Annotated in this window: 429 protein-coding genes, 8 tRNA genes, 2 other RNA genes, 1 pseudogene, 4 CRISPR repeat arrays and 1 riboswitch (2 of these 445 running past the window's edge); of the genes and pseudogenes, 136 read left to right on the forward strand and 304 right to left on the reverse strand. The window is 27.1% G+C overall.

From position 1 onward, the window contains the following. The 8 genes from JRV97_RS00305 to JRV97_RS00340 all read right to left on the reverse strand — a co-directional run. A protein-coding gene (locus JRV97_RS00305) for a cyclic nucleotide-binding domain-containing protein (RefSeq protein ID WP_280999114.1) crosses the window boundary here: on the reverse strand, nt 1-344 show its 5' portion. The gene continues 934 nt to the left of window position 1, outside the view; only the first 344 of its 1,278 coding nucleotides appear in the window; its start codon is at nt 342-344; its stop codon lies beyond the left edge, outside the window. Between the two features lie 25 nt (nt 345-369). Beyond that, nucleotides 370-1,632, reverse strand: coding sequence for a cyclic nucleotide-binding domain-containing protein (locus JRV97_RS00310; RefSeq protein ID WP_280999116.1), 1,263 nt, complete (start codon nt 1,630-1,632; stop codon nt 370-372). 75 nt (nt 1,633-1,707) lie between these two features. Continuing rightward, nucleotides 1,708-2,106: a secondary thiamine-phosphate synthase enzyme YjbQ gene (locus JRV97_RS00315; RefSeq protein WP_280999118.1), complete on the reverse strand. Its 399-nt coding sequence runs from the start codon at nt 2,104-2,106 to the stop codon at nt 1,708-1,710. A gap of 9 nt (nt 2,107-2,115) precedes the next feature. Continuing rightward, nucleotides 2,116-2,406 (reverse strand): hypothetical protein, encoded by a 291-nt coding sequence (locus tag JRV97_RS00320; protein ID WP_280999120.1) that lies wholly within the window; start codon nt 2,404-2,406, stop codon nt 2,116-2,118. A gap of 5 nt (nt 2,407-2,411) precedes the next feature. Next, nucleotides 2,412-3,236 (reverse strand): septum site-determining protein MinD, encoded by an 825-nt coding sequence (gene minD / locus JRV97_RS00325; RefSeq protein WP_280999122.1) that lies wholly within the window; start codon nt 3,234-3,236, stop codon nt 2,412-2,414. Nucleotides 3,237-3,444: 208 nt separating this feature from the next. Continuing rightward, nucleotides 3,445-3,627 carry a ferredoxin gene (locus JRV97_RS00330; RefSeq protein ID WP_280999125.1) on the reverse strand — a complete coding sequence of 61 codons (183 nt, stop codon included), beginning with the start codon at nt 3,625-3,627 and terminating at the stop codon, nt 3,445-3,447. 81 nt (nt 3,628-3,708) lie between these two features. Next, on the reverse strand, nt 3,709-4,638 hold the full coding sequence (locus JRV97_RS00335; protein ID WP_280999127.1) for a D-2-hydroxyacid dehydrogenase: 930 nt from the start codon (nt 4,636-4,638) through the stop codon (nt 3,709-3,711). Between the two features lies 1 nt (nt 4,639). After that, nucleotides 4,640-5,788 (reverse strand): pyridoxal-phosphate-dependent aminotransferase family protein, encoded by a 1,149-nt coding sequence (locus tag JRV97_RS00340; RefSeq protein WP_280999129.1) that lies wholly within the window; start codon nt 5,786-5,788, stop codon nt 4,640-4,642. A gap of 209 nt (nt 5,789-5,997) precedes the next feature. Between JRV97_RS00340 and JRV97_RS00345 the strand changes: the two genes are divergently transcribed. The 4 genes from JRV97_RS00345 to JRV97_RS00360 all read left to right on the forward strand — a co-directional run bounded on the left by JRV97_RS00345 (nt 5,998) and on the right by JRV97_RS00360 (nt 10,594). Next, nucleotides 5,998-6,588, forward strand: coding sequence for an isochorismatase family protein (locus JRV97_RS00345; RefSeq protein ID WP_280999132.1), 591 nt, complete (start codon nt 5,998-6,000; stop codon nt 6,586-6,588). Nucleotides 6,589-6,714: 126 nt separating this feature from the next. After that, nucleotides 6,715-7,086, forward strand: coding sequence for a DUF2089 domain-containing protein (locus JRV97_RS00350; protein ID WP_280999134.1), 372 nt, complete (start codon nt 6,715-6,717; stop codon nt 7,084-7,086). Next, nucleotides 7,086-7,991: a DUF4097 family beta strand repeat-containing protein gene (locus tag JRV97_RS00355; RefSeq protein ID WP_280999135.1), complete on the forward strand. Its 906-nt coding sequence runs from the start codon at nt 7,086-7,088 to the stop codon at nt 7,989-7,991. The genes JRV97_RS00350 and JRV97_RS00355 overlap by 1 nt, the downstream gene beginning before the upstream one ends. Next, nucleotides 7,988-10,594, forward strand: a complete 2,607-nt coding sequence (locus tag JRV97_RS00360; RefSeq protein ID WP_280999137.1) for a M1 family aminopeptidase — start codon at nt 7,988-7,990, stop codon at nt 10,592-10,594. The genes JRV97_RS00355 and JRV97_RS00360 overlap by 4 nt, the downstream gene beginning before the upstream one ends. A gap of 27 nt (nt 10,595-10,621) precedes the next feature. Here the strand turns inward: JRV97_RS00360 and wecB are convergent, their stop codons facing one another. The 7 genes from wecB to JRV97_RS00395 are packed head-to-tail and all read right to left on the reverse strand — an operon-like array spanning nt 10,622 to nt 18,470. Further along, nucleotides 10,622-11,743: a non-hydrolyzing UDP-N-acetylglucosamine 2-epimerase gene (wecB, locus tag JRV97_RS00365; protein ID WP_280999139.1), complete on the reverse strand. Its 1,122-nt coding sequence runs from the start codon at nt 11,741-11,743 to the stop codon at nt 10,622-10,624. Between the two features lies 1 nt (nt 11,744). Then, complete coding sequence (locus JRV97_RS00370; RefSeq protein WP_280999141.1) at nt 11,745-12,821, reverse strand: ERCC4 domain-containing protein; 1,077 nt, start codon at nt 12,819-12,821, stop codon at nt 11,745-11,747. 40 nt (nt 12,822-12,861) lie between these two features. Continuing rightward, a complete protein-coding gene (locus tag JRV97_RS00375; RefSeq protein WP_280999143.1) occupies nt 12,862-14,187 on the reverse strand; it encodes a hypothetical protein in 1,326 nt (441 codons plus the stop codon). Nucleotides 14,188-14,206: 19 nt separating this feature from the next. Continuing rightward, nucleotides 14,207-15,565, reverse strand: a complete 1,359-nt coding sequence (locus JRV97_RS00380; protein ID WP_280999145.1) for a hypothetical protein — start codon at nt 15,563-15,565, stop codon at nt 14,207-14,209. Between the two features lie 2 nt (nt 15,566-15,567). Further along, complete coding sequence (locus JRV97_RS00385; protein ID WP_280999147.1) at nt 15,568-16,131, reverse strand: DUF4416 family protein; 564 nt, start codon at nt 16,129-16,131, stop codon at nt 15,568-15,570. Further along, nucleotides 16,118-16,450, reverse strand: coding sequence for a hypothetical protein (locus tag JRV97_RS00390; protein WP_280999149.1), 333 nt, complete (start codon nt 16,448-16,450; stop codon nt 16,118-16,120). Before JRV97_RS00390 ends, JRV97_RS00385 begins: the two co-directional genes overlap by 14 nt. Next, nucleotides 16,437-18,470 (reverse strand): CBS domain-containing protein, encoded by a 2,034-nt coding sequence (locus tag JRV97_RS00395; RefSeq protein WP_280999151.1) that lies wholly within the window; start codon nt 18,468-18,470, stop codon nt 16,437-16,439. The genes JRV97_RS00390 and JRV97_RS00395 overlap by 14 nt, the downstream gene beginning before the upstream one ends. A gap of 104 nt (nt 18,471-18,574) precedes the next feature. On the opposite strand from JRV97_RS00395, the gene JRV97_RS00400 reads away from it, so the two are divergent. Then, on the forward strand, nt 18,575-19,129 hold the full coding sequence (locus tag JRV97_RS00400) for a hypothetical protein (protein ID WP_280999153.1): 555 nt from the start codon (nt 18,575-18,577) through the stop codon (nt 19,127-19,129). Here the strand turns inward: JRV97_RS00400 and JRV97_RS00405 are convergent. Genes JRV97_RS00405 through JRV97_RS00430 form a run of 6 tightly spaced genes read right to left on the reverse strand, consistent with a single transcriptional unit; the run spans nt 19,120 to nt 26,156 of the window. After that, a complete protein-coding gene (locus JRV97_RS00405) occupies nt 19,120-19,494 on the reverse strand; it encodes a late competence development ComFB family protein (RefSeq protein ID WP_280999155.1) in 375 nt (124 codons plus the stop codon). The two genes, JRV97_RS00400 and JRV97_RS00405, sit on opposite strands and share 10 nt — an antisense overlap. Nucleotide 19,495: 1 nt before the next feature. Further along, nucleotides 19,496-20,044, reverse strand: coding sequence for a 16S rRNA (guanine(966)-N(2))-methyltransferase RsmD (gene rsmD / locus JRV97_RS00410; RefSeq protein WP_280999157.1), 549 nt, complete (start codon nt 20,042-20,044; stop codon nt 19,496-19,498). A 10-nt stretch (nt 20,045-20,054) separates the two neighbouring features. Beyond that, complete coding sequence (recG, locus tag JRV97_RS00415) at nt 20,055-22,397, reverse strand: ATP-dependent DNA helicase RecG (RefSeq protein ID WP_280999159.1); 2,343 nt, start codon at nt 22,395-22,397, stop codon at nt 20,055-20,057. Further along, nucleotides 22,397-23,275: a DegV family protein gene (locus JRV97_RS00420; protein WP_280999161.1), complete on the reverse strand. Its 879-nt coding sequence runs from the start codon at nt 23,273-23,275 to the stop codon at nt 22,397-22,399. Before JRV97_RS00420 ends, recG begins: the two co-directional genes overlap by 1 nt. Next, nucleotides 23,272-23,526: a hypothetical protein gene (locus JRV97_RS00425; protein WP_280999163.1), complete on the reverse strand. Its 255-nt coding sequence runs from the start codon at nt 23,524-23,526 to the stop codon at nt 23,272-23,274. Before JRV97_RS00425 ends, JRV97_RS00420 begins: the two co-directional genes overlap by 4 nt. Beyond that, nucleotides 23,523-26,156, reverse strand: coding sequence for an O-antigen ligase family protein (locus tag JRV97_RS00430; protein WP_280999165.1), 2,634 nt, complete (start codon nt 26,154-26,156; stop codon nt 23,523-23,525). The genes JRV97_RS00425 and JRV97_RS00430 overlap by 4 nt, the downstream gene beginning before the upstream one ends. Nucleotides 26,157-26,286: 130 nt before the next feature. Between JRV97_RS00430 and JRV97_RS00435 the strand changes: the two genes are divergently transcribed. The 5 genes from JRV97_RS00435 (at nt 26,287) to JRV97_RS00455 (ending at nt 29,783) form a co-directional block, all read left to right on the forward strand. Further along, nucleotides 26,287-26,580, forward strand: coding sequence for a metal-sensing transcriptional repressor (locus JRV97_RS00435; protein WP_280999167.1), 294 nt, complete (start codon nt 26,287-26,289; stop codon nt 26,578-26,580). Between the two features lie 188 nt (nt 26,581-26,768). After that, nucleotides 26,769-27,224 carry a FeoA family protein gene (locus JRV97_RS00440; protein ID WP_280999169.1) on the forward strand — a complete coding sequence of 152 codons (456 nt, stop codon included), beginning with the start codon at nt 26,769-26,771 and terminating at the stop codon, nt 27,222-27,224. A 19-nt stretch (nt 27,225-27,243) separates the two neighbouring features. Further along, complete coding sequence (locus JRV97_RS00445; RefSeq protein WP_280999171.1) at nt 27,244-27,462, forward strand: hypothetical protein; 219 nt, start codon at nt 27,244-27,246, stop codon at nt 27,460-27,462. A gap of 3 nt (nt 27,463-27,465) precedes the next feature. Then, entirely contained in the window at nt 27,466-29,415 is a 1,950-nt protein-coding gene (gene feoB, locus JRV97_RS00450; RefSeq protein WP_280999173.1) for a ferrous iron transport protein B, read from the forward strand. Further along, complete coding sequence (locus JRV97_RS00455; RefSeq protein ID WP_280999175.1) at nt 29,412-29,783, forward strand: hypothetical protein; 372 nt, start codon at nt 29,412-29,414, stop codon at nt 29,781-29,783. Before feoB ends, JRV97_RS00455 begins: the two co-directional genes overlap by 4 nt. Nucleotides 29,784-29,818: 35 nt before the next feature. On the opposite strand, the gene JRV97_RS00460 is transcribed toward JRV97_RS00455, so the two are convergent. Genes JRV97_RS00460 through JRV97_RS00505 form a run of 10 tightly spaced genes read right to left on the reverse strand, consistent with a single transcriptional unit; the run spans nt 29,819 to nt 37,630 of the window. Beyond that, nucleotides 29,819-31,678 (reverse strand): WD40 domain-containing protein, encoded by a 1,860-nt coding sequence (locus JRV97_RS00460; RefSeq protein ID WP_280999177.1) that lies wholly within the window; start codon nt 31,676-31,678, stop codon nt 29,819-29,821. Between the two features lie 26 nt (nt 31,679-31,704). Beyond that, a complete protein-coding gene (locus JRV97_RS00465) occupies nt 31,705-33,132 on the reverse strand; it encodes a complex I subunit 5 family protein (RefSeq protein WP_280999179.1) in 1,428 nt (475 codons plus the stop codon). Next, nucleotides 33,132-33,467 carry a cation:proton antiporter subunit C gene (locus JRV97_RS00470; protein WP_280999181.1) on the reverse strand — a complete coding sequence of 112 codons (336 nt, stop codon included), beginning with the start codon at nt 33,465-33,467 and terminating at the stop codon, nt 33,132-33,134. Before JRV97_RS00470 ends, JRV97_RS00465 begins: the two co-directional genes overlap by 1 nt. After that, nucleotides 33,467-34,150, reverse strand: coding sequence for an MnhB domain-containing protein (locus tag JRV97_RS00475; RefSeq protein WP_280999183.1), 684 nt, complete (start codon nt 34,148-34,150; stop codon nt 33,467-33,469). Before JRV97_RS00475 ends, JRV97_RS00470 begins: the two co-directional genes overlap by 1 nt. Next, a complete protein-coding gene (locus JRV97_RS00480) occupies nt 34,147-34,887 on the reverse strand; it encodes a transporter substrate-binding domain-containing protein (RefSeq protein ID WP_280999185.1) in 741 nt (246 codons plus the stop codon). Before JRV97_RS00480 ends, JRV97_RS00475 begins: the two co-directional genes overlap by 4 nt. Then, entirely contained in the window at nt 34,880-35,161 is a 282-nt protein-coding gene (locus tag JRV97_RS00485; RefSeq protein WP_280999187.1) for a cation:proton antiporter, read from the reverse strand. Before JRV97_RS00485 ends, JRV97_RS00480 begins: the two co-directional genes overlap by 8 nt. After that, nucleotides 35,161-35,415 carry a monovalent cation/H+ antiporter complex subunit F gene (locus tag JRV97_RS00490; RefSeq protein WP_280999189.1) on the reverse strand — a complete coding sequence of 85 codons (255 nt, stop codon included), beginning with the start codon at nt 35,413-35,415 and terminating at the stop codon, nt 35,161-35,163. The genes JRV97_RS00485 and JRV97_RS00490 overlap by 1 nt, the downstream gene beginning before the upstream one ends. Beyond that, entirely contained in the window at nt 35,412-35,834 is a 423-nt protein-coding gene (locus JRV97_RS00495; RefSeq protein WP_280999191.1) for a Na+/H+ antiporter subunit E, read from the reverse strand. The genes JRV97_RS00490 and JRV97_RS00495 overlap by 4 nt, the downstream gene beginning before the upstream one ends. After that, nucleotides 35,831-36,808 carry a DHH family phosphoesterase gene (locus tag JRV97_RS00500; protein WP_280999193.1) on the reverse strand — a complete coding sequence of 326 codons (978 nt, stop codon included), beginning with the start codon at nt 36,806-36,808 and terminating at the stop codon, nt 35,831-35,833. Before JRV97_RS00500 ends, JRV97_RS00495 begins: the two co-directional genes overlap by 4 nt. Before the next feature lie 9 nt (nt 36,809-36,817). Beyond that, nucleotides 36,818-37,630, reverse strand: a complete 813-nt coding sequence (locus JRV97_RS00505) for a purine-nucleoside phosphorylase (protein ID WP_280999195.1) — start codon at nt 37,628-37,630, stop codon at nt 36,818-36,820. 128 nt (nt 37,631-37,758) lie between these two features. Here JRV97_RS00505 and JRV97_RS00510 point away from each other — a divergent pair, with 128 nt between their 5' ends. Both JRV97_RS00510 and tgt read left to right on the forward strand, forming a co-directional pair. Continuing rightward, nucleotides 37,759-38,382 carry a cyclodeaminase/cyclohydrolase family protein gene (locus JRV97_RS00510; protein WP_280999197.1) on the forward strand — a complete coding sequence of 208 codons (624 nt, stop codon included), beginning with the start codon at nt 37,759-37,761 and terminating at the stop codon, nt 38,380-38,382. Then, complete coding sequence (gene tgt, locus JRV97_RS00515; RefSeq protein WP_280999199.1) at nt 38,342-39,499, forward strand: tRNA guanosine(34) transglycosylase Tgt; 1,158 nt, start codon at nt 38,342-38,344, stop codon at nt 39,497-39,499. The genes JRV97_RS00510 and tgt overlap by 41 nt, the downstream gene beginning before the upstream one ends. Nucleotides 39,500-39,540: 41 nt before the next feature. On the opposite strand, the gene JRV97_RS00520 is transcribed toward tgt, so the two are convergent. Continuing rightward, nucleotides 39,541-40,197 (reverse strand): hypothetical protein, encoded by a 657-nt coding sequence (locus tag JRV97_RS00520; protein WP_280999201.1) that lies wholly within the window; start codon nt 40,195-40,197, stop codon nt 39,541-39,543. 54 nt (nt 40,198-40,251) lie between these two features. Continuing rightward, complete coding sequence (locus JRV97_RS00525; RefSeq protein WP_280999203.1) at nt 40,252-41,394, reverse strand: MFS transporter; 1,143 nt, start codon at nt 41,392-41,394, stop codon at nt 40,252-40,254. A 150-nt stretch (nt 41,395-41,544) separates the two neighbouring features. On the opposite strand from JRV97_RS00525, the gene JRV97_RS00530 reads away from it, so the two are divergent. The 11 genes from JRV97_RS00530 to JRV97_RS00580 all read left to right on the forward strand — a co-directional run bounded on the left by JRV97_RS00530 (nt 41,545) and on the right by JRV97_RS00580 (nt 53,158). Then, nucleotides 41,545-42,210, forward strand: a complete 666-nt coding sequence (locus tag JRV97_RS00530; RefSeq protein ID WP_280999205.1) for a hypothetical protein — start codon at nt 41,545-41,547, stop codon at nt 42,208-42,210. 184 nt (nt 42,211-42,394) lie between these two features. Next, the gene (locus JRV97_RS00535) at nt 42,395-43,363 is read left to right on the forward strand and encodes a LacI family DNA-binding transcriptional regulator (protein WP_280999207.1); all 969 of its coding nucleotides are present in this window, start codon (nt 42,395-42,397) and stop codon (nt 43,361-43,363) included. Nucleotides 43,364-43,416: 53 nt separating this feature from the next. Continuing rightward, nucleotides 43,417-44,631, forward strand: a complete 1,215-nt coding sequence (locus JRV97_RS00540) for an ABC transporter substrate-binding protein (protein WP_280999209.1) — start codon at nt 43,417-43,419, stop codon at nt 44,629-44,631. Between the two features lie 49 nt (nt 44,632-44,680). Then, a complete protein-coding gene (locus JRV97_RS00545; RefSeq protein WP_280999211.1) occupies nt 44,681-45,838 on the forward strand; it encodes a carbohydrate ABC transporter permease in 1,158 nt (385 codons plus the stop codon). 10 nt (nt 45,839-45,848) lie between these two features. Beyond that, nucleotides 45,849-46,742 carry a carbohydrate ABC transporter permease gene (locus tag JRV97_RS00550; protein WP_280999213.1) on the forward strand — a complete coding sequence of 298 codons (894 nt, stop codon included), beginning with the start codon at nt 45,849-45,851 and terminating at the stop codon, nt 46,740-46,742. 11 nt (nt 46,743-46,753) lie between these two features. After that, nucleotides 46,754-47,413, forward strand: coding sequence for an HAD family hydrolase (locus tag JRV97_RS00555; protein ID WP_280999215.1), 660 nt, complete (start codon nt 46,754-46,756; stop codon nt 47,411-47,413). Next, on the forward strand, nt 47,410-49,626 hold the full coding sequence (locus JRV97_RS00560) for a glycoside hydrolase family 65 protein (RefSeq protein WP_280999217.1): 2,217 nt from the start codon (nt 47,410-47,412) through the stop codon (nt 49,624-49,626). The genes JRV97_RS00555 and JRV97_RS00560 overlap by 4 nt, the downstream gene beginning before the upstream one ends. A gap of 68 nt (nt 49,627-49,694) precedes the next feature. Beyond that, a riboswitch (FMN riboswitch) is annotated at nt 49,695-49,819 on the forward strand. Between the two features lie 88 nt (nt 49,820-49,907). After that, a complete protein-coding gene (locus JRV97_RS00565; RefSeq protein WP_280999219.1) occupies nt 49,908-51,074 on the forward strand; it encodes a bifunctional 3,4-dihydroxy-2-butanone-4-phosphate synthase/GTP cyclohydrolase II in 1,167 nt (388 codons plus the stop codon). An 11-nt stretch (nt 51,075-51,085) separates the two neighbouring features. Beyond that, nucleotides 51,086-51,550 (forward strand): 6,7-dimethyl-8-ribityllumazine synthase, encoded by a 465-nt coding sequence (gene ribH, locus JRV97_RS00570; RefSeq protein ID WP_280999221.1) that lies wholly within the window; start codon nt 51,086-51,088, stop codon nt 51,548-51,550. A gap of 4 nt (nt 51,551-51,554) precedes the next feature. Beyond that, entirely contained in the window at nt 51,555-52,616 is a 1,062-nt protein-coding gene (gene ribD / locus JRV97_RS00575) for a bifunctional diaminohydroxyphosphoribosylaminopyrimidine deaminase/5-amino-6-(5-phosphoribosylamino)uracil reductase RibD (RefSeq protein ID WP_280999223.1), read from the forward strand. Then, the gene (locus JRV97_RS00580) at nt 52,601-53,158 is read left to right on the forward strand and encodes a riboflavin synthase (protein WP_280999225.1); all 558 of its coding nucleotides are present in this window, start codon (nt 52,601-52,603) and stop codon (nt 53,156-53,158) included. The genes ribD and JRV97_RS00580 overlap by 16 nt, the downstream gene beginning before the upstream one ends. An 11-nt stretch (nt 53,159-53,169) precedes the next feature. Here the strand turns inward: JRV97_RS00580 and JRV97_RS00585 are convergent, their stop codons facing one another. From JRV97_RS00585 to JRV97_RS00605, 5 genes are read right to left on the reverse strand one after another with little or no spacing between them, the layout of a single operon-like run. Continuing rightward, nucleotides 53,170-54,054, reverse strand: a complete 885-nt coding sequence (locus JRV97_RS00585; RefSeq protein WP_280999227.1) for a glycoside hydrolase family 130 protein — start codon at nt 54,052-54,054, stop codon at nt 53,170-53,172. Nucleotides 54,055-54,064: 10 nt separating this feature from the next. Then, complete coding sequence (locus JRV97_RS00590) at nt 54,065-54,883, reverse strand: carbohydrate ABC transporter permease (RefSeq protein WP_280999229.1); 819 nt, start codon at nt 54,881-54,883, stop codon at nt 54,065-54,067. Continuing rightward, nucleotides 54,880-55,758 (reverse strand): carbohydrate ABC transporter permease, encoded by an 879-nt coding sequence (locus tag JRV97_RS00595; protein ID WP_407081551.1) that lies wholly within the window; start codon nt 55,756-55,758, stop codon nt 54,880-54,882. Before JRV97_RS00595 ends, JRV97_RS00590 begins: the two co-directional genes overlap by 4 nt. A 4-nt stretch (nt 55,759-55,762) precedes the next feature. Then, the gene (locus tag JRV97_RS00600) at nt 55,763-57,013 is read right to left on the reverse strand and encodes an ABC transporter substrate-binding protein (protein ID WP_280999233.1); all 1,251 of its coding nucleotides are present in this window, start codon (nt 57,011-57,013) and stop codon (nt 55,763-55,765) included. Between the two features lie 2 nt (nt 57,014-57,015). After that, the gene (locus JRV97_RS00605) at nt 57,016-58,005 is read right to left on the reverse strand and encodes a LacI family DNA-binding transcriptional regulator (protein WP_280999235.1); all 990 of its coding nucleotides are present in this window, start codon (nt 58,003-58,005) and stop codon (nt 57,016-57,018) included. 342 nt (nt 58,006-58,347) lie between these two features. On the opposite strand from JRV97_RS00605, the gene JRV97_RS00610 reads away from it, so the two are divergent. Both JRV97_RS00610 and JRV97_RS00615 read left to right on the forward strand, forming a co-directional pair. Continuing rightward, nucleotides 58,348-59,697, forward strand: coding sequence for a hypothetical protein (locus JRV97_RS00610; RefSeq protein WP_280999237.1), 1,350 nt, complete (start codon nt 58,348-58,350; stop codon nt 59,695-59,697). A gap of 57 nt (nt 59,698-59,754) precedes the next feature. Then, nucleotides 59,755-61,941, forward strand: coding sequence for a hypothetical protein (locus tag JRV97_RS00615; protein WP_280999239.1), 2,187 nt, complete (start codon nt 59,755-59,757; stop codon nt 61,939-61,941). 14 nt (nt 61,942-61,955) lie between these two features. On the opposite strand, the gene JRV97_RS00620 is transcribed toward JRV97_RS00615, so the two are convergent. Then, entirely contained in the window at nt 61,956-62,954 is a 999-nt protein-coding gene (locus JRV97_RS00620) for a Gfo/Idh/MocA family protein (RefSeq protein WP_280999241.1), read from the reverse strand. Between the two features lie 192 nt (nt 62,955-63,146). Between JRV97_RS00620 and JRV97_RS00625 the strand changes: the two genes are divergently transcribed. The 15 genes from JRV97_RS00625 to JRV97_RS00695 all read left to right on the forward strand — a co-directional run bounded on the left by JRV97_RS00625 (nt 63,147) and on the right by JRV97_RS00695 (nt 80,015). After that, a complete protein-coding gene (locus JRV97_RS00625) occupies nt 63,147-64,397 on the forward strand; it encodes an ABC transporter substrate-binding protein (RefSeq protein WP_280999243.1) in 1,251 nt (416 codons plus the stop codon). A 48-nt stretch (nt 64,398-64,445) separates the two neighbouring features. Next, the gene (locus JRV97_RS00630; RefSeq protein ID WP_280999246.1) at nt 64,446-65,375 is read left to right on the forward strand and encodes a carbohydrate ABC transporter permease; all 930 of its coding nucleotides are present in this window, start codon (nt 64,446-64,448) and stop codon (nt 65,373-65,375) included. Then, nucleotides 65,372-66,190 (forward strand): carbohydrate ABC transporter permease, encoded by an 819-nt coding sequence (locus tag JRV97_RS00635; RefSeq protein WP_280999248.1) that lies wholly within the window; start codon nt 65,372-65,374, stop codon nt 66,188-66,190. Before JRV97_RS00630 ends, JRV97_RS00635 begins: the two co-directional genes overlap by 4 nt. A 203-nt stretch (nt 66,191-66,393) precedes the next feature. Further along, entirely contained in the window at nt 66,394-67,614 is a 1,221-nt protein-coding gene (locus tag JRV97_RS00640) for an ABC transporter substrate-binding protein (RefSeq protein WP_280999250.1), read from the forward strand. A 57-nt stretch (nt 67,615-67,671) separates the two neighbouring features. Then, nucleotides 67,672-68,547 carry a carbohydrate ABC transporter permease gene (locus JRV97_RS00645; protein WP_280999252.1) on the forward strand — a complete coding sequence of 292 codons (876 nt, stop codon included), beginning with the start codon at nt 67,672-67,674 and terminating at the stop codon, nt 68,545-68,547. Then, on the forward strand, nt 68,544-69,380 hold the full coding sequence (locus JRV97_RS00650) for a carbohydrate ABC transporter permease (RefSeq protein ID WP_280999254.1): 837 nt from the start codon (nt 68,544-68,546) through the stop codon (nt 69,378-69,380). The genes JRV97_RS00645 and JRV97_RS00650 overlap by 4 nt, the downstream gene beginning before the upstream one ends. Nucleotides 69,381-69,392: 12 nt before the next feature. Continuing rightward, nucleotides 69,393-71,234: a beta-galactosidase gene (locus JRV97_RS00655; RefSeq protein WP_280999256.1), complete on the forward strand. Its 1,842-nt coding sequence runs from the start codon at nt 69,393-69,395 to the stop codon at nt 71,232-71,234. A gap of 4 nt (nt 71,235-71,238) precedes the next feature. Continuing rightward, nucleotides 71,239-72,222, forward strand: coding sequence for a LacI family DNA-binding transcriptional regulator (locus tag JRV97_RS00660; protein ID WP_280999258.1), 984 nt, complete (start codon nt 71,239-71,241; stop codon nt 72,220-72,222). 10 nt (nt 72,223-72,232) lie between these two features. Further along, nucleotides 72,233-73,900: a glycoside hydrolase family 36 protein gene (locus JRV97_RS00665; RefSeq protein WP_280999260.1), complete on the forward strand. Its 1,668-nt coding sequence runs from the start codon at nt 72,233-72,235 to the stop codon at nt 73,898-73,900. Further along, a complete protein-coding gene (gene galT / locus JRV97_RS00670; protein ID WP_280999262.1) occupies nt 73,893-74,858 on the forward strand; it encodes a galactose-1-phosphate uridylyltransferase in 966 nt (321 codons plus the stop codon). Before JRV97_RS00665 ends, galT begins: the two co-directional genes overlap by 8 nt. Further along, nucleotides 74,848-75,897 carry a galactokinase gene (locus JRV97_RS00675; protein WP_280999264.1) on the forward strand — a complete coding sequence of 350 codons (1,050 nt, stop codon included), beginning with the start codon at nt 74,848-74,850 and terminating at the stop codon, nt 75,895-75,897. The genes galT and JRV97_RS00675 overlap by 11 nt, the downstream gene beginning before the upstream one ends. A gap of 281 nt (nt 75,898-76,178) precedes the next feature. Further along, nucleotides 76,179-77,693, forward strand: coding sequence for a sodium-dependent transporter (locus JRV97_RS00680; protein ID WP_280999267.1), 1,515 nt, complete (start codon nt 76,179-76,181; stop codon nt 77,691-77,693). 12 nt (nt 77,694-77,705) lie between these two features. Further along, on the forward strand, nt 77,706-77,807 hold the full coding sequence (locus tag JRV97_RS00685; RefSeq protein WP_280999269.1) for a MetS family NSS transporter small subunit: 102 nt from the start codon (nt 77,706-77,708) through the stop codon (nt 77,805-77,807). 83 nt (nt 77,808-77,890) lie between these two features. Continuing rightward, nucleotides 77,891-78,799, forward strand: a complete 909-nt coding sequence (locus tag JRV97_RS00690; protein ID WP_280999270.1) for an aldose epimerase family protein — start codon at nt 77,891-77,893, stop codon at nt 78,797-78,799. A gap of 43 nt (nt 78,800-78,842) precedes the next feature. After that, complete coding sequence (locus JRV97_RS00695; RefSeq protein ID WP_280999272.1) at nt 78,843-80,015, forward strand: iron-containing alcohol dehydrogenase; 1,173 nt, start codon at nt 78,843-78,845, stop codon at nt 80,013-80,015. A 14-nt stretch (nt 80,016-80,029) separates the two neighbouring features. On the opposite strand, the gene JRV97_RS00700 is transcribed toward JRV97_RS00695, so the two are convergent. The 10 genes from JRV97_RS00700 to JRV97_RS00745 all read right to left on the reverse strand — a co-directional run bounded on the left by JRV97_RS00700 (nt 80,030) and on the right by JRV97_RS00745 (nt 91,070). Then, entirely contained in the window at nt 80,030-81,142 is a 1,113-nt protein-coding gene (locus JRV97_RS00700) for a TetR/AcrR family transcriptional regulator (RefSeq protein ID WP_280999274.1), read from the reverse strand. A 17-nt stretch (nt 81,143-81,159) separates the two neighbouring features. Then, nucleotides 81,160-82,860 (reverse strand): alpha/beta fold hydrolase, encoded by a 1,701-nt coding sequence (locus JRV97_RS00705; protein ID WP_280999276.1) that lies wholly within the window; start codon nt 82,858-82,860, stop codon nt 81,160-81,162. A gap of 1 nt (nt 82,861) precedes the next feature. After that, on the reverse strand, nt 82,862-83,740 hold the full coding sequence (locus JRV97_RS00710) for a branched-chain amino acid ABC transporter permease (RefSeq protein ID WP_280999278.1): 879 nt from the start codon (nt 83,738-83,740) through the stop codon (nt 82,862-82,864). A gap of 5 nt (nt 83,741-83,745) precedes the next feature. Then, on the reverse strand, nt 83,746-84,438 hold the full coding sequence (locus JRV97_RS00715) for an ABC transporter ATP-binding protein (RefSeq protein ID WP_280999280.1): 693 nt from the start codon (nt 84,436-84,438) through the stop codon (nt 83,746-83,748). Next, a complete protein-coding gene (locus JRV97_RS00720; RefSeq protein WP_280999282.1) occupies nt 84,431-85,189 on the reverse strand; it encodes an ABC transporter ATP-binding protein in 759 nt (252 codons plus the stop codon). Before JRV97_RS00720 ends, JRV97_RS00715 begins: the two co-directional genes overlap by 8 nt. Before the next feature lie 51 nt (nt 85,190-85,240). Next, nucleotides 85,241-86,413: an ABC transporter substrate-binding protein gene (locus tag JRV97_RS00725; protein ID WP_280999284.1), complete on the reverse strand. Its 1,173-nt coding sequence runs from the start codon at nt 86,411-86,413 to the stop codon at nt 85,241-85,243. Between the two features lie 13 nt (nt 86,414-86,426). Beyond that, nucleotides 86,427-87,740, reverse strand: coding sequence for an acetyl-CoA hydrolase/transferase family protein (locus JRV97_RS00730; protein WP_280999285.1), 1,314 nt, complete (start codon nt 87,738-87,740; stop codon nt 86,427-86,429). A 4-nt stretch (nt 87,741-87,744) separates the two neighbouring features. After that, nucleotides 87,745-88,758 (reverse strand): 3-oxoacyl-ACP synthase, encoded by a 1,014-nt coding sequence (locus JRV97_RS00735; protein WP_280999287.1) that lies wholly within the window; start codon nt 88,756-88,758, stop codon nt 87,745-87,747. Between the two features lie 21 nt (nt 88,759-88,779). Further along, the gene (locus tag JRV97_RS00740; RefSeq protein WP_280999289.1) at nt 88,780-89,985 is read right to left on the reverse strand and encodes an acetyl-CoA C-acetyltransferase; all 1,206 of its coding nucleotides are present in this window, start codon (nt 89,983-89,985) and stop codon (nt 88,780-88,782) included. Between the two features lie 347 nt (nt 89,986-90,332). Further along, nucleotides 90,333-91,070 carry a beta-ketoacyl-ACP reductase gene (locus JRV97_RS00745; RefSeq protein ID WP_280999291.1) on the reverse strand — a complete coding sequence of 246 codons (738 nt, stop codon included), beginning with the start codon at nt 91,068-91,070 and terminating at the stop codon, nt 90,333-90,335. Between the two features lie 231 nt (nt 91,071-91,301). Between JRV97_RS00745 and JRV97_RS00750 the strand changes: the two genes are divergently transcribed. Further along, a complete protein-coding gene (locus JRV97_RS00750; RefSeq protein ID WP_280999293.1) occupies nt 91,302-92,084 on the forward strand; it encodes an alpha/beta fold hydrolase in 783 nt (260 codons plus the stop codon). A gap of 16 nt (nt 92,085-92,100) precedes the next feature. Here the strand turns inward: JRV97_RS00750 and JRV97_RS00755 are convergent, their stop codons facing one another. The 4 genes from JRV97_RS00755 to JRV97_RS00770 form a co-directional block, all read right to left on the reverse strand. After that, nucleotides 92,101-92,673: a lysine exporter LysO family protein gene (locus JRV97_RS00755; RefSeq protein ID WP_280999295.1), complete on the reverse strand. Its 573-nt coding sequence runs from the start codon at nt 92,671-92,673 to the stop codon at nt 92,101-92,103. After that, nucleotides 92,670-92,945: a LysO family transporter gene (locus JRV97_RS00760; RefSeq protein WP_280999297.1), complete on the reverse strand. Its 276-nt coding sequence runs from the start codon at nt 92,943-92,945 to the stop codon at nt 92,670-92,672. The genes JRV97_RS00755 and JRV97_RS00760 overlap by 4 nt, the downstream gene beginning before the upstream one ends. 83 nt (nt 92,946-93,028) lie before the next feature. Next, nucleotides 93,029-93,652, reverse strand: coding sequence for a DUF6115 domain-containing protein (locus JRV97_RS00765; RefSeq protein WP_280999299.1), 624 nt, complete (start codon nt 93,650-93,652; stop codon nt 93,029-93,031). Between the two features lie 2 nt (nt 93,653-93,654). Further along, entirely contained in the window at nt 93,655-94,260 is a 606-nt protein-coding gene (locus tag JRV97_RS00770) for a DUF4897 domain-containing protein (protein WP_280999301.1), read from the reverse strand. Nucleotides 94,261-94,355: 95 nt separating this feature from the next. Between JRV97_RS00770 and trpS the strand changes: the two genes are divergently transcribed. The 5 genes from trpS to glgB all read left to right on the forward strand — a co-directional run bounded on the left by trpS (nt 94,356) and on the right by glgB (nt 99,809). After that, nucleotides 94,356-95,333, forward strand: coding sequence for a tryptophan--tRNA ligase (trpS, locus tag JRV97_RS00775; RefSeq protein ID WP_280999305.1), 978 nt, complete (start codon nt 94,356-94,358; stop codon nt 95,331-95,333). 6 nt (nt 95,334-95,339) lie between these two features. Then, entirely contained in the window at nt 95,340-96,017 is a 678-nt protein-coding gene (locus tag JRV97_RS00780) for a segregation and condensation protein A (RefSeq protein ID WP_280999307.1), read from the forward strand. Next, on the forward strand, nt 96,007-96,537 hold the full coding sequence (scpB, locus tag JRV97_RS00785; RefSeq protein ID WP_280999309.1) for an SMC-Scp complex subunit ScpB: 531 nt from the start codon (nt 96,007-96,009) through the stop codon (nt 96,535-96,537). Before JRV97_RS00780 ends, scpB begins: the two co-directional genes overlap by 11 nt. Continuing rightward, entirely contained in the window at nt 96,500-97,246 is a 747-nt protein-coding gene (locus JRV97_RS00790) for a pseudouridine synthase (RefSeq protein ID WP_280999311.1), read from the forward strand. The genes scpB and JRV97_RS00790 overlap by 38 nt, the downstream gene beginning before the upstream one ends. A gap of 364 nt (nt 97,247-97,610) precedes the next feature. Then, complete coding sequence (gene glgB / locus JRV97_RS00795) at nt 97,611-99,809, forward strand: 1,4-alpha-glucan branching protein GlgB (protein WP_280999313.1); 2,199 nt, start codon at nt 97,611-97,613, stop codon at nt 99,807-99,809. A gap of 104 nt (nt 99,810-99,913) precedes the next feature. On the opposite strand, the gene JRV97_RS00800 is transcribed toward glgB, so the two are convergent. The 3 genes from JRV97_RS00800 to JRV97_RS00810 all read right to left on the reverse strand — a co-directional run bounded on the left by JRV97_RS00800 (nt 99,914) and on the right by JRV97_RS00810 (nt 103,535). Continuing rightward, nucleotides 99,914-101,176, reverse strand: coding sequence for a glycerate kinase type-2 family protein (locus JRV97_RS00800; RefSeq protein ID WP_280999315.1), 1,263 nt, complete (start codon nt 101,174-101,176; stop codon nt 99,914-99,916). Between the two features lie 318 nt (nt 101,177-101,494). Beyond that, complete coding sequence (locus JRV97_RS00805; protein ID WP_280999317.1) at nt 101,495-102,082, reverse strand: transglycosylase SLT domain-containing protein; 588 nt, start codon at nt 102,080-102,082, stop codon at nt 101,495-101,497. 10 nt (nt 102,083-102,092) lie between these two features. Beyond that, on the reverse strand, nt 102,093-103,535 hold the full coding sequence (locus JRV97_RS00810; RefSeq protein WP_280999319.1) for an alpha-amylase family glycosyl hydrolase: 1,443 nt from the start codon (nt 103,533-103,535) through the stop codon (nt 102,093-102,095). A 55-nt stretch (nt 103,536-103,590) separates the two neighbouring features. Here JRV97_RS00810 and JRV97_RS00815 point away from each other — a divergent pair, with 55 nt between their 5' ends. Beyond that, nucleotides 103,591-105,321: an HD-GYP domain-containing protein gene (locus tag JRV97_RS00815; protein WP_280999321.1), complete on the forward strand. Its 1,731-nt coding sequence runs from the start codon at nt 103,591-103,593 to the stop codon at nt 105,319-105,321. Nucleotides 105,322-105,332: 11 nt separating this feature from the next. On the opposite strand, the gene mnmG is transcribed toward JRV97_RS00815, so the two are convergent. From mnmG to JRV97_RS00850, 7 genes are all read right to left on the reverse strand, one after another. Further along, nucleotides 105,333-107,204: a tRNA uridine-5-carboxymethylaminomethyl(34) synthesis enzyme MnmG gene (gene mnmG / locus JRV97_RS00820; protein ID WP_407081559.1), complete on the reverse strand. Its 1,872-nt coding sequence runs from the start codon at nt 107,202-107,204 to the stop codon at nt 105,333-105,335. Between the two features lie 119 nt (nt 107,205-107,323). Continuing rightward, on the reverse strand, nt 107,324-108,382 hold the full coding sequence (locus JRV97_RS00825; RefSeq protein ID WP_280999325.1) for an ABC transporter permease: 1,059 nt from the start codon (nt 108,380-108,382) through the stop codon (nt 107,324-107,326). Beyond that, nucleotides 108,375-109,493: an ABC transporter permease gene (locus JRV97_RS00830; protein WP_280999327.1), complete on the reverse strand. Its 1,119-nt coding sequence runs from the start codon at nt 109,491-109,493 to the stop codon at nt 108,375-108,377. The genes JRV97_RS00825 and JRV97_RS00830 overlap by 8 nt, the downstream gene beginning before the upstream one ends. A gap of 4 nt (nt 109,494-109,497) precedes the next feature. Beyond that, nucleotides 109,498-110,397, reverse strand: a complete 900-nt coding sequence (locus JRV97_RS00835; protein ID WP_280999329.1) for an ABC transporter ATP-binding protein — start codon at nt 110,395-110,397, stop codon at nt 109,498-109,500. Next, a complete protein-coding gene (locus JRV97_RS00840) occupies nt 110,390-110,872 on the reverse strand; it encodes a LiaF transmembrane domain-containing protein (protein WP_280999330.1) in 483 nt (160 codons plus the stop codon). Before JRV97_RS00840 ends, JRV97_RS00835 begins: the two co-directional genes overlap by 8 nt. 4 nt (nt 110,873-110,876) lie before the next feature. Further along, nucleotides 110,877-111,707: a hypothetical protein gene (locus JRV97_RS00845; protein ID WP_280999331.1), complete on the reverse strand. Its 831-nt coding sequence runs from the start codon at nt 111,705-111,707 to the stop codon at nt 110,877-110,879. A gap of 1 nt (nt 111,708) precedes the next feature. Further along, the gene (locus JRV97_RS00850; protein ID WP_280999333.1) at nt 111,709-112,107 is read right to left on the reverse strand and encodes a PspC domain-containing protein; all 399 of its coding nucleotides are present in this window, start codon (nt 112,105-112,107) and stop codon (nt 111,709-111,711) included. Between the two features lie 145 nt (nt 112,108-112,252). Here JRV97_RS00850 and JRV97_RS00855 point away from each other — a divergent pair, with 145 nt between their 5' ends. The 10 genes from JRV97_RS00855 to uvrB all read left to right on the forward strand — a co-directional run bounded on the left by JRV97_RS00855 (nt 112,253) and on the right by uvrB (nt 121,419). Beyond that, nucleotides 112,253-112,789, forward strand: coding sequence for a hypothetical protein (locus JRV97_RS00855; RefSeq protein ID WP_280999335.1), 537 nt, complete (start codon nt 112,253-112,255; stop codon nt 112,787-112,789). Then, on the forward strand, nt 112,744-113,577 hold the full coding sequence (locus tag JRV97_RS00860) for a hypothetical protein (protein WP_280999337.1): 834 nt from the start codon (nt 112,744-112,746) through the stop codon (nt 113,575-113,577). Before JRV97_RS00855 ends, JRV97_RS00860 begins: the two co-directional genes overlap by 46 nt. Next, nucleotides 113,574-114,533: a calcium/sodium antiporter gene (locus JRV97_RS00865; RefSeq protein WP_280999338.1), complete on the forward strand. Its 960-nt coding sequence runs from the start codon at nt 113,574-113,576 to the stop codon at nt 114,531-114,533. Before JRV97_RS00860 ends, JRV97_RS00865 begins: the two co-directional genes overlap by 4 nt. 11 nt (nt 114,534-114,544) lie before the next feature. Then, nucleotides 114,545-115,228: a metal-dependent hydrolase gene (locus JRV97_RS00870; RefSeq protein ID WP_280999340.1), complete on the forward strand. Its 684-nt coding sequence runs from the start codon at nt 114,545-114,547 to the stop codon at nt 115,226-115,228. A gap of 92 nt (nt 115,229-115,320) precedes the next feature. Next, complete coding sequence (locus JRV97_RS00875; RefSeq protein WP_280999342.1) at nt 115,321-115,593, forward strand: thioredoxin family protein; 273 nt, start codon at nt 115,321-115,323, stop codon at nt 115,591-115,593. A 103-nt stretch (nt 115,594-115,696) separates the two neighbouring features. After that, entirely contained in the window at nt 115,697-116,137 is a 441-nt protein-coding gene (locus tag JRV97_RS00880; RefSeq protein WP_280999344.1) for a J domain-containing protein, read from the forward strand. A 35-nt stretch (nt 116,138-116,172) separates the two neighbouring features. Beyond that, complete coding sequence (locus JRV97_RS00885; protein ID WP_280999346.1) at nt 116,173-116,823, forward strand: DUF47 domain-containing protein; 651 nt, start codon at nt 116,173-116,175, stop codon at nt 116,821-116,823. Between the two features lie 54 nt (nt 116,824-116,877). After that, a complete protein-coding gene (locus tag JRV97_RS00890; protein ID WP_407081560.1) occupies nt 116,878-118,050 on the forward strand; it encodes an inorganic phosphate transporter in 1,173 nt (390 codons plus the stop codon). Between the two features lie 90 nt (nt 118,051-118,140). Then, nucleotides 118,141-119,361: a 6-phosphofructokinase gene (locus JRV97_RS00895; protein ID WP_280999350.1), complete on the forward strand. Its 1,221-nt coding sequence runs from the start codon at nt 118,141-118,143 to the stop codon at nt 119,359-119,361. 84 nt (nt 119,362-119,445) lie between these two features. Continuing rightward, nucleotides 119,446-121,419: an excinuclease ABC subunit UvrB gene (gene uvrB, locus JRV97_RS00900; RefSeq protein ID WP_280999352.1), complete on the forward strand. Its 1,974-nt coding sequence runs from the start codon at nt 119,446-119,448 to the stop codon at nt 121,417-121,419. 149 nt (nt 121,420-121,568) lie between these two features. Here uvrB and JRV97_RS00905 read toward each other — a convergent pair whose 3' ends face one another. After that, entirely contained in the window at nt 121,569-122,201 is a 633-nt protein-coding gene (locus JRV97_RS00905; protein ID WP_280999354.1) for a LexA family protein, read from the reverse strand. A 176-nt stretch (nt 122,202-122,377) separates the two neighbouring features. On the opposite strand from JRV97_RS00905, the gene JRV97_RS00910 reads away from it, so the two are divergent. Beyond that, on the forward strand, nt 122,378-122,617 hold the full coding sequence (locus tag JRV97_RS00910) for a hypothetical protein (protein WP_280999356.1): 240 nt from the start codon (nt 122,378-122,380) through the stop codon (nt 122,615-122,617). A 36-nt stretch (nt 122,618-122,653) separates the two neighbouring features. Here JRV97_RS00910 and JRV97_RS00915 read toward each other — a convergent pair whose 3' ends face one another. The 6 genes from JRV97_RS00915 to JRV97_RS00940 all read right to left on the reverse strand — a co-directional run bounded on the left by JRV97_RS00915 (nt 122,654) and on the right by JRV97_RS00940 (nt 130,598). Further along, complete coding sequence (locus JRV97_RS00915; RefSeq protein ID WP_280999358.1) at nt 122,654-123,232, reverse strand: 2-oxoacid:acceptor oxidoreductase family protein; 579 nt, start codon at nt 123,230-123,232, stop codon at nt 122,654-122,656. Next, nucleotides 123,232-125,118 carry a thiamine pyrophosphate-dependent enzyme gene (locus tag JRV97_RS00920; protein WP_280999360.1) on the reverse strand — a complete coding sequence of 629 codons (1,887 nt, stop codon included), beginning with the start codon at nt 125,116-125,118 and terminating at the stop codon, nt 123,232-123,234. Before JRV97_RS00920 ends, JRV97_RS00915 begins: the two co-directional genes overlap by 1 nt. Before the next feature lie 48 nt (nt 125,119-125,166). Further along, nucleotides 125,167-125,667, reverse strand: a complete 501-nt coding sequence (locus JRV97_RS00925) for a ferritin family protein (RefSeq protein ID WP_280999363.1) — start codon at nt 125,665-125,667, stop codon at nt 125,167-125,169. Nucleotides 125,668-126,039: 372 nt separating this feature from the next. Beyond that, a complete protein-coding gene (glgP, locus tag JRV97_RS00930) occupies nt 126,040-128,607 on the reverse strand; it encodes an alpha-glucan family phosphorylase (RefSeq protein WP_280999365.1) in 2,568 nt (855 codons plus the stop codon). A gap of 98 nt (nt 128,608-128,705) precedes the next feature. Continuing rightward, the gene (rlmD, locus tag JRV97_RS00935; protein WP_280999367.1) at nt 128,706-130,043 is read right to left on the reverse strand and encodes a 23S rRNA (uracil(1939)-C(5))-methyltransferase RlmD; all 1,338 of its coding nucleotides are present in this window, start codon (nt 130,041-130,043) and stop codon (nt 128,706-128,708) included. A gap of 87 nt (nt 130,044-130,130) precedes the next feature. Further along, entirely contained in the window at nt 130,131-130,598 is a 468-nt protein-coding gene (locus JRV97_RS00940) for a YybS family protein (RefSeq protein ID WP_280999369.1), read from the reverse strand. 50 nt (nt 130,599-130,648) lie between these two features. Here JRV97_RS00940 and JRV97_RS00945 point away from each other — a divergent pair, with 50 nt between their 5' ends. From JRV97_RS00945 to JRV97_RS00985, 9 genes are read left to right on the forward strand one after another with little or no spacing between them, the layout of a single operon-like run. Beyond that, nucleotides 130,649-131,092 (forward strand): MarR family winged helix-turn-helix transcriptional regulator, encoded by a 444-nt coding sequence (locus JRV97_RS00945; RefSeq protein ID WP_280999371.1) that lies wholly within the window; start codon nt 130,649-130,651, stop codon nt 131,090-131,092. After that, entirely contained in the window at nt 131,079-132,767 is a 1,689-nt protein-coding gene (locus tag JRV97_RS00950; RefSeq protein WP_280999373.1) for a PEGA domain-containing protein, read from the forward strand. Before JRV97_RS00945 ends, JRV97_RS00950 begins: the two co-directional genes overlap by 14 nt. A gap of 12 nt (nt 132,768-132,779) precedes the next feature. Further along, entirely contained in the window at nt 132,780-135,110 is a 2,331-nt protein-coding gene (locus JRV97_RS00955) for a hypothetical protein (RefSeq protein WP_280999375.1), read from the forward strand. Next, a complete protein-coding gene (locus tag JRV97_RS00960; RefSeq protein ID WP_280999377.1) occupies nt 135,110-135,901 on the forward strand; it encodes a patatin-like phospholipase family protein in 792 nt (263 codons plus the stop codon). The genes JRV97_RS00955 and JRV97_RS00960 overlap by 1 nt, the downstream gene beginning before the upstream one ends. Beyond that, the gene (locus JRV97_RS00965) at nt 135,888-136,679 is read left to right on the forward strand and encodes a patatin-like phospholipase domain-containing protein (RefSeq protein ID WP_280999380.1); all 792 of its coding nucleotides are present in this window, start codon (nt 135,888-135,890) and stop codon (nt 136,677-136,679) included. The genes JRV97_RS00960 and JRV97_RS00965 overlap by 14 nt, the downstream gene beginning before the upstream one ends. Continuing rightward, nucleotides 136,679-137,323: an LptA/OstA family protein gene (locus JRV97_RS00970; protein ID WP_280999382.1), complete on the forward strand. Its 645-nt coding sequence runs from the start codon at nt 136,679-136,681 to the stop codon at nt 137,321-137,323. Before JRV97_RS00965 ends, JRV97_RS00970 begins: the two co-directional genes overlap by 1 nt. Beyond that, nucleotides 137,320-138,594 carry a serine--tRNA ligase gene (serS, locus tag JRV97_RS00975; protein WP_280999384.1) on the forward strand — a complete coding sequence of 425 codons (1,275 nt, stop codon included), beginning with the start codon at nt 137,320-137,322 and terminating at the stop codon, nt 138,592-138,594. Before JRV97_RS00970 ends, serS begins: the two co-directional genes overlap by 4 nt. Further along, complete coding sequence (locus tag JRV97_RS00980) at nt 138,594-139,286, forward strand: 16S rRNA (uracil(1498)-N(3))-methyltransferase (RefSeq protein ID WP_280999386.1); 693 nt, start codon at nt 138,594-138,596, stop codon at nt 139,284-139,286. Before serS ends, JRV97_RS00980 begins: the two co-directional genes overlap by 1 nt. Nucleotides 139,287-139,342: 56 nt before the next feature. Continuing rightward, complete coding sequence (locus JRV97_RS00985; RefSeq protein WP_280999388.1) at nt 139,343-139,714, forward strand: hypothetical protein; 372 nt, start codon at nt 139,343-139,345, stop codon at nt 139,712-139,714. Between the two features lie 38 nt (nt 139,715-139,752). Here the strand turns inward: JRV97_RS00985 and JRV97_RS00990 are convergent, their stop codons facing one another. The 5 genes from JRV97_RS00990 to JRV97_RS01010 all read right to left on the reverse strand — a co-directional run bounded on the left by JRV97_RS00990 (nt 139,753) and on the right by JRV97_RS01010 (nt 149,107). Beyond that, nucleotides 139,753-141,207 carry a DUF2828 family protein gene (locus tag JRV97_RS00990; RefSeq protein ID WP_280999390.1) on the reverse strand — a complete coding sequence of 485 codons (1,455 nt, stop codon included), beginning with the start codon at nt 141,205-141,207 and terminating at the stop codon, nt 139,753-139,755. A gap of 532 nt (nt 141,208-141,739) precedes the next feature. Then, nucleotides 141,740-143,131: a sigma 54-interacting transcriptional regulator gene (locus JRV97_RS00995; RefSeq protein ID WP_280999392.1), complete on the reverse strand. Its 1,392-nt coding sequence runs from the start codon at nt 143,129-143,131 to the stop codon at nt 141,740-141,742. Nucleotide 143,132: 1 nt separating this feature from the next. After that, nucleotides 143,133-143,918 carry a hypothetical protein gene (locus JRV97_RS01000; protein WP_280999394.1) on the reverse strand — a complete coding sequence of 262 codons (786 nt, stop codon included), beginning with the start codon at nt 143,916-143,918 and terminating at the stop codon, nt 143,133-143,135. Next, complete coding sequence (locus JRV97_RS01005) at nt 143,911-147,981, reverse strand: hypothetical protein (protein WP_280999396.1); 4,071 nt, start codon at nt 147,979-147,981, stop codon at nt 143,911-143,913. The genes JRV97_RS01000 and JRV97_RS01005 overlap by 8 nt, the downstream gene beginning before the upstream one ends. 13 nt (nt 147,982-147,994) lie before the next feature. Then, nucleotides 147,995-149,107: a putative CRISPR-associated protein gene (locus JRV97_RS01010; RefSeq protein WP_280999398.1), complete on the reverse strand. Its 1,113-nt coding sequence runs from the start codon at nt 149,105-149,107 to the stop codon at nt 147,995-147,997. A gap of 187 nt (nt 149,108-149,294) precedes the next feature. Here JRV97_RS01010 and JRV97_RS01015 point away from each other — a divergent pair, with 187 nt between their 5' ends. Both JRV97_RS01015 and JRV97_RS01020 read left to right on the forward strand, forming a co-directional pair. Then, a complete protein-coding gene (locus tag JRV97_RS01015; protein WP_280999400.1) occupies nt 149,295-151,835 on the forward strand; it encodes a UvrD-helicase domain-containing protein in 2,541 nt (846 codons plus the stop codon). Beyond that, a complete protein-coding gene (locus JRV97_RS01020) occupies nt 151,832-152,644 on the forward strand; it encodes a coiled-coil domain-containing protein (RefSeq protein WP_280999402.1) in 813 nt (270 codons plus the stop codon). The genes JRV97_RS01015 and JRV97_RS01020 overlap by 4 nt, the downstream gene beginning before the upstream one ends. 54 nt (nt 152,645-152,698) lie before the next feature. Then, nucleotides 152,699-154,988: a CRISPR direct-repeat array (repeat unit 30 nt; unit sequence GTTTCCATACCTCATAGGTAGATTAAAAAC). 318 nt (nt 154,989-155,306) lie between these two features. On the opposite strand, the gene JRV97_RS01025 is transcribed toward JRV97_RS01020, so the two are convergent. The 60 genes and pseudogenes from JRV97_RS01025 to JRV97_RS01320 form a co-directional block, all read right to left on the reverse strand. Continuing rightward, on the reverse strand, nt 155,307-163,868 hold the full coding sequence (locus tag JRV97_RS01025; protein WP_280999404.1) for a coiled-coil domain-containing protein: 8,562 nt from the start codon (nt 163,866-163,868) through the stop codon (nt 155,307-155,309). Then, on the reverse strand, nt 163,865-165,004 hold the full coding sequence (locus JRV97_RS01030) for a hypothetical protein (protein WP_280999406.1): 1,140 nt from the start codon (nt 165,002-165,004) through the stop codon (nt 163,865-163,867). Before JRV97_RS01030 ends, JRV97_RS01025 begins: the two co-directional genes overlap by 4 nt. Then, nucleotides 164,970-167,363 (reverse strand): hypothetical protein, encoded by a 2,394-nt coding sequence (locus JRV97_RS01035; RefSeq protein ID WP_280999408.1) that lies wholly within the window; start codon nt 167,361-167,363, stop codon nt 164,970-164,972. The genes JRV97_RS01030 and JRV97_RS01035 overlap by 35 nt, the downstream gene beginning before the upstream one ends. Next, complete coding sequence (locus JRV97_RS01040; protein WP_280999410.1) at nt 167,350-169,194, reverse strand: hypothetical protein; 1,845 nt, start codon at nt 169,192-169,194, stop codon at nt 167,350-167,352. Before JRV97_RS01040 ends, JRV97_RS01035 begins: the two co-directional genes overlap by 14 nt. 4 nt (nt 169,195-169,198) lie before the next feature. Next, complete coding sequence (locus tag JRV97_RS01045) at nt 169,199-170,482, reverse strand: hypothetical protein (protein WP_280999413.1); 1,284 nt, start codon at nt 170,480-170,482, stop codon at nt 169,199-169,201. Further along, nucleotides 170,457-171,434 carry an AAA family ATPase gene (locus JRV97_RS01050; protein ID WP_280999415.1) on the reverse strand — a complete coding sequence of 326 codons (978 nt, stop codon included), beginning with the start codon at nt 171,432-171,434 and terminating at the stop codon, nt 170,457-170,459. Before JRV97_RS01050 ends, JRV97_RS01045 begins: the two co-directional genes overlap by 26 nt. Next, nucleotides 171,415-172,305, reverse strand: coding sequence for a hypothetical protein (locus tag JRV97_RS01055; RefSeq protein ID WP_280999417.1), 891 nt, complete (start codon nt 172,303-172,305; stop codon nt 171,415-171,417). Before JRV97_RS01055 ends, JRV97_RS01050 begins: the two co-directional genes overlap by 20 nt. A 52-nt stretch (nt 172,306-172,357) precedes the next feature. After that, nucleotides 172,358-172,921, reverse strand: coding sequence for a bifunctional DNA primase/polymerase (locus tag JRV97_RS01060; protein WP_280999434.1), 564 nt, complete (start codon nt 172,919-172,921; stop codon nt 172,358-172,360). Continuing rightward, nucleotides 172,918-173,094 (reverse strand): hypothetical protein, encoded by a 177-nt coding sequence (locus JRV97_RS01065; RefSeq protein WP_280999435.1) that lies wholly within the window; start codon nt 173,092-173,094, stop codon nt 172,918-172,920. Before JRV97_RS01065 ends, JRV97_RS01060 begins: the two co-directional genes overlap by 4 nt. Before the next feature lie 231 nt (nt 173,095-173,325). Then, a CRISPR array of direct repeats spans nt 173,326-176,777; the repeat unit is 30 nt; unit sequence GTTTCCATACCTTATAGGTAGATTAAAAAC. Between the two features lie 324 nt (nt 176,778-177,101). Further along, complete coding sequence (gene cmr6 / locus JRV97_RS01070; RefSeq protein ID WP_407081552.1) at nt 177,102-178,007, reverse strand: type III-B CRISPR module RAMP protein Cmr6; 906 nt, start codon at nt 178,005-178,007, stop codon at nt 177,102-177,104. Then, complete coding sequence (gene cmr5, locus JRV97_RS01075) at nt 178,000-178,356, reverse strand: type III-B CRISPR module-associated protein Cmr5 (RefSeq protein WP_280999437.1); 357 nt, start codon at nt 178,354-178,356, stop codon at nt 178,000-178,002. Before cmr5 ends, cmr6 begins: the two co-directional genes overlap by 8 nt. A 9-nt stretch (nt 178,357-178,365) precedes the next feature. Then, the gene (gene cmr4 / locus JRV97_RS01080) at nt 178,366-179,193 is read right to left on the reverse strand and encodes a type III-B CRISPR module RAMP protein Cmr4 (RefSeq protein WP_280999438.1); all 828 of its coding nucleotides are present in this window, start codon (nt 179,191-179,193) and stop codon (nt 178,366-178,368) included. Between the two features lie 13 nt (nt 179,194-179,206). Next, on the reverse strand, nt 179,207-180,178 hold the full coding sequence (gene cmr3, locus JRV97_RS01085; RefSeq protein ID WP_280999441.1) for a type III-B CRISPR module-associated protein Cmr3: 972 nt from the start codon (nt 180,176-180,178) through the stop codon (nt 179,207-179,209). Next, nucleotides 180,168-182,486 (reverse strand): type III-B CRISPR-associated protein Cas10/Cmr2, encoded by a 2,319-nt coding sequence (cas10, locus tag JRV97_RS01090; protein WP_280999442.1) that lies wholly within the window; start codon nt 182,484-182,486, stop codon nt 180,168-180,170. The genes cmr3 and cas10 (JRV97_RS01090) overlap by 11 nt, the downstream gene beginning before the upstream one ends. A gap of 4 nt (nt 182,487-182,490) precedes the next feature. Further along, a complete protein-coding gene (gene cmr1, locus JRV97_RS01095; RefSeq protein ID WP_280999444.1) occupies nt 182,491-183,621 on the reverse strand; it encodes a type III-B CRISPR module RAMP protein Cmr1 in 1,131 nt (376 codons plus the stop codon). A gap of 61 nt (nt 183,622-183,682) precedes the next feature. Beyond that, nucleotides 183,683-184,597, reverse strand: coding sequence for a protein kinase family protein (locus JRV97_RS01100; RefSeq protein WP_280999446.1), 915 nt, complete (start codon nt 184,595-184,597; stop codon nt 183,683-183,685). Next, on the reverse strand, nt 184,587-185,378 hold the full coding sequence (locus JRV97_RS01105; protein WP_280999448.1) for a PIN domain-containing protein: 792 nt from the start codon (nt 185,376-185,378) through the stop codon (nt 184,587-184,589). The genes JRV97_RS01100 and JRV97_RS01105 overlap by 11 nt, the downstream gene beginning before the upstream one ends. Before the next feature lie 42 nt (nt 185,379-185,420). Further along, complete coding sequence (locus JRV97_RS01110) at nt 185,421-186,752, reverse strand: vWA domain-containing protein (protein ID WP_280999450.1); 1,332 nt, start codon at nt 186,750-186,752, stop codon at nt 185,421-185,423. 77 nt (nt 186,753-186,829) lie between these two features. Beyond that, nucleotides 186,830-187,648, reverse strand: a complete 819-nt coding sequence (locus tag JRV97_RS01115; protein ID WP_280999452.1) for a coiled-coil domain-containing protein — start codon at nt 187,646-187,648, stop codon at nt 186,830-186,832. Nucleotides 187,649-187,737: 89 nt separating this feature from the next. Continuing rightward, a complete protein-coding gene (locus tag JRV97_RS01120) occupies nt 187,738-187,881 on the reverse strand; it encodes a hypothetical protein (protein WP_280999453.1) in 144 nt (47 codons plus the stop codon). 182 nt (nt 187,882-188,063) lie between these two features. Further along, nucleotides 188,064-188,639, reverse strand: a complete 576-nt coding sequence (locus JRV97_RS01125) for an FHA domain-containing protein (RefSeq protein ID WP_280999455.1) — start codon at nt 188,637-188,639, stop codon at nt 188,064-188,066. Next, the gene (locus JRV97_RS01130; RefSeq protein ID WP_280999457.1) at nt 188,639-190,150 is read right to left on the reverse strand and encodes a protein phosphatase 2C domain-containing protein; all 1,512 of its coding nucleotides are present in this window, start codon (nt 190,148-190,150) and stop codon (nt 188,639-188,641) included. The genes JRV97_RS01125 and JRV97_RS01130 overlap by 1 nt, the downstream gene beginning before the upstream one ends. Nucleotides 190,151-190,161: 11 nt before the next feature. Further along, on the reverse strand, nt 190,162-191,349 hold the full coding sequence (locus tag JRV97_RS01135) for a protein kinase domain-containing protein (RefSeq protein ID WP_280999459.1): 1,188 nt from the start codon (nt 191,347-191,349) through the stop codon (nt 190,162-190,164). A gap of 11 nt (nt 191,350-191,360) precedes the next feature. Continuing rightward, a complete protein-coding gene (locus JRV97_RS01140; protein ID WP_280999460.1) occupies nt 191,361-191,783 on the reverse strand; it encodes a hypothetical protein in 423 nt (140 codons plus the stop codon). Nucleotides 191,784-191,825: 42 nt separating this feature from the next. Continuing rightward, a complete protein-coding gene (gene cas2 / locus JRV97_RS01145) occupies nt 191,826-192,095 on the reverse strand; it encodes a CRISPR-associated endonuclease Cas2 (protein WP_280999462.1) in 270 nt (89 codons plus the stop codon). Between the two features lie 2 nt (nt 192,096-192,097). Beyond that, nucleotides 192,098-193,090: a type I-B CRISPR-associated endonuclease Cas1b gene (gene cas1b / locus JRV97_RS01150; protein WP_280999464.1), complete on the reverse strand. Its 993-nt coding sequence runs from the start codon at nt 193,088-193,090 to the stop codon at nt 192,098-192,100. Nucleotides 193,091-193,102: 12 nt separating this feature from the next. Further along, entirely contained in the window at nt 193,103-193,369 is a 267-nt protein-coding gene (gene cas2, locus JRV97_RS01155) for a CRISPR-associated endonuclease Cas2 (RefSeq protein ID WP_280999466.1), read from the reverse strand. Between the two features lie 9 nt (nt 193,370-193,378). Beyond that, nucleotides 193,379-193,630 (reverse strand): hypothetical protein, encoded by a 252-nt coding sequence (locus tag JRV97_RS01160; RefSeq protein WP_280999468.1) that lies wholly within the window; start codon nt 193,628-193,630, stop codon nt 193,379-193,381. 32 nt (nt 193,631-193,662) lie between these two features. Next, nucleotides 193,663-194,469: a hypothetical protein gene (locus JRV97_RS01165; protein WP_280999470.1), complete on the reverse strand. Its 807-nt coding sequence runs from the start codon at nt 194,467-194,469 to the stop codon at nt 193,663-193,665. Between the two features lie 87 nt (nt 194,470-194,556). Continuing rightward, complete coding sequence (locus tag JRV97_RS01170; protein WP_280999472.1) at nt 194,557-196,971, reverse strand: hypothetical protein; 2,415 nt, start codon at nt 196,969-196,971, stop codon at nt 194,557-194,559. Nucleotides 196,972-196,991: 20 nt separating this feature from the next. Next, the gene (locus JRV97_RS01175) at nt 196,992-197,132 is read right to left on the reverse strand and encodes a hypothetical protein (RefSeq protein WP_280999474.1); all 141 of its coding nucleotides are present in this window, start codon (nt 197,130-197,132) and stop codon (nt 196,992-196,994) included. 29 nt (nt 197,133-197,161) lie between these two features. Beyond that, nucleotides 197,162-197,782 (reverse strand): macro domain-containing protein, encoded by a 621-nt coding sequence (locus tag JRV97_RS01180; RefSeq protein WP_280999476.1) that lies wholly within the window; start codon nt 197,780-197,782, stop codon nt 197,162-197,164. A gap of 16 nt (nt 197,783-197,798) precedes the next feature. After that, a complete protein-coding gene (locus JRV97_RS01185; protein WP_280999478.1) occupies nt 197,799-198,392 on the reverse strand; it encodes a DarT ssDNA thymidine ADP-ribosyltransferase family protein in 594 nt (197 codons plus the stop codon). Nucleotides 198,393-198,421: 29 nt separating this feature from the next. Beyond that, nucleotides 198,422-198,808, reverse strand: a complete 387-nt coding sequence (locus JRV97_RS01190; RefSeq protein WP_280999481.1) for a reverse transcriptase-like protein — start codon at nt 198,806-198,808, stop codon at nt 198,422-198,424. An 86-nt stretch (nt 198,809-198,894) separates the two neighbouring features. Beyond that, the gene (locus tag JRV97_RS01195; protein WP_280999483.1) at nt 198,895-199,623 is read right to left on the reverse strand and encodes a JAB domain-containing protein; all 729 of its coding nucleotides are present in this window, start codon (nt 199,621-199,623) and stop codon (nt 198,895-198,897) included. Beyond that, nucleotides 199,620-200,462 (reverse strand): hypothetical protein, encoded by an 843-nt coding sequence (locus JRV97_RS01200; protein WP_280999485.1) that lies wholly within the window; start codon nt 200,460-200,462, stop codon nt 199,620-199,622. Before JRV97_RS01200 ends, JRV97_RS01195 begins: the two co-directional genes overlap by 4 nt. 99 nt (nt 200,463-200,561) lie before the next feature. Next, entirely contained in the window at nt 200,562-201,404 is an 843-nt protein-coding gene (locus tag JRV97_RS01205) for a radical SAM protein (RefSeq protein ID WP_280999487.1), read from the reverse strand. Between the two features lie 156 nt (nt 201,405-201,560). Continuing rightward, nucleotides 201,561-201,797, reverse strand: a complete 237-nt coding sequence (locus JRV97_RS01210) for a hypothetical protein (protein WP_280999489.1) — start codon at nt 201,795-201,797, stop codon at nt 201,561-201,563. A gap of 331 nt (nt 201,798-202,128) precedes the next feature. Then, nucleotides 202,129-206,583: a CRISPR direct-repeat array (repeat unit 30 nt; unit sequence GTTTCCATACCTCATAGGTAGATTAAAAAC). Between the two features lie 335 nt (nt 206,584-206,918). Continuing rightward, the gene (locus JRV97_RS01215; protein ID WP_280999491.1) at nt 206,919-207,539 is read right to left on the reverse strand and encodes a hypothetical protein; all 621 of its coding nucleotides are present in this window, start codon (nt 207,537-207,539) and stop codon (nt 206,919-206,921) included. After that, the gene (gene csm5, locus JRV97_RS01220) at nt 207,540-208,724 is read right to left on the reverse strand and encodes a type III-A CRISPR-associated RAMP protein Csm5 (RefSeq protein WP_280999493.1); all 1,185 of its coding nucleotides are present in this window, start codon (nt 208,722-208,724) and stop codon (nt 207,540-207,542) included. Continuing rightward, nucleotides 208,717-209,598, reverse strand: coding sequence for a type III-A CRISPR-associated RAMP protein Csm4 (gene csm4, locus JRV97_RS01225; protein WP_280999495.1), 882 nt, complete (start codon nt 209,596-209,598; stop codon nt 208,717-208,719). Before csm4 ends, csm5 begins: the two co-directional genes overlap by 8 nt. 4 nt (nt 209,599-209,602) lie before the next feature. After that, nucleotides 209,603-210,358 carry a type III-A CRISPR-associated RAMP protein Csm3 gene (csm3, locus tag JRV97_RS01230; protein WP_280999497.1) on the reverse strand — a complete coding sequence of 252 codons (756 nt, stop codon included), beginning with the start codon at nt 210,356-210,358 and terminating at the stop codon, nt 209,603-209,605. Next, a complete protein-coding gene (csm2, locus tag JRV97_RS01235; RefSeq protein WP_280999499.1) occupies nt 210,358-210,792 on the reverse strand; it encodes a type III-A CRISPR-associated protein Csm2 in 435 nt (144 codons plus the stop codon). Before csm2 ends, csm3 begins: the two co-directional genes overlap by 1 nt. 13 nt (nt 210,793-210,805) lie before the next feature. After that, complete coding sequence (cas10, locus tag JRV97_RS01240) at nt 210,806-212,959, reverse strand: type III-A CRISPR-associated protein Cas10/Csm1 (protein ID WP_280999501.1); 2,154 nt, start codon at nt 212,957-212,959, stop codon at nt 210,806-210,808. Between the two features lie 12 nt (nt 212,960-212,971). Beyond that, nucleotides 212,972-213,691, reverse strand: a complete 720-nt coding sequence (cas6, locus tag JRV97_RS01245; protein WP_280999503.1) for a CRISPR-associated endoribonuclease Cas6 — start codon at nt 213,689-213,691, stop codon at nt 212,972-212,974. A 226-nt stretch (nt 213,692-213,917) separates the two neighbouring features. Then, nucleotides 213,918-215,099 carry an ABC transporter ATP-binding protein gene (locus JRV97_RS01250; protein WP_280999505.1) on the reverse strand — a complete coding sequence of 394 codons (1,182 nt, stop codon included), beginning with the start codon at nt 215,097-215,099 and terminating at the stop codon, nt 213,918-213,920. Beyond that, nucleotides 215,099-216,106: an ABC transporter ATP-binding protein gene (locus JRV97_RS01255; protein ID WP_280999507.1), complete on the reverse strand. Its 1,008-nt coding sequence runs from the start codon at nt 216,104-216,106 to the stop codon at nt 215,099-215,101. The genes JRV97_RS01250 and JRV97_RS01255 overlap by 1 nt, the downstream gene beginning before the upstream one ends. A 17-nt stretch (nt 216,107-216,123) precedes the next feature. Then, nucleotides 216,124-216,870: pseudogene (locus tag JRV97_RS11625) on the reverse strand (ABC transporter permease); the annotation flags it as partial. A gap of 635 nt (nt 216,871-217,505) precedes the next feature. Continuing rightward, nucleotides 217,506-218,543: an ABC transporter permease gene (locus tag JRV97_RS01265; RefSeq protein ID WP_280999511.1), complete on the reverse strand. Its 1,038-nt coding sequence runs from the start codon at nt 218,541-218,543 to the stop codon at nt 217,506-217,508. A 141-nt stretch (nt 218,544-218,684) separates the two neighbouring features. After that, nucleotides 218,685-220,520 carry an ABC transporter substrate-binding protein gene (locus tag JRV97_RS01270; protein WP_280999513.1) on the reverse strand — a complete coding sequence of 612 codons (1,836 nt, stop codon included), beginning with the start codon at nt 220,518-220,520 and terminating at the stop codon, nt 218,685-218,687. Between the two features lie 233 nt (nt 220,521-220,753). Next, nucleotides 220,754-221,935: an ABC transporter permease gene (locus JRV97_RS01275; protein ID WP_280999515.1), complete on the reverse strand. Its 1,182-nt coding sequence runs from the start codon at nt 221,933-221,935 to the stop codon at nt 220,754-220,756. After that, complete coding sequence (locus JRV97_RS01280; protein WP_280999517.1) at nt 221,932-222,618, reverse strand: ABC transporter ATP-binding protein; 687 nt, start codon at nt 222,616-222,618, stop codon at nt 221,932-221,934. Before JRV97_RS01280 ends, JRV97_RS01275 begins: the two co-directional genes overlap by 4 nt. Before the next feature lie 9 nt (nt 222,619-222,627). Continuing rightward, nucleotides 222,628-223,848, reverse strand: coding sequence for an efflux RND transporter periplasmic adaptor subunit (locus tag JRV97_RS01285; RefSeq protein WP_280999519.1), 1,221 nt, complete (start codon nt 223,846-223,848; stop codon nt 222,628-222,630). Beyond that, nucleotides 223,845-225,128: a TolC family protein gene (locus JRV97_RS01290; RefSeq protein WP_280999521.1), complete on the reverse strand. Its 1,284-nt coding sequence runs from the start codon at nt 225,126-225,128 to the stop codon at nt 223,845-223,847. Before JRV97_RS01290 ends, JRV97_RS01285 begins: the two co-directional genes overlap by 4 nt. A gap of 10 nt (nt 225,129-225,138) precedes the next feature. After that, on the reverse strand, nt 225,139-226,173 hold the full coding sequence (locus JRV97_RS01295; protein WP_280999523.1) for a TolC family protein: 1,035 nt from the start codon (nt 226,171-226,173) through the stop codon (nt 225,139-225,141). 180 nt (nt 226,174-226,353) lie between these two features. Continuing rightward, nucleotides 226,354-227,217 carry a 3-deoxy-7-phosphoheptulonate synthase gene (aroF, locus tag JRV97_RS01300; RefSeq protein WP_407081561.1) on the reverse strand — a complete coding sequence of 288 codons (864 nt, stop codon included), beginning with the start codon at nt 227,215-227,217 and terminating at the stop codon, nt 226,354-226,356. Nucleotides 227,218-227,437: 220 nt separating this feature from the next. Continuing rightward, the gene (locus JRV97_RS01305) at nt 227,438-229,087 is read right to left on the reverse strand and encodes an alpha-amylase family glycosyl hydrolase (RefSeq protein ID WP_280999525.1); all 1,650 of its coding nucleotides are present in this window, start codon (nt 229,085-229,087) and stop codon (nt 227,438-227,440) included. A 12-nt stretch (nt 229,088-229,099) separates the two neighbouring features. After that, nucleotides 229,100-230,173, reverse strand: a complete 1,074-nt coding sequence (locus JRV97_RS01310; RefSeq protein ID WP_280999527.1) for a glucose-1-phosphate thymidylyltransferase — start codon at nt 230,171-230,173, stop codon at nt 229,100-229,102. A 22-nt stretch (nt 230,174-230,195) separates the two neighbouring features. Then, nucleotides 230,196-230,960 (reverse strand): inositol monophosphatase family protein, encoded by a 765-nt coding sequence (locus tag JRV97_RS01315; protein ID WP_280999529.1) that lies wholly within the window; start codon nt 230,958-230,960, stop codon nt 230,196-230,198. Beyond that, nucleotides 230,957-232,756 carry a TIGR03960 family B12-binding radical SAM protein gene (locus tag JRV97_RS01320; RefSeq protein WP_280999531.1) on the reverse strand — a complete coding sequence of 600 codons (1,800 nt, stop codon included), beginning with the start codon at nt 232,754-232,756 and terminating at the stop codon, nt 230,957-230,959. Before JRV97_RS01320 ends, JRV97_RS01315 begins: the two co-directional genes overlap by 4 nt. A gap of 175 nt (nt 232,757-232,931) precedes the next feature. On the opposite strand from JRV97_RS01320, the gene JRV97_RS01325 reads away from it, so the two are divergent. From JRV97_RS01325 to JRV97_RS01335, 3 genes are read left to right on the forward strand one after another with little or no spacing between them, the layout of a single operon-like run. Beyond that, a complete protein-coding gene (locus tag JRV97_RS01325) occupies nt 232,932-234,194 on the forward strand; it encodes an ABC transporter substrate-binding protein (RefSeq protein WP_280999533.1) in 1,263 nt (420 codons plus the stop codon). Nucleotides 234,195-234,202: 8 nt separating this feature from the next. Continuing rightward, nucleotides 234,203-235,078, forward strand: a complete 876-nt coding sequence (locus JRV97_RS01330; protein WP_280999535.1) for a carbohydrate ABC transporter permease — start codon at nt 234,203-234,205, stop codon at nt 235,076-235,078. Beyond that, nucleotides 235,075-235,908, forward strand: coding sequence for a carbohydrate ABC transporter permease (locus JRV97_RS01335; protein ID WP_280999537.1), 834 nt, complete (start codon nt 235,075-235,077; stop codon nt 235,906-235,908). Before JRV97_RS01330 ends, JRV97_RS01335 begins: the two co-directional genes overlap by 4 nt. An 18-nt stretch (nt 235,909-235,926) precedes the next feature. Here the strand turns inward: JRV97_RS01335 and JRV97_RS01340 are convergent, their stop codons facing one another. Together JRV97_RS01340 and JRV97_RS01345 are read right to left on the reverse strand one after the other, a co-directional pair. Then, nucleotides 235,927-237,849 (reverse strand): ABC transporter ATP-binding protein, encoded by a 1,923-nt coding sequence (locus JRV97_RS01340; protein WP_280999539.1) that lies wholly within the window; start codon nt 237,847-237,849, stop codon nt 235,927-235,929. A gap of 1 nt (nt 237,850) precedes the next feature. Further along, a complete protein-coding gene (locus tag JRV97_RS01345; RefSeq protein ID WP_280999541.1) occupies nt 237,851-239,587 on the reverse strand; it encodes an ABC transporter ATP-binding protein in 1,737 nt (578 codons plus the stop codon). A gap of 103 nt (nt 239,588-239,690) precedes the next feature. Here JRV97_RS01345 and JRV97_RS01350 point away from each other — a divergent pair, with 103 nt between their 5' ends. Next, nucleotides 239,691-240,428 carry an MBL fold metallo-hydrolase gene (locus tag JRV97_RS01350; RefSeq protein ID WP_280999543.1) on the forward strand — a complete coding sequence of 246 codons (738 nt, stop codon included), beginning with the start codon at nt 239,691-239,693 and terminating at the stop codon, nt 240,426-240,428. Here JRV97_RS01350 and JRV97_RS01355 read toward each other — a convergent pair. The 31 genes from JRV97_RS01355 to metG all read right to left on the reverse strand — a co-directional run bounded on the left by JRV97_RS01355 (nt 240,411) and on the right by metG (nt 271,929). Then, complete coding sequence (locus JRV97_RS01355; protein ID WP_280999545.1) at nt 240,411-241,043, reverse strand: hypothetical protein; 633 nt, start codon at nt 241,041-241,043, stop codon at nt 240,411-240,413. The genes JRV97_RS01350 and JRV97_RS01355 overlap by 18 nt on opposite strands. Next, entirely contained in the window at nt 241,040-242,380 is a 1,341-nt protein-coding gene (gene fliY, locus JRV97_RS01360; RefSeq protein WP_280999547.1) for a flagellar motor switch phosphatase FliY, read from the reverse strand. The genes JRV97_RS01355 and fliY overlap by 4 nt, the downstream gene beginning before the upstream one ends. Nucleotides 242,381-242,432: 52 nt before the next feature. Then, nucleotides 242,433-243,461, reverse strand: coding sequence for a flagellar motor switch protein FliM (gene fliM / locus JRV97_RS01365; RefSeq protein WP_280999549.1), 1,029 nt, complete (start codon nt 243,459-243,461; stop codon nt 242,433-242,435). Nucleotides 243,462-243,475: 14 nt separating this feature from the next. Further along, on the reverse strand, nt 243,476-244,015 hold the full coding sequence (locus JRV97_RS01370; RefSeq protein WP_280999551.1) for a flagellar basal body-associated FliL family protein: 540 nt from the start codon (nt 244,013-244,015) through the stop codon (nt 243,476-243,478). A gap of 15 nt (nt 244,016-244,030) precedes the next feature. After that, nucleotides 244,031-244,912 carry an OmpA/MotB family protein gene (locus tag JRV97_RS01375; protein WP_280999553.1) on the reverse strand — a complete coding sequence of 294 codons (882 nt, stop codon included), beginning with the start codon at nt 244,910-244,912 and terminating at the stop codon, nt 244,031-244,033. Nucleotides 244,913-244,917: 5 nt separating this feature from the next. Further along, nucleotides 244,918-245,688, reverse strand: a complete 771-nt coding sequence (locus tag JRV97_RS01380) for a motility protein A (protein ID WP_280999555.1) — start codon at nt 245,686-245,688, stop codon at nt 244,918-244,920. Further along, complete coding sequence (locus JRV97_RS01385; RefSeq protein WP_280999556.1) at nt 245,689-245,892, reverse strand: flagellar FlbD family protein; 204 nt, start codon at nt 245,890-245,892, stop codon at nt 245,689-245,691. An 11-nt stretch (nt 245,893-245,903) separates the two neighbouring features. Then, a complete protein-coding gene (locus JRV97_RS01390) occupies nt 245,904-248,549 on the reverse strand; it encodes a flagellar hook-basal body complex protein (protein ID WP_280999557.1) in 2,646 nt (881 codons plus the stop codon). A 26-nt stretch (nt 248,550-248,575) separates the two neighbouring features. Beyond that, nucleotides 248,576-249,238: a flagellar hook assembly protein FlgD gene (locus JRV97_RS01395; RefSeq protein ID WP_280999559.1), complete on the reverse strand. Its 663-nt coding sequence runs from the start codon at nt 249,236-249,238 to the stop codon at nt 248,576-248,578. After that, the gene (locus JRV97_RS01400) at nt 249,231-252,572 is read right to left on the reverse strand and encodes a hypothetical protein (RefSeq protein ID WP_280999561.1); all 3,342 of its coding nucleotides are present in this window, start codon (nt 252,570-252,572) and stop codon (nt 249,231-249,233) included. Before JRV97_RS01400 ends, JRV97_RS01395 begins: the two co-directional genes overlap by 8 nt. A 10-nt stretch (nt 252,573-252,582) precedes the next feature. Then, complete coding sequence (locus tag JRV97_RS01405; RefSeq protein ID WP_280999563.1) at nt 252,583-253,251, reverse strand: hypothetical protein; 669 nt, start codon at nt 253,249-253,251, stop codon at nt 252,583-252,585. Nucleotides 253,252-253,365: 114 nt separating this feature from the next. Continuing rightward, a complete protein-coding gene (locus JRV97_RS01410; RefSeq protein WP_280999565.1) occupies nt 253,366-255,633 on the reverse strand; it encodes a BamA/OMP85 family outer membrane protein in 2,268 nt (755 codons plus the stop codon). Continuing rightward, nucleotides 255,633-256,181 carry an ATP-binding protein gene (locus tag JRV97_RS01415; protein WP_280999567.1) on the reverse strand — a complete coding sequence of 183 codons (549 nt, stop codon included), beginning with the start codon at nt 256,179-256,181 and terminating at the stop codon, nt 255,633-255,635. Before JRV97_RS01415 ends, JRV97_RS01410 begins: the two co-directional genes overlap by 1 nt. Further along, a complete protein-coding gene (locus JRV97_RS01420) occupies nt 256,169-256,888 on the reverse strand; it encodes a PHP domain-containing protein (protein WP_280999569.1) in 720 nt (239 codons plus the stop codon). The genes JRV97_RS01415 and JRV97_RS01420 overlap by 13 nt, the downstream gene beginning before the upstream one ends. Before the next feature lies 1 nt (nt 256,889). Continuing rightward, nucleotides 256,890-257,225, reverse strand: a complete 336-nt coding sequence (locus JRV97_RS01425) for an iron-sulfur binding hydrogenase (RefSeq protein ID WP_280999571.1) — start codon at nt 257,223-257,225, stop codon at nt 256,890-256,892. A gap of 23 nt (nt 257,226-257,248) precedes the next feature. Further along, a complete protein-coding gene (locus tag JRV97_RS01430) occupies nt 257,249-258,184 on the reverse strand; it encodes a CBS domain-containing protein (protein WP_280999573.1) in 936 nt (311 codons plus the stop codon). Then, complete coding sequence (locus JRV97_RS01435; RefSeq protein ID WP_280999574.1) at nt 258,174-258,551, reverse strand: DRTGG domain-containing protein; 378 nt, start codon at nt 258,549-258,551, stop codon at nt 258,174-258,176. Before JRV97_RS01435 ends, JRV97_RS01430 begins: the two co-directional genes overlap by 11 nt. Further along, entirely contained in the window at nt 258,551-259,252 is a 702-nt protein-coding gene (gene thyX / locus JRV97_RS01440; RefSeq protein WP_407081553.1) for an FAD-dependent thymidylate synthase, read from the reverse strand. Before thyX ends, JRV97_RS01435 begins: the two co-directional genes overlap by 1 nt. Beyond that, a complete protein-coding gene (locus tag JRV97_RS01445; RefSeq protein WP_280999578.1) occupies nt 259,224-260,417 on the reverse strand; it encodes a tetratricopeptide repeat protein in 1,194 nt (397 codons plus the stop codon). The genes thyX and JRV97_RS01445 overlap by 29 nt, the downstream gene beginning before the upstream one ends. A gap of 8 nt (nt 260,418-260,425) precedes the next feature. After that, nucleotides 260,426-261,805 carry a DUF342 domain-containing protein gene (locus JRV97_RS01450; protein ID WP_280999580.1) on the reverse strand — a complete coding sequence of 460 codons (1,380 nt, stop codon included), beginning with the start codon at nt 261,803-261,805 and terminating at the stop codon, nt 260,426-260,428. Nucleotides 261,806-261,807: 2 nt separating this feature from the next. Beyond that, nucleotides 261,808-262,218 carry an ATP-binding protein gene (locus JRV97_RS01455; protein WP_280999582.1) on the reverse strand — a complete coding sequence of 137 codons (411 nt, stop codon included), beginning with the start codon at nt 262,216-262,218 and terminating at the stop codon, nt 261,808-261,810. Between the two features lie 9 nt (nt 262,219-262,227). Next, nucleotides 262,228-263,025: an epoxyqueuosine reductase QueH gene (locus JRV97_RS01460; protein ID WP_280999585.1), complete on the reverse strand. Its 798-nt coding sequence runs from the start codon at nt 263,023-263,025 to the stop codon at nt 262,228-262,230. Beyond that, entirely contained in the window at nt 263,022-263,528 is a 507-nt protein-coding gene (locus tag JRV97_RS01465; RefSeq protein WP_280999587.1) for a ComEA family DNA-binding protein, read from the reverse strand. Before JRV97_RS01465 ends, JRV97_RS01460 begins: the two co-directional genes overlap by 4 nt. After that, nucleotides 263,515-264,273 carry a hypothetical protein gene (locus JRV97_RS01470; protein WP_280999589.1) on the reverse strand — a complete coding sequence of 253 codons (759 nt, stop codon included), beginning with the start codon at nt 264,271-264,273 and terminating at the stop codon, nt 263,515-263,517. Before JRV97_RS01470 ends, JRV97_RS01465 begins: the two co-directional genes overlap by 14 nt. Then, a complete protein-coding gene (locus tag JRV97_RS01475) occupies nt 264,270-265,265 on the reverse strand; it encodes a dehydroquinate synthase/iron-containing alcohol dehydrogenase family protein (RefSeq protein WP_280999591.1) in 996 nt (331 codons plus the stop codon). The genes JRV97_RS01470 and JRV97_RS01475 overlap by 4 nt, the downstream gene beginning before the upstream one ends. Nucleotides 265,266-265,275: 10 nt before the next feature. Further along, nucleotides 265,276-266,244: a histone deacetylase family protein gene (locus tag JRV97_RS01480; RefSeq protein WP_280999593.1), complete on the reverse strand. Its 969-nt coding sequence runs from the start codon at nt 266,242-266,244 to the stop codon at nt 265,276-265,278. Then, nucleotides 266,241-266,684, reverse strand: a complete 444-nt coding sequence (rpiB, locus tag JRV97_RS01485) for a ribose 5-phosphate isomerase B (RefSeq protein ID WP_280999595.1) — start codon at nt 266,682-266,684, stop codon at nt 266,241-266,243. The genes JRV97_RS01480 and rpiB overlap by 4 nt, the downstream gene beginning before the upstream one ends. Next, a complete protein-coding gene (locus tag JRV97_RS01490) occupies nt 266,662-267,126 on the reverse strand; it encodes a LexA family protein (RefSeq protein ID WP_280999597.1) in 465 nt (154 codons plus the stop codon). Before JRV97_RS01490 ends, rpiB begins: the two co-directional genes overlap by 23 nt. 28 nt (nt 267,127-267,154) lie before the next feature. Beyond that, the gene (locus JRV97_RS01495; RefSeq protein WP_280999599.1) at nt 267,155-267,532 is read right to left on the reverse strand and encodes an archease; all 378 of its coding nucleotides are present in this window, start codon (nt 267,530-267,532) and stop codon (nt 267,155-267,157) included. Next, a complete protein-coding gene (gene gyrA / locus JRV97_RS01500; protein ID WP_280999600.1) occupies nt 267,525-269,954 on the reverse strand; it encodes a DNA gyrase subunit A in 2,430 nt (809 codons plus the stop codon). Before gyrA ends, JRV97_RS01495 begins: the two co-directional genes overlap by 8 nt. Nucleotides 269,955-269,973: 19 nt before the next feature. Then, nucleotides 269,974-271,929, reverse strand: a complete 1,956-nt coding sequence (gene metG, locus JRV97_RS01505; RefSeq protein ID WP_280999602.1) for a methionine--tRNA ligase — start codon at nt 271,927-271,929, stop codon at nt 269,974-269,976. Nucleotides 271,930-272,125: 196 nt separating this feature from the next. Between metG and JRV97_RS01510 the strand changes: the two genes are divergently transcribed. The 3 genes from JRV97_RS01510 (at nt 272,126) to JRV97_RS01520 (ending at nt 274,084) form a co-directional block, all read left to right on the forward strand. Then, nucleotides 272,126-273,871 carry a proline--tRNA ligase gene (locus tag JRV97_RS01510; protein ID WP_280999604.1) on the forward strand — a complete coding sequence of 582 codons (1,746 nt, stop codon included), beginning with the start codon at nt 272,126-272,128 and terminating at the stop codon, nt 273,869-273,871. A gap of 26 nt (nt 273,872-273,897) precedes the next feature. Further along, nucleotides 273,898-273,987 (forward strand) — tRNA-Ser (locus JRV97_RS01515). A 20-nt stretch (nt 273,988-274,007) separates the two neighbouring features. Beyond that, nucleotides 274,008-274,084, forward strand: a tRNA-Arg gene (locus tag JRV97_RS01520). Nucleotides 274,085-274,128: 44 nt separating this feature from the next. Here the strand turns inward: JRV97_RS01520 and rbr are convergent. After that, nucleotides 274,129-274,695 (reverse strand): rubrerythrin, encoded by a 567-nt coding sequence (gene rbr, locus JRV97_RS01525; RefSeq protein WP_280999606.1) that lies wholly within the window; start codon nt 274,693-274,695, stop codon nt 274,129-274,131. A gap of 21 nt (nt 274,696-274,716) precedes the next feature. Next, nucleotides 274,717-276,237 (reverse strand): hypothetical protein, encoded by a 1,521-nt coding sequence (locus tag JRV97_RS01530; RefSeq protein ID WP_280999608.1) that lies wholly within the window; start codon nt 276,235-276,237, stop codon nt 274,717-274,719. A 260-nt stretch (nt 276,238-276,497) separates the two neighbouring features. On the opposite strand from JRV97_RS01530, the gene JRV97_RS01535 reads away from it, so the two are divergent. The 14 genes from JRV97_RS01535 to JRV97_RS01600 all read left to right on the forward strand — a co-directional run bounded on the left by JRV97_RS01535 (nt 276,498) and on the right by JRV97_RS01600 (nt 286,337). Then, nucleotides 276,498-278,816, forward strand: coding sequence for a methyl-accepting chemotaxis protein (locus JRV97_RS01535; RefSeq protein WP_280999610.1), 2,319 nt, complete (start codon nt 276,498-276,500; stop codon nt 278,814-278,816). A gap of 92 nt (nt 278,817-278,908) precedes the next feature. Then, entirely contained in the window at nt 278,909-280,234 is a 1,326-nt protein-coding gene (glnA, locus tag JRV97_RS01540; RefSeq protein ID WP_280999612.1) for a type I glutamate--ammonia ligase, read from the forward strand. A 43-nt stretch (nt 280,235-280,277) separates the two neighbouring features. Next, nucleotides 280,278-280,377, forward strand: an RNA gene (ffs, locus tag JRV97_RS01545) — signal recognition particle sRNA small type. A gap of 22 nt (nt 280,378-280,399) precedes the next feature. Beyond that, nucleotides 280,400-281,062 (forward strand): hypothetical protein, encoded by a 663-nt coding sequence (locus JRV97_RS01550; RefSeq protein ID WP_280999614.1) that lies wholly within the window; start codon nt 280,400-280,402, stop codon nt 281,060-281,062. Nucleotide 281,063: 1 nt separating this feature from the next. Continuing rightward, nucleotides 281,064-281,786 (forward strand): class I SAM-dependent methyltransferase, encoded by a 723-nt coding sequence (locus JRV97_RS01555; RefSeq protein ID WP_280999616.1) that lies wholly within the window; start codon nt 281,064-281,066, stop codon nt 281,784-281,786. Then, a complete protein-coding gene (locus tag JRV97_RS01560) occupies nt 281,786-282,565 on the forward strand; it encodes an energy-coupling factor ABC transporter ATP-binding protein (RefSeq protein ID WP_280999618.1) in 780 nt (259 codons plus the stop codon). The genes JRV97_RS01555 and JRV97_RS01560 overlap by 1 nt, the downstream gene beginning before the upstream one ends. Then, complete coding sequence (locus tag JRV97_RS01565; RefSeq protein ID WP_280999620.1) at nt 282,556-283,356, forward strand: ATP-binding cassette domain-containing protein; 801 nt, start codon at nt 282,556-282,558, stop codon at nt 283,354-283,356. Before JRV97_RS01560 ends, JRV97_RS01565 begins: the two co-directional genes overlap by 10 nt. Before the next feature lie 52 nt (nt 283,357-283,408). Next, a tRNA-Gln gene (locus JRV97_RS01570) sits at nt 283,409-283,482 on the forward strand. Between the two features lie 8 nt (nt 283,483-283,490). Further along, a tRNA-Trp gene (locus JRV97_RS01575) sits at nt 283,491-283,566 on the forward strand. Between the two features lie 10 nt (nt 283,567-283,576). After that, nucleotides 283,577-283,652 (forward strand) — tRNA-Lys (locus JRV97_RS01580). 185 nt (nt 283,653-283,837) lie between these two features. Then, the gene (gene infC / locus JRV97_RS01585) at nt 283,838-284,362 is read left to right on the forward strand and encodes a translation initiation factor IF-3 (RefSeq protein WP_407081562.1); all 525 of its coding nucleotides are present in this window, start codon (nt 283,838-283,840) and stop codon (nt 284,360-284,362) included. A gap of 18 nt (nt 284,363-284,380) precedes the next feature. Next, nucleotides 284,381-284,575 (forward strand): large ribosomal subunit protein bL35, encoded by a 195-nt coding sequence (locus tag JRV97_RS01590; RefSeq protein ID WP_047266916.1) that lies wholly within the window; start codon nt 284,381-284,383, stop codon nt 284,573-284,575. Nucleotides 284,576-284,608: 33 nt separating this feature from the next. Continuing rightward, the gene (gene rplT / locus JRV97_RS01595; protein WP_280999626.1) at nt 284,609-284,965 is read left to right on the forward strand and encodes a 50S ribosomal protein L20; all 357 of its coding nucleotides are present in this window, start codon (nt 284,609-284,611) and stop codon (nt 284,963-284,965) included. A gap of 124 nt (nt 284,966-285,089) precedes the next feature. Next, the gene (locus JRV97_RS01600) at nt 285,090-286,337 is read left to right on the forward strand and encodes an IS256 family transposase (RefSeq protein ID WP_280997532.1); all 1,248 of its coding nucleotides are present in this window, start codon (nt 285,090-285,092) and stop codon (nt 286,335-286,337) included. Nucleotides 286,338-286,618: 281 nt separating this feature from the next. Here the strand turns inward: JRV97_RS01600 and JRV97_RS01605 are convergent, their stop codons facing one another. Further along, a complete protein-coding gene (locus JRV97_RS01605; protein WP_280999628.1) occupies nt 286,619-287,446 on the reverse strand; it encodes a DUF4895 domain-containing protein in 828 nt (275 codons plus the stop codon). A 549-nt stretch (nt 287,447-287,995) separates the two neighbouring features. On the opposite strand from JRV97_RS01605, the gene JRV97_RS01610 reads away from it, so the two are divergent. From JRV97_RS01610 to JRV97_RS01645, 8 genes are all read left to right on the forward strand, one after another. Further along, complete coding sequence (locus JRV97_RS01610) at nt 287,996-290,614, forward strand: valine--tRNA ligase (protein ID WP_280999630.1); 2,619 nt, start codon at nt 287,996-287,998, stop codon at nt 290,612-290,614. Between the two features lies 1 nt (nt 290,615). Beyond that, nucleotides 290,616-291,932, forward strand: coding sequence for a bifunctional folylpolyglutamate synthase/dihydrofolate synthase (locus JRV97_RS01615; RefSeq protein ID WP_280999632.1), 1,317 nt, complete (start codon nt 290,616-290,618; stop codon nt 291,930-291,932). After that, complete coding sequence (gene ruvA / locus JRV97_RS01620) at nt 291,932-292,489, forward strand: Holliday junction branch migration protein RuvA (protein ID WP_280999633.1); 558 nt, start codon at nt 291,932-291,934, stop codon at nt 292,487-292,489. Before JRV97_RS01615 ends, ruvA begins: the two co-directional genes overlap by 1 nt. 72 nt (nt 292,490-292,561) lie before the next feature. Continuing rightward, nucleotides 292,562-293,911 (forward strand): bifunctional UDP-N-acetylglucosamine diphosphorylase/glucosamine-1-phosphate N-acetyltransferase GlmU, encoded by a 1,350-nt coding sequence (glmU, locus tag JRV97_RS01625; protein ID WP_280999635.1) that lies wholly within the window; start codon nt 292,562-292,564, stop codon nt 293,909-293,911. A 4-nt stretch (nt 293,912-293,915) separates the two neighbouring features. After that, a complete protein-coding gene (locus tag JRV97_RS01630; RefSeq protein ID WP_280999637.1) occupies nt 293,916-294,872 on the forward strand; it encodes a ribose-phosphate pyrophosphokinase in 957 nt (318 codons plus the stop codon). A gap of 38 nt (nt 294,873-294,910) precedes the next feature. Then, nucleotides 294,911-295,534: a 50S ribosomal protein L25 gene (locus JRV97_RS01635; RefSeq protein ID WP_280999639.1), complete on the forward strand. Its 624-nt coding sequence runs from the start codon at nt 294,911-294,913 to the stop codon at nt 295,532-295,534. A gap of 3 nt (nt 295,535-295,537) precedes the next feature. Next, on the forward strand, nt 295,538-296,110 hold the full coding sequence (pth, locus tag JRV97_RS01640; RefSeq protein WP_280999641.1) for an aminoacyl-tRNA hydrolase: 573 nt from the start codon (nt 295,538-295,540) through the stop codon (nt 296,108-296,110). Continuing rightward, nucleotides 296,110-296,541, forward strand: a complete 432-nt coding sequence (locus JRV97_RS01645) for a hypothetical protein (protein WP_280999643.1) — start codon at nt 296,110-296,112, stop codon at nt 296,539-296,541. Before pth ends, JRV97_RS01645 begins: the two co-directional genes overlap by 1 nt. Before the next feature lie 22 nt (nt 296,542-296,563). On the opposite strand, the gene JRV97_RS01650 is transcribed toward JRV97_RS01645, so the two are convergent. Beyond that, nucleotides 296,564-296,911 (reverse strand): STAS domain-containing protein, encoded by a 348-nt coding sequence (locus JRV97_RS01650; protein ID WP_280999645.1) that lies wholly within the window; start codon nt 296,909-296,911, stop codon nt 296,564-296,566. Between the two features lie 136 nt (nt 296,912-297,047). Here JRV97_RS01650 and JRV97_RS01655 point away from each other — a divergent pair, with 136 nt between their 5' ends. The 7 genes from JRV97_RS01655 (at nt 297,048) to JRV97_RS01685 (ending at nt 305,253) form a co-directional block, all read left to right on the forward strand. Further along, on the forward strand, nt 297,048-299,027 hold the full coding sequence (locus tag JRV97_RS01655) for a sodium-translocating pyrophosphatase (protein WP_280999647.1): 1,980 nt from the start codon (nt 297,048-297,050) through the stop codon (nt 299,025-299,027). Nucleotides 299,028-299,039: 12 nt separating this feature from the next. Beyond that, complete coding sequence (locus JRV97_RS01660; RefSeq protein ID WP_280999649.1) at nt 299,040-300,047, forward strand: 6-phosphofructokinase; 1,008 nt, start codon at nt 299,040-299,042, stop codon at nt 300,045-300,047. A gap of 484 nt (nt 300,048-300,531) precedes the next feature. Next, entirely contained in the window at nt 300,532-301,638 is a 1,107-nt protein-coding gene (locus JRV97_RS01665) for an ABC transporter substrate-binding protein (RefSeq protein ID WP_280999651.1), read from the forward strand. Nucleotides 301,639-301,685: 47 nt separating this feature from the next. Beyond that, nucleotides 301,686-302,609, forward strand: coding sequence for a branched-chain amino acid ABC transporter permease (locus tag JRV97_RS01670; RefSeq protein ID WP_407081554.1), 924 nt, complete (start codon nt 301,686-301,688; stop codon nt 302,607-302,609). A 4-nt stretch (nt 302,610-302,613) separates the two neighbouring features. Next, nucleotides 302,614-303,702 (forward strand): branched-chain amino acid ABC transporter permease, encoded by a 1,089-nt coding sequence (locus tag JRV97_RS01675; protein WP_280999653.1) that lies wholly within the window; start codon nt 302,614-302,616, stop codon nt 303,700-303,702. Then, the gene (locus JRV97_RS01680; RefSeq protein ID WP_280999655.1) at nt 303,699-304,541 is read left to right on the forward strand and encodes an ABC transporter ATP-binding protein; all 843 of its coding nucleotides are present in this window, start codon (nt 303,699-303,701) and stop codon (nt 304,539-304,541) included. Before JRV97_RS01675 ends, JRV97_RS01680 begins: the two co-directional genes overlap by 4 nt. Beyond that, nucleotides 304,525-305,253 carry an ABC transporter ATP-binding protein gene (locus JRV97_RS01685; RefSeq protein ID WP_280999657.1) on the forward strand — a complete coding sequence of 243 codons (729 nt, stop codon included), beginning with the start codon at nt 304,525-304,527 and terminating at the stop codon, nt 305,251-305,253. Before JRV97_RS01680 ends, JRV97_RS01685 begins: the two co-directional genes overlap by 17 nt. Nucleotides 305,254-305,308: 55 nt before the next feature. Here the strand turns inward: JRV97_RS01685 and JRV97_RS01690 are convergent, their stop codons facing one another. After that, nucleotides 305,309-305,776, reverse strand: a complete 468-nt coding sequence (locus tag JRV97_RS01690) for a QueT transporter family protein (protein WP_280999659.1) — start codon at nt 305,774-305,776, stop codon at nt 305,309-305,311. Nucleotides 305,777-305,867: 91 nt separating this feature from the next. Beyond that, complete coding sequence (locus tag JRV97_RS01695; RefSeq protein WP_280999661.1) at nt 305,868-306,059, reverse strand: hypothetical protein; 192 nt, start codon at nt 306,057-306,059, stop codon at nt 305,868-305,870. A gap of 83 nt (nt 306,060-306,142) precedes the next feature. On the opposite strand from JRV97_RS01695, the gene dnaB reads away from it, so the two are divergent. Beyond that, nucleotides 306,143-307,537 carry a replicative DNA helicase gene (gene dnaB / locus JRV97_RS01700; protein WP_280999663.1) on the forward strand — a complete coding sequence of 465 codons (1,395 nt, stop codon included), beginning with the start codon at nt 306,143-306,145 and terminating at the stop codon, nt 307,535-307,537. Between the two features lie 11 nt (nt 307,538-307,548). Beyond that, nucleotides 307,549-309,768 (forward strand): ribonuclease R, encoded by a 2,220-nt coding sequence (gene rnr / locus JRV97_RS01705; RefSeq protein WP_280999665.1) that lies wholly within the window; start codon nt 307,549-307,551, stop codon nt 309,766-309,768. A gap of 171 nt (nt 309,769-309,939) precedes the next feature. Here the strand turns inward: rnr and JRV97_RS01710 are convergent, their stop codons facing one another. After that, nucleotides 309,940-310,371, reverse strand: a complete 432-nt coding sequence (locus JRV97_RS01710) for a Fur family transcriptional regulator (RefSeq protein ID WP_280999667.1) — start codon at nt 310,369-310,371, stop codon at nt 309,940-309,942. Nucleotides 310,372-310,514: 143 nt separating this feature from the next. Here JRV97_RS01710 and JRV97_RS01715 point away from each other — a divergent pair, with 143 nt between their 5' ends. Further along, nucleotides 310,515-311,228 (forward strand): tetratricopeptide repeat protein, encoded by a 714-nt coding sequence (locus JRV97_RS01715; RefSeq protein WP_280999669.1) that lies wholly within the window; start codon nt 310,515-310,517, stop codon nt 311,226-311,228. Nucleotides 311,229-311,257: 29 nt separating this feature from the next. On the opposite strand, the gene murB is transcribed toward JRV97_RS01715, so the two are convergent. Genes murB through JRV97_RS01730 form a run of 3 tightly spaced genes read right to left on the reverse strand, consistent with a single transcriptional unit; the run spans nt 311,258 to nt 314,369 of the window. Then, nucleotides 311,258-312,154, reverse strand: coding sequence for a UDP-N-acetylmuramate dehydrogenase (gene murB, locus JRV97_RS01720; RefSeq protein WP_280999671.1), 897 nt, complete (start codon nt 312,152-312,154; stop codon nt 311,258-311,260). After that, complete coding sequence (locus JRV97_RS01725; protein ID WP_280999673.1) at nt 312,151-312,765, reverse strand: HEAT repeat domain-containing protein; 615 nt, start codon at nt 312,763-312,765, stop codon at nt 312,151-312,153. The genes murB and JRV97_RS01725 overlap by 4 nt, the downstream gene beginning before the upstream one ends. A gap of 2 nt (nt 312,766-312,767) precedes the next feature. Beyond that, nucleotides 312,768-314,369 (reverse strand): DNA repair protein RecN, encoded by a 1,602-nt coding sequence (locus tag JRV97_RS01730; RefSeq protein ID WP_280999674.1) that lies wholly within the window; start codon nt 314,367-314,369, stop codon nt 312,768-312,770. Between the two features lie 138 nt (nt 314,370-314,507). Between JRV97_RS01730 and JRV97_RS01735 the strand changes: the two genes are divergently transcribed. From JRV97_RS01735 to JRV97_RS01745, 3 genes are all read left to right on the forward strand, one after another. After that, entirely contained in the window at nt 314,508-315,032 is a 525-nt protein-coding gene (locus tag JRV97_RS01735; protein ID WP_280999676.1) for a DUF402 domain-containing protein, read from the forward strand. A 65-nt stretch (nt 315,033-315,097) separates the two neighbouring features. Next, a complete protein-coding gene (locus JRV97_RS01740) occupies nt 315,098-315,958 on the forward strand; it encodes a sugar transferase (protein WP_280999678.1) in 861 nt (286 codons plus the stop codon). Nucleotides 315,959-316,001: 43 nt separating this feature from the next. Next, nucleotides 316,002-316,076: transfer RNA gene (locus JRV97_RS01745), tRNA-Glu, on the forward strand. Nucleotides 316,077-316,268: 192 nt separating this feature from the next. Here JRV97_RS01745 and JRV97_RS01750 read toward each other — a convergent pair. The 4 genes from JRV97_RS01750 to pcp form a co-directional block, all read right to left on the reverse strand. Beyond that, nucleotides 316,269-316,625: a hypothetical protein gene (locus tag JRV97_RS01750; RefSeq protein ID WP_280999679.1), complete on the reverse strand. Its 357-nt coding sequence runs from the start codon at nt 316,623-316,625 to the stop codon at nt 316,269-316,271. Then, the gene (locus tag JRV97_RS01755; protein WP_280999681.1) at nt 316,607-317,122 is read right to left on the reverse strand and encodes a hypothetical protein; all 516 of its coding nucleotides are present in this window, start codon (nt 317,120-317,122) and stop codon (nt 316,607-316,609) included. The genes JRV97_RS01750 and JRV97_RS01755 overlap by 19 nt, the downstream gene beginning before the upstream one ends. Before the next feature lie 149 nt (nt 317,123-317,271). Further along, nucleotides 317,272-318,171 (reverse strand): histone deacetylase family protein, encoded by a 900-nt coding sequence (locus tag JRV97_RS01760; protein WP_280999682.1) that lies wholly within the window; start codon nt 318,169-318,171, stop codon nt 317,272-317,274. Nucleotides 318,172-318,187: 16 nt separating this feature from the next. Continuing rightward, nucleotides 318,188-318,802: a pyroglutamyl-peptidase I gene (pcp, locus tag JRV97_RS01765; RefSeq protein WP_280999683.1), complete on the reverse strand. Its 615-nt coding sequence runs from the start codon at nt 318,800-318,802 to the stop codon at nt 318,188-318,190. A 181-nt stretch (nt 318,803-318,983) separates the two neighbouring features. Here pcp and JRV97_RS01770 point away from each other — a divergent pair, with 181 nt between their 5' ends. Further along, nucleotides 318,984-319,424, forward strand: a complete 441-nt coding sequence (locus JRV97_RS01770) for an OsmC family protein (protein ID WP_280999684.1) — start codon at nt 318,984-318,986, stop codon at nt 319,422-319,424. 24 nt (nt 319,425-319,448) lie between these two features. On the opposite strand, the gene JRV97_RS01775 is transcribed toward JRV97_RS01770, so the two are convergent. Then, the gene (locus tag JRV97_RS01775; protein ID WP_280999685.1) at nt 319,449-320,417 is read right to left on the reverse strand and encodes a dipeptidase; all 969 of its coding nucleotides are present in this window, start codon (nt 320,415-320,417) and stop codon (nt 319,449-319,451) included. 160 nt (nt 320,418-320,577) lie between these two features. On the opposite strand from JRV97_RS01775, the gene JRV97_RS01780 reads away from it, so the two are divergent. Next, nucleotides 320,578-321,558 carry a 2-hydroxyacid dehydrogenase gene (locus JRV97_RS01780; protein WP_280999686.1) on the forward strand — a complete coding sequence of 327 codons (981 nt, stop codon included), beginning with the start codon at nt 320,578-320,580 and terminating at the stop codon, nt 321,556-321,558. Nucleotides 321,559-321,570: 12 nt separating this feature from the next. Further along, nucleotides 321,571-322,359: a nitroreductase family protein gene (locus JRV97_RS01785; protein ID WP_280999687.1), complete on the forward strand. Its 789-nt coding sequence runs from the start codon at nt 321,571-321,573 to the stop codon at nt 322,357-322,359. Nucleotides 322,360-322,368: 9 nt separating this feature from the next. On the opposite strand, the gene JRV97_RS01790 is transcribed toward JRV97_RS01785, so the two are convergent. From JRV97_RS01790 to JRV97_RS02135, 70 genes are all read right to left on the reverse strand, one after another. Further along, nucleotides 322,369-325,332 (reverse strand): alpha-mannosidase, encoded by a 2,964-nt coding sequence (locus JRV97_RS01790; protein ID WP_280999688.1) that lies wholly within the window; start codon nt 325,330-325,332, stop codon nt 322,369-322,371. Between the two features lie 11 nt (nt 325,333-325,343). Next, nucleotides 325,344-326,264: a carbohydrate kinase family protein gene (locus JRV97_RS01795; RefSeq protein ID WP_280999689.1), complete on the reverse strand. Its 921-nt coding sequence runs from the start codon at nt 326,262-326,264 to the stop codon at nt 325,344-325,346. A gap of 247 nt (nt 326,265-326,511) precedes the next feature. Continuing rightward, nucleotides 326,512-334,787: direct repeats of the CRISPR family, unit length 30 nt; unit sequence ATTTACATTCCAATATGGATGATTAAAAAC. 175 nt (nt 334,788-334,962) lie between these two features. Then, nucleotides 334,963-335,247, reverse strand: a complete 285-nt coding sequence (cas2, locus tag JRV97_RS01800) for a CRISPR-associated endonuclease Cas2 (protein WP_280999690.1) — start codon at nt 335,245-335,247, stop codon at nt 334,963-334,965. Between the two features lie 6 nt (nt 335,248-335,253). Continuing rightward, the gene (gene cas1b, locus JRV97_RS01805; protein ID WP_280999691.1) at nt 335,254-336,237 is read right to left on the reverse strand and encodes a type I-B CRISPR-associated endonuclease Cas1b; all 984 of its coding nucleotides are present in this window, start codon (nt 336,235-336,237) and stop codon (nt 335,254-335,256) included. Between the two features lie 3 nt (nt 336,238-336,240). Beyond that, a complete protein-coding gene (cas4, locus tag JRV97_RS01810; RefSeq protein ID WP_280999692.1) occupies nt 336,241-336,729 on the reverse strand; it encodes a CRISPR-associated protein Cas4 in 489 nt (162 codons plus the stop codon). Between the two features lie 8 nt (nt 336,730-336,737). Beyond that, complete coding sequence (gene cas3, locus JRV97_RS01815) at nt 336,738-338,891, reverse strand: CRISPR-associated helicase Cas3' (protein WP_280999693.1); 2,154 nt, start codon at nt 338,889-338,891, stop codon at nt 336,738-336,740. 9 nt (nt 338,892-338,900) lie between these two features. After that, a complete protein-coding gene (cas5b, locus tag JRV97_RS01820; protein ID WP_280999694.1) occupies nt 338,901-339,644 on the reverse strand; it encodes a type I-B CRISPR-associated protein Cas5b in 744 nt (247 codons plus the stop codon). Next, nucleotides 339,631-340,503, reverse strand: a complete 873-nt coding sequence (gene cas7i / locus JRV97_RS01825; RefSeq protein ID WP_280999695.1) for a type I-B CRISPR-associated protein Cas7/Cst2/DevR — start codon at nt 340,501-340,503, stop codon at nt 339,631-339,633. The genes cas5b and cas7i overlap by 14 nt, the downstream gene beginning before the upstream one ends. Beyond that, a complete protein-coding gene (gene cas8a1 / locus JRV97_RS01830) occupies nt 340,496-342,205 on the reverse strand; it encodes a type I-B CRISPR-associated protein Cas8b1/Cst1 (protein ID WP_280999696.1) in 1,710 nt (569 codons plus the stop codon). Before cas8a1 ends, cas7i begins: the two co-directional genes overlap by 8 nt. A gap of 10 nt (nt 342,206-342,215) precedes the next feature. Then, nucleotides 342,216-342,920 carry a CRISPR-associated endoribonuclease Cas6 gene (cas6, locus tag JRV97_RS01835; protein WP_280999697.1) on the reverse strand — a complete coding sequence of 235 codons (705 nt, stop codon included), beginning with the start codon at nt 342,918-342,920 and terminating at the stop codon, nt 342,216-342,218. 348 nt (nt 342,921-343,268) lie between these two features. Continuing rightward, nucleotides 343,269-343,832: a DUF996 domain-containing protein gene (locus JRV97_RS01840; protein WP_280999698.1), complete on the reverse strand. Its 564-nt coding sequence runs from the start codon at nt 343,830-343,832 to the stop codon at nt 343,269-343,271. Between the two features lie 238 nt (nt 343,833-344,070). Then, entirely contained in the window at nt 344,071-345,276 is a 1,206-nt protein-coding gene (locus JRV97_RS01845; protein WP_280999699.1) for an acetyl-CoA C-acetyltransferase, read from the reverse strand. Between the two features lie 347 nt (nt 345,277-345,623). After that, a complete protein-coding gene (locus JRV97_RS01850; protein ID WP_280999291.1) occupies nt 345,624-346,361 on the reverse strand; it encodes a beta-ketoacyl-ACP reductase in 738 nt (245 codons plus the stop codon). Continuing rightward, a complete protein-coding gene (gene kamE / locus JRV97_RS01855; RefSeq protein ID WP_280999700.1) occupies nt 346,358-347,173 on the reverse strand; it encodes a lysine 5,6-aminomutase subunit beta in 816 nt (271 codons plus the stop codon). The genes JRV97_RS01850 and kamE overlap by 4 nt, the downstream gene beginning before the upstream one ends. Beyond that, nucleotides 347,170-348,726, reverse strand: coding sequence for a lysine 5,6-aminomutase subunit alpha (gene kamD / locus JRV97_RS01860; RefSeq protein WP_280999701.1), 1,557 nt, complete (start codon nt 348,724-348,726; stop codon nt 347,170-347,172). The genes kamE and kamD overlap by 4 nt, the downstream gene beginning before the upstream one ends. Continuing rightward, on the reverse strand, nt 348,719-350,068 hold the full coding sequence (gene kamC, locus JRV97_RS01865; RefSeq protein WP_280999702.1) for a lysine 5,6-aminomutase reactivase ATPase KamC: 1,350 nt from the start codon (nt 350,066-350,068) through the stop codon (nt 348,719-348,721). The genes kamD and kamC overlap by 8 nt, the downstream gene beginning before the upstream one ends. Then, nucleotides 350,056-351,039 (reverse strand): lysine 5,6-aminomutase reactivase subunit KamB, encoded by a 984-nt coding sequence (gene kamB, locus JRV97_RS01870; RefSeq protein ID WP_280999703.1) that lies wholly within the window; start codon nt 351,037-351,039, stop codon nt 350,056-350,058. Before kamB ends, kamC begins: the two co-directional genes overlap by 13 nt. 3 nt (nt 351,040-351,042) lie before the next feature. Beyond that, nucleotides 351,043-351,453, reverse strand: a complete 411-nt coding sequence (locus tag JRV97_RS01875) for a MaoC family dehydratase (protein ID WP_280999704.1) — start codon at nt 351,451-351,453, stop codon at nt 351,043-351,045. Beyond that, a complete protein-coding gene (gene kamA / locus JRV97_RS01880; protein ID WP_280999705.1) occupies nt 351,450-352,742 on the reverse strand; it encodes a lysine 2,3-aminomutase in 1,293 nt (430 codons plus the stop codon). The genes JRV97_RS01875 and kamA overlap by 4 nt, the downstream gene beginning before the upstream one ends. A gap of 18 nt (nt 352,743-352,760) precedes the next feature. Then, entirely contained in the window at nt 352,761-353,795 is a 1,035-nt protein-coding gene (kdd, locus tag JRV97_RS01885) for an L-erythro-3,5-diaminohexanoate dehydrogenase (RefSeq protein WP_280999706.1), read from the reverse strand. A gap of 13 nt (nt 353,796-353,808) precedes the next feature. Next, nucleotides 353,809-354,627, reverse strand: coding sequence for a 3-keto-5-aminohexanoate cleavage enzyme (gene kce, locus JRV97_RS01890; RefSeq protein WP_280999707.1), 819 nt, complete (start codon nt 354,625-354,627; stop codon nt 353,809-353,811). Next, the gene (gene kal / locus JRV97_RS01895; protein ID WP_280999708.1) at nt 354,627-355,022 is read right to left on the reverse strand and encodes a 3-aminobutyryl-CoA ammonia lyase; all 396 of its coding nucleotides are present in this window, start codon (nt 355,020-355,022) and stop codon (nt 354,627-354,629) included. The genes kce and kal overlap by 1 nt, the downstream gene beginning before the upstream one ends. 12 nt (nt 355,023-355,034) lie before the next feature. Beyond that, nucleotides 355,035-355,685 carry a 3-oxoacid CoA-transferase subunit B gene (locus JRV97_RS01900; RefSeq protein ID WP_280999710.1) on the reverse strand — a complete coding sequence of 217 codons (651 nt, stop codon included), beginning with the start codon at nt 355,683-355,685 and terminating at the stop codon, nt 355,035-355,037. Then, nucleotides 355,685-356,338: a CoA transferase subunit A gene (locus JRV97_RS01905; protein ID WP_280999712.1), complete on the reverse strand. Its 654-nt coding sequence runs from the start codon at nt 356,336-356,338 to the stop codon at nt 355,685-355,687. Before JRV97_RS01905 ends, JRV97_RS01900 begins: the two co-directional genes overlap by 1 nt. A gap of 178 nt (nt 356,339-356,516) precedes the next feature. Continuing rightward, the gene (locus JRV97_RS01910; protein WP_280999714.1) at nt 356,517-357,698 is read right to left on the reverse strand and encodes a class I SAM-dependent rRNA methyltransferase; all 1,182 of its coding nucleotides are present in this window, start codon (nt 357,696-357,698) and stop codon (nt 356,517-356,519) included. Between the two features lie 81 nt (nt 357,699-357,779). Continuing rightward, complete coding sequence (locus tag JRV97_RS01915) at nt 357,780-358,943, reverse strand: hypothetical protein (RefSeq protein WP_280999716.1); 1,164 nt, start codon at nt 358,941-358,943, stop codon at nt 357,780-357,782. 125 nt (nt 358,944-359,068) lie between these two features. Beyond that, nucleotides 359,069-359,393, reverse strand: an RNA gene (rnpB, locus tag JRV97_RS01920) — RNase P RNA component class A. A gap of 26 nt (nt 359,394-359,419) precedes the next feature. Further along, on the reverse strand, nt 359,420-360,331 hold the full coding sequence (locus JRV97_RS01925; protein ID WP_407081563.1) for a TIGR01212 family radical SAM protein: 912 nt from the start codon (nt 360,329-360,331) through the stop codon (nt 359,420-359,422). Nucleotides 360,332-360,333: 2 nt separating this feature from the next. Continuing rightward, nucleotides 360,334-361,605: an amidohydrolase gene (locus JRV97_RS01930; RefSeq protein WP_280999719.1), complete on the reverse strand. Its 1,272-nt coding sequence runs from the start codon at nt 361,603-361,605 to the stop codon at nt 360,334-360,336. Nucleotides 361,606-361,706: 101 nt separating this feature from the next. After that, nucleotides 361,707-363,911: a methyl-accepting chemotaxis protein gene (locus JRV97_RS01935; RefSeq protein ID WP_280999721.1), complete on the reverse strand. Its 2,205-nt coding sequence runs from the start codon at nt 363,909-363,911 to the stop codon at nt 361,707-361,709. A gap of 31 nt (nt 363,912-363,942) precedes the next feature. Next, the gene (locus JRV97_RS01940) at nt 363,943-364,689 is read right to left on the reverse strand and encodes an alpha/beta fold hydrolase (RefSeq protein ID WP_280999723.1); all 747 of its coding nucleotides are present in this window, start codon (nt 364,687-364,689) and stop codon (nt 363,943-363,945) included. An 18-nt stretch (nt 364,690-364,707) separates the two neighbouring features. Then, on the reverse strand, nt 364,708-365,964 hold the full coding sequence (rho, locus tag JRV97_RS01945; RefSeq protein ID WP_407081564.1) for a transcription termination factor Rho: 1,257 nt from the start codon (nt 365,962-365,964) through the stop codon (nt 364,708-364,710). A 259-nt stretch (nt 365,965-366,223) separates the two neighbouring features. Beyond that, nucleotides 366,224-366,640, reverse strand: a complete 417-nt coding sequence (gene rplQ, locus JRV97_RS01950; RefSeq protein WP_280999727.1) for a 50S ribosomal protein L17 — start codon at nt 366,638-366,640, stop codon at nt 366,224-366,226. 5 nt (nt 366,641-366,645) lie between these two features. Next, complete coding sequence (locus JRV97_RS01955; protein WP_280999729.1) at nt 366,646-367,701, reverse strand: DNA-directed RNA polymerase subunit alpha; 1,056 nt, start codon at nt 367,699-367,701, stop codon at nt 366,646-366,648. Nucleotides 367,702-367,793: 92 nt separating this feature from the next. Continuing rightward, nucleotides 367,794-368,423 (reverse strand): 30S ribosomal protein S4, encoded by a 630-nt coding sequence (gene rpsD, locus JRV97_RS01960; RefSeq protein WP_280999731.1) that lies wholly within the window; start codon nt 368,421-368,423, stop codon nt 367,794-367,796. A 21-nt stretch (nt 368,424-368,444) separates the two neighbouring features. Next, nucleotides 368,445-368,828 (reverse strand): 30S ribosomal protein S11, encoded by a 384-nt coding sequence (gene rpsK / locus JRV97_RS01965; RefSeq protein ID WP_129409953.1) that lies wholly within the window; start codon nt 368,826-368,828, stop codon nt 368,445-368,447. A 15-nt stretch (nt 368,829-368,843) separates the two neighbouring features. After that, the gene (gene rpsM, locus JRV97_RS01970; RefSeq protein WP_280999735.1) at nt 368,844-369,212 is read right to left on the reverse strand and encodes a 30S ribosomal protein S13; all 369 of its coding nucleotides are present in this window, start codon (nt 369,210-369,212) and stop codon (nt 368,844-368,846) included. 22 nt (nt 369,213-369,234) lie between these two features. After that, nucleotides 369,235-369,351 carry a 50S ribosomal protein L36 gene (rpmJ, locus tag JRV97_RS01975; protein WP_047265664.1) on the reverse strand — a complete coding sequence of 39 codons (117 nt, stop codon included), beginning with the start codon at nt 369,349-369,351 and terminating at the stop codon, nt 369,235-369,237. Between the two features lie 4 nt (nt 369,352-369,355). Further along, nucleotides 369,356-369,607, reverse strand: a complete 252-nt coding sequence (gene infA, locus JRV97_RS01980) for a translation initiation factor IF-1 (RefSeq protein ID WP_206076377.1) — start codon at nt 369,605-369,607, stop codon at nt 369,356-369,358. A gap of 17 nt (nt 369,608-369,624) precedes the next feature. Beyond that, nucleotides 369,625-370,377 carry a type I methionyl aminopeptidase gene (gene map / locus JRV97_RS01985; protein WP_280999740.1) on the reverse strand — a complete coding sequence of 251 codons (753 nt, stop codon included), beginning with the start codon at nt 370,375-370,377 and terminating at the stop codon, nt 369,625-369,627. Then, nucleotides 370,374-371,033, reverse strand: a complete 660-nt coding sequence (locus JRV97_RS01990; RefSeq protein ID WP_280999742.1) for an adenylate kinase — start codon at nt 371,031-371,033, stop codon at nt 370,374-370,376. The genes map and JRV97_RS01990 overlap by 4 nt, the downstream gene beginning before the upstream one ends. A gap of 2 nt (nt 371,034-371,035) precedes the next feature. After that, nucleotides 371,036-372,313, reverse strand: coding sequence for a preprotein translocase subunit SecY (secY, locus tag JRV97_RS01995; RefSeq protein WP_280999744.1), 1,278 nt, complete (start codon nt 372,311-372,313; stop codon nt 371,036-371,038). Further along, nucleotides 372,313-372,768: a 50S ribosomal protein L15 gene (rplO, locus tag JRV97_RS02000; RefSeq protein ID WP_280999745.1), complete on the reverse strand. Its 456-nt coding sequence runs from the start codon at nt 372,766-372,768 to the stop codon at nt 372,313-372,315. The genes secY and rplO overlap by 1 nt, the downstream gene beginning before the upstream one ends. A 13-nt stretch (nt 372,769-372,781) precedes the next feature. Then, nucleotides 372,782-372,967, reverse strand: coding sequence for a 50S ribosomal protein L30 (rpmD, locus tag JRV97_RS02005; protein WP_280999747.1), 186 nt, complete (start codon nt 372,965-372,967; stop codon nt 372,782-372,784). Nucleotides 372,968-372,972: 5 nt separating this feature from the next. Next, on the reverse strand, nt 372,973-373,506 hold the full coding sequence (gene rpsE, locus JRV97_RS02010; protein ID WP_129409948.1) for a 30S ribosomal protein S5: 534 nt from the start codon (nt 373,504-373,506) through the stop codon (nt 372,973-372,975). A gap of 17 nt (nt 373,507-373,523) precedes the next feature. Continuing rightward, nucleotides 373,524-373,886, reverse strand: a complete 363-nt coding sequence (gene rplR / locus JRV97_RS02015) for a 50S ribosomal protein L18 (protein ID WP_280999749.1) — start codon at nt 373,884-373,886, stop codon at nt 373,524-373,526. A gap of 14 nt (nt 373,887-373,900) precedes the next feature. Beyond that, on the reverse strand, nt 373,901-374,455 hold the full coding sequence (gene rplF / locus JRV97_RS02020; protein ID WP_280999751.1) for a 50S ribosomal protein L6: 555 nt from the start codon (nt 374,453-374,455) through the stop codon (nt 373,901-373,903). Nucleotides 374,456-374,469: 14 nt separating this feature from the next. After that, nucleotides 374,470-374,874 (reverse strand): 30S ribosomal protein S8, encoded by a 405-nt coding sequence (rpsH, locus tag JRV97_RS02025; RefSeq protein ID WP_280999753.1) that lies wholly within the window; start codon nt 374,872-374,874, stop codon nt 374,470-374,472. A gap of 13 nt (nt 374,875-374,887) precedes the next feature. Beyond that, complete coding sequence (locus JRV97_RS02030) at nt 374,888-375,073, reverse strand: type Z 30S ribosomal protein S14 (RefSeq protein WP_014296355.1); 186 nt, start codon at nt 375,071-375,073, stop codon at nt 374,888-374,890. Between the two features lie 14 nt (nt 375,074-375,087). Next, entirely contained in the window at nt 375,088-375,642 is a 555-nt protein-coding gene (gene rplE / locus JRV97_RS02035) for a 50S ribosomal protein L5 (protein WP_129409943.1), read from the reverse strand. Nucleotides 375,643-375,659: 17 nt separating this feature from the next. Continuing rightward, a complete protein-coding gene (rplX, locus tag JRV97_RS02040) occupies nt 375,660-375,977 on the reverse strand; it encodes a 50S ribosomal protein L24 (protein ID WP_280999761.1) in 318 nt (105 codons plus the stop codon). 9 nt (nt 375,978-375,986) lie between these two features. Next, complete coding sequence (rplN, locus tag JRV97_RS02045) at nt 375,987-376,355, reverse strand: 50S ribosomal protein L14 (RefSeq protein ID WP_047265676.1); 369 nt, start codon at nt 376,353-376,355, stop codon at nt 375,987-375,989. Continuing rightward, the gene (gene rpsQ, locus JRV97_RS02050; protein WP_280999764.1) at nt 376,355-376,657 is read right to left on the reverse strand and encodes a 30S ribosomal protein S17; all 303 of its coding nucleotides are present in this window, start codon (nt 376,655-376,657) and stop codon (nt 376,355-376,357) included. The genes rplN and rpsQ overlap by 1 nt, the downstream gene beginning before the upstream one ends. A gap of 6 nt (nt 376,658-376,663) precedes the next feature. Further along, entirely contained in the window at nt 376,664-376,870 is a 207-nt protein-coding gene (rpmC, locus tag JRV97_RS02055; protein WP_072864136.1) for a 50S ribosomal protein L29, read from the reverse strand. After that, nucleotides 376,867-377,295 (reverse strand): 50S ribosomal protein L16, encoded by a 429-nt coding sequence (rplP, locus tag JRV97_RS02060; RefSeq protein ID WP_047267805.1) that lies wholly within the window; start codon nt 377,293-377,295, stop codon nt 376,867-376,869. Before rplP ends, rpmC begins: the two co-directional genes overlap by 4 nt. A 22-nt stretch (nt 377,296-377,317) precedes the next feature. Beyond that, nucleotides 377,318-377,950, reverse strand: coding sequence for a 30S ribosomal protein S3 (gene rpsC, locus JRV97_RS02065; protein WP_129409939.1), 633 nt, complete (start codon nt 377,948-377,950; stop codon nt 377,318-377,320). 12 nt (nt 377,951-377,962) lie between these two features. Next, nucleotides 377,963-378,415 carry a 50S ribosomal protein L22 gene (gene rplV / locus JRV97_RS02070; RefSeq protein WP_407081555.1) on the reverse strand — a complete coding sequence of 151 codons (453 nt, stop codon included), beginning with the start codon at nt 378,413-378,415 and terminating at the stop codon, nt 377,963-377,965. Between the two features lie 14 nt (nt 378,416-378,429). Continuing rightward, nucleotides 378,430-378,714 carry a 30S ribosomal protein S19 gene (rpsS, locus tag JRV97_RS02075; protein WP_129409937.1) on the reverse strand — a complete coding sequence of 95 codons (285 nt, stop codon included), beginning with the start codon at nt 378,712-378,714 and terminating at the stop codon, nt 378,430-378,432. Nucleotides 378,715-378,731: 17 nt separating this feature from the next. Then, a complete protein-coding gene (rplB, locus tag JRV97_RS02080) occupies nt 378,732-379,556 on the reverse strand; it encodes a 50S ribosomal protein L2 (RefSeq protein ID WP_280999770.1) in 825 nt (274 codons plus the stop codon). A 16-nt stretch (nt 379,557-379,572) separates the two neighbouring features. Beyond that, nucleotides 379,573-379,872: a 50S ribosomal protein L23 gene (rplW, locus tag JRV97_RS02085; RefSeq protein WP_280999771.1), complete on the reverse strand. Its 300-nt coding sequence runs from the start codon at nt 379,870-379,872 to the stop codon at nt 379,573-379,575. Further along, the gene (rplD, locus tag JRV97_RS02090; protein ID WP_280999772.1) at nt 379,872-380,549 is read right to left on the reverse strand and encodes a 50S ribosomal protein L4; all 678 of its coding nucleotides are present in this window, start codon (nt 380,547-380,549) and stop codon (nt 379,872-379,874) included. The genes rplW and rplD overlap by 1 nt, the downstream gene beginning before the upstream one ends. Before the next feature lie 34 nt (nt 380,550-380,583). Then, nucleotides 380,584-381,207 (reverse strand): 50S ribosomal protein L3, encoded by a 624-nt coding sequence (gene rplC, locus JRV97_RS02095; RefSeq protein WP_280999773.1) that lies wholly within the window; start codon nt 381,205-381,207, stop codon nt 380,584-380,586. A gap of 30 nt (nt 381,208-381,237) precedes the next feature. Then, nucleotides 381,238-381,546, reverse strand: coding sequence for a 30S ribosomal protein S10 (rpsJ, locus tag JRV97_RS02100; RefSeq protein ID WP_047265687.1), 309 nt, complete (start codon nt 381,544-381,546; stop codon nt 381,238-381,240). Nucleotides 381,547-381,634: 88 nt separating this feature from the next. Further along, nucleotides 381,635-382,834, reverse strand: a complete 1,200-nt coding sequence (gene tuf, locus JRV97_RS02105) for an elongation factor Tu (RefSeq protein ID WP_129409932.1) — start codon at nt 382,832-382,834, stop codon at nt 381,635-381,637. 33 nt (nt 382,835-382,867) lie between these two features. After that, complete coding sequence (gene fusA, locus JRV97_RS02110; protein ID WP_280999774.1) at nt 382,868-384,946, reverse strand: elongation factor G; 2,079 nt, start codon at nt 384,944-384,946, stop codon at nt 382,868-382,870. Nucleotides 384,947-384,966: 20 nt separating this feature from the next. Beyond that, nucleotides 384,967-385,434 (reverse strand): 30S ribosomal protein S7, encoded by a 468-nt coding sequence (gene rpsG, locus JRV97_RS02115; RefSeq protein ID WP_280999775.1) that lies wholly within the window; start codon nt 385,432-385,434, stop codon nt 384,967-384,969. A 12-nt stretch (nt 385,435-385,446) separates the two neighbouring features. After that, nucleotides 385,447-385,821 carry a 30S ribosomal protein S12 gene (gene rpsL / locus JRV97_RS02120; RefSeq protein WP_047265792.1) on the reverse strand — a complete coding sequence of 125 codons (375 nt, stop codon included), beginning with the start codon at nt 385,819-385,821 and terminating at the stop codon, nt 385,447-385,449. Between the two features lie 316 nt (nt 385,822-386,137). Next, a complete protein-coding gene (locus tag JRV97_RS02125; RefSeq protein ID WP_280999776.1) occupies nt 386,138-387,316 on the reverse strand; it encodes a vWA domain-containing protein in 1,179 nt (392 codons plus the stop codon). After that, on the reverse strand, nt 387,304-387,876 hold the full coding sequence (locus JRV97_RS02130) for a hypothetical protein (RefSeq protein ID WP_280999777.1): 573 nt from the start codon (nt 387,874-387,876) through the stop codon (nt 387,304-387,306). Before JRV97_RS02130 ends, JRV97_RS02125 begins: the two co-directional genes overlap by 13 nt. Continuing rightward, on the reverse strand, nt 387,860-389,212 hold the full coding sequence (locus JRV97_RS02135) for an MFS transporter (protein WP_280999778.1): 1,353 nt from the start codon (nt 389,210-389,212) through the stop codon (nt 387,860-387,862). Before JRV97_RS02135 ends, JRV97_RS02130 begins: the two co-directional genes overlap by 17 nt. 271 nt (nt 389,213-389,483) lie before the next feature. Between JRV97_RS02135 and pulA the strand changes: the two genes are divergently transcribed. Continuing rightward, complete coding sequence (gene pulA, locus JRV97_RS02140; RefSeq protein WP_280999779.1) at nt 389,484-392,081, forward strand: type I pullulanase; 2,598 nt, start codon at nt 389,484-389,486, stop codon at nt 392,079-392,081. A gap of 280 nt (nt 392,082-392,361) precedes the next feature. Here the strand turns inward: pulA and JRV97_RS02145 are convergent. Continuing rightward, nucleotides 392,362-392,436: transfer RNA gene (locus JRV97_RS02145), tRNA-Gln, on the reverse strand. A 108-nt stretch (nt 392,437-392,544) separates the two neighbouring features. Here JRV97_RS02145 and JRV97_RS02150 point away from each other — a divergent pair. The 6 genes from JRV97_RS02150 (at nt 392,545) to JRV97_RS02175 (ending at nt 400,927) form a co-directional block, all read left to right on the forward strand. Beyond that, on the forward strand, nt 392,545-394,200 hold the full coding sequence (locus JRV97_RS02150) for a nucleoside kinase (protein WP_280999780.1): 1,656 nt from the start codon (nt 392,545-392,547) through the stop codon (nt 394,198-394,200). 52 nt (nt 394,201-394,252) lie between these two features. Further along, nucleotides 394,253-395,500, forward strand: coding sequence for a S41 family peptidase (locus tag JRV97_RS02155; protein ID WP_280999781.1), 1,248 nt, complete (start codon nt 394,253-394,255; stop codon nt 395,498-395,500). Between the two features lies 1 nt (nt 395,501). After that, nucleotides 395,502-396,197 carry a hypothetical protein gene (locus JRV97_RS02160; protein ID WP_280999782.1) on the forward strand — a complete coding sequence of 232 codons (696 nt, stop codon included), beginning with the start codon at nt 395,502-395,504 and terminating at the stop codon, nt 396,195-396,197. Continuing rightward, nucleotides 396,197-396,622, forward strand: a complete 426-nt coding sequence (locus tag JRV97_RS02165; protein ID WP_280999783.1) for a hypothetical protein — start codon at nt 396,197-396,199, stop codon at nt 396,620-396,622. Before JRV97_RS02160 ends, JRV97_RS02165 begins: the two co-directional genes overlap by 1 nt. Nucleotides 396,623-396,626: 4 nt before the next feature. After that, complete coding sequence (locus tag JRV97_RS02170; protein ID WP_280999784.1) at nt 396,627-398,984, forward strand: efflux RND transporter permease subunit; 2,358 nt, start codon at nt 396,627-396,629, stop codon at nt 398,982-398,984. A 221-nt stretch (nt 398,985-399,205) separates the two neighbouring features. Then, complete coding sequence (locus tag JRV97_RS02175; RefSeq protein WP_280999785.1) at nt 399,206-400,927, forward strand: hypothetical protein; 1,722 nt, start codon at nt 399,206-399,208, stop codon at nt 400,925-400,927. 13 nt (nt 400,928-400,940) lie between these two features. Here JRV97_RS02175 and JRV97_RS02180 read toward each other — a convergent pair whose 3' ends face one another. The 30 genes from JRV97_RS02180 to JRV97_RS02325 all read right to left on the reverse strand — a co-directional run bounded on the left by JRV97_RS02180 (nt 400,941) and on the right by JRV97_RS02325 (nt 428,391). Continuing rightward, the gene (locus JRV97_RS02180) at nt 400,941-401,288 is read right to left on the reverse strand and encodes a (Fe-S)-binding protein (RefSeq protein ID WP_280999786.1); all 348 of its coding nucleotides are present in this window, start codon (nt 401,286-401,288) and stop codon (nt 400,941-400,943) included. A gap of 13 nt (nt 401,289-401,301) precedes the next feature. Then, the gene (gene rsxA, locus JRV97_RS02185) at nt 401,302-401,877 is read right to left on the reverse strand and encodes an electron transport complex subunit RsxA (RefSeq protein WP_280999787.1); all 576 of its coding nucleotides are present in this window, start codon (nt 401,875-401,877) and stop codon (nt 401,302-401,304) included. Continuing rightward, on the reverse strand, nt 401,874-402,491 hold the full coding sequence (gene rsxE / locus JRV97_RS02190) for an electron transport complex subunit RsxE (RefSeq protein ID WP_280999788.1): 618 nt from the start codon (nt 402,489-402,491) through the stop codon (nt 401,874-401,876). The genes rsxA and rsxE overlap by 4 nt, the downstream gene beginning before the upstream one ends. Beyond that, the gene (locus JRV97_RS02195) at nt 402,491-403,195 is read right to left on the reverse strand and encodes an RnfABCDGE type electron transport complex subunit G (protein ID WP_280999789.1); all 705 of its coding nucleotides are present in this window, start codon (nt 403,193-403,195) and stop codon (nt 402,491-402,493) included. The genes rsxE and JRV97_RS02195 overlap by 1 nt, the downstream gene beginning before the upstream one ends. Then, nucleotides 403,192-404,175 (reverse strand): RnfABCDGE type electron transport complex subunit D, encoded by a 984-nt coding sequence (locus JRV97_RS02200; protein ID WP_280999790.1) that lies wholly within the window; start codon nt 404,173-404,175, stop codon nt 403,192-403,194. Before JRV97_RS02200 ends, JRV97_RS02195 begins: the two co-directional genes overlap by 4 nt. Then, nucleotides 404,172-405,500 (reverse strand): electron transport complex subunit RsxC, encoded by a 1,329-nt coding sequence (rsxC, locus tag JRV97_RS02205; RefSeq protein ID WP_280999791.1) that lies wholly within the window; start codon nt 405,498-405,500, stop codon nt 404,172-404,174. Before rsxC ends, JRV97_RS02200 begins: the two co-directional genes overlap by 4 nt. 13 nt (nt 405,501-405,513) lie before the next feature. Beyond that, nucleotides 405,514-406,398: a radical SAM protein gene (locus JRV97_RS02210; protein WP_280999792.1), complete on the reverse strand. Its 885-nt coding sequence runs from the start codon at nt 406,396-406,398 to the stop codon at nt 405,514-405,516. 1 nt (nt 406,399) lies between these two features. Then, on the reverse strand, nt 406,400-406,663 hold the full coding sequence (locus JRV97_RS02215) for a hypothetical protein (protein WP_280999793.1): 264 nt from the start codon (nt 406,661-406,663) through the stop codon (nt 406,400-406,402). Beyond that, nucleotides 406,663-407,691, reverse strand: coding sequence for a DUF4899 domain-containing protein (locus JRV97_RS02220; RefSeq protein WP_280999794.1), 1,029 nt, complete (start codon nt 407,689-407,691; stop codon nt 406,663-406,665). The genes JRV97_RS02215 and JRV97_RS02220 overlap by 1 nt, the downstream gene beginning before the upstream one ends. Nucleotides 407,692-407,703: 12 nt before the next feature. Continuing rightward, the gene (locus tag JRV97_RS02225) at nt 407,704-408,948 is read right to left on the reverse strand and encodes a glucose-1-phosphate adenylyltransferase (RefSeq protein WP_280999795.1); all 1,245 of its coding nucleotides are present in this window, start codon (nt 408,946-408,948) and stop codon (nt 407,704-407,706) included. Between the two features lie 11 nt (nt 408,949-408,959). Continuing rightward, nucleotides 408,960-410,072, reverse strand: a complete 1,113-nt coding sequence (gene glgD, locus JRV97_RS02230) for a glucose-1-phosphate adenylyltransferase subunit GlgD (RefSeq protein ID WP_280999796.1) — start codon at nt 410,070-410,072, stop codon at nt 408,960-408,962. Nucleotides 410,073-410,076: 4 nt separating this feature from the next. Next, a complete protein-coding gene (locus tag JRV97_RS02235; RefSeq protein WP_280999797.1) occupies nt 410,077-410,727 on the reverse strand; it encodes a hypothetical protein in 651 nt (216 codons plus the stop codon). Nucleotides 410,728-410,731: 4 nt separating this feature from the next. Continuing rightward, nucleotides 410,732-411,898: a class I SAM-dependent rRNA methyltransferase gene (locus JRV97_RS02240; RefSeq protein WP_280999798.1), complete on the reverse strand. Its 1,167-nt coding sequence runs from the start codon at nt 411,896-411,898 to the stop codon at nt 410,732-410,734. After that, on the reverse strand, nt 411,895-412,338 hold the full coding sequence (gene ndk / locus JRV97_RS02245; protein ID WP_280999799.1) for a nucleoside-diphosphate kinase: 444 nt from the start codon (nt 412,336-412,338) through the stop codon (nt 411,895-411,897). Before ndk ends, JRV97_RS02240 begins: the two co-directional genes overlap by 4 nt. Further along, nucleotides 412,338-412,967, reverse strand: a complete 630-nt coding sequence (locus JRV97_RS02250) for an ABC transporter ATP-binding protein (RefSeq protein WP_280999800.1) — start codon at nt 412,965-412,967, stop codon at nt 412,338-412,340. The genes ndk and JRV97_RS02250 overlap by 1 nt, the downstream gene beginning before the upstream one ends. Beyond that, complete coding sequence (locus JRV97_RS02255; RefSeq protein WP_280999801.1) at nt 412,960-414,033, reverse strand: ABC transporter permease; 1,074 nt, start codon at nt 414,031-414,033, stop codon at nt 412,960-412,962. Before JRV97_RS02255 ends, JRV97_RS02250 begins: the two co-directional genes overlap by 8 nt. Next, nucleotides 414,030-415,214 carry an LCP family protein gene (locus tag JRV97_RS02260; RefSeq protein WP_280999802.1) on the reverse strand — a complete coding sequence of 395 codons (1,185 nt, stop codon included), beginning with the start codon at nt 415,212-415,214 and terminating at the stop codon, nt 414,030-414,032. The genes JRV97_RS02255 and JRV97_RS02260 overlap by 4 nt, the downstream gene beginning before the upstream one ends. A gap of 4 nt (nt 415,215-415,218) precedes the next feature. Beyond that, nucleotides 415,219-415,941 (reverse strand): hypothetical protein, encoded by a 723-nt coding sequence (locus JRV97_RS02265; RefSeq protein ID WP_280999803.1) that lies wholly within the window; start codon nt 415,939-415,941, stop codon nt 415,219-415,221. Nucleotides 415,942-415,980: 39 nt separating this feature from the next. Continuing rightward, complete coding sequence (gene yqeK, locus JRV97_RS02270) at nt 415,981-416,538, reverse strand: bis(5'-nucleosyl)-tetraphosphatase (symmetrical) YqeK (RefSeq protein ID WP_280999804.1); 558 nt, start codon at nt 416,536-416,538, stop codon at nt 415,981-415,983. 11 nt (nt 416,539-416,549) lie between these two features. After that, complete coding sequence (locus JRV97_RS02275) at nt 416,550-416,831, reverse strand: DUF503 domain-containing protein (RefSeq protein ID WP_280999805.1); 282 nt, start codon at nt 416,829-416,831, stop codon at nt 416,550-416,552. 4 nt (nt 416,832-416,835) lie between these two features. Beyond that, a complete protein-coding gene (locus JRV97_RS02280; protein WP_280999806.1) occupies nt 416,836-417,363 on the reverse strand; it encodes a cob(I)yrinic acid a,c-diamide adenosyltransferase in 528 nt (175 codons plus the stop codon). A gap of 113 nt (nt 417,364-417,476) precedes the next feature. Continuing rightward, nucleotides 417,477-419,561, reverse strand: a complete 2,085-nt coding sequence (gene fusA, locus JRV97_RS02285; RefSeq protein ID WP_280999807.1) for an elongation factor G — start codon at nt 419,559-419,561, stop codon at nt 417,477-417,479. 26 nt (nt 419,562-419,587) lie between these two features. After that, nucleotides 419,588-421,429 carry a phosphodiester glycosidase family protein gene (locus JRV97_RS02290; protein ID WP_280999809.1) on the reverse strand — a complete coding sequence of 614 codons (1,842 nt, stop codon included), beginning with the start codon at nt 421,427-421,429 and terminating at the stop codon, nt 419,588-419,590. Beyond that, complete coding sequence (locus tag JRV97_RS02295; protein ID WP_280999812.1) at nt 421,429-422,748, reverse strand: thymidine phosphorylase; 1,320 nt, start codon at nt 422,746-422,748, stop codon at nt 421,429-421,431. Before JRV97_RS02295 ends, JRV97_RS02290 begins: the two co-directional genes overlap by 1 nt. After that, on the reverse strand, nt 422,723-424,015 hold the full coding sequence (locus JRV97_RS02300) for an ATP-binding protein (protein ID WP_280999814.1): 1,293 nt from the start codon (nt 424,013-424,015) through the stop codon (nt 422,723-422,725). The genes JRV97_RS02295 and JRV97_RS02300 overlap by 26 nt, the downstream gene beginning before the upstream one ends. Nucleotides 424,016-424,065: 50 nt before the next feature. Then, nucleotides 424,066-424,797 carry a response regulator transcription factor gene (locus JRV97_RS02305; RefSeq protein ID WP_129409892.1) on the reverse strand — a complete coding sequence of 244 codons (732 nt, stop codon included), beginning with the start codon at nt 424,795-424,797 and terminating at the stop codon, nt 424,066-424,068. A 27-nt stretch (nt 424,798-424,824) separates the two neighbouring features. Further along, a complete protein-coding gene (locus JRV97_RS02310) occupies nt 424,825-425,250 on the reverse strand; it encodes a thioesterase family protein (protein WP_280999817.1) in 426 nt (141 codons plus the stop codon). Then, complete coding sequence (gene ftsH, locus JRV97_RS02315; protein WP_280999819.1) at nt 425,222-427,111, reverse strand: ATP-dependent zinc metalloprotease FtsH; 1,890 nt, start codon at nt 427,109-427,111, stop codon at nt 425,222-425,224. The genes JRV97_RS02310 and ftsH overlap by 29 nt, the downstream gene beginning before the upstream one ends. Continuing rightward, nucleotides 427,098-428,048, reverse strand: a complete 951-nt coding sequence (gene tilS, locus JRV97_RS02320; RefSeq protein WP_280999820.1) for a tRNA lysidine(34) synthetase TilS — start codon at nt 428,046-428,048, stop codon at nt 427,098-427,100. The genes ftsH and tilS overlap by 14 nt, the downstream gene beginning before the upstream one ends. Nucleotides 428,049-428,316: 268 nt before the next feature. Then, nucleotides 428,317-428,391: transfer RNA gene (locus tag JRV97_RS02325), tRNA-Thr, on the reverse strand. A gap of 94 nt (nt 428,392-428,485) precedes the next feature. Here JRV97_RS02325 and JRV97_RS02330 point away from each other — a divergent pair. Further along, nucleotides 428,486-429,376 carry an HD-GYP domain-containing protein gene (locus JRV97_RS02330; RefSeq protein ID WP_280999821.1) on the forward strand — a complete coding sequence of 297 codons (891 nt, stop codon included), beginning with the start codon at nt 428,486-428,488 and terminating at the stop codon, nt 429,374-429,376. Nucleotides 429,377-429,478: 102 nt separating this feature from the next. Here JRV97_RS02330 and miaB read toward each other — a convergent pair whose 3' ends face one another. The 15 genes from miaB to JRV97_RS02405 form a co-directional block, all read right to left on the reverse strand. Then, entirely contained in the window at nt 429,479-430,828 is a 1,350-nt protein-coding gene (gene miaB / locus JRV97_RS02335) for a tRNA (N6-isopentenyl adenosine(37)-C2)-methylthiotransferase MiaB (protein WP_280999823.1), read from the reverse strand. Nucleotides 430,829-430,888: 60 nt separating this feature from the next. Continuing rightward, nucleotides 430,889-431,695: a 30S ribosomal protein S2 gene (gene rpsB, locus JRV97_RS02340; protein ID WP_280999824.1), complete on the reverse strand. Its 807-nt coding sequence runs from the start codon at nt 431,693-431,695 to the stop codon at nt 430,889-430,891. Nucleotides 431,696-431,797: 102 nt separating this feature from the next. Continuing rightward, nucleotides 431,798-432,154, reverse strand: coding sequence for a ribosome silencing factor (gene rsfS, locus JRV97_RS02345; protein ID WP_280999826.1), 357 nt, complete (start codon nt 432,152-432,154; stop codon nt 431,798-431,800). Nucleotides 432,155-432,169: 15 nt separating this feature from the next. Continuing rightward, complete coding sequence (gene glmS, locus JRV97_RS02350; RefSeq protein WP_280999828.1) at nt 432,170-433,996, reverse strand: glutamine--fructose-6-phosphate transaminase (isomerizing); 1,827 nt, start codon at nt 433,994-433,996, stop codon at nt 432,170-432,172. A gap of 12 nt (nt 433,997-434,008) precedes the next feature. Continuing rightward, the gene (gene plsX, locus JRV97_RS02355) at nt 434,009-435,001 is read right to left on the reverse strand and encodes a phosphate acyltransferase PlsX (RefSeq protein ID WP_280999830.1); all 993 of its coding nucleotides are present in this window, start codon (nt 434,999-435,001) and stop codon (nt 434,009-434,011) included. 2 nt (nt 435,002-435,003) lie between these two features. Further along, entirely contained in the window at nt 435,004-435,189 is a 186-nt protein-coding gene (rpmF, locus tag JRV97_RS02360) for a 50S ribosomal protein L32 (RefSeq protein WP_280999832.1), read from the reverse strand. A gap of 22 nt (nt 435,190-435,211) precedes the next feature. Further along, on the reverse strand, nt 435,212-435,766 hold the full coding sequence (locus JRV97_RS02365; RefSeq protein ID WP_280999835.1) for a YceD family protein: 555 nt from the start codon (nt 435,764-435,766) through the stop codon (nt 435,212-435,214). An 80-nt stretch (nt 435,767-435,846) separates the two neighbouring features. Then, complete coding sequence (locus JRV97_RS02370) at nt 435,847-436,770, reverse strand: RluA family pseudouridine synthase (RefSeq protein ID WP_280999837.1); 924 nt, start codon at nt 436,768-436,770, stop codon at nt 435,847-435,849. After that, nucleotides 436,752-437,204, reverse strand: a complete 453-nt coding sequence (gene lspA / locus JRV97_RS02375; RefSeq protein WP_280999839.1) for a signal peptidase II — start codon at nt 437,202-437,204, stop codon at nt 436,752-436,754. The genes JRV97_RS02370 and lspA overlap by 19 nt, the downstream gene beginning before the upstream one ends. Before the next feature lies 1 nt (nt 437,205). Then, on the reverse strand, nt 437,206-438,024 hold the full coding sequence (locus JRV97_RS02380) for a CheR family methyltransferase (RefSeq protein ID WP_280999840.1): 819 nt from the start codon (nt 438,022-438,024) through the stop codon (nt 437,206-437,208). A gap of 11 nt (nt 438,025-438,035) precedes the next feature. Next, the gene (locus JRV97_RS02385; RefSeq protein WP_280999842.1) at nt 438,036-438,818 is read right to left on the reverse strand and encodes a hypothetical protein; all 783 of its coding nucleotides are present in this window, start codon (nt 438,816-438,818) and stop codon (nt 438,036-438,038) included. Between the two features lie 39 nt (nt 438,819-438,857). Next, a complete protein-coding gene (locus JRV97_RS02390; protein WP_280999844.1) occupies nt 438,858-439,610 on the reverse strand; it encodes a YebC/PmpR family DNA-binding transcriptional regulator in 753 nt (250 codons plus the stop codon). Nucleotides 439,611-439,631: 21 nt separating this feature from the next. Continuing rightward, nucleotides 439,632-441,032, reverse strand: a complete 1,401-nt coding sequence (locus tag JRV97_RS02395; RefSeq protein WP_280999846.1) for a GAF domain-containing SpoIIE family protein phosphatase — start codon at nt 441,030-441,032, stop codon at nt 439,632-439,634. Further along, the gene (locus JRV97_RS02400; RefSeq protein ID WP_280999848.1) at nt 441,025-441,393 is read right to left on the reverse strand and encodes a response regulator transcription factor; all 369 of its coding nucleotides are present in this window, start codon (nt 441,391-441,393) and stop codon (nt 441,025-441,027) included. Before JRV97_RS02400 ends, JRV97_RS02395 begins: the two co-directional genes overlap by 8 nt. Nucleotide 441,394: 1 nt before the next feature. Then, on the reverse strand, nt 441,395-441,946 hold the full coding sequence (locus tag JRV97_RS02405) for a TIGR03936 family radical SAM-associated protein (protein WP_280999850.1): 552 nt from the start codon (nt 441,944-441,946) through the stop codon (nt 441,395-441,397). Nucleotides 441,947-442,037: 91 nt separating this feature from the next. On the opposite strand from JRV97_RS02405, the gene JRV97_RS02410 reads away from it, so the two are divergent. The 5 genes from JRV97_RS02410 to JRV97_RS02430 all read left to right on the forward strand — a co-directional run bounded on the left by JRV97_RS02410 (nt 442,038) and on the right by JRV97_RS02430 (nt 447,775). Then, a complete protein-coding gene (locus tag JRV97_RS02410) occupies nt 442,038-444,053 on the forward strand; it encodes a transglycosylase domain-containing protein (protein ID WP_280999852.1) in 2,016 nt (671 codons plus the stop codon). Nucleotides 444,054-444,067: 14 nt separating this feature from the next. After that, nucleotides 444,068-444,916 (forward strand): cyclic nucleotide-binding domain-containing protein, encoded by an 849-nt coding sequence (locus JRV97_RS02415; protein ID WP_280999854.1) that lies wholly within the window; start codon nt 444,068-444,070, stop codon nt 444,914-444,916. Further along, nucleotides 444,906-445,400, forward strand: a complete 495-nt coding sequence (locus JRV97_RS02420) for a hypothetical protein (RefSeq protein WP_280999856.1) — start codon at nt 444,906-444,908, stop codon at nt 445,398-445,400. Before JRV97_RS02415 ends, JRV97_RS02420 begins: the two co-directional genes overlap by 11 nt. Before the next feature lie 141 nt (nt 445,401-445,541). After that, entirely contained in the window at nt 445,542-446,579 is a 1,038-nt protein-coding gene (gene tdh / locus JRV97_RS02425; RefSeq protein WP_281001022.1) for an L-threonine 3-dehydrogenase, read from the forward strand. 11 nt (nt 446,580-446,590) lie between these two features. Then, on the forward strand, nt 446,591-447,775 hold the full coding sequence (locus JRV97_RS02430) for a glycine C-acetyltransferase (RefSeq protein ID WP_280999858.1): 1,185 nt from the start codon (nt 446,591-446,593) through the stop codon (nt 447,773-447,775). Nucleotides 447,776-447,803: 28 nt separating this feature from the next. On the opposite strand, the gene JRV97_RS02435 is transcribed toward JRV97_RS02430, so the two are convergent. Further along, the gene (locus tag JRV97_RS02435) at nt 447,804-448,979 is read right to left on the reverse strand and encodes an ABC transporter permease (protein WP_280999860.1); all 1,176 of its coding nucleotides are present in this window, start codon (nt 448,977-448,979) and stop codon (nt 447,804-447,806) included. Nucleotides 448,980-449,089: 110 nt separating this feature from the next. Between JRV97_RS02435 and upp the strand changes: the two genes are divergently transcribed. Continuing rightward, entirely contained in the window at nt 449,090-449,725 is a 636-nt protein-coding gene (gene upp / locus JRV97_RS02440; protein WP_280999862.1) for a uracil phosphoribosyltransferase, read from the forward strand. A 34-nt stretch (nt 449,726-449,759) separates the two neighbouring features. On the opposite strand, the gene ftsY is transcribed toward upp, so the two are convergent. Next, the gene (ftsY, locus tag JRV97_RS02445) at nt 449,760-450,665 is read right to left on the reverse strand and encodes a signal recognition particle-docking protein FtsY (protein WP_280999864.1); all 906 of its coding nucleotides are present in this window, start codon (nt 450,663-450,665) and stop codon (nt 449,760-449,762) included. 180 nt (nt 450,666-450,845) lie between these two features. On the opposite strand from ftsY, the gene JRV97_RS02450 reads away from it, so the two are divergent. The 8 genes from JRV97_RS02450 to eno all read left to right on the forward strand — a co-directional run bounded on the left by JRV97_RS02450 (nt 450,846) and on the right by eno (nt 458,451). Continuing rightward, a complete protein-coding gene (locus JRV97_RS02450; protein WP_280999866.1) occupies nt 450,846-451,502 on the forward strand; it encodes a DUF2225 domain-containing protein in 657 nt (218 codons plus the stop codon). Further along, complete coding sequence (locus JRV97_RS02455; protein ID WP_280999867.1) at nt 451,502-453,703, forward strand: peptidoglycan DD-metalloendopeptidase family protein; 2,202 nt, start codon at nt 451,502-451,504, stop codon at nt 453,701-453,703. Before JRV97_RS02450 ends, JRV97_RS02455 begins: the two co-directional genes overlap by 1 nt. A gap of 4 nt (nt 453,704-453,707) precedes the next feature. Then, a complete protein-coding gene (locus JRV97_RS02460) occupies nt 453,708-454,187 on the forward strand; it encodes an RrF2 family transcriptional regulator (RefSeq protein WP_280999869.1) in 480 nt (159 codons plus the stop codon). Continuing rightward, a complete protein-coding gene (gene mnmA, locus JRV97_RS02465; protein WP_280999871.1) occupies nt 454,147-455,238 on the forward strand; it encodes a tRNA 2-thiouridine(34) synthase MnmA in 1,092 nt (363 codons plus the stop codon). Before JRV97_RS02460 ends, mnmA begins: the two co-directional genes overlap by 41 nt. A 1-nt stretch (nt 455,239) precedes the next feature. Further along, nucleotides 455,240-455,728 (forward strand): pantetheine-phosphate adenylyltransferase, encoded by a 489-nt coding sequence (gene coaD, locus JRV97_RS02470; RefSeq protein WP_280999873.1) that lies wholly within the window; start codon nt 455,240-455,242, stop codon nt 455,726-455,728. A 64-nt stretch (nt 455,729-455,792) separates the two neighbouring features. Beyond that, nucleotides 455,793-456,392: a translation elongation factor Ts gene (gene tsf / locus JRV97_RS02475; protein WP_280999874.1), complete on the forward strand. Its 600-nt coding sequence runs from the start codon at nt 455,793-455,795 to the stop codon at nt 456,390-456,392. 53 nt (nt 456,393-456,445) lie between these two features. Then, the gene (gene pyrH, locus JRV97_RS02480) at nt 456,446-457,144 is read left to right on the forward strand and encodes a UMP kinase (protein WP_280999876.1); all 699 of its coding nucleotides are present in this window, start codon (nt 456,446-456,448) and stop codon (nt 457,142-457,144) included. Between the two features lie 14 nt (nt 457,145-457,158). Continuing rightward, complete coding sequence (gene eno / locus JRV97_RS02485; protein WP_280999878.1) at nt 457,159-458,451, forward strand: phosphopyruvate hydratase; 1,293 nt, start codon at nt 457,159-457,161, stop codon at nt 458,449-458,451. Nucleotides 458,452-458,529: 78 nt separating this feature from the next. Here the strand turns inward: eno and JRV97_RS02490 are convergent, their stop codons facing one another. The 3 genes in view from JRV97_RS02490 to JRV97_RS02500 are tightly spaced (at most 10 nt apart) and all read right to left on the reverse strand, a layout consistent with a single transcriptional unit that may run on beyond the window. Beyond that, nucleotides 458,530-460,221 carry a cache domain-containing protein gene (locus tag JRV97_RS02490; protein WP_280999879.1) on the reverse strand — a complete coding sequence of 564 codons (1,692 nt, stop codon included), beginning with the start codon at nt 460,219-460,221 and terminating at the stop codon, nt 458,530-458,532. A 10-nt stretch (nt 460,222-460,231) separates the two neighbouring features. Continuing rightward, complete coding sequence (locus JRV97_RS02495; protein WP_280999880.1) at nt 460,232-461,230, reverse strand: M42 family metallopeptidase; 999 nt, start codon at nt 461,228-461,230, stop codon at nt 460,232-460,234. Continuing rightward, a protein-coding gene (locus JRV97_RS02500; RefSeq protein WP_280999882.1) for a M42 family metallopeptidase crosses the window boundary here: on the reverse strand, nt 461,230-461,373 show its 3' end. Its footprint extends 894 nt past the window's final position; the window shows 144 of its 1,038 coding nt (coding positions 895-1,038); the start codon falls outside the window, past its right edge — the gene reads right to left on this strand; the stop codon is at nt 461,230-461,232. Before JRV97_RS02500 ends, JRV97_RS02495 begins: the two co-directional genes overlap by 1 nt.

Below are 461,373 nucleotides of genomic sequence, written 5' to 3' on the forward strand. Positions count from 1 at the left end.
TTCTTTTTTACTGAGCCATAAATCTTATTATTTAAAGATATTATTTTAAGTATATATTTTTTTATCAAGTGAATAATCAAACTGGAATTTGAAAGCAAGAATTTTTCTGCTAATTCTTTTTCAATTAGAACAATTCTGCTATTCTCTACAATCCTTATTGATTCAAAAGATTTGGTATTAGGAACTATCATTTCTGCACCAAATATTCCTTTACTTTCAACTGATGAATAGCCACAAAAATTCGAAAAAATTTCTACTTTTCCTTCTTTTAGTAATATTAATTCTTTAATATATTCTCCTTCATTTACAAGTATTCTATCAGGTGCATATAAAAATTCTCTCACAAAAATCACTTCCATTTATTTATAATCATTTAAAATAAAGTGTTCCATCAGGCCTCAAGGTTGCTATTTTATTTTTAACAAGCTCTGCAAAAAATTCATTTATATCTTCTTTAATACAAAATAAATTTAAAAATTGATTAGGTGTCAATCGTAATTGATTTAATCTTTCAATAGAATATTTTTTTATTAACAAAGAAGCTTTTGAAATTAAATCATGTTGACTTAATAAATTCTTCTGAAAATCAACTCTATATATAAGCGCCTTCAATATATTTTTACCCAACAAATAACTTTCTTCAATTAAATTTTCAAAATTCTCCGAATTAATTAAAATCATCTGTAATGGTGTTTTAGTAAAAACAGTTGCAGTTCTTTTTATGCTCTGTAAGACCGCAATTTCACCTACAATTTCTCCTTCAGTTAAAATATTTAATAATATTTCCGTATTATTTTCAATAAACCGTGAAACATAAATATTACCACTTAAGACTAAAAAAGACCAATCTCCTTCTTCACCTTCATAAAACAAAACAGTATTACCTGGAATTAAATATCCTTTTTTAAAATATGTTTTATATATATTTTCTAATTCATTTCCTTTTAATATGCTTTTTAATATTTTAAAAGAAAATAAAGAATCTAAAAAATCATATTTGTATTTAATTTTTTCAAATAATTCATTAGCCTTTTTTTTGTTTAAAAAATTCGTACAATATATTTTCCATATATCTATTTCTGCTTTAAAAAAAGGATCTTTTATTTCATTTAAATTTATTTTATTAAGAATATCTAACGCATCTTCTACTTCTTCTTCTAATATTTTTTCTCTTGCATAGATATAACTTTGAATAAATTTATCATTAAAATAGTTCCAATTATATCTATATATTTTTTTAAAAATTTTCTTTGTTTCCTGATCTGTATATATTTTTTCTTCATTTGATCGCGAGAATTTTGATGAAATTTTTTTATTCATGTTAATGAGCATATTTATTCTTTTTTCTATAGCCAATTTTAATAATTCTTTATTTTGAGATAAATATTCATTCGCTTCATTTAAATCATCTATAATTAAAATCTCACTGTTTCTTACATTTTTTAAAAATTCGTTTGTTTTTACTCCAAACAAAAATTCCTCTGAAAATACTCCTTTATTAATATATATTTTCCTATAATCACAAAAACGCGATTGGCATAATAAATCGCCTTTCTTTAATACTATAAGACCTATTGAATATTCATTTTCATCTTGAATGTCTTTTTCCTCATAAAATTTTAATTTCTCCATAAAAATTCACTCCCTATTAAATTATACTCTATTAATTTAACAAAATCAATATAAAAAAAGCGGGATGCCTCCCGCTTAATCACTCATTAACTTAATAAAAAATTTTCTTCTCCTTGGACCATCAAATTCACAAAAGTATATTCCTTGCCATGTCCCTAATAATATATCATTATCTTTTATTATTATAGTTAAAGAGGGGCCAACCAATGTTGATTTAATGTGCGAATCAGAATTACCTTCAAGATGCGTAAAATAAGATTCTGAAGGTATTAATTTATTCAAAAATTCTTTCATATCTCTTTTTACAGATGGATCTGCATTCTCATTCATTGTAATTCCTGCTGTAGTATGTGGTACAAAAATTATGGCAATTCCATCTTTTATTTTACTTTCTTTTACAAAATCTCTTATATTATGAGTAATATCTATATATTCATTTCTATGTGATGTCGAAATAAAAAATTCTTTCAACATATTTCCACCTCATCTGAAAAAAATATTAGTTACTATAGTATAACCATTTTCATCTTTACTAATATGAACTTTCACGTTTTTCCCATCTATTTTGGCCTTTTTTCTTACATAGTCTCTGATCACTTTCGACACTTCGTTTACATTAATATTAAAATTGTATCTTTCTACAACTGCAACATTGCTCTCTTCTTTCATAGAAAGATTTGATATATTTTCTCTTCTATTACCAACAAGATTTTGCATTCTTTTTAGTGCAACATCTCTACTAGCCTTCTTCTTGCCAAAATTAAACCAACCCATTCATATCACCTGCCACCAAACATCTTTTGCAGGAATCCCATAAACCCTTTTCTAGAATCATCCTTTAAAAGCGCAAAATCATTTTCTATTGGATTCTCCTTCCCAGCAATCCTTTGTGCAATATTCATAAATATATTTGAAACTCTTGAATTATCCTCTAATGTAACAGGAACACCTTTATTAGTCGCAATAATTATTTCTTCACTATCAGGAACAACACCTAATAATTCAATAGCTAATCCTGTTTTAATATCTTCAGGAGAAAGCATTTCGTTTTTATTTATCATATGAAGTTTTACTCTATTAACTACCAAAGAAATACTATCTTCATCAAATTTTTCATTTTCTAATAATCCTATAACTCTATCAGCATCGCTTATAGCTGTTAACTCAGGAGTTGTAACAACTATTGCATGTTGTGCTGCTACAACTGCATTTTTAAACCCTCTTTCAATTCCTGCAGGAGAATCAACAATTACATAATCAAAATGTTTAGATAATTCATTTACTATCATTTTCATATCTTCAGGTGATATCATATCTTTATTTGCAATCTGAGAAGACGCCAATAAATTTAGCTTTTTTATTTGTTTGTGCTTAACAACTGCTTCTATTGGTGATTTGCCACCTTTTACAACATCTAAAATAGTATAGACAATTCTATTTTCAAGTCCTAAAACTAAATCTAAATTTTTTAATCCAATGTCTGCATCAATTAAACATACATCATATCCCATTAAAGCCAGGGAAGCACCTATGTTTGCGGAAACAGTTGTTTTCCCTACTCCCCCCTTCCCAGAAGTAACAACAATAACTTTACTTTTTTTCATAATGCCCCCTCCAAAACTTATATTTAAATTTCATTACATATTATACAACATTTTTTTAAAATATCAAAATCCATAATTCACTTATTATGAGAATTATGGATTTTGATTATTCAATAAAATATTATATGTTTTTAATTGTAAAATTTTTAGTTTTCAATATTTAAAAATTTAAAATAAAAAAGCCAACCTTCAAGGTTGGCCTTTAGAGTTATTCTTCAACTGAAATAGCTTGTGTTGGACATGAATCTGCTGCATCTTGTGCGCAAGGTAAATCTGTTTCAGAAACTAATGCTTCTGCTTTACCTTCGTCACTAATTTTGAATACATCTGGACATAAGTTTTCACAAACTCCACATCCGATACATGCGTCTTGGTCAACGAATACTTTCACCCTAAACACCTCCATTTATAAGAATAACTATATGTATTATAACTCAAAAAATATCAAAGAATATTAAATTAACTTAACAAATTACATATTTTTTATTATTTCCACCATTTTATCTACTAATTCTAATCCTACTCTTCTTTGTGCTTCTTTTGTTGTTGCCCCAATATGTGGAGTTGCTACAACCATAGGATGGTTCAATAACTTCATTTGTAATTCTGAAGTTGGTGGTTCTGTTTCAAATACATCTAATCCTACTCCAAGAATTTTACCTGATTCTAAAGATTTTAACAATGCTTCTTCATCAACTACTCCACCACGAGCTGCATTAATTATAACTACATTATCCTTCATCATTTCAAATTCTTTTTCAGATATTAAATGTTTTGTCTTTTCATTTAATGGAACATGTAACGTAATAATGTCAGAGTTTTTAATCAATTCTTCAAAAGATACTTGTTTTACATTATGTTCTTTTTGAACTTCTTCGGGAATCTCAAAAACGTCAAATACTAATACTTTCATATCAAACCCTGTAACTAACTTTCTAACTAATTTACCAATATGTCCAAATCCAACAATACCTAACGTTTTTCCAGTTAATTCATAACCTTTTAATTTTTTCTTTTCCCATTTTCCTTCTCTTAATGAAGTAGTTCCAGTTACAAGATGTCTGTATATTGATAACATATATCCTACTACCAATTCTGCAACTGATAAGGAATTAGCGCCAGGAGTATTAATTACTTTTATATTCTTTTCCTTAGCAGCTTCTAAATCAACATTATCCAATCCCATTCCTGCTCTGGCTATTAATTTTAAATTTTTACCATTTTCTATTATTTCACTTGTTACTTTTGTAGCACTTCTTACAACTAAAACATCGAAATCTTTAACTTTTTCTTTTAATTCTTCTTTTTCAAAGTGTTCAATTGTTATTTTTGCTTCTGGTAATGCATCTTTTAATCTTTGTGTAGCTTCCTCAGCTAAAGGATCGTTAATATGTATCCACATATTAAACACCTTCTTTCATAAATACTTCTTGTGCAGCTTTGACACCTGAACCCAATTCAACATCAAAACCAAATTTCTTTAATGCCATTTCTAAAGCACTAATTCCGACAATAACATCATATTTTGACATGTATCCTAAATGAGCAATTCTTATAATTTTTCCTTTTAAGTGTGCTTGACCACCAGCAAAGGTTACCCCTTCTTCATCTCTTAGATATTTTAGTATTTTTCCACCATCAACGCCTTCAGGAACTTTTACTGAAGTTAAAACATTTCCAGGATTTTTTGCAAATAATTCAAGTCCCATAGCTTTAACAGCTGCCCTTGTTGCATCAGCCATTATTCTATGTCTTTCCCAAACATTTTCAATTCCTTCTTCTTCTATCATTTGGACAGATTTTGCTAATTGATAAACTAAATTTACCGGTGGTGTATATGGTGAATCTGGATATTTTTTCTTATAAGCTTTCAAATCAAAGTAATAGTGATGATTTTTATTTTCTTCGATCACTTTCCATGCCTTTTCACTTACACTAATTAAAGCAATACCGGGAGGCATCATGAAACCTTTTTGGACACCTGTTACAACTATATCTAAATTCCATTCATCCATTTTCAAAGGTTGAGCTAGCATACCACTGATAGCATCTACGGCAATAATTGCATCTGTATCTTTTACTATTTCAGCTATTTCTTTTATAGGATGTATTGTACCTGTTGATGTTTCACTTAATGTTGTAAATACAGCTTTAGTATCAGGATTTTTTTCTAATAATTCTTTAATTGTTTCTGGTTTTACGTAATCTCCCCATTCTAAATCCACAACAATAGGATCTATTCCATAAGCTTTACAAATTTCCATCCATCTTTCACCAAATTTACCAGCAACGACTACGATAGCTTTATCTCCTGGATTTAAAGTATTAGCAACAGCTGTTTCCATTGCTCCTGTTCCTGATGAAGATAATATAAATACAGGATTTTTTGTCTGAAAAATATATTGTGCCCCTTCTAAAGCTATTTTTTGAATTTCTAAATATTGAGGAGTTCTGTGATGAATTGTATCTTTTGCACCTTCCAACAATAAATCAATAGGCACAGGAGTTGGGCCTGGTGCCAACAAATAATTTTTTCTTATCATTTTTGCCATATATAACCCTCCTTTAAAATTTAGTATTTACCAATTTTGATTATACCATACTTATTATTTTTTAAAAACCCTCCATATAATTAAAAAAAAGCGGATTTTATAAGATAATGAAATTTTTTTCATTATATTCGTGTTTTTCTAATTTTTGCAATTTATAATATAAATAGTATAATTATATATAAATATAGAAACAAAAAGAGGTGAACTATGTGGAAATTATAAAAAAACTAAAAAATATGGAGTTCAATTCAGAAAATACTGCTATATTATGTGTTGATTGTCAAAATGGTTTTACTTTACGTTGCCCAAATGAATTACCTGTCGAAGGGACTGATGAAAAATGGATAAAATCTGTGAATGAATTTTTAAACGAAGCGAAAAAAAATAATTATTTAATAGTTGCAAGTAAAGATGATCATCCGAAAAATCATAAATCTTTTGAAATATGGCCACCACATTGTATAAAAAACACATTTGGAAATGAATTATTTATTAATACATATGATTTTGTAGTAAAAAAGGGGACTACTGAGAATACAGATAGTTACTCCGCCTTTTATGAGGATTTTAAAACCAAAAAAGAAAATAGTTTAGAAAATATATTAAATGAATATAAAATAAAAAAATTAATTGTATTAGGATTAGCCGGAGATGTATGCGTATTGGAAACTATAAAAACAGCCTTAGAAAGAGGTTTTGACATTGTAGTATTGAACGATTATATAAAAAGTGTAAACAAAAAAAATATAAATAAAATTTTAGAATCAGAAAATTTAAGCAACGAAGTAAAAATTATTTAATTTATTCTTATTTTTATTAAAAATATAATTTGAAATTTTAAAAAGATGAAAAATACCACTTGACTTTTTTAAAGTTGAGTGGTATTATTTTAATGTATCGATAATATATAAAAGGTGGTGTTTTTTATGAAAAAAAATAGATTAACACGTTGCCCTGTATGCGGTGGTGAATTGATTATTTCAGAATTTAAATGTCCTGAATGTGACGTTACTATTAGAGGTAATTTCCATCTGGATGATTTTGCAAAGCTTTCTGATGAACAATTATATTTTTTAAAGATTTTTATAAAAAATAGAGGTAATCTTTCTGATGTTCAAAAAGAAATAGGTATTTCTTATCCTACAGCAAAGGCAAGATTGGAGGGGGTAGTCAGGGCTATGGGATTTATTGAGGAAAAAACTAGAATTGATACATTAAAAATTCTTGAAAAAATAGAAAAAGGGGAACTAACTCCAGAAGAAGCCAAGGAAATTTTAAGAGGAAAGAAGGGGGAATAATGAACGGGATTTTGAAACCTGAAAAAAGTGTCAAAGAGATAATTTTAAACTTCGTAGATGTGGATATAGATATTGAGTATGGTAATGAAAATATTTTTGAATATGAAGATTTTCCTGAAAATATTGAAATAGAAAACTATGTAGAAAACGAAAAATGGTATTTAAATGTTAAACCAAAATCTGATTCGTTTATATCAAAAATGTTTGGTTTTTCATTTAACTTCAGTTCTGGTGGATATGTAAAATTAAAAATTAACTCAGATATTTTAAATATTTCAATTAACAATGTAAATGGCGATGTATCTTTAAATAAAGTTTCACTTAATAATTTTTATGTCAAAAGCATTTCAGGAGATACTGGTATATATAATTCAAAAATAAAATTCCTTGAATTTTACACCACAAGTGGTGATTTAGAAACAACCAATTCTCCAATTTATTCTTTAAATATTAAAACAATTTCTGGAGATTGTGAATTAGATTATCTAACAGAAAACTTTAAAGAAGCTAAAATAAAAACCGTTTCGGGAGATATTGATTTATATATCGCTGGAAAAGAGGAAGTATTTATAAATAAAAACACCGCGCCCTCTGGTGATGTACATACAAATCTTTCTTTAAAATTCGAGCATTCAACAGATAGATTTATTAATTTCAAAAGTGTGAGTGGTGATTTAACTATTAAAGAAAAAAAGAAAACACAAAATAATGATGTTGTGTTTGAAGAAAATAAAAAAACAAAAATCAACAACTTATTAACTCCAGAAGAACAAAAAATATTAGAATTATATAACGCTGGAAAAATAAATAGAGAATTTGCGATTGAATTATTGGAAAATGTTGGATATACTCAAAGCGATGCTGAATCTTTTTTAAATGACTATATTGGCGGGGATAATAAATGAAAAAACTGCTTATATCAATTATTGTAATAATAAATTTAATTTCATTTGCTGCTAATTATGATTTAAACATTAGACTAATTGAAAAAGAAAAAGCTATTTTAGGTTATTTAACTGTTACTTTAGAAAATAATGAAGAACCATATTTTGCTTTATTTCCTAATTTAGATAGTCATGATAATCCTTATTTAAACTCTTTATTCGAATCAAAAGAAAAAAGTAGAATCGATATTATTAAAGTAACTGATGAAAATAACAATCTTTTAGATTTTTCTTATGAAAATTATCCTTCAAAAAAGTTTAGAAATTATCAAAGAAAAAATGGAATACTAAAAGTAAACACTAATAAAAAAATATTAAAAATTACATTTAAAACATATTTTTCAAAAAAAGCCAACGCTGATAATGTTACTTTTGATGATATCTATATTTGGCGATTTGGATGGTACCCTATAGTAATAAATAAAAATAGTGATTATTTACTTCCACATCATACCGTATCTGTAAAGATTGAAAACAACGATAATTTTATACCTATATTGTCAGGCAAAAAAATAAATGGAAAATACTATTCTGAAGGAAAATATGTTTCTATGCCTATAGTTTTTATAAAAAAGGAGTCATTCAATAAGTTATCGCTAAATTCAAAGGATTATATTATAAATATATGGTATAGAAAAGGTCAGGAACAAAGAGCAGCAGTTATGGCAACACATGTTATTAAAGCTTTAGAACTACATACAAAAGATTTTGGGAAATTGAAATATTCAACTATTAATGTTGTGCAAGATCCATATCCGGGAATGTATGGTATGGCAGCTGATGGAATGTTTTTATTAGGAGATGGATTCTTTACAACTGCGGATTTAGTTTTACCTGGATTATTAGAACCATTAACTTTTTATGTGGTTTCACACGAATTAGCTCATATGTGGTTTGGAATTGGAGTGGGTGTCGATTTTGCAGATAATAATTTTATGAGCGAATCTTTAGCAGATTATTCTGCACATATATCAATGTATGAAAAGTATGGTGATGATAGATTATACAATATTTATTTACCAGATATTTTAACCGATAGTTTTTCAGAAACTCTCGTTAAAAATTTTTCAGTTCTTGATCAAAAAGGCATATTCAATTTAGGTTATTACAAGATAGAAAATGCTGTTACTGATGATATTGATAAAATTCCAGTTAACTTTGCATCCTATATTTATTATAATAAAGGTAAAAGAGCTTTATTTTCATTGGGGGACTATTTAGGAAGAAGAAAACTAACTAATATACTTGCAGAATATTATGAAAAATATAATGAGAAAAGCCCTACAGAGAATGATTTTTTAACTTTTTTATCAAAATATGTAGATAAAGATATTTTATATGATTTATTTATTAATAAGAAAAATTTTGATGCATCTATTAAACATAAAGATAACAAAATTATAATTGATCTTGATGATATGAAAATTCCTACAAAAATAAGGGTTTTAACCAAAGAGGGGACAAAAGAATATGTGACAGTCAAAAATATAGAATATAACGTTAAAGATATATTAGCTATTGATATAGATCCAGATATGCATACATTTGATGTTGAAAGACATAATAATCATTATCCACCTTTAATAAAGTCAAATTTATTATTAAATGATGATATTTCAAAATTTGATGCTTATGAGATAAATTTCAAAACAAGCTTTAATACTGTAAATAATTTTTATCAAAACTCTTCTTTTGTGTCATTTGAAAAATTCCCTTATTATAATTTTGACTTAGGATATTATTCTTTATATTCTGATACATTTTCAGTGTTGGATTTAGGAATAAATTCAAATATAAATCTCAAACCAAATCCATGGTTTAGTCTAAATTTAAATTATTTAAAAAGTTTATATAATTCATATCAAAATTTATCCGGTCAATTATCTATATCAATACCAACTCAATTAGATATTGGAAGTTCATCAAAAGCTATTGCTTATTCAACAACTTTTCTCTTAAATGGCGAATTTATTGATTTAAAAAATTATCTGATAAATCCAACCTTAATCTATGAAAATCTTTATAACCTGGGCATATATCTTTCTGGTAGTTATTATCTTATCAATAATAACGAAAATTATGTCAATGCTTATACTTTAAATACAGCTTATTTTTTTGATAATTATTTACCATTTTTAAATTCATTTAGTTTAGAATTAAAATATGCAGATAGTTCAGTATTTAATCCGTTATATGATAAAATTTCTTTACTTGAAGAACCAGACGCACTACTTTCACAATTTAATCTTGTTAAAGAAGTGTATGGTATTAACCTTGATTTATTTAATTTTTCAGATGAATCAGATAAAAGAATTAATGTATTTAATCTATTCTCTATTGGAGACATTGATTATACTCTAAATGGCATTTACAAATTAATAGATTATGATAATTTATTTGGACTAACTTTTGATATATCACCAGAAATCTATTTTATAACTGATGAGAATATACCTATTGATTTGGAATTCGGAACATATTATTTACCATCAAAAAATTTGTATTCAATTACATTTTCATTCTCAACAACACTTGATACAACTATTAGAAATATTATTAAATAACAAATGCCAGCTTTTTGCTGGCATTTGTTATATTTTAAATTCTTCAACTTTTTGTTTAAGAAGAATTTTTGCTATTCTCATTGATGCTTTTCCATCACCAAAAGGGTTTTTAGCTTTTGACATTTTTGAATAAAATTCATTATCGAAGGTCAATTTATTCATATATTCTAAAACCACTTCTTTATTCGTCCCTATTAATTTTGCTGTACCTGCTTCGATAGCTTCAGGTCTTTCTGTAGTTTTTCTTAATACCAATGTAGGTTTTCCCAAAGCAGGAGCTTCTTCTTGAATTCCACCTGAATCTGTCATTATAAAATATGAACCTGACATTAATGCTGTAAATTCAAGATATTCCACTGGATCTATTAATATTGCATTCTCTAATTTTTCTAATTCTGGAAACACAATTTCTCTTACAGCTGGATTTAAATGTACCGGAAATACAAGATAAATATCTTTATTTTCTAATAAAAATTCTTTCACTGCATGCATTACACTCTTCATTGGTTCTCCCCAATTTTCTCTCCTATGCATTGTCATTAATATATATTTTTTATCTTTTAATCCATATTTTTCCAATATTTTTTCTATTTTATCTTTATTTTTTTCTATAACCCATAACAATGCATCTATCACAGTATTTCCAGTAATATAAATTCTATCTTCAGAAATACCTTCTTTTAGTAGATTATTTTTGGATATTTGTGTTGGAGGGAAGTGTATAGAACTTATAACAGTTGTTAATCTTCTATTCATTTCTTCAGGAAATGGATTATATATGTTATCTGTTCTCAAACCCGCTTCAACATGTCCAACAGGAATTTTATAATAAAATGATATTAAGGCCCCTACAAATGTGGATGTTGTATCGCCTTGCACTAATATATAATCAAAGTTCTCTTCTCTCATTATTTTATCCAATTTATCAATTAAATTTTTTGTTAATTCTGGTAATGTTTGCCTATGTGTCATGACATTTAAATCAAAATCTGGTTTTATATCGAAAAGTTCTAATACCTGATCTAACATTTCTCTGTGCTGTGCTGTTGCTATTACTTTTGCTTCTATTCCATATTCTTTTAATGTGTGATAAACTGGTGCCATCTTTATTGCTTCTGGCCTTGTACCAAATATTAATCCAACTTTCATACTATTCCTCCTTTATTCTTTTCCAAAAACTTTTATTACCTTTTTTTATTAGGGTTATTATTTTTTCATCCCTCAAATAATTTAATATTTTTCTCATTTTAGATTCTGATATATGTGGAAATTTTTCTTTTAATTGAGCAAATTTAAATCCATCAGGAAAATCATTATCTATAGCTTTTTTTATTTGAAGATATATATCATTCCCTTTTTTTGAAGTTTTATATTCCTCTATAATTTCCGCAATTTTAAAATGTGGTGTATCTTCTTTATGCGATTTTATAGCTTCAAAATATCTATAAGTCCATTGATTAGCAAGTTTTCTGTTCCCAGCAAACACTATTGTAAGTTCAGAATGATAGGCGAACAATTCTGCTATAGCTTTTTCAAAAAATGAAGGAGTATAATATTTTCCTATTTTATCTATATTTAGGAAATCTGAATAATTTGCTTCAATTACAAGCGCAGGATTTTTAAATCCTTTTAGATTTACTAAATGTTGATGAAAGAATGCCATTTGAGAAAATTCTTTCAATAAATTTTCAAATGTTTTTCTTTCAACAATAGAAATTATCTCATCATTATCTATTAAAGCATAATCTCCAACTGGTAATTTTCTTTTTGAAATAATTGATTCTGGAAATCTCCATGGATATTTTTCATTTGAATCAATAACTATACTTAATGTTTTATGATAATATGTAGTTAATTTTACTCTTGGTTTGTTTTGTTTTAGCCCCTGTTCGGTTCTCCAAAATATTTGTTCATATTCACCAGGTTTGGTTTTATACTTCTTTTTTAAAAATAAAAAATCACATCTTTTCCTTATTTCTCTATCGAGAATTATTACTAACCTTTTCCCCAATCTTTCCATATACAAAATAGGAACTTTTTCTATTATTTTTGTAGGCTCTGGTATGATATTCTCTTTTTCTCTAATACAAAAAATGTGACCTTTTTGGCCAGGCCATTTTTCTTGTACTCTCAAAGACAACAGTACTTTTTCTCCTTGAATAATTGTTAATTTATAGGGGAATTTTTTATTTTCTAATTTTTCAAGTATAAAAAATGTATTTCTCATTTTATCACCTAATATTTGTTTTCAAGAATAAAATCCTATATTAAAATTTAATAATGTAATTCAAGTTATACTCAACAATATTTGTTTTCTCAAGTTTTACATTAAACAAAAAGTTATTAATATTTAAGTTTATTGTTGTATAATAATATTCTTTTGTTTTACCATATGGCCCTTCCCATGTTTCTGTATTACCTTTTAAATCTGTATCAAAATATGATGTATTTAAATTAATTTCTCCTTGAATAACTTGTTCAAACATTAATTTTACATCAATCATATTTTTTATATATTCTAAAGATATTAATTGACTCTCGATTCCGCTTCCGTAATCATAACCCATAGGAATGTCATAAATTTTATCATCTATATATCTCCCAGTAAATTTTAATAATTCCTGCCATCTATTATACATCCATGAGTATATTTTATAATTTTCATACTTGGCAATATAATAACTATTATTTCTTTTAAATGCTAATTTAATGCCATATCCCCATGCAAATGCTGTAGGTTTATAACTTTCTGCTCCTGCTTCTGTTAATGGTACAACAAAATCATCCATCGCAAATTCACCATACAATTTTAATCCTTTTAATGGAACCAATTCACCGTCAATTGCAAATAAAGCATTTGAATAACCTTCTCCATATGTATTGTGAAGTATATTCATAAAATTCAAATCTACTAAATCAGGAAATTTACCCCCTATTAGATTTAATTCATTTATTGAAACTCTAAAAAATTTTATAGGTTTTAAATCTAATCTATGTATTAATAATGTTTTATATGGATCATAATAACCTTCATTTATACTTCTTCTATCTGAATTTCCATCAATATGCATTTTTTGAATCTTTAATTCTTCTTCAGTTAAATATGGATTAAAGGAATAAGCCCCAAAGTATATGCCCATATCGCCTAAAAGAAAATTTGTTGTAAATCCCCCTGTTATACCATTTACATATGGTAATGAATCAGAAAAAAATACTCCATGTTCTAATAATGACCAATCAGTTTTATATCTTCCTAAAACAAACCAAAACGTATTTATTTTTTCTCCATAATACATTTCTAATTTAAAATTACATCCTTTTGTTATATCTAATTTTAAACCTGATTTATTATTTTTTATTTCAAAAATTGGAATTAGCTCATAATTATTAGTATAAAAATATGGAATTTGAAAAACAACATTTGTATTTAATTTTTTATCTGAAGGATAAGGAGATATTGCTGTTTCTAATACTTCACCATTAAGCATTCTTTCTACAATATATATTTTATAATCTATATTATTTTCAAAATAAAACGAAAATACAGTTAATGAAAAAATGAATAATAAGATAATTAAGAAAATTTTTTTCATTGTTTACACTCCATTTTTATTATTGAATTTTTATTGGCATTATCCAAAATAATGAATAACTTTTAAATTTTTCTTCATTATATTTTGTATTAATATATTTAATTTGAATTTCGCCTAAATATGGTATTTTAAAATATACTTTAGCTCTATTATTATAAAACTCATTTCCAAATGTTGTACCAAATTCTTTTTCATAAAATATTAAGAATTTATTAGAAGATATATATGCCTGAACAGATTTTACATCTGAATTTTCATCATATTTAAATCCCAGAGGATAATCATAAAAATACCTTGCACCAGGTTCATTAATTATTTCTAATGATCTATTATACAATCTATTATATGGAATATCGTCTTCATAAATTCCACTTTCAACTTTATAATTTTCATACATTAAAGAAAAATAAATATCTTTATATAACTCTAAATTCAATTCTCCACCGTATCCAAAGCTATTTTTCCCTTTTATTGGATTATATGCATCTTGAAAATATAATCTTATATTCTTTGTTTGTAATTGTGAATCAAATGAAACTAAAGAATTATTTACATCAAAAAGACTTTTTGGCACTTTCCCACCATATAAATTTAATGACGTAATTCCAAAATTAAAAATATTTTTTTTAATATCTATTCTATTCACTAAAACTTCTTTCATAGCCATAGTTGCTTCGGTAGAAAATTGCTTTTCATATTCTGATTTTGTCATCATAGGTTGCATTGAGATAATTATTGTATTAAATGCTACATCATCTAAATAATATTTAAAGTTTATATTTTCATAATATTTTGAAGCATCTGATAATATTAAAGAATTCTTCAAAGGCCCTAAAGAAATTTTTGTTCTACCTAATATAAAACTCCAATTATGATTTTTTAAACTCAAATAACTTAAAGATGGCATGTCTAAAGTGGTTCTTTTTGATAAAGAAAAATCATTGTATATATCTAATATACTTAATGATTTATATTTGAAATAGGGGCTATTTCCTTCTTTGAAATCTGCTATAAATCGAGCATATAACTCCTTATTATGATAAAATTCAAATCCAAAATTCATCCATGAATAATATTCATTGTACAAATCACTAAAAAATATTTTATCTTTTTCTAATGTATAATATCCTCCGCCGTTAAATATTACATTATTTTCTAATCTTTTTTCAAACCCTAGCGGAAATTCAAAAGTTATATTAGACTTATAATCCTTATCATCTATAAAAAACAAAGGAATTCCGGTATATTGAATACCGGAATTAATATTTTTTGATCTTTGGTAATAAAAATCTATACTTCCTGGAAATAATAATTTTGCACTTCCATAAATATTAACTATTATAATTAAAATCAAGAAAAACAAAATATTTTTTTTCATATTCATCTCTTTCCAGATAGCCATTTTTTTCTTTTATCTAAATATAAATTTCTTATTTCTGTTAATATATCCTGATATTCTTTATCCTTAAAATTTTGATAGGAATGATCAAATGCCTTCCATTGCTCATACACATACATAAGAGTTATTTCAGCATATATGCCTTTAGATAAATATATTCTATTCCCCCAAGGTTTAGTACTTGCTAAAACAAATTGCATATGATGTATATACCCCACATCTAAATTTACTTTCCTTTTACCATCTACAGCGTATTTAGATTCAATGTTATTTGTTATGGTTTTTGCTTCAGCCAAAAAACCTGGAGAATAAAGATTTTTAAAGCTAATCATTCGAGCTTTTATTTTTACATTTTGACCCATTTCCATATTGTAATAATATGTATATTTTTGAAAATCTAATTCTTCTGAAATATAATCTATTTCTCCAAAATGTTTTTTTAATTCGTCCAAAACATTTTCATGATACAACCAATAATCAGTATCTCCAGCTGAAAAAAAATGAATAACATAATTTACTCTATCAATATCTTTAATTTTTCCCATTTTTAACCACCACCTCAAAAGACTTTAATTTCACTTTATATATTCTTTCAAATGTTTTTATCAAAACAGTTCCTGTATTGTTAGTTACAACAATTTTTTCATTTTGACCTAAATTAATATTTTTCTTTTCCAAAGGATTTAATTTCTCATTATTAACATATATAACATCATTGCTCTTATTTTCTATTTCAACTGGCAATTTTTGCATTGAAGCAATAGTTATCAAATCAGATGAGTCATTAATTATTTTAACTGTAAAAAAAACTGATATTATTATTAAAATTGTAGCAATTAATATATATATCTTATATTGACTCATTAAATCCCCTCACAAAATTCATCAGATATTCTCTTTCATTTTGAATTTTACCATCAAGTTTTTTCATTTTTATTTCATTCAATATAACCCCCACTAGTTTCCCCTTAATACCTAAACTCATTATATCCTTTCCATCTATTTCTAAAGTAAAATCATTAATCTTTAATAAATAAGATTTATATTTATCTTTTATTTCTTCCTTTATAAATCCAGAGATAACAATCAACAGTTCATTATCAAAATTCTCAACTATTTTATAAAAATCAGAGTATGATGAATATGTATTTAACTTGTTCAATTGCAAAATAGCCTCTTTTAATTTTTCAAGATTATTTAAAAATTTTTTAGGTAATCCATATCTTTCAAAACTATACAATGCTGCTTGTTCTTCTTCATAAACTAAATATGAATATAAAAACAGATGAAATAGTTTTACTTTATAAGAATATTTTGGAACATTTTTCTTTATCCACTGATAAAATTTTAAAACCTTTTCGAATGTTTCTAACTTACTCTTTTTATATTGAGAATATAAAAACAGATGATCTAAAATGCCAAATTTCCCCATCTCATCTATAGATTCTGTTATATTTCTCTCGTTTAATATTTTTTCAAACTCTTCTCTTAATCTCATACCTGTAACTTTTTCAATGTAACCATTATTTACAGCATCTTTTAATAATTCTAAAGTTCTATTCTCAATCTTAAAGTTAAAACGTTTTTCAAATCTTATCGCTCTTAAAATCCTTGTAGGATCTTCTATGAAACTTAAATTATATAGTATCTTTATAATCCCTCTATCCAGATCATGTTTACATCCGAAAAAATCAATCAAAACGCCAAATTCTTCACTATTAAGTTTTATTGCCATTGCATTAATTGAAAAATCTCGTCTGTATAAATCTTTTTTTATTGTACTCAATTCAACCTTAGGCAAATCTGCGGGTTTTTCATAATATTCTGTTCTTGCAGTAGCAATATCTATTCTAAAACCATCTTTAAAAAACAATGACCCAGTATGAAATTCGCTATGTTCAACAAATGTGGTTCTTAAATTTCTTGCTGCATATTTCGCATATTTTAGTCCATCACCCTCAACCACTATATCTATGTCAAAATTTTTTCTACTTAACAATAAATCCCTGACAAAACCACCAACCACGTATACCGGCATATTTAACTCACTACCATATATCCCAAGCAATCTCAATAAATTCATGTATTTTGGAGGTATGAATTCAACCATCTTTTTTAAAATATTGTATTTATGTAAATCTTCTTCATAATCAATAATAATCTTTGGCTTAGATTTATGAAAAACTTTACCCTTTATAAGGTCTGATCTTGTTATAATACCAATTAATGTATTATTTTCATCAATTACTAACAATCTACCAATACCATTTTCAAGCATTTTATATCTTACTTCTTCTATTGGAGTATCAGGCAAAACAGAAATAATATTTTTTGTTATTATTTTTTTTACTGGTAATTTGGATAAATTATGATTTATCGCTTTTTCTATATCTTTTCTGGTTATTATTCCTATTAATTCATTTTTTTCAATAACAGGAAAACCATTATGTCCTGTTTGTATCATTATTCTATATACTTTCTCAATAGGTTCATTAGATAACACAGTTCTTACTGGAGAAGACATTATATCCATAGCTTTAAGTATTGGTATATATTTTTCTCTTAATTGATTTATAATATCATTCATTAATTTCTCAATATTTTTTTCAGAAGTAGCAAATACAGCTCTTTGACTGTTTCCCTTACTATTAAACTTCTCAAATATTTCATTCATATTTATTTCATCGCTATATGAAAAACCTGAAACCCTTGTTTGATATGTTAATTCAAATATGATTATAATATCAGAAAGTTTTTCCATATAAATTTGTTGAACATACTTCTCTAAATCATCTATTTTTTTTTCAATGTATGTAAAATTTATTTTTAAATGATCTATTGTTATTGTTTTCATATTTTTTTTTAATTTATTTAAGATATCCATTTTATCACTCACTTTTTATTATTTTAGAACTTTTTTATTCAATTTCACATCTAAAATATAAATGGTGTTCTAATTTCTATATTTTTCTTAACTGGAGTGATTATATGATTAATATGAAAATTAATCCTGATAGCGTTAATCCTCTTCTTGGCTATAGATTGGACCCAGGAGAACCAGGATTAGCTAATTCTGCTCCAGCATCATTAAGTATTATACGTGTTTTAAGTCAGGAAACTGGAAATTTAATGGCTTTTAAAAAAGAAGCCGCTCGAAATGGCGGATATGTGGTGTATAGTAAAATTTCATTGGATATACAAAAAAGAGGTGCTTTTTTAGCTGCTGTAGCTGGGAAAACTCAAGCTATGATTATTTATAAAAATAAAAACAGTGATAATGAAGAGAATAAAAATACTTCTAATATTGATAACAACAAAATTGATAACAATAAAAATAAAAAAGAGCAAAAAATTAAAAAACTGGAAATACTTATTGATCAATTAAAAAACTATTTAAATTCTGAAAGCGATCCTGAAATTAAATCTGAAATAGAAAATAAAATTAAAATACTTGAAAATCAACTGATAATGTTAAAATTAGGAAATTATATTTCTAATCAAAACGAGGAAATACTTGGAATGATTTTTACCGCTTATTTTTGATCTTTCTTTTTTTGAATATTATCAAAATGCTTCTCAAGATCATCTAAATCTATCTTTACTTTTTTGTAAACAGATTCTTCTTTTGGATGCGACGGCCTTACTTTTACCTTTTCCATAGCTTTTAAAACTTCTGTTAATACCTCTGCTCTCATCTGAAACGTATATGTTTCAAGTTCAGAAAAAATTCTTCCTTTTTCAGTTACTACATATTTTGGATGCAAATGATTTAAAGCCAATGCTATTACATCTGCACGACATCTATCACATACACACATATCCACATTTGGCATACTAAACATTTCATTCGTTATATCTTCAACTAAATGCTCCATCACATTAAAAATATGATATTTTTCTATAATCATCTTATTCACCTTCCTTTAAATAGATGGATAGTTTTATATCACCATAATTATACTCCTTATAAATTGTTAAATCACCATATTTTTTTTCTAATTTCTCTCTTTTTGAATGTTCTACAATTATTATAGTATTTTCATCATAAATATTTTTATTTTCACTTATTTTCTTTAACGCTTCTCCTGCCAATCCCATTTGAAATGGTGGATCCATAAATATTATATCGTATTTTTCAGTTAACTTTACAACAATTTTTCTAAAATCAGAACATATTAATTTAATTTTATTATCAATTTTCATCTTTTTCGCATTTTTTATTATTGTAGAACAGGCTTTTCTTGAAGTTTCAATAATTGTTGCTTTTTCTGCACCAGAACTTATAAATTCGAAAGATACAACTCCTGATCCTCCAAATATCTCTAAAGAATTCATACCCGTTACATCTATTATATTTAACAATGCCCTTCTAACATTAGCTGGCGTATATCTTGTTCTCTTATCTGAAACAATATTTATTTTTCTTCCTTTTAAATCTCCATTCTCTATTGTTAACATTATCTATCACCTACGCTTCTAACATTTTTAAACTTTTACCATAACGCCTATATATTTCCTTTTTTAAATTTTTATGATCTTTTAATTCTGGATCCTTTTTTAAGATTTCAAAAACATCCTTTCTAGCTTTTTCTATTAATTCCGGATCATTCAATATATCTATAAATTTGAAATCAGGTAATCCATGTTGTTCTGTTCCAAAAAATTTCCCTGGCCCTCTCCATTGTAAGTCAATTTCGGAAACTTCAAAACCATTTGTAGTATCGGCAAATTTCCTCAATTTTTCACGTGTTTCACCTGAAACACTTTGGCTTACTATCAAAAAACAGTATGCCTGTTTTTTGCTTCTTCCAACTCTCCCTCTTAACTGATGTAATTGAGATAAACCAAATCTTTCTGCATGTTCTATAACCATTATAGTTGCATCTGGTATATCAACTCCAACTTCAATAACAGTTGTTGAAATCAAAACACTAAATTCTTTATTAACAAATTTTTCCATAATATTATTTTTTTCTTCTGATGACATTTTACCATGTAATAATCCTACTCCATATTTTTTAAATCTTTCTTTTAATATTTCATACATTTCAGTTGCAGCTTTTAAATCCAGAACCTCTGATTCTTCTATCAATGGATAAACAAAAAAGGCCTGATTTTTTGACTCTAATTCTTTTTCAATAAATTTATATATTTCATTTATTTTATTTTCTTTTACTAAAACAGTTTTTACTTTTTTTCTTCCAGATGGCATCTCTGTTATTAATGAAACGTCCAAATCACCATATAATGTCATAGCTAATGTCCGCGGAATAGGCGTTGCTGTCATAAATAAAATATCTGGCATTTTACCTTTGTTTATTAATGCTAATCGTTGCTTTACACCAAATCTATGTTGTTCATCTATTACAACTAATCCCAAATTTTTAAATATAACATCATCCTGAATCAATGCATGTGTTCCTATTAAAACATCAATTTGATTATTTAATAAATTCTCCTTTATCTTCTTTTTTTCAGATTTTTTTGTTTCTCCTAACAAAATTTCTACTTTTATACCCAGTTTTTCCAGATCTTCTTTTAATTTTTTATATTGCTGTTTTGCCAAAACTGATGTTGGAACCATTACTGCACCCTGATATCCACTTTCATAATTATCTATAAGAGCAAGTTCCGAAACTACCGTTTTACCTGATCCAACATCCCCTTGAAGTAACCTATTCATTGGTATTGCCTTTTTCATATCTTCCCTAATTTCTTCAAAAACTTTTATTTGTGATTTAGTTAATTTGAATGGAAGACTAAAAATAAATTCTTTGGCTAATATCCCTTTAATATTTTTTGAAATACCTTCTTTTAATTGTATTTTTTGTTTTTGTATTAGTACAGAAAATTCAAATAAAAAAATTTCTTCATATTTTAAAGTTTCTTTCGCTTTTTCTAAATGATAATAACTTTTTGGAAAATGAATACCTTTTATTCTTTGAGGAAATGTTATAAATTGATATTTATTTATAATTTCTTCTGGTAAAAATTCTTTTACATTATGAGAATATTGAATGGTTTCAGAAAAGATAGTTCTCATACTATTTTGATACAATCCTTTTTTTAATGGATAAATTGGCAAAATCCCAGTTTTCACTTCTTTTATAGAAGTTATAACTTGAAAATCAGGATTTTTTATTTGTTTCCTACCAAATTCAACTTCTACTGTCCCATAAACTGCAACTTTCATTCCTATTTGTAGAAATCTCTTTATATAATCTTGATTAAACCATGTTAAAACTATAACAGAATCATGCTTATCTTCAAGAACGTAAGAAAGAATTTTTAATGTACCTACTTTCTTTTCTTCAAAATTAATAATTCTACCTACAATTAAACAATTTTGGCCATGATAACAATCTATAATTGCTTTTATTTCACGTCTGTCTTCATAGTCTCTTGGAAAAAAATAAAATGTGTCTTCTATATTATTTATTCCAAGTTCTCTCATCATAGTTGCTCGTTTATTTCCAACACCTCTTATAAATTTTATATCTGTCTTTAATGGCAAATCTTTATGTGGAACCTCTGGTTCATCTATTAAATACTGTCTTCTTAGTTTTTCAACTAATTCTAATCCTTGCTTAACTCTTTTAATTTTCCTCTCATCAGGCAATACAGCTATTGGCTTATAATATGCTAAAAAGGAGCCTATTTTTTCTTTTAGGCCCTTTTCTTTTTTTATTATGTTTATACTTTTTTTGCATAAATTATATAATTGAGGAAAAAAATTCTTCCATGATATCTTTCCATCTAATCCAATTTTTAGATAAGATTCAAGTTCATTAAAATAATCTTCAAGATTCATTATAACGGATTTTCCTCCCCATACACTGCAAGTCCAAAAACTTCGGGGCCACTATGACATGCAACAGTTGGCCATATTCTACCTTCTATTAATTCATAATTATAATTTAATTTTTCAAATTTTTCCATAAAAAGATTAAAGACTTTATCCTCATGTTCTTTATTTGAATCAAACCCATGAACTTTATATATTTTTATATTATGGGGTCTATCTTTTATGAATTCAAATGCATTGTCTGCCATTACTTTAAATGCTTTATTTATCCCTCTAACTTTAACTAAGGGAGTTATTTCTCCATCTTCTACTGTTAAAACAGGAACTATTTTCAATAATGTACCAGCCATTCCTGCTGCCTTTCCTATTCTCCCATTTTTCACAAGATATTTTAACGTAGGCACGGAAAATTCCATAAATGTATTATCAATAATTGTTTGTACTAATTCTTCTACTTCTTCAAATGTTTTATTTTCATCTGATAATAATTCAACAATTCTTCTTGCAACAAGAGAAGCTCCTATAGATACCATCTTTGTATCTATAATTTTAACATTAATATTATTTAACATGTTTCTGGCCATCTGTGCAGTATTATATAATCCTGACATCTTTGATGAAAAATGAATATCAATGATTTCATCAAATCCTTCTTCTTTTAAACTTTCATACATATTCATTAATTCTTTTAATGATGGTTGTGCTGTATGTATCTCCTCCGAATTCCTCACTATTTCATAAAATTCCTTATGGTTTAAATCTACACCATCTGTATATTCTTTACCATCAACATACACTTTCATACCCATGAAATTCAAATGATATTTTTCTATCCAATCGTTTGTTGGAGAACAACCAGAATCTATTATAATTGCTCTTTTCATTTTGTTTCCTCCTCAACTATAATATTATTACCTTCTCTTTTAAAAATTAATCCATTTAATTTTATTTCTTGTATATTTGAGTGGTTGCTCATAAAGATAATAAGTTTATCATAAAACCTTGTTTTCATATATGCATCAAATATAGAATACTTAGATTCTACAGACTCCATATTTTTCATTTTTAAATAAAAATAGAAAGTTATAGAATTCAAAACTATTACCACTATCAATAGATAAACAGCTATTCTCATTTCTTTAAAAATTCATATGTTTTTATGAAATTCTCTACTCTATTTTTATATCTATAATCAGGATATTTTTTTAAATATTCTACATAGAATTTATATACTTCTTTATAGTTTTCAACAACAGAATTTGATAATTCAATAGCTAATTCATTTTTATTTATTGATTTTAAATGAAAATATAAGCTCTCAAAGAAATCAAATGATTTATCAGGAATACCTCTGAATTTTTTTGCCATATAATAATCTGCTTTACTTTCTTTTTCTGATATTTCAATAATGTTTTTAACTGTTTTTTCATATCCAAGATATTGATTAAAGTTAAACATTATTTTCATATATTCTGTATAAACATCTTCCCATTCTGGAAATCTGTTCCAACCTCCAGGTAAAATTTCTATAGTCTTATTATACCAATGAACAAAATCATTATAATATTTTTTCTTCAATTTATCTATTTCTTTAACAACTTTTTCATCTGATTCAAAATATTTTTCAAGATTCATTAAATTTTGGAAAATTAGAACATTTAATTTGGCTATTAATCTATAAGCATTTTTTTCATTAAATGATGTGTAATTACTTTCTAACTGATCTATTTCATCCTGTATAGTTTGAACATAAGCCAGTGCCTGCAATAATTGTGTATTATTTTGAGTTTTTAATAACTCATATAGATTCTTTATTGTATCTCTAATTTGATACCTATTAAAAGGCATTAAATCTATTGCACCGTTGAATTTATTTAACATAAATTCATATTCCGGTGTCTTCATATCCATATATTTTTCTAAATTATTATAATCTACTTCCATTAATCTATATGGAGTTTTTGCTAACAATTGTGCCAAGTAAAAACCTGATTTTCCAAATGCTGAATTAGCCTTCAATGATTTCAAAAAATATTCCTTTGCTTTTTTATAAGAATTAAATGCTTTATTTTCATATTCAGATTTTGCTGTTAAATATTTTTTCTTTTGATCTTCTAAATTTTTTATTTCAGCAGATATTTTTTGCAATTCAAGAGGGCTTGTTACTTTATAATTTTTTAATTCCCTTATTTTATCATCAATTTGATTTATAATCTTTGGAATTTGATTTTTTACAACATTTTCATATGCATCTATTTTCATATATTCAGTATTTCCAATTTTGAAATATACTTCTGCAGCGGTTGATTGAATTTTTAAATATGAAACAATAATTCCAATTATAATAAATACTAAAAAAATTGTTTTTAATCTCTTTTTATCAATATTAAACTTTCTTGTTTCGCCAAATTGTTCTGATACTGCTATAGAAATTATAAATAGTGCTGACATTATATTAGGGTGTAAATGCATAGGAAATTCAGTAAATGAATGTATTGCAACAATTGTCAGACTCCAGGCAAATAAATTAAACATTAAAATTTTGTCAAAATCATATATTTTAAATACTCTTTTAAGAAATGTAGTAACTAATCCTAATAATAACAATACTACAGGAATAAAACCCAAAATCCCAGTTTCCCCTAATACCTGTAAATAATCATTATGTGCTCTTTTAAAATTGTTCCATGCATAATAAAACTTAGCAGGATTTTCTGCCTGAATATCTGCCATATATCTAACAGCATAAACAGGATAAGTAGCTATTCCTCCACCTATAAATCTATTTTCTAAATGATTTTTATCTTTCCATTGCTCTACAGCCGCTAACCAAGATAGCGTTCTTTCATCCCATGATGAAACAGAAGAGATGGCTTCAAATCTTTTTGCAGCAACAACTTCTCCTTCTTTATTAAAAGGAGATGGTATATTAAACATTACTAACAAGAAAGATAATATTAAAATTATCAAAACTAAAGGAATAATAAAATTTTTTGATTTTATATATTTAAATTTTTCACCATCTTTATTTTTCAATATACTTAATGTAAAAAATATTGAAAATATTCCCATTCCTAAAAAGAACGAAAGATAAATGGAACGTGTTTGAGCAAATAATAAAACCCAAAACATAACAAAAACACTTATTATTGCAAATATTCTTTTTAAGATACCTGATTTTTTAGATAAAGCAAAATAGATACCTATAGGTATCATTTGCCCCATATAATCTGAAACAAAATTCGGATTACCAATAGTAGTCCTTAATGTAATTCGTTGCGAAGGATCCCCATATTTTCCGAAAAAGAAATCATAACCAAAAAACTTATTTAAAAGGCCATCGAGTCCTATAATAAACCCGGTTATTAAAAATATAAACAATGCTGCTTCAATATATTCAAATTTTTTACCAAATCGGTTAGTCAGTATATATGAGACTAAAACAATCATCAATGTATAAAAAGAAACTTCAAAGGAGTATCTAAAATAATATCTGTTTTGTATAATAACGCTAATTAATGAGATTACAGTGGCTAAGCCAAATAAAGAAAAATAAATATGGTTCAAAGAATATTTTATTTCATATTTTTCTTTTTGTATTTTATAAAAATAATAAAAAAACATAATAGTATAAAATATTGAAAACACGAGATGTTTTTGAGTAGAATATTCATACACCCAACTAGGAACCATTAAAAAAGGCAACAACAAAAAAAAGATACCCGATATTAGTATGTCTTTTGGGTATTTCAATAATTCTTTCATAATAGACCTCCCTCTTTTTTTCTTTCTACTATATCATACCACAAAATTTTTATTTGACAACACATAAAATAAATAAAAATAGTATATAATATTATTATGTATATTCAAAATAAAATATGGAGGGGTAAAAATGGAAAAAAACACACACCACATGAAACATAAAAAATCATTAAATGTATTAAAAACTGCACGTGGCCAGGTAGAAGCCGTTATAAAAATGGTTGAAGATAACAGATATTGCATAGATATCTCAAAGCAAATCTTGGCTTCAATTTCATTACTCAAAAAAGCAAATTCTCAAATACTTAAAGAGCATCTCGAAACTTGTGTTAGATCAGCTGCTTATTCTAACAATCCAGATGAAATCGAAACCAAAATCAAAGAACTTGAAGAAGTAATTGAATATATAAATAAAACATTATAATTATTATTATTTAAAATAATATGATATATTATTGTTTTCTTTATGTAAATATTTCTATATAATATCTTAATTTTTTATTTTAAAGAAAATAAAAGTAATCTTAATTTTTATTATAACCCGACCTTTTTTAACAGAATTCATATATAATATAAACGAAAAATATCACTTGCTTCAGGAGGAGAATTGTTGTGATAATACCATTAAGTAGTTTAAAAATAGGAATGGACGGAACTATTATCAGATTAGAATTTGAGGAGTCTATTAAAGAAAGATTTATTGCAATGGGAATAATACCTGGAAAAAAAATTACTTATGTACACGAATCTCCATTTGGAGATCCAATGGTTTTTAAAATTGATGATAATAAAATCATGATAAGAAGAAATGAAGCTGAAAAAATATTTATAGATGTAACTGAGGAAATATTTTCTTTAGATGAAACTACTTCTGGAACATATGAAATTTTTTTAATTAAAGGTGGAGTTTTTTTCAGAAAAGAATTAGAAAACCTGAATATAAAATGTGGATCAAAAATAAATGTACTAAATAATCATTTTGGTAAAGTAATAGTAAATATAAATGGAAAACAATTAATTTTTGGGAAGGGAAGATCAAAAAAGATCCTCGTAAAAAAAATTGGATAAATAACAGTGTGGTGATATTATGATAGACCAGATTTTAAACTACCTTGAAAATAGAAAAGAACCTCTCTCCACAAATGATATAAAAAGAAAATTTAACATAACAGAACAAGAGTGGAATATAGTTTTTCCATTTCTAATTTCTAATGGTATAAAAATAAATACTTTTGATTCATTAAATTTAAAATGCAGTGATTGTCCCATAAAAAATTATTGTAATAAAAAAAGATGTGGAGGGTGATTTATGACTTTTGAAATTGCTATAATTGGAAATCCTAATGTTGGTAAAACCTCTATATTTAATATAATAACAGGAAGCAGGCAATACATCGCCAATTGGCCAGGTGTTACTGTGGAAAAAAAGGTTGGGTCTTTTAAATATAAAGGTCATCATTTTAAGTTAGTAGATTTACCAGGTATATATACATTATCTGCTCAAAGCGATGATGAGAAAGTTGCAAGAGATTACCTAACAAATGAATCACCTGATGCGGTTGTGGTAGTTGCCGATTCCTTAAATTTAGAAAGATCAATGTATCTTTTAATGCAAATTTTGGAAATGAATTTACCCGTTGTTTTAGCAATTAACTCTATTGATGAAGCGCAATCAAAAGGAAAAATAATAAATCCATCATTTATATCAAAAACACTGAATATTCCAGTTGTTTTAACTTCTGCTAAAAAATTTATAGGTATTGATACTCTATTAGAATCCATACATAAAATAGCAGAAAGAAAAAGTATACCTGTAAGAAACTTCATGTACACTGAATCAATTAATTCTTTTATAGAATATTTTTCTAACAAATTAGAAAAATACGATTTTTTAAAATCCTATGATAAAAGATGGTTAGCCCTTTATTATTTGGAATTTGGAAGTAAAAATTTTCACTATCCAAAAGAATTAATTAAAGATATTAATTCTCAATTTGATATTAATAAATTAAAATCGGAATTTATGAATTGGAAATTCTCTTTCATTTCTTCAATCATTAAAAGTTCTGTAATAGAAAAAGGTAGAAGTTGGGCTATGCGAGATATTTTAGATCATGTTATGACACATAAAATATTGGGATTATTAATTTATGTAGTAGCTTTATACTTTGTTTTTTCACTAACATTTAATATAGCAAGCCCTTTATCTGATCTTATAGATATAGGGTTTAATTATTTAGGAAATTTTCTCAATGGTAAAATTCCTATTCCATGGTTAAATTCATTAGTTGTGGATGGAATTATAGGTGGAGTAGGTGGAGTTTTAATTTTTATACCTCAATTATTTGTTTTATTCTTTTTTATGGGATTTTTAGAAGAATCTGGATATTTACCTCGTGCCGCTTTTCTGGTCGATAAACTGGTGAGAAAGTTTGGTTTAAGTGGAAGATCTTTTATGTCTATAATCTTGGGATTTGGATGCAGCGTCCCAGCAATTATGTCAACAAAGACTATTGCAAATAAAAAAGAAAGAATGGCTTTAATATTAAGTATTCCCTTTGCATCATGTTCAGCACGATTACCTGTTTATATTCTTTTAATTAGCGCCTTTTTTGACAAAAATGCTGCAACAATTTTATTGTTTGTCTATATTTCAAGTATATTGTTGGTATTATTGTCAGCAAAAATTTTACAGTCATTTTTCATAAAAGGAGAAGAAGTTCCATTTACTATTGAATTACCACGTTTTAGAATGCCAACATTCAGAAATTTAACTCTGTATTCCTGGAATAGAGGAAAACATTTTCTTGAAAAAGCAGGAGGAATTATCTTAATAGCAACTATATTTATATGGCTATTATCATATTTCCCAAATAATAATAATATTTCACATTCCTATGCTGCATATATTGGTAAATTTTTTGAGCCTATAACTCTCCATTTGGGATGGAATTGGCAAACAAACATTTCTTTGATATTCGGAGCTGTTGCAAAAGAAGTTGTTGCATCTTCTTACATGACAATTTTAAATGTTGGTCAGGAAGGTATAACATATGCGTTACAAACTATATTAACCCCAAGATCTGCTCTGGCTCTAATATTTTTTGTTTTAGCGTATATCCCTTGTTTTGCAACTCTCAGCGTTATAAAACAAGAAACGAATAGTTGGAAATGGCTATTTTTTGAATTATTTTATACATTAGTTGTTGCTTATTTAATTGCTAATTTCGTTTACTTGATAGGAGGAATTTTCCTATGAAAAATAAAAAAACAATATTAATACTAATAGGTTTTTTATCATTGTTAATGGCATTTTTAAATATGAAATATGATAGTTTTATTTTTATTTCTTATATAACGGTTTCTCTTATAGCGTTTATTGGTTTATGGGAAGACATTAAAAATATATGGTATCATAAATCAGCACATATTGTGGTAAGTGGTATTGTATCAGTATTAATTGGAATATATGAATTATTAAAATATGCTTTTGGCTGGTTGGCAGTTTATACTAGTGAAGGAAATACACCTGAATTTAAAATATTTATATATCTTTTCTCATTGCTAATGCTAATAATTCTTACTCAGGAAATAAATTATCTTAAAAAAACTGGAGAGAATAAATAAATACATAAATAAAAAACGGCTCTTTGAGCCGTTTTTTATTTATATTCAAATAGTTTCATAGATACAATAGAATTATTATTTAATAAGAAAATCACATCTCCAGTATTATCTACTAATGCATAAGAGATATTCTTTTCTAAATTAAACTCTGAAACTTTATTTAAATTAACGCTATTCCATATCTCAATTTTTCCATTTTTCCCTGCTACTATAAAATATTTTTTCAACAATGATGGTAAAATACTATAAACTCCTTCAAATGATTGAAACGAAGTCAAAACGCTTCCATTCTCAATATTTAAAATTGAAATTTTTCCATTGAGCTGAGAGGCTATCAAGTATTTATCATTCTTTAATAATAAAATATCTGTAATAGAACCATCGAATTTCACATTCCAGATGTTTTTCCCGTTAAATTTATCAATTTTAGATACTGTACCATCCTTCATAGAAACATAGATTGCTCTATCATTTACACTAACTTTTGTTATTTCCTGTTTTAAATCAGCTAATTCTTTACTTTCAACACCTGTTATTGTATATAGTTTTCCATTTTCAAGTGCTACATATAAAACTTTATTCTTTGAAACTAAATAAGTTATTTTGCTTTTAAAATCAAACATATAATCCACTTTTTTAGTAATTAAATTATAAACATTTAAAATACCTTTTTCATCTCCAGAATACAACAATTGACTTTCATCATCAAATGCCAGAGAAGTAACTTTAGCATCATGATTATAACTACCAAATCCGTCATTAGACCCAACAGAAACTATTATAACCATTTTATCATTTCCATATGCCATTAAATTATAATTGCTCAGAGCTAATGATTTATTAACAACATTTGTTTCTAATTCCCAATTTTTCAAAGGAGTTGAAACTACACTTTCATTTTCTTTATTAGAATTAATTAATATCATATCAATTTTTCCATTATTATATGGATTAAAAGAAATTTTTCTATTTTCTTTCTTATAATCTCCATATATAACTTCATCTTTCGATACAACAAGCATTATTTTATCAGTTGGTATTTTCGCAAAGGTTAAAATGGAATCCTTCGAAATTTTATGTTCTCCGAATATGCTGGTTACATCTAAATTGTTTTCATCACTACCTGTTATATCTCCAAAAAACTTCATACCATTTTTTAAAATGAAATATGTATATTTCTCCTGAGGATTTTCCATACCTCCTGAAAAACCAAAAATAGAAGAATTTAATAAACTTAAGGTCCCATATCCTAGATCAAAGAAATAATAATCATTTACTTTTTTTAAGAAATTTACATATTTAAATTCATATCCATTATATAATTTTAGTACATATGGTTCTTTAAATTCATATCTTGGATAAGATATACTTTTTATAACATTTAGATTTAAAACTCCTTGACCCAATACTGGAATATTTAGAAATAACTGATTTTCTTTAGCTTCAAATATATTTCCTTTAATTTCAGTATAATTATCTCCTAACGTTATATCAAAATTTTGCGGTTGTTCTTCTCTAAACCATTTTATGTCTGGAACCTCAGGATGTAAAAAATTTACAAATTTCAATTTTGAAACATCATTCAAAATAAATTCACCAATATTCATCTGAATATTTGCAGTTGTTGAAGAATACGATGTCAGTTTTCCGGAAAAAATTTTATCATCTACTATAACTCCATAATCTGCTGTGGTTTTCTCATCGAAAGAAATATACATTATATTTTCCTTTTGAACTGTTAATATCTGATTAAATACTTTTACCTTAACATTATCATCCTTAATTTCAATAACTTCTACTTTAACAGTATTACCATCTATAGATTTCATTAAAGCAGCAAATGTTGAGGAAAATAAGAATAATATTAATAAAAGAAAAAGAAAAATTTTTTTCATAACCTTCCTCCTTTCAAACACCTTCATTATAATAATTTAATTATATAATATCCAAAAACTATGGAAAATATCTGCATAATAAGGGCATTCTCAAGATAATTTAATTTTACTGAAAAAGCTATTGTTTTAAATTTAGAAGCAAAAAATGCTAAAATCAAAGCTAAAATTGAAATACCTAAATCAAACAAGGTAAAATGCAATGGCATATAATTTAAAAGTGGAATCGCTGGTATTAACAAAATTAGATAATAATATTTTTTTGATATTTTCAAAGCAGAAATTAATTTTATCGAATAAAATGCCGTTGTAAAAGCAGAAATATATAATAATATTTTTAATTCACCGTGTATGCCAATTCCTTCTTTTATAAAAAATGTTTGAGTAGGAAATATACCAGATAATCCAAAAACACTAAATATCGCTAAAATTTTGTTCACATCATAACCTTCCACTGTTTTCAATAAATTCAAATCTCTATAATGCGTCTTTTCATATATTCGACCAACATTATAAAAAGCTAAAGATTTGTATAACATGTGTAATGTAAAAAATAAAATAAACAACTCCTTTTTTTCTGCAATAATAATCATCGCTAATCCCATTTGAGAAATCGTAGAGTAGGCCAATATTCTTTTTGAATCATTTTCAAAAAAAGCTAAAATACCACCTATAATTAATGAAAAAAATCCATACAATAAAAGTAATTCTTTTGCTTCATTATAAAAACCGTCATATAAACAAAATGAATATAAAACATATGTCCCTATAGGAGCTATGTAGCCAGATAATACTGCTGAAATTTCAGAAGAAGCTTCAGAATGAGCTGTTGGAAGCCAGGCCGCTAAAAAAATCATACCACTTTTAACTAACAATCCTGTTACAATAAAAGAAACAGCTAACGGATTAGGCTCCTTTGAAAAAGCTATATGTAAATTCAAACTTCCAGTTTCAGCATAAATAAGTCCAACTCCTAATAAATAAAAATTTAACCCTATATAACTTAAAAACATGTATTTTAAACTTGCCCAAATTCTTCTTTCTTTTCTTCCCATTCCTATAAGCAAAAATGAAGATATAGATATTAATTCTAAATGAACATATGTATTGAAAAAATCTTCTGAAGTCAAAATACCTATTAAAGTACCATTTATTATTAACCATAATGATGTAAAAATATTATTATGTCGTCGTGCAGCCCTCCAATAAATTATAAACATCATTATATTAAAGAAAAAAGCTAATACATACATCTCTTTGGGAAAATAAATTTCTATACCTTTTAATCTATCCCAACCGCCAGGAAATATTCTTTCCTCATGTCCCAAAAATGTCAAATATGTATTTAGAGTCATTAAAAATACGTAAGTTAGGTATCCTATATACCTATGATAATTTCTAAATATATAAGCTAAAATTCCCATGGAAACCGGAAATAATATTAATAATATAGCCATTATTTTTCTAGCTCCTCTTCAATTACATCTACATTATGAGTTTTGAATTTTTCTGCTAATATCATAATATACACCAATGATAAAGAAATTGTAGCAAATCCTATTACAATAACTGTTAATAAAAAAGAATGTATTAAAGGATCTGCATTATTAACTAAAGTATTAGATATAATTATTGGTATATTTTTTCCATATCCTAATATAACAAAAAATAATAATATACCGGATTGAAATATACTCAGGAAAAATAATTTTATTATCAAATCTTTCTTTACTATTAAACCAAATAACCCTAAAAAAATAATAACGTAAGAATATATAAAATATAAATTCATTAAAGTAACCCCCTATGTTTGATGAATTGATAAAGGATTGTCCATGAACCACCAAAAACCTCAAATGCAATAAAAGAATTCAGCATCACAGCACTTCCACCACTGAAAATTGTTCCTGGTTGAAATTTTGGGAAAAAATTGATAAAATATTCTCCAAAAAATACTTTTCCTAATATTGCATATATTATAATAAACAATGGAATCAATACTTTTATTTCTTCGATTCTTGATTTTTCAAAAATTTCTTCAATTTCTTCATATCTTTTTATTAAGGCTAATGACAATACACCAGTCCCTAAGATAATTCCAGAATTAAAGCCACCACCAGGATACAAATGTCCTGTGAGTGTGTTATAAAAACCTAATAATAAAGTTATTGGGAACATAACTGGTGCAAAAACCCTTAAAACAATAGAAGGTTTTGAAAATTCATATTTAGATGGTTGAAAAAATTTCATAAAGTAAGAAATACCTATTATAGTAACTGTAAAAACCAGTATTTCAAAAAAAGTATCATAAAATCTATAGTCTAAAACAATAGCCGATACAAGATTCAAAGAACCATTATCCTGTAAAACAGTTATATTGTAATTTGGATTTTTTATAATTTTTTGTGGCATTTCTGTATACAACAGAAAAAAAAGAGTTGATAGAGATATTAATGATAAAATTATTTTTTTCATCCAATATTCCTCCGGACTATAGATTCATATTCTTTTGAATTAATAAATGTTTTTAAAAATCTATTAAATTCGTCTTTTAATGTTTTATTATGTTTTGAAAAAAGAATTCTATATCCATTATCAGAAAATTCTTCTGCTGCAATATTTGTTTTTTTTCTAAAATAATGTTTTAATCTTAAATAATCAATAAGTTTAAATTCTTCTAATTTATTTAAAATAATACTTTCATATTTCTCTGGAATATTTCCTGTATATTTAAATAATTTGGTAGGTAAATAACTTTTTGAAAACAAATATTTATATTTTTTTTCATCAAGTATTATTAAGCCACCTACAATAATATCAACCTCACCACTGTTTATATAATTTAATATATTCTCTTTTTTTATTGGGATAAATTCTATTTCAAAAAATGAGTTTTCAGCAAAATTATCCAGTAATTCTTTTTCAAATCCTATTAATTTTTCACCATGTTTTTCAAATAAATATGGTGTTTCTATATAACCAACTTTAATTTTTGATCTTGTTTTTATTGCTATTATATAAACAAAAATAATAAATGCTGATCCTATAGTCATTTGAACAGCAGCAACATCTGGAGCGTTAAAAACAAAAAAAACACCTGATAATATTGTTCCAAAAGCAGCATAAATCAAGATAGCATTAATATATTTTTTCACAAAAAACATCATTAATGCCAATATGGCCAAAAAAGTTAACAAAAAAAATTCAATCATTATCTCTCACCTTTACTTTATTATGTGCTGCACTATGAGCGATAGCATGTGATAACACAGGTCCAATTAACAATACCAATATACCAATTATTATAAATCTGAATATTTCATTTTGCGCTTTTAAAGCAAGTCCTATTAATACTGTAAATGTACCTACAGTATCTGCAATACCTCCAAATTGTATTCGTGTATATAAGTCTTTTTGATTAATCATTCCTATACTTCCAAGAAAAATTAAAACTCCTCCTAAAATGATTAAAAGATTACTAAACATTATTTTCTACCTCTTTCAAGAAAACGTGATATGATTACTATACCCCATAAGTTCAATACAAGAAAAATAATTATTATATCAATCATTACAAAAAATCCCTTTGTAATTGCATATACCAAAGATATTATTGATATTTTTGATGACATTGAAGCAAATGCCAAAACTCGGTCCCATGCTGTAGGACCGAGAATTAACTTGATAATCATTAAAATCAAAGATAATAATATTAATATATTTAATATTAAATAAATCAAAATAATTCACCCTTCCAAACATCATCAGAAGAATGTGCCGCATCAGGAGTCTCAGAAAATTTATGAATAATAAGATGCTTATTCTCCTCCAATATAAACATTGTTCCTGGTGTTAATGTTATACAATTAGCTATTGCAGCTTTTTCAGTATCTGTCTTATTTTCAACATTAATAGGAACTAATCCGCAATAACTTTTTTTTATTAAAAATTTTAGCGATCTAAATGTCATCTTATACATTAGAAGTATTCTACCTATAGCAGAAATAAACAGTTCAATAAAACCATAAATCTCAGACTTTAAGAAAAACTCTGAGATTTTTACTACTAAAACTGTAATAACTATTCCTAACAAAATCGAAGAATCATTTAATGATCCTACAAACCCTAACCAAAGGAACATTATAAATAAATATATCATTTATAACTCTCCATTAAACTCATAATTGTTCTTACAACATCTTTTTCTAATTTTTCAAGATTATCCGTTTCTTTGCTAAAACCTGCTGCCCTTGGATGACCGCCACCTCCAAAATGAACAGCTACTTTTGAAACATCAAACCAATCCTTTGATCTCATACTTACATGATATACATTTGGTTCTGCCTCAGAAAAAGTAATTGCAACCTCTACACCCTTAATTGCTCTTAACTCTCCTACAAATGATGGTGAATCTTTAGGCAAAATATTATATTTTTTTAACATATCTAAAGTAATATGGGAATATGCAATTGAATTATTATTTTCCAATTTCATTTCATCAAGAAAATCTTTATATAATTTCAAATGTTCAAGTGGTTTATTTTCCAATATCATATTACTTATTAAACCTATTTTCCCACCTTTTGAAACAAGCCACGCAACGTCTTCAAATACCGTTGCATCTGTATTTGAATATCTGAAAAAACCTGTATCTGTTGCTATACCCAATAAATTTGCTGTAGCTAAGTCTGAATCATACTCTATTTCTAACATTCGATTTAATCTCAAAACCATTTGGGCAGTTGCACCAAATCTATCAACCCAATTCACATTACCAAAGTAAGTATTAGTTGCATGATGATCAATTACAACGCTTCGAGCATATTTAAAATGATCATACACTCTTCCTATCCTATCAGGTGATGATGCATCAACTGATATTATTAACTCTGCCGGAAATTTACTAATACAATCATATGATTTTATTTTTTCTTTTACAAACGGAAATTCTTCCAGATACCCAGGTATTTTGTCATCAATGACTGCTCTAACATTTTTCCCAAATTTTTCTAATCCCATTGTCAAAGATAAAACTGAACTAATATCATCACCATCTGGCATAATATGTCCAACAACTATAATATTTTTTACCTTATTTATTTCTCCAATAATAGCTTCTATTGTTCTAATCATACTATCACCTCAAAATGTTTTTATAGCTATTTTAACTACTTTAGCAAATTTATGTTTTATTCTTTCTGCAACTTCCATAACCTCTTTGTGATTTAAGGGTTGGTGAAGTATCCCCGCTGCCATATTCGTTACTGCAGAAAAAGCAACTGATTTTATACCACAATGATTGGCTGCAATTATTTCTGGCATAGTTGACATACCAACTAAATCTCCCTCAAATTTTTCTAACATCTTAATTTCTGCTGGTGTTTCATAAGAAGGTCCCATCATCCAACAATATGTTCCCTCTTCTATTTTTATTTTCTTTTCTTCAGCTTTTTCTTCTATTCTTTTTAACCATTTTTTATCTATTGGTGACGCCATAGCAGGGAATCTTGGACCTAACTCATCCATATTTGGACCTATTAATGGATTTTTCATTGTAAAATTAATAAAATCTGTATTTGCTACAATGTCTCCCGGTTTTAATGTTCTATTCACACCACCTGCAGCATTTGTAAGAATTAATCCTTCTACTCCCAATTCTTTAAATACATAGACTGGAAAAATCAATTTTTTTAACTCATGACCTTCATAAGCATGAAATCTTCCTTTCAAGGCAACTACCGGCTTTCCTTCTAACATACCTATAACCATTTTTCCAGCATGTCCTACTACTGTAGATTGTGGAAAATATGGGATGTCTTTGTAATCAATAATTATCGGATCTTCAATTTCATCAGCTATATATCCAAGTCCAGATCCTAAAATAAGCCCTAATAATGGTTTAATATCTGTTTTGGAGTTAATATACTCTGCTGCTTCTTTAACTTTACTGTACATTTTTATTCCTCCCTCTTTATACTTCTCTTTATTTAGATTTTATCACAAAATTACCTTAAATTTACTATTTTAAAATTTTTCTGGTATAATTTTTATATACAAAAAAAACTTTTCAAGGAGGTGAAAATATGATAAAAGAGAAGAAAATAATAGAATTTGCTAATGAGCTAGATTCTAAAACGCCAACACCAGGAGGAGGCGCATTGGCTGCAATTTGTGGATCTCTTGCTGCTTCATTAGGTGGAATGGTTTCAAGATATTCAATAAATAAAAAAGGATTAGAAGATTATGAAAAAATTATTGAAGAAGCATTAGAAAATTTTCTTGTCTGTAAAGAAAGACTGTTAGAATTAGCAGATGAAGATGTTAATGCTTATAATAAATTTAGAGAAGCTTCAAAATCAAAAGATAATGCCCAAATTGAGGTAGCTATAAAAAATAGTATAGAAACAGCTTTTAAAATTGCAAAATGTGGATATGGTATATTAAATAACTCTTATGTAATCGCAAAATATGGTAATCAAAATTTATTATCCGACGCAATTATCACAGGATATTATGCATGGGCTACTATGCAATCTGGATTAACTCTGGTAAAAGATAATTTAAATTATTTAAAAGATGATGAATATAAAAAGACATTTCTAGAAGATATAAAAGAGTTCATCATTGAAACTGATAATTTAATAACCAAAATCAGAAGTTTAAGTGATGAAAAAAATCATAATTACAGGAGGATATTTAATGTTTGAAGACAAACCATTAAAATATGAATTATTACACAAAGATAAAAATTCAAACGCAAGAAGAGGTAGAATATATACTCCAAGAGGAATTATAGAAACTCCAGTTTTTATGCCTGTTGGTACCAATGGCACAGTAAAAACTTTAAAAAATTCTGATTTAAAGGATATTGAAGCTGAAATAATTCTTGGCAATGCTTTTCATTTATTTTTAAGGCCTGGTTTAGATGTTTTGAGAAATGTTGGGGGACTCCATAATTTTATGAATTGGGATAGACCTATATTAACAGATAGTGGGGGATTCCAGGTATTTTCATTAAGAGATAGAAAAATATCCGATGAAGGCGTATTATTCAGATCTCCACTTGATGGTTCAAAGATAATGATGACACCGGAACTTTCAATGGAAATACAAATGACTATAGGTTCTAATATTGCTATGGCTTTTGACGAATGTGTTGAAGCTGGTGCTGAAAGAAAATATGTTGAAGAATCTGTTGATAGAACATATGAATGGGCAAAAAGATCATTTACTGCACATACAAAAAAAGATCAGGCATTATTTGGTATAGTTCAAGGTGGTTTCCATGAAGATTTAAGAGATAAAAGTTTAAAACAAATTACCTCTATTGATTTTGATGGATTTGCATTGGGAGGATTATCTGTTGGAGAACATTATTCTGAAACTGAAAGAATATTAAAACATTCAGGACCAAAACTTCCTGAAGATAAACCCAGATACATTATGGGAATTGGAACTCCATTGATTATATTGATGTCTGTAGAAAATGGTATGGACATGTTTGATTGCGTTTTACCAACAAGAATGGGAAGACATGGAACAGCTATGACATGGGAAGGAAAAGTTAATCTAAAAGCAGGAAAGTGGAAATATTCTACTGATCCAATAGACAATAAATGCGATTGTTATGCATGCCAAAATCATACAAGAGGGTATATACATCACCTTATTAGAAAAGATGAAATTTTAGGAAAAATTTTATTAAGTATTCATAATTTAAGATTTTTAATAAATTTTGTAAAAGAAGTTAGAAAAGCTATTGAAGAAGACAGATTTATACAATTTAAAGAAGAATTCCTTTCAAATCCTAATAATATATATTAATTAAAAAGCCCTAATAATGGGCTTTTTAATTATTTAATATACTAATAGATAACTTTTTCCCAATTCGTGTCATCTTCAAATAATATTTTCCATATTTCACCTTTAATAAATCTCAAATTTGGTTCATTATAAACATCGATATACACATTATAATATTCAAACGGTTTTATTTCCGTACCTTTTTCATTATATCTTAAAACACTTCTCCTATTTATTCTAATAGGATTTCCTAAAATATCTATACCCCAGTATCTTAATTCAAATTCTTTAATAATTTTACTAGATACATTTTTTAGTATAAAATGTATTGTTTTTTTATCTTTGTATTTCTTCACTTTCCCACCAATAACCCTTAATGGTTCTTCTTCGTCATCATATACAATTAATGTAGCTTCATTACTTTCTCCAAGTATTTCCCTATCAATGTTTTTAGCAACTAAATTAAGTTTATACAAATAACCCTTTTTTTCTCCAGAAATTAAAACGCTCTTGTATTCTGTTATAAATTCCATTTCATATGGAATCTCTTCAGTTTTAAAATTTAAAAAATACAATATTGATCCATCATACGAAATGTCAAATTTCCATTCAATTTTTTTATTATTATAATATGAACTAAAATCTTTAAATATTATTTTTTGTGAAAATATATTTATAAACAAAAACATCATTAAAAATAATATAATATTTTTTTTCATGTTATCACCTCCATTTTAATTATACTCTTTTTTATCGGAAAATAAAAAGGGGGCCTAAGCTCCCTTTTTTAAACCAAAATATGTAATTATTGTATTAAATAATAGAACAAAAAAGGATATAAAAAACACTGTATTATATGAATATTTAGATGCAATAAATCCGGCTAATCCTGGAGTAAATATTTTTGAAAAAAGATTAAATCCATTAAAAAAACCTTCATATCTACCGAAATTTTTTGGAGCAAATTCTTGCTTTAATGGTTCTTTTGAAGAAAACCAAAACACAAAGCCTATAGCCAGAACTACATGTGAAAGGTAAAAAGTGGTCCAATTATTAAATAATAACAATATATAAAAGAATGACATAATAAACATCCCTAATATTAAAGAGTTTTCATTTGATATTTTTATCTTTTTTTTCCAAAACATTGAACTTAATACAGTTGAAGAAAAAATTATTTCATATATAATCATTACTTTGGCATCACCATTTAGAGTTTCTTTTACAAAATAAGAGATTATTAAATAACTCCCAAAACCAAAGTTGGCAAAAAATAATATTTGATTAATCATTACAGTAATAAATTTTCTTAAATTAGGTTTATGTATTTTAATGTGATCTTCATGCAAATCACTGCCACTATTAACAAAAGGTAATATTTTTAATATTACAAATGCGTATATTAAATTAAAAGCAGATACTGAAATAAATATATTTCTATAAAATGCAATTGTAGTATTATCATAATCTATAAAAAATATCATAGGCAAAAATAATAATATTTTTATTCCTTCTGAAATCAATATTAAATAAGAATAAAATTTATTCCTTTGAGATGGAGGCACAATTGCTCTTTCATACATGCTTATTAACGGAGCAAATACATCGAAGCTTCCAATTAATATTTGTGCTATTAGATAAAGATAGGAATTAAAAGCTAATGCTAATATTACATTTCCTATAGCAAATAATATTCTCCCAATTGCTAATCCAATATTAGGAGATTTTCTTTCAAAATAATGCCCCATAATTATTGTTAACAATGCTTGAATTCCATAAACTGTAGAAAATACCATCCCCGCTTCTAAAACACTTAACCCTAATTTATTTGCAAACATTGGGGATATTAATATTGTTATAAATGAATATGCTAAAATAGCATTATTAAAAAAATAGAGCTTTAATTCTTTTTGCATACTATCACCTCATATTTAGCTTTACGAATTATTATATATGAAAAAATATAAAAAATCAATAAAATTTAATTGTATTTTTTATATTTTATGATATAATTTTATTGACAAACATTTAACTAAATTTACAGAAATTATAAAGGAGGGGATTGTATGGACAATAATATCATTCTATGGACTGGTGTTGGATTAGGGTTAGTCGCATTATTGATTGGCGGTATCTTTTTATATCATACTTTAACTTATCCATTTAAACCGCTTGATATTGATGGTGTAAAAATAGCAGAAATTCCTAAAGAAGCAGTTATTGAGTTTAAAAAAGCAGGGAAGGGACCTGAGTTAAAACAACTTCAAAAAGAAGGTTTTTTACTGTATTTTGATGGAATAGCTGAAGGTGCTCCTGGAATGGGTTCTGTAATGTATACCCAGGCTGAACAAGATGCTAGAGAACAATTGGCAAGATATTTGAATTCTGTGGTTACAGATTTCCAACAAAGAGCACAAGGTGTTTTACAAAGTTCAACTACAGGAACTGATAATGATAAAGTAGTTTCTGTAGCAAATAACGTGTTTAAAAATGTAAGTTCCAATTTTGCTAAAACAATTCAAACTGGTGCAGAAGTAGTTGCAAAATATTATGTTATGAAAGCTGGAAGAATTGAATACCATTCAGTATTAGTATATAATCCAAAAACTGCATTCTCATTGTTACAACAGCAATCCTACTTAATAGAGCAATTGGGTGATCAAGGAAAAGAATTTTATGAAAATTTAAATAAAGTATTAGAAGAAGCATTTAAAAACACACCGTCAAAATAATTTTAGCTCTCAGACACCCTATAATAGGGTGTCTTTTTTAGTATATATTAAAATTTTTTTAATATTTTTCTTTAATCATAAATAACTTTGTTCTATAACATATTTTCCTATTTTTCTGTGATTTTTATTTAACGATTTTTTTGATATAATCTATATGTAATCGATTACAAAAGAGGTGTTTATAGTGAAAATAAAAGATATTGCAAATTTAGCAGAAGTTTCAGTAGCTACAGTTTCAAGGGTAATTAATAATCCAGAAAAAGTTAAAGAAGAAACAAGAAAAAAGGTTTTAGAAATTATTGAAAAATACGGATATGAACCAGATTACAGTGCAAAATCATTAAGAAAACGTTCTTCCAATCTATTTGGTATCTTAATGTTGAGAACAAAAATGCCAGAAAATGATTCTTATACAACACCTTTTTTAAATGGAATTTTAGAATATTTTTTTCATAACGAATTAAAACTTATTGTAGATTCTCATTCTGAAAAACAATGTGTAAACCAGTATAAAAAATTAATTAAAAGCAATCTGGTAAGTGGATTTTTCATAACAGATTTAGAAGATAACGACGAAAGGATAGAATTTTTAAATTCTATTAATTTTCCTTTTGTTGTAATAGGAAGAAATAATAAAAATAATTTTTATTACGTAGATCCTGATAATGAATTAGGTGGATACTTAGGAATTAAACATTTAAGTGAAATAGGATGTAAGAATATTTTATATATAAGTGGGAATTTGGGTCCTGCAGTGACATATCAACGTTTAAATGGTGTTTTAAATGCAAAGAAAGATTTTGATATTAATATTGATATTGTTTATGGGGATTTTAGCAGAAAATCTGGCTATGAAATAAGTAAAAAATTAAATATTCTAAATTATGATGGGATATTTTGTAGTTCTGATTTAATGGCTTACGGTGTATATGATTATATGAACGAGAAAAAGTTTTATTTACCATTGCTAGGATTTGATGATTTACCTTCATCTAAAATATTAAAAATCTCCTCAATAAACCAAAATATTTATAAAGTTGGTTATAACGCTGCAAAAATGTTGCATTATTTATCTTCTGGTAAAGAAGTAAAAAATGTAATAATACCGGTTGATATTTCCATAAGGGAAAGTACGTTGAAATTTAAAAAATGAGTTTTATTTGTTTAAAAATGTAATCGATTTCATTATTTTAAAGGAGGGATTTTATGAAAAAAGTATGGATGGTTTTATTAACTATGGTTATTGTTTCTACTCTATTTGCTGTAACAACTATAAAGATTTCTGGATGGCCAGGTAACCCTGATGAAGAGTCAGCTATTAAGGCGGGGGTTGAGGAATTTAATTCTACTCATAAAGACATTCAAGTAGTATGGGAACCAATCCCGGGAAATTATCTGGAAACATTAAAAACACGATTATCTGCGGGAACAGCACCTGATATTTTCTATGTTGATGTATACTTTTTCCAGGAATTTGCTTCAAAGAATGTATTACTGCCATTGGATCTATATATAAAAAGAGACAAATTCGATCTTAATGCATATTTTCCATCACTTGTTAATGCTTTCAAATATAATAATAGGGTATATGGTATTGCAAAAGATTTTTCAACATTAGCTTTGTATTACAATAAAGAAATATTTGATAAATATGGAGTTCCATATCCTACAAATAATGATACATGGTTTGATTTATTAGATAAGGCATTACAATTAAAAAGAAAAGGATTCGAAACTCCTATGGTTTTAGCAGCAGATTTTAATAGAGTAATACCTTTTATTTTAGGAGCAGGTGGAAAATTAGTTGATGAGAATTTAAATACTGCTTTAGATGAACCCGCATCCAAATTTGGACTTAAGTTTTATATAGATTTAGTAACCAAGTATGGAGTTGCTGTTGAACCACAAACTGTAGGTGCTGGATGGATTGGTGAAGCTTTAGGAAAAGAAAAAGTTGCTATGGGAATGTCTGGTCCATGGTCATTAGGATTTTTAAAAGGGTCTTATCCTGATGTATATAAGAAAATGGGAGTTGTAGAAATGCCTTCTCTAATTAAAAAATCTACTATGGTTTATACAGTTTCTTGGTCTATTAATAAAGAATCCAGAAATAAATCTGCAGCCTGGGAAGTATTAAAATTTTTAGTAACAAGAGGTCAGGAGATTTTTGTTGAGAAAGCTGGTGTTTTGGCATCAAGAAAAGATTTAGCCTCAAAAGATAAGGATCCTATGAAAATACCTTTTTATAAAGGTGCTGAATATGCTCAACCATGGAGTGTTCCAACGCCAACTGGTATTTTCTCTATAGCTAATGATCAGATTAATTCAAGATTGAAAGACTTATTCTATAATAAAATTACATTAGACGAAGCATTAAAACAAATAAAAGAAAATTATCCTCAATGGATTAGTGGAAAATAATTTAGAGGGGGATTTTCCCCCTTTAAATTTAAAAAGGTGGTGATTTTTTATGCGTTTGAAATGGAAAACAAAAGAAGCTTTAATAGGATATCTCTTTGCATCACCTATTATTTTATCTATAATAGTATTTACTATATATCCTATATTTGCAGCATTTTATTATAGTTTTACTGATTATAATCCTTTAAATGCAAGAAATTTAGAAGTTACTTTTAATCCACAAGAATCACTGGAATTTCATCTTGGTTTTTTCCAAAATGAAGTTAAATCTATTGATGAAATAAAAGATTATTTTGATCTTATGACTTTTATTAAATCCGATGTTGGAATAAATTTGGATACAAAAAAAGAAAATATAATAAAAGATTATTTTGACACAAATAAATTATTAAAAGATTTTATAGCCGGAAAGTTAAATAAAGAGATGAAAATTTCTGATTTTATGTCTATTTATCTTAAAAAAGGGAGTTCTGCATTTAAGCATTATATTCCTAATTTTTTAGGTTTAGAAAATTTCAAAAAAATGTTTAAAGATCAATATTTTAAAATCTCACTATTTAATGCTTTTTTTTACTCTATAATTGTTGTTCCAGTTCAAACATTTTTAGCAATAGTTTTAGCAGTAGCTGCTAATTCAAAAATAAAAGGTATAAAATTTTTTAAAGCTACTTTTTTCATTCCAGCAATTACTTCATCAGCTGCGATATCAATGATTTTCTGGATGATATATTCTCGTCCAGGAATTTTAAATAGATTATTATCGATATTTGGATTTCAACCAATTGCATGGTTAGAAAATCCTAACACGGCGTTACCTGCCATTATGATTATGAATATATGGACAACCGCAGGATATTTTATGGTTACATTTTTGGCGGGGTTACAGGATATACCAACATCTATATATGAAGCAGCAAGAATTGATGGTGCTTCTCCTTCAAAGATTTTCTGGAGAATTACTGTTCCAATGCTTAGACCTCAAATATTATTTGTAATGATAATGGGAACTATTGGTTGTATGCAGGTTTTTGACCAAATATATTTTTTAATAAAAAATATGAGAAATATTACAATTTCTTATTATATATACAAAAATGCATTTGAATATGGAAATATGGGATATGCTTCAGCTTTGGCTTTAGTGTTATTTGCTATTATTTTATTTATAACTATTTTACAAAGAAAGTTTATTCATGAAGAATACTGAGGTGAAATTTATGAATAGAAAATTTAAATTAGCAAAAACTATTTCTTATATTATTTTAATATCTTATGCTTTAATATCATTATTCCCTTTTTTTTGGGCATTTTTAGTTTCCATAACTCCATTAAATGGTATAAATCATGATACAGGAGAAAAATTTGGAATAGATATAATGCAATGGCCACCAAATATAAATCTTTTTAAAATACCACCAAAGGTTTTTGGAGTTAATGCTACCTTAAAAAATTACATAAAAATATTTGAAGTTGTTCCGCTATATGGAAGATGGATATTAAATACTATATTTTATGCAGGTGCATTAACTGTAGGCCATTTGATTTTAGACACATTGGGAGGATATGCATTTGCAAGATTACATTTTCCATTAAAAAATTTTTGGTTTTCACTCTTTTTAGCAACAATGATGATTCCTTTTCAGGTTATTATGATACCTCAATATAATTTAATGGTGAAGTTTGGTCTTGTTAATACATATACTGGTTTAATTTTACCAAAATTAACAGGAGTATTTGGTCTTTTTTTAATGAGACAATTTTTTCTAAATTTTCCAAAAGAACTTGAAGAGGCAGCAAGAATTGATGGCGCTGGAATAATAAAAACATTTTTTACTATTGTAGCTCCAAATGCAAAACCTGCTATGACTGCATTGGCTATATATACTTTTTTAGGTGCATGGAACGATTTTATGTGGCCTTTAATAATCACATCTGATAAAAATATGTATACTTTAACTATGGGATTAAATTTTTTTAAAACATCATATTACACCTTCTGGCAATATATGATGGCAGCATCAATTCTTATGACAATTCCTATGATAATAATTTTCTTATCTTTCCAAAACCAATTTATAGAATCTGGAAAAGCTTCAGCAATTAAAGGTTAGGAGGAGTGGATATGTTGGAAGCTGTAATATTTGACATGGATGGAGTAATTACGGATACCGTCCCTTTGCATTACAATGCATGGAAGAAAATGTTCGAAAAACACGGCTATTATTTTGATTTCAATGTATACAAAGAAAAGGTTGATGGAAAACCGAGAATGAAAGGAATTTCATCTGTGGCAACAAATGTTGATGAAAAAACATTAAATCAAATGGCTGAGGAGAAACAAAATTATTTTTTAGAATATATTGAGAAAACTCCTCCAGAAATATTTCAAGATACATGGAATTTCATTAAAGAATTAAAAAAATATAAAATAAAAATAGCAGTAGCCTCATCAAGCAAAAACACAAAAAAAATATTAGAATCTTTAAAAATATATGATGTTTTTGATACTGTAGTTACGGGATATGACTTTATTCATGGAAAACCTAATCCAGAAATATTTTTAATTGCAGCCAATAGATTAAATGTTTCTCCTGAAAATTGTATTGTAATAGAAGATGCAATAGAAGGTATTAATGCCGGAATTAATGCAAAAATGTTTACAATTGGAATAGCAAGACATGGGAATAATAAAGAACTATCACATGCAAATTTAGTAGTAAAATCATTGAATGAAATAAAATTAGATAATCTTATTAGCATTTTTCAGGAGGCGAAAAAATGATTCTTTCAGATGAAAAATGGTTAATTAAACAAGAAAAATTTGAAGTATCTTCAATACAAGAAACTATATTTACTTTATCAAATGGGTATTTAGGAGTAAGAGGAACTTTTGAAGATTTATTTCATAATGAAACCCCTGGTACATATGTAGCTGGAATATTTGATAAGTCTGAAGCACAAGTGAAAGAATTAGTAAATTTACCCTATTTCTGGGGATTAAAGATATATTTAAAATATGAATATTTAAACCCCTTTGAGTGTGAAATACTGGATTACAAAAGAATATTAGATATGAAACAAGGTTTATTATATAAAAAAATGAGATTAAGGGATAAAAAAAATAGAATTACAAAAATAGAAGGATATAGGTTTTTAAGTCATGATAATAGAAATTTAGCTTTAATGAAATATAAAATAACTCCAGAGAATTATAAGGATAGAATGACTTTGGAATATTTTATAGATGGAAAAACAGCCAATTCCGTTTCACATCCAAAAGAAAGAGTAAAACATTATTTTTTAACCAATCATATTGTATCTGATGATTATCTTTATTTAGAAGCTTGTACAAGAGATATAAATCATAAAGTAGGAATACTATCTTCAGTTGAAATTGAAAATTATCATTCTAAAATTACCAGAAATTATATAGATTTTATTGCACAATCAATTGATATAGATCCAGTTCCACAGAATGAATATACAATAAACATTTATACTAGTATTTTAGATTCAAGAAGATATGATAATCTTTATGAAAATAATATTAAAGAAATAAAAAAAGCAAGAAACATAGGTATAGAAAAACTTTTAGAAAATCATAATAAGAAACTTAAAAAACTTTGGGATGTTGCAGATATAAAAATATTTGGAGATGAAAAAGCAGATAAATCACTAAGATTTAATATATTTTCATTATTATCTCTTGCAAATCCTGATGATGAAATAGTAAGTATTGGCGCTAAAGGGTTGCATGGAGAAGGATATAAAGGACATGTTTTCTGGGATACAGAGATTTTTATGTTACCTTTTTATATTTATGAGTATCCAGAAGCTGCTAGATCATTTTTAATGTATAGATATTATACATTAGATAAAGCCAGAGAAAATGCAAGAAAAAATGGATATAAGGGGGCTCAATATCCATGGGAGTCTGCAGATACTGGTGAAGAAGAAACTCCAAAGTGGGGAGAAGATTATTATGGTAATAAAGTAAGAATATGGACAGGAGATATAGAATATCATATAACAGCTGATATAGCTTTTGCTATAAGAGAATATTTAAGAGCAACAGAGGACTGGGAATTTTTCTTAAATTATGGTGCTGAAATGTTTTTTGAAACTGCAAGGTTTTGGGCTTCTCGGGCTAAATACAATTCTAAAAAAGATAGATATGAAATTAATGAAGTAATTGGTCCAGATGAATTCCATGAACATGTAAACAATAATTTTTACACCAATTATTTAGCTAAATGGAACATTGATAAAGCATTTTATTATTTAAATATATTAAGAAATAAATATCCTTATAATTATGAAAAAATATTAAAAAAAATTAAATTAAATGAAGAAGAATTAGAGAGATGGAAAGATGTATCAAATAAGATTTATATACCCTGGAATAAAAAATCGCATTTAATAGAACAATTTGAAGGATATTTTAAACTTGAAGATAGGATTATTACGAAATATAATGAAAAAGATATGCCTGAATGGCCAGAAAATGTTGATTTAACAAAGTTAAACAAATACCAGTTGATAAAACAAGCTGACGTTTTGATGTTAATGCATTTATTATCCGAAGAATTTGATTATGAAACAAAAAAAATAAATTTTGAATATTATGAAAAAAGAACTATGCACAAATCCTCATTAAGTCCTAGTATGTATGCAATAATGGGATTAGCTGTTGGAGATCATTCTAAAGCATATGAATATTTTATGAAAACTGCATTAGTAGATTTGGAAGATAATCAGGGAAATACAGCTTTAGGACTTCATGCTGCAAGCGCCGGTGGAACGTGGCAAGCTGCTGTATATGGGTTTGGTGGAATGTATATTGATGATAATGAAAAAATAAATTTCAAACCATGGTTACCGTCACATTGGAAAAGTATGGAATTTAACGTATATTATAAAAAACAACTATTAAATATAAAAATAACTCAAGATTCTATTAAAATAAATAATTTATCCTCCCTTAATAATAAATAATTTTTTCACTAACAACCTCATATGGGGTTGTTTTTTTCAAAATAGTATGTTATAATGAAATAAAAGTGAATATTCTCCGGGGCAGGGTGAAATTCCCGACCGGCGGTTAAAGCCCGCGAGCCTTATTTATTATAAGGTTGATCTGGTGGAATTCCAGAGCCGACAGTTAAAGTCTGGATGGGAGGAGAAAATATAGAATGTGGGATAAGTGTATTCTGTATTGATCTATAATTATTGCCCTGGAGAAATCCAGGGCAATTTTATTTTTAGGAGGCGAAATTATGGAAGATATTTTAAAAACATTTGGAATGAACAAACCAGTTATTATTTGGGATGAAGACAAAGAAGTAGAAGCTGATTTTGTATTTCCTGCACAAATGGTAAATAAAGAAATAATTAATTTTTTTGTTTCAAAAGGGAAAGGATTATTATGTTTAGCAGCGGAAGAAGAATATTTAATAAATAAGGGATTTTTTAAATTGCCAACAAATAATTATGATAAATTAAAAACCAATTATTTTATTACTATTGATTACAAAAATACAAAAACTGGTATATCTGCAGAAGAAAGATCTAAAACAATTAAAAGTTTTTCAGATGATTTAAACATTACTCATTTTAAATATCCAGGGCATGTTCAATTATTAGGAAGTATTGGGATAAATAAGAGAAAAGGACATACAGAAGCATCTGTAGAATTAATGAAATTATTAAATTTAAAACCATTTGCAATATTAATTGAAATATTAGATGCAAATGGGAATTCTCATAATTATGATTATATTAAATCTCTTTCTGAAGAATTCAAACTACCATTATTAAATATAGAAGATATATATAGTGAAGTCATAAGAAAAAAACTTTTTGTAAAACCCATATCAGAAGCTAAATTACCAACAAGATATGGTGATTTTAAAATAATTGGATTTGAAAACAATCTTGATGGTAAAGAACATTTCGCAATATATAAAGGGTCTCTAAAAAAAGAACCATTATTAGTTAGAATACATTCTGAATGTGTAACAGGAGATGTATTGTCCTCAAGAAAATGCGATTGTGGAAGTCAATTACATAAAGCAATGAGAAAAATAAATGAAGTAGGTGATGGACTAATAATTTATTTAAGACAAGAAGGACGGGATATAGGTATTGCAAACAAAATTAAAGCATATGAATTGCAAGATAAAGGTTTAGATACAGTGCAAGCTAATTTGGAAATTGGAATGCCTGCAGATAATAGAGATTATGCAGTAGCAGCTCAAATTTTAAAATCATTAAATATAAAAAGTATTATTTTAATGACAAACAATCCAGATAAAGTAAATCAATTAAGAAAATATGGCATAGAGGTTATAAAGAATGAAGAACATTTAGGTGAAATTACTGAAGAAAATAGATTTTATTTAAAGATAAAAAAAGAAAAAATGAATCACAATATTAAAATTTAGGAGGTATTCATATGAAAGTTATTGAAGGAGTATTTGATGGTAAAGGTTTAAAATTTGCTATAGTGGTATCAAGATTTAATTCATTCTTTTCAGAAAAATTATTAGAAGGGGCATTAGATGCATTAAAAAGACATAATGTAGAAGAAGAAAATATTGATGTGTTTAAGGTTCCAGGCGCTTTTGAAATTCCATTTATAACTAAAAAATTAATAAAAAAAGATTATGATGCGATAATAGCATTAGGTGTTGTGATTAGAGGAGAAACATATCATTTTGAAGTTGTGGCTAATGAGGTTTCAAAAGGAGTTGCACAGATAAATATTGAATCTAATATTCCAGTAACTTTTGGAGTGGTTACTTCAGAAACATTAGAGCAAAGTATAGATAGATCTGGAGCAAAAGCGGGTAATAAGGGATTTGAAGCAGCAATGGCAGCAATAGAAATGGCTAATTTAAATAAACAATTGAAGGAATGATATTATGAATCATGAATATTATATGAAAATAGCAATAAATGAAGCTAAAAAGGGGATTGGTAAGGTTAATCCTAATCCATTAGTTGGTGCAGTTATAGTAAAAAATGGAAAAATAATATCAAAAGGTTATCATGAGTATTATGGTGGAAGACATGCTGAGATTGTAGCAATAGAAAATGCAAAAAATAAGGGAATTGATATAAAAAACTCAACAATGTATGTAACTCTGGAACCATGTTCTCATTATGGTAAAACTCCACCATGTGCTCATAGATTAGTCAAAGAAGGATTTAAAGAAGTGTATATTGGAATGTTAGACCCAAATCCATTAGTAAATGGTAAAGGTAAAAAAATTTTAGAAGATGCTAGCATAAAGGTAGAATATGGAATTTTAGAGGATAAAATAAAAGAGTTAAATGAGATTTTTATTACGTATATTAGTAAAAAAAGACCATTTATAGCCCTAAAATTTGCTATGACTTTAGATGGATATATAGCAACAAAAGACTATGATTCCAAATGGATATCAAACGAAAAGTCAAGAAAACTTGTTCATAAATTTAGAAATTATTATTCATCTATTTTAATTGGTGCAAATACATTAATAATAGATAATCCTAAATTAACCTGTCGAATAAAAAATGGAAGAAATCCAATAAGAATAATATTAGATAAGAATGGATTATTTGAAAATAAAAATCTGAATATTTTTAACGAAGAGGGGAAAAACATTATTTTTACAGAAAAAAATATCATAGATATACCTAAAAACACAGAAATAATAAGAGAAACGGATATTTTTGAAATAATTAATATTTTATATAATAAAGGCATAGATAGTATTCTTGTTGAAGGAGGTGCATCCATTTTATCTCTATTTTTAGAGTCCAAAATAGTTGATAAAATGCATGTTTTTTACGCTCCAAAAATTCTAGGTAATGGTATATCTCCTTTTAATAATATAACAATTGATAGTATAAGAAACTCTATAAATTTTAAACCAATAAAAAATATGAAAATAGATGATAATATCTATTGGGAGTTGAAACCGTGTTTACAGGAATAATTCAAAAAGTAGAAAAAATGAAAATAATAAATAATAAAATTATTATACCTAATGTTTTTGAAAATGTAAATTTAGGTGAAAGTATTGCAATAAATGGAGTTTGTTTAACCGTTGAAAATATAATAAATAACGAATTATATTTTTCAGTTGGAGAAGAAACATTTAATAAAACTAATTTAAGATATTATAATAATAAATTTGTTAATTTAGAAAGAGCATTAAAGGTTTCTGATTTTCTTGGAGGACATATAGTATCTGGTCATGTTGATGGAACAATAAAATTCTTAAGTATTATAAAATCACATAATACATATTGGATGAAATTTAAGATACCATATGAAAAATGGGCTATTGCCAAAAAAGGTTCCATTTCTTTGAATGGAATAAGTTTAACAATAGCGAAAAAAGACTTAGATTCCTTTGAAGTACAAGTAATTGATCATACATACAAAAATACAAATCTGCAATATTTAAAAGCAAGCGATTTAGTTAATTATGAAATAGATGTCATAGCCCGATATATAAAAAATATAAAGGAATAAGGCTTTGAGCCTTATTCCTTTATCCATTTATATACTTCTTCTTTAGAAATAGTAGCTAAAGCAATATAATTATCTGCTGCACCATAATAAATATAATATTGATCTTTATATTCAACCATTGCATCAGAAAATACTACCATTGGCACTCCACCAAATTTTTCCCATGGTTCTTCTGGCTCTAATACAGGTTTTTCAGTTCTTTTTAAAACTTTAGTCGGATCATCTAAATCCAATAACATAAACCCAAGTCTATATGTGAATCTGGGGCCATTTTGAACTCCATGATAAAGTAATAACCATCCGTATTCTGTTTTTATTGGTGGCCCAGCAATACCTATTTTCACATCATCCCAATATCCTTCTCTCGGTTTAGCTATACTTATATAATCTCCCCAATGAATCATATCATCAGAAAAAGCTAACCATATATCTGGTTCCAATCTATGAAACATAACATATTTACCATTTATTTTTTCTGGTAAAATTGCGGCATCTTTATTTGGAGATTCTGGTAAAACTATTCCATGCCTTTCCCAGGTAAAGAAATTTGTTGTAGATGCCATAGCAACACTGATATTAGTTGGAGAATATGCTGTATAACACATATAGTATTTCCCATCAATATATGTAAGTCTTGGGTCTTCTACTCCATACATTTCTGTTATATCTTCTGGTTCAAACACAGGATTTTCCATCCTATTAAAATGAATTCCATCAGTACTTACAGCATATCCTATTCTTGAAACCATATCTTCACCTTGAGCTCTGTATAACATATGGAATAGCTCTCCGTCATATACTACTGCTGGATTAAAAACAAATCTTGATTCCCATAAATGATTTGGATTAGGAGAAAATAATGGGTTCAAAGGATGCCTTTTTAATTTTAATTCCAATTTTAACACCTCACTTTAATGTAATAGAAATTCCCTGTAAGAAATATTTTCTGAATACTAAAAACAAAATAACCATAGGTATCGTCTGAATGACTGAACCAGCTAATATTGGTCCAATATAAGCACCATATTCATGATTAAAACTTGCTAATAATACTGACAATGGCATTTTATTATAATCCTTCATTACAATCAATGGCCACATAAAATTATCCCATATTCCTATGAAAGTAAATAAAGAAACTATAGAAATAGCTGACTTATTTAAAGGTATCATTATTTTAAAAATTATCCATAAATCTGTTGCTCCATCCATTTTTGCAGCTTCTATATAATCATTAGGAGTGCTTTTATAACTTTGTGTTATCATAAAAATCCCCCAACCACTCATTATACTTGGTAAAATTAGAGCAGAATATGTATTTAATAAACCAAGGTTTCTTATTAAAATATAAAGTGGAATAGTAAACATAAAACCTGGAAAAACCATTTGAAATATTAAAAAATTAAAAATTTTATTTCTTCCTTTAAACCTCAACTTGGCTAAAGCATATGATATTATAGATGAGGTTAAAATAACTGACCCGGTTACCGTTATAGAAATAAACAAACTATTTAAAAATGCCCTTATAAATGGTCTTTGCATTTTTTCAGCGCTTTCAAGAATAAATTTAAAGTGTTCTAATGTAAAATGTGTAGGCCAAAATCTTGTATATATTTCATTTGATGGCTTTAAAGAAGCCATCAATAACCATATATATGGATATAACCATAATAATGCTAACCCAAACATAATAATGTGGAAAATAATACTGTTTATTTTTTTCATACTATTTCCACTTCTCTTTCCAATAATTTTCGTGTTATCCATATAATTCCAAAGCTAAAGATTGCTGTAAAAATAGACATTGTTGCTGCATAAGTTGGATCTAACTTCTGAAATGCAGATGTATACATTACCATCATTGGCATTAATGTACTTCTCATAGGCCCTCCACCTGTTATCATATATGGTTCTGTAAATATACCAAAAGATAATGAAATTGCAAATACAAGAACCATAACTATAGATGGATTTAAAAGAGGTAATGTTATTTTAAAAAATTTTACATATTTATTTGCACCATCAAGTTCTGCAGCTTCATATATACTTTTAGGAATGCTTATTATTCCTGCATATAAAATTAAACCATAATACCCTATAAATTTCCATACAACAATTAGTGAAATAGAAAACATTGCAAGTTGAGGACTTGTAAACCATGGAATTGTAGTGTTAAATAACCTATAAACAAGTTGATTTAATGGGCCATTTTCCGCAAATAATTTTGAAAACATTATAGAATATGCCACTCCAGATGAAACATTTGCAACCAAAAAAGACAATGCTACAAATGTCTTACCATATTTTAATTTACTTAGTGCTAAAGCAAACAATAATGAAAATATTAACACAATTGGTATGTAATACGTTAAGAAATTCAATACATTAAAAAAGGATTTCCAGAATATTGGATCATATAATATTCTTAAAAAGTTCCGAAATCCTGCAAAGCGCGGGGTTCCAACATATCTCCACCTAGAAAATGCCAAAATTACGAGCCATATAAATGGGTATCCCCAGAATATAGCTGCATAAACCAAATACGTGGAAGATATAAGAAGCCCTTTTCGGGCTTCCCTCTTTCTCATTTTTGTAACCATACAATCACCATATTATTCTATTAATCTTTTTTATAGAATTTTTTACTGCAGTTTCTGCATCTGCTTTACCATACATAATAGGTTCTATTAAACTAACTGTCATTTCATCCTGAACATCAACAGTTTTTGATATCAATGCTGGTGGAACGGCATATCCTACGTACTTAGCATATTGAGCTGCCAAAGGATTATTCTTAAAGAATTCCTTAAATAAATCATTTGTAAGAAGATCTGATCTTGCAGGTGGCATTTTTGTCATTTCTAACCATAATTTATCATTTTCCGGGTTAGAAAATACCCATTTAACAAAATCCCATGCTTCTTTTTGATGCTTTGAAGTCTTAAATATAACCAATCCTTTTGTATCAGCAAATGTATAAATTGGTTTATTTTCTGGATAATTATCTGGAACTATTGGTGGAGTAATTTCTATATTTTTTAAAACTTTTGGGAATTGTTTTTCTGCATAGGGTATTTCCCATGGACCTTTTAAACTTCCTAATATTACTCCATTATACAATGGTGCATTTCCTAAATCTACAGCAGTCCATCCGTTTTTAAACATTGTTTCAAAAAATTTTGCAACTTTAATTCCAGCATCATTATTGTATATGGCTCTATATTTTTTCAAATCAATATATGGTTTTCCTTCACTGGCAGCATAATAATATGTTATATAATCAAACCATCTATCCCACCAGTTTCTACCTGCAACAACTCTCATTGTATATTTTTCTTTAGGTACAACAAATTGTTTTGAAAGTTCATAAACATCAGAATATGTTCTTGGTGGTTTTTTCCATCCATATTTTTCTAAAATATCTTTTCTCCACCACATTAATATCGGATTCGAATAAATTGGTAATACATAAGATTTACCCATAAAATTCCAACCTTTAATAATACTATCCATTTTTCTTGCTGCAATTAAATCATTAAATCCTGGTAATTTATTTAACTCAACCAACTGATCCAACTCAATTAGCTGGGCAGCAAAACCAGAAAAAATATTAGTACAAATATCAGGTGTTCTTCCAGATGCTATTGCACTCAATATTGCTTCCTCAGAACTTCCAGCAGCTGGAATTGTTGTCCATTCGATATCTATATCTGGATGTTGTTGTTCATACTCAGCAACCAATTTTTTCCAGTATGCTTCTTGATTAGGATTTGGCGCTGTCCAAAATACTATCTTTGTTTTTGCAAATGAAAAAACAAACATTATTACAAACAAAAAAACGAGTAACTTTTTCATTTTCAAACCCCCTTTGTGGATTTTCTTTCAATAAACTCTGTAAATAATGAAGTAACATAAGGATGTAAATTTTTCCCATTAATTAATTCTATTACTCTTTCAAGAGCAACATTTCCCATTTCATACTTAAAAACTTTGACAGTCGACAATGACGGTTCTGTAGAAGCTGAAAACACAATATCATCAAATCCTATTATTTGTACATTTTCTGGAACTTTAACATTTTTTGATTTAAGAGCATTTAACACCATAATAGCAATAGGATCATTTGATGTAAATACTACCTCTGGCTTCTTAGCTAAAATCAAATCTATAATATAATTTATAGATTCCTGAGTTTCTGCAACTTCATAAGTTATAGGTAATAAATTATTTTGTTTCATAGCTAATTCATAACCTTCAAATCTTCTTCTAAATCCATAAAATTCTAATGGACCATGTATATGAATAATCCTTTTATAATTTCTTTTTATCATTTTATCAACTACATAATATGCACCGTCAAATCCATTTGATATAATAGCATTTATCTTTTTTCCAACAATATAATTATCAACAAGAACTTTATGAATATTACAATTTAAAATATAATCTGGTATTTTATCAGATCCTAAAACTAATATTCCATCACACTCTTTCTTCTTATTAATAAATTCTTCAAAAGTCATTAATATAATTTCTGCTTTGTTTTCATTTGCACCATCATATATACCTTTTAATACAGTAGAATAAAAATCCATCTCTCCATATTCATTTCTTTTTTTCTCAAGAATATTTTTTATTCTGCTGCTAATTAAAACTCCTATTTTAAAACCATATTTTACCTTGGCAAGATGTTTAGCCTGACTTGAAGGTTTATAGTTTAACTCTTCTATTGCTTTTAAAACTTTTATTTTTGTTTTTTCTGAATATTTACCTTTATTATTTAATACCCTTGAAACAGTAGCTATTGAAACATTAGCTAATTTAGCAACATCTTCTATATTTGCCATAAAATCACTCCTCATGTAAGCGCTTAACCTGATTAAATCATATCATATAATCCAACAATATAAAAAAGGAATAAATTCTAACTACATTACATTATGTGAGATTAATAGCAATTATAAATAATTAGCATTATTTTTCTTAAAAAATCATTGCTAAAAAACAAGAAAAATTTTTTTATTATTAATCAAAAAGTAATAAAAATAGGACATAATAGTCGTTATTTATAAATATCCTATCATAAAAAGCTGTAATTAATAAATTTCAAACTTTGAATATATATTTTTATGTTATATAATGAAATTTGTAAGCGCTTAACCTAATTTTATTAAAGGGGGTATATTTATATGAAAAAAGGTATTTTAGTAATTTTTTTGATCTTATTAACTATTTTTGCATTAGCAGAAGAAAAGGTTATAGAAGTAAAAACTAATCAAATGACGTGGATGGATGTGCCTTACTCTATTTCTTTCTCAAAAATTCTTGACATTGTAGGTGAAGATTTTGAAGCAAATTGGTATTCAATAAGGGTATTAGACGAAAATGGGAATTTCTTACCTTACCAAATTGATGATATGGATGGGAATCACAGAATTTCCTCATCAGATGTATTACTATTTACATTTAAAAAATATGCAAAAATAGTTATCTCTGATGACTCAAGCATGGATCTAATGTCTTTTGATCCGTATTTTACAGTTAAAAAGGAAAATGACGAATATTTAATTAACTCAAAAGATTTTGATGTAAAAATTAATAAATATGGATTAGCTAATTTTGTAAGGTACAAAGATATTAAAGGGACAATATATAACGAATTAGGTACAGCCAGAATTGCAGGATGGTCAGGAAGCACATTTTATGTAAATGGAAAATTAGGAAAACACGTTGAAATGACATCTTCTGGTTTAACAATAGATAATGTTCGTGTTTTAAAAGCAGGTCCAATTGCTGTAACAGTTGTTTCTGATTTATACTCAAAATTATTACCTGGTTTAAATCAACATATAGTTACACATATATTCAAAACCGGAGACGTATTAGTTGAAAATACATTCACATTTACTAATTATGTAGATATTATGAAATTGCAGGTAATGGCTACAGCACCTATCACAAGTATTGATGATAATGCTCTTCATATTTTACCTATGTTTAGAAGAATGGTTTGGGCAGAACAAATTAATGGTACTCCTCTTGATTATTGGACTCAAAGAAATGCTGTTAAATACGTTAATGGAAAACCATATATAGAATTTTCTGCTATTGATTCTATGAAACCATTATGGTGGGGGGCTACCTATGCATTTGTTTCTGAAGAAAACTGGAGAGCAAACTTTTCTCCAAAATATGGCTTAGGTGCAGCTGAAATATTACCAGAAAAACCTATTGTTTATTCTGATTTAAAAGATTTTGTATTTCATGATTTCTGGTTCTATGAAAGTAGAGAATTTAGAGATGGTATATTTAGATGGTTACCAGGAGAAATGGATAATTATGAAGCAACAAAAGGTGTTTTCCCACCTTATTCTGAAGAAAATGTAGGAAAATATTGGATGGCTAAATTCAAAGCTGGTGATGTAGTAAAATATAATAGATATTATTCAATTTTTCAATCAAGGGATACCAATGAAGCAATAGATTTCTTAGAAAAAAGAACTGCTGAAATTCAAGGAGTGCATATTATAGAAGAATGATTAAAAGGATATTAAATAGAGGGCACATTTAAATGTGCCCTTTTTTGGAGGGATATAATGAAAAAATTTATAATTTCAATTTTGATACTACTGACTTCTGCAAGTATGTTTTCTATTGATATAAATTTAAACCATCTTGAATTTCTTAGAGATACTTTTAAAATTGGAAACAAAAAAGTAATAGGATATTGGATATACGCAGATAAATATGGAAATAAGTATATTCACAAAGAGGCTCCTGGTGAAGGAGTAATATGTGTGGATGATGTTGCAAGGGTAGCAATTTTTTATACGGATTTATATAAATTGGATAAAAAGGAATTTTATTATGTTCGTGCTAAAGAAGCTTTAGAATTTATTTTAGCAATGCAAGATTATGATGGCGATTTTTATAATTTTATATTTAAAGATGGTACGATAAATAAATTAGGTATTACCAGTAAAAAGTCAGCTAGTTGGTGGGCTGCAAGAGCCTTTTGGGCTATTAGTAATGCTATAAATGTGTTTCCTGACAAAAAATTAAATGATTATTTGATAAAATCAGCTAAAAAAGTGAAAGCGATTTTAATAAATAATTTAGACTCAAATTATTTATTAAACAAAAGTACAGATGTTACTTCTGTTTTTTTATTAGGATTAGCTAAATATTACTATTATTCTAAAAACAAAAAAGATTTATCTTATATAAATCTATTATCAAATGCAATTATAAAATATCAGGTTAATGATGGGCCATATTCAGGAGTATATAATGAAGGTAATAAAAATCAATTTTTATGGCATTCTTGGGGTTCACGCCAGGGTGAAGCATTAATTGAAGCATATAAAATCACCAAAAATGAAGAATATCTACGATCAGTTGAAAAATATGTGAGATTTTATGATTTATTATTATCAATAGGACCAGTATATGAGATAAGGAATTATATAAAGAAATATCCCTATTTATCTTATGGATTAGAAGCAATAATATCTACATTATCAAAGCTTTATTCTATTACTCAAAAAGATATATATGCTATTAAAGCTTATTTGTTTGCTTCTTTTTATTCAGGAAATAATCATTTGAATTTTCCTATGTTAGGTAAAAATGGTGAAGGATACGACGGAATGCATTCGGTTTATATAAATCAAAATGCTGGTGCAGAATCTACAGTATCTGCTTTATTAGCTTTAACGAGATTAAAGAAACTCCCTTCAAAATTTGAAAAGTATTATTATGCCAAAACAATAGGTGGAAGTAAAGCTCAATTATTAGAAGCAGAAAAAATGGATACTGGCATATATTATTTTGAATTAGAAAATAGAGGAAATATTCAGATAAAAACTAATGAAAAAATTGCATTGAAAACATTTATTGATTTTTCTGGGGAATATTATATATACTTAATAGGGGATATTCCATATTCTAAAATAAAAATTTATTCAGGAAAAAACAAGGTGACGACATATAAGAAATTTATTCCTATAACATTAGAAAGTGGAAAATTAACAATTTCAATTACACCAGAAAACAATGAATTTTTATATCTTGATCAAATATTGTTGATTCCAAAAAAATATAATTATATAATAAAAGTCGGTAATAAATATTTCTCAGTATCAGATGATGAAATAAAAAATATTGAATATAAAGAAACAAAAGTTGAAATCAAAAATATTATTAATATAAAGCCAGATATGGAAACCTTAGATGACTATAAAATAGTAAATTTAAATCAATATTTTAATAATGATGGAATTACAACTTTTTCTAAAAGAAAAGAAGGAAATTTTGATAATCCTGATGGAGTATTTGGCGCAAAATATCCAGCAGAAGAAATACAAAAGTATTTGAAGAATAATATTTTAATGTATGATAATATACCTTTTAAAATTAAACTTGAAGGTAATGATAATTTGGTTTGTTCTGGACAAAAGATTGAATTTAATAATATTGAAGGGAAAAAGTTGTATATATTAGGTTCTTCAGAACATGGTAATTACAGTGAAAAATTCTTTATAGAATATAGTGATGGAAATATTGAAGAAAAAATATTGAATTTTTCAGATTGGTGTCAAAATCCAATTTATAATGAAGATATAGCTATAGATACTATATATAGATATAATGGAATAGGAATCAAAGAAAATCTTAACCCAAAAATATATCTTAATTCATTTAATCTAAATGGAAAGAAAATTAAAAATATATATTTACCTAAAAAACCTACAATGCATATTTTTGCTATAACAATAAGATAAAGGGCAAATGCCCTTTATCTTATTAAATCATCTATATATATTCGTTTTTCCCCATTTGACTTTATTGCAGCTTCAATAAAAGCTAAATCTTTTAATGCTTCTTCTGTATTACCTAAATTATTTTCCTTACCATTTATGACTTCATAAAAATCTTCAAATTCCTTTTTGTATGAATTTTCATCATGAGTCTTATAATCGTCATAATATTCTATAACTTTATCTTTATATTTTACAACTTTAATTATATCATCTTCAAATATTATATCTCCTAATTCTCCTTTTATCATTAATACATTTTTCCCATCCAAGGCATATGAAACATTATAATTGCCAAGTATTCCATTTTCAAATTCAAAGGTAGAAGATAATAAATCAGGACCTCCAAGATAATCTGTTATATTTTTTACTGAACCATATACCCATTTTATATCTCCAAATATTTTCTTCATACTTGCTACATGGTGAACTCCTGCATCAGATATAAATCCTCCAATGTGCTCTGGGTTTTGTCTCCATGGGGTATTGGCATATTTATTATCTTTTGACATATAAATCCATAAATTCCATTGTAAATAATAAACTTCACCTATTTTTGAGGTTAATTCTTTTATTTTATCATAAGCAGAAAAATGTCTATAGTTTTCAGCAATATAAACAACATTTTTATATCTTCTTGATAATTCTACAATTTTTTTACCCTCTTCTACATTTACTGATATAGGTTTTTCGCAAATAACATTTACACCTTTTTTTAATGCTTTTTCAATAAATTCATAATTTAATTGTACAGGTAATGCTAAATCAACAGCCTCTACATTATCTAACAATTCATCATATGAATCATAAATTTTTGGATTATTATTCAAATAATTAGAAAATCTTATTGCTTTTTCTTTTGTTCTATTAAAAAGTGCAACAATTTCAAACTTATTTTCTAATTCCAATAATCCAGGCAAATGTAAATCCCTAGCCGCTATTCCGGTTCCAACAATACCTAATTTAATTTTTTTCATTTTATCACCCCCATTATATTTTATCATATATTTTAATTGTAATATTTTATAAAAATATTATATATTTGTTATTAATTTAATATAATTATTCCTCGTTAATGATAATCAGCGATATTTATACTTTATTCAAATTGTAAAGTGTGCTTTAATTAAAATGAACGTTACCGAAATTTTTAAAAAGGGGGGAATAGTATGAAAAAATTGACATTAGGATTAATTACTATTTTATTAGTCATTTCAAGTGTTTTTGCAGCATCAAATGATTTAGAAATTTTTAGTTGGTGGACTGGTGGTGGAGAAGAAGAGGGATTGTTGGCATTATTTGCTAAGTTTAATCAATATTACCCTAATATCAACATAATAAATGCAGCTGTAGCTGGTGGTGCAGGAACTAATGCTAAAGCTGTATTGAAAACAAGGATGCTAGGTGGAAATCCTCCAGATTCATTCCAAGTCCATGCTGGTATGGAATTAACAGATACATATGTAATTCCTGGTTTAATGGAACCATTAACAAATTATTTAAGAGAATGGGGTGTATATGATAAATTCCCTAAAGATGTTATGGAAATTGTTAGTTATCAAGGAGAAGTTTATTCAATCCCTGTAAATGTTCATAGAGGAAATGTTGTATTCTATAATAAAAAAATATTTAGAGAATTAGGATTAACAAAAGAACCAACTACCTGGGCTGAATTTTTTGCCGCAATGAAGAAAGCTCAAGAAGCTGGATATATACCACTTGCATTAGGTGATAAAAATAAATGGACATTAACACATTTATTTGAAAATATTATGCTTTCAGTATTTGGTCCTGAAGGTTATAAAGGTTTATTTAATGGAAAAACATCTTTTGATTCACCTGAATTAGAAATGTCATTAGTATTATTAGAAAGACTGATTCCTTACTTTAATAGAGATCATTCTGCTTTAACATGGCAAGATGCTGGTAGACTAGTTTTTGAAGGTAAAGCATTATTTAATGTAATGGGAGATTGGGAAGAAGGTTACTTTAAAACATTAGGGTGGAAACCAGGTGTGGATTTTGGATGGTTTGCAGTACCTGGCACTGATAATGCATTCATGTTCATTTCAGATACATTTGGATTGCCAAAAGGCGCTCCACATAGAGATAATGCTTTAAAATGGTTAAAATTTATAGCAACAAAAGAAGCTCAAGATATTTTCAACCCTATAAAAGGTTCTATTCCAGCAAGAATTGACGCAGATAAAAGCAGATATGATGTATATTTAACCTGGTCAATGAATGATTTTGCTACTGTAGCAGTAGTTCCTTCTATTATACATGGTTCTGCTGCACCTGAAGGATTTGTAACTACATTAAATGATGCACTTAATAGATTTATAGTAAAGAAAAATATTTCAAATACTTTAAGAGATATAATGTGGGCTGCTGAAGATCAAGGATACTTAACAGAGTAATTGATACCCGGTTCTTTGAACCGGGTATTTAAATAAGGTGGTGATTGAATGAGTGTTCAAAGAAGAAAGTCTAAAATAGGATTTTTCATAATTCTACCATCATTAATTTTAATTGGTATTTTTGTATATTATTTTATTTTTTGGACTATTAGAACCTCATTTTCAGATTGGAATAGTTTTAGCAAATTATTAAGAGGTATATATAATTTCGTAGGATTTAGAAATTATCAAAGAATATTTCTAGATCAGAGATTTCAAACCGACTTATGGAATACATTATTTTTTACATTATTTTTCATAGCAGGATCCATTGGATTAGGATTATTTTTAGCAAATATAATTGATAAGGGACTAAAAGGTTCTAGGTTTTTTCAAAGTTTATTTTTATTTCCAATGGCAATTGCATTTGTAGTAACTGGAACTGTATGGAGTTGGATATTTGCTCCAGGAAATATTCCTAAAGATCCACAAGGTATAAATTTATTATTTAAAAATATAGGGTTAGAAAAATTACAATGGTTATGGTATACAAGCTCGGAAAGTATTGGCCATTTTAATTTAGCACTAATTCCTGTCATCATTGCTGCTATTTGGCAAATGTCAGGATATATTATGGCTATGTATTTAGCTGGTTTAAAAGCCATCCCAAACGAAATTCTAGAAGCAGCTAGGGTTGATGGAGCTAATGAAAGATATATTTTTTGGAAAATAAAAATGCCATTATTAAAACCTATTACTTTAAGTACAATGATAGTTCTTGGACACGTTTCATTAAAAATATTTGATTTAATATATGCTATGACTGGAAGTGGTCCAAATAATGTTACTGATGTCCCAGCTATTTATATGTTTGAATTAACCTTTAGATCTAACAGATACGCATTAGGTTCTGCAATATCAGTTATTATGCTGTTAATGGTTGCAGTAATAATTATTCCATATCTATATTCTTCCCTTAGAAAGGGAGTGAGTTCATGACAAAAACTAAAGTTATTATATATTATATTATTTTAATAATAATATCATTATTTTTTATCACTCCTTTTTATGTAACTCTTATTACTAGTTTTAAACCTTTAAGTGAAATTTCAATAGCAAATATGTGGAATTTCCCAAAACATTTTTCTTTAGAGGGTTTTTTAGGCGCATATAAAAAGTTAGCTCCAAATATGAAAAACAGTTTTTATTTAACAATACCAGCAACTATTATTTCTGCAATTTTAGGCTCTATAAATGGGTTTGCATTATCAAAATTAAGATTCAAATATTCAAATTTAGTATTTGCATTAATCTTATTTGGTATGTTCATACCATATCAAAGTGTATTATTCCCATTAATCCAATTTTTTCAAAAAATTGGATTATATGGAACTATTCCGGCATTAATTATAATTCACGTAATATATGGAATTCCAATAACAACATTAATGTTCAAAAATTATTATGAAGAAATTCCTGATGAATTAATCGAAGCTGCATCAATTGATGGCGCTAATCTATACAATATTTATACAAAAGTACTTCTTCCTATTTCAATTCCTGGTTTTGTTGTTGTTGCAATTTGGCAATTCACGAATATTTGGAATGAATTTTTATTTGCAGTTACTGTTACTAATAATCCAGCAAAACAACCTATAACAGTAGCTCTTGTAAATCTTGCTGGAAGTCAAGTTGTTGAATGGAATATACAAATGGCAGGAGCATTAATTGCAGCATTACCAACATTAATTGTATATGTTGCTTTAGGTAAATATTTCATTAGAGGTCTTCTTGCTGGATCAGTTAAAGGATAATTACAACACCTTCATTTTTGAAGGTGTTTTTTATTAAATTATTCAAATTTTTTCGATTTTATTACTTAAATATTATTAATCGCTTATAATACCAAATAATTAATTATTATTATATTTTGATATTTATGTTAAATATGTTTTAATATTATCGGTAACGTTATCGGTAACCTTTACGATACCCAAAAATTTATGGAGGTGTAATTATGAAGAGGGGATTATTAGTATTATTAGTTGTTATTTTGGCTTTTAGTGCTTTTGCTAAAACTAAAATAGTTATAAACAGTAACGCATCAGATCCTGCTCCAAGAGAAGCATTTAAACATGTTGTTGATATGTTTCAAGAAAAATACCCAGATTATGAAGTAGTAGTAAACACATTCCCACACGAAGACTTCAAAACATTATTAAGAACATGGTTAAACTCAAAAGAAGCTCCTGATGTAGTTACATGGTTCGCTGGCGAAAGAATGAGATACTTTGCAGAAAAAGGATTATTATTACCATTAGATGATATATTTTCTGATAAGCCATTTGAAGCATATTTCCCAGCTTCATTCAAAAGCGCATCTGAATATGATGGAAAAATTTATTTCTTACCATTTACTTGGTACTGGTGGAGTGTATATTATAACACAGAAGTATTTAAAAAATATAGTTTAACTCCTCCAGTTACATGGTCACAATTCTTACATGTTTGTGAAGTATTAAAAGAAAATGGTGTTACACCAATTACTATTGGTACAAAATACTTATGGCCAACTGGTGGTTGGTTTGATTACTTAGATATGAGAGTTAATGGTTATAAGTTCCATATGGATTTAACAGCAGGTAAAATACCTTATACTGATGCAAGAGTAAAGAAAGTATTTGAATATTGGAAACAATTAGTAGATAATGGTTATTTCTTAGCTAATCATTCATCATACACATGGCAAGATGCTGCAAGTTTCTTATTTAGAGGAGAAGCAGGAATGTACTTAATGGGTCAATTCATTAAAGACGTTGCTCCTGCAGAAGTTAAAGATAAATTAGATTTCTTTAGATTCCCAATAATTGATGGTAATGTTGGCGTTTATGAAGAAACTCCTATTGACGGATTTATGGTTCCTGCAAAGGCAAAAAATCCGGAAGGAGCAAAAGTATTTATTAAATTCTTAGCTTCAAAAGAAGTACAAGATATGTATTCAAAAGAATTAGGAAGATTAGCAGCTAATAAATATGTAACTCCTCCAGATGCACATGCTCAAAAAGGTTTAGATTTAGTATTAGCTTCAGATGGCGTTGCTCAATTCTATGACAGAGATACAGATCCAGAAATGGCAACATTTGGTATGAATAAATTCGTTGAATTTATGACATTCCCACAAAGATTAGATATTCTTTTAAAACAAATGGAATTTCAAAGAAGAAAAATTTTTAAATGATTTTAAGGAGGGGTTTCCCCTCCTTTTTTAAAAAAATTAGTTAAAGGTGGTTTTATTATGAAGAAAAAATGGTGGATCCCTTATGCTTTTCTTGCATTACCATTAACTATGTATTTAATATGGGTAATTATTCCAATTTTTCAAACAGTTATTATAAGTTTTACCGATTGGGATAGCGTTTCTCCTTCATATAATTTTATCGGTTTAGAAAATTATAAAATGCTCTTTTATGATTATTATTTTTTAACTTCCTTATTAAATAATATAAAATGGATGGTTGGCTTTGTAATAGTTGCAATCCCTATAGGATTAGGAATTGCTATGCTTATGGATCAAAAGTTTAAAGGAAATAAATTCTTTAAAACTATGATGTATTTACCAATGACATTATCTTTTGTAGTTATTGGAGAAATCTGGACCTGGATACTTGAACCTAATCATGGAGTTATAAATGAATTTTTAAGAGGAATAGGATTAGGCAATTTAGCCAAGCCTTGGTTAAGTGATCCTAATTTAGTAACATATGCATTAATTTTTGCCGCATTATGGAGACAAATTTCATATGCAATGGTATTATTTTTGGCTGGACTTCAAAGTGTACCTACTGAGCAAGTCGAAGCTGCTTACGTGGATGGTGCAAATAGTTGGCAAAGATTTTGGTATGTTATATTACCAGCTTTAAGACCCGCTATGGTAATAGCTATAACTGTGAATATAATTGACTCGTTAAGAGCTTTTGATATTGTGTTTGTTATTACAAGAGGAGGACCATTCTATTCTTCAAGTGTTATGGCAAATTATATGTATATAGAATCATTTAATAATTATAATATGGGATATGGTGCTTCTATTGCTGTTATACAATTCTTTATCACATTAGGATTTATCATTTGGTACTTGATTAATTCCTTTAAAAAGGAGGACAATTTATGACAAAAACTGCAATATATAAAAAATATTTATTTTACATATTATCAACAATAATTGTAATAATATGGCTTATCCCTTTTGTGATAGCCGTATTGACTTCTTTTAAAACTATGGATGAAATTTCTTTCGGAGCTAATTGGTTTAGGCTACCAAAAAAATGGTCTTTAGAAGGATATATTACTGCTTGGAAAAATGCTCACATATATACATACTATTTAAATACATTTTTAATTGCTGCTGTTTCTACCCTTGGCGCATTATTTTTATCAAGCTTGGGAGCATATGCTTTAAGTTGGTATGACTTCAAATTAAGAAAACCTATATTAATTACTTTTGTAGCTGGTATGCTTATACCTTTTCAAATGCTATTAATTCCAGTATATAAATTTTCTGTAAATACTGGATTATATGATACATATCCAGGATTAATACTATTCCATATAGCATTTCAGTTGGGTTTTTGTACTTTCTTTTTAAGAAATTTCATGGTAACTATTCCAAAAAGTATATTTGAAGCAGCAAAAATTGATGGTGCAAATGATTTTAAAATATACTACAGTATTATGCTTCCATTAATTAAACCAGCAATTGCTGCTTTAGGAATTTTAGAATTCACATGGATTTGGAATGACTATTTATGGGCTTTAATATTAATTCAAAGTGATACTAAAAAACCTATAACTCTTGGTTTAACTACATTACAAGGGCAATGGGTAACTAGTTGGAATGTTATTGCTGCTGCATCAATATTAGCTGCAATTGTTCCTATAATTGTATTCTTAATGTTCCAAAAATACTTTATTCAAGGTTTAACTATGGGAAGTGTAAAAGGTTAGGGAGGCAATAATATGAAAATATATGGTGCTGATTATTATCCCGAACATTGGCCTGAAGCTGATTGGGAAAAACATATTAAAATAATGAAAGAATTTGAGATTGAATGGTTAAGAATAGGAGAGTTTTCTTGGGCTTTTTTAGAACCAAAAGAGGGAGAATTCAATTTCGATCTTTTTGATAAAGCTATACCTATGTTAAAAAAGGAAGGATTTAAATTAATTTTAGGAACACCTACTCCAACACCACCTGCTTGGTTAATAAAAAAATATCCTGATATACTTCCAGTTGATGAAAATGGTCATGTCAGAGAATTTGGAAGCAGAAGGCATTACTGTGTTGATAATGAACATTTTATTTTTCATTCTCTTAGAATAACAGAAAAGTTTGTTGAAAGATATCATCAATATGCCGATATGTGGCAAATCGATAATGAATTTGGATGTCATGAAACAACTTATTGCTATAATGAGGAAACTAGAAAATCATTTATTAATTGGTTAAAAGAAAAATATAATACTTTAGAAAATTTAAATTATAATTGGGGTGGTGCGTTCTGGAGTCAATTATATTATGATTGGGATGAAATAACAATTCCTAAAAACACTCCAACATTTAAAAACCCACATCAAATGTTAGATTTTCATAAATTTTCTTCTGATAATGTAATTAAATACTCAAAAATGCACAAAGAAATTATTAGAAAGCATTCAGAAAAACCTATAACTCATAATTTAATGGTAGATTTCTTTGATATTGACTACTTTAAATATGCAAAAGATTTAGATATTGTATCTTGGGATAATTATATTCCTACAAAAGAATATGATTTTTATCATCAAAGTGCAAACCATGATTTAATGAGATCATTGAAAAAAATACCATATTTTGTAATGGAACAACAACCCGGTAGAGTAAATTGGAGAACAATAAACGACCAATATGCTCCTGAATATATTGAATTTTGGACTAAACAATCCTATTTACATGGAGCTGATGGAAGTATAGTTTTTAGATTTAGAGAACTACCATATGGCGCAGAACAATATCATGGAGCTTTAGTAGAATACTCAGGAAATCCAACAGAAAGACTGATATATTATAAAAAATCTAAAAAAGAAACTCCTGATCATATAATTCCCAAAAAAGAAGTAGCAATATATTTTTCATATGAAAATGCCTGGATTCACAGAATTAATCATTTAAACACAACATTCAATTATTGGAATGCTATTGTTGAAATATATAAAGCAATTAAGATGTTTGGATATAATGTTGATTTTGTATATGGCGAAGATAAAATAGATGATTATGAATTAGTAGTTGTGCCATATGCAATGAATATAGACAATGAATTTTTAAATTCTTTAATAAATTATAATGGAAAAATTATAATGACAGCTATGAGTGGAATTAAAGATGAAAGAAATTGGATTAACAAAGAAAAGTATATTGATTTATTTAATGAATTTGGAATAAAAATTGATGATTTTTCTGGAGAAAAAAATGTTGAAATTCTATATAACAATAATATATTAAATGGAGAATTTTGGGCGGATAAAATAGTTGTAAAAGATGCTGAAATAATTTCTGTGTTAAATAATACAGCTTTTAAAAACAATCCTATTATTACTAAAAAAGGAAATAACACATATATTGGTACGGTTTTAAATTATCTTGATTTTTCTCATGTTCTTTCTTTAGCATTATCTCCTAAAGTTTTAGGACAAGATATTTTAATTACAAATACAAATGATGGTATAATAATTTTAAATGCCAAAAGCTCAAAAAACACAATATACATTAATAACAAAAAGATTGAAATGGAGGCATTTGAAATTATAAAAAAGGGATGATTATATGAAAAAAAATTATGTAACAATAAAAGATATTGCAGCTGCTGCTGGTGTTTCAATCAACACAGTATCTAGAGCATTAAATGATAAACCAGACATTAATATTAAAACAAAAAGAAAAGTTTTAGAAATAGCTAAAGAAATGGGATATGTAAAAAATGTAACCGCTAGTTCTTTAAGAAATAGAAAAACAAAAACTATTGGTGTAATATTTGAAGATAGTTCAAACCCTTTCTTTGCAGAGGTTTTAAAGGGTATAGAAAAAGGTTCTAGAGAAAAAAACTATAATATTATCTTAATGAACACCGAAAAAAAATATGATTTAGAAAGAAAGGCTATTAAGTTATTATTGGAAAAAAGAGTTGACGGATTAATTATTACTCCTACACAAGAAAAATCTGAAGATATTAAAGAATTAATAAAAATAAATATCCCTTTTGTTGTGGTAGGAGTAAACTTTGAAAATATTGATATTGATGAAATATATTCAGATGATTATTATGGTGGTTATTTAGCTGGAAAATATTTAATAGAAAATGGAAGAAAAAAGTTTATTATGCTAAACGGATTTAGCTATAAATCTGTAGCTAAAGAAAGGTATTTGGGTTTTAAAAAAGCGTTAGATGAATACAATATAAAAGACTTTACTGTATATGAATTAGAAGAAGGATTAGAAAATGCTTATTTAAAAATTAAAGAATTAATAGAAAAAAATATTTTCTTTGATGGATTATTTTGTTATAATGACATTTTCGCATTTGGAGCAATAAAAGCATTATATGAGAATAATATAAAAATCCCAGATAAAGTTAATGTAGTAGGTTTCGATGACATTGCGTTTGCAAACGTACTTAACTTAACTACAATAAGAATTAATAAAGAAAAACTTGGATATGACGCATTTCATAGATTATATAAAAAAATAAAAGGCGATAAAAATAGAATAAAGGAAAAATTAGGTGTTGAGTTAATAATTAGAAATACTTAGGAGGTACTATATGAATATATTAAATAATTATTTTGATGGTGAATATTTGGAATTTAATAAAGATAATTATAGCATTAAATTAAAAATAGAAAAAATACCTGAAGGATATATTATTAGAGGAAAAGTGAAAGGGAAATTAGGTAAAATAGATATTTTTGATGATTTTGCCGATGAAGATTTGTTTATTAACAATTGGCAAAGTTGGAGTCCGACAAAAAAAATAAAGGTTTTGAATTATAAATATAATATTCCTGATGATTGGAAAAAAACTGCTAAATATAGTGCTCATCCTATGCCAGAGTATTTAGAAAATAATATTATTTCAGACTATTTTATTGCTAAAAAAAATAAAGTATATGGATTTTTAACTTCAAAAATTGCTCATCCTTTTTTTGAAGTTAAAGATAATAAAATTATTGCATGCTTAGAATATTTCGAGAAAAATGCTGATGAGTATATTGATATAGAACCATTAATAATTTTAGAAAATAATGAAATGGAAAAATTATTAGAAATTTATGCTGATTACGTTAAATTCGAAAATAATCCAAAATTTTCAAAATGGAACCCTGTTGGTTGGTCTTCTTGGTATCATTACTATGAAGAACTAACTTGGCAAGATACTTTAAAAAATTTAGAATTATCAAAAGAATATAATTATGAAGTATTTCAATTAGATGATTCATGGCAAAAAGATATTGGTGATTGGATTCCTAAAGATTCATTTCCAGGTTTTGATATAATTGCTAATAAAATTAAAGAATATGGCTATATTCCGGGATTATGGTTAGCTCCTTTTAGTGTATCAGAAATTTCTGAAGTGTTTTTAAAACATAAGGATTGGTTAGTAAAAGATGAAAATGGAGAACCTAAGGTTGCTTATATAAATTGGAGAAAAAACATATACGCATTAGACACTACTCATCCTGAAGCACAAGAACATTTAAAAAATATTTTTTTAAATATGAGAAATAATGGAATTCATTATTTTAAAACAGACTTCTTATTTGCTGGTGCAATTCCAGGAAAAAGATATGTAGAGGTTACTCCTATTGAAGCATATAATATTGGAATGAAAATAATCAGAGAAGCCATTGGTGAAGATTTTATATTGGGATGTGGCGCTCCTATTTTACCATCAATAGGATATGTTGATGGGATGAGAATTAGTGCTGACACTGCCCCATTTTATAAGCCAAACGATCTTGATTTTGTTTATCCAAATGCTTATTATGCATTAAGAAACGTTATTACTAGATATTTCATGAATGGAAAATGGTGGTGGAATGATCCAGATTGTTTGATTTTAAGAACTGAAGATACTGAATTAAACGATAAAATTATTGAAATGTATTCCTATGTATCTGGCTTATTAAATAATATGATTCTACAAAGTGATGATTTATCAAAAACTATTAAAAAAGATGTATATTTTAATTCATTAAAATTAAGAGGCGGAATACCTCATGTTAAAGGACTAATGAATGATAATTATTCATTTGAAATTGAAGCTTTTAATACTAATATTGGTAATGTAAAAATGCATGTTGACTTAGAAAAAATCAATTTTAAATTAGAATATGATGAGGACTATCCACAATTAAATAAAAATACTGTATTAAGAGAAGAAGATAATAGATTATTTCACTATTATGAGGAGAGGGATAACAATGCTTGAAAGACGATTTAATCCTATTACTGGAGAATGGGTTATGATTTCTTCCTCCAGGCAAAAAAGACCTAATTTACCCAAAGATAGTTGTCCTATTTGTCCAGGAGTATTAGAACTACCTGGAGAATATGATTTGGTAAGTTTTGAAAATAGATTTCCCGCTTTAAAAAAGGATGCTCCAAATGTTGAAAATAATAGCAATGTATTAATTAAAGATAAATCTCAAGGAATTTGTGAAGTTGTGGTATATACTGAAAAACATAATTCAGAGTTATCTTATATGCCTATATATCAAATAGAAAAATTAATTAATATGTGGGCTGATAGAACTAAAGAATTATCTTCATATGAATTTATAAAATATGTATTTATTTTTGAAAATAAAGGCAAAGAAGTTGGTGCAACTTTACCTCATCCTCATGGTCAATTATATGCATTTCCATTTTTGCCTCCTAGAATTCAACTAAAAATAGAATCATTGGAAAAATGGTATAGTGAAAAAAACTCTTGTGCAATATGTGATATTGTAAAGGAAGAAAAAGAACAAAATGAAAGAATTGTATATGAAACAGAAAATATTATTGCTTTAGTTCCGTTTTATGCTAGATATCCATATGAGGTGCATGTATACCCTAAAAGACATGTAGAAACAATATATGAATTATCAAATAAAGAGAAAAAAGAATTTGCTGAAGTGTTAAGAGTAATAACAAATAAATATAATGGTTTGTTTAATATGCCATTTCCATATATGATGATGTTTTTCCAAAAACCTTTTAATATCAATAAGACTACTCATTTCTTCCATTTTCATGTGGAGTTTATTTCTCCAATGAGGGGCCCAAATTTAATTAAATGGGTAGCAAGTGTTGAAAGTGGAACTTGGGCATTTATTAACCCTATCGAACCTGAACAAGCTGCTAAACAATTAAGGGATGTTGAGGTGAAACTTGATGAAATATAGAGCTCCCGGTCGTATAAACATAATAGGAGAACATACAGATTACAATGATGGGTATGTTTTGCCATTTGCAATTGATAAACATATCTATTTAGATATAAAAAATTCTGATAAATTCACTTTTTCTTCAAAAAATTCCAATGAAAAAATTTCTTTAAATAATTTACAAAAAACAAATACTTGGGCTGATTATATAATAGGTGTTATATTAGAATTAGAAAAAAAAGTTGGTAAAATACCTCCCTTTTCATTTAATATACATTCTAATCTTCCAATAGGAGCTGGACTTTCTAGTTCAGCTGCTTTGGAAGTTGTTTCTGCTTATGCATTAAATGATATTTTAAATTTAAATTTATCTTTAGAAGAATTAGCATTAATTGGATGGAATGCAGAAAATAAATTTATAGGTTTAAATTGTGGAATTATGGATCAATATGCAAGCGCTTTATCTAAAGAAAATCATGCTTTATTCATTGACACTTTTACAAAAAAACATGAATTAATTCCATTAAACTTGAAAGATTACAATTTCTATATTATAAATTCTGGCGTTAAACATGAATTAGGAAATTCTGAGTATAATATTAGAAAAAAACAATGTGATGAAGCATTAAAAGCATTAGGAAAAAATTCTTTTAGAGAAATAACTTATGATGATTTAGAAAAATTAGAAGGAATCAGTTATAAAAGAGCAAAACATGTTTTAGATGAAAACAATAGAGTTTTAAAAACGATTGAAGCCTTAAAAAATGATAATATTGAATTAATTGGAGAATATTTATTTGAATCACACGAAAGTTTAAAAAATTTATATGAAGTTTCATGTGAAGAAATAGATTATATAATTGATAATTTAAAAAATAAGGTTACTGGAGCACGTATTGTTGGTGGAGGATTTGGAGGTTCAGTATTGGTTTTATCTAAAGACGATGAATTCGAAAAAGTTATAGACAATTTAAAATATGAATATAATAAAAAATATTCAATAGAAATAGAATATTTCAAAGTTAAAAATTCAAATGGAGTTGAAAAATACATTTAAAAAACGGCAACCACTTTAAGGTTGCCGTTAATTTTATGGCACGAAAATTCATATTCTGCGAAGTAAAATTTTTTTACTATTATTATTAATATTAAATATATGATTTTTTTCACTTAAAATAAAAAGTATTGACTTTAGAGTCATTTTATGGTATTATATAATTTGATTAACGTGTATGAAATATTTTTCACACTATTTGTCATATAATGATGTCAAAAGTAATATATATTATAATAGAGAAATATTTTTTATAAAATTTTAACATGAGAGGAGTGATATTCGTGGCAAGGCAAAAGTGGGGTTCAAGGTGGGCTTTTGTTTTAGCAGCTATAGGTTCAGCTGCTGGATTAGGTAACGCATGGCGTTTCCCTTATATGGCATATCAAAACGGTGGAGGAGCTTTCTACATTCCTTATTTTGTAGCATTATTCATTGCGGGTATTCCCATCTTAATGGCCGAATTTGCTATTGGTCAAGGATTCCAATCAAGTGCTCCAAAAGCATTAGGAAAAGTTTCTAAAAATGCTGAATTTATTGGTTGGTGGGCTGTTATTACAGGTTCTATTATTACATTTTATTATAATGTAATTATGGCTTGGATCTTCAATTACTTATATCATTCATTAGGTGTTGCTTGGAAAAATGATCCTAAGGGATTTTTCTTTGGAGATTTCTTAAAATTAACTGATGGGCCTGGACAATTAGGCGGATTAAGATGGCCTATTGTTATTGGATTATTAATCTCATGGTTATGGATATATATGATTTTAAGAAAAGGTACAGAATCTGTTGGAAAAACTGTTATGTGGACTGTACCATTGCCTGTAGTTTTATTGCTATTATTGGGTATTAGAGGAATAACATTACCAGGTGCTGCAACAGGTTTAAATTATTTATTCCAACCAAATTTTGCTAAATTAGCTGATGCAAGAGTTTGGGCTAATGCATTTGGTCAGATTTTCTTTTCATTAAGTGTTGCTTTCGGTATCATGATTGCATATGGAAGTTATAATAGCAAAAAAAATGATGTCGCTAATAATGCAATCATCACTGCATTAGGAAATTCTGCTACATCTTTCTTAGCCGGTATAGCTGTTTTCTCAGTATTAGGATATATGGCTCAACAAATGAACGTTCAGGTAAATGAAGTTGTTAGTGGTGGTGTAGGATTAGCATTTGTTGTTTATCCACAAGCAATATCATTAATTCCAGGTGGTCCTATTGTACAATCAATTATAGGCTTGGCATTTTTCATTATGTTGCTGACACTTGGTATTGATTCTGCTTTTTCATTAGTAGAAGCAATCGAAGCTGCTGCTGGTGACAAATTTAAAGTTAACAAAAAATCTTTCTTAATTGGATTTTCAATATTAGGATTTATTTTTGGTTTATTATTTGCTACACAGGGTGGTTTATACTGGTTAGATATAATAGATCATTTTATGGGGACATATGCATTATTAGTTGTTGGTATTCTTGAATCAATTGTAATCGGATGGATATTTGGTGCAGATAGATTAAGAAAATACATAAATTCAGTATCAGAAATAAAAATTGGCGGATGGTTTGATCTTTCACTAAAATTTGTTATTCCTATTGTATTGATCATAATTTTAGGACTTAATATATTTGATGAAATCAAAAATCCATATGGTGGCTATCCAGCATGGGCATTGGCAACAGGATTTATCGTATTTATATTGGTACCTATTTTGGCAATTATATTTGCTAAAATGCCATCTAAAGACGAGAAGTATAGTGTCCAGGTTACAGAAATTACTTTAGAAGAAGAGTAAGGGGGCAGAAATATGACAGGAAGTGCTATATTTTTTATGATTTTTGCCGGTGTTGTTTTATTTGGTGGTTTAGGTTGGTCTTTAAACATAGCAGCTAAAGCTAATAAAAAATAATCTTATAAAATAATTTTAAGTGCAACGTTTTATAACGTTGCACTTTTTTGTTATAATCTAATAAAAAGAAAGGAGATTCCTTTATGAAATATTATAACTTAAAGTCATTATATATTGAAAATGAGTATATCAAAGTGGATGTTATACCAGAACTAGGTGCAAAAATTGCATCCATATATTATAAACCACAAAAATTTGAGGTTTTATTCCAGCCGCCAAAAAAAAGGTACAAAATTGCAAGATATGGTGATTCTTTTGAAAAATATGATACTTCTGGAATTGATGAAATGTTTCCAAATATAGATGAAGGCATTTATCCTTTTGAAGAATTTTATGGCAAAAAACTGCCTGATCATGGTGAATTATGGAGTATTCCGTGGAAATGTAAAAAAATACATAATAGTATATTTTGTGAAGTTAAAAGCCCTAAATTTAATTATATTTTTAAGAGAACTATTGAATTAAATAATAATAGTATTACATTCAATTACTCAGTAAAAAATCTAAACAATCATTTATTTAGAGGATTTTGGGCATTTCATGGACTACTTGCAATAGACAATAATAGCGAAATTATTTTAGATGGTATAAATAAAGTACTAAACATAAAAAAAGATAGTAAATATTTAGGAAATGGAGAAAACATTTGTGATTACCCCATATATAATAATTATTATCTAAACAAATTTTTACCTGTTGAATCTAAAAATACGGAAAAATTTTATTTATTAGATAAAATTGACTCTGCAGAAGTTACTTTAAATAATAATAAATTGTTATACGAAATTTATTTTAAAGATATTCCTTATGTTGGAGTATGGAAAAATGAAGGTGGTTTTAAAGGTGAATATAATTGTGCAATAGAACCATGTAATGGTTTCTATGACTCGCTTGAAATAGCCAAAAAACATGGAAAATACTTAACTTTTGAGCCAAATGAAGAAAAAAATTGGTGTCTAACCATAACACTTAAAAATTTTTTTAATTTATGATATAATATAATTAGGAAAACTAATTATATAAGGGGGTGTTTGAATGAAAAATTTTGTTTTTCATAATCCAACAAAATTAATCTTTGGAGAAAATACCATAAAAGAAATTGGTAAAGAAATTAAAAATCATGGTATTAAAAAAATTTTATTGCACTATGGTGGAGGTTCAATAAAAAAGAATGGCGTTTATGATGTTGTAATTAATTCGCTTAAAGAAAATAACATAGAATGGATAGAAGTGTCTGGAGTTAAACCTAATCCCAGATTATCTAAAGTATATGAAGGTATTAAAATTGCTAAAGAAAACAATGTAGAAGGCATTTTAGCTGTAGGTGGTGGAAGTGTTATAGATTCTTCAAAAGCTATAGCTGGAGGATTTTATTATGATGGAGATATTTGGGATGCATATTCTGGGAAATATAATATAGAAAAAGCTTTACCTCTTTTCACTGTTTTAACTCTTTCAGCTACTGGTTCCGAAATGAACGGAAACTCTGTCATTACCAAAGAAGAAACTAAGCAAAAATGGGCAACTCATTCTAAGGCATTATATCCAAAAGTTTCTATTATAGATCCAACTGCACAATACACATTACCTACAAAACAAACTATAAATGGTGCTGTTGATGCGATAAGTCATGTAATGGAATATTATTTTGATGGAACTCCAGGAACAGAAATTCAATCACAAATAGCAGAAGGTATTATTAGAACAGTTATAAAAAGTACAGAAATTTTATTAAATAATCCTAAAGATTATGATGCTCGCTCTAATTTAGCTTGGAGTGCAACTTTAGCTTTAAATGGATTGTTGATGGCTGGATCTTCTGGAGGTGATTGGTCTAGCCACGGATTAGAACATTCTGTCTCTGCATTATTTGATATAGCTCATGGTGAAGGATTGGCTATTATATTCCCAGCATGGTTAGAATATGTAAAAAATGAAGATATTGATAAATTTGATAGATTTGCTAAAGAAATATTCAATATAGATACGGGAAATCCTTCTACAGATGCTAAACTTGGAATTGAAGCTTTAAAAGAATGGTATAAAAAAATAGGACAACCAATTTCATTAAAAGAAATAGGAGCTACAGAAAACGATATTGATAAATTAGTTGAAAATGCTGTTCAAAGAGCTCCAATGGGTAAGCTTAAAAAATTAGGCGAAAAAGAAATAAGAGACATATACCTTATAGCATTAAATAATAAATGACACCCATCAGGGTGTCATTTCAATATTCCACGGGATAAATATTCTGATAGTTTCATCAAAAAATCTTCTTTATTTTTTATAGTATTTTCAAATAAATACTCAATACCCGTATAATGTGAAATACCCATTAAAAACATCGCTGTCATTTCTTTATTATCATTTTTAATATTTTCTAAATTTTCTAAATATCCTTTTTTAAAATCTTCATAATATTTTTTTACTTCATCCTTAACGACAAATTCAGCTTCTCTTATTATCTCGTAATAGTTTCTATTTTTAGAAAAAAATTCTAAAAACAAATATATACCGACAATTTCTTTTTCCAATCTATTCAAATGTTCAGGTATATTCCTTGAAATGAAAAATCGCGTTTTACGACTTATTTGTTTTACAATCTCCCTTAAAAATTCTTCTTTGCTTGAAAAATAAATATAAAATGTCCCTACAGCAAGATTAACATAATTTGTTATCTCAAAAATTTTAACCTTATGAAATCCCTTTTTACTAAAAAGTTCTATGCCTGCTTCTATTAAAACTTGCTTTGTTGTTTTTTCTAATTCTTCACAATCCCTAATATTCAAATTAAATAAATTTTCTTTTACTTTTTCTTCAAAAATACCATTAAAAATCATGTCATAAAAATTTTTTTCTTCTAGATTGATCCATCCATATGATGACATAATCCCTAAAAATCTCAATCCACCTATTATATATATGTAATCTACTTCATTAATTTTTCTATCAAAAATTTTTTCTAATATGTCAATATATATATTTCTAAGTTTTTTTTCATATTTTGGAAATCGATATTGTCCTTCTCTAAAAATTGTCACAAGAGGTTTATATTTTATTGCTGCTTCAAATACTATATTGAAAAATGATTTTAGTTTTTCTTCTACAGTATTACCATAAAATTGATAAAATTCCTTTTCAAATACATCTAATAAATCTTTTAATAAAAACTCAAAAAGTTCTTGTTTATTTTTAAAATAATTATAAAATACGCCATTTGATAATTCAGCATTTCTACAAATTTCAGCTACGGAAACGGTATCATACCAGCGTTTTGAAAATAATTCAATTGCAGATTCAATAAGTTTTTCTTTTACATTTCTCTTTTTTTTCATAGCATCAACTCCAAAAATCAAAAATTTTTCATTATCTCCTTAAATAACTCAGGATCTTCAACAATTACAGAATGTCCTACATGTTCAATAATTTTTATTTCGCCTTTTAAATATCGAATAGTGTTTTTAGCCATTTCTTCAGTTATTAATAAATCCTTTTTACCCACAATGAATAAAACTTTATTCTTATAATTTTTTGCTAAATTTACATAATTAATTTTTTCTAATGCTCTTGCATTTCCTGTAAAACATTCTTCTTTCATTAATAATGCTTCATTAGTTAATTCATCGAGGAGTTTTTCATCTTTATTTTCTGGCATAATTCCATTTAAAGCTTGTTTTAATAATGTTTTATTACCTTTATACATTTCCAAAATAGGGTAATATTCCTCAGGTGTTTTTAATCCGTCAATTGGTGCTGAATCAATCAAAATCATTTTTTCGGATTTTTCTGGGTATCTAAAACTTAAAGATTGAGCAACTGCTCCTCCCAAAGAATGTCCTACTATAATAGCTTTTTCTATCTGTAATTTATCCATAAACATTTTCACATAATCTGCATATAAATCTATATCACATTTTTCTATTCTATCACTTCTACCAAAATTAGGTAAATCCATGGCATATGTATGATATCCTTCAATATCCATAACTTTTTGATACCAACGAGCAGATGCAAAATTTCCATGTATCATTATAACAGGTTTTCCATTACCATTCTCATAATAACAAATTTTCTTATTGTTAACTTCAATATATTTTTCCCCCATATTTTTTCGCCTCCATGCACTTTTTTTTATTTTAACATATGGTATCTCAAAATACTTATAAAATCCCATTAATAATCCGTAAAAAATACCTTTTGGAAAAAACAACACAAATATTATTAATAGTGTTCCAAAAATTAAAGACATTGGTATTGAAGATCTTGAAAATAAAAATGGTAATCCAGTTATAATGGTAGCGCCTATTAATCCCCCATGTATTGTAGAAATCCCTCCTATAATAATCATAGCTAATAAATTCAATGATGTGGATAAACCAAAATCAGATGGAGAAACATATCCTAATGTATGCGCATATAATGTTCCAGAAATTCCACCTAAAATAGCACTAATAACAAATGCATGAAGTTTTATATATGATATATTTATCCCATAGGCTTTAGAAGCCACTTCGCTTTCTCTTACCATTTTATATTTTATACCAATAGGTGAATTTACTATTTTTAAAGCAAAAAAAGTTAATATAACATAAAAAATTAAATTAATTATATACATTCCAAAGTCATTTTTAATTAATGATGGTATATTTCTTAATCCTATATGTCCACCCAGTGGTTCTATTGCACCTATTAATTGCTCAATTGCAATACCAAATGCCATTGTAGCAATTGCTAAGTAAAATCCTTTTAATCTCAGAGCTGGCAATCCTATTAACAATCCTAATATTGCTGATAATACTATAGAAATAAATAAATTTACAACAAAAGGCATATGAAAATTTAAAGTTAAATATGCTGTAGTATATGCACCAATTGCCATAAATGCTCCATGACCAATAGAAATTTGTCCAGCATATCCCGATATAATATTTAAACCTAATGCAGATATAGAAAATATTAAAATACTTGAAAAAATCAATAAAATAAATGGTTTAGATATAAATATTAAACCCAATATTACACCAAATAATAAAATATATAATGATTGCTTCATCTTAAACTCTCCCTTCAAAACCTTTAGAAAATATTCCAGAGGGCTTTACCACTAACATAATAATAATTAAAGCTAACACTATAGATAATTGAAAATCAGGAGAAATATACATACCAACTATTTTTTCAAGTATCCCTAAAATAATCCCACCAAAAATAGCTCCAAATAAACTAGAAAAACCACCTAAAACACCCGCAGTAAATCCATATAATTGCATATTAATCATCATATTAGGATGTATATATTCTTTAGGAGCTATTAAAATACCTACTAAAGCAGAGAGCATAATTCCTATACCCCACACTATGGAATCTATTTTGTTTATACTAATTCCTACTACACCAGCACCAATTTCATCTTGAGATCTTGCTCTTATTGCAGTTCCTAATTTAGTAAATTTCAAAAATAATGCCATTATAATAGCCACCGAAAGCGAAATAATTGTAATTCCCAAATCATTTATAGGCATAACTAATATATTTTCTCCTAAATGCATTATTAATGGTGGACCTGTAAATAATTCTGGAAAAGATTGATAATCAGTTCCCCAAATTAATACACTCAGTCCTTCAAATATCATCAATAATCCTAAAGTAACAATTAACATTCCACCATGAGATATATGTTTTATAGGTTTTAGTATTTTATCTATTAAATATCCAAGAAAAAATCCGAAAAATAATGCTGACAATATTGATATAATTAAACTATTAGTAATTGTATATATTGTAAATGCAAAAAATGTTGCTATCATTCCTGCATGTCCATGAGCAAAATTCATAACTCCCACACTTCTAAATATTAAAGCTATTCCAAAAGCCATTAGTCCATATAATGCTCCTTGTGGTATTCCTAAAATAATACTCTGTAATATCAACATTTACCTCACCTACCAAGATAAGCTTTTTTTATTTTTTCATCTTGAAGCATTTTTTTAGCATTGCCTGAATGTACTATTTTACCTGTTTCCAAAATATATGCTCTATCACTTATTTTTAAAGCTTTAATAGCATTTTGCTCAACTAACAAAATAGAAATTCCTTCTTTTTTTAATTCAATTAATACATTAAATATTTCATCAACTATAATAGGGGCTAAACCTAAAGAAGGCTCGTCAAGCATCAATATTTTGGGATCACTCATTAATGCTCTTCCAACAGCTAACATTTGTTGTTCTCCGCCAGATAATGAACCAGCAAATTGTTTTTTTCTATCTTTTAAAATTGGAAAAAGGTTATACACCTTTTCCAAATTATTTTTTTCATCTCCACGAATAAAACTTCCCATTTTCAAATTTTCTTCAACATTTAATCCTGGAAAAATCCTTCTATTTTCCGGGCAAAGTATAATACCCCTTTTTACTAATTTTTGAGTGTTTTCTTTAGAAATATCTTCCTCATTAAAAAATAATTCTCTTTTACTTTTTACTAATTTCAGAATTCCAAATAATGTTGATGTTTTACCGGCGCCATTAGCACCTAATATAGAAACTATTTCTCCTTTTTTTATTTCAAATGAAATACCTTTAACTGCATTTACATGACCATAATTAACTATCAAATTATTTATTTTAAGCATTCTCATTCTCCCCCAAATATACTTTTATTACTTCTTCATTATTAGCTATTTCATCAGGCGTTCCTTCTGCAATTTTTTCTCCAAAACTCATAACAGTTATTTTATCTGAAATGTTCATAACCAAACTCATATCATGCTCTACTAATAATATAGTAATTTCTCTTTTTTTATTAATTAATTTAAAGATATCTTCAATTTCGTTGGTTTCTTCAGTATTTAATCCTGCAGCTGGCTCATCAAATAAAATAATTTTCGGTTCTGAAACTATAGCTCGAGCTATTTCTATCCTTTTTAAAATACCATACGAAAGTTGCGTTGGATAAGAAGATAATCTATTTTTTATACCTAATAACTCAGCAATTCCAAGAATTTTATCCCTAATATCTTTTTCAAAACTTTTTGATTTCCCATTAATCAATTGAATAATATCTCCATTAAAATTATGTACAATACCAGAATATATGTTCTCATACACATTTAAAAAATTAAATAATTGCAAATTTTGAAATGTTCTTGTTATTCCTTTATATATTATTTCTTCAGGCTTAACTTTTAATAAATTTTTTCCTTGGAAAATTACTTCACCACTTACAGGTTTTACAACACCTGTTATTACATTAAATAATGTGGTTTTGCCAGCACCATTCGGACCAATTAATGAATGTATTTTCCCTTTCTCAATAGTCATGCTCATATTCTTTACTGCAGTTAAACCACCAAATTTAACTGTTACATTTTTTATTTCAAGCATTATTTCACCTCTTTTAATAAAGCGGGGGATACCCCCGCAAAATATCAATTATTATTTATCATAATAAATCCAATTTGTCATTTGTGTCCAAACACCTTTTCTAACTCTTAGTACATACATTGATTGCTTACCTAATCTACAAGTATTATCATTTGGATCATATGGTTTATATGTTATTTCATGAGCTAACATCCCAGACCATTTATTCATGCTTTCCAGCGCTTTCACTAAATTTTCTCTAGTTAAATCTTTACCTGCTCTTTGTAATCCTTCAACAAAAACTTCTGCTGCTATCATACCAGCAATAGCATATGCATTAGGCATTTGATTATAATATTTTTTATAAATTTGGAAAGGTTTTAAATCAGGTTTAGAAAAATCTACATTTACCCATGCCATAGCTTCTACACCTTCTGCAGCGTCTTTGGCTAAATATATATAAGAAGCATCTGAATTAGCGTAAGTTAATACATATTTTTGTCTTTTTAATCCATATTGTTTTGCCTGTTTTACAAAATTAACTGATTGAGGTATAAATAACATTACAGCAATTGCATCTGGTTGCTTTGCAATTAATTTAGTAATTTCTGTTGAGAAATCGTTAGCAGTTGGATTAATCGCAATAGTTTCTACAGGCTTCATTCCATATTTATCTTTTAATGTTTCTAGTGCAGATTTTAAAAATTCTTTACCGGCATCATCATTTCTATATACTATAGCTATTTTTTTTGATCTTTTTGTTTTGACTAAATAATTCATTACAATATTACCTTCCAAAGTATAATTCGGTTGAACTGGAAATATATATTTTTTAGGTGGTATAGCTAATAATGATGATCCACTAGCCTGATATACATATGGAACCTTTTTTTCGTTTACATAATCCATTACTGCTAAGTTTCCCGGAGTTCCTAATCCACCTACTAATGCAAAAACCTTATCATTTTCTATCATTCTTTTTACTTCAACTGTAGTTTTTGCAGGATTAAATTGGTCATCAGCAACTATCAAATTAATTTTTCTTCCATAAACTCCACCATTTTCATTAATGTAATTAAAATATGCATTCATGCCATTTGCAACACTTTGACCAATAACTGCAACTGGTCCAGACATAGCCTGAAATGTTCCTATCTTTATCTCTGTATCAGTAACTCCATCTTCTGCAAAAACAAAACTCATCATTAAAACAATACTTAAAACTACTAATAATACCTTTTTCATTCTAATACCCCCCTTATAAATATCCTAATTTTTTAGCTTCTTTTTTTAATTCATCTCTAAAATCCGGATGAGAAATATTTATCATTGCTTTTACCCTTTCTCTAAAACTTTTACCCCTTAAATGTGCAACTCCATATTCAGTTACCACATAATCCAAATCTTGCCTTGGAACAGTTACATAAGAACCTTGAGGTAACATAGGTACAATAGTTGAAATAGTACCTTTTTTAGCTGTAGATCTTAATGCTATAATACCTTTTCCATTCTTACTCATCACAGCACCTCTATGAGTATCCAATTGACCTCCTGTACCAGAATATTGTCTAGTACCAAGTGACTCCGAACATACTTGACCGCTTAAATCTATAGTAATAGCTGTATTAATACTTACCATATTATCATTTTTAGCTATAATATATGGATCATTGACATACCGTCCTCTCATAATCCATACTCCTGGATTGTTATTTAACCATTCATACATTCTTTTTGTCCCTAAAGCAAATGTACAAACAAATTTACCTTTCCAAAGTGTTTTTTTCATATTAGTTATTGCTCCAGATTCAAAAAGATCTATCATCGATTCTGTAAACATTTCAGTGTGAATTCCTAAATCCTTTTTATGATTTAATAGCTTTGCAACAGCATTAGGAATACCTCCTATTCCTATTTGTAATGTTGAACCATCATCTACTAATTCTGATATATATTGTGCAATTATTTTTTCTGTTTCAGTTGGTTCAACAATAGGTAATTCTGGTATATCCCATGAATTTTCCACAATGTAATTTGCTTGTGATATATGTACTTGAGTTTCACCATGTGTCCAGATAAATTTATCATTTACTTCTAAAATTACCATATCAGCATTTTCCAAAACATCAAGTTCATATACATTGGATATACCTAAATTAAAATAACCAGTTTTTTCATGCATTGGTGTAACTGTTCCCCAAAATATAACTATATTACCCTCTTCTTTTTCAGCCATTAATTTGTCAGTTCCTGCCATATGCAAATTATTCGGTATAAAATCAACTGTATTTAATCCCATTTTTTGCGCTTTTCTTGTAGGAGGACTTAAAAACCAGGAATGATTGTCATATACATCTTCATATTCTTCATTCATAAAAAAATCATATTCCTTCATATTCAAACAAGTAACTACTTTTAGTCTTTCAAAATGTTTTTTATACTTGTGCAAATTTTCTAATAATCCTTGTGCCTCTGCAGAAGCTAAACCAGTTATAATAGTTGCTCTTTTAGGCAAAGAAAGAATAACTTCTTCTATATTTTTTAACCTATTTTCATACATAGCTTTCCACATATTATCACCCCTTAAATTCTCCCCATTTTACAACTGCAGATGCCCAAACAAAACCTAAACCAGCACCTACCATTACTATATTGTTACCATCTTTAATTTTTCCAGATTTCAAACCTAATTCAATTGATAATATTTGATCATTTTGTCCAATATGACCATAATTTTCCAAATAAATAGATTGTTCTTCTCTTAATCCTAATTCTTCTAAAACAGCATAATGTGCAGAACGTTTAAAGTGCAATATTGCTAAATAATCAATATTCTTTCGAGATAGTTTGGATTTTTCTAAAGATTTATCAATTACATAATAAAAATTTGGCATTGTTTTTTCTTTTAGTTTTTCTTTAAAACTTTCAACATCTCTAACAACAAAATGCAATCTATTTACATCTTTTTCTTCCATTGGCCATTTTTTTGTTCCACCAACTTCTACTACACAATCTTCTGAAAAAGAACCATCACCTTTAAAAGCTGTACCTAGAATCACATTTTTATTATAATTTTTTCTTAAAACCATAGCAGCCCCACCTGCGCCAATATCAAACATAAAAGAGGTTTCTTTTACATTATAATTAATTAAATCCCCGTTTCTATAACCACTTACCAATAATACAGTATTCAAATCTTCATTAGCAATCATCATTGAGCGAGCAACTTCCATACCGCTCATCATAGAACCACACATTGCTTCCATATCAAATGACCAAGCATTTACTGCACCTATTTCATTTGCTACTTTTAAACCAGCTAACCAACATGGATAATCCTTATGTTGTCCACCATTCCATATTATTAAATCAATTTCTTCAGGATTTATATCAGCATTTTCTATTGCCTTTTCTGCTGCTTTTATACCCATATAACTTGTTGTATCATTAGGTCCTGGAATAGGTTTCTTTAAAACACCAAACTTTTCTTTAATAACCTCAATTGGTATTTTACTTTTTTCCGATATTTCTTCTGCTGTAATATAAGTTTCTGGTATATATGTTCCAATTCCCATTATTCCAACATTCATTATTTCACCTTCTATTTATTATCACAAATTTTTAATAACAATAGCAGTACCCATACCTCCACCAATACATAATGATGCTAATCCATATTCTAAATTTCTCTTTTTCATTTCATATAATAACGTTACTGTTATTCTGTTTCCTGATGCTCCTATTGGATGTCCTAATGCTATTGCTCCTCCATTTACATTTGTCCTTTCCATAAACCATTCTTTTGTTACTCCATATTTTTCACTGAGTTCTTTTATTACTGCTATTGATTGTGCTGCAAATGCTTCGTTTAATTCTAATAGTTCCATTTGTTCTAATTTTATTCCTTTTTTTTCTATTAAGTTTGTTATCGCTGCTACTGGTCCTATTCCCATTATACTTGGATCTACTCCTCCTTGTTCATATGCTATTATTTCTGCTAATGGTTTTAGTCCATATTTTTTTACTGCACTTTCTGATGCAAGTATCATCGCACTTGCTCCATCGTTTATCCCTGATGAGTTCCCTGCTGTTACTGTCCCATCTTTTTTGAATGCTGGTCTGAGTTTCGCTAATGTTTCTTTTGTTGTTCCAAATCTGGGATATTCGTCTGTGTCAAATATTTTTGTTTCTTTTCTTGTTTTTATTTCTATTGGTACTATTTCGTCTTTGAATTTCCCTTCTTTTATCGCTTTTTCTGCTCTTTGCTGACTGATTGCTGCAAATTCATCTTGTTCTTCTCTTGTTAATCCATATTTTTCTACTAAGTTTTCTGCTGTTATTCCCATGTGATATTGATTGAATACGTCTGTTAATCCATCATATACCATGTGATCTATCATTTCTATATTTCCAAATTTTAGTCCAAATCTTGCTTTTGCTGGTAGTAACATCGGTGCGTTTGACATGCTTTCCATTCCTGCTGCTACTACTATTTCTGCATTTCCTAATTTTATTTCATTTGCTGCTAACATTATTGCTTTCATTCCACTTCCACATACCATATGTACTGTGTATGCTGGTTTTTCTACTGGTATTCCTGCATATATCGCTGCTTGTCTTGCTGGTCCCATTCCTTGTCCTGCCATTAATACGTTTCCTGCTACTGTGTGATCTACTTGTTCTGGCGCTACTCCTGCTTGTTCTAATGCCGCTTTTATTGCTTCTGCTCCTAATTCTGCTGCTTTTTTATCTTTTAATGTCCCTCCAAAACTTCCTATTGCTGTCCTTTTTGCTCCTACTATATATACTTTTTCCATTTCTTTTCCCCCTTTGTTCCTTCTCTTATTTTTTTTCATACGTAATGCCCAAGATCTGATAGTTCTCGATATATTATTGGAATTCAAAAATAAAACGAATGAAAACTCGAAGGTTGTTTGATCTTCATAAAAGAAAATTTATAAAAATAATGTGATGAACCATTGAAAATTCCCGAGAAAATTCGAATGGAGCAGGTCAATTTTGCATGGATGCAAAATTGAGTGAAGCCGAACACGGATGTGAGTCTGACACGACCTGCTAAAATGAGAATTTTCGAGGACTCAGAATTTTCACCTGGTGAAGAGCATTATTTTATAATTTTCTTTACTTTTTTGGACATCCATTTTTATAGTACTAATCCACCATCTACACTTATTACTTGTCCTGTTATGAAACTACTTTCATCACTTGCGAGGAATAATGCTGTGTTTGCTATTTCTTTTGCTTCTCCCATTCTTTGTAATACTGTTTTGCTTTTTACTAATTCTATTACTTTTTCTGGTAAATCTTTTGTCATTGGTGTTTTTATGAATCCTGGTGCTATTGCATTTACTCTTACTTGTGCTCCTTTTCTTGCAAATTCTTTCGCCCATGTTTTTGTCATTGCTATCACTCCACCTTTTGTTGCTGCATAATTTGTTTGTCCTATGTTTCCATATATCCCTACTACTGATGATATGTTTATTATTGATCCTTTTCCTGCTTTCATCATTTCTGGTCCAAATTGTTGGGTCATGTTAAATACTCCTTTTAAATTTACATCTATTACCATGTCCCAATCTTCTTCTGTCATTTTTTGTATTAATGCATCTCTTGTTATCCCTGCATTATTTACTAATACATCTACTTTTCCTTCTTCTGCTATTACTTTTTCTTTAAATTCTGCTATTGCTTTTCTATCTGTTACACTTAATTTATATCCTTTTACATTTTCATATTTGCTTTCTAATTCTTTTAATCCTTCTTCGTTTAAATCACATGCATATACTACTTTTGCTCCTTCTTCTGCAAATCTTTCTACCATCGCTCTTCCTAATCCCCTTGCTCCTCCTGTTACTATACATACTTTCCCTTCCATTCTCATTCCTCTTTCCCTCCTGTTTCTAATATATGAATCATTTCTCATTATTTATGAATCACTTCTCATTTTAACTCTTTTTACATTTAAATAAAAATACATTAACAGTGAATTATCTTATATTTTAGTTGATTATTTTAATTTAAAGATAATTATTGCTTATTTATTTAATATTTCTTTTTTTGATTTTTTATATTTTATGTTATAATTAAATAAAAATATTGAGGGGTGATTCATGTGTTTTTTGAAGAATTGGGTATATATTATGAAGTTTATGGAGAAGGCGATCCATTAATATTATTAAATGGAATAATGATGAGTACTGTAAGCTGGTCAGAACATATAAGATTTTTAAGCAAATATTTTAAAGTAATAGTTTATGACATGAGAGATCAAGGAAGATCGGAAAAATTAAATGGAGGATATAATATATCAATTCATTCGGAAGATTTAAAAAAATTAATAGATTATTTAGGTTTTAAAAAAGTAAATTTACTTGGATTATCCTATGGGGGTCAGGTTGCGGAGATTTTTGCTTCTAAATATCCTGAATACATTGATAAATTAATATTATCAAATACTACTTATAAGGTGGATAATTTTTTGACTTCTATTGGAGAAGCTTGGAAAGTTGCTGCGAAAAGTTATAATGGTGAAGTATTTTTTGACCTTGCTTTACCTTTTATTTATTCAAAAACTTTTTACAATAATAATTTTGAATGGCTACAAAATAGAAGAAAAATATTTAAAGAATTGCTAACAAAAGAATGGTTTGATAGTTTTATTAGATTAGCATCATCAAATACTACTTTTGATGTTTCTGATGATTTAGAAAAAATTAAATGTGAAACATTATTAATAGCTGCAGATGAAGATATAATTACTCCAATTTCTGACATGATATATATTAATAACAAAATTAAAAATTCAGAACTTATAATAATAAAAAATGCTGGCCATGCAGCATTTTTAGAAAAATTAAATACATATTGTAATTTAATTAAAGGTTTTTTGATATAAATATATAATTAATAATTTAAAAAATAAGAGTGATCAATACTGGAATTAAAATTGAAAGGATAACTCCTTGACCAAAGCTTATGAGTATTTTTTCTTTTTTTACACTTTTAGATACAACTCCAAGTAACGTATCCATAGCTGGAGCACCAGCTATTCCAATAGCACCATGCTCAGAAAATTTTGCGTATAATGGAATTAAAAGTATTCCCATTATTTCTCTAAATACATTTGATAAGAAAGCTACCGCTCCAAGAAAAGGTGAATACATTGAACTTATCATTACACCAGATAGAGAATACCATCCCATTCCTGCTGCGGCTCCAAGGGCCTCTTTAAAATCCAATTGTGTAAAAAATGAAACAAATCCTCCAAAAACAAGACTTCCTATTATTACCAAAAATGTTTGAACAAAAATAACTTTTAAACTACTTTTTATTTTTAATAAAATTTTTTCTTCAGAACCAATATCAACACCAACAGAAAATACAAGAATCATAAGTAAAATAGTAATTAAATTTTCCGGAATGGGGATATTAATAAAATACCCCAGAAAAATTCCTAAAGCTACTGATGAAATTAATAATATCATTTTTTATCACCTTTATTCAAAAATATTTTTTCATATATTGTAGGTAATAAGGCGCTACCAATTATAGCAAATAAAGCTATTAAAAAAGATAAATAACCTATTTCAGATAATTGTTTTATTAAATTTTTATCAGATCCCAATTCAAAACCCATAAAAAACAGTAATAAAACAGTTGATATAGTTATAACATTCCATTTTTTTAAAAATTTTAATTTACCCTTCATACCTAAGAGAAAACCAATTAAAAATGCAATTAATATCAAGTAAAGCATTAAAATCACCTCATTACAAAAAATGGGCAACACTAGTTGCCTATTTAAATTTCATCATATAAATTAATAAAATTTTAATTTCATCAATGTGCATTTTTATAATATAAATCAATTATTAATTTCACTTCGCCTGACCCTTTATCAAGCATTTTAGCTATTTCATTTACACTCATTCCTTTATTGTAATAATCAATTATTTTTTCTTTTAAAATTTGCTCTGGACTTTTTTGAACCCCATGTTTTTCCTCACTTGATTTTTCATTTTTAAACGTATTTTGAAGATTGTAATATTCGTTTGTTACTATCTTTTTCTCTTCTCTTTTTATTTCTGGAACTTCGATATTTCCAGAATCAACACTGGAAAAATGAGATTTTTCTTTCTTTACTCTTTCAAATGTTTTAATTCTTTTTAATTCATCATTCTTTTTTTCCAAATCTGTTAACATAGAAAATGATTTCATATAAGCTTCATCTGCGTCTTTTATTAATTGATCTAAAATTTCAATTTTATTATCTAATGCTCTTAACCTTGAAGATGTAATTTTTTGAAATCTTGCTAATAAAGTATTTGATTGATCCTCAATTGAGGAATCAATAGATATAGAAAAATTATTAAATTTTCTCCATAATGATATTAACAAAGATAAATTAATCAAAGATACAATTGATAATAGTATTAACCATATAAAAATAATGAATGTTACCATTTTTACTTCCTTTCTAATATTACATCTGGAAATTGAATTTCACCAGTATTCTTCCACAATAAATATTTTTCTGTAATCTCTGTTGGATTAGGTATTACCTTAGTAAATTCCCAATTTTCGGGTTTATATATATATAATGTAGCATTTTCTAAATTTATTTTCTGATCGCTTAACGAAAATTCATATTGATTGTTTCCAATTTTCTGAATAAATCCTTTTATTTCTGATCTTTCCACTACATTTATTTTATATCCATCACTTACTGTTACTGTAGATTGAACACTTATTAATTCAAAATTTCTACCTGTTTTTTTAGTTAAATTTGCAATAAAGTCTTCATATACTTTTCTTTTTTCAGAATCAGGCTTTTTATAACTGGCTAATAACGTATTATATGATTTTTCATCCTGAGCTTGAACAACAACTTTTGAAAGCATAACTACATTACCATTATCTTTTATATAATAATAATTATCATTACCTACTATGTCAAAATTCACTCGAGCATTTTTAGCCATAAATATATTTATAATACTAATACCTGCTATGAATATTAAAGCTATTATGATAAAATTCGTCGATCCTTTTTTTTGTGGTTTTTCTGACATTCAAATACCTCCTTGAAATTTTATATTTTCTTATTATATAATACCACAAAATGTGGTAAAATTAAAGGAGTATCTGGAAAAAAGGAGGAGATTACATGAGAATATTGAGTGGAATGCGTGCAACTGGAAAATTACATTTAGGACATGTTTTAGTTCTAGAAGATTGGAAAAAACTCCAAGATGAAGGTAACGAAACATTCTTTTTCGTTGCTGATTGGCACGCTTTAACTACCCATAAAGAGGAAAGCCATATAATATATCAATCTACTCTTGATATAGTGCGAGGTTATTTAGCAGCAGGAATAAATCCAGAAAAATCTGTTATTTTTGTTCAATCTGCTATAAAAGAACATGCTGAACTATACTTATTATTTAATATGCTTGTTTCTGTAAGCAGATTAGAAAGGATTCCCACATATAAAGAATTAAAAGAAAATCTGTCAAATAGGGATTTATCGACAGCTGGTTTTTTAACTTATCCCGTATTACAAACTGCAGATATATTGGTATATAAAGCTACGGGAGTTCCAGTTGGGGAAGATCAATTATATCATATTGAATTAAGTAGAGAAATTGCAAGAAGATTTAATAATTTATACAAAGAAGTATTTCCTGAACCAAATCCTATTGTTACAAGAATACCAAAACTTCCAGGAACTGATGGAAGGAAAATGTCCAAGAGTTATGGGAATATTATAATGATAGACGAAACATCGGAAAGTTTAAAGAAAAAAATTATGCCTATGATGACAGATCCTGCAAGAATGAGAAGAACAGACCCTGGCGATCCAGAAAAATGTCCAGTATGGAATTATCATAAAGCTTTTACTCATAATCAGGAAGAATTAGAATGGGTTGTAAAAGGGTGTAAATCTGCAGGAATCGGTTGTGTGCAATGTAAAAAAGTATTATTAAAAAACATGGAAGAAAGGCTAAAACCTATCTGGGAAAATTATGAAAAAATTTCAGATGAAGATGTGTTAAATGTTATTCATGAAGGAAATAAAAAAGCCTCAGAAGTTGCAAAAAAAACGTTATCAGAAGTTAGGGAGGCTATGAATCTTAGGTGGTGAAAGTTTATGTTTTCAGATTTAACTATTGAATTGGATATATTTTCTGGTCCTTTTGAAGTTTTGGTTGATTTAATAAAAGAAAAAAAAATACCCGTGAGATTATTATCTGTTTCAAAAATAGCAGATATTTTCAATAGTTATATTGAAAAAAATTTTGATAATCTTGATGATATTGGAGAATTCTTAAGAATTGCCTCATATCTAACTTTGTTAAAATCAAAAGAGTTGTTGCCACGTTCTGAAGAGGACAAGGATTTTACAAGACAGCGAAATACCTTATATAATATTATTGAAGATTATGAAAAAATTAAAGAAACAATGGAAAGAATTCAAAAGGATTTTGGAAAAAACAATATGAAAAAAGCTATAAAAATAAAAGCTGCAAGATTTGACAAAAACAAAATTCATGAACAATTAGAGTTTTACATGCACGATTATTTACAAATTCAACGAAAATTAGAAATTTTAAGAGAAAGTTTTACCGTAGAAGAAGCAATTGAAGAATTAAAAAATAAAGAAAGATTTACTTTAAAAGAATTATACATTATTTCAAATCAAGAAAGGCTTAAATTCATTGTTTATTTCCTTGCATCTTTAGTTCTTGTAAGAAATGGACTGCATTATGTAAATGAAAATTATGAATTTATAAAAAATAAGGAAGAGGTGGCAGTAAGTGCAAAATAAGCATCTTATGCCTATTATCGAAGCAATGTTATTTTCAAAACCAACAGGATTTAGTTCTAAAGAAATCGCTGAAAAATTAAATGAAACAGAAGAAAAAGTTAATACAATATTAATAGATATATGGGAACATTATAATTCTGAAATACATGGTATAGAACTAGAAAATTTTGAAGGAAAATATAGATTTACAATAAAAAATGAAATTAAATCTATTTTAAATCCCAAACCAAGAACTTTTTCTCTTACAGAATCTCAATTTGAAATATTAGCTATATTATTGTTAAACGGTCCTTCTTCTACAACAGAAATAGAGAAATCACGAGGAAAATCTTCCTATCATCAAATAAAAAAATTAATGGAAATGGGATTGGTTATAAAAAAGAAAAAAGAAAATACTAAAAATCGTTATTTATATGATTTATCTGAAATGTTTTTTGAATTATTACCAGAAAAAACTATAAATGAATTAAGAGGTGCTAAAATTGATAAAGCTTCAAACGTTTCTCCAAAAGATAGGTGAAGGGTCTAGAAGAGAAATTGGAAATTTAATTGTATCAGGAAAAGTTAAAGTTAATGGTGAAGTTATTAGAGAACCGTGGTTTAAGGTTGTTGAAGAAGATATTATAGAAATATATGATAAAAAAATCCATGTGAAAGATAAAATTCAAGAAACAGAAAATTATGTATATTATTTAATTCATAAACCTGTGGGGTATTTATCTGCATTAAAAGATGATAGGGGAAGAAAAACTATTACAGACTTAATAAAAGGGAAAATAAATGAGCACGTTTTTCATGTTGGAAGATTGGATTATAATACTTCTGGTTTAATGTTGCTTACAAATGATGGTGATTTAGCTAATATGCTTCTTCATCCAAAAAGAAAAATATATAAAACATATAAAGCTTTGATTAATAAGCATATAAAAGAAAAGGATTTAAAAAAATTAGAAGATGGGTTAGTTATTGAAGGTGGATATAAAACTCAACCTGCAAAAATAGAAAAAGTGCAAAAAAAAGGTAAATATTCCGAGGTTACTCTCAGCATTCATGAAGGGAAAAAACGCCAGGTTAGACTTATGTTTAAAGCTCTTGGATTTAATGTTTTAAAGCTTAAAAGAATTAAATTTGGCCCCTGGTCTATAGATGAAGTAAGAAATCCTGGAGATATTAAAAAGCTTGATACAAAGGAAATTGAAATATTTAAAAAATACTTAAAAGGAAGCTAATGCTTCCTTTAGTTTTAGACAAAGTACAAAATAAAATAATCAAAATAATATTCGCTCATCCAGTGAAAATTCTTATTCCTCAAAAATGCTCATTCTTGCCTGTCGCTCAAACTCACATCCATGTTCGGTTTCGCTCAATTTTGCATCCATGCAAAATTGTCAGGCTCCATTCACATTTTTTCGGGAATTTCCAAGGATTCTCTCATATTATTTTTTCATATTTTATTTTGACAGCAGTCTGGAAGGAAGCTAATGCTTCCTTTTTTATTATTCCCCTTGACAGATGAATTTTTTGTGTTATAATTAAATAAAAGCAATAAAGTTTAAAAATCTCTTTTTTTTACACATATTCGGGGGTGATGACATGGGTACTATGTTAAATGAAGAAATGATAAAAATTGTAAACGCGGAACATTTTGATCCATTTTCTGTCTTAGGCATTCATAAATTAAATGAAAGTGAAATTGTTATTAGAACATTTCACCCTTTTGCTGAAAGTATTGAAATAGTTAATCTTGACACAAAAACTAAAAGAAAATACAAAATGAATAAAATTCATCCTGATGGATTATTTGAAAGAGTTTTAAAAAGAAAAACTTTCTTTAAATATGAATTTTTATATACTGATAAAGAAAATAATAAATGGTCTTCACGCGATCCATATAGTTTTTTACCAGTATTAACAGACTATGATTTATATCTTTTTAATGAAGGAAATAATCATAAAATTTATGAAAAATTAGGTGCTCATCCTATGAAAATTGATGGGGTTGAAGGTACATATTTTGCAGTTTGGGCTCCTAATGCTAAAAGAGTTAGTGTAGTTGGAAGCTTTAACAATTGGGATGGAAGAGTTCACCAAATGAGAGTTCTTGGTTCATCAGGAGTTTGGGAAATTTTTATACCTCTTGTTCAAGAAGGTGATTTATATAAATTTGAAATAAAAACAAAAGATGGAAATATTCTTTTAAAATCTGATCCTTATGCTTTTTATACAGAATTAAGACCTAAAAATGCCTCTATTGTTTATAATTTTCATAATAAATATGAATGGAAAGATCAAAAGTGGTTGGATAAAAGAAGAGAAACTAATTGGTTTGAAAAACCTATTTCTATATATGAAGTTCATTTAGGATCATGGAAGAAAAAGGATGACGGGTTTTTAAATTATAAAGAATTAGCTCATGAACTTGTAGAATATGTGAAAGAACATAATTATACCCATATTGAAATACTGCCTATTTTAGAACACCCATTAGATGAATCATGGGGATATCAGGTAACTGGATATTTTTCACCTACAAGCCGATATGGGAAACCTGAAGATTTTATGTATTTTGTAGATTATATGCATCAAAATAATATAGGGGTCATTTTAGACTGGGTACCTGGACATTTTCCAAAAGACGCTCATGGTTTAGGGAAATTTGATGGAACCGCCTTGTATGAACACATGGATCCAAGATTAGGGGAACATCCAGATTGGGGCACATATATTTTTAATTATGGTAGAAATGAAGTTAGAAATTTCTTAATATCCAATGCGTTATACTGGCTTGATAAATTTCACATAGATGGTTTGAGAGTTGACGCTGTAGCTTCAATGTTATATCTTGATTTTAGCAGAAAAGATGGCGAATGGGTTCCAAATGTTTTTGGAGGAAGGGAAAATTTAGAAGCTATTGAATTTTTGAAATATTTTAACACTGTTACCCATCAATATTTTCCTGGAATTTTAACTATAGCAGAAGAATCCACAGCATGGCCTGGGGTTTCAAAACCTGTAGATTTTGGTGGTCTTGGATTTTCAATGAAATGGAACATGGGGTGGATGAACGATTCTTTACGTTATATTTCTAAAGATCCATTATACAGAAAACATCATCAAAATGATCTAACCTTTTCTATGGTTTATGCTTTTGCAGAAAATTATATTCTTGTTTTATCACATGATGAAGTTGTTCATGGTAAAGGCTCTATGATTAACAAAATGCCTGGTGATTATTGGCAGAAATTTGCAAATTTAAGATTGTTTTATTCTTATATGTTTGCTCATCCTGGAAAAAAATTGTTATTTATGGGGAATGATATAGCTCAATTTAATGAATGGAGCTGTAAAAAATCTTTAGACTGGAATTTATTAGATTTTGATTCCCATAGAAAAATGCTTCAATTAATTACCGATTTAAATAAGTTATATATTGAAAATCCTGCTTTGTACGAACTTGATCATAGCCCAGATGGTTTTGAATGGATAGATTATAATGATGCTGAAAATAGTGTTATTTCATTTATAAGGAAAGGTAAAAACGCTGATGAATTAATAGTTGGAGTGTTTAATTTTACACCAGTAGTTAGATATAATTATAGAATCGGAGTTCCAAGAGAAGGATTTTATAAAGAAATATTAAATACTGATTCTGAAATTTATTGGGGAAGCAATATTGGAAATATGGGTGGATTATATGCAGAAAAAATCCCATTTCACGGCAGAGATTATTCTATAAACTTAACGTTACCTCCACTTGCGGGAATGTATTTTAAATGGCAACCTAAAAAATAATAGCTAAAGCTCCCATACGGGAGCTTTGTTATATTGTTTCTACATAATCTCCACTATAGCTTATTAAAGAAAACCTGAAAATTCAAAAATTAAGTAAAAAGTTCTTATAATTTCTCACCAACTAATAAAATCATTAAATCATTTACATTTGTACCTGTAGGGCCTAATTTTAATAATGCATTTGCTTCTTTTAATCCATTATAAGTATCATTATTTTCTAAAAAAACTAATGGATCTATTACCTTTTTTCTAAGACTTAAAATTGTGTTACCATCAACAATGCCACCAGCAGCATCAGTTGGTCCATCTGTTCCATCAGTTCCAATAGAAGCAAAAACTATATTATTTAATCCTTCTACTTCTAAAGCAAAAGAATATGCTAATTCCTGATTTCTTCCACCTAAGCCATTTCCTTTTACGCTTACAACTGTTTCGCCACCTGCAATTATTGCGCATGGTTTCTTTATTGGATTATCTGATTTTAATTCCTCTAAAGCTATATTTGCAAAAAACTTTCCGGCTTCTTTAGCTTCACAATTCAATGTTGTTGTTAATAATAATGTATTATATCCCAACTCTTTAGCTTTATTTATTGCTGAATCACATGCTACTTTTACACTACCAATTATTATATGCTGAGCATTTGATATATTTTTTGGTGTTTCTTTCTCCAGAGCTTTCTTGAGGTTCTCATTCATTTTAATATCATATCTTTTCATTATTTCTAAAACTTTTTCTGTAGTTATTTCATCTTTATAAGTAGGGCCAGATGCTATACTATCTAGTCTATCTCCTAAAACATCTGAAAGAACTAATGCATAAATTTTTTTGGGGTATGCCAGTTCAGCAAGTTTACCTCCTTTTACTTTTGATAATCTTTTTCTTATAGCATTTATTTCTGTAATATCTGCACCTGATCTTAAAAGCTGATCTGTAATATCTTGTAAATCTTCTAATGTTATTCTTTCTTCAGGCAATTCGAATAAAGCTGATCCACCACCAGAAATTAAAAATAATATGCCATATTCATCATTCAAATTCTCTATTAATTCAAGAGCTTTCTCTGTCGCTCTAATTGAATTTTCGTCTGGAATTGGATGCCCAGCTTCATAAATTTCAATATCTTCAATATTTCCCTGACTATGATAATATTTTGTAATAACTATACCATTTTTTATTTTTCCTTTTAGTTCTTCTTTAGCAGCATTGGCCATTCTCCATGCTGCTTTTCCAATAGAAAGAAGAAATAATTTTTCTTCTTTAATATTTAATTTTTTCAAATTACTTTTTACAGCATTTTCTGGTAAAACAGATTCAATAGAATAATCAATTATTTCTTTTAAATCACCTATTAAAATCTTACTCACTCCTTTCCACTTTATAATTTTATTATAACATATATATAAAAGGAATCGCTATGTGATTCCTTTTATACTGTTGACAAAATAAAATATGAAAAAATAATATGAGAGAATCCTTGAAAATTCCTGAAAAAATATGAATGAAGCCGGATAAAATCACATGGATGTGATTTTAAGCGAAGCCAATCAGGATGTGCGTCTGAGAGCCCGGCGAGAATGAATATTTTTGAGGATTAGAATTTTCACCGGATGAACGAATATTATTTTAAATATTTTATTTTGTACTTTGTCTACAAACTGAAAGGAATCGCTATGCGATTCCTTTTATATTATTGGATATTCTATGGTTATTTGAGCTATTTTATATACTACTTTATCAAGATAATACGAATTTCCTCCACCATTATACCATCCTATTGCATGTGTAATATCACCATGTAATTCTTCTAAATAATAAAGATAAGCTGTTCCAACTAAAACATTATATTTCGGGTCATATAATAATCTATCTTTTATCCATTTCAAATCAAGTTTATCATATCCATATTTTTTAAATTTATCAATATACATCTCTACAATATATTTTGCTGTTTCTGGTCTAATTTGCATATATCCAACTTCACCATATGAGCCTATCACATTTCTAAAACTGGTTTCTATATCCATAATTGAGGTTATTAATAATGGAGATATACCAAATTCTTTTGATGCTGTTAAGACACTTTCAGCTAATAACACCTTTCTTTCCGGTTTCAATTCTTTACCTGTTGTAAGTTTATATTCCCTGTTCATAAAATCCATTAAAAATAATTTAATATTCGTTTCATTGGTTAAATTATAACCTTTAACTTCTCCATAAGTGATTACGGATAAAAATACCATTAATATTAAAATATACTTTCTTATATGCACCACCTCCGTGCTAAATTTCTATTATTAAAGTTGAATATCCTCCAATTTTTGCTATATCTTCATTTATTTCTGCAAAACCAAATATTCTATATGATTTATATTTGTTTAAAGTAATTTTACTTTTTTGAGGTTTAATGTTATGATATACTAAAAAGTTTCTTTCATTTAATTTTAATCCATATTTTACAATAAATCTATCATTATTTAAACCATAAATTCTAGCATTCTCTATCCATTTATTTTCTTTTCTAAATCTTGCAAGGTTTTTAACATGGTTCAATAATGAATTATTATCTTTTAATTGTTCTTCAACAGAAATACTAGAATATGGTGGATTATATTTACATCCTTTCCATTCTGTTTGTCCTAACCCAAACCCTGATTCATACCACTGCATTGGTTCTTGTGAATCTTCAGTAAAATTAACATCTATTATTTCTCCACGCATTCCTATCTCTTCGCCGTAAAAAACAAAAGGATACCCAGGTAATGTAAATAAAATATTAAAAGCCATTTTTGACATCTCTGAATTTTCATCAAAACCTGATATTAATCTCTCCATATCATGATTGGTAAAAAAATTACCAGAAATTGATTCAACATCACCACTTATATAATGTCCCAATGTTTCTCTTATTCCATTAACTAAAATTTTAGGATCATGATATTTTATTGTATCTTTTATAAAATATGAAAGTGGAAAATTAAATTCTACATCAAAGAGACCATGATATTTTTTTACAACATCAGGAGAATCCCAAATTTCACTTATAATAATCGCATCAGCTTTTATACTTTTTATATAAGATGTCATTTCTTTCCAGAATTCTATATTTTTTTCATGTTGATATTTAAATCTCATATTTTCCCTATCGTAATCAAATATATGTTTTGCAGCATCTAGTCTGAATCCATCTACACCTAAATCAAGCCAAAATTTAAATACATTTTTTATTTCTTTCCATAATTCTTTATTTTCAAAATTCAAATCTGGAGAAGAAGAACCAAATAATCCATAAAAATATTTATCTTTATATTTGAACCATATTAAACTATCATCCCAGTGCCTCTTTTCATTTAAATCTGTTTTTTCATTAGCCCAGATATAATAATCCTCATATTTTTTGTCTCCTGCAATAGCTTTTTGAAACCACTCGCATTTTACAGAAGTGTGATTAATAGGTATATCCAAAACTATTTTAATATCTCTTTTATGAGCTTCTTTAATTAATTCTTTGAAATCTTCTAAAGTACCATAAGATGGATTGATTGAATAAAAATCAATTACAGTATATCCGTGAAATGCAGCCGATTGCATTATAGGTAATAACCAAATACCTTCCACGCCTAATTTTTTTAAATAATCAAGCTTTGCAACAATACCTTTTATATCTCCTATCCCATCATTATTAGAATCATAAAAAGATCTTACAAACAATTCGTAAAAAAACATAATATATCCCCTTTCTATGATATAATATTTTTGAAACTATTAAAGAGGTGGAATTATGAAAAACTTATCAATGCATAAAATAACTTTACAAACTTTTATTATTATAATAGCATCTTTTTCTCTTTCTTTTATTATCATATCATCTTTTTTAAAACAAAACGAGCAAGTAAATAAATTTTATGAAAATATAAAATTAACAGTTGAAGTTGTCAATGATGTTTTAGTAAACGATTTTGAAAAAGCAATAATAAATTATAGTTTTTCAGATATAAATCCATCTTTTATTTCAATGACAAACCCTATAAAATCAAGTAATAACGAACTAATAAAAAAATTTTTTGCTATTAATATATTTTATATCGGAAAGAAAAACAATTATCTATATTTTAAAATAATAAATAAAGATATTATTAAATATCTCAAACTTGATTTAATTCATTTTTTAGATATTCATTTTTCAAATTTAGATTTAAATTTTAATTATTATATTACAGACAATAATAATATTTTTGTTTATGGGAATAAGTCTTTTTATGAAAAATATAATAATATACAATATATTAAAGATATTTATAAAATAAAATCTTTCTATACTACTAAATTAGATTTTTTCAAAATTAATAATAAACCTCTTTTAAAAATTTATGTTTTTTTTAAACCAAGCATTTTTGATTTCCCTTTGAATTATATAAAAACATTTTTATTCTCAATTATTCTTACAATTATCATATCTTTAATATACCATTTTTATCTTTTCCGGTTTATAATGTTTAAATTTAATTTAAATAAAGAATTAATAAAAAAAATTACTTTAAATTCCATTATTGAAAAAGAAGACGATTTTGAAATAATCGATACATCCATACCTGAATTTAACGAGCTTTTTCAAGATTTTTTTAGAATAATTAATACATTAAAATTACCACTTAAAAATGCATTATCTGAAAATAAAAAATTAAGAGCAAATATAACTAAAACCGAAAAAGAAAATTTAGCAATTCTCACATTTCTCTCAACTTTTAAAAAATTTCTATATGGTAAAAACAATTATAGAACATTTGATTTGACTATAAAAAGGTTAAATGAAGAACTCCCATTTGAATCTGAATTATTAAAACAAAATTTAAATAATCTATTCAATAAATTAAGTATTAAAATTATAGAAATAGAAAATATAAAAAATAATTATTATTCACAACTGGAAATTTTATTTAATATTATTGGTTCAATGTCTGAAATAAAAGAATATGATGTAACTCATAATATATTAATGGGTAAAATTTCTTATTACCTAGGCGAAAAACTCGAATTAAATGAGATACAACTAAAAAGTCTTTATTATGGTGCCAAAATTCATGATTTAGGAAAGATTTTCATTCCAGATAAAATTCTTTTAAAAAATGGAAAACTAAATAATGAAGAATGGAATATTATAAAAAAACACCCTAAATACGGACTCATAATATTGAATAATTTAAAAATTTACCCTTTTCTAAATATCGGAAAAATTATTATTTCACATCATGAAAAATGGAATGGTAAAGGCTATCCCTACGGATTATCAGAAAAAGAAATACCCCTTGAAGGCAGAATCGTTTCCATTGTTGATTCATTGATAGCTTTAATTACAGATAGACCATATAGAAGCGCTTATTCATATGAAGATGCTTTAAAAATAATAGAATTAGAATCAGGAAAAAGTTTTGACCCAGAGTTAGTTTCTATTCTTTTAAAACACAAAAACCAAATTAAAAATATAATAGAACAGGAATTAAATAAAAAATAGCGGCCTAGCCGCTATTTTGATTTTAAATACATTGTCAAATTCATAATATCTGCAGGTGTTATTCCAGGAATTCTCATTGCTTGACCAACCGATTTCGGCCTTACTTTACTTAATTTTTCAACAGCTTCGAAAGCTAAATTTGGTACCTGTTTATAATCTATATTTTCAGGTATTTTCTCTTTTTCCAGATTTTTCATTCTTTCAACATCTTCCATCATTCGTTTTATATAACCACCATATTTTATTGATATCTCAACCTGTTCTAACAACTCAGAATCTTTAATTGGCATTGGATCAAGTTCTATTAAATCTGCATATAATACTTGAGGTCTTTTTAATATTTCATATAAACTCATACCGTTTTTAATTGGAGATGTTCCTTTTTTAACCAAAATATCATTTATTGTATTATTTGGTTTTACTTTAATTTTTTTCAATCTTTCTATTTGTTCATCAATATCTCTCTCAAGTCGTAAAACTTTTTCATAAAATTCTTTAGGTATCAAACCATATTTATAACCATATTTTGCTAATCTCAAATGAGCATTATCATGTCTTAATAACAACCTAAATTCTGCTCTTGAGGTCAATAATCTATATGGTTCATTTGTACCTTTTATAATTAAATCATCAATTAACACACCTATATATGATTCAGATCTTGCAGGAACAAACGGTTCTTCTCCCCTAATTTTTAAAGCCGCATTAATTCCAGCAATTAATCCTTGCCCAGCAGCCTCTTCATAACCACTAGTCCCATTAATCTGTCCGGCAAAAAATAATCCTTCAACTATTTTTGATTCTAAAGAATGTTGAAGTTGATCAGGATATGCAAAATCATATTCTACTGCATATGCTGGCCTTACGATAATTGCATTTTCAAGGCCTGGAACACTTCTTACCATTTGTATTTGAGCTTCATATGGCAAACTCGTACTTAGCCCATTAATATAATATTCCTTTGTTCTTCTTCCCTCTGGTTCAATAAACAATTGATGAGAATCTTTATTGAATTTTACAACCTTATCTTCTATTGAAGGACAATATCTTGGTCCTACACTTTCAATAAGCTTTACATCGCCATACAAAGGAGAAAACATTAAATATTTTTTTATTATATCATGTGTTTCTTTTGTAGTTCTTGTAAGCCAACATGGATAATCTTTATCCAAAACCTTTGGCTTAGAAAAATAGGAAAAAGCTAATGGTTCATCTGCTGTATCCTGCCTTTCCATTTTTGAAAAATCAATACTATCTTTTAAAATCCTTGCTGGCGTTCCTGTCTTAAATCTTCCAAGTTTGATTCCATTTTCTATCAATGATTTACTTAATCCATTAGCAGGAAAATCTCCCATTCTACCAGATTCAAACACACTTCTTCCAACAAAAATTTTACCTCTCAAAAAAGTTCCAGTAGTTAAAATCACAGCTTTTGCTTCATATTTTGCACCTAATTCTGTTATAACCCCTTTCACTTTTCCATTTTCTACAACTAATTCTTTAACAAGACCATATCTTAATAATAAATTTGGTGTAGAATGCAATATTTCTTTCATATTTTGAGAATAATCGTATTTATCAATTTGAGCTCTTAATGCTCTTACAGCAGGACCTTTTTTTGTATTTAACATCCTGATATTAATCATATTTTTATCTGTAACTTTTGCCTGTAGTCCTCCTAAAACATCTATTTCACGTGTAACAATTCCTTTAGCAGGACCACCAATAGCAGGATTACATGGAGCCCAACCTACATTATCTAGATTAATTGTCAGTAATAATGTCTTCATACCCATTTTAGCGGAGACATAAGCTGCTTCAATTCCTGCATGACCTCCACCAACTACAATAACATCATATTTCAAGTCATCTTCAAAATTTATCACAAAATTCCCTCCATAATTTTTATAGTATTTTAATATATTATACTATCAATATTTTTCTTTTGCTATTAAAGTTTGTGAATTTTAATTGTAATTATTAAATATTTTTTTCCTCAATTTTATTTTTCTGGTAATAAAAACCTCTTTGAAGCAAATATCAAAAGAAAAATCCCACCAAATAGCATAATTCCATTAATTAACAGGAATATATTTAAGTCCATTAACTCTATTCCAGATATATATCTTAAAGAATCCACAATATATTTTATAGGAAAAAGATATGATATGATTTTAAGGGTTTTTGGTAAAAATTCAATAGGAAAATAAATTCCTGAAAAGAACATCATTAAAGTAAAAAATATTGATGCAGCATTTTGAGCAGTTTCACTTTTTTTAAATAAAAATAAAAATAGTAGCCCAAATCCCATCATTCCTATCGTAGAGGTAAAAGATAATAATAGATATAATGGCCAATTAATAACTATTGAAAGATTAAATATGATTGTACTAGAAAATATTAATATTAAAAGAGATATAAAACTTATGAATATTCTTGTTAATGTAATTCCAATAACAAATGTATAAGATTTAATTGGGACAAGTATAAATCTCTTTAATACATTTAATCTTTTATATCTTCCAAAAACTGTAATTACAGAAAACATTCCATTTGATAATAAAGATATAGCTATTACTCCTGTTAAAAGATAATCAATATAACTTGTTTTAACTTTTGTTAGAAGAACATTTTTTTCATTTATTTTTATATAATTAAAATTTTTTGTGGTATTATCTTTATTTAAAATTGCTTTCTTTATATTTAATTCTAATCCCTGAATTAAAGAAGTATTATTCATATTTGTTTCATCATAATAAATTGTAACTTTCTTCCCTTCAATAATTACACCAACATCATAATTCCCATTTTTAATGTTTTTAGGTACATCTTCAATATTATCAATATTAATAATTTTATATATATCTGATAAGTCTTCTATAATATTTTTATCTTCAGAATATATAGCTACACTCATTAAAGAATTAGAATATTGATCATTAAATACAAAACCAAATATAATTAAAAAAATCAAAGGAAAAAATAATGTAAAAAATAGTTCAGCTTTATTCCTCAAAGCTTCTTTTGTGATGTATTTTGATAACCAAAAAATTTTATTCATACCCTAACACCTTCTTATAATTTAAAGAGAAAAGCAAAATTGAAATAAATAACCAGATTGTAGGGACTACATATATCCAAATATTACTAAATGGTGCAATATTAAAACCTACTAAACGTCTCATCCCTTCTACTAAATACGTAACTGGATTAATATATACATACCATTTAATTATCCATGGTATATTAAATATAGGAAAATATAATCCGCCCAAAAACATAGAAACTTGAAACAAAATATTTATTAATACCATTGATGTGGATAATTTTTTTGATATTGATACAAATATTAGACCTATTGAAAATAACACAATTAAGGCATATATATAAAATGCTATAAATTCTATGGTAAAAAACTTATTTGACACTTTCATAAAAATACTTTCAATAACAACAAAAATACTTGAAATTAAAACCATTAAGATACTACTAATAACTACGGCAAAAAAGTATGATGAACCTCTTATTGGAACTAATAAATACCTTTTATTAACGCCTTTTTCCCTTGAAAATAGAATATTAAAAGGTATATTAAAAAATGAAACAGACATAATAGATAACATTAATATTCCTGGAAATACAAAATCTTTATATGAAAATTTACCTTTTAAAGAATTGACAGAAACCCTTTCTATTTCAATATCATCCTTGATATTTTTGACTCTTTTTATCATTTCTATATTAACATAATCCATAAATATCTTAATTATATCTTTTGATATATTCGAACCGCTTCTTCCTTCAACATAATATAAATCTACCTGTGGATTTATGTCATTTATTAAGATTAATGTTTTAGGAATAAATAAAACAGCATCTAATTTTCGTGATTTTAATTTTTCTATAGCTTCATTTAAATTTTTTATTTCTGTTTTATTCATTGGCATATTATCAAAAGTTTTTGATAAAATAGTTTTAGATAGTATATTTATATTTTTTTCATATACTATACCTACATTAAAATCTTTAATATTTAATTCATTAGGTTTTCCAAAGATTGAAACTAAAATCATAAAAAGTATTAATGGAAAAACAAATGACCAAAAAAATGTATCGAATTCTCTTATATCATTTTTAAATTGATAATATGCAAGCTTTAATATTTTTTTCATATTATCATTCCCTTAACGAACGTCCTGTTAAACTTAAAAAAACGTCCTCTAAATTAGGTTTTCTAATAACAATGTTATCTACAGAAATATCTTTTTGTTTTGAAAATTCAAGTATATCAAATAATGTCTTTTCTAAATCATTAGTGCTTATTTCCAATTTGTCGTTTAAAATAATTCCATTAAAATTATTTTTGAATAATTCAGGATTATTGGTTTGAAAAATAATAACAGACTCTTTTTTTAAGGATTTTATTAATTCTTCTACATTTCCTTTAACAATTATTTTCCCACTATCGATAATATGAATAGTATCAGATAAATATTCTGCTTCTTCCATATAATGTGTAGTTAGAATAATAGTTTTTCCTTCTTTTTTTAATTCTAAAATTAAATCCCATATCATGTGCCTTGCTTGTGGATCCAACCCCGTTGTAGGTTCATCCAAAAAAACTATTTCTGGATCATTCACTAAAGCAACTGCAATAGCTAATCTTTGTTTTTGACCACCAGATAATTCTTTAATTTTAGAATCCTTTTTTTCATTTAACAAAAATTTAGATATTAATTTATTTACATCATATGATTTGTTATATAATCCACTAAACATTTTTAATGTTTCAAGAACTGTCAAATTTTCCAAAAAAGAACTACTTTGTAATTGAACGCCAATTCTTTCTTTGATATAAAAATCTTCTGGAGAATAATATTTTTCAAAATATATTATTTCCCCATCATCTTTTTTTCTTAATCCTTCTATTATTTCTAAAGTAGTTGTTTTTCCAGCACCATTTGGACCTAGTAATGAAAAAATTTCGCCTTTTTTCACAAAAAAAGATATTCCGTCAACTGCTTTTACATTTCCATAATGTTTTTTTAAGTTTTTAACTTCAATAATATTATTCATTATGCCCCCTTCTTTTTATTAATATATTTATTCCAATTCCTATAAATAATAGCCCAATAATATAATTCCATATATTAATTTTTATTAATTCTTGCAGGAAAAATATAATTGAAAGACCACTTAGAAAAATTATAGGGAATATATATTCTTTTAATTTTTTAGTTACTATAGACATTTGTAATAAACCAATTGCAGGAGCAAGTATAAAACCAGGCCAGAGATATTCCATTGAACTATATCCTAAAAAAGCAGACAAATAAAATATGACACCTAAAGTTATTAATATACCCCCTGGAACCAATCCACCAGGATTTTTCTTATATTTAAAATATAAATATTCAAATCTAAATCCTAAAATTAATAATATTGAAGGCCAAATATAATTCCAATTTAAGTTAATATCTATTATATTAGATATTATTAAATACAATCCTAATAATATTAAAATTAAACCACCAAATATACTATTTTTCATATAATCACTCCCCTGAATCTATATTTATATTTAAAACACCTGCATCTATATTTCCTTTAAATACAGCATCCATATTTTTTATTAAATCATCTGATATTTTAATAGTTTTTATTCCACCATCATAATTTAAATTATATGTAGTATTCTTAGGAATTATTAAATTAATTTTTGAAACTCCGCTATTAATATCTAAATATAAACTTTCTTTAAATTCATTTATTATTCCTTTTAAATTGCTTACACCAGCATTTATAGACAACATTTTAATTATATTACTTACATTATTTAATTCTACATTTGCAACTCCACTATCTATATAAATATTATATAAGTATTTTTCAGGTATATTTATGTAGATTTTATATCCTTTACCTATAATTTTTTGTTTTTTAAAGAATATATCATTACCCTTTTTATCTATATTTAATAACATTGGTCCATAATAATATCCTGAAATCTTATCCGATACATTATCAGTATTTATTTCTAAGTTAAGTGCAGATAAATCAAAATATAAATCTAAAGCATCTGAGTCAGGTAATATTTCAAACTCCATTTTTTCATAATTTTTATAATTATTAAAATTAAGGTTAATAATGTTTTTATTAAAATTCCAGAATACTAATAATAATAAAAATATAGCTACTAAAAATATATTTAATCCTTTTAACCATTTTAATTCTTTGGATAAAATAGATATACCAATGATTATTAATATAAACGGCCAAAACTTAGTGAAATTAATCCCTATTCTTAAAATTAAATCGATGTTAAAACCTTGAACAACAAATAAAATACCTAAAATTATAAAAAATAATCCAACTATATATCTCATTTTATTTCTTCCCCCTTATAATTAGATATATTCCAAAAACCAAAAACAATATTCCAAAAATAACGCTAAAAGATACTATATGAGGAAAAAAGTTATTTAATATGAATATTATTCCCAAGATCAAAAAAGTTAGTCCTATAAACAAATTATTTCTTTCACTATATTTATGTTTATTAAAATTTTTTTCTGATTCATAAACATTTTCATCAGAAATTGCAGGTTCTTCAGGAATAATTATCCACGCTATAATATATAACAAAATTCCAATACCATCAATTAGTATTAAACCTAAACATATTAACCTAACAAGTGTTGAACTTATTTCAAAATATTCTGCTAAACCTCCACACACTCCACCTAAAAACTTATCCTTACGTGAGCGATATAATTCTTTTTTCATACCATCACCCCTCTTATTTTTCTCTTATCTTTAATTATATACTACTTTTATTATATTTTAAATATTAAAATGATATATTGTCATTTTTTCATAGTAAAATGACAAATAATTATGTGATATAATTTGATTCGAGAGGAGGGATATTATGAAATTAAACTTTTTAGCTTTACAGTTCAATACATTAGATAATCTGGAAGATAATCTGGAGTTTATTGAAGGAATTATGGACTTTGTTTATCACAAAAAATTATCTTTTTTCTTTATTAATGGTAATCCATTTAAAAATGGTAACATAAACGAAGAGGAATTTGAACAAATCACTGATTTCCTATCAGCATTGTCGGATTATAATAATTGCACTATAGTTACTGCACAAACATATCAAAAAAAATATAAACTTTTTATTCAAAAGCCATACGAAGAATTAGAAATAACTAAATTTTTCGAATTTGAACTAAATAATGGAAAAAAATTATTAATTAACTCAGATATTCAGAATGAAAAAAATTATCTTAACATTCATATTAACCCTAATTTTGAAATTCAGAATCTAGAATTATTAAAAAAAGTTGAAAATTATCTATATTTAACTCAACCAGTTTTAGGAAAAACAAAAATAAAAATAGGTGGACAAAAATGGTTAGGCGGAAATACCGAAGGTTATTTATATTTCTCCTGGTAATTGTTGTACTTAATTTTTTTAAAATGATTTTTATTACAGATAATATTATTTATATTATTAATATTTCTTATAACCCTAAAACAGAATTTATAACTGGGCATCAATATTTTAATGGTTTTTTCATGTACAAAAAGTTTAACCTAGAAAAAAATGCTCTTTTAAAATTCAATTCGATTGGAATACCATATTTTATTAATTTATCAAATAATATTCTGATAAAAAAGGCCGAAAATAACATTTTCATATTTCATGAAAAGAATATACATAATTTTAAAGTTGAAAATTTGACTTTTAAATCACAAATTCCGCTTAATATCATCCAGCTTACAAACATCATAAAATTCCTAAAAAACATTGATATAAATATTCCAAAAAATTTATTTATTCTGGAAACTCAATATAAACAGTCTTTTTTTGTTCCTAAAAATTATATATTCATTCGTCCAAAGGATATAAAAAATGGCATTTTTGTTCATGAGCTCTCTCATTATACTTTTGGATATAAAATCCAAAGAAAAAACAAAAATGATATCTGGCCTGAAATAATTTGCGAGGCTATAAGATTAAAATACTTATCTTTATACGATTATAATTTATATAATGAAATATTAAATAAAAAGACTGATACTCCAGATCAAACATATTCTCAAATATTAAAATATCCATTAATTTTAAAAAAATTGAACACTTTTATTTTTGAAATGAAGAATAAATATAACAACACTTCTTTATCAGATCAGGATTTTTTTAAGTTTTATTATTATTTTGAAAGGAGAGAAAATAATTGATATTAGATATCGTTTTAATTATTGCTGGTATGTTCCTATTAATAAAAGGAGCTGATTATTTAATAGAAGGATCTGTAGGTTTTTCAAAAAGAATTGGGGTTTCTGAATTATTTACAGGTTTAACCCTTGTAGCTTTTGGAACTAGTGCCCCAGAACTCTTTGTTAGTATAAGCGCCGCACTAAACGGTTCAGCTGGTATTGCTTTAGGAAACGTTATTGGAAGCAATATTACAAATATAGCTTTAATTTTAGGTTTATCTTTAATGATTAAAAAAAGTACAATTCCAAAAAGCACTTTATATTATGAAATCCCTTTTGTAATACTCATATCTTTAACTCTTTTATTTATGTTGTTAGATGGAAATAGCGCTTTATCAATATATGACGGGTTTATCCTATTAACTTATTTGATTATCTTTATAGCTTATATGTATAACATGGCAAAAAATGATAAAAGCATTCAGGAACAATTGCTTGAAGAAATTCAGGAAGTAAAAATTAAGACTATGTCATGGAATAAAATAATTTTTTTAGTTTTATTGGGCATCGTGATGTTGGCAATTGGTGGAGAAATAAGTGTTAGAGGAGCTTCTCATTTTGCTAAAACACTTGGTTTAACCGAAACACTCATTGGTGTAACCATTATTGCAATTGGAACTTCTTTACCAGAATTAGTCACAAGCATAATCGCAGCTAAAAAAGGAACAAATGATATATTAATAGGTAATTTAGTTGGTTCAAATGCTTTTAATATATTAGTTGTATTAGGAATAACTGCAAGTATTCATCCTGTTATACCTGATAGAAGTGTAATTTTTGATGCATATTATATGGTCGGGGTAATATTTCTCACAGAACTATTTTTACTTAGAAAAAGAGAAGCTGGATTCTGGAAGGGTTTAATCCTTTTCTTATCATATTTATCATACATAATTATTAACTTAAGATTAGGATAGGAGGGGAAAAAATGAAAGTTTATTTTCTAGGGCATGCTGTTGTTTATATTGAAGCTAGTAAAAAAATAATAATTGATCCTTTTTTAAGTGGAAATCCTCAAGCTAAAAAAAACATTGATGATTTTAAAGAATTAGATTATATTTTAGTTACTCATGGTCACGGAGACCATATTGGAGATACTATCGAACTAGCCCAAAGAACAAATGCAACAGTAATTTCCAATTTTGAAATTATAAATTATTTGAGTTTTAAGGGATTAAAAAATTTACATCCTATGCATATTGGAGGAAGAAAAAAATTTGATTTTGGATCAATAAAAATGACTCCTGCTTTACATGGTTCTGGTATCTTCGAAGGAAATAACATTATATATGGCGGAAATCCTGGTGGATTTATTATAGAGATAGACGGGGAAAAAATTTATCATTCAGGAGATACCGGCTTAACTAAAGATATGGAATTGTTAGAATTGGAAAAGATAGATTTAGCTTTTCTGCCAATTGGAGGAAACTTTGTCATGGATGTGGAAGATGCGATTGTTGCAACAAAAATGATTAAACCAAAAATAGTAGTTCCTTTTCATTATAATACATGGGAAATAATAAATGCCGATGCCGATGGTTTTAAACGAAAAGTTGAAAGTTTAAAAATAAAATGTGAAATATTAAATCCTGGTGATTATATAGAACTTTAAAAATCTTCATCTTGTTAACTGTTTTTCTTTAATATTTAAATTCATTTTGTTAAAATCCTCCTGAAATAAAAATTTTTAAAGGGGGTAGAATTGTGAAAGCGTATTACTTCGCTAATAAAACTTGTAGAACTTGTAAAGGCTTATGGCCAAAGGTAGAAAATCTTATGAGTGAAAACAACATTGAATTAGAATATGTAGATGTTGAAGAAAAACCTGAAGTTTCCGGTCAAATGCTGGTCTTCTCTGTTCCAACATTGGTCTTTGTAGACGAAGACAATAAAGAAATAAACAGATTTTATAGAAATTTTGGTATGCATGAAGTTCAAAGCTTTATCGATAGATATTTATCAATAATGAATTCATAGGCTCGTTTAAATACGAGCCTATTTTTTTTGAAAAAACAAAGAAACATTTTATAAACGTTGATATGTTAGAATAGCTATAGATATTACGGAAAGAAGGAATAAAATGGAAGCTATCCTAACATTTATTGGATTATTGGTTGTAATTTCATTTTTCTTTAGATTTATTGGCGCGATATTTATTATGTTATTTAGATATCCTATATTATTATTATTTGTTATATTAGGAATATATTTCTTATTCAGAAATTTCAGATTTAGATTCTATACTTATAAAACAAGAGAAAATCCATATAGAAATTATGGGAATCAATCTCAAAGTAATTATGGCTCCCAAAATTACTACGATTTAAGGCAGAAATATGATTATTACAGATCTTTATTTAACTTACCAGAAAATTTCACTAAGGATGAATTAAAGAAACGATTCAGAGAATTAACGAAAAAATATCATCCTGACAAATGCCCTGATAATAAGGAAAAATGTGAAGAACAGTTTAAAAAAATTAATGAGGCATATGAATTTTTATTAAAATATGCAAAATAATTTTGGAGGTGATTGGTATTACTATTTGGGGAAAAATGTTTCAGAGATTCAACCCTATAGAAGAAATTATCAAGCATGCCCGTGTTGTTGAAGAAGCTTCTGATTATTTACCAGAACTCTTTGAAAGATATTTAAACGGAAAACCCATCGATGATTTAGTAAATAAAATCGATAAACTCGAAGATGATGCAGATGATATAAAGAGAAATTTTAGGCAATTTTTAAAAAAAGGATATTTATACAGATTTGAAAGATCTGAATTATTAAATTTTATTGACTTACAAGACAAAATAATTGATTTAATTGAAGATGTTGCAAAAAAAATGACATTTAACAGAATAAACTTTGATGAAGAACATAAAAAAATGATTTATTCAGTTGTTGATGAAATAGAAAAAATGCTTGATCATTTTAAGAAAACTGTTAAATACATAAATGTAATTCTTGATTCTGATTTCTCTAAAAACACTATATCTTCTGAAGAAGAGGATATTAATGAAATGAAATGGTTTGAAAAAGATATAGATAATAAATTATTTAAATTTGGAAAATGGTTATATTCTCAAAAAGAAACATTACATCCTGTTGATTTTCTTTATATTAGAGAATTAATATTATTACTAGCAAGAATAGCAGATGTTGCTCAAAATGTTTGTGATAGAGTTCATATACTTATCAATGAGTAAAGGAGGAAGACTGTGACTATTATACTTATAATAGGATTATTGATTGGTTTTGGAATGGCTTTAGCGATTGGAGCTAATGACGTTGCTAATTCTATGGCTACTGCAGTTGGTGCAAAAGCTATAACTCCAAAACAAGCTGTTATTATTGCGGGTGTTCTTGAGTTTGTTGGTGCTACTTTCTTTGGAAAACAGGTTACAGATACTATCAGAAAAGGTATTTTACACTTAGACATATTGGCAGATCCAAAATTAGTTATCTGGGGTTCTATGGCTGCATTGTTAGGAGCAACTATATGGCTTGCAATTGCAACTTATAAATCCTGGCCTGTTTCGACAACTCATTCTATTGTTGGTGGTATGGTTGGATATGGTATTGCAGCCGGTGGTATTGCTGTAGTCAATTGGTCTAAAATCGTTACTATTACATTAAGTTGGTTAATTTCTCCTTTAGTTGGTTTAGTTGTTTCTTTCTTTATGTTCAAAGCTATTTCTGCAACTATTCTTCATAGTAAAAATATAAAGAAAAATTCAAAAATTTGGATTCCTTTCTTTCTTGGTTTAGCTGCATTTATTATAGGTCTTTCATTTATTGTAAAAGCTCTTCATATGCCTATTAACTTTAAAGCTATTATTTATGCTATATTATTTGGTGCTCTAACTTCTTTAATAATCATGATATATATTATTTCAAAATTAAAAAATGTTTCAGATGATCCTTATGTATACGTTGAAGAGATATTTAGAAAATCACAGGTTGTAACTTCTTGTTATGTTGCCTTAGCTCATGGTGCTAATGATGTTGCTAATGCAATAGGACCTGTAGCTGCAATTTATGCTGCAGTTGTAACAGGTACAGTGGGTGCTAAAGCTGAAATACCAAGATATATTCTTGCTTTAGGTGGGTTAGGAATAGCTATTGGTGTCGCAATTTGGGGTAGCAGAGTTATGAAAACAGTTGGTACAGAAATTACCGAATTGAATAACTCAAGAGGCTTTTCTATAGATTTTTCAACCGCTACTACTGTATTATTAGCTTCAAATATGGGAATGCCGATTTCTACAACTCATACTGTTGTTGGTTCTGTTATTGGTAATGGTTTAGCAAGAGGTACTGGTTCTATTAATCTTGGAGTAATTAAAGATATTTTTGTATCATGGTTTTTAACCGTACCAGCTGCTGCTATCGTTTCTTATATCATATTTAAAGTTTTTGCATTATTTATCTAAAATAGTTACATTCTTTAATTAATTGAATTATTAATTTGATAAAATAGTCTTGCAAATTGCAAGACTATTTTATTTTTGGGAGGAGATAATATGAAAAACGCATTATATGCTCAATCAGGCGGAGTTACAAGTGTAATTAATGCTTCTGCTTATGGTGTAATCAAGGCTGCTTTAAACTCAAAAGATATTGATAATATATACGTTGCTATTAATGGAATAAACGGCGTTTTTAACGAACAGCTTGCTGACATGAAAAAAGAAGATCCAGAACAAATAGAATTATTGAAATTTACTCCATCAAGTGCATTTGGCTCCTGTAGAAGAAAATTAAAAACAGAAGAAGATTTCATAAAAATATTTGAAGTGTTTGAAAAATATAATATTCATTACTTTTTTTACAATGGTGGAAATGATTCAATGGACACTGTTAATAAAATTCACAAATATGCTCAAAAAATAGGTTATGATTTAAAAGCTATAGGTGTTCCTAAAACTGTAGACAACGATTTACCAGAAACAGATCATACTCCTGGTTTTGGATCTATTGCAAAATATTTATCTGTTGCAATTTTAGAAGGAACATTGGATGTTAAAAGTATGGCAGCAGATTCAACCAAAGTATTTATTTTAGAAACAATGGGAAGACATGCAGGCTGGGTTGCAGCATCTACCGCATTAGCCAAAAGACATGAAAGTGATGGTCCTCATATCATTTTAATGCCAGAAGTTCCTTTTAACAAAGAAAAATTCTTTGAAAAAATCAAAGATACTATATCCAAATATGGATATTGTTCTATAGCCGCTTCAGAAGGTATAAAATATAAAGATGGTTCATTCGTTTCTGCAAGAGGATATCAAGATAATTTCGGGAATGTTCAACTTGGTGGTATTGGTTCAACTTTAGCAAATATGATAAAAACAGAATTGAATATAAAAACACATTATGCAGTTCCAGATTATTTACAAAGAAGTGGAAGACATATATCAAGTCAAGTTGATGTAAATGAAGCTATTAATGTTGGAGCTATGGCAGTAAAATATGCATTAGAAGGAAAAAGTGGTTTTATGGTTGGCATAGAAAGACTTATGAATTCACCTTATTTGAGTACAACTAAATTAATTCCACTTGATAATGTTGCAAATGAAACAAAATTAATTCCAGAAGAATATATAACAGAAGATGGAATGTTTGTCAATGAAAAATTTATTGAATATGCTTTACCTTTAATTGAAGGAGAATATTATCCACCATATTTAAATGGTATTCCAGTATATGCAAGATTAAAACTCGAAACAATTAATAAAAAATAAAAACAATAAATCCTGGTTGTGATTTAAACAACCGGGATTTATTTTTAAGACAAAGTAAGGTATAATATTTTTGAGGTGAGCATTATGAATAAATTCAAATTGTATTCCAAATACAAACCACAAGGTGATCAACCTGAAGCTATTAAAAAATTAATAGAAGGAATTGAAAAAAACTATAGATTTCAAACACTTCTTGGTGTTACTGGTTCTGGAAAAACATTCACCATGGCTAATGTAATAGAAAAATTAAATAGACCTACTTTGATATTATCCCCAAATAAAATCTTAGCAGTCCAATTATATAGAGAATTTAAAGAATTTTTCCCAGAAAATAAAGTTGAATTTTTTATCAGTTATTATGATTACTACCAACCTGAAGCATATCTTCCAGGAAGGGATATGTATATTGAAAAAGATGCAAGTATAAATGATGTTTTACAAAAAATGCGATTATCAACGTTAAAATCTGTTTTAACAAGAAGAGATGTTATTGTAGTAGCAAGTGTTTCTACTATATATGCTTCAGGTAATCCTGAAGATTTTGCCGGAATAAATTTAAAACTAGAGGTTGGAAAAGAATATAATAGGAGATTTATTTTAGAATCTTTAGCAAAAATGCTATATACCCGTTCAGAAGATAAACATACTGGTGGCGTTTTTAGATTTAAAGGTGATATCTTAGAAATTTTTCCACCTTATGAAGATTTTGGAATTAGAATAGAATTTTTTGATGATGAAGTTGAAAAAATATATTCATTTGATATATTAAATAGAACAAAAATAGAATTTTTTGACAAAATTACCGTGTATCCAGCAAGTGAATTTGTCACAACTGAAGAAAAAATAAAAAAAGCTATTGAATCAATTAGAAATGAATTAGAAATAAGAGTTGAAGAGTTTCAAAAAGCTGGAAAATTATTGGAAGCTCAAAGAATTAAGCAAAGAACTTTAATGGATATGGAATTGTTAGAAACTCTAGGACATTGTAAAGGTATAGAAAATTATTCCAGACACTTTGATAATAGAATGCCTGGTGACCCTCCCTGGACATTATTAGATTATTTTGATAAAGATTTTATAACCTTTATTGATGAATCGCATATTGCACTTCCTCAGTTAAGAGCAATGTGGGCGGGAGATCATTCTAGAAAGAAAAATCTTATAGATTATGGTTTTAGATTACCTTCAGCTTTTGATAATAGACCATTAAAATTTGAAGAATTTTTAGAAAGAGTAAAACAAACTATATTTGTCTCAGCTACTCCTGGTCCATTCGAATTAGAACACTCTGAACAAATAGTTGAACAAATAATTAGGCCAACTGGATTAATTGATCCAGAAGTTGTTGTAAAACCAACAATAGGTCAAGTTGATGATTTTATTGCAGAATTACAAAAAGTAATTAAAAGAAATGAAAGAGCAATTGCTGTGGTGTTAACAAAAAAAGATGCAGAAATGCTTTCAGATCATTTGAATTTATTAGGAATAAAATCTACATATTTACATTCAGAATTAGATGCAATGGAAAGATCAGAAGTAGTAAGAAAATTACGAAGCGGAGATGTCGATGTTGTTATAGGAGTTAATTTATTAAGAGAAGGACTAGACCTTCCGGAAGTATCTTTAGTTGCTATAATGGATTCAGATAGAGAAGGTTTTTTAAGATCAGAAACAACATTAATTCAAACAATAGGTCGTGCAGCGAGAAACATTAATGGTAAAGTAATATTATACGCAGATAAAATTACTGACGCTATGCAAAATGCAATATACGAAACAAATAGAAGAAGAAAATTACAAATGGATTATAATGAAACTCATGGTATTAAACCAAAATCAATTATAAAAGAATTACCTAAAAATATATTTGAGCAATTTATGGAAAAGGTAGAAAAACCAGAATTCATATTCGAAGTAGCAGAAGGTACAACTCCAAATGAGTATATACAATTACTTGAAATGGAAATGTTTAAAGCTGCCTCTGAATTAAGATATGAAGACGCAGCAAAATACAGAGATGAAATTAAAAAAGTAAAGAAAAAATATCGGCTTAAATAAAGAGAACTCGTTGAGTTCTCTTTATTTAAAGTGTATCCTTTTGGTATTAATAGTGCACACTCTAAAAATAATCAATAGGATACCTAAAATATGATACCAATATATATTTTCATTTCTGAAGAAAGAACCCGTTAACCTTTTTCATACAATCACCCATATCTTCTATATAAGCTTACAACTTTACCTACGATTTCCCATTTTAAATCATCTGTTAATATTATTGGATCATATTTCTGATTTAAACTATACAACATTGCAGGACCATCCATAGTTTTTCTATAAACTTTAACTAATGCATCTGCTCCATCATTTATTAATGCTACTACTCTATTACCAGATTCTATATACGCATTTGTATCTACAATAACGTAATCACCTTCTTTTATTTCTGGTTCCATACTATCTCCTACAACTTCAACAGCAAATTCTCCTCTAGAACCTAATGGAATATATATTTCATCGACAGGATAATCAATAGGCTCTGCTACACCTGAAAGACCTGCAGCAACCTTTTCATATACTGGAATTTTTTTCATATTAAAATTATTTTCATTTTCATTTTCAGAATATTTGTCAATTCCCAGTATATAGTCTGCTGGAACATCAAAAAATTTTGATAATTGAATAACAACTTCTGATGATGGTAAATTAAATCCAGCTTCAATCCTATAAACACTATTCCCCGCAATTCCAATAATTGCTCCTAATTTTTCTCTTGAAAGTTTTTTCCTTTTCCTTAACATCTCTATTCTTTTTCCAATAATATTGTTTTCTTTCGCCACAATATCACCTCTCTTTCTATATATATATTATACACTATTTTCTACTATAGTGTAGATTTGTTACTTAAAAGTTACTATTTCTTAATTGATTTTAAGTCTTCTTTGTAGTAACATATAATCAAGATACAATAAGGTAGAATTATCAATATAAAAAAATACTTTAAGGGGGTAATATTATGATTAAAACAAATGAGTTGTTGAAATGGTATGAAGAAAAGAGGCATTATTTCAAAAAATTCCTATTAAATTCTGAAAATAATAAATACTTATTAGAACTAATTGGTTTAGATAACAAAATTACAGAAAAAGAAATAATTAATTTTAATTCAATCGAAGAATTGGAAAAATATATCAAAATTGTTTTTGATAATGAAATAAAACAGATGTTTAAAAACAAACAACCTCTTTCAGCATAGATTAAAAAAGAGCCCGCAAGGGCTCTTAATTTCACATTATCCATTATATACTTTCTCAAATAATTCCAGATTATTTTTTAAAACATCTCCTGTTAATAAATCATTTACAGCTAATAAATAATGTTCTTTTTCTACATTAGGAATTAATTTATTTTTTGCCATAGTTGCTAATACTGCCATATTTTGCATTCTCGCGTCACTTAAATCATTTATATATACTTTTATTAAATCAATATTCCTTCTTTTTGCTTCTTTTTCTACAATCTCGTTTTCTATTTCTTTTGCTTTTCTCAATCTAACATCTAATGGTTGCCATACAGCATCATAATAAATTACTGTAGAACCATTCTTTGAATAATCATTCATTCCTCTTAGTGCTTCATGCCTCTCAAGAGCCACTACTAAATCAGCTTGACCCTTCATTATCAAAGGAGAATTTATATTTTCTCCTATCCTAATATTAGAAGAAACGGTACCTCCTCTTTGAGCTAAACCATGAGTATCAACACCTCTAACATTTAACCCGGCTTTATCTGCTGCACGTATAATCACTTCACTTAATAAACCTATACCTTGACCACCAACACCAATTAAATATATATTAAATGCTTTCATTATTTATCACCTTCTTTAGATACTATTTTAAAAGATAATGCGTTTGTTGGACAAGTTTGAATACATGAACCATCGCCTATACATAAGTCTTCTTGTACCCAAACATCACCTTCAGGAGTAATTTGATATGCAGGACAACCAAAATCACTAATACATACATATTGATGATCACATTTATCTGTTACTTCCACCTTATTATTTCTAAAAGTTCCTTTTCTTCTTTGTTCTCTCGTCAGTTTTAACATACATGGATGTTTTGCAATAATAACCTTTAAACCTTCTTCTTTTTGTGCTTCTAATACATACTCTCTTAGCTTTGTTTGTTGATATGTATCCACTTCTTTAATATATTTAATTCCTAATCCTTCAAGCATCTTTTTAATAGGTATAGCTTCTGTTGGACCATTTATATTTTTTCCTATTGAAGGTAAGTCCTGATGACCTGTCATCGCTGTAGTTCCATTTTCCATAATAATTAATGTTAAATTATGTTTATTAAATATAGCATTTATTATACCAGGAATACCAGCATGGAACAAGGTAGAATCTCCTAAGAAAGCAACAACATTTCTTGTTTTATTAAATAATGATAAACCAGCACCTGTTGAAGTAGAATGTCCCATTGATAATAAAACCTGACCCATATTATATGGCTCTAAATATCCCAAAGTATGACATCCAATATCTGCTACAGTAATATCCGTATCTTTCAATGCATATTTAATAGCATGAAAAGCGGATCTATGACCACAACCAGGACATAATTGTGGAGGTCTTGGATTCAATTTTACTTGTGGAATTTCCATTTTAATATCTGGTAATAAATCTGGCCAGGTTTTTTTCAAAATATCATATACCTTATCAGGTTTATATTCACCTATCCAATCTTCTATATCAACTTTACCAATTATATTTGTATAAATTTTATTTTCATAGGCTAATGTTTTTATATCTTTTTCCATTATGTCATCCAATTCTTCGATGATTTTTATTTCTTCATGATTTTTCAAAAATCCTATTATTTTTTTCTCCGGTAAAGGATTAACTATTCCTATTTTTAATATATCTACTTTTTCATTAGCATATTCTAAAACATCCAATAATGAAAGATAAGGTAATCCGGAAACTATGATTCCTCTTTTTTTGTTCCCATTGTCAATAATTTCATTAAATTTAGAATTATTTGATATTTCCTTAAATTCTTCTAATCTTTTTAAAGCCATTCTTTTCATATCTAATGCTCTTGCAGCAATTGGAATATGAGGAGCGTTTATATGATCAAATTTAGGAGTATAATCATATTCTTCTATTTCTAATTTATCGAAAGTAATTTTCTCTTTTGCATGACATACATGTGTTGTTAAACGTAGTATAACCGGCATGTGTTTTTCTTTAGCTATTTTAGCAGCTTCTTTAAACATTTCATATACTTCTTTTGGAGAATTTGGTTCATACATAGGAATATATGAAAGTTTAGAAAAATGTCTATTATCTTGTTCATTTTGAGATGAATTAGCTCCTGGATCATCTCCTAGAACTATTACCATTCCACCTTGTAAATCAAATAATCCTAATTGAACAAAAGAATCAGCTGCTACATTTAAACCAACACTTTTAAAAAATACAGTGGATAAATGTCCATTCATAGCGGCACCAAAAGCTACTTCAGTAGCTACTTTTTCGTTAACGGAAAATTCAAAATACATTGGATTTTTATCTTTTGGAATACTTCTTATACCTTCAGCGATTTCTGGTGTAGGAGAACCAGGGTATGAAGTTACTACTTTAACACCTGATTCTAACATAGCTCTAACCAAAGCATGATTGCCCATTAATATTTCAGTAATTGGTTCTTTAGAAATTAGTATTTCTCCTAAAGTTTTCACATTATCCCTCCTTGATAATATAATTGGAATGGGAAAAACCCATTCCAATTAATATAATGGTGTGAAGTTCATATTTGTCCAATATTCATCTGATAATCTTTTATAGTATTCATATAATGTATCTCTATGATGTTCTTCCCACTTAGCTAATTTTAAAAATAATTCTTTAGCCTCTTTATCTTCTACACTTTCTGCTGCTTTTAAATAGAATTTCATAAAATCGTCTTCTATCATGTATCCCATTTTTAATACAGTTAAATCCAAAGTCATATTACTTACTGTTCCACCAGTGATTTCTTCTAATTCTCTCTTTTCAAAAATATTCTCTTGAGATTCTTCAAAATCAACTTCTAACGATTCACTATTTTCATATGTTTTTATTAACCTTTTAATATATTCAACGTGACCTTGTTCCATGTTTGCTAAAGTATGAAAAATTGTTTTTAATTCTGGGTTAGATAAACTATCCATTTTAGCTTTATAAAATTCTCTTCCTTCAATTTCTTTTGTTAATGCATAATTTAAAATTCCTATAATACCTTTTTCCATATTTAATCCCCCCTTAGAATTTTATACATTTGTAATTATATCATATTTTTATTAATTTTAAAAATTAAAAACTAAAAAAATGACTGCAGCGTGAAGCTGCAGTTATTTCAGACTGTTGACAAAATAAATATGAAAAAATAATATGAGTGAATCCTTGAAAATTCCCGAAAAAATGTGAATGAAGCCTGACAATTTTGCATGGATGCAAAATTGAGCGAAACCGAACATGGATGTGAGTTTTCGTGACAGGCGAGAATAAACATTTTTGAGGATTAAGGATTTTCACTGGATGAGCAAATATTATTTTGATTATTTTATTTTGTACTTTATCTAAAAATTAAAATAACTGCAGCGCGAAGCTGCAGTTATTTATTATTGTGGATATTTAACAAAACCTATTAAATAATGTTGATATGGCATAATTGGATTGTATGGTACAACTCTCACATTCCATCCATATTGTCCTCTTTCATCTACTTCGAATTCACCTTCATATAAATAAGTATCTTTATTTACTTCTTTTACAAGTTTCATATCAAATGATTTTAAAGAGATTACTTTATTATCTTCTAATTTAGCCAATACAATTTGAGTTAATATAGAATCTGGACCTATACCTGGTAAATATACTTCTGCTTTTACTTCTATTTTTCCTTCTGTTGCATATACAACATCCTCATTTACATTAGACAACACTTTTATTCTAATACTATCCCAATTTCTTTCTAATAACTCTACCCAGCTGGCAAATCTTCTTGCAATTTTAAAATCTTCTTTTATAAACTTTTCACCTAATTCAGCTGCTGTCATATATAATTTTTGTGTATATTCTTTTAACATCCTATGTGTGTTAAAGAATGATGTGACAGATATAATAGATTCTTTCATTATTTTTATCCATTCTCTTGAAACACCTAATTCTTCATTATGGTCATAATATAACGGTACAATTTCTTTTTCTAAAGTATTGTAGATAGACACACTGTCAATTCTATCCTGTAATTCTAAATCTGTATAGTCTCTTTCATCTCCAATAGCCCATCCATTTTTTCCATTGTATCCTTCTACCCACCAACCATCTAAAACACTAAAGTTAGGGGAACCATTCATACCTGCTTTTTGACCACTTGTCCCACTAGCTTCTCTTGGCCTTCTTGGGTTATTTAACCATATGTCAACACCTGAAACCAAATGTCTTGCTACATTCATATCATAATTTTCTATAAATACTATTTTATCTTTAAATTCAGGCATTCTCGATATTTCATAAATTCTTTTAATTAATTCTTGACCTGGCTTATCAGCAGGATGAGCTTTACCAGCAAATATCAATTGAACAGGTCTTTCAGGATTATTTAATATTTTCTTTAACCTATCCAAATCTTTGAATATTAATGTAGCTCTCTTATATGTTGCAAATCTTCTTGCAAACCCTATTGTTAAAGCATTTGGGTTCAAGATTTCTTCAATTTCTTCTAATTGTTCTACAGTTTCACCATGTCTCATTCTCTGCAATTTAGTTCTTTCATGTATAAAGGAAATTAATTTTTTCTTTAGATATTTTCTAACATTCCACAATTCTTCATCTGGAATATTATCAATCTTTTTCCATAAATCAGGATCGTCAATCTTTTCATGCCAATCTCTTCCAAGATAATTAGTAAATAAATCCTGCAATTCTTTTGAAATCCATGTTGTTGCATGAACACCATTTGTAACATGAGTAATAGGTACTTCTACAGCTTCTAATCCTTTCCAGATATCTTTTGCTAAATCCCTTGAAACTTCTCCATGTAATTTACTTACTCCATTTGCTCTAGAAGATAAATTTAAAGCTAACGTTGTCATAGAGAATAATTCCGAACCATCTGGTCTTATTTCTGCACCTAAATCTAAAAATTCCCTTCTAGAAGCCTTTAACTGTGGCCAATAATTTTTAAAATATCTATCCATTAAATGAAATGGAAACGCATCATGTCCAGCAGGAACCGGTGTATGTGTTGTAAATACAGCGCTTGATTTTGCTGCCTGAACCGCTTCTCTAAAAGATAATCCTTTTTCCTGAACAAATTCTCTTATTCTTTCTAATCCTAGAAATGCAGAATGTCCTTCATTCATATGCCATACAGATGGGTTATATCCCATTGCTCTTAATGCTCTAACTCCACCTATACCCAATAATATTTCTTGTCTAATTCTCATTTCTTGATCTCCGCCATATAATTGGTAGGTAATCATTCTATCTTCTGGGTCATTTTGTGGAATATCAGTATCTAAATATATTAAATTAATTCTTCCAACTTGTAATTTCCAGATTTTTGCATAAACCTTTCTATTATCCATTTCTACTGTAACAAACAATTCATTTCCTTCTTCATCTTTTACAGGAATAACAGGGAAATTATCAAAGTCATATGGATTGAATATAGCTTCCTGCCAACCTTCAGAATTTATTCTTTGTTCAAAATATCCCTGTTTATATAATAAACCCACTGCAACTAAAGGAATTCCTAAATCACTTGATGATTTCAAATGATCACCAGCTAAAACACCTAATCCACCAGAATAATTTGGGAATGATTCATGAAGTCCATATTCTGCACAAAAATATGCAAATTCCCCACCCTTATATTCTCTATGAGTTGATTTAAACCATGTGTTTTCTGCTTTCATATATTTATCAAATTTTTCAATAACTTGAGAATACAATGAAACAATAGCTTGATTCTCTGATGCTTCATTTAATTTTTTCTGACTTACTTTTTTTAAAAACAATACAGGGTTTCTATTTACATCAACCCATAAGTCTTCATCTATTCTTTCAAATATCTCTTGTGCATCATAATTCCATGTCCACCAAAGATTCTTACTTAATTCTGGTAACCTGGATAATTTTTCAGGTACCTTAGGTAAAACATTTATCTTTGAAATAAATTCCATGGAAAGTCCTCCCTCCAAAATTTAATATATCCAATACATATTATACCAAAAATTATTGATTTTGTGCAATAATCATAGAAATTTAACTTTAATTAAAATTAATTACTATTATTTGCCTTTAAAAACGCAAAATTTTCAATATGAAAAGTATTAGGAAACATATCAAAAGGCCTTATAAATTCTATATTATAGAATTTACTTAATTTTGATAAATCTCTTGCCAGAGTTGTTGAATCACAAGATAAATAAAAAATATTTTTTGGTTTCAATTGTAAAATTTTGGTTAAAACTTCTTTACCAAGCCCACTTCGAGGTGGATCAACAATCAATAAATCTATTTTTTTATTATAATCTTTTATAAATTCTTCTACATCCGCTTTAATAAATGTAGTATTTTTTATACTATTTATATTTGAATTAGAATGTGCTGCTTTAACAGAAACTCCATTACTTTCTACACCAGTTACATGTTTAAACAATGGAGCTAAATATATTGAAAACAATCCAACACCAGAATATAGATCCAGTAAATTACCAGAAATTTTTTCTTCTTTTACTATTCTTATAAATTCATCTAAAATCTTTTTAGTTACGTTGTAATTATTTTGAAAGAAAGCTGTTGGTGGAATTTGGTATTCAAATCCATCAAACTCTTCTCTTATTACACCTTCTCCTTTTATAGTTTTATATGGACCTCTTAAAACAACAGAATCAGATCCATTCATAACATGAATAATCGAATTCGCTCTTATATTTTGTTTTATTAATTCTTTAAATTTTTTATAATTGCTAATATATTCTGTTTTAGTAATAAATATACTCATTATTTCATTCTTAGAAAATGATTTTCTAAGAACCAGATGTTTAAATTCTCCTCTTCTAGATTTTGGATTATAAATTTTTAAATTCAATGCTTCAAATATCTTTTTAGTTTCATGAATAATCTTATTAAATTCTTTTGGAGCAATTAAACATTTTTTTATATCTATAATTTCATTACTATTTCTCTTTTTAAGACCTATTTTTATCTCACCTTTATCATAAGAAAAAGCAAATTCCATTTTACTCCTATAGTGGTTTATTTCATTAGAACCTACTGCATCTAAAACAAGAGAATCGTCTAATTTACCTATTCTTCTTATTTGTTCTTTAACAATGTTTGTCTTTATTTTTAGTTGCTCATTATAATCAAGATCCAATAACTGACAACCTCCACATTCTTGAAAATGTGGGCAGGTTGTTCTATTTCTATATGGAGATTTTTCTAAATATTCTACTACTTCTGCAAAATACACATCTTTTTTATTTCCTTTTACTTTTATTTTTACAAATTCCCCTGGATAAGCATGTTCAATCATATATATCTTATTATCATACCTCGCAAAACCATATCCTCCGTTTACAATTTTCTCCACAACAACATCTATAGTTTCCATTTTAATCACCTCTTAAATTATTCTATTTTCATTATATCATATATTTCATTTTTTGCCGTTTTTCTGATAAAATATAGTATATGGAAATTAAAAACCTTTAGCTTTTAATCCCTTCATTATTAAGTCAGATATCTTTATATAATAAAATTTTATTACAACAAATGTTGATGCCCCAATCAAAGGCCACAAATATTCAAACATTTTTATATTAAAAAAAGATTTATACATAAAATAGGATGATGCCACTGGTACGAGAAAAAATATAATGTGGGGTATTTTATTTTTTTTATTATATACAATACTCAATACTGGTGGTAGTAAATAAGTTGAAAAAAATATCAACCCAAACATATCATTTAAAATCAAAATCAAAAAACCTGATGTTAATGCTGAAATTACAAAATATTTCATATCCGTAAGCTTATATACAAGTATTAAAGGAATTAAACTAAAAAAGGATATAAGTATTCCAAAAACAGGAATAAACATTTGAGATGTAAATAGTAATACCGTAATAACGCTTAGCATAGCAGAAAAAGTTATATTTTTTACCAACTTAATTACCTCACTTTCAAAAATAAAAATATTTAGATAGGAGGAACATCATGGAAAAAAACAGATTAGAAAATTTTGAAAAAATTTTAAGGGATATATGTTTTAAAATTAAGGTTGAAGGTAGGAAAATTATTAAAAACAGCGAAATTTCTCCCGCACAATTTGATTTACTTCAAATTATATATTTTAGAGGTCCTAAAAGAGTTACTGATATTAGTATTGCTTTAGGAATTACCAAAAGTACTACAACTGGTTTAATAAATAGATTAGAGAATTCAGGTTATCTTAAAAAAACAAAGGATGAAAAAGATAAAAGAGTTACCACAATTCAAATTACACAAAAAGGTGAAAACGTCATAAAAGAAGTTATTAAAGCTCGTGTTGAATTTATGAATAAAGTATTATCTCAAATTGAAAATCCAGAAAATTTAATGCGTCAATTAGAGCACCTGGATTATACTATAAATGAGGTGAGGAATAATGAAAAAGAATAATATTATATTACTTATATTCTTAACATTCACCATTTTATCTTTTTCATTTCAATTAACCATTAATGCTCCAAAAGGTTCATTAGTATATGTTGATAATCAATACACATTAACCATGAAAAATAACAAGGAAATCATTTCCTTAAATAAAGGAACATATAATATTTTGGTATCAAAATATGGTTATAAAGACTTTAAAATATCCATTTTAATGGATTCAGACAAAGAAATAACAGCAGAATTAATTCCTCTGGCTTCTATAATTTTTCATTCAAATTTAAATTCTTTTTATGTTATATTTGACAATAATAAATTGTTGATACAAAATGGCGAAATTTTAAAAATCCCTGTAAACATAAACAAAATTATTCTTTCTTCAAAAAACTATAAATCTCAGGAAATAGAATTAAAATTAAAACCTTTTGAAACAAAAAATATTAATGTTAATTTTATTCCCAATGGGATGGTAACTATAGAATCTACACCAACTGCTAAATTATATATAAATAATGTTTTTATTGGAGAAACCCCATATTCTACCGTTTTATCTTTAAATAAAAAATATAATTTAAAGTTAGAAAAAGATGGATATTTAACTCTTGAAAAAAGTATATCTTTAAAAAACGATGAACCAATTAATCTTAAATATGAATTAAAAAAAGGAATTCAGTTGTATATTGATTCTTCACCACAAAACGCATTAGTTACAATTAATGGCAAAAGAATGGGGTATACTCCTCATACATTTACAGTGCCTTCAGGAAATCTAAAGATTATTTTATCAAAAATTGGTTACATATCAAAAGAATTAACAATAAACTTAGATAAATCTCTTTCAAAAAAACAACTATTCTTTGAATTATATGAAAACAATAGAATTATAAAATTTCAAAATGTTAATGATCTAGCTTTTTATTTAGATGGAAAATATATTGGAGAAAATGTTGAATATTTAGAGCTAGATGGAATGCCACATATAATAGAAATCACATCTGAAAAAGATGATAACATATTTTTTAGATACATAATAAATAAAGATTCTCCAAAAGAAATTATTTTAAATCCAAAATTATCAACTTCAGTTGAAGTTTTATCTCAGGAAAAAATATTAACGTATATTGGGGATAAATATGCATTCACACCTTCAACAATTTTAATAAATACAATGCAGAATACTAAAAATATTGATATTTATTATTTAAATTCAAAAAAATCAACTATTTTAAGAAAAAACAGATCACAAACAGTGTTCCTAACAAATAATGAAAATGTTGGCGCTGTTTCATTATTTACATCATCATCCTATGCTTTAATCTATATCGATGGAAAATATATAAATAAAGGATATGTTTTAGGATATGTTTTGGATTCTGGATCACATAACGTCACATTTAAATTTCCAGACGGAAAAATGTACAATATCAATGTTAATATAAACAATTATGAACATAGAGTTATATTTTTCTCAAAAGCAAATCTTGTACCGGTAAAAATTATTAAAACAAAGTCTTTTGATGTTTATGTGGATGATGTTAAATATTCATCATCTGAACTTGATTTAAGATTAGAATATGGAGTACATAAAATTGCAATATATAAAGGCCAGAAAAAGATTGCTGAAAGATTTATATATTTAACAGATGAGGGAAAATACATCAATCTTGATAATTGGTATTAAGGGGGCAAAAAAATGAAAAGAGTTATTCTTTCAATTATATTATTACTATTTATATTATCTGTATTTGGAGAAATTGCAGATGTAAAACCAGCATCTCCTGTTTATCCACATGTGTATAAGGTTGTCAATGCCGGCATAATGGAAACTGATACACAAGGAAAATTTAATGGTGCAATATCTATTTCAAGATATGATCTTGCCATTTTTGGCTCAAAATTTCTTGATTATCTAGATGAAAATTATAAAAAAGAATTAACTACTTTAGATGCATCACTCACAAAATTAGAAACTGAAAAATTGCCTACAAGAGTATATACTCTTGAAAATTTTATTTTTTCACTTGACGCCGATTATAAAAACACCAAAAATACCGTTATGGATTTATCCACCAGAGTTAAAAATTTAGAAAATGCCATAACCATAGATTCTACTGATTCAAACAATCCTATTTTTAAAGCGATAGCTCAAAATGCTTATATGGTTGCCGAAAAAAAATCTGTTGAAAAAATAAATGAATTATATGAAACCACATTAGCTTCTATGGTTTTATTTAGCAATAGAATGAATGACTTTGAAAAGGCTGTAGAAGGTGTATTGGAACAATTTTCAAAAACAAAAGAATATATGACAAACACCCTTGATGATTATTTAAAAAGAGAACAAAACAATTATAAATCATATATAGATGATCTATTTACAAAAGAAAAAGAAGGATTAAAATTATTTATCACCAATGAAGTTTCAGCACAAATGCGTTGGAAAGATAGCAGTGAAAATGCAACAATTACTCAATTGATGAATGAAATTAATAATTTAAAAAATGAAATTTCTTCATCAAATGACTATATTGACAACATAATTCAGCAGAAATTTGATTTTCAGGTTAAACCTTTAATTAATTTAACCTCTAAAATTCCAGAATTAGACAATCAGATTAAAGAATTAAATGATAAAGTATTACAATTAGAAACTTCAAGAGTAAAAATAACAGACTATTCAACGATATCAAATGATACATTATTATATAAAAAACTACAAGAAATTGAAAATAAAACCAATGATATACCAACATTAAAAACAAAGGTTGAAGAATTGGAAAAAGTTATAAATTCATATAATGGAATATTATCTGATGCATCTAATAGAATAAATAATTTAGAAAGTAAAGTCATAGATTTAGAAAAAACCATAAGCGATATAAAAGTTACAGCTAATACTCAACTTCCTCAAGAATTACTTGATAGATTATCAAACATTGAAAAAAGATTAGATAACATGAAAACTTTAGAAAGTGCTGCTAATGAAATAAATACATTTAATAAAAAATTACAAGAATTTGATCAAAGAATCGGTTTATTAGAAGGAGCTGCTTTTGATAAAGAAAATGAAAGCATATCTAATCTATTTACTAAATTGGATCAAATTGAATCAAGAATTAACACTAATGATTATGCTGTTTCAAACTTAACTGCCCAAGTTTTAAACATGGCAAAAGATTTAGAAGACTTTAGAAACGCAGTAAAAGAGAGCGGATTAAAAAATATCGGAGAATTACTAACAAATGTAAACTCTGTATTACCTAAAATTAGTAATTTAGAACAAATGAGCACAAAAAATTATCAGGAGATACAGAAAATCAATGACCAACTGAAAGCAATAGATGAATTAAAAGCTAAAGATGATGAGTTAACTAAAAAGATTAGAGATATGAATAAACTAGTTCAAGATTTAGCTTTGCAACCTCCAACAGAAAAATTACAAAATGATGTTATCAATAATACTAAGACCTTATTTGAATTGAAAAGCGAATTTGACAAAAAAGTATTACAATTAAACACATTTGAAAATAGACTAAAATCATTAGAAAACTCTATATACAATTTAGAGAACCTTCCTTCTAACAATAAAGATGTTCTAACAGAAATAATAAGTGAAATGGTATCTCAATCAATCATGAAAAAATCAGATGATATTAAAAATTACGTATATATGCAAATAAAAGATGATTTAATAAAAGAAAATATGAAATCTTTAGAATCTATCATCACTAGATTAAACAATGTAGAACAAAAAGTAGAAAATATTTCTGATACTTCTTATTTAGATGAGAAAGTAATAAACTTAGAAAAAGAAGTTACAGAATTGAAATCACAAAATAATAAACTTACATCAGAAATCCTGGAAATGAAAAAAGAGTCAACAGATACAAATTCTCTAAAAAATAAAGTAGAAAACTTAGAAAACAGAATTAATAATCAAAATATATTAAATAATATACTATACAGTTTAGTTGGTGGAATTGTTGGAGGAATTGCAGTTTATGTTATAATGGGAGGAATGTGATGAATTATGGAATCGCTTTAGGTAGCGGCGGTATTCGAGGAATGGCACATATTGCTTTATTGGAATATTTAGAAAATAAATATGAAAAAAAACCTATATCTATAAGTGGTTGTAGCGCCGGTTCTTTAATTGGCGCATTATATGCTTTAGAACCAGATAGTAAAATAGTTATGAGAAAGCTTAGTTACATTATCAATCATTCTACAAAAGAAATAACCCACATAAAGAAAAGCCTTGAAAATAAAATTGCAGGATTCGCAAAATTATTATCTTCTCCTGGAATTTTAAATAACGATTTATTATTTAGTCTATTAAAATCTCTTTTCTACAAAAAAAGATTTTCTGATTGTAAAATACCCTTTGGTGCCGTAGCGTTGGATATTGAATCCGAAACAATTGAAGAAATTACCGAAGGCTATATTTTAGATGCTGTAATGGCATCATCAAATGTACCGGCTGCATTTACGCCTAAATTAATGGGTGGAATGACATTAATTGATGGTGGAACGCTTGAAGAAGTTCCTGTTGAACTTTGCAGAAAATTAGGAGCAGAATATGTTATTGCATCACATATCCCTCAAAAAAATGAAAAATTTAATGATGGTTTAGAATACATTAATTTTATTTCTTCTTTAAGTGCTAATTTAATAACAACTAATCATTTGAAAAATGCTGATGAAACATATATATTTGATTCTATATATCAATGGTATGAATTTGATAAATATAAAGAAATTTATCTTGAAGCAAAATTGAAACTCGAAAGAAGTGATAAAAATGAAAGAAATTAAAATTGCCTCTGGAGATTTCAAATATGGTATATACTGGAATTCTGGTGTTATAGCTGAATTTATTAACTATAACATACCTATTTTTTTAAGAGTATCTGGTATTAGTTCATTATTAATATTTTTTATCTCAAAATATAAAAGCAATTTTTTTGGAAAAATGATTGAATTCATAAAAAACTCTAAAATATTAAACAGATACTTTTTTAAAGACAAAATATATGAAAATTTATACAATCAAGCTATTACATTGTGGAAATTGAATAGAAAAAAACAATTTGAATTTGAATCACATAAAGAATTGGAAAAAGAATTAAAAAATTACTTTGGCAACCTTAAAATAAAAGATTTAGGTAATTTTTTTGAAATTGAAAGTTATGATATTTCAAAAAATGAAATTTATAACTTTAGTCCCGATGAATATTATATAGATGCTTTACTAGCTTCTTTTTCATCACCTCCATTTTTTAAATATTTTGAATATAAAGAAAAATGGTTGGTACCAACAGCAGAAATCTCATTATGTCCACTAAAATTAGATGACATAGATGTTATTACTTCTTTAGAATGTTCTTTAAAATTGCCAACGCCAAAGAATGGAGCAGAAATATTACTTTATTCATTTTTTTTGAGAAAAAAGAAATTATTTGATATAATTACTAAAGAAAAAGATATTTTAACCCCTTTAAAATTAACTTCACTCTCTTTAAGTGGGGCATCATACAATAATGCAAAAAAAATGGCTCAATTATGGATAAATAAAAATCTGGAGGTATTATAATGAAAAAGGTATTTTTATTTTTATTTGTAATTCTTATTACTATTTCTTTTTCATCAACTATTCATGTTAGTGCCAATTCTGTTAAAGGTGGAGATGATTTCTACGTATTAAAAAATAACGTCCAGGTAATAAAAGACACTTTAGAAGTTTTAACAGATTTAGCAACAGTTACACTTGTAAATGAAGAATGGAGAGATTTAGAATCTGAAGGCAATATAAAAATTAAAACTGATACAATGGAAGCTACATCATTATTTTTAAGTTATGATTTAAAGAAAGATATAGGCGAATTAAAAGACAATGTCGAAACAAAAATCACATTAAAAGAAGAAAATAAAGACATTTTTATATATTGTGATATCATTGAATTTGACAATAAAAATAAAACTTATTCTGGTAAGATGGTAGATGAAAATTCACTGGTAAAAATTATTAAAGATGATTATTTAATTTTTGCAAAGTCTTTTGAATATGATGAAAATACAAAACTTTTAACATTAAAAGACAATGTAAATATTAAGAACGATAAGAAAAAAATTGATATGAAAACTTCTCAAGCAACATTTAAAACCGATAAAAACGAAATTTCTGCACAAAGGGTAAAATTAACTCTTGAAATAAAGGATAAGGAGGAAAACAAATGATAGATATTAAGTTAATTAGAAAAAATCCTGAGGTTGTTATTGATGCATTAATAAAAAGAAACCACGAAACCGATTTAATAAATCAAATTAAAGAATTAGATGAAGAAAAAAGAAATATTCAAAAAGAGGTCGAAATATTAAGGGCTCAAAGAAATTCCTTTTCAAAACAAATTGCTAAACTAAAATCAGCTGGAAATACTGAAGAATTAAAGAATATAATGGAAGAATCAAAAGAAGTGGGTACTAAAATAAAAGAATTAGAATTAAAAATGAGAGAAATTGAAGATAAAATTCATATAAAATTATTATATATTCCTAATATTCCAGATGAAACTGTACCTATAGGAAAATCAGAAGATGATAATGTTGAAATAAGAAAATGGGGAAAACCAAAAGAATTTGATTTTGAACCTAAAGCTCATTGGGATTTAGGCCCTGAATTAGGAATGTTAGACTTTGAAAGAGCTTCTAAAATAAGTGGTTCAAGATTCTCTATTTTAAAATCACAATTAGCTAAAATGGAAAGAGCTTTAATAAATTTCATGCTTGATGTTCACACAAAAGAACATGGATATATGGAAATTGTTCCTCCACATTTGGTAAAAAGAGAAACAATGCTTGGCACAGGGCAATTACCAAAATTCGAAGAAGAAGCATACAATACAAAAGATGACGATTTATTTTTAATTCCAACTGCAGAAGTCACATTAGCAGGAATGCATCAAAATGAAGTTTTAAGTTTTAAAGATTTACCTTTAAAATATGTTGCATACACACCATGTTATAGAAGAGAAGCTGGAAGTTATGGAAAAGATGTGCGTGGAATGATCAGACAACATCAATTTGACAAAGTTGAATTATTCTGGTATACAACACCTGATGAATCAGAAAAAGCTTTAGAAGAATTAACATCACATGCAGAAAGAATTTTACAGCTATTAGAATTACCATATAGAGTTATAACCTTATGTACTGGCGATCTTGGTTTTGGTGCTGCTAAAACTTATGATCTTGAAGTATGGTTACCAAGTTATAATGCATATAAAGAAATCTCTTCATGTAGTAATGTAAAAGATTTCCAGGCACGAAGAGGAAATACAAGATATAGAACAAGAGAAAACAAAATGGAATATGTGCACACTTTAAATGGTTCAGGATTAGCAATTGGGAGAACATTAGTGGCTATAATGGAAAATTATCAAATGCCTGATGGAAAGATTAAAGTACCAGAGGTATTAGTTCCATATATGGGTATGGAGGTTATTGGTTAATGCCCAATGCTTTTTATGGTATTGTAGAAAAAGAAAAAATATTACTGGATAAAAATGAAACTGCTCATTTGAAAATTGTGAGATTACAGGAAAATAGTGAAATAAAAGTTTTTGATGGAAAAGGATATATATATCATTGTAAAATAGAAAAAATTAAAAAAAATGAGACAATATGTCAAATAATCAAAAAAAATGAATATAAAAAAATATACAAACCACAAATAGACTTTTATATTGGTGCTAGTAAATTTGATAGGATGAAAATATTAATAGAAAAGTTAGTAGAATTAAGAGTAAATAATATATATATATTCCATGGCCAAAAATCACAATTAAAATTCAAATCACTGGAAAAATTTCAAAAAACAATTATAGAAAGCTCAAAACAATCAGAAAATCCCGTTTTTCCTGAGATACAATTTTTCAAATTTGAAGATTTTAAGCTAATAGAAAATCCTATTCTCCTGGATTTAACAACAAAAGCAACATTAAAAGAAACATTAGAAAAAATTCATACACCAAACAAAATTTCTATAATCATAGGCCCTGACATGGGTTTTTCTAAAGAAGAATTAGAAAATCTACCTGATAATGTATTTAGAACAAATTTAGGAAATACCATTATGAGATTTGAAACAGCTGGGATATATACAATGAGTATTTTAAATTATTATTATAATAGGTTATATTAAGAACTTTTCCCTTTTTTTAAAGTCAAAATTAGTAGACTAAACAGGGAGGGGAAAGCATGATGAAATCTTATGTGAAATTTTACGAAGAAACAAAAAAAGATTATCATGACATGTTAAATCACGCAAAAAGGCCACAAGATGTTGTAGACACATTTGCCAAATATACATTAAACTTCTTAAAAAAAGCTTTTCCAGACAAAATTACAGATGAACACTTAAATTATATTGTATTCGATGAAGAAACTGAAGAAGGTTATTACTTTGAAGATCCTTTAATGGAAATATTAAAAGAAGAATTTGAAACATCTGATCTACCTTCAATAATAAGGAAAAAAGCGAAAGAAGCGAAAGACAGATATCTACATATAGTAAATGATAATGATAGAACGGAAACTTTTCGATTATCTAATAGTTCAAAAAGTTATTAATTTAAGGCGGATTTCTCCGCCTTATTTTTTGATTGCTACTAGATATTTATTTTATTATATCTTTCAGAATTAATTACAATATCTACTAAATCATATGGTGTAAATTCTTTTCCTTCAATTATATAATCTAGTATTACTGGATTAAAACCAGAGAGAGTCATAACACCTTTTTCATCATCTTTTACAGGTACATCTCTTCCATATGAACTAACATTCCAAAAAACGATTCTTGGTACTTCATAACCATATCCTTTATACATTTGTTTTATTTTTTCATAATTAGTCATTTTATTATCTTCTACTGCAATATCAAATTGCATATCAGATATAATGTATATAGTTTTTGGCAGATCTTCATTTGTATAATTTCCTTTTTTGGCTACGTCTAATATTAATTTAAAAGTTTTTATTATATCCGTGTTCATTCCCCAATCAGCATTTTGTAAAGTCACAACATTTTCATATAATGTTTCTCCCTTTATTTCTTGCAATTCCGGATTTTGAGAGAACGTTAAAAATGTGTTTTTGAACTTTCCTTTGTTCCTCTGCGCAATATATATTGCTAAAGATATACTTACAAGTATAGGCATAGGGTATCCGCTATACATTGAACCAGATACATCTGCCATTACCAAAGCATCCTCTTTCACTTCATGTTTTGGTAGGTTTTTCCATAACAATTCTGCTGTCTCATCTGGTTTTTCCATAACCATTTCTACAACTTGGTGTGGATATAATGTACTAGCATTTATTTTCTTTTTTCCTTCTTTAACTTTTTCTAGATATTCTAAAAATCTTTTCTCATCATGTTTTAAAAATGATTTTCTATACCTTTTCATAGCTTGTGAGGGTACTATTTCATAATCTATGTTCTCCCAATTATTACTACTAACATCTCTTTCTACTATTCTCAAATGTTCTCTTAAACCTGAAAGTACTTTTCTGTATGTTTTAGAATCCATGTTAAAATATTTACTCGTTAGTTTTCCTAGTTTTCTTGATTCTGCAGAACTAGTGTTTTCAGACTTTAACCATTTAGCTAATAAACTTATTTCTTTTCCTTCCTTATAGTTTTTTATATCTTCTATCAATTGGTTATACATCATCTTAAACACTTGTGCTTCTATACTTGTTCCAACAAATGCGTATAAATCATCCCATCTTCCATATTCAGGTACATATTTTGCTATTTTGAGTGCAATATCTGGGTAAAATGTCCCTAGCCTATTTAAGATAGTTCTAAAAGTGTTTCTAACGCCTTGACCACCTCTGACATCCCTGGAGTAAAAAAGAATTCTTATGGCTTTTAATCTATCTTCATTAAAAGCATTAAAAAACATAGTCTCGAATCTTTTAAGATCATCCATCAAAGCGCCACAAAAGTAAAAAAAGTCCACAACATAGCTACCACTAGTCTTAAAAGAAAGAGCTCCATTTGCTGTAAAAGAAACGTTTGATTCCAATTTTAATGATTCAATAAATTCTCTACTCATATAATTACCTCCTCTGTGTAATTAAAATATGATAATAAAAATACCTGAAAAATGCTGATAGGAAAAATTTTTTTATAAAAAAATACAAACAGCCTTTTTTCACAGAGGAGTATAAACAAGACTCATTATTTTTTTAATAATCAAGATAAAATAAAAATATTGCTGATGAGTCTTTTAATTTGAAAATAATATATTTGAGTAGAGATTGCTGGACAATCTTTTTCAAGATTGATTTAAGTAAAAGAAGCTTTTCAAAAAACTTGAAGCCTAACAAGACTCATTTTATAATTTAAAAATAGTTGATAAAAATAAATATTGCTGATGAGTCTTAATAATATAAAAATATAGAAAAAATGAAGTTTGCTGTATAAATTTTCTCAAGATTGTTACATAAATAAAAAAGTCTTGCTGGGAAACCCAACAAGACTTTTTTAAGTCTTTCAAATATATTATATCATAAAAAATATTTTTTGTCAACAACATAATTTTACATAATAATTACAAAAATGAGGGAGATGTGTAAATTTTTATATTAATATGCTATATGTTTATCTAAAATAATATCTAAATTTTCTGCCGAAGCCATATTAACAGCGTTTTTCAGTATTCCTTCTAACTCTCTGAAGTTTCCTGGATAACTATAATTTTCTAGTTTTTCAATAGCATCTAAAGAGATTTTTTCTATTTGATATTTGTTTTTATCTTTATCAAAATGATTAATATATGGATTTAATAATATAAAGTTAATTAAAAATCTTAAATCTTCTTTTCTTTCTCTTAATGAAGGAATTTTTATTTTATATTTAAATCTATAATACAAATCTTCTCTAAATTTATTATTATTAATTTCTCTCCTTAAATCTCTATTAGTTGCAGCAATTATAAAAGCTGGAGCCAGTATAGGCGATCCATCTAATCCTTCCGGCCTTATTTTAAAGTCATCTAAATATAACAATAATTTAGTTTGTACATCAGTTGGTATTTCTGCTATTTCATCTAAAAATACACATTTACCAACATTAGTTAATATCTTACCTTTTCTATTTTTCGCATCAGTAAAAGCTCCTTCTCTTGTTCCAAATAATTCAGAATCGACAAGTTCTTTAGATATATTAGATAATGAAAATTTATATATTTGATTACTTATAACTGAAGAAATAATTTCTGCAATTAAAGTCTTTCCAGTACCTGTTTCGCCTTCAATTAACAATGAAGGTAAAAATATCTTTTCATTCAAAGCGGATAAATTCTTATCCAAAATCTCTAAATTTTTTTTATCCTCAATTACTTTATTAATGTTTTCTAATATTTCACTATATTTATTCATTGCTAATTTAAAATCCCTTATTATAACTCTTAATTTTTTAGAAAAATCTTTCATTGTTGGATCTAGAAATATTGATACATATTTATTTTTCTCATAAAATCCATATACATCTTCTGTATCTGGATAAAATTTCCAATCTCTTAACTTTTTATATGGTATGTCCATATATAATTTATTCCCTTTAGTTTTTAATCCATAATTAATGTTTCTGATGTATTCTTTTAATAATTTTTCAAATTTCCCGATTTCCTCAAACTCATACATTAATCGTTTTTTTCTAAATATACCTATGATTTCATATTCTAAAAATTTTTCAAAAATTTCTCCTTTTATTTTATCTTCAACAATTAAAACAATTTTCTTGTCTTTTATTTTTTTTAAAAGATTACCATTTTTGTTTTTTAATGCTGGATTTTTCCTTTTTCTTTCTCCTTTTTTTAATAACTCTTTTTCTTCTAAAATGCATAAGTCAGCAGAATCTATATCTTTACAAAATAATTCTGTTATACTTATTTTTTCTTCTTTCTCATTAAATTGTTTTTCTAAAGATTCAATAATATCATCAATATATTTTTCTTTTTTAGATATATAAATCAATTTAATCACCCCAGAAAAATTTTTTATATTCTTCTAATACCATTTCAACTAAATTACTTTCTATAAGTTTATCATCATCTTCCATAATTTTATTATATATTTTTTCAACATAATCATCATTATAATATTTCTTTTTTTCTTCAATCGCAACTAAAAAAGCTCCAACAAAAATATTTAAATCATCTAAGTTTTCTTCATTTTTTACATCTCCTTTTTTTAATTGATTGATATATTCAATATTGTTTTTTATAAACCTTCTAAATTCTCTATATTTTTTAAATTCTGGATTTTCATATCTGCCCTTTTCTTTCTTCATGGAAGACAAAGGCACAATATCTCCATTAGGTAATAACATAGAATAATCATAACCATAGTTTTTGTCAAATTCTACTATCCCACCTGTTCTTTTATCTGAAGCAATTGCATAAAATTTTTCTTTTGTTAACTTTTCAAACCATGGGAATAATTTCGTTATCTCTTTTAAATTATTATATAAATTTATACCATTAGTTAAATTCAATAATTCATAATAATAATAACCATTTTCATTTTTTACCTTAATTATTTGAAATCCAATTTTTCTTTTACTAATTTTCTCAGTTTCTGGATTGAGAGTTTTTTCTAGTTTTTTCAATTCTTTTTCTGAATAGTCTTCGCTATCTTCTTCTATATTTTCTAATTCATCTGTTTCTTCAGAATTATTCATATAAATTTCGTTACTATAATACGATCTTTTTTTCTTGGTTATTTTTATAGTTTTTTCCTCTTCTTTTTTTCCTTTACTCATTTATATCCCTCCAGAAAAATGCATATTCTATTCTCGGATGCGTTTCATTATATAAATTCCCATTTTCAACTTTCTTCAATACATCTAAACCTTTTTCAAATGACATGCATGTCAAAGGACCTCTTAAATCAATATCATTGAAATACTTATTAACAGATGTTATGTTCTTATTACTCTTCAAATATCGAGCAAATAAATATAATAATTCAAAATAGATAGATTTAGAATTCAATTTGCTAAAAATATATTCTTTAAAAATCTTATAAAATTCATCTTCAATATTTTTTAAAAATTCCATATAAGATTCACTATTAAATGCGCTATTAAAAATCCAACTACTTACTTTTTGCATATTAATCCCTTCACAACCCGAGTGGAATGTTTCCATTGATAATTGAGTTCCTCTTTCACCTAAAACATGTCCTGCAGAAATACCAACATATTCATTTATATCAAACTCTTTTAATTTTGAAACATCCCAACCTAAATATTTTCGACTTACATAATATTTATTATCTATTTCTTTTATTTTAGGAGATAATAATATAAATTTATCTGGAATTTCTTCCACAGAAGTAATAAATTTAATTTCATATCCTGTTTTTATATATCTATACATAAATCTATCTTTTCCAAAATTTTCACCTATTTTATTTCCATTATTTAATTGTAAATTCAAATCTATTTCAATCTCTTCAAAATCCTCAAAATCTCCTGCTAATAATACTCCTAAAAATTCTACTAATTTTCTTGTAAAATAACCAGCATCTGCTACTTTCAATTTTTTATCCATTAATGTTCTTCTTGCTCTTCTTGCAATACCTTTTTTTATATCAAAATAATCTTTTTCTCCTAATCCATGAACAAATCCTTTTCCAAAATTTTCTACACTTTTATTTAATTGATTAAATTGCGAATCTTTACCTCTACATTTCGATTCTCTTATATGTTTCATACTTTCAGCGTCATTAATTATTTCAAAAACACTTAAAGTTAAATTTTTTTCTGTTGCTTTTTTGATGTCTTTATCTATTATTTCTTCATTAATTAATTTCTTAATACCTTCAAAATCCCTATTTATAGCCAAATCTTTTATTTTTTCACTATACTCTTTTTTTATTTTTCCTTTATTGTCTCCTGATTCTAAATATTTTCCATATACCATATCCTGATCAATAGAATATATTAAATCTCCATCTCCAAGCTTAAATGAATTTCTAGAAGGCAACATTTTAATTAGTTCAGACTTAACATTATCATCTAACTCAATATTTGGAAAATATACAGCCATAGTATCTCCGTCAAAATCAGCATTAAATCCTTCACAAACATTAATTGGTAATCCAATTGTGTAATTATGCCAGAACCTTGGAATAAAAGATTGTATAGAATGTCTATGCAATGATGGTTGCCTATTTAATAGAACATACATTTCTTTATTTTCAATATACTTATTTAGAATTTTTGCAATTTCAATTCTTTTTTTCTTATCTCCCTTTAAAGCTTTACTTAAATCATATTTATTTATTTTTATATTTTTCAACCACTCTATACCAAATTCAATAGGTAATATCACTTTATCTATATCCATATTCAAATCATATTCTTCTATATAACTTAATGGTTGTGGTGTAATTACTGTTCTACTTGAAAAATGTAATCTTCTAGCTATAACTAAGTTTCTTAAATATCCATCTTTTTTGAATAAATAATCTTTTAATGCATTTTCTACTCTAGTATTATAATCACTTTCATAATATTTTAAAGATATTTCCTTCTTTGATTTAGCTAATTTCTCCGTATATTCTTTGAATTTCTCATAATCTCCATCAAATAGTTTTATATGATTCATTGCAAATTTAAGAAATGGGATTTCAAAGCCTGGATACATAAAGTCATATATGTATTTTTCTACATCTTCATCATTGAATATTTTATTTTTATCATCAATAAATGTAAATTTAGATTTCATATATTCTTTTGTTTCTAATTTTATATTGAAATATTCCAATATTTTCTTAAAATAATCTTCAGGATATCTCTTGTATTCTTTTTTAGTATATTTATCTAAATTTTTCTTTGCAAATAACTTTATTATATTTTTATTGTTATACGAATACATTGACCAAAATTCCATTTCACCAAATCTTTGGCCACCTTTTCGTGATTTTCCTTTTAATGGTTGCCAATTAATTTCACCTTCACGCGCAAAAGAAACAACATGTATTTTATCTCTTACACAATGATCTAATCTAACAAAATATTGAAATCCAGCAGTTAAATTCCATTGATTATTTTTATATATTACCTTAAATCGTCCATAATCATCAGAACCTATTTTCTTTAATTCATTTAATAATTTATCTTTATATTTAAATCCATTTTCAAAAGGCAACACTCCATTATCAAAATCTCTAAAATCTCCAAACTCTTTGGCAACAGAAAAATGAACTTCGTATAATTGACCTATATTCATTCTAGATACAACACCTAAAGGACTTAAAATAACTTCTACATTATGTTCTTTATTATTAATAATCACTTTTGGCATTTCGGCATCTGGAAGTATAAGCGATATTGTACCTTTATTTCCATGCCTTCCCATTATTTTATCCCCAACTTCTAGGTGTTTTTTCACTAAATACTTAACTCTTATTTCTATTATCTTTTTAGATCCATCATAAGTTTGATAGGGTAATTCTGGATCTATAGGTATTTCTTTTATTTGTGCATTATATTTCCCCATATATCTTATAGTTTTTTTTAATTTACCATTATCATATATTTCAATTAATTTATCATCATATGAAACCCAATCACCAACATGAACCTTCCATATTAATTCAATTTTTTCATCTTTACTTTTTTTATATAACCATTTATTGCCTGATTTTTTTGGATGTTTATCTTCTTTTACCTCAATGATGTATTTCTCTTCTTCTAAAACATGAGCTTCCATTTTTTCCGCAAAACTTTCAGAAACAACTATTCCATCTTCAAAATTAAATCCCTTAAAAAGACCATATACAACTAAACCATTTACTCCTATATAATCTTTTTCATTTCCAGTAAAAATTATTGGTTTTTCTGCCTTATCCAATTTTATAGCTTGTTTTAAATTTTTTGATCCCATTAATACTCTTGCACCATCTGAATGTAATATAAAAGGTATTTGACTTGTAGCAAATGACAACTTATTTTTACTCTTTTTAAAATTTAATTTTTCAAAATCATATGTTAAGTCATCAGAATATACTAAACTCAAAGTAAGTCCAATTTTTTCTGATTCTGGAGTCTCTAAAAAGTCTACTATTCCTTTATGACTTTCATGTGGTAATCTCATATACTCATTTACTTTTTCATTAGGATACACAACTTTTCTAGGATTAGTATAGTATTCTATATAATTTAAATCATCTGGCTCAAAAAAAACAGGTATTTTTTGAGCTATATATCCTTGCTTTTTCTTTTTTTTATTTGTTAAAAAATACAAATAATATTTTACTCCTATAGTTTTTGATAATTCATTTATATAATTCCCATATACAGCCTCATCATTTCCTTTTTTTTTCTTTTTTCTTTCAACAGAATTTACAATTCTTAAAAATGTAGATAAAATTGCAAGATAATATCCTTGAATAACAATTGTCTTTGAAATATCAAGATCTTTTTTTTCTTTTTTTTCTTTTTTTTCTTCATCATTTTTCTCTTCTAAAATAAATTTATCAAAAATAACAAATGGAGAATACAATTTTCTGTTTGCAGAATAAAAATATCCATCTTCATCCGGAACTAATATTAAAATATTTTCAAAAAAATATTTTATTTCATTTTTAAAATAATATTTTATATCGTACAAGTATCCCGTTAGTTTTTCTTCATCATTTATATTTGTATATACTTCTCGCTTATTTAAGAATTCAAATTTAGAATTTTTTATATTATTAATTAATTTTTCATTTATATCTTTCAAATCTTCATCTTCTAATTTTATTAGTATTTTTTCAAAAAAAGAATTTAATATTTTTTGAATATTTATATTCCCAAAAACAGTGAAATTCATACTTTTCCTCCTATTAAAATTTTTTATTCAAATATTCTTCTAATTTTAATTTAATAACTTCTAGTTCCTCATTATTTCTGGCTGTTGTCTCAGCTTCTAAATGAAGTATTCCTTGCCTAGTTTGTAAAATTATTATTATATTATTACCTCTAATTTTTACTTTAGCTTTTGTAGATTTTTCATGCAGTGAATATCTTGATACCCATATTTTTTCAATATATTCAAAATCTTCAAAAATTTTCCTTAAATTATATTTATTAATTAATTCCTTTGAATGCCCTTCGCTATTACTACTTAAAAAAAGTAAATCTTTATCTCTTTTTTTAGGTTTTATCTTATCTTGTAAATGATAAAATTCATTTTTAATACTTTCAATATATATTTGTCCCATCGGACTAATTGATATATATTTTTCATTATCAATTTTTGTTATATCAAAAAATATTCTAGCTTCTCTAGATAATGACTTATACATAGACTCAAAATCAATATATGGTTTAATATCATCTTGTAAATCTTCAAATAATTCTCTACACAAAAAATACAAACTCGAGTCCAAATTTAAAGGTAAAGGTTCTAATTCTATAACCTCTGGGAATCTCTCAAATCTGTAATATACTGGAACTTTTAATCCTTGACCTAAAGCCAATGCAAAAGCTATTTGGGCTTTATATCCCCCTGTTGCGTTTATAATTATGCTTCCATAGTGTTGTCGGATAATACCTGCCATATTTTTTATTAAATTCTTTAAGCCATATATTTTAAAATCATATGGTTTTGAATCATCTAATCTTTCGTTTACCTTAACTTCTACATGTTCAAATTTATATTCTGATTTTTCAAAATATTTTTTTAAGATTCTTCCTATTTTTTTCCCATCTAATGTATCAGAAATTAAAAAATAAAGGTATTTTCTTTCATTTATATATCCTTTTTTGATTATACTCACTATAGAATTTATCTCTGCACCAAATCCCCTATAACTTTCTGGATCCTCATTTAAATTTAACAAATAATCTGAAAGCTCATCAACTTTACCTTTTTCAAATAATTCTCTTAATTTATCATCTACTCTTAAATTGCCTAAAAGACTTGCCCCCACAGTACTAATTAATGTATTACTCATCAAAACACCCCCTTTTAAATTCTATAATATTATAACATATTTTCATTATTAAATATATTAATAAATAAAATTTTTACTCTTTGATTTTTTACATATAATAAATTGAAATTTTTATATCTCAATAATAATTATTTTTCTCTTATATATTTAATTAAAAAATATGTTATAATTGCACAGGGTGATTTATTTGAATAATTTAAATATAGATAAAATTTATATCCATAAAAATGCATTTAAAACAATAAAAAGAAATAAAAATCTTTTTATTGAGTTTAAAAATTTTATACAAAAAATAAATAATATAAGTCCAAAGCAAATAAAAATAATATCTAATAGTCATTATAGAGGAAGACTTAGCTATAAAAATAGAATTATCTTTGATTTTTTAGATAACTCTATCTTAGTGTACATGATTGGAAATCATGATATATATAATAAAATGGATTTTTCTTTAAAAAATTATCACAATAATATAAATTTAGATGGATTTCAAATAATAGAATTATCAAAAAATAACATTAATAAAATACCAAAAATCAAACACATTGAATTATATTTAAGAAATGATAGTATCCAAAACGAGATTATCCACAATACAACTTATATCGATAATTTTCATTATGGAATTAGTGGAATTGCAGGAAGCGGAAAAACAACTATTTTAAATAAATTATCATATATGTTCTTAAAAGAAAATAAAAATTTTATGTATTTAACTTATAATGCGAAATTAAAAGATTATTTTTTTAATTTGGTAAAAAAATACTATGAAGAAGAAAACGAAGATTTTTCTAAAGCTAGAAACAAATTAAATGTATATACCTTTAAAGAATTTATAAAAAATATAATTAAAAATTTTAACTTAAATATAAACCTATCTTATTATGTTTCTGATGATGATTGCAAAACTATAATAATGAACATTATAGAAAACTCAAAAAAAGATTTTAGTAGCCTTAGTTTTTATCCAAATGAAATAGCAAAATTAATAAACTCATTATTTATTGATATTGATTTTAATGATAATATCAATGATATTCAAATTAAAATTCAGAAAAAGTTAGAAAGAAAAAATAAAGGTATATCATACTCTGAAAAGGATATTAAATTATTAAGTTATATTATAAAAGAATATTATACTATATTAAAAAAAGAAAATAGAAAACCATTTTATTACTTATATAATGATATTGATATAAGCAAATTAAATTTCTCAGAAAAATATATATTTATAGATGAAATGCAAGATTTATCTATAATCGAATTCGAATTTATAAAAAAAATCTTTAAAGATAATAATTTAATATTCACATATGATATAAATCAAAACATTACATATAATGATGCTAAAGATAGAAACGTTTTAAATAGAGTTAAAGGTTTTAATGCTAATGATATTAAATATTTTAATCTAAAATACAATTATAGAAACTCCTATGTAATAAACAAATTTGCTAATTTATTTGCTGATAATATTGAATTTGTAAATGGTAATCACAACCATATTCCAGTAAAAATTTATATTGGTGATAAAAATAAACTTATAACGATTTTAGAAAAAAGTATCCAAGAAAAACAAATTTTTGTTGGTGCTATTACTCCATATGATTATAAAATTAAAAATAACAACTATATTGAATATTTCACCATAGATGAAGTAAAAGGCCTTGAATTTACTAACGTAGCAATCTTAGATTTTTATTATTCAACAAATAAAAAGAAAACTATTGATGATATTGACATAAAAAGATGGTATGTAGCCATTACTAGAGCAAAGGAAAATTTATTAATACATTTTAATAATATAAAAGAATTTGAAGATTTTAAAAGAACATTTAATATAGATGATTTAATAAAAGAAAATTTAATCGAAATTGGCAATGATAAAAATATTATAGATTTATTCATAAATGATTTAGTATATGAAGATACTCAAGAAATAGAAAATATTAAATTGCTAGAAGCAGAAAAATTGTTCAAAGAATATGAAAAATATAAAGATAATACTTCTTTAGAGAATGCATTAAACTTATTAATTGATATTAATTATATTTATTATTTAGAAGAGAAAATTAACTTATTAGATATACCAAATGATATTTTAGAAAATATCATTTATAATAGAATAATAAAGAATGATATTAGAACAGTACAAAATCTTATGCATATTATTCCATCAAATATAATTAAAAACGTATTTAAAAAAATTATAAGCAACTTATCACATATTGAAAAGTTTATAAATATATTTGCTGATAGCGAAAAAATAGATTATTTATTTAACATAATATTCGATGATAATATAAACACCAATAATTCAGATTATATATTTCTAAAAAAGCATTTTATAGATTTATGTACAAAATACTTCCAAAAAACAAATGATAATATCTTTTTAGAATATATAGCTAAAACGCATGAAAAATTTAAAGATTATGAAAATGCGATTGAATATTATTTCAAAATCAAAGATTATAAAAAGGTTAATAACCTATCAAAAAAAATAAAAACAGTAACACATACTCTTAGAGATATTATATTCAAGTCATACGTTAAAATTGAAAATAACAAAAAAATATTCGAAAAATATAATGAGTTATATAATGATAATAATATCTTAGAAAAAATCAAAGAGATTGATAATAACAAATATAAAGAAATTTATAATATTTTTTATTTAAACGAGTTAAATGAATTTCTAAATGACTTAAAAAGGAGGATAAAATGAATTTTGAACTAAATGAATTAATAACAGGGTTAAAAGAAAAAATTAATATAATAGATAATTATATTGAAAGTACTGAAAAAAGCTTTTCTAAAACAATAAAAAAATTGGATGAAAAAGAAAATGAAATTTTAAAAAATATTGATCAACTTCATATGATTCAAAAAGAAATTATAACAGAAAATTCTAAATTAAAAGAGGAAATTAATAATTCAAACAATGATATAATGTCTTTATCTGAAAAAATAGAATCATTAAATGAAAAAGCCAAAAAAATTTCAGAAGACTTTTATTCATTTAATAAAAAATATGATTTGGAATTATCAAAAATAAAATATATAAAAGAAAAAACCGAAAAATCATTATCGCAATTATTAAATGAACTAGAAAATAAAAAGAACGAAATAGGGAGTATTTTAGAAAATTTAAATGAAATAAAGAATAAATATGAATCAGAAATTGATATAAATAAAATTATAGGAGAAAAATTTAATGACTTTTTTGAAGATTTGTTTAATAAAATAGAGACAGATTTAAAAGATAAGATTGAAGAAACTTTAGATGAGACATATTCATTATATGAAGATTATAAAGATAAAATTGAAAGCATTGCAAGAAGAATAGATAGGGATATTAAAAAAGTAAATGATGAAATTACATATTTAAAACTAAGTGTTTCACGAATTGATGCTACATTAGATAATAAAATAGCTAAAGCATTAAATGATATAGAAAAAAATATTATAAATCATATTGATGAAAAATTTGAAACCGATAAAAAAAGTTTTATTGATAAAATGTTTAGAAAATAAAAGAGCAAAAATTAAATAATTTGAACAAAAAATCAAGGTCTTAAAGGCCTTGATTTTTTTATATCTCATAGGTAGATTAAAAACCACATTTGTTCCTAAGATTGATGAATGGATGAATGAGTTTCCATACCTCATAGGTAGATTAAAAACTTATTACCTAAACAAATACAGTGAGCAAGCCACTGGTAAGTTTCCATACCTCATAGGTAGATTAAAAACAACCAGAATATCATAAAGGAGAAATATCAGAAAGAAAAACAGTTTCCATACCTCATAGGTAGATTAAAAACCTGAGCTAGGTATCGACGTGTTCGTGTTACCTAAACAGTTTCCATACCTCATAGGTAGATTAAAAACTTTGTTCATTCCAAGAATACAAGAAATTCATGCAAATTACGTTTCCATACCTCATAGGTAGATTAAAAACCCTTAATTATGTCTTAATCAGAATGAAGGACGAAATAAAGTTTCCATACCTCATAGGTAGATTAAAAACTTTTTTAATGCAATTTTAAACAGAGACTTAGAATTAAAGTTTCCATACCTCATAGGTAGATTAAAAACATTAAAAAACGTATATATATATTAGACAAAAAATATTCAGTTTCCATACCTCATAGGTAGATTAAAAACTCTTATTTTTAAATTATACATATTGCTATCCCTATCGTTAGTTTCCATACCTCATAGGTAGATTAAAAACGATACAGCAAATGTAGTAAGTAATATACTTGGAATTCCGTTTCCATACCTCATAGGTAGATTAAAAACACATATAGCATATGCACATATTACAACCCATATACAAGTTTCCATACCTCATAGGTAGATTAAAAACTCTACCGAAACACCACAAGAGTTAGTAAATTCAATTGGGGTTTCCATACCTCATAGGTAGATTAAAAACGATGAGTTTTCAATTGTGGAATTAACAAAAGAAGGTGTCGTTTCCATACCTCATAGGTAGATTAAAAACGACATATTAGAATTAAACGAATTAAAAGATAAAACACAAGTTTCCATACCTCATAGGTAGATTAAAAACTTATGCTTAATTCAAATGACATTCTTGTTTTTGATGTAACGTTTCCATACCTCATAGGTAGATTAAAAACTTTAAGAGGATTCAAAGGTATTGTAACTTATTGGGCAGGTTTCCATACCTCATAGGTAGATTAAAAACTATATTAAAATTTGATAATTATTCCATTCTGTTAATTTAGTTTCCATACCTCATAGGTAGATTAAAAACGCAAAAGAAAATCATTTAAAGAATTTGAGGAGGGTGAGTTTCCATACCTCATAGGTAGATTAAAAACAATATCCAAAACTTGCTAGACCTGACACAAAGTTTGATCGTTTCCATACCTCATAGGTAGATTAAAAACTATATTAAAATTTGATAATTATTCCATTCTGTTAATTTAGTTTCCATACCTCATAGGTAGATTAAAAACGCAAAAGAAAATCATTTAAAGAATTTGAGGAGGGTGAGTTTCCATACCTCATAGGTAGATTAAAAACAATATCCAAAACTTGCTAGACCTGACACAAAGTTTGATCGTTTCCATACCTCATAGGTAGATTAAAAACATAATGAACAATATCAAAGATTTTCTGTTATATGTAAAAAGTTTCCATACCTCATAGGTAGATTAAAAACTTTCACACCTCACAATCTAATAGAAAGGAGATGTTTTTAGTTTCCATACCTCATAGGTAGATTAAAAACGAGGCCGCCGATTTCTAAGGCGGCTTTTGTTTTTTATTTGTTTCCATACCTCATAGGTAGATTAAAAACGAAAAAATGAAGAGAGTGACTATTCCTTTTACAGATGATAGAGTTTCCATACCTCATAGGTAGATTAAAAACAAAGAAGAAGTAAAAGAAGTAAAAGGTGAAGTAATATCGTTTCCATACCTCATAGGTAGATTAAAAACAAAATCACAATAAAAGGTATAGGGCGACCTTAACAGCCGTTTCCATACCTCATAGGTAGATTAAAAACAAATCAGATATCAATAAAGATTATGTAATTATTGATAGTTTCCATACCTCATAGGTAGATTAAAAACATATAGAAGCATTAAGTTCGTTCTTATCAGAAGAAGCAGTTTCCATACCTCATAGGTAGATTAAAAACGTACTTGCATCAATTGAACAGATTGGAAAGTTACAGTTTCCATACCTCATAGGTAGATTAAAAACGAAGAAGAAAAAAAGGTAAAAGAATTTATCCGTGAATGTTTCCATACCTCATAGGTAGATTAAAAACCGAATTATTGAAGAGGCTTTATTAAAATATTTAGAGAGGTTTCCATACCTCATAGGTAGATTAAAAACACGTAGAAATACTGATTATTATTATAACACCTTTTCTTTTCATTTCATTTATCGTGCGGTTTACTAAATATTAAATTCGCTAATGAAAATATTTTTAGAATTTTTTGTGTTTTCCGGATCCCCCTCATTTTTCTTTAATTTTTATGAATTAACCTGGTTGTTACATAGTTACAAAATTGTGATTCACTAATAATAAATATTTTAGACGATTTTTATTTCCCCGGATCTCGGCATATAATTCGTATATCAAACTATATTTTATTTAACATTGTTATTTTTTAGTTTAATTTTTGATAATTATTTAATAAAAAGGGCGATTTAATCATCGCCCTTTTTTTCTACATAAAATTTATTATTTTTATAAATATATTTGTATTTTTTCGAGGAAAAAATTATATCGTTTTCAAACTCTTTTAATTTTTGGTTTCTATATTTTTCCATATTAATAGGTTTACTATTTTCGTATACTATTACATAACCTGTTTTGTCTCTCATGTATATTTTATTTTGATCAATATAAATATCAATTATTATATCATCATAAAAATGATTATTTAAATAAACCCTTTTTAGATTTGGATTAAATTTATTTATAAACATTAATTTATTTTCATATGTATCCCAAATCCATTTATTATCCGAAATTTCTAGCTTCTTAGGCGAGTAATCAACAGTTTTTCCATTTAATACAATAAACTTCTTTTGATTTTTTAAATATTCATCATGAGCATTTAATATCTTTTTTGCACTATTAAATTTTATGATATGATTTTTTGAGAAAATACCATATTGGTTAATGTTGTATAGTTCATCAGTTTTTATTACTTTCCCTAATTTATCAAATACAAAAATATTATCAGTTATACTCTTTTCCATATTTTTAATTTTAATATAATCACCTGAAGATTTAATTCTTTCTTCTATATTCATATTTGGATCAATATATATTTCTAGCAAAGCAGCATTTAGCATGGATTTTTTCATTTTTAATTTATTATACAATTTATTGTCCTTTACAAAATAATTATCAAGAGACCTCGTTGATAAATAATATGGAATTAATGTTTTCTTCCAAGTTCCAGAGTTATTTGATATATATAATGTATCATCAATATTGAAATCTTTTATTATATCAAATATAAATACTCCATTTAAGATTAAATTATCTAAACTAAAATGTTGATATTTAAATTCAAAATTTTCCGATAATTCTTCAGTAAATTTGGTGCCATCATAAGATATTTTTACATTTAAATTTTTAAGTTCTGGCATATTAAATCTAAAATCTTTATTTTTTGTTTTAATAAGCAGGGAATCATTTATTCTCTTTTTATATACAATATTATTTGGTTCTATTAATTCTCGGAAAATACTTTTACTTATTCCATATTTATTTTCTATATAAATTTCATCAGCCTCAAATACATCTATAGGTTTTATGTTATTTAAATCATTTAATAATGATCCGTTAAATTTTAGTTCTACTTTTTTCTTTACCTTAGTCAATTTATTATTTACAAAATCAAATGACCAAAAATCAAATTCATCAGTTTTATATTCATTAGTAGAATTTTTAGTTATTAAATATTCATTATTTTTTGAATCAATAGCTATTATATTATCCTCTTTTAAAAATACACTTTTTACATTTTCCTTTATTTTGTTTATATATATACCATCTTTAAAAACCATTATATTATTGTTATGAATAGATACTCTAATATCTCCAATTGGCTTAATATCAAAATAATCATTAAAGGTTATATTTATATTTTCTTTATCTTGATAAAGATATAGGTTACTTGATAAATCATAAATATTAGATACTGTATAATCTGGATTTAATACTATAGAATTATATATTCTTCCATCCCATTTATTAATCTTATCATCAAAAATATAATATTTTTTATTTGATTTTATGATTATATCATCAAATAGTTTATATGTTTTTTCTATATTCATTGTATTTTTGTACCCCATTCTGCCTGCTTCATATTCATATACTCCGTTATTCGCAATTATCTCTAACTTATTATAATTTGATTTGATATTGAATATTTCATCAAAAAACAATCTTTTTGTTTTAATATTATTATTATAATAATTAAAGGTCATATCATTGGAATCAACTATTTTTAATTCATTATTTTTATACATTAAATCTTTTAAATTATGTATTGATATTAATTCTTTTTCAGAAAGTTCTTTATATTTACCTTCATTAAAGATATACTTTTTATTTAGTATAATTTCGTTTTTAATTAGATCAATACTTTTAGCTTCAAATGGTGCTTTATATAATTCATATTTATTATTATATTTTTTTAATATATTATTAGATTTCAAAAGGAAATAATAATCTTCGTTTTTCTTTATTATATTTATGACATTTTCTAATCCAAATATTTCATTAGATATTTTTGCATCTCTAATACTATAATATTTATTGGCAAATTTTATATCGTAATTATCAAATTTCATTTTCATTTCATCTAGATCTAAAGATAATTTCTGATTATTATATTTTTCAATGGAATTATCCTTTAAGCTAAATATCAATTGTTCATTTTCTAATATAATTAATAAATAATCTAATATTCTCTTTACTCCTATAGCATTTTTTAATTTTTGTCTGATTGTTAGATTATTATCTTTTAACTCAAATATATAATTTCTTGTAATGATGTATTTAGAATTATAATAGGATATTACACTTATAATATCTTCTGATTTGGTTTTTTCAATTTTTTTATTGTTATAATATAATGCATTTTTAGAGCTTTCTTGAGTTTCTAAAATGCCATTATCAATGTCAATATTTACACTATACTTTTTTAAATATTCTGGATAATTTTTAATGTTTGCTAAATCAACTATTTCGTTTTTTATTACCATAGGAGCCTTATAATTATTTTTATCAACTATTTGAATTTCTATATTATTCAATTTGTATAAGAATTTTGAGTTATTAAATACTACATTATTATTATAATATATAGCATTCAAAGGTTTTGCTAATGTGTTATATATATTATTATAAAATTCATCTATATCCATTTTTTTATTGAAATAATAATATTCATTATTATTGCTTTCAAATGACTTAAACTTAGAATCAAAATATATTGCTTGTTTTTTATATATTATATTGCTATCTTCCTTTAAAACATCATTTTCTATTTTAAATATTTTTCCATTAATATTAACAAAAACACCATTGTCTGCTGTAATTAAATCATCAATATTACCTAAATATATATATTTTAAAGTATTGAGGTTTATTATACCAACATTTAGAACATAAGCATAATTATTATATGCTACTTTTGTTATTGCATCAAAATACAATTTTCCACTAATTATTTTCAAACTATTTTCTTTATTAGTAGGAGCAATGGATAGTTTATTTCCTATAACAATTTTATATTTTTCGTCTATTTGATCTTTTAATTCTACAACATCATTTTTAGATATCAGATTTCCAGATATATCATATGCAAAAAAATTACCTTCAAATATTATTTCATTATTTTTTAATGAAAATCTTTTATATATATAGTCATTTATTTTTATATTGTTATAATATATTCCACTTTTAAAACGTGTATACTCAACATTACCCGTATTAGATATTTTTAAACTTCCATAACTATATGGTGAAAATGCTGCGTTAACTCCTAGTATTTTATTATTTGCTAAAATATATGTTTTCCCATTAAGCATAAAAATATTATTATATGTTTTTAAATCAGAACTACCTTTTTCAAAATAATTATTATCTTCAAAATATATATAATTATAATTTTTTATAAACTTTTTCATGTATTGCTTATATGTTTCTAACTCTTTATAATTTTTTCTTATAGACAAATTATTATTCTTACTAATATGTTGTAAATAACCCCTATTATAAGAATATTGCATTATTTCTTGCTTAAAAGAAATAAAATCATATTTTTCAAAAACAATTTCTTCCTTACCACTAAAATCTATAATCTCTTTTCCATTAATTCTATATTTTGGTATTGAAATAACATATTGAGGATAATAATAGTGAAAATTATTCATTAAATCTTTGAATTTTGATAATTCATTTTTTAGTGAACTTTCTTCTTTTTCATATATTTTTAATTTTATAATCAAAACACCCTTTAATTGAATCTGAATATTTTTAAGCTCTTCTAATTCCAAGCTTTTTTGAAATTCTATATTATCTATTTTTTGATTATTGCCATATACCTTTCCCGAGTTTATCATTTTTTCTTTTTCTAATTTTTCTATATTTTTTGTCAATGTTTCTATGCTATTTTTACTGAATGAGAAAAGCTTTAATAAGAAGTTTTTCCCTTTTTTATTTGATTCTATTTTTTCTATTTTTTGTCTGTATTCATTTATTTTATTATCATTTGTTTTTATTATTTCATTTAATCTTTCATTTTCTTGTTTTATTTCCTCTATTTGTGAATTTAAATCAGCTATTTTTTGTTTTATTGTTTCATTCTTCTGTTTTAATAAATTCTCTAAATTTTCTAAGTCTGTTAAATTATTATATTTAATTGCTGTAGCATTAACTGAAAGCCCTTCTAATTCTGATAATTCCGATTTCGTATTATCTATTAGATTTTCTATATCTTTTTCTTTTTCTAATAAATTATTATATTTATTTATTATCTTTTCTTTTTCCTTTTTCCCTTCTTCAGTTAACGTTATTGCTTTTTCTATTGATACATTAGGTTTTATTAAAATATTATTGAAACTAATTTCTGAAATTTCATTTAATGATTTTATGCCATTGTCTGTAATTAAAAGATCATCTATTCTAATAAAATTAGAGTGTATTTCATATTTTTTAAAAGTCCAAGATGAAAAATCTTTTAAATTAAAGACTACCTTATTTTTTGTTGAAACTAAATAGTTACCAATTTTATAATCATATTCAAAATACTCATTAAATAGTGGTTTTTGTAATTTTATACCTGTTTGATCATATAATTCTTTTCCTTTAGAAAATATTTCTATATTATATATCAAATACTTATTATCAATAACTTTATCTTTTTCTTCGATAAGTAGATTTTTATTTATTAAATAATCATTATCTTTTTCATCTTTAATATAATAATTATCTTTGAATCTAAAGACATATTTTATATCTGGCAAATCTGGCAATGTTATTGTTTTTTCTACATTTTTTTTATTATTATAAATCTTTACCTCTTTATTTGTCATAATATATATTTGACTATTAAACACAGTATAATCTATAATATTATCTTCCATATCTACAAAATCATAAAAATCATTAGAAATATCATAATAATATAATCTATCTTTAGAACTTTGCCAAAACAAATATTTATTTTTGGTTATTACATCTTTTATAATTTGATATTTATCTAAATTTTTATTATTTCTATGTTTTTCTACAACATTATGTGACACCAAATCATAAATGTATATATTAGATCTTTTGTCTAAAATGATAATACTGGACTTATCGATTGGATAGAAATACTCTATTTCAGCTTCAATATTATAATTGAAAAACTTTTCCCCATTAATATATACATTATTATCATAATCTGAATAAATGCAATTGTTATTTTTACATACAAAACTTTTCACATTAACATATAAATTTGATTCCTTACCTTTTTCAAACTTATAAACTTTACCATTATTTATCACAAATAAATTATTGTCAATATATAAAAATTCCGGGTTATAATATGTATATTTGCTAAAACCTGTTTTTGAATAAACATATAATGTTTTATTTGAAATTAAATATAAGTAATTATCAATATAATATATTTTATCAACCTTTTTTGGAAATTCAAATATACTTTTTTCATAAATCTTATTTAAGTCTTTATCATACACCATATATTTATTATCGCTATATAGTACTATATTATCCGAATACCAATAATTACTAAAAAAGATATTTATTTCTTTTTTTTCCAATTTATTATTGTATTTTGTGATTTTATTTTTTTGAATAATAATCATTCCATCTTTTTCCGGATAACCTTCTAATACATATGAAAAATCATCTAGTTTTTTCCATGAATAAGTCATTATATTATATTTCAATAATGCTTTATTTGTTAAAACCAATAAAATTTTATGATTTTTATAAATCGCCTTTATATCATCAAGAGATTGATTTATGTTTATAAAATAACCATTATAATTATTATAAACATTAAAATCTGGAATTTCATCTTTTATAAAATTTTTATTATCTAAATAACCAACTTCTCCATTATATTTCTTTATATAAATTTTATTATTTATAAAATTTGAATCAACAATACTTATATGTTCGTTTAAATATTCCCATTTTAAATTATCTGGTGAATAAATAGCATAAAAATTATTTCCTAAAAAATATAATTTGTTATTATAATAGTACACATTTTTCACTATGTGATATTTTAATGGATTAAAATCAAATATAAGATTTTTTTGGTTATTCGATATATTATAAATTTTATGATTTTCTTTTATGTATAATTCATTATTATTAACAGAATATGATGGATTAGCATATGCTTCACTATTCTCTAAAGTAAAAAGATCTAAATTAAAATAATGTAATTTATCTTCATTTATAATATATGCATAATTTTTATCTACTACAACATCTTTGATTTTTATATCAAATGTTGATATATTGTATTTATTCAAATCCATTTTTTCTATACCATTAGTAAAAAATAAATAAAGATTATTGTTATACTGATAACTACTCAAATAATTCCCTTCAACTTTTTTAATATTATCAAAAAGATTTTCATCATTGGTTTTTATATAATTATCAACAGTAAGGTAATAAAATTTATTGTTTAAATATATATAATCCACAACATTTTCTTTTATTTTCTCTTTTTTAAATAGTTTATACAATGTATTATTTGAAATACAGTAATATTCATTATTCACTTCATTTATTTTTTCTATTGGATAATTATATTTTACATTTAATTTATTAAACAAAAATAGTTTGGGGATATACTTATACATTTCCCCAGTCTTTAATCTAAAATATATTTCATTTTTTAATGCAAATAATTGCTCTACATTTGAAAATTCAAAAGGTATTGTACTTTCTTCAAATTTTTTACTCTTACCATATTTATCATAAAAATAATATTCATTATTATCTTTTAAAACAATATAATCACCTCTTGTATTTACTATTTCATTATTACGTGAAATTTCTTTTATTATTTTTGAATTTTCAAAAAAATAGATTTTATTTTTCCCTATTAATGCAAAGTTTGCTTCATCATATTTTTTTACATTTTCAATTTCATCTTCAAATTCTATTTTTGATTTTATTTTATAATTTTCTAAATTTAATATAATTGCTTCCTGTTTATTTACTAAAAGTAGATCTTTATCCAATTTTAGCAGGTATATTAGAGATTTTAAATCAAAATCATAATTTTCTTCAAATAATGTGATTTTTTTGTTATTCTGTAATATATTTAATCTATTTTTAGAATCTATATAATACACAACATTGTCAAAAACATCATATTTATGCACATCTTCTGCCAAAATCCTTTTTTCTTTTAAATCATACATATATAGTTTATTATCAGACAAATAATATATATTTTTATTAAACAATATATTATTAACATTTTTTCCAACTATTTTATATTCTTTTTTTTCAAAATCATATACATAAATAGAATTCTTTGAAATTAATATTAATTTATTATCTTTAAAATGTGATTCTACTATTTCATCAGGGTTAAAATCTTCAAACTTTCCTTTATAACCCTCAAAATACTTTATAGCATTTTTATTTTCAATTTTGTATATATCATTACCTTTTCTGAAATATAATGTTTTGCCATCAAAAAAATAATTATCGTCATAATTATAACTATTATTCCCAAGTACATATATTTTGTCATTAGTTATAACATAAATCTCATCAGAAACATAAAAATCTTTTTTTATTCCATCAATTTTTATATTTTTCCAGGTTCTGTCTTTATATATTGATAATCCATAATCTGTTAGAAGATATATTTTATCATTTTGATATCTAACACCTAAAATATTTTTACCCATAAAATTGTTTTGGGTAAAAACTTTCTCTTTTTTATCAAAAGTATATGAGTATTTGTATATAGAATTATCTGAAACAATATAAATATCATTTTCATCTAGTGATATATCATTTATTTCTTTAAATTCCAAAATTCTTTTTACTGTAAAATCTTTCGGATTAAATACATACATTTCTGTGGCAGTAGTTGTAATAAAATAATTTGGTTTAAAATATATATTCTGAAAATTCTTTTCTATATTTAGCCTTTTTGTAAGACTTGTCCAATAGTTTTTGTTTGTATCATATAAAAAAATATTTCCATCAAATGCTACTATTTTATCTTTGTACTGATATATTTTTTCTCCTATCTTCGAAGGTCCATTGTCATTATTTTTTAAAATAGTATCTTCAATTTTTAAATTGCTATCTCCAATATACACATTATTATTAGTATCTAAAATCACACTTTTATCCTTATATACACTAAAATCTTTTATATTAAAATTTGGAATTGATGAATACTTCAAATTTTTCTCATTTCTTATATGTATATATTTATCATCATTAAAATATACTTTCAAATTATCTGGGTTATTGTTGGTTTCTATATCATTTACATTTTGATAGTTTACTTTTATCGTTTTTCTAGGATCATATTCTATTCTTGATTTTTCATTATTAATATTATAATTGATGAATTTGTATGATAATATTGAAGATAAAATTATTACTATAATTGCAAGAATTTTAAATATATTTGGTTTTTTAAAATTAATAAATGTATATATCCATCTTTTTCTCATATCATACCCCTTTCAATGTATTTATTGAACAAATTTGATGTAGTTCTATTAAGCAGAGTAATTTCAGGATACGATTCTTTTAGTTCTTTATTTTTTTCTAAATCTTCTAAAACATTGTTTATTTTATCTTTAAAAATATAAATAAAATTATATGGATATGTGCTGTATTCTATTTTAGGTAATTCTATATAATATTGATATTCAAAAAGTAAATCTAATAAAAAATATATTTGTGAGTATTCATTAGAATATTTTTGTATATTGTATAATATTGCAGATAATAATATTTCTCTTTTTTGTTCATTATATTCAGAGTCAATATCTGTTGATAATTCTTTTAAATGCGTAAATGATTCTTCATTTATTTCTTCAAATAATTTAAGTATATTTTTTAACTCTTTATTTTGTATTTTATTTTTTATTTTTTCTATTTCATCATTTAAATCTACTTCTAATGAATAGTTCATAGATATTGAATATAATATAGATAACTCTATATTATCTTCTAATTCATCAATCATCTTATTTATTTCACTTTTTAATTTTTCTTTTTTCATTTTAGGTAATTTATGTATAAAATATTCTAAATAAAAATTCCTATTCTCTTTAAAGGTATTTGGTTTGAAAGTTTTTAAAAATATTCTAATTAATATAGGTTTTATATTGTCTCTGAAAATAAAATAGAAAAATAATATTTCACTTGTATAATAAATAAATTTTAACGATGAATAAAAGAAAAATCTAAAAGAATAGATGAAATTAACTATTTTTAAAATATAATTGTCAAAAAAAACAGGATGCATTTGAAGATATATATTAAAAAAGTATAAAAATATCAGAGAAGAACTATGAAAAAAAGCTATTGTTATATTAGAAAAAATAAAACCTTTTAGCGTGTAATTATTTAATATCTTTTCATATGGAATAATTTTTAATTTATTCTTTTTCAAAATATTTAAAGAATAGAAAACTAATAGCAGTATTAATTCACTAACCAGAATTACAGTTTTTTCTTTGATAAAAAATATGGGATTACTCCCCATATAATAATTGGATATCAAATCAAAAAAACCTAGTCCTAATAATATATAAGTTATAAAATTAATTATCCATATTATCAATATTATTGCTATCATTTTTACCCCCATACAGCATTATTTTAATTATTCCAAAAATTCTTGACAAAAAATTTTTATTTTCAATTTTGATTTTATGGGCTATTTTTAATCCGTAAGCTGTTTTATACAAATATTTCAACTTTGGAATTTTCAATTTTGATTTAATTTTTTTATTAATCTTGCTTATTTCCTTATCATAATTCATATATTCTTCTATTTTAATTGAAAGGTCAGCATATCCATATTCTATTTCTTTTATTTTTTCAAAATCTTTAAACAAAATAGCTTTTAATAATGCTTTATATTCATTATGATAATGTTCAATTCTTTGAATTGTATCTTTTAGTAAATTTTTTATATGATTTTTTATATAATCTTCTATAGAATGATATTTTAAATTAGGACGAAAATAAACAAAATTTTTTACTTTTTTCAGTATATTATCAAATTCGTATTTTATTTCGTTATATTGCTTATAATAATCATCAATGAGATTACTAATTTTTCTTGCATTTATTGTTTTTATATTATTTATTTCTTCAATTTTAGAATTATAAATTTTATCTATTTTTTGATTTAATTCATTTTCTTTTATTGGTAATAATGATTTTATTTTATTAATAATTTCAGAGATATCTAAAGTTAAATCTATACTTAATTTATTTTTTATAATTTTAATATCAAATCCTTTTACCTCTTTTTTTATTTCATTTATAAACCCTTTTATCTTTTTATCATAATCTCCTTTTAAATCAACAAGATTTTTTGAATATGATTTATATAATTTTAATGCCTTAATTAAATCAAAAAGATTATTAGAATCTTTTTTTGAATTTAAATCCATTTGATAAGCATCTTTTTGATTTTTTAATTTTTCTAAATAAAAATATATAACATCATTTAAATAATCATTCACTAATTCTTCTAATTTATTCTTATTATCAAAATAATATGAGTATTTATAATTTAATGAAAACTCAGAATTATACTTATCTATTGTTTCTTTAACATCTTTAATATACTTTAATATGTAATCCTTTTTTTTCTTTTTTCCCAAAATTACAAAATCACTTTCAAGTTTTTTAAGAGTAATATTTATTAATTTCCTCAAAATAATCTCATAATTTTCTTTATATTTATCAAATAGTTGTTGTTTGAAAGTTTTAAACTGAATATCTGGTTTAATATTACCCAATTTGTATTTGTTTTCAAAACTCTCCAAAATATTTATTTCATTTTTAATTTCTATTATTGTTTTTTCTAAATCCTTAGAAATGTTTTCATAATAATTTTTTATATTATTATATTTATCAATTACATTATTTTCATTAATTCCAGATATATATTCATCCAATAACTTACTTTTTCTAACTATATAATTTTCTAAATTAGATTTTATTTTAATTATATAATTATTAAACACATTATTTTTAAAATTTTTTATTTTATCAAATAATGCGCTTTGTTCTTTTTCAATATCATTTATAATTTCAATTTTAATATATTTTAAAAATTTTTTCGATTCATTTATACTACTCGATAATTTATTAATTTCTATGTTATATAAAATCACAATATCTTCTAATCCGTTTATAATCTTATCCACTTGTTCTAAATTTAATAAAACTTCTTTTTTTAAATGGATTTTTTCATTGATATTATTTTTTAAATTTTCCATTTGATTATTTAATATGGTAGTATAATAATCTTTTATTTTCTCGCATAAATCACTATAATAAATTTTTATAATATCTTTCATATTATCAACAAGAGAAAATATTTTACCTATATAGATATTATAAAAGTCTAAATCTATTCTTTTTAATTTTTCACATTTAAACTTGGTAAAATCATGATATTGATTAGTAAATTTTTCAAAATCAACAAAAGTATTATCATAATTATTTTTATCTATTAATACTAAAAATTCTCTTGATAAAACGTCAAAAAATTCAATGCTTTTATTTAAATATTGCTTTAATTTTAATAGTTCATCATATGCATAAAAATATTTATTTGATTCGTCTTCTAAATATAAAAGTATTTTGTCAAAATCTTTCAAAACTTCATTTTTATAATAATTATTCACGCTTTCAATTTCTTCTTTTATTTTAACAATTAATAATTCTAACTCTTTTTTTGAGCTTTCTAATTTATATATATTAGCTTCAATATTTTCCAAAACATTATTATTTATTATTGATACTTTTTCTTCTTTGATTTTTATACTTTCATCTAAATGTTGAACAATATTCTCTGTATTCATCTTTTTTTGCAGATTACTTCTTTGAGAATCAATGAAATTTCCTAATTTATTATTTTTAAAATTATCTAGATTTTCATCTATAAAATCTTCATATTCTTTAAACTTCTTCATTCTTTCCCCCTACTTCAGACAATTTTTTGTCTAAATATTCATAATTGCTTAAAATACCATTTAGAGAATCTATTAGATCACTCAAATCGTCAGAAATAACATTAAAATTTTCATTATATTTATTTTTTTCTTCTTCCATATTAGTTTTTAAATTATTCAACAAATTTAATGTATTAAACATCATTTTTTTAGTATTTTCATATTCATCTTCAGTGAGTACTTTAAGTTCATCTGATTCAACGAAATTCTTAATATCTTTATTATAGGTATTTATATTGTTTATAATATTATTTAATAAATTAAATACTGTAGGATTTTCAAAATAATTTTCTATTTTTTCTTTCATTAAATTTAAGTCATTAATAAAAAGTTTTAATTTTTCCTCTTCTTCCTTCATAATATTTATTATTTCTTTCTTACTATTTTCCCATTTTTTAAAAGCTTGATCTATCTCACTATCAATATCTTCAATTATAGAATTATAGAATAATTCCAAATTCTTATCTAAATCTATTTCATATTTAGATCTTTCTTTAATATTAAAATCTTTTATATACATTTCAAAATTTTCAGGACTTTCAAATTTTACATATTTTTCAATAAAATCTTTTAATGTAATTCCAGAATCTTTTTTTATAAACACTCCATATTTATCAAAAAATTTGTTTTTAAAATCTAAAATCAATATATAATCTTCCACATTAATGTCTTCATTTGTAATTGAATTAATAAATTTTTCAAATAACTTATCACTTTTAGATATATTTAATTCTGGTGTTAATTGGTAATTTGAAGGAACTAATACTTTCAATTTAATAGTTGAATAATTTGGATCTTCACTATATTTATACATCATAGAATTTGGAACTAAATAATCTGGGCCATAGAAAAAATAATAATATTTATTTTCTGATTTAAATAAATATACTTTTATTTTGTCTGAATCTTCCGTATCATATAATAACAGTAATGGATATACTTGATATAATTTATCCTCTTCAATTATAAAACCACCCATATATTCCAAATTATTTTCTATTTTATATAATATTCTATCTATATTTCTCAATTCTCTTTCTAATCTTTTTTTTGTATTTTTTAATTCTCTATATGTTTCTTTATAATTCTTTCTTTTTATTAAGTCTAGATTTAAATATAAACTCATAAAATCTTCAGAAAGCTCTTCAAATTTTGCTTTTTCTGAAAAATCAAATTGTATAAAATTATTAATTGTTTGAAATTTGATATTATCAATTATAATATTGTTGTCTATTATCATAATATCCTGAATAAATGTAAATTCATAATTTTGAACACAATATTCATCTTTTACAAATATTCTTGAAAATATCTTCTTTTTAAAATCACACTCTTTATAAACATCATATAATAACGTTTCACCTTGTGCTTTTAGATTTTCCAAAAAAAGCTTTAAACTTAAATGATTATTAAATTTTTCTATTAATAAATAATATGCAATACCATCTTTTGCTATTTTAATGTGTGGAGTATAATATATCATCATTTGTAGAATCTTTTCTAATGTATTACTTTTTTCATCTACAGAAACTTTTAAAATTATATTATTTTTATATTTTCCATATTTAGTTTCAAAAATTTTTGGTTTTATTTTTGACATTAAATTTTTCAAAGTAATTTCAATTGAAGTTTTACATTTATCTTCAGAAATAAAAAAATATTTAAATTCTTTTGAAAGTGTATTTTCAAATATTTCTTCTCCTAATATTTTTTCTTTTTTATCGGTAAAACATAAAAATACTTTTTTTTCTGGATTTTCCTTATACAATCCATATAATTCTCTTATATTCATATTATCACCTATCTTCAATAGTATTAGAGATAATGAACATTAATATTCTTTTTATCAAATTATATATATTGAGTTTTTCCTCATGATCATCATATTGTATTTTAAAAAGATTTGAATCAAAATCAACCTTATTTTTATCTTTTGCATTAATTAGTTCATCTATGGGCTTGATGAAAAAATTATAGTTATTATATTTTTTATTAGAATATGTAAAGTTATCCCCAAAATAGATGTTGATATTTATATCATTATAATAATTTTTCTTATGATAATATCCTTCATAATCATCAAAATTATTTGAAACAAAAAAGTCAGGTATTATTTCTAATATATTTCCTTTAAAATTATCAAAATCAATTTCTATATTCTCATCAAGAAATAACATATCTCTGTCTAAATATATTTTTCGTGAATTTAAATAAAAAGTAAATTCATTATTTTGTATAAGCTCATTGGAATAGAACTCTTTATATATTATATAAAATACATATAGAAAAATTAACTTTAAAAAAGTTGTTGCAAAAAAATTGTTCCCGTTTATTTCCAATATTCTATTATTTGAATAATTAAAATAAAATTTAATATTAATTTTTTTATTTACTTCTAATTGTCCAGAATGATTAAAAGATAACAACTCATTTTTTGAAAAGAGATAATTAAATATATCTTCGTATTCTTTTTCAAAAAACATAAAATAAGATGGCAATAAATTTTTTATGTCTTCAATATCCCTTAACCTTTTTATGTCATCAATATTTTGAGTCATTCTCTCATCTATACCTATGTATATTTCACTTATGTCTTTTTTTACTTCAATATATTTATCAGAATATTCATTTTCAGATAAAATATATTTTGATTTAATAAGATTATCTTCAATTAATCCATTATTGTTTTTATTAAATAAAACTATATAATAATCAATATTTTCTTTAATAATTATTTTTGACAACCCATCACTATATTTTTTATCGTAATATTCATTAATAATATTCTCTAGATTATTTGCATTTAACAATTTCCCATCAGCATTATAAAAATAATTAATTATCTTTGATACATAAATGTATATTTTTTCTTTATTTATATCTCCTAAATAATTTTTCTTCAAAGAATTAATAAATATTTCTATTTGTGGAAATTCTTTGTCATATTTATTATATTTAAAAAAATCATATAGATTAACTCCCAAAATTACCGCACCATTTTTTGCATCATCTATAGAAATAGTTGATATAATCTTTTTTAAACATTTAATATCTTCATAGGAGTATTCTTTCAATTTCATCTTTTTGCTCCTCATTATTAAATATTTTTGACAAAATAAATTTCACATCTTCCAAATTTAATTGTAAATCCAATGATTCATTTCTTATCATAGAATAAGCAATCATGTTTTTAACATAGAATTTCAAATTTCTATCTGATATAAATATATCCCTATCTTTTTTCAATATTTCTATTCTATCTAATAGACTTATAATATATTTATCATGCTTTAACTCAAAATATTTTTTTATAATATATTCATTCATTTTTTTAGCAAAACTTATACTTTCCTCTCTTTTAAACAAACTTTTTTTACTATGTTTAATATTATTTTCTTCAATTTCAAACTCTCTATTTAATAATTCCTCATAATCTCTTCTATCTAATCCTTCAACTAAAACCCTTATAGGAAATCTATCATAAAAAGCTTTTAATAAAGGATCCGTCGGAGTATGATTTGTAGCTCCAAATATTACTATTAAATCATCAAGTGATTTATATACGTCACCAATAAGCAATTTTTTTTCATTTATTATTGTTAAAAGAGAATTTAATATCGCAGAATTTGCATTAAAAACTTCATCTAAGAAAACCACATTAGCTTCTGGTAATTTGTTTTTAGTATTAATTACATATTTTCCTTTTTTTAATTCAGAAATGTTTAAAGATCCTAATACTTCAGATGGCTCGGTGAATTTTGTTAATAAATAATGAAAATATCCTTCTTCATTATCAAATCCCATTAATTTAGAAAATTCATTAATTATCATACTTTTTGCTGTTCCAGGTTCTCCTACCAAAAGAACATTGGTATTTGTTATAAAACTGCAACTTATAGCTTCTATTACATCATCCTTATTCAAAATAATCTTTTTTAATTCATTTATAACATTTAAATAATTTTCAAACATTTCATTTAAACCGTTTGATTCATCTAATTCTTTTAAATGTTTATTTTTTCTTCTTGGCATACTTTACCCCTTCCCTTATAATTTCTTTAAAATATTCATTTTTTTCTTTTGGTAATGGATATGTTTTATATAATAATTCCCATTTATCTTTTATTGGATTTAATGAAATATCATATACTTTTTCTATTTCTTCCAAATAATATTTATAATTAACATCTTTATCTTTTTTATATTCCTCTATTAGTTCATTCATTTTTTCTATAGCATTATATTCATACATAATATATAAAAATTCTAAATTTTCATCACCTATAGGAATATTATTTTTTATAATAATATCAACAAAAAATCGAAGTATATAGTTTTTGCCTCTATCCTTTAATAAATGATATATAAAATATGCTGGATTAATAATTAATGATTTTTCAAAGAAAAATTTTAAGCTATCTAAAAATAATTTTTTCTCATTCTCATCCATTTTCAACTTTAATATATCTTTATTATTTAAAATAACAAATAAAAAATTAAATTCTTTTGTATTTAATAAATAATACTCCCAAAATTCCTTATTCAACAATATTTTTTTTATTAAAAAAGCATATTCTAAATTTGATATATTGGTTTCTTCAAAACTGATTCCATATAGAGTATTATAAATATTTAATAGGTATAAAATCCTAACATCTTCTTGATTAATATCGTTTTTTTCAATATACCAATATTTTAAATTTTTTTCAAATACAAAATCATATATTTTCTTTTGAATTTCAGGTGAAAAAGATAGATTATATTTACTAATATTAATTATATGAACTTTAAAAATATCATGTATATTTACAAAAAATTTATCTACTTTTTCATCTAAAAAGAAAAAATTGTAAAAATTATTTTCATATAACCTAAATATTTCTTTATATTTTAATTTAATCACCTCCTAATCATATTATTATATCATACAAAAAACGATATTAAAACAGTTTATTTTAAGATATTATTTTTGAATTTAAAGTATTTTTTTGTTTATAATTAAACATCTTATCTATTATTTTTGATTCTATATAATTTATATTTTTCGACTTAGGTAATAATTCATAAACACCATATTTATTTGTTTTATTAGAATATACTTGAGAACCATACCCAACAACTATTTGCCCTTTACCTAATAATTCAATTGCATAATTATTCATCACTATTTTACTTTTATTGAAAACTTTGTTTGTAACAAAAAATATATGATATCCCCCACTCACAGTTTTTTGAATAAAAGGATTTTTTAATTTCAAATAATTAATGATATTCTTTAATAAATTATTTTTAGTATTATCATATACATCAATATCTATAACATGAAAATATATATCATCTTTAATTTTTATCCCTGTCAACAATCCATATCCAGTAATTTTCTCAAAATCTTTCTCATTATACACATAATGAGGCCAATCGTTAAATATTGGCCTTTTCTGATAATTATATAGAGGAATGACTTTAAAATTATTTCTTCTCCACATTTCTACTACTCTTGTTAATTTGCCGTTATTCATCTTTGTTCCCCATATACGATATTTAAAGCTTCATAAAATGTCATTTTATAACATATTTTTGATTCTCGATATATAAGTATTCCTCCCAAAATCATTAAACCAATTGAAGCTGGAAATAATACTTTTTCACTTTTGATAAAATCCAAAAAATCTTCTAATGTAAAATTTTTCACCTATATCTCTCCTTTCATTATTAAAAAATGAGGTTTTGGTTTCTTTCAAGTTACTACTAGACATTTAAAATATAGATCGCATTTTATATGAATTAAAAACAAAAAAATGGGGATTAATCCCCATTTTCATTATAAGCACATAACTTCAAAAACAAATTTACATTCATAGATACATTTATAAAATTCAACATTTCCTTAGTTTTTTTCCTATTAATAAGTGGAAAGATGTAATATTCTGTACCTTATAGGTAGATTAAAAACCTTAGTATTGGTTTAAAGGCGAGAGTTAAAACTATAAAAGTTTCCATACCTTATAGGTAGATTAAAAACATGTATGGAAAAATATAAAATAGTGACAATTAGCGAAAGGTTTCCATACCTTATAGGTAGATTAAAAACTAATATTGAAAGAGGTGTAAAAAACAATAAGCAAGTAAGTTTCCATACCTTATAGGTAGATTAAAAACCAAGGAAGACCCAGAGTTCAAACTTTATCTTGGGTTCGGTTTCCATACCTTATAGGTAGATTAAAAACAACATAAGTACTTTATTATGTATAAGAATAGTGAATTGTTTCCATACCTTATAGGTAGATTAAAAACAGAGATGAGATTGTATCTTGGGTTCGTTGAACCCAAGAAACGTTTCCATACCTTATAGGTAGATTAAAAACATATAACGGACGATTATTCTTTTTTAATATAAAAGAATGGTTTCCATACCTTATAGGTAGATTAAAAACTTAGGTCTTTCTCTATAGCTGAACCATATATACCGGCAAGTTTCCATACCTTATAGGTAGATTAAAAACCTCATATCGTAATGAGAAAAGCAAAAAAATATGCCAGATTGTTTCCATACCTTATAGGTAGATTAAAAACCTATTACAGAAGATAATGTGTTTGAAGTGGATAATTTGTTTCCATACCTTATAGGTAGATTAAAAACCTACCTGAACCTCAAAGGGGTGTGATGTATATTGTTAGTTTCCATACCTTATAGGTAGATTAAAAACAAAAAACCTATTTCAAGGGTAGGATATTTAATGACAGTTTCCATACCTTATAGGTAGATTAAAAACTAGTTAAAGAACAAGTAGATGGAATAGACAAAGAAATCATCGTTTCCATACCTTATAGGTAGATTAAAAACCATTCGCTATTTCACGCTTTGTCTAGACAGGCGTCTAGGTTTCCATACCTTATAGGTAGATTAAAAACAAAATTAACTATCAACAGAAAAAAGATAGATAGTGAGTTTCCATACCTTATAGGTAGATTAAAAACTATGACAGATACAATGACAATGGAAACGGGAATGGCAGAGTTTCCATACCTTATAGGTAGATTAAAAACAAAATAAACGAAGCAACGGAATTTTAAATATTTATGAGTTTCCATACCTTATAGGTAGATTAAAAACATTATTTAAAGAAAAGATTTAAGGGTTTAAGAGAAAGTTTCCATACCTTATAGGTAGATTAAAAACAAGAAGTAAAAGGATTTAAAAGATTTGACAAGGTTTGTTTCCATACCTTATAGGTAGATTAAAAACAAAATATCGCTGAAAAAGCAGAAGAAATGTTTAATGAGTTTCCATACCTTATAGGTAGATTAAAAACAAAAATAAAAAAATCAAGGAGGCGTGGTTATGAAAAAGTTTCCATACCTTATAGGTAGATTAAAAACTAAAACCCCTCTTCCTTTTTTGTAAACGCCTGCTAATCGTTTCCATACCTTATAGGTAGATTAAAAACTGAACCCAAGGAAAGAGAAGAGATAGAAAATGCATTCAGGTTTCCATACCTTATAGGTAGATTAAAAACATGAAGCTATTCTAGATTGGAAACTTAAATAAGGGGCCTGTTTCCATACCTTATAGGTAGATTAAAAACGAAGAATTAGAAAATGCGTTCAAGATAATCTTGAACGCAGTTTCCATACCTTATAGGTAGATTAAAAACCAGGACAATACTGAATGCTTGCGAAGAAATAGAAAGGTTTCCATACCTTATAGGTAGATTAAAAACATTGTGTTGGCGGGGTATATAACTTCAACATGGTTTCTGTTTCCATACCTTATAGGTAGATTAAAAACAAAGGAATAACAATATCTGTAATTGATCCTATACTTGAGGTTTCCATACCTTATAGGTAGATTAAAAACAAAGGAATAACAATATCTGTAATTGATCCTATACTTGAGGTTTCCATACCTTATAGGTAGATTAAAAACGAGTTTATCCAAATATATCTTAAAAAATATGATATTTATGAGTTTCCATACCTTATAGGTAGATTAAAAACGCAATGACTAATAGAGATTTGTTTTTTGAAGAATTGGAAAAGTTTCCATACCTTATAGGTAGATTAAAAACTTTTTATATAATAAGAAAATAATAATAATCTAATGTTAACAGTTTCCATACCTTATAGGTAGATTAAAAACTGATGAACATACATATGTATGGATAAGAGATGAAGAAGGTTTCCATACCTTATAGGTAGATTAAAAACCCAATATATCCCTATGAAGAGTTAGAAGATGGCTCTTACAAGTTTCCATACCTTATAGGTAGATTAAAAACGTGATGACTGATGACGGTAATATTATAGAATTTCCACCTGTTTCCATACCTTATAGGTAGATTAAAAACGTTTATAAGCAAAAGAAAAAAATTAAAAAAATCATCATGGTTTCCATACCTTATAGGTAGATTAAAAACCTACACATTGATAGCCTATGTATAGCACGGCAGTCCTGCGTTTCCATACCTTATAGGTAGATTAAAAACAATGATTAAAAAAGCAACTGGTATTGAATTTGATAACTGGGTTTCCATACCTTATAGGTAGATTAAAAACATCAAGACGTAATAGAACAAATCAAAGAGCAACAAGACAGTTTCCATACCTTATAGGTAGATTAAAAACATGAGAAAAGATAACCAAATTATATTAAAGGGTAATTATACGTTTCCATACCTTATAGGTAGATTAAAAACGAAAGTTACACATACAACAATCTGTTTCAATTTGTAAGTTTCCATACCTTATAGGTAGATTAAAAACAAAATACAATTAAATATTTTGATAAATTACGTAAAAAGTTTCCATACCTTATAGGTAGATTAAAAACGAAGAATACGAAGTTGAAACAATAGAATTTTGAGAGCTTCGTTTCCATACCTTATAGGTAGATTAAAAACAAAAAACAAATAGCAGAGATTTTGAAAAACAAAATTGGTTTCCATACCTTATAGGTAGATTAAAAACTGAATTTGAAGGAATAGAAATAATGAAAAAGAAAGAAGTTTCCATACCTTATAGGTAGATTAAAAACTGGTGGGAATCAACGAAATTATTTATTTTCAAAAGAGCGTTTCCATACCTTATAGGTAGATTAAAAACTTTTGTCATTAAGGACGTTCAGCCAGCAACATTCATAGGTTTCCATACCTTATAGGTAGATTAAAAACAATAGTAAGAACAAGTGATGAATTAGTAAATAAGTTTTTGTTTCCATACCTTATAGGTAGATTAAAAACATTGTTTTAGGTAATACATATAAATATAAAGATATTATAAGTTTCCATACCTTATAGGTAGATTAAAAACTTAAAGGTTATGTATGGTATGCACATAATATCAATTGTTTCCATACCTTATAGGTAGATTAAAAACACGTAGAAATACTGACTATTATTATAACACCTTTTCTTTTCATTTCCTTTATCGTGCGGTTTACTAAATATTAAATTCACTAATGAATATATTTTTAGAATTTTTTGTGTTTTCCGGATCCCCCTCATTTTTCTTTAATTTTTATGAATTAACCTGGTTGTTACATAGTTACAAAATTGTGATTCACTAATAATAAATATTTTGGATGATTTTTATTTCCCCGGATCTCGGCATATAATTCGTATATCGAACTATATTTTATTTAACATTGTTATTTTTTAGTTTAATTTTTGATAATTATTTTTTAAATAAAAAAAGGCAGCTTTAAAGCTGCCCATTTATTTTAAACCTTCCATATCCCATTGATGTTTTTGCTCCAAGACCATAATATTCTATAAAATTTTTAAAATTGCTTTGTATTTCTTCAACAATGTTATTATTATTTCTTTCTATTATTATATCAACTCTAAATTTACCTTTAAATACACTTAAAAAATTTAATGGAACTGGATTATATACATCATTTGGCGGTTGATTTCCGTTATAATATTTTTGAAAATGTGGTGTTTGATATTCAATTCCTAGTTCAATATCATTTATTGGAACAGCATCTAAAAATGATACTTTACCTTTTTTATCTTCTTCGCCAAAAATTTCTTTAATAAATGTTGATTTTTCTGATTCTAAATATTTTCTAAAAGCTCCTTTTATAGTTGTTCCTGGTATAATAGGTAACCCTAAATTTCTACTCCAATAAAATCCAATCTCATCAATTGAAGGAATACCAGCTCCTACTAAAAATGGTGTTTTTGTATATATTTTATAACTAATAATATCATATCTATTTTTTAAAGAGCTTATCATATTGTGTCTTATATTTTTTGTTAATTCTATTTTTTTACAAAGATCTTTTATTACTAAATCTTTTAAGATGTTTTTATACCTTTGCTTAATATGTTTTTCTAGAACTTTTTCTTTTTCTCCTTTTGCCAAATCCCTTATATCTTTTGTATTATTTAATATAAAAAGAGTATTTATATTTTTTAACTCATTTTTATTCTTTTTTATGTTTTTATCTCCAGTATTACCTTTTAATATATTATTTATTTCATTTACAGTTGTGTTATCTTTTTCCATTATTCTTCTTTCACTAAATACAAATTTATCATAATATAAACTTGAATTTTTTATTTCATTTGGTTGATGTATAAAGTGCTTCAAATCAATCACCACCTATAAATATGTCTGCATATCTTCTATACCAATTAGTAAATTCTAAAACTCTATCTTGTATTACAGATAAATTTTCTGTATTTTCAAGAAATTCTAATAAGTCATCACCTTGAAAAAGATTTTTTTCTTTTAAAAAATGTTGTATATCATCAAAAACTGCCAGATGATGTGTTTTAGCTTTTGCCCTTAAAAAAACTAATGTTCCATATAATCCATTTTGAATTATCATTGAACCTAACCCTTTAATTAATGATCTATATATTTTTTTATCTTCTTCATTTAATCTATTTGAATTATTTAATACTAAATCTTTAGCTATTCTTTTAGTGCTGTTTTCTCTTTTCATCATTTCACCTCACATTAATTTTATAAAAGCAAAACCTTTACCAACAGAAACTTTACCACCTACGTTTATATATTGATTATCTAAATTATTTGAAACTATATTTATTAATTCATCATTGTTTTTTAATGGTTTGACTATAAAAAACATTATAGAGTCTTGTGGCAAATATTCTTCATACCATAAAGCACCTGCGTTTACAACACCAGTTTTGCTATCAATTCTTATTCTTGGTAATACTTCAGTAGCATTTTTTACAAAAAACGCAAAATCTTCATCTTTTAAGAGTATTGTATTTTCTACTAATACATCTTTTAAATAGTTATCAGGAGCAATATTTTTTATTTTTTCAATTAAATCTTTTAATTTATCTGATTTTTCTGGTTCAATTACATATTCTTCAAGATTTACTTTAGTTTCATTAAATGTAGAATATTCCTTATTTTTGTCAATATTATTTAAAAATTCTTCTATTTTATTTGTCATTTCTTTATTACCAACTACTTCAAAAGCGGTTTTTAATCTTGATAATACTAATGGACATGTTATCCAAATCATACCTCTATTTATACTTCTTAATGGAAAAAACAATATTTTTGCTTCTGAAAATGTCACATATCCTGGATTTGTTTCTTCATTAGTGTCTGGACGAGAACCAAATACTAATTTTTCATCTTTTCCAAAATCAATTTCATTTCTTATTGCACCTTTAATACCAGAAATTATAGGAAACCCTGTATGAACTTCTCTTTGTATTGGTTGATCAACTACTCCTACATCCATACCCTTACCAGCATGAATTTGTGTAACAGCATATAAAAAACCTATTTTTCCACTCAATTTAAAAACCCCCTTATAATTTTATCTCTATATATTTTCCAAAATTATATTCGCTAAATTTATCTGTGAAATTATCTTTATACTCATTTTTAAATTCATTATTTATATAATAAACACTTCCAGAAGGTACAACTTTAAATAATTCTCCAGGCTTTTTGTTTTTTAAATCCCAAAATCCTATGTTTTCTGGTTTGTAATTTGCAATAGCTATAATATTTTCATTTCTTATTGGCAATACTCCATTATCGAAATATGCTGGCGTTAATAATATTAATCCTTTTTCATTATTAGTAATTTTATCAAAAATTGAGGTCTCTATTTCTTTTATTTCTAATTTAGCTAATTTTCCTTTTGTGCCTAATGTTATATATTCAATTTCATTTAAAATATTTAATTCATCTTTTTCAACAAATAATACAAATCCTGCATTTTCTTTAAACCTAAAATATGAATATGAATATAACATGCCTTCTTTAGATTTTCTATTTTCTAAAGCTATTCCTATTTTTTCTTCTCTTTCAAATATTTCAGGAATGGTATCTTCAATTGCAATATTTCCTTTTTTTAATTCTTCTAATTCATTTAATGAAATATATGATTTTTGAGGTTCTTTTAAATTTCTCATAGACTCATATTTAATTCCATATAATTCTTTACTACTTATTACAAATGAAAAATTACTATCTAATGTACCTTTAAAGTATTCTTTTGTTTCTTCATTTTGTTTAATAATAGCTGGAATTTTAAAATATATATTTTCATTTACATCAGATAAAAAAGGACCTACAATTTTTAGTTTTTTTGAATTAATTATTTCTTCTATATCTTCTGCTTTTAAATTATTATTTCTAAAATATGCACCTAATATTGCACCATAAAAGGTTTTTATATTAGGAAATATAGCTTCTTCGGAATGAGAAAACGTTTTTGATTTTCTGAATCCCACATAATCTATTGGTTTAATAAATAATGTTTTAATCTTCATATTTATTCTCCCTTCCTGAATATTCTATATTTTCAAGGGTATTAAAATAATCTAAAATTTTTTCTTTGTTAAAATTCATATTTTCGTCTAATATAATTTTAATTTCATCTTTTAATTTTTTTAATTGCATTCTTTTTTGTATATATGGAATAACTTTATCTCTGAAATCTTTTATTGACATTATTTCATTTCCTAATTCATCTAAACAGAAATTTATATATTCATTTTTTAATCTACTAATTAAATTTTTTATGGATTTTTCATTTTCAAAGTTTTCAATAAATTCTTGTGCTTTGGCTAATACATCATATCTTTCAATATCCCAAAAACTTTTTGATTGAGTTACTTGGCCACTTCTTCTGATGGTTGCTATTGCAAAACTATTTTTTTTCATATTTCCTTCTTCATTTGCTTTTGCTAATTTTTCCATTTCTCTTGCTTTATTTAAAGCTAGTTTTAGATTAAAATTATGTTTTGAAACTGTGATTCCTGCACTCATTGTTGCTGTTTTTCCCATCATATTGAATATAGGAATATTTTTTAAATAACACCAACCATTTTTAAATACATAATCTCCAATATTTACATCACCAATTCCAGAATATACTTTTCTTAATTTATTAGCTGCATTGAATACTTTGTTTGAAGGGAATAATGCTAAGACGTCATCACCACCAGCATATATTAATAATCCATCAAATTCTTCAACTATTTTTGGAACAAAGTTTGAAAAGTGATTTAATGTTCTACTAATCATTCTTTGATATGCCGGAGTTACAAAATGAATTTTATCCAAAATTTCTACATATTCTTTATTTTCTTTTTCTAATTCAGATACGATTTTTGAATGCAATCTATTTTTTATGGAAGGCCCTAAATTCCCAGAAATCCATTTTCCCATATTGTCCCCATCCATTAATAATACAGCTAAGTTATATTTATCTGCTATTTTTTCTGTTGATCTAATATCCTTTAATTTATCATATGCTTCTGTATAACCTATTTCTTTTAAATAATGAACGAAAAATCTTTTTATTGCTGATAGTGCAGAAAGTTTTTCTAATCTTTCACTATTTTCATATATAGTTTTTACTTCTATTAGTGATTTATTATTACCGCTAATATCATCACCATGTTCTTCGCTATTTTCATATAATTGAGTAAAATCTCTAGTTGCTTTTCTTAATGCACTTTTTATACCTAATAATTCACTATATACACCATAGAAAGAAATATTTTTTATTGTATATGTATTTTCTAATTTTTTTATTTCATTATATAATTTCTTTATTTTTTCATCTTTTGTATAATTATAATGATTTTCTATATTTCCTTCTATATCATCTATTTTTTGTTCAATTATCATTACAGTTGGAAATTGAGATACTTGTTCATCCCATTTATTAAAGTTATTTAATATTGTTATATTATCATCTTTATTTTTTTCTATGTATGATTTTATAAATTCACTTATTTTTTTCATTTCATTTTTTATTGCAGTATTAATTTCTATTTTTAAATCTTGAACATCTTTTGAAGGTACTATAGCAGTAAACACATTTGGTAATGAAGCAACTGATGGATCAGCATTTGTTTTTAAGTTTAATCCTAGTTTTTCTAATTCTTTTTTAACGAAATAATTTCCTCTCATATATGGAAAGATAACATTATCGTATCCATATTTTTCACCAATTACTTTTATACCCTGGAATGTTAAATAAGATAATATATAACTTCCCACTTTAAGATCTATTGTACTTCTGCCTGCTGCTATAAATTCTTGAACAGGACCTATTGAAACTAATATCAAAGAAAGGTTATTAGACACACTCATTGCTGATGCACTATCTAAATGATCTATAATAGAATGACTTGGCATTCTTGTGTCTGCTGGTAACATATATGAAATATTTAATAATTCTGGTAATTCCCACCATAATTTATAATATGTTTTTTTATAATCATTATCTATAAACTTTAACTTTTTTGTTATTTCATCAGAATCTATTTTTCTAACTTCTTTTTTGAATTCTTCATTAAAATAGTCTTCTAATTTTTCTCCAGTTAAAGGATGAATATATTCAGGATGTAAATTTATGTCTAATGAATATCTTTTAGAAAAATGTTCTTTTTCTTTTGGAAACAATATTCTATCTGCTGCACTTGATAAATAATCAAAGTTTTTGTTTTTTATATATAATTTGAATTTTCTTAATCTCTCATCAGCAATATTTTCATGGTTGGTAATATTAATGGCTTTTTCTATAGGATCATGTAATAATGCTATTATTTTATTTTCCCAATTCACTTTTTTACCCCCTAACATTATTTTTTAATTCTTCAATTAATTCATCATAATTTTCATTCCCTTTTACAAAAATTCTATTTCTACTTTTTTGAAAAATTAATTTAGAATCACTATTTGTTAATCTGCTTTTTAAAACTAAAAATCTAATTGTATAGCCACTATTTTTTTTATGAACTGAAATAAAAAGTGGTGAAGCTTTTCTGTCTGTTTCTCTGGGTTTTAATGTATAATTACTACCTCTTAACCTTCTATGCTGTCCATCCCATGTTTTATAGTTTATTGGCAATCCTAAAATTGATTGATGAAATATTATGTCTCTTTCACCATTGTTTCTTTCAACTTCGTGTATAGCACTTGTAAATGAATCTCCACCTTTTCTTCTTAACCTTAATTTTGTTTTTGTATAAATACCCTTTTGATTAAAGTTTCGAGCTGTTCTAAATAAATAATTATATACATCTTTGAATGAATTATTATTTTTGTTAATTGAAAAACTTTTATAATAACCCCTGACTAATACCGGATAGTCAGCAACTTCACCATTAAATTCTGTAGGGTTTAATTCAAACTTATCATTTGAAAATATTTTTTTGTTTTCTTCATCTAATTTATTCAATATATCATTTAGTGTAATATTAGTTATATTGTTTATCTTAAAACTTCCAAATCCTTTTCTTGATTTAGCACCAAATCCACTTACTAAAGATGTAAGAATTAATAAGTCATTTAATAACTCTTTCACTTTTTCATCTTTTATTACAAAAATTAATTTAATTTTTGAATTTTCTTTTAAAAATTCCCTATTTTCTACACCATATATACCATATTTATTATACCTACCAGGTGCGAATTCATCAGTATTTCTGCTTTTTTGTAAATCAATTTCTTCGATAATAACATCAAATGTGGATTTTATTTTAGTTGAACCAAATATTAACTCCTCTGCTTTTTTCAATCCAATATAATTTTCTTCTCTTCCATCATAATGATGAATATTTAATATTCTTGGTATAACTGCTCTAAACCAAAATCTTAATACTCCTCTAACACTTTGTGATGTTAATTCGAAAGTACTTCCATTACGGCTTGCAAACATAGGCGAAATAGTTGTTATTTCGTACTCTAATAAATTCACATTTTTACCCCCTATTGTTAAAATTTAAATTTATATACTATACATTATACCATATTTATAATTATTTTGTAAATTCTCTACATTTTTCTTTAATATCTTCAAATTTTTCCATTCTATTTACAGGATTTGGATCAATTAAATCTAAAATAAATTGCATTACATTTTGACTTTCAAAATAATTTAAATAATATTTTGCATTATATATTAAATCACCAGTAATTTCATTATTTATATATGCTCCTTTCGTAACAATATCAAAAAGCAATATACCAATTTGATATGAAACTATAGTTTTTGCTTTTATTTTTTTATTTCCTTTAGATTTTATGTATTCAATTAGTTCAGGTGGTGTATATCTTTTATTTATTATGCTTCCATATAAATTTTCATTTGTTATTACTTTATCATCAATGTATCCATTAATATGTCTGCTTATATATCTTAACCCTTTAATTTTTAATATATCATCTTTTTGAACAATTATATGTTCTGGAAATATTCCTAAATGAATCAAATTTTTATTATATAAATCTCTTTGAAAGTCTATTAATGATGGAATTATACTTCTCATAATTCTTTTTAATGCTATTTCATCTTGATCTTTTTTAGTATTTGAATTATATTTTACAAAAAAATTGTTTTTTATAGCATCTTTCATTATTACTCCATCAAAATAATCCATATATACTATATTATTTTTAAAATCTACTATTTCTGGTAATTGATTGCTGGAAGCTAAATTATTTACTTTTATTATTCTTTCTAATATTTTTTGTCTTTTTATTTTTTTTTCTTCATTATCTGAAACAGGCAAAATATAACCTAATACAATATTATCTTTTAATACATCTTTTGTATAAAATCTAATTTTAAATGTTTCACTAAAACTATTTATTTTTGAACTAATGATACTTTCTTTGTTAGAATAATTTTTGTATTTCTTCCATTCCAAAATATCATCTCCTTTATATTTCATTTATGTCTCTTACATCTATTCCCAAACCTCTAGCTTTTAACTTTAAATTTTTATCTGAAGTTATAAATATACAATCTTTTTCTTCCAATGCTACTGAAAGAATTATATTATCTGCTTTACTCATATTTAATTCTGGTGGTAAATTATTTACATTACCTAATTTAACTTCAATCATATTATTTTTTGTGTATTTGTCTAATTTTTTATGAATCTTGCTAATATTATGTTGCAAATCTTTTTTTCTTTTTAAATTGTCTAATTCTTCTAATATTTCATATGGTATTATTATTCTGTTTTTTTTAGATATTAATTTTTCTATTATTCCAATATCGTTTATTAAAACATTTGTATCTAAAATTATTTTTTTATTTTCTATAGTAATTTCATCAGGTATGTCATTTCCTTTGCTTTCTCTATTATTTATTATGATTTTTATTCCAAGCATTCTATTAATTATTATTTTGTCACCATTATTTAATTCATATCTTTTATCTTTAGTCATTATTTTTTTATTAAATATTACTTCATTATTTGATATATCCTCTATATAATATTTTCCTTCCAATCTTAATATTCTTAATATTTTTCTTGAAAAACTTTTTTTAGAATCAAATTCTGAAATATCAATATCAGATTCTACACTTCTTCCTATAATCGCTTCATCATATTTTAATTCTTTTGTCAAAACTATTTTGTTTTTTAAATAAAACTCTAATTTCAATTTATCTTCATTTTCTTCTTCAATATCAAATAAATTTTCAAAAATTTCAGCATATTTCAATCTTTTCACCTCCAAAAAAGCCCCGCTAAATGCGGGGTAAGGTTAAAATATATCATTATATAATGAATCTAAATCTTCTTCATCTGTTATAAATCCTTCATCATTTATTTTTGTAGAGGAATTTGAAGCAGCTATTAATAAATCATTTGGTATATTTTTGGTTATTATATATTGTTCTTTTATTTTTCTATAATTTTCTGCTATTTCATCTTCACCTATTTCTTCAGCTCTTTCTATTATTTCATCTAATGTTTTTAATACTCCTCTATCATTATTTTTATTAATATATTCATTTAAATAATCATCTAATCTTTTTATATTACATCTTTGAACTATATCTTTTACACTTTGATATTCATAATTTGATTTTTCATAATCACTTGTCATATCTATTACAATATCTACATTTTGTTCTTTTCTTTCGTTTGTTGCTGGTATATGATAGCTTAATTTTGCTGACATTACTCTAAATTTTCCATCATATTTATTTCTTGCTGAAGGTATAGCTATTTCAAATACATATTGATAGAATCTATTATTTTCAATATCATCTAATTTTATTTTATATATTCTTTCTTTATCTAATTCCATTTTTCCATAATATGTTGTTTCAGGTACTGCTCTATAATAATCATTAACTCTAACTTTTTCTGATACTTTTATTTCTATTTCAATTTCATTTACTACAACTGATTTAGATCTTTTTAATGCGCTTTCAAATACTTGTATTGATTGTGAAGCATTTTTTATCCAATCTGTTGTACCTCTTCCTGGTTTTACGATTTTTTCAATAAATGAGTAATTAAAATCATTACCTATTCCAAGTGCTGTTATACTTATATTTTCTTCTGCTATTAAAGCACCTTCTCTTATTCCATCTTCTTCTCTATCTTCTACAGGTAATCCATCTGTTAAAAATATAATTTTTTTTGTATTTCCTGTGTTTATTTTCAATATTTCTCTTGCTTTAGCCAAAGCTGCTGAAATATTTGTTGCTCCAGATTCACTATATGCTTTTTCAACTGCATCATTAAATTGTTCTTCTGTTAAATTTTTTGCATGATCCAATATTACAACAGGATATGAATGATATATTATTAAACTTATACTATCTTCTGGAGTTAAAAATTGATATAAGTTTTTAGTAGATTTTACAGCTGTTTCTAATTTTGTTATTTTACCTTCAATATATTCATTCATTGAACCTGATACATCCAAAACAATACAGAAATCTGTTCCTTTTACTGCATATTCTTCTTTTCTTAATTCTTCTCCAGGTTTTACTTCTAATAATAAATTTACATATGTATCTTCTTTTGAGCCAGAATAAACATAAGGTTTATCAAAGTTATAAGATAGTACTAATTCTTTCAAGTTAATACCTCCCTTTATTTTTGATTTTTCAAATTATCAACAGACATTAAAAAAGGCCAGGTTTTCCTGGCCATACATTATTCACCATCAAATAATTTATCAATTTCTTCTTTTATATTTGTTTTTGTTTCAACTTCATCTAGTTCTTTTGTTAGTTTATTTATATCTTCTAATCCTTCAGAATTCATAGTTTCACTTTTTGCATCATATTTCATTATTTCTTCATCTAATGCTTTTTCTATTTCTTCACCTGTTTTTGTATATTTTCCTGTCATAAAATCTTCTTCAAATCCTTCTAATTCTTTTTTCATATCTAATTTCATTTTCTTTGCAGTAACTCTTGCTAATCTTGCTTTTTCTTCTTCAATTTTCGTTCTATATTCTTTTAATAATTTATTTGCATTATTTAATGATTCAGTTATTTCTCCGTATATTTCTTTTTTTAATTCAAGTTGTTTGCTTAAGTTTTCATCAATTTCATTTTTCAATATTTCTGCTTTTTCTTTTAATTCATTTAATTTATATTTATTTGTACCAATTTCAACTTCATTTTTTCCTTTATTTTTAGCTGATCTGTAAATTTCTGCTAATTTATTTATTTTTTCTTCATAATCTTTTATTTTTGATTCTATATCTTCTATTTCTTTTTCTAGATTCATTTTTTTTACTTTTACTTCTGCAATTTTTTCTAATTTACTATTATATTCATTTTCCATATCTTCTATTTCTTTTTTTATTAGTTCAATTGAGCTTTCAGCTGTATTACTTTTTTCAATTTTTTCTCTTTGTGTATCTACTTTTGCCATAAATCCTTTTGTTGAGTCTGGAAATACTATTGCTAAAACCACAAAAACAATTACAACTCCTACAATTAAAGATATTAATTTTCCACTCATGCTCTAACCTCCCATTAATAAATTTGTTTTTCAAATTATAAATAGACATTTGAAATTTTTAGAATTAATCAGGGAGAATACTCCCTGATTTAAATTAAAAGCCCAATAATTGCTAATATTATTGCCAAAGGCCATGTTCCAGATACTGCTGTTCCAAACATTGCAACTCCTATATGAGATCCTATAATACGACCTAAAATAGCTAATCCAACACTTTGTATTAACTTTCTCATTTTTCTACCTCCCTTTTAACAATTTTGTTTTTCAAATTATTATTAGACATTTAAAAATGGTCAGAGAAACCTGACCATTTTTATAATTTATATTTAGTTTTTGAATATGAAATTTTAATATTTATTTATTCTAAGTTATTTATAGACATTTAATTTTGTCATTAAATATACATTTTTAGTGATTACATAAATGAAACTTGAATTCCTATTTTTTTGGATATAATTATTTTATCAGCATCATTTAATTTTATTTTTTCTCCAATTTTTACAATATTTTGATTTAAATATATAGGTGTTTTTTTTGTCAATCTTAATAAATAATATTCATTATTTTCTCTTATTATTTTTATATGTCTTTTGCTTATTTCTTTTTCTAAATCAAAATCTTCTAAATCTATATCTGTTTCTGGATTTTTTCTCCCAATTAATATTTCGTCATATAAAAAATTTTTTTCTATTAATTCTTTCTTACTAGAATATACTTTTATTATTATTCCAGCTGTTTCTGCAATATTTTCTATTTTTTCAGTTTTTTCTATTTCTGCATCATCTAAATTTTTATTAATTTCATAATCGCCAATAGTTTCATCTAATTGATTATTTTCATGTACTACATTTAATACTTTTAAAAATTCATTCATTTCTTTTTCTATTTTTTTTTCAGTTTGTTGCTCTTGAATAATATATCCACCACACTCACAAAATTCTTCTGGATAGTCGTCTTCATATTCTCTTTGGCAATTTAAACATTTTTTCATTATTTTTCCTCCTTTTTATATATAGGATTAAATAAATGTAATGTTATATTATCCGCTGCTTCATTGGATTCTAATTCACAAATTATTTTTATTGCTGCTACTTTCAATTTATTATATTTTGAATATATTTTAAAAAAATCTTCTTTAAAAAAATCTTCTTTATTGTCTTCTTCTCCTTTCCAATAGTCCAATACTCCATCAGAACTTACAAGTACTATTTCATCATCTAATAATTTTGTTTCTGAATAGAAATAATTGATCTTTTCTGGTACAATTTCATTTTCTATTTGTTTATATTTCCCTATATATTCTGTTAATGATGATTCTTTACCTTTTAAATTTCTTTTATTAATTAATTTTTCTCTTTTTATGTTATGTTCTATATTCATTTTTAAGATATAATCTTTATTCATTATAAATATATTTGAATCTCCTACTGATGCAATGTATAAGTTATCATTGTATAATATTACTAATGCTAAAGTACTAGCCATAATATCAGTTGCATTAAATTCTTTTTTTAATTCTTTTGCTTTAATCAATATTTTTTCATTAGATTCTTTTAATATATCTTCAATAAATCTTTTTACTGTTTCAGTGTTAATATCTTTTTCTTTTAATTCATCCCATTTATTTAAAATAATTTCTTTAACTATATTTGAAGCTATTTTTCCATTTCCCACTTTAGCTGTTGATACACCATCCATAACTGCAAATATAGCTTTTTCATTATATACATCTTTAAACCACGAATCTTGATTTACATCATCTAAAAAATCATCTTCTTCCTTTAATTTTTTACTTCCTTCAGAACTTTTAGTTGCTCTTGCTATTTTTTCAATTAATTTTTTTTGTGTTTTTCTTCTTTTTCTTCTTTCCAAAGTTTTTAAAAATATTTTTTTAGATTGCTTGATTGAATAATCGTTATATAATGACTTTTTAAACCAATATTGTAAATCATATTCTCCCATTTCTTTTAATTTTTCTTTTACGTAATATTTTTTTTCCTTTATTTTTCCAATAGATATATAATCATCACCAAATAATAATCTTGCAAATATTTCTGCTATCAATGTTGAATTATTTAAATCAAATTTAGAAATTTTTGATCTTATTGATATTGGCATATTAAATTTTTTTAATTCAACTATATCATATTCGCTAAATATTGGGTAATATAGAAATATATATGGTTTTAACTCTTGATCAAAATATATAGATTTTGGATCGATTATAAAAAACTTATAACCGTTTTCTTCTGTTTTTTCCATTAATTCTAATAAATTCAAAGTCATATTTATTACACTTTCAATATCATTATTTACTTCTTTAAAAGGTTTTAATTTTTCATCAAATAAAAATAAAACTTCATTATTCTCAAAATTTTTTAATGGATATTCTATATTTTCTAAATTTGGTTTTTCTTTAAATATTTTGAAATCTGTTATCCATTCAACATTGTTAAATATTAAAATATCCCTTTTTTCTATTCTTGATTCAATATATGCCAAATTAATCCCTCCTATATCGATGAATTTATATGATATGCACTGCTTACATTTCTTAATGCTATAAAAACATCATTTAGCATTTCCTTACAATCAAGATATCTTTTATTTATATCTTTTTGTGATGCCTTTTCTATTATTTTTACTATACTTTGATGTATATTTAACTTTGAATAATCTAAATTTGCAATCCCTTTTTCATTTGTATAATTTGATAGATTTTCTTCAGTAAATAAGTCATACATCATCACACCTAATGTATATATATCTGCTCTTCCATCAAAAGGTAAATTCCTATCTTTTATTTCTGGCGCCATATAACCTGGTGTTCCAACTCCTCTGTTTATAAATTTTCCATTAGGATTTATTATAGCAACTCCTCCTAAATCTATTAATGTAAATGTGTTATTAGGGCTTGCTATTATATTGTCTGGTTTTAAATCTTGATATACAAATTTTGCTCCTTTGCTATTTCCTTTATGCATATCTTTGAATGTTTTTAATAATTGTTTGGCTAATTTTAATACGAACATTTGCCAATAAGGAGATTCCCTATCTATATTGTTATTTTTTATATAATCAGATATAGTATCTCCATCAATATATTGCATTACAATATATGGTTCATCATATGCTAGTTCATTTAAAAATTGTTTTCCAGGAATAATTTTTCCGTCAGGCCAGTTTATTGTTGGTGCGTACCCTTTTACGTAATTACATAGTACAGGTATATTTGGAATATTCATTTTTTTTAATGCTAATAATATAGCTTTTTCTATTTCAATATCTTTTCTTCTTTTTTCTATTATTTCCTTACTATCTAAATTCGTTCTTTTTATTTTGTTTTTATAATTATTAGATTTTATTAATACTTTTCTACCAAATAAAACTTTATCTTCAGCTATTAATATCAATCCAAATCCGCTATTTGCACTTAATATATCTTGAACAATATATCTACCAGAAATCTCAGCAGGAACTAAAAATTCTTTTCCATTTTTTATTATTTTTAATACATTTTCAGCTACTTGTTCTTTTTTGTTTTCATTAACATTCTCATTGAATTCTTGATTATTTTCATTAATATTTGTTGTTATTACATTGTTATTTTTTTCTGATTCTCTTTCATTATTTTCTATAACTTTTTTTTCGTTATTCATTACTGATTTATTATAATTTAATAGTTTTTTCAAAAATTCCACTTAATCACCTCCTATTTTACTTCTATCCATTCTCCTATTACATATGGATTCTCTTTTTGTTGAAATATATCTCTTTTATCTACTGCAAAAAAGCTTTTATTTTTCACATTAACTATTTCCTTTATTTTTCCAATTACGTATTGTAAAAATGATGTTCCACCACTTAAATTAAAATATATTTCTTCAGCATCATTTAAATATTTTTCTACATTTTTTATTTTTTCATCAATTTCTTCAAATCCATAAAAAGGATTATTAAATTTTATTACTTTTATATTTTTTAAATTAAAATCTGATTTTTCAGCAATTTCACTTATTTTTTCTGCACCTTTTTCTGATGTAACAATAATACATAGATCTGGATTTGTGCTTTTTAAAGCTGTATAAACAACTCCTGGTGATGTGCCTAATGGTGTAATTAAAATTTTACTCATACTCTAGCCTCCTCTTTAATTTTTCAAATTATTACTAGACATTTATTTAATTATTAATCCTTCAAATTTTGTTTTTACTACTCCAAAATCAAGTCTTATAAAGTTTTCTTTTGAATTGAATATATAAAATATAATATTATCTTCTTCTTTCTTTATAATTTTGTATAAATCCCTTTTTAATTTTTTGAAATTACCCTGAGTTATATATCCTTCAAATGTTGAATTTTGCTGCCAAATTAAATATTTTTTCATAATTTTATGTATTTTACCTACTCTTTCTTCGTTAACATCATATACACTTATTAAATACATACTCATAATTTATATGGTTTATATTCCTCCTCTCCTTTTAAATGTTTTATTAGTTTATAACATTCATATCTAATTAAATTTTTGTATGATATTTTTTGATCTTTATATAATGTAATTTTTGTTTCTAATCTTTTTTCTATTTCTTCTATTAATTTAATTTGACCAGTTTTTGATAAATAAACACCTTCATTTACTGGAGTAAAATCTTCATCTTTTTTTATTATATTTTTATTTATCAAAGTTATAATACTTCTATCCACAATAATTGGTTTAAAAATTTCTGATACATCTAAATTTAGTGAGAATTTTCGCATATTTGGTTCATGTAAAAAAGAAATTCTAGGTTCTAAAGATGTTTGATATATTTCAGCTAATGTAATATTGTATAATATGACATTTCCAAAACTTATCATTGCGTTTATCTCATCTTTAGGTGGTTTTTTCGTTCTTTGTTCAAAGGTGAAATTGTTTTTATTTAAGATAATACCTAACCCTTTATAATAATTTTTTCGAATATTTCCTTCTATTGCCATTACTGCATTTACATTATTTTGTGAATCAACTGTTTTCTGTAATGATCTCATTAAATTTATTATTTTTTCTAAATCATTATAATTTTTCTTGTAATTTTCCAAAACTCTTATCATATTTTCTGATGAACCTTCAACAAACTTTTTAGCCACTTTTAATCTTTTATCTTTGTTTATGTAATTTTCATATTGTTTAATCATTGTTAAGCCTATTTTATTCATTTCTCTAGGATAAAATGCACCTATATAATTTCCATAATAATCATAAAAATACGCGGGTATTTCTTCCTTTGCAAAAAAATGCAATAATCTTTTGTTTAAAGTAACTTCAGAAAAGAACATTAAAGATGATATGTTTTTTAAAGGAATATGTAATGAATTTTTATTTTTATCTTTTGGTTCTATATATAATGTACTATCCTTTCTTTTTAATTCGCCGTCTAAAAATACATAAATAGTATCCATTCTTCACCCCCTTTATACAATTATATTTGATGTTTTACCTTTTGATTCTCCTAATATATAGGTTCTGGGTTTCATAGAATTTTTCATTATATACCAGTATATTGTGTCTACATTTTTATCCAATATTTTTTCTACAGAATCTTTTAATATTTTAAAATCTTTTTCGGTAATCTCTCCTTCTAAAACAGAGTTTTGAATCCAATTTAAGTATTTTCTCGACTTTTTCAATACCTTTGCAACCTTTTTTGGATTTACATCATATACCATAATTACATACATCTTTTCCCCTCATTTAGAATAAATCTTAAAATTGGCATTTTTAAAGATATCAATAACTATATTATCTTTAGCAAAAACATAAACATTTCTATATTTTTCTAGTACTTTATTGTTTTCTATTTTTCTTTTTGGTATATAAAAAATTGTTGCCCCTCTTTTTCCTTTAGCTTTTCTTCCATATCTCATAATAATAAAAGCATCATTTTCTCTTAAACCATATTTTGATACTTTTCTTCTTACATTTTCTGATATTTTAATCAAGATATCACCCCTTTCAAATTATTAATAGACATTTAATTATTATCTTTCTTTTTTATTCCAAAAATCCCTGCAATTAATCCATTTGTTGCAAATAATCTTTTATGAAAACTCATACTTTTACCTCTAATACCAGAATATGGTTTTACTCTTCCACCAAAAATATTTGCATCCTTAAAAAAATGTAATGAAAGGCCTATCCAGGCACCATTTACTAATACATCTTCTCTTAAAGAAAGGTTATATATTGTTTTCCAAAATATATTACTAGGTAAATAACCATATTCTTTTGATTTTTGAACTAGTTTTAATATAAATCTTAAAGAGAATTCCAAAATAAATCCTATAATAATTGAATGAAAAAATATGTTTCTATGACCACCTATGCCAAAAAGTTTTATATCTAAATCGGGCACCCCGCCTTCTAAATCTACTCCACCAGCTGTTATTAATGTCATTAATGAAAATAATAATACATTTACTATTTTTCCTTTTTTTTCTTTAAAAGTTAAATTATTAAACTCTGTATATTTTTCTTGAATAATCTTTTTTGATTCTGATAAAATATTTTTTGGAATATACAATAATTTTTTAAATTTAAATTTTTTTATATCTTCTATTTTTATGCTTTTTAAAAACTCACTCGTTGATTTTATTACTTTTGGAATTGATTTTATTATTTTTATTAATTGATGACCTTTATTAGTAAATGTAAAATAAATACTTTCTTTAAAAGAATCTATAAGTATTTCATTAAAATCTGATTCTTTCAAATTATTAATCATTAAAATGAGATCTTCTTTGATTTCTAAATTAGACATATAGTTTTTCATATATCCCAAAACACCCCCTCCTTTGAGAATTATTTTTTCAAATTATAATTAGACATTTAAAATAGCAATATAAAAAATAGCACCCTAAGGTGCTATTTAATAACTTATAATAACTTCTTTTATATTAATATCTTTTGCTAAGTTCGAATTATTAAATTCATCAATAATATCTTTTTTTATTTTATCTAATGTAGAATTATCGATTTCTGAAACTTCTATATTTTTTATTAATTTAATATGCAATTTCTTATTATTATCTTTATTTGAATATTCCAACCATTCTGGAATAACTGCTGAAACAGATTTATGTTTATTAAAGTGTCCAAATTGTCTAGCTTTAAATGCTATTTTATCTATTAATTCAAACATATTATTCATATTATCAATATTTTCATATACATAACCTTCTAATTTTTCAGCTTCTTTTTCAACTAATTTCATATCATCAATAAGTTCTTTTTCGTTATTTATTTTAGTATGTTTTGATAACTTATCTTTTATTATATTTATTGAATTATAATAATTATCATTTATTTCATAATTGCTTTTTAATTTATCAATCAAATAAATGATTTCATTTTTAGTTCTTTCTATCCTGTTTTTATGATAATTTTCTGTAACTACTCTATCAGCTTGTACATCTGTTCCATCAATGAACTTTAACCATTTTGCTAAATACATTGTTATTCTTTTTAATAATTCATCATCTGGATTAAACACATCTTCTAATTTTCTTATATCTAAATTCATTATTTCTGCAAATTTTTTATTATTTGACTCTCTATCAACTCCCAAATATCCTCTATGATATTTACATATCATCTTTATAGAAGAAACGACTTCTAATGTTTTATCTATAAAAATTTTTCTTAATGATATACCTTCAAAATCATTTTCTATAGCTAATACATCATAATTATAATCTTCAATTAATTGTACCGTTAATTCATTATGCAAATCCCTTACTAATGAAGGTAATGAATCTAAATAGAATTTATTTCCATTCCTATCTTTAAATATAGGGTACGTATGTCCTAAATCATGAACATTAATTGATACACCCAATAAAAAGTAAATTAAATCCTTATAAGTTATATTTTTTGTATATTCTCTATTTAATTCTTCTTCATTAAATGGTTTTAAAAATTCTTCTTCTCCTATTGTATTAATTAAATTAACTGTGAATTCCATTAACCTTTTACTATGTCTTTGTGAATGTTCTACTGTTTCCGGTATTTGATCTCCTATCCACATTTGTGACCATTTTTTTATTATTCCATATTTCAAATAATTTTTTAAATCTTCATTTTCTATTAAATCAAAATATCGTTCTCCATAGCCAAAAGGCATTTCTCTTTTTTCTTTAAAGCTATTAATTATTTCTCCAATAGGATAAAAAGGTAATATTTCATTATCTCTTATATTTAATATTTCATATAATTCTTTTGGTATATCAATTATTTCTTCAAAATTTGTATTATTATATGACTTGAAAATAGCATTTAATTCATCGATATAATTATAATCCCAATCTATTCCAAAAGCTGGAATTTTCACTATATCAAATTGTCTTTCATATTTATAATAAAAACTTTTTCTATCAAATAATGCATATAATGCCATTATTACACCAATATACTTTATTCCTGGAGCTATATCAATTATTACTTCTTTTTCTTTTTTGAATATCTCATCCAAATACTCCCATATTTCATTTAAAGTATTTTTTGATGTTTCTATATTTTCAGTATCAAAATAAATTTTTCTATACTCAACATCTATTCCAAAAAATTTTTGAATTGCATATTTTAAATAATAATATATTTTATTTAATTCATTTTCATACTCTAAACCTAATTCTTCTACTTCTTCTTTTGTTATATTATTGAAAGGATAATATATGAATAATATGACTTTTTTTATATTAAATCCCTTATTTTTTAATATTTGAAGTGTTTGAAGTTCTGGAGATCTATCTATATTTTGGAAAGTAAGATCTTTTAAAAAATCCAATTCCGTTTTATTTATTTTTTTTGATTCCCTATTAATATAATTTTCAAAAGCAATTCCTACAGGCATAACTACAGTAATATCACCTATTAATTTATTTTCAATAAAATCTATTAGTTCTTTTATTGATTTCATTCCTTCTTTTTTTAGATTTTTAGCTATATTTTTATTCTTATATTTCAACATTTCTTTTTCGTTTAATTTTTTGAAAGAGTAAATGCCATATTCTTCTAAAGATTCAAAATTGACTTTTTTAGATTTTTCTTCAACTTCTAATATATGTTTTTCTTTTTTATCATATTCTAATAAATCTTTTATTTCAAAATATTCATCTAATACTATTTCAGGATCTTTTTTGTATATATGCCTTATCTTTAATACTACTGGAGAATCATATAATTTGTGTATATCCTCTTTTTCTGGTAAAAACGTTTTTTCTTCCTCAATTCGTACTTCTGGATTAGCTGTTTTTTCTTTAATTGTTTTAGTCCATCTTTTCATTATTCCAGTTCTTTGAGGAATTAATTCAAGCTAATTCTTTCTTCCTTATTTTCATCACTTTTTAAATACCATTGTATAATTCCTATTTTTTTTGAGTTCTCTTTTATTTTACTAATTTCAGTTTCATCTGTAATAAAATATTTCCACTCTTTTTCTAGCATAATATCCTCCCTCCATTTTAAATGCTTTATTAAAAATATTTATTTAATAGATATTTATATCTCTTTTTACCTACACCTTTTATTTTCATTATTTCTCTAAATCTATTTATTTTTATATTGCTTCCAAATAATGGATTAGTTTTAATAATATTTGCATCAGAAAGTTCATATAATGCATTTTCAATACCTGTTTTTTCTTTTTCGCCAGCTTGAAAATCAAGACAAATTATAATTTCAGCATCTAAATCAAAAAGTTTTTCTACAATTTCTTTTTCCACAATTCTCCAATTTAATCCACCAAGTCCTGAACCTAGCATAGGTAATGCTATTTTTTTTATTTTATTTTTTATAATATATTCTTTTAAATCTATTAAACCACTACTAATCCATTCTATTTTTGAAGGATACTTGTAATCATCTTTGGTAGGAAAATTAGCAATGATTTCTTTGTCTTCCCAAAACCATATTTTACCAGGTTTTATTTCTTTTTTTAAACATTTTTCTTTATATTCCTTTTCCATTTCTGGATATCTTAAAGCAAATTCAAAAGCTAAACCTTTTCCCATATATCCCTTTGTGTTTATTGTATTTACTAGAATATCTACATCATTTTTAAATTCAAATAATGAAAATGGACTTAGTCTTATCAAATTATCTCTCCTTTCTTTATAGTTTTTCAAAGTATATATCTTTTATATATGGTGTATTATATGATACATTGGTAAATCTTCTTAAAGATCTATAATTTTTACTTGAATTTACTATTATCCCATCTATATATTTTACACTAATTTTTTCATACATTAACACTTCTGATTGCATTATTTGTTTTAAATTTTTATTTCCATTCCAATTTTTAGAAAAAATCATTTCTTTTAGTAATTCTAAATCTTTTATGTTTTTAGTAAATATAGCATCACCTGCAGAAGCGTTTTTTACAGAAAAAAAATGATCATATATTCTTAATATTTTATTTGAAATTTCTAAAATTACAATATCTCTTTTTTCTTTTAAATATCTATATAACATAGCATTTCTTGGATTTATGTATAACGGAACATATTCATATAGCATTTTATTATTTGGCAATATTTTATATCTTCTTCTATTTTGAACATCTCTATCAGAGTAATCTTTTTCAATAACATTTTTTCTTATAGCATATTCTCTTGAATAAATATAACCACTTTTAAATATTTTCATAGCATTTTCATATGGAGTTATATAGTAAAATTTTTCAAATATAATTCCACCTCCCAAAGAAAATAAGGGGCATTTAACCCCTTATTTTAAAATACATCAACAAATCTAGCTATTTTATCTGCATATTTTACATTTTCTCTACTTTTCCATATTAATGAAACTTTAGGTAATTGTTTATACAATTTTCTACATTGATTTACAATTGCTGTATTTTTTTTACCTTTTGCTTTTCCTGTTATTAATTCATATGAACTTTTACTATCTGTTATTATTGTTACATATTCATCTTTGTAATTTCTTTTTGCTAATCTTAAAGCTCTTAATATTGCATTTAATTCAACAATATTACTTCTATTTTTTTCATACAATATTCCAACTTCTTCTTTATCAATTATATTTTCCCCTTTAAAAACTGCTACAACATAATATCCTTTTCCTTCTCTTAATCTTCCATCAACAACCATTTTAATCATCCTATCCCTCCTTTCAAATTATTAGCAGACAAATAAAAAAAAGAAGAGATAAATATCTCTTCTTAATAAAATTAAAAACTATAATATTATATATATAGTAAATGTTCGTATATATAATTTGTATCTAATTCTGGTTTATTTCTAACAAGTATAGGTTTTTTCTTTGTAAAATTATATCTTGAATATAATCTCATAATATCATGTTTTAAAAATGAAAATATTTTACCTTTACCATCAACAATAATAAAATCAAAAAAATCTATTCCTAAAATTTTCGAAGATATTAATATCGCATCTCTAGTTTCATAATCTGCATTGCTTGGAATATATTTAGTTAATGGATGATTATGAACAATTATAAAATGCCTTGCTCCTGTTAAAACAAGCGGTTTAAAAATACTCGACGCACTTGTTACAGTTTTATCTTCTGAACCTAAACTAATATTATGGATACCTATCACATCTAAATCCTGATTTAACGAAATTGCTATCATATTTTCTCTATCTATATTTTTATAATATTGACTTAACAAATTTTCTAGTTTCTTATAATTACCCATTAAATTTAATGGTTCAATTTCTTCTTTTATCTCTATTTTTATATCTGAAATAACAGGTTTAAATAAATCATTAAGTTGTTTAATATTTTCTTTTTCTAGTTTTTTTATATATTTGATTATTTTTTGATATTCATATTCATTAACCTCATAATCCATTGTATTTATTTCTTTTAAACTAAGAATCTCTCCAACTAATTTTAAAAACTTAATATTATTAAAATTTCTTTGTTCTGCAATTTCTTTTAATTTAATCAATTTCTCCCCTCCATTACAATTATTTTTTTTAATTCATATAATGAAACTTTATCTTTATCACCAAAATCTATTTTTAATCCATTTATTTCGTAATCTTTCTCCATCATTTTTTTTCTTTGTTTTAATAATTTTAAATATTCCTTTTTGGCTTTTTTATATTTATTATTCCAATATTTATAATATAATTTTTCTTTCTTATTAAATGGATTTATATATATTGTTCCTAATAATGTATATCTAGAAACCTTTTCATATATTTTAGGTTTTCTATAATCATATTTACTATATATAATATTAGAAAATATTTTATCAAATGGTTTTGTTCCATTAATAGCTATATAATTATTATTATACATTTTATTCGGGATAATCTCTCCAAAATCCATTATTTCATAAACCATTGTAAAAACTGCTTTTTTTATTAAATCTTCATTGTATTCTTTTTTATCGATATTTTCTTTATTTATTACATACTCTATATTAGTATTCTTATTTCTTATCCAAATTATGGAATAACTCTTTCCATTTAATAAATTACCTTTATCATTATTTATATATTCTATTTTTTCATATTCTCTTAAAGGTATTTTTAATAAATATTCATCATGGGAAACTCTTGATATCTTTACTATTTCATTTTTATTTTTGCTATATTTTTTTTCAAAAAAATATATTTTTCCATTTGCATTTATTTTTTCATTCCATATTATATATTCTTTTGACTCAAACCAAACTTTTATATTAGTTTTTATAACTTTAAATTTTCTACCATTTATTAAAGCTTTTGTTCCAGATTTTCTTGTATATTGATATCGTAAAAAAGAGTATATTTTATTCAAATACCCACCCCCTCTATATTTTCAATTTTTTTACTCCAACCAATGTTACCTTTCCAATATTTATCTCACTTCTCTTTCTTTCAAATTATTAGGAGACATTTAAATTTCTTCTGAATTAAAATACATATAATTAATTTTTGAACGTTTTAAAAATACTTCTTTATTTATATATTTATTGCTTAAAAACTTTTCTATATCATAATCTAAAACATCCCCAATATCTATTGTTTTATATTCACCATCTTTTTTTACTGACACATAAAAATGCCCTTTTGGATCTATTGATGCATACCCACCTGACATATAATCATTATCTTCATATATAAATTGACCATTCCAATCCTTAATTATTTCTTTTATTCTTTTTATCTTTTCATGAAATTCTTTTTTTGAAATTTCTAATTTATTTTTATTCATTTTTGCAATTCCTATAGAAGGTAAATATTGAAATACTTTCCATCTATATATATTTTTTGTTTTTATCCAATATGCTATTTCTTCAATATCTTCTATATTAATTTTGCTAACTACGGTATTTATTTTAACTTTTACTTCTTTTTCTAAAGCTTCATCTATAATTTTTTCTGATCTTATAAAATGTTTTTTTGATTTACCTAATTTTTCATTCATATTTTCTTTTAAAGAATCAATATCTATAGTTAAAATATCTAAGTAATCAAAATTTATTTTATTTGTTCCATTAGTTATTAATTCAGTTGTAAAATCTAATTTTTTTGCATACTCAATTGCCTCAAATACATTCCAACTTACTAATGTTGGTTCTCCACCAGCAAAAGAGATTTTAGAAAAATTCATTTTTCTTAAATGATCTAAAATATTAAAAACTTTACTTTTTTCTATTTCTCCTTTACCAATATGCCTATAACAATATATACATTTGTAATTACATAAATCATTTAAAAATATACTTGCACTATACACCCTTTCCCCTCCATTCAAATTGTTATTTTTAATCCAAATTAATATAAGACATTTAAAAATATAAAAAGAAGGTAGCAAACTCTACCTTCTTTTTTATTGCATCAATAGCAACTTTATTATGTCTTGACACAAATTTAATAGCATCATCCCCATATTTTACTGTGGCATTAACAAAAATGATTCCATATTTTTAGATAATTTTATAAAATCATCCCCATATTTAGATATAAATCTTGATAAAGTTTTAGATGATATTTTCATTCCACTTTTTGCTACATCATCACTGTAATTCTTTAATAAATATTTTAATAGATCATCTGCAACACTTAAAACATTAGAAAAACTGCTTATAACTAGAGTAATTAATACAATAATCAAAATAATTTTTTTCATAATAATCCCTCCATTCTTTATTTTCTTTAAAAATTATAAAAATATATCACCTCCATAATTTGATATTAAAAAAAAGAAGAGATTTCTCTTCTTTTTTGTTTTATAATATTCAAATTATTAGCAGACATTTAAAAATATTTTTTATTCTTTTTTATTTTATTACTTGCAATATACAAAATAATAATTTTACTTTCTAAATTAATATTAGACATTTAAAACTAAATTCGCATTTTATAAAAACTAAAAAGTTTAATTTATCTTTATTTCAAAAATTTCAATAGTAATTACAAACTAAAAAAATTCCCTGGATCAATAATGATCCAGGGATATTTATACCATACCTCATAGGTAGATTAAAAACATTATGAGTTTGTAGCTAATATGCATGATGAATGGCAGTTTCCATACCTCATAGGTAGATTAAAAACGAGAAAGTATTTGAATTGAGAGAGGAGTAAAATCCTCGTTTCCATACCTCATAGGTAGATTAAAAACTTTTTGTTTCGAAGGATCAGATGAATTTCTCGCACGTTTCCATACCTCATAGGTAGATTAAAAACATGAGTCAAAAAACAAAGCATTGGCGATAGAAAGGTCTTGTTTCCATACCTCATAGGTAGATTAAAAACAGATTTATCGAATCAAAAGGCGCCTCCACAAAATTTGGTTTCCATACCTCATAGGTAGATTAAAAACTTTTACCCAAATTTAACAGAATATTATAAGGTGGTTGCTGTTTCCATACCTCATAGGTAGATTAAAAACCAACCTGAACCACCAACAAACGACGCTGGAACAAAGGGGATGCGTTTCCATACCTCATAGGTAGATTAAAAACTTTCAATAAACAAAGGATTTATAAAAAAAATTTAAGGGGGTATGTTTCCATACCTCATAGGTAGATTAAAAACTGTTCATAAGTATATGGTTTATAATCCCTGCAATGTTGTTTCCATACCTCATAGGTAGATTAAAAACTGTTCATAAGTATATGGTTTATAATCCCTGCAATGTTGTTTCCATACCTCATAGGTAGATTAAAAACCTTATTAAAGAAACAATCAGAAATAAAACAAAAAATTAGTTTCCATACCTCATAGGTAGATTAAAAACCTTATTAAAGAAACAATCAGAAATAAAACAAAAAATTAGTTTCCATACCTCATAGGTAGATTAAAAACTAGTAAAAATAGAAGGAATAGGATACGAAATCGATAAAGTTTCCATACCTCATAGGTAGATTAAAAACAAAAGAAAGAGAGAAGGGGATAAAGTTTCCCTCGAGTTTCCATACCTCATAGGTAGATTAAAAACAAATGGAAAATGTTTTCAAATTCGCCAAATCTCACTACGTTTCCATACCTCATAGGTAGATTAAAAACATATCCAAAAAAGTAGCTGCTGGCGAACTAGAAGCAGCTCAGTTTCCATACCTCATAGGTAGATTAAAAACCAGAAAAGATCTTAAGAATAAAAGATTAGCTTTAAACGTTTCCATACCTCATAGGTAGATTAAAAACTGTTTGCAATCATTGGTTTTGCCGTTGGTTTAATATATGTTTCCATACCTCATAGGTAGATTAAAAACAAAAAATAAAGTAACAATATACACAGACGGAAGTTGTTTCCATACCTCATAGGTAGATTAAAAACGTAAGAAACTCGGCATCAAAAAACCGGGTTATTATGTGTTTCCATACCTCATAGGTAGATTAAAAACCAACAGTAGAAATTATTCCAGTAGTCGCAGAAAAATCTAGTTTCCATACCTCATAGGTAGATTAAAAACTTTACACTCATCATATTCACTTAAGTTTTCTTGTAATGTTTCCATACCTCATAGGTAGATTAAAAACTATTATAGAATTTCCACCTTACGGTGAAGTTGCTAGGGGTTTCCATACCTCATAGGTAGATTAAAAACGCAAATTCCTCCTTTTTATTAATTCACATTGTAAATCAAGTTTCCATACCTCATAGGTAGATTAAAAACTTTTTATAAACACCCCGAAAGGGGTGTTTATTACCTTCGGTTTCCATACCTCATAGGTAGATTAAAAACAATGATTGGGAGGTGTAAAAATGGCCGGCAGAGTTAAATATGCGGTTTCCATACCTCATAGGTAGATTAAAAACAACGATGGAGCAGTATTAACTTACAACAAAGTTATGACGTTTCCATACCTCATAGGTAGATTAAAAACTATAATATACAATTTTCTACAAACTTACCATTTGCTGTTTCCATACCTCATAGGTAGATTAAAAACGGTATTCGCAAAAAGAAAGTTCGGTAGTTTTGTGTAGTTTCCATACCTCATAGGTAGATTAAAAACTTTATAATAAGTGGTTAATAGTAGAATAGTAAAACAAGGTTTCCATACCTCATAGGTAGATTAAAAACTAAACAAGGTAGCTTTAGAACAAAGGTAACAACTGTTTCGTTTCCATACCTCATAGGTAGATTAAAAACACGAACCAAAAAGAAGTCCTAGTTCTGGTATTTGGGAACAGTTTCCATACCTCATAGGTAGATTAAAAACTGAATACGCAGAAGACAAAATAAAAGAATATGGATTCGTTTCCATACCTCATAGGTAGATTAAAAACTGCAGACAACAAAGCAATAAGAAACATGTACGCAGACACATGTTTCCATACCTCATAGGTAGATTAAAAACAAAAAACGAAGTTGAAAAGTTCGAAAAGAGTGAGGCGTAGTTTCCATACCTCATAGGTAGATTAAAAACAAAAGAGTGAGGCGTAAGCCTCGCTCTTTTTTTATGATGTTTCCATACCTCATAGGTAGATTAAAAACGACGGCAAAAAATTCTACTGGGCCGCAAGCGGCGACCCGTTTCCATACCTCATAGGTAGATTAAAAACACAAATACGAAGTAATGATGTCACAAGATGGAAATCTCGTTTCCATACCTCATAGGTAGATTAAAAACTTTTTATGCAATTAATAAGTATGAAATCATGACGTCGTTTCCATACCTCATAGGTAGATTAAAAACTTATATCAGGAAATTATAATCAGGGGGAACACCCCCCTGGTTTCCATACCTCATAGGTAGATTAAAAACGAGTACTATTGATTATAGAGCAAATCAATATAATATGTTTCCATACCTCATAGGTAGATTAAAAACAAAGAAAAAATAGAAGAATAGCTAAACAAGCCATCAGTTTCCATACCTCATAGGTAGATTAAAAACCTCGTATTTGATAAATACGGGATATTGAAGTTTTCCTCGTTTCCATACCTCATAGGTAGATTAAAAACACAAGTATCCTCAAAGATAGCGAAATTTACTCAGAAGGTTTCCATACCTCATAGGTAGATTAAAAACGCCAACGGTAAGATTAAGGAAATGTCAAGAAACGTTGTTTCCATACCTCATAGGTAGATTAAAAACCTAATGAATTAGTTAAAAATGTCTTAGATGATTTAAAGTTTCCATACCTCATAGGTAGATTAAAAACCAGCACATCATATGTTGAACATTATATAGACGATACACAGTTTCCATACCTCATAGGTAGATTAAAAACCAGTGAATTCAAACAAGTTTATTGAGTATTTAAAATCGTTTCCATACCTCATAGGTAGATTAAAAACTTTAACAGCAAAAGAAATTACAAAAATAGGAGGGGTTAGTTTCCATACCTCATAGGTAGATTAAAAACATTCAACTTTTAAAAGAAAGAGGATTAGAGGCAATAATGTTTCCATACCTCATAGGTAGATTAAAAACTCTAAAGTTCGTGAAGAAGGTGACACGGGAAAATACCATGTTTCCATACCTCATAGGTAGATTAAAAACATAAAACAAAGAATATCAGAAATAGAAGAAGAATTAAAACGTTTCCATACCTCATAGGTAGATTAAAAACTATTTTTAGTGTAATGGAGAGGGTGAAAAATTTTATTGTAGTTTCCATACCTCATAGGTAGATTAAAAACCAGAAAAATAATGAATTAGATGAAATAGCAATTAGTTTCCATACCTCATAGGTAGATTAAAAACTGAATATCTTATGGGAAAAAACAAAGTGGTTGATCGATAGGTTTCCATACCTCATAGGTAGATTAAAAACTATTTTTAGTGTAATGGAGAGGGTGAAAAATTTTATTGTAGTTTCCATACCTCATAGGTAGATTAAAAACCAGAAAAATAATGAATTAGATGAAATAGCAATTAGTTTCCATACCTCATAGGTAGATTAAAAACTTGATAAAGCAATAGACAGCGAAAATTTCGATATTTAGTTTCCATACCTCATAGGTAGATTAAAAACTTAAACAAGAAACAAGAGAAAGGTTAAATTCAGTATTTGAGTTTCCATACCTCATAGGTAGATTAAAAACGATTTTGAAAAACAAAATTGCAAATTCTGAATTACCCAGTTTCCATACCTCATAGGTAGATTAAAAACGCTCAAATATTTGCTGGACGTGATGGATTTTTAACGATAGGTTTCCATACCTCATAGGTAGATTAAAAACGAATTGGGAAAAGCAATAAAAATGGTAGAAAAATGGGTTTCCATACCTCATAGGTAGATTAAAAACCCTTTTAGATTTACAATCATACAACACACTTGAAGAAGTTTCCATACCTCATAGGTAGATTAAAAACTAGAATTAAAAGTGGCGGTAACGCTTTTGGTATGGGAACAGTTTCCATACCTCATAGGTAGATTAAAAACTTTGAAAGAAAGGAGGCGAATACCTTGAAACTATCAATACGTTTCCATACCTCATAGGTAGATTAAAAACACGTAGAAATACTGATTATTATTATAACACCTTTTCTTTTCATTTCCTTTATCGTGCGGTTTACTAAATATTAAATTCACTAATGAAGATATTTTTAGAATTTTTTGTGTTTTCCGGATCCCCCTCATTTTTCTTTAATTTTTATGAATTAACCTGATTGTTACATAGTTACAAAATTGTGATTCACTAATAATAAATATTTTAGACGATTTTTATTTCCCCGGATCTCGGCATATAATTCGTATATCAAACTATATTTTATTTAACATTGTTATTTTTTGGTTTAATTTTTGATAATTATTTAATAAATAATCTTTTTTAATAAAAAAGGCCGATTAAATTCGGCCTAATTCTCCAAATCCATTTTCAATTTTATTACCTAATCCAAATGTTTCTAAATATAAAAGAAATGGCGAATGCCATAATTCTGAAATCTCAAACTCTAATTTCCCCTTCCAATAATTCTCATCATAATTTTTTAAGGAAAAACTTTTTAGATTTGGCAAAATATCTGTTGTTTTTATTTTCATATATTTTTCAAATTCTTTTCTTTTTTGGTCAAGTTCATAAAAAATATTTTTTTTAAAAATAATAGGTGTAATGGTTTTTAGTGAAATGATTTTTTCATTTATATTTACTTTTTCTATTATATAATTTCGAGGATAATTATTATATTCAATTGACCATAATTTAATTTGATTTCCATTATAATCAATATATTTCCTATAATAATTATTTAGGGATATAATTATTGTTCTAGCTAAAGGCTTATACATTGTAGCAATTTTTAATCCATACGTTTTTCTACCTTTAAATGGTCCTGTGATTTTTAAATATGGTGGTTTTAAATCATTGATTTTAAAATTAAAATAATTATATGTAATGTAAGATATCAAATCTTTATTTATTTTTTCTTTTTCTCCTTCAAAATATGTTTCAATTTTTGCAAAAAACAACTATTCCACCTCTATATTATTTATTTTTAACCAACCTAATGGGGAAAATGCATCTTCATTTTTATATACCACTAATTTCCTTGATGCTGGTGCCGGCAAATCACCATGATCTCTGTATAACCTATTTCTTAAAGCTATTTTATTATTTTCATTTAATAAATTAAATAATGACACATAACTCCATCCTGAGGAGTTTCCTATTCTTAGATTTCCCATATCTTTTATCATATTTAAAATTGTTTTAAAAGAAGATAGGTACTTTTCGTAGTCTTCAGCTTCATATTCGAATTTATTGTCAAAGTTATCTTTAAATTTTAGTGTATAACTTTTTTCGGTATAATTCAAAAGATAATCTTGTTGTTTTATATCTTCATAATATGTTTTTATTATTTTTTCTATATCTTTTGGAGTTATTAAATTTCCCATTTCATTCGCTAACCATTCATCATATGTAATAGATATTGTGAAATTTATATTTCTAGGTATTGCTTCTAAAAATATCGGAGCACCTCTTTTTACTTCAAATCTATTATTTGTTAAATGAAAAATTCTAACTCCATATATACTTGCTTCGATATTTTCATCTAAAACAATATCTTCAAATCTTAATGTTCTTAAGAAATCTTTATTTTGATTATTGCCTCCAATTTTTTTACTTATTAAATGTTTCTCAATATTTTTATATAAATCTTTTAATTTGAAATTATTAGACTTTGAAGTTTTTCTTTTTATTTGCCTATTTCTTATAGCTTCTGAAATACAATTATTTAAATCTAATATGAATTTTTTATCTTCCTTTAAAAAATAATAATTAATCGCATTTCTAAAAGCACCTTTAATGGACGATCCAGGAATCATTAATTTTCCGTCTATAGTTCTTATATGTGCTCTTATTGTTCTTGCTCTATTTTCATTAAATCCTAACCCTTTTTTACAAGAATAAATATATTCAGCATCTTTTTTATATTCAGAAATTTTATCTATATATTTTTCAAAGGCTCTTCCAGATTCTTGCATGTACTTAATATAATACTTTTTATTCATTCTTAATAAATGTATACTGTTTTTCCCTTTAGAATTAACTTCTGATTTTTTTGCATACTCACTAATTGGAATTTCTGAATCTGTTCCCCCTATGTAAAGAGGTGTTAGTGTTTTTACGTTAATTTTTATTTTTTTAAACATTTATATCACTCCAATTCACTTTTAAATATATTGGAGTTCCAGAAATAATACTATTGTTTATTGTTGTCTTCACATTTTTCCCTTTTATTTCAAAATCGAATAAACTTCCTTCTTCAAAATATTTTACTGTAGGTTTTAAATCGCCACTTCTTGTGTCAAATGATCTATATTCTTTTATTTTATAATAAGATTTGTCTGTAATTTTGTATATTTCTTCTTTTGTTGGTATATACATTCCTAGGTTTAATATATAATTGTATTTATCGCTATATAAATATTTTTCAAATAATGTATTTTTTGTTTCTTTAATTTCAAAATCAAATGCGCCGAATCCCCTTGTTTTTCTATATCCGCCCAATCCTTCATCTTCAGAGATTCTTAACGCAATTTCTAGATTATGTTTTTGTTCTTCTGGTAATTCAATTAGGAAATAAAAAGCATCTTTAATACTCAAAGCACTAACTAAATATAAAGCTGTTGAATTTTCTATTCTGTCTATTGCCACCCCTGGTAATATAGTTTTAATTGATTTAAATTCATCTGGTATTTTTGCATTTTTTAACCAATTTTCTAAGTTTGATAAAAATATATATGGGGCTTTTTTTATTTTTTTGAATTTTTCTGCTTCAATTTTTTCAGGTAATTTGAATGGTTTAGGAATTAAATATTCGTTTTTTATTTTTGGAAATAATGATGATAATCTTATAGAATTAATAAATTCATATGTTTCTTCATCAGGTTTTATTTTATTTAATGAATTCCCTAACATTCCTAATATAGTATTTGAATTTGGTAATTCGGTAGTTTCATCATCCTTATGCGAAGTTTTATGGATAAACGACTTAAATTTTAATTCTACTATATATACTCCCATATAATCACTCCAGTATTTCTTGGAGTTTATTTAACATTTCTTTTGGAGATAACCCATATTCTTTTTCAAATAAATTATTTCCATTTATAAAATATTCTCTATCTTTTTTTGCAATTTTTTCTATTGTAAACTCAACTTTACCATTACCTCTTGATCCACCTTTACCTAAATAATCTTCTTCTACTAATTCTAATAACTTAAAGATGTTTTCTATATCTTCTTTTTTATGATTTTCATTTTCTACATTATATACAATTTCAAACTCAAATTTTGTACCTGCAGGTACTCTTTCTATTTGCCTCGGACTCGCTGCTGCAGTAATTCTATCTAATGAATTTTCTGTTTTCCATTCTGTATACGGTAAATCTGTATCTAATTTTTCCAATAATTCTTTACTTTCTTTTGTCAAATATGAGTCTCTTACTATTATTTTCGATGGAATACTTTTATTTTTGTCAATAGAAGATCCAAAAAGCCTACAAACTTTACAATTTTCATCGTTACATTCGTGTCTTTTTACTTTATTTTTACCAGAACCAAATGTTTCAAAATCAACATCTAAAACCTTTTCCAATAATGATCTCATTTTTCCTTTTAATGAACTACCAGGTATATAAGGTTCATTTGTTAAAGGATTTCTTATTACTGGTGAATCAATACCTCCTATACTAATACCAAAATCTGCTCCTCCTATATGTAAACCACTTTTTAACTCAATTTTCCCTTTTATAATTATTTTTTCAATTATTTTCCCCGTCATTATCTTTTACCCCCTTTATAATTTACTTTATTATTTTCTTCATAAAATTTAAAATAAGCTACTATTGAATCATAAAATTTTTTAAATTTTTCAAACGATTTTATCGATTTTATTTTATCTATAGAAGGATCTAATACTCTTTTTAAATCTGATAAATTTGAATTTCTTACAGTATTATAAGCTATTAATGGTTTTATAAATAGTATTTCATCTTTAATATCCTGTGGAATAATGTTATCTTCTAAATTCCTTGAAGATACAGCAGAATATATTTTTGTTATATGAGTATGTATCTTTCTGATTTGATTTGTTTTAGCTCCATTTTTATGTGCGGTTTCAGCTATTATCTCTGCATCTTTTATCATCTGCTCGGTATCATAATCTTCAAAAGTTTTTAAATTTTTAATCCTGTTAACAACATTATCAATTGACATTTTTCCGCCCCCTTTATTTTCTAATGTATAAATCTACTATTTGTATTGTTTTAAATAATTTACTATTTATTTTTTCGTCTAATATACTTCCAATTATTTTTTTATCTTCTTCATTACCTTTTGCATATGTATAATATAGTAATGGTTTTTGTAAATTTTCTTCTTCTTCTCTTTCTTGTTCAGAATCTTTTAAAACGACATTCTGAGATATACCAAAAAGTTTATATAATAATGATCTACTTATATTATTTTTATAATCTTTTATATTAACTTTTTGATTTTCATTACTTATTCTGTCTTCCCCAATTATTTTTCTTATAAGCTTATATATATCTTCTATATCATTCCAGAAAAAGGTTGAGTTTTTCATAGTAAAGTCTGGCATTAATGTTAATGAATCTTTTTCTTTTCCATCTTTTTTATTTGATTTAGCCATATCTTCTGCACTTCCTGAAAATTCCGCCAACCATTTTAATGCAGTCTTATTGTTTTCTAAAACCAAACCACCTGATAGAGTTATATCTGGATTTTTTACAAAATCATCGAAGATATTTTTTATTTCTAATGAACTTTCAAACACTTCATTCCAAGCTCCAATATAGAACAAATCATCTCCACCAGCATATATTATCATTACATTCCTTTCAGGAGAATTGTTCTCGTTTACATAAAAGATTCTTTTTTCATATTTTTTAGGTATTTTACCGGCACATATTGTAGGTATATATGATGAGAAAAATCTATTAAGCATTTTTGATAATGTACTTACTTTTTGTAAAGATGGTTGTTCTATATATGTTGAAAATATAGAACCAAGATTATCCACATCTGATCTAAATACACCTATTAATTTTCTACCTATAGATTTTTCACTTAATTCCTCTAATGTTGTATGTGATTTAGGAGTATATAATGACAATAAAATTGGGGTTAGTTTATTTTGTCTTTTTAAATATTTTCCTAAATTATATATATATCCCTTTTGATCTTTGTTTATTTCTTTAACTACTACATATCTTTTATTAAATATTTCTAAATAACCGTATGGATCTTCTATTACCGCATTACCTTCTATTAAATCTTTTCCAAATTCTATCATTGAATCACAAAAATGGCATACTTTTAAATCATTTTTTTCTATAAGATTTTCTGTATAGACATTACAAACATCACATATTTTATCAGAAGATACTTTTTCATATTTTACTTTAAATAATTCACTTAAGGTTTCAGATGTATATGGATGATATTTTTTTTCATTTATTTTTTTTGAACTTCTACTAAATACATTTGCTATATTATCTTTTAATTCCGAAATAGAAAATTCTTCTAAATTTGTTATTATTTGTAATTCAGGATGATTAGATATTATCCAATTATTAAATTCTGAAATAACTTTTTCTATAATTTTTTTATTTTTTTCAGTATTAGGTAATATTAAATAAAAATTGCCACCACCAATAAAATGAATATGAATTCTTGATAGGTCTAATTCCTCTAATAATTTATCAACAAATACTTCTTGTAATAATTGTAAATAGACTGAACGAGCTCTTAAAGATTTTAAAGCTCCTTTAGTGTTTATTGTATATATAAATTTTTGTGTTCCAGACATATCTCCGTGTAAAAGAAGGAATGGTTTTTCTTTGTTTTCTGCTAATATATATGATGTATAAATCTGAGATTTTACTCTAGAATGTTCATATAATGATATTTCTGTTTCTTCACCTGTTGTTGCTGGAACGAATGAAAGATGTTTTTCCATTAAAAACAATATCTTTTTTAATGATTGATCTTTTTTAAAATCCTCTTTTAAATTATTTATTATTTCCTCATATGTAGTGGTATTTTGGGTATCAGGAAATATTATTTTTTCATAATTATTTTCATATTCAATTATACTTAATGGGAAATAACTTTTAATTTTTTTTGAATTATTACTTTTTTTAACTGTTGAAAAAACATTTACTAATTTTTGATTTACATTTTTTTCATTTTCATCTTCTAACTCCAAAAATTTTAATTCACTCATAATTTCTGGATTATAATCATTTTCTAAACCTAAAAGTTTTTTCACTTCTTCATATGAAAACTTTTTCTTTTCTTTTCTAAAAAAAATACGCCATAATTCCGATGTTAAATAAGATATAGGTATTTTTTCATCCACAAATCCACCCCCTTATATTTTTTCTATACATCCAAAACCTATTGAATTTTTACTTCCTATACCACTATCATATGCAAATTGAAGTAATTCTGGATCGCCTTTTAATTTAAATTGGCCCATCCAACCTTTTATGATTATGTTTTTGTATTTTGAAATTACTTCTTTTGGATTTTTTGTTTGCTTAATATAAAAATTATCGCTTTTTGGTTCTTTACCATAAAAAGCTTTATATTTATTTATCAAATTTCTTTTTATTAATTCATTGAATTCAGTTTCATAAGGAGAGTAATAGTATGTTTTCTTCTTTTTGTCTTTTTCAAATGTAGAGTAAACTGTAATTGCAGATTTTGTTTTTACAAGCAATTCTTCAGAAGGTATTATAGAAGAATAATCTATTTTCGTTATTTTTATTTTTTGATTTAATAATTCAATTATTGGATTTTTAAACATCTGATCCATTAAATACATCATTAATTGATTATCTGCTGAAGATATAATCAATTGTCCTTGATTTTTATATTTCACAAAATTCTTTTTTATTTCATATTCACCGAATATTCTTGAAAATGTATACATTTTATATTTTCTTTTTCCATATTCATAACCTTTATCATGTATAAACTCTGCATATTCCTTATTATTTATATATTTTAAAATCATCGCTTGTATAATATGATTATAGTGTATTGGTAAATTTAATTCTTCATAATCTAAATATAGTTTTAATCTCATTATATCCTCCTTCATTTCCTTAAAATATTAACATATTATTTATGTTATATTCTGTTTATTTTATAAAATTTTTAATTCTATCAATGCTATATTTTATCATTTTTATTTATTTTTGTCAATAAGAATAAATCTCCATTTAAATCAAAAAAATTGTATTCTTACTTTTTATAAAAACAAAGTGCCTATCCAAAAACTGGATCGGCACTTTGTTTTTAGTTTTATATTATTATCCTTTAAATTGTCCTGCAAAGTGACAAGCTACCATATGTCCATCACCCATATCTACTAGTGGTGGTTCTTTTTTAGAACAAATGTCTTTTGCTATTGGACATCTTGTATGGAATCTACATCCACTTGGAGGATTAATAGGACTTGGAACATCTCCTTGCAAAATGATTCTCTTTTTCTTGTATTCAGGATCTGGTATTGGTATAGCAGACATTAATGATACTGTATATGGATGTAATGGATTATCAAATAATGTTTTCTTGTCTGCTAATTCTACTATTTTACCAAGATACATAACTGCAACTCTATCTGAAATATGTTTAACTACGGCCAAGTCGTGAGCAATAAATACATATGTTAATTTAAATTCTTTTTGTAAATCTTCTAATAAGTTTATTACCTGTGATTGAATAGATACATCTAATGCAGAAACAGCTTCATCAGCAACAATTAGTTTTGGGTTTAATGCCAATGCCCTTGCAATACCAATTCTCTGTCTTTGACCACCTGAGAATTCGTGTGGGAACCTATATATATATTCTGATGATAAACCAACTTTTTCTAATAAATCTTTTATTTTTTCTGTTGCTTCTGCTCCGCTTTTTACAAGGCCATGTGTAAATAAACCTTCTGCTATTATACTTCTTATTCTTAATCTTGGGTTCAATGAAGAATATGGATCCTGGAATATAATTTGCATGTTTCTTCTAAACCATTTTCTTTTTTCATTTAAGTTAGATAACATTTCATTATGTAATCCATGATATCCTTTTTCAAAATATATTTTTGCATATTTTTTATCTATTTCATCTGAAAGATTTTTTATTACTTCATCTTCTGATTTATATTTATTTTTTAACTCATTAAATCTACTTACATATATTTCATGTATATATTTATTTGCTCTTGTTTTAGGTAAAAATAAAGGTGTTGTATCCAAACCATCTACAACTATTCTACCTGCTGTAGGATTTAATAATCTTAAAATTGTCATTCCTGTTGTACTTTTACCACAACCAGATTCTCCAACTAATCCAATTGTTTCACCTTCATATACTTTAAAAGAAACATCATCAACAGCTTTAACATGAGCTACAACTCTTTTAAAAACGCCAGCTCTAACAGGGAAATATTTTTTTAAATTATCTACTTGCAATAATATTTTTTTATCTTGAGACATTATTTTTCACCTACCCTTGATTTCTCTACTTCTTTTACTAATTCATCTATATAGAAACATCTTGAGTAATGTCCTGGTTCAACTTCCATCAATTCAGGCATTTCATCTTTACATCTTTCTTTTGCTAAGAAACATCTATTGGAAAATCCACAACCTTTAGGGAATCTTCTTGGGTTAGGAACTGTCCCTGGAATAGACATTAATCTGTCTACTTCTTCGTTTAATTTAGGTATAGATTGCATTAAACCCCATGTGTATGGATTCTTAGGTCTTTTGAATATAGATACTATATCACCATATTCTACAACTTTTCCAGCATACATAACAGCTGCTTTATCAGACATTTCTGCAACAACACCTAAATCATGAGTTATAAAGATAATTGCCATACCATATTCTCTTTGCAATTCTTTCATTAATTCTAATATTTGTGCTTGAATGGTAACATCTAATGCAGTGGTAGGTTCATCAGCAATCAAAACTTTTGGATTACATGATAATGCCATAGCAATCATGGCTCTTTGTCTCATACCACCAGATAATTCATGTGGATATTGGTCAACACGTTTTTCTGGTTCAGGAATACCAACTTTTCTTAATAAGTCTATTGCTCTTTCTCTTGCAGATTTTTCATCCATTCCCATATGAAGCATTATCATTTCTATTATTTGATCACCTACTGTAAATACTGGATTTAATGCTGTCATTGGTTCCTGGAAAATCATTGCAATTTCTTTTCCTCTTATATGTCTCATATCATCTTCTGGAATTTTGCTTATATCTTGACCTTTGTATAATATTTCACCTTCAGCGATTCTTCCATTTTCATCGAGCAATCTCATAATACTTAATGAGGTTACCGACTTACCCGAACCTGATTCTCCAACTATAGCTAGTGTTTCTCCTTCGTGAACCTCAAAGGATACTCCCCTAACTGCTCTTACTTCACCATCTTCTGTATTGAAATATGTATGTAAATTATTGACCTTTAATATTGGGTCTTTCATCATTAGCCTCCTTTCAACTAACCACGTAGTTTCGGATCAAAGATATCTCTTAATGCATCTCCTACTAAGTTCCATGCTAAAACAAATAATACCATTGCTGTACCTGGGAATACTATTGTATACCAATATTCAAATGCTCCACCAGTTCCACCTAAAATCCAGTTTCTTGCATAGTTTAAAATTGATCCCCAATCTGCATAACCTTGTGGAGCACCTACACCCAAGAAACTTAATACTGCTGCTGTAATAACCATTGAACCTATCCTCATTGAAGCCTGGATTAATACAGGGAAAATTGTATTAGGCAAAATATGTTTAACGATTATTTTAGAATCTCTTACACCCAATGCTTTAGCAGCTAAAACATATTGGTCATTTTTAGCTTGTAATATATTACCTCTGATTAACCTTGCAGAACCCATCCATCCAAAAACAATCATGGCAATCATAACTTTATCAAGACCTGTTCCTAAAACTGTAGTTAAAACCATAGCTGATAGCATGAATGGAATGGACATAAAGATATCTGTAATTCTCATTAACACTTCATCAACCCATCCGCCAAAGTAAGCTGAGATGGATCCTATAAATAATCCTATTAAAGTTGCTGAAACAACAACAATAATACCAATTTTAAAACCTGTCCTTGTTCCCCATACTACACCATAATATATATCTCTACCATTACTTATACCAAAAGGATGACCTTTTGAAGGTGGTTGAGGTGTATTTTCATATGTTACAATAGGCATCAAGTATGGATCATAGTGTAAATCCTTAATATAATTAGATTTTAAATCTTTAAAGTATTTTTTTGCTGCTGGTAAAAATTCATCTACTGAATTATTTTTTGAATTTATTTCATCTAACTCTTTTTTCATTTTTTCAGCATTTGTAGCTTTTGCTAAAAAGCTTTTTACACCATTTTCTAAATCTTTTAAAGCTGCATTAAATTTCTTTTTATCCTTTAAATTCTTTTGAATATTTTCCAAGTAGGATGTATCCAATACATAATCTTCTGTTAGAGGAGTTAGTTCATCAATTAATGCTTTTAGATTTTCTTCACTTTTATTAGATTGATAATTTTTTAACGTTTTTTCTAATTTTTTCACATCATTTGCATAATCAAGATAAAAGCCATATGTAAAGTCATAATAATCTGAAAATGAGCTTGTTAAATCATCTATTATAGATTTATCTTTTGTTTCTGATAATTTATTTAACATAGATTCCATATTTTCTATTTCAGGATCAATTGGAATTTGTGGTGGTGCTAATAATGGTGCAAAAGAAGCTATTAAAATAAAAAATATTAATAATATTAATCCCAACATTGCTGAAGGGTTCTTATAGAATTTCCTGAGCGCTCTTTTGTATTCTTCGTTCACTTCAACTCACCTCACTCGTATCTAATTCTTGGGTCTATTAATGCATATGATATATCGATTATTAAGTTTCCAACAATCAATAATAATGATGAGAACAATAACATACCCATTATTGAAGCATAGTCTAATTGTCCTGCAGCTTTTGCTGCAAAACTTCCAATACCTGGTCTAACAAATATTGTTTCAACTATAATAACGCCCATTATCAATCCAATAATCATAGAACCTGCTACTGTAGCAACAGGAATTAAAGCATTTCTTTTAGCGTGTTTATTGATAACAACTCTTTCAGATAATCCTTTTGCTCTTGCAGTTCTTACATAATCTTTACTTAAAACTTCTAACATTGATGATCTTGTAATTCTAATTAAATATGCCCACCATAAGTAAGATAATGTTAAAATAGGACCTATTAAATGCCTGAGCCCATCCCAAAATACATCTAATCTTCCATTTAATAATCCATCTATTGTAACTAATTTTGTATATTGATGAAAGCCTGGCGAGTTGATTATATTTTCAACCTGCAGACTAATTCTTCCAGGGGGGAACCATCCGAGCCAACTATAAAACACCATAAGAATTATTAAACCAAAAACAAAGTCTGGGAACGACCATCCCACTATTGAGAAAATTCTTATTAAATGGTCTTGCCACTTATTTCTATGCAGCGCAGCTTGTACTCCAAGCCAAACTCCAACACCTATTATTGGAAATATTGCATATAATGCAAGTTCTACTGTAGAAGGTAATCTGTGAATAATAGCTTTTGCAACTGGTTCTTTACCAACAATTGACCAACCCAAATCTCCATGAGCTACTGATTCAATCCATTTTACATATCTTGTAAATGGATCATCATTTAGCCCATATTTTTCTTTAACCATCTCTAATTCTTCTACTGACATTTTGTCTAAAGAATTAGGATCTACATATGCAGCTAATAACTGGTCTTCTCCAAGCAGTTGCATCATGGAGAAAACTATTAATGTAACTCCAAAAATTATAAGAGGTAGTAATAGTAACCTCCTAATAATATACGCCGTCATACAAGCACCTCCATAGATTTTTATTAAAAACCAATATATTATACCATAGAAACATAACATTCAAAAAACAAAAAAATAAGGGGAAGGACCTTCCCCTCCCCTTTAAAAGAAAATAAAAGTTATTATTTTTAAAAATTTAAATTATTTGTCTGATTTCCAATAGTGATAATAATCGTCACCTGGTCTGATTGAGTTTGGATACCAACCTTTTAACCATTTTCTGTGTACCCTTACACCAACTGGTTGATATAATGGAACACCTAATCCTTCTCTAATTACGAATTCTTGTACTTTAATGTATATTTCTTCTCTAGCTTTTGGATCTGTTAATGATGCTGCTTCTTCAATCATTTCATTTAATGATTTTCCGCCAAAGAATGCTTGAGGTTTGTTTGCAAATTGATCATATTTTTCTCCATAGTAATAACCATAATCACCTTTTGAATCGTAGAATGTGTAAATGAAGTTATTTGGATCTGGATAATCTGCTAACCAACCTAAGATGTATAATGGCATTTTACCGTTCTTTCTTGCGTCTAAGAATGTTGGCCATTGAACTCCTCTAACTTCTGCTTGGAATTTAGGATTGATTTTCTTTAATGAGTCAGCTAATAATTCTGCTGATTTTTGTCTTGCAGCATTTCCTGTGTTGTAAAGAATTGTCATTTTGAAACCTTTTCTCCATAATTGACCTCTAAATGCTCTCTTGAAGTATTTTGTTGCTTCTGCTAAATCGAATTTTGGTTTTGGTAAGTTATCATCATAACCTAAGAATCCTTTTGGTAATGCTGTAGGTACTAATTCACCATAACCATCTAATACTTCATCGATCATCTTTTTGTAATCAAATGAGTAAATAAATGCTAATCTAACGTTTTTATCAGCAAAGAAATCTACAGGTATACCTTGTCCATCTAATTTTCCGCTTCCAATATATGGTGAATCTGGTTTTACTTGCCAGTTGAAGTTTAATGTTGTTACTGATACTGTTGGTAATCCTTCAATAATTTCTAAATCAGGATTTCCTTTAATTTGGCTTAAGTATTGTGCAGGAACTGCAGCAATATCTGCTTCACCTTTTTCTAACATTGCTTTTCTTGTTGACCATTCATCTACTCCCCAAATAACTACATTTTTAACTTTTGCTGGACCTCTCCAGTAACCGTCAAATGCTTTTAATGTAACTTTTTGTTGTGTTCTATCCCATTCTACTAATTCATATGGACCTGAACCAATTTCTTTTGCGTATAATGGTGAATCTTCTTTTTTCCAGTCATGGAATTTCCACCATCCGTCTTTTTTACCATCCCATAATCCTAATCCCATTGCAGCTTTGCTATCTAAAATTGCTCCCCATGATGAACCTTGTGCAATGATATTTAAGAAATATACTTTTGGTGCTGCTAAATGGAATACTACATAATCTCCATCTACAGTTACTTTTGAATCAATATATTTATCATAGAAGTCTAATAATATTTGTTTTGCTTCTGCATTTACAGGTTCTTTTGTTTCTGGATTTACTAATTCTGACCATGAGTGCCCTGTTAATCCTTTAACTGCTGATTTTAAGCTGAAGTAATCTCCAAAGAATACTTCGTATAACATCCAGATAGGTCCTCCACCAGGATTTCCTATTAATGCTCTTTTGAATGTATATTCTACATCATATGGTGTTAATTCATTTCCACTGTGGAATTTAACACCTTTTCTAATTTTGAATTTAACTGTGTTTCCATCAATTTCCCATTTTTCTGCTAATCTTGGTAAAAATTCACTTAAGCTTGAACCTTTGTACTCAATTAAGTTGTCATATACATTAAAAATTACCTCACCACTAGCTTTGTCATATGCTTGATGTGGGTCTAATGTGTCTGGTTCCCCAATAGTTACATCTACAATAGTATTGGGGTTCATAACATTTGCAAACGTGAAGATAGAAAATACCAACAATAATGCTACTAAAAGTTTCTTCATACAGTCCCCTCCTTATATAAAATTTATTCCGGATATATTTTACCACAAAAAATTTAAAATTACAAATACTTTATCAAAGTTTCTAATTGATTAAGCGCCAACTACATTGTTATCTTTAATATTTCATTATAATAAATCTAAATATTTCAAAATTTCCTATTATTATGAAAATTCTTTCATATTCTCTCTTTTATTAATTTCTTCTTGTTAATTCTATGTAAATGAAAAAATATTTATTCATATCTTAGTGCATCAACAGGATTTAATTTTGAAGCTTTTATTGCTGGGTATACTCCAAAAAACAAGCCTATTGCTCCAGAAACAACAAATGCCAATACAATTTGGTTTATATCAAAATACGGTGTGATATTAATAAATTTCCCAATTAATTTAGCAAAGTATATTCCAGAAAAAATTCCTATAGAACCAGCCGTTATAGTTAAAAAAATGGATTCTGTTAAAAATTGCATTAATATATTTCCATTTGTAGCTCCAATAGCTTTTTTTATACCTATTTCTCTTGTTCTTTCTGTAACCGATACAAGCATTATGTTCATAATACCTATACCACCAACAAGAAGTGATATTCCTGCTATTGCTCCTAATGTTAAATTAAGCATTCCCGTAACTTGATTTATAGTTCCTAATATTTCTTCTTGGCTGATAATAAAATATGCTCTATCATCTTTAAATTTTGTATATAGAAAATTATCCAGTTCATTTTTTGCCTCTTCATTTAAATCACTAGATATAGCTTTTGCAAAAAATTGATTCACTACATCAAATTTTGTAACTCTTTTATTCATTGTTTCATATGGAATAAAAATTGTATTATCTACATTTAAAAATAATTTAGAACCCGTAGGTTTTAACACACCTATTACTGTAAAATTAATGCTTCCTTTATTTCTGAATAATTTTATAGTTTTACCAATTGGGTCTTCTTCTGCAAACAATTGCTCTGCTACAGAACTACCAATAACAGCTACTTTTAAAATACCTTTATTATCTATATCATTTATCATTCTGCCTTTTTCTACTTCTAAACTAAACATTTTTATAAAATCTGGAACAACACCATAATATTGAGCAGAAATTTCATTTGTACCATATTTAAAATTGCCTCCACTGGAAAAACTTGGAGTAATATTAGTTAAAAACTGCGCATTCATTTTCAAATCTTCTAAATCTGCAGTGGTTAATTTTGCATATCTTGAGCCTTTTGCAATAACATAAAAAATATTTGATCCCATGGATTCTATTTCGCTTTTTACTGAATATGTTGCCCCATTTCCTAAAGACAATACTATAATGACTGCTAAAACACCTATTATTATACCAAGCATAGATAAGAAAGATCTCGTTTTATTATGAAATAAAGCTCTTAAAGCTTCTTTTATCATTTCTATAATCATACAAAACTCTCCTTTTGTATAAGACCATCTCTTAAGAATATATTATGATTACCAAGATTTTCTAATTCCGGATCATGGGTAACAATTATAACGGTCATTCCTTCTTCATTTAATTTCTTAAATATTTTTAGAACTTCCTCTCCACTTTTTGTATCTAAATTCCCCGTAGGTTCATCAGCTAATATATAGCTAGGGTTATTTGCTAAAGCTCTTGCAATAGCAACCCTTTGCATTTGGCCTCCTGATAATTGTGTAGGTCTATGATGGATTCTATCGCCTAATCCTACCAACTCTAATAATTCTTTTGCTCTCTTTTTTCTTTTATGAGCAGGAATACCTTTATATATCATAGGTAATTCAACATTTTCTAACGCCGTCATTCTTGGCAATAGATTGAATTGTTGAAATACAAATCCTATTTTATTTCTTCTTACCTTTGCCAAATTTTTTTCATCTAAATCACTAACTTTAATAGAATCTATATATACTTCACCTGAGGTTGGAACATCTAAACACCCCATTATATGAAGTGTTGTAGACTTCCCTGAACCAGAAGGTCCCATTATTATCACAAATTCTCCTTTTTTTATTTTAAAATTTATTCCAGCTAATGCTTTTACTTTTACTTCACCCATATCATATATTTTTTTTACATTTTTCACTTCAAAAACTATATCATTCATCTAACCACCTCATTTACCTAAAACCCTACCTGCCGGTATTCTTGTAGGTGATTTTTTTAAGATGGAAATATTTTTTGATGTTGATTTCATTAGCACTATTTCTCCTTCCTTTAATCCATCCACTATTTCTGCAAAGCTTTCAGTAATTGTTCCTAATTTTATCTCCCTTTCTTCTGGTACAGGATTTCCATTTTCATCGTTTCCCTTTTTTACCAATACGTATGTTTTACCATTTTTACTTGTTATTGCAGTTAAAGGTATTTTTAACACATTTTCTTTATTAGTAGAAAAAATTTGACCTTCTGCTGATACACCTGCAAATATTTTTAAATTTAATTTTCTAGAAATTCCTATATTCCTTTTATTCATAAATGTTTCTTTTAATTTTTCCCTTTCTTCTGGTGTCATATTTTTTATTTTTTCTGCTAATGCTTTTCTATTAGGATTATTGAACTGATTATTAATATTAATCGTTTTATCTTCAGAATTAACTACATTTGAATTTTCTTGGATCAAATTTGTATCGTCCTTTGGCAATAATAAGTCTGCTTTAATTTCTGCCACTGTTACATTATTCGAAGTTAAATCTCCAGAAGAAAGATAGGTTATAATACCAGGAATTTCTTTATCAAAGTATCCGTCAATTGTCAAGGTTAATTTCTGTCCAATTTCTACTTTTGGATAATCAATTAAATCAATATAACCAATAAATTCATACGACATATCATCAATTACAACTCCGATTAATGTATTAGTTCCAATTGTATTTCCTAACTCTACATTAAAATTAATTAATTTACCCGAGATAGGTGCTTTTATGACAGCACTTTCGTAGTCTTTCTTAGCTTTCTCATATTGAGCCTTTTTTATCTCCTCATCTATTGTATTTTGACCTTTTACCGATTCATAAGCTTGTTTCGCATTTAAATAAGAAATATATAATGATGTATCATCAATTTTTAATATAGGCTCTCCTTTTTTTACGTAATCCCCTTCTTTTTTATATATCTCGATAACCTTTCCAGAAACACGTGGATATATATATCTATAATTCTTTGGTTTAATATGACCAGATACATCTATAACTTCTGTTAAACTTCCTCTTTGAACGGGATATTCCACATATTTAACAGTTGAATCTACAACATTATTTTTTTTGTTTTGCATTATAAATAATATAGATACACCTATCGCCACAATAATTAATATAGAAATAATCCATTTTTTCATTTAAATTCCTCCTCAAATAGGCTGATTAAATCATAGCCTAAAAAACTATATATATTTAATTTTTGAACAAATATGTCAAATTTCGCTTTTTCTAAATCTAATTTAGATTGCTTATATTCTAAATATTTTTCATCTAAATCTTTTTCAGATATCAATTTTTTTTGATATTTTTCTTTATAAATATCATAATTTAACTTTTTTATTTCCATATCTAATTCTTTGGTTTGTAGAGTTAATGTTAAAGTATTTAATGTTTTTAACATATTATCATATTGGTCTATTAAATTTTTTATTTTTTCTTCATAGCTTCTTTTTGACAAATAATAATTATCTTCTTTTTGTTTTGCTTGAAATTCTCTATAACCTTTATCATATAAGTTATAATTAAAATTTAAAAATAATGATGTTGTTAATTTTTTTTCATCTGAACGAATAGGATAATTATAATCAAATGTAATACCTGTCGTAATATCAGGTAAATATAATCTGTATATTCTATTATTTTGTATTTTGTTTAATTCTATTTCTAATTGTTCAGCAATTACATCTGACCTATTGTATATTTCACTCGATGATGGAATAGTTAATTCTGTAATTTTATAATCGATATTATAATCTTTATATTCTTCATAATTTTTTTTAGCATTTAATAATGCAATTTGTGAATTTAAATAGAATTTTTTACTATTTAAAAATTCTATATTACTTATTAAACCGCTTTCATATTTTGATTTGTCATTTTTATAATCCTGTTTTTGATATTCAAATAATTTTTCTTGAATATTGTATAATTCATTATAATAGTAATTATTAAATCCTTTGTTTAAATATTCTAAAAACAATTGATTTTTGGTATTTAGCAAATTCCACTGCGATTTTAACAAATTGATTTTTGCATTTAATAATTCTTCATCTGTTTCAGAAAATATTTCTTTTGAGATAGTTAGCGAATATGTATCTCTCCAATCATCCCATAATTGATTGGAAAAATTACCATTTAAACTCACATTAAAATCAAATATTTTCGCATTAATTCTTAATGGTATGATCAATGAAGATGATTCAGAAGAATCTGATTTTGAATAATTAACATTAGCATTTGAAATCATAATTGAAGGTAAAAATGTATCCTTTAAAAAATAATTTTCTTTTGATTGATTAAAATTATTCAATATATTTAAATATTGAGAATCATTATATACATAGCTTTTTATATTATCCAACCAGTTAGAGAAGGATAATATAGGTAATAATAATAGTATTAATAATATTTTTTTCATTACACACACCTCATTTTACTTCAATGAGTTCTAATAATTTGTTATTTATATCCTCATTTAAATAGTTGTATAAGTCAATATATTTTAATACTAATCCCATCTTCTTATTATTAATTTGCATTATTGTTGAAAGGAAGGAGATTTTAGATTGATTAAATTGAGTTTTTTCTATTAAGCCACTATCATATCTTTTTTCTGTATCTTTTAAATTTTCTTCCAAATATTGTAGGTTTATTAATGATGAAGATAAATCTAATTTTGCTAAGTTTATGTCATTTATTAATTCTATAATTTCTCTAGTTTTAGATATTTTTAATTCTTTTAAATTTAATTCTTTCTTTTTTAAATCTATCTCCTTTTTTCTCAAATCAGAACCTGTTAGGATGTCTTTTGTCGCATTATATTCATTTAAAGTTATTTGATAAGAGGTTTTTTGTATTAAATAATCGTAATCATTTTCTACAAGACCTGCTACTTTTTCAGGAGTTAGTTCTGGTAATTCTGGAAAATTTATTACTAAATTATAATTTAAAGTTGCATCATCAGAATTAATAAATATCTTAAAGTCATCAAAATCTTTCATCAAAGATATTTTTGCATTTTCAAGATTATATTGAGAATTTTTAAAATTATATTCAGAGTTCAATAAATTCGAATGGCTAATTAGATTCTTTTTGTATAAATTTTGAGAGTCATTATAATTTTTTTGTGCATTTTCAAAACTCAATTGTTTGATTTGAAGATTAATCTGGTCATTTTTTAAGGTAAATAAATAATTCACTAAATTCTTTATTAAATTAATTTTAGTAGTTTCATACCCTTTCATTATTGAATAATAAGTATTTTGAACGTTGAGTTTTGCTGCAGAGCTATCTGCTGTTATTTTTGCATTTTCATAATCTATCATATTACTTTCATAATTTAGTTCATTTAATAAATAATCTGTATTGTTGATTTTAACAGAGTTTAGTAATTCACCAGTACTTAAAGCAAAAATGTTTAAAGATATTAATGATACAAAAAATAAAAATATAACCTTTTTCATTTTCCCACTCTCCTTTTATTAATTTATATGTTAATTATACATTACTTTTCTTAGAATTTCCTTAAAATCTAAAATAAATGAAAGGAAGGCAACTTTGCCCTCCTTTAGAATTTGAGATTTTTATAATTTCAAATGTCATATTTCTACAAGTTTTAAATATGATATTTCTTGGTTTAATAATCATTTTATTTCAACTTTTAATACATCGGCTAATTCCTTTATCTCTTTTATTGTTTTTTCAAATTCCTTGAATATCATACTTTGTTTCCCATCAGACAATGCTTTTTCTGGTTGCGGATGTATTTCAACCATAATCCCATGAGCCCCTATTGCTAAAGAAGCTTTAATCAAATCTGGTATAATATCCCTTCTTCCTGCTGCATGACTTGGATCTATAATTATTGGCAAATGAGTTTCTTTTTTTAATACAGGAATAGCAGAAATATCAAGTGTATTTCTGGTTTTTGTTTCAAACGTTCTTATTCCACGTTCACATAATATAATATTTTTATTACCTTCAAAAGCTATATATTCTGCAGAATATAAGAATTCTTCTATTGTCATCATAAAACCTCTTTTTAAGAGAACAGGTTTATTTAATTTTCCAACTTTACGCAACAATCCATAATTTTGTGCATTTCTCGACCCTATTTGAATAATATCTGCACATTCGTTTACTAATTTCAAAGTATCTTCATCTAATGCCTCAGTTATTATCTTTAGATTATACTTTTCAGCGGCTAATTTTAAATATTCCAACCCCTTTTTTCCTAAACCTTGAAAGGAATATGGTGAAGTTCGCGGCTTAAAAACTCCTCCACGCATTATTTTTATTCCTAATTCAGAAAGAAAATGTGCTGTTTCTTCTATTATTTCTTTATTTTCAACTGAACATGGTCCAGCAATTATAGTAAAAAATCCTTCTCCTACTTTTGTATTTTCTAAATCTATTATTGTATTTTCATTATTTTTTCTTGCAACTAATTTTATGTCCACTTTTAACTCAGCCTCCAAACTCATTCCATATACTGATATCTTTATTATAACATTTTTTATTAAAAACTTTCATACACTATAATTAAAAAAGTCTGCGTATTAACGCAGACTTCAAACTGTTGACAAAATAAAACATATATAAATGATACAAGAGAATTTTTGAAATTTCACAAAAAATATGGATGAAAGCAGATATATTAAATTTTGAAAATACTTTGTATTTTAATATAAAATTTGTCCACAATCTGAGTGTGTATTTTATACAGACTCAGATTGTAAATAATACCCATTTGTATTCATAATGTTTTAATTTCAACTCTTGAACTTTTTTATCTTCAAATAATTCCAATCCTTCTTTTTTTAAATTTATCTCTTTATTTTCATTAGTTAAATTATGAAACGCCCATAACATCTTATCTTTTATTCTCTTTTTAACTACATATAAAGATTTATCTTTTACTGGTATAATTTCTCCTTTTGCTTCAAAGAATTCAATATTTTCATTTCTAATCTTCAACATTTTTTTTATCTCATTGTATACTTTATATTCTTTTGAATTTTTATCCTTTAATTTATTTTCTACATAATCCCAATTTATAGGTCCTCTATTTAAGAATCTTGAATCTTTGAATCCTGTTTTTTGCGTCATTGTATTATAAAATTCATAATCATTTTCAAGTGCTAATTCATCACCATAATAAATTATAGGAGAACCTTCTGTTGTAAATAAGATAGAGAATGATAATAATACTTTTCTAATATCTTTATCCATTAATTCATACAATCTTCCTGATATTCCTTCACCTTTTCTAAATGTCCATAATGGATCTTTTAAATAGTATTGATTCATTTTCTTTCTTTCTTCTTCTGTTACAAATTCAAGAGTCAATTCATCATGACACCTTAAAAAGGTAAACCATTTACAACTGGCAGGTATTTCTGGTGTATTTTTTTCTTTTAATGTTTCATATATATGTGAGTAATCCTTTTCTGCTATTGTTAAGAAAAATTTCGGCATTAAAGGAAAATGATATCCCGCATGGCATTCATCGCCATTACCGAAATATTGAACAACATCTTTTGGCTTTAAATTTGCTTCAGCCACTAATATAGAGCCTTCTTGCAAATAATCCAATACTAATCTAAACATTTTTAATATTTTATGTGTTTGTGGTAAGTTTTCGCAATTTGTACCTTCCGCTTTCCATAAAAATGGTGCAGCGTCCATTCTAAAACCATCTACACCCATTTTTTTCCAGAATATTAGAACTTTTATCATTTCTATTAATACTTCCGGATTTTTATAATTTAAATCTGGTTGAAATGGATAAAATCTATGAAAATAATAATCTCCTGTTTCTTTATTATATTCCCAATTACTATCAACCATACCTTTAAATAATAATCTTGCATCCTTATATTTTTCTGTATCTTTATTCCAAATATAATAATCTCTATAAGGAGAATCTTTTGAGCTTTTGGCTGATTTGAACCACTCATGTTCATCTGATGTGTGATTGATAGCTATATCAAATATAACTTTAATACCCTTTTCATGTGCTTTATCAAGAAATCTTTTAAAATCTTTATTAGTTCCTAGATCTTCTCTTATTTTATAATAATCTCTAATATCAAATCCCTGATCTTTTAGTGGTGAATCCAACACTGGCAAAAGCCAAATGGTATTTATTCCCAATTCTGATAGATACTCAATTTTTGAGGTTAAGTTTTTAAAATTACCCGCATATAAATCTACATATAATGAATATATTACTGCCTTTTTATACCAATCTTTGTCTGTTTCTTTATCTTCAAAAAATTCTTTTTCTCTTTTTATATAATCAATTAATTTATTTAATTTATCTTCATTTGTGTTTGAATACACTTCAATCCATAATTCTTTCAATTTTTCCAACAATTAACTCATCTCCTATTTAGGAATTTCTATTTTCGAATAATCCCCTACTACTAATTTTATTGTTTTTGGTTTTCTGTCAGAATGAATAACTGTTGCATTTGCACCTATAACACTTGAATCCAATCTCGTATCAAGATTTGCTATGGTAGCCCTATCAAGTATTATTGAATTTTCTATTTCTGCATTTTCAATAGTCACATTAGAACCTATACTGGTATATGGCCCAATATATGCATCAGAAATTAATACATTTTCACCTATTATTATTGGTCCTCTAATAACACTGTTTAATATTCTGGTTCCTTTACCTATTATGACATTGCCATGTACAGTCGAATTTTCATATATTATTCCCTCATTTGAACTTTCCCTTAATTGTTCTAAAACTTTTCTATTAGCTTCTATTAAATCTTCTGGTTTCCCTGTATCTTTCCACCAACCATATACAATATGAGCTCCAACATTTTTTTCATTTTCAAGTAACCACTGGATGGCATCGGTTATTTCCAATTCACCTCTCCATGAAGGTTTTATATTTTTAATTGCTTCAAATACTATTGGTTTAAATATATATACACCAATTATAGCTAAATTAGATGGTGGATCTTTTGGTTTCTCCATAACTTTCCTTACCTGACCATCCTCTATAATTGCTATACCAAATCTTGAAGGATCTTCCACTGGTGTTAATAGGATAAATGAGTCCATATCCTTATTATTAAATTCTTTTACAAACTTCCCCAGATCAACTGTAACCAAATTATCGCCTAAATACATCAAAAATTCATCGTCTTTTAAAAATTCTTCAGAAATAGCAACTGCATGTGCCAACCCCTTCGGCTCTTCTTGAACAATGTAGGTAATTTCCAACCCTAATTGTGATCCATTTCCCAAGGTTTCTTCAAAATCTTTTTTGTTATCTGGATTCACTACAATCCCGACTTCATTAATTCCTGCTTCTTTTATCATTTCCAGACTATACACAATAGTTGGCTTATTAGCAATAGGAATTAATGGTTTAGCATTTGTAAAAGTTAATGGTCTTAGTCTCGTTCCTTTACCTGCACACAATATCAAAGCTTTCACAACTTCACCCCCGTAATAATGTTTAGATTTGTATGGTGTTTATAATTTTCATTAAATCTTCATGAATATATGGATTTGAATATAAATTTTTTTTGTTGAATATATTAGTAGGATTTCCATAATAATCTGTAATAATTCCACCTGCTTCTTTTACTATAATATATCCTGCGGCAACATCCCACGAATTTCCTTTCACAGAAATAAAAGCGTCGAAATGTCCTGTTCCTACATAAGCAATCTGCAAAGCAGCTGTACCTAATAATCTCAATCTCATCACTTTTGTTTCTAATGCTTCAAAATATTTGTGGGTTTTACCCCTTATATTTCCCATTGAAATCATTGCATCATCTAAAACTTTTGCCCAATTAGGTGTTATTTTTTCTCCATTTAAAAAAACTCCTTTATTTTCTTCCGCCACAATTACTTGATTCATTACCGGGGCATATATTATACCATATTTTGGTTCATCATTTTCAACATATGCCGCAGATATACAGAACATAGGCAACATTTTAGAAAAATTAACTGTACCATCAATAGGATCTATCACCCAATAACCTTTTGTTTCAGGTTTTTTATTCATCCCACTTTCTTCACCTAAAAATCCTATTTCTGGAAATTTCTGAGTTAATGAATTATATAGAAACTCCTGTACTCTTAAGTCGAGTGATGTAACTAAATCATGTTTGGAACTTTTAGAACTAATTGTAAATTCTTCCTCTCTCCATTTTAAAAGCTTTTTCCCTACTTCTATTATTTTCTCATTTAAAAATTCAAACTCTATCATTTTATCACCTTCGCAAGGTTGTTAGTTAATCCTGTTTTTATACAAACTCCACATAATGTACAAACGCTCCATCTACAATCATCTATTGTTTTTTCAATCTTTGCATTTTCTATTTCACTATTAAGAAATTCATCTTTAATCAAAATATCAATTATTTTCCAGGGTAAATCATTCGTTTCTAATTTCCCAAGATATTTTTGCGTATCTATTTCCAATTCATTTATTTTTCTAGCCCATTTTCTGAAATCAAATTCTTCATCCCATTCATCAAATATAGCATTTTCTTCTATAGCTACTTTATATATTAATTCCGATATTTTTCTATCTCCTCTGGAAAGTAAAGCTTCAATTAAACTCACATATGGATCATGAACTTTTAATTTAGCAAATTTTCTCACTTCATTTAATATTTTTATTTTTTCTTTTATTTCTTTTGGCTGATAAAATCGTTCTTTTTCAAAAGGTGTATGTGGTTTTGGTATAAATATAGAAACATTTACAGTAATGTCTTTTATTTTAGTCTGCTTTTTTATTTTTCTTGTTAATTCTACTATTGCTTTAACATCTTCTTCTGTTTCTGTAGGAAGACCAATCATAAAATATAATTTTATCCTTCGCCAACCAGATTTTTTTGCATATTCAGCTACATCAAGTATTTCTTTTTCTGAAATATTTTTATTAATTACATCTCTTAATCTTTGAGAACCAGCTTCTGGAGCAAAGGTTAATCCTGTTTTCCTTGCGCCAGATATTTTACTTCCTATTTCTAATCCAAATTTATCAACTCTGCTGGACGGTAAAGATATTGATATTCTATTTTCTTTTAAAAAAGGTTCTAATTCATTTAAAACCGTTTCTAAATCACTATAATCTAATGTACTTAATGATAATAATGATAATTCATTATATCCTGTTTTTTCAAGAGTTTCTAAAGATAGTCTAATTATTTCATCAGCTGTTCTTTCACGAACAGGACGATAATAAAACCCCGCATGGCAAAATCTGCACCCTCTATTACAACCCCTCATTATTTCTACAATAGCTCTATTGTGTATGGTTTTTATTTTTGGAACAATTTGCATTGTTGGAAATTCTGCCTTGTTTAGATCCTTTATTTTTCTTATTTTTATACGTTCTTCATATTCTGGAACTATATGTCCTGAATTATTCATTTTTATCTTATAATATTTTGGCACATAAAACCCTTCTGTATTGTGTAAATTCTTTATTTTTTCTTCTCTATTTAAATTGGATGACAATATATTTATTAAATCATCTATTACAGCTTCTCCATCACCGTTATAAAAAGCATCAATAAAATCTGCTATTGGTTCTGGATTTGATGCACTTGGCCCACCTGCTATGATTATTGGATCATTTTCAGATCTATCTTTTGAATATACTGGTATTTTAGCTAATTTGAGTGCATGAACAATGTTAGTATAAGATAATTCATATTGAAGAGTTATTCCAATTAAATCTAAATTTTTTATTGGTGTATATGTTTCCAATGTATATAAAGGTATATTTGCATTTTTCATTTCAGTTATCATATCTTTCCATGGCAAAAATATTCTTTCTGCAAAAACATTTTCTCTTGAATTAAAAGAATGAAATAATATCTGAAAACCTGTATGTGACATACCAACCTCGTATAAATCTGGAAACATTAATCCTACTCTTATTTTATTTTTTGGATTTTTTATAATATCATTATATTCTCCACCAATATACCTTGCTGGTTTTCTAACCCTATGTAACACTCCACTTGAAAATAACCATTTACTTATATTCATTAAATTTCCTCCCAATATATGCTTTTTCTTAGTATATCACAATTGTTTTTATTATATGTAAATTTATATTTATAATTAAGTTGTCTAAAGAAATTTATTCTTTTTAATATACTATTAATTTTTATGTAAAATATGATATAATATTTTTGTACAAAACTTTAAGGGGGGAATTTCTATGAAGAAGTTTATCGTTTTCATTTCATTACTATTGGTTGCATTATTTGCTTTTTCGGAAGAAACTATTACTTTGAACCTTGTTGAAGCATTTTCAAGTCCGTGGAGAACTCCAACCTTGAATAAAATCATTGAAATGTTTGAAACATTAAATCCTGGTGTTAAAATTAATGTAATCTCTCCACCTTATGAAACTGCTTATCAAAAAATAAATTTAATGGTTAGTACAGAACAACCTCTTGATATTGTAGAAATAGGCGACTGGAATTTAAGCACATTAGCAGCTATGGGGAAATTAGAAGATTTAACTCCTTATATTAATTCATGGCCAGAAAAAAATGACTTAATTGATGGGATTTTAGAAGCCGCAAGTATCTATCATAACACACCTTATTTATTACCTCATGGTTTATTCGCAAAAGCTTTATTTTATAGGCCTGATGTATTGAAGAAATATGGATTTAATGATTATCCTAAAACTATGAAGGAATTATATGATATGGGTAAAAAATTAACTGAATCTGGAAAAAATCAATATGGTTTTGCTTTCAGAGGAAAAGGCTATCCAACATCATTTATAGATGCTGTTGTAACCTCTTTCTTTGATGATATTGATCCTAATAATATGTATTTGACTAAATCTGGCAAGATTGTTTTTGAAGATCCAAGAGCTGTTGAGGCTTTAACTTTTTATGTAAATATATATAAAGATACCTCACCTAAAGACTCTATTAACTGGGGTTGGGACGAACAAGTTAATGCATTTGTTTCTGGAATAACACCTCTTTTATTCCAGGATCCTGATACTACTGGAATGTTAAATGAAATGTTAAAACCAGGACAATATAAAACTGCTCCATTACCTGTAGGTATAAGCGGAAAAGCATATCCTTCATTTGGTTTTGTTGGTTGGGGAATTCCAACTTATTCTAAACATAAGGATTTAGCTTGGAAATTTATAAAATTTGTAAGTTCTGCTGAGATAAATGGCTATTGGAGTAAAGCATATGGTGCTTTACCAATTTTAAAATCTGTTTATAAATATGATTCATATTTTAGTTCTTATATCTTTGAAGGATGGACTAAAATGTTTGAAGATAAAAAACATTATCAATTTACCCAATATCCTTTAGATAATGAAAATTGGGGAAAATGGAATGAATTCCAGGAAAAAACTATGCAACAAGTTTTGTTGGGAAAATTATCTGTTGTAAGATGTTTAAAAGAATGGACAGATTTTTGGAAAAAAGCTGGAATTAAATAGGTGATTAGATGAAGCATAATAGATTTATTTTATTTATGTTATTACCAACATTACTATTAATTTCTTTTATAATATTATACCCCACTATTAGCGGGGTATTGCTCTCTTTTAAAAATTATTCTGTTTTTAATTTCGGAAATATAAAATGGATAGGTATGGAAAATTTTAAAGAGATTTTTGGTGATATTTTTTATATGGATGTTGTATGGAATACTATTAAATGGATTTTTTTCTCTGTAATTTTTCAATTACTTTTTGGTTTTATTTTAGCATTATTAATGAAAGAGCCTTTTAAAGGAAGAGGATTATATGCAGGACTTGTTTTCTACCCATGGGCTATTTCTGGTTTTGCTATTGGTTTAATATGGTCATGGCTTCTTAATGGTCAGTTTGGAGTTATAAATGATATTTTAATAAAGTTAGGATTTATTAAAGAAGGCTTTAATTTCCTTTCAGATCCAACTTTAGCTATGTTTTCTGTCATTTTAGTTAATGTGTGGTATGGTATTCCATTTTTTGCTATTATGATTTTAGCAGCTTTACAATCAATTCCAAATTCTTTATATGAAGCTGCTGAAATCGATGGCGCAGGATATTTTACTAAACTTTTTAAAATTACCATACCATATATTAAACCAACTTTAATCAATACCATTTTATTAAGAGTAATATGGGTTATGAATTTTCCAGATATTATTTATGGTATGACACGTGGTGGCCCTGCGGGAAGTACTGAAATACTATCTGTAAAAATGATAAACACTGTTTTTTATGAATCTAATTACAGTAAGGCTGCTGCACACGGAGTTATTATTGTTTTAATTCTTTTAATTTATACAATAATGTATTTAAAATTAACTTCCAAAAAGGAGTTTAGTCTATGAAAAAAAATAAAATCGCAGGAAAAATTATTCGCATTATTCTCTTAATAATATTTCTTATTTTTGCTTTATTCCCTTTATATTGGATTGTACTCACATCACTAAAACCAACATATGAACTCTATACTTTTCCAATAAAATATTGGACTATTAATCCAACTTTTTATGGTTATAAGAAATTATTTGAATTTGTAAATTTTAAGCAGTATTTTTCTAATAGTATTTTTGTTTCTTTTTTAGCTTCATTTATATCAACAATTTTTGCAATGTTAAGTGGATATGTATTATCTCGAAAAGAATTTAAAGGAAGATATGCTGTTATTTTATTCTTGTTTTTTTCACAGATGATTCCATCATATTTGATAATGGTTCCACAATATGTTATGTTTTCAAATTTTCATTTGATAAATAAATTAATAAGTATTGTTATTGTTTATAGTGGATTTGGTGCAGCTTTTAGTACTATAATGGCAAAAGGTTTTTTTGATAGAATTCCAAAAAGTATAGAAGAAGCTGCTTTAATTGACGGGTGTAATGAAATACAATCGTTATTTAAAATTACCATTCCATTAATGCTACCTGGACTTTCAGCTATTCTTAGTTTTTCTTTTGTAAATAATTGGAATGAACTGTTTACTGCTGTAATGTTTTTAAATACATCTAACAAATATACCGTTCCAGTTGGTTTATACTCTATTGTTTCAAAAGCAGGAATACAATGGAATGTGCTAGCTGCAGGAATCGTTGTAGCTCTTTTGCCAACTATAATAGTATTTGCTGCTGCGCAAAAATATATCATTGCTGGATTAACCCAAGGAAGTCTCAAAGATTAAAAACCCAATAGCTTATAACTATTGGGTTTCGTATTGTAACTTGTATAGATCATAATATATTCCTCTTTTTTGCATCAATTCATTGTGGGTACCTTCTTCTACAACATTACCTTTATGAACTACCAATATTCTACTTGCTGTCTTTATCGTAGAAAGTCTATGAGCTATGGATATAATAGTTACTTTTCCTATGAGATTTTCCATGGCTTTTTGTATAAGATATTCTGTTTCAACATCTATATTTGCTGTAGCCTCATCTAATATTATTATTTTAGATCTAAATATTACAGCTCTTGCTAAAGCAATTAATTGTCTTTCACCAGCAGATAATGTACTCCCTCTTTCCAATATTTTTGTATAATATTTATCTGGAAACTTTTCTATCATTTCATGTGCATGAACCTGCTTTGCTGCCTGAATAACTTCCTCTTCAGAAATACTTTCATCAAATATTCTGATATTGTCCAAAATTGTACCGGTAAATAAAAAAACATCCTGTGGAACTACCGCAATTTGCCTCCTTAATGAATGCAAATCATAATCATTTAAATCTTTTTCATCAATATATATATTTCCTATTTGTGGCTTATATAACCCATTTATTAATTTAATAATAGTTGTTTTACCTGAGCCTGTTTCACCAACTATTGCTACATTTTCTTTACCAGCTATCTTAAAAGATACATTTTTTAATATATAATTTTCTTTTTCATATGCAAATGAAACTTTTTTAAATTCTACACTACCTTTGTTTATATCTTTATATAACCCCTTACCAAAATCTTCTTGTTTTAACTCTTTCAGTCTAAATATTTTTTCAGCCGAAGCAAATGCATTTTGTAATATATCATATTTTTCCGCTATATCAAATAGTGGTCTAAAAAACATATCTATATAAGAAGTAAATGCTACCAAAATACCAAAAGATACTACATTCTGTTTAAATAATTTTGCACCAAACCAGAATAATAATGAAAGTGTTATATAATACATCACATTCATTAATGGCCTGAATAACCCATTTAATATTATTTGTTGAATTCTTGATCTATATAATTTATAACTTAAATCATAAAATTCTTTTCTTTTTCTATCTTCTTGATTAAAAGCCTTCGTTACATTTGCTCCAGCTATATTCTCTGCCAAAAATGAATTTGTTGCTGAAATTCTTGTTCTGGTTCTTGCATATATTTTTCTATCTATAACTCCAAAAACCCATGTTGATAAAACAATAATTGGAAACATTACTATAACATATGTTGTAAGTTTAAAATTCATATTAAACATAACTATTATTACACCGATTATTATAGCAACATCTTTTGTTAAACTTGTTAAAACATCTGTAAAAAATTGAGAAAGATTTTGAGTGTCGTTTACTGTTCTTGTAGTAATTTTACCCGTTGGATTTTTAGTAAAAAAATCCAACGGTACTGCCAGAATATGCGTATATAATTCATTTCTTATATCATAAATAACTTTTTGCCCCATTAAATTAGAAAATATAACCTGTCCATAATTAAACATTAATTGACTCAAAAACAATAATACAACAAGAATAGAATATTTAGCAATATCATTTAATGATTTTTCTTTTATATGTTTTACATATTCAGATTCTACAGATATTTTTTTGTTTTCTTTAGTCATATAATATTTACCATCAATATGCTTTAATACATAGTCTCCTGTAGGAGAAGGAATAAATTTATTATTTTCCATCTTGAATTTATATGTTGAATTAATGACATTATCTATCACATATCTCATCACTGAAGGAATTGTTAAATCTATTGCTGTTGATAAAAACAAAAATAAAAAAGAAAAGATCAGAATAATATAATATTTTTTCATATATTTCCAGAGCATGGAAAATATTTTTATATTAGAAATGCTTCTTTGTTTTTCTTCTTTCAATATATCAGTATGGGCAGTTCTCATACTATTCCTCCTCTAACTTTTCTTCTATCAACTGTTTCATGTACATTCCATAATACACTCCCTCTAATGCTAATAACTCACTATGATTACCCTGTTCAACTATTTTCCCATTATCAAATACATATATTTTATCTGCATTCCTTACTGCCTTTAATCTATGAGAAATAACAATCATCGTTTTGTTAATAACATTATTTCTTAAATTATTTATTATTGCTTCTTCAGTTTCTGTATCAACAGCCGATAAACAATCATCAAGTATAATAAACGATGCATCTTTAGCTAATGCTCTAGCTATAGAAACTCTTTGTTTTTGACCACCCGATAATGTAACTCCACGCTCTCCTACCAATGTTTTATATTTTTCTGGTAATTCAAGTATATCTTCATGAACATTAGCAATTTTTGCAAATTCTGGAGCTTCTTTAACTCTTTCTGGATGGGCAAAACTAATATTATCTTCAATCGGCATTGAAAATAAAAATGATTCCTGAGGTACGTAAGATATATTATCTCTAATAAATTTAGAATGTAATTTATTTATATCTTTTCCATCAATAAAAATAGAATTATTTTCCACAGGATAAAATTTTAATAATAATTTTGGTAGTGTTGATTTTCCAGAACCAATTTTCCCTACAAACGCCACCATTTCTCCTGGTTTTATTTCCATATTAATATCCTGCAATGCATATTTTTCTGAATTCGGGTATTTGAATTTTAAATTTTTAATTTTTATATGACCTTTAAATTCTTTATTTTCATTTTTTAATTCCGGCTCAGGAACGCTTGATTGAGAATCCATTATTTCCATAAGTCTTTGATATGAAGCTTTACCTCTTTGAATAACATTTACAACCCATCCAACTGCCATCATTGGCCAAACCAACATTCCTATATATGAGTAAAACATTACTAATTGTCCAAAGGTAATTTCTTCGTTTATAACCATTTTACCTCCAAAATATATTGCTAAAACACCTGACATAGATGCAAAAAATTGTATCAAAGGAAACATCAATCCCCATGTTTTTATTAATTTCATCTGGGCATCGTAATATTTTTGAGAACGATCGTTAAATCTTTTTTGCATCGTCTTTTCAAGAGAAAAAACCTTTACAACATGTATTCCAGCATAACTTTCTTCAGTGTGATCGGATAAATCTGAAATTGTCTTTTGTAAATTTTTGAACAATCTTCTAATTAATTTACCGAAAAATAAGGTTATTATTCCTATAACAGGTAATGGAATCAATGATAAAAAAGTTAATTTTGGATTAACAAATTTCACCATAGCAACAACAGTAATTGTAGACATAAAAATTGTATCTATCATCATTACAATAGATGGTCCCATTGCCATTCTTACAGAATTCAGATCTTCAGTAAACCTGGTCATTAAATCGCCTGTTCTCCATTTATCATAAAAATCATATGATTGATCTAAAATATGGGAAAATATTTTATTTGCCGTCTTAAATTCAAATAATCTCGCCGTACCAAAAATAAAAAAACGCCATATAAATCTACCTATCATTATAGAAAAGGCTATAATTAAAATTGAAAATATAGAGGTTTTTATTACATCAAAGTTTTCAACCAATTTTAAATCATCCATTATATTTCCAATTTTTTTGGGTATAAATATTTGAAAATAATCAATCATTAAAAGAAAAATTATACCTATTAAATATCTCCACCAATTTTTTTTAAAAAATTCTTTAATAATAGTTAGCACCCCCCATTTTCGTTTGTATTACAAACTATTTTAACACTTTTAAGGAAAAAAATCAATATATAAAGAATTATTAAATGAAATAACTTTAAGGAGGAATAATTCAATGCTAGAAGTAATTGATAATAAAGTTTTGGTATTCTGGTTTGAAAATTTTGCAAGTAATATTACAGCAGTGGAATTAAGTGAAGAAGTAATTTTAATTGATTCTTCATTATATCCAGAAAAACTTAATAAGATTATAGACTTAGTTCAATTAAGGACAAAAAAACCTGTAAAAAAAGTTTTTTTAACACACCATCATCCAGACCATTCATTTGGAGCTATTTTTCAGGGAAATCTCGAAATAATTTTATCAGAAAAAACTCTTATAAAATTATTCGATTATAATGATAATCTTTTAAAAAAAATATCTAAAGAGTCAGAATATGAATTTTCAGACATTCAAAAAAAATTATCCAGATGTAAGTTTAATGTTTTTAGAAATGATAATTTAAATACATCTTCAAAAACTGTTATTAGTGGTATATCATTAGGAGGTCATACAGAAGATTCTACAATTTATAAAATATATCCAGAAAATATTTTAGTAGCAGGAGATCTTATTGTTTCAGGTGTTCATTCTGAATTAAATCAGGCAAATATCGATAATTGGATAAAAATACTGGAAGAATTAAAAAAACAAAATATAAAAATAATAATACCAGGTCATGGAAAACCCGGCAACATTCAATTAATCAATAATCAGATAAATTATCTAAAAACATTTAAAAAAGAAGGTAAAGAATCTCTGCTAAAAAAATTCAATAAATATAAATATCCAGAGTTACTTTTGAATTTCTAATAATTTCTTTTTTATAAAATTCGTATTATAAGGAATAACATTAATTTTTACTTTAACTCTTTTCTTATTATTTGAATTATAAAATTCGATTTCATCTAAAAAATAATTATTCTTTTCTTCTTTTAAATATATTTTCATTTGAGTATAATCAACCCTTAGAAATTTTAAAGCATTTTTCGATTTGGGATAAAAATAAAATATTTTACGCTCTTTGCTTTTCATTTCTTTCACAAAAAATTTATCCGAAGAATACGTTACAGATAATATTCTTATGAAATTTCTAAATATTTCCAGATTATTTTTTATACCATTGTATTTATCAACCTCTTCTTTAAAATCTGTAAAAAATTCATCGTTATGCAAATCATAGTAGTAATCTATACCGGATAAAATTTTAGGTTCATTTATTCTAAAATAAAAGTATTTAAAATTATCTACATACATATCCATTAAAACAGAGGTGGGAGTTGCATCCACCTCAAATTTTATATTTAATTCAATTTTAAACTCTCCAAGTTTTGAATATCTTGAAAATAAATTATTTAAATCATTAGAAAATATTATATTTGCTAATAATAAAAATATTATTATTATACTTATTTTTTTCTTTATCATTTTAATGCTCTCAACCTTTCTTCCAAAGAAACTATTTCTGTTATTCTAACTCCAAAGTTTTCATCTATAACTACTACTTCTCCACGCGCTATTAATCTACCATTTACATAAATATCAACAGGTTCACCAGCTAATTTATCCAATTGAATCATTGATCCCTGATGAAAATTCAATATATCCCTTAATGAATATTTTCTTCTACCTAATTCAACTGATACATTTAAAGGAACATCAAATAAAAGTTGTAATTTTTCAAGGTCTACGTTTTCAGTAGGTTCCATTGGTTGACCAGATATATTTCCAAAAGTTTTGGGTTGTACATTCACCTGTTGCTCCGGGGGAATATACCCCATCGGTTGTTGTACTGGCATTTGTTGCGGATACCCCATCGGTTGCTGCATTGGCATTTGTTGCGGATACCCCATCGGTTGCTGCATTGGCATTTGTTGCGGATACCCCATCGGTTGCTGCATTGGCATTTGTTGCGGATACCCCATCGGTTGCTGCATTGGCATTTGTTGCGGATACCCCATCGGTTGCTGCATTGGCATTTGTTGAGCAGGTTGTTGTTGTTGTGGTTGTGGTTGTGGTTGAGCTTGCGATGGTTTTTGCTGGATATCAACATTTTGCGCTGCTAATACTTTATCTTTTATATCATTAGCTATATCAATAGGAACAAATTGCCACATTTCTCCTTCTTCTAAACCCTGAATTTTCAATTTAAATTTTATTCCTATTATTGTCTCAGCTGCCCCTTCTAACTCAGGTGGAAAAGACACACTAGGATCATTAAAATCAAGTACTTCTACCTGTGGAGGTGTAATATCAACTTTAGCATTTAAAAATTCTGATAAAGAGGTTGCCGCAGCTCCCATCATTTGATTAATAGCTTCAGCCAATGCACTTATTGATATTTCATCGAATGTTTCTGGAACATTTTCCCCTGTTCCACCCATCATAAGATCAGCTATTACAGAAGATATATTTGCAGGAAAAAGGAAAAAGTTTGTTCCTTTTAATCCATCTTTATAATTAATCGATATTATTAAATATTTTCCAGAAAATTGATTTTTGATTTCTGATTTTAATAATGTAATAGGTGTTGGACTGGAAATATCAACCTTTCTTTTTAATAATGTTGATAATGTAGTTGCACCAGCACCCATAGCTATATTTCCAACTTCTCCTACCAGATCTAATATTATTGAGTCTACATTCTTCTGCGAAGAACTATTTTGTGAAGAAGATGGCTCAGCTTTTTTCTGTGATGTTTCGTCTTGATTTAAACCTTGCAATAATGCATCTAATTCTTCCTGAGATAAAAATTCATCTGACATGTAATACACCTCCACTACGGATTAGAGCATACTAATCCTATTACACTAGTTACTATTGAAGACTTTTTAAATATCTTTCAACTAAAACTTTTTCAAGTAATTCCGGATCTTCTTTCTCAATGTTTATTGCATAATGTCCTTTATAAATTCCTGGAGTTCCCTTAAAAATCGGAGCATCTTGAACTGTTACACTAATAGGTTCATCGTTAAATGAATTCAATCTAATCACATCACCAATATCAATATTAAGAAAATCACTTAATTGTATAGTTGTTTCTCCTAAAATTGCTTTTACTTCAGCTTTTGTCATTAGTACTGAATTTTTCAATTTTTCAATCTGTTTTTGTGTTGTTTTTCTATCTGGAGACCATAATCTTGTTGTTAGTTTTTCATTAATCGGCTCTAATAAAGAAGATGGCCAACAAACATTTATAAATCCCTGTATATCTTTGAAATTAATAGACAATGTAATTAATACTGTCATTTCATTCGGTGCTGCTATCTGAACAAATTGTGGATTAAATTCTGTTTTCTCTAATATAGTATCAAACGGAACAATTGTAGCCCAGGCTTTGCTTAACGCCTTAATCAGGGATAAACCTTCTTTTCTTAAAATAGCAAGTTCCAATTCTGTAGGTGTTCTTAATGTTTCAAGTGGAATTCCAGGTCCTCCCAATAATTTATCGACCAAAACATATCCTATATCCAATCCCATCTGAAATACGGCACTACCAGGTAATATATCTGTGGAAAATACAGATATAAAAGTCGGACTTGTCAAAGATTGTTGAAATTCACTAAAAGTTATCTGATCAACACTTGCAAAAGTTACATTTACATATGATCTAGCACGCGAAGATAAATATGTAGAAACGTCTCGAGCGTAATTTTCATGTATAAGTTGTAAAGTTCTCAATTGTTCTTTAGAGAACTTCATAGGCCTTCGGAAATTATATTCCCGAACATTAGCCATTATATCTTCTTCTTCATTAACATTGGAAACTGCTAATGAACCAGCCTCCATAGCATGCAATAACGCATCTATTTCTTCCTGAGATAAAGTTTCATTATCTGGAGGCATATTTTCACCACCTTTTAATAAGCTGACGTGATTACTACTATATCTATTATAACCTGAATTACTCCAAATTTTTCTTTTTCGCCAACAAAACCTGTTATTTCATTAACCGCGTTTTTTATCTGGTTTTTTAATATTTCTCTACCTTCAACTGTTGTTAAATCTTCACGCGTTTTAGTTATAAATATTAAACCTATTGCTTCTAATATTTCAACATTATATTGCGCAATAGCTGCTCTACATTCATCGCTACCTACTTTTAATTGTAAAGCGTTAACAATTGCTATTTCATTTCCACCTTTAAGCATGAATTGCCTTTGATGGCCCTCTCTAATAACTTCTGCTAAACCAATCTGAGGAGTTTTTTGAACTCCTTGTGCTTGCTGTTGTGCTTGTTGTTGAGCTTGTTGAACTATATTTTTACCAAGAATATTTATTAGAAAAAATGCTCCTCCTACAGATAATACAACGGAAACCACTACAGCTATTAATAATAACAATATAATATTCGGACCTTTCTTTTCCTCTTTTTCTTCCTGAATTTCCTCTTCAGCCATTGATATTCCACCTCGCTATCTCAAACGCTGTCTTAATATAAGTAAATCTATTCTTCTATATTTTCTTCTTAGAGTTTCCAAATCTTTTTTATACTTCTCATCTAAATTTTTCTCTTTTAATTTCATATCTGCAATATTTATTTTCCCCTGTTCAAAATCTTCTTTTAATTTTAATTTCTGAGCTTCAATATTTGATTTTAAATTTAGTATGTCTTTTTTTATTTCTTTGTCTCCAACAGCTATAGGATAAAATCGCTCTGAATTATAATAATACTCAGGATCAAATTTTCCTTCTTTTACCTCAGCCAATCTTTCTAATGTCCTTTTTTGTTTCATTTCATCTGCATAAAATCTTGCAACACTTGCCGCTCTTGCGGCTCCTAAATGCCAATTCGAAGGGTATACTGATGTATCTGTCGGAGGTCTATCATCAGTAAAACCATATATTTCTATCGCATTGTTTGAATGCTCTATAAGAATTATACCTAATTTATATAACAATTCTTTTGCATCCGCTGTTAATCTAGCACTACCTGGTTCGAAGAAAGCCATGTCTTGCATTTTTATAATAGTCCCTTTATCGTTTTCCTCAATTGTTATTCTCCCTTTATATTTTGGATTATCCTGAAGTCTAAAAAGTTCAACTCTTATCCCTGGATTAGAAGTAATCAAACTTTCTTCTGACAGACTTCTTCCACCAGTTAATACGCTGGGTGGAGTTCCACTAAATGGACTTCTAAAACTTACAGCTGCCTGCTGGAATTTACCAGGCGATATAGATGACATTGAAAATAACATAACAAAAAATGTCATTAATAATGAATTTAAATCACTAAATGTTGCCAGCCATGCTGCTGGTGGTGGTGGCCCTTCATCTTTTTTACATTTATTAGCCATTTAAATCACCCTTCTTTTTCTGATTCATATTTCTTTTTATCCTCAATACTTAAAAAGGCTTTTAATTTTTCCTCCATTAATCTTGGGTTTTCACCCGATACAATCGACAGTATTCCTTCTGTTATCATTCGCAACATATTTACTTGTGCTTTTGTCCTTCTACCTATTTTCTCGGCGATTGGCAATGCAAAAATATTTGCAACCAAAGCTCCATATAATGTAGTAATAAGAGCTATAGCCATTTTAGGCCCTATCGTTGTAGGATCATTTAATGTTTTTAACATAAGAACTAATCCAATTAATGTTCCTATCATACCAAATGCTGGAGCCAATGATCCCCAGGTATTCAATACTCCTGACCATTTCCCTTCTTCTTCTTCGAATAATTCCATTTTTATTTCAAGTATTTTTCTTATTTCTTCGGGATCTGTTCCATCTACTGCTGCTCTTAATCCGTCTTTCATAAATTCATTATCTAAATTTTCCAAATCTGCTTCTAAAGATATCAACCCTTCTCTACGTGCTTTTTCTGCAAATGAATATAATGTTTTTAATGTTTCCACTGTATCTATTGTTGGCTGTTTAATTCCTTTTATTATAGCCTGAAAAAACTTAAAGGATACTTCTTTCGGATTTGCTATAAGCATACCTCCAATTGAACCAACAACTGTTATAAAAAACGAAGGCATATCAATTAATGAACCAAAATCCGAAATTGCCCCTAATACTATAGCCGCCATTGCAAGGCCAAGTCCCGCTAATGTTGATATATCCATCTAATCACCTCTTTTAAAACCAAGAGAAAATATTTTACTTTTAAATTCTATTATTCTCTGAATAATTTCTTCAACAGATTCTTTTACAACATATATGTGTCCATTATTTAAAATAATTGTTGTATCGGGTCTTTCTTCCATTTTCTCAATCATATCTGGATTTATAAAAAATTCTTTACCTCCTAAATTTGTTACTCTAATCATTTAAATCACCATTATCTCTTTAGATTTACTAATTCAGTAAGAATTTGATCTGATGTCGTAATTACTCTTGCTGATGCTTGAAAACCTCTTTGTGCTGTAATCATTTTGGTAAATTCTTCCGACAAATCAACATTTGACATTTCTAATGCACCTGATACTAATGTTCCTGCTCCTTCTTCTCCAAAAGAACCTATTTTTGCCAATCCACTATTTTCACTTTGTGTAAATAGTGAATTCCCCATATCAACCAGTCCACCAGGATTTGTAAATTTTGCTACGGCTACCTGAGCAATTAAATCAGATTTCCCATTTGAGAACATTCCTAACACTTCTCCAAGATCATTAATTGTAAAATTCTGCAATACGCCTTTTGCATTTCCGTCTTGATCAGCAATATTTACTGAATTTGGTGCTGCAAATTGGGTTAAATCATACATATTTAAATTCACTTTTACAGGTCCAGCTGCTGCAACAGAAGATGGAGCTACTCTTTCATTAGGAGCTTCTCCTGTACTTGCAGGATCAAACCAAAATCCTATGGAACCATTATCACTATCTGATGTATCATAATCAACATAACCTACCGAATCCAATCTCCATCTTGAAGTTAAATATTGGCCTTTACCATCAAAAGCTACAACTCCTTCAGCAGGAGCAGATGTTGTTGTGCCATCCTCAGTTATTTTATATAATGGTTGTCCATCTACAGTTTCTGCTTTCCAATACCAGGTATTATCAGAAATCTTTGAATATTTTATATTAATATCATAATCATTTCCCAAAGAATCATATACCTTTGTAGATATTACAACATTTGGATTTTCATATTTTGCTATCTTATAGTTTTGTGAATTTTCTGTATCAATTAATCTTAATTCTCCTGAGACAGGAGTTTGAATAATCTTTTTTGCTGCAACATATCGAACGGTTCCAGCTTCAGAACTTTCACCACTGGTATTAGTTGTTGTTGATACAAATGTATCTGTAGCATTTGCTTCAATAACAGAAAGACCTGAAATCGTATATTTTCCATCTGCAGATTTCCATCCACTTTCCATTTTTGAATTAAATTCTTCCACAGTATCAGCTGATGCACTATCACCATCCGCATCACTAAAAGTTACTGTTTTTAATGTTCCACTTTCTTTAACTTTTAAAGTTATTGTTACATTACCTGTGGCATCTACACTAAAAGATATATCTCTTGGGTCATAGAATACTTCATTATTCTGACCATCTTTTAATGATATGCCACCTAAAAACTTTACATTTCTTTGATTAGTTCCATCTGTTAATTGTAATCTATTATCCTCATCCTGATATTTTGGGATTAATTCTCCTTTGGTATCTGTCATATATATGCCATCTAATCCCCATTCTGCCTTGTCATCCGAACCAGCTTGATATGTTTCAATTGATAATGCATTTGCCTGACCAACTGGTAATAAAGCTACAGATTCAGAAACACCGGAATCTAAGATTAAGTTTTTTAATGTTATTTCATTTCCAGCCCCATCGTCCAATGTAACTCCTTGGGCAAATAATCTATTTAAATCATAAAAAGTTCCATCTGTTGTAATTGTTCCAGTATAAGTTGTTCCTGCACTGTCAGAAACCTGTACTGTCACCTTATTTGGATTTGTAGCATCCCTATAAATTAAGATATCTGGTCTATCAGATGAATCTATAGTACCATTTCCATCATCATCGTCTTGAGATAATAATGTCACTGGAGCGCCATTACTATCTGAAACAGAGATATCTCCATATGCTCTTAATGGCCAATCAATTCCATTTTTACCAAGATCAATTCTAGATCCTGCAGGAAATGATGAATTAAAATCATTTGTTGCATTAGCCCTAACAACGTGTCCAGGATAATTAGACCATCGTAATACATTACCTACTTCATCTAACTCAACTTCACCATAATTACTTCCTCCAAGCAATTCATAATTTTTATCAGGATCAACTGTTTGAGCATGCCATCTATACACTATTCTATCTTTATATTGTTCTGACATTATTCTCTCAAAAGTAAATTTTACAGGAACAACGTCCCCTGATGAAGATTTTATTGTCATTGTTGTCTCTTTTATTCCAACGTCAGAATTTAAATTGTCAGCTAAATTTAAAAATGTTGTTTCTCTTGCTTCCATAACTAAATTCGGAGAAATTGTAATATCTTGTATTGGTTCATTTGAATCTATATATCTTTTTCCAGTATCTGTTACTTTGGCGTTCCATCCCTGCAATTTCATTCCACTGGACGGATTAACAAAATGCCCTTCAGAATCCAGAGTAAAATTTCCTGCTCTTGAAAAATATTTTGAAAGTCCATCGGATAAAACAAAAAAACCTTCTCCTTTTATTGCCATATCTGTTTTATTTCCGGTATTTTGCAATGAACCTTGAGTCATTATTTTATCTATCGAAGCTATTTTTGAACCAAGACCGACTTGAGCAGCATTTATTCCACCAAATTGGCCACTTGCTCCTCTGGATTCAGCCAAAGTTTGAGATAGTGTATTTTGAAATGTAACTCTAGATGTTTTATATCCAACGGTATTTACATTTGAAATGTTATTACCTATTACGTCTAATTGAGTTTGGAAATTTTTTAACCCACTTTGACCACTGAACATTGCTCTTAACATATAAATCTCCTCCTAATATATTATTTTTATATTTCTGATATTTCAATAATATTATCTGTACTATATTTATGACCATTTACAAGAACATAGAATTTATTATCTTCAAATTGAACAGCATCTACTTTGCCCCCATCTAAACCACCTATTTTTTCCTTTTTCCCATTTTTATATGTATAAACTTCATATTTATATTCGCCATCAGGTAAACCTACACCATTTGTTCCTCTTCCATCCCAATTAAATGTTTTCATTCCTTCTTCTTGTATCCCCAAATCTTTTGTATAAACCAGATTATCTTTATTATCATAAATATCTACATATACTTTAGTTGGTTTTTCAAGATTATAAATAATAGCATCAGAAAATCCACCTGTTAAATTAATTTTATTGTTCTCTACAACTACATTCTTACCAATTAGATTAGACGTCTGAACTTTAAATAAACTCATTTGAGATGAAACCATTTGCTGAAAGGATTTACTCATATTCATAATTTGTTCTGTTGAAGATAATTGAGACATTTGAGCTATAAACTCTTTATCATCCATAGTATTCGTAGGATCCTGATATTTTAGTTGTGTCATTAAAATTTTTAAAAAAGCATCCTTGTCTAAGTCTTTTTTAGGCTCATTATCCTTTTTTTGTAGTGGATTTATAAAATTTTTTGTATTATTTATTCCGTTAATCATATTCTTCACCTCTTAAAAGTTCCCAAAATTGATTTCTCCTATTTTTTCTTTTTTCTTTTTCCTTTGATGTTTCTTCTCTTGAATATTCAGATTCATCCTCTGAATTCTTTTCATCTTCATAGTAATTTTCATTTGAATCATTAAACTCTGATTTTACAGAAAATTCCACTTTTTCATATTTTTCTTTTAAATTAACGATTAATGGTTCCATTCTTTTTTCAATTTCTTCTTTATTTTTACTATTTTCTAAATTAAATTCTATTTTTAAGTTTTTTTGGGATTTAATAATAGTTATTTCCAAATTACCTAAATCAGGAGGATTTATTTTTACAACTGTCCTTTCAAAATATTTTGGGGTATTTTGAATTTTTTCTGTTGTTTCATATATTTTGTTTAATAATTCATTTGCGGAAATCTGTTTTATTTCATAATTTTTTTGAAAATTAACGCTGTTTTGTTTTATTGCTGGATGCAAAAAATTGATATTATTTTGAATTGCTTTTTTTATGTCCTTTCTAAAAAACATCTCCTGCTTTTTATTAACTAAGATATCGCTACCTTTAACCTGACTATTTTTATTAATTTTATAAACTATAGAATCAATATATTTAAACAATTTTCCTGTATTTACTTTAGAATCTTTTTTGTTTAGTATAATGAAAGTATTTTTAGTTATCATTTTCTTTATTTTTAGTGTATCCGACATTATATTTTTCGATAAATATCCTACCTTTTCCTTTAATTGATTATTTGGTAATTTTTTTGATATTATTAAATCTATTTTTTTATCAGAATATAGTATTTTTGATTGGTTACTATTTTTTTCAAAATTCTTTATTTTATTTTCAACTATAGTTTTAATATCTTTTGTAATTAAATTTGCATAATTTTTCGTTTTAATTTTTTCATTTAATTTGAACAATTTTAATTTTGTGTTCTTATTATTATTAACGTAAGCTATTATTCCAGTTTTAAACTTTATTTCCACTATTTCTTTATCAACATTTTTACTAACAACAATTTTTGTTTTTTCAATCGCTTTATTATATTTTAAAAATGGCATTCCTCCTTTAATATATACAGGATATTCTGGTATTTTATAGATATTGTTTTTAGACTTCTTTAGATTTTTTGATTGTAATTTTAACAGTTTCTTTTTTAATTCTTTTACTTTATTTTTTATTTCTTCTGGTAGTTTCTCTTCTTCTTTTATTATTCCTTTTATTATTTCATTTATCTTTTGGTTTATTTCTTCTGTTTTTCCTTCTTTTTTAGTATTCACTATTATTTCTTTTTCCGGAACTTTAATTGCTTTATCTTCCTTTTTTACTTCTTTCATCATTACTTTTAATTCTTTTACTTTATTTTTTATTTCTTCTGGTAGCTTCTCTTCTTCTTTTATTATTCCTTTTATTATTTCATTTATCTTTTGATTTATTTTTTCTGTTTTTCCTTCTTTTTTAGTATTCACTATTATTTCTTTTTTCGGAACTTTAATTGCTTTATCTTCTTTTTTGGCTTCTTTCATCATTACTTTTAATTCTTTTACTTTATTTTTTATTTCTTCTGGTAGCTTCTCTTCTTCTTTTATTATTCCTTTTATTATTTCATTTATCTTTTGATTTATTTTTTCTGTTTTTCCTTCTTTTTTAGTATTCACTATTATTTCTTTTTTCGGAACTTTAATTGCTTTATCTTCTTTTTTGGCTTCTTTCATCATTACTTTTAATTCTTTTACTTTATTTTTTATTTCTTCTGGTAGCTTCTCTTCTTCTTTTATTATTCCTTTTATTATTTCATTTATCTTTTGGTTTATTTCTTCTGTCTTTCCTTCTTTTTTAATACTTCCAATTAATACTTTTTCACTATTTTTACTTGTTACTTCTTCCTTTTTTACTTCTTTTATCATTACTTTTAATTCTTTTACTTCCTTTTTTATTTCTTCTGGTAGCTTCTCTTCTTCTTTTATTATTCCTTTTATTATTTCATTTATCTTTTGGTTTATTTCTTCTGTCTTTCCTTCTTTTTTAGTATTCACTATTATTTCTTTTTCCGGAACTTTAATTGCTTTATCTTCTTTTTTGGCTTCTTTCATCATTACTTTTAATTCTTTTACTTTATTTTTTATTTCTTCTGGTAGCTTCTCTTCTTCTTTTATTATTCCTTTTATTATTTCATTTATCTTTTGGTTTATTTCTTCTGTCTTTCCTTCTTTTTTAATACTTCCAATTAATACTTTTTCACTATTTTTACTTGTTACTTCTTCCTTTTTTACTTCTTTTATCATTACTTTTAATTCTTTTACTTCCTTTTTTATTTCTTCTGGTAGCTTCTCTTCTTCTTTTATTATTCCTTTTATTATTTCATTTATCTTTTGGTTTATTTCTTCTGTCTTTCCTTCTTTTTTAGTATTCACTATTATTTCTTTTTCCGGAACTTTAATTGCTTTATCTTCTTTTTTGGCTTCTTTCATCATTACTTTTAATTCTTTTACTTTATTTTTTATTTCTTCTGGTAGCTTCTCTTCTTCTTTTATTATTCCTTTTATTATTTCATTTATCTTTTGGTTTATTTCTTCTGTCTTTCCTTCTTTTTTAATACTTCCAATTAATACTTTTTCACTATTTTTACTTGTTACTTCTTCCTTTTTTACTTCTTTTATCATTACTTTTAATTCTTTTACTTCCTTTTTTATCTTTTCTGGTAGTTTCTCTTCTTCTTTTATTATCCCTTTTATTATTTCATTTATCTTTTGGTTTATTTCTTCTGTTTTTCCTTCTTTTTTAGTATTCACTATTATTTCTTTTTCCGGAACTTTAATTGCTTTATCTTCTTTTTTGGCTTCTTTCATCATTACTTTTAATTCTTTTACTTTATTTTTTATTTCTTCTGGTAGCTTCTCTTCTTCTTTTATTATTTTTTTCAGTAATTTGATTTCTCTTTCAATATTTTTATCTGACGCTTTTGCAACAATAGCAAAATTATCCGAAATTTCTTTTTCGGTTTGAATAAACTTAATATCTTTAATTTTTGAGGATTTTAGTTTTTTCATTCTTAATTGGAAAGCGCTTTTAGAAAGCTTAAGAGATTTTCCAAGATGAGCCTTTTTTATATTTTTATCAGAAGTAAAATGGAAGTGAATACTTTTAACTTTTAATATAAGTTTTTTTATCTGTTTTTGACTATTCAATAAATTTCCATTATCATTTTTTATATATATATTATTATAAAAATATTTATTAAAATTACTATTTAATTTTTTCTCTGTTTTTTTTATTCCAAAAAATTTTTCATATTTCTTATTAAACAAATGAGTTACTACTTTAGTAGTCATTTTTTCCCTCCTATTTACTTTTCACCTCCCCTATTTTTGAAATAACATTAGCTGCTTTTGTTGGATTAATTTGAGCTAAAGCCTGAATTATTTCAGCTGCTGTATCTGAAGGAAGCATAAGCAATGCATTAACTATTAAATCAATGCTTACTTCATCCCTTGAAAGTGCTATTGCTATTTGTGCTGGTGTTGAGGAGGCAAACCATTCTGCAAGTTTGTTTATTCTATATTTATAATCTTCAAAGACCTTTTTCTCTTTTTCAAAGGCTTCTTTTTCTGCGTTAAATTTCTCCTTTTCTGCTGCTAACTGTTTTGATTCATTCTCTATCTGAGAAGAGAGTTTTTTTAATTCATCTAATTGACTATTTATTTGTTTTGATTTTAAATCTAATTCTTTTAATCTTTCTTCAATTAATTTTTCTTGTATAGCATAGGCATTTCCTACATCAAGATATTCATATTTCACCTTATCTTTTAACGCAGGAACTTTTTGTAATATATATGCAACAAAACTTTTCCAATCTTTTTCAACACTAAGATTAAGAGTTTTTATTCTTTTAAATTCAAAATTCACATATACTAAAGCAATTATTATTAAAGTTATAAATATTGACCAAAAAAATAAAGAAATTAATCTTTTTAATCTTCCAGGCTTTTTTTCTTTTTTATCTTTTGCCATATATATTCACTCCTTCTTAATTTTTACCTAACTTATAGTATATCAAATTTTTTCAAAAATTTTAAGCGAATTTTCATAGTAAATAAAAAAGAGGCATTCAAAATGCCTCTTTTTTTAAAACATCGGGCCAAAACCAAATGTCCATTTAAATTTATTTTGTGTATCGAATACCCCTTCAAATCTTATAGGGCCAATCATTGGTATGGTCAATTTTATTCCAAAACCATATGACCACAAATAATCTTTCATTAAATCTAAATCACTCGCATTCCCTATATCAAAAAAAGCATAAAGATCTACAGGAACATTTTCTTTATTTATTTGATATTGAATTTCGGCATTATTTAAAATCATCATGTTACCTGTTCTTGAAGAAAAATCATATCCTCTAATAGTATACATTCCACCCAAATAAAAATCATATAAGTCTGCATCATCTATTACATAACCTGTCTTAAATCTATTTGCAAATGTAAACTTATAATACGTATAGAATATTTTATTCTCCAAATACCCACCATAATAGTATTCATTCTTATTTAGTGTATTTAAACCACCAAATAATTGAACAGTATTATACAATCCATTATATGGTCTAAATGGATAGTCTAATCTAGAATATGTATATCCCACACCACTACTAATTTCTTTCTTTAACTTATATGTTTCGGGATTATATTTTGTTTCGGAATAACTAAAATTCATATTTAAATTATTAAAATCATCTATATCATAATTAGGAGAAATTGAAAAGGATATTTTATTCGAAACAGTTGCTATTCCACTAATATTTTCTTGAGGAATTCCTGCATTTTCATCATATAATCCATAACTTAACTTTGTACTAAATGAGAATTTTGAACCATATAAATTTTTAATTCCGTATCCACCATTAAATACATATGTTTTAGACAATGGGTTAATATTTGTAGATAAATTAAATGATTGACCATATCCCCACGGATTTGCCCATTGCAATTCCAATTGACCTAAAAAGCCCATATACCACGGAGCATTTTCAGGAATTGTATAAGTTACTCCTCCTATAAATTTACCAGGTTTATTTTTCTCTGTTATATCAATTTTAAAATCTAACTTATCTCCCTTTTGATTAAACGGATAAACATTCACTTTTTCAAAAAAACCTGTTCCTGATAATGCATAATATGTATCCTGAATATCTTTTGTTCTTATTACATTACCAGATATTAATTTTATAGCCGGTTTTATTAAATAATTTTTAGTTTTTTGCTCTGGAGAAAATTTTATTGATATGCTACCAACTTTATACTCGGTAATTTGATATGTTAATATGTTTGATTCGTAATTAGAATTAATTTCTACAAAAGGATATCCAAGATTAGTGTAGTATTCTTTTAATGCTTTTATACTATTCAGAATATCAATATTTGTAACAGTTGAACCTTTTGTTATATTTGAACGTTTTAATTTATCTAAAATTTCAAAATCTTTTATGCTCTCATTTCCTTTTATTTTTATTTCTTTTATAACTGAGGGTTTTTTGATAATTTTCCTTAAATCACCACTTAAAACAAGGACTAGATCTCCACCAGGAGTTTTATCAACATTTATAGGTTTTATAGAAATTTGTGTGTCTTTAGAAAAATATGGAAGTTGTTGCAATGATTGAAAAATCTTTTGAATATCTTCAACTTTTGGATATGTTGCTTTAACATCAGACCTAAATAAGAAAAATTTATTTTCCCAATCTTTTCTAAAATCAAAACCAAAAATTTTTTTTAGTTCAGATTTATTCAAGTTTTTTATTTCACCATTTAATTCAATATCCCATAAGTCGTATTCTTTTATCACATATACCAATGTATTTTTATCTGTCATTTCATTGTTAATTTTGGTAGATTCAAAAGTCAGCATGTTCGAATTTAATTTTATATTGCTAAAAACTTCTACATACATATATCCATTTTCATTATAATATTTCTTTAATTCATCTAATCCCTTTTTATATTCATTAATATTCAAAGGTTTTTCTTTTTCAGTATATACTTTCGTTGCTATTTTCGAAAGATCTACTAAATTGTCTCCTAAAACTTTAAACTTTACTTTTTTTACTATAGGATTTAATTTAAATATAAATTTTAATTCTTTATTTTCTTTTGAGTAATTATAAGATATTGATGAAAAATATGGATAATTTTTTTGAATATTATCTATTGCTAATTTTATATCAATCTCGCCAACAATAGAATTATTTTTTATATCATACTTTGATAATACATTTCTCAAATCATTTTCAATAAAGGATACATTCCCATCAAAAATTATTTTTTCAACATCCATTAATGCGAATATATTGATGAACATCCCTATCAATATAGCTACTAAAAACTTTTTTTTCATCACAAAACCTCCTTAATTTGTTTTTCTAAATTTATTAAATAATTTTTTATTAACATTAAATCTCCTGGATCTGTTAAATCAAAATTATTTTTTAAAAATTCTGTTTCAATAACATATCCTTCCTTTTTAAAAAATCTTGTGATCTTCCAAGAAAAAGATTGACTCATATTTATAAGTTGCAGGATTGTTTGAGTTATATTTCCAACTGGTTGGCAATCTATATTTTTTAAATTAAAAGATGCTATAATAGTTGTGCCTTTATTTTTTTCAGAAAATATTCTGAAATTTCCTTTTGTTCTTTCAACAGAATATTTTAAGAAAGGTAAACCAAGACCAAACTTTTTTTTTCTTTCTTTTTTAGTAGAAAAAAACGGGTCTAAAACTTTTTTTAATTTTTCTTTATCCATTCCCCTTCCATTATCTGAAACAACAAATTTGAAAAATTCCTCTGTTTCAATTATCACCAAATATCCTTTATCTCCACCTGACTTTATGGCATTCTCACATATATCTAGTATGTGATCACTAATTGTTCTCAATGTGGCCAAATAGGAATCACCTTTCTTTCTAAAATAGATTTTTTTAATTCTGCAAAAGTTCTATCTTTAGCTTCTATTTTACACGAAGGGATTAATTGTTCAGGAAAGTGGGCATCTGAATTAAAAAGAAAATTGTTAAATCCTATTTTCATGGATTTTTCTAATTCTTTTTTATTTTTTATTTCGACGGCATCCAATTTCAAATCTTCAGGTAAAAATCCCAAATTGGTAATTAATCCATTAAATCTAAAGATATGAGCTGGAACAAAAAGGGAATTATATTTTTTTGAAAGTTTATATATTTCACTTATAGAAAATTTTGAAGAACTTCCTAAAAATGGTTTTTCATATATTTTTTTAAATTCCCCATTTTTATCACATAATATTTGATATCCTAATTTATCAGGATCATATTCTTTTATTGTAAGACTATTCTCAATAATCTCTCCAAACTCTTCTGCATCATTTATATTTTCAAAATATATGAGTATATGAACTTCTTCTTTTGATGTTACTTCTATACCTGGTATAACCCTAACATCTATATTTTTTAGAATATCTGAATATATACTTATGTGTTTTGTTGTATTGTGATCTGTTATTGATATCCAATTTACTCTATCAAGATATTCTAAAAAAATGTCTGGCGTCATTGTAATATCAGCACATGGAGAAAGTACTGTATGTATATGAAAGTTCGCATAAAACACTGGCATTTTATTCCTCTTTCAATTTAGTATATATTATACCTGCTGCTTTAAAAATATTACATTTACTTTTTAGTAAATTAATGTTATTTTCTTTTGCTTTTTTTATTGTTTCACTCTCAAATTCAAATCCTTCTGGCACAATTATTGTATTTATTTCAACAATAGAAGCTACAGCAATAATATTTGGATGTGTTTGATGTGTAAGCCATACAGATTCAGCTGGTGCATTTCTCATTATTTCACTGAGTAAATCACCAATATATCCATTTTTTATATCTACTGTATCATCAAAGATATATACTTTTTCAAAATTCCCATCTTTTAATAATTCTAATAATTTCAATATAATCACCCCAATAATGTAGGTTATTTATAAAATAACATTTCTATTATTACTCCTTTTCCAACTTCAGATATTATCGTCATTTTATCAGAAAATCTTTTCATATTTGGTAATCCCATTCCTGCGCCAAACCCTTGCGATCTAACTTCTTCAGATGCAGTTGAAAAACCTTCCTGCATAGCTATTTCAACATTTTCAATCCCTTTTCCATAGTCCTTTATCAATAATCTTATACTATCTTCAAAATCCCAACAAAAGATTTTACCATAAGATTCTGAGTGAATAACTACATTTGCTTCTGCTTCATAGGTAGAAATAGAAACTTTCCTTATTAATTTTTCATCGATTCCTTTTTTCTTTAAAAAACTTTTAAGTTTTGTAGCCCCTGTTCCTATTCTTTGTATTTCTGTATAATCAATATCAAAATCGAAAGATATTTTTTTGTTATCTAATAATTCACCAGTAAGTCTTGATGTATATTCTTCATGTTCAAGAATTTTCTTTCTTCTATCATCATGAATATACATAGTACCAAGTCTTTCAAATAACCATGATATAACATCATATTTTGTAATTATTCCTATAACTTTATTTTCATTGTTAATAACAGGATATCTCCCAAATTTATACTTTTGTGAAATACTCATAAAATCAGATAATGTATTTTCTTCATATAATACTTTGACATTTTTTGTCATCCATTTTTTAACTGAATCTTCTAATTTTCCATTTTCAAGTACTTTAATAATGTCTTCTATACTAATAATACCTGTTAATTTCAAACCTCTCTTTACCACTGGTAACCCTGAAATTTTTTTTATTTTCATTATATTTTTCACTTGTTTAATTGAAGTTTCAGGAGTAACAACTATGGCTGGTGAGGTCATTATTTCTCCTATTTTTATATTAGAAAAAAATTGTGATAATTTCTCCAATAACTTATTACTTTCAGATGTCATTTCTATTCTCCTTATCAGTTTCCATTGCATCCTTTATTCCATATTCATAGAGCTTAGCACATGTATAATACATAGAAAAATCTGTTGTTAAAATAGGAATTTCACATTCTTCAATAATTTCTAAAAAATTTTTAGGTATAGTTTTCCCACGAACAAATAAAATAGCGCTTGCTTCTATTACTGAAGCAGTTGTAAGAGTCTGCGGTGTAGCTAATCCCGTTATTAAGAGCATATTCGGTTTTGAAAAAGCTAAAAAATCACTCATCAAATCTGAAGCGCCAGCATATATTATTTCTATATTTTCCAAATCTTTTGATTTATGTAAAATCCTGGCGTTTAATCCTTTTACAAGATTTGGCAATTTCATTATAATAAATCCCCTCTATATTCATATTTTATGAATGCTTCATATGTCCAGGGTAATTTTTCTTTAAATATTTCTGCCAATGAAATAGCATATTGCTGTATTTCCCATTGCGCATGAGAGTCCGCTCTCAAATTTAAAAAATTCATCAAAGATCTGGTATTTACAGTCCAATAAAACTGTGTGTATTGCCCCATTGGTAATACCATCCTTGCCATTTCTCTTGCTACACCCATTTCCAATAATTTATTATAAGTTTCAAATAAATAATCATATGTATAATTTATAATATTTATTGCTTTATTTTGCATATGTTCATCATTTGTTCTTATTGATCCCTGTTTATTAACAGTATCCTGTATTCTTATATGATCTGGAATGTAGAATTCTTCTGCATATTTTGTTGTATATCTTCTTGAAATTTCGTTATAACTACCAATCCTATGCCTCATCCATTGTCGAGCTATAAACATTGGTGTTTTTACATGAAATGTAAATACCTGATGTTCAAAAGGGCTATGATGTTTATGTTCCATTAAATAATGTATTAATTTCTTATCTCTTTCATCAGTTGAAGTTTCTTTACCATATGAAACTCTTGCTGCTTTTACTGCTGTTCGATCGTTGCCTAACATATCTACTAATTTAATAAATCCCTTATCCAAAACTTTTTTTTCAATCATCTTTTTCACCTTCTTCATCATCTTTTAAGAGAAGTTCTTTTTCCTTTTTCTTTTTTCTTTTCTCATAATAAATCAAAATTCCAAGAGAACCTGATACAAACAAAATTATCGGTAGCACATAATTTACCATTACTTCTATTTTCACTTTTGTTCTTAAATTTTTGAGAGCTTTCAGAGCTTCTGTTGATATATTAGGATCTATCGATATAGCTTTATTCAATGCAATTCTTGCCAATGTTTTATATTTATTTTCATCTACCTTTAGCATTGATAATGCCCATTTTGACAATATTCTTGCATTTTCTGAATTATATTTTAATGATTGTTGGTAATAATTCATTTTTTGCACATTGGTATCTGCATAATCTCCTAATAATTCATAACTAAGCTGTAAAACTCTAGAATTTTTTACATTTGGGATTATTTTATTTATAATTATTTGTTTTGCAAAATCTTTTTTATTACTTTCAAAAAAGTGTTTCGCAATTAGTAACAATATATTTTCTTTAACTTCTGGTTCTTTTACATACACTTTAGAAATTTCTTCAAAAATATTTTTATCTTTTTTATCTTTCTCAAGTTGGGCAGCAATTATTAAATATATTTCCATTATTTTCTTGTTTTCTGGAAACTCTAAAACTCCTTTTTTTATTATTGTATAGGCTTCTTCTTTATTACCATAAATACTAGATTTAAAAAGGAAATTAGCTTTATAATACACAACAAATGGGGTATACCCCATTATTTTTTTTATTGATTCAATTTCATTTAATATTTTTTTTGCTAATTTTGGATCTCCCGTTATTAACCACTGTTTATATTCAAACTCTAAAAGTAATATATTTACTAATTGAAAATTAGGATATTTATTTTTCAATTCTTCTAGCTTTTTTATTGGATCTATTGTTGTTTGTGGATTTATCATAGCCATTATATCGAAAATATTTTTCTCCTCAAAGTTTAAAAGTTCATTATATTTTGCTCTTAATTCATTGGCAGCTCTTAAATATCCACTATATCCCGTTTCAAAATATTTTTTTAAATAACCAAAAATTTTTATATTTACTTTGTTTGAGTTAATCATTTCATCTGTATTAAAATTCTTTACATAAAAATCAGCAATGTCAACACTAAACGAAAATACAATTAAAAACATTATTAATATAATAAAAAAATATTTTTTCATATTTTTCATTATTCCCCCTGTACATAAGCATAAAGTTTAATTTCATCATTTATATTCATTATTTGAACACTACTTATCCCTTTTTCTGGTGCTAATAATTTATTATTAACTCTTATTGATACGCCAGGATACAACATTTTTCTGGCAATTACTATTCCTTCACTCTTTGATTCTTCTATCAGTTTTTTTAACTGAATAATCCTTTTTTTATTTTCTTCAACTCTGGCTTTCACAGTAGTAGCTTTATCAATTAATTTTTTTATATATAAAACCGTTTCATTTTTCACTTTCATTTGTTTTACTTTTTTTAGCAATGAATTAATCTGTGGAGTTATAGCTTTTAATTCTTCAGTATCTTTTTTTGTAATTTCTATTAAATTTCTATATTCTTCATATAATTTCGGATCAACTCCAACTTCAACCTCAGTATTTACTCCCATCGGGCTTCCTATATAATAAGCTTCTACCTTTTTCAATGCTTTTATTTTTCCTCCTACTATTTTACTGTTATAACCATCTAAGATAACTTCTTTTGCAGAAAGAACTTTACAATTAATCATCGACTTATCTATAGAAATTGCTTCTTCTGCTTCTAATATAGCATTCTCAGCAAATCTTGCAAAAATATTTTTTGCTTTAATATATCCTTTATTTCCACCTTTTATTCCATTTGTTTTTACAGTTTGTTTTGAAATTACTTTAGCCAGCTCTATTTCTCCATATATTTCAATATCTCCATCTGCTTCAACTATAAAATCCGGACGAACTGACCCTCTGATTAAGACTTTTCCTGGAAATCTAATATTCCCCGTGTTAAAATCAACATCACCATTAATCTCGTAAATCTCCTCAATACTAATATATACTGTTCCATCAATATCCTTTCTTATTTTCAATTCTCCTGAAGCAACTGCTATAATATTTCCTTTCTCATCTTTTTCAACATTCTTTTCCAAAACAACCTTTGCAGGATTTCCTGGACGTCCGGGAATTTTTTGTCCATATATATCTTTTCCCGGTTTACCCAATTTTGGTGGATGTATAATCCCTATTTTTTCTCCTATTTCTACTGTAATAATGTTTTTTGCAAATTCCCTAAAATCTATTTTCTCATTATTTTTTACTTCTTTTTTTTCATCTAATTTAAACAATTCTACATATCCTGATTCACCTTTTTCTGGTAATGTTGCTTCAGCTACAACAATAGCTTCATTATAAACTGGATTTAAAGCCAAACTTCTTAATACATCATATTTTATACCATGCTTTATTCCCGCAGAATGAAGACTTTTCAATAATTCTCTATCTGTTGGTATTCTTCCATCATATATTAAAGTTAAGTATGCTTTTATTCTATCTTCTGTTGTTTTTATTTTTGTTATCGCCATTTCTAGTCCCCCAAGTTCTTTTTTAATATTAATAAATTCCCCTCTTCATTAATATCTTTCCACATCATTTCATCAAAAACCTGAGTTATAATATGAACACCAAGACCATGATCTTTTATATCATCCAAATCTCTTGATTTAACTTTTTCTCTATCAATTTTTTCACCAAAATCTCTTATATACACACTAAAAATATTCTTTTCTATTTCAAACTTTATTAAAATCTTTTTATTTTCATCAAAATTATATGTATGTTCTATAACATTTGCAATAGCTTCATTTAAAGCTAATTCCATAAAAAATATTTGTTCTTCTTCATCATAATCATTTAATCTTAAGAAGTATTTCATGGCTTCTCTAAGAATTTTGATATATTTTGTTTTGCTAAGTATTTCTAATTCTATAATTTCCATATTATCCCCCTATATAACAATAAATTTCGATTTCCAATTCCCAATTTTATTTCTTCCATTTTTTATACCTAAATCTTTTGCTATATCTTTTCGTATTAAAATCATCTTTGGTTTTAAATCTTTTAATATTTCTAATCCATGTTTATACAAATACTTTGGATATAAATCCTCCGGTATTTTTAATAATTCTCGATCCATTAAATATACAAAATCAAAATCCATTTTTTCAGATAAATTTTTTCTTCTTTTTTCAAAGGACTTTTTTCTTAATTCTTCTGCCTCTATTAAAGAAAATTCACATCCACAATATTGTTGCCTATAAATATTATTGGCTTTACAAAATTTTGCTCCTTTTGAAATTGCATTATTAGATCTGAAATTTTCATAATAAAATTCTATATCATACTTTTCACTTAATTCCGAAGCTATTTTTTTTATATCTTCATGATTTTTTCTGGGACTTGATAATAAAGTAGTAGAAAATATTTTATATCCTCTTTTTTTAGCTTCAACTACAGCTTTTTCCATTCGAAAATACATACATTTATAACATCTAATATTTTCATTTTTCGTATCAACGTTTTTCATTATATTCAAAAAGTCTCCATGATCATAATTATGTTCTATTTCTTCAAATTTCCATATTTTTTTTAATTTCAAAAATGCTTCATATCTTTTTTTATATTCTTCATATGGATATATATTGGGATTATAAAAAAAAGCTGTATATTCTATTTTTTTCTTCATTAATTTTTTATGAGCTAATACTAAATCTGGCGCACAACAAACATGTAAAAATATTTTCAAAATTCCACAACTCCCTTAATTTTATTTATTTGAGAATTGCTAAATCCTATTTTTTTTAATTCATCTAAACTTTCTATCTTTTTTATTTTTCTATATGTAATTATTTTATTAGCACTTATAGGACCTATACCCGGTAATTTTAATAACTCACTATATACCGCTAAGTTAATATTGATTTTTTTATTTTCTTTTAGAGTATATGTACTTTGAGATAAATAGAAATATTTCTTAATTTTTTGAAATGTTTTTTCGCCAATGCCCGATATATTTTTTAAATCATCTATAGAAGAAAATCCTATATTTTCACTATATTTCTTTATCTCCTCAGCTCTTTTAAAGCCAATTCCTGGAATTGCAACTAAATCTTCTATTGTAAAATTTGATAAATCTATTTTTTTATATTCTCTATTTTTTATTTTTAAATTATCTGATGTTTTTATAGTATATAGCAATCCCGCTATAATTATCAATAATGAAATAAAAATTATACTATTTCTTTTCATTATTCTCTTCCCCTATTAATTCAAAACTTTTTAAAAATCTATCTTTTATGCTTAATCCTGTTAATTGTAATATCTTTTTCTCATTAATATTTTTCATATATTCTTTTGCTTCATCTATATCTGCAAATAATCCAGCACATATAGCAAAATAATTCTTACCACTATTTTGAAATCTTCCCCTATATACGAAAACTGGTAATCCAGCATTTCGCAAAGTTAAAGTTGTAAAAAAGGCATCTTCTTCTGTAAGATATAATCTTAATTGAACAGTAAATACTTTTTGTTCCCCATAATTTGCAGTTTCAGAATAAAAAGAATATAAATCCGTTGCAATTTTCGTTAAAAAATATCCTTTATTATGCTCTAAAGAATCAACTCCATGAAAAAAAGCGTCTTTTTCTTTCATCAAGGTTATTCCACCTGTTTCTCTATTCTGAAAACTGCTCTTTGATTCTTTTATTAAATAAAATATGTCAACTTTTTCTTTTTCAATTATACCTTTAGGTTTTATATTAAGAAATTTATCTATTTCCTCAAGATTAAGATTAAGTACCTGTTGTGAATTATTCCCCTTAATATTTTCTGTTTTACTTGTTTCTTTTAATTCATTTATTTTAACTTCAAGATTTCTAATTTTATACTTTAAATATAGTGTATATGAGGTAACTATAGCGAGAACCATTGGAATTATTATTAATAAAGCCGTTATAAAAATTAAACTCCAATTTTTTTTATTTCTTATCACAAAAATCCACCTCTAAAATATTCCTTTACTTCTTTTAAAATCGTTTTAAGTTCTTCGCAGGAGATTTTATATTCTATAAGCTTCCCTGAAGAAGTAAAGAGGACAAATTTATTCGAACAGTTAAATGTTTTAAAATCTATTGTTTCTATCAGTTTATAAGAAACATTAAAATTATTTAATATCTCTTTTTCTATTTTCTCAAACGTTTCAAAATCGAGAAAACCATAATACCATGAAATATATAATTCTATTATAAAACTTATAGCAAAAACCTCAACATAATTTTTATTAAAGCCTGTTTTTTTATTATAAAATAAACGGATAACATTTTCTCCAGGAAATATATTGTTTTCATTTTTTATATAATAAACCCATTGTTTTATTGAATAAAAAACAAAATCCTGCAAATCAATATTTGAAAAATTCATTTTTGAATAATTTAATGCGAGATTAGCTATTTTAGAATTTAAAATTCTACCTAATATATATGGAATAACAAACATATTTCTAAATTCTCGTTGGGGTATAGATTCAAAAAACTTCGTATCTATAATAATTTGTTGTGGATACCCTTTTTGAATTAAATAATCTTTTTTCCAATTAAAATTTAGGTAATATTTTCCTTTTATAGGTAACATAATAGCTGAGCTGAGTGTCGTTGGGAAAAATGAATAATTATTTATACCAATATTTTCAAGCGTATATCCAGAAAAATCCAATACGCTATATCCTCCAAATACATTAACAGAATTTATTGTAACTTCCGACAATTTCAACAGTAAAGTTAAGTATTTATCAAAACTTTTTAAATTCTCATTTCCTATTAGAGGAATAAAATTATTTAATTTCATTTTGTTCATCAATTCAATTTTTTTATCATAAATAATATAATTATTATACTTTTTCTCATTAATATATTTATTGTAGTGATTTTCTACAACTAATATTCTGACCTTTTTTATATCATTTACTTCAAAAAATACTTCCTTCAAAATATTCACCTCAAATGTTTAATCCATTAAACAAATTATCTACTACTTTTTCATTGATTTGTGAGTTAAATCCTCCTTCTTGAATTATTAATTTAGGAATATTTAAGTATGAAATCATTTCACCAATTTCTCTATAATCATTATCTTTAAGATTAAAGGTAGTCGTCAAATCCTTCTCATGAGTATTAGAACCAAATGGTATTATAAGAAAATCTGGATCAAAATCTTCTACTTCCAACAACGCCTTTTCTAATACACGCAAATAAGTTCGTCCATTAATTCCATCTTTTAAAGGAAAATTAATATTATATCCTCTACCTTCATTCTCGCCAATTTCCCATTCAAATCCGGAAATATATGGATAATGATTAGAAGGATTTCCATGAATACTAATTGTTAAAACAGTGTTATCCTCATAAAAAATTTCTTGAGTTCCATTTCCAGCATAAAAATCCAAATCTAATATTGCTATATAAATATCTCCATTTTTTTGAAGATATCTTGCTGCCAATGCTGCATTATTAAAGTAAGATCTACCACCGCAATATGTAATTCCAGCATGATGTCCAAGCGGTCTTGAACACGAATATGCCAATTCTTCACCTTCCAATAATAATGATGCGCCTGTTAAGGAGCATTTTGCGCTTATCCAAGCCATTTCAAATGTATTTTTACCAACAGGCGTTTTTGTATCCATACACATATCATATCCAAAAACTTTTGGAAAATATTCTTGATTATCTTCCAGAGTATATTGTTTTTCTTTAAGCCAATTTACATAATCCGATGAATGAACAAAATATAAATATGATCTTGGATAATCCTTTGATCCAACTATAATATCTCCATATTTTAATTGTAAAATTTCTTTAATTGTTTCTATCCTTCCAGGTTTATCTATATTATCTATCATTTCATAACCATTAAGTTCATTTTTAGGTGAATAAAAAACATGCCTTGGATCATATACAACTTTCATAAATTTTCCTCCATTTCGGATATAATATTAATCCTTCTTTCGTGTCTCCCTCCCTCAAATTCTGTATTCAAAAATGTATCCACTGTCCATTCAGCAAGTTCAAAGCCCATAGTTCTACCACCTAAAACCAATACATTTGCGTTATTATGTTGCCTTGCAAGTTCAGCCATTTTTGGATAATATGCAAGCGTTGCTCTAATACCTTTCACTTTATTAGCAGCAATAGACATCCCTAAACCTGTACCACACATTAATATTCCATATTTTGCTTCTCCTTTTATTACTCTTTCACAAACTTTTTTGGCATATACTGGATAATCAACTCTATCTTCTGTATATGGACCTTCATCTATAACCTCAATCCCTTTACTTTCTAAATAGTCTTTTAAATGTTCTTTCATTTTATATGCTGCATGATCAGAACCAATAGCTATTTTCATCTATCATCACCTCTTTTAAATTTATTATTCCTATAATTACGTTTTTTTCATTAAAAATCAAAAGAGTATTTTTAGGATAATTATTCATGTCATCTTTTACAATTATATTTTTATATTCAGATGTGCTAATTAATTTAATACCAGAAATACTTTTTATGTATATTGGAGCATCATATAAATTTATTTTTTGTTCAATATACTCACCATCTACTTTTATAATCCCAAAATCTTTTTGATTTAAAACTTTTATACCTCTAAATTTTCCAGATATTTCTATAAAACCTTTTTTTTCCAGTGATTTTAAATGAGAATAGATAGTCGAAACACTTTTTAAATTAAAATATTCTTTTATCTCTCTCATTGAAGGCGGATAACCTTTTACTCTGATATAAAATTCTATATATTCTAAAATTTTTTTTTGTTTTTCTGTTATTTTTTTCATAAGACAATACTGCACCTCTTCAATTTTCTTAAATATCAAATATAACCTTCAACGAAATAGAATTTTCATCTTCTATAACTTTCGGATAAGCTATTGCTTTTATTTCCATATCTCCTTTTAATTCTATTATTTCAGAAAAATATATTTTTACATCTTCATTTATAACTTCAACCTTCGATGGAAAAAAACCTTCATATATTTTATTTAAGGAATAATTACCTATATCAAATACTATATCATCAATTTCTTTTTTAGATATATTATATATGTATTCTTTTTTTAATCCTCCAACAATTGGATTAAAGATCTTATTAAATGCATCAAATAAATCTTCCAACATATCTCCTAATGTATTGCCAGATAATTTAAATAATATATCCGCTGGATGGTTTAATTCTTTACTCATCTTCAACCACCACTGCTGCATCTGCTACTATATCTTCTTTATCCAATCTAATGGCTCTTACCCCAATTGCATATCTACTCAATGTAGATATTGTAGAAACTTCTTCTCTAATTGCTTTACCTAATTTTGTAAATACTATAATATGGCTATCTTCATCAACAGTTAAAGCTTTTACTATATCTCCTATGCGTGATGTACCTTTAACGCATTTCAATCCTACTCCGCCTCGATTTTGAAGTCTAAAGTCTTCAAAATTTACTCGTTTAGCATATCCATATTCAGTAATTAATAACATACTTTTTTCCTCATTTACTTTTACTGCATTTACTACATTATCGTTTTCTCTCAATTTTATAGATCTCACACCAGAAGCAGCTCTTCCCATTGCTCTAACATCAGAAACTTTAAATCTTAAACTCATACCTTTTTTGCTTATTACTAGCACTTCATCATTGTCATCTACTATTAATGCATCCACAACCATGTCATCTTCTCTAATTGTGATTGCCTTTAAGCCATTTTTTCTAATATTTGAAAATTCACTTAATGATGTTCGCTTTACTACACCATTTTTCGTAAATAGCATAATGTATTTATTTTCAATATCCTTTTCGTTTTCTATAGGTATTATTGTTTTTATCTTCTCATCATTATCTAAGTATAAATATGTACTTATATGTTTCCCTTTTGTTTCCTTCGTACTCTTTTCTATATTATATGCATAAAGCTCAAAAGCCTTTCCTTTTGATGTTATAAACAACAATCTTGAAAGACTATTGGTTTGCAAAACCTGAATAATAAAATCATTATCAGATTTTTTTATCGCTTTTGAACCTTTACCACCGCGATGTTGAACTTTGTATTCATCACTTTTCATCGCTTTTATATATCCCCACTGGGTTAATACTATAACAAGATCTTCTTCTTCAATGTTATCCGCTTCTTCTATTTTAGAACCTTGATTAGTAATTTTTGTTCTTCTTTCATCACCAAATTTTGTTTTTACTTCTTCTAATTCTTCTTTTATTACTTCAAATAATTTTTCTTTATTATTTAAAATTTCCATAGCATTTTTAATTTTTTGAGTTAATTCTGCATATTCTTTTTCTAATTTCTCTCCTTCTAGTTTTGATAAACTAATCAACCTCATATCTACTATAGCATTAGCTTGTTCTTTAGTTACGTTTATTATTTCCATTAAACTGTTTATTGCATCTTCTCTTCCTTCAGATTGCCTGATTATTTCTATAACAGACTCAATACCTTCTGATGCTTTCATTAACCCTTCCACAATATGAGATCTTTTTCTTGCTTTATCCAACTCAAATTGTGTTCTTCTTGTTACTACATCTACTCTATGATCAATAAATGCCTGCAATATCTCTTTTAAATTCATTACTCGAGGTTTTCTTTTGTCTATAACCGTCATTTGAACTGCAAAAGATATTTGTAAAGATGTATGTTTTAATAATTGGTTTATTATTCTTTGAGGATTTACATTCTTTTTTAATTCTATTACTACTCTGATACCTTCTTTATCTGATTCATCTCTGATATTTTTTATCCCTACATCTTTTTTATTTTCCTTTTGTTTTGTAACATAATTAGCAATTTGAGTTATTAAATCTGATTTTGGAACACCATAAGGTATTTCTTTAATAACTATACTTAATCCATTTTTATTTTCTTCCAACTCATATTTAGCTCTTATATGAAAAGAACCTCTACCTGTTTTATAAATATCTTTTAATTTATCTCCATCAACAATGATACCACCAGTTGGTAAGTCTGGCCCTTTTATGTACTCCATTAAATCGTCTGTTGTTGAATTTGGATTGTCAATTAATTTTTTAATACCTTCAACTAATTCATTTAAATTATGGGATGGGATATTTGTTGCCATACCAACTGCTATACCATTTACGCCATTCATTAATAAGTTTGGTATCCTTGTTGGCAAAACAGATGGTTCTCGTAAAGAACCATCAAAATTATCTAACATATCTACGGTATTTTTGTCTATATCCATTAGCATATATTCTGCCAGCTCATGCATTTTAGCTTCTGTATACCTCATTGCAGCTGGAGGATCTCTATCTATTGAACCAAAGTTTCCTTGACCTATTACTAATGGATATCTTAAACTAAATGGTTGTGCCATTCTTACAAGTGCATCATAAATTGCAGCATCACCATGAGGGTGATATTTACCCATTACTTCACCAACAATACGGGCACATTTTTTATAAGCTGCTGTATGTCTTAAATTCAACTCATCCATTGAATACAATATTCTTCTTTGAACTGGTTTTAACCCATCTCTAACATCAGGAATAGCTCTACTTGTAATTACACTAAGTGAATATAAAAGATATGATTCTTTAAGTTCTTGTTCAAACGATCTATTTAAAATATCACTCATTAAAAATTACCCTCCTAAATTACGAAATTTTAGCTCCTGGTTCGATATCACCATCAGTTGTTAGTAAAACTAATTTATCGTTTATTTTTGCTGCTAATAACATTCCGTTTGATTCTATTCCCATTAGTTTAGCCGGTTTTAAATTAGCTACTATAATTATTCGTTTTCCAATTAAATTTTCTGGTTCATAATAATTAGCTATACCTGCTACTATCTGTCTTTTTCCTAATTCACCCAAATCTAATTGTAATTTTATTAATTTCTTTGATTTTTTTACTTTTTCTGCTTCTAAAATCTTTGCTACCCTTAAATCAACATTTTTAAAATAATCGATGTCTATTAAAACATTTTCCATTATTTCTTCTTTTTTTGCTTCAACTTTCTTTTCTTCCATTTTTCCTTCCTCCTTTTTCATAACTATTACTTTTTCCCATTTTTTTACATCAATTCTTTTAAATATTGGATCTCCAATGTTTACTTTTTTACCAGATTGTAGCAATCCTATTTTTATATTTTCATTGTTAATATATTTTTCTGGCTCTTCGATTGATAATTTTTCAAATATTTTAATAGCTGTATCCGGCATTATCGGAGAAATTAATAAACCAATAATTCTGATAGAATCCATTAAATTATACATAACAGTTGCTAATCTCATCTTTTTAGACTCATCTTTCCCTAACAACCATGGCTCAGTAAGATCTATATATTTATTTGTAAACCTTACTAATTCCCATAGACTTTCTAATGCATGAGTAAATAAATATTTATCCATATAATTCTCATATTTTTCAATTGTGGAATTTATTAAGTCATGTAATTGATTATCCACTTCTGCTTTTTCGGAGGGCTCTGGTATTTTGCTATCAAAATATTTATTTACCATGGACAATGTTCTATGAACAAGATTACTTAAATCATTTACCAAATCCGAATTATATCTTGTAATTAAATTATCTTCTGAAAAATCTCCATCTTTGCCAAAAACAATATCTCTCATTAAATAATATCTAATAACATCATTGCCATAGGCTTTTACTAAAACTCTTGGATCTATAGCATTACCTAATGACTTAGAAATTTTCTGACCGTTTACCGTCAACCAACCATGAGCAAAAACTTTTTTAGGTAATGGTAATCCAACAGACATTAACATCGCTGGCCAAATTAAAGAATGAAATCTATTTATTTCTTTTCCAATTAAATGTAAATCTGCTGGCCAATATTTCTCAAATAATTCTTTATTTTCCGGATAACCTAATGCACTTACATAATTTATTAATGCATCTACCCAAACGTATATTACATGTTTAGGATCATTGGGCATAGGAACTCCCCAATTGAATGTTGTTCTGGTTATGCTCAAATCTTTTAATCCACTTTCTAATATTTTTAACATTTCATTTTTTCTAAATTCCGGTTCTACAAAATCCGGATTTTCTTTAAAATGTTTCTTTAGAGGTTCATTATATTTTGAAAGTCTAAAGAAATAATTCTCTTCTTCAACCCAATTTACTTCTCTACCACATGATGGACATATTTTTTTACCATCTTTCTCTTCAATTTCTTCATTTGTCCAATATGTTTCACAAGGAACACAATACCATCCCTCATATTTTCCCTTATATATATCTCCATTTTCCAACATTTTTTCTACAAAAAATTGTACTGTTTTCATATGTTGCTCATCTGTTGTTCTAACAAAATAATCATTTGTAATTTGTAATTCTTCCCATAATGTTTTAAATTTTCCTGATAATTCGTTACATAACTCCTGAGGATCTATATTTTTTGCTTTAGCTGCCTGTAAAATTTTTTGGCCATGTTCATCTGTTCCAGTTAAATAAAAAACGTCATATCCTCTCATTCTTTTATATCGTGAAATTATATCTCCTACTATAGTAGTATAACTTGAACCTATGTGTGGTTCAGCATTAACATAATATATGGGGGTTGTCACATAAAATTTTTTCATTTTATATCCTCCTATCTTATTTTTCTTGTTTATTATATTATACCATATAGAATACTGTGTATAATTAAGAAGTTTTTAAAATTTCAATCATTATTATTTATCCCGCTTCATATTTTTTTTACCATTAAAAGTTGTATTATTTAAAATGATATGTTAAAATTAAACAAATCTAAATTCAAAAATAGGAGGAATAAAGATGCGAATGTCAAAATATTATGCACCTACTTTGAAAGAAGTTCCTAATGATGCTGAAATTAAAAGTCATGAATTATTAATAAGAGGTGGATTTATCAGAAAAACCGCCTCAGGAGTTTATACCTATTTACCATTAGGTAATAAAGTCCTCAAAAAAATAGAAAGAATCGTAAGAGAAGAAATGGAAAATATTGAATCACAAGAAATATTGATGCCAATTATTCAACCAGCTGAAATATGGCAAGAAAGCGGAAGATGGGATGATTATGGTCCAGAAATGATGAAATTAAAAGACAGACATAACAGAGACTTTACTTTAGGACCAACTCATGAAGAAATGATTACAACTATAGTTAAAAATGAATTGAGATCATATAAACAATTACCAATATCTTTATTCCAAATAGCTAACAAATACAGAGATGAAATAAGACCAAGATTTGGTGTATTAAGAGCCAGAGAATTCATAATGAAAGATGCTTATTCTTTCCACGATTCAGAAGAATCATTAGATGAAACATATAAAGCTTTTTATAAGGCTTACGAAAAAATTTTAGAAAGATTAGGTGTGGATTATTTAGTTGTTGAAGCCGATACAGGCGCTATTGGTGGAAGTGACTCACATGAATTCCAAGTAAAAGCTGAATATGGCGAAAGTACAATTTATTACTGTGATTGCGGTTATTCCGCTACTGATGAAAAAGCAGTTTCAAATGTTATTTTCGAAGAATCAAATGAAACAGAACAAGAAATGAAAAAAGTAGATACTCCAGATGTAAAAACTATTGAAGATGTTGCTAACTTCCTAAATGTTGATAAAACAAAAATTGTTAAATCTCTTCTTTTCAAAGGAAGAGAAGGTTGGGTATTAGCCTTAATTCGCGGAGATTATGAATTAAATACATCAAAACTCAAAGCATATTTTGGAGATCAAACTCTATCCATGGGAGAACCAGAAGAAATTAAAAATGAATTCGGGGTAGAAATTGGATTTATTGGTCCTGTTGGAATTAAAAATGTAAAAATTGTTGCTGATTACAGCATAAAAAATATGAAAAATTTTGTTGTTGGAGGGATGGAAAAAGATAAGCATTATGTAAATGTAAATATAAATAGAGATTTCAAAATTGATGTTTATACTGATATAAGAATGGTTTCAAAAGGGGAACCATGCCCAAAATGCGGAAAACCTTTAAAAGAAATTAAGGGTATAGAGGTTGGTCAGGTATTTAAATTAGGAACTAAATATTCAGAAAAATTACATGCATACTACACTGCAGAAGACGGAAAGCAAAAACCATTTATAATGGGTTGTTATGGTTGGGGTGTTTCAAGAACATTAGGAGCTATAGTTGAACAATTACATGACGATTATGGTATCATATGGCCAAGAAACATTGCACCTTTTGAACTTGTAATTATACCTGTTTCTATGAAACAGAAAGAATTATCAGATAAAGCTGAAGAATTATATAAATTATTAAAAGGAAAATATGATGTTTTATATGATGACAGAGATGCTTCCCCAGGATTTAAATTTAAAGATGCCGATTTAATCGGAATACCTCTAAAAATTATTTTAGGTAAAAAAATGAAAGAGGGAAAAGTTGAAGTTAAATTGAGATATGAAAGGAATTCAGAAGAAGTAGATATAACCGAAGGTTTCGAGGAATTATTAAAAATAATTGAAAAAAAGTTAAACGAATACGACCCAAAAATTTACGTAAAAAGTATTGACAAAGAATAATATTCATGTTATAATTGTTTCGCGTCGGAGAGGTGGCCGAGTGGCCGAAGGCGCTTGCCTGCTAAGCAAGTGAGGGTTATTACCCTCCGTGGGTTCAAATCCCACCCTCTCCGCCATTTTTTTTACCTATTTTCATGTGCCCGTAGCTCAATTGGATAGAGCATTGGACTGCGGATCCAAAGGTTGCTGGTTCAAATCCAGTCGGGCACGCCATCTTAAAAAAGCAGGTATTACATTTTGTAATACCTGCTTTTGTTTTATCTTTCAATTTTTACAAAATACGCTTTAGGATGATTACATGCCGGACATTTTTCTGGCGGTTCGTATCCTTCCATAATATATCCGCATTTTTCACATTTCCACAAAACCTTATCTTGACTTTTAAATATACTTTCTTTTTCCAATTCTTCCAATAACTCTTTTAAAGTTTCAGCATGATGTTTTTCTGCTACTGCTATAGATTTAAAAAGAATCGATATATTTTTAAATCCCTCTTCCTCAGCTATTCTTGCAAATTTAGGATATAATTCTGTATATTCATATGTTTCACCCTCTATTGCCATTTTTAAATTTTCCACTGTATTTCCAATTTTTCCAGCTGGGAAAGTCGCTTCTATTTTTAAATCCCCACCTTCCAGATGTTTAAAAAAATTCTTCGCATGTGATCTTTCATTTTCTGCCAATTCTAAAAAAACTTTTTGAATTTTTATATATCCTTCTTTTTTGGCAACACCTGCAAAAAAATCATATCTATTTCTTGCCTGTGATTCACCTGCAAATGCAATTAATAAATTTCTCTCTGTTCTACTTTTTTTAATTGCCATTTTTTCTCCCTCCTAAAATACCTACCAGATATACTTTTCCCCCAATATTTCCTTAGTTTTTTCTATTATTTTTAAATATCTTTCTTTAACTCTTTCATTCAAAAGTTCCGGGTTTATTTTTAATATCTTTTCTTTATACGCATTTATTACTTCTTCTTCAGAAATAAATTTTTTACTGAATAATGCTAAATAACTATCTATTTCATTTATTACCATATTGTTATACTCATTGATTTTTTCTACTTCTATTTTCTTTAATTTTTCCAGAGATTGTTTCAGACTATCATATTCTTTTTTATAATCTTTAACCTGAGGAAATTCAGAAACTACAAAAGTTAAATAGTTTATATCTTTTTTTATGCTTTCATTATATTCCGATTTTTCTACATAACTTATTTCATTATTTATAACGTTAAAAAGTTTATTATGAACTTTTTCAGATATACTTAAAAATAATTTTTTTACTTCATCATCATTAGGAAATTCTCCATATTCAATTACTATTTTTTTATACATATCAACCATTTCTATCAATTTAAATTCTTCACTTTCAATATAATTATTTAATTTTTCAATTTGAGATAGAATGTCTTTTTTATTTAATATATATTCTATTTTTTTATAATATTTATTTTGTGATTTTTCAAAATAATTTTCAAAATTTAAAATGTCGCTTTCAATGTTTTGAAATCTTTTTTCCAATTCAAGAAACTTATCATTATAATTTTCTATTTTAATTGCAGATATTTTTTTATCAATCACCATTACTTTATTACTTAAAGATATATATTTTTTATCTATTTCTTTAGACATATCGTTTACCATTACTTTTAATGAGCTTGTATTTGAATAAATATTGTCTATTTTTTTATCTATTTCAATACTATTTTTAATTTCTTTATTTAAGCTTTGAGTCAAACTAAAAACATTATTCTTGATTTCATTTACATCATTTATTATGCCAATGATCTTTGTATTCAAATCTTTAAATCCAGATTGTTCTTGTCTTGTTTCGTTAGGCAAAATGGATATTTTTTTTAACAATTGATTAAATTTTTTATCTAAAGTTGTATTTAATTCTGTTTTAATTGCATCCTCAAATGTTTTAAACTCATTTGTTAAATTTGAATTATTATTCCCCTTAATTCCCTCAATCAGTTTATTAAGTTCATTAAGATTGAAACTTTTTAAGATTTTTTTATTTTCTCCCAATTCTATTAAAATATCCGGTATTTGTCTTGTGTTAGAATTTATTATATCTAAAATTTGAAAATTATTATTTAACTTTTCAAGATTATTATTTAATCCTTCGAATTCTGTTACTTTATTTTTTATTATTCTTATATCTTCTTTCACTGAGACTTTAAATGTAAATTGTTCAAAAAGCAAATAACTAATACCTCCTAATAATAGGAGATTTAAAAATAGCAAAAAGATTAACAACTTATTATTGTTTTTAGGAATTTTTTCTTTGTCTTTCAGCTCTTTATGAGAAATATTCATTTCTATTTTATTTTCTTTCTTAAATTCTCCATCATTCATATTATTCCTCCTACTTTTAACAAAATTAATATTCTTTTATTTATATTATATCATAAAATAAAAAATTAATTACAGCTCAATATTTTCAAGCTAATATTAATTTTTTTATTTTTTTATAATTATTAGTATTTATATGCATTTATAAGAAATTATATAAGATTATATATTTTTTTCAATATTATATACTTGTATTTATATAATATTTTTTGGTATAATTATTTGGTATAATAAACTAAACTAAAATATAGGAGGGGGCAAAATTGAAAGACTCTAAATTTAAAATTAATTTTTTTAGCTCAATGGGATTTAAAATTGGGCTTATTATTCTTATTCTTTCCGTAGTTCCTTTATTAATAGTATCTTTTTTCGTGAATAATTCGATTAAATCTCAGGAAAAATTAATAATAAAAAATGTAAACAACCAAATTTCAAATATTCAAAATAGTTATAAAGAGCAATTTTCAAATTATAATAAACTTTTAGAGAAACAAATTAATGACTATAATCAAAATATTTCAGAACAACTAAAAAATTTAAATAATGATGTAAACAAAAAATTCGAAGACTTCTTTATTGAAAATTATGATAAAACCCTTTCTACCTTATTTTCAATATTTGAAAATAAAATAAAAGAAAATATCAAAAATTTAGAAGATTTTTTGAATGCTATCAGTAGAAGTACTGATTTAAAAAGAAAAGCCGCTTCAAAATCTATTTCAATTATAGAAAGATATAGTTTATTACAACCATATGCTGATTTGCAAAAATTAGACGGAATCCAACTGTGGCTTATTAACCCTAAAATATTTACAAAGAAAAATGCTTTTGAAATTTCAATAAAAGGAGAAAATTATAAAATTCAAAAGAAAGCTGAAAGTTATGTCCCTGGCAAAGATAATTTAAAAAACTTAAATATACTTAATTTTGTTAAAATGAATTCTATCCAAATAATTTCAAAAAATCTTTCTTATGGATTAAGCAAGGTTATTTTTATAGATAATAAACCTTTTTTTCTAACATTAACCCCAGTTTATGACCCTGTATCAACACAAAAAATTGTTGGAATATTGGCCGGTTTAAAAGAATTCGGATATGATGATATCGTAGAAATAGGTAATTTAATTGATGCATATATAGTAATTTATTCTTCTACAGGAACGCCATTATTTGGCAATATACCTACTTCAAATCTTAAATTTAATCCATCTAATATAAACAAGTTTATTACAGAAACTATTTTGAAAAAAGAAGCTAGAAGCTTCTATACAACATCTCAAATTTTCCCATTAATGTACGTTCAAATTTCTAAACCATTAATCAAAACAAAAACAGATTTAAATATCAGCTTGAAAAGTAACTTTACTTTACCTGAATTTAAAACAGCACGTATTTCTTTAAATTTAAATATTGATATGAGCAAAATTATAAATATGATAATTTATATTATTTTAGTAATAATTTTAATTTCTATAATAATTTCTATTTATATGGGAAGAAGATTTTCTAAAGACCTACATGTTGTAGTAAAGAATCTCGATAACATATCACAGGGGAATTTAAAAGATATTATTAAATTAGAAAGAAGAAAAAATGATGAAATAGGCATCATGATGAGTAAAATACATAGCACACTTGACTTTTTAATTTCTATGTTCAAAGACTTAAACGAAAATATAAATAGATTAAATACTGCCTCAAAAGAAATTGATACCTCTTCGGAAAAGTTAGAAAATACAAAAATTACAATCGAAAAGGTTGTAGAAAGTGTTAGAAATTTAATGAATGATATGGAAGAATTTCTATATTCTTTAGATAAAAATATTGAAGTGCTCTTTGATAATAGCAGCAACATATTAAATGAAGCAAATACTATAGAAAATACAATTGATAAATTAAGTCAATTTAATACAACAACTAAAAAAATGACAAGCGAAACAAAAGAAACAACAGAATTAATAAACAATTTAATAATGAACTTAGCTTCTAGTTTCGAAAATTTCAATAAAAAGGTAGAAGAAGTTTTTGATTTTGTAGAGAAAATCACCGATATCTCTAAACAAACCAATTTACTTGCATTAAATGCTGCTATAGAGGCAGCGAGGGCGGGAGAAGCCGGTAAAGGTTTTGCTGTTGTTGCAGACGAAATAAGAAGTTTATCGGTTGAAACTAACAATATTGCAGAAGATATTTCAAACCAAATAAAACTGATAGGCGATGATATGAAAATACTCTTAAATGAAGTACAATCTTCAAAAGAAAATATAAATAATCTTGATTCAATAATGAACAGATTTGAAAAAGATATGACGGAAATAAACAACCTTACTCTGGAATTAGATAGAGTTTTTGATATTTTAAAAAATATCATAGAAGAACAAAATAGCGTTTTAAAATCATTTGATGATAAGAAAATAGAAATCAATAGTTTCTTAAATGTTTCAAAGAATGAAATATTGGAATTCACAAATATTATCAATAATGAAACGGAAGTTATAAATACTTTGATTGCTCAATCAGAAAAACTACAAAAAAGTTCAGAAAAATTGACATTCATAATATCCTTTTTTAAAGTCGATTAAATATAATTAAAGATGTTTATTATTAGTTATTGAAAAAAATCAAAAAATATGATATAATCCCCCTATAAGATTACTTATAGGGGGTGTTTATTGTGGAGAGGGATGAAGTTTTAAAAGTAGTTGAATCTGAAAAAGTCAAATTTATAAGATTGCAAATCACTGATATTAATGGTTTGCTAAAAAATGTAGAAATACCATGGGATGAATTAAAAAATTCATTCGAAAAAGGAACAATGTTTGATGGTTCTTCCATTGAAGGTTTTGTCAGAATAGAAGAGTCTGATATGTATTTAAGACCTGATCCTTCAACATTCGCAATTTATCCATGGACAGACCAAGGTTATAAATCTGCTAGATTAATTTGTGACGTTTATAATTCTAATGGTACTCCGTTTGAAGGTGATCCACGATACAGGTTAAAATTGGTATTAAACAAATTAAAGGAAAAAGGATTTTCTGCTTATGTTGGACCTGAACCAGAATTTTTCCTATTACCAAAAGATAGTCAATCAAATAAACCTATATTAAAATTTTTAGATAATGGTGGATATTTTGATTTATTACCTATAGATCAAGGAGAAGAAACAAGAAAAGATATTGTATTAGCTTTAGAAGAAATGGGAATCAACGTTGAAGCATCACACCATGAAGTTGCTCCTTCACAACATGAAATAGATTTTACTTATGATGAAGCTCTTAAAACAGCTGATAATATTCAAACCTTTAAATTAGTTGTAAAAACAATCGCTTTATTAAAAGGATTACATGCCACATTTATGCCAAAACCATTTTTTGGTGAAAACGGATCTGGAATGCACACTCATTTAAGTTTATTTAAAGATGGTAAAAATGCTTTTTATGATGAAAATAAAGAATTTGAATTAAGCGAGACATTAAGATATTTTGTTGGCGGAGTTCTAAAGCATATAAAAGCAATTACTGCAATAGCTAATCCTACAATTAATAGTTATAAAAGACTGGTCCCTGGATATGAAGCACCTGTTAATATTGCATGGTCCCCAAGTAATAGAAGTGCCTTAATAAGAGTACCTGCAGCACGTGGAAAAGGTACTAGAATTGAAGTGAGAAGTCCTGATCCTACAGCTAATCCATATTTACTATTGGCTACTTTATTAGCTGCTGGTTTAGAAGGAATTGAAAATAATATAGAACCACCTTCACCTGTAATTTCAAATATTTATCATATGACACCAGAAGAGAGAGATAAAGTTGGTATTGACCATCTTCCCGGAAATTTAAAAGAAGCTATTGAAGAGTTAAAAAAAGATGATTTAATAAAATCAGTTCTTGGAAACCATATTTTTGAAAAATATATTGAATTAAAAGAATCCGAATGGAAAGAGTTTTCTATTAATGTAACTGATTGGGAAATTAATAAATATTTATGGATTATGTAACATTTTTCTATTATAATACTATTGGTTCTAGGGACCTACTATAGGCTGGGTCCCGCGCAACGGGAACCCGCGAACCTGGTCAGGCCCGGAAGGGAGCAGCCATAAGCGGTACTTCCTGTGTGCCGCGGGGGTGCCCGGCCATCTTTAATTTTAAGGGGGATTTTTATGAAAAGGCTTTTTTATTTTTTATTTTTATTTATATTTTCTTTATCAGTTTTTTCAGCAAATTTAGGTATATATTCAAATGGAGTTTTTTTAGAATTTCCTATTAGCAATATAAAAGTAAAGGCTGGATATCCAACATTTGGTCTTTCATACAATAAAAATAATAAAAACATAGGATTTAATTTAAACTCTGATTTTAATCTCAATAACCCTCAATTAAATAACTATATATCAACAAATCTAACCATATATTTTAATAATTTAGCTCTTTATTCAGGATTATGGAATACATTTGATTTAAATGATTCAGAAAATGCTACTACTACTAAAATTGGAAATTTTGGTTTTTTCACAGGAATAACTACAAACATTCAAAATTTAAAAATGAATATATCTTTAAATCTAAAAATAATGAATTGGATAAAAACAGGTAATATAGTTACAAGCCTGCCTGCTTTTAAGGGGACTTTTGAAGATGCTGTTTTTTTGGCTATTGGTTTAGATTACACTATTCCTATAAATAAAAATAACATTAGCATTTTTTTTAATTTCGGAGCAAATTATATTAACTTTCCGAACGGTTTAACATTATATCAATTTAATAATAAATATAATTTTGGTATATTACTAACATTAAATGAATTGTTTAAACAGGAGGAATGAAATGAAAGAAAAAAATGAAAAAATTTTTGGTCCAGAAGACTTAAAAGATTTAACTCCAGAACAGGTTATAAAATTATATGGAGAACAAAATAATGAAAAGAAAAAAGAAAAAAGAAAAAAACTGACAAAGTTTCAACATTATTATATTGAAAACCCCGAAACTGAATTAACAGTGAAAACATTAACACTTGAGTTAAAAAATGGTCATACGTATATATTTAAAGCACCATCAGGTGTATATGGAAAAAAAGAAATAGACAAAGCTACAAAAATACTCTTAGAAAATGTTGAAATTACTGGAAAAAAAATATTGGATATTGGGTGCGGATACGGAGTTATTGGTATTACTTTAAAGAAGGAATATCCTGATATTGACATTTTTATGAGTGATATTAACAAAAGAGCCGTTGAATTTACAAAAATAAATGCAAAAGATAATAATATTTTTGCTGATATCAGGCAAGGATATCTATTTGAACCATGGAAAAATGAGATATTCGATCAAATTATATCCAACCCTCCAATTGTTGCTGGTAAGAAGGTCTGGATGTCTTTAATAGAAAATTCGTATAAACATTTAAAAAAAGAAGGCACTTTACAATTAGTTGCTTTTCATAATAAAGGTGGAAGTAGAATAAAAGAATATATGAAAAAAATTTTCGGAAATGTTACAGAAATTACAAAAAAAGGCGGTATTAGATTATATAAGTCGGTGAAAATATAATGCTTGAAACAAAAAAAATTAATTTTAGTTATAACGAAAAATGTATATTTAATAATTTAAATATTTATTTTGAAAATAAAATCCCAATTGGAATAGTGGGATCTAATGGAAGCGGAAAATCAACTTTATTACGATTATTAAGTGGCATATTGTCTCCAGATAGTGGAGAAGTTTATTTATATAATAAAAAAATTAATTTTCATGATAACGAATCGATTTTATTTCTAAAAAAACATGTAGGTTATATTTTTCAAAATCCAGAAAATCAAATAGTAGGTGTTACTGTTGAAGAAGATATTGCTTTTGGTTTGGAGAATTTAGGGCTGGATAGAAATGAAATGAAAAAAAGAATTAACTGGGCTTTAAATGTTACTGATTTAATAGGATTGGAAAAAAAGGATCCAAACACATTATCCGGCGGTCAAAAACAGCGATTAGCTATTGCTTCTATGTTGGCAATGCAACCTGATTTTATTTTGATGGATGAACCTACAACAATGCTTGACCCAGAAGGTCGTGAAGAAATATACAAGGTTATTAAAAATTTAATAACTATCGGAAAAACTATCATTATAGCTTCGCATCATGCAAAAGATTTACAATTTGTAGAAAAAATTGTTGCTCTGGATTCAGGAAAAATTGTATTTTATGATAATAGAGATAAATTTTATCACTGGTCAGAAAATAAAAATTTTAATGTTGAAATTCCTTTTGAAAATATAGTAAAAAAATATACTGGTAAATCTATAAAAGATTTGGAGAGAAATATATGCCAATAGAAATAAATAATGTTTCTTATACATATGCTGAAGGTACTCCATTTGAAACTATTGCTTTAAAAGATATAACTTGGAGAATAAACGAGAATTCCATGTGGGTTGTTTTAGGAAAAACCGGTTCAGGTAAAACAACTTTAATACAAACCTTAAATGGCCTTCTAATACCCAAAAACGGTGAAATTTTGGTTGATGGAATATATACAAAAGATCAAAAAAATGATATTAAAAAAATTAGAGAAAAAATTGGTATTGTTTTTCAATATCCAGAAAATCAATTTTTTTTACCTACAGTATTAGAAGAATTAATGTATGCTCCAAAAAATTTTAATAAAACTATTAGTCAAAATGATATTTATAACATCCTAAACCTTGTCGGTTTAAATAAAAGTTTTTTAAAGAGAAATCCTTTTACCTTATCTGGTGGTGAGATGCGTAGAGTAGCCATTGCCTCAATTCTCTCCTATGACCCTAAATATATTGTATTTGATGAACCTACAGTAGGGTTAGACTATGATGGAAGAAAAAAAATATGGAATATAATAAAAAATCTTCGAAAAATTGGAAAAACTATAATTATAGTAACTCATTGGATAGACGAATTAATTGAATTTAAACCAAATGTATTGTATATACAAAATCATAAAATAAGTTTTAATGGAACATTTGATGATTTTATTTTGCTGGGAGAAGAAGAACTTAATAATAAAAGTATTTCCTTTTCAGAAAAACTTAAATTATATTATTGTTCATTAAAAAATAATATAAAATTAGAAAAATTATTTCATTATTGAAAAGAATAGGCGTTGACTAATTGAAAAAATAATGTTATAATACTATCTGTCTTGGGAGGTCGTCTAATGGCAGGACAGCGGACTCTGGATCCGCCGATGGAGGTTCGAGTCCTCCCCTCCCAGCCAATAATAACACGCCTGTAGCTCAATTGGTAGAGCGGCGGTCTCCAAAATCGCAGGCTGGGGGTTCAAGTCCCTCCGGGCGTGCCATATTTAGTGTGGGCCATTAGCTCAGCTGGTAGAGCGGCTGACTCTTAATCAGTAGGCCGTGGGTTCGAATCCCGCATGGCCCACCAGTTTTTGGACATTTGTTTATGTGAAAAGCGGAAGCCACCCAGTTGCTTCCCACCTCGGGTAGTTTAGCCGTCAGGGGTTTTAAGATTAATGGGAAATACTTGGGTGGAGTTTACTCCACCCATTTTAATTTATATATTTATTGTTTTCTACACTATAGGTGTAGAAAAGAACAGGAGGGATAAGTATTAAGAAATCAAAAGATACAACATTGAGAAACGAAGAGATTAGGGTGAAAGAAGTTAGGGTAATAGGAAAAAGTGGTGAACAATTAGGCATAATGGAAACGAAAAAAGCTCTACAGATTGCTTATCAAGAAGGACTCGATTTAGTTTTGGTTTCGCCAAACTCTAATCCGCCAGTAGCTAAAATTATGGATTTTGGAAAATACAGATACGAAAAAGAGAAGAGAGAAAAAGAAGCGAAAAAGAAACAAAAGAAGCAAATATTAAAAGAAATGAAATTTAGATTACGAATCGACGAGCATGATTTTAACACTAAAGTGAGAAGAATTAGAACTTTTTTAGAGGATGGAAATAAGGTAAGAGTTGTGGTAATGTTTTTAGGTAGAGATATTATGTTTACAGATAAAGGGAAAGAAATCTTAAATAAAGTTATTAAAAACGTTGAAGATATTGCTGAAGTGACAAGGGCACCTAAAATGGCTGGAAGAGATATGGATATGATTTTATCACCAAAAAATAAAAAATAATTAAAAGGAGGATTAATTATGAAAATTAAAAGACATTCTTCATCAGCAAAAAGATTTAAAGTTACAGGATCAGGAAAAATAAGAATGAGAAGATCAAATGTTGGTCATAACACAAGAATAAGAGGTAAAAAAAGAATGAAAAGGTTGCATCAATATAAAGATATACCAACAGGTTTGAATGATAAAGTTGAAAGATTACTTGGATTAAAATAATTAAAAAAAAATAACCGAAAGGAGAGAATATAGATGAGAGTAAAAAGAGCTGTTCATGCTAAAAAGAAAAGAAGAAAATATCTTAAAGCTGCTAAAGGTTATAGAGGGGCTCTAAGCAGAAGGTATGTTTTAGCAAAGCAACAATTCTTCAGATCAGGAAAATATGCTTATGCTGGCAGAAAACAAAAGAAAAGAGATTTCAGAAGACTATGGATAACAAGAATTAATGCTGCAGCTAGAAATGAAGGCTTAAAATATAATGATTTAATTCATGGCTTAAAATTAGCAGGTGTAAATATCAACAGAAAGATGTTATCTGAACTCGCAGTAAATGATTACGAAGCTTTTAGAGAATATGTAAATATAGCAAAAGAAGCTTTATCTAAATAATATTTGAGGCACCAAATGGTGCCTCAAATATTATTTAAATGAGACCATAAAAAATTTTGTGTAAATAAAAAATAGAACCCTCTTCTTGGTATGGTAAAATAAAACCAAGAAGGGGGTTTTTAAAATGGCAAAGAGAAAGAAAAAAGAAGAAAGTAACATTGAAAAGTTAGCAAAGTTAATAGCAAGGGATCCTGAAGTAAATACAATGAAAGATGTATATGATAAGATTAAAGAATTGATGGGACCAATAATACAAGAAATGTTAGAAGCTGAATTAGAAGATGAGTTAGGGTATGAGAAATACGATAAAGAAAATAAAGAAACAGATAATTCTAGAAATGGATACAGCTCAAAAAAGGTAAGATCAAGTATGGGTGAGATGGAATTAAAAATACCCAGAGATAGAAAAGGGGAATATGAACCGAAAATAATACCAAAATATAAAAGAGATATTTCAGATATTGAAGGTAGAATAATAGGAATGTATGGTTTAGGATTAAGTACGAAAGATATAGCTAAGAATGTAGAAGATATATATGGAGTAGAATTATCAGCTGAAATGATAAGTAAAATAACTAATAAGATATTACCCGAAATTAGAGAGTGGCAAAGCAGACCATTAGAAGAGATATATACTTTTGTTTTCATGGATGGAATAGTATTTAAAGTAAAAGATGATGGTGAAATAATTAAAAAGACTGCATATGTTGTAATAGGAGTAAATATTGATGGATTTAAAGAAGTCCTTGGTATATACATAGGGGAAATTGAATCATCAAAATTTTGGTTAAGAGTATTGAATGATTTAAAAAATAGAGGAGTTAAGGATATATTAATAGCTTCAGTAGATGGATTAACTGGATTTCCACAAGCAATTAAAGCTGCATTTCCTGATACTGTAGTACAAAGATGTATAATACATCAAATAAGAAATACATTAAAATATGTTAATTACAAAGATAGAAAGGAACTTGTAAATGATTTAAAAAAAGTATATAAAGCACCGAATAAAGATATAGCTTATTCAAATCTACAGGATTTAAAAGAAAATAAATGGACAAAATACAAATTAGCATTAGAAAGTTGGGAAAAACACTGGGAAACAATATCGCCATATTTTGATTATGGTGATGATGTAAGAAAAATAATGTACACAACAAATGTAATAGAATCATTGAATAGACAATATAGAAAAGTGACTAAAAATAAAACTTCATTTCCAAATGATGATGCATTATTAAAAATATTATATTTAGCAACAATAGATGCAACAAAAAGATGGACAGCTCGATATAGAAACTGGAGTAAAGTCCTAAACGAACTATCCATCTTTTTTAAAGAAAGAATAACAAAATACGTCTATAATTCTTAATACAACTAAATTCAAAAACCTGAAATAATCAATAATACATAAAACTAAATGCTAAAAACTAACACTAAAAATATATTCTCAATTTAATAATGTTAAATCTTGCAGTTAAAATTGCAAAAGAGTGTTTATTCCCAAAAATCACATCAAAAACTTCTGAAAATTACTACTAAAGCATATTACAATATAGACGATAATTCATATGAAAATAATTTAAGAATAATAATCCAATTTAATTAATTTATTACCATCCAAGAAGAGGCATTTACACAAAATTTTACATGCTACCATTTAAATGTATTTATCACACTACTATAAGCTTTATCTATTTTTTCATTTATATCACTTTTAATTTTTTCTAAATCTATTTCTTTTAAATTCCATACATTTGTTTTTAATACCATTAAAACTGGTTTTTTTATATTCATATCCGGAATTTTGTATGAATCAAATAAATTTATGTTATTTTTTATTATATAAGTTTTCGCTATTTTTCCTAACTCAATTATTAATGTTTTATTTATTAATTCTGTGTTTTCATATTGTTCTGGAATATCAAAAACTAAATGTACCTCATTTAAAAAATAATATAAATAAATCCCTTGAAAATACCATATATTATATGACTTTAAAATAAAATCTAATAACTCATAATCTATATATTTATATAAAGATATATACCTCAAACCTTTTAATCTTTCTGATAATACATACTTTTTTATAAGCCCTTCATCACCTTTAATATAGTAACATGGAATTATAAATGGTGATTGATAGATTGACATAGTTGCTGCAACATTTACAGTTTTATTATACTTTCTAGCTAATTTGAAGTATTGCCCTTTAAAAAAGTCAATTGTATCATTTTCTATTTTTTGAGGATATAGTGAGCTCATATATCTTGAGGGTTTACCTGGTGTTAAAGCAAAAAAAAATCTTTTTTCATTATCAAAAAAAAGATTTAAACTGGGAAATTTATTATTAATATCAAAAATAGAAAAGCCTATCAAATGATCGTATTCATCAGCTAATTTACTTTTTTTTTCTTTAAAATATTTTATAGCTATATCTTTTAATTCTTTAACATTATTTAAATCATATTCGAATTTCAATATATCACCTCACCTGAATATCATATTTATTAGATTCAAAAAATCTGTATAAAGGATTTTTTTTCCATCAGCAGTGTATTCAATAGGCTGTATAGTCTTGGTTTTAATGGTTTTTTTTACATCAAAAACTATCTTAAATCTTGCAAATTCGCCAAAATAATATGCATTGCCTTCAAATACAACATTAATTTTACCAAAATTTCTAATACAATACCACTTTGTATTAGAAAAAAATGAATCAAAATATACACCTATTTTTTTATCTGGATAACCATAAAAAGAACTCTCTTTTATTGTATTTATACACTCATCATCTGTTAGATTTATCTGAAATAAATCTTTTAGATAAAAAATATATATAAAGGATACTGTTAATATCAGTACAAGAGATGAAACTGATAATATTAATATAAAATATTTAAATGACTTTTTTTCGCTAATAATGTCACCCCCTAATTATTTTTTCTATAATTTATCAAAAAATCCCTTGAATTATTAACATCATTAAAGTATAATTGTATAAATAATAATCGTTTAGGAGGTAAAAGTATGGATATTGGAAAAAGATATACACCAAACGAAATTGAAACAAAATGGTATAAATTCTGGATTGATAATGAATTGTTTAAAGCAAAAGGAGAAGGAAATGGAAAATTTTCAATGGTTATACCTCCGCCAAATATAACTGGAAAAATACACATGGGACACGCTTTAAATATATCTTTACAGGATATAGTAACACGTTTTAATAGAATGCAAGGGAAAGACACTTTGTGGTTGCCAGGAGAAGATCATGCTGGTATTGCGACTCAACATGTTGTAGAAAAGTTCTTAATGAAAAGTGAAGGAAAAAGAAAAGAAGATTATGGAAGAGAAGAATTTATAGATAGAGTATGGAAATGGGCAAATGAATATAGAGATCATATTAAAAAACAAATAATGGCTATTGGTGCTTCAGTAGATTGGTCAAGAGAAAGATTTACTTTAGATGATGGTCTAAATAAAGCTGTTAGAAAAGTTTTTGTTGAATTATATAATGAAGGTTTAATATATAAAGGAAAATATATTGTAAATTGGTGTCCAAGTTGTGGAACTGTTTTATCCGATGAAGAAGTTGAACACAAAGATGAAAAGGGTGCATTTTATCATATAAAATACCCAATAAAAGGCGAAGATAATTATATCATTATTGCTACAACAAGACCTGAAACTATGTTAGGAGATACAGCAATTGCAGTTCATCCATCAGATGAAAGATATAAGGATTATGTTGGCAAAGTTGCTATTTTACCTCTAGTAGGTAGAGAAATTCCTATTATTGCTGATAAATATGTGGATCCTTCTTTTGGAACAGGTGCGTTAAAAGTTACTCCAGCTCATGATCCTAATGATTATTTGATGGGTCAAAGACATAATTTAGAAACTGTTCAAATAATGGACGAATTTGCAAAAATAAATGAAAATGGTGGAAAATATGCTGGTTTAGATAGAAAAGAAGCCAGAAAAGCCGTAGTAGAAGATTTAGAAAAAGAAGGATATTTAGTTAAAATTGAAGAAATGACACATTCTGTAGGACATTGTTATAGATGTAATACAGTTGTTGAACCCTTCTTGTTAGATCAATGGTTTGTAAAAATGAAACCATTGGCAGAAAAAGCCATAGATGCTGTTGAAAAAGCTGATATTAAATTTTATCCTGGTAGATGGAAAAAAGTATATTTAAATTGGATGAATGAAATAAGAGATTGGTGTATTTCCAGACAACTATGGTGGGGTCATAGAATTCCTGTATGGTATTGTGATGATTGTGGCCATATAAATGTTTCTGAAGAAGATATACATACATGTCAAAAATGTGGTTCTACAAATATAAGACAGGATGAAGATGTATTAGATACATGGTTTAGTTCTGCATTATGGCCGTTTTCAACTTTAGGTTGGCCAGAAAATACTGATGATCTCAAAAAATATTATCCTACAGATTTACTCGTAACAGGTTTTGATATTATATTCTTCTGGGTAGCAAGAATGATTGTAATGGGTGAAAAATTCATGGAGGATAAACCATTCTCCGATGTATACATCCATCAGTTAGTTAGAGATAAATATGGAAGAAAAATGTCAAAATCTTTAGGTAACGGAATTGATCCATTGGAAATTATAGAAAAGTTTGGTGCCGATCCTATGAGATTCACATTAGCAATATTGGCAGCTCAGGGTAGAGATATAAAACTGGATCCACAAGCGTTTGAATCATATTCTAAATTTGCAAATAAAATCTGGAATGCCACAAGATTCGTATTGTTAAATATGGATGATTTTGAAAAAATAGACCTTACTCCAGAAATGTTAGAATTAGAAGACAAATGGATGCTGTCAAAATTAAATAAAACTATAAACACCGTTACTGATGCTCTTAAAAAATACGAATTTAACATAGCAGCAAGAGCTTTGTATGATTTCTTCTGGAATGAATATTGTGATTGGTATATTGAAGCAGTAAAAAATAGATTAAAATCAGAAAATAAAAAAATAGCTCAAAATGTTTTAGTTAGAGTATTGGATTCTTCTTTAAGGTTATTGCATCCGTTTATGCCATTCTTAACAGAAGAATTATGGCAAAATTTACCACGTATTACTGAAGAAAAATATTTAATAACTGCAAAATGGCCAGAATATATGGAAGAACATTCATTTATAAAAGAAGAAGAAGAGTTTGAAAAGATAAAAGCATTCATAAGAGGTATTAGAAATGTAAAAGCTGAAATAAACATTCCTCAAATTACAAAAGTTGAAGTTGCTTATAAAACATTACGCGATGACAGTTGGATTAAAAACAATCAATCTCTTATTAAAGAATTAGCTTTTGTTACAAAGTTGGAAATTGTTGATTCTAAACCGGCCAAGGCTGCTACTTCATATGTTGATGATACAATTGAAGCTTACGTGAAATTAGGGGATTTAATTGATATAGAAGCAGAAAAAGAAAGATTAAATAAAAAGAAAGAAAAATTAGAAAAAGAATTTATGAAATATGATAAAAAAATAAATAATGCAAACTTCATGGCTAAAGCTCCTGAGGATGTTATTGAAGAAGTAAAGGAAAAACATGCATTTGTAAAAAGCCAAATTGAAAAATTAGAAAAATTGCTAGAGGAGTTAAATTAGTATGATTTCTAATTTAAAAGAAGCTGTTGATTATATATATAATAGACGTGGTGGAACTAGAATAAAATACGGTTTAGAAAGAATAAATAAATTATGTGAATTATTGGGAAATCCACAAAAGGATTTCCCCGTTATTCATGTAACAGGAACCAACGGGAAAGGTAGTACTTCGCGTGCTATACACGATATATTGAAAGCACATGGTTTAAAGGTCGGGATTTTCACTTCACCACATTTAACCCACATATCAGAAAGAATAAAAATAAACGGAAAACCTATAAAAGATACTGAATTTATAGAAACCCTAAATGATATGATCATTCCAATTGAAAAGATGGATGCAATGAAAGAAGAAATGTCTCCCTCATTTTTTGAAATAATCACCGCTTTAGCTCTAAAATATTTTTCAAACAACAAAATTGACATTGCTGTATTAGAAGTTGGATTGGGTGGGAGACTGGATGCCACAAACGTTGTAAATTCTGATGTTTCTGTAATTACAACCATACAATATGATCATATGAATTTATTAGGAAACACTTTAGAGGACATTGCTTTTGAAAAAGCTGGAATAATTAAAAAGAATAACAATCTTGTATTGGGGAAAATAAATGAATCGGCTAAAAAAATCATTTTCGAGAGAGCAAATGAAGTTGGAATAAAAAATATTTTTCAATTCGATAAAGATTTCTATTTTAATGACTGTGCATTTTCTTTAAATTGGAATTCTATCAATTATAAGAGTCCTTATAATGAAATAGATAATTTAGTATATAAGGCTAACGGAACTTATCAACCATATAATGTTTCAACCGCTATTATGGCTGTAGAAAGTTATTTCGAAAAAATAGGGAAAAATCTTGATATAGCCAAAACAAAAAAAGCTTTAAAAAATTTTATTTGGGAAGGTCGCTTTGAATTAGTTGAATATAAAAATAAAAATGTTATTCTTGAAGGTGCTCATAATATATCAGGTGCTTTAGCATTAAAAAATTCGATTAAAACATACCTCAAAAATTTCAAAAAAGCTGCATTAATTGGAATTTTAGATGATAAGGATATCGATGGAATGGTAAAAATAATAGCAAATGAGTTTGAATATATAATAGTTACTCAAGTTCCAAATAAAAGATCAACTAACCCCGAAAATGTCTATAACTTGTTTAAAAATATTACAAATAATGTAATATTTATAAAAAATCCTATTGAAGCTTTCAATAAATTGATATCAATACCTTTTGACTATTATTTTATAACAGGATCTCTTTATTTAGTTGGCAAAATTCGTGGTTATATGTTTAACCTGGAGGAAATTTGATGATAAGAAAAATAAAAGGAATCATAAATAAATTAGATTCAAGCGAAATAATCATACAGACGGGCAATTTCTTTTTTGAAAGTATTCCTACTTATAGAATATTAAAAAATTGTAAAGAAAATGAAGAATATACTTTTGAATCATTTTTAGATGTCAACGAAAGAAATATCTCTTTATACTTATTTTATGATGATCTTGAAAGATCTATATTTATTAATTTAAAAAAAGTTTCTAAACTTGGTGCTAAAAGTGCATTAAGAATATTACAAAATGCAGATGCAGAAAGTATTGCCACTATGATATCTGCAAATGATATTAGTGGTTTATCTAAATTACCGGGAGTTGGTAAAAAAACTGCTGAAAGGATTGCAAATGAGCTTAAAAATAAATTTGATTCTTTCATATCTTCCAGTAACAATAACAAATTAAATGACGCTTTGGATGCACTTGAATCTTTGGGATTTGACAGGAATAAAATATATAAAGTTTTAAAAAACATGGATATAGAAAATATTCCTTTAGAGAATATTATTACACAAGCTTTGAAGAAATTGTGATAATATCTTAATTTTAATTAATGAAAATAATGTTAAAATATATACTGTATAATATTGTGTCGGGGGTGTATTATGAGAGTTTTAATTTTAGCTGCGGGATTGGGTAAAAGGATGAAATCAAAATACCCTAAAGTAATGCATAAAATAATGGGAAAAGAATTGATAAATTGGGTTATTGATACTGCAAAAAAGCTTAATCCTTCTAAAATAGGTGTAGTTTTAGGTCACAAAAGTGAAATGGTAAAAGAAATTTTACCATCTGATGTGGAAATTTTTTACCAAAATAAACAATTAGGAACTGGTCATGCTGTAATGTCAGCTAAAGAATTTATAACTGATGAAGATGTTTTAATATTATATGGTGATACTCCTTTAATTACAGAAAACACATTAAAAAAACTTATCGATAAACATAAAAATACAAATGCGGATGCAACAATATTAACAGCTATTTTAGATAATCCAACAGGTTATGGTAGAATTATAAAAAATGAAAAAGGTGAATTTATAAATATAGTAGAAGAAGCTGACACAACAGATGATCAGAAAAAAATAAAAGAAGTGAATTCAGGTTTTGTTGTTTTCAAAGGATCTAAATTATTAGAAGGTTTATTAAAAATAAAACCAAATAATAATCAAGGTGAATATTATTTAACAGATGTACCTAAATATTTAGATAATGTTGAAACCTATATTTTAGAGGATTTTTCTGAATCATTAGGAATAAATAATAGAATTCAATTAGCAGAAGCTGAAAAGATAATGAAAGAAAAAACATTGAAAAACTTAATGCTTAATGGTGTTACAATAATTGACCCTGATACTACATATATTTCGCCAGAAGTAAAAATCGGGCAGGACACAATTATACATCCAATGACTTTTATTTTTGGAAAAACCGAAATTGGTGAAGATTGTGAAATTGGGCCAATGACAAGAGTAATAAATTGTAAAATTGGTGATAATGTAAAGATTTTACGTTCAGAATGTGAAGAAGCTACTATAGAAAATAATGTTTCAGTTGGGCCATATTCAAGATTAAGAACAGGAACTGTATTAAAAAACAATGTAAAAATTGGTAATTTTGTAGAAACAAAAAAAACCATTATAAATAAGAATACCAAAGCACAACATTTGACATATTTAGGTGATGCTGAAATAGGAGAAGATACAAATATTGGTGCGGGTACTATAACATGCAACTATGATGGAAAAAATAAACATAAAACATATATAGGAAATAGAGTATTTGTAGGTAGCAATAGTGCATTAGTTGCACCTTTAAAAATCGATGACGATTCTTTAATAGGCGCAGGTTCAACAATCACACAGAATATCCCAAAAGGTGCTTTAGCTCTTGGTAGAGCTAAGCAAATAACAAAAGAAGAATGGGTATTCAAAAAGAGGGAGAAAGGAGAGTAAAAAAATGCCTTTTTCAATGGCCCACGAAATTAAAATTTTTAGTGGTAGTTCCAACAAAACATTGGCTGAAAAAATTGTCCAATACTTAGGTATAAGATTAAGTGAAGTTGAATTAAAAAGATTCGCAGATGGAGAGGTAAATTTAAGAATAGGTGAAACTGTAAGAGGGTTGGATACTTTTGTTATACAATCTACTTCAGCACCTGTAAATGATAATTTGATGGAATTATTAATTATGATAGATGCTTTAAAAAGAGCATCCGCCAATTCTATTGCTGTAGTTATACCATATTTTGGTTATGCAAGACAAGATAGAAAAGCAAGAGGAAGAGACCCAATTTCAGCAAAATTAGTTGCTAATCTATTAACTGTTGCTGGAGCATCAAGAATTGTTACATTAGATTTACATGCTGAACAAATCCAAGGTTTCTTTGATATTCCAGTTGATAATTTAATGGGATTTCCTGTTTTCGTCAATTACTTTAAAAATGAATGTAATGATTTTGACTCAGAAAGCTCTGTTGTTGTTTCACCAGATGTTGGTGGAGTTAAAAGAGCTCGAAAATTAGCAGAAAAAATGAATTTACCATTAGCTATATTAGATAAAAGAAGACCCAAAGATAACGTAGCTGAAATTGTAAATATTATTGGTGACGTTGATGGAAAAACCGCCATAATATTCGATGATATAATTGATACAGGAGGATCTCTTGTAGGAGCCGCTGAAATGTTAAAGAAAAAGGGTGCAAAAAAGGTTATTGCATGTGCAACACATGGTGTTCTTTCCAAAAACGCAAAGGAAAAGTTACAAAATTCAGTGATTGAAAAAATATATGTTACAGATACAATATATCATAATGATTTGCCAGATAAATTTCATGTATTGTCTGTTGCTTCACTGCTTGGTGAAACTGTTGCAAGAATTAAAAACAATTTATCTGTAAGTATATTATTTAAATAAGATATTATAAATAATAATTTATTATAGGAGGGATTCAAATGGCAAAAGTATATCAACTAAAAGCTATTGAAAGAAAAGAAGGAGAAAAATCTAATCACGTAAAAAAAGAAGGGTTTATCCCGGCTGTAGTATATGGACCTGGTTTAGAAGGTGAAAATGTACATTTGAAAATTTCATTGGTTGATGCGATGTTAATGATTGAAAAAATTGAAGAAACAACTCCAATCCAGTTAAAGGTTGAAAAAGAAAATGGTGAAGTATATACACTTACAGCATTTTTAAAAACTATTCAAAGACATAAAGTATCTGATAAACCTATTCATGCAGATTTTTACATTCCTGCTGCAGGACACAAAATGCACCTTAACATTCCTATTGAATTTGTTGGGGAAGCTAAAGGGTTATCAAAAGGTGGTATGCTAGAAATTCATCATCATGAATTGCCTGTAGAAATTTTACCAAAAGATATTGTTGAAAAATTTGTTGTTGATATTTCAGAATTAGATGTAAATGATCATTTAACTGTAAAAGATTTAAATATCGCTGAATCAATTGATGTATTATTAGATCCAGAAGAAATTGTTGTAGCTATTCCTGTTGCAGGTAGAATTTCAGAAACTACTGAAAGTACAGAAGAAGAAACAGAGGGAGAAGAAGCTTAATCTATGAAAATAATAATTGGTTTAGGAAATCCTGGCCCACGTTATGTTTTTACAAAACATAACGTGGGGTTTTTGGTTATAGACAGATATTATGAATTAAACAAAAATAAATTCAAAAGAATTGAAAAAAGAACTTTTGAAGGATATTATAATGATGATTTGATGTTAATAAAACCGCTTACATACATGAATTTAAGCGGAAAAGTTTTTTATGAATTAAAAAAATATTATGTTAATACTAAAGATATTATAGTAATATATGATGATGTTGCATTAAATTTAGGAAAAATAAGAATAAGACCAAATGGTTCCGCTGGAGGACACAATGGTTTAAAATCTATTATTTCTGTATTACAAAGTACAGAATTTCCTAGAATTAGAGTTGGTATTGGTCCAAAACCAGAATATATGGATCTTGCGGATTTTGTTTTAAGTGAATTTTCAAATGAAGAATATTATAAAATAAATAAAGTAATAGATAAGATTATTCCAGCAATTAATTTAATTATAGATGGAAAAATAACAGATGCAATGAATAAATTTAATAACAAAGATTTAACAGGAGATGAAGTATAATGAAATGCAATTTATGTCATAAAAATGATGCTGAAATTATTCAAAGTTTTGATTACGATGGAATTGAAAAAAAAATAGGATATTGCCATAAATGTATAAAAGATATAGTAAAATTTCATATTTCTCCTGTTAATAATAAAATCTTAAAAATATATAATACAAATGTTTTTTTTAAAAATAATTTTCCTTTTAAAAAAGATAATATTGAATTAAAAAATATAAGAGGAAGAATTTTAATAGAACTTCCTGTTTCTATTAAAAGAATGCTATTTGTAGAAGATGACAATTCCACTTTACGTGATGCTCAAGCCATTATAAAAAGAGGGTTAGATTATTGGCAAAATGAATATGAAAAAGCTAAAGAAGAATATAACACAGAAAAAATGAAAGCTATTGAAGATATTATTAAAAAAATCAAAAAATTATTATAAAAATCCAGCTTGGGCTGGATTTTTATAATGCCATTGCATATTTTTTTGCTTCTTCATAAGTATCTAATATATTCATTAATCTATTAACTTTTGTTATATCCAAAATATTTTTTATTAAAGAATTTACATTTATAAAAATTAATCTATTATTATATTTTCTTGCTCTTTGAATAAGTGAAATGATAACCCCCAATCCATTGCTATCAATAAAATATACATCTGAAAAATCTATTATAATCTCCTTATTTTCAAAAGATAAAAATTTTTCTAATCTTTCTTTAATATAACCACTATTTTCTACTGTTATATTTGTGAGAAACCTTAAAATTTTTATATTATTTTCCTCATTAAATATACAATATCTATTCATATTTCCACCTCACCTCGATTTATTAAATCGTCTAAAAAATCTTTCCCTTTAACAATTTAAATAATTTTATTTTGTTATCAATCAAATATTTATGATATAATATGGTATAAATTATAATAGTGGAGGGAGGATTCTAATGCATATTCTCAACTTAAGTGGGATTATTTTTGGTTTAATAGGGATTATATTTACTGTATTCCTTACTTTTAAAGTACTGGAAAATTCTCCAGGTAATGAAAAAATGCAAAAAATTTCCGGAGCAATCCAAATGGGAGCAAGGGCATTTTTAATATCAGAATATAAAATATTATATGTCATAGTTCTCATTATTTTTGTGTTACTAGGTTTAATAAATGGGTGGAAAATGGCTTTATCTTTTTTTCTTGGCTCTACTCTATCTGTTTCAGCTGGTTTTTTTGGTATGAGTATAGCGACAAAGGCTAATACCAGAACAGCTCATGGTGCAATTGAATCTTTAAGTAAAGGATTAAAAATTGCTTTTAATGGTGGAGCAGTTATGGGAATGACTGTAGCTTCACTTGGTCTATTTGGATTAGGATTAATCTTTTACTTAACCAATGGTGACACTGTATCAATGAGCGGTTATGCTATGGGAGCCTCTTTAGTCGCATTGTTTGCAAGAGTTGGTGGAGGTATATTTACTAAGGCTGCAGATGTTGGAGCAGATTTAGTTGGAAAAACTGAAGCAGGCATCCCTGAAGATGACCCAAGAAATCCTGCAGTTATTGCTGATAATGTTGGAGATAATGTTGGAGACGTTGCCGGAATGGGAGCAGATTTATATGAATCTTTTGTTGGATCAATATTTTCTGCTTCCGCTTTAGGTGTACTGGTTTATGATAAAGAAGGGGCTGTATTCCCATTTTTAGTCGTATCTATTGGAATTTTATCCGCAATAATCGGTATACTTGTTTTCAATTTTAGTTTAAAAAATAAAGATGATGTAGATCCTTCAAAAGCTTTGCATTTTGGAACATATATTGCAAATGGTTTAACATTACTGGGTGTTTTATTTTTATCCTTAATGATCCTAAAAACCATTAATCCATTTTTTGTTATATTCTTGGGTATGATAGTTGGTATGATCATAGGAAGTATTACAGAATACTATACTGCAAAAAGTCCTATAAAACATCTTGCTAATAGTGCGGTAAGTGGTGCTGCGCCTTTATTGATTAGTGGCATGGCAGTTGGAATGGAATCAACAGCTATACCAGTTGTTTTAATTTCCATTGCTACAATAATTTCATATAATTTACTTGGTTTATTCGGTATTGCATTAGCAGGTGTAGGTATGTTAGCTACTCTTGGTATAACTCTAGCTATAGACGCTTACGGTCCTATAGCTGATAATGCTGGTGGAATTGCACAAATGGCAGAACTTGAATCTTATGTAAGAGAAAGAACTGATCAATTAGATGCTGTTGGAAATACTACTGCTGCCATAGGAAAAGGCTTTGCTATAGGATCTGCTGCTTTAACTGCTTTAGCATTATTTGCTTCTTATACCAAAGTTACCGGATTAAATATTATAGATCTTTCAAAATCACAGGTATTTATCGGTGCTTTAGTAGGTGGTATGTTGCCATTTTTGTTTTCCTCAATGGCCATGAAAGCCGTTGGTGAGGCTGCAGAAATAATGGTACAGGAAGTTAGAAGACAATTTAAAGAAATTGTAGGATTAATGGAGGGTAAAGCAGATCCAGATTATTCCTCTTGTGTTTCTATTGCCACAAAAGGGGCTTTAAAAAAAATGGTTTTCCCTTCATTATTAGCTGTATTTATGCCTATTATAATGTTTTTCATCCTAGGAAAAGAATCTGTTGCAGGGATGTTAGTGGGAACTACAGTTTCAGGTGTCATGCTTGCTATATTTATGGCCAACGCTGGTGGAGCATGGGATAATGCAAAAAAATATATTGAAGAAGGCAATTTTGGTGGAAAAGGTAGTTTTGCACATAAAGCCTCTGTTATTGGTGATACTGTTGGTGATCCTTTTAAAGATACCGCTGGACCTGCAATAAATATATTAATAAAACTTATGTCTATCGTTTCTATTGTCGTAATTCCAATATTAATGAAAATTTTTAAATAAAGGGGGAGAATTATGAAAAGAATTGCTGTTATGAATGTTGGTGGAGATTGTCCTGGGCTTAATAGCGCTATTAGAGCACTAGTTAGGAAATCTGCTATTGAAGATATTGAAGTTTTAGGCGTTTATGATGGTTTTAAAGGCTTTTTAGAAGATAGAGTTTTTGTTATGACAAAAGAACATGTATCTGGAATTCTGGAACGTGGTGGAACTATTTTGGGTTCATCTAAATTTGATCCAACAAAAAATCCTGATGATTTTACTAAATTAAAAGAAAATTTTGAAAAATATCAAATAACCGCATTTGTAATAATGAGTGGTCACACAGGTACAGAAATTGCTTTAAAAATTTCTGATGAAGGAATGCCATCAATTGTAATTCCAGCAACAATAGATAATGATTTACCCTGGACTGACTTTAGTATAGGGTTCTTTACTGCATTAGAAACAGTAACAAAAACCCTGGATGCATTGCACTCAACTGCCAGTGCTGGTCATAGGGTTATTGTTGTAGAAGTTGGTGGAGATGAAGCTGGTTGGTTAGCTACTCTTGGTGGATTAACAGGTGGTGCAGATTATATTTTAATTCCCGAAATAAAATTTAACCCTGACAAACTAATAGAAAATATTAAAAAAAGATATGATGAGGGAAAGAAATTTTCAATTGTCGTAGTTCAAGAAAAATGTCCATTATCAGAAAGATTAAAATTAATACAAGATCAGTATCCTGAAAGTTCTCCATCTGAAATTGTATCAAAATATATTAAAGAAAATATCGAAGGTGTTGAATGTAGAAATGTTAATTTAGGATATATGCAACGTGGTGGAACACCTGTTTCATTTGATAGATTAATTGCAACTATGTTCTCAACTAAAGCTGTTGAGTATGTAAAAAAAGGTAAAGTAAATATTGCTCTATCTCTTAAAGGTTTTGATATAACCGATGTTCCTCTTACACCAGATTTATTAAAAAATAAAGAAATTGATTCAAGAATCTATGAAATAGCAAAAATATTCTTTTAATCATGGTCCCATCATTGATGGGACCATGATTTTATAGTCAAACAAACTTAATCAGACCATAATAGGTCTGATTTCAGTATGTAGACAAAGTGCAAAATAAAATATTCAAAATAATATTCGTTCATCCGGTGAAAATTCTTATTCCTCAAAAATGCTCATGAACATATTTTTATATATTAAAAAAATACAATAATTAATATAGGTTATAAATAAAGCAATATTTTAGTTTATAATATTTAAAATTTCGCGAAGCGAAAGTTTGGGAATTTCCAAGGATTCTCTCATATTATTTTTTCATATTTTATTTTGCCAACAGTCTGAATCGACCATAATAGGTCTGATTTTTTTTTATTTCTTATGTTAATAAAATACGACAATTTTTAATATATATTGAAAAATATTTCATACTTGACAATAATATTAAAATATAGTAAAATATAAACAAGTTTTTACATTGTTGAAAATTAGAATAAGGAGGGATTCTATGAAGAAATTTTTATTGGCCTTGGTTTTAGTTCTTTCGTTGGTTTTGTTTGCAAATATTAAAGTTGGTGTTGTATTACCAATGACTGGTGGGATCGCAGCTTTTGGTGAAATGTCATGGCAAGGTATTGAATTAGCTCATGAAATGTATCCTAAAGTATTAGGTGAACAAATTGATTTAGTATTGGTTGATAACAGATCAGAAAAAACAGAAGCTGCCAATGCTGTAAGTAGGGTAATAGATAAAGAAAAAGTTGTTGCAATTATTGGTGAGGTAGCAAGTGCTCACTCATTAGCTGGTGGAGCTGTTGCAGAAAGAAAACATATACCTATGTTAACTTCTTCTTCAACAAATCCATTAGTTACAAATAGAAAAAAATATGTATCTCGTGTTTGTTTTATAGACCCTTATCAAGGTGCTGCTGCTGCTATATTTGCATATAAAAATTTAAATGCAAAGAAAGCTGCTGTATTTATCGATGTTGAACAAGATTATAGTGTTGGTTTAGCTAATTTCTTCAAAAAGAAATTCCAGGAATTAGGTGGAAATTATTTCATCGAATTCTTTAAAACTGGCGACCAGGAATTCAGTGCTCAATTAACAGATGCAATTAATAAAAATCCTGATGTATTATATATTACAGGTTATTATCCAGAAATTTCATTATTTGCAAGACAAGCTAGAATGTTAGGATTTAAAGGACCTATCTTAGCTGGTGATGGTGCAGAAGCTCCTGAATTAATTAAAATTGGAGGAGATGCTGTAGAAGGATTATATTACACAACTCATTTCCATCCAAAAGGTGCTGCAACAGATATGACAAAAGTATTTGTTGAAAAGTTCAAAGAAAAATATGGTTCCGAACCTGGTGCAATGCATGCTTTGGGATTTGATGCATATTTAGTATTAAGAAAAGCTATTGAAATGGCGGGGAAAGCTGATCCTAAAGCTATAGCTAAAGCAATTAGAGAAGTTAAAAACTTCCCAGGTGCTACTGGTATGATTACTATCAATAAAAACGGAGATGCTGAAAAATCCGTTGTTATTGATATGGTTAAAAATGGAGAATTCACTTATGTAACAACAATTAATCCTGCAAATTATTAATTTATTAAAAATTCTTTCCCCGGTTCTTCCGGGGTTTTTTATTAAAAATGGAGGTGTCGGCATTGAGTGGAGCTACTTTTCTACAAAACTTATTCAACGGATTAATGTTTGGCGGGTTATATGCACTTCTAGCAGTAGGTTATACTATGGTGTATGGAATCTTAAGACTTATTAATTTCGCACATGGAGACATTATGATGATGGGCGTATATTTTGCGTTTTATGCTTCTTTAATGGGCTCTCCTTTATGGCTATCCATTATTATAGGAGTTTCAGGTGCTGCTATTTTAGGTTTTTTAATTGATAGAATAGCTTATAAACCTTTAAGAAACGCACCAAGAATTTCTGCTTTAATAACAGCTATTGGTATGAGTTTCTTTTTAGAAAGCGTTGCTGTTGTCGTTTTTGGTGCAGTTCCAAAATCATTTACATCTGTATTTAATGATAACAATAAATGGATAATGGACAAAACGTGGAATATTTTAGATGCAAGGATTCCTGTAATGACATTTTTAATTTTCTTTGTAACAGCCATTATATTTTTGATCTTATTCTGGATTGTATATAGAACAAAAATTGGTATGGCTATGAGAGCTATATCATCCGATATTCCTACAACTTCTTTAATGGGTATCAATGTTGATATGGTTATAGGTTTCACATTTGCTCTTGGTTCTGCAATGGCTGCTGCTGGGGGAATCATGTGGGCTATGAGATATCCTAATGTATTCCCATATATGGGATTTATGCCTGGTTTAAAAGCCTTTATCGCTGCTGTTTTAGGTGGTATAGGATCAATTCCAGGTGCTGTAGTGGGAGGATTTCTATTAGGGTTGCTTGAAATTTTCCTTGTTGCTTTAATGCCAGGTGCTGCAGGTTATAGAGATGCATTTGCATTTATCATTCTTATTGTAATATTGTTAATAAAACCAGACGGACTATTAGGTAAAAAATCCGTAGTAAAGGTGTGAGAGTATGAAGAAAATAAATTGGACTTTAAATTTGATAACAATCGTATTATTTACCTTATTCCTTTCTTATGCACAGGGAAATTTTGATGATTATACCTTGAGAATAATCACATTGATTCCTATTTATGCTATTATGTCTGTTAGTTTAAATCTTATTAATGGTATAACTGGTATATTCTCACTTGGACATGCCGGATTTGTATTATTAGGAGCTTATACCTCTGCTTTATTGACCCTTGAACCATTTCAAAAAGAATTATCTTATATTATAGTTCCAATTCAACCATGGTTGTTAAATCTACATGCTAACTTTTTGGTTGCAACATTAGCTGGTGGAGTTATTGCTGCTATTTTTGCATTTTTAATTGGTTGGCCTACTTTAAAATTATCTGGAGATTATTTAGCAATTGCTAGTTTAGGTTTTGCAGAAATTGCAAGAGTTTTAGCAAATAATTTAATCAGTGTAACTAATGGGCCATTAGGTTTAAAAGGTCTTCCTAATTATACAAATGTATATTGGTCATGGGGTTGGCTTTTAGTAACATTAATTGCTATTATTAGTCTTGTAAAAAGTTCATATGGACGTGCTCTTATAGCTATTAGAGAAGATTCAATAGCTGCAGAATCAATGGGTATAAATGTATTTAAACATGAATTAATGGCTTTTGTTTTTGGTGCATTTTTTGCTGGAATTTCCGGATCATTATATGCACATTGGTTAACTACTATTGATCCAAGAATTACTACATTTGGTCCTTTACTAACTTTCTATGTATTAATTATGGTTGTTCTTGGTGGTTTAGGTAGTATCACTGGTTCTATTATCGGAGCAGGAGTTTTTGCATTAATGTTTGAATACTTGAGATCATTAGAAGAACCATTTGATATATTTGGAATTCATGTTCCTGGAATACCTGGTATGAGAATGTTAGTTATCTCTGCAATATTTATTTTTATAATGATTTTCTGGCAGAAAGGTATTATGGGGAGAGCAGAATTTTCATGGGAGAAATTATTAAAATTATTTGGAATAAAGATAAAGAAGCCATCATTAGTTGAAATATATATGAAAAAAGAAGGTGAATCCAAATGAAAAAAATCCTAGAAATGAATCATATCACAATGCAATTTGGAGGTTTAATCGCAGTAAATGATTTTCATAATCAGTTATATGAAGGCGAACTATTAGGATTAATTGGCCCTAATGGTGCTGGTAAAACTACAGCTTTTAATGTTATCACTGGTATTTACATACCAACAAAAGGTAAGGTTATATTTGATGGTATAGATATTACACCTTTAAGGCCACATGAAATAACTCATTTAGGTATATCAAGAACATTTCAAAATATAAGACTTTTCCAGGATATGTCTGTTTTAGAAAATGTTATTGTTGCACAACATCATATGCTTGCAAATCATGATGTTGATAAAATATTAAAAAAACACGGAAAAAAAATGAAAGGAAGTTCTCCATTATGGTTTTTTAAAGCTTTAACCAAACTTGGTTATTTAAACAAAGAAAAAGAAATGATAAAGGAAGGTTTACTTTTACTAGAAAAGGTGGGTTTATTACATTTAGCTGAAGAAAAAGCATCAGCTTTACCCTATGGATTACAAAGAAAGTTAGAAATTGCAAGGGCATTGGCTACACATCCTAAAGTTTTATTATTGGATGAACCAGCTGCAGGTATGAATCCTCAAGAATCAGAAGAATTAATGCATTTTATTAAACAAATTAGAGATGATTTTAATCTTTCTATATTATTAATAGAACACGATATGAAAGTTGTTATGGGGGTATGCGAAAGAATATTAGTTTTAGATTATGGAGCTATTATTGCTGAAGGGAAACCAGAAGATATTCAAAAGAACCCAAGAGTTATTGAAGCATACCTAGGAGAGGAGTGGAAGAATGCAAAAGCAGAATGATATTGTTCTTGAAGTTAAAGATCTAAATATATTTTATGGAGCTATACATGCTGTTAAAGGGATTAACATAAAAGTTCCAAAAGGAAAAATCGTTACTTTGATTGGAGCAAATGGAGCTGGAAAAACTTCCACTCTTTCAGCTATTGCTGGAATGGTTAAACCCAAAAAAGGAGAGATTATATATAAAAATAATAATATTGCTGGTAAGTCTCCTCATGAAATAAATAGAATGGGTATCGCCTTGGTCCCTGAAGGGAGAAGAATTTTCCCAAATCTTACAGTATATGAAAATTTAATGATGGGTGCATTTAATAGAAAAGATAAAGAAGAAATAGAAAGAGACTTAAATTGGGTTTATAATTTATTTCCAAGATTAAAAGAAAGATTAAAACAGCTTGGAGGTACTTTATCTGGTGGAGAACAACAGATGCTTGCCATTAGTAGAGCTTTAATGAGTAAACCAGATGTAATTATGATGGATGAACCATCTTTAGGATTAGCACCTGTTTTGGTCTCTGAAGTATTTGATATCATTAAAGTTATAAACGAAAATGGTGGAACTATCCTTTTAGTAGAACAAAATGCTGCACAAGCATTAAAAATTTCTCATTATGGTTATGTTTTAGAAACAGGAAATATTATACTTGAAAATGATTCAGATTTATTGTTAAAAGATGAAAATGTACAAAAAGCATACCTAGGTATGGCATAATACGCCGTCATACTCCATTTGTATAACGCAACAGCTCCCAAAATGGGAGCTGTTGCTATTTTTCTATTCTTTTAAATATACCTCTTTTTTCCAATAAAATCATTAAAGGTAATCCTAAAGCATAACAGGCTATTGCTTCTCCAACGCCAATCCAAAATACTGTCGGCCAATAAGGAACTTTTGCTAGAGGTGCTACATATGCTGAAACACCAAATGCATTAACTATTACTGGTGGAAGTGGAGCTAAATATTTATTGGGCATTTTATAAGTCAAATATGCCGCTAATAATGTTAATGCGCTACCTAAAAAAATATCTATCGCCCCAAAACCTCCAAAAACATTGGCCAACATAGCTCCTACATATAATGCAGGTATAAAAATAGGATTGAAAAATGGCAATACCGTTAATGCTTCTGAAATACGAACCTGCATAGGACCATAACTAATAGGCTGTAAAATAACTGTTAACGCTACATATAATGCTGCTACTACACCTGCCAATACTAAGTTTTTTGTTTTCAACCTAAAACACCTCCTTGTTTTGTTAAGGCGGGTGCCGCGACCGCCAAAGCATATTATATATAAAATTTATTATTATAGAAATAATTTTATGTTAAAATAAAGAAGTTATAATAAAAAAAATTATTCCAATGCCAAGAGATATAAAAGCCCGTTTATCACTCTTCTTTATTCTTTCTTCATTTTTCATATATCCTTTTCGCGTTTCCTTAACAGATATATTAAACAAATAAATACTATTTATGGTAAAAATAACTCCTAAAAAGAAAAATATATTTGCCCACATTCTTATACCTCCCATTCTCTCCTTTGAATTTTTACATTAAAGTATTATAATTATATCATGTGTTATAAAAGGAGGTATTAAATTTGAATAAAGAATTAACACCACCTCATAATATCGAAGCAGAAGAGGCATTGTTAGGTAGTATATTTTTAGATCCACAAATTTTACCAGATATATTGGAAGAAATTAGATCAAACGATTTTTATAATCAACAGCATCAAATAATTTTTAGAATTATAGAAGATTTGTTTGATAGGGGACTACCTGTTGATGCTATTTCTGTTATGGAAAACTTAAGAAATGCAAATTTGCTTGAAAAAGCTGGCGGTGAAGATAAGCTTATATATTTAGCTGAAGTTGTTCCCACACCTGCTAATGCATTATATTATGCGAAAATTATAAAGGATAAATCTCTTTTGAGAAGTTTAGTAAGCGCAAGTACTGAGATCGTCGAAGCAACACGTACCATTGGAGAAGCAGAAGAAATTTTAGATTTTGCAGAAAAAAAGATATTTGAAATTGCTGAATCAAGAGCTACAAGAACATACGATTCTGTTCCAAATATTGTTCATGATGTTTTTGAAAAATTAGATGAATTAAAAAAACGCGCTTCAGTTGAACCAAATGCTCTTGTAACAGGTTTACCCACTGGTTTTATATCTTTAGATAGATTAACTTCCGGATTTCATAAATCAGATTTAATTATTATAGCTGCCAGACCATCTATGGGTAAAACTGCATTTGCTCTTAATGTTGCAAGTAATTTAGCTATTAAATATAAAACTCCAATTGCAATGTTTAACTTAGAAATGTCAAAAGAACAACTAGTCCAAAGAATATTATGCGCAGAAGCACAGGTAGATTTACAAAAAGTTAGAACTGGTATGTTAAACAATGAAGATTGGAATAAATTGGTTAATGCTGCTCATAAATTATCCCAATCCAAAATAGTTGTTGATGATGAACCAGGATTAGACCCTCGAACACTGCGAGCAAAAGCCAGAAGAATGAAAAGGGAATTTGGAATAGAGGCCATTTTTATTGACTATTTACAATTAATGTCTTCAAAAAATAGAGGTTCAGAAAGCAGGCAGCAAGAAATTTCCGAAATATCTCGTTCATTAAAACTATTAGCCAGAGAACTTAACGTTGTGATCGTAGCTCTCTCGCAGTTATCAAGGGCTGTTGAACAAAGAGAGGACAAAAGACCCAGATTAAGCGATTTGAGAGAATCTGGAGCTATAGAACAAGACGCAGATATGGTTATGTTTTTATATAGAGATGCTTATTATAAAAGAAAGAAAGAGAGCGATAAAAAAGACAAAAACAATGAAAACTTGATTTTAAACCACCCTCATGAATCAGAGCTAATTATCGGAAAACAGAGAAATGGACCTGTCGGTACTATAAAGCTCATGTTTGATCCAAAAGTTACATTATTTTATGAAAAAGATAGCATACATAAAGAAGTATATTAGGAGGAGAAAAAATGAAACAAAATATAAAAGAAAAAATATTAAAATTACTACAAAAAAAACCATTATTACAAAAGGAGATATATGAAAAATTAAAAGCACAATCAAAAGAAGAAAAACGAAAAATACGAACTATATTGAAAGAATTACAGGAAGATGGAGAATTATATAAAAATTCAAAAAATAGATTTTGTACCTTAGGAAAAAATATGAAAATTGGAATAATTGAATTCACCAGAAGAGGTAGCATGGCTTTTGTAACAACTAAAAATGGAGACGAAATTGCAATTACACTAGAAAATGCAAAAGATGCCATGCATAAAGATACTGTTTTAATTGAAATAATCGGGACATGGAGGGATATCCCAAAAGGTAAGGTCTTAAGAGTATTAAAAAGAGGAATAACAAAAGTTGTTGGAATATTTGAACCTAAAAAATTATTTGGTTTTGTTTTACCTATAGATCAAAAAATAAACACCGACTTTTATGTTTCACCTGAAAACTTTAATAAAGCAAAACCCGGTCAAATTGTTGAAGCAGAAATAATAAAATACACCAGAAAAAACCCAGAAGTTAAAATAACAAGAATTATAGGTAATGTTAATGATCCAAAAGTGGATTTACCTATTGTTATTATAAAACACGATTTACCAGAACCCGGAAAATTTCCAGAGAAAGTGATGAAAGAAGCTTTAGCAATACCTCAAACAGTTCAAAAGAAAGATTTAAAAGGTCGAAAAGATTTTAGAAATGAAATCATAGTTACAATAGATGGAGATAATGCTAAAGATTTTGATGATGCTGTTCAGGTAAAAAAATTAGATAATGGAAATTATCTACTTGGAGTGCATATTGCTGATGTTTCTCATTATGTGAAAGAAAATTCCAATCTTGATAAAGAAGCTTTTCAGCGTGGTACAAGCGTTTACTTAATAGATACTGTTATTCCTATGTTACCTCATGAGCTTTCTGATTGGATATGTTCTTTAGTTGAAGGCGAAGATAGATTAACAATGTCTTTAATTATGGAAATAGATGAAAATGGTGATGTTGTAAATTTTGACGTTTACAATGGAGTTATAAACAGTAAAAAAAGACTTACCTATAACAAAGTTAATAAATTATTAAATAATGAAGCCGACGAAGAATTAGAAAAAGAAATTGGCTGGTTAAGACCAAACTTGGAACTTATGAAAGAACTTATGGAAATAATAAGAGAAAATAGGAGAAGACGTGGAGCTATTTTAGATATAGAAGGTGGGGAAGTTCAATTTATATTCGATGAAAATGGAAATGTTAAAGATATTATTCCTGTTGAACGCGGAATTTCAGAAGTTATTATTGAAGAGTTTATGATAAAAGCAAATGAAACAATTGCCTCTATTTTTGATTCTCAGGGATTGCCATTTATCTATAGAATCCACGAAGAACCTGATCCTGACATGCTATTACAATTAAAAAACTATCTGGAAATAATGGGATTGAGATATAAATTCCCAAAAAATATACATCCAAAATTATTACAAGATATGTTAGAACATTTAAAAGAGCATCCTCTAAGAAAAAGTATACAAAAACTATTAGTTCGTTCTTTAAAACGAGCTGTATATTCTGACTTAAATGTTGGTCATTTTGGTTTAGCTTCTCAAAATTATACTCATTTCACATCTCCTATAAGGAGGTATCCAGATTTAATTGTGCACAGATTGTTAAAGAAATACTTAAAAAATAAAGGAACTTTAAAAAACAGTGAAATTGAAAAATATACAGAATTACTTCCAGAAATAGCTTCTCATAGTTCAAAAAGAGAAAGAGTTGCTAATGAAGCTGAATGGGATTTAGCTGATATGAAAAAAGTAGAATATTTAATGGGACATATTGGTAAAACTTTTGATGTTTATATTACTAATATAACAAAATTTGGTATATTTGTTGAAATACCCGAAAAGCTTATTCAAGGATTAATTCATGTTTCTACAATGGATGATTATTATGTATATAATGAAAAACAAAATGTCTTAATTGGAGAAAGAACTAAAAAAGTTTATAAATTAGGAGATAAACTCAAAGCTAAAGTAGTAAATGCAAACAAATTAACTGCAGAGATTGATTTTGAAATTGTAAACAAAAATGACGATAATTTAGAAAAAGAATTAAAAAAGACATATCCAAACGCTAAAGTCAAAATAAAGAAAAATAAAAAAAGAAAAATAAAAAAAGAAAAAAGTAATTAAATTATAATAAAAAAGAGCCGCACGGCATACGTTACCAATGCGGCGGCCCCTATACCCCCCTAGGTATTTTTATTTTCATTACATATTATACCATAAAAATACAAAAAAGTAACACTTCATATTATAAAGTCAAAAATCTGTAACAAAAAATAGCTCTGCATAGCAGAGCTATCATTTTTCCATCTTTTCAAGGCATTCTTTACAATATCCTCTAATATATAGCTGTTGATCAATAATTTTGTTTTCTTTTTCCAGATTTGAATCAATTTTTATTTCTTTAATTTCAAAATCAAAAATCTTTCCACAATTAATACATTTAAAATGTCCGTGAAGATGTGTATTAATATCAAATCTTGCCTCATTTTCTTCAATTGTTATGACAGAAATTAATCCTTTAGATTGAAATAATTTTAAAGTGTTATAAACTGTAGTTTTTGATAATGTTGGTATTCTTTTTACTAATTCTTTATAAATCATATCAACATTGGGATGATTTTGATTATCCATTAAATACTTATAGATTTGAATTCTTTGCAAAGATGGAGAAATATTTTGTTCTTTCAATATTTCGCTAATATATTCTATTTTTTCCAAGTCACTCATATAATCACATCCTTTCAATTCTAAATTGATTATAATTCTATTTTAATTTTATACCATTTTCATTCAAAAATCAAGTCTTGATACAATATTTTAATTTTTGTGATATAATTGTATTAATTAAATCTTATTCTGGAGGGGAAAATATGAAAAAAATATTCATCTCTATTTTACTATTTATATTCATTTTTTCAATAGTCTATTCTCAATCTTTTACAGAACTTTATACCAAATTTAAAGTTATTAATAGCTATCACAAAATTTCTGAAATGAAAAATTTATTATCAGAACTTGAAAAATATACCGATGATGCATCTTTACTTGCTTTATACTGTAATGCTCTTACTGAATATGCTAATTGGGGCGTTTCGGAAAACCAGAAAGAAAATATATATAATAAAGCAGTAGATATTGGAAAGAAAGCTGTTAAATTAGATGAAAAAAACGGATATGCACATTACGCTTTAGGCGCAGCCATTGGAAGACTTGCACAATATAAAGGTATTGTTTCCAGTTTATTTATGCTAGGTGATTTTGATGAACATATTAAAAAAGCTATAAAACTAGATCCAAATCTATATACTGCTTATATTGCACTGGGTATGAGATATAGAGATGTTCCATGGCCTCTGTATAACTACAAAAAGTCTGAACAGTATTTGCTAAAAGCTGCTGAAATTGAACCAAGTTACGTAAATGCTTATTATGAATTGGGAGTTTTATATAAAATATGGAAAAAATATGATAAAGCAAAAGAAATGTTTGAAAAAGTCATAAATATGCCCTTACACCAAGATTGGATAGAGCAAGGGAAAGAAGCAAAAGAAGATGCAAAAAAAGAACTCGAATCTCTAAAATAAGAAGATGCATAATGCATCTTCTTATTTTTTTACCATATTTCTGGTTCTACTTCTAAATCTTCTCCATATTTTTCTTTCACTGTTTTTTTTACATGTTCTATTATATTCATCACATCCGAAAATGTCGCATTCCCTTTATTAATAATAAAACCTGCATGCTTATTTGATATTTCCGCATCTCCTATCGAAAAACCTTTTAACCCTAATTTTTCTATAGTTGTTCCAACATAAAAATCCGGTTTTGGTCTTTTAAAAATGCTTCCTGCACTTGGATATTCCAATGGCTGTTTTTCCCATCTTTTCAAAGATAATTCTTTCATCTTTTTCTCTATATTTTCTTTTTTATCTTTAAAGAGCTTTAATTTAGCCCTTAGAGAAATATATCTTCTTTTTTGAAAAATACTTTTTCTATAATCAAAACCTATTTCTTTTTTATTCAACAATATTATCTTTTTCTCTTTCAAATCATAAGCTTCTACTTCTTCTATAACATCACTTATTTGTCCATTATAAGCACCTGCATTCATAAATAATGCGCCACCCAAGCTTCCTGGAATGCCTGCTGCAAATTCTAAACCAGATAATCCATTTTCCATTGCAAAATATGATAACCTTGAAATCGGTACGCCACTTTCTGCAAAAATATATTCATTTCCCAAAGTTATATTCGTTAAATATTCTGTACTAACTACAATAAAATTTAAATCATTATCATTAATAATTAAATTGGCGCCTTCGCCAATTATTTTAAAATTTATTCTTTTTTCAATCAAATAATTTAGTGTTTTTACAAAGATATTTTTTGTTTTTGGTATAACAAAAAGAGGAACCTTCCCACCTATTTTAAATGTCGTGTGCAACTTCAAAGATTCATTTTTTAAAATATTACAACCTAATAAATATAACTCTTTGGCTACATCATTCACTTTAACATCCACTCCAACATTTCAAATATTTCTTCACCGGCTGGGTGTTTTTTTACTTCTTCTAACAAATCATTATTTTTAAATGTCATTTTTTGAATAGAATCCAAAATTAATGCTTTTTCTGATTTAGAAATATTATCTAAATACTTATTCAATAAATAATTTATTCCTTTTTTCGTTGGTAATTCTGCCAATGCCATTATAGCTAATTCCTGAATATCTCCTGTATCATCTAAAAAGGTAGCTAAAATATCTATGTATTTTTCATCTTTAGTGATTCTTAATAATGCTTCTAAAATTATTGGAAAAGCTCTTTCATCAGAATATAAATTCATCATTCTTTCAAGATATGGTTTTATTTCCTGGCATTCCATCTCAGATAAAACATCGATTAAGTAAAGCATTACTACATCATCAAAAGATTTCTTTTCAAATCTTTTTAAAAATTCCTCAAATAAATAAGCTTTTGCTTCTGTCCCCATAACATCTATTATATCCGTAATTAAAGAATATGTATCGGCATCACTATCTTCCATCATTTCTATCAAAATTGGTATAGCTTTAACTCCTTTTTCTTCAATAATCCTTTGAATAACGTCTTCTCTTTTCATTTTTATTCCACCTCTTTAAATACTATTTCCCCATACATTTCTCTTATCTCTTTTGATCTTTCTTCCTCGTTTAGTTCCTTTATTTGGGAATATACTTCACTATTTTCTTCAGTTTTAAATATTTTAAAATGCTTATCTGCAAAATTTGCAACCTGAGGCATATGTGTAATTACAATTAATTGTTTTAATTCTGAAAATTCTTTAAGTTTCTTCCCTATAACATCAGCAATTCTCTGACCCACACCAGAATCTATTTCATCAAATAACATGGTTTCAACCATATGGATCTCACCTAAAGTTTTTTCTATTGATAAAATAATTCTGGATAATTCACCACCTGATGCAACTTTTTCTAAAGGCAAATAAGGAGATTGCGGCGTAGTTTTTGCCAGAATTCTTATATTATAAGTGCCATATTTACCTGGTTCATTAAGTTTTTTAAATTCAAATTTAATTTCTGCATGTTCCATATTTAAAGATATTAATTCTTCCTTTATTCTTTTTTCTAATTCATATAATATTTTTTCACCCTTTTTCTTTATCTTTTCTCCTAAATCAAATAATTCTTTTTTCTTTTTATCTATTAAAGGGGTTATTTCATTCATTATTTTTTCTAAATCATTTAATTCGGATAATTCTTTTCTAAATTTTTCCAAATTCTCAAAAACATCTTCAAGAGATGGCCCATACTTTCTCTTTAAATTCATTATATCGTTTAGTCTATTGGATACTTCTTCTAATCTTTGAGGATCCAAATCAAGATCATATAATTTTGATTCCAAGCTGCCATATAAGTCATTTAGCATATCCTGTATAGATGATGCCATATCCAATTCATCATTAAATCCATAATCAGCAATATATGATAAATCTTCAACAATCTCTCCAATTAAAATATCTATATTTTCTTCATTATCTTTTAAAATAGCCATAGATTTTTCTAATTTTGTTTTTATTTCCTCAATATGACTTAATTTTTTATATTCTTTTTTTAATTCTTCATCTTCATTTTCCTGAGGATTTACATTTTCTATTTCATCAATTTGAAAATTTAAAATATCAAGTTTCCTGTATATTTCAGAAGCATCTGATGGGATGTTACTTAATTTCTCTTTTAAATCCATATATTCATTATATTTTCTTTCGTATTCAAACATTAACTTTTCAAAATTATCTTTAAAAATTTTATAAGCTATTTGATTATGGTATTTTGGATTTCTCAATAAAACTTGCGAATCCTGAGTATGCACTTCCATTATATATGAACCTATTTTTTCTAAAAATGATCGTGGTATTATAGTTCCATTAGCTCTAAAAACAGCTCTTTTCTCATTAAAATTGACATTTAAAACAATTTCATTGCTATCAACAACTTCACTCAACTCTTTTTTTATTTCATCGTTAACAGTAATATAAGCAGAAATAGCTCCATTTTTATTTCTTAAATTTTTGGGTATATTTCCATTCAATAATGAAATTAATGCTTTAATAAGCATGGATTTACCGGCACCAGATTCACCTGTAATTACATTTATTCCCTCTGAAAAATCTATATTAACTTCTTTAAATAATCCAAAATTCTTAATGGATAATGAATGAATCATATGGCACCTCCATTTTTTCTTTCTATTTATATTTTACATCATTTTCTTTAAAAATAAAAATATAAAAATCAAAACTAATTTGACCAAATATTAGATATATGTTATAATATTTTTAATATAATGAAAAGGAGAAGAAAAATGAAACACTACAGATTTGATATGAAAATAAAAAAAGAATTTTTAAATTCCCCAACAAGAGAAGTTAAGGTTGACATTGAGAATATATATAAATTCAACAATTCTTTCGGTATAGAAAGAAATTGGATGATTTTAGATAAACATAATTCTATAAAAAAAATCAAAAGATTACTCCTTCCAGATAAAATGATTATGCTTACCTCATTTCTTACACATGATAATTCCATCATAAAAGATTATCTGATTTATATTGATTTTGGCAAATATTTAACAAATGGTAATATAATCGAATTCGAAGATTTAGAATTAGATATTATTATAAAAAAGGATGGAAGTTTTGAAATAGATGATATTGATGAATTAATAGATGAATATGAAAAACATCATATAAAGAAAAACGAATTTTTTACTATATTAAAATACGAAACTAATCTCATAAACAAATTTGAAAAATTTAATCCTATAAATACTTTAATAGAAGAAACAAATGACATAGCATTAAAATGGCTGATAAATTTAGGATAATAACAATTGATCATCAAATTATAAATTGAGAATAACTTTTTCATAAATTTTTACAGGGTGAAAAAATGATAAAATATTTGGTTATCGGAAGAAAAGAAGATTTTGAAGATATTACAAATGAAATCGAAAAGAAAGCAAAGGGTTATATTAGATTTGGGGACTTTTTAAATCCAAGTCCTGATGTTTTTTTAGAAAAAATAAAATATCATGATAGAGTCTTAATTGCCGATCCTGATCTAGAACATTATATATCCAAAGAATTAGAAAATTTAAAAAAGAATGGAATAATCATAGAAATTTTACCAGAATTAGTTGAAAAGTACCTTCAAAGAATTCCCTTAAACGTTTTCAAAAAATTTGAGTATTATTATTCTGAATTCTTTTTGAAAAAAGACGAAAATCGTTTTTTTGATGTATTTTTAGCACTAATTTCGTTAATTTTGACCTCTCCCCTATTTTTAATAATATCAATACTAAATTACTTAATTATAGGAAAACCTATTATATTTAAACAAATTAGAGTCGGAAAAAACAAAAAGAAATTTTTAATGTTTAAGTTCAGAACAATTCACAATGATAATATTCATTCTTTTGGAAAATTTTTAAGAAAAACAAGATTAGATGAAATTCCACAATTTATAAATGTGTTAATTGGTAACATGAATTTTATTGGACCAAGACCAGAAATGATTTCCTTTCATGAAATGTGCGAAGAAAATATAGAGTTTTATAATTACAGACTATATGTAAATCCTGGTATAACCGGTTGGGCTCAGGTAAAATTTAAATATACAACATCATTAGAAGACTATAAAACAAAAACAGAATATGACCTATATTATGTAAAAAACAAAAGTTTTTTACTTGACTTAAAAATATTATTATTAACTTTTTTAGCAATTTTTAAAGATAATGGTTCATTGTGATATTTACAAAATGTATTTTTTATGATATAATATATATGCTTTTGGCCCCATAGGATAACGGCTAGTCCATCGGATTCTCAGTCCGAGAGTCGGGGTTCGATTCCCCGTGGGGCTACCAGTGAATATGAATACAAGTATTTATTTTGCGAACAGCCCTCATGATCGAGGGCTGTTTTTATAATATCTTATGTAATTCTGGACATTTTGATAAATCATCTGGACTTACAAATTCAAGATTCTTTTTTGTAGGTTTATTATTGGATTTATTTGCTGGTTAAGAAACCCTAAGGCTCCTTCGTTATTTATATACTTATTTTATATACTTTTTTATAAATTCTTTTATAATCTTTTCTAATTTTTCTTTATCTTCATCTAGCCACATGCTTGATCTTTTTACATACTTATAATAGTTCTTTCTGTGTTTCAAAAAGAACTTATCTGCATTAATAACATTTTGTATTATTTTTTTTATTTCTTCATTTGGCAATGTATATTTTTCTAATTCATTTAAATTTTTAATAAATTCTTCCTTTCTATCTATAGCGATAGCAGCGTAATCTGGATCTTCTTTATAATTTTTGATTGCAAACTCATATTGTTTAGCATAATGTTTTACTCTTCTTATAATTAAGTCCAATTTTTCTTTACTCACAGTCTTGGTTCCCATAATTTCACCCATTTTCTCTTTAGTCTTTTAATTCTTTTTTCATCAGCTAAAAAAATCGTTACGATATCATCATAATCTATATTTATAATAGTGACAACATTTCTTGAATTAAATTCATCAACATTATCTATATATTGAGACAATTCTTTTTGACTAAAAGTTCTTAAATAATGAATTTTTGTTTTATCATCTAAAATTATACCGTAAATATTACCTTCATCAATAGTATCTTTTAATAATTTGTCAAAATAATCTACGTTCTTAAATTTTACATCATCAGAAAAATATCTTTTCAAATAATACCATTCTTTATTAGACACCAAATCACCTTTTTTAAATCCTGATTTTTCCGGAACATCAAAATCAATTTTTCTTTTTTTGGACCACCATTTTAGATTTAAAGTATATTCTCTAAAACGTTTTGCTTCAATATCGGTTAATAATGTTTTAGTTTGTATTTTTTCCTTGATAATATTTTTTATTTTCTGCTCCCTCATATTATCGTCCTTTTTTCTTTTTTATCAATTATACCATAATCTTCTAAAATTTTTTCACCAATACTTCGTTTTCAAAATAGTCACACATGAGGAGAATGTTTGGAGGAGGTTGCTTATTTTTTAATATTTTTATTTTTAATTTTTACCACTTATCTCATATTGCTTTCAAACATTTCAACTATTAATCTCCATAATTCAGCAGTTTTTGGAAAATAAAATCCACCTCCACCAAGTAATATTACTGGAAATCTATTCTTCTTTGCACATCTTCCTAAAACAACAGAAATAGACTCATAAAACCTTTCACTTAAATCTATTGAAGACATTGGATCATATTTATAACCATCTACTCCCATTTGAATCATTAACATATCTGGTTTAAAACCTCTTATTTCATTTGGAATATTTGACAAAACTTTTTTCATTATTTCTTGCTCATTTTCACCTGGCATAATCGGAATATTTAGATTGGTTACTCTATTTTCAGAGGTGTATCCACTTAAATAAGGATATTGTGTTGAAGGGTCCTGATGTATTGAAATAGTATAAACAGAGTCATCATTTAAAAATGCTCTTTGCGTTCCATCACCATGATGCACATCCCAATCAATTATCATAATTTTATTATATCCCTTTTTTTGAGCATATTTTGCTCCTATTACTACATCATTAAAAATGCAAAATCCTCTTGCTTCATTTTCAAATGCATGATGCCATCCTCCACAAATATTAACTGAAATTTTTTCCTCTTCTGTTATAGAATCTATAGCTGCTAATGTTGAGCCAACAGATAATCGTGCAGGATTATACATATTTTTTATTGGCGTTTCTGCGCTTCCACCCTTATTATTTTTTATACTTTCTATATAATCTTTTGTATGAAATAAAGCAATTTCTTCCTCTAATGCATATCGTGGTTCAATTATTTTATAATTCATATTAGATTTTAATAGTTCTTCTATTCCCATTTTGCATCTTACACTTCTTAAAGGATGACCATCTCCAAAATCATATTCTAAAAGTTTATCTCCCCATATAATATTAACCATAATTTTCACCCCCATTTCACTTTCTGTATTCTGTTATAGAAACTTCTATAGCTTTTTCTAATGCTTCTACTATGTTATCTAATGACATACTTGGCGTATTATTTTTTTCTAATACTTGTTCAGGTAAATAAGGAACATGAATAAACCCTCCTATTGCCTTTTTAAAATCCCGTTGTATATAATACATCAACCCATATAACAAATGATTACAAACAAATGTTCCAGCAGAATTAGAGATTTCTGCTGGTATTCCTATTTCTTTTATACCTTTAACTATCTTCTTTATTGGCAAATTAGAAAAATATGCATTTTCACCATCAAAAAATATTGGCTTATCTTCTGGTTTATTACCTTCATTATCTTCTATTCTCGCATCATCAATGTTTATAGCTATTCTTTCAACAGATATTGCAGATCTTCCACCAGCCTGACCTGTGCATATAACTATCTCAGGTTGAATTTCACACATTTTACTTCTTAATGTTTCAATAGATTTATAAAACACTGTAGGTATTTCTAATTTAATTATTTCTACATCCAGTATTTTATCCGGTAACCTTTTCACAGCTTCAAAGGATGGATTTATTTTTTCTTTCCCAAAAGGATCAAACCCTGTAATCAATACTCTCATTTTCTCACCTGCCTTTTACATATATATACAGTATATTATAACATTAAAAAATAAACATTATTAAATAATATATGTACATTTTTTCACTATAAGATGTTATATTTTTCACACAAAGATGTAATACAGGTATTGTATAATAAAAACGGATAAAAATTATCCATTTTAATCAGGAGGTGAAATTATGGCATTTATGAACTTTAAAATTACTTCTGAAAGCGCCAGTCCTACAAAAACAATAGTTAAAGCAAGAAATTTTGAAATCGTAATAGATGAACCAGAATCTTTAGGTGGAAAAGATGAAGGAGCAAATCCTGTTGAATTTTTATTAGCCGCCTTTGCAGGTTGCTTAAATGTTGTAGGTCATTTAGTAGCAAAAGAAATGGGGTTTGAACTTAAAAAGATGAAAATCAATATCGATGGAGATTTAAATCCAGCAAAATTTCTTGGAAAACCATCTGAAGATAGAACAGGTTACGTTCAAATTAATGTTTCATTTGATTTAGAAACTGATGTTGATGAAGAAACATTAAAAGAATGGTTAAACCAAGTAGAACAAAGATGTCCAATTTCTGATAATCTCCAAAACCCTACACCAATTAATTTCAGTATTTCAAAGTTTTAAAAAATAAAGGAGCCTTGTGCTCCTTTATTTTAAAACTTTTTTATATACTCTTAAGAAATTTTCTCCTAAAATCATATTTATTTCTTTTTCATTGTAACCATGTTTTTCCAAAGTTTCTATAAATATATTTAACTCGTGATGCCCACTTAATGAATCTTTATGAACGTCTCTAAACATATCACAAAAATCAAAACCTATTCCTACATGTTCTACTCCTACTAATTTAGATATATAATTAACATGTTTTACTAACCCTTCTGCATTATTTTCTTTAGGATCATCACTTACAAAAGATCCACTAGCATTTATACCTATAACTCCACCTGTTTCCGCTATAGCTTTTATTTGTTCATCAGTCAAATTTCTCATAGAGTGAAAAACATTTCTAACATTAGAGTGTGAAGCTATAATTGGTGAATTAGAAAATTTAATAACATCCCAAAAACCTTCATCATTTAAATGACTGACATCTATAATCATATGCAATTTTTCTATTTCTTTTAATACTTCAACACCAAAGGCTGTTAACCCACCTTTAGTTCCTTCTTCCATTTCAGAAAAATAACAACCATCCGCCACATAATTCCTTCTACTCCATACTAAGCCCGCAAACCTTACACCTAATTCATAAAAAACTTTTAAAAGATAAATATCATTTCCAATTGGTTCTAATCCTTCAAAAGATAACATAATTCCGATAATGTCATTTTTCAATGCATATTCAATATCTTTTATGTTCTTACATAGCATTATTTTTTCGTTTGATTCTTCGATTTCATAATGCAAAGAACTAATTTGATCTAATGCATTTCTTAATGCCATCTCCGGAATATATCTTTCTTCAATAAAAAGAGAAGAAACTATAATATTAAATCCACCTTCTTTGAATTTAGGATAATGATCCTCTAATATAACATTTTTCCTTCCTTTTTTTCTTTTTTCATATACATCTACTAACAAATCAAAATGCCCATCAATAATTACTTTATTCATATTATCACTCCCTAAATAACTGTCAACTAATTTTACCACATAATAAATTTTTTTAATTCCGATAAAAAAAGTCGTAATATTAATATAAGAATAGTGAAAAAAATATTAATTATAATATATATGTATTCTTATTATACTAATTATAAGGGAGAGGGTTTATATGAAAATAGCTTTTTTTAGTACTAAAAAATATGATGTAGATTTTTTTAATCATGCAAACAAAAAGTATAATTTTGATATTAGATATTTTGAAACTAAATTAAATGAAAAAACAGCTATTTTATCTAAGAAATTTGATGTAGTTTGTGCTTTTGTTAATGATAATTTAAACAGAAAGGTTTTAAAAACTTTAAATGATAACGGTATAAAATTAATTGCTTTAAGATCTGCAGGATTTAATCATGTGGATTTAGATACTGCAAAAGAATTTGGATTACGTGTAGTACATGTACCTAAATATTCTCCATATGCAGTAGCAGAACATACCGTTGCTTTAATTTTATCTTTAAACAGAAAAATTCATAAAGCGTATTTTAGAGTAAAGGAAAACAATTTCGCTTTAGATGGGTTGTTAGGTTTTGATTTACATGGAAAAACTATAGGATTAATAGGAACTGGAAAAATCGGAAGAATAGTTGCTAATATTTTAAAAGGTTTTGGAATGAACATTTTAGGATATGATAAATTTCCAAATGATGAATTCCAAGGCGAATATGTTAATTTAGATATATTATTAAAAAAGTCTGATATAATATCATTGCATACACCTTTAAATAAGGAAACATATCACATTATAAACAAAAAAAGTATATCTAAAATGAAAAATGGAGTTATGATTATTAATACAAGTAGAGGCGGTTTAATTGATACACAAGCTGTAATTGAAGGGTTAAAATCAAAAAAAATTGGTTATTTGGGTTTAGATGTATATGAAGAAGAAGAAAATATTTTCTTTGAAGATTTATCAAGCGAAATAATAGATGATGATACTTTTGTTAGATTAACTTCTTTTCCAAATGTTTTAATTACTGGACATCAAGGATTCTTTACTTGTGAAGCTTTAACAAACATCGCTGAAACTACTTTAGAAAACATTTATAATTTCAAAAACAATACTTTAAATAAAAATATTGTTGTATAATGGGGGGATTTTATGAAAGATTATTTAGGAAAATATAATTTAATTTTATTTGAAAAAATCGATATTCCTAGAAAATATAAAATAAATATTAACCACAAAAAAAATGAATTTTTCTATAAAAATTTAAATAAAGAATTTGAAATTGAACTAGATATACATTATTCAGGAAATAATGATAATAATTGTATTGCAATGTTTATTGATCCATTAGGAAATATAAGAAGAAAATTTTATAGCAAGGAGACACTATTGAAAGAAATAGAAGAATTTTTATATGATTTATTCGATATTGATAAAAACATCTATCTTAGAAAGGCATATAGAGCTTTATCAGAAAAAAAGATAGATAATAATTTGTTGGATTTATTAATATATTCCGCAAAACTCGCCCCATCATGTGCTAATAAACAACCTTGGAATTTTATTGTTGTTACAGAAAAAGATAAATTAACAAAATTAAAAGAAACATTGCCAGGAGGAAATTATTGGGCTAAAAATTCACCTGCAATTCTTGCAATATTTGCTAAAAAAGATGATGATTGCAATTTATCTGATAATAGAGAATATTATTTATTTGATACTGGTATGGCTGTCGCAAACATTTTAATCCAAGCAACAAAATTCGGTTTAATTGCTCACCCTATAGCTGGTTTTGATCCTATAACAGCAAAAAAAGTTTTAAATATTTCTGATGAATACACTTTAATAACTTTAATAATATTAGGCTATTATGGAGATATTTCATCTTTAAAAGAAAAACATCTAAATAAAGAACATAACTATAGAAATAGGAAGGAGTAATCCTTCCTATTATTCAAAAACTATAGTATATATTTTAAACGGTTGAAATTCTACAGTCCCATTTATATCTTTTATTTTATTACCCAAAATATCTGTTAAATATGATTTAGTATAGTTAAACTTAACTTTCATATCTATTTTTCCTCTTTTACCTTCAACTTCTACTACTCTTAAAATTTTTCTATTTCCTTTTTTATAAAAAGCTATTACCTTTAAAGGAGAAACATCTAAAAATTCATTTGTTTTTACAATATCTTTTTTCAATATTCTTAATGGTTTATTTATTCTTTCAGCTTCCTCATATATCTCTTTAATATTATTTGAATGACTCATAATTGAATAAACAAACTCATGTTTTCCTTTATCAGCAATTATATCTGGATATATTGGCCCATGTATTAGCGATAATCCAAATGTATTATTATCAATTGATGTACTATATAATTCATTATTTAATATTGCCACACCAAAATCTGGTTCTGAATAATCAAACCATCTATGCATATAAACTTCAAACATTGCTTGTTCATATGAAGTATTTTTGTGAACAGGTCTTGTGATATATCCACCCGAAATATCAAATCTCGCATATCTGGATAATATATCAATAGGAAATATAGCTTTAAGTAATTTCTTTCTTAAATGCCAGTCTATCTTTGTTTTTATATCTATTCTTTTCATTCCTATTGATAAAGAAATGTATTGTTCTACTTTTGTTGTTTCATATTCATATAATACTTTAACAACCTTTCTTAATTCTCCATTTTCCACCACAGATATATCTTTTGCTTTTAGTTTTTCTCCAAATTTTTTATAATTATAATCTATATCCCATGCACCCCATGCTAAAGGCACATCATCATATAATATTAATAAATTCCCTTTGTCTTGAAATAAATTTCTACCTTTTCTTTTATCAAATACTTTTATTCCATCAGCAAATACTTCAACAAAATAGAATTCATTTTCCAATATATTATTATCCTCTAATGATGTATTTACAATCTTTGGATCACCTTTTCTTATAATTATATTAGAAAATTTTGGTAAAGAATCAATTTCATATATATATTTCCCATCATATGTTTTCTGAGCTATTAATTCGAATTTTTCTTTTGATTCAAAATATTTATCACTACTATAATTACTGAAGTTTATTAACGAATATTCCTCTGAATCATTCAAATTTTTATCTACACCTTCCCTACATTTTTCAATTTCTTCTTTTAATATTTTTTCCGCCTCATCATATACTTCTTTTATGGAAGATCCAGGTATAATATCATGAAATTCCATTGTTAATAATTTCTCCCAACTTTCAGAAAAATCATAATCAATATTATTAGCAGCTAAAATATATTCTGTAAAATATAATTCATCTTCCAGGAGTTTATGAAACTTTTTCATGTTTAATTGTGTAAAATGTGTAGCTCTATGAAATTCAAAATATAATTCATTATCCCAAATAGGTATCTCTTTATCTTTTATTTTCTCATCCAATAATTCAAAAAATTGTCTAGCAGTCGTGGGAATTAATTTTGGTACATATGGAAGATTATTTGTAATTTCAAAATCCATCATATGATCTTCTGATGGACCACCGCCACCGTCTCCATAACCATATGTCAATAGCGTTCCGTCAAATATATCTCTATTTCTAAAATTTCTAAATGTTTTTAAAGTGCATTCAGCATCAAGATGTCCATTATATCCATCTTTAGGATTATTAAAACTATGATATATCACTTTACTACCATCTATTCCGCGCCAATAGCAAATATCATAAGGAAATTGATTTTTTTCATTCCATGTCAATTTTGTTGTAAAAAAATAATCTATTCCTGCCTGTTTTGCTATTTGTGGCAATATCCATGAAAACCCAAATACATCTGGTAACCAACAAACATTGGAATACCTTCCAAATTTTTCTTTAAAATATTTTTGCGCATAATAAAATTGCCTAATTAAAGATTCTATTGAAGGTAATTTAGTATCTGATTCTATCCACATTCCCCCATTAGCATCCCATCTATTTTCTTCTTCTAATTTTTTTATCTCATTAAATAATTCCATGTTTTCTATATTTTTATACATTTGAGCACTTGATTGTGTAAAAGTAAAATAAGGATATTTTTTAGCCAATAATATAGCATTTGAAAAAGTTCTTACAATTTTTCTCTTTGTTTCTTCTATTGGCCATAACCATGCATAATCTATATGTGCATGTCCTGTAACATACACTTTCCCAATTTTTGGATATTTTTCTTTTAATTTTTCTAATTCTGTCTTTAAATATTCGAGAGCAGAAGAAACTTCTAATATTTTACCTGTGAATTTTTCAAATTGAGGTTTCGACCATATACTGGAAAGTCGTTTATATAGTTGAGGAGATCTTTCAATTGTAGAAAGATAATCAGAAGTTTTTCTAGGAATATCGATTAAATTATAAGTATTATCGATTAAACTAGATAATTCATTAATCAAAGCAAAATTATCTGCATTTTCTATTATTTGACTTATCCCCATAAAATATCTTATTAATTTTCTCACATCAAAATTAATTTTTATAAAATTTGCTTTTTCAAAAATTGTTTTTCCTGTCGGAGAACCAAAAAGATTATACGGAACTGTTTCTGCTTCAAATATATGTTCTTCACCATCAGCAATTATTGTCAAATCAATTTCCCTATGATACTCGTTGATTTCTCCATATGCTTTTCCATCTATTTTTATTAATGTTTCACCACCAAACCAAAACTCGCCATAATAATCTTTAGGAATGTTAAATTTCTTTCTAAATTTAACAGGAAAGTTTTCTCTTTTCCATTCAAATCCAATATCAATATTTTTTAATTCACCATTTTGTTCAAATTCCCAATTACTAATAGGAATAATATCTATATATTGATATGGATAAATATCTTCTATCATTTTGTTAATTCTCAATATTTCATGATTAACATTATGATACACATTTATTCCCCCTATCCCAAAAATTTATCTATTTCAGATAATGCTGTTAATGCACCATTCTTAGTACATACTAATGCACCTATTTTATTAGCAAATTTCCCTATTTTAAAATAATCTTTTTCTCCTTGAGAAAGTTTATATAAAAACGAACCAACAAAAGCATCTCCTGCTCCTGTAGAATCTATGGACTTAACTTTAACACTATCTATTTTCTTTATACTTTCACCATCACTTAGCAATGAACCTTCTTTTCCAAGGGTTACAGCTATTATTTTAGCACCAATATCATGAATATATTTTATCGATTCATAAATATCATTATTCCCAGAAATTAAAAACAATTCTTCCTCACTGAATTTTACAAAATCTGCATATCTAATCATTTGCTTACTCAATTCAATTAGCTTTCCTGTTTCTTTCCATAAATCTTCTCTATAGTTCATATCAAAAGATATAAATTTTTTATTTTCTTTTGCAAATTCAAAAATTTTAAAATACGTTGTCTGCAATTCTCCACCTAAAAAAGCTGTTGCAGAACCAAAATGAAAAATGTCAAAATCATTTAATCTATCAAAATCAACATCTTCAGTTTTTAAATTTTTATCTGCTCCTCTAAAAAATACAAAATCCCTTTCACCATCTTCCATTAAAGAAACAAAAGCCAGCGTAGTATTTAATTCATCATCATAACTTATTAAAGAGGTATCCACATTATATTTTTCTAATTTATCGACCAAATATTTCCCAAAAGGATCATTACCGACCTTCCCAACAAAAGCACTTTCACCACCTAATAACGAAATTACTGCAGCAACATTAGCCGGAGCACCTCCAAATTTTTTCTCGAAAGTATTTCCTTCTGTAATACCTTTATTCTTATCAAGACATATAAAATCAATTAAAATTTCTCCTACAGTCAATATTTTTTTCATATTAATTCCCCCATACATTTTAACATTAATTCTATTTTACTACATATTTCTTCATATTTTACAAAAAAATTATACTGTCCAATATTATACTGAGCAGTATAATGATTCGAAACATTAAAAAAGTTCACTTAAATCGTGGTTCTATTCCTTAGAGTTATATATTAATCTCTTCAACAATCAACTTCATATTCAAATATGGCCTATTAAAAACTAAAATCAACGCAGCAAAATTTAATGTAACTGTTGAATTTACATTCCAATATGGATGATTAAAAACACAGAATCTTTTAACTGGTAGCGAGTTTATTTTTTCATTTACATTCCAATATGGATGATTAAAAACTCGGATTACAATATTATGACATTTTTATTTGGTTCGATATTTACATTCCAATATGGATGATTAAAAACACAGTTTCAACAACAGAGGGCGGTGACCCTTCTACAATTTACATTCCAATATGGATGATTAAAAACAAATCTTCGGAATTTGAAATTGGTGTGATTTTTGCAATTTACATTCCAATATGGATGATTAAAAACTTCATCTTATATCACGCTCCTTATATAAAAATAATAATTTACATTCCAATATGGATGATTAAAAACATCATTTTTGACATACTTTTCATTTACAATTGTAATATTTACATTCCAATATGGATGATTAAAAACAAAAAGAAAGAACTTAAAGGTATAACTGTAATACAAATTTACATTCCAATATGGATGATTAAAAACTGCTACCGTTGATGTTGCAATTGATTTAGTTAAAGTATTTACATTCCAATATGGATGATTAAAAACTTCCAAGGGGTAGCAAATCAGCTATCCCTTTATTTGATTTACATTCCAATATGGATGATTAAAAACCTTGGAATTCAAGAATTTTTATATCAGCTTGTTCGTTATTTACATTCCAATATGGATGATTAAAAACAAGACTTTTGAAGATATGCTATCTTTAATATACGAAAATTTACATTCCAATATGGATAATTAAAAACGTTCAGCCTCTAAAATAAAATCCTCACCTAACCATTCATTTACATTCCAATATGGATGATTAAAAACACCAAAGAAAGCGTCGGAATGGTTTTATAGTTCAATATTTACATTCCAATATGGATGATTAAAAACAAAATGGAGAAGCTTACTTTCAAGAAATGCAAAACAATTTACATTCCAATATGGATGATTAAAAACTTCTATGGGAGGATTATCTGAAAACTATGACAAAGCATTTACATTCCAATATGGATGATTAAAAACTTCTTCTACGTGTGAAAATGTTCCCCTATCCAAAACATTTACATTCCAATATGGATGATTAAAAACCTTGTATTTTGGTATTCTTTTTTTGCAAAAGAAAGATTTACATTCCAATATGGATGATTAAAAACATCGCCAATAGTCAAATCTGTTGTAAATCCAACGGCATTTACATTCCAATATGGATGATTAAAAACATATAATTTAGATTTTAATGCAAAATTAAATGCTTCATTTACATTCCAATATGGATGATTAAAAACAACGAGGTCGAGGACATGGAATGTATATGACAACAAATTTACATTCCAATATGGATGATTAAAAACTTGATGTAATAAAAAAATTTAAAGATGAATTATTTAATTTACATTCCAATATGGATGATTAAAAACCCCAATTTACAGTGAGTTATATTTCTTTAATTTGTCATTTACATTCCAATATGGATGATTAAAAACCTGGATAAAATTCCGCTTAAAGCTCCACCAATAGCATTTACATTCCAATATGGATGATTAAAAACTTCATCTTATATCACGCTCCTTATATAAAAATAATAATTTACATTCCAATATGGATGATTAAAAACTACAGTTAATAAAGTTCAAGAGTGGTTGAATAACGTATTTACATTCCAATATGGATGATTAAAAACTACGGTAATTACATCAAATAAATCAAGATTTAAATCATTTACATTCCAATATGGATGATTAAAAACTTAGCTGGAAGATTATTAAAGACAGAAAAAGAAAAAATTTACATTCCAATATGGATGATTAAAAACAAAATTAAATGAATTCAAAGAAAAAATAGAGTTATCATTTACATTCCAATATGGATGATTAAAAACGCCGTTTTCGTCTTTATAATCAGGGATACCACCTGCATTTACATTCCAATATGGATGATTAAAAACTCTGGCATATCATCAAATTTTTCATCTTCTAAATCATTTACATTCCAATATGGATGATTAAAAACTCGATTGTTGAACCTGTTTGTTCCGCAACTGCTACATTTACATTCCAATATGGATGATTAAAAACGAAGACCAAAATATATGAATGGGTGATAACATGAGAATTTACATTCCAATATGGATGATTAAAAACTATCTTGTAAAGTAGTTACAAGCGTTAATTCGGATATTTACATTCCAATATGGATGATTAAAAACGTAGCTCATAAAGCCCAAAGACTAAAATTAAACAATATTTACATTCCAATATGGATGATTAAAAACAAATTTTTCATCTTCTAAATCTGGTAATTCACCAAAATTTACATTCCAATATGGATGATTAAAAACACGAATTTATTTACCAGTTAGCAACACCCGTTATTGATTTACATTCCAATATGGATGATTAAAAACTTCTTCTGAAAATATAACATTCAATGGTTATCCGTAATTTACATTCCAATATGGATGATTAAAAACCTTGTTTATATTTTACTGCTAATGTATAATTTGTGTTATTTACATTCCAATATGGATGATTAAAAACCAAGAAGCATTGTCTTATCTTGCTATGAAATACGAATTTACATTCCAATATGGATGATTAAAAACTAAAGAATTCATTCTTTTTTCTGGATTTTCACTTAAATTTACATTCCAATATGGATGATTAAAAACCATTTTTGATATGTTATATTTATTTTGCAATGCACTATTTACATTCCAATATGGATGATTAAAAACCCTGTTCCTGTATCGCTTGGTAATGAATGAGAATGAGATTTACATTCCAATATGGATGATTAAAAACGCTTCCAAATCCTTTTTCGCCTCTTTCGGTGTTTTTATTTACATTCCAATATGGATGATTAAAAACTGGAAATGTGATAAAAGATGTGAGTTATACAACAACATTTACATTCCAATATGGATGATTAAAAACCAATCTTGAATTATTAAATGAATTAGCAAATATTTTATTTACATTCCAATATGGATGATTAAAAACTATACTGAACATGGAGATAGAATGATAGGGACAGGATTTACATTCCAATATGGATGATTAAAAACTGCTTTTCCTAATGCTAAATAAAATAAAAGTCCTGTATTTACATTCCAATATGGATGATTAAAAACATGGTGGGTCTGCAAAGATTAAAGCATTTTCAGGAATATTTACATTCCAATATGGATGATTAAAAACCAGAAAATTATGACGCTAAATTTTATGGTATTGATTTATTTACATTCCAATATGGATGATTAAAAACACCGATTAAAAAATTTGAAGAGGTAAAAAAAGAATTATTTACATTCCAATATGGATGATTAAAAACTTTATTTTTGGTTGGTTTGCTTGCTGGTTTGCTTGCATTTACATTCCAATATGGATGATTAAAAACATGAACCAGAAACAACCGAAACGGAAATTAAATTCATTTACATTCCAATATGGATGATTAAAAACGACTACTTTTTAATAGAAAGTTATCCCGTTTATAATATTTACATTCCAATATGGATGATTAAAAACTAAAATTTTTGCTAATATTTCAAGCACGATTAAAAAATTTACATTCCAATATGGATGATTAAAAACACAGGAAGAACCGCCACAAACTCAGAAGTAACATTAATTTACATTCCAATATGGATGATTAAAAACAATGTCATATCCCTCAAAACAAGGTAACGGTTTGCTATTTACATTCCAATATGGATGATTAAAAACCTTGACCCATAACAAATGCAATTAAAGCCTTAGTCTATTTACATTCCAATATGGATGATTAAAAACCCCGTAAAATCTATAGTGCCAACTGCAACGATTTGATTTACATTCCAATATGGATGATTAAAAACCGAAACATTAAACGTTGAAGATTTTGAAAGTTATGAATTTACATTCCAATATGGATGATTAAAAACTTGCTACAAATAAACTGCCGAAAGCTCCTGCTAAACATTTACATTCCAATATGGATGATTAAAAACTTCAGAAATCCCGCAACTATACAATTGCTGTAATTATTTACATTCCAATATGGATGATTAAAAACTGTAAAATCATGTATATTTGCAAATCCATATTTCTCATTTACATTCCAATATGGATGATTAAAAACCGGAGTTGGATTAATGGCAACAATTAAAAAAAGCATATTTACATTCCAATATGGATGATTAAAAACTTAGTTGGTGCAAAATGTTATGTGAAAAGAACAGATATTTACATTCCAATATGGATGATTAAAAACGACGTTTGTTAAAAGAATTAGAAAATAAAGGATTTTATTTACATTCCAATATGGATGATTAAAAACAATGGAAACATATGTTTTAATGCAAGACCCGAAAACATTTACATTCCAATATGGATGATTAAAAACCTCAGTATAAGCTTTCCCATCTATCATAACATATTTATTTACATTCCAATATGGATGATTAAAAACTCAATATAAATACAGATGTTGAAATGATAGAAGGAGATTTACATTCCAATATGGATGATTAAAAACGAAAAAAATGAAACCGCGCCAGAAAAAACAACTGAAATTTACATTCCAATATGGATGATTAAAAACTATTATTTCATCCGTGGCGTGATTAGTTAAAATAACATTTACATTCCAATATGGATGATTAAAAACGTTTTAAAGCTTCATTTCTGTATTTTTCATAATTAATATTTACATTCCAATATGGATGATTAAAAACTTATACAAGATACTTCAGAGGTGATGCAGATGAATATTTACATTCCAATATGGATGATTAAAAACATATTTAGCTTTTTGGTCTAACATTCCACCTACTTCATTTACATTCCAATATGGATGATTAAAAACATGATGAATGAATTAATTAGTTTTTTTGTAGGTATATTTACATTCCAATATGGATGATTAAAAACTTCATCAGTGTATAAAATTAATTCTTTGAAGAAAAAATTTACATTCCAATATGGATGATTAAAAACTTTAAGCAACACAAATATAACCGATACAATTGATTGAATTTACATTCCAATATGGATGATTAAAAACAAGAAATTGTTGCAGAACAATATCCAAAATATGATGATTTACATTCCAATATGGATGATTAAAAACAAAATTAAACCTCTTAAATCGCTTTATTTTAAATTATTTACATTCCAATATGGATGATTAAAAACGTGAGAACTAATTTCTATCAATTTCTTTTCTAAGCCATTTACATTCCAATATGGATGATTAAAAACTGATAATGATTCAGTCCAATAAGCTATTACTCCTGTATTTACATTCCAATATGGATGATTAAAAACTTGAAGATGGCCAACCATAAAAAAACAAAACTTTTTTATTTACATTCCAATATGGATGATTAAAAACACGAAATTATTACAAGAACCGCAAGCGCTTTAGAAAATTTACATTCCAATATGGATGATTAAAAACTTAAATAATTAGATAATAACGATGTTGCTATACCAAATTTACATTCCAATATGGATGATTAAAAACCCGCTTCAGGATTAGCATTTTATCTTGCATTAGGTAATTTACATTCCAATATGGATGATTAAAAACAAAGAGGTGGTGTATTTTGGTATTTTCTTATGAGTATTTACATTCCAATATGGATGATTAAAAACTATGAATCCTCCTTCTCAAAATGAAGATGAAATATCATTTACATTCCAATATGGATGATTAAAAACTATTCCGTATTTGGTTTTTAATGCACTCGGTGGTATATTTACATTCCAATATGGATGATTAAAAACTTCAATATCCCCAGCATTTAATAATCCAGTTATACGATTTACATTCCAATATGGATGATTAAAAACGAAAGCGGCATTATTCTGCCGCTTCTTCTGTGCTTTATTTACATTCCAATATGGATGATTAAAAACTTCAGTATTTTCCTCAAGTTTATCAAAAGAATTTAAATTTACATTCCAATATGGATGATTAAAAACATTTTCAAATTTTATTAGTTTTGCTTTTTTTACTGGATTTACATTCCAATATGGATGATTAAAAACTATTAATCTTGAAGAATTTTACGAAACTACAAACGAATTTACATTCCAATATGGATGATTAAAAACCCTTTTTTGATTTGGATATAAGAAACTAATTATAATATTTACATTCCAATATGGATGATTAAAAACGGAAATAGCTGCACCTTCACCAACCCATGTTACGCTATTTACATTCCAATATGGATGATTAAAAACCCTACATCTTTTGCATATCTTGAAATAATATTATCATTTACATTCCAATATGGATGATTAAAAACGAACAATTTGAGAATTGAAAATTTTGAACGAATGTAATTTACATTCCAATATGGATGATTAAAAACATTTACAAAAAACTCGTTGAAGATTCATTAGTAAAGATTTACATTCCAATATGGATGATTAAAAACGTGTCTAAACTTTCCACAGCAGTTTTAACGGCTGTTATTTACATTCCAATATGGATGATTAAAAACATAAACTACGCTATCATGTGAATGTGATAATTCTAAATTTACATTCCAATATGGATGATTAAAAACAAAAAGAATAATAGCAAGAGAATATATGCGAAATTTATTTACATTCCAATATGGATGATTAAAAACTCTGTATATTACCATTACGATTATATTTTAAAAATTCATTTACATTCCAATATGGATGATTAAAAACGGAGGTATGACTCTTATGGCTTTAATTCCAATACAAATTTACATTCCAATATGGATGATTAAAAACTTTTCATTTTCTTCTCAATCATCTTATCAATTACTATTTACATTCCAATATGGATGATTAAAAACATAGCCAATATTTTAATTTTACGATATAAATCATTATTTACATTCCAATATGGATGATTAAAAACTTATAAATTCTTGTTTTTTCTCATCTTCTTTTATAAAATTTACATTCCAATATGGATGATTAAAAACAACTGCTCCTAATAATTTTGTTATTGAAGAGTCATCATTTACATTCCAATATGGATGATTAAAAACTCTTTTATCAATCTCATCATTAATAAGCATTTTAAAATTTACATTCCAATATGGATGATTAAAAACCCAACAGGGAATATAAGTTTTCCATCTTTTTTATAATTTACATTCCAATATGGATGATTAAAAACAAATCAATATGATATAAAAGACAGTTTATTCTTTTCATTTACATTCCAATATGGATGATTAAAAACTGGATTTTTTATTAAAAGAATTCCAGCTAATTTAAAATTTACATTCCAATATGGATGATTAAAAACCCTAATGCTTCATCAAATTTAAGCATATCTAAAAGATTTACATTCCAATATGGATGATTAAAAACTATAACAGGTTTAACCATTACAAATGGAACATTATTATTTACATTCCAATATGGATGATTAAAAACATAAGTATTAACTTTTTTTCTTTTATCACCTTTTAAATTTACATTCCAATATGGATGATTAAAAACTTCATTATTAGAAGATTCGAGACACTTAATATACATATTTACATTCCAATATGGATGATTAAAAACGCAGTAAATTCTTTTTCTGATATGTTGTATAATCTTATTTACATTCCAATATGGATGATTAAAAACTATAAATTCTTTTTTCTTTTCGTCTTCTTTTATGAAATTTACATTCCAATATGGATGATTAAAAACTATGCAAAATCCAATGTTATTAGCTGGTATTGGATTATTTACATTCCAATATGGATGATTAAAAACTTTACACCATATTTTATCGCCATTCTTAACTCATTAATTTACATTCCAATATGGATGATTAAAAACTCTTTTATTATTATCCAAAGTATAAACTAATCCATTATTTACATTCCAATATGGATGATTAAAAACTATAAGTTTTTGTGTTCGGTTCATTTTCAAAAATTTGATTTACATTCCAATATGGATGATTAAAAACAGCGTTAGCTTTTTCAAGTAAAGCTTGAGCTTTTTCATTTACATTCCAATATGGATGATTAAAAACCTGCAACAAAACAAATAACTTTTAGTGCCTTAACAGGATTTACATTCCAATATGGATGATTAAAAACCTATTATAGCCGTCTTCTTCAACAATTTTTTGAATATTTACATTCCAATATGGATGATTAAAAACGTTACCACCAGTTTTAATTCTAATATATTTTATTTCATTTACATTCCAATATGGATGATTAAAAACTTGTACATCTTCAATAATACCTGTTAAAGCATCTAAATTTACATTCCAATATGGATGATTAAAAACTCATTATATTTATAATATTTATTATTAGTACTTTTCAAATTCATCAATCGTCTATATATATTTAGTTACTTGAAAAAATTCCTTTTAAATATATCAATATCATATACTATTTTATTCATGGTATATTAAAACTTTGTCGAACATATATATTCTTTTTAAAACTATACATCGACAATCATAAAAAATTTGAAGTTTTATCTTCTTCAACTCCCCAAAATTCCTTGTTTAACCATCTTTCATTACGACTTTCAAAAACTATTATCGAATCTAAATCTTTTCTAATAATATTTTCTAATTCGTATCTTAATTTATATATTTCTGATTTCGTTAATTCTCCCTCAAAAACAGAATTTTGTATATGATATAAATACTTTTTGCAAATTTTAAATACCTTTGGTAAAATTTTTTCTCCAACACCATCTTCATCAAATTTGATATCATAAACTAATAATATATACATATTTTCTCACCACCATAAAGTAAACCCTTCATAACTTTTTTCTTCTAATAAATGCTTTATTAACTTATAACATTCTAATCTTATTAGATATCTATACGATACTTTTTTATGCAAGGTTTTGTGCATTATAGTTTTTTTTAATCTTTCGTCATACATTTCAAGTATTTTTTTTCTTGCTTTATCTTTTAGATATAATCCATTTAAATCTTTTTCGAAATCTTTTTCAGTAATAATTTTTTTATTTAATAATAAAAATATCAATCTATCTCCTATTAACGGTTTAAATATTTCTGATATATCTAAACTTAATGAAAATCTTCTCTCTCCTGGCTCATGCAAATAACTTATGGAAGGGTTTAAATATGTTTTATAAATTTCAGATATTGTTGTTGTATATATTATCGAATTAATAAAAGATATTAGTGTATTAACAATATTTTCTGGCGGCCTTTTGGTTCTTTTTTCAAAAGAAAAATCAACTATATTATCCCATGAAGAATAATAAACTTCTCTAATATTTCCTTCTATTCCCATCAATTGAGAAATATCCTTTTGTTCGCTTATTTTATTTCTTAAATAATTTATTTCATTAATATAAGTTTCAATATTTTCTTTTCTAGAATTATAGTATCTTAAATTTCTAAATATATTAAATGAAGCTGCTTCTATGATTTTTTTTGCTATGTATAATCTTTTCTCATGGTTTAAATAATGTTCTACTTGCTTAACTAAAATATTTCCAGAAATTTTATTTTCTTTAGGAATATAAGTTCCTGAATAATAACCATAATAATTATAAAAATGAACTAATATATTTTTTTGAGATAAAAAATTTAACAGCTTACTATTTAATGTAATCTCACCAAAAACATATATATCATCAACAACTTCTATAGGAATATAAGACTTCCCATTTTTATTTATTAGTATTAAACTATTATCCTTTCTTTGTAATGTCCCGCTTGAAAATATATATATAGTTTTCTTCATAATTTATATATAGCAAAACTCACAAAATGCACATTTTTTACAAATACTAGTTTTTAAATTTTTTTCTGGTATCTTTTTAGAATTTTTTATTATATTTATTTCATTAATAATTTTTTCTATAAATTTTTTATCTTTCTCTTCATACACAACTTTTATTCTTTTTCTTAAATTTGGATAATCTATAATTCCCTCTTTCACATCAACACCATACATATTTAAATAATATATATAATATTTCAATTGCCAAATACTAGCTTCTTCAAATGAACGTGATTTTTTTATCTCATGTATAACTTTTTTATCTCTAATAAGGTCTATATTGATTTCATCATTTATCATAATATTTTTTTGAGAATTTTTATAATAATTCTCTTCTATATATTTTCCTATTTTTACATCTTCATTTTCATTCTCCAATGAAATTCCATGGGTATAAAACCACAATTTCCTTTTACAAATAAAATAATAATAAAATTCTACTCCTGAAATCATTTCTACTCCTAGAAAAAGTTATTAAACTCTTTATTTTCCTCTTTACTATATGTTATTCCTAATTCTTTTGAATACTCGCAATTATGAATAACCAACTTTTCATATTTATTAATTTTTATCTCTTTTATATTATTTAATTCATTGCATCGTATAGAAGCAGTATAATTTAAAATTTCATCTTTAATCTTATATTTCTCCTTTCTAGAAATATTTTTTTCATTATATTTTTTCAGTAGTTCATTTATATATTCTTCATTTTCATTATAAACATCTTTAGGAATAACTAATACAGAATCTATATCTCTAAATATTTTTGATACTTCATTTTTTTCTAATTCATAAGGATTATATGTTTTCACAAATTCCATATTGTCTTTCAATTTATTATAATATACCGTGTTCTTTATATTTTCATAATCATATACTTCATCTATTATCCCCAACTTTTTCTCTTCTGATAAAGGGCCATTTATATTTAATAATGATTTTTTTGATAATTCAAAAATATCTTTATAAATAACCTTACCTACTCCAGAACAATTATCAGTAAACACATAAACATTATATCCATCTTTATCCCAAATTCTTCTTCTATATACTCTTCCCATTCTTTGAAATAATCCATTTATATCTGATAATTCAGTAAACAATATATCAAAATCTATATCTAATGAAGCTTCAACAATTTGAGTACTTATCCATATGCCCTTTTTATTATAATTATTACCTAAATTAAATATTTCTTTCTCCTTATTTGATCTATCTTTTTTAATAAACTTTGAATGAAGTAAATTAACTTCATCAAAATTAACTCCTAAATCTATTAGATCATTATATATCCTTTGTGCTTGATTTATTGTATTACATATAACTAAAATTCTATTTTTATTATATTTTTCTATAATATATTTTGCCTCAATATTATCATCAATAACTTTCAAACTATGCCTTATATCATTATTAATAAATGGTTTTTCAGAGATAATAAAATTATTTATACCAACATCTTTAAACTCTTTTAATAAAAATTTTGGAAAGGTTGCTGTTAAAATTGAAAATTTCCCTCCAAATTTTGTAATTATTTTTAAACCCAATATTAGGTAAGCAAGTAAGTCAGGCGAATACATTTGAATTTCATCAAGAATTATTTTTGAATAAGACATTGTTGCTACTTTAAGTTCAAACCCTTTATAGCCATAGACAATATTAAATAATTGATCTAAAGTTGTTATCGTTAAGGGTAATGATAATTGTTTTGTTTTAGTAAAATAATAATCAACCTCTTCTATACTTTCTTCTCTTTTTAAATATTCAGAATAAGTATCCGAATGCAAAATACCAACATTTTCTGTATTTTTATCTTTTAATATTTTTTTAGTGATTCTATCATATATAGCATTAATGGCTACTTTTAAAGGCAAAGTATAAAATCCTTTATTATTTCCTATCCACAATAATCCTGCTTCAGTTTTCCCCATACCTGTTTGAGCTATTGCTATAACATTATTATCTCTATTTTCGATCATATATTTTTGTAAATCATTCCACTGATATCCAAGCTTTTCCATATTGCTTAATAAAAAGTTATTTGAAATTTCTACGGGTATATGAGCACTAGCTGCATAATCAATTTTATTTAATAATCCTTTTAATAAAACATAGTCTTTGAAGTGTTTGTTTTCTTTATATATTCTTTTCCTAAGAACAAAATATCTTGCACTAATTTTATTCAATTTTATTTCCTTACTTATTTTAGAATAATCAAAAAACTTTACTAAAGAATTTATTTCTGCTATTTTATTATTAATCATATTTAAATCATAATTACTATAATCTCTTTCATGATGATATGCGATAATTTGATATAACAACTTTATCTCATCTTCTGTAAATTTCTTTTTTAATTCTCTTGGATTCAAAAATAATAAACTTAAAAGAGAATGAGGAATTTCATTATCATTCCTCTTTCCCTTTTTTAATTTTTCTTGAAAATCTGGATTTATTTTTCCTAAATCATGATATACACATGCATATTTTAACAAATCCCAATTAACAGGAATTTTTTCATTATATAATGCTTTTAAACTATTCAATTGTTCAATTAAATTATCAGTATGTTCTTGTATTGTTTCTGGAGGATTGGATTTTGCTAAAAAAATCATAAATTCACCTCAAGCTAATAATAATACGTCTCCTTCTTCATCTATAATATATTTTTCATACATATAAAAAATTGGATTAGATGCATATAATACCTCTATTTTATTCCATTTTCTTATAAATTTCTTATTTTTATTATTTCCTATATTTTCTAAAACATAATTTTTATTTAGGATATATTTGGTTCCTACATATTTTACTCCTTCTGTATAATTTTGAAATTCTATATTTTTATATTTTTTTATTGGTATATAATAGGAAAAATCTGTATAAATATCTTCTTCTAATTCTTTTTCTTCACATTCAACAACTTTAACTTCTCTAATAATAGCAATATCTTCTCTTCTTCCTAAAGAAGGATATTCTCTTGGATACTTTAATGATTTTTCTATTGTTTCAATCAAATTCTCATCTTTTGGTACTATGTGTACCATTAACTTGACATCTATAAGCATTTCTGTTGTACCTATTCCTTGAGTTATTCCATATCCTTTTACCATCAATTGATGTCTTCCTCTTTCAAATTTCATTTCAGGTTTAAATTCATATCTAGTATATAAATCATTAACTTTTGAATAATATTCACCTGCAATACTTACTTGCATTTCTTTATATTCTTTAAAATCACATAGCTTGTGAATCATACCTATCACAGTAGAATAAGGAGGAAGAGGATATGTCTCCCTCAATCCAAAACTTGTAGGAATCCTATAATTGGCAGTTTCTTGTTCTATTTTTATCTTAATTGCCTTCATAATACTCCCTTACCTTTTCTTTTAAATTTTCAAATAATTTTGGAATAGAAATTGCATTAAGTTTTTCTTTAATCTCATTCTCATTGTCAAATTTCCCATCAACAATACCGCATATTGTATTTTCTTTTACCTCTTGATATTCTAACATTGCTAACAATGGTTCAACTTTAATTTTATTATTTCCTACTTCAACCAAATTCTGAAAGAATGGATTTTTAATATCATAAACTCCCCCAATTGCGAATAATGGTTTTAAATCTTCTCTTCTTCCTTTAATATCCCTATATAAAAAGGCTATAGTGTCTAATAACTTTTGAACTCTTTTAGATTTTTCTTCATTAGGTATTTCAATATCTTCATTTTTATCAACACCTATTTCGTCTAAATCTATATTTATCGTATATCTGTAATATGATCTATGTATTTCTGATTGAGCTATATTCATATTTTCATTCAATCTATCAGCTAGTCCTTTATTTGTTAAAAAATCAAGATCTCCCTTAAAATCTTCCAAAGATATAGCATGTGATATTCTAACTTTTGCATCTCTAGTTAAACTTCCTTCTCCTTTTTTCGTTTTCATATATCCAAAAAAATCTATTTCAGGATATTTATCTATTGTTGCTTCAGGATCAAATTGTATAACTTTTTTATCTCCACTTCCCTCAGCTACTACCGGAGATAATTCGTACCCCAATTGATTAACAATATTATATCTAATTGCTTGCCTGGATATATAGGTCTGTTGTTTGCCATCCCTTGATAATTTTTTTAGTGTTGTAACATTACCTAATCCTTCCCCAAAATTTGCACTTTCAGCTTCAAAAATTATTGTTAATGTTAATCCTTTTTTATCCATTATTTTCATCCCCTTTCTTATATTCTCCAAATAATCCAGCTATATAGGCATATCCTACACTTTTGAAAATGTCGTTATTATCTAAGGCTTCTATAATTATTTTTGGAACTGGCTTATCAACATATAAATAACAATTCAATAATGTATCCATAAAGCTATCTTTATTATTTACTTTTAATGCATTTAATAACTTGTATGAAATACCAGAAAGTTTGTGTTCGCTACCTTTAGATAAATAATACTGTCTCATTAAATATCCATAATAATTAGCCTGTTTAACTTCACTTTCATTAAAATCTTTCATATCTTTCACCTCGCTTAAATAATTTAAATTTATTTTAATTAAGTTATTTATAGTTCTTATTGAATAATATCCATTTGTTTTATCAGAAAGTTTTATTCTTAAAAGATCATTTATTAAATCATATAACTCTATATTATTTGTTATTCTAAAAATAGCCTCCTCATACAACATTACTTTATCTTTATAATCTCCTTTTTTAGTTGGATAATAGTAATTATTTATTAATTCATTCAACAATTTTGATGACTCTTTTAACACTAATAAAATCTTTTTCGATAATATATTAAAATAATATTTTTCATTTTCCAACTTAACTATTTGAATATCAGAATATTCATATTTTGTTGTTTTATTTAAGTTTTCATATATACTACTTAATAATGTTTTATATGAAAACATATATTTATCATATTCCTTAATTGAATCATTGTAGGTTTCCATCATTACTCTTTTGTTTATATTATAAATATCTTCAACTGAATGATTCAAATTAACAAAAAGCCCCTTATCATACACATAAGTAAATCCTGCTGGAATACATGAATAAACCAATTTACAAATCGGGCATATATATGTATCATTAATAAAATTCCATACATTAGACGGTTTTCTCGCATCATCAAAGCCAATATTTTTTAAAAAAGACATATTTGTTTCCAGTTTTTTCATTGGTCTATTACAAGAAAAACATGTGTATTTATATTTTTTTATTTCATCATTTTCTAATTTTAAATACTCTAAGAATGGTTCTAAAAAGTATTTTTTATAATCAACATACATATCTTTTTCTTTTGTTTGAGGATTTAAAAAACTCACTCCATCCCAAGCATTTCTAATAACAGAATACATAGCATTTTTTGCTGCAATATATTTCTTTGAAACAGGCTTTTCTAAGAAATCAAGAATATTTTTTAATATTAATAAATTATCTCTTATTTCATCAGGGGTTGACAATTTACTCATCCTTTTTATTTTTTTTATTTCCTCCAAAAAATTAAAATTATTTATTTCTTTATATATTAAGTTATATGCACTTTTAAAACTGGCTTTTTTGAGATTATCTTTAAAAGACTTTATTATTTTATTTATTATTTCTATATCTTCTTTTGAAAACTGATTTTGTTCTATTTTTTGTTCTATTATTTCTTTATATGAAATCAATTGATGCCAATTTAAATTCTTATAGGTATTAATAAAATAATCAAAATATTTTTCTTCGAAGTTTTCAAAAGCTTCAATTTTAATTTCTATTTCATCATATTCCATATCTAGATTTTCTTCATATGTTCTATACCTAACATTATCTTCACCTAATATATTAATCAATCCTACTATTCCGGCATTATATAACCAATCTGATAATCTTAAAGTTATATAATTTTCTTTCAATTTATCCATTTTATCACCCCTAAATTATATCTACCATTCCAAACCCTGAACTTCTTTTACTACCAATCCCAGATTTATATACAAAGTCTAATATTTTTTTATCTCCATGTATTTTTAAAATACCTAAATTACTTTTAATTTTTTTACTATAATTTAATATTGTTGTTTTTTTAAAATCTAATACTTTAATATCTAATTCTCCATTTTCACTTTTGAACAATTTGCTATATTGATATTTAATGTTATTTTTTAGAATATCTATAGCATTTTCCTCATCAAAATAATAATATTTATCTTTTTCTTTATTATGTTCTCTAATAACTATTGGAGATAATGTTTTTATTATTATTTCATTTTTATATATATTTTTTTCTGGTAATTTAATAATATTATTTAATTTCAAAATATTATTTTTTATCGGAAATTCTTTGTATTTCATATTAATAAAAGCATTGTAAAAATGTATTCCTGTTTTATAGGATGAGGTTGATAAAAACATTGATATATTTTCATTTTCAATTTTTATATTTTCTTCAAATTTACATTTCCCAAAATACACTGAAAATGTATAATCCTTTAATATGGGATCTTTATTTCTAAAGTACTCTTCAAATATGCTTTTATCATAGCTTTCCAGTGTTTTTTTTATAAAACTCATAAATATACGTCTATAGTCTTTAGGGATTTCATTTGATTTTAAATTGAAAATTAATTTTAATCTCATAATTTCACCTCATTATCTCTGTATGGATTATTATTCTAATGAAAAATTTTTATCACTAATATTGAAAATTAATATATCACTTGATATATTAATTAATAAAAACAACGAGACCTCTTTAGGCCTCGCTGTCTATTTTTAATAATATTAAATTTTTATTGGTTTGTAGTTTTAGTTTTATAATATAATAAAACATAACCCATCCCCCATCAAGTTTCCTATTTCCATTATAATAAAAAATTTCTAATTTGTCAAGTTATTTTTTATTTTTTTAACATTAACTAATAATACTAAAATCTTCATCATAAATGTTTCATATATTTTTTAATAATAGAAAAAAAGAATTAATATTCAGTAATTTTTAACTCTCCATTCTTCTTCTCCTTCTTTTTCTAATTTATATTCGTCTGGTAAGGTAAAATATCCTATAATCTTAAAAATCTCAGCTATAAAAATTAATAATAATCCCACTATAATTATTGAAAGAATTAAACCCCATTTTAGAAATTTTGCTGATTTATAAAAATAATCATTTCCAAAATAATCACCTAATAATGTGTAAGCCTTTATTTGATAAATTATTGGAAGTATTAAAGAAACTATAAAACCTATAAACATCAAAAACATATTTGGAAATCGATGACCAGTTTCATAAAAAAATTCATCATTGTTAAACATCATATTTGGTGATGAGTAAAAAAATGATCCTGTAAATATTAAAAACCCTCCTATATAAATTATAAATATTATTATCCCTGGCCATAGAATATAGTTGAATATTCTTTTATCTTTTACTGTTTCGCTAATTTTATATATTCCTATAAGTTCTAATATAAAACCTATTAAACCAAAATGCCCAGCTAATTCTAAAATTGCTCCTACACCTGCCATTATTTTTGCGTTTTTTAAATTCATACCTATCCCTCCTATATTATTAAAATTAACATTATTAATTAAATTTTATTATAAATAAAGATACAAATAACATGTCATATGATATCATATTTTTTATGAAATTTCAATACTTGTGAAAAAATTTATTTTATAAAAATATTCCAGAACCCTTAAAGAGTTCTGGAATATTTTTAATTTTTTCTAATTTTAATTAATGATTAAGTATTTAAATGCACTCAAAAAATATTATTTTTATGTGTTAAATGTTTTTAATAACAATAGCAGTACCCATACCTCCACCAATACATAATGATGCTAATCCATATTCTAAATTTCTCTTTTTCATTTCATATAATAATGTTACTGTTATTCTGTTTCCTGATGCTCCTATTGGATGTCCTAATGCTATTGCTCCTCCATTTACATTTGTCCTTTCCATAAACCATTCTTTTGTTACTCCATATTTTTCACTGAGTTCTTTTATTACTGCTATTGATTGTGCTGCAAATGCTTCGTTTAATTCTAATAGTTCCATTTGTTCTAATTTTATTCCTTTTTTTTCTACTAAGTTTGTTATCGCTGCTACTGGTCCTATTCCCATTATACTTGGATCTACTCCTCCTTGTTCATATGCTATTATTTCTGCTAATGGTTTTAGTCCATATTTTTTTACTGCACTTTCTGATGCAAGTATCATCGCACTTGCTCCATCGTTTATCCCTGATGAGTTCCCTGCTGTTACTGTCCCATCTTTTTTGAATGCTGGTCTGAGTTTCGCTAATGTTTCTTTTGTTGTTCCAAATCTGGGATATTCGTCTGTGTCAAATATTTTTGTTTCTTTTCTTGTTTTTATTTCTATTGGTACTATTTCGTCTTTGAATTTCCCTTCTTTTATCGCTTTTTCTGCTCTTTGCTGACTGATTGCTGCAAATTCATCTTGTTCTTCTCTTGTTAATCCATATTTTTCTACTAAGTTTTCTGCTGTTATTCCCATGTGATATTGATTGAATACGTCTGTTAATCCATCATATACCATGTGATCTATCATTTCTATATTTCCAAATTTTAGTCCAAATCTTGCTTTTGCTGGTAGTAACATCGGTGCGTTTGACATGCTTTCCATTCCTGCTGCTACTACTATTTCTGCATTTCCTAATTTTATTTCATTTGCTGCTAACATTATTGCTTTCATTCCACTTCCACATACCATATGTACTGTGTATGCTGGTTTTTCTACTGGTATTCCTGCATATATCGCTGCTTGTCTTGCTGGTCCCATTCCTTGTCCTGCCATTAATACGTTTCCTGCTACTGTGTGATCTACTTGTTCTGGCGCTACTCCTGCTTGTTCTAATGCCGCTTTTATTGCTTCTGCTCCTAATTCTGCTGCTTTTTTATCTTTTAATGTCCCTCCAAAACTTCCTATTGCTGTCCTTTTTGCTCCTACTATATATACTTTTTCCATTTCTTTTCCCCCTTTGTTCCTTCTCTTATTTTTTTTCATACGTAATGCCCAAGATCTGATAGTTCTCGATATATTATTGGAATTCAAAAATAAAACGAATGAAAACTCGAAGGTTGTTTGATCTTCATAAAAGAAAATTTATAAAAATAATGTGATGAACCATTGAAAATTCCCGAGAAAATTCGAATGGAGCAGGTCAATTTTGCATGGATGCAAAATTGAGTGAAGCCGAACACGGATGTGAGTCTGACACGACCTGCTAAAATGAGAATTTTCGAGGACTCAGAATTTTCACCTGGTGAAGAGCATTATTTTATAATTTTCTTTACTTTTTTGGACATCCATTTTTATAGTACTAATCCACCATCTACACTTATTACTTGTCCTGTTATGAAACTACTTTCATCACTTGCGAGGAATAATGCTGTGTTTGCTATTTCTTTTGCTTCTCCCATTCTTTGTAATACTGTTTTGCTTTTTACTAATTCTATTACTTTTTCTGGTAAATCTTTTGTCATTGGTGTTTTTATGAATCCTGGTGCTATTGCATTTACTCTTACTTGTGCTCCTTTTCTTGCAAATTCTTTCGCCCATGTTTTTGTCATTGCTATCACTCCACCTTTTGTTGCTGCATAATTTGTTTGTCCTATGTTTCCATATATCCCTACTACTGATGATATGTTTATTATTGATCCTTTTCCTGCTTTCATCATTTCTGGTCCAAATTGTTGGGTCATGTTAAATACTCCTTTTAAATTTACATCTATTACCATGTCCCAATCTTCTTCTGTCATTTTTTGTATTAATGCATCTCTTGTTATCCCTGCATTATTTACTAATACATCTACTTTTCCTTCTTCTGCTATTACTTTTTCTTTAAATTCTGCTATTGCTTTTCTATCTGTTACACTTAATTTATATCCTTTTACATTTTCATATTTGCTTTCTAATTCTTTTAATCCTTCTTCGTTTAAATCACATGCATATACTACTTTTGCTCCTTCTTCTGCAAATCTTTCTACCATCGCTCTTCCTAATCCCCTTGCTCCTCCTGTTACTATACATACTTTCCCTTCCATTCTCATTCCTCTTTCCCTCCTGTTTTATTTTCTTCTTGCATTCTTCTATATAATTCTTGTGCAATATATGAAGCAACATCGTCTGCATAACTATTAGCACCAAATCCTGCATCATATCCTAATTCTTTTACTAATTCATGAGTGATCCTTGGACCGCCTGCAATTAATATTACTTTGTCTCTTATACCTTCTGCTTCTAATAGTTCTACTAATTCTGTAAGATTTTTTATATGAATATCTTTTTGAGTTACCGTTTGTGAAACGAGCAATGCATCTGCATTAAATTCTATTGCTTTTGCTACGAATTCTTCATTTGGTACCTGACTTCCCATATTTAATGTTTCGAACATTTCATATCTTTCAAGTCCATAATGTCCTGCATATCCTTTCATGTTCATTATCGCATCTATACCAACAGTATGAGCATCTGTACCTGTACTTGCACCTATTACTCTTATTTTTCTTCCAATATTTTTCTTAATAAACTCATCTGTTTCTTCCATAGACCATGTTGTTGATTCTACTTTTGGCACATGAATAGCTGTATAGTCTACTGTATGCGTACAGCTACCATAAGCTATGATAAATGTAAAACCTGTTGTTAATTCTTTATGATATACCACCATCGGTTCATCAAATCCCATTTTTTTCATTAATTGTTTTGCTGCTTCTACTGCTTCATCACCATCTGGCACAGGCAATGTGAAACTCAATTGAGTTTTTCCATCATTCATTGTATCGCCATATGGTTTAATGGCTTTTAAATTTAATGTTTTATCAAAATCTTTTTTTTCTGTTGAATATAATCCTCCACTCATGGTCTTTCAGCCTCCAACATCTTTTTAATAAATGGATTAAAGTAATTTTTACCTTTTTCAAATACACCATCTAACCCTTTTCCACCATCAATTGGTCTTTTTATATTTGCAAATGTCCCTTTTGATAAGGATACAAATAATCCATCATGAACCATTTTTTCTAATAATTCTATGGATTCATCTAATACCTGTTGTGCTCTTTTTTGAATTATTCCATCTTTTTTGAATTCTATTTCATCACCTATATTTTTTAAATTATTAAAGATATATCTTGCATTTTCTATTGATAAGTATCTATCTGACATAAACGGAGTATGTATTGCTTCTGTAAGCATACCCAATAATTGTATTCCCTGATGTGTCCAGATAGACACTACATTAAACAATGCATCCTGTACATGACCTTTAAATATATTTCCTGTCATATATTTGGTAGGCGGCATGTATTTTAATGGGGCTTTAGGGAATATTTCTCTTAACATTTGAGCTTGAGCTAATTCATATAGGAAACCATTGGTAAGATCTGGATTCATTTCAAATGCATGACCTAAACCCATTTGCTCTTCAGGAATACCAGCCATTAATGCTAATTGCTCATTTATTAAATCAGAAGTAAGAACTGTATGCGCTTCTTCATATGCATCTGCTGTTGTTAAATAATTATCTTCACCTGTATTAATAATAATGCCTGAGAATCCATTTATAACCCTTGAGAAATATTGGTCTATTATTGTTCTTTTCATATTTATATCTCTAAATAATATTCCATACAATGCATCATTAAGCATTACATCAAGTCTTTCCATAGCACCCATTGCTGATATTTCAGGCATACATAACCCTGATGCATAATTAACCAATCTTATGTATCTTCCAACTTCTTCACCAACTTCATCTAATGCTTTTCTCATTATTCTAAAGTTTTCTTGTGTCGCCATTGTTCCGCCAAATCCTTCAGTGGTTGGACCGTATGGAACGTAATCTAATAAGCTTTGTCCTGTTGTTCTTATAACAGCTATAATATCTGCACCCTGTCTTGCAGCAGCTTGTGCTTGAATAACATCTTCATATATATTACCTGTAGCAACTATTACATATAAATATGGTTGTGGCCCTTCACCTAATTTTTCTAAGTATTCATTTCTTTTTCTTCTATTATCCTGAATTCTTTTTATCATACTATCCACAAAAGGAGTTAAGGCTTCTTGAACTTTTTCTATAGAATGAACTTTTATTTTTGATAAATCCATTTCTTCTTTAGCTATTTTTTCCGCAATTTCTTGTGGAGCTAATCCTGTTTCAATTATTGCATTTCCTAATAGGAATGCTGCTCCTTGTTCTAATAATCCTTTTTCTTTTATGTGATCAACTACTATATTTGGTAATGGTACTTCATTTTCATCTATTCCATCAATTCCTAATAATCTACATATAGTTCTTTCAACAGAGACTGTTGATCTTTTATCCACAAAATTCTGTACATCTTCAGCTATTTTTTTCGCTAAACCTCTTGCGTATTCAACTTTTTTAAAATCTAAACCTAATTTACTCATTAGAGTTTTCCTCCTTTTTTAACTTTTCTATTGTACCTATCAATTTATTATCTATGTTTAATAGTTTTGCTATTGTCAATGCTTCTTCTGGAACTATTTCTTTTTTATCTTCAATTAATGAATAATCTATAATTTCTGTTATATTTTCTGGTGATATTTTCTCTTTTAGTCGCTCTTTTTTTATACCTTTTATTCTTAATTTCCTTATTTTTTCATCTGCTACATTATTAAAATGCGTTGTTATTAAAGAAATGGAATTTAATTCATTAAGTATTGTAATTACAGCTTTTACTATTAATTTCCCTTCATGTGGATTTGTATTTCTTGCTAATTCATCAAGTAATATTAGTGCATTATCGTTATTTTTTAGATATTTCAATATATCATCTAACTTTATCATTTCTGCAGCGTATGATGATAATCCACTTAATGTTGATTGATAATCCCCAGAAATTAAGAATATCTTTTTTAAAACTTTTAATTTTGCCGATTTCGCTGGTACATAAAAACCATATTGAAATAAGTATTGTGATAAGGCTAATGTCCTTAATACTACTGTTTTACCAGTCATATTTGCACCGGTAATTAATGTAACCCCTTCAAATAATTCAATATCTACTGGTTGATATTGTTTATTTTCTTTTTCTAATCTATCTTTTATTACAGGATTAAATAATCCATGATAACTTATGTAATCGGAAAATTCAGGTTTTGTAAAGCCGTATTCTATTGTTTGCTTTGCTTTTGCCAATACAAAATCTAACTCTGCTATATCTCTTAATGCATGCTCAAGATTATTTATATATTTTTTTAACTTTTGAGTTAGTTTTTCTCTGATTTTTTCTTCTATCTCTGCTTCTTTTAGAAGTAATTCTTCTTTTTTTTCATCTGTTACTTTTTTTTTCTCTTTTCTTATTTTAGCTAACTCTTCTGAATATGAATCATATATATAGAATGTAGGTAATTTGTTATTATCTGGATCCAGTATTTCTATTACTTTTTCTAAAGAAGGTTGTTTTAAATAAGAAAAATGAATAATTTTTCTTATTTCTTCATAATATAATGAAAAATATTTTATTTCATAAAGTTCAATATCATCTAATATATATTCTCCTTTTAATTTCTCTATTGTATTCGTTATATCTTTTATGTACATTAAATTGTTTTTTATTTTTTCGATTTTTTCTTTTTGATACTGAATAGCTTCTATTGTTTCCTCTATTTTATTGAGCTCTTTAAAGATTTGATTTTCTTCTATAAAGAAAATCAGATTTTTTGCTTTTTTTTGACCTAATGGGGTTATTATCTCTAATTTATTTAAAAGATAATTTATTTCAAACATAATTCATCTTCCCTTACGTTTAGTATAGGTATATCTATTACTTCTTTTAATCTCCTTTTTATTTCATTTGAATTTAACATATATCCACGAGGTGAATATGGATTAATTGTTATAGCTATTAATTTCGTCTTTTTTAGAACCTTTATTGTTCCACCCTTTTTTGTGTAAAGATTAAAAGTCTCTGGAGATACAAAAATTTTTGTGAAATCTTTTACTATTATTTCAACATCTTTTAGTTTTTTTTGTTTGGTTAAATATTTTAAAAAACTTTCAGTTAAGGCTCCTGTTATATATATTTTTTTTCCATACTCTAATATATGTTTTTTCAAAGATTTAAAGGTTAATAATGATTTTATAGGTAATTTTTCTATATTTTCTGATATAGAGTATATTCCGTCTTCTAAATCAAAAAGTTTTTCACTATTTTCATATTCTTTTAATTGTATTAAATTCACTATATGTTTTGTTTTCTTCACAAGTTCATTGATATTTATTGTCAAAGCTGCTCCTGTAGCTAAAATCATCGCATCAGTTATTACTGGAGAAGCGGGGCTTAACCTTGATAAAGCCCCGTCTATTAATACTATTTCTGTTCCAAAACCTTTTATCTTTTTTATTAATTCTTTTATTTTAACCGTTGATTGAGGTCCTGCTAATATTACTTTTCCATTATCTAAAGCTTTTGCTATAACTATTCTACCTAATGATGTTCTCAATCCATCTTCCACAGATAATATTTCTGCTGTGAGCTTTTTTTGTTTATAAAATTTTTCTGCTGTGGCAAATATGGTTCCTTCTTTTATTTTTATTTCAGGTTTTGGAGTTGTGGTTACCTGATCTATAGATTCGCCATCTATTCCTATTGAGGTTATTCCTATTTTTTTATTTAATTTTTTTATAATGTAATTCAAGGTTTCTGTTTTTCCTGTGTTTTTTTCAAGACCAACTACAGATATGCTTTCAAAATTCACTTTTTATTCTCCTTTAAATAATACTAATGCTTCTCCATCTACTGCTAATTTTCCATCTTCTTTTATTATTTGAGTAGTTAATACTAATCTTGATTTTTCTTCTATTTTTTCTTTTACTGTTATTTTAATTGTTATTTCTTCATCAAGATATATAGGTTTTAAGAACTTTGAATCTTGTTTCATATATATCGTTCCTGGCCCCGGAAATTCCATTCCCAAAACCGCTGATATTAAACCAACGCTCAATATACCATGTGCAATTCTTTTTTTAAATATTGTTTTTGATGCAAATTCTTCATCTAAATGAACAGGATTTTTATCACCAGTTATTTCTGCAAATGTTTCTACCATATGCGCCGTAATTTTTCTTTTTACTTCATATGTTTGATTCAATTTTATATCTTCATACTTCATTTTTTCTCCTCCACTAAATGTTGGTATTTTTCCTTTAATTTTGCTCTTTCATGTCTTTCTAAATGATTGGGTTCTAATGATATTCTATCTTTACTATCAAATAAACCTGCTACACCATACCATTTATATTTTTCTCTGTATTCTGTATCATCTACATCTGTTGTTGTGTCTTCTGGTTCATGATATGTTGTTATTACACCTTCATAATTTCTAAGTATTACTGTATGATCATTTCTTGCTAGTAAATAATTTGGCATTAATCTTATCTTTCCACCACCACCAGGTGCATCTACAACAAATGATGGAACTGCAAAACCTGATGTGTGCCCAATTAATGATTCCATTATTTCTAAACCTTTTGATACTGATGTTCTGAAGTGTTCTATACCTTGAGATAGGTCACATTGATAGATATAATATGGTCTTACTCTTATTTTTACTAATTGATGCATTAATTCCATCATAATGTATTTACTATCATTTACACCCCTTAGTAATACTGTTTGATTACCAAGCGGAATACCAGCATCTGCTAATTTTCTACATGCTTCTGCTGATTCTGGTGTAATTTCTTTTGGATGATTAAAATGTGTATTCAACCAAATTGGGTGATATTTTTTCAACATATTTACTAATTCATCTGTTATTATCTGTGGAAATACTACAGGTGTCCTTGTACCAATTCTAATAATTTCAACATGTGGAATCTTTCTTAATTCTTTAATTATATATTCAAGCATTGGAATACCAACCATTAATGCATCTCCACCGGATAATAATACATCTCTAACTTGAGGTGTATTTCTAATATATTCCAATGCAGCATTTATATCATCCATACTTTTATGAGCATCAGTTTGACCAGCAAATCTTCTTCTTGTACAATGTCTACAATACATAGAGCACATATCTGTTATTAAGAACAAAACTCTATCAGGGTATCTATGAGTTAAACCTGGAGCAGGTGAATCTTCATCTTCATGTAATGGATCAACCATATCCCAAACGCTTTTTACTAATTCTTTAGCTGTAGGAACTGCTTGCCTTCTTATTGGACATTTTGGATCATCTGGATCCATTAATGATGCATAATATGGTGTAATTGCCATCCTTAATGTTTTTAATGCATTTCTAACTCCCTCTTCTTCTTCCGGAGTTAAATTTATTACCTGTTTTAATGTGTCTACATCTGTGATTCTATTTCTCATTTGCCAATGCCAGTCATTCCATTGCTCTTCTGTTACATCTTTCCATAATGGTATTTCTGTATAATGTCTTCTTTTTTTCATCTTTTTTGTCCCCCCTGATTATATATATAATTTTTCAAATAATTCTCTTATTTCTTTTGAATCTCTCAATATTTGAAGTGTCAAATCAGCATGACCTTTTGTGTATCCATTTCCAATCATCATATTAATATCTTTACCAACACCTTCTGCACCTAAAGCTGCCTTTGTAAATGATGTTGCCATTGAAAAGAAGTATACAGTTCCCTCATCTTTAGTAATTAGTATAGATGACATTTCAGTATCTGGAACATTTACATTATTAATTGTTACATCACAATATTTACCATTAGTAACTTCCAATACTTTATGATATATATCAACTGGTTTTGTAGCATCTGCTACAATTACTTCATGAGCTAATTTCATATCTTTTATTCTTTTTGCATTTTCTTCAGAATATTCTACGACTATAACTTTGCCTTTATCGCCAGCATTTTTCATTGCCTGGTAGGAACATAAAACTCCTGATTTTCCTCCACCACCAATAATACAAACTGTATCTCCTTCTTTTACTAATTTATTTACTTGAGCTGGAGCACCTGCTACATCAAGAGCTGCTAATGCTAATTTTTCGGGTATATCTTCTGGTAATTTTGCATATATACCTGTTTCAAATAATATTGCTTGACCATCTATATCAACCTGATCATTTTCTATGTTAATCTTTTTTATTTTTTCTATTTTTAAAGGAGTTAAAGATAAGGATACTAATGTAGCAATTTTATCTCCAACTTTTAATGTTTTATCGGGAAAATCTGGACCTATTTCTTTTACTGTACCTATAAGCATTCCTCCAGATCCAGTTACAGGGTTTTGCATTTTACCCCTTTCATTTACTATATCAAGAATCATCTTTTCCATCTTTTTTACATCTTTATTGCATGCTTCTTTGATTTGAGTAAAACTTGCTGAATCAATATTTAAAGTTATTACATCAATCAGCAACTCATTTGAATATATCTCCATTGTATTATCAATTTTTTTTGCTGCTTGAGGTAATAATCCCTTTGGTTCTATTACCCTATGTGTTCCAAATGGACAACCTTTTTTCATCTTTTCCCCTCCATTATTTCTTTTTTATGTTTAATATTTCCCTTGCTTCATCTGGAGTTGCTATTTCTCTACCTAATTCTTTTGCTATTCTCACTATTCTCTCAACAAGTTGTGCATTTGATTTGGCCAATTCTCCTTTTTTATAATATATATTGTCTTCAAATCCAACTCTTACATGACCGCCCATTAATATTGCATGTACTGCTAATGGCAATTCATATCTTCCTATTCCTGCTACAGTCCATGTGCTACCTTGAGGTATATGATTTACTAAATATAACAAATCATCTATTCCGCCAGGAATTGCGCCAGGTACCCCCATAACAAAATCAAAATGTATTGGTGTATCCAATAAATCCTTCTTTACCAATTTTAATGCGTTTGCAATATGTCCTCTCTCAAATACCTCTATTTCTGGCTTTATCCCTCTTTCTTTCATCTCTTTTGCAAACTTTTCTATATACTCTTCTGAATTTACAAATATATCACTACCAAAATTAGTAGTACCTGCTGATAATGTTGCCATTTCTGGATTCAATTCCAATGGTTGCTTTCTTTGTTCAAAGGTATGATATACTGCTCCGCCTGTTGACGGTTGAAATATCAAATTGCATTTAGCTTCTATTTTTTCTTTTATTTCTTTATACACTTCATATGATTGTGTTGGTTTCCCATCTTTATCCCTTGCATGAACATGAGCAATAGATGCTCCTGCAAGATAACATTCGTATGCAGCTTCTGCTATTTCATCAGGCGTAATTGGTAGATTTGGTTGCTGTTCCCTTGTTACTTCCGCACCAGTTAATGCAACTGTGATAATTAATTTTTCCATTATTTTTTTCCCTTCCTTTGTTTATCTTTTGGAACAACACATGTTCCACTTGCTCTACATACAACTATTGGTTCTTCTAAATAATCTGCTGCAGAATCTGATATATCAGGTCTTGGAGCTATTACTTTTCTTGCTTCAAATACCATTTTTCTTGATGTATTTCCCACTTTTACAATTTCGCCTGTAGCTTCTATATAATCACCAGCATATACTGGTGCCATAAATTCTATATCATCATATGCTTTAAATAACCCTTCATCGCCATCATGTCTGATCAATAATTCTGTTGCCACATCACCAAATAGTTGTAAAATTTTTGCTCCGTCCACAAGATTTCCACCATAATGTGCATCATGCAAACTCATTCTTACTCTTATCATAACTTTTTCTCCCATATTTCTTCCCCCTTAAATTTCCATTGTTTTCAAATTTTCTGGAATTATTAATTCTGCATCTGTTATTTCTTTTAATTCATCTAATGTTATATCTGGTGATATTTCTTTTAATAATAATCCTTCATCATTAGGCTCAATAACTGCAAACTCTGTAACTATTAAATCTATTCTTCTTGAAGAAGTTAAAGGCAAATTGCATTTTTTCACTATTTTAGGTTTTCCTTTGGCTGTATGTGTCATAGCAACTATTACTTTTTTAGCACCAGTTACCAAATCCATTGCTCCACCCATTCCAGGAATTAATTTCCCAGGAACCATCCAGTTAGCTAAATGGCCTTCTTCATCAACTTGTAAACCACCCAATACTGTATAATCAAGATGACCTCCCCTTATTAAAGCAAATGAAAATGCTGTATCAAAAACCATTGCTCCTGGTACTGTTTCTATAAATTTTCCACCTGCATTAGTTAAATCTGGATTGGATAATTCTTCTGGCACTTCAGATCCAATACCTAAAACACCATTTTCGCCATGAAAAAATATATTCATTTCTTTTGGCACATAATTAGCAACTAAAGTTGGAAGCCCAATTCCTAAATTTACAATGTTTCCTGGTTTAAACTCTTTTGCAACTCTTTTAGCAATTCTTTCTTTTGCATTCATTATTCTCTCCCCCTTACTACTACATAATCAACAAGTGCTCCTGGGAATTGCACTTGTTCTGGCGGTATTGAACCTGTTGGCACTAATTCATCTACTTCAACAATTACCAAATCAGCTGCCATAGCAATAATCGGATTAAAATTTTTAGCTGTATATGCAAATTGAAGATTACCAAGATGATCGGCCCTTTTTGCTTTAACTAATGCTACTTTTCCTCTAATAGCTTTTTCAAGTATATATTTTTTACCATCAATTTCTATAACTTGTTTCCCATCTTCAACAACTGTACCTATTCCTGTAGGAGTTAGAATTCCTCCTAATCCAACACCCCCAGCCCTTATTTGTTCAATTAATGTTCCTTGTGGAACTAATTCCACTTCTAATTCTTTTTCTATATATTGTCTTTGTGTTTCTTTATTTGTACCAATATGAGAGGTTATTACTTTTTTTGCAAGTTTATGATATATTAACCTCCCTATACCTTTATCTTCAAAAGAAGTATCATTACAAATAATGGTTAAATCCTTTTTGTTTTGTTTAATTATTTCATCAATCAATGTTTCCGGCGTACCTACTGTCAAAAAGCCCCCTATCATAATGCTATCACCGTTGTTAACAAAAGAAATAGCCTCTTCGGCTTTTACTATCTTCATTTAATCACCCCTTAATTTCTATGAAATTTATTTCACGAAAATTTTATCAATTTTTACATTAGAAAAAAAATCGTAAGAATTGTCGTTAATCTGATTTAAAAGTATTAATTACCTTTTAACTTTAAATAATGAAATTTTTTTCATATATACAATAATAAAAAAAAGAGCCTTGCGGCTCTTATCCTTTATAGCTTTCTATTTCAAACAAATAAAATTTCAAATACTCTGTTTCTAATATATTATATAATATCGGATGATCGGGAGATTGTGATCCTCTAAAAATTTGTTTTAAGAAAACTTTATTATCTTTAGCTGCATCAAATACTATTTTTTTAAATTCTTCATCATAAACTAATTGCGTACATGAAGCTGTTGCAAATAACCCTTTGTTTTTCGTTATCCTCATAGCTCTAAGATTTAATTCTTTATAACCTCTAATGGCATTTTTTATAGAACTTCTAGATTTTGCCAAAGATGGAGGATCTATTATTACAAAATCAAAATATATATTTGCATCATCAAATTTTCTCAATTGATCAAAGGTATTTGTTTCAAATAATTCGTATTTATCCTTTGAAATATTATTAGCTTTTAATGTTTGTTCTAAAACATACAATGCTCTATCTGAATAATCTAAAAAGGTTACATATTTTGCTTCTCCCATCAAAGCATGAACACCAAAATTACCTGTATACGCAAATCCATCCAACACTTTTTTATTTTTTGCCAACGATTTAACTTTCAAAGCATTGTATCTTTGGTCTAAGAAAAAACCTGTTTTTTGACCTTTTGTATCTGCAAAAAATTTTATTCCATTTATTTCAAAAGGTATTAATTCAGGTCCCTTTTTATATACCCAGTTTTCTAAATATTCAAACCCTTCTATTTTTGCATTTTTTTCATCATCTTTTTCAAATATACCTTTAGGGTCAAAAATTTCTATTAATGCATCTATTATATATTTTTTTAATTTATATACTCCAAGAGTATTTATCTGAATTACAAAAAAGTTTTCGAATTTATCTATTATTAATCCTGGAAAATAATCCCCTTCTCCAAAAATTAGTCTAAATGTTTTTCCATCACCAAAAAGCATTTTTCTATATTCATATGCATTTTTTATTTTATTTTTTATCCATTCATAATCTATGGTTTCATGTTTTTTTGTCAATAATCTAACCCTTATTTTTGAGTTATCATTAATATATCCTCTTCCTATAAATTTTTTATTATAAAAAACATCGACTATATCTCCATCTTCATATTCACCAATTATTTTATCTATTTCATTTTCATATATCCAACTATGACCGTTTAAAACTCTTGATTTTATATCTTTTTTTAAATATATATTCGCCATCACATCTCTCCTTATTATCAAAATCAATATTATTATACCACATAAAAAGCACCACTCAAGGTGGTGCTCAAATTATAGATATTAGAAACCGACACTCATATTTAGATTAATAGCTGTATTTCTTGCATTAAAAAGTTCATCAGTAGTTGGTGCTTGAGTGCTTAATGACATGTGAATTTCTGCTAAGTATATATTCACTCCTAATCCACCATTAAATGTCCAATATGATATTGTATCATAATCTGTATTTATACTATGATTTTTTATTTCTGCCCAGAATGGTAATGCCCCCCATAATAATCTCTTTCCTGCTGCAACTCCCCATGTGAAATCCTCTGTATTAGGAGCATACTCAATTGAAGGAACAAAATCTAATATTATTGGTAATGTAATGAAAAATGTCATTTTCCATGGTTTGAATTTAGACCATACTCTTTCATTTGAAGCTTCCACCAAATTAAAAGATGAAAATTCTAAAGTTTCTTTGCTATATTCAACGTGGGCATATGCATCATATTTATAGATACCCACTCCATCAGCTATTGGAATATCCTTAACACCAAACCCTATTGCTGGATAGTCTTTACCAGCCACAAAACCAACATCTAATGTAATAATACCATTATTCATTAATTTATCCATCAAAGTATCCATGTGATTAAATAATTCTCCCGGGCCATCATAAAGTAACGAATATGTATAGGGAAGATCATACATTTCATCGGGAAATGCCGTGATCAAAGTATAGTCAGCTCCATCATTTTTTCTTACTACATCATAAACAGGTAAAGAGCTTTTGATAGTACCTCCAAATGAAAAATCTTTCCCTTTTAATCCTATGTGTAATCCACCATTTACCCATAATGCATTTCTATAATCCAAGGTAGAAAATTTATGCCAATCAATATTAGAAATAGAAAGCTCAGGTGCTAATACAAATACCCCTAATTTTAGTTTTGCATACATATCAGCGTTTACATTTCTTGATAAAATGTTTGAATCATCAAGATTATAATAATTTCCTTCATTTCCTAACAAATTTAAATCAACAGCTTTTTCCAGAGTATCCAGACTTTCCTGTATTATTCCAGAATTTATTCCCCCACTTAATTCAATAATATTTCTTGCAGACCATGAAATTAGTGCAGGATTTAATTTTCTATTCCATGGTGATAACGGATCAATTTGTGAAAAAGATAAAACAGTAAAACTTATTAACAATATCACTATAAGAATCTTTTTCATAATACCCCCTCACTTTCATAAAATTTTAATTTTTATTCACTTATATATCGTCTAAAAATAAGAAAAATATTATGTTTTTCTTGTTAATATTATACAACTTTCTATTAGTGAAATCAAGTTTTAAAAAAATAAGTGGGGCTATAAGCCGGATTCTGTTAAATCGGTCATTTATCTAAGCGGTCTACCTGGAAGGGGCTAACAAGCATGCCGGGCAAGCTTACCCTTCCTATTTGACCTTGCTCAAGGTGGGGGTTACCAAGCCATCAGGTTACCCTGATGCTGGTGAGCTTTTACCTCACCGTTCCACCCTTGCCAATAATGGCGGTTTTCATTTCTATGGCCCTATTCCGAGGATCACTCCTCCCGGCAGTTAACCGGCACCTTGCCCTTAGAGTCCGGACTTTCCTCATGACGAATTGTGTTTCGCCACGCGACCGATCGCCCCACTTATCTCAGATAATTCTAAACCAAAATAATTATCTATTAAGATAATTATATAATCTTCCTTGATATGTATTTCTATTTCTCATTTCCTTTTCCAATAAATTAATTATCTTTATTTTTGACATTCCCCAATTTCCATGTAGTACCCCTTCTTTAGGAGGATCAGCAGCGAGACGATGAATAACAATTTCTGGATCTAAATATTCTAAAAATAATATATTTCTCTCCATAAATTCTTCAAGTGACAATGGCTGAACTTCACCTTTCTTATACATTTGTCCTAAAATTGTATTTTCTGTAATATATAACGAATGTAATTTTACTCCGTCTATTTTTAAAGCAGATAATATTTTAGCTCCTTCTATAATGTCTTCTTCATTATCCCATGGCAAATCTATTATCATATGAGCAATTACTTCTATATCTCTTTTTTTAGCTCTATTTACTGCATCTATAAATTCTGCTAATGTATGTCCTCTATTCAATATTTTCAATGTATTGTAATTAACACTTTGAAGTCCAAATTCAAGGTACACATCCATTTTTTCTTTATATGATGCAATTAAATCTAATTTTTCATCTTCCACTGAATCTGGTCTTGTAGATATATCCAATATAATTATTCTATCATCAATTAGTGCTGAATCATATATTTTTTTTAATACATGAGGGGGGGCATAAGTATTAGTATTAGATTGAAAATAAGCCATAAATTTATTTGCTCTTCCTTTGTATCTTTCTATCATAAATTTTATTTGTTCAGCTATAGGCGTTTTAGGAGATAATGATGCAAATCCACTTCCTGTTTCTTCACAGTAAATACATCCACCTGTTCCTCTTGCTCCTGTTTTATTAGGGCAAGTGAACCCTGCATTTATAGGCAAGCGTTGTACTCTTTCCCCATATCTTTTTTTCAAATAATCGCTTAATTTATTATATAACAACACTAATCATTCTCCTTTTTATTTTTAAATTTTTCTTCAAGCTCAAAATATAATTTATGAAATTTTTCATAATAATCATTTTCTTTTAATTTTGGATATTCTCCATTATAATATACCCACTCCCCACCTACCATTGTTGCATATACTTTATTTATAGGCGAATATACTATATGTGATTTTATTCTATTTAAATCATTCGGATAAAGCTCTATTGATTTCAAGTCTATAACTGCCAGATCTGCCATATAATCTTCTTCTAATCTACCTATTTTTTCATTTAAAGCATATCCTCCATTTTCCCAAACCATTCTTAATGATTCTTCAGTTTTAAATTTTTCAGGTCCATTCATTTTTTGTAATAATGTAGCTATCCTCATTTCTTCCCATAAATTTAAAGTATTATTACTTGCTGCACCATCTGTTCCAAGAGTAATATTTACTTCATGATCTAACATTTTTAGTATAGGAGCTATACCATTCCCTAATTTCAAATTACTTGATGGATTATGAGAAACTGTGACTTCATTTTTTGCAAGTATTTTTATATCTTTTTCATCAACATGAACACAATGAGCAGCTATAACATTATTCTTAAATAATCCTGTTTTTTCTATATCTTCAAAAGTATATAATTCTCTTTCATTTTTTGATTCATAAAGATGAATAGTAACAAAGGTATTATATTTTTTAGAAAGTTCTGCTATTTCTTCTAATTTATGCATAGGACATGTATATGGAGCATGTGGCCCAAATCCAACTTTTATATTATACTTATCATGATAATTTTCAAATAAGTATATTGTTTCATCAATTCTTTTTTTCCAACCTTCATCATTATCATATCCTAATCCTCTTGTTAAAAAAGCTCTAATTCCTGTATTTTTAACTGCTTCTGCAGTTCCTTTCATAAAAAGATACATATCTACTACCGTAGTTACTCCTTTAGATAACATCTCCAGAATAGAAATCAAAGAACCATAATAAGTGAGATCATCATTCAAAAGATCTTCTCGAGGAAACATTTCATTGAATAGCCAATCTTGTAATAATAAATCATCTCCAATTCCTCTAAATAGACTCATCGCTAAATGCGTATGGGTATTGATAAACCCTGGTATTATTAATTTGCCTGACATATCATAAATTTTTCCAGAAAAATTTTCTATTTCATCGTTGATCTCCATTATTTTCTCATCTTCAATTAAAATATCCATTTTTTTAATATCTGCATCAGCACTCATTAAAACATATCCGTTTTTTAAAAGTTTTTTCATATAATCACCTCTTCGCATTATTATAACACCTTTATTTTAACTTTTTTTGATGATATAATAAAATCCCCCAAAGGGGATTTTATTAATTTTATCATAAATCATTATATTTTAAATTGATTTAATTTTTCATTTAGTTGATCAACTAACTTTTCTAATTCTTCAGCTTTTTCATTTACATTTCCAATTTCTTTACTCTCTTCTTCTATTTCTTTTGTTATTTCTGTTATTTCATTTGATATTTCCAATATCATCTGCGCCGTTTTGTCACTTGCTGCTGCCATCTCTTCTGTTGATGCGCTTTGTTCTTCTGCACTTGCTGTTAATCCTTCTATTCTTTGATTTATATTTTCTACCCTTTCCAATATCTTTTGGAATTTTTCTTTTATTTCATCTGCATTGCTTTCTACTTCGTTTATTACTTTCACTGTATCTTCTGTTGCCTTATTTGCATTTTGAGCTCCTTCTTTGATTTCTGTTAATATTTGAGCTATTTGTTCCGTTGCTTTTTTACTTTCTTCTGCTAACTTCCTTATTTCATCTGCTACTACTGCAAATCCTTTTCCTGCTTCTCCTGCTCTTGCTGCTTCTATCGCTGCATTTAATGCTAACAAATTTGTTTGTTCTGTTATATTTGTTATTGTTTCCACTATTTCTCCTATGTTCTTGGCTTTTTCTGCCAATACCTCTACCGTCTTTTCTGTTTCTTTTGATTTTTCTACTGCACTTTCTATTATTTTTGTTATTTCTGTTATTGATTTTTCCCCTTCTTCTGTCAATTGTGTCGTTTCATTTACTTCTTGCGCTATTTCTACTGCATTTGCTGATACACTTTGTGCTGCTGTGGATACTTCACTTACCCCTGATGTTAATTCTTCTGTTGTTGCTGCCGCGTTTTCTGCATTATCTTCTATTACTCTTGCTTTCTCTAATACATCTTCATTTGCTCCCATTGTTTTCTCTGAGATCGTTGTTAATATTTCTGACGAACTTTCTATCTTTTTACCTGCCTCTAATAACCATTTTACTGTTTCGCTAAGATTATTTGCCATATTTCGTAATGAGTTTGCTATCATCGCTGTTTCATCTTTCCCTTTTGATTCAAACTTTACTGTGAAATCTCCTGTTGCAAATTTATCTACTTTTTTACTTAATTCTATTAATGGCTTTGATATCCTTTTTGAGAAGAATAATGATATTATTATTGATATTATTAATACTAATGATGTTGTTATCATTAATATATTTCTTATCTTTTCTGCGGCTTTAAATGCCTCATTTATTGAAACTTCTGAAACGAATGCCCAATTTATTTCTGCAAATTTAAAAGGTGCATATGCCGCTAATACTTTTTCGCCTTTAAAATTTGTTGATATTTCCCAACCAGTCTTTCCGTTCAAAGCTTTGTCTACATAATCTGTTTCTACTTTTTGTTTTAATATTGTTTCTTGATCTGGTAAATTACTTCTCATTATTTTATCTTGCCCTACAACATAGGTTATACCTGTTTTTCCCATTCCATTTTTATCCTGTAATACTTTATCAAATGCTTCATTTATTATGTGAACAATTAGATACCCTATTTTCTCATCATTATATACTATACGTTTCCCAGCAAAAAATCCATGCTCCTCATCACCAGCTGTATAATACTTTATATCTGAAAAATGAACATTATTATCGTCTTTTTCTTTTAAAATTTTATATAAATCACCCAAACTTGTATTTTTGTATTTACCTGTTTCTATATTTGTTCCAAAATCCTTATTCTTCTTGGTTGAATACATAACATATCCATCTGACGTTATATAAAAAACATCATAATATATCGGTTTTGTTAAAATTAGTTTTCTAAGTAAAGGATTTAGTTTTTCATGAATTGAATTATATTGATATAATTCATCCAGGGCATCTGGAGTAACTTTACTTTGATCAAAATTATCATCGTAAAAAATATTATCCAGTTTTTCTCTATTTTTATATGGGTTATTATCATGATAAACTTCTTTTAAATATTCTAAATATTTATCAAAACTACCCAAACTTTTTGAAAAGTCTTCTTCACCAAACATATTGTTTAAATTTTCTACTATCACAGGTAATTCAGAAAAATATTCTATATCCTTTTTTACATCTGAAAGAGTTTTTTCTAAAAATACTCTTTTTGAATCTCTTGCAACTATTAATTTATTTATAAAGCTTTCTTGGAGAGCTGTTTGTGATTGATTAACACTTATTAAGAAAAAAATTGTAAACGATGAAAATAATAAAATAAATACTAAAGTTAGAATTTTCCCATTAATTTTCATATTTTCCCCTCCCTGAAAAATTCATTAAATTTTAATTTTCTATAAATTCTAAAATATTTGAAACATATTTATTCTTATATTTAGGTTCATTAAAAATTTCATGTTTAGCATATTTATGTTTTTGCAAAACTACTGTTCTGACTTTTTCTGCTAATTCATTACAATTTTCAACACTAATTACTTTATCTATTTCCCCATATTGAAGCAATACAGGTAAATCTATATTCTCTGCTTCTAACAACGCTAATTCTGCTTCAGAAAACAATTGCTTGGCAGTTTTAAAAGCTATTTTATTATGTACCAAAGGGTCTTCAAGGTATTCCTTTATTGCTTTATCATCGTGGCATAAGTCTTTTGGATCAATTCCGTTATTTATGGTTAATTTCCCAAATATACCAATTGTGTTTAAAAGTAATTTTTGAGCTGGTGCATATAATTTACCAACAGCAGGAGAAGATAATATTAGTTTTTCTGGTTTTTTATCTGAATACTCTGTATACCTTAAGGCTATTAACCCCCCCATACTATGACCAAACAATATAAACTTTTCAGGAGTTATTTCTTTTATATATTCATATATTTTATAAAAATCTTTTATATAACCTCTTTTTCCTTCTCCTAAACCATGTCCTGGTAGATCAAAGGTTATTACCTGATAATCTATATCTAACAATTTATCAATTAAAAACTTATATCTACCTGAATGTTCTCCGAGACCATGAATAATAACAAAACTTTTTTTAGGATTTTCTATTTTTTTAAACCTTTTTAAAAACATTATTCCCCCCCTTAATTACTAATCTACAAATTTCTGTTTTTCAATTTCTTTAAATAATTTTTTGTTATTTTCATATTTTCTCATAAGTCTAAATATCTCCATTAACGCCTCTTCTGTAGATAAATTATTCAACCAATTTCTTAAAATCCATGAATATCTTAATTCATCCTTATTAAATAACAATTCTTCTTTTCTTGTACCTGATAATTTTACATCTATTGCAGGGAATATTCTCTTATTCGCAAGGTCTCTTGAGAGAATTAATTCCATATTCCCCGTTCCTTTAAATTCTTCAAATATTACTTCATCCATTTTTGAACCTGTTTCTATAAGTGCTGTAGCTAATATAGTTAAACTTCCACCTTCTCTTATTCTCCTTGCTGCACCAAAAAATTTCTTTGGAAAGGTTAATGCAGATGGATCAACACCACCACTTAATAGTTTTCCACTCGGTGGAACATATAAATTATAAGCACGAGCTAATCTGGTTAATGAATCCATAAGAATAATTACATCATGACCAAATTCAACAAGTCTTTTTGCCATGTTTAACGTCATTTCCGCTACTTTTATTTGATTATGAGGATCCATATCAAATGGGGCCGCTATAACTTCTGCATCCACAGTTTCTCTTATATCTGTAACTTCTTCTGGTCTTTCATCTATTAATAAAACTATTCTCTTAGTTTCAGGATTATTTTTTGCAATAGAATTTGCAATATCTTTCAATAATGTAGTTTTTCCAGCTTTCGGTGGAGCAACAACCAATCCTCTTTGACCTTTTCCAATTGGTGAAAATATATCTATTATTCTTGAACTAACTGGTGAATTTTCATATTCTAATTGAAGCCTTTCATTTGGATAAACTGGAGTAAGGTTTTCAAAAGAAATTCTATCTCTTGCCTGTTCTGGAGCTTGATAATTAACTGCCTCAACACGTAATAGTGCAAAAAATTTTTCTCCTTCTTTTGGTGGTCTCACCTGACCAGCAACTATATCTCCTGTGGAAAGATTGAATCTTCTAATTTGAGATTGTGAAACATACACATCATCATTTCCATTTAATAATGAATTATGAGTATTTCTCAAAAATCCATAACCATCTGGAAGAATTTCTAATACTCCTTCATGAAAAAAATATCCAAATGATTCTGTTTGTTTACTTAAAATTTTAAATTTTAGTTCATGATCCGTAAGAACAGAATAATTTTCAATTCCATATTTCCTTGCCAGATTATACAATTGTCTTCTTGACATTTGATTTAATTTCCCCATATCGATCTCTACAGGAATTATTTCATCCTTTTTTATATCTCTATTATTTTCACTCACATTATCACCTCTATGTATTAATATAAATTATATAAACTTGATATTTTTTATGTGTGGATTACATGATATTATTTCTAGGATAAGTTTATTAATTATTGCAGTTATTTTTGAAGCACAATAGAAGACATTATTTTGATATAAAAATATTATACCACATTTTTAATTAAAAAAACCCCGAAAACTCGGGGTTTTTTTATATTTATTAATTTTCTGAATTTTCCTCTTTCTTTTCTATATTCTCTACTAACTGTAATAATGATAACTCTGCTGCATCTCCTCTTCTGAAGCCTATTTTTAATATCCTTGTATAACCACTTTTTCTATTTGCATCTATAAATACTTTAGCTACTTCGTCAACTATTTTATTTGTAAATCTTTTATCATTGAAATATCTGTTTATTTGTCTTCTTAAAGCAACGCTTCTATCTTTATTGTCAGTTTCTTTAGCTTCAATTGCTTTTGTTAATATTTTTTCAACCATAGGTTTTACTGCTTTTGCTTTTGCAGTAGTTGTTATAATGCTTCCATGTTCAAATACTTCTCTAGCTAAGTTTTTTAATAAAGCCTTCCTATGTGAAGCATATCTGCTTAATTTATTTATCTTTACTCTATGTCTCATAATACTTAGGCTCCTCCCTTCTGGATCTCATCATAATCCAATTGGAATTTTTCTTGTAATTCTTTTCGAATTTCATCCAATGATTTTTTACCAAAATTCTTAATTTTCATTAATTCTTCTGGATCTTTTTTAAGAATATCTCTAACTGTATGTATTTTTTCTCTTTTTAAACAATTTTTAGCCCTTTTACTTAAATCAAGCTCATCAATTTTTGTTTCTAATATTTCAATATTAATATTTTTAAATTCTTCTTCTACTTCAGGAGATGCTGGTTTTTCTTCTGATAAAAGGGGCTCCCCAGTTTCTATTACTGGTGGATTTTCCTCTAAACCAGCCAAATCTTCTCTCCAAGAAGCATATATAATATTAAAATGTTCTATTAATATTTTAGTTGCTTTAACTAAAGCTTCTTTTGGATCAATGGATTTCTTTGTCCAAACTTCTAAAATTAATTTATCATAGTCAGTTCTTTTTCCAACACGAACATTTTCTGTTAAATAATTAACTCTAATAACTGGACTATATACACCATCAATGTAAATATATTCTATATCTTTTGATAAATCCATTTCTGATGTTGAAACGAAGCCCTTTCCAATTGTTGCGTATAATTCCATTTCAAATTTCTTAGCTGCATTCATTGTTGCTATTTTTAAATCAGGGTTTGCAACTTCAATTCCAGCTGGAGTTATTATGTCTCCTGCTTTTATTTCAGCTGGCCCCATTTTATCTATTCTTAAAACAATTGGCTCTTTTAAATTATTAATATTATCAAAATCCAAAACTTTTAGTTCGACTTTTTTCAAATTAACTGTAATTTCCAAAATATCCTCTTGAACGCCTTCAATTACATCAAACTCATGCAATTTTCCAGGAATTCTAATACTGGTAATAGCTAATCCTGGTATTGAGGATAATAATACTCTTCTTAATGCGTTACCTATCGTAACTGCATATCCTCTTTCTAAAGGCGACAAGACAAACCTTCCATATTTGTATTCCAATTCTTCTGATTCTTCCAAAGTTTCCAATATCATTTTTTCTGGTTTTACAAATTCCATTCATTACCCCCAATTTAGTTTTTCTAAATTGGAGTGCACCCCCTTTCTTTTTGTTAGGCGCGTTTTTGCGATAATCAAAATAGTCATCAATATTATTTTGAGTAAAGCTCGATAATAGCTTGTAAATCTACAGGTACTTCCATTTCATCTAAAGTAGGTAATCTTAAGAAAGAACCTTTAAATGCATTGTAGTCTACTTCTATCCAATCTAATCTTTTATTTGCTTTTTGAGCTAATTCTATTCCTTGTTTGATTGGTAAAATTGATCTGCTCTTTTCTTTCACTTCAATAACATCTCCTGGTTTTACCCTATATGAAGGTATATCTACTTTTCTACCATTTACTAAGAAATGACCATGTCTTACTAATTGCCTTGCAGTTCTTCTATTTACTGCATATCCCATTTGATATACTACATTATCCAATCTTGTTTCCAAAATTCTCATTAAGTTTTCTCCTGTGTTACCTTCTTTTCTTGATGCTTCTTCAAAGTATCTTCTGAATTGTCTTTCTAATACACCATAAATTCTTTTTAATGCTTGTTTTGCCCTTAATTGTAATCCATATTGTGTAGGTTTTTTTGCTTGTTTTCCATGTTGTCCTGGAGCATATGGTCTTCTTGCAAGAGCACATTTATCTGTATAACATCTTTCACCTTTTAAATATAATTTAAATCCTTCTCTTCTACAAAGTTTACAAAGAGATCCTATATATCTTGCCATTACATTCCCTCCTCTTTGGCCTTACATTCCTTTTCTTTTCTTTGGTCTACAACCGTTATGAGGTATTGGAGTTTTATCTTTAATATTTTCAATTACCAAACCTGCAGCTTGTAAAGTTCTTATTGCTGATTCTCTTCCAGCGCCTGGACCTTTTACATAAACATCTAATCTTTTTACACCATATTTTAAAGCTTCTTTTGCAACTTTATCTGCTGCTAACTGTGAAGCATATGGTGTACCTTTTTTTGTTCCTGAAAAACCAGCTGTTCCTCCACTTGCCCAGAATAAAGCATTACCTGACGGATCAGTTAATGTGATAATTGTATTATTGAATGTGGATTGAATATGTACAACTGCTTTTTCAAGCGAAATCTTCTTTTTCTTTTGACTTGTTCTTCTAGCCATAGCTAAACCTCCTTATTACTTTTTCTTACCGATTTTTGAAGGTCTTGGACCTTTTCTTGTTCTTGCATTTGAATGTGTTTTTTGACCTCTAACTGGTAATCCATTCTTATGCCTATAACCTCTGTATGATCCAATTTCTATTAACCTTGCAATGCTCTTTTGAACTTCTTGTCTTAATTCACCTTCAACAAGATAATGTTCATTGATATAGTGAGTTATTTTACTAATCTCATCATCTGATAATTCTTTTGCCCTTTTATCAGGGTCAATGCCTGTTGCTTCTAAAATTTCCATTGCTCTATGTTTCCCAATACCGTAAATGTATGTAAGAGCAATGAATAACTTCTTGTTATTTGGTACTTCAACACCCAAAATACGTGGCATTCAAATTTCCCTCCTTTAAAAATTATCCTTGTCTTTGGTTATGCTTAGGATTTTTGGAACAAACTACCCATACTCTGCCTTTTCTTCTGATAACTCTACAATGTTCACATCTCTTTTTTACTGAGGCTCTTACTTTCATTCGCTCATTCCTCCTCGTTACTTGGATTTCTTTTGATTCTTTCTCTACGTATTATTCTACCTCTATTTAAATCATAAATTGATACTTCAACTATTACTCTATCTCCAGGTACTAATCTTATAAAGTTCTTTCTCATTTTACCCGAAATATGAGCTAAAATCATATGTCCATTATCCAATTCTACTCTGAATGTAGCATTTGGTAAAGACTCAACAATATGACCTTCCATTACAATAACATCATCTTTCTTTGCCACGGTCATCACCTCTCGGGCTAATCTAATATTGTTAATACTTCCGGACCATTCTTAGTTACTACAAATGTATTTTCGTAGTGTGCTGATAAAGAATTATCCGCTGTAACTGCTGTCCAGCCATCTTCTAACACTTCTACCTTCCAATCTCCCATGGAAACCATAGGTTCAACAGCAAAAGTCATTCTTTCCCTAATTAGGGGTCCTTTGCCTTTTTGACCATAGTTTGGTATCTGTGGATCTTCATGCAATTTTCTTCCAACACCATGTCCTACATATTCTTTAATAATAGAAAATCCATAAGATTCAACATAAGTTTGTATTGCATTACCAATATCACCAATTCGATTTCCCGGAACTGCTTGCTCAATACCTATCCAAAATGATTTTTCTGTAACTTCAACTAACTTTCTTACTTTTTCATTTGCCTCGCCTATTATGAATGTTCTTGCTGCATCCGCTATATATCCTTCCAAGGTTAATCCCATATCAATTGATACAATATCTCCATTTTTAAATACTTTTTCTCGAAGCGGAAATCCATGTACAATCTCTTCATTTACAGATATACAAGTTGCGTATGGAAATCCACCATATCCTTTGAATGTTGGAATAAATCCTTTTTCTTTCATATAGCTATTTACAAATCTTTCAACTTCATATGCATTTGACCCTTCGACAACCAAGTTTTTTATTTTTTCAAAGAGGATAGCGAGCTGCCTGCCAGCTCGCCTCATCTTATCAACTTCAGATTGTGTTTTTATTAAAATCATACTATCCCTTCCAATATATTAAACACTTCTTTTGTAACTATTTCTACCGTTCCACTACCGTTTACTGTAAAGAAATGATTATATTTTTTATAAAATTCTATTACAGGGTATGTTTTTTCCATATAAACTTTATATCTATCCCTTACTACATCTTCTTTATCATCATCACGTTGAATTAAATCCACACCACAAATATCACATTTATTTTCTACTTTAGGTTTTAAAGTAATTATGTTGTATATTTTTCCACATTTTGGACATATCCTTCGTGAAGTAATCCTTTTTACAACTGTTTCTTCATCTACTTCAAGATAGATTATTCCAGTTATTGGATTATTCATATCTTTTAATATTTTCTCCAACGATTCGGCTTGTGGAAGAGTTCTTGGATAGCCATCCAGAATAAATCCTTTTTCTACATCAGGTTTACTTAATCTATCTTTTATAACGTCTAACATAATTTCATCCGAAACCAGTTGCCCACTATCCAAAATAGATTTTACTCTTTTACCGAGTTCACTACCGGAAGCTACGGCATCTCTTAACATATCTCCAGTCGATATATGAGGAATATCATATTTTTTTGATACCTCTTTTGCTATTGTTCCCTTACCTGCTCCCGGAGGACCAAAAAACAATAAATTAAGTTTTGACATAATTATCTCCTCCCGCGGAGTTTCCCTTTCTTCATGAAACCCTCATATTGTCTTGTAATCATATGAGCTTCAATTTGTTGCATAATATCTAATGAAACACCAACTGCAATAAGTGCTGATGTACCACCAATCCAAATATTAACACCTGAAGTACTTCTTATTACATAAGGAATTAATGAAATTACTACTAAGAATAATGCGCCAATAAATGTAACTCTCATCATAGTCTTTGTTATATAATCTGATGTTGGTTTACCCGGTCTTATACCAGGAATAAAACCACCATACTTTTTAATATTTTCTGAAATATCGTTTGGATCAATAACTACTGAATTATAGAAATAAGCAAAGAAGAATATTAATAATGCATAAATAATTAAATATATTGGTGTTCCATATCCAAACCATCTACTAACCCATTGAGCACCTGTCGTCGTTGCTAACATTGAAGGTAATGTCATTATGGCTGAGGCAAAGATAATTGGTAAAACACCACCGCCATTAACCTTTATAGGTATATATGTAGAAGCTCCACCGTAAATTTTATTTCCTACAACCCTTTTTGCATATTGTACATTAATTCTTCTTTCTGAGGTCTGTAAATAAACTGTACCAACTACTACTGCTATTGCAACAATAATCAATATTATCCATTCGAAAACGCTTAATCTACCAACTAAACCACTTGCTATATATTGTGGGAATCTTGATACAATCCCTGCAAAAATCAATACAGAAATACCATTTCCAATACCTTTTTCTGTTATCATTTCACCTAACCATAATAAGAACATTGTTCCAGCAACTATAGAAGATGTTGATATTAATATGAAAATTAAGTAATTTAAATTAGGAGATCTGTAATTTGCAACTCCTAAAGATAAGAAAAATCCTTGAAGCAAAGCAAGACCTAAAGTAACCTGTCTCGTCAATCTTCCAAATTTTTTTCTGCCCTCTTCCCCTTCTTTTAACATTTCTTTCAAACTTGGTATTACTGATGCTAATAATTGTAGAATAATAGATGCATTAATATAAGGAGTTACACTTAAAACAAATATAGAAAATTGTTTTAAAGAACCTCCAGTAAATACATCAAAGAAACTTATTAATCCCTGCGTTGCTCCTCCTAAACCCGCAATAAAACTTTCCCACCTAGCTAAATCAATTCCAGGAATAGGGATATAGATACCTACTCTAAATGCAATTAAAGCTAACAATGTAAATATAATACGATCCCGGAGTTCCGGGATCTTCCACATATTCTTAAATGCTTCTTTCATTATTGAATCACCTCGACACTTCCGCCGGCTGATTCGATTTTTTCTTGTGCTTTTTTACTAAATGCATGTGCTTTAACTTTTAATGGTTTTGTTAGTTCACCATTTCCTAATACTTTTACACCATCTTTTATTTTCTTAATTATTTTCTTTTCCAATAATTTTTCTGGTGTTACTTCTTCATTAGCTTCAAATCTATTTTCTAATACAGAAATATTTACTTCTGCATAGTCTTTTTTAAATGGTGCATTTGTGAATCCATATTTTGGGATTCTTCTGAATAAAGGTGTTTGACCACCTTCAAAACTTGGTCTTACTTTTCCTTTACCTCTTGATTTTTGACCTTTATGACCTTTTCCACCTGTTTTTCCTAACCCTGAGCTCCAACCTCTTCCGGTTCTCTTAGCAATTTTTCTTGATCCTTCGGCGGGTTTTAAGTCTGATATTTTAAGAGACATATTTGCTACCCCCTCATTCTTCAATTTCTTCAACCTTCACGAGATGTTGTACTTTTGTTATCATACCTCTTATTTCTGGTCTATCTTCTTTTATTACTTCATGATTTGGCTTTCTCAAACCTAAGGCATCTAAGGTGGCGAGTTGTCTATAATTTTTCCCCGCTCTTCCTCTTATAAGTTTTATTTTTAATTTAGCCATTTCTCTTATCCCTCCTTATGGGCACCTTGGAATACCTTTGTAACACTCAAGTCTCTGAGTTCTGCATATTCTTTTGGTGATTTTAATTCTTTTAATCCATTCAAAGTAGCTTTAGATAAGTTAATTGCCGTTGTTGAACCTAAAGCTTTTGAAAGGATATTATGAACTCCTGCTAACTCAACAACAGCACGAACTGCTGCAGAAGCAATAATACCAGTACCTGGTCCTGCTGGTTTTAAAAGAACTTTTGAAGCATCTTGTCTTCCTAATACTTCATGAGGAATGGTTCCATTTTTTACAGGAACTTCTATCATATTTTTCTTTGCATTTTGAATTGCTTTTCTAATTGCTTGTGGAACTTCTCTTGCATTTCCACTTCCTACTCCAACTTTTCCATTTCTATTTCCTACTACAGCTACAACTCTAAATGAAATATTTTTTCCACCTGTTGTAACCTTGGTAACTCTTCTAATTTCTATTATTCTTTCTTCAAATTCTTCAGCAGCTGCTGAAGCCATTAAATTTTTATCTAAGGCCATTTCCTGTCTACACCTCCTTAAAAGTCAAGACCTGCTTCACGTGCAGCATCAGCTAATGCTTTTATTTTTCCATGATATTTGAAGCCGCCTCTATCAAATGATACTTTTGATACTCCTTTTTCTAAAGCTTTTTTGGCAATTAATTTTCCTACTTCTTTAGCAGCTTCAATATCCCATGTTTTTTCTAATTTAAAATCTTTATCTACAGTAGAAGCAGCTGCTATTGTATGACCTTTTGTGTCATCTATAATTTGAACGTATATATGTTTATTGCTCTTGAAAACTGCCATTCTTGGTCTTTCAGGAGTTCCAAAAACTTTTCTTCTAACCCTTAAATGTCTTTTTCTTCTTAATTTTTTCTTTTGGATGGGTTTAATCATCTGGTCAGCCTCCCTTAAACTTTCTTACCTTGTTTTCTGATAATTACCTCACCAACATATTTAATACCTTTTCCTGAGTAAACATTTGGTTTTCTAAATCTTTTAATTTTTGCAGCAACTTCACCAACTAAATATTTATCTATTCCTTTTACAATAACTTTGTTTGGTGCTGGTACTTCAATTGTTATTCCTTCAGGTGGAAGGTATTCAATTGGGTGAGAATATCCTAATTGTAATACTAATTTAGAACCCTGCATTGCTGCTCTATAACCAATACCTAAAATTTCTAATTCTTTTGAAAATCCTTCTGTTACACCTTTGATCATATTTTTTATCAATGATGCATAAGTTCCTTGAAACATATTTATTCTTTTTGCATCACTTTTTCTTTTCATTGAAGTTTCATTTCCTTCAACTTTTATTTTATTATCTTCAATTACAAATTTAACGTAAGGTAAATATTCTTGAGTCAATTCACCCTTTGGACCTTTAACTTTAATTAAATTATCGTTAATTGTCACTTCTACTCCATTTGGTATATCTATTGGATTTTTTGATATACGTGACATTTATTCAGCACCTCCTACCAAACGTAACAAATTAATTCTCCACCGACTCCAAGTTCTCTTGCTTCTTTGTCGGTAAGAACACCTTTTGAAGTTGAAATTATTGATATACCCATTCCACCTTTTACTACTGGAATTTTATCTTTTGAAACATATATTCTTCTACCAGGTTTTGAAACTCTAATAATACTATGTATAACGTGTTTTCTATTCTTTCTATCACCTTTATATTTCAATTGAATTTTTAATATTCCTTGTTTTCCATCTTCAATAAATTTGTAATCTGTAATATAACCTTCTCTTTTTAATATTTCAGCTATATTTCTTTTTAAATTTGATGCTGGAATTTCTACACTTTCTTTCATAACAAGATTTGCATTTCTTATTCTTGTAAGCATATCTGCTACGGGATCACTCCACATTAAGATTCCCTCCTTACCAACTTGCCTTTTTAACGCCTGGTAATTTTCCTTCCAAGGCTAATTTCCTGAAACATACTCTACATAAACCGAATTCTCTATATACAGCTCTAGGTCTTCCACAAACTATACATCTTGAATATTCTCTTGTTTTGTATTTCTTTGGTTTTTTCCATCTAGCAACCATTGATTTTTTTGCCATTATTTACCTCCTCCTTAATCTCTCTTGAAAGGGAAGCCCATTAATTGAAGGAGTTTTCTTGCTTCCTCATCTGTTTTTGCAGTAGTAACAATAGTAATATCCATACCCTGTACCCTTTTTACTTGATCAGGTTTTAATTCTGGAAATACTAACTGTTCTGTTAAACCAAATGTATAATTTCCTCTTCCATCAAAACTATTAGGATTCATACCTCTAAAATCTCTTAATTTTGGAAAGATTATGTTTATTAATTTAAACAAGAAATTGTACATTTTTACGTTTCTCAATGTAACTTTTGCACCAATAGGCATTCCTTCTCTTAATTTAAAGTTAGCAACACTTTTCTTTGCTCTTGTAACTACAGCTTTTTGACCTGTAATCAATGATAATTCTTGAGCATGTTTTTCAACAACATCTGCATTCCTAGCGCCCTCGCCAATTCCCATATTTACAACTATTTTAACGATTTTTGGAACTTCATGAATGTTTTTATATCCAAATTCTTTCATGAGGGCTGGAACTACTTCTTTTTCATATTCTTCTTTTAATGGAATGTATTCATATCTCATAATCTATTCCTCCCTCATTAAACCTTGTCTATAATTTCGTTACATTTTCTACAAATTCTTACCTTTCTACCTTCTTCTAAGAATCTGTATCCAACCCTTGTTGGTTTGCCACAGCTTGGACAAACAACCATAACTTTACTTGCATGAATAGGTGAAGGTTGTTCAATAATTCCACCTTCTCTTAATTGTTGAGTTGGTCTTTGATGCTTTTTTACTATATTTACGTTTTCAACAATAACTTTATTTAATTTAGGAATTACTCTTAATACTTTACCTTCTTTACCTTTATCTTTTCCTGAAATAACTCTAACTAAATCTCCCTTTTTTACTTTCATGCTCTCACCTCACCATACTTCTTGTGCAAGAGATGCTATTTTTGTATAACCGGCTTCTCTTACTTCTCTAGCAATTGGTCCGAACACACGTGTACCAACAGGCATATTATTTTTGTCAATTAATACTGCAGCATTTTCATCAAATCTTATGTGAGAACCATCTTTTCTTTTGATTTCTTTTTTTGTTCTAACAACAACAGCTTTTACTACCTGTCCTTTTTTTATGTCTGTGTGTGGAATCGCTTCTCTAACAGAACAAACTACTACATCTCCAACTGTACCTACTGATTTGTGAAATCCACCTAAAACTCTTATTACTCTTAAAACTTTTGCTCCTGAGTTATCTGCTGCTCTTAAGTAACTTTCGGCTTGAATCATTATGCGTCACCCCCAACTTCTTCCACTGTTTCGGGTGTTTCATTATTTTTTTCCGCAAAAATATTCTTTTCAACTATTCTAATGACTTTCCATGTTTTTGTTTTTGAGTATGGTTTTGTTTCTTCGATTTCTACAATATCCCCTACGCCACATTCATTATTTTCATCATGAGCATGGAATTTTTTTGATTTTTTAACAAATTTCTTATATATAGGATGTTTTATTTTTCTTTCAACTTTGACAACAACAGTTTTATCCATTTTGTCGCTAACAACTTCGCCTATTAACGTTTTTTTAGGCATTACTCATTACCTCCTTATACCCAATTCCCTTTGTCTGAGAATTGTTTTTATTCTTGCTATGTCTCTTCTTACCATCTTTATGGAAGCAGTGTTTTTTATTTGACCTAATTCATGTTGAAATCTCATTTCAAATAATTTTTTCTTCGATTCTTCTAATTTTGCTTTTAATTCATCATCTGTTAAGTTAATTAATTCTGCTACTTGTTTTTTCATTTTGCTTCCCCCCTTATATGGTACCTGGGTACGATTTTTGTTTTAATAGGTAATTTGGTTGCTGCGTATTCTAGTGCTTCTTTTGCTAATTCTTCGGAAGTTCCAGCAATTTCAAATAAAACTTTTCCAGGTTTTACTACTGCTGTCCATCCTTCTACATCACCTTTACCTTTACCCATTCTTGTTCCGATTCCTTTTGAAGTTATTGGTTTGTCAGGGAATATTTTTATCCAAATTTTTCCATTTCTTTTTAATGTTCTAACCATTGCTAATCTACATGCTTCAATTTGTTGTGAAGTTATTAAAGCTGGTTCTAATGCTTTTAAACCCCATTCGCCAAAGTCAACTAATGTTCCACCTTTGGCATTACCTTTCATTTTACCTCTTTGGATCTTTCTATATTTATATCTTTTTGGCATTAACATTTACATCACGCCCTCCTTTAGTTCATAACTGAGTGTCGCCTTTATAAACCCATACTTTTATTCCAATTGTTCCAGACAATGTTTGTGCTTCAGCTGTTCCATAATCGATGTCTGATCTTAAGGTTTGTAAAGGTAATCTTCCTTCCATATACCATTCAGTTCTAGCAATTTCAGCACCGTTAAGTCTTCCTGAAACCATAATTTTAATTCCTTTTGCACCCTTCTTCAAAGCAGCTGATATAGCCCTTTTCATAGCTCTTTTATAAGAAGCTCTTTTTAATATTTGTGCTGAAATATTTTCAGCAATTAACAATGCATTTACTTGAGGGTTTCTAATTTCATCAATATTGATTCTTACGTTTCTATCGTTAACCATCTTTTCAATTTCTTTCTTTAATCCTTGAATCTCTACACCTTTTCTTCCAATAATTATTCCAACTCTTACTGCTTTTATTGTAATATTTATTTGTGTTGAGGATGGTCTTTCAATTAATATATCTCCAATTCCTGCTTCATAATATTTATTTTTTATATAATCTCTGATTTTTAAATCTTCTTTTAAAAATTCTGCATAATTATCTTCACTAAACCAATTAGCTTTCCATGGTTTTGATATTCCTAACCTAAATCCATATGGATGTACTTTTTGACCCACGGACATTCCACCTCACTTCTGAGATTTTAACTCTTTTTCTTTTTCTCTGTCTCTAACTACAACAGTAATATGTGCCAACCTTTTTTGTAAAATATCTGCTCTTCCTCTTCCTCTTGGCCATAATCTTTTCATTCTTGGACCATCATTTACATATACTTCAGCAACATATAAATCATCAGCATTTAAACCAAAGTTATTTTCAGCATTTGCAATTGCAGATACTAATATTTTATATGTTAATCTTGCAGCTTTTTTAGGACTAAACATTAATATCTGTAAAGCTTCATCTACATTTTTTCCTCTAATTGCATTAACAACTGATCTTGCTTTTTTAGGGGAAATTCTTAAGTATTTTGCTGTAGCTCTTGCTTCAATCTTTGGCTGTGCTGCTTCAGCTTCTTTTCTTATTTTATGAAAAACTGATCTTTTCAATCTTTTACCATCTTGAACTCTTGATACAGCCATAGTTACGTCCCTCCTCATTTCACCTTACCTTTTTTAGCCTTCTTGTCAGCATGACCACCAAATCTTCTTGTTGGTGCAAACTCACCTAATCTATGTCCAATCATGTGTTCTGTTATATAAACAGGTATATGTTTCATACCGTTATGTACAGCAATTGTATGTCCAATCATTTCAGGTAAAATCATAGAAGCTCTGCTCCAGGTTTTTATTACCTTTTTTTCGCCTTTTTCATTCAATTCTCTTACCTTTTTCAACAGACTTGGGTGTACATAAGGCCCTTTCTTTAATGATCTACTCACTAACAGCACCCCCTAGGTTACTTTTTTCTTCTTCTTACTATAAATTTATCTGATTTTCTCTTACCACGTCTTGTTTTAAATCCTTTTGCAGGTGTTCCCCATGGACTTCTTGGAATATGACCTTTACTTGCACCTTCACCACCGCCCATTGGGTGATCAACTGGGTTCATAGCCATACCTCTTACATGAGGCTTTTTCCCTAACCATCTTGTTCTACCTGCTTTACCAAATACTTCATTTATATGATCTTCATTTCCAACCATTCCTATTGTAGCCATACATTTTACGTGAACTCTTCTTAATTCGCTTGATGGCATTCTTAATAATGCATAATTCCCTTCTTTTGCCATTAATTGTGCATATGTTCCAGCTGATCTGGCTATTTTTGCACCTTTTCCAGGTTCAAACTCTATATTATGAACAATTGTACCTACTGGAATATTTTCTAATGGCAATGCATTTCCAGGTTTTATTTCTGCATTTGGTCCTGATGTTAATTCTTCTCCAACTTTTATTCCTTTTGGAGCTAAAATATATCTTTTTTCACCATCTGCATATACTAATAAAGCAATTCTTGCACTTCTGTTTGGATCATATTCAATAGATACAACTTTTGCTGGAATTCCAAATTTTTCCCTTTTGAAATCTATAACCCTGTATCTTCTTTTATGTCCACCACCTCTATGTCTCATTGTTACTCTACCATATGAGTTTCTACCACCTGATTTTTTGAGAGGTTGTATTAAAGATTTTTCCGGGGCGGACTTTGTAATTTCTGAAAAATCAGTGATTATCATAAATCTCCTTGAAGGAGTTGTTGGTTTAAATTTTTTGAGACCCATTCTTACTCACCTCTCCTTATAAATTACCTTGAAGCTCTTTTATAACGTATCCTTCAGCTAATTTAACTATTGCTTTTTTCCATGCTCTTGTTTTTCCTTCAAATCTTCCTAATCTTTTTGGTTTTGGTTTTACATTCATTACATAAACCTTTTCCACTTTTACATTAAATATATCCTCAACAGCTTTTTTTATTTCTGGCTTTGTTGCATCTTTTGCTACTTCAAAAGTGTATTTATTCTCACTCATTAACATGTATGTTTTTTCTGTGAGGACCGGCCTTATTATTATGTCATAATTAAATTGTTTTCTATCCATTAGCCGAGCACCTCCTCAATCTTTGCTACAGTATCTTTTGTAAGAATTACCTTTTCGTTGTTTACTATATCGAATACATTTAATCCGTCGACATTAACTTTCTTTCCATCTTTTCCTTGATTTGGATTATCTGCAATAATAACCTTAACTCCCGGAATATTTCTTGCTGATAATTTAACATTGATATATTCTTCTTTTTTCCATGGTAATACAATTAAAGTTTTTGTATTTTCGAATCCAAAATTCTTTAAAATTTCTTTCATCGATTTTGTTCTTGGTTTTTCAAAAGTTAAATCATCTATTACCAATAAGTTATTTTCTTTTACTCTTACACTTAACGCGGATCTTAATGCTAATCTTTTCATTTTTTTAGTTAATTTCTTTGACCAATCTCTTGGTTTTGGTCCAAATGTAACTCCACCATGTCTCCATAATGGTGATCTTGTTGAACCTGCTCTTGCTCTACCTGTGTGTTTTTGAGACCATGGTTTTCTTCCTCCGCCTCTTACTTCAGCTCTTGTCTTTGTTGAAGCAGTTCCTCTTCTTCTGTTTGTTAATTGCATATCAACGTATCTGTATAAAAGATCCATATTTGGTTCGATTGAAAAAATAGAGTCTTTAACTTCTATTGTTCCAATCTTTTCACCTTTAACTGAATAAAGGTCTAATTGAGCCATTTCCTTTTACCTCCTCGTTCTTCATTTTCGGGGCTTACTTTTTTATTGCTTCTCTGATTATTAATAATCCACCCCTCGCACCTGGAACTCCACCTTTAACTGCTATAAGGTTATTTTCTTTATCTATTTTTACAACTTCTGAGTTTAATACTGTTACTTTTTCATTTCCATATTGCCCGAACATTTTTTTACCTTTAAATACTTTTGCTGGTTCTGTATGGTTACCAGTTGAACCTAATGCTCTGTGGAATTTTGAACCGTGTGTTTTTCTACCTCCGCCAAAATTCCATCTTTTCATTGCACCTGTGTAACCTCTACCTTTTGACCAACCTGTTACATCAATTTTTTCTCCTTCTTCAAAAACTGTTACATCAATAACTTGTCCAATCTCATAAGCATCTACATCTTCGACTTTGAATTCTTTTAAAACTCTCATTGGTTTTACTCCAGCTTTCTTAAAAATTCCAAGTTTTGGTTTATTTACTTTATGTTCTTTTAATTCTTCAAAACCAACTTGAATAGCTGTGTAACCATCTTTTTCTTCTGTTTTCTTTTGTACTACAACACATGGTCCAGCTTTAATAACTGTGACCGGGATGGCTTTCCCATCTTTATAAACTCTTGTCATACCTACTTTTCTTCCTAAAATACCCTTCATGCTAATTCACCTCCAGAGCCCGATCAAAAATTAAGCTTTCATATCTACTGATACACCTGATGGTAATTGTATCTTTAATAGTTGTGTAACTGTTTCTTGAGTTGCATCGTAAATATAAATAACTCTTTTATGTACTCTTTTTTCAAATTGTTCTCTTGAATAATTGTATTTATGTGGTGATCTGATTACTGTATAAATTGTTTTTTCTGTTGGTAATGGAATAGGTCCAGAAACCTTTGCATTACTTTGTTTTACTGCATCAATAATCTTTTGAGCAGATTCATCTAACAATCTATGATCATAAGATTTTAATCTTATTTTGATCAATTTCTTTGCCATATAAACCCTCCTTTAAGCATTTAGCAAAGGGAGCGTGGAAGCTCCCCGATTTTATATTTTATAGTAAAAACTTTGCAAAAAGATTTTATTATTCTACTATTTCTGTAACAACACCTGCACCAACTGTTCTTCCACCTTCACGAACAGCAAATCTCATGTTCTTTTCTAAAGCTACAGGGTAAATTAATTCTACTGTTGTTACAATGTTGTCACCTGGCATTACCATTTCTGCTCCACCATCAAATTCTAATAATGTACCTGTAACATCAGCTGTTCTAATGTAGAATTGTGGTCTGTAACCTTTTTTGAATGGAGTATGTCTTCCTCCTTCTTCTTTCTTTAATACATAAATTTGTGCTTTGAATTTTTTATGTGGTGTAATTGATCCTGGTTTTGCTAATACTTGACCTCTCCATACTTCATCTTTGTCAATACCTCTTAATAAACAACCTACGTTGTCACCAGCAATACCTTCATCTAATAATTTTCTGAACATTTCTACACCAGTTACAACTGTTTTTCTTATTTCATCTGTCATACCAACGATTTCTACTTCATCACCTGGGTGGATAGCTCCTCTTTCGATTCTTCCTGTAACAACTGTACCTCTACCTGTGATTGAGAATACATCTTCAACAGGCATTAAGAATGGTTGATCTACTGGTCTTTGTGGTTCTGGGAAGTAGCTATCTACTGCATCCATTAATTCGTATATTTTTTGTACCCATGGATCGTCTTGAGAATCTGCTTCTAATGCTTTTAATGCAGAACCTTTAATTACAGGAACTTCATCTCCTGGGAATTCGTATTGACTTAACAATTCTCTTACTTCCATTTCAACTAATTCAATAATTTCTTCGTCGTCAACCATATCTGTTTTATTTATAAATACAACAATTGCAGGAACGTTAACTTGTCTTGATAACAATACGTGTTCTCTTGTTTGTGGCATAACACCATCTGTTGCTGCAACAACCAAAATAGCACCGTCCATCTGTGCAGCACCTGTGATCATGTTTTTGATGTAGTCAGCGTGACCTGGACAGTCGATATGTGCGTAGTGTCTGTTATCTGTTTCGTATTCAACGTGTGCGATATTAATTGTTATACCTCTAGCTTTTTCTTCTGGAGCTTTATCGATTTGTTCAAATGGTGTGAAATCTGCATATCCTTTCATTGCTAATGATTTTGTAATAGCTGCTGTTAATGTTGTTTTACCGTGGTCGATATGTCCGATAGTACCAATGTTCATATGTGGTTTACTTCTGACGAACTTTTCTTTTGCCATTTTTTTCCCTCCTCTATCTTTTGTGATGCTTTATTATTTATTTATTATTTTCTCTGCTACTGAAGAAGGAACTTCTTCATAATGAGAGAATTGAATTGATTGTGTAGCTCTACCTTGAGATAATGATCTTAACACTGTAGCATATCCAAATAATTCTGATAATGGAACCAATGAATGAATTAATCTTGTATTTGTATTTCCTACATTTTCAAATCCTTCGATTCTTCCTCTTCTTGAATTTAAATCAGCAATAATATCACCCATGTATTCTTCTGGCGTTGTGATATCAACTTTCATTATAGGTTCTAATAATACAGGATTTGCTTTTTTAGCTGCGTCTTTTAATGCCATAGAACCTGCAATTTTAAATGCCATTTCAGAAGAGTCAACTTCGTGATATGATCCATCGTATAATGTTGCTTTGATTCCAACCATTGGGTACCCTGCGAGAATACCTGATTGCATCGCTTCTCTTATACCAGCTTCAACAGCAGGGATATATTCCTTAGGAATTATACCACCAACGATCTTATCTTCAAATTCCAATACTTTTGTATTATCAATAGGTTCAATCTTAATCTTAACGTGACCATATTGACCTCTACCACCAGATTGTCTAATATATTTTGTTTCTACATCTGCTGTTCCCCTAATTGTTTCTCTATATGCAACTTGTGGCTGTCCTACTTTTACTCCAACTTTAAATTCTCTCTTTAATCTATCTACGATAATTTCTAAATGTAATTCTCCCATTCCAGAAAGAATTGTTTCTCCTGTTTCATGATCAAGTTTAACATTTAAACTTGGATCTTCTTCAGTTAGTGCTTGCAATGCTTTAGATAATTTAGCTTCATCATTCTTTGTTTCTGGTTCAATAGAAAGTGATATAACTGGTTCAGGAAATTCTAATTTTTCTAATACAATTTCTTCATTTTCATCCGTTAACGTATCACCTGTAGTTGTGTTTTTCAAACCAATTATAGCTACTATATCTCCTGCTCTGATATAATCTACTTCTTCTCTTTGATCTGAGTGCATGAATAATAATCTTGAAACTCTTTCTTTTTTGCCTTTTGTGCTATTTTTTACATAACTTCCTTTTTGTAATTTACCAGAATATACTCTAGCAAATGTTAATTTACCAACAAATGGATCTACCATAATTTTAAATGCCAAGGCGACAAAAGGACCATTTTCATCTGGATGTAGTTCCTTTACAAATTCACCAGTTCTTTCGTCATAAGCTTTAACAGGAGGTAAATCTAATGGTGATGGTAAATAATCTACTATTGCATCTAATACTGGTTGGACACCTTTATTTTTAAAGGATGTTCCACATACAACTGGAACAAATGCACCTTCTATAGTACCTTTCCTAATAGCAGCTTTAATTTTATCTTCAGGAATTTCTTCACCTTCAAAGAATAATTCCATAATTTCTTCATCATATTCTGAAATAGCCGTGATTAAATCTTCTCTATATTGCTCTGCTTTTGCTATTAAATCTTCTGGTATATCCCTATATTCATATTGTGCTCCATCTTCACTAATCCAATAAACTGCTTTCATTTTTACTAAATCAACAACACCTTCAAAATCTGCTTCAGCCCCAATTGGAATTTGTAGTGGTAATGGATTAGTACCTAATTTATCAATCATTGTTTGAACTGCGTTATAAAAGTCTGCCCCAAGTTTGTCCATTTTGTTCATATAAGCAACTCTTGGAACATGATATCTGTCTGCTTGTCTCCAAACAGTTTCTGATTGTGGTTCAACACCAACTTGAGCGTCAAATACCGCAACTGCACCATCTAATACTCTTAATGCTCTTTCAACTTCAACTGTAAAATCCACGTGACCGGGTGTATCAATGATATTAATCCTATGATCTCTCCAGAAACATGTCGTAGCAGCTGAAGTAATTGTAATACCTCTTTCTTTCTCTTGTTCCATCCAGTCCATTGTAGCAGTTCCGTCATCAACAGAACCTAATTTATGTTTTTTACCTGTATAGAACAAAATCCTTTCTGTAGTTGTCGTTTTACCCGCATCTATGTGTGCAATAATTCCTATATTTCTTGTTTTATTTAAAGCATATAACCGCTCTTTCAAAACAATCCCTCCTCAAAAAATTACCAGCGGTAATGTGCAAAAGCCTTATTGGCTTCAGCCATTTTATGTACATCGTCTCTTTTCTTAACTGCTGCACCAACACCATTATAAGCATCGATTAATTCTTGAGCTAATTTTTCTTTCATTGGTCTTCCAGATTTATCTCTAGCAGCTTTAACAATCCATCTCAAAGCCAAAGAAATAGCTCTATCCTCTGGAACTTCAAATGGTACCTGGTAAGTAGCACCACCCACCCTTCTTGGTCTGACTTCTATTAATGGTCTAACATTTTCAACTGCTTGATGATAAACTTCTAATGGATCTTTTTCTAATTTTTCTTTAATTATGTCAAATGCACCATATACAATTGATTGTGCAACAGTTTTTTTACCGTCTTTCATAATTCTAACAACTAATTTAGAAACCAAAGTATCATTATATATTGGATCAGGAGTTACTGGTCTCTTTGAAGCCCTTCTTCTTCTCATTTATTTACCTCCTTACTTCTTAGGTCTTTTTGTTCCATATTTACTTCTGCTTTGTTTTCTTCCTTCTACACCAGCTGTATCTAATGTACCTCTAATTATTTTATATCTTACACCTGGCAAGTCTTTAACCCTTCCACCTCTTATTAATACGTTTGAGTGTTCTTGTAGGTTGTGGCCTTCACCTGGAATATATGCTGTAACTTCAATTCCATTTGAAAGTCTTACCCTGGCTATCTTTCTCAAAGCCGAATTAGGTTTTTTAGGTGTCATAGTTGAAACCCTTACACATACTCCTCTTTTTTGAGGATTGCTTTGCAACGCTGGTGACTTTGATTTTTTCTTGATTTGCTTTCTTCCGTATCTTACAAGTTGATTTATAGTTGGCATAGTATTTTCTATTCCTCCTTTCAATATTTTAAAAAATACCAAGTGTATTTTACCGCAGGTCATTTTAATTTTCAATTAAAATGTTGTGATAATTTTGTGAAGTTACAGGTATGTTAAGTCGTATTTTTCGCATAATATCAATATTTTAAGACAATGCATATTTCCCTATTTTTTCTAAATAGCTTTATTAGACCATTTTAGTTTTTTTAATATAAAAAATCTTTTCTTATATATTCTATTTTACCCGTTTTATACAAAAATAGCTTTATTATTTTGTTACGATATAATACACGGTTTTGGGTGTTCTGTTAAAAAACTACAAAACTATTGTTGAATTTTTTCCATAAACTTCTTCTGCACTCGTTTTAAATTCATTATTATAATTTTTACTTAAAACAAATAACACCCTTCTTTTGACCACAGGCAAATCAACATATCCATCAGTAAATATTATTACTCCTTCTGGTCTGATATTTTCTTCTAAATACTCTATGGCTGGTTCCAAATCTGTATTTCCTTTTCCTTTAATTTCTATATTCTTCCAATCTCCTTGTCCATATCTTAAAATATTTTGAATGCTATTATCTATTTGAACAATATAAATCCTTGAATCATATATTTTTGCAATTTTTTCAATTTCAGAAAAAAATGCAGAATATTCTTCTTCTATTATCGAACCACTTGTATCAATTATTATTGCAATTTTTGGTCCAAACAAACTTCTCCATCCAGGTTGATTATCATATCTTCTATTTGGTCTCAACGGTGTCCTATACTTTTCAATAACTATCGAATTACCAAAAAATCTTCTTACTAGATCCTTCCAATTTTTTTGAGACTTTGATATTAGCAATGAAATCGGAATTTCAAGACCTGATGGAAGATCACCTTTAGACTTTTCATAAGCTTCACTTATAACCTCACTGACAAGGTCTGTAACTATTTCCTCCATCATTTCAAAATTACCAAAATCATCATGTGAATCAACTCTGTTTTCCTCAATTAATTCAAGATCTGCTTTATTTGATTTTTCATAAAATTCTAATATCCATTTATAGTATTCTTCAGCTGTTTTATTTATATAATTCATTGGAGGTCCAACAAACATATTTTCATTATCAGTGCCACATCCTTCATCAAGTAGTACATCAAGTGGGACGGAAAATGCATCTAATTCCTTAATTTGCTGATTAATTGCTGCATCCATCGCAAGATTCCATATTTTTCTATCTTTTTTATCTTTTGCTTTTATAAAAATATGGCCATGAATAATATGAAAAATCTCATGTTTTAATATTGCTTTAGCAAAAATAACTCCTCGTGCTTTTAATCTTCTCGGATTGTATAATATTTTAAAACGTCCTGATTTTGATATTGTAAGTTTTATAGTTCTTACATTCTCTGTAGGGATATTATCAAAATACATTTTTAAGTAATTATAAAATATACTTTCTTTACCCAATTCTATCCACGCTTTTTCAATTATATCCTCCATTTTAACACCTCAATTATTTCATTCAAATCTATACGCATATCTGGCTTTGAAGCTATGTTATTATTATAATATTTATAATTTTCGGTTACATCTTTTATGATTTTTATATTTTCTTTTTTTAATTCATTTAAAAAATCTTCAACATTATACTCTTTTATTTCTTTCATTTCTATTTCTAAAAGATTTTTTTCATCTATATTATAATGTAACCCTTCTATTTTTACAAATTCATCTATCACTATTTCCGGATTTTCTTTAATAACATATCTTATTTTTATTACCATTTTCTTATCAAATAATATATTTATATCTCTCGGTATATAATTCCTCTCTTTCTCGATTTTTTTATGAGGTATTTTTGTATTAGCTTTATATGCATAATTCCATTTTTTTATTATTTTATTATTTTTCTTTATTAATTGTAATCTTACTCTTTCTATTTCATTTTCTTCCGATCTTAAATACCATTGTATTATTCCTATTTTTTTTATACTCTTATTTTTTAATTTTTCAGCTTCTTCAGTATCTATAATATATTTTCTTTCAATTTCTATTGACATTTCTTGCCTCCATTTTTCTTCTTCTGGGTTTTAATATTTTCAAATAGACCGGCAAATGAACTTCCCTTCTTTTAAATAACGATGGATTTGACAATAACCAGCTCTTATATCTAATTGGCTTTTCATATGCTTCAACACTTGTTAAATGCAATAATGCATATATTCGTAATAAAAAACCAGCTAATATTAAAAATTGTATTCCATGATATTTATCACCTAATATATAAAATGTTTTATCTTTTAATATATTCCCAAAAAAACCTCCAATATTTGAAGCTATTATTGCTGTTATTCCTGAAACTAAGGCATATGATCCTATATAATTTTCTGCTGGTTCAGAAACTGTTTCAAGCAACAAATTAAAAAAAGTGAGATTTATTGCAGACCACGCAAAAGCTGAAAATATACCATCCAATAATATTAAACTTCTAAAATTGGAATCTGTCATTACAAAATATAGCAATGGAGCTATTGTTGCTAATGAAATTCCTATCATTAGAATATTTTTATTTCCATATTTATCACTTAATCTGCCATAAAATGGGTATAATCCTAATGTAATTAAACCAGAAACTACACTTATATTACCCAAAAATCTAGTATTCACCCCTAAAATTGCTAATTGAAAATAAGAAAAATATGGTCTTGTCAATTCTATAGCAAAGGTCCATATACCAACAAATATTAAAAATGTTTGAAATTTTTCGTCATAAAATGGTTTTTTTAAACTTATTTTAGGTACAAATTCTGTAATTTCTGGAATTTTATGAAAAACAAAAAGAATTATTGTAATAACAGAAAACATTGCCGCTAAAGATGAAACTAGCAATATGCCCATTTTTTTATCTGGAAAATCCAGAAATTGAGCATATAAAAATGTAGCCAATATCCCAACCGCAGATGCAAATACATTCCTCAAACCAAAATATTTACCTCTTTTTTCAAATGGAACCAATTCTCTCATGGCTGATGTCCATATATTACTTATAAATGTTCCAAAGAATGCATATACTATCATTATTGATACAAATATCCATGAATTATTTAAATCAAATAAAACTGCAAAAGGCAATAAAACTAAAGCTCCTCTTCCAATAATTGCTACAACAATAAGACTATTTTTCCTTCCTTTAAATAATTTATACCAAAAAGGTGTAAAAATTTGAAACATTTGCGAAAATACAGGAAAAGAAGAAACAATAGATATTTGAAATGGATTTGCATTAAAATACAATGCAATAGAAATTATTATAAAAGTCTGTGTTGCCACAAAAAAAGCGTTAAAAAACATTCCTTCAAATATTGATAATTTTAATGTTGTACTCAACTTTTCCACTGACAACACCACCTTTTCAGTATACTTGATTATATCATATTATTTCTTAAATATATATATACATGATGTTTAAAAAGTTCATATAAAATGAAGAATTATATCTTACTAAATAGTTTTAATTATTTTATGAAGATTTTGATACTTTAATATATATAATCTTATATATTTAATTTTTATTTGACTTAATAACTATTATTATTATTTTTATTTATTATGTAAATAGTTATAATAAATATGGTAAAAATTAAAATACAGATGAGGAGGAAATTTTATGAAAAAGAAAAGTTTATTAGTTTTAATTTTATTAATTATTTCCACTATTCTTTTGTCCGCTTTTCCATCTTACAGTGTAGGGAAAACAGCTGAGGATTTTGGAGGAAAAACTGTTTTGATTTTACATTATCATAGGTTTGATGGAAATTATAACGGTTGGAATTTATGGGTTTGGCCACATAAACCACAATCATTAGAAGGACATGCTTATCAATTCACTGGGAAAGATGCATTTGGCCCTTATGCCATCATTACTTTTGATGAAAAATATACAGAACTGGGATATATTGTAAGATTAAATGAATGGCAGGCAAAGGATGTATCAAAAGATAGATTTATAAAAATTCCAAAAAATGGAATTGCAGAAATTTGGGTAATTACAAGCGTTGAAGAACCATATACAGATCCTAATAATATCGATATAAGTCCAAGAATCCTAAGTGCTATTATGGATTCTTCTACAGAAATAAAGGTAAGTTTAACCACTCCTTTTGACACTAAAAATTGGAAAGGGAAGGTTGATGTTTTTGCTGATAATAAAAAATTAGAAATTAAAAATGTCGAAAAATTAGATCCTACAGACATTTCAAAAACAACTAAAATTAAAATTATTCTTAATTCACCTTTTAAAGATGTTGATAAAATCGTAAAAATTAGCATTTCTGGTTATGTAGAAAATACCGCTATTATGAGAAACATTTTAAATGATTTTTATTATAGCGGAGATGACTTAGGAATCACTTATAAAAAAGATTCTATCACATTTAAAGTATGGTCTCCTGTTTCAAAAACTGCTGAAGTATTATTGTATAAAAATTATACTTCAACAACTCCAGATAAAATATATAAAATGGAAAAATCTAAAGATGGGGTATGGAGTTCAACTATTAAAGGCAATTTTAAAGGCTGGTTTTATAAATACAAATTTTATTCATATGGTAAATATAGAGAAACTGTAGATCCTTATTCTATAGCTGTTTCTGTTAATTCTGAAAAATCTGCTATTATTGATTTAAAAGATACAAATCCAGAAAATTGGAATAATGATATAAAACCTCCTTTCATAAATCCAGAAGATGCTATTATTTATGAAATTCATGTAAAAGATTTTACAATTAATAAAAATTCTGGCGTTGAAGATAAATATAGAGGAAAATATCTTGGTTTAGTCCAGGAAAATACTACAGGTCCTAATGGAGTAAAAACAGGACTTTCACATTTAAAAGAATTAGGAGTAACTCATGTTCATATTATGCCTATTCAAGATATTTATTTTATAGATGAAACAAAATTTAAAGAGCAATATGGATGGGGATATGATCCAAAATTATATAATGTACCAGATGGTTTTTACTCTATTAATCCTTTTGATCCAAATTCAAGAATTAAAGAAGTAAAGGAAATGATAAAAAAGTTCCACAAAAACGGTATTAGAGTTATTCTTGATGTTGTATATAATCATACTGCCGTTGTAGGTGAAGGATCTGCTTTTGATCAAACAGTGCCTTATTATTATTATAGAACTGATGATACCGGACATTATACAAACGGCTCAGGTGTTGGAAATGAGATTGCTACAGAAAGACCAATGGTTAGAAAATTTATTGTAGATTCAGTAAAATATTGGGTAAAAGAATATCACGTTGATGGATTTAGATTCGATTTAATGGGATTGATAGATAAAGAAACAATGAATGAAATTACCAAAGAACTTCATAAAATAGACCCATCAATATTATTATATGGTGAACCTTGGACTGGTGGAGGAAAATTATTATTTGGTAAAGGTGACCAAAAAAATATGCATATCGCTATGTTTAATGATGATTTCAGAAATGCAATTAGAGGTAGTGTTTTTAATGCTAAAGTAAAAGGGTTTGGATTGGGTTCTTTAGGTAAGGAAATTAAAATAAAAAGAGGAGTGGTTGGATCTATTGAATATAATTCAAGAATAAGACTCTGGGCAAGCGATCCAGAAGAAACTATAAACTATGTTTCAAATCATGATAATCATACTTTATGGGACAAAAATGCTTTAGCTTTAGGCTATAAGCCATGGGAAGGGAAAATACCTCAAAACATCGAAGAAAAATTGAAGAAAGCTCAGAAATTTTCAAATGCTATTATTTTAACCTCTCAAGGAATCGCATTTTTACATGGTGGTGTTGATTTTGCAAGAACAAAAATGGGAAATGATAATCCGTATAACAAAGAAACTCCTAATGTTTTTGACTGGTCTAGAAAAGAGAAATATTATGATATTTTTGAATATTATAAAGGATTAATTGAATTAAGAAAATCCCATCCTGCATTTAGAATGACAAATGCTGACATGATAAAATCTCATTTAGAATTTTTAGAAACTCCGAAAAAAAGAATGGTTGCTTTTATTATTAAAGGATATGCAAACAATGATTCATGGAAAAATATTCTCGTTATATATAATGCAAATTCTTCAAAAGTTACTTTTAACTTACCTGATGGTACATGGAATATTGTTGTCAATGATAAAAGTGCTGGAACAAAAATAATAAAAACTACTGAAAATAAAATAATTTTAGAACCATTAAGTGCCTATGTTTTGTATCAACAATAAACTTATTCAAATGCTTTATTATTAATCAAAAATCCCTCATAGTTTTATGAGGGATTTTTGTTTGTAGTCAATGTATAAAATATTATTCTTGCTGGTTGAGAAATATGTAATTTCTCTGAAACTTCAGTCATATGTCGACAATAGGCTAATTCTCTAAAATATTTCAATTGTAAAAGGTCCATTTTCTCATTCCTATATTAAAAAATAAAATTTTATGATATAATTACACTGCAGCAAATTTCTGTTAAACAATAACAAAAAAGCCGGCATTCGCCGGCTCTGGCTGGGGCGGATGGATTCGAACCACCGAATAACGGAGCCAAAATCCGCCGCCTTACCGCTTGGCCACGCCCCAATCACAGTAACTATTATATCATATTTTTTACATTTGTCAATACCTTCATTGTTTCTGAAATCAAATAAGATTATTACAAAAAAATAAAATTTAGAAGGAGGAATCAATATGAGATACGAATTGAAATTAAATGATGAAATTATATATGTAGAAAAAGGGAAAAGATATATAGACGTTATAAAAGAGATTCAAAAAACACATTCTCTCCCCATATTAGCAGTTAAGCATAATAATAATATTAAAGAATTAAATAAGTATATTGAAGATTCAGGAAATGTGGAAATAATTGATACTTCTACGTTAGATGGATTTAGAATTTATCAAAGAGGTGTATTATATTTATTATATATGGCTTTAAAAGATTTATATCCAGAGGATAAATTATATGTTCATCATTCTATAGGAAATGGCCTTTATTGTGAATTAAGAAATGGAAAACCTTCACAAAAAAAACTTGAAAATTTAAAGAAGAAAATGTTAGAATATGTAGAAAGAGATTTACCTTTTGAAAAATCAACCGTGAGTAAGTTTAGAGCAATAAAAATGTTTGAAAATGTAGATTTACAGGATAAATCTGATTTATTCAAATACAGAAAAAAAGATAAGGTTAATATATATATATGTGATAAATATTTTAATTACTTTTACGGTTATATGCCTCCGTCCACTGGCTATATATGCAAATTTGATTTAAAAGATGTAGACGACGGTTTTGTAGTATTGCATCCCACTCCACAGGTCCCTGATAAGGTACCAGAATACAAACATTACCCAAAACTTTCTTTTACTTTTAATGAATATAAAGAATGGTTAAAAATATTAGAAGTTAGTACAGTAGGAGAATTGAACGAATTAATTACTAAAGGGCCAAATGAAGTTATAGAATTAATAAGGGTATCAGAGGCTTTGCATGAAAAGAAATATGCCCAAATTGCTGATGAAATTATCAAAAGAAAAAATGTTAAAATAGTATTGATTGCTGGGCCATCATCTTCTGGAAAAACAACATCTGCAAAAAGATTAGCTCTTCAATTAAAGGTAAACGGCTTAAAACCTATACCTATTTCTTTAGATGATTATTTTGTTGATAGAGAAAAAACACCAAAAGACGAAAATGGAAATTATGATTTTGAATCAATATATGCTTTAAATTTAGAACTTTTCAATACTCATTTACAAAAGTTATTAAAAGGTGAGGAAATTGAACTTCCAAAATTCGATTTTGTACATGGCAAAAGTTTAAAAAGCGGTAAAAAGATAAAAATTGATGATAATCAAATATTAATAATTGAAGGAATTCATGGCTTAAACGAAATATTAACTGAAAGCATTCCAAAAGAATTTAAATATAAAATCTATGTTAGCGCCTTAACTCAAATGAATCTTGATGCTATGAATAGAATTACAACAACCGATACAAGACTAATAAGAAGAATCGTAAGAGATTTCAAATTCAGAGGACATTCTGCACTTGCAACACTAAAAATGTGGCCTAATGTTCGTAAAGGAGAAGATAGAAATATATTTCCTTATCAGGAAGAAGCAGATGTTATGTTTAACTCAAATTTAATTTATGAACTTTCGGTACTAAAGATATTTGCTGAACCATTATTATTATCTGTCACAAATGAAAACAAAGAATATTCTGAAGCAAAAAGATTATTAAAATTTCTTGATTATTTCTTACCAATAACAGAATTAGAAGAAATTCCAAGAAAATCAATTATTAGAGAATTTATCGGAAGAAGCACTTTTAAATATTAAGTATTATTAAAAAATAGTATTAAAACTCAAATATATGAAGGGAGCGATTTTTTTGAACAAAAGGCTAAAGAATATCGTTGTAGTATTACTCATTATTTTTTCATTTGTATTATTGTGGGCAAATACTAATAATCAAAAAGACGTTGAAAAACTATATTTAGAAAAATTTCAAAACCCTATTTACACACTTCTTTATTATATCAATAATATTTATTACGAAAAAGATAAAGTCGATTATGATAAAGTCCTTGACTCTACTTTAAACGGTTTAGTTGAGGGATTAAATGATCCGTTTGCATGGTATTTAGACTCTCAACAGGTAACTGAAAGTAAAATAGAAGAATCAGGTGAATATGGAGGTTTAGGAATATTAGTAAGTTATGATTCAAAACTTAAAGCTGTCAGAATAATTAGTCCTATGATTGGAACTCCTGCATATGAAGCTGGTCTGCAAGCTGATGATTTAATCATAAGTGTTGATGGATCTCCTGTATCAGAAATTGGTTATATTGGAGCGGTAAATAAGATGCGCGGGAAACCTGGTTCAACTGTACAAATTGAAGTTTTTAGAGATGGTTGGGATGAACCTAAGAAAATAACGCTTGTAAGGGAAAAAATAGAAACTGTTACTGCAAAATATAAAGTTTTTAATAGTGATAATTATAAGATAGGATATATAAAACTTACAAATTTCGGAGAAAAAAGCGCTTCTGAAATGCAAAAAGCATTAAAGGCTATTGAAAAAGAAAATGTTAATGGAATTATTCTGGACCTTAGAAATAACCCTGGTGGATTTTTAAACGTTGCTATTGATATCGCAAGTATGTTTATAAAAGATAAAACAATAGTTACTGTAAGATATTTTGATGGATCCCAAGAAGTTATAAAACCTAAAACATATGAACATTTTGATTTTTTAGATAAATTACCAATTGTACTTTTAGTAAATAAATCTTCAGCTTCAGCATCTGAAATTTTAACTGGTGCATTAAAGGATAATAAGATAGCTACTGTAATAGGAAAAACCACATATGGTAAAGCTGCAGTTCAAAGACCTATTCCTTTGGATAATGGTGGAGAGGTTTGGTTACCTATAGGACACTATTTTACACCTGCTGGCCATGATATCCACTTGAAAGGAATAAAACCTGATATTGTTGTAGAAAATCCAAAAAAAGAAATTAAGAATGTTGAACAAATGGAAGCTAAAAACACGACAACTTTTGAAGCAGTTATTGATTTAGAAAATGATTTACAATTATTAAAAGCTATTGAAGTTTTGAAGATGGGAGGAAAATAAATTGAGAATATATGGAATGGTAATAGTATTTTCTATTACCATTCTTTTATTAAGTATTATTATATATTATTTATTTGGAACAAATGATATAAAAACTGTTATCAGAGAGCCAATTCCTTCATACTCTATAAAAAACTATCATAATGACATAAAAAATGATATAATCTCAATGATTAATGAATCCAAAAATTTATCGAGGATATTTTTTGTTATTAAAGACCTTGGAGTTTTTATTGGGAAAATACATATAAATTATTCCAATAATCATATTTCTATTGCTGTAGTTAATAATGAAATATATGATGAATTAAAAACTACATTAAAATCGTTTGATTCAACATTAAAAGAATATAAGGAAAAACTAACTTTTTATGGTCTTCAATTAAATAAAAATATTGCTTATTCAAAAAATTTTACATTGATAAATTATCCAACAATTGCCGTAACTAATTTATCGAAGTTAACTTTAAAGGAATTGAGCTTTTTAAAACTAAAATATTTTGTTATGGATAAAGAAAATTATAAGCCGTATTCTTTTAAAACCGAAATTCTTGAAAAATTAAAAAAAGAAAACGGTATTATTCTGGATTCTAATATTCTGAATAATCCTGGCGTTCGTCCACTTTTAAATGTGTTTGTGGAATTGGGAATAAATGTAATTTATGATATGAAAGTTTATACTGGAGGAATACATTAATGTTTAATAATATATTCAAAATTCTTTTTTTACCCCATAAAATTAAAAATATCAAGTATGATACAATCTTTATTGGTTTTATTATATTATTTTATTTTTGGTTTTCACCATTTTTCAAATATATTTCTTTATATGCTTTTATTTTAAAAAGCATTGTTTTGATATTTTTCATATTCATTAATAATGTTTTAAGATCATTTTTTTACTCCATAAATGATTTTAGAATAATTTTCCCATATTATATGCTTTCTCTCTCACCTATTTTATTATTAGGTTTTTTTTCATTTTTTAATTATTATTTAGTAATTCCACTTATATGGATAGAATTATTAAAGGGATATAAAGATTTTAAAAATAAAAATTTTTATGCTTTAGTTATAGGAACTTTTATAGATATATTAATATACATTATATTGTGGAGATGAAATCATGAAAAAAAGATATTTAATAATCTCTGAATTTCTTACAAAAAATTATAAATGGTTATTAATATTATTCTTTATATTATCTTTTGGTATTATATATAATTTAAAAAACTTAAAAATAAATTCTGATCTTTTGGAATTACTTCCAAAAGATGATCCTATTGCTATTTCATATAAAAAGGAATTAGCCCAACAATCAGAATCTGAAGTAATGATTGTTGCTTTTTATATAAACAATAACATTGATCATAAAAAATTAGCTTTGGACTTTTATACCAGAATGAAAGCTTTGCCAGAATTTAAAGATTTAGCAAAAACAGATGTTTCTTTATTATTGTCCTATGGATTTTTAAATGTTTCTAATTCAAGATTAATTGACGAATTAATGAATAATATAAAAGATACATTTAATGCTTTTTCAGATATTAATCCTTATGATTTTAAATCATTTGAATATATTAATGATACTATATATTTATTAGATAAATTAAACAAAAATTTTGAAAGTTCTAAAGAAACTGATCCTATGTTGGGTTACTACACTTTATCACCAGATAAAAAAATTATGGTAATGGGGGTTACATTTAAAGAGCCTACTTCAAATCTTGCTTTTGTAAATAAAATTATACCTAAAGTAAAAAGAGTCTTAGCCTCTATAAATCAAGACTATTCTATAAAAACAGGGCTAACTGGAGCTTACATATATTCATATGAAGCTAATAAAACTGTTTCTTTTGATTTTTCCATTACCACATATTTATCTATTATATTGATTATTATTATTTTCTACATCACATTTGGAAATATAATTACTACAATTTTGGTTTTTGTTAGTTTATTAATTTCTGTAGGGGTTACTTTAGGATTATCTACCATCGTATTTAAAGAATTTAACATATTAACTTCTTTTGTTGCAGCTATAACATTAGGTTTGGGTATAGATTATGGAATTCACATTACAAGTCGTTTGATCACGGAATTTAAAGAAAGAAAAAATTACATTGAAGCATTAGCTATAACCTATGAAACAGTATTGATACCCGTTATTTTCGGTGTACTAACAACAATATTTGTATTTTTATCTTTAATATTCATGAAATTACCTGCATTTACACAAATGGCTTTAATTAGTAGTATTGGATTATTTGTTTTTGCAATAATAATGATATTTATTACGCCTATTACATTTTATCCATTTAGAAATATTATTCTTAAAACATATAGGGAAAATAAAATTAATATCTGGTTTCAAAAACTCGGGAGATGGATTCCTAAACGTAGAAAATTTATTTTAACCTTTCTTTCATTTTTTGTTATCGTTTTTTCTATATTTGGTATAATTAATTTTTCTAATTTTTCATATACTCCTCCCGGACTTGCTCCAACAAATGCGGAAAGTACAAAAGTTTTCAAAGATATTGCAAACCATTTTGGTACATCTTTATTCAATGAGATGCAATTTATTGTTAGAATAGATGAAGATTCAAAAAAAATAATCGAGGATTTAAAAAAATCTCCATATGTCTCTAAAGTGGAAAGTTATTTGGATATATTGAAAAAGCAATTAGGGGATTTCGAAAAACTAAAGATTAAAACTAAGGAAATATCTGAATTAGTAAATGACCCGTTTGCTGTTGCAGTTTTAAAAAAGTATGGAATTTATTCAGAAACTTTGAAAATTATAGACTTAGCTACCAAATCAAAAAACGAAAAAGATTTTATAGTAGGAATAACCGAATTAATACCTGAAAATTTAAGAAAAAACATTTTAATTAATAAAGATGGTAAGGATTATTTTATTGTATATGTCACCCCTTCTATTGATTTAAATTCAAATAATGGTATGAAATATTTTTTTGACTCTTTGAATAAATATTTGAATCGTTTTTTAGGTAATAAAAAAGCATTATATAAATTGATGTATATTATTGAAAGCAGATTTTATTATGTAATATTATTTTCAGTATTTATGATAGGTATACTCACATTTTTTTCAAGAAAGTCGCTTAAAGAAACTATAATATCTATATTTGGATTAATATTCACAAATTTATCAGCTTTTGGAGTTATTTACTTTCTTGACATTAAAGCAACATTTTTAACGATAATTTCACTCCCCTTAATATTTGGAATAGGGGTTGATGGTTATATACATATTTTCCATGCTATTGACGAAGATAAGGTTCATTACTGGCATACATTAAAAGCCACTACATTATCTTTTTTAACCACAATATCATCTTTCATTACTTTTCAGTTATCGCGTGGAGAATTACTCAAACAGTTCAGTTTAACTATGGTTCTGGGAATTTCTATAGTATGGGCTATGACAGTTTTACTTATTCCATCATTGAAAAAATGAAATTTACATAACTACCTTTTTTGTTACGTTTGAAAATTCACAATTAATATTCAAGTATTGAAAAGTAACATTTATTTTTGTATACTATTGTTGTAAAAAGAAAATCCCCCTATCCCCCCCTGAAATAGATGGATAGACATTTAGCGGATCCGTTGGATCCGTTTTTTTTATTTGTGTTATAATTTAAATATATATATTAGTTTAGTCTTTGAGGTGAAAATATGAAAAATTCATTCAAACAACTTATGCTTATTTATTTATTCATTGTATTGTCTTTCATTTCATTAATCTTCCTGATAAAAATAGACATTGATAATTATGAACAAAAAAATTTGAAAAATTATCTAAAAAATACAATATTTCAATTGGATGAAAAAGTAAAGAAAAATATCGAGCATTATATAAATTATCAGAAGTTTACATTTAAGCCATTTAAGTTAGCCATATATCAAAACGATAAGATTATATATTCTGATTTTAAGAATATTAATGATAATAATTTCTTCTATAGTGAAATTGAAATAAAAAATAAGAAATATATTTATACCTATAGTCTACTTGAATATATTGATTATCTTAATTTAATTTCAAATAGTAATATAATTTTAAAATACAATAATAAATTATTTTTTAAAAACAATTTTTATACAAATTCCTCTGATTCTATTAAATCAGCAATTCAAATCTTTATCCCCTATAAAAAAATGTTGTTTTATATTGTTCCAGATAAAAATTTAAATATATTATTTATGGATAAATTATCTTTATATATTATTGTTAATTCTATACTATTTTTTATTCTATTTCTGATTTTGAAAAAAAATTATTTTTATTCTATAAAAGATCTTAATTTAATATTAAATTCTATTAATGGAAATAATAAAAAGAATATTAAATTAAATACAGATATTGGTATTTCTTTAAAAGAAAAAATAGACAATATAATTAACACCTTAAAAAACAAAGAAAATAAAATTTCCGAATTAAAAATTCATATTAAACAAATAGAAAATAAGAATAATTCTTTGATAAATGATCTTATTTTTTCCATTAATACCCCTATTCAAAATCTTATTAATTCTTTAAATATAAAGCTATCAAAGGATATAGAAAAAAGCTTAATAATAAAAAATATTTCTGAGATTAATTATTTAATGGAAGAATTTAAAAATGCTTTTTTCTTCAGCTCAGATAAATTTGTGCAAAATTGTTTTGAGTTTTTTGATATAAATAAATTTCATAGTGAACTTGTTTACTTTTTATCTTTTTATCTTAGTAAAAAAACAGTTAATATAAAGAAGCATATGAATATAAAAAACTCTATTGTTTTTTCGAATAAAGATAAACTATATAAAGTATTATATAAAATACTAACGCTTATTCTTAAAGAAAAAGAAAGCGGAAATATTATTATCTCTTACTCTTTAATAAAAAGCGGCGTATTAGAAGTTAAGATAATTGACAAAGATAATATTTTTAATGATTATATCTTATTATTAAACAAACAAATTCCCCTGGACAAAACAGATATAAAATTATATGATATTATGTTAATTAAGAAATATATAAAAGATTTAAAAGGAATTATATTTTTGAACCAAAATGATTCTGATTTAATCATTAAAATTGAAATTTCCGTGGATTATATAGACTTTATAAAGAATTATGATCTTAATAATCTTAAAAATTTATACTTAACAAAATTAATTGAAAGCGAATATACAGTAAGTCAAGCAAATAAATATATTAAAGAAATAATTGCTTTATCTATTGACGTATTAAATAATTTTAACCCTGATAAAATAAATATATTAAAGAATTATCTGATTAAAAATGATTTCCATATATTTTATAATTGGATAAATTTTATAATAGAATATAAAGATGATTCAAATGTTGCTGTTTTCAAAAATCTATTAATAGAAAAATTAAGGAGCTTATAAGCTCCTTAATTTTTTAAAATTTCTCTTTTATTTTATCTGGATCTTCTCCAATTTCTTCCCAGATTTTATTTAATTCATCATCTGACATTTTTGATAACTTTGTCAATTTTTCAGGTACTCCTTGCCTTTTTCCAGGTAAACATCCATCTGCTTTTACTTCCCCATTAACAAAACCTTTTGCAAATCCTGAACATCCAGGATATCCACAAGCTCCACAATTTATCCCAGGTAGCAAGTTTTCTGCAAAAACTACTCTAACATCTTCTTTTACTTCAAATTTCTTTTCCGCAAAAGCTAAAAAAGCTCCAGCTGAAAAACCTAATATTGCAAGTAATATTACTGCATTTATAACTATAGACATAAAAACTCCTCCCTTATATTTTTATGAGACCAGAGAATCCCATAAAAGCCATTGATAGCAATCCAGCAGTAATCAAAGCAATAGCTGTACCTTTAAATGGCTCAGGAACATCATAATAATCCATTCTCTCTCTAATAGCAGAAAAAATTATTAAAGCCATACCAAAACCAAATCCTGCACCTAATGAATTTATAATAGTTTCCATTAATGTATATTTATTCATTACATTAATTAAAGCTAAACCTAAAATAGCACAATTGGTCGTGATTAATGGTAGATAAATCCCTAAAGCTTCATATAAGTTTGGTGAAACCTTTTTAATATAGAATTCTATAAATTGAACTAACGTTGCTATAACCAATATAAATACTATTGTTGTTAAAAATTCTAACCCCATTTTCACTAATAATAAGTTTAAAAACCAGGTTATGATACTGGATAAAACCATAACAAATATAACAGCCATTGACATTCCTGAAGCAGAACTTATCTTTTTTGAAACACCTAAAAACGGACATATACCCAAAAATTTTGATAAAACAAAATTATTTACTAGAATTGCTGAAAGAAATATGAAAAATAGCTTCATTTCTTCTCACCAGCCTTTGCCTTATTTCTATTATGTATTCCAATCGTATTAAACATTGCTAGTAACATACCTAATACTAAAAATGCTCCTGGTGGAAGTATCATAACATATAATTTCATTGCGTCTCCCCAGATAGGTAATCCAAAGATTGTACCATTTCCTAATAATTCCCTAACTGATCCCAATAATATTAATGAACCTGTAAAACCTAATCCCATACCTAAAGCATCATATATAGAATCTAATACACTATTTTTTGAAGCAAACGATTCAGCTCTTCCCAAAATTATACAGTTAACAACTATCAATGGAATAAATAGTCCTAAAGTCTTCCATAAATCATATGTATATCCGTGCATTAACAAATCAACCATTGTAACAAATGAAGCAATAACTACTATGTAAATAGGAATTCTTATATTTTTAGGTACCAATTTTTTTATTAATGATACTACTATATTAGATAAAATCAAAACAGCTAATGTTGCTAACCCCATCCCTAAAGCATTTTCTGCATTTGTTGTTGTAGCAAGTGTTGGACACATACCCAAAACCTGTATGAAAGTAGGATTTTGCTGGAACAATCCTGCTTTTAAATTTTTTATATCAGCCATTATTGAATCACCCCTTTGGATTTGAGGTATTCAAACCCTACATTTATTGAATTTGCAACAGCTCTTGGCGTAATTGTTGCACCTGTCATTATATCACTTGTTTGAACTATACCTTTTTCTTTTCCTTCTTTTATTTGTTCTGGTGTACTTAAAATAACTCCTGCATCTTTATTTACTTTTACACCATTAATTAATCCTTTATAAGAAATTGGATAGAATCTTTCTTTCACCTTTTCTTCAGCAATATTAGCCCCTAAACCTGGTGTCTCTTGAGAATATGAGATTACTTCCAAATTATTAAAATATAATTCTTTATCTTTCACAAAAGATACTACAGAAATAACTTCTCCACCAAAACCTATACTTGATACTGTTAAAATATATATTTCCTGACCTTTTGAATTTACATATTTATATACTGGAGAATAAACCTTCGATTTCCCATTGGAATAAACCACACCATTTTCATTAGAGTCCCAAATAGCTGAACTTAATTCTTTTGATGATGTTGGAATATCTTTTTGATCTATTAATAACCCTTCACCTCTAGAATCTTGTAAAACTTTTTTAATAGCCTTTAATTTAGCCTGTAATTCAGCATTATCAATAGCTGGTTTAGTTGATACATATACTAAAGAGACAATAAACCCTGAAATTACAATAAATAACATCAATATAAATCCTGTTTTCATGTATTCTTTCATTTTTTACCACCTCTTGTTGTACCAAAAATACGTGGTTTTGCGTATATATCAATCAATGGGACAAATGCGTTCATAATTAAGATTGAGAAAGATACACCTTCTGGATATCCTCCAAAAAGTCTGATTGTCATTGTAATTAATCCCAAACCTAACCCGAATATAATTTGACCTTTAACAGTCATAGGACTGGTTACCATATCTGTAGCCATGAATAAAGCACCTAACATTAATCCACCTGCAAATAAGTGGAATAATGGTGATGCATATTTTGTTGGATCAGCTAAATAAAAAATTGATGAAATTACAAATACTGTTGAAATATAAGTTATAGGAATCCAGATTTTTATTCTTCCCCTAAGAACTAAATATATAAAACCTATTATTAATGCCAATGCACTCACTTCACCTATAGAACCTGGTACTGTTCCTATAAATAAAGTTTTTAAATTAATAGGATAATCTGGCCAATTAGCCAAAGTTGAAACACCTTTTTCCTTCAAAATAGCTAAAGGTGTAGCTGTTGTAATAGTATCATATTTAAAATAAAATGGCCTATACCAAGTTGTCATAGCAACAGGGAAGGATATTAACATAAAAACCCTTCCAACTAATGCGGGATTAAATACATTTTTACCTAAACCACCGTATACATGTTTTCCCAATACAATAGCAGCAAATGTTCCTATAAGAATTTGCCACCAATTTACTGCTAAACTCAGATTCATAGCCAATAACAATCCTGTAACTGATGCACTAAAATCTGGTTTAAAATTCTTTTGCTTTCTTAAAACTTTCATTATGAATAATTCCATACCTTCTGCTAAAAGCATGGTGTAGAGCATGATCCAGAAAGCTCTCCATCCAAATACCCATGTAGAAACTATAAACGATGGTATGAGGGCGATTAATACATCTACCATCACAGCTCTTACGCTATCTTTAGATCTCAAATGTGGTGCAGCTGCAACATTCAACTTCATTTTTTTGCCCTCCCTTTTAAAGCTCTTGCTACCTTTTTGCCAGTTTTAAATGTTTTTACTAATTCAATCCCTGCAGGACATGCATAAGAACATGATCCACATTCTATACAATCCATTAATCCATATTCTAAAGCTTTGTCATATTCTCTCTTTTCTACTTGCATTTTTAATAAATATGGCATTAAATTTATTGGACATACCTGAACACATTTAGAACATCTAATACATGGATATAACTCTTTTTTAGGTGCTACTTCCTTTGTCATTACAGTTAAAGCGTTATTCCCTTTAAATGTTGGCAATTCAATATTAGGTAGTGGTATTCCCATCATTGGACCACCATATAAAATTCTATCTATTTTTTCTTCTTCAACTAATCCAACATGTTCTAACAAATCTTTCGCTAAAGTACCTATTCTGTATATAAAATTACCAGGATTTTTTACGCCTTCGCCTGTTAATGTAATACCTCTTTCTACTAAAGGTTTCCCTTTTTCAACAGCCTCATATATTGCATATGTTGTTGAAACATTAAAAACTATTGCTCCAACATCTAATGGTAATCCTCCAGATGGAACTTCTTTTTTTGTAACTGCATATATTAATTGCTTTTCTGCTCCTTGTGGATACTTTGTCTTTAACACTTTAACTTCTATTGGTTCTCCAGATACAGCTTCTTTCATTTTTTCTATTGCATCTGGCTTGTTACTCTCAATACCAATATAAGCTTTTTTAACTCCTGTTGCATGCATAATAATTTTTATACCTTTAACGATTTCTTTAGACCTTTCCAACATCATTCTATGGTCTATTGTGATATATGGTTCACATTCGGCAGCATTTATTATTAAATATTCTGCTTTTTTACCCTCTGGAATTGACATTTTTACATGTGATGGAAACATAGCTCCACCCAAACCAACTATTCCAGCTTCTTTTACAATTTCAACTATTTCTTTTGGCGATTTTTTTGTATAATCACCATGATTTTGAATTAACTCCCATTCATCTTCTCCTGTTCTTTGAATAACGATTACATCATTTTTCATTCCTGTTGCTGCATTAGTCATCTTAGTGATTTCTACTACCTCACCAGTCACAGAAGAATGAATATTTGCGGAAATAAAACCATTTGCTTCTCCTATTTTTTGCCCGGTTTTTACCTTCTGACCAGGCTCTACTAAAATTTTTGCTGGTGCTCCTATGTGGTTTGTAGTATAAATATATACTTTTTCTGGCAATGGCAAAACCTTAATTTCTTTATGTTCTGCCAATTCCTTCTTTTCAGGCGGATGAACTCCTCCCTTAAAAGTTAATAGAGCCATTTCCTTCCTCCTTTCAATATTTCCTCTTTTGTGGTACATTATATAATACTTTATTTGGTTTTTCATTATAATATGGTCTGGTGCAATAACTACATCCACTTGTTTTAATTGCTTCTTCCACCGATATTTCTACATCTGGTAATTTTATCAAAACACCATTAATAAAACCAAAATCATTTTTACTTACATCATATTTTTCTATTATTTCTCTTGCAAATTGTATCTTTCTGTACCTTTCCAATGAAGGAGGCTTCACATTTTCAAATTCCGTTCCTTTGATTGGTGTGAACGAAAATAAAGAAACTAAAATATTATACTTTTTCATTTCAAGCATTAAGTTTACCAATTCTTCATCAGTTTCACCCAAACCAACTATTATATGTGTTGTTATTTTACCTGGATATTTTTTTGAAGATTCTATTAAAATGCTAAAGAGAGAGTCAAAACTCCCCCCTCTTATTTTAGAAAATAATTCTTTACTTGCAGAATCTATTGATATCCCCAGATTATCTATATCATATTTAAATATCTCATCTACTTCTTCCATATTTTTTGGTCGTAAGGATACCGCTTTTAAAACATTTAATCCTTTTATTTCACACAAAAAATTCTTTAAATTTTCAAAATAATTTTCAGAGTTTACCACTTGAATGCAGAATCTCTTAAACGGGTTATTTTCTTTTACTTTTGACATAAATTCAATTAATGAATATTCTGGCCATTTAATTCTCGACAAGTAGTCCTTATCCGATTTAGCTTCTCTAGCTTGAGCACAAAAACTACAATTATATATGCACTTTTCTCCTAACATTAAATAAGCTGTTGGCATTTCAAATTGAATTTTTCCCTTTTTAAGACCTAACAAAACAGCTGTCGCGTATGATAATTTAACTTTCATTTTATTCCTCCTGAATAATAACCCCTTCTATATTATCATCAAAGGTAATTTTTATCAATGTTGCTGAATTAGTATTATAAATAATCTCCTCACTATAATTTTTATTATACAAACTATTTTCTATTTTATTTATTTCTTCCAGATCTTTCTTAAATACATTTTTTCTATATATTGCATTTATATATAGATAATTTATCATAACTAAGTTAAATACAATACCTATAATTATTAAAGAAATTATTAAAATTAGGGAATGTATATTCATTAAAATACTCCTAACCAAATTCCCAATAAGATTGCTCCTATTATTAATCCTATAGATAATCCAAAAATAATTAATATATCACTACTTTTTACTTTATTTTCTGGAAGATTTGCCTCTCTTTTTAATCCTGCAATAGAATCTTTTAATATATCCCCTATTATTTTATCTTCCGGAGGATTAAAATATTCTTCTCTTTTCCTATGCATTTCTTCTATTTTATTGGAATCTACCATCATTTTTAAATTTTTTGATATAACAGCTTTGCCTATAATACCACTTCCAAGATCCATTTTTATAAAATAATAATCAGTTCCAGGAATTAACTCTTTAGCTATTAATTTAGATTCTATTGGTAAAAGATTTTTCCCACTTTCATCAAATTTATCTGGATAAAGTTCTTTTAATCTATTTAAATTTGCGGGCTCTACTGGATCTATAATCAATGAATAAACCGGATCTCCAACATCAAGATTATTTATAGTCATACCATTTAATGGATCTGAAAGGGGTAATACTTCAGGAGAGGATAATACGTCAACCCTATTTAGATAAGATTTTTCTTTTTCACTAAAACTTCTATTTTGCGTCATCAACCATACTAAATCCTGATAAGTTAATTTTTCCGCAACTATTCTTAAATTAACTTCTCCTTCCCATTCCTCAAAGATTTCAGATAATATAGCTTTTATTATAGCCACATCTGAGTCCCTTACGCCTAAAAACATTTTTGCATTTATTATTTCAGCACCATAACGTTTTATAGTAGATTGAACAAAAGCTAAAAATTGTTTATTTAAATCTAATACAGTCGAATCTTTTATAGCTGTATAATATAATTCTTCTAATTTAGATTTATATTCAATATAAGACAAATTTATATCTGGTAATTCAAATTTTGGGAGTTTTGATTTAGGTATAGATAAAACTTTATATTCAGGAGTTCCTTTTTGTTTTCCAAACATGTAACCTACTATTACTTCAGCTGTTAATGAAGATGTTGCAAAAAACTTCACAGCATAAAAATCCATTGTTCCGCCTCCCTAAATTATATACCCTCCAGAAGGTATATCACCTGTAAACTCTCTTATATAATTTCCTATAATGACATTTTTCCCAATATTTATATTTGACGGAATTTTCACATTAAATCCTATTAAAGTTATCTCAGTATTATAAACCTTTTTATTAAACTCGTTTTCTTTAAATTCCCCTACTCCTATTTTTACATTTTCACCAATTTCAGTATTTTCACAAATTATAGCTTTATCAATATATGTTCCTTTTCTTATTACTGCCTTATTCATTATTACTGAATCTTTAATAATCGCTCCTTCTTCCACAACTACGCCCTGAAACAATACAGAGTTATAGACTTCCCCATATATTTCACAACCTTCACTAATTAAAGACCCGGATAAATTTGCTTCTTTTGATATAAAGGCTGGCGGTAATTCTTCTGATTGGGTATATATTTTCCAATTTACATCATGTATATTTAACATAGGCATTGGACCTAATAACTCAAGATTAGACTCCCAATAAGATTGTAATGTCCCAACATCTCTCCAATATCCTTCATAATTAAATGCATATAATTTATTTTTATTCTCTAACATTTTTGGAATAATATTCTTTCCAAAATCATGTTCAGAATTAGGATCTCTCGAATCTTCAATCAATAATTTTTTTAAAATTGGCCATGTGTATACATAAATACCCAAAGAAGCCAGGTTCCCTCTCGGTTCTGAAGGTTTTTCCTGAAATTCCATTATTTCACCAAAAGAATCTGTAACCATAATACCAAACCTATATGCTTCGCTTATTGGCACTTCCATACAGGCTATAGTAGCGTCTGCACCTTTTTCTATATGATAATCTATCATTTCATTATAATCCATTTTATATATATGATCACCAGACAATATTACAACAAAATCCGGATCATAACTATCAATATATTCTATATTTTGATAAATAGCATCTGCTGTTCCTTTATACCACGATTGATCGGTATTGCTTACATATGGAGGTAGAATAGTTAATCCTCCAGATTTTATATCAAGATCCCATGGTTTACCTATACCAAGATGTTTATTTAATACATGTGGTCTATACTGAGTTAAGACTCCTACATTATATATTCCTGAATTAACACAATTACTCAAAGCAAAATCTATTATTCTGTACTTACCGCCATACGGAACTGCCGGTTTTGCAAGATATTCAGTAATAGCTCCAAGTCTGGTTCCCTGACCGCCTGCTAATATTAAAGCTACAACATTCATTTTCATCCCCCCTATATAATCGTGCCTTTTTCTACTACTAATATTTTATCTTCACCTATAACTTTTTTCCCTTCTCTAATTTTACAATCTTTATCTATAACAGCATTTTTTATAACACTTCCTTCAGATATAATAGTATCCTGTAATATTATCGAATTTTCAACAATAGCCCCTGCTTTTATTCTTACACCTCTGGAAACTATAGAATTTTTTACAGTTCCATTTATTATCGTACCATCAGCAACAAATGCATTTTGAATATTCGCATTAATATTAATTTTAGGTGGCGCATAATCTTTTAATTTAGTATATATTTTGTTTGAATAAAATAATTCTTTTCTTACTTCATCTTTAAGAATATCCATATTTGTATTGTAATATGCTTTTATTGATTTTTTTATGTTTGACCAATACCCATCAAAATTATATGAAAAAACTCTTAATTTTTTCAAATTAGGCTGTATAATATCACTTACAATGTCTTTGCCACCATTAGGTATTGATGTATATAGTAATTCTATTAATAATGCTTTGTTTATAAAATATACTCCCAATGATATCCTATTAGATATTGTTTCCGTTGGTTTTTCATGAAATTCTAAAATTCTTCCATTTTCATCTGTCACTACCTGACCATATGTATTAATAAGTTCGTCATTAGTACACTCTTTGGTTAAAATAGTAATATCTGCAGCATTTAACAAATGATAATGATATAATTTTGTAAAATCAAAATTATATATATGATCTCCTGATCCAATTAAAACAAAATCTTCATCGCCTCTTCTTAACAATGTCATATTTTGAAATATTGCATCAGCAGTTCCTTTATAAACAGGTATTTCTTCTTTATTTTTAAAATATGGCTGCAATATAAATAATCCACCTGTTTTTCTGTCCAGATCCCATTCTTTACCACTTCCAAGATGATCCATTAAACTTCTTGGATAATACTGAGTTAGTACTCCTACTTTTTTTATTTTAGAATTCACAAAATTACTCAATGTAAAATCTATAGCCCTGTATTTACCAAAAATAGGTACTGCTGCACTTGCTCTTTTCTTGGTTAACTCTTTAATACCGCTTGTAGATGAACCAGCTAAAATTAAACCTAAAACTTTCATTTTATCAATCCCCCTTAAGAGTCAAAAGAAATTCTTTTTCAAGTTGAAACAATTTATCCTTATCTTTATCAGATATTTCAGGATACAAATAAGTATAATCTTTTCCAAAAATTTTTAAAAATTTAGCTAAAATATTTTTTTTAAATTTCGGATATTCGAATAATATTCTTATATTTTTCAACATTTTTTCATATGCATATTTATAACTAATTCCTTTCACACCAAATTCCTTCTCCAACATCAAATCAAAGTTTTTTGATATCTTTTCTATATTATTTACTTTTAATATTTTCCACCATTTATTTTCAATAAAATGTGTCCCTAAAAAGCGTAAGGACAAAATCTCATCAAAATTATATTCAAATTTGGTGTGTAATATAGACTCAGAATAATAAGAATTAATTATATGATGTAATTTTTCATCTAATTCCATGTGAGAAATAAACCCATAATAAAAATTCTCAGGAAAATTTTTCATTAATTCCCTATAATCATCTGAATTTAATTTATGCAGTTCATCACCTATTCTCTTATATTTCCCTTCATTTGCATAAAAAAATACATCTGGCCCCTGTGCCCCTAAATATAATTCAGGACCCCATATTTTTTGTGAATATTTCATAGAATATAGTATATGAGCCAATATACTGGGCATCTTCTCACCTCAGAACTCTTATCCATAAACATTTTAAATACAAACTTTCTGGTATTTGAATTATCCAGGGGTGGTCGTTTGATTGAGTAATAATATCAATATTTTGTAACCTGATACCTTGATTTTCAACGCTCCTTCTTAATGATTCAATTAATAATGATATATCTGCTTGATAGGCGCAACTACATAAACTTAAAATTCCATAATCTTTTAATCTTTTTATTCCCAGTTCTGATATTTTTTTAAAAATTTGAACACCTTTAAATCTCTCTGTTTTCTTTTTTATTAATGATGGAGGATCTAACATCATCAAATTAAAAGTTTCTTTTGTTTCTAAAAGAAAATGTTCGACATCATCAAATATTATTTCTATTTTATCTTCTATATGATTTATTTTTGCGTTTTCTTTCAATAACTCAAGGGCATACTCATCTTTATCTACCGCAATGACTTTTTTTGCACCATATTTTGCCATATTTAATGCAAATCCACCAGTATATGAATAAGCATCTAAACCTATTGAATCTTTAGAAAACTGCCTTATATAAACTCTATTTTTCCTTTGATCAAAGAAAAAACCCGTTTTTTGACCATTTTTTATATCAACTACATATTTTATTCCTTCCTCTTCAATAATAAAATTATCAGGTGGATTTTCTCCCCATAGCAATCCAACATTTCTCTCAAGATTTTCTTTTGATGTAGTTTCAAAATCACTTCTTTCATAAATACCTTTTATTTCTTTATTAAATACTTTCAATAATGCACTTATTATTTCATTTTTCTTATTTTCTACTCCTTTATTTCGAAATTGAATAACCAAAAAATTTTCATATTTATCTATAATTAATCCCGGGACACCATCAGCTTCTGCGTGAAAAAAACGATATGAATTTCCAAATCCCTTTCTTAAATTCAAAGATTTTATAAATTTTTTATAAAAAAATCCTTCATTTATTTCTTCATCACTCAAAGATAGAACTTTTACAGAAATATTTGATGATTTTGAAAATATGCCTTTACCTAGAAATTCAAAATTATAGGAAAATACATTACAAATTTCACCATCTTTTTTTTCTCCGGTGATTTCTGCAATTTCATCTTTAAATATCCATAAATATCCATTTTTTATTTTTTTTTCCTTACCTTTTTTTAATTTTATAATTATCATAAGTCGTGTTGCACATCCAATTTATAATTTAATATTTCATCTTCACTAAAGAATATTTTCATCTCTTTTTCGGCATTTTCATGAGAATCTGAAGCATGCACTATATTTTTTGTTACACTCATTCCAAATTCACCACGTATACTACCCGGAGAAGCTTTTAAAGGATCTGTATTGCCTATAATATGTCTTACCATTTCGACTACTCTTGGCCCTTCCAAAACCATCACAACTACAGGACCTGATAACACAAATTCTATTAATTCATTATAAAATGGTTTTCCTTCGTGTTCTTTATATAGCCTTTCTGCCTGTTCTTTTGTAGCGTTTATCATTTTCATTGCAATAATTTTTATACCTCTTCTTTCCAATCTACTTATTACTTCCCCTACTAATCCTCTTCTTACAGTATTTGGTTTTAAAAACAAAAATTCTCTTTCCATTAGAATTCCCCCTTTACTAATCCGTCTTCTAATAAGATTTTTTTATCACAAAAATCTATTAATTCTTTTTCATGTGAAACCACAACTATTGTTTTATTATATTGAATAAGATCCTTAAATAACTTAAATACAATTATTTTGTTTTCCATATCAAGGCTGCCTGTCGGCTCATCTGCAAGAATAAGTTTTATATTTCCAACTACTGCTCTTAATATACTCGCACGCTGCTTTTCTCCTCCAGATAACTCTCCAGGATATTTATCCATTATTTTACTTATTCCTAATATTTCTGCAAACTCTCTTATTTCTTTTAAATTTTCTTCTCCTTCTCTAATATATTGAGCTAATTTTGCATTTTCTAAAATTGTTAGTTCATTTATTAAATTAAAAAACTGAAATACAAAGCCTATATGTTTTTTTATATCTTTATTAAAAGCATACATGATCTTTCCCGACGATGGTTTTAATATTTTTCCCATTAAAAAAAGCAATGTGCTTTTCCCACTTCCAGAATGGCCATATATCCCATAATATTTATTTCTTTCTATTTTTAAATTTATGTTTTTTAAAACATTTGTTTTTCTATCGTAAGAAAAATATAAATTTTCTATTTCAATTAAACTATTCATTATGAAGCACCTCTATGGGATCAAAAGATAACAATTTTTTTGAGGATATACATGAAAAAAGGTAAGAAAGAGTTATAATGAATAAAAAACCTAAAACTATATCATTAAATGAAATATAAAAAGGTATTTTATCTATATAAAATACACCAGAAGGTAGTTTTATGTTTATTTTTTCTAATATTGTAATTGTTATTAAAGCAGAAAAAAGTCCAGAAATAAAACCAGTTACAGCTACTATTAAACTTTCAAAAATAAATATCATTGATATTTTTCTTTTTTCCATACCCATTGAAAATAATATTCCTATTTCTTTTTTTCTTGTAAAAATTGAATACATTACTGAATTAGAAATACTAAAACCACTCATTAATACCACAAAAAAAGTGATTATTAAAGCAAAGTATGAGTCCACTTCAACCGCCTTAGCAAAATTTTCATTTTGTTCTTCCCATGTTGTTGCAAGATAATCATTAAAATACTGTTTTTTAATTTTTCCTGCTTTTTTTGGATTTTTTAGATATATACCTGTATAATTTAAATATTCGACTTTTTCTTTTTTTACAATAAAAGAAGAATCTATAATATATATTCCTGAATGAAAAATACCTGTGATTTTTATATTTTTTAATCTGATTTTATTTTCTCCATCTGTATAAAATATATTTAGTGTATCTCCAGGTTTTAAGTTCATATTTTCTGCCATTACATTTCCTATAATACATCCAGAAGTATTTCCCTTAACTAACAATTCTTTATAATAATCAATATCATTTATTTCCCAATATGTAACTCCTATTCTTTTTTTATCTTTATTAAAAAAACCCTGATACGATGAAAAATATATCTTAAATTTTTCATCTTTTATATCTTTATCAATTTTCTCATATGCTATTATATGCGGATAAAAGGCGGTTAACGAATTTATAAGAGTTTTATCAAAACCTTTTATTACAGATAAAACAACAATCATTCCCCATACTCCAATGAATATAGAAAGAAAGGGAAATAAAAAATGTTTTTTATTTTTTTTTAAGAATCCATTTATTAATAAAAATACCTCTTTCATGAATTTTTCCCCACTAATATAATAATATCTGAATTTAATGTATTATAAAAATTATCACTTAAAAACTTGATAATCGAAAAATATAAATCAGGTTTTTGCTTAGCATCAATTATCTCAAAAGCTATATTGCCATACCTATTTTTTATCTCTTTCAGTATTCTTTCTTCATATTTTTTATTTTTTATTATCAAATAAGATTTATTATGCTGAATCCCGTTTATATCTGGCAATTTATCTACTATTTCAATTAAATAACCATTTGAATTCTTCCACTTATTTCTCATAACTGTATAAAAACTTAAATTAAAATTCTTCATATTATTAATTAATGTAATCCAAACCTTTTTATTATCTGAAGGTTTTTCAAAATAGGTTAAATATTTATTCATATATTTAATCTGGCTATTATCTAATTTGACATAATCGCCAACTACTTCTATTGGTAAAGAAAGAAAGTTTATATTAGATTTTTTAGAAACTATAAATAAAGAAAATAACTTTTCAAAATCAAAAGAATTTACTGTTCTATCTAAAACTTTATTTATAGAATACAATATCTTTGATAATCCTGAACTTCTTGCAGCATTCATTAGAGCAAACAAAACATCTTTTTGCCTCTTTATTCTTCCCAAATCACCTAATGCATCGTGCCTAAATCTCGCATAGTATAGTAATTCTTCACCATTTAGATAATTATATCCTTGTTTAAAATTAATATGTAAATTTTGATGATAATCTTCATAATACATATCTTTTGGTACATAAATCTTAACTGGTGCATATATATTGCCAATTTCCTTGAAAAGTCCATAATCAAAAATTAAATAATCTGATATTTTCACACTAAACATTTTTTGAATAATTTCCTGTAATTTTTTTATTCCATATTTAACATATACAGCATTTATCCTAATTGTTGAATTGTCAATGGTTACTAATAAATCCCTTGGAATGGGCAAAACAAGAATTTTTTCTTTCTTTTCACTGACGCCAACTAACAATATTGAATCAGTTCGAGAAACTTTTTCATTTACATCTGTAGTGTCCATTCCTAAAACTAAAAAATAATATGGATCCGGTAATTTCTCCATTTTTGCATATGTGTCTATAAAAGGGAAAAACATAGACATTATTACTATTATAGAAAAAATAATGCCCAATATATACATTAAAAATTTCATTTGATCACTCCAAAATTGTTTTTAACGATTCTAATGCTGTTTTATCTATATAATTCCTTTCTAATTGTTTTTTTAAGTCTGGCAAATTGATTAAAACAGGTTTTGACAATAATGTTTTTATTTCCAATTTATCATAACTTGTTATAGAATATTTTGAAAATGCTTGTAATAAAGCAAAAGCTCCATTATAAGATAAGTTAGTGTTACCATATTTTCTTATTTCATTTACGAGATTATTAGATACCAACATATCCATAATTCCAGATTTCCTGGTTTTTAATGTTTCAAATACATCATCAATTGAATTTCCATTACCTTTTAATATCGATAAAAAGCTTGTAATACTATCACTTTTTAAAATAAAATGGTATTTTATAGTAGATGGACTAATATCAAACATTTGTTCAAAGTTTGTTAAAGCTTCCTCTGGTTTTAACGAATCAATATATAATCCTTTTTCTGAATAAAAAATATTATCTGGACTCTTTACAACAAAAATCTTTCTTGACTGATTTTTTATTCTAATAAAATATAACTCTGTTTTTTTAGGTGTTTCATAAGTAATTAAATAACTTACCGCTTCAGCTTTCATTTCAGTAGTATTTTTTAAATTATTATAAAAATAAAAAATACCACCTATAATAACAATAATTATTAATAATAATATCACCCATATCCATTTTCCACTTGCTCTTCTGCTACCACCAACCTGAATTCTTGCTGCCAATTTATTCCACCTCCGTAAATTTTTATATCTAATTTATATTTATATATTATAATTCCACGCTTCAACTGTATCTGGCAATAAAAAATGATTCTTTTTAAGAGCATAAATAACTTTATTTTTTAAAATCTCTTTATATGCTTTTTCCAAATTATAAAAGGCCAATTCCCTATAATATTCAACATTTTCATATTCTCTGGTAGGTTCTATTGAATCAGATATAAATATTATTTTCCCAACAGTACCAAAAAATTTATATCCACTGGTATGATAATAAATAGCCTCATATACATCTTCAGGAATATTATATTCTCTTTTTAAATATTCTGCAGCTATCTTTCCATGTAATAATATAGGATGTTTCTTTTCTACATAAGATATATCTATCCCATATACCCTGGCAATTTTCAAAAACTTATATGGCTTTACATCTCTAAATAAATCATGCCCTAATGCTGCTATTTCAACACGCTCTTCCTCTATATTATATTTATCTGCCAACATTTTAGCAGTATATGCCACTCCCATAATATGTTTTAATCTACTTTCAGAAAGCATCTTTTTCAAGATTTTTTTTATTTCTTTTATTTTTTCTTCCAAAATTTTCACCTCTATATTATCTCATAATTAGAAATTACGAGATTTAATCCATATTTATATTCTATTTCATCTTCTAATTTCTCAAAAAAATTTAATAAAAAATCTCTATTTTGTGATAATGTAACTACTGTAATCTCAAAAAATTTTTTACTGTCATTAAAGTCACTTTCTACAATTGCTATATTATATTTCTTTCTAAAATCGTTAATAATTTTCTTTATTATACTTCTTTTTTCTTTTAGAGAATTTATATTAACTAATTCTACCTGATATGTTGCTACTAAAATCCTCATTAAATCACCATTTCTTATATTCTATTTTATTTATCAAGTATTCTTCATATCTTGCCATAACAAATAACAAATCCGACAATCTGTTTATATATTTTAAAAGGGGTTCAGAAATATCAGCATTTTTTGAAAGACTTACTATCCTTCTTTCTGCTCTTCTGACAATAGTTCGACATACATCCAATTTAGCTGATTCAATTGTATTACCTGTTAATACAAACCCTTTTAAATTTATTCTTTTTTCAAAAAACTTCACAAATTGAGTTATTTGCTCAACATCTTCATCATTTATTCGATATAAAAAATCTTTGTTTTTTGAAGCCAATTCTCCTGCAACTTTAAACAGATCATTTTGTATCATATTTATGATATTCTTTACTTTATATGATTTAACATAATGTTTTGCTTCTCCTAAAAAAGAAGATAATTCATCTATTGTTCCATAGGCTTCTACTCTTAAATCATCTTTGGAAACCCTTTCTCCTGACCACAAACTTGTTTTACCTTTATCTCCTCCGCCAGTACTTATGGACATCGATCTTCCTCCTTATTATTCTTTCTTACTTTATTATACCATTTTATATGTGAAAAATTAAGAACTTTTTTATTTTAAAAAACAAAAAAGCGGTTGCCTCGCAACCGCTTTTATTATTCTTGTTCTGCTTTCTCTCTTTCTCTTTCTTGAATAATTTTCTGTTGAATATCTGGAGTTACTTCTTGATATGTTGAAAATTTCATTGTAAAATACCCTTTACCACTTGTTATAGAACTCAACCTTGGAGAAAAATCTAACATTTCAGCAAGAGGTATTTCAGCATCTATCCTATCCATTCCTCTACCCATTGATTGCATACCCATAGGTCTACCTCTTTTTGAAGATATTTCTCCCATTACATCTCCTGTATATTCTGTAGGAGTAAAAACTTCAACTTTCATAATTGGTTCAAGAATTACAGGATTAGCATTTTTCATTCCATCTTTAAATGCTTGTCTTGCAGCAATCTGGAAAGCTATATCTGATGAATCAACATCATGATAAGAACCATCAAACAATGTAACTTTTATATCTACAACTGGATATTCTGCAACTACACCTTTTTTCATTGCTTCTTTTATCCCTTTATCAACTGATGGAATAAAGTTCTTTGGTATAACACCACCAACAATTTTATCAACAAACTCGTATCCTTCTCCCCTTGGTAATGGCTCAATCTCTATTTTAACATGACCATATTGGCCATGACCACCTGTTTGTTTTTTGTGCTTGTATTCCGCAACAACTTTTCTCCTTATTGTTTCTCTATAAGCTATTTTTGGTTTTCCTACTTCTACATTTACTTTAAATGTTTTTTTCAATCTCTCAATCATAATTTCAAGATGTGTAGTTCCCAAGCCTGATACAATTGTTTCTCCCGTTTCTGGATCAAATTCCCAGGAGAATGTAGGATCAGATTCTTGTAACTTTGATAACGCGTTATTAACTTTATCAATTTCATTTTTCGATGTTGGTTTCACTGACTTTGAAATCATTGGTTCCGGAAATTCAGGAACATCTACTTTAATCAGTCTTGAAGAATGAGCTACTGTATCATTTATTCTACTTTTCTTAAGCTTTGGAACAACTATAATATCCCCAACACCAGCTTCTGATACTTCTTCATTCTTATCAAATTTTGGAATATATATATGAGATACCTTTTCATTTGAATCTTCCTGAACTTCTACAAATGAATCTCCTGATTTTACTGTTCCTGATAAAACCCTAATATAAGTTAATTTTCCAACAAATGGATCAACTGCATTTTTCACAACAAGACCAACAAATGGTTCTTCTTCTTTTCCTTCTATTTTAAATTCTTTATCTTCTATTTTCCCATTAAAAATTCTTTCTGATGGACGCATTCCAACTAATCTAATCATTTCCATAAATCTATCCAAACCAATATTTTTCTCTGCGGAACCAACTACAATAGGGACAATCTCATCATCTTCAAAAGCCTGATGCAATGCCTTAAAGACATTTTCTGGGTTTAAAGCCTCTTCGCCTTCTTCTAAATATTTTTCCATCATTGCTTCATTTGTCTCTACCACATCTTCAATTAATTCTTGATGATAATCTTCATAATAGGTTTTTGATATTTCTGGAATATCATTTAACTTTTTGTCATTCCCACTTTGATTCATTTCATATTCGAAAGCTTCATGGGTAATTAAATTTACTATGCCTTTAAATTCTGGTCCTTCTCCAACTGGAACCTGTAATGGTACTACCTTAACTCCATCTTCAAATGCTTCTTTTATTGAGGAGACTAATTCTCCAAAATTTACTCCTTCTTTATCCATTTGATTTATAAATAGAAAGATAGGTTTTTTATTCGCTCTTGCTATTTTCCATATTCTTTCAGTTGTAACTTCAATTCCAGAATTTGCATTTACAACTAACACTACATTGTCAACTGCATTAATTGCTACATCTATATCTCCGAGAAAATCTGACATACCTGGTGTATCAAAAAAATAGAATCTTGTGTCATTATAATCAACAGATACTACATGATTTGAAAATGTTGCCCCTTTATCTTTTTCTACCTCTTCGGAATCCAAATATCTTTGACCTATTCTATCTGCTCCACTATAATTTTTTAATATAGCATCCATTAACGTGGTTTTCCCACATCCATGATGCCCAAAGAGCCCCACTATCCTTTTTTTATCTGGTTTAATATTAGCCATATAATACACCCCCACTGTTAGAATATCTATTTTTTCTTAAACACCCCCAAGAAGGCGGGAATTTTATTTCTCCAATTTTCAGATCTATAATTTAAGACCTTACCATTATAATAAAATATAGATGAACTTCCCCCATCAAGCATCATCGCCTGTTTTATATTTCCTATCTTCTCCAACAATAATTGAGCCTCATCATAATTTATACCTGGGTTAGATTCCATATACCCATCAACTACTATAAATAATACCATATTATCGTTATCAATTGCAACTATCGTTCTAGGTGTTTTTCGATTAATAATGCTTGATGAGTAAGCGAGTTTCTCTTCTTTTAGCGCTTCTTGCATTAAATCGTCAGTTATTACCAAAGGTCCACCTTCAACCATTTCTTTTATCGATATTTTTTGGTTAATATCAATATTAAAAATAACCTCATCACCTTCATTAATATCAGAGATATATTTTTTATATTTTTTATCAATCAGCAATAATCTCTGATCTTTAATAGGTCTTTCTTTACCAATATGAACAATATAACCATTTTCTATAAGTAAAAAGATATAATCATCTTCACTTTCATTAATTTTACCTTTATATTCGCTTGTATATAGTTTAACATCACCTTTCCATGCAGTATTTATTGCCTTTATCCAGAACGGAACATCTTTCACATATATTTTATACTCCATAACAATATCTTTTATTACAGGATTACCATAATTATCAAGGATGAAACAGGGTCTTAGGTATGATGAAATATGCTGAATTTTACCTTCAGTTATGATTTTTCCAATTGGTTCCAATGTTGAAACATCAAAATATCCTGCATTTATTGCAATCAAAGGTTTTGTCTTATTTAAAAACTTCTCTGCATCTTCTGGAGAACCCAAATTATTAAATAAAACCTTTATCTCAAGTTCCTTTGGATTTATTCTTGCGATATGAACAGGAATGATCCTTCCATTTAAATCTATCATTTTATTTTCCACTTTTAATAATTCGGTATCAAGTGTTATTCTTTCTTGATTATTATTGATTTTTTGTGATTTAACATATGTATTTTGCTGATTTTTTATCTCATTTAACTTTTGTTCTAAAGGAGATGCCTGAACACTTTCTTCGCTTTTTTTAGTATTACTTTTATAAACTGTTTTACTAGATTTTGTTTTATCATTTGCCTTATTATCGGTGGAGTTATTTTCATCTGGATTTATTTTAGATTCATTTAAAGTAAATATAACACTTCTCTTGGATATAGTCATATCATAACTTTCAAAATTCTTTATCGTATATTTTATTATATTGTCTGATACTACTTTATAATCAATATCTGCCGGCACTGGAAACTCATTTATTGCTGGAAAGATTAGAAATCCATCCTTTTCTATTTTAAGCATTTTTTCATTAATTAAATGACTTAATGTAAAAATAATTTTATTAAAAGAATATTCTATTTTTATTACTCTTGGAATGCTTTTATATATGAATATATCATCATTTAATCTAAATGACTTAAGAGAAAAAAAATCTTTAATTGCATCTAACCATACATATAATTTTTCATCCTTTGATATTACGGCAGATGAATATGCTCTATTAATATTAAAATTAACTCTTGCTGTTCCCTTTATTAAGTCTAATTCTAATATATCATTATTTTCTGGATTCGAAAGATATACAATGTTTTTGGATGGGAATTGCTGAAGTTTAAAAAACTTCACAAATTCTTCAACATCAATATATATTTTATTTGAAAACAACATATTGTTAAATTCTGTAGATTCCTTTGTTATGCCGATATAATAAATATTTGAAAAAGATAATATAGAAAACAACACAGTTAATATAAGAAATAATTTCTTATACATTATTTACCTCCTACTATTTTCTCATATATCAATTTCATTTTTTCTTCTTTGGGAGGATTACTTGTTATTTTGTATGCTGCTTTTAATAAATCCAATGCTTCTTTCACATTACTTTTATCGGAAACATACAATTTTGCAATTATATCTCCTTTTGATACTTTAACTCCCAATTTTTTCAAAATCTTAATTCCAACAGAATAATCAATTTCGTCTTCTTTTTTCTTTCTTCCAGCACCGAGAACCATTGAAGCTATTCCTACTTTTTCTGTATCTATATGAGAAATAAATCCATCTTCTTCAGCCCTGAACTCCACTATTTCTTTTGAAATAGGTAAAATTTCTTCTGGATTATCAACAACTTTCTCATTACCGCCTTGAGATTTAATCCAATTTCTCATAACTTCTAACGCTTTACCATTTTCAATATTTTCTTTTAATATTTTTTTAGCATTTTCGTAGGTATATAAACCTGATAAATCTAACATATTTGCACCTAGTTCTATACATAATTCAGTAAAGTCTTCTGGTCCTTTCCCTTTCAATGTTTCGATTGCTTCAAGTACTTCCAATGAATTACCTACATTATCTCCTAATGGTTGATCCATGTTTGTAACTAAAGCTACAATTTTTCTGTTATTTAATTCTGCTATTTCAACCATAGATTTTGCTAATTCTATTGCATCATTTATATTTTTCATAAATGCACCGCTACCAGTTTTTACATCTAAAACAATCCCATCCGAACCTACAGCCAACTTTTTACTCATAATACTTGCTGAGATCAATGAAATTTCATCAACTGTTGCTGTAACATCTCTTAATGCATATATTTTTTTATCCGCTGGAGCAATGTTACCAGTTTGACCTGCAACTACCATTCCTACTTCATTTGCAATCTTAAAAAATTCATCTTTAGATATTGCTGTTTGAAATCCTGGAATTGCTTCTAATTTATCTATAGTTCCACCTGTATGTCCTAAACCTCTACCTGATAATTTTGATACTTTTAATCCCGCAGAGGCAACTAATGGTCCTACTGCAAGTGTCGTTTTATCTCCAACACCTCCTGTTGAATGCTTATCAATTTTAATTCCTTTTATACCAGATAAATCAATTATATCTCCACTATCTCTCATCACCATCGTTAAATGATATCTTTCTTCCTTTGTCATACCATTAAAATATATAGCCATTAACCATGCTGAAACTTGATAATCTGGTATTTGACCATTTACATATCCATTTATCATAAATTCTATTTCTTCTTTTGTGTTAATTTCACCATTTCTTTTTTTATAAATTATATCTACCGGTCTCACTATTATTCCTCCCTTTAAACATAATTTTTACCAATGTTCCTTGATTTTCTTCACTATCAACTTCAATATATGCTCTATGCTTTTCCAGTATTTGTTTTACTATATATAACCCAAGTCCTGTACCAGGAACCTGTCTTGTCCTTGATTTATCTACTCTATAAAAGAGATTAAATATTTTATTTCTCTCACGTTCAGGAATTCCTATTCCTGTATCTTCAACTTCTAAAATAACCTCATCATTTTCACCATACAATCTGATATGTATCTCTTTTTTATCTGAATCTTTTATATGTGTAAATTTCACAGCGTTGTCTAATATATTATATATTGCCTGCATTAATCTATCTTCATCACCAATTATTGTTAAATCTTCCTCAATTTCTAAACTGATGTTTATATCCATTTCTTTCGTTAAGGAATTAAAAATCAAATGCATTTTCTTTAATAAATTTGAGAGATTTACTTCTTTAAATTGATACTCATAATCTTTTCTTTCCAAACGACTAATATCTAATAAATCATTTATTAATCTCGTCAGTCTTGAAGATTCATCTTCTATAATATTTAAAAATCTTAAAGCTTGTGGAGATAATTTTTCATTACTCATTAATAATGTTTCTGAATATCCATGAATTACAGTTAGAGGTGTTTTTAATTCATGAGACATTATAGTTAGAAATTCTCTCCTCATCAAATCCAATTCTTTTTCTTTAGTAATATCTCTCAATACTACAATTCTATAATTTTGATTTTTTTCTGATTCTAAAAAAATCTTTTTTATTTCGCAATGAATAAATGATTTTTTGGGACTATATACTATAATTTCATCACTAATATTTTCATCCAATCTATAACTCCTTAATATCATATCTATTAAATTATGATCTTCTAATATTTCTGATAATGTTTTTCCTAAGAAATCTGAAGTTATGAAAAGATTTTGAGCACTTTTGTTGGCATAATCCAAAATCAGTGTATCAGAACTTTCAGAATAAAAAACAAGCATAATAGCTTCAGATATATTATTTAAAACAGAATATATATTTTTTCTTTTCATCTTTTCAAAAAGAACTTTTTTATTCAAATTATTAATTTTTTCTTCTAAAGAATGTATCAAGTATTCAACTGCAGGATCATTAGCACTAATAGACAATACTTTGGATATAGAAACTTTTAATTTGTGATTTTCTTTTTTTATTTCCAGGTAATTTGAGAAAAAAATATAAAAAACTATTAAGAATAATAATATTATTAATGCATAAAACATTCTATCACCTATTTCAAAAAAGCGACAGACTCATCTGTCGCTTTTTGTTTTTAGTAGTCCAATTTTTCTTTTCCAGGATCTCTAAATTTATATCCTTTTCCTCTTACTGTAATAATATATTTTGGATTTGATGGATCCTCTTCTATTTTAGTTCTTAATCTTCTTATATGAACATCAACAGTTCTTGTATCTCCAAAATAGTCATAACCCCATAATTTATCTAATAAAACATCTCTGCTAAATACTTTTCCTTCATTTTTAGCTAAGAAAGTTAATAATTCAAATTCTAATGGAGTTAATTCTACAGGATTACCTCTGATTAAAACTTCATATCTTTCTGTATCAATTTCTAAATCCTTAGCAATAATCTTTTTTGGTCCTTCTTCTTTTATTTGCATTGCTTGTTGTTGTCTTCTAAATATTGATTTTATTCTGGCAATTAATTCTCTTACATTGAATGGTTTTGTTACATAATCATCACTACCTAATTCTAATCCTGCTACTTTATCTGCTGGATCATCTTTAGCACTAAGAATCAAAACAGGAGCATTTTTAAACTTTTCATTACTTTTTACTGTTCTAATAAAATCAAAACCATCCATAGAACCTGGTAGCATGATATCTACGATGAAGAAATCTACCTCTTTTTCCTCAATCATCTTAACTGCTTCATCAGCATCTGAAGCTAAAACTACATCATAACCTTCTTTTGTAAGATTGAAGTTTAGCATTTCGGAAATAGCTGGATCATCTTCAATAATCATAATAACTTTTTTGCCCATTTTTGTTCCTCCCTTCAAAATATACATTTAAATTAATTTTGATGATTTTTCATTAGTTCTTCTTTTTAAAGCTTTTTTATTTACTATAACCCTTTTGAATTCAGCTTCGGCAATTTTTTCCATTTCATCATAAACCTCAGCTAAAAACTTTATTCTATTTTCTTTTACATAAACAATTTTTAATTTTATAAATACCTTAAACCCATATGGTGTAGGTGCAATATGATTGATCTTTGCAGAAGAAACTACTGCAACATGTTCTGGAATTAACGGTTCTAATATCTCTGTTGAAGCTCTAAATATCTCTTCTAATAAAGCTGTTGTGGATAATAAATGAAAGTCTTTATATTCCTCTTTCTCTGACCACAAAAAACTTTCATCATTAACACTAAACGAAAAGTTATATTCTTTCCCCTCCAGGTCCTCAATTTCTTTCCAAATCACCTCCATCATCTTCCACCTCCTCATCTGAGGATTTAGCTTTTTTTACACCCAACAATTCATTTAATTCATCTCCACTTAATGTTTCTTTTTCAAGTAAAACATTAGCTATTTCATGCAATTTATCTATATTTTCCTCTAAAATCCCTTTGGCTTTTTCATATGATTCAATTATGATTCTTTTTATCTCATTATCTATTTCATTAGCTGTTTCTTCACTATAATTTTTCATTTTTGCGAGTTCTTTTCCAAGAAATACTTCTTCTTCTTCTGCTCCCCAGGCTATTGGGCCCAACCTTTCGCTCATCCCAAACTTCAATATCATAATTCTTGCATATTCTGTAGCTTTTTGTAAATCATTTGCTGCTCCACTGGTTATTTGATTAAACACAAGTTCCTCTGCAGCTCTACCTCCCAATATTCCTGTTATTCTATCCAGTATTTCTTCTTTGGTCATCAAATATTTGTCTTCTAAAGGCAATTGCAATGTGAATCCTAAAGCCTGATGCCCTCTTGGTACAATAGTAACCTTATGAACTGGATCTGCATTAGGCAATAATGACCCAACAATTGCATGACCTAATTCATGATAAGCAATAATCTTTCTTGTTTTTTCTGAAATTATTCTGCTTTTTCTTGCAGGTCCTGCTATAACCCTATCTATCGCTTCCTCTAATTCATTCATTTCAATGATTTTTTTGCCTTTTCTTGCTGAAAGTAACGCAGCTTCATTTATTAAATTCTCAAGATCTGCACCGGAAAAACCTGGTGTTCTTCGAGCTAAAACTTCTACATCTATATTTGGTGATATTGGTTTTCCCCTCATATGTATTTTCAATATTTGCTCTCTACCCTTTACATCTGGCATATCAAGAATAACCTTTTTATCAAATCTACCTGGTCTTAATAAAGCTTTATCAAGTATATCCGGTCTGTTAGTTGCAGCCATTACTATAATACCAACCCTTGGGTCAAAACCATCCATTTCAACAAGTAATTGGTTTAATGTTTGTTCTCTCTCATCATGACCACCACCTAATCCAGCGCCTCTTTGCCTTCCAACCGCATCAATTTCATCAATAAATATTATCGCAGGAGCATTTGCCTTGGCTTGTGCAAATAAATCCCTCACTCTTGCCGCTCCAACACCAACAAATAGCTCAACAAAATCAGATCCACTTATATAAAAGAAAGGTACTTTAGCTTCTCCAGCTACAGCTCTAGCGATTAATGTTTTACCTGTACCTGGAGGGCCAACCAACAAAATACCTTTTGGCATTCTAGCTCCCATTTTATTAAATGCTTGTGGATTTTTTAAGAATCTTACTATATCTTCTAATTCTTCTTTAGCTTCATCAACCCCAGCAACATCATTAAAGGTTACTCTCTCTTTTTCGGGATCATATTTCCTTGCAGGACTTTTCGTGAAGTTCATCCCCTGCGGCCCTCTACCCGTTAATGGCCTTAACATCATCATCCATAAGAATATTAAAATAATGAAAGGAATTATATAACTTAAAATACCATATAACCAACCCGATGTAACATCTTGTTTAAAATCTACCTCTATATTTTTTTCTATTAATTTATCAACAAAATTAGCATCTCTTAATATTACAGGTGCAAATAACTCATATGTTTGTCCATCTATAGTCTTCACATTAATATTACCGGTATCTTTTACTAAAACCCTTGAAACTTTCCCACGATCAACTAAATCAACAAATTCTGTGTAACTGATAGTCAAACTTGATGTGTCCACCGTCATTCCTCTTATAATAAAAAATATTATAAGACCTATAACAAAATAAACAGCAATGACTCCAAGTAATTTTTTCCTATTATTGCTATTTGGTCCTTTATTTTCCGCCAAGAGATTTTACCTCCTTTGATATATAAAGCATATTTTTTTCTTTTTCCAACAATATATTATTAATTTTTCTTTTGCCTTTTGATTTCATACTTAATATCTTTTCAACTTCTTTTTTTGATGGTGGTAATTCGTTTAAATTTAAAAAAATCATTCTTAGTATTTCTTTATCCAAAAAATCATTATTTAACTTTAATTTATGTACATTATTTTCTATCTGAACACGTTCTTTATATATGATGTTGAGGAAATTTCTATATTCCCAGGTTATCTCTGCAAATCTTAAAATAGCATTTTCATATTTTTCATTTATTTCATATAACTTAGGTAATATTTCATGCCTTATTTTATTCCTTGCATATTTTGTATCATAATTAGACTCATCAATAACATATTTAACATTGTTAATTGTAACATATTTTTCCAGATTTTCAAAATTTAAACTTAATATCGGTCTTGTAACATTTTTGTATATTGGTAACACACCAGCAATTCCAAAAATACCCGTTCCTTTTGTTAATCTATATATTACAGTTTCAGATAAATCTTTCGAATAATGAGCTATAGCTATTTTATTATATTTTTTTGCTTCTAAAATTTCATTAAAAAATTCATATCTCAGCTTTCTTGCTGCTTCTTCAATTCCTAATTTATTTGTCATTGCATAAGTTTTTACATCCATTTTTTTTGAATAAAATGGAAGGCTCCTTTTTCTACACTCTTTTTCTACAAATCTTTCTTCTTCATCTGCAGTATTCCTTAAAGAGTGATTAAAATGCGCTACTCCCAAGGAAATATTTAAATTATCTTTTAGTTTAAATAATATATCCATCATAGCCATTGAATCTCTTCCACCAGAAACTCCTAATAATACTCTATCTCCTTCTTCATACATATTATATTTTCTTATAAATTTTAATACTTCATATTCTAACTTCATTTTTACATCTCCAATCTCTTTCTTAAATAATTATAACATATTTTTTTTATTTATTTTAAAAAAAAAGATTTCAACTACATCATATGATGTCTAAAAAGTTAAGTCATTAGTTATTTGCGAAGCAAAAGCTTAAGAAATTTTCGAGCCTTCATTTCTTTTTAAACTTTTTTGATACTCCAATAATAAATAAAAAAATTCTCCCGAAAGGAGAATTTTAGTTTAAGGTTTTTACTAAAAATATCTTAAAATTTTTGCGAAGCAAAAGCTCTGGAGCCGGTGAAGGGAATCGAACCCCCAACCTACTCATTACGAATGAGCCGCTCTACCGTTGAGCTACACCGGCACAACACACCACAGGATATTATATATTTTTAATTTAAAATTGTCAAGACTTTTTTTAATTTTATGGTATAATTTTAAAAAAGGAGGGATTTTTTATGTCATTTAAAAAAATTAAAATTTATGACTCTACTAATTTGTCTAAAGGCTTATTAAACATTTTCTTATTCGAATATACACTTAATATGGATGATGCTGAAATAGTAATCTCAAATAAACAGGAAAACATCAATAAAACTTATATTTTATTAAAAAATGAACAATTGAATTTAATAGAAAATAATCATAATCTTTTTATATCCGATTTTTCTATTGAAAATTTTCAGGTCATATTATTAAAGTTATTATCCAACATTTTTAATGAAAAACCTTTTGAATTATTATATTTATTGGAAGACAAAAGAAAAGAAGTGGCTGAATTTATAAAAAACCTTATAGTTTTATTTGAAGTGGAAGATAAAAAAAGCAGTATGAGTCATACACAAAGAGTCGCATTTTATTCAAAAAAATTTGCTGAATATTTAAAATGGCCAGAAGACAAAATAGAACTTGTTTATGATTTAGCTATGTTACATGATGTTGGAAGGATAGGTATAGAACAGTTAATGCTTTTTTCAAAAACTCGTGTTTATGATTTGGAAGAATGGGACTTAGAACATACGGTAGCTGGATCAATTTTTCTAGCAAACAGAAAAGAATTATGGTATGCTATGGACGTAGTTAGATCACATCACGAATATTGGGACGGAACAGGTTATCCAGATCATTTAAAAGGTGAAAAAATACCTTATATGGCTAGATTTATAGGTATTATAGATTGGTTTGACTGGGCTACGCACACCGCCACATCAGAACATTTCGGCATATTAACTCCTGAAGAATCCATAGAATATGTAGAATTTAATTTAGGTAAGAAATTTGATCCAATTTTAGGAGAAAAATTTATTAATTTTATTAAAGAATACCTTTCAAAGGAACAATTCATATAATATATAGTATAAAAATCTGGAATTTTCTATATTAATTAATAATATTATTTTGAAAATATTATATTATATAAATAAACTACAGCCGATCAGGCTGTAGTTTATTTATATATATGACTCTATTTTATTAAAAGTTTTATCATTTTCTTTAGCTATAATTTCACCATATAAAGGTCCAGCTGAAATTTTATTAATCTTAATTTTAACAAATTTTCCTATCAAGTCTTCTGTACTTTCAAATATTATTACTTTATTATTTATAGTTCTACCGATATATGCTCCAGATTTGGTTTTATTTTCCTGTATTACGGTTACTACTTTATCTAAATATTTTTCATTTTCTTCATGATTAATTTGCTTTTGAATGTTCATAAGATATTGAAATCTTTTATTTTTTATTCTTTTAGGAACATCGTCTTCATAATATTTTGCAGAAATTGTTCCTTCTCTTGGAGAATACTCTGCTAAATTTAATCTTTCATACCTAATTTTTTTCACCAGATCTACTGTATCCATAAAATCTTCATCTGTCTCTCCAGGGAATCCTACAATAATATCTCCAGATATTGTAACTTTAGGAACTGTATTTTTTATTTTCTCAATTAAATTAATATAAAATTCTTTTGTATATCTTCTATTCATCTTTCTTAAAATATTATTGCTTCCCGCCTGAACAGGCAAATGAAAATTCTTTGCTGCTTTAAAATTATTTGCAACTTCTTCAATTAATTTATCCGTTATATCAGTTGGATATGAAGTTAAAAACCATATTCTTTTTATCGAATCAAATTTTGCTGCTTCTCTTATTAATATATCTAATTTTGGTTTTTTATCTCCAAAATCTTTACCATATGAATCTACATTCTGTCCTAAAAAAGTTATTTCTCTATATTTATTATCATTATAGTATTTTACTTCTTTTAGAATATCTGCAATAGGTCTACTTTTTTCAAAATGTCTTGTGTACGGAACTATACAATATGTACAATATTTATTACATCCATAAATAATATTAATCCATCCATGATGCTTACTATATGGATGTTTTGGCAATTCAGCTGTTATTTTATCAAAATTATCTGAAAAATCCGCAAATCTTTTACCTTTTTTGGCTTTATCATATAATTCTTTTATATTCATATAATTTCGCGTTCCAAAGACAAAATCCACACCATGAAATCTGGTTAATATATTTTTCTTTTCTTTTTCCGCCACACATCCTCCTACAGCAATAACCAAATTTTCGCGCTTTTTCTTCAACTTTTCATATTGACCAATTGCACCATATAGTTTATGTTCTGCTTTTTCCCTTACCGCACAACTGTTCAAAATAATAAAATCAGCTTCTTGTGGATTTTCTGTCCATTCGAAGCCCTCTTTTTCCAATACTCCAGTCATAATTTCAGACTCATTCACATTCATCTGACATCCAAATGTTTTGATATAAAACTTCACATTTTCACCTCCAAATTTTATAAATAAAAAAGGGGGATATCCCCCTTATTATTTTAATTATTATTCTTCTTCCTCAACAACTTCTCCGTATTTTTCTTCTGCTTCTACTTTTGCTTTTGTTACTTCTTCAACAGCATCAATAACTTCTTCTTCAGATTCTGCTGAAATTGATTCTTCTCCCATTCTTCCTTCTCTACCTTCAATGTATGCATCTGCAATTTTTGAAGTAATTAATTTTATTGCTCTAATTGCATCATCATTTCCAGGAATTACAATATCTATTGGATCAGGATCACAATTTGTATCAACCAAAGCAATTACAGGAAGACCTAACATATTTGCTTCTGCAACAGCTATTTGTTCTTTTCTTGGATCAATTAAGAATAATAAGTCAGGGATTTTTTTCATTCCTCTTAAACCACCAAGGTTTTTATCTAGTTTTTCATACATTTTTTTAATTTTACTCTGTTCTTTTTTAGGTAATTTTTCAAATTCTTCTGAATTAACGAATTCATCTAATTCTTCTAACTTTTTAATTCTCTTTTTAATTGTTGGGAAATTAGTTAATAAACCACCTAACCATCTGTTATTTACATAATATGCTCCTGCTCTTTTTGCTTCATCAGCAATGATTTGCTGTGCTTGCTTCTTAGTACCAACAAATAAAATAACTTTTCCTTCTGCAGCCTGATCTCTAACAAATTCATATGCTTCTTCTACTGCTTTTAATGATTTTTGTAAGTCAATAATGTAAATACCTTTTCTTTCTGTAAAAATGTAAGGTTTCATTTTAGGGTTCCATCTTCTAGTTCTATGTCCGAAATGTACCCCTGCTTCTAAAAGTTGTTTCATGCTAATAACTGCCATACTAACACCTCCGGATTTTGGTTTTTACCTCCACCGCCCTACGTTTCCGACCTGATTACAGGCACCGGGGAAACTGCATAACGGTGTGTGAGGTTATATTAACTAAATATTAATCCTTTTTGCTTCACTCCATAATCCTTCTAAATCATAAAATTCTCTTGCACTTTCTGTGAACAAATGAACAACCACACTTCCACCATCAACTATTAGCCATTCATATCCTTTATCTTTATCGTAGTATAATAAATTATGATTTTCTTCTTTGAATTTTTCAACAACAGCATCTCTCAATGCATTTAAATGAGTTTCAGAATTACCTGTTGCTATAACAAAATAGTCTACTAATAAAGGGGATTCTTTCATATCTAATATTTTTATATCAATTCCATCTTTCTCATATAACACTTTTACAATTTTTTTTGTTAATTCAAGAATTTCCCCTTCTGATTTTATATTCACTAATTTTCACCTCCATTACTCTACTGTAACACTTTTCGCCAAATTCCTTGGTTTATCCGGATCAAGTTTTCTCAATACTGCTACATTATAAGAAAACAATTGGATAACTGGCGCCATTACTAATGGATATAATGCTTCATGCGTCTCCGGAACCATTATATATTCATTTGCTAATTGTTTTATTTCTTCATTTCCTTTTGTTGTTATTGCTATTATATTCGCATTTCTTGCTCTTGATTCCATTAAATTTGACTTCATCTTTTCATATAATGAATCTTTTGGTATTATTGCAAATACAGGGAATTGTTCATCTAATAATGCTATTGGACCATGTTTTAATTCTCCTGCTTGATATCCTGCTGCATGTATATAACTGATTTCTTTTAGTTTTAACGCTCCTTCTAATGCCGTAGGGTACCCAAATCCTCTTCCTATATACATCATATGCTGATATTTTACATATTCTCTTGCTAATTCTTTTATTTTTTCGTTTAATTTTAATACTTCTTTATATATTTCTGGCATCTTTTCTATACCTTTTAATATGCCTCTTATTTCTTCATTTAATCCTTCTGTTAACTCTATTATTTTGGCACCTAATGCGTATAATATAGCTATTTGAGCTGTATATGTTTTCGTCGCTGCCACTCCTATTTCTGGACCTGTGTTCATATATATTGCTCCATGTGATTCTCTTGGAATTGTTGAACCATATACATTGCTTATTGTTATTACTTTTGCTCCCTTTTCTTTTGCTATTCTTATTCCTTCTAATGTATCTATTGTCTCACCTGATTGAGATATCGCAACTACTAAGGTGTTTTCATCCACATGCGGATTCATATATCTAAATTCTGAAGCTACTTCTATATCCACATCTATTTTCGAATATCTGTTCATAAAATATTTAAAAGTTAATCCTGCATGATAACTGGTTCCACATGCTACTATAAATATTTTCTTTAAATTATTTTTTATAAATTCTTCTATATTATTTATTTCCGATATTACCGGTTCTCCATTTTTTATTCTTCCTGTTATTGCTGCTTTTAATGCCTCAGGTTGTTCATTTATTTCTTTTAACATAAAGTGATCATATCCGCCTTTTTCTGCTGCTTGTTCATCCCAATCTATGTGCACTGATTTTTTTTCTATTTTTTCTCCATTTATATTATAAAATTCTATTTTTCCTGGTTCTAATACCGCCATTTCATTATCGTTCATAAAATATACATCTTTTGTATATTTTATTATTGGGGTTATGTCTGATGCCAATACTGCATAATCCTCATTATATGCTACTACTAAAGGACTCCCTTTTCTTACTGAAACTATCCTTTTTTCATCTGTATGTATTACTCCTATTGCATATGCACCCTCTAACCTTTTTATTGTTTTTAATACCGCTTCAAACAAATTTCCTTCATAATATTCTTCTACTAAATGCGCTATTACTTCTGTATCTGTTTCTGATTTAAATTTATGCCCTTTCTCTATTAATTCTTTTCTTAATTCCTGAAAATTTTCTATTATTCCATTATGTACTAATGCTATTTTACCTGTACAATCCGTATGTGGATGAGCATTTAAATCTGTTACTCCTCCATGAGTTGCCCATCTAGTATGGGCTATTCCTATACTTATATCGTTTTCAATTTCTCTATTCAATTCTTTTCTTAAATTTGCTATTTTTCCTGTTGTTTTTATCAACTCTATATGATTATTTTGTGAAAACGCTATCCCCGCTGAATCATACCCCCTATATTCTAACTTTTGTAATCCATTTACTATGTCTTTTACCTTTACTTCTTTTTTCCCTACCAATCCCACAATTCCACACATTTTACTTACCTCCTACAATATATCCTTTATCTTTTCTACTATATTTTCTTTTACAGCTCTATTTGCAACAGCAAGAGCATTGGCAATAGCCTCACTATCAGATGAACCGTGAGCCTTTATAAGTATTCCATTAATCCCAAGAAAAAATGTTCCACCATATTGCCTATAATCAAGGCTTGCTTTTAACCCTTTTAATGCTTTTTTTAATAATAAAGCTCCCAATTTGGCAAATATTCCACCATTTACTATTTTTTCTTTTAATTCAGACATTATATAGTAAGCAGTTCCTTCAATTGTTTTTAAAGTGTTATTACCGGTAAATCCGTCAGTTACTATTACATCTATTTCTTTTTCAAAAATATCTCTTCCTTCAACAAATCCAATATAATTTATTTTTGGGTCATTAGTTAAGTACTCTGCCGCTTCTTTAACCAATTTAGTTCCTTTACTTTCCTCGGTTCCTATATTTAATATATGAACCTTTGGATTTTTTATACCAAGAAATTTCGCAAAAGCAATTCCTTCTTTTGCAAGAGAAATAAAATGAGCTGGTTTTAGCTCTGCATTAGCACCACCATCAACTAAAACTCTTGGTTTACCACCTTTTCCCGGTAATGGTATAACTAAAGCAGGTCTATCTATACCTTTAATCCTACCTGTAACAAACGTCCCAGCGGCCAAAAGTGCTCCTGTACTTCCAGCGCTTACAAAAGCATCCAATTCCCCATTTTTCATCATTTCTGTTCCGATATAAATAGAACTATTTTTTAATTTCAAAACTTCTGTAGGTTTTGTATGATTATCAACTGAATTTTCAGCTTTAATAAACTTAATTTTACTCCATAATTCTTGTGGTATATCATTTTTTAAAGTTTCTTCTCCCCCAATTAAATACAATTCATCAATAAAATTGTTTTTTAAAGCAAAAATCGCGCCCTTTAAAGTAGAATTGGGCGCGTTATCTCCACCAAATAAATCTAAGCCGATTCTGGCTTTTTCAGGCATTATTATTCACCTATTTCTAAGATTTGTTTTCCATTATAGTATCCACAATTTAAACATACTCTATGGGGGAGTTTTGGTTCTCCACAATTTGGACATTTTGTAACATTAACTTTAATTGCTTTGTATAAATTTGCAGCTCTCCTTCTATGTGTCCTTGCTCTTGATGTTTTTTGCTTAGGTACAGCCATTTATAATCCCTCCTAAAATTTATTATTTTTCATCATTAAATATATCCAATAATTTTTCAAACCTTGGATCTATATATTCTTCTTCATGCTTATGATTTGGATTTTCATTCAAATCTACTCCACAAATTGGACATAATCCTTTACAATCTTCTTTACATAATGGTTTATCTGGAATTTCCATTAATATTGATTCAATAATTCTATCTGTAATATCTACTTTATTTTCTGAAAAGAAAATTATATTATCCAGGGATTCTAATTTTTCACTTTTTGTGTATAACCCAGAAAATTTTTCATTTATATAATAAGCCTCAATCTCACCCTTTATTCTTTCATTGTATTTTTTTAAACATCTTGAGCAAACTAATTCAATAACAGTTTCAACTTTACCTTTCAAAATAAAACCATCGGAATTTTTTTCTATTTCAAATTCTATTTCTACTGGAGAAAGTATATTAAATACCCCTTCAGGTGTATCTATCTGTTGCCATTCTAATTTAAAAGTAAAAAATTCCTTCTCTTCGATTCTATCTAAATCATATATAAGTTTAGCATCTCTTAATTTATCGTTTAACATATAAAACACCTCGCGCTTTATTTTACGACAATATTTTTTAATAAATAACAAGACTATGTTAATTTTCTGTTATTTTTTTTTCATTCTTTTTCTAAGTTAATCATTGCTTTTTTAAAATCATCGGGTATTGGAGCTACAAATTCCATCCATTTATTTGTTCTTGGATGGAACAAACCCAATTTTAGAGCATGCAACATTTGTCTTTCAATACCATATTTATAATCTTCAGCTGGTTTTCCGTAAACATCATCGCCAAGTAATGGATGTCCTATATATTTAAAATGGACTCTTATTTGATGTGTTCTTCCAGTTTTTAGATTTATCCAAGCTAAAGATGCTTTATTTTTAAATTCCTTTATTATTTTATAAATAGTAACGGATTCTTTTCCACCTGGAACAACTGCCATTTTTATTTTAATTTGCGGATGTCTCGCCAATGGTGCATTTATTTCACCACTTTTTTTCTTCAAAAGTCCTTTCACCAAAGCTATATATGTTTTTTTTGTTTTTCTATCTTTAAATTGTTTACTTAAAGATTGATGTGCTAAATCATTTTTAGCTACCACTATTGCACCTGAGGTATTTTTATCTAATCTATGCACAATTCCAGGTCTTAATTCTCCGCCTATCCCCTGCAAATCTGTACAATGATATAACAATGCATTTACCAAAGTTCCTGTTACTTTATTTACAACAGGATGAACTATCATAAAAGGAGGTTTATTTACTACTATTATGTCTTTATCTTCATAAATTATATTTAGTGATATATTTTCCGGCAAAACTTCTATAGATGGTGGCTTATCTGGCACTTCAATTGTTATTATTTCTCCATTTTTTATTTTGTACGATGGTTTTTTTAAATCTCCATTGACTATTATTTGTCCCTGTTTTATAGCTTTTTGCACATATGTTCTTGATATCCATTCAGGAACCTTTTCTACTACAAATTTATCTAATCGCCAGCCATTTTCTCTATTCGTAACTAAAAAGTTTTCTTCCACGGATCATTACTCCTTTTTAAATAATAAACAGCCAAAAGAATTCCTCCTATAGTTACAAAAGAATCTGCAACATTAAAAACAGAAAAATATTTAACGCTAAACATATCTACAACATATTCAATTCTTATTCTATCATATATATTTCCAAGAGCACCACCTATTATAAAAACAGTAGATAGATCAAACAAAAAAGACTTATGTTGTTTAAGATGTATTTTTCTATATACATATATTATTGTAACTACAAATGTTGCAATAATTCCCATAAGAAACGGATGCCCTTGAAGCATCCCAAAAGCTATACCTGTATTTGTAACATAAGATAAGGTTAAAAAATCTCCTATAATATGTATAGTTTTTCCAGCTAAATATTCTTGAGCTAATTTTTTTGATATTTGATCAAATACCAGTATAAATGGAATTAACCAATCCAAATTAATCACTCACTTTTTGGTAAAAGAAAGGTTCTATTACTTCCAATCCCAAACTCTTATAATTAAATATTCTTTCTGTTGAGCCCACAAAAAGCACTCCACCGCTTCTTAAAGAATTGGCAAAGTTTTTGTATAATTTATTTTTAGCATCCATATCAAAATAAATAACTACATTTCTACATGAAATTAAATCTATATCACTTTCAAATTTATCCATTAAAAGATTATGTTGTTTAAATACTACTCTATTCTTCACATGAGACAAAACCTCATAAGTTTCATTATCCACTTTTCTAAAATATTTTTTTCTTATATCTTCCGGAACATTAATCATAGATCTTTCCGAATAAATTCCTCTTTTTGCCTTTTGTAATACAAATTTATCCAAATCAGTTGCCAATACTTTTATATTTTTAGGTGCATTTAATTCTTCAAGTATTATTGCATGAGTATACGGTTCTTCTCCAGTAGAGCAACCTGCACTCCATATTTTTGTTTTTGTACTTCTTTCTTTTAGTATTTTGGGTAAAATGTGTTTCTTTAAATAATCCCACTTTTCTGGATTTCTAAAAAATTCCGTAACATTAATAGTTAGTTTATCTAAAAATTCATCCCATAGTTTACCATCTTTTCTTAAATCTTCAAAATAAGTTTTATAATCTTTATAAGAATACTTTCTCATTAACATATCAATTCTTCTTCTAACCCTATGTTGTTTGTAACCTCTTAAATCAAGTTGAAAATGCCTGGCAATATTATCTAATAACCATACATATTCCTTATCATCATAAGGTGAAGAATATAAACTTTTTTCATTCATATTTGTTCCTCCTAAAAATTAATATCAAACCTTATTCCATACTTTTTATTTGAATTGATAACAAAATATATATCATTTCGTATTATTGGCAAAGTTATTTCGAATTCATTCTTTATTTTTTTTAAAAAATCACTTCTTATTATATCTCCTTCGGCTTTAAAATCAAAATATAAATTAATATCTTTACTCAACATTTCTACAAAAACCTTATTTTTTGATATTGTAATTATACCAATATTTCCAAAAGTTAAAAACCCCCCATAATCGCTCTTTTTATTTAACGTATCTACGAAAAAACCTATTTTTATTTTATCTCCAAAATAATAACCAAATGACGTTTCAGAAAAATCATATAAATTAATCCAATAAAAATAATTATTAAAACCTTTTTTAAGATTTATTCCTACCATACCATTTGAAACAATATAAGACGCTGGATATTCAAAAAATATATTTTCGAAAGAAATCAAAAATGATTTATTTGACCAGATAAAATAATTCGGATCATTAAAATTATTTTCTTTATATTTATAATTTATGCTAAATCCTGGTTGATAAAATTTTAAATAATTTAAAATTTCATCTATACTAGAAACTTCTATGTAATCTTTATTTTCTGGCTTCATCACAATATAAAAAGAAACATTGGCAACATATAAATTTGTTGCTTCAAAATTAAAATTATAATCTATTTTCAGATTACCATTATCTAAATAAGTAAAAAAAAGGTTATTTGAAAAACTTATAAATGCCAAAACAAAAAACAGAGTTATAAACAATAGTTTTTTTTTCATTCAATCACCTTAAAAACAAGGGGCAAATAGCCCCTTAAATTACATATTTTGTGCCAATCTTTCCATTTCTTCATCATCTATTTCAAAATTAGCAAATACTTCTTGAATATCATCACTATCTTCTAATGCATCAAGTAATTTCAATAATTTTTCTGCATCTGAACCCGCAATTTTAACTGTTGTTTTTGGTATGTAGGTTAAAGTTGCCTTTACAGAGTATCCCATATCTTTCAATGTGTCTCGAACTTGAGCCATATCATCTGGAGAAGCTATTACCTGTATTTCTTCATCTTCAATTACATCTTCAGCTCCGGCATCTAAAGCAACCATCATAAATTCGTCTAAATCTGCTATTTCTGATTTTGGAACAATTATCATAGCTTTTCTTTCAAAATTCCATGCAACTGCTCCACTTTCAGCTAAACTACCACCATGCTTTGAAAGAATATGCCTTACCTCTTGAGCAGCTCTATTTTTATTATCTGTTAAAGCCCTCATTATTATTGCAACCCCAGCTGGACCATAGCCTTCATACATTATTTCTACATATGAATCTGCATCTGTTCCTCCTGCACCTTTTTTTATAGCAGCTTCAATCTTGTCTTTTGGCATATTTGCTTCTTTTGCTTTTTCAATAGCAGTTCTTAATCTTGGATTTGATTCAGGATCTGCCCCACCTTCTTTAGCAGCAACAGTCAATTCCCTAATAAGTTTAGTGAATATTTTGGATCTTTTGGCATCCTGTGCTGCTTTTCTGTGCTTTATATTTGCCCACTTGTTATGACCTGACATAATAAAATACCTCCTTTAAAATCATTTTGATTTTATTATCATTATTGTTGTATCATCATGTTGAGACGCTTTCCCCACAAATTTATCTAATTCATTTATTATTGTTCTTATAGTTTCTTTTGAAGTCGTATCTTTTGTTTCTTTAAATATTTTTATTAATCTTTCTAATTCAAACTCATCACCATTTTCATTTCTCGCTTCTGTTACTCCATCTGTATACAAAGCTACATTTATATTATTTTCATAATATAATTTTTGACTCTCAAATATAAATCCTTCCATGATTCCAATAGGCATATATTCTGCGTCAAATGTTAGTAACTCTCCATCTTTTAGAATCAGTGTTGGATTATGACCACAATTTATCATCTCGATAGTTTTATTTTTATAATCCAGCATCATAAAAATAGAAGTAACGAATCTATCTTGCGGGATTTCCTTAGATATATAATCATTTAAATTAGAAACTATTGTTGTTAAATTATGATCTTTTTCCAATTCATGCCTTAATATTGATCTGAATGATGTCATTATTAAAGCAGCTGGAACACTTTTACCAGAAACATCTGCTAAAACAAGAAAAACTTTATCTCCCAAATTTACTACATCATAATAATCTCCACCAATATCATATGCTGGTCTATAAAACGCTTCTATATCAATATTTTCGAATTGTGGTATTTCTTTTGGCAACAATGACTTTTGTATTTCAGAAGCTATTCTTAATTGTTCTCCTAATTTTTCTTGTTCTATTTTTTTATTTAAAAAATCAAGTGTATCATAACTAAAAGCTATTTGCTCAGAAATTGATTCCATTATTTTTCTATTTCCTGCTGTAAATATGCCTTTTTTTGAACCATAAAATAGAAAAAAACCCCATACTTTTATTCTCGATTCTATTGGTATGAACATAATGGGAATTTCCTCTTTGGTTAAAGGATTTTTTTCGAATATCAATGGTTTTATTTTATTTGATTCATTTAAATAATCAATAAATTGTACTGTTTTTTCAAAGTCAAGCGAATTAAAATCGGCATGTATAATCTTAAAATCTTTTCTTGGTGGAAAATCAGAAAATTCGCCAACAACTATATCATCATAAGTAATTATATCTTTTATTCTTTCCAGGATTTTATTCATTGAAGTTCGTGGATCAAGTGTTTCATGCAAAATTTTACCTATATCAAGAACAGCAGTTAATTCCTCATATAATTTTGACAGTTCCTCAACCTGAGCTTCTAATTGTAAAGAAAATTCTTCAAGTTGTACTCTATAATTTTCGCTTTCTTCTAACAATTTTTCAACCAGATTCTTTACTCTAGATTTAATTTCTTCTAAGTTTTTAGGTTCATCCTTATAATACTTAATTTTATTATTTAATTCCCGATAAATTTCCAATCCATATTCGGTGGCTTTATCCATTTATCCCCACCGCCTGTTTTATAATATCAACAATATTTTTCGGACTAAAAGGCTTCGTTGCAACTTTAAATGCACCAAGAGACAATGCTAAATTTTCATCTTCTTCTCCGCCCTTTGCTGTTAAAACTAAAATAGGAACTTTTATATTTTCTTCTTTTAATCTCTTTAAAACAGTAAAGCCATCCATTTTTGGCATCATTATATCAAGACAAACTGCATCTGGCATTAATTCTTTTATTTTTTTTAATCCTTCTTCACCATCTCTTGCTTCATAAACTTCAAATCCTTCTTTTTTGAAATTAAATGATAATATTTTCCTTAACACATCTGAATCATCTACAATTAAAATTTTCTTGTTCAAATCAATCCCCCCAAATCACGTCATAAACAACAGGATAAAATATAAAATCTTCTTTAATCCCATTAAAAATCTTCCATATATTATATATTTTATTATATTCCTGTTTATATTTTAACACATAAATTCCATTTTTATTTATTTCGTAATCTAAATCTACAAATCTATTTTTCAAATCTCCATTAATAACTTTCTCATAAAAAAATGGAAAAAGATTTTCCGATATATAAATTCTAAATGAATAATATTTTATTCTCAACTTATAATTATCTTCCACAGATTTATACTCTATTAATTTGAACCCTTCGGATACATAATTGTTAAAATTTGAAAAATTTTGCATAGTATTGGTATTTAAAATGACATAAAGCACTCTATTGATATAACCGAGCGGAATTGCTTGAGAAATGCTTAACCTGGGTTTTGAATGAAACCCTTGTGTATATTCTAAATCTATTTTCGCCCTTCTAAACATTCTTTCTATTTCTTCCAAAGTATCGTTATGTGAGATATAAATGGATCTACCAAATTTTTTAAATCTTAAAAGATATTTCAATATACTCACTCCATTATATGATATAATTAAATTAAGCAAGATTTATTATATACTATTTTTATTAAAATCATTTTAAATGGAGGAATAAGCATTGAAATATTTTTTATCAGGACTTCTTACAATTCTTATCACTGGTATGATATTATTTAGTTATACACACAAACTTTTTGTAAAAAAATCTATTTTTTCATTCAATAGTAATTATAATACATATCTTTTCTCAAATAGTAGTGAAATTTTACCTCCAAAATTTGTATATACAAAATTGTCAAACGCTCCTATAGATTTATTGTTTACATTATTGTGGTCTGAAGACAGAGACTTTTTTGGACATCCGGGTTTTAATTTAAAAGGGCTTATTAGATCTATTATTACAAATATAAAAAGTGGAACTACATATGGCGGGAGTACTATCACTCAACAAGTTGTAAAAAATATATATTTGAATCAAAAAAAAGTTATATCAAGAAAAATTTTAGAAATATTTCTTTCATTTTGGGTTGAACGTTATTATACAAAAAATGAAATTTTAGAATCATACATAAATATCGCTTATTTAGGTAATGATATAAATGGCTTTGGTGCCGCTGCAAAAAGATATTTTGGAAAGAATTTAAAAGATTTAAATTTATCAGAAATTTCTATACTTGTTGGAATTATAAACGCTCCAGAATATTATAATCCATACAAACATCCATTAAGAGCGAAAAAACAAGCTTTAATCATCCTAAACTCATTATTAAACAATCAATTATTAACCAATAATGATTATAAATTATATACTCAATATTTAAATAACATAGAATTTAAAAAACCTTATTTCGACGAAAATAATTTACAGCTACTTCTTGCAATAAAGAATGAGGAATCTAAATTAAATTTAACTGGCGGAGGATACATAGTTAAATCTACAATAAACAGAGATTTATTTGAAACCATAAAGGATACATGGCAAGCATCCCAAAGTGCTATAATTATAGACAATAAAACCGGAAAAATTATCAGTTTTTTTGGCAGCCAATATGATGTTTTTTATTCACATCGTCAAATCGGATCCACTATAAAACCGTTTTACTATTTATTAGCTTTAAATAAAGGATATGACATAAATACTCCTCTAATAGACGAACCATTAAAAATTGGAAACTGGTCACCACAAAATTTCGAGAAAACTTTTAAAGGAGAAGTTTCTTTAAAAGAAGCTCTTATTCATTCTATAAATATTCCTTCAATTCACTTGTTTCTAAGTTTAGAAAATTCACCCCAAAAATCTGTTTCTACTGTCGAAACCTTTTTAAGAAATATCGGAATTGACGGATTTTATCCTCATGATATAACTTTATCTCTCGGAACATTAGAAAGTAATGTATTTAATATCGCAAGAGCATTTTCAATATTTCCAAATTATGGCTTAATTCCTAAAACTTATATAATCGATGAGATATATGATAAAAATGGAAATTTAATCTATAAAAAAACACCTGAAATAGAAAAAAAAATACAAACAATAAAGAATAAATCTTATAGCATAATGAATAACCTTTTAGAAAGTGTCGTTTCTGAAGGAACAGCTAAAAATCTGTTTCCTGTAAAAAAAGAATTTTATGGGAAAACAGGAACTGCTGAATATTCTGTATGGTTTTCGGGATATGATGGAAAAATTTCTATTTCAACAAGAAGAGATGGAAAATTTTTACTATCAACTACACATGCCATTCCTATAGCCAGAAGAATTTTAAATATTTATTATTCATATACTCCTTTCACAAAAGTTCCTAAATTTTTCTTTTATTATAATAAAACTTCAAATGATTCTTTTGAAAGTTTTATATCAAACAATTTTAATAAAAAAGAATTATTTTTCAGCAAGAAAAATTACATAAAAAATATCCAAAATTATGAATTTTTATTCCCTGATTTATTTTTAAAATACTATAACTATAATAATAAAGATTCTTCTTTTAAACTCTTTGAATTTGACAAACTTAATATAAAAAAATTTAAAAACTCGTTGGATTTAGGAGAAAAAAATATATATAGCAATTATATTAAAGAAAAATTGTTTTTGGATTATTATTTTCCTGATTTATATATTGCTATTAAATAATAGAGGGTGCTAATATGAAAGATTTTTTTAATCCTGGCGAAGTATTATTAAAAGAAAATGAAATTTATAACTTTTGTTATTATATTATATCCGGGAAAGTTAATACTTCTCTTAAAAATAGAGAATTGAGTTCTGGAGAATTTATTGGCGCAATGGGTTTTTTAACAGGAAAACCTTTATTAGAAAGCTATGTGGCAAACACAAAAGTTGAAGTATTGAAAATAGATAAAGACACTATACCAAAGATACTTGAAGAAAAGGAATTTTCATTATTCCTGGAACACATTGGAAAACTATATATAAATATCTTTTTTAATAGTTTATATGGAATTACACCTAACATTTATGAACTTTTAATTTCAAAAGCAATGGTGACAAATAGGAAAGATCTAATTGAAGACATGCAACTCGATGAAACAGATGTATTGTTAGCAGAATTAGATCAAATCTTAAATGCCGGTGAAATATTCGAATCCGAACTCCCAGAGGATCCAGAAATTGCTACAGAAAGCTTTAAATCACTATTCAATAAGGAAAATATTGATCTGGCCGGTATAATAGTTTTTACAACAAATTATATACGAAAAAACACAGGCAATAGCCAACTTTGTGAAGATTTAATCTATGGATTTGAGAAATCCATAGAAATAGAAGATAGAGCATTAGTAAAATATTTTTTGTATTTATCATGTATATATTGTAACGATTCTAAAAGAATAAAGGAAGTTCTGGAGGAATATTTAGAAATATTAAGATTTTGGGGAATTCCAGCCTGGGGTGAAATGATGATTAGAATAGAAAATTATGACGTATTTTTAAATATATTTAACAAAAAAAATACTGGTGATAAAAATGAAATGTGAGTTAATAACAAACCTTTCAAAAGATATAAAAGAAATAGCTTATATTCAGTCAGGACTTGTTATTTCTACATTAAAATATGAAGAAAAGGAGAAATTAGGACAGGTATTTTGTGAGGGAGATTATTTTGGTCTTGACTCTTTAGTTTTTGGAATTAACTTAATAGATTATTATAAAGTTGAAAAAACTCGTTTCAAAAAAGAATCATACCAACTTTTTACCGAACTTCTAAAAGATAAGGATTATTATAATAAATTTTTCCTAAACCTTAAAATCACATTTCTTGAAATAGCTTCATTTATGAAAAAAAGAGAAGAAGAAATATTATTACTTAATTTAAGAAAAGTATATAATAGAAGTTCTAATATTAAAGGTCTTCCAAAAAGTTTTATATTAAATTATATACCTAAAGATAAAGTCAATATTTTATTAGAAAATAAACTTATTGTGGAAGATGAAGAATTTTTTTATTATAATCCTGAGTAAAACGAACATATTTTAATATTATCCTTCCACAAGAACCATAACAAAGAATAATCTGAAAAAAATGACATTGAAATTTTTTTCATTTTTGAGTTAAACTAAATAATGAATATAAAATAAGGATGGTGAATTATCTTGGGAACTATGAAAGCCATTGTAAAAAAATTTCCAGGAAAAGGATTTGTATTAGATGAGGTAGAAATACCGAAAATTGAAGAACCAAACGAAGTTAAAGTAAAAGTTTTAAATGCTTCCATTTGTGGAACAGACCTTCATATCTGGAAATGGGATGAATGGTCACAGGAAAGAATCAAAACACCACAGATCGATGGACATGAATTCGTGGGTGAGGTTGTAGAAGTTGGACCTATGGTTAAAGGATTAAAACCAGGAGATATTGTAGCCTCTGAAACCCATATCCCATGTGGTGTATGTAAGCAATGTAAGACCGGGAAAATGCATGTATGTAAAAACATGAAAATATTAGGTGTAGATAGAGACGGTGTATTTGCAGAATATGTTGTTGTTCCAGAGATTGTATTATGGAAATTAGATCCTTCAATTCCAAAAGAATACGCTTCTGTTATGGAACCTTTAGGAAATGCTATTCATACTGTAACCTCAGTAGACTTAAGAGGGAAAACAGTTTTAATAACAGGGGCTGGTCCAATTGGTGCAATTGCAGTTCAAGTTGCGAAAATTTCTGGCGCCGCAACTGTAATTGTTAGCGAAGTTTCAGAATATAGAATAAATATGGCAAAAGAGATGGGTGCTGATTACATTATAAATCCTTTAGAAAAGAATTTAGTTGAAGAAGTTATGAAATTAACAAATAATGATGGTGCAGATGTTTTATTGGAAATGTCTGGTAATCCAACTGCATTAAATGATGGAATTGAAGCTTTAACAAATGCTGGAGAAGCAGCGATTTTAGGTGTATTTCCTACAAATCCTGTACCTTTTGCAATGAATACTGCAGTATTTAAAAATATCACTATTCATTGTATAACTGGAAGAAAAATGTTTGAAACATGGCAAATTGCTTCAGAATGGTTAAGGACGAAAAGAATAGATTTATCAAAATTAATTACCCATATTCTTCCAATGGAAGAATTTGAAAAGGGATTTGAACTTATGAATTCTAAAAAAAGTGGAAAAATTGTATTAAAAATTTCAGAATAAGGGGGAATATTATGAATTTTTATGAACAATTAGTTTCTGAAATGAATGAATTAAAATCAAACGGTCTTTTTGTTACTATTAGAACATTAAATGGTGCTCAAGGTGCTTGGTTTGAAGTTGATGGGAAAAAGGTATTAAACTTATGTTCAAATAATTATCTTGGATTCGCAAACAATGAAAGACTTAAGAAAGCTGCTATTGCTGCTGTTGAAAAGTATGGTGTGGGTCCAGGCGCTGTTAGAAGCATTGCTGGAACAATGGATATCCATCACCAATTAGAAAAAGAGCTTGCTGAGTTTAAAAAAACAGAAGCAACTCTCGTTGTACAATCTGGTTTTAATGCTAATCAAGCTGTTATTCCAGCAATAACAACTGCTGAAGATGCTATTTTATCTGATGAATTAAATCATGCAAGTATTATAGATGGTGTAAGACTATCAAAAGCAAAAAAATATGTCTGGAAACACAAAGATGTTAAAGATCTCGAAGAAAAGTTAAAAGAAGCCAAAAACAATGGAGCTAGAAGACTTTTAATTATAACTGATGGTGTTTTCAGTATGGACGGAGATCTTGCGCCATTACCAGAAATTGTTGAAGTAGCAGAAAAATATGATGCAATAGTAATGGTTGATGATGCCCATGGAGAAGGTGTTCTTGGCGAAAGTGGAAGAGGAATTGTCGACCATTTCCATTTACACGGTAGAGTGGACATAGAAGTAGGGACATTATCCAAAGCCTTTGGGGTTGTTGGTGGATTTATTGCTGGTAAAAAAGAATTAATTGAATATCTTAAACAAAAAGCAAGACCTTTCTTATTTAGTAGTTCATTATCACCAGCAGAAACTGGTGCTGCTTTAGAGGCAGTTAGAATATTAACAGAAAGTGGAGAGATAGTAGAAAAATTATGGGATAATGCTAAATATTTTAAAGATAAATTAAATGCTCTTGGTTTTGATACATGGCATAGCGAAACACCAATTACTCCTGTAATGCTATACGATGCAAAGGTAGCAAAAGAATTTAGTTTAAAATTATTTGAAGAGGGTATATTTGCACAATCAATAGGATACCCAACAGTTCCAAAAGGATTAGCAAGAATCAGGGTTATGATCAGTGCCGCACATACGAAAAAAGATTTAGATTTTGCTGTAGAAAAGTTTGAAAAGATTGGTAAAGAATTAAATATTATAAAATAATACAATAGGCTCGTTTTTTAAAACGAGCCTATTTCTTCTCAATATAAGAGAGTGATATGTAACTAATAATGAATGACATTATTGTAAATAATAACATAATATATAAATCTTTACTTACCATTGAAAGATTGTAATTTAATAAAGCTACTTTTCTTAAAGAATCTATGGAATATTTTATCGGTAATGCATACGACCATTTATACCACACAGAATCTTTTGGAATTGAAATCAGCACATCACCAAACAATACCATTGTACCTATAAATATAGCTAATAAAAATGTTGTAGTTCTTGTTGTTTTAGAAATGGAAGCAATTAATAATCCAAATGTTGCAAACATAAATACATTTAAAATTATTAAAATCATCATATTCATTTCGCCGCCTGAAAAATTACTCCCAAAATGTCTGAATACATAAAATGTAATAACACTTGAAATAAGACCTAAGATAATATATGTAAAAAGCTTATATAATGAGAATTCCCATATTTTCAAACCATTTGCTCTATATATATCCAATAATCCATTTTCCCTGGTTTGCGAAATTGAAATACCTATACCTCCCATTGAAAAAATTAATATTAAGACAAGTATTGCAGATGGAGCTAACATGTCCTGAAAATCTAGAGACGCATTTTTTATATTTTTTAAACTTCCATCTTTTATATTAGGGATTTGTATTTCAATATCTGGAGGATTTCTCTTTTTATCTACAGAGATTCCGCCTTTTAGAAGAAATTGAGTTGTAGATCCCGTTGAAATTTCAGGTATTCCAGATAATTCATTAAACAACGCTTTTACAACTGTATAAATTGCTACACTGCTATCTAGATCATTGGGATTGGGTACTAAAATTAATTTTGTATTCTTATAATTTTTTAAATTATTCATAAAACCTTTTGGTATTATTAAAATTGAATCAAATTCATTATCTTTTACAGCTTTTACCAGCTCATTTTGAGATGTTATTTGAACAGCATCTTTCCATTTAAAAAATTGACTCAAAAAAAGAAAACCAAATCTTCCTAAAAAAGAATTATCCTCATTATATACAGCTATTTTATAATCAGATAACATATTTTCTGGAAATAGGTTGGAACCTAAATACGACAGCAATACCGGAATAAGAATCAACGATAATAAAAAACCTTTATTTCTAAAAATTTTCAAGAGTTCATATTTCATCAGTGATAATATTTTCATTCCCTCACCTCTATCTTTTTCTAAATCTTTATATATTTTATCAAAAAAATTAAATTGTTCAAAAAATTTTATGGTATAATTGGAAAGAATATAAAAAAGGAGGCACAAAAATGAATCTTCGTAATCTTACTGTTGTTGAGCACCCTTTAATAAAACATAAACTTACTATTATGAGAAGCAAAGATACTGGACCAAAAGAATTTAGAGAACTTTTAAAGGAAATAACCCAATTGCTAACCTACGAAGCCACACGTAATTTACCAACTATTAAAGTCGAAATTGAAACGCCTATTCAGCATACTATCGGCGAAATGGTGGAAGACAAAAAAATAACTATAGTTCCAATTTTACGAGCGGGACTTGGTATGATGGATGGTATTCTCAGTCTTGTACCTAATGCAAGCATTGGATTTTTAGGCATATATAGAGATCCAGAATCACTAAAACCTGTTGAATACTATTTAAAATTCCCACCCTTTAGTGAAAATCACTATGTTTTTATTGTTGACCCAATGTTAGCAACTGGTTTTTCTATTAGATACGCTATAAAAAAGGTTAAAGAGTTCGGGGTTAAAAATATAATCGTAATGTCTTTACTTGCTGCTCCTGAAGGAGTTAAAAATATTGAAGAAGAATATCCTGACGTAAAAATATTCACAGCTGCACTTGATGAAAAATTAAATGACCACGCTTACATAATACCTGGTTTAGGTGATGCAGGAGATAGACTATTTAGAACAAAATAAGAAACTAAACCGATGCTGAAATGCATCGGTTTTATTATTCATCTATACCTAATAATGCATTACAATAAACCTTAGGATCAAAAATCTGTAAATCATCTGCCTTTTCTCCCACACCTATAAGTTTAATTGGAATGCCTATTTCCTGATTTATAGCGAAAGCTATCCCACCTTTTGCAGTACCATCTAATTTCGTCACTACTATACCACTTAAATCTATAGCTTCTTTAAAAACTTGCGCTTGAACTATTCCATTTTGACCTGTTGTTCCATCCAATACCAATAATGTTTCATGTGGGGCATCTGGTATAACCTTTTGAATTACCCTCTTTATTTTTTTCAATTCTTCCATTAAATTACTTTTAGTATGTAACCTTCCTGCTGTGTCAATGATAACTACATCTCTATTTTTAGCTACTGCATGATTCAGAGCATCATAAGCCACAGCTGCAGCATCTGCTCCATGTGAATGTGCAATTACATCAATATTTAATCTATTTCCCCATTCTTTTAATTGCTCTATAGCTGCTGCCCTGAATGTATCTCCAGCAGCAAACACAACATCATTCCCCTTTTCTTTATAAATTTTTCCCAGTTTTGCAATAGTTGTGGTTTTCCCTGTACCATTAACCCCAACTACTAAAATAACAAAAGGTTTTTTATCCGGATTAAATTCCAAAGGCTTATTGTCAAGATGTTCTACCATAATATCTCTTAAAAGTAGAAGTGGATCTTCATTTTTTTCTTTTCTATATCTTTCTTTCAATTTCTCCAATATATCATGTGTAGCTTCAACTCCAACATCTGATAAAATCATTATTTCTTCAAGCTCTTCCAAAACATCATCATCAAGTGTTCTTCCAGAAAATAGCGTTTTAATATTCCCAAAAAATTTATCTCTTGTTTTTTTCAACCCTTTAGCTATCTTATTAAAAAAACCCATCTTAAACCTCCTGCTCAATTTTGCTTTTATTTTTACAACATATATTTTATCATTAATTCCTGTAATTTCAAAATTTTCTATTTATTAGAATGTAAAATTTAATATGTTGTATTTGGAAATTTTGCAATGAAATGGTAAAATAATTTTAGCAGTATTAAGATATAAAAAGAGGTGTAATAAATGGGAGACTTTTGGGAAGATTCTACTACCTGTCCTTTATGCGGAAGAGCTTTTAATTATACTAAAATAAAATATGACAGTATTAGAATTGAAAAATATGAAGATGATCTAAAACCTATTTTCAAAGGACCTAATCCACAAAATTTTTCTATTTTAACCTGTCCAAAGTGCGGTTTTACATTCTTTTCTGAAGATACTGACTTATTAAAAAAAGTTTCTAAAGAAACAAAAAAAGAATTAAAAAATTATTTAAAAAGAGCTCGTGACAAACTAGGAAGAATTGATAATACAAAAAATAAAGATACGGAATTTTTAAAAAAACAATATGCTCTTGCTGGAATAATATATAGAATTCTCAACAAACCCGGAAATGTTGCTAAAAGTTTAATTAGACTTGCCTGGATTTTTAGGGATGAAAATAAAACGATGGAAGAACTGAAATTATTGATTTCTGCTGTAAAAATATTAGAAGAAAATTTTAAAAATTTAAATTCAGATGAAGAATTAATTATTTATTATTTTTTTAAGGGATATACAAATTTACGTATAGGAAAAAGAAAAGAAGCAAAAGAATTTTTTAATAAACTTGTAGGAAGATATAGAAATAGTAAAAATCCTTATGTAAAAAAAGCTGAATTTTTGAAAGGTGATCTATGATGAGAAAAAATTTTTTTATATTCATACTTATTTTTGTAATAAGCATTTTTTTTAATTCATGTTCTTTGCTTCAACCAACTATTACTAACCCTGAAATAGAAAGTAGATTAAACAATCTGGAAAGTGAAGTAACTTCTCTAAAGCTAACTTTAAACAATTACAATCAAACACTTACTGAGTACAAAGATTATGTTAATCAAACAAATAAAAAAATAAATGATATTTCTAATAACATTAGGGTATTAAAAAGTGAAATAAAAAATATATCTTACACCCTTGATTCATCCAATACGCAAATTCAACAAATATTAAAAGATTATAATTCTGAGTTGTCACTTATAAATAAATCTTTGAACGATTTAAAAAGTAAAATTTCCGTATTAGAAAAAAGAAAAGACGACAAATTTTATACTGATATATTAAATACTTTTGAAAATAGATTAAAAAATATCGAAAACAATATACAAATCCTAAATAACGAAACCGTAAAAACCGAAGATTTACCATCAATTACAAAAAAATTTATTACTAAAGATTCAACGATTCTCGCAGATAATAAAAACTATATAGATTCAAAATTCAGTTCTTTAAATAAACAATTTAAGGAATCTATAAATACTATAAATCAGAATGTTTTTTCTTTAAATTCAAGTATAACAAATGTACAAAATTCAGTAAGCGATTATTATACTGAATTTCTTAAATTTAAACAAAATAATGAAAAGAATTTTTCAAATATTAGCGTTCAAATTTCTGATTTAGATAAGCGTTTAACCGATTTAAGGCAGAATAATAAAATATTGGAAAATAAACTAAAAGATTTAAGCACAGATCTATATAAAATTACACTTAGTTCAACTGAAATAAAAAATTCTATTGATAAGTCTGTTAAAACAAATATTGATAATTTATTAAAAACCGTAAACTCATTGGATAAAATCTGGCAAATAAATTTTGAAACACTTGAAAATGATCTAGATTCTTTAAAAAACGATTATTCCAAATTTAAAGAAAACACATCCGGAATTATAAGTGAGGAAAATCTAAAAAAATACGTTTATGAATCTGTTGAAACCGAAACCCAAAGAGAAGTTGCTAAACTATTTTATAAAACCAAAAGTGAAGAATTACTTAAAATTAAAAGTCTTGAAGAAAAGCTGGATAATGTAGATAAGACAATAGGAAACCTTAAAAATTCTTTTGAATTATTATCTTCAAGACCTATTAACACTTTTGACGAAAAATACAAAACAAAATTAGAAGAGCTTGAAAGAGAACTAACAAATGCTTTAATATCATTTTCAAATGCAGAAATTAAAAATTTGTTTGGTTCTGGTGACCAGATTATTTATAAAATAAAACCCGGAGATACTTTAAGTCAGATTGCAGTAGCTTTTGGATTAGGATATAATGGTATTGATTTAATAAAAGTGGCCAATAATATAGATGATCCAAGAACTATTAGAGTTGGACAAAAAATTATTATCCCTGTGAATAATATTGAGAAATTCCTAAACTGGCCTTTAAGCTATACTACACCTGCAAATTATGAAAGGATAGTTATTAGATTCGGCGATAGAATTTCAACTGGTGTAGCAGTAGGGCTGGGAATATTACCATTAAAAAATGAATCTATAAAACCCGCATTACCTGGAAGGGTATTAGAAACTGGCAATTTATCTAATAATAGTTATTATATTAAAATTGACCATGGAAATGGAGTTGTTACTGTTTACTCAAATTTAATTTCAATTAATGTAAAAGAAGGAAAGTGGGTAGATTCAGAAACTATTTTAGGAACGGTTAAAAAAGATAAATTATTTAATTTTGAAATATGGAAAAATGGGGAGCCTAAAGATCCTATGAAATTATTTTTTAAATATCTTGGAAACTTTAAAGCAACATTTTATACAGAATGGGATGATAAAATAATCTATTATCCAGCATTTAGACTAACAAAATCTCAAAATGTCCCCAGACCATGGGTTACAGTTGCTGCGGATCCAAATTTTTTGCCTTTAGGAACTGTAGTATATATACCTGAATTTAGAAATTCTCCGAATTTTGGTTTTTTCGAAATTGAGGATATAGGTTCAAAAATTAGAGGTAATCGCTTAGATATATATATTAATGATGTAAGACTTGCTCAAAATACACAAGATGTAAGTGTTTATGTTGTTGGGGAAAAAAATAGGAGGTAAAATTATGGGATTAACAGTTAAAAGTAGTTATGCTTTAAGAGCATTATATGAGCTTGCGATTCTCCACAAAAATGGGGTTGAAAGAGTTTCTATAAATGAACTATCTTCAAAACAAAAAATACCTAAAGACTTTTTAGAAAAGATTTTCAGCGAATTGAGAGAATATGGAATAGTTGATTCTGTAAGAGGAAGATACGGTGGTTATGCTTTAAGCAAAAAACCAGAAAATTTAAAATTAAGTGAAATTATTTATATACTCGATAAGCCATTTCAATCATACGAATGTGTTGTCACAGGAAAATGCGAAACTCTTGGTTCAGAATGTGCGGTTGGATATATATGGAAAAAAGTAAACGCTATTTTAATGCAAGAACTTTCTAAAATAACGCTTGCTGAATTAGTAAAATTGGGAGAAAAATTGGAATTAATGGGAGGAAATACTGTTGAAGAAAAAATTGATAATGCTAATGAGCGGAGGAGTTGATAGTTCTGTTGCTGCTTATTTAGCTAAAGAAATGGGATATGAAATCATAGGTGTACATTTTAAGACTATTCCTGATGAAATATTTTTAAAAATTCCTGAAAAGAAAAAAATTTGTTGTAGTCCTTCTGACACTTATGACGCTCTGAGAATTGCTAATAAATTAGGGTTCGAATTAAAAGTTATCAAAATATACGAAGAATTTAAAGATAAAATAATCAATTATTTTATAAATGAATATAAAAAAGGATATACTCCAAATCCATGTATGTTATGTAATAAATATTTTAAATTTGGTTTAGCTGTTGATTTACTTAAAGAATATAATGCTGATTTTGTAGCTTCTGGCCATTATGCAATAAGCGAATTTTCAAAAAAATATAATACATGGATAATAAGAAAAGGTATTGATAATTCTAAAGATCAATCATATTTTTTAGCTTATATTGATAAAAAATATATACCAAAAATTATATTCCCAAATGGGAAATATACAAAGGATGAAATAAGAAAAATCGCAGAAAAGCTAGACCTTAATATTGCAAAAAAAGTTGACAGCCAGGAATTATGTTTTATACCAGATAATGATTATCGACGTTTTTTAAAAGACAACAATATAAATATAACCAAAGGTGAAGCGCTAGATTTAGATGGGAATGTAATAGGTGAACATACAGGTTATACAAATTATACTATAGGTCAAAGAACAGGTATTAAATATTTTAAAAATCCAAACATTAAAATGCATGTATATAAAATAATCCCGGATAAAAACCAAATTATTGTTGCACCAACAGATAAAGTTTATTTTAAAGGCCTCATAGCTGGAGAATTTAATTTTATGGTCGATTTTGAAAAAATTGAAGCTCGATGTAGAATACGAAAGAGAAATGAAGAAAAAGATGCATATATAGAGAAAATTAGTGAAAATAAAATAAAGGTAATTTTTAAAGAACCAATTTTCGCAGTTACACCAGGACAATTTGCTGTTGTTTATGATAAAGATGGGGTTATTTTAGGAGCAGGAAAAATAGAGAAATATCTGGAGGTATAATATGTCAAAAGCAATATATCCAGGAAGTTTTGATCCTATAACATATGGCCATTTAAATATAATTGATAGAGCTGCTAAAATATTTGATGAGTTATATATTGTTGTTTTACATAATGTTAATAAAAAATATTTTTTCAGTTGTAAAGAGAGAGTCCAAATAACTAAAGATGCATTAAAAGATTACAAAAATATTCATGTTGAAAGTTATGAAGGTTTATTGGTCGATTATGCAAAAATGAAAAATATTAATGTTGTTATTCGCGGATTAAGGGCTGTTTCTGATTTTGAATACGAATTACAGCTTGCAAATGCAAATAGATCTTTACATGAAGATCTCGAAATATTGTTTTTGATGACAGATACAGAATTTTCTTTTATTTCTTCTACAATTGTAAAAGAAGTGGCGAAATTTGGTGGTAATATTTCTCAATGGGTACCTAAAAATGTAGAAAATGCTATAATTAAAAAAATTAGTAATAACAATGTTTAAAAAAAGAAAAGTTATTATGTTAAAATCTTTGTGAATTTTAAGAAAATATTAGGAGGGAATTGAAATGGCTATAACTGCTGCTGATGTAAAAAAATTAAGAGATGCAACTGGTGCAGGTATGATGGATTGTAAAAAAGCTTTAGTAGAAGCTGATGGAGATTTTGATAAAGCTGTTGAAATTTTAAGAATAAAAGGTGCTGCAAAAGCTGCAAAAAAAGCTAGCAGAAGCACCGGTGAAGGAATTATTTACTCATACATTCATCACAATGAAAAAATTGGTGTATTATTAGAATTGAACTGTGAAACAGATTTTGTTGCAAGAACTGAAGAATTTCACGATTTAGCAAAACAAATTTCCTTACAAATTGCTTCTATGAGACCAAAATGGTTAAAAAGAGAAGATGTTCCTGAAGAAGTTATTGCTAAAGAAAAAGAAATATATATGGAAGAAATGAAAGAATCTGGAAAACCTGAACATATTATTGAAAAAATCGTAGAAAACAAAATAAACAAATTCTTTGAAGATAATTGCTTATTAGAACAGGAATTTGTATTTGCAGAAGAAAAAGGAACAAAAATAAAAGATCTTATTACTGCAGCTATTGCAAAAATTGGTGAAAATATTCAAGTTTCAAGATTTGCAAGATTTGAAATAGGAGAATAATATATAGGGGTGGTTGTTGTCCACCCTTTTTTTTAAGGAAAAGGGGGGTAAATATGTATAAAAGAATCCTATTAAAACTAAGCGGTGAAGTATTATCCGGTGAAGACAAAAAAGGATTTGATGAAAATGCCTTAGAGTATTTAGCTAATGAAATAAAAGAAGTAGTTAAAAATGGAATAAAATTAGGCATGGTAATTGGAGCAGGAAATTTATTTAGAGGTCGCGAGTTGCAAAATGTCACAAATAGCATAGGAGACCATATAGGAATGTTGGGAACAGTAATTAATGCTCTTTATTTAAAAGATTACTTTGAGAAAAAAGGAATTAAGACGGTTGTGGTTTCACAAATAGTAAATCTACCTTCTGTAAGAATTATTCATTACGATGATATAGAATTATATTTCAACGCAGGTTATGTCGTAATATTTGCAGGTGGAACTTCAAATCCATTTTTTACCACGGATACTGCAGCTGCATTAAGAGCTGTTGAAATGAAAGCTGATGTTTTAATTAAAGCTACAAAAGTTGATGGAATTTATGACAAAGACCCCAAAAAATTCAAAAATGCTAAAAAATATGATAAAATAACATATGATGATGCTATAAATTTAGGATTAAAAATAATGGATACCGAGGCTTTTTCTATCTGTAAAAGATATAAAATGCCTATAATTGTTTTAAATTTCTTTAAAAAAAGAAACTTATTAAATGCTATATTAGATTCTGGTATTGGTACTTTTGTTAAACCTTAGGGAGGTGGAGAAACATGTGGTATGATGAAATTGTTTCAGTAAACGCAAGAGAAGTGTTAGATTCAAGAGGGAATCCAACAGTTGAAGCTGTTGTAGAATTAGCCAGTGGTGCTATGGGAAAAGCTATCGTTCCATCAGGGGCTTCAACTGGAAAATTTGAAGCATTAGAATTGAGAGATGGTGATAAATCAAGGTTTAAAGGAAAAGGTGTATTAACAGCTGTAAAAAATATAAATGAAATTATAGCAAAAGAATTAGTAGGATTTAATGTTTTTGATCAACCTTTAATTGACAAAGTAATGTTAGAATTAGATGGAACAGAAAACAAATCAAAATTAGGTGCAAATGCTATTTTAGCTGTTTCTATGGCAGTTGCAAGAGCTGCTGCAGATTCATTGGGAATTCCTTTATACAAATACTTAGGTGGTCCTAATGCAAAGGTTTTACCTGTTCCTTTAATGAATATCGTTAACGGCGGAGAACATGCTGATAACAATTTAGATATTCAAGAATTTATGATTGTTCCAGCAGGATTCGATAAATTCTCAGATGCTTTAAGAGCTGGTGCTGAAGTATTCCATTCATTAAAATCATTGTTAAAAAAAGAAGGCCATGTTACAGCTGTTGGAGATGAAGGCGGATTTGCCCCTAACTTAAATTCAAATGAAGAAGCTATTCAATTCATAATTAAAGCTATTGAAGACGCTGGTTACAAAGCGGGAGAACATGTTTTTATCGCTTTAGACTGTGCAGCATCTGAATATTATGATGAAGAAAAGAAAGTATATAATATCGATGGTAAAGAATTATCAGCTGACGAAGCTATGGAATATTATGAAATGTTAATTGATAAATATCCTATTGTTTCAATAGAAGATCCATTTGATCAAGAAGACTGGGAAGCATATAAGAATTTCACAGCAAAAGTTGGTGGAAAAGTACAAATTGTTGGTGATGACTTATATGTAACTAATGTAAAAAGATTACAAAAAGGTATTGATATGAAAGCAACAAATTCAATTTTGATAAAGTTAAATCAAATCGGTTCTGTTACAGAAACATTAGATGCTATGGAATTAGCTATGAAAAGTAATATGACAAATGTTGTTTCTCATAGATCTGGTGAAAGCGAAGATACATTTATCGCCGATTTGGCAGTAGCTATGAATGCAGGATTTATAAAAACTGGATCTTTATCAAGAAGTGAGAGAATTGCAAAATACAATCAATTATTAAGAATTGAAGAAGAATTAGGTGAAGTTGCTGAGTATAAAGGATTAAAGGCTTTTTATTCTTTAAGAAAGTAACAAAATAGCCCTTTTAAAAAGGGCTATTTTTTATTATCAAAAAAAATTAAATAATCAAAAATTCGCCTATAAATATTTTCAATATGAATTTTCAATTTTCCCCCACGGCGTATTTAAAACCTTTTCTATCTCTTTAAATAATTTCTTCTTTTTAGCCTCATATTTTGGAATTCTGAAACTAATAAATTTAGCATTGACCTTTTCAAATTCACAAATAATATCAATATACTCTATTATTTCATTATTAAAGTGTGAATCAAATGTATTTAGAAAAATCAAATTATTTTGAACTCTAAACACATAACTTCTAAATGTATCAATTGCTTTTAAATTAATTACTCTTTCATCAAATTTAGCAATTAAAATAGTTCTAAAACTTTTCTCAAAATAGAATTTTTTTAAATCTTCTATACTATATATTTTGTTTTTCTTTATATAAAGTTCTTTCAATAAAAATAACACTCCATCAAATATCATAGATTTTTCAACATCTCCAAATTTATTTTCTTTAATTATTAAAAAACCATCCAAATCAAATATTTTTTCTTTAAAAGAATATTCATAAAAATTTTTTGTACTTTTTAATATTTCTATTGTTCCATCTGATATATTATAATTTTCAGAACTATATATTTCATATGAGGTATAATCTATATTACTAATTCTTTTCCTATAAAAAGAAATATATATTATATCATCATAAACCCTAATGGCATCTACTATTTTATTTTCCAATTCTTCAAAAGATGACACATTTTGAAAAAGGGCTTTTCTAATATGTTTAATATTTTTTATACTATTAACAATTAATTCTTCATTTTCCAACTCTAAATCTTCTGCAATATCAAATAGTTTTTTTGAAATATTAATCTCATGTTGAAAATATTTTTTTATCCAAACCATCATTATACTGACAAAAAAAAGCGTAATTAGGATAAAATACATTACTGAATAAATATATAAATTTCTGTTTTCAAATATAGATAAAAGAAAAATACTATCACCAAAATTTGTTTTTTTAATATCATATACTTTACCATTGAAATTAAACCTTCTATTTTCTTCTTTTGATAAAAATAATTTTGAATAAATAAAATAAGGTAGAGAAATACCCGGCCAAATAAGTTTTGTTTTATTATCAACTATATAAAAGCTTATCTCTTTCATGGAGAAACTTCTCAACCAGTCAAAATTAACATTCACTTCAAAGGATAAATAGCCTATAGGAATTTGATTTACATCGAAAATAAATGTAGAAAGATAAAAAAATGTTTTGTCATTAAAAGAAAATATTGGAGAATGTTTAATTAAACCTTTACTGTTTTCAAGAGCTATTAAATTTGTTTCAAACATATTATAATCTAAAAGATTAACTTTTTGTGGATATAATATATTTTTATCAAAATCCGTAATTATTACCTTTCCGTTAAAGGATAATATTCCCATTTTTTCCTTAATATATTCATCTAAGCGTTTATAAGTAGCTTCATACATATGCAACCTTGAATCATCAAAATTAGATGAAATATAAACTAAAGATTTTGTATATGAACTAATTCTAATATCATTACTAAAATCTTTAGAAAGATTTTCATATTTCTTATTATATTCATCAATAGTATTTACAACAGAAATAGAAGAACGGTTTATTATTTCTTCAACCGTTCTTTCCAAATAGCTTGTATTCATATAAAATAAAAATATGTATAAAGAAATAAATATTATCAAACTAAAAACAAAAAAATCTTTAAAAGATTCTTGTTTTTTCATTTAATCACCATTATTTATTAGATAAAGCCATAACTAACTTAACAGTTTCTTCAACATCAAACATTGATACCATCTCATGCGGAGTATGAATGTATCTTGTAGGAATAGAAATCGTTCCAGATGGTATTCCAGATTTTGTTACCTGATACCCTCCAGCATTTGTCCCTCCAAATAATAAAACTTCCATTTGATATTTCACATTATTTTCTTTAGCTGCTTCCTTTAAATAATCTACAACAAATTTATCGCTTACAGTATATCCATCTTTTATTTTTATACATGGCCCTCCATTTAATTTCATAGACATTCTTTTAAATGCCTTTGGTGTATCGACAGCAGCTGTTACATCAAGAGCAATTGCCATATCTATATCATAGTTATATCCAGCTACAGAAGCACCTATTAATCCCACTTCTTCTTGAACTGTAAAAGCAAATATTAAATTATTTTTTGGTTTGTTTATCTTTTTAATAGATTCTATCATGATAGCACAACCAATTCTATCATCTAAAGCTTTTGAAATAACCTTATCTCCTAAATCATTAAATTGTGCATAATATGTCCCAAATGTTCCTATTGGAGCTATTTTTTCTGCCTCTTCTTTTGAATCTACCCCTATATCAACAAATAATATATCAAAATTAATATTATTCATATTTTTAGAATATTCTTCCATTGTTTCTCCTTCAAAACCAACAACGCCTATATGTCCATTAAACTGCACTTTTGTTCCAATTAAAATTCTGGGGTTAACTCCACCAACTGGCTCTACTCTTAAAAAACCATTTTCTGTAATATGTGTTACAACTAATCCTATTTCATCCATATGAGCATCAAATAATATTGTTTTATCACTTTCGCCTTTTTTAATGGCTATTAAATTTCCTAATTTATCAACTTTATATTCATCAACATATTCTTTTATCTCATTTATTATAATATCCCTTATCTCATTTTCCCTACCGCTTGGAGATTTTGCTTCAGTTAATTTTTTTATTAGTTCTTTCATTATTTTAAAATCCTCCCTTCAATTACTAAGTGTTCCAATAATTTGTATCCATTGATATAATCATTAATATCTATAATTGTATTTGGTGAGTGTATATACCTCGAAGGCACCGCTAAAATTCCAGAGGGGATTCCATCTAATGT

It is taken from the genome of Marinitoga aeolica, from assembly GCF_029910535.1.
GTDB classification, from domain to species: domain Bacteria; phylum Thermotogota; class Thermotogae; order Petrotogales; family Petrotogaceae; genus Marinitoga; species Marinitoga aeolica.

Excerpts from the sequence above, each read along its gene's own strand:
- JRV97_RS00310 (WP_280999116.1), bottom strand. The coding sequence starts at position 1,632 with ATGGAGAAATTAAAATTTTATGAGGAAAAAGACATTCAAGATGAAAAT.
- JRV97_RS00315 (WP_280999118.1), bottom strand. The coding sequence starts at position 2,106 with ATGTTGAAAGAATTTTTTATTTCGACATCACATAGAAATGAATATATA.
- JRV97_RS00320 (WP_280999120.1), bottom strand. The coding sequence starts at position 2,406 with ATGGGTTGGTTTAATTTTGGCAAGAAGAAGGCTAGTAGAGATGTTGCA.
- minD (WP_280999122.1), bottom strand. The coding sequence starts at position 3,236 with ATGAAAAAAAGTAAAGTTATTGTTGTTACTTCTGGGAAGGGGGGAGTA.
- JRV97_RS00335 (WP_280999127.1), bottom strand. The coding sequence starts at position 4,638 with ATGTGGATACATATTAACGATCCTTTAGCTGAGGAAGCTACACAAAGA.
- JRV97_RS00340 (WP_280999129.1), bottom strand. The coding sequence starts at position 5,788 with ATGGCAAAAATGATAAGAAAAAATTATTTGTTGGCACCAGGCCCAACT.
- JRV97_RS00350 (WP_280999134.1), top strand. The coding sequence starts at position 6,715 with ATGAAAAAAAATAGATTAACACGTTGCCCTGTATGCGGTGGTGAATTG.
- JRV97_RS00355 (WP_280999135.1), top strand. The coding sequence starts at position 7,086 with ATGAACGGGATTTTGAAACCTGAAAAAAGTGTCAAAGAGATAATTTTA.
- JRV97_RS00360 (WP_280999137.1), top strand. The coding sequence starts at position 7,988 with ATGAAAAAACTGCTTATATCAATTATTGTAATAATAAATTTAATTTCA.
- wecB (WP_280999139.1), bottom strand. The coding sequence starts at position 11,743 with ATGAAAGTTGGATTAATATTTGGTACAAGGCCAGAAGCAATAAAGATG.
- JRV97_RS00370 (WP_280999141.1), bottom strand. The coding sequence starts at position 12,821 with ATGAGAAATACATTTTTTATACTTGAAAAATTAGAAAATAAAAAATTC.
- JRV97_RS00375 (WP_280999143.1), bottom strand. The coding sequence starts at position 14,187 with ATGAAAAAAATTTTCTTAATTATCTTATTATTCATTTTTTCATTAACT.
- JRV97_RS00380 (WP_280999145.1), bottom strand. The coding sequence starts at position 15,565 with ATGAAAAAAAATATTTTGTTTTTCTTGATTTTAATTATAATAGTTAAT.
- JRV97_RS00385 (WP_280999147.1), bottom strand. The coding sequence starts at position 16,131 with ATGGGAAAAATTAAAGATATTGATAGAGTAAATTATGTTATTCATTTT.
- JRV97_RS00390 (WP_280999149.1), bottom strand. The coding sequence starts at position 16,450 with ATGAGTCAATATAAGATATATATATTAATTGCTACAATTTTAATAATA.
- JRV97_RS00395 (WP_280999151.1), bottom strand. The coding sequence starts at position 18,470 with ATGGATATCTTAAATAAATTAAAAAAAAATATGAAAACAATAACAATA.
- JRV97_RS00400 (WP_280999153.1), top strand. The coding sequence starts at position 18,575 with ATGATTAATATGAAAATTAATCCTGATAGCGTTAATCCTCTTCTTGGC.
- JRV97_RS00405 (WP_280999155.1), bottom strand. The coding sequence starts at position 19,494 with ATGATTATAGAAAAATATCATATTTTTAATGTGATGGAGCATTTAGTT.
- rsmD (WP_280999157.1), bottom strand. The coding sequence starts at position 20,044 with ATGTTAACAATAGAGAATGGAGATTTAAAAGGAAGAAAAATAAATATT.
- recG (WP_280999159.1), bottom strand. The coding sequence starts at position 22,397 with ATGAATCTTGAAGATTATTTTAATGAACTTGAATCTTATCTAAAAATT.
- JRV97_RS00420 (WP_280999161.1), bottom strand. The coding sequence starts at position 23,275 with ATGAAAAGAGCAATTATAATAGATTCTGGTTGTTCTCCAACAAACGAT.
- JRV97_RS00425 (WP_280999163.1), bottom strand. The coding sequence starts at position 23,526 with ATGAGAATAGCTGTTTATCTATTGATAGTGGTAATAGTTTTGAATTCT.
- JRV97_RS00430 (WP_280999165.1), bottom strand. The coding sequence starts at position 26,156 with ATGAAAGAATTATTGAAATACCCAAAAGACATACTAATATCGGGTATC.
- JRV97_RS00435 (WP_280999167.1), top strand. The coding sequence starts at position 26,287 with ATGGAAAAAAACACACACCACATGAAACATAAAAAATCATTAAATGTA.
- JRV97_RS00445 (WP_280999171.1), top strand. The coding sequence starts at position 27,244 with ATGATAGACCAGATTTTAAACTACCTTGAAAATAGAAAAGAACCTCTC.
- feoB (WP_280999173.1), top strand. The coding sequence starts at position 27,466 with ATGACTTTTGAAATTGCTATAATTGGAAATCCTAATGTTGGTAAAACC.
- JRV97_RS00455 (WP_280999175.1), top strand. The coding sequence starts at position 29,412 with ATGAAAAATAAAAAAACAATATTAATACTAATAGGTTTTTTATCATTG.
- JRV97_RS00460 (WP_280999177.1), bottom strand. The coding sequence starts at position 31,678 with ATGAAAAAAATTTTTCTTTTTCTTTTATTAATATTATTCTTATTTTCC.
- JRV97_RS00465 (WP_280999179.1), bottom strand. The coding sequence starts at position 33,132 with ATGGCTATATTATTAATATTATTTCCGGTTTCCATGGGAATTTTAGCT.
- JRV97_RS00470 (WP_280999181.1), bottom strand. The coding sequence starts at position 33,467 with ATGAATTTATATTTTATATATTCTTACGTTATTATTTTTTTAGGGTTA.
- JRV97_RS00475 (WP_280999183.1), bottom strand. The coding sequence starts at position 34,150 with ATGAAAAAAATAATTTTATCATTAATATCTCTATCAACTCTTTTTTTT.
- JRV97_RS00480 (WP_280999185.1), bottom strand. The coding sequence starts at position 34,887 with ATGATTGAATTTTTTTTGTTAACTTTTTTGGCCATATTGGCATTAATG.
- JRV97_RS00485 (WP_280999187.1), bottom strand. The coding sequence starts at position 35,161 with ATGTTTAGTAATCTTTTAATCATTTTAGGAGGAGTTTTAATTTTTCTT.
- JRV97_RS00495 (WP_280999191.1), bottom strand. The coding sequence starts at position 35,834 with ATGATATATTTATTTATAATGTTCCTTTGGTTAGGGTTTGTAGGATCA.
- JRV97_RS00500 (WP_280999193.1), bottom strand. The coding sequence starts at position 36,808 with ATGATTAGAACAATAGAAGCTATTATTGGAGAAATAAATAAGGTAAAA.
- JRV97_RS00505 (WP_280999195.1), bottom strand. The coding sequence starts at position 37,630 with ATGTACAGTAAAGTTAAAGAAGCAGCAGAGTATATTAACTCCAAAACA.
- JRV97_RS00510 (WP_280999197.1), top strand. The coding sequence starts at position 37,759 with ATGATAAAAGAGAAGAAAATAATAGAATTTGCTAATGAGCTAGATTCT.
- tgt (WP_280999199.1), top strand. The coding sequence starts at position 38,342 with ATGAAAAAAATCATAATTACAGGAGGATATTTAATGTTTGAAGACAAA.
- JRV97_RS00520 (WP_280999201.1), bottom strand. The coding sequence starts at position 40,197 with ATGAAAAAAAATATTATATTATTTTTAATGATGTTTTTGTTTATAAAT.
- JRV97_RS00525 (WP_280999203.1), bottom strand. The coding sequence starts at position 41,394 with ATGCAAAAAGAATTAAAGCTCTATTTTTTTAATAATGCTATTTTAGCA.
- JRV97_RS00530 (WP_280999205.1), top strand. The coding sequence starts at position 41,545 with ATGGACAATAATATCATTCTATGGACTGGTGTTGGATTAGGGTTAGTC.
- JRV97_RS00540 (WP_280999209.1), top strand. The coding sequence starts at position 43,417 with ATGAAAAAAGTATGGATGGTTTTATTAACTATGGTTATTGTTTCTACT.
- JRV97_RS00545 (WP_280999211.1), top strand. The coding sequence starts at position 44,681 with ATGCGTTTGAAATGGAAAACAAAAGAAGCTTTAATAGGATATCTCTTT.
- JRV97_RS00550 (WP_280999213.1), top strand. The coding sequence starts at position 45,849 with ATGAATAGAAAATTTAAATTAGCAAAAACTATTTCTTATATTATTTTA.
- JRV97_RS00555 (WP_280999215.1), top strand. The coding sequence starts at position 46,754 with ATGTTGGAAGCTGTAATATTTGACATGGATGGAGTAATTACGGATACC.
- JRV97_RS00560 (WP_280999217.1), top strand. The coding sequence starts at position 47,410 with ATGATTCTTTCAGATGAAAAATGGTTAATTAAACAAGAAAAATTTGAA.
- JRV97_RS00565 (WP_280999219.1), top strand. The coding sequence starts at position 49,908 with ATGGAAGATATTTTAAAAACATTTGGAATGAACAAACCAGTTATTATT.
- ribH (WP_280999221.1), top strand. The coding sequence starts at position 51,086 with ATGAAAGTTATTGAAGGAGTATTTGATGGTAAAGGTTTAAAATTTGCT.
- ribD (WP_280999223.1), top strand. The coding sequence starts at position 51,555 with ATGAATCATGAATATTATATGAAAATAGCAATAAATGAAGCTAAAAAG.
- JRV97_RS00590 (WP_280999229.1), bottom strand. The coding sequence starts at position 54,883 with ATGAAAAAAATAAACAGTATTATTTTCCACATTATTATGTTTGGGTTA.
- JRV97_RS00595 (WP_407081551.1), bottom strand. The coding sequence starts at position 55,758 with ATGGTTACAAAAATGAGAAAGAGGGAAGCCCGAAAAGGGCTTCTTATA.
- JRV97_RS00600 (WP_280999233.1), bottom strand. The coding sequence starts at position 57,013 with ATGAAAAAGTTACTCGTTTTTTTGTTTGTAATAATGTTTGTTTTTTCA.
- JRV97_RS00605 (WP_280999235.1), bottom strand. The coding sequence starts at position 58,005 with ATGGCAAATATAGAAGATGTTGCTAAATTAGCTAATGTTTCAATAGCT.
- JRV97_RS00610 (WP_280999237.1), top strand. The coding sequence starts at position 58,348 with ATGAAAAAAGGTATTTTAGTAATTTTTTTGATCTTATTAACTATTTTT.
- JRV97_RS00615 (WP_280999239.1), top strand. The coding sequence starts at position 59,755 with ATGAAAAAATTTATAATTTCAATTTTGATACTACTGACTTCTGCAAGT.
- JRV97_RS00620 (WP_280999241.1), bottom strand. The coding sequence starts at position 62,954 with ATGAAAAAAATTAAATTAGGTATTGTTGGAACCGGAATAGCGGCTAGG.
- JRV97_RS00625 (WP_280999243.1), top strand. The coding sequence starts at position 63,147 with ATGAAAAAATTGACATTAGGATTAATTACTATTTTATTAGTCATTTCA.
- JRV97_RS00630 (WP_280999246.1), top strand. The coding sequence starts at position 64,446 with ATGAGTGTTCAAAGAAGAAAGTCTAAAATAGGATTTTTCATAATTCTA.
- JRV97_RS00635 (WP_280999248.1), top strand. The coding sequence starts at position 65,372 with ATGACAAAAACTAAAGTTATTATATATTATATTATTTTAATAATAATA.
- JRV97_RS00640 (WP_280999250.1), top strand. The coding sequence starts at position 66,394 with ATGAAGAGGGGATTATTAGTATTATTAGTTGTTATTTTGGCTTTTAGT.
- JRV97_RS00645 (WP_280999252.1), top strand. The coding sequence starts at position 67,672 with ATGAAGAAAAAATGGTGGATCCCTTATGCTTTTCTTGCATTACCATTA.
- JRV97_RS00650 (WP_280999254.1), top strand. The coding sequence starts at position 68,544 with ATGACAAAAACTGCAATATATAAAAAATATTTATTTTACATATTATCA.
- JRV97_RS00655 (WP_280999256.1), top strand. The coding sequence starts at position 69,393 with ATGAAAATATATGGTGCTGATTATTATCCCGAACATTGGCCTGAAGCT.
- JRV97_RS00660 (WP_280999258.1), top strand. The coding sequence starts at position 71,239 with ATGAAAAAAAATTATGTAACAATAAAAGATATTGCAGCTGCTGCTGGT.
- JRV97_RS00665 (WP_280999260.1), top strand. The coding sequence starts at position 72,233 with ATGAATATATTAAATAATTATTTTGATGGTGAATATTTGGAATTTAAT.
- galT (WP_280999262.1), top strand. The coding sequence starts at position 73,893 with ATGCTTGAAAGACGATTTAATCCTATTACTGGAGAATGGGTTATGATT.
- JRV97_RS00675 (WP_280999264.1), top strand. The coding sequence starts at position 74,848 with ATGAAATATAGAGCTCCCGGTCGTATAAACATAATAGGAGAACATACA.
- JRV97_RS00685 (WP_280999269.1), top strand. The coding sequence starts at position 77,706 with ATGACAGGAAGTGCTATATTTTTTATGATTTTTGCCGGTGTTGTTTTA.
- JRV97_RS00690 (WP_280999270.1), top strand. The coding sequence starts at position 77,891 with ATGAAATATTATAACTTAAAGTCATTATATATTGAAAATGAGTATATC.
- JRV97_RS00695 (WP_280999272.1), top strand. The coding sequence starts at position 78,843 with ATGAAAAATTTTGTTTTTCATAATCCAACAAAATTAATCTTTGGAGAA.
- JRV97_RS00700 (WP_280999274.1), bottom strand. The coding sequence starts at position 81,142 with ATGAAAAAAAAGAGAAATGTAAAAGAAAAACTTATTGAATCTGCAATT.
- JRV97_RS00705 (WP_280999276.1), bottom strand. The coding sequence starts at position 82,860 with ATGAAGCAATCATTATATATTTTATTATTTGGTGTAATATTGGGTTTA.
- JRV97_RS00710 (WP_280999278.1), bottom strand. The coding sequence starts at position 83,740 with ATGTTGATATTACAGAGTATTATTTTAGGAATACCACAAGGAGCATTA.
- JRV97_RS00715 (WP_280999280.1), bottom strand. The coding sequence starts at position 84,438 with ATGCTTAAAATAAATAATTTGATAGTTAATTATGGTCATGTAAATGCA.
- JRV97_RS00720 (WP_280999282.1), bottom strand. The coding sequence starts at position 85,189 with ATGCTTGAAATAAAAAATGTAACAGTTAAATTTGGTGGTTTAACTGCA.
- JRV97_RS00725 (WP_280999284.1), bottom strand. The coding sequence starts at position 86,413 with ATGAAAAAGGTATTATTAGTAGTTTTAAGTATTGTTTTAATGATGAGT.
- JRV97_RS00730 (WP_280999285.1), bottom strand. The coding sequence starts at position 87,740 with ATGTGGAAAGCTATGTATGAAAATAGGTTAAAAAATATAGAAGAAGTT.
- JRV97_RS00735 (WP_280999287.1), bottom strand. The coding sequence starts at position 88,758 with ATGAATGTTGGAATAATGGGAATTGGAACATATATACCAGAAACTTAT.
- JRV97_RS00740 (WP_280999289.1), bottom strand. The coding sequence starts at position 89,985 with ATGGAAAAAGTATATATAGTAGGAGCAAAAAGGACAGCAATAGGAAGT.
- JRV97_RS00745 (WP_280999291.1), bottom strand. The coding sequence starts at position 91,070 with ATGAGAATGGAAGGGAAAGTATGTATAGTAACAGGAGGAGCAAGGGGA.
- JRV97_RS00755 (WP_280999295.1), bottom strand. The coding sequence starts at position 92,673 with ATGATATTATTAATTTCATCAGTAGCTTTAGGAATTTTTCTGGGGTAT.
- JRV97_RS00760 (WP_280999297.1), bottom strand. The coding sequence starts at position 92,945 with ATGCTTTACTTGATATTAATTGCATTTTTAATTGGTTTTCTCTTAGGT.
- JRV97_RS00765 (WP_280999299.1), bottom strand. The coding sequence starts at position 93,652 with ATGGTAACATTCATTATTTTTATATGGTTAATACTATTATCAATTGTA.
- JRV97_RS00770 (WP_280999301.1), bottom strand. The coding sequence starts at position 94,260 with ATGTCAGAAAAACCACAAAAAAAAGGATCGACGAATTTTATCATAATA.
- trpS (WP_280999305.1), top strand. The coding sequence starts at position 94,356 with ATGAGAATATTGAGTGGAATGCGTGCAACTGGAAAATTACATTTAGGA.
- JRV97_RS00780 (WP_280999307.1), top strand. The coding sequence starts at position 95,340 with ATGTTTTCAGATTTAACTATTGAATTGGATATATTTTCTGGTCCTTTT.
- glgB (WP_280999313.1), top strand. The coding sequence starts at position 97,611 with ATGGGTACTATGTTAAATGAAGAAATGATAAAAATTGTAAACGCGGAA.
- JRV97_RS00810 (WP_280999319.1), bottom strand. The coding sequence starts at position 103,535 with ATGTTTTTTTACGAATTGTTTGTAAGATCTTTTTATGATTCTAATAAT.
- JRV97_RS00815 (WP_280999321.1), top strand. The coding sequence starts at position 103,591 with ATGAAAAACTTATCAATGCATAAAATAACTTTACAAACTTTTATTATT.
- JRV97_RS00825 (WP_280999325.1), bottom strand. The coding sequence starts at position 108,382 with ATGAATAAAATTTTTTGGTTATCAAAATACATCACAAAAGAAGCTTTG.
- JRV97_RS00830 (WP_280999327.1), bottom strand. The coding sequence starts at position 109,493 with ATGAAAAAAATATTAAAGCTTGCATATTATCAATTTAAAAATGATATA.
- JRV97_RS00835 (WP_280999329.1), bottom strand. The coding sequence starts at position 110,397 with ATGAATAATATTATTGAAGTTAAAAACTTAAAAAAACATTATGGAAAT.
- JRV97_RS00840 (WP_280999330.1), bottom strand. The coding sequence starts at position 110,872 with ATGAAAAATAGTATATTTGGTGGTTTAATTTTAATATTATTAGGATTG.
- JRV97_RS00845 (WP_280999331.1), bottom strand. The coding sequence starts at position 111,707 with ATGAGATATATAGTTGGATTATTTTTTATAATTTTAGGTATTTTATTT.
- JRV97_RS00850 (WP_280999333.1), bottom strand. The coding sequence starts at position 112,107 with ATGAAAAAAGAATTATATCGCTCACGTAAGGATAAGTTTTTAGGTGGA.
- JRV97_RS00855 (WP_280999335.1), top strand. The coding sequence starts at position 112,253 with ATGAAATTAAACTTTTTAGCTTTACAGTTCAATACATTAGATAATCTG.
- JRV97_RS00860 (WP_280999337.1), top strand. The coding sequence starts at position 112,744 with ATGGTTAGGCGGAAATACCGAAGGTTATTTATATTTCTCCTGGTAATT.
- JRV97_RS00870 (WP_280999340.1), top strand. The coding sequence starts at position 114,545 with ATGAAAGTTTATTTTCTAGGGCATGCTGTTGTTTATATTGAAGCTAGT.
- JRV97_RS00880 (WP_280999344.1), top strand. The coding sequence starts at position 115,697 with ATGGAAGCTATCCTAACATTTATTGGATTATTGGTTGTAATTTCATTT.
- JRV97_RS00885 (WP_280999346.1), top strand. The coding sequence starts at position 116,173 with ATGTTTCAGAGATTCAACCCTATAGAAGAAATTATCAAGCATGCCCGT.
- JRV97_RS00890 (WP_407081560.1), top strand. The coding sequence starts at position 116,878 with ATGGCTTTAGCGATTGGAGCTAATGACGTTGCTAATTCTATGGCTACT.
- JRV97_RS00895 (WP_280999350.1), top strand. The coding sequence starts at position 118,141 with ATGAAAAACGCATTATATGCTCAATCAGGCGGAGTTACAAGTGTAATT.
- uvrB (WP_280999352.1), top strand. The coding sequence starts at position 119,446 with ATGAATAAATTCAAATTGTATTCCAAATACAAACCACAAGGTGATCAA.
- JRV97_RS00910 (WP_280999356.1), top strand. The coding sequence starts at position 122,378 with ATGATTAAAACAAATGAGTTGTTGAAATGGTATGAAGAAAAGAGGCAT.
- JRV97_RS00915 (WP_280999358.1), bottom strand. The coding sequence starts at position 123,232 with ATGAAAGCATTTAATATATATTTAATTGGTGTTGGTGGTCAAGGTATA.
- JRV97_RS00925 (WP_280999363.1), bottom strand. The coding sequence starts at position 125,667 with ATGGAAAAAGGTATTATAGGAATTTTAAATTATGCATTAACAAAAGAA.
- glgP (WP_280999365.1), bottom strand. The coding sequence starts at position 128,607 with ATGGAATTTATTTCAAAGATAAATGTTTTACCTAAGGTACCTGAAAAA.
- rlmD (WP_280999367.1), bottom strand. The coding sequence starts at position 130,043 with ATGGAAACTATAGATGTTGTTGTGGAGAAAATTGTAAACGGAGGATAT.
- JRV97_RS00945 (WP_280999371.1), top strand. The coding sequence starts at position 130,649 with ATGGAAAAAAACAGATTAGAAAATTTTGAAAAAATTTTAAGGGATATA.
- JRV97_RS00950 (WP_280999373.1), top strand. The coding sequence starts at position 131,079 with ATGAAAAAGAATAATATTATATTACTTATATTCTTAACATTCACCATT.
- JRV97_RS00955 (WP_280999375.1), top strand. The coding sequence starts at position 132,780 with ATGAAAAGAGTTATTCTTTCAATTATATTATTACTATTTATATTATCT.
- JRV97_RS00960 (WP_280999377.1), top strand. The coding sequence starts at position 135,110 with ATGAATTATGGAATCGCTTTAGGTAGCGGCGGTATTCGAGGAATGGCA.
- JRV97_RS00965 (WP_280999380.1), top strand. The coding sequence starts at position 135,888 with ATGAAAGAAATTAAAATTGCCTCTGGAGATTTCAAATATGGTATATAC.
- JRV97_RS00970 (WP_280999382.1), top strand. The coding sequence starts at position 136,679 with ATGAAAAAGGTATTTTTATTTTTATTTGTAATTCTTATTACTATTTCT.
- serS (WP_280999384.1), top strand. The coding sequence starts at position 137,320 with ATGATAGATATTAAGTTAATTAGAAAAAATCCTGAGGTTGTTATTGAT.
- JRV97_RS00980 (WP_280999386.1), top strand. The coding sequence starts at position 138,594 with ATGCCCAATGCTTTTTATGGTATTGTAGAAAAAGAAAAAATATTACTG.
- JRV97_RS00985 (WP_280999388.1), top strand. The coding sequence starts at position 139,343 with ATGATGAAATCTTATGTGAAATTTTACGAAGAAACAAAAAAAGATTAT.
- JRV97_RS00990 (WP_280999390.1), bottom strand. The coding sequence starts at position 141,207 with ATGAGTAGAGAATTTATTGAATCATTAAAATTGGAATCAAACGTTTCT.
- JRV97_RS01000 (WP_280999394.1), bottom strand. The coding sequence starts at position 143,918 with ATGAGTAAAGGAAAAAAAGAAGAGGAAAAAACTATAAAAATAACCAAG.
- JRV97_RS01005 (WP_280999396.1), bottom strand. The coding sequence starts at position 147,981 with ATGAATTTCACTGTTTTTGGGAATATAAATATTCAAAAAATATTAAAT.
- JRV97_RS01010 (WP_280999398.1), bottom strand. The coding sequence starts at position 149,107 with ATGAGTAATACATTAATTAGTACTGTGGGGGCAAGTCTTTTAGGCAAT.
- JRV97_RS01020 (WP_280999402.1), top strand. The coding sequence starts at position 151,832 with ATGAATTTTGAACTAAATGAATTAATAACAGGGTTAAAAGAAAAAATT.
- JRV97_RS01025 (WP_280999404.1), bottom strand. The coding sequence starts at position 163,868 with ATGAGAAAAAGATGGATATATACATTTATTAATTTTAAAAAACCAAAT.
- JRV97_RS01030 (WP_280999406.1), bottom strand. The coding sequence starts at position 165,004 with ATGATAGCAATAATATTGATAATATGGATAATTAATTTTATAACTTAT.
- JRV97_RS01035 (WP_280999408.1), bottom strand. The coding sequence starts at position 167,363 with ATGAAGAAGTTTAAAGAATATGAAGATTTTATAGATGAAAATCTAGAT.
- JRV97_RS01040 (WP_280999410.1), bottom strand. The coding sequence starts at position 169,194 with ATGAATATAAGAGAATTATATGGATTGTATAAGGAAAATCCAGAAAAA.
- JRV97_RS01045 (WP_280999413.1), bottom strand. The coding sequence starts at position 170,482 with ATGAAATTGAAAGAATACTCCTATGAAGATATTAAATGTTTAAAAAAG.
- JRV97_RS01050 (WP_280999415.1), bottom strand. The coding sequence starts at position 171,434 with ATGCCAAGAAGAAAAAATAAACATTTAAAAGAATTAGATGAATCAAAC.
- JRV97_RS01060 (WP_280999434.1), bottom strand. The coding sequence starts at position 172,921 with ATGAATAACGGCAAATTAACAAGAGTAGTAGAAATGTGGAGAAGAAAT.
- cmr5 (WP_280999437.1), bottom strand. The coding sequence starts at position 178,356 with ATGAAAAGAGAAAACAGCACTAAAAGAATAGCTAAAGATTTAGTATTA.
- cmr3 (WP_280999441.1), bottom strand. The coding sequence starts at position 180,178 with ATGAAGATTAAAACATTATTTATTAAACCAATAGATTATGTGGGATTC.
- JRV97_RS01100 (WP_280999446.1), bottom strand. The coding sequence starts at position 184,597 with ATGAAATATAAAGGAGATGATATTTTGGAATGGAAGAAATACAAAAAT.
- JRV97_RS01115 (WP_280999452.1), bottom strand. The coding sequence starts at position 187,648 with ATGAGTGGAAAATTAATATCTTTAATTGTAGGAGTTGTAATTGTTTTT.
- JRV97_RS01120 (WP_280999453.1), bottom strand. The coding sequence starts at position 187,881 with ATGAGAAAGTTAATACAAAGTGTTGGATTAGCTATTTTAGGTCGTATT.
- JRV97_RS01125 (WP_280999455.1), bottom strand. The coding sequence starts at position 188,639 with ATGAAAAAATGTTTAAATTGCCAAAGAGAATATGAAGACGACTATCCA.
- JRV97_RS01140 (WP_280999460.1), bottom strand. The coding sequence starts at position 191,783 with ATGAGTAAAATTTTAATTACACCATTAGGCACATCACCAGGAGTTGTT.
- cas2 (WP_280999462.1), bottom strand. The coding sequence starts at position 192,095 with ATGTATTTAATAAGTGTATATGATGTTAACGAAGAAAGAGTAGGTAAA.
- cas1b (WP_280999464.1), bottom strand. The coding sequence starts at position 193,090 with ATGGATACTATTTATGTATTTTTAGACGGCGAATTAAAAAGAAAGGAT.
- cas2 (WP_280999466.1), bottom strand. The coding sequence starts at position 193,369 with ATGTATGTAATTATGGTATATGATGTAAATCCAAAAAAGGTTGCAAAG.
- JRV97_RS01170 (WP_280999472.1), bottom strand. The coding sequence starts at position 196,971 with ATGAAAAGATGGACTAAAACAATTAAAGAAAAAACAGCTAATCCAGAA.
- JRV97_RS01175 (WP_280999474.1), bottom strand. The coding sequence starts at position 197,132 with ATGCTAGAAAAAGAGTGGAAATATTTTATTACAGATGAAACTGAAATT.
- JRV97_RS01190 (WP_280999481.1), bottom strand. The coding sequence starts at position 198,808 with ATGATTAAAATGGTTGTTGATGGAAGATTAAGAGAAGGAAAAGGATAT.
- JRV97_RS01210 (WP_280999489.1), bottom strand. The coding sequence starts at position 201,797 with ATGAAAAAAATTATTTTGATTATTGTATTAATTACTCTAGTTATAAGC.
- csm5 (WP_280999493.1), bottom strand. The coding sequence starts at position 208,724 with ATGTTTAAAAAAATAAAAATTAACGTAAAAACACTAACACCTCTTTAC.
- csm4 (WP_280999495.1), bottom strand. The coding sequence starts at position 209,598 with ATGGGAGTATATATAGTAGAATTAAAATTTAAGTCGTTTATCCATAAA.
- csm3 (WP_280999497.1), bottom strand. The coding sequence starts at position 210,358 with ATGACGGGGAAAATAATTGAAAAAATAATTATAAAAGGGAAAATTGAG.
- csm2 (WP_280999499.1), bottom strand. The coding sequence starts at position 210,792 with ATGTCAATTGATAATGTTGTTAACAGGATTAAAAATTTAAAAACTTTT.
- cas6 (WP_280999503.1), bottom strand. The coding sequence starts at position 213,691 with ATGAGATTAAAACTATATTTAGATTATGAAGAATTAAATTTACCAATA.
- JRV97_RS01250 (WP_280999505.1), bottom strand. The coding sequence starts at position 215,099 with ATGTCTCAAGATAAAAAAATATTATTGCAAGTAGATAATTTAAAAAAA.
- JRV97_RS01255 (WP_280999507.1), bottom strand. The coding sequence starts at position 216,106 with ATGAAAGACCCAATATTAAAGGTCAATAATTTACATACATATTTCAAT.
- JRV97_RS01265 (WP_280999511.1), bottom strand. The coding sequence starts at position 218,543 with ATGACGGCGTATATTATTAGGAGGTTACTATTACTACCTCTTATAATT.
- JRV97_RS01270 (WP_280999513.1), bottom strand. The coding sequence starts at position 220,520 with ATGAAGAAACTTTTAGTAGCATTATTGTTGGTATTTTCTATCTTCACG.
- JRV97_RS01275 (WP_280999515.1), bottom strand. The coding sequence starts at position 221,935 with ATGATTATAGAAATGATAAAAGAAGCTTTAAGAGCTTTATTTCATAAT.
- JRV97_RS01280 (WP_280999517.1), bottom strand. The coding sequence starts at position 222,618 with ATGAATGATATAGTTTTTGAAGTGAAAAATGTAAAAAAAATATATGAT.
- JRV97_RS01285 (WP_280999519.1), bottom strand. The coding sequence starts at position 223,848 with ATGAAAAAATGGATTATTTCTATATTAATTATTGTGGCGATAGGTGTA.
- JRV97_RS01290 (WP_280999521.1), bottom strand. The coding sequence starts at position 225,128 with ATGAAAAAAATATTATTAATACTATTATTATTACCTATATTATCCTTC.
- JRV97_RS01295 (WP_280999523.1), bottom strand. The coding sequence starts at position 226,173 with ATGAAAAAGGTTATATTTTTATTTTTTGTATCATTAATATCTTTAAAC.
- JRV97_RS01315 (WP_280999529.1), bottom strand. The coding sequence starts at position 230,960 with ATGATAGAGTTTGAATTTTTAAATGAGAAAATAATAGAAGTAGGGAAA.
- JRV97_RS01320 (WP_280999531.1), bottom strand. The coding sequence starts at position 232,756 with ATGAATATAAGTAAATGGTTATTTTCAAGTGGAGTGTTACATAGGGTT.
- JRV97_RS01325 (WP_280999533.1), top strand. The coding sequence starts at position 232,932 with ATGAAGAAGTTTATCGTTTTCATTTCATTACTATTGGTTGCATTATTT.
- JRV97_RS01330 (WP_280999535.1), top strand. The coding sequence starts at position 234,203 with ATGAAGCATAATAGATTTATTTTATTTATGTTATTACCAACATTACTA.
- JRV97_RS01335 (WP_280999537.1), top strand. The coding sequence starts at position 235,075 with ATGAAAAAAAATAAAATCGCAGGAAAAATTATTCGCATTATTCTCTTA.
- JRV97_RS01340 (WP_280999539.1), bottom strand. The coding sequence starts at position 237,849 with ATGAGAACTGCCCATACTGATATATTGAAAGAAGAAAAACAAAGAAGC.
- JRV97_RS01350 (WP_280999543.1), top strand. The coding sequence starts at position 239,691 with ATGCTAGAAGTAATTGATAATAAAGTTTTGGTATTCTGGTTTGAAAAT.
- JRV97_RS01355 (WP_280999545.1), bottom strand. The coding sequence starts at position 241,043 with ATGATAAAGAAAAAAATAAGTATAATAATAATATTTTTATTATTAGCA.
- fliY (WP_280999547.1), bottom strand. The coding sequence starts at position 242,380 with ATGTCAGATGAATTTTTATCTCAGGAAGAATTAGATGCATTATTGCAA.
- fliM (WP_280999549.1), bottom strand. The coding sequence starts at position 243,461 with ATGCCTCCAGATAATGAAACTTTATCTCAGGAAGAAATAGATGCGTTA.
- JRV97_RS01370 (WP_280999551.1), bottom strand. The coding sequence starts at position 244,015 with ATGGCTGAAGAGGAAATTCAGGAAGAAAAAGAGGAAAAGAAAGGTCCG.
- JRV97_RS01375 (WP_280999553.1), bottom strand. The coding sequence starts at position 244,912 with ATGGCTAATAAATGTAAAAAAGATGAAGGGCCACCACCACCAGCAGCA.
- JRV97_RS01380 (WP_280999555.1), bottom strand. The coding sequence starts at position 245,688 with ATGGATATATCAACATTAGCGGGACTTGGCCTTGCAATGGCGGCTATA.
- JRV97_RS01385 (WP_280999556.1), bottom strand. The coding sequence starts at position 245,892 with ATGATTAGAGTAACAAATTTAGGAGGTAAAGAATTTTTTATAAATCCA.
- JRV97_RS01390 (WP_280999557.1), bottom strand. The coding sequence starts at position 248,549 with ATGTTAAGAGCAATGTTCAGTGGTCAAAGTGGGTTAAAAAATTTCCAA.
- JRV97_RS01395 (WP_280999559.1), bottom strand. The coding sequence starts at position 249,238 with ATGATTAACGGAATAAATAATACAAAAAATTTTATAAATCCACTACAA.
- JRV97_RS01400 (WP_280999561.1), bottom strand. The coding sequence starts at position 252,572 with ATGACTACTAAAGTAGTAACTCATTTGTTTAATAAGAAATATGAAAAA.
- JRV97_RS01405 (WP_280999563.1), bottom strand. The coding sequence starts at position 253,251 with ATGGCAAAAGATAAAAAAGAAAAAAAGCCTGGAAGATTAAAAAGATTA.
- JRV97_RS01410 (WP_280999565.1), bottom strand. The coding sequence starts at position 255,633 with ATGAAAAAAAAGTTTTTAGTAGCTATATTGATAGGGATGTTCATCAAT.
- JRV97_RS01420 (WP_280999569.1), bottom strand. The coding sequence starts at position 256,888 with ATGCCAGTGTTTTATGCGAACTTTCATATACATACAGTACTTTCTCCA.
- JRV97_RS01430 (WP_280999573.1), bottom strand. The coding sequence starts at position 258,184 with ATGACATCTGAAAGTAATAAGTTATTGGAGAAATTATCACAATTTTTT.
- JRV97_RS01435 (WP_280999574.1), bottom strand. The coding sequence starts at position 258,551 with ATGAAATTGCCAAATCTTGTAAAAGGATTAAACGCCAGGATTTTACAT.
- thyX (WP_407081553.1), bottom strand. The coding sequence starts at position 259,252 with ATGATGAAGAAGGTGAAAAAGATGATTGAAAAAAAAGTTTTGGATAAG.
- JRV97_RS01445 (WP_280999578.1), bottom strand. The coding sequence starts at position 260,417 with ATGAAAAAATATTTTTTTATTATATTAATAATGTTTTTAATTGTATTT.
- JRV97_RS01450 (WP_280999580.1), bottom strand. The coding sequence starts at position 261,805 with ATGGCGATAACAAAAATAAAAACAACAGAAGATAGAATAAAAGCATAC.
- JRV97_RS01455 (WP_280999582.1), bottom strand. The coding sequence starts at position 262,218 with ATGGAAATTATAGAATTAGAAATACTTAGCAAAACAAAATATATCAAA.
- JRV97_RS01465 (WP_280999587.1), bottom strand. The coding sequence starts at position 263,528 with ATGAAAAGAAATAGTATAATTTTTATTTCATTATTGATAATTATAGCG.
- JRV97_RS01480 (WP_280999593.1), bottom strand. The coding sequence starts at position 266,244 with ATGAAAGTTGTATATGATCCAAGGCATGTTTTTTATTCACCTAAAAAT.
- rpiB (WP_280999595.1), bottom strand. The coding sequence starts at position 266,684 with ATGAAAATAGCTATTGGTTCTGATCATGCAGCATATAAAATGAAAGAA.
- JRV97_RS01490 (WP_280999597.1), bottom strand. The coding sequence starts at position 267,126 with ATGAAAAAAATAACAGAAAAACAAAAAAAAATTTTAGAATATATAGAA.
- JRV97_RS01495 (WP_280999599.1), bottom strand. The coding sequence starts at position 267,532 with ATGAGTAAAGAATTAAACCATCCAGCGGATATATTATTTAAATTATCT.
- gyrA (WP_280999600.1), bottom strand. The coding sequence starts at position 269,954 with ATGAGTGATATTTTAAATAGATCGTTTGAACAAGAACTTAAAGAATCA.
- metG (WP_280999602.1), bottom strand. The coding sequence starts at position 271,929 with ATGAAAAAATTTTATGTGACAACCCCCATATATTATGTTAATGCTGAA.
- JRV97_RS01510 (WP_280999604.1), top strand. The coding sequence starts at position 272,126 with ATGCGAATGTCAAAATATTATGCACCTACTTTGAAAGAAGTTCCTAAT.
- rbr (WP_280999606.1), bottom strand. The coding sequence starts at position 274,695 with ATGGCAATTAAAAAAAGTAGAACAGAGAGAAATTTATTAATTGCATTT.
- JRV97_RS01530 (WP_280999608.1), bottom strand. The coding sequence starts at position 276,237 with ATGAATGATGGAGAATTTAAGAAAGAAAATAAAATAGAAATGAATATT.
- JRV97_RS01550 (WP_280999614.1), top strand. The coding sequence starts at position 280,400 with ATGAAAAGGCTTTTTTATTTTTTATTTTTATTTATATTTTCTTTATCA.
- JRV97_RS01555 (WP_280999616.1), top strand. The coding sequence starts at position 281,064 with ATGAAAGAAAAAAATGAAAAAATTTTTGGTCCAGAAGACTTAAAAGAT.
- JRV97_RS01560 (WP_280999618.1), top strand. The coding sequence starts at position 281,786 with ATGCTTGAAACAAAAAAAATTAATTTTAGTTATAACGAAAAATGTATA.
- JRV97_RS01565 (WP_280999620.1), top strand. The coding sequence starts at position 282,556 with ATGCCAATAGAAATAAATAATGTTTCTTATACATATGCTGAAGGTACT.
- JRV97_RS01590 (WP_047266916.1), top strand. The coding sequence starts at position 284,381 with ATGAAAATTAAAAGACATTCTTCATCAGCAAAAAGATTTAAAGTTACA.
- rplT (WP_280999626.1), top strand. The coding sequence starts at position 284,609 with ATGAGAGTAAAAAGAGCTGTTCATGCTAAAAAGAAAAGAAGAAAATAT.
- JRV97_RS01600 (WP_280997532.1), top strand. The coding sequence starts at position 285,090 with ATGGCAAAGAGAAAGAAAAAAGAAGAAAGTAACATTGAAAAGTTAGCA.
- JRV97_RS01610 (WP_280999630.1), top strand. The coding sequence starts at position 287,996 with ATGGATATTGGAAAAAGATATACACCAAACGAAATTGAAACAAAATGG.
- JRV97_RS01615 (WP_280999632.1), top strand. The coding sequence starts at position 290,616 with ATGATTTCTAATTTAAAAGAAGCTGTTGATTATATATATAATAGACGT.
- ruvA (WP_280999633.1), top strand. The coding sequence starts at position 291,932 with ATGATAAGAAAAATAAAAGGAATCATAAATAAATTAGATTCAAGCGAA.
- glmU (WP_280999635.1), top strand. The coding sequence starts at position 292,562 with ATGAGAGTTTTAATTTTAGCTGCGGGATTGGGTAAAAGGATGAAATCA.
- JRV97_RS01630 (WP_280999637.1), top strand. The coding sequence starts at position 293,916 with ATGCCTTTTTCAATGGCCCACGAAATTAAAATTTTTAGTGGTAGTTCC.
- JRV97_RS01635 (WP_280999639.1), top strand. The coding sequence starts at position 294,911 with ATGGCAAAAGTATATCAACTAAAAGCTATTGAAAGAAAAGAAGGAGAA.
- pth (WP_280999641.1), top strand. The coding sequence starts at position 295,538 with ATGAAAATAATAATTGGTTTAGGAAATCCTGGCCCACGTTATGTTTTT.
- JRV97_RS01645 (WP_280999643.1), top strand. The coding sequence starts at position 296,110 with ATGAAATGCAATTTATGTCATAAAAATGATGCTGAAATTATTCAAAGT.
- JRV97_RS01650 (WP_280999645.1), bottom strand. The coding sequence starts at position 296,911 with ATGAATAGATATTGTATATTTAATGAGGAAAATAATATAAAAATTTTA.
- JRV97_RS01655 (WP_280999647.1), top strand. The coding sequence starts at position 297,048 with ATGCATATTCTCAACTTAAGTGGGATTATTTTTGGTTTAATAGGGATT.
- JRV97_RS01660 (WP_280999649.1), top strand. The coding sequence starts at position 299,040 with ATGAAAAGAATTGCTGTTATGAATGTTGGTGGAGATTGTCCTGGGCTT.
- JRV97_RS01665 (WP_280999651.1), top strand. The coding sequence starts at position 300,532 with ATGAAGAAATTTTTATTGGCCTTGGTTTTAGTTCTTTCGTTGGTTTTG.
- JRV97_RS01670 (WP_407081554.1), top strand. The coding sequence starts at position 301,686 with ATGGAGGTGTCGGCATTGAGTGGAGCTACTTTTCTACAAAACTTATTC.
- JRV97_RS01675 (WP_280999653.1), top strand. The coding sequence starts at position 302,614 with ATGAAGAAAATAAATTGGACTTTAAATTTGATAACAATCGTATTATTT.
- JRV97_RS01680 (WP_280999655.1), top strand. The coding sequence starts at position 303,699 with ATGAAAAAAATCCTAGAAATGAATCATATCACAATGCAATTTGGAGGT.
- JRV97_RS01685 (WP_280999657.1), top strand. The coding sequence starts at position 304,525 with ATGCAAAAGCAGAATGATATTGTTCTTGAAGTTAAAGATCTAAATATA.
- JRV97_RS01695 (WP_280999661.1), bottom strand. The coding sequence starts at position 306,059 with ATGTGGGCAAATATATTTTTCTTTTTAGGAGTTATTTTTACCATAAAT.
- rnr (WP_280999665.1), top strand. The coding sequence starts at position 307,549 with ATGAAACAAAATATAAAAGAAAAAATATTAAAATTACTACAAAAAAAA.
- JRV97_RS01710 (WP_280999667.1), bottom strand. The coding sequence starts at position 310,371 with ATGAGTGACTTGGAAAAAATAGAATATATTAGCGAAATATTGAAAGAA.
- JRV97_RS01715 (WP_280999669.1), top strand. The coding sequence starts at position 310,515 with ATGAAAAAAATATTCATCTCTATTTTACTATTTATATTCATTTTTTCA.
- JRV97_RS01725 (WP_280999673.1), bottom strand. The coding sequence starts at position 312,765 with ATGAAAAGAGAAGACGTTATTCAAAGGATTATTGAAGAAAAAGGAGTT.
- JRV97_RS01730 (WP_280999674.1), bottom strand. The coding sequence starts at position 314,369 with ATGATTCATTCATTATCCATTAAGAATTTTGGATTATTTAAAGAAGTT.
- JRV97_RS01735 (WP_280999676.1), top strand. The coding sequence starts at position 314,508 with ATGAAACACTACAGATTTGATATGAAAATAAAAAAAGAATTTTTAAAT.
- JRV97_RS01740 (WP_280999678.1), top strand. The coding sequence starts at position 315,098 with ATGATAAAATATTTGGTTATCGGAAGAAAAGAAGATTTTGAAGATATT.
- JRV97_RS01750 (WP_280999679.1), bottom strand. The coding sequence starts at position 316,625 with ATGGGAACCAAGACTGTGAGTAAAGAAAAATTGGACTTAATTATAAGA.
- JRV97_RS01755 (WP_280999681.1), bottom strand. The coding sequence starts at position 317,122 with ATGAGGGAGCAGAAAATAAAAAATATTATCAAGGAAAAAATACAAACT.
- JRV97_RS01760 (WP_280999682.1), bottom strand. The coding sequence starts at position 318,171 with ATGGTTAATATTATATGGGGAGATAAACTTTTAGAATATGATTTTGGA.
- pcp (WP_280999683.1), bottom strand. The coding sequence starts at position 318,802 with ATGAGAGTATTGATTACAGGGTTTGATCCTTTTGGGAAAGAAAAAATA.
- JRV97_RS01770 (WP_280999684.1), top strand. The coding sequence starts at position 318,984 with ATGGCATTTATGAACTTTAAAATTACTTCTGAAAGCGCCAGTCCTACA.
- JRV97_RS01775 (WP_280999685.1), bottom strand. The coding sequence starts at position 320,417 with ATGAATAAAGTAATTATTGATGGGCATTTTGATTTGTTAGTAGATGTA.
- JRV97_RS01780 (WP_280999686.1), top strand. The coding sequence starts at position 320,578 with ATGAAAATAGCTTTTTTTAGTACTAAAAAATATGATGTAGATTTTTTT.
- JRV97_RS01785 (WP_280999687.1), top strand. The coding sequence starts at position 321,571 with ATGAAAGATTATTTAGGAAAATATAATTTAATTTTATTTGAAAAAATC.
- JRV97_RS01795 (WP_280999689.1), bottom strand. The coding sequence starts at position 326,264 with ATGAAAAAAATATTGACTGTAGGAGAAATTTTAATTGATTTTATATGT.
- cas2 (WP_280999690.1), bottom strand. The coding sequence starts at position 335,247 with ATGTATATATTATTAGTTTATGATATCAAATTTGATGAAGATGGTGTT.
- cas1b (WP_280999691.1), bottom strand. The coding sequence starts at position 336,237 with ATGAAGAAAACTATATATATATTTTCAAGCGGGACATTACAAAGAAAG.
- cas4 (WP_280999692.1), bottom strand. The coding sequence starts at position 336,729 with ATGATTTCAGGAGTAGAATTTTATTATTATTTTATTTGTAAAAGGAAA.
- cas3 (WP_280999693.1), bottom strand. The coding sequence starts at position 338,891 with ATGATTTTTTTAGCAAAATCCAATCCTCCAGAAACAATACAAGAACAT.
- cas5b (WP_280999694.1), bottom strand. The coding sequence starts at position 339,644 with ATGAAGGCAATTAAGATAAAAATAGAACAAGAAACTGCCAATTATAGG.
- cas7i (WP_280999695.1), bottom strand. The coding sequence starts at position 340,503 with ATGGATAAAAAAGGATTAACATTAACAATAATTTTTGAAGCTGAAAGT.
- cas8a1 (WP_280999696.1), bottom strand. The coding sequence starts at position 342,205 with ATGGATAAATTGAAAGAAAATTATATAACTTTAAGATTATCAGATTGG.
- cas6 (WP_280999697.1), bottom strand. The coding sequence starts at position 342,920 with ATGAGATTAAAATTAATTTTCAATTTAAAATCAAATGAAATCCCTAAA.
- JRV97_RS01840 (WP_280999698.1), bottom strand. The coding sequence starts at position 343,832 with ATGAATTTAAAAAACGCAAAAATAATGGCAGGTGTAGGAGCAATTTTA.
- JRV97_RS01845 (WP_280999699.1), bottom strand. The coding sequence starts at position 345,276 with ATGGAAAAAGTATATATAGTAGGAGCAAAAAGGACAGCAATAGGAAGT.
- JRV97_RS01850 (WP_280999291.1), bottom strand. The coding sequence starts at position 346,361 with ATGAGAATGGAAGGGAAAGTATGTATAGTAACAGGAGGAGCAAGGGGA.
- kamE (WP_280999700.1), bottom strand. The coding sequence starts at position 347,173 with ATGAGTGGAGGATTATATTCAACAGAAAAAAAAGATTTTGATAAAACA.
- kamD (WP_280999701.1), bottom strand. The coding sequence starts at position 348,726 with ATGAGTAAATTAGGTTTAGATTTTAAAAAAGTTGAATACGCAAGAGGT.
- kamC (WP_280999702.1), bottom strand. The coding sequence starts at position 350,068 with ATGTTTGAAATAAATTATCTTTTAAATAAATTAGAGATAATAACCCCA.
- JRV97_RS01875 (WP_280999704.1), bottom strand. The coding sequence starts at position 351,453 with ATGAAGTATGAAGATATAAAATTGAATCAAACATATGAAGTAAAAAGA.
- kamA (WP_280999705.1), bottom strand. The coding sequence starts at position 352,742 with ATGAAAAAAAGAAGACATTATACAGAAATACCATTATGGAAAGATGTA.
- kdd (WP_280999706.1), bottom strand. The coding sequence starts at position 353,795 with ATGAAAAAAGGTTGTCCATTTGGAACACATAGGGTAATAGAACCAAAG.
- kce (WP_280999707.1), bottom strand. The coding sequence starts at position 354,627 with ATGGAAAAATTAATTATCACAGTTGCATTAACTGGTGCGGAAGTAACA.
- kal (WP_280999708.1), bottom strand. The coding sequence starts at position 355,022 with ATGGGAGAAAAAGTTATGATAAGAGTAAGAATGAGTTTGCATGATGCA.
- JRV97_RS01900 (WP_280999710.1), bottom strand. The coding sequence starts at position 355,685 with ATGAATGCAAAAGAAAGAATTGCTAAAAGAGTTGCAAAAGAGTTTAAA.
- JRV97_RS01905 (WP_280999712.1), bottom strand. The coding sequence starts at position 356,338 with ATGAAGATAGTAAAAGCCGAAGAGGCTATTTCTTTTGTTAACAACGGT.
- JRV97_RS01910 (WP_280999714.1), bottom strand. The coding sequence starts at position 357,698 with ATGGCGAATATATATTTAAAAAAAGATATAAAATCAAGAGTTTTAAAC.
- JRV97_RS01915 (WP_280999716.1), bottom strand. The coding sequence starts at position 358,943 with ATGAAAAAGATTCTTATAGTGATATTGTTAATAAGTTTTACTGTTTTA.
- JRV97_RS01930 (WP_280999719.1), bottom strand. The coding sequence starts at position 361,605 with ATGAAAAAACTTTTAAAAAACGGATATGTTTTAATGAGTGCTGATGCA.
- JRV97_RS01935 (WP_280999721.1), bottom strand. The coding sequence starts at position 363,911 with ATGAAAATTAATGGGAAAATTCTAACTTTAGTATTTATTTTATTATTT.
- JRV97_RS01940 (WP_280999723.1), bottom strand. The coding sequence starts at position 364,689 with ATGTTTTTAAAAAGGTTTAAAAAAATAGAAAATCCTAAAAAAAGTTTT.
- rho (WP_407081564.1), bottom strand. The coding sequence starts at position 365,964 with ATGGGGAAATTAAATCAAATGTCAAGAAGACAATTGTATAATCTGGCA.
- rplQ (WP_280999727.1), bottom strand. The coding sequence starts at position 366,640 with ATGAGACATAGAGTAAAGATAAATAAATTAAGCAGATATGCTTCACAT.
- JRV97_RS01955 (WP_280999729.1), bottom strand. The coding sequence starts at position 367,701 with ATGGAATTTGTAAAACCAGAAAAAATGATATTGGAAACTTTGGAAGAA.
- rpsD (WP_280999731.1), bottom strand. The coding sequence starts at position 368,423 with ATGGCAAGATATATAGGATCTCTTTGTAAACTTTGTAGAAGAGAAGGA.
- rpsK (WP_129409953.1), bottom strand. The coding sequence starts at position 368,828 with ATGGCTAGAAGAACAAGTCAAAAGAAAAAGAAGATTTCGCTTGAAAAA.
- rpsM (WP_280999735.1), bottom strand. The coding sequence starts at position 369,212 with ATGCCACGTATTTTGGGTGTTGAAGTACCAAATAACAAGAAGTTATTC.
- rpmJ (WP_047265664.1), bottom strand. The coding sequence starts at position 369,351 with ATGAAAGTAAGAGCCTCAGTAAAAAAGAGATGTGAACATTGTAGAGTT.
- map (WP_280999740.1), bottom strand. The coding sequence starts at position 370,377 with ATGATTTTAATAAAAACACAATCTGAAGTTGATAAGATGAGGCGAGCT.
- JRV97_RS01990 (WP_280999742.1), bottom strand. The coding sequence starts at position 371,033 with ATGTCAAAACTTAATTTATTGTTTTTTGGTCCTCCGGGAGCAGGTAAG.
- secY (WP_280999744.1), bottom strand. The coding sequence starts at position 372,313 with ATGAAAGAAGCATTTAAGAATATGTGGAAGATCCCGGAACTCCGGGAT.
- rplO (WP_280999745.1), bottom strand. The coding sequence starts at position 372,768 with ATGTCTCTTAAAATATCAGACTTAAAACCCGCCGAAGGATCAAGAAAA.
- rpmD (WP_280999747.1), bottom strand. The coding sequence starts at position 372,967 with ATGGCTAAATTAAAAATAAAACTTATAAGAGGAAGAGCGGGGAAAAAT.
- rpsE (WP_129409948.1), bottom strand. The coding sequence starts at position 373,506 with ATGGCCTTAGATAAAAATTTAATGGCTTCAGCAGCTGCTGAAGAATTT.
- rplR (WP_280999749.1), bottom strand. The coding sequence starts at position 373,886 with ATGATTAAACCCATCCAAAAGAAAAAATTAAGAAGAAAAAGACATTTA.
- rplF (WP_280999751.1), bottom strand. The coding sequence starts at position 374,455 with ATGTCACGTATATCAAAAAATCCAATAGATATACCAAATGGAGTAGAA.
- rpsH (WP_280999753.1), bottom strand. The coding sequence starts at position 374,874 with ATGTGGAGTGATCCCGTAGCAGATATGCTTACAAGAATAAGAAATGCA.
- JRV97_RS02030 (WP_014296355.1), bottom strand. The coding sequence starts at position 375,073 with ATGGCAAAAAAATCAATGGTTGCTAGATGGAAAAAACCAAAGAAATAC.
- rplE (WP_129409943.1), bottom strand. The coding sequence starts at position 375,642 with ATGAGATATGAATACATTCCATTAAAAGAAGAATATGAAAAAGAAGTA.
- rplX (WP_280999761.1), bottom strand. The coding sequence starts at position 375,977 with ATGAAAGTAAAAAAGGGAGATTTAGTTAGAGTTATTTCAGGAAAAGAT.
- rplN (WP_047265676.1), bottom strand. The coding sequence starts at position 376,355 with ATGATTCAAGCCGAAAGTTACTTAAGAGCAGCAGATAACTCAGGAGCA.
- rpsQ (WP_280999764.1), bottom strand. The coding sequence starts at position 376,657 with ATGCCTAAAAAAACGTTAATAGGCGAAGTTGTTAGCGACAAAATGGAT.
- rpmC (WP_072864136.1), bottom strand. The coding sequence starts at position 376,870 with ATGAAAAAACAAGTAGCAGAATTAATTAACTTAACAGATGATGAATTA.
- rplP (WP_047267805.1), bottom strand. The coding sequence starts at position 377,295 with ATGTTAATGCCAAAAAGATATAAATATAGAAAGATCCAAAGAGGTAAA.
- rplV (WP_407081555.1), bottom strand. The coding sequence starts at position 378,415 with ATGGCTGTATCAAGAGTTCAAGATGGTAAAAGATTGAAAAGATCAGTT.
- rplB (WP_280999770.1), bottom strand. The coding sequence starts at position 379,556 with ATGGGTCTCAAAAAATTTAAACCAACAACTCCTTCAAGGAGATTTATG.
- rplW (WP_280999771.1), bottom strand. The coding sequence starts at position 379,872 with ATGGATAGAAAACAATTTAATTATGACATAATAATAAGGCCGGTCCTC.
- rplD (WP_280999772.1), bottom strand. The coding sequence starts at position 380,549 with ATGGCTCAATTAGACCTTTATTCAGTTAAAGGTGAAAAGATTGGAACA.
- rplC (WP_280999773.1), bottom strand. The coding sequence starts at position 381,207 with ATGAAGGGTATTTTAGGAAGAAAAGTAGGTATGACAAGAGTTTATAAA.
- rpsJ (WP_047265687.1), bottom strand. The coding sequence starts at position 381,546 with ATGGCAAAGAAATTGATCAAAATAAGATTAAAATCTTATGATCATAGA.
- tuf (WP_129409932.1), bottom strand. The coding sequence starts at position 382,834 with ATGGCAAAAGAAAAGTTCGTCAGAAGTAAACCACATATGAACATTGGT.
- rpsG (WP_280999775.1), bottom strand. The coding sequence starts at position 385,434 with ATGAGAAGAAGAAGGGCTTCAAAGAGACCAGTAACTCCTGATCCAATA.
- rpsL (WP_047265792.1), bottom strand. The coding sequence starts at position 385,821 with ATGCCAACTATAAATCAACTTGTAAGATACGGAAGAAAGCAAATCAAG.
- JRV97_RS02125 (WP_280999776.1), bottom strand. The coding sequence starts at position 387,316 with ATGGAGGATATAATTGAAAAAGCGTGGATAGAATTGGGTAAAGAAAGT.
- JRV97_RS02130 (WP_280999777.1), bottom strand. The coding sequence starts at position 387,876 with ATGTCAATAGAAATTGAAAGAAAATATATTATAGATACTGAAGAAGCT.
- pulA (WP_280999779.1), top strand. The coding sequence starts at position 389,484 with ATGAAAAAGAAAAGTTTATTAGTTTTAATTTTATTAATTATTTCCACT.
- JRV97_RS02150 (WP_280999780.1), top strand. The coding sequence starts at position 392,545 with ATGAGATACGAATTGAAATTAAATGATGAAATTATATATGTAGAAAAA.
- JRV97_RS02165 (WP_280999783.1), top strand. The coding sequence starts at position 396,197 with ATGTTTAATAATATATTCAAAATTCTTTTTTTACCCCATAAAATTAAA.
- JRV97_RS02170 (WP_280999784.1), top strand. The coding sequence starts at position 396,627 with ATGAAAAAAAGATATTTAATAATCTCTGAATTTCTTACAAAAAATTAT.
- JRV97_RS02175 (WP_280999785.1), top strand. The coding sequence starts at position 399,206 with ATGAAAAATTCATTCAAACAACTTATGCTTATTTATTTATTCATTGTA.
- JRV97_RS02180 (WP_280999786.1), bottom strand. The coding sequence starts at position 401,288 with ATGTCTATAGTTATAAATGCAGTAATATTACTTGCAATATTAGGTTTT.
- rsxA (WP_280999787.1), bottom strand. The coding sequence starts at position 401,877 with ATGAAGCTATTTTTCATATTTCTTTCAGCAATTCTAGTAAATAATTTT.
- rsxE (WP_280999788.1), bottom strand. The coding sequence starts at position 402,491 with ATGGCTGATATAAAAAATTTAAAAGCAGGATTGTTCCAGCAAAATCCT.
- JRV97_RS02195 (WP_280999789.1), bottom strand. The coding sequence starts at position 403,195 with ATGAAAGAATACATGAAAACAGGATTTATATTGATGTTATTTATTGTA.
- JRV97_RS02200 (WP_280999790.1), bottom strand. The coding sequence starts at position 404,175 with ATGAAGTTGAATGTTGCAGCTGCACCACATTTGAGATCTAAAGATAGC.
- rsxC (WP_280999791.1), bottom strand. The coding sequence starts at position 405,500 with ATGGCTCTATTAACTTTTAAGGGAGGAGTTCATCCGCCTGAAAAGAAG.
- JRV97_RS02210 (WP_280999792.1), bottom strand. The coding sequence starts at position 406,398 with ATGAAAGTTAAATTATCATACGCGACAGCTGTTTTGTTAGGTCTTAAA.
- JRV97_RS02215 (WP_280999793.1), bottom strand. The coding sequence starts at position 406,663 with ATGAATATACATTCCCTAATTTTAATAATTTCTTTAATAATTATAGGT.
- JRV97_RS02220 (WP_280999794.1), bottom strand. The coding sequence starts at position 407,691 with ATGGATTTTTATGCTGTGAAGTTTTTTGCAACATCTTCATTAACAGCT.
- JRV97_RS02225 (WP_280999795.1), bottom strand. The coding sequence starts at position 408,948 with ATGAATGTTGTAGCTTTAATATTAGCAGGCGGTCAGGGAACCAGACTT.
- glgD (WP_280999796.1), bottom strand. The coding sequence starts at position 410,072 with ATGAAAGTTTTAGGTTTAATTTTAGCTGGTTCATCTACAAGCGGTATT.
- JRV97_RS02235 (WP_280999797.1), bottom strand. The coding sequence starts at position 410,727 with ATGCCCAGTATATTGGCTCATATACTATATTCTATGAAATATTCACAA.
- JRV97_RS02240 (WP_280999798.1), bottom strand. The coding sequence starts at position 411,898 with ATGATAATTATAAAATTAAAAAAAGGTAAGGAAAAAAAAATAAAAAAT.
- ndk (WP_280999799.1), bottom strand. The coding sequence starts at position 412,338 with ATGGAAAGAGAATTTTTGTTTTTAAAACCAAATACTGTAAGAAGAGGA.
- JRV97_RS02250 (WP_280999800.1), bottom strand. The coding sequence starts at position 412,967 with ATGAATAGTTTAATTGAAATAGAAAATTTATATTTTTCTTACGATAGA.
- JRV97_RS02255 (WP_280999801.1), bottom strand. The coding sequence starts at position 414,033 with ATGAAAGAGGTATTTTTATTAATAAATGGATTCTTAAAAAAAAATAAA.
- JRV97_RS02260 (WP_280999802.1), bottom strand. The coding sequence starts at position 415,214 with ATGAAATTTTTAATGTATATATTGGGCATTATTTTTTCTATAATAGTA.
- JRV97_RS02275 (WP_280999805.1), bottom strand. The coding sequence starts at position 416,831 with ATGAGGATTTTAGTAGCAACATATCAGGTAGAATTAGTTAATATAAAT.
- JRV97_RS02280 (WP_280999806.1), bottom strand. The coding sequence starts at position 417,363 with ATGTCCATAAGTACTGGCGGAGGAGATAAAGGTAAAACAAGTTTGTGG.
- fusA (WP_280999807.1), bottom strand. The coding sequence starts at position 419,561 with ATGGCTAATATTAAACCAGATAAAAAAAGGATAGTGGGGCTCTTTGGG.
- JRV97_RS02290 (WP_280999809.1), bottom strand. The coding sequence starts at position 421,429 with ATGTATAAGAAATTATTTCTTATATTAACTGTGTTGTTTTCTATATTA.
- JRV97_RS02300 (WP_280999814.1), bottom strand. The coding sequence starts at position 424,015 with ATGTTTTATGCATTAATAATATTATTATTCTTAATAGTTTTTTATATT.
- JRV97_RS02305 (WP_129409892.1), bottom strand. The coding sequence starts at position 424,797 with ATGGGCAAAAAAGTTATTATGATTATTGAAGATGATCCAGCTATTTCC.
- JRV97_RS02310 (WP_280999817.1), bottom strand. The coding sequence starts at position 425,250 with ATGATGGAGGTGATTTGGAAAGAAATTGAGGACCTGGAGGGGAAAGAA.
- tilS (WP_280999820.1), bottom strand. The coding sequence starts at position 428,048 with ATGAAGTTAGAATATGAAGTATTAAAATTTATAAGAAAATATAATATG.
- JRV97_RS02330 (WP_280999821.1), top strand. The coding sequence starts at position 428,486 with ATGTCATTTAAAAAAATTAAAATTTATGACTCTACTAATTTGTCTAAA.
- rpsB (WP_280999824.1), bottom strand. The coding sequence starts at position 431,695 with ATGGCAGTTATTAGCATGAAACAACTTTTAGAAGCAGGGGTACATTTC.
- glmS (WP_280999828.1), bottom strand. The coding sequence starts at position 433,996 with ATGTGTGGAATTGTGGGATTGGTAGGGAAAAAAGAAGTAAAGGTAAAA.
- plsX (WP_280999830.1), bottom strand. The coding sequence starts at position 435,001 with ATGCCTGAAAAAGCCAGAATCGGCTTAGATTTATTTGGTGGAGATAAC.
- rpmF (WP_280999832.1), bottom strand. The coding sequence starts at position 435,189 with ATGGCTGTACCTAAGCAAAAAACATCAAGAGCAAGGACACATAGAAGG.
- JRV97_RS02365 (WP_280999835.1), bottom strand. The coding sequence starts at position 435,766 with ATGTTAAACGATAAATTAAGAGATGCTAAACTTATATATGATTTAGAT.
- JRV97_RS02380 (WP_280999840.1), bottom strand. The coding sequence starts at position 438,024 with ATGAATGAAAAAAGTTTATATTCTTCACCTTATGATGATAAGGAATAT.
- JRV97_RS02385 (WP_280999842.1), bottom strand. The coding sequence starts at position 438,818 with ATGAAAAAAAAACTATTGTTTATAACTCTGTTTTTTGTTTTGGCATTT.
- JRV97_RS02390 (WP_280999844.1), bottom strand. The coding sequence starts at position 439,610 with ATGTCAGGTCATAACAAGTGGGCAAATATAAAGCACAGAAAAGCAGCA.
- JRV97_RS02395 (WP_280999846.1), bottom strand. The coding sequence starts at position 441,032 with ATGGATAAAGCCACCGAATATGGATTGGAAATTTATCGGGAATTAAAT.
- JRV97_RS02415 (WP_280999854.1), top strand. The coding sequence starts at position 444,068 with ATGAAAGATTTTTTTAATCCTGGCGAAGTATTATTAAAAGAAAATGAA.
- JRV97_RS02420 (WP_280999856.1), top strand. The coding sequence starts at position 444,906 with ATGAAATGTGAGTTAATAACAAACCTTTCAAAAGATATAAAAGAAATA.
- tdh (WP_281001022.1), top strand. The coding sequence starts at position 445,542 with ATGAAAGCCATTGTAAAAAAATTTCCAGGAAAAGGATTTGTATTAGAT.
- JRV97_RS02430 (WP_280999858.1), top strand. The coding sequence starts at position 446,591 with ATGAATTTTTATGAACAATTAGTTTCTGAAATGAATGAATTAAAATCA.
- JRV97_RS02435 (WP_280999860.1), bottom strand. The coding sequence starts at position 448,979 with ATGAAAATATTATCACTGATGAAATATGAACTCTTGAAAATTTTTAGA.
- upp (WP_280999862.1), top strand. The coding sequence starts at position 449,090 with ATGAATCTTCGTAATCTTACTGTTGTTGAGCACCCTTTAATAAAACAT.
- ftsY (WP_280999864.1), bottom strand. The coding sequence starts at position 450,665 with ATGGGTTTTTTTAATAAGATAGCTAAAGGGTTGAAAAAAACAAGAGAT.
- JRV97_RS02450 (WP_280999866.1), top strand. The coding sequence starts at position 450,846 with ATGGGAGACTTTTGGGAAGATTCTACTACCTGTCCTTTATGCGGAAGA.
- JRV97_RS02455 (WP_280999867.1), top strand. The coding sequence starts at position 451,502 with ATGAGAAAAAATTTTTTTATATTCATACTTATTTTTGTAATAAGCATT.
- JRV97_RS02460 (WP_280999869.1), top strand. The coding sequence starts at position 453,708 with ATGGGATTAACAGTTAAAAGTAGTTATGCTTTAAGAGCATTATATGAG.
- coaD (WP_280999873.1), top strand. The coding sequence starts at position 455,240 with ATGTCAAAAGCAATATATCCAGGAAGTTTTGATCCTATAACATATGGC.
- tsf (WP_280999874.1), top strand. The coding sequence starts at position 455,793 with ATGGCTATAACTGCTGCTGATGTAAAAAAATTAAGAGATGCAACTGGT.
- pyrH (WP_280999876.1), top strand. The coding sequence starts at position 456,446 with ATGTATAAAAGAATCCTATTAAAACTAAGCGGTGAAGTATTATCCGGT.
- eno (WP_280999878.1), top strand. The coding sequence starts at position 457,159 with ATGTGGTATGATGAAATTGTTTCAGTAAACGCAAGAGAAGTGTTAGAT.
- JRV97_RS02490 (WP_280999879.1), bottom strand. The coding sequence starts at position 460,221 with ATGAAAAAACAAGAATCTTTTAAAGATTTTTTTGTTTTTAGTTTGATA.
- JRV97_RS02495 (WP_280999880.1), bottom strand. The coding sequence starts at position 461,230 with ATGAAAGAACTAATAAAAAAATTAACTGAAGCAAAATCTCCAAGCGGT.